General features: G+C 64.1%; 428 protein-coding genes, 2 tRNA genes, 1 other RNA gene and 17 pseudogenes (2 of these 448 running past the window's edge). 220 read left to right on the forward strand and 228 right to left on the reverse strand.

Annotated elements, in window-relative coordinates; all coding sequences use genetic code 11:
- The 4 genes from KRR38_RS10315 to KRR38_RS10330 all read right to left on the reverse strand — a co-directional run.
- On the reverse strand, positions 1–197 hold the 5' end (the start) of the coding sequence (locus KRR38_RS10315) for a DUF937 domain-containing protein (RefSeq protein ID WP_217401157.1). 316 nt of this gene lie to the left of the window's left edge; 197 of the gene's 513 nt are visible here — the first part of the coding sequence; its start codon is at positions 195–197; its stop codon lies off the left edge, out of view.
- Between the two features lie 183 nt (positions 198–380).
- Entirely contained in the window at positions 381–740 is a 360-nt protein-coding gene (locus KRR38_RS10320; protein ID WP_217401159.1) for a hypothetical protein, read from the reverse strand.
- Between the two features lie 89 nt (positions 741–829).
- Positions 830–1,213 carry a hypothetical protein gene (locus tag KRR38_RS10325; RefSeq protein ID WP_217407202.1) on the reverse strand — a complete coding sequence of 128 codons (384 nt, stop codon included), beginning with the start codon at positions 1,211–1,213 and terminating at the stop codon, positions 830–832.
- Positions 1,214–1,320: 107 nt separating this feature from the next.
- Positions 1,321–2,925, reverse strand: a complete 1,605-nt coding sequence (locus tag KRR38_RS10330; RefSeq protein ID WP_217401161.1) for a phosphoenolpyruvate carboxykinase — start codon at positions 2,923–2,925, stop codon at positions 1,321–1,323.
- 335 nt (positions 2,926–3,260) lie between these two features.
- Between KRR38_RS10330 and KRR38_RS10335 the strand changes: the two genes are divergently transcribed.
- The 8 genes from KRR38_RS10335 (at position 3,261) to KRR38_RS10370 (ending at position 9,071) form a co-directional block, all read left to right on the forward strand.
- Positions 3,261–3,959, forward strand: a complete 699-nt coding sequence (locus tag KRR38_RS10335; protein ID WP_217407203.1) for a response regulator transcription factor — start codon at positions 3,261–3,263, stop codon at positions 3,957–3,959.
- A 29-nt stretch (positions 3,960–3,988) separates the two neighbouring features.
- Positions 3,989–5,548: an ATP-binding protein gene (locus tag KRR38_RS10340; protein WP_217401163.1), complete on the forward strand. Its 1,560-nt coding sequence runs from the start codon at positions 3,989–3,991 to the stop codon at positions 5,546–5,548.
- Positions 5,549–5,965, forward strand: coding sequence for an HPr kinase/phosphorylase (locus KRR38_RS10345; protein WP_217401165.1), 417 nt, complete (start codon positions 5,549–5,551; stop codon positions 5,963–5,965).
- A gap of 92 nt (positions 5,966–6,057) precedes the next feature.
- Positions 6,058–7,011: an RNase adapter RapZ gene (gene rapZ, locus KRR38_RS10350; protein ID WP_217401167.1), complete on the forward strand. Its 954-nt coding sequence runs from the start codon at positions 6,058–6,060 to the stop codon at positions 7,009–7,011.
- A 55-nt stretch (positions 7,012–7,066) separates the two neighbouring features.
- The gene (locus tag KRR38_RS10355; RefSeq protein WP_217401169.1) at positions 7,067–7,471 is read left to right on the forward strand and encodes a PTS sugar transporter subunit IIA; all 405 of its coding nucleotides are present in this window, start codon (positions 7,067–7,069) and stop codon (positions 7,469–7,471) included.
- A gap of 43 nt (positions 7,472–7,514) precedes the next feature.
- On the forward strand, positions 7,515–7,793 hold the full coding sequence (locus KRR38_RS10360; RefSeq protein ID WP_217401171.1) for an HPr family phosphocarrier protein: 279 nt from the start codon (positions 7,515–7,517) through the stop codon (positions 7,791–7,793).
- Between the two features lie 31 nt (positions 7,794–7,824).
- On the forward strand, positions 7,825–8,631 hold the full coding sequence (locus KRR38_RS10365; RefSeq protein ID WP_217401173.1) for an RNA methyltransferase: 807 nt from the start codon (positions 7,825–7,827) through the stop codon (positions 8,629–8,631).
- Between the two features lie 47 nt (positions 8,632–8,678).
- Positions 8,679–9,071, forward strand: a complete 393-nt coding sequence (locus tag KRR38_RS10370) for an META domain-containing protein (RefSeq protein ID WP_217401175.1) — start codon at positions 8,679–8,681, stop codon at positions 9,069–9,071.
- Between the two features lie 6 nt (positions 9,072–9,077).
- Here the strand turns inward: KRR38_RS10370 and KRR38_RS10375 are convergent, their stop codons facing one another.
- The 3 genes from KRR38_RS10375 to def all read right to left on the reverse strand — a co-directional run bounded on the left by KRR38_RS10375 (position 9,078) and on the right by def (position 12,141).
- The gene (locus KRR38_RS10375; protein ID WP_217401177.1) at positions 9,078–9,854 is read right to left on the reverse strand and encodes a hypothetical protein; all 777 of its coding nucleotides are present in this window, start codon (positions 9,852–9,854) and stop codon (positions 9,078–9,080) included.
- Positions 9,855–9,871: 17 nt separating this feature from the next.
- On the reverse strand, positions 9,872–11,389 hold the full coding sequence (gene rmuC, locus KRR38_RS10380) for a DNA recombination protein RmuC (protein WP_217401179.1): 1,518 nt from the start codon (positions 11,387–11,389) through the stop codon (positions 9,872–9,874).
- A 182-nt stretch (positions 11,390–11,571) separates the two neighbouring features.
- A complete protein-coding gene (gene def / locus KRR38_RS10385; protein ID WP_217401181.1) occupies positions 11,572–12,141 on the reverse strand; it encodes a peptide deformylase in 570 nt (189 codons plus the stop codon).
- Positions 12,142–12,251: 110 nt separating this feature from the next.
- Here def and KRR38_RS10390 point away from each other — a divergent pair, with 110 nt between their 5' ends.
- A complete protein-coding gene (locus KRR38_RS10390; RefSeq protein ID WP_217401183.1) occupies positions 12,252–12,647 on the forward strand; it encodes a nuclear transport factor 2 family protein in 396 nt (131 codons plus the stop codon).
- Here the strand turns inward: KRR38_RS10390 and recR are convergent.
- Positions 12,644–13,240, reverse strand: coding sequence for a recombination mediator RecR (gene recR / locus KRR38_RS10395; protein ID WP_217401185.1), 597 nt, complete (start codon positions 13,238–13,240; stop codon positions 12,644–12,646). The genes KRR38_RS10390 and recR overlap by 4 nt on opposite strands.
- Before the next feature lie 115 nt (positions 13,241–13,355).
- Between recR and fmt the strand changes: the two are divergent.
- The 3 genes and pseudogenes from fmt (at position 13,356) to KRR38_RS10410 (ending at position 17,458) form a co-directional block, all read left to right on the forward strand.
- A pseudogene (gene fmt / locus KRR38_RS10400) lies at positions 13,356–14,262 on the forward strand (methionyl-tRNA formyltransferase).
- Positions 14,259–15,005: a tRNA pseudouridine(38-40) synthase TruA gene (gene truA, locus KRR38_RS10405; RefSeq protein ID WP_217401187.1), complete on the forward strand. Its 747-nt coding sequence runs from the start codon at positions 14,259–14,261 to the stop codon at positions 15,003–15,005. Before fmt ends, truA begins: the two are co-directional and overlap by 4 nt.
- Before the next feature lie 131 nt (positions 15,006–15,136).
- Complete coding sequence (locus KRR38_RS10410; RefSeq protein ID WP_217401189.1) at positions 15,137–17,458, forward strand: bifunctional diguanylate cyclase/phosphodiesterase; 2,322 nt, start codon at positions 15,137–15,139, stop codon at positions 17,456–17,458.
- A gap of 43 nt (positions 17,459–17,501) precedes the next feature.
- Here KRR38_RS10410 and cobS read toward each other — a convergent pair whose 3' ends face one another.
- Positions 17,502–18,476: a cobaltochelatase subunit CobS gene (gene cobS, locus KRR38_RS10415; RefSeq protein ID WP_217401191.1), complete on the reverse strand. Its 975-nt coding sequence runs from the start codon at positions 18,474–18,476 to the stop codon at positions 17,502–17,504.
- A 77-nt stretch (positions 18,477–18,553) separates the two neighbouring features.
- Between cobS and KRR38_RS10420 the strand changes: the two genes are divergently transcribed.
- Positions 18,554–19,195: a glutathione S-transferase family protein gene (locus KRR38_RS10420; protein WP_217401193.1), complete on the forward strand. Its 642-nt coding sequence runs from the start codon at positions 18,554–18,556 to the stop codon at positions 19,193–19,195.
- On the opposite strand, the gene KRR38_RS10425 is transcribed toward KRR38_RS10420, so the two are convergent.
- The gene (locus KRR38_RS10425; protein WP_254514736.1) at positions 19,189–19,752 is read right to left on the reverse strand and encodes a winged helix-turn-helix transcriptional regulator; all 564 of its coding nucleotides are present in this window, start codon (positions 19,750–19,752) and stop codon (positions 19,189–19,191) included. The two genes, KRR38_RS10420 and KRR38_RS10425, sit on opposite strands and share 7 nt — an antisense overlap.
- 221 nt (positions 19,753–19,973) lie before the next feature.
- Between KRR38_RS10425 and KRR38_RS10430 the strand changes: the two genes are divergently transcribed.
- From KRR38_RS10430 to KRR38_RS10485, 12 genes and pseudogenes are all read left to right on the forward strand, one after another.
- A complete protein-coding gene (locus KRR38_RS10430; RefSeq protein ID WP_217401197.1) occupies positions 19,974–20,411 on the forward strand; it encodes a VOC family protein in 438 nt (145 codons plus the stop codon).
- Positions 20,412–20,446: 35 nt separating this feature from the next.
- On the forward strand, positions 20,447–20,923 hold the full coding sequence (locus tag KRR38_RS10435; protein ID WP_217401199.1) for a VOC family protein: 477 nt from the start codon (positions 20,447–20,449) through the stop codon (positions 20,921–20,923).
- 33 nt (positions 20,924–20,956) lie between these two features.
- Positions 20,957–21,637, forward strand: coding sequence for a glutathione S-transferase family protein (locus KRR38_RS10440; protein WP_254514737.1), 681 nt, complete (start codon positions 20,957–20,959; stop codon positions 21,635–21,637).
- A gap of 50 nt (positions 21,638–21,687) precedes the next feature.
- Positions 21,688–22,047: pseudogene (locus KRR38_RS37195) on the forward strand (DUF1428 domain-containing protein); the annotation flags it as partial.
- A gap of 12 nt (positions 22,048–22,059) precedes the next feature.
- Positions 22,060–22,455 (forward strand): DUF1428 domain-containing protein, encoded by a 396-nt coding sequence (locus KRR38_RS37200; protein ID WP_375293457.1) that lies wholly within the window; start codon positions 22,060–22,062, stop codon positions 22,453–22,455.
- A gap of 2 nt (positions 22,456–22,457) precedes the next feature.
- A complete protein-coding gene (locus KRR38_RS10450; RefSeq protein ID WP_217401204.1) occupies positions 22,458–23,264 on the forward strand; it encodes a VOC family protein in 807 nt (268 codons plus the stop codon).
- Positions 23,265–23,266: 2 nt separating this feature from the next.
- The gene (locus KRR38_RS10455; protein ID WP_217401206.1) at positions 23,267–23,893 is read left to right on the forward strand and encodes a glutathione S-transferase family protein; all 627 of its coding nucleotides are present in this window, start codon (positions 23,267–23,269) and stop codon (positions 23,891–23,893) included.
- The gene (locus tag KRR38_RS10460) at positions 23,890–24,387 is read left to right on the forward strand and encodes a VOC family protein (RefSeq protein WP_217401208.1); all 498 of its coding nucleotides are present in this window, start codon (positions 23,890–23,892) and stop codon (positions 24,385–24,387) included. The genes KRR38_RS10455 and KRR38_RS10460 overlap by 4 nt, the downstream gene beginning before the upstream one ends.
- Before the next feature lie 139 nt (positions 24,388–24,526).
- Complete coding sequence (locus tag KRR38_RS10465) at positions 24,527–25,174, forward strand: glutathione S-transferase family protein (RefSeq protein WP_217401210.1); 648 nt, start codon at positions 24,527–24,529, stop codon at positions 25,172–25,174.
- A gap of 396 nt (positions 25,175–25,570) precedes the next feature.
- Positions 25,571–26,035 carry an SRPBCC family protein gene (locus KRR38_RS10475; RefSeq protein ID WP_217401212.1) on the forward strand — a complete coding sequence of 155 codons (465 nt, stop codon included), beginning with the start codon at positions 25,571–25,573 and terminating at the stop codon, positions 26,033–26,035.
- A gap of 105 nt (positions 26,036–26,140) precedes the next feature.
- Entirely contained in the window at positions 26,141–26,563 is a 423-nt protein-coding gene (locus KRR38_RS10480; RefSeq protein ID WP_217401214.1) for a nuclear transport factor 2 family protein, read from the forward strand.
- Positions 26,560–27,354 (forward strand): SDR family oxidoreductase, encoded by a 795-nt coding sequence (locus KRR38_RS10485; RefSeq protein ID WP_217401216.1) that lies wholly within the window; start codon positions 26,560–26,562, stop codon positions 27,352–27,354. Before KRR38_RS10480 ends, KRR38_RS10485 begins: the two co-directional genes overlap by 4 nt.
- A 140-nt stretch (positions 27,355–27,494) precedes the next feature.
- Here the strand turns inward: KRR38_RS10485 and KRR38_RS10490 are convergent, their stop codons facing one another.
- Positions 27,495–28,082: a J domain-containing protein gene (locus tag KRR38_RS10490; RefSeq protein ID WP_217401218.1), complete on the reverse strand. Its 588-nt coding sequence runs from the start codon at positions 28,080–28,082 to the stop codon at positions 27,495–27,497.
- Positions 28,083–28,120: 38 nt separating this feature from the next.
- Here KRR38_RS10490 and KRR38_RS10495 point away from each other — a divergent pair, with 38 nt between their 5' ends.
- From KRR38_RS10495 to KRR38_RS10515, 5 genes are all read left to right on the forward strand, one after another.
- Positions 28,121–28,393, forward strand: a complete 273-nt coding sequence (locus tag KRR38_RS10495; RefSeq protein ID WP_217401220.1) for a BolA family transcriptional regulator — start codon at positions 28,121–28,123, stop codon at positions 28,391–28,393.
- Positions 28,390–28,839, forward strand: a complete 450-nt coding sequence (locus KRR38_RS10500) for an NUDIX hydrolase (protein WP_217401222.1) — start codon at positions 28,390–28,392, stop codon at positions 28,837–28,839. Before KRR38_RS10495 ends, KRR38_RS10500 begins: the two co-directional genes overlap by 4 nt.
- Positions 28,840–28,918: 79 nt before the next feature.
- Positions 28,919–29,554: a glutathione S-transferase gene (locus KRR38_RS10505; protein WP_217407205.1), complete on the forward strand. Its 636-nt coding sequence runs from the start codon at positions 28,919–28,921 to the stop codon at positions 29,552–29,554.
- A complete protein-coding gene (locus tag KRR38_RS10510) occupies positions 29,551–30,444 on the forward strand; it encodes a pirin family protein (protein ID WP_217401224.1) in 894 nt (297 codons plus the stop codon). The genes KRR38_RS10505 and KRR38_RS10510 overlap by 4 nt, the downstream gene beginning before the upstream one ends.
- Positions 30,441–31,724: a low temperature requirement protein A gene (locus KRR38_RS10515; protein WP_217401226.1), complete on the forward strand. Its 1,284-nt coding sequence runs from the start codon at positions 30,441–30,443 to the stop codon at positions 31,722–31,724. Before KRR38_RS10510 ends, KRR38_RS10515 begins: the two co-directional genes overlap by 4 nt.
- Positions 31,725–31,773: 49 nt before the next feature.
- On the opposite strand, the gene KRR38_RS10520 is transcribed toward KRR38_RS10515, so the two are convergent.
- Both KRR38_RS10520 and KRR38_RS10525 read right to left on the reverse strand, forming a co-directional pair.
- The gene (locus tag KRR38_RS10520; protein WP_217401228.1) at positions 31,774–32,667 is read right to left on the reverse strand and encodes an SDR family NAD(P)-dependent oxidoreductase; all 894 of its coding nucleotides are present in this window, start codon (positions 32,665–32,667) and stop codon (positions 31,774–31,776) included.
- 36 nt (positions 32,668–32,703) lie between these two features.
- Positions 32,704–33,444 (reverse strand): SDR family oxidoreductase, encoded by a 741-nt coding sequence (locus KRR38_RS10525; protein WP_217401230.1) that lies wholly within the window; start codon positions 33,442–33,444, stop codon positions 32,704–32,706.
- 121 nt (positions 33,445–33,565) lie between these two features.
- Between KRR38_RS10525 and KRR38_RS10530 the strand changes: the two genes are divergently transcribed.
- The gene (locus KRR38_RS10530; protein WP_217401232.1) at positions 33,566–34,483 is read left to right on the forward strand and encodes a LysR family transcriptional regulator; all 918 of its coding nucleotides are present in this window, start codon (positions 33,566–33,568) and stop codon (positions 34,481–34,483) included.
- Here KRR38_RS10530 and KRR38_RS10535 read toward each other — a convergent pair.
- Positions 34,447–35,535: a DUF2332 domain-containing protein gene (locus tag KRR38_RS10535; RefSeq protein ID WP_217401234.1), complete on the reverse strand. Its 1,089-nt coding sequence runs from the start codon at positions 35,533–35,535 to the stop codon at positions 34,447–34,449. The genes KRR38_RS10530 and KRR38_RS10535 overlap by 37 nt on opposite strands.
- Before the next feature lie 39 nt (positions 35,536–35,574).
- Between KRR38_RS10535 and hisG the strand changes: the two genes are divergently transcribed.
- From hisG to KRR38_RS10580, 9 genes are all read left to right on the forward strand, one after another.
- Positions 35,575–36,231 carry an ATP phosphoribosyltransferase gene (gene hisG / locus KRR38_RS10540; protein ID WP_217407206.1) on the forward strand — a complete coding sequence of 219 codons (657 nt, stop codon included), beginning with the start codon at positions 35,575–35,577 and terminating at the stop codon, positions 36,229–36,231.
- Positions 36,231–37,523 carry a histidinol dehydrogenase gene (gene hisD / locus KRR38_RS10545; RefSeq protein WP_217401236.1) on the forward strand — a complete coding sequence of 431 codons (1,293 nt, stop codon included), beginning with the start codon at positions 36,231–36,233 and terminating at the stop codon, positions 37,521–37,523. The genes hisG and hisD overlap by 1 nt, the downstream gene beginning before the upstream one ends.
- Positions 37,520–37,972 carry a transcription antitermination factor NusB gene (gene nusB, locus KRR38_RS10550; protein ID WP_217401238.1) on the forward strand — a complete coding sequence of 151 codons (453 nt, stop codon included), beginning with the start codon at positions 37,520–37,522 and terminating at the stop codon, positions 37,970–37,972. The genes hisD and nusB overlap by 4 nt, the downstream gene beginning before the upstream one ends.
- A 9-nt stretch (positions 37,973–37,981) precedes the next feature.
- Positions 37,982–38,851 (forward strand): thiamine-phosphate kinase, encoded by an 870-nt coding sequence (gene thiL, locus KRR38_RS10555; protein WP_217401240.1) that lies wholly within the window; start codon positions 37,982–37,984, stop codon positions 38,849–38,851.
- A gap of 113 nt (positions 38,852–38,964) precedes the next feature.
- Complete coding sequence (locus KRR38_RS10560; RefSeq protein WP_217401242.1) at positions 38,965–41,070, forward strand: sodium-translocating pyrophosphatase; 2,106 nt, start codon at positions 38,965–38,967, stop codon at positions 41,068–41,070.
- A 357-nt stretch (positions 41,071–41,427) separates the two neighbouring features.
- Entirely contained in the window at positions 41,428–42,042 is a 615-nt protein-coding gene (locus KRR38_RS10565) for a PEPxxWA-CTERM sorting domain-containing protein (protein ID WP_217401244.1), read from the forward strand.
- Positions 42,043–42,218: 176 nt separating this feature from the next.
- Complete coding sequence (locus KRR38_RS10570; protein ID WP_309141014.1) at positions 42,219–43,385, forward strand: GNAT family N-acetyltransferase; 1,167 nt, start codon at positions 42,219–42,221, stop codon at positions 43,383–43,385.
- Entirely contained in the window at positions 43,382–44,221 is an 840-nt protein-coding gene (locus KRR38_RS10575) for a cupin-like domain-containing protein (RefSeq protein WP_217401246.1), read from the forward strand. The genes KRR38_RS10570 and KRR38_RS10575 overlap by 4 nt, the downstream gene beginning before the upstream one ends.
- 32 nt (positions 44,222–44,253) lie before the next feature.
- Positions 44,254–45,138, forward strand: a complete 885-nt coding sequence (locus KRR38_RS10580; protein WP_217401248.1) for an acyl-CoA thioesterase II — start codon at positions 44,254–44,256, stop codon at positions 45,136–45,138.
- On the opposite strand, the gene KRR38_RS10585 is transcribed toward KRR38_RS10580, so the two are convergent.
- Entirely contained in the window at positions 45,135–46,007 is an 873-nt protein-coding gene (locus KRR38_RS10585) for a sigma-70 family RNA polymerase sigma factor (RefSeq protein ID WP_217401250.1), read from the reverse strand. The two genes, KRR38_RS10580 and KRR38_RS10585, sit on opposite strands and share 4 nt — an antisense overlap.
- Entirely contained in the window at positions 46,007–46,468 is a 462-nt protein-coding gene (locus KRR38_RS10590) for a carboxymuconolactone decarboxylase family protein (protein WP_217401252.1), read from the reverse strand. Before KRR38_RS10590 ends, KRR38_RS10585 begins: the two co-directional genes overlap by 1 nt.
- A 155-nt stretch (positions 46,469–46,623) precedes the next feature.
- Between KRR38_RS10590 and KRR38_RS10595 the strand changes: the two genes are divergently transcribed.
- Together KRR38_RS10595 and KRR38_RS10600 are read left to right on the forward strand one after the other, a co-directional pair.
- Entirely contained in the window at positions 46,624–48,378 is a 1,755-nt protein-coding gene (locus KRR38_RS10595) for a cation:proton antiporter (RefSeq protein WP_217401254.1), read from the forward strand.
- A gap of 30 nt (positions 48,379–48,408) precedes the next feature.
- A complete protein-coding gene (locus KRR38_RS10600; RefSeq protein ID WP_217401256.1) occupies positions 48,409–48,666 on the forward strand; it encodes a hypothetical protein in 258 nt (85 codons plus the stop codon).
- Between the two features lie 40 nt (positions 48,667–48,706).
- Here KRR38_RS10600 and KRR38_RS10605 read toward each other — a convergent pair whose 3' ends face one another.
- The 3 genes from KRR38_RS10605 to KRR38_RS10615 all read right to left on the reverse strand — a co-directional run bounded on the left by KRR38_RS10605 (position 48,707) and on the right by KRR38_RS10615 (position 54,157).
- On the reverse strand, positions 48,707–49,468 hold the full coding sequence (locus KRR38_RS10605) for an alpha/beta fold hydrolase (RefSeq protein WP_217401258.1): 762 nt from the start codon (positions 49,466–49,468) through the stop codon (positions 48,707–48,709).
- 109 nt (positions 49,469–49,577) lie between these two features.
- Positions 49,578–51,521, reverse strand: a complete 1,944-nt coding sequence (uvrC, locus tag KRR38_RS10610; protein WP_217401260.1) for an excinuclease ABC subunit UvrC — start codon at positions 51,519–51,521, stop codon at positions 49,578–49,580.
- 44 nt (positions 51,522–51,565) lie between these two features.
- Positions 51,566–54,157, reverse strand: a complete 2,592-nt coding sequence (locus KRR38_RS10615; protein WP_217401262.1) for a TonB-dependent receptor — start codon at positions 54,155–54,157, stop codon at positions 51,566–51,568.
- Positions 54,158–54,384: 227 nt separating this feature from the next.
- On the opposite strand from KRR38_RS10615, the gene infA reads away from it, so the two are divergent.
- The 11 genes from infA (at position 54,385) to KRR38_RS10670 (ending at position 64,582) form a co-directional block, all read left to right on the forward strand.
- The gene (gene infA, locus KRR38_RS10620; RefSeq protein WP_217401264.1) at positions 54,385–54,636 is read left to right on the forward strand and encodes a translation initiation factor IF-1; all 252 of its coding nucleotides are present in this window, start codon (positions 54,385–54,387) and stop codon (positions 54,634–54,636) included.
- A 22-nt stretch (positions 54,637–54,658) separates the two neighbouring features.
- Entirely contained in the window at positions 54,659–55,234 is a 576-nt protein-coding gene (locus KRR38_RS10625; protein WP_217401266.1) for a nucleoside triphosphate pyrophosphatase, read from the forward strand.
- Positions 55,227–56,213, forward strand: coding sequence for a ribonuclease (locus KRR38_RS10630; RefSeq protein WP_254514739.1), 987 nt, complete (start codon positions 55,227–55,229; stop codon positions 56,211–56,213). Before KRR38_RS10625 ends, KRR38_RS10630 begins: the two co-directional genes overlap by 8 nt.
- Positions 56,210–56,377: a DNA gyrase inhibitor YacG gene (gene yacG / locus KRR38_RS10635; protein ID WP_217401268.1), complete on the forward strand. Its 168-nt coding sequence runs from the start codon at positions 56,210–56,212 to the stop codon at positions 56,375–56,377. Before KRR38_RS10630 ends, yacG begins: the two co-directional genes overlap by 4 nt.
- Before the next feature lie 101 nt (positions 56,378–56,478).
- Positions 56,479–56,554, forward strand: a tRNA-Phe gene (locus tag KRR38_RS10640).
- Positions 56,555–56,731: 177 nt separating this feature from the next.
- Positions 56,732–57,253, forward strand: a complete 522-nt coding sequence (locus tag KRR38_RS10645) for a nuclear transport factor 2 family protein (protein ID WP_217401270.1) — start codon at positions 56,732–56,734, stop codon at positions 57,251–57,253.
- Between the two features lie 27 nt (positions 57,254–57,280).
- The gene (locus KRR38_RS10650; RefSeq protein WP_217401272.1) at positions 57,281–59,653 is read left to right on the forward strand and encodes a PQQ-dependent dehydrogenase, methanol/ethanol family; all 2,373 of its coding nucleotides are present in this window, start codon (positions 57,281–57,283) and stop codon (positions 59,651–59,653) included.
- A gap of 13 nt (positions 59,654–59,666) precedes the next feature.
- Positions 59,667–60,497 carry an SDR family oxidoreductase gene (locus KRR38_RS10655; RefSeq protein WP_217401274.1) on the forward strand — a complete coding sequence of 277 codons (831 nt, stop codon included), beginning with the start codon at positions 59,667–59,669 and terminating at the stop codon, positions 60,495–60,497.
- 110 nt (positions 60,498–60,607) lie between these two features.
- Positions 60,608–63,115 carry a TonB-dependent siderophore receptor gene (locus KRR38_RS10660; protein WP_217401276.1) on the forward strand — a complete coding sequence of 836 codons (2,508 nt, stop codon included), beginning with the start codon at positions 60,608–60,610 and terminating at the stop codon, positions 63,113–63,115.
- A gap of 29 nt (positions 63,116–63,144) precedes the next feature.
- Entirely contained in the window at positions 63,145–63,888 is a 744-nt protein-coding gene (locus tag KRR38_RS10665; RefSeq protein WP_217401278.1) for a tetratricopeptide repeat protein, read from the forward strand.
- Between the two features lie 10 nt (positions 63,889–63,898).
- The gene (locus tag KRR38_RS10670) at positions 63,899–64,582 is read left to right on the forward strand and encodes a Fe2+-dependent dioxygenase (protein ID WP_217401280.1); all 684 of its coding nucleotides are present in this window, start codon (positions 63,899–63,901) and stop codon (positions 64,580–64,582) included.
- 21 nt (positions 64,583–64,603) lie between these two features.
- On the opposite strand, the gene KRR38_RS10675 is transcribed toward KRR38_RS10670, so the two are convergent.
- The 14 genes and pseudogenes from KRR38_RS10675 to KRR38_RS10740 all read right to left on the reverse strand — a co-directional run bounded on the left by KRR38_RS10675 (position 64,604) and on the right by KRR38_RS10740 (position 81,464).
- On the reverse strand, positions 64,604–65,500 hold the full coding sequence (locus KRR38_RS10675) for a DUF4198 domain-containing protein (RefSeq protein ID WP_254514740.1): 897 nt from the start codon (positions 65,498–65,500) through the stop codon (positions 64,604–64,606).
- An 8-nt stretch (positions 65,501–65,508) separates the two neighbouring features.
- Entirely contained in the window at positions 65,509–66,036 is a 528-nt protein-coding gene (locus KRR38_RS10680; protein ID WP_217401282.1) for a DUF2271 domain-containing protein, read from the reverse strand.
- A 99-nt stretch (positions 66,037–66,135) separates the two neighbouring features.
- Entirely contained in the window at positions 66,136–66,696 is a 561-nt protein-coding gene (locus tag KRR38_RS10685; RefSeq protein WP_217401284.1) for a nuclear transport factor 2 family protein, read from the reverse strand.
- Positions 66,697–66,755: 59 nt separating this feature from the next.
- A pseudogene (gene putA / locus KRR38_RS10690) lies at positions 66,756–70,275 on the reverse strand (bifunctional proline dehydrogenase/L-glutamate gamma-semialdehyde dehydrogenase PutA).
- A 41-nt stretch (positions 70,276–70,316) separates the two neighbouring features.
- The gene (locus KRR38_RS10695) at positions 70,317–72,074 is read right to left on the reverse strand and encodes a hypothetical protein (protein ID WP_217401286.1); all 1,758 of its coding nucleotides are present in this window, start codon (positions 72,072–72,074) and stop codon (positions 70,317–70,319) included.
- A 20-nt stretch (positions 72,075–72,094) separates the two neighbouring features.
- Positions 72,095–73,177, reverse strand: coding sequence for a chemotaxis response regulator protein-glutamate methylesterase (locus KRR38_RS10700; protein WP_217401288.1), 1,083 nt, complete (start codon positions 73,175–73,177; stop codon positions 72,095–72,097).
- Positions 73,177–74,034 (reverse strand): protein-glutamate O-methyltransferase CheR, encoded by an 858-nt coding sequence (locus KRR38_RS10705; protein ID WP_217401290.1) that lies wholly within the window; start codon positions 74,032–74,034, stop codon positions 73,177–73,179. Before KRR38_RS10705 ends, KRR38_RS10700 begins: the two co-directional genes overlap by 1 nt.
- Positions 74,035–74,088: 54 nt before the next feature.
- Positions 74,089–74,577, reverse strand: coding sequence for a chemotaxis protein CheW (locus KRR38_RS10710; RefSeq protein ID WP_217401292.1), 489 nt, complete (start codon positions 74,575–74,577; stop codon positions 74,089–74,091).
- Positions 74,574–76,283 carry a methyl-accepting chemotaxis protein gene (locus KRR38_RS10715; RefSeq protein ID WP_217401294.1) on the reverse strand — a complete coding sequence of 570 codons (1,710 nt, stop codon included), beginning with the start codon at positions 76,281–76,283 and terminating at the stop codon, positions 74,574–74,576. The genes KRR38_RS10710 and KRR38_RS10715 overlap by 4 nt, the downstream gene beginning before the upstream one ends.
- A 106-nt stretch (positions 76,284–76,389) precedes the next feature.
- Positions 76,390–78,219, reverse strand: coding sequence for a methyl-accepting chemotaxis protein (locus KRR38_RS10720; RefSeq protein WP_217401296.1), 1,830 nt, complete (start codon positions 78,217–78,219; stop codon positions 76,390–76,392).
- A gap of 44 nt (positions 78,220–78,263) precedes the next feature.
- Positions 78,264–78,746, reverse strand: coding sequence for a chemotaxis protein CheW (locus tag KRR38_RS10725; protein ID WP_217401298.1), 483 nt, complete (start codon positions 78,744–78,746; stop codon positions 78,264–78,266).
- 8 nt (positions 78,747–78,754) lie between these two features.
- Positions 78,755–80,788: a chemotaxis protein CheA gene (locus tag KRR38_RS10730; RefSeq protein ID WP_217401300.1), complete on the reverse strand. Its 2,034-nt coding sequence runs from the start codon at positions 80,786–80,788 to the stop codon at positions 78,755–78,757.
- Complete coding sequence (locus KRR38_RS10735; RefSeq protein ID WP_217401302.1) at positions 80,785–81,153, reverse strand: response regulator; 369 nt, start codon at positions 81,151–81,153, stop codon at positions 80,785–80,787. The genes KRR38_RS10730 and KRR38_RS10735 overlap by 4 nt, the downstream gene beginning before the upstream one ends.
- Positions 81,153–81,464 carry an STAS domain-containing protein gene (locus KRR38_RS10740; protein ID WP_217401304.1) on the reverse strand — a complete coding sequence of 104 codons (312 nt, stop codon included), beginning with the start codon at positions 81,462–81,464 and terminating at the stop codon, positions 81,153–81,155. The genes KRR38_RS10735 and KRR38_RS10740 overlap by 1 nt, the downstream gene beginning before the upstream one ends.
- A gap of 426 nt (positions 81,465–81,890) precedes the next feature.
- Here KRR38_RS10740 and KRR38_RS10745 point away from each other — a divergent pair, with 426 nt between their 5' ends.
- Both KRR38_RS10745 and KRR38_RS10750 read left to right on the forward strand, forming a co-directional pair.
- Entirely contained in the window at positions 81,891–82,700 is an 810-nt protein-coding gene (locus KRR38_RS10745) for a sterol desaturase family protein (protein WP_217401306.1), read from the forward strand.
- Between the two features lie 79 nt (positions 82,701–82,779).
- Positions 82,780–83,736, forward strand: coding sequence for an alpha/beta fold hydrolase (locus KRR38_RS10750; RefSeq protein WP_217401308.1), 957 nt, complete (start codon positions 82,780–82,782; stop codon positions 83,734–83,736).
- Between the two features lie 2 nt (positions 83,737–83,738).
- Here the strand turns inward: KRR38_RS10750 and KRR38_RS10755 are convergent, their stop codons facing one another.
- The 4 genes from KRR38_RS10755 to KRR38_RS10770 form a co-directional block, all read right to left on the reverse strand.
- Positions 83,739–85,022: an acyl-CoA dehydrogenase family protein gene (locus tag KRR38_RS10755; RefSeq protein WP_217401310.1), complete on the reverse strand. Its 1,284-nt coding sequence runs from the start codon at positions 85,020–85,022 to the stop codon at positions 83,739–83,741.
- Between the two features lie 26 nt (positions 85,023–85,048).
- The gene (locus KRR38_RS10760) at positions 85,049–85,651 is read right to left on the reverse strand and encodes an acyl-CoA dehydrogenase family protein (RefSeq protein WP_217401312.1); all 603 of its coding nucleotides are present in this window, start codon (positions 85,649–85,651) and stop codon (positions 85,049–85,051) included.
- A gap of 15 nt (positions 85,652–85,666) precedes the next feature.
- Positions 85,667–86,176, reverse strand: a complete 510-nt coding sequence (locus KRR38_RS10765; RefSeq protein WP_217401314.1) for an acyl-CoA dehydrogenase family protein — start codon at positions 86,174–86,176, stop codon at positions 85,667–85,669.
- A 98-nt stretch (positions 86,177–86,274) separates the two neighbouring features.
- Positions 86,275–86,655, reverse strand: a complete 381-nt coding sequence (locus tag KRR38_RS10770) for a PRC-barrel domain-containing protein (RefSeq protein ID WP_217401316.1) — start codon at positions 86,653–86,655, stop codon at positions 86,275–86,277.
- Positions 86,656–86,769: 114 nt separating this feature from the next.
- Here KRR38_RS10770 and KRR38_RS10775 point away from each other — a divergent pair, with 114 nt between their 5' ends.
- Positions 86,770–87,234, forward strand: coding sequence for a low molecular weight protein-tyrosine-phosphatase (locus tag KRR38_RS10775; RefSeq protein WP_217401317.1), 465 nt, complete (start codon positions 86,770–86,772; stop codon positions 87,232–87,234).
- Here the strand turns inward: KRR38_RS10775 and KRR38_RS10780 are convergent.
- The gene (locus KRR38_RS10780; protein WP_309141015.1) at positions 87,231–87,686 is read right to left on the reverse strand and encodes a MaoC family dehydratase; all 456 of its coding nucleotides are present in this window, start codon (positions 87,684–87,686) and stop codon (positions 87,231–87,233) included. The two genes, KRR38_RS10775 and KRR38_RS10780, sit on opposite strands and share 4 nt — an antisense overlap.
- Positions 87,687–87,890: 204 nt before the next feature.
- Between KRR38_RS10780 and purC the strand changes: the two genes are divergently transcribed.
- The gene (gene purC, locus KRR38_RS10785; RefSeq protein ID WP_217401319.1) at positions 87,891–88,673 is read left to right on the forward strand and encodes a phosphoribosylaminoimidazolesuccinocarboxamide synthase; all 783 of its coding nucleotides are present in this window, start codon (positions 87,891–87,893) and stop codon (positions 88,671–88,673) included.
- Positions 88,674–88,769: 96 nt separating this feature from the next.
- Entirely contained in the window at positions 88,770–91,628 is a 2,859-nt protein-coding gene (locus tag KRR38_RS10790) for a pitrilysin family protein (protein ID WP_217401321.1), read from the forward strand.
- Here KRR38_RS10790 and KRR38_RS10795 read toward each other — a convergent pair.
- From KRR38_RS10795 to KRR38_RS10805, 3 genes are read right to left on the reverse strand one after another with little or no spacing between them, the layout of a single operon-like run.
- A complete protein-coding gene (locus tag KRR38_RS10795) occupies positions 91,625–92,788 on the reverse strand; it encodes an LLM class flavin-dependent oxidoreductase (RefSeq protein ID WP_217401323.1) in 1,164 nt (387 codons plus the stop codon). The genes KRR38_RS10790 and KRR38_RS10795 overlap by 4 nt on opposite strands.
- The gene (locus KRR38_RS10800; protein ID WP_309141016.1) at positions 92,785–93,561 is read right to left on the reverse strand and encodes a glucose 1-dehydrogenase; all 777 of its coding nucleotides are present in this window, start codon (positions 93,559–93,561) and stop codon (positions 92,785–92,787) included. Before KRR38_RS10800 ends, KRR38_RS10795 begins: the two co-directional genes overlap by 4 nt.
- Positions 93,558–94,478, reverse strand: coding sequence for a TIGR03619 family F420-dependent LLM class oxidoreductase (locus KRR38_RS10805; protein WP_217401325.1), 921 nt, complete (start codon positions 94,476–94,478; stop codon positions 93,558–93,560). Before KRR38_RS10805 ends, KRR38_RS10800 begins: the two co-directional genes overlap by 4 nt.
- 159 nt (positions 94,479–94,637) lie before the next feature.
- Between KRR38_RS10805 and KRR38_RS10810 the strand changes: the two genes are divergently transcribed.
- Positions 94,638–95,402, forward strand: coding sequence for an SDR family NAD(P)-dependent oxidoreductase (locus tag KRR38_RS10810; protein WP_254514741.1), 765 nt, complete (start codon positions 94,638–94,640; stop codon positions 95,400–95,402).
- A 25-nt stretch (positions 95,403–95,427) separates the two neighbouring features.
- On the opposite strand, the gene KRR38_RS10815 is transcribed toward KRR38_RS10810, so the two are convergent.
- Positions 95,428–96,261 carry an SDR family NAD(P)-dependent oxidoreductase gene (locus tag KRR38_RS10815; protein WP_217401327.1) on the reverse strand — a complete coding sequence of 278 codons (834 nt, stop codon included), beginning with the start codon at positions 96,259–96,261 and terminating at the stop codon, positions 95,428–95,430.
- Between the two features lie 87 nt (positions 96,262–96,348).
- Entirely contained in the window at positions 96,349–97,221 is an 873-nt protein-coding gene (locus KRR38_RS10820; RefSeq protein WP_217401329.1) for an oxaloacetate decarboxylase, read from the reverse strand.
- Positions 97,222–97,352: 131 nt separating this feature from the next.
- On the opposite strand from KRR38_RS10820, the gene KRR38_RS10825 reads away from it, so the two are divergent.
- A complete protein-coding gene (locus KRR38_RS10825) occupies positions 97,353–98,438 on the forward strand; it encodes a Gfo/Idh/MocA family protein (protein ID WP_217401331.1) in 1,086 nt (361 codons plus the stop codon).
- On the opposite strand, the pseudogene KRR38_RS10830 reads toward KRR38_RS10825, so the two are convergent.
- Positions 98,435–99,104 (reverse strand): annotated as a pseudogene (locus KRR38_RS10830) (HAD hydrolase-like protein). The gene KRR38_RS10825 and the pseudogene KRR38_RS10830 sit on opposite strands and share 4 nt — an antisense overlap.
- 62 nt (positions 99,105–99,166) lie before the next feature.
- Here KRR38_RS10830 and glmU point away from each other — a divergent pair.
- From glmU to KRR38_RS10895, 15 genes are all read left to right on the forward strand, one after another.
- Positions 99,167–100,534, forward strand: coding sequence for a bifunctional UDP-N-acetylglucosamine diphosphorylase/glucosamine-1-phosphate N-acetyltransferase GlmU (gene glmU, locus KRR38_RS10835; protein ID WP_217401333.1), 1,368 nt, complete (start codon positions 99,167–99,169; stop codon positions 100,532–100,534).
- 96 nt (positions 100,535–100,630) lie between these two features.
- Positions 100,631–100,876 carry a ribbon-helix-helix protein, CopG family gene (locus tag KRR38_RS10840; protein WP_217401335.1) on the forward strand — a complete coding sequence of 82 codons (246 nt, stop codon included), beginning with the start codon at positions 100,631–100,633 and terminating at the stop codon, positions 100,874–100,876.
- A 3-nt stretch (positions 100,877–100,879) separates the two neighbouring features.
- The gene (locus KRR38_RS10845) at positions 100,880–101,245 is read left to right on the forward strand and encodes a type II toxin-antitoxin system VapC family toxin (RefSeq protein WP_217401337.1); all 366 of its coding nucleotides are present in this window, start codon (positions 100,880–100,882) and stop codon (positions 101,243–101,245) included.
- A gap of 16 nt (positions 101,246–101,261) precedes the next feature.
- Positions 101,262–103,085: a glutamine--fructose-6-phosphate transaminase (isomerizing) gene (gene glmS / locus KRR38_RS10850; protein ID WP_217401339.1), complete on the forward strand. Its 1,824-nt coding sequence runs from the start codon at positions 101,262–101,264 to the stop codon at positions 103,083–103,085.
- Positions 103,086–103,964: 879 nt separating this feature from the next.
- On the forward strand, positions 103,965–105,272 hold the full coding sequence (locus tag KRR38_RS10855; protein ID WP_254514742.1) for a methyl-accepting chemotaxis protein: 1,308 nt from the start codon (positions 103,965–103,967) through the stop codon (positions 105,270–105,272).
- A gap of 16 nt (positions 105,273–105,288) precedes the next feature.
- Positions 105,289–105,885, forward strand: coding sequence for a methyl-accepting chemotaxis protein (locus KRR38_RS35970; RefSeq protein ID WP_309141017.1), 597 nt, complete (start codon positions 105,289–105,291; stop codon positions 105,883–105,885).
- A gap of 4 nt (positions 105,886–105,889) precedes the next feature.
- Positions 105,890–107,299 carry a chemotaxis protein CheW gene (locus tag KRR38_RS10860; RefSeq protein ID WP_254514743.1) on the forward strand — a complete coding sequence of 470 codons (1,410 nt, stop codon included), beginning with the start codon at positions 105,890–105,892 and terminating at the stop codon, positions 107,297–107,299.
- A complete protein-coding gene (gene cheB, locus KRR38_RS10865; RefSeq protein ID WP_217401341.1) occupies positions 107,296–108,378 on the forward strand; it encodes a chemotaxis-specific protein-glutamate methyltransferase CheB in 1,083 nt (360 codons plus the stop codon). The genes KRR38_RS10860 and cheB overlap by 4 nt, the downstream gene beginning before the upstream one ends.
- Positions 108,375–109,226, forward strand: a complete 852-nt coding sequence (locus tag KRR38_RS10870) for a protein-glutamate O-methyltransferase CheR (RefSeq protein WP_309141018.1) — start codon at positions 108,375–108,377, stop codon at positions 109,224–109,226. The genes cheB and KRR38_RS10870 overlap by 4 nt, the downstream gene beginning before the upstream one ends.
- On the forward strand, positions 109,226–109,906 hold the full coding sequence (locus KRR38_RS35975) for an Hpt domain-containing protein (RefSeq protein WP_254514744.1): 681 nt from the start codon (positions 109,226–109,228) through the stop codon (positions 109,904–109,906). Before KRR38_RS10870 ends, KRR38_RS35975 begins: the two co-directional genes overlap by 1 nt.
- Before the next feature lie 17 nt (positions 109,907–109,923).
- The gene (locus KRR38_RS35980; RefSeq protein ID WP_254514745.1) at positions 109,924–111,168 is read left to right on the forward strand and encodes a chemotaxis protein CheA; all 1,245 of its coding nucleotides are present in this window, start codon (positions 109,924–109,926) and stop codon (positions 111,166–111,168) included.
- A gap of 44 nt (positions 111,169–111,212) precedes the next feature.
- Positions 111,213–111,425 (forward strand): hypothetical protein, encoded by a 213-nt coding sequence (locus KRR38_RS10880; RefSeq protein ID WP_254514746.1) that lies wholly within the window; start codon positions 111,213–111,215, stop codon positions 111,423–111,425.
- A 57-nt stretch (positions 111,426–111,482) separates the two neighbouring features.
- Complete coding sequence (locus KRR38_RS10885; RefSeq protein WP_217401345.1) at positions 111,483–111,866, forward strand: response regulator; 384 nt, start codon at positions 111,483–111,485, stop codon at positions 111,864–111,866.
- On the forward strand, positions 111,866–112,504 hold the full coding sequence (locus KRR38_RS10890) for a chemotaxis protein CheX (protein WP_217401347.1): 639 nt from the start codon (positions 111,866–111,868) through the stop codon (positions 112,502–112,504). The genes KRR38_RS10885 and KRR38_RS10890 overlap by 1 nt, the downstream gene beginning before the upstream one ends.
- 22 nt (positions 112,505–112,526) lie before the next feature.
- Positions 112,527–114,437: a hybrid sensor histidine kinase/response regulator gene (locus KRR38_RS10895; RefSeq protein ID WP_254514747.1), complete on the forward strand. Its 1,911-nt coding sequence runs from the start codon at positions 112,527–112,529 to the stop codon at positions 114,435–114,437.
- A gap of 56 nt (positions 114,438–114,493) precedes the next feature.
- Here KRR38_RS10895 and KRR38_RS10900 read toward each other — a convergent pair whose 3' ends face one another.
- Entirely contained in the window at positions 114,494–114,901 is a 408-nt protein-coding gene (locus tag KRR38_RS10900; protein ID WP_217401351.1) for a hypothetical protein, read from the reverse strand.
- 68 nt (positions 114,902–114,969) lie between these two features.
- Here KRR38_RS10900 and istA point away from each other — a divergent pair, with 68 nt between their 5' ends.
- Both istA and istB read left to right on the forward strand, forming a co-directional pair.
- Complete coding sequence (gene istA / locus KRR38_RS10905; RefSeq protein ID WP_217401353.1) at positions 114,970–116,484, forward strand: IS21 family transposase; 1,515 nt, start codon at positions 114,970–114,972, stop codon at positions 116,482–116,484.
- On the forward strand, positions 116,471–117,199 hold the full coding sequence (gene istB, locus KRR38_RS10910) for an IS21-like element helper ATPase IstB (protein ID WP_217401355.1): 729 nt from the start codon (positions 116,471–116,473) through the stop codon (positions 117,197–117,199). Before istA ends, istB begins: the two co-directional genes overlap by 14 nt.
- A 1,767-nt stretch (positions 117,200–118,966) precedes the next feature.
- Here the strand turns inward: istB and KRR38_RS10915 are convergent.
- The 15 genes from KRR38_RS10915 to KRR38_RS10985 all read right to left on the reverse strand — a co-directional run bounded on the left by KRR38_RS10915 (position 118,967) and on the right by KRR38_RS10985 (position 143,496).
- The gene (locus KRR38_RS10915) at positions 118,967–120,160 is read right to left on the reverse strand and encodes an IS91 family transposase (RefSeq protein WP_217401357.1); all 1,194 of its coding nucleotides are present in this window, start codon (positions 120,158–120,160) and stop codon (positions 118,967–118,969) included.
- 4 nt (positions 120,161–120,164) lie between these two features.
- Entirely contained in the window at positions 120,165–121,073 is a 909-nt protein-coding gene (locus KRR38_RS10920; protein WP_217401359.1) for a site-specific integrase, read from the reverse strand.
- A gap of 178 nt (positions 121,074–121,251) precedes the next feature.
- The gene (locus KRR38_RS10925; protein WP_217401361.1) at positions 121,252–122,529 is read right to left on the reverse strand and encodes a HAMP domain-containing sensor histidine kinase; all 1,278 of its coding nucleotides are present in this window, start codon (positions 122,527–122,529) and stop codon (positions 121,252–121,254) included.
- A gap of 1 nt (position 122,530) precedes the next feature.
- Complete coding sequence (locus KRR38_RS10930) at positions 122,531–123,283, reverse strand: response regulator transcription factor (RefSeq protein WP_309141019.1); 753 nt, start codon at positions 123,281–123,283, stop codon at positions 122,531–122,533.
- Positions 123,284–123,293: 10 nt separating this feature from the next.
- Complete coding sequence (locus KRR38_RS10935; RefSeq protein WP_217401363.1) at positions 123,294–124,190, reverse strand: intradiol ring-cleavage dioxygenase; 897 nt, start codon at positions 124,188–124,190, stop codon at positions 123,294–123,296.
- Positions 124,191–124,831: 641 nt separating this feature from the next.
- Positions 124,832–126,298, reverse strand: coding sequence for an efflux transporter outer membrane subunit (locus KRR38_RS10940; RefSeq protein ID WP_254514748.1), 1,467 nt, complete (start codon positions 126,296–126,298; stop codon positions 124,832–124,834).
- On the reverse strand, positions 126,295–129,495 hold the full coding sequence (locus tag KRR38_RS10945; protein ID WP_217401365.1) for an efflux RND transporter permease subunit: 3,201 nt from the start codon (positions 129,493–129,495) through the stop codon (positions 126,295–126,297). Before KRR38_RS10945 ends, KRR38_RS10940 begins: the two co-directional genes overlap by 4 nt.
- Positions 129,492–132,632, reverse strand: coding sequence for an efflux RND transporter permease subunit (locus KRR38_RS10950; protein ID WP_217401367.1), 3,141 nt, complete (start codon positions 132,630–132,632; stop codon positions 129,492–129,494). The genes KRR38_RS10945 and KRR38_RS10950 overlap by 4 nt, the downstream gene beginning before the upstream one ends.
- Before the next feature lie 8 nt (positions 132,633–132,640).
- On the reverse strand, positions 132,641–133,882 hold the full coding sequence (locus KRR38_RS10955; RefSeq protein WP_254514749.1) for an efflux RND transporter periplasmic adaptor subunit: 1,242 nt from the start codon (positions 133,880–133,882) through the stop codon (positions 132,641–132,643).
- A 233-nt stretch (positions 133,883–134,115) separates the two neighbouring features.
- Positions 134,116–137,436 carry a glycosyltransferase gene (locus KRR38_RS10960; protein ID WP_217407217.1) on the reverse strand — a complete coding sequence of 1,107 codons (3,321 nt, stop codon included), beginning with the start codon at positions 137,434–137,436 and terminating at the stop codon, positions 134,116–134,118.
- 282 nt (positions 137,437–137,718) lie between these two features.
- The gene (locus KRR38_RS10965) at positions 137,719–138,471 is read right to left on the reverse strand and encodes a dienelactone hydrolase family protein (protein ID WP_217401369.1); all 753 of its coding nucleotides are present in this window, start codon (positions 138,469–138,471) and stop codon (positions 137,719–137,721) included.
- 289 nt (positions 138,472–138,760) lie between these two features.
- On the reverse strand, positions 138,761–139,120 hold the full coding sequence (locus tag KRR38_RS35985; protein WP_254514750.1) for a hypothetical protein: 360 nt from the start codon (positions 139,118–139,120) through the stop codon (positions 138,761–138,763).
- 25 nt (positions 139,121–139,145) lie between these two features.
- A complete protein-coding gene (locus tag KRR38_RS10975) occupies positions 139,146–141,665 on the reverse strand; it encodes a hypothetical protein (protein ID WP_217401372.1) in 2,520 nt (839 codons plus the stop codon).
- Positions 141,662–142,759 carry a hypothetical protein gene (locus KRR38_RS10980; RefSeq protein WP_217401374.1) on the reverse strand — a complete coding sequence of 366 codons (1,098 nt, stop codon included), beginning with the start codon at positions 142,757–142,759 and terminating at the stop codon, positions 141,662–141,664. The genes KRR38_RS10975 and KRR38_RS10980 overlap by 4 nt, the downstream gene beginning before the upstream one ends.
- Entirely contained in the window at positions 142,759–143,496 is a 738-nt protein-coding gene (locus tag KRR38_RS10985; protein ID WP_217401376.1) for a hypothetical protein, read from the reverse strand. Before KRR38_RS10985 ends, KRR38_RS10980 begins: the two co-directional genes overlap by 1 nt.
- A gap of 347 nt (positions 143,497–143,843) precedes the next feature.
- On the opposite strand from KRR38_RS10985, the gene KRR38_RS10990 reads away from it, so the two are divergent.
- Genes KRR38_RS10990 through KRR38_RS11010 form a run of 5 tightly spaced genes read left to right on the forward strand, consistent with a single transcriptional unit; the run spans position 143,844 to position 149,210 of the window.
- On the forward strand, positions 143,844–144,428 hold the full coding sequence (locus KRR38_RS10990; protein ID WP_217401377.1) for a hypothetical protein: 585 nt from the start codon (positions 143,844–143,846) through the stop codon (positions 144,426–144,428).
- Positions 144,425–145,531, forward strand: coding sequence for a toxic anion resistance protein (locus KRR38_RS10995; protein WP_217401379.1), 1,107 nt, complete (start codon positions 144,425–144,427; stop codon positions 145,529–145,531). The genes KRR38_RS10990 and KRR38_RS10995 overlap by 4 nt, the downstream gene beginning before the upstream one ends.
- 59 nt (positions 145,532–145,590) lie before the next feature.
- A complete protein-coding gene (locus KRR38_RS11000) occupies positions 145,591–146,781 on the forward strand; it encodes a hypothetical protein (protein ID WP_217401381.1) in 1,191 nt (396 codons plus the stop codon).
- Between the two features lie 3 nt (positions 146,782–146,784).
- On the forward strand, positions 146,785–146,967 hold the full coding sequence (locus tag KRR38_RS11005) for a hypothetical protein (RefSeq protein WP_217401383.1): 183 nt from the start codon (positions 146,785–146,787) through the stop codon (positions 146,965–146,967).
- A 29-nt stretch (positions 146,968–146,996) separates the two neighbouring features.
- A complete protein-coding gene (locus KRR38_RS11010; RefSeq protein ID WP_217401385.1) occupies positions 146,997–149,210 on the forward strand; it encodes a hypothetical protein in 2,214 nt (737 codons plus the stop codon).
- Between the two features lie 614 nt (positions 149,211–149,824).
- On the opposite strand, the gene KRR38_RS11015 is transcribed toward KRR38_RS11010, so the two are convergent.
- The 3 genes from KRR38_RS11015 to KRR38_RS11025 form a co-directional block, all read right to left on the reverse strand.
- Positions 149,825–150,175 (reverse strand): hypothetical protein, encoded by a 351-nt coding sequence (locus KRR38_RS11015; RefSeq protein ID WP_217401387.1) that lies wholly within the window; start codon positions 150,173–150,175, stop codon positions 149,825–149,827.
- Positions 150,176–150,876: 701 nt separating this feature from the next.
- Complete coding sequence (locus KRR38_RS11020) at positions 150,877–151,854, reverse strand: alpha/beta hydrolase (protein ID WP_217401389.1); 978 nt, start codon at positions 151,852–151,854, stop codon at positions 150,877–150,879.
- Between the two features lie 28 nt (positions 151,855–151,882).
- Complete coding sequence (locus tag KRR38_RS11025; RefSeq protein WP_217401391.1) at positions 151,883–154,432, reverse strand: TonB-dependent receptor; 2,550 nt, start codon at positions 154,430–154,432, stop codon at positions 151,883–151,885.
- A gap of 254 nt (positions 154,433–154,686) precedes the next feature.
- On the opposite strand from KRR38_RS11025, the gene KRR38_RS11030 reads away from it, so the two are divergent.
- Together KRR38_RS11030 and KRR38_RS11035 are read left to right on the forward strand one after the other, a co-directional pair.
- Complete coding sequence (locus KRR38_RS11030) at positions 154,687–155,265, forward strand: TetR/AcrR family transcriptional regulator (protein WP_217401393.1); 579 nt, start codon at positions 154,687–154,689, stop codon at positions 155,263–155,265.
- 128 nt (positions 155,266–155,393) lie between these two features.
- Positions 155,394–155,687, forward strand: a complete 294-nt coding sequence (locus tag KRR38_RS11035; RefSeq protein ID WP_217401395.1) for a hypothetical protein — start codon at positions 155,394–155,396, stop codon at positions 155,685–155,687.
- Between the two features lie 17 nt (positions 155,688–155,704).
- Here KRR38_RS11035 and KRR38_RS11040 read toward each other — a convergent pair.
- A protein-coding gene (locus tag KRR38_RS11040) for an IS3 family transposase (RefSeq protein WP_375293417.1) occupies positions 155,705–156,873 on the reverse strand; the annotation gives its coding sequence in 2 pieces (ribosomal slippage) (positions 155,705–156,606 and positions 156,606–156,873; 1,170 coding nt in all).
- 688 nt (positions 156,874–157,561) lie between these two features.
- On the opposite strand from KRR38_RS11040, the gene rsgA reads away from it, so the two are divergent.
- Together rsgA and KRR38_RS11050 are read left to right on the forward strand one after the other, a co-directional pair.
- On the forward strand, positions 157,562–158,404 hold the full coding sequence (rsgA, locus tag KRR38_RS11045) for a ribosome small subunit-dependent GTPase A (RefSeq protein WP_309141020.1): 843 nt from the start codon (positions 157,562–157,564) through the stop codon (positions 158,402–158,404).
- Between the two features lie 49 nt (positions 158,405–158,453).
- Positions 158,454–158,609 carry a hypothetical protein gene (locus KRR38_RS11050; RefSeq protein ID WP_217401401.1) on the forward strand — a complete coding sequence of 52 codons (156 nt, stop codon included), beginning with the start codon at positions 158,454–158,456 and terminating at the stop codon, positions 158,607–158,609.
- Positions 158,610–158,620: 11 nt separating this feature from the next.
- On the opposite strand, the gene KRR38_RS11055 is transcribed toward KRR38_RS11050, so the two are convergent.
- Positions 158,621–159,073 (reverse strand): hypothetical protein, encoded by a 453-nt coding sequence (locus tag KRR38_RS11055; RefSeq protein WP_217401403.1) that lies wholly within the window; start codon positions 159,071–159,073, stop codon positions 158,621–158,623.
- Between the two features lie 149 nt (positions 159,074–159,222).
- On the opposite strand from KRR38_RS11055, the gene KRR38_RS11060 reads away from it, so the two are divergent.
- The 4 genes from KRR38_RS11060 (at position 159,223) to KRR38_RS11075 (ending at position 162,398) form a co-directional block, all read left to right on the forward strand.
- Complete coding sequence (locus KRR38_RS11060) at positions 159,223–159,909, forward strand: pentapeptide repeat-containing protein (RefSeq protein WP_217401405.1); 687 nt, start codon at positions 159,223–159,225, stop codon at positions 159,907–159,909.
- Between the two features lie 191 nt (positions 159,910–160,100).
- Entirely contained in the window at positions 160,101–160,388 is a 288-nt protein-coding gene (locus KRR38_RS11065; protein ID WP_217401407.1) for a co-chaperone GroES, read from the forward strand.
- A gap of 61 nt (positions 160,389–160,449) precedes the next feature.
- Positions 160,450–162,036: a chaperonin GroEL gene (gene groL, locus KRR38_RS11070; protein ID WP_217401409.1), complete on the forward strand. Its 1,587-nt coding sequence runs from the start codon at positions 160,450–160,452 to the stop codon at positions 162,034–162,036.
- Between the two features lie 98 nt (positions 162,037–162,134).
- Positions 162,135–162,398 carry a hypothetical protein gene (locus KRR38_RS11075; RefSeq protein WP_217401411.1) on the forward strand — a complete coding sequence of 88 codons (264 nt, stop codon included), beginning with the start codon at positions 162,135–162,137 and terminating at the stop codon, positions 162,396–162,398.
- Between the two features lie 992 nt (positions 162,399–163,390).
- On the opposite strand, the gene KRR38_RS11080 is transcribed toward KRR38_RS11075, so the two are convergent.
- Positions 163,391–164,164, reverse strand: coding sequence for an SDR family NAD(P)-dependent oxidoreductase (locus KRR38_RS11080; protein WP_254514751.1), 774 nt, complete (start codon positions 164,162–164,164; stop codon positions 163,391–163,393).
- A 219-nt stretch (positions 164,165–164,383) separates the two neighbouring features.
- Between KRR38_RS11080 and KRR38_RS11085 the strand changes: the two genes are divergently transcribed.
- The gene (locus KRR38_RS11085) at positions 164,384–165,292 is read left to right on the forward strand and encodes a LysR family transcriptional regulator (RefSeq protein ID WP_254514752.1); all 909 of its coding nucleotides are present in this window, start codon (positions 164,384–164,386) and stop codon (positions 165,290–165,292) included.
- Positions 165,293–165,496: 204 nt separating this feature from the next.
- Positions 165,497–165,670, forward strand: a pseudogene (locus tag KRR38_RS11090) (SDR family NAD(P)-dependent oxidoreductase); the annotation flags it as partial.
- Here the strand turns inward: KRR38_RS11090 and KRR38_RS11095 are convergent.
- Complete coding sequence (locus tag KRR38_RS11095) at positions 165,666–165,962, reverse strand: hypothetical protein (RefSeq protein WP_217401415.1); 297 nt, start codon at positions 165,960–165,962, stop codon at positions 165,666–165,668. The pseudogene KRR38_RS11090 and the gene KRR38_RS11095 sit on opposite strands and share 5 nt — an antisense overlap.
- A 415-nt stretch (positions 165,963–166,377) precedes the next feature.
- On the opposite strand from KRR38_RS11095, the gene KRR38_RS11100 reads away from it, so the two are divergent.
- Positions 166,378–168,708, forward strand: coding sequence for a TonB-dependent receptor (locus tag KRR38_RS11100; protein ID WP_254514753.1), 2,331 nt, complete (start codon positions 166,378–166,380; stop codon positions 168,706–168,708).
- Positions 168,709–168,814: 106 nt separating this feature from the next.
- Here the strand turns inward: KRR38_RS11100 and KRR38_RS11105 are convergent, their stop codons facing one another.
- The 8 genes and pseudogenes from KRR38_RS11105 to KRR38_RS11135 all read right to left on the reverse strand — a co-directional run bounded on the left by KRR38_RS11105 (position 168,815) and on the right by KRR38_RS11135 (position 175,124).
- The gene (locus KRR38_RS11105) at positions 168,815–169,972 is read right to left on the reverse strand and encodes an LLM class flavin-dependent oxidoreductase (RefSeq protein ID WP_217401419.1); all 1,158 of its coding nucleotides are present in this window, start codon (positions 169,970–169,972) and stop codon (positions 168,815–168,817) included.
- Between the two features lie 14 nt (positions 169,973–169,986).
- A complete protein-coding gene (locus KRR38_RS11110) occupies positions 169,987–170,946 on the reverse strand; it encodes an LLM class flavin-dependent oxidoreductase (protein ID WP_217401421.1) in 960 nt (319 codons plus the stop codon).
- Positions 170,943–171,326: a hypothetical protein gene (locus tag KRR38_RS35990; RefSeq protein WP_254515768.1), complete on the reverse strand. Its 384-nt coding sequence runs from the start codon at positions 171,324–171,326 to the stop codon at positions 170,943–170,945. The genes KRR38_RS11110 and KRR38_RS35990 overlap by 4 nt, the downstream gene beginning before the upstream one ends.
- A gap of 97 nt (positions 171,327–171,423) precedes the next feature.
- Positions 171,424–171,546: pseudogene (locus KRR38_RS35995) on the reverse strand (nitroreductase); the annotation flags it as partial.
- Entirely contained in the window at positions 171,546–172,394 is an 849-nt protein-coding gene (locus KRR38_RS11120; RefSeq protein WP_217401423.1) for an ABC transporter ATP-binding protein, read from the reverse strand. The gene KRR38_RS11120 and the pseudogene KRR38_RS35995, both read right to left, overlap by 1 nt.
- Positions 172,395–172,408: 14 nt before the next feature.
- Positions 172,409–173,188 carry an ABC transporter permease gene (locus KRR38_RS11125; protein ID WP_254514754.1) on the reverse strand — a complete coding sequence of 260 codons (780 nt, stop codon included), beginning with the start codon at positions 173,186–173,188 and terminating at the stop codon, positions 172,409–172,411.
- The gene (locus KRR38_RS11130; RefSeq protein ID WP_217401427.1) at positions 173,185–173,973 is read right to left on the reverse strand and encodes an ABC transporter permease; all 789 of its coding nucleotides are present in this window, start codon (positions 173,971–173,973) and stop codon (positions 173,185–173,187) included. Before KRR38_RS11130 ends, KRR38_RS11125 begins: the two co-directional genes overlap by 4 nt.
- On the reverse strand, positions 173,973–175,124 hold the full coding sequence (locus KRR38_RS11135) for an ABC transporter substrate-binding protein (protein WP_309141021.1): 1,152 nt from the start codon (positions 175,122–175,124) through the stop codon (positions 173,973–173,975). The genes KRR38_RS11130 and KRR38_RS11135 overlap by 1 nt, the downstream gene beginning before the upstream one ends.
- A gap of 297 nt (positions 175,125–175,421) precedes the next feature.
- Here KRR38_RS11135 and KRR38_RS11140 point away from each other — a divergent pair, with 297 nt between their 5' ends.
- The 10 genes from KRR38_RS11140 (at position 175,422) to KRR38_RS11185 (ending at position 187,130) form a co-directional block, all read left to right on the forward strand.
- Positions 175,422–176,390, forward strand: coding sequence for an ABC transporter substrate-binding protein (locus KRR38_RS11140; RefSeq protein WP_309141022.1), 969 nt, complete (start codon positions 175,422–175,424; stop codon positions 176,388–176,390).
- Between the two features lie 91 nt (positions 176,391–176,481).
- Positions 176,482–177,585 carry a sigma-54-dependent Fis family transcriptional regulator gene (locus tag KRR38_RS37005; protein WP_217401431.1) on the forward strand — a complete coding sequence of 368 codons (1,104 nt, stop codon included), beginning with the start codon at positions 176,482–176,484 and terminating at the stop codon, positions 177,583–177,585.
- Positions 177,586–177,729: 144 nt separating this feature from the next.
- Positions 177,730–178,797, forward strand: a complete 1,068-nt coding sequence (locus tag KRR38_RS11150; protein ID WP_217401433.1) for an ABC transporter substrate-binding protein — start codon at positions 177,730–177,732, stop codon at positions 178,795–178,797.
- 40 nt (positions 178,798–178,837) lie between these two features.
- On the forward strand, positions 178,838–179,566 hold the full coding sequence (locus KRR38_RS11155) for a class II aldolase/adducin family protein (RefSeq protein ID WP_217401435.1): 729 nt from the start codon (positions 178,838–178,840) through the stop codon (positions 179,564–179,566).
- A 15-nt stretch (positions 179,567–179,581) separates the two neighbouring features.
- A complete protein-coding gene (locus tag KRR38_RS11160; protein ID WP_217401437.1) occupies positions 179,582–180,928 on the forward strand; it encodes an LLM class flavin-dependent oxidoreductase in 1,347 nt (448 codons plus the stop codon).
- Positions 180,929–180,939: 11 nt separating this feature from the next.
- Positions 180,940–182,001 carry an ABC transporter substrate-binding protein gene (locus tag KRR38_RS11165; protein ID WP_217401439.1) on the forward strand — a complete coding sequence of 354 codons (1,062 nt, stop codon included), beginning with the start codon at positions 180,940–180,942 and terminating at the stop codon, positions 181,999–182,001.
- Positions 182,002–182,676 (forward strand): ABC transporter transmembrane domain-containing protein, encoded by a 675-nt coding sequence (locus KRR38_RS11170; RefSeq protein WP_217401441.1) that lies wholly within the window; start codon positions 182,002–182,004, stop codon positions 182,674–182,676.
- 46 nt (positions 182,677–182,722) lie between these two features.
- Positions 182,723–183,835, forward strand: a complete 1,113-nt coding sequence (locus KRR38_RS11175) for an ABC transporter ATP-binding protein (protein WP_309141182.1) — start codon at positions 182,723–182,725, stop codon at positions 183,833–183,835.
- A 1-nt stretch (position 183,836) separates the two neighbouring features.
- Entirely contained in the window at positions 183,837–185,678 is a 1,842-nt protein-coding gene (locus tag KRR38_RS11180; RefSeq protein ID WP_217401443.1) for an ABC transporter ATP-binding protein, read from the forward strand.
- A 90-nt stretch (positions 185,679–185,768) separates the two neighbouring features.
- Entirely contained in the window at positions 185,769–187,130 is a 1,362-nt protein-coding gene (locus tag KRR38_RS11185) for an FAD/NAD(P)-binding protein (RefSeq protein ID WP_217401445.1), read from the forward strand.
- 757 nt (positions 187,131–187,887) lie between these two features.
- Here KRR38_RS11185 and KRR38_RS11190 read toward each other — a convergent pair.
- The 6 genes from KRR38_RS11190 to KRR38_RS11215 form a co-directional block, all read right to left on the reverse strand.
- Positions 187,888–189,084 (reverse strand): thiolase family protein, encoded by a 1,197-nt coding sequence (locus KRR38_RS11190; RefSeq protein ID WP_217401447.1) that lies wholly within the window; start codon positions 189,082–189,084, stop codon positions 187,888–187,890.
- Positions 189,081–189,497 carry a Zn-ribbon domain-containing OB-fold protein gene (locus KRR38_RS11195; RefSeq protein ID WP_217401449.1) on the reverse strand — a complete coding sequence of 139 codons (417 nt, stop codon included), beginning with the start codon at positions 189,495–189,497 and terminating at the stop codon, positions 189,081–189,083. Before KRR38_RS11195 ends, KRR38_RS11190 begins: the two co-directional genes overlap by 4 nt.
- A gap of 45 nt (positions 189,498–189,542) precedes the next feature.
- Complete coding sequence (locus KRR38_RS11200) at positions 189,543–190,496, reverse strand: phytanoyl-CoA dioxygenase family protein (RefSeq protein WP_217401451.1); 954 nt, start codon at positions 190,494–190,496, stop codon at positions 189,543–189,545.
- An 11-nt stretch (positions 190,497–190,507) separates the two neighbouring features.
- Positions 190,508–192,253, reverse strand: a complete 1,746-nt coding sequence (locus KRR38_RS11205) for an amidohydrolase family protein (protein ID WP_217401453.1) — start codon at positions 192,251–192,253, stop codon at positions 190,508–190,510.
- Positions 192,254–192,361: 108 nt separating this feature from the next.
- Positions 192,362–193,201 carry a hypothetical protein gene (locus tag KRR38_RS11210; RefSeq protein WP_217401455.1) on the reverse strand — a complete coding sequence of 280 codons (840 nt, stop codon included), beginning with the start codon at positions 193,199–193,201 and terminating at the stop codon, positions 192,362–192,364.
- Between the two features lie 43 nt (positions 193,202–193,244).
- Positions 193,245–194,129 (reverse strand): TauD/TfdA family dioxygenase, encoded by an 885-nt coding sequence (locus KRR38_RS11215; protein ID WP_217401457.1) that lies wholly within the window; start codon positions 194,127–194,129, stop codon positions 193,245–193,247.
- A gap of 212 nt (positions 194,130–194,341) precedes the next feature.
- Between KRR38_RS11215 and KRR38_RS11220 the strand changes: the two genes are divergently transcribed.
- Together KRR38_RS11220 and KRR38_RS11225 are read left to right on the forward strand one after the other, a co-directional pair.
- A complete protein-coding gene (locus tag KRR38_RS11220; protein WP_217401459.1) occupies positions 194,342–195,262 on the forward strand; it encodes a LysR family transcriptional regulator in 921 nt (306 codons plus the stop codon).
- 175 nt (positions 195,263–195,437) lie between these two features.
- Positions 195,438–197,876 (forward strand): CaiB/BaiF CoA-transferase family protein, encoded by a 2,439-nt coding sequence (locus KRR38_RS11225; protein WP_217401461.1) that lies wholly within the window; start codon positions 195,438–195,440, stop codon positions 197,874–197,876.
- 16 nt (positions 197,877–197,892) lie between these two features.
- Here KRR38_RS11225 and KRR38_RS11230 read toward each other — a convergent pair whose 3' ends face one another.
- Both KRR38_RS11230 and KRR38_RS11235 read right to left on the reverse strand, forming a co-directional pair.
- Positions 197,893–198,594: an alpha/beta fold hydrolase gene (locus KRR38_RS11230; protein WP_217401464.1), complete on the reverse strand. Its 702-nt coding sequence runs from the start codon at positions 198,592–198,594 to the stop codon at positions 197,893–197,895.
- Positions 198,591–199,772, reverse strand: coding sequence for a cytochrome P450 (locus tag KRR38_RS11235; RefSeq protein WP_217401466.1), 1,182 nt, complete (start codon positions 199,770–199,772; stop codon positions 198,591–198,593). The genes KRR38_RS11230 and KRR38_RS11235 overlap by 4 nt, the downstream gene beginning before the upstream one ends.
- A 231-nt stretch (positions 199,773–200,003) precedes the next feature.
- Between KRR38_RS11235 and KRR38_RS11240 the strand changes: the two genes are divergently transcribed.
- Complete coding sequence (locus KRR38_RS11240) at positions 200,004–200,810, forward strand: carboxymuconolactone decarboxylase family protein (RefSeq protein ID WP_217401468.1); 807 nt, start codon at positions 200,004–200,006, stop codon at positions 200,808–200,810.
- Positions 200,811–200,832: 22 nt separating this feature from the next.
- Here KRR38_RS11240 and KRR38_RS11245 read toward each other — a convergent pair whose 3' ends face one another.
- From KRR38_RS11245 to KRR38_RS11255, 3 genes are read right to left on the reverse strand one after another with little or no spacing between them, the layout of a single operon-like run.
- Complete coding sequence (locus KRR38_RS11245) at positions 200,833–202,431, reverse strand: NAD(P)/FAD-dependent oxidoreductase (RefSeq protein WP_217401470.1); 1,599 nt, start codon at positions 202,429–202,431, stop codon at positions 200,833–200,835.
- Between the two features lie 4 nt (positions 202,432–202,435).
- Positions 202,436–203,278 (reverse strand): TauD/TfdA family dioxygenase, encoded by an 843-nt coding sequence (locus KRR38_RS11250; RefSeq protein ID WP_217401472.1) that lies wholly within the window; start codon positions 203,276–203,278, stop codon positions 202,436–202,438.
- Complete coding sequence (locus tag KRR38_RS11255; protein ID WP_254514757.1) at positions 203,275–205,116, reverse strand: FAD-dependent oxidoreductase; 1,842 nt, start codon at positions 205,114–205,116, stop codon at positions 203,275–203,277. Before KRR38_RS11255 ends, KRR38_RS11250 begins: the two co-directional genes overlap by 4 nt.
- A 56-nt stretch (positions 205,117–205,172) precedes the next feature.
- On the opposite strand from KRR38_RS11255, the gene KRR38_RS11260 reads away from it, so the two are divergent.
- The 5 genes from KRR38_RS11260 to KRR38_RS11280 are packed head-to-tail and all read left to right on the forward strand — an operon-like array spanning position 205,173 to position 208,534.
- On the forward strand, positions 205,173–205,658 hold the full coding sequence (locus KRR38_RS11260; RefSeq protein ID WP_217401474.1) for an EthD domain-containing protein: 486 nt from the start codon (positions 205,173–205,175) through the stop codon (positions 205,656–205,658).
- Positions 205,659–205,712: 54 nt separating this feature from the next.
- Positions 205,713–206,039: a nuclear transport factor 2 family protein gene (locus KRR38_RS11265; RefSeq protein WP_217401475.1), complete on the forward strand. Its 327-nt coding sequence runs from the start codon at positions 205,713–205,715 to the stop codon at positions 206,037–206,039.
- 19 nt (positions 206,040–206,058) lie between these two features.
- Positions 206,059–206,940, forward strand: a complete 882-nt coding sequence (locus KRR38_RS11270; protein ID WP_217401477.1) for an SDR family NAD(P)-dependent oxidoreductase — start codon at positions 206,059–206,061, stop codon at positions 206,938–206,940.
- Positions 206,937–207,887 carry an alpha/beta hydrolase gene (locus KRR38_RS11275; protein ID WP_217401479.1) on the forward strand — a complete coding sequence of 317 codons (951 nt, stop codon included), beginning with the start codon at positions 206,937–206,939 and terminating at the stop codon, positions 207,885–207,887. Before KRR38_RS11270 ends, KRR38_RS11275 begins: the two co-directional genes overlap by 4 nt.
- Positions 207,884–208,534 (forward strand): TetR/AcrR family transcriptional regulator, encoded by a 651-nt coding sequence (locus tag KRR38_RS11280; RefSeq protein WP_217401481.1) that lies wholly within the window; start codon positions 207,884–207,886, stop codon positions 208,532–208,534. Before KRR38_RS11275 ends, KRR38_RS11280 begins: the two co-directional genes overlap by 4 nt.
- A gap of 12 nt (positions 208,535–208,546) precedes the next feature.
- On the opposite strand, the gene KRR38_RS11285 is transcribed toward KRR38_RS11280, so the two are convergent.
- Positions 208,547–210,304 (reverse strand): cytochrome P450, encoded by a 1,758-nt coding sequence (locus tag KRR38_RS11285; RefSeq protein ID WP_217401486.1) that lies wholly within the window; start codon positions 210,302–210,304, stop codon positions 208,547–208,549.
- Between the two features lie 163 nt (positions 210,305–210,467).
- On the opposite strand from KRR38_RS11285, the gene KRR38_RS11290 reads away from it, so the two are divergent.
- The 5 genes from KRR38_RS11290 (at position 210,468) to KRR38_RS11310 (ending at position 215,110) form a co-directional block, all read left to right on the forward strand.
- On the forward strand, positions 210,468–211,538 hold the full coding sequence (locus tag KRR38_RS11290) for an AraC family transcriptional regulator (protein ID WP_217401487.1): 1,071 nt from the start codon (positions 210,468–210,470) through the stop codon (positions 211,536–211,538).
- Between the two features lie 68 nt (positions 211,539–211,606).
- On the forward strand, positions 211,607–212,881 hold the full coding sequence (locus tag KRR38_RS11295) for a cytochrome P450 (protein WP_217401489.1): 1,275 nt from the start codon (positions 211,607–211,609) through the stop codon (positions 212,879–212,881).
- Positions 212,878–213,714, forward strand: a complete 837-nt coding sequence (locus KRR38_RS11300) for a sugar phosphate isomerase/epimerase (RefSeq protein ID WP_217401491.1) — start codon at positions 212,878–212,880, stop codon at positions 213,712–213,714. Before KRR38_RS11295 ends, KRR38_RS11300 begins: the two co-directional genes overlap by 4 nt.
- A 10-nt stretch (positions 213,715–213,724) precedes the next feature.
- Complete coding sequence (locus KRR38_RS11305; protein ID WP_217401495.1) at positions 213,725–214,573, forward strand: SDR family NAD(P)-dependent oxidoreductase; 849 nt, start codon at positions 213,725–213,727, stop codon at positions 214,571–214,573.
- 12 nt (positions 214,574–214,585) lie between these two features.
- A complete protein-coding gene (locus KRR38_RS11310) occupies positions 214,586–215,110 on the forward strand; it encodes a VOC family protein (protein WP_217401498.1) in 525 nt (174 codons plus the stop codon).
- A gap of 143 nt (positions 215,111–215,253) precedes the next feature.
- Here the strand turns inward: KRR38_RS11310 and KRR38_RS11315 are convergent, their stop codons facing one another.
- The gene (locus KRR38_RS11315; RefSeq protein ID WP_217401501.1) at positions 215,254–215,595 is read right to left on the reverse strand and encodes a hypothetical protein; all 342 of its coding nucleotides are present in this window, start codon (positions 215,593–215,595) and stop codon (positions 215,254–215,256) included.
- Between the two features lie 3 nt (positions 215,596–215,598).
- Here KRR38_RS11315 and kaiC point away from each other — a divergent pair, with 3 nt between their 5' ends.
- From kaiC to KRR38_RS11330, 3 genes are read left to right on the forward strand one after another with little or no spacing between them, the layout of a single operon-like run.
- A complete protein-coding gene (gene kaiC / locus KRR38_RS11320; RefSeq protein WP_217401503.1) occupies positions 215,599–217,299 on the forward strand; it encodes a circadian clock protein KaiC in 1,701 nt (566 codons plus the stop codon).
- Positions 217,296–217,625: a circadian clock KaiB family protein gene (locus tag KRR38_RS11325; protein WP_217401505.1), complete on the forward strand. Its 330-nt coding sequence runs from the start codon at positions 217,296–217,298 to the stop codon at positions 217,623–217,625. The genes kaiC and KRR38_RS11325 overlap by 4 nt, the downstream gene beginning before the upstream one ends.
- The gene (locus KRR38_RS11330; protein ID WP_217401510.1) at positions 217,622–217,942 is read left to right on the forward strand and encodes a circadian clock KaiB family protein; all 321 of its coding nucleotides are present in this window, start codon (positions 217,622–217,624) and stop codon (positions 217,940–217,942) included. The genes KRR38_RS11325 and KRR38_RS11330 overlap by 4 nt, the downstream gene beginning before the upstream one ends.
- On the opposite strand, the gene KRR38_RS11335 is transcribed toward KRR38_RS11330, so the two are convergent.
- Positions 217,939–218,208, reverse strand: a complete 270-nt coding sequence (locus tag KRR38_RS11335) for a hypothetical protein (RefSeq protein ID WP_217407532.1) — start codon at positions 218,206–218,208, stop codon at positions 217,939–217,941. The genes KRR38_RS11330 and KRR38_RS11335 overlap by 4 nt on opposite strands.
- Between KRR38_RS11335 and KRR38_RS11340 the strand changes: the two genes are divergently transcribed.
- The gene (locus KRR38_RS11340; RefSeq protein WP_217407224.1) at positions 218,128–219,591 is read left to right on the forward strand and encodes a PAS domain-containing hybrid sensor histidine kinase/response regulator; all 1,464 of its coding nucleotides are present in this window, start codon (positions 218,128–218,130) and stop codon (positions 219,589–219,591) included. The two genes, KRR38_RS11335 and KRR38_RS11340, sit on opposite strands and share 81 nt — an antisense overlap.
- A gap of 98 nt (positions 219,592–219,689) precedes the next feature.
- On the opposite strand, the gene KRR38_RS36010 is transcribed toward KRR38_RS11340, so the two are convergent.
- Complete coding sequence (locus KRR38_RS36010) at positions 219,690–220,079, reverse strand: alpha/beta fold hydrolase (protein WP_254515769.1); 390 nt, start codon at positions 220,077–220,079, stop codon at positions 219,690–219,692.
- Here KRR38_RS36010 and KRR38_RS11345 point away from each other — a divergent pair.
- Positions 219,960–220,589 carry a HAMP domain-containing sensor histidine kinase gene (locus tag KRR38_RS11345; RefSeq protein WP_254514758.1) on the forward strand — a complete coding sequence of 210 codons (630 nt, stop codon included), beginning with the start codon at positions 219,960–219,962 and terminating at the stop codon, positions 220,587–220,589. The two genes, KRR38_RS36010 and KRR38_RS11345, sit on opposite strands and share 120 nt — an antisense overlap.
- Positions 220,534–220,917, forward strand: a complete 384-nt coding sequence (locus KRR38_RS11350) for a response regulator (protein ID WP_375293458.1) — start codon at positions 220,534–220,536, stop codon at positions 220,915–220,917. The genes KRR38_RS11345 and KRR38_RS11350 overlap by 56 nt, the downstream gene beginning before the upstream one ends.
- Here the strand turns inward: KRR38_RS11350 and KRR38_RS11355 are convergent.
- The 3 genes from KRR38_RS11355 to KRR38_RS11365 all read right to left on the reverse strand — a co-directional run bounded on the left by KRR38_RS11355 (position 220,845) and on the right by KRR38_RS11365 (position 224,047).
- The gene (locus KRR38_RS11355) at positions 220,845–221,558 is read right to left on the reverse strand and encodes a dienelactone hydrolase family protein (protein ID WP_217401520.1); all 714 of its coding nucleotides are present in this window, start codon (positions 221,556–221,558) and stop codon (positions 220,845–220,847) included. The genes KRR38_RS11350 and KRR38_RS11355 overlap by 73 nt on opposite strands.
- 288 nt (positions 221,559–221,846) lie before the next feature.
- Positions 221,847–223,046 carry an IS256 family transposase gene (locus KRR38_RS11360; RefSeq protein WP_217401522.1) on the reverse strand — a complete coding sequence of 400 codons (1,200 nt, stop codon included), beginning with the start codon at positions 223,044–223,046 and terminating at the stop codon, positions 221,847–221,849.
- 290 nt (positions 223,047–223,336) lie between these two features.
- Positions 223,337–224,047, reverse strand: coding sequence for an alpha/beta fold hydrolase (locus KRR38_RS11365; protein WP_309141024.1), 711 nt, complete (start codon positions 224,045–224,047; stop codon positions 223,337–223,339).
- A gap of 255 nt (positions 224,048–224,302) precedes the next feature.
- Between KRR38_RS11365 and KRR38_RS37335 the strand changes: the two genes are divergently transcribed.
- Both KRR38_RS37335 and KRR38_RS11370 read left to right on the forward strand, forming a co-directional pair.
- Positions 224,303–225,076, forward strand: coding sequence for a hypothetical protein (locus KRR38_RS37335; RefSeq protein ID WP_309141025.1), 774 nt, complete (start codon positions 224,303–224,305; stop codon positions 225,074–225,076).
- Positions 225,076–226,617 (forward strand): EAL domain-containing protein, encoded by a 1,542-nt coding sequence (locus tag KRR38_RS11370; RefSeq protein WP_309141183.1) that lies wholly within the window; start codon positions 225,076–225,078, stop codon positions 226,615–226,617. The genes KRR38_RS37335 and KRR38_RS11370 overlap by 1 nt, the downstream gene beginning before the upstream one ends.
- Before the next feature lie 8 nt (positions 226,618–226,625).
- Here KRR38_RS11370 and KRR38_RS11375 read toward each other — a convergent pair whose 3' ends face one another.
- The 4 genes from KRR38_RS11375 to purS all read right to left on the reverse strand — a co-directional run bounded on the left by KRR38_RS11375 (position 226,626) and on the right by purS (position 229,072).
- Complete coding sequence (locus KRR38_RS11375; protein WP_217401524.1) at positions 226,626–227,585, reverse strand: transferrin-binding protein-like solute binding protein; 960 nt, start codon at positions 227,583–227,585, stop codon at positions 226,626–226,628.
- A 91-nt stretch (positions 227,586–227,676) separates the two neighbouring features.
- Positions 227,677–228,063, reverse strand: coding sequence for a hypothetical protein (locus KRR38_RS11380; protein ID WP_217401526.1), 387 nt, complete (start codon positions 228,061–228,063; stop codon positions 227,677–227,679).
- A gap of 98 nt (positions 228,064–228,161) precedes the next feature.
- Entirely contained in the window at positions 228,162–228,839 is a 678-nt protein-coding gene (purQ, locus tag KRR38_RS11385; RefSeq protein ID WP_217401528.1) for a phosphoribosylformylglycinamidine synthase subunit PurQ, read from the reverse strand.
- Positions 228,836–229,072, reverse strand: coding sequence for a phosphoribosylformylglycinamidine synthase subunit PurS (gene purS / locus KRR38_RS11390; RefSeq protein ID WP_217401530.1), 237 nt, complete (start codon positions 229,070–229,072; stop codon positions 228,836–228,838). The genes purQ and purS overlap by 4 nt, the downstream gene beginning before the upstream one ends.
- 171 nt (positions 229,073–229,243) lie before the next feature.
- Here purS and KRR38_RS11395 point away from each other — a divergent pair, with 171 nt between their 5' ends.
- On the forward strand, positions 229,244–230,155 hold the full coding sequence (locus tag KRR38_RS11395; RefSeq protein WP_217401532.1) for an SDR family NAD(P)-dependent oxidoreductase: 912 nt from the start codon (positions 229,244–229,246) through the stop codon (positions 230,153–230,155).
- 15 nt (positions 230,156–230,170) lie between these two features.
- Here the strand turns inward: KRR38_RS11395 and KRR38_RS11400 are convergent, their stop codons facing one another.
- The 6 genes from KRR38_RS11400 to KRR38_RS11425 all read right to left on the reverse strand — a co-directional run bounded on the left by KRR38_RS11400 (position 230,171) and on the right by KRR38_RS11425 (position 236,612).
- Positions 230,171–232,519: an arylsulfatase gene (locus KRR38_RS11400; protein WP_217401534.1), complete on the reverse strand. Its 2,349-nt coding sequence runs from the start codon at positions 232,517–232,519 to the stop codon at positions 230,171–230,173.
- Between the two features lie 205 nt (positions 232,520–232,724).
- On the reverse strand, positions 232,725–233,384 hold the full coding sequence (locus KRR38_RS11405) for a PEPxxWA-CTERM sorting domain-containing protein (RefSeq protein WP_217401536.1): 660 nt from the start codon (positions 233,382–233,384) through the stop codon (positions 232,725–232,727).
- 169 nt (positions 233,385–233,553) lie between these two features.
- Complete coding sequence (locus KRR38_RS11410) at positions 233,554–233,919, reverse strand: DUF2794 domain-containing protein (protein ID WP_217401539.1); 366 nt, start codon at positions 233,917–233,919, stop codon at positions 233,554–233,556.
- A gap of 19 nt (positions 233,920–233,938) precedes the next feature.
- Positions 233,939–234,649, reverse strand: coding sequence for a serine O-acetyltransferase EpsC (epsC, locus tag KRR38_RS11415; RefSeq protein ID WP_217401541.1), 711 nt, complete (start codon positions 234,647–234,649; stop codon positions 233,939–233,941).
- A gap of 48 nt (positions 234,650–234,697) precedes the next feature.
- Positions 234,698–235,300 carry an ATPase gene (locus tag KRR38_RS11420; RefSeq protein ID WP_217401543.1) on the reverse strand — a complete coding sequence of 201 codons (603 nt, stop codon included), beginning with the start codon at positions 235,298–235,300 and terminating at the stop codon, positions 234,698–234,700.
- A gap of 13 nt (positions 235,301–235,313) precedes the next feature.
- The gene (locus tag KRR38_RS11425) at positions 235,314–236,612 is read right to left on the reverse strand and encodes a heavy-metal-associated domain-containing protein (protein ID WP_217401545.1); all 1,299 of its coding nucleotides are present in this window, start codon (positions 236,610–236,612) and stop codon (positions 235,314–235,316) included.
- Between the two features lie 69 nt (positions 236,613–236,681).
- Between KRR38_RS11425 and purM the strand changes: the two genes are divergently transcribed.
- Genes purM through KRR38_RS11440 form a run of 3 tightly spaced genes read left to right on the forward strand, consistent with a single transcriptional unit; the run spans position 236,682 to position 239,319 of the window.
- Positions 236,682–237,788 carry a phosphoribosylformylglycinamidine cyclo-ligase gene (gene purM, locus KRR38_RS11430; protein WP_217401547.1) on the forward strand — a complete coding sequence of 369 codons (1,107 nt, stop codon included), beginning with the start codon at positions 236,682–236,684 and terminating at the stop codon, positions 237,786–237,788.
- Complete coding sequence (purN, locus tag KRR38_RS11435) at positions 237,781–238,746, forward strand: phosphoribosylglycinamide formyltransferase (protein WP_217401548.1); 966 nt, start codon at positions 237,781–237,783, stop codon at positions 238,744–238,746. Before purM ends, purN begins: the two co-directional genes overlap by 8 nt.
- Before the next feature lie 15 nt (positions 238,747–238,761).
- Positions 238,762–239,319 carry an NADPH-dependent FMN reductase gene (locus tag KRR38_RS11440; protein ID WP_217401550.1) on the forward strand — a complete coding sequence of 186 codons (558 nt, stop codon included), beginning with the start codon at positions 238,762–238,764 and terminating at the stop codon, positions 239,317–239,319.
- On the opposite strand, the gene KRR38_RS11445 is transcribed toward KRR38_RS11440, so the two are convergent.
- The 6 genes from KRR38_RS11445 to KRR38_RS11470 form a co-directional block, all read right to left on the reverse strand.
- A complete protein-coding gene (locus KRR38_RS11445; RefSeq protein WP_217401552.1) occupies positions 239,316–240,248 on the reverse strand; it encodes a DUF5996 family protein in 933 nt (310 codons plus the stop codon). The two genes, KRR38_RS11440 and KRR38_RS11445, sit on opposite strands and share 4 nt — an antisense overlap.
- A gap of 20 nt (positions 240,249–240,268) precedes the next feature.
- The gene (locus KRR38_RS11450) at positions 240,269–240,712 is read right to left on the reverse strand and encodes a hypothetical protein (RefSeq protein ID WP_217401554.1); all 444 of its coding nucleotides are present in this window, start codon (positions 240,710–240,712) and stop codon (positions 240,269–240,271) included.
- Positions 240,713–240,726: 14 nt separating this feature from the next.
- Positions 240,727–240,972 carry a hypothetical protein gene (locus KRR38_RS11455; protein ID WP_217401556.1) on the reverse strand — a complete coding sequence of 82 codons (246 nt, stop codon included), beginning with the start codon at positions 240,970–240,972 and terminating at the stop codon, positions 240,727–240,729.
- A 108-nt stretch (positions 240,973–241,080) separates the two neighbouring features.
- Positions 241,081–241,503, reverse strand: coding sequence for a nucleoside-diphosphate kinase (gene ndk / locus KRR38_RS11460; protein ID WP_217401558.1), 423 nt, complete (start codon positions 241,501–241,503; stop codon positions 241,081–241,083).
- A 336-nt stretch (positions 241,504–241,839) separates the two neighbouring features.
- Complete coding sequence (locus KRR38_RS11465; RefSeq protein WP_217401560.1) at positions 241,840–242,274, reverse strand: DNA polymerase III subunit chi; 435 nt, start codon at positions 242,272–242,274, stop codon at positions 241,840–241,842.
- A complete protein-coding gene (locus tag KRR38_RS11470) occupies positions 242,271–243,734 on the reverse strand; it encodes a leucyl aminopeptidase (RefSeq protein WP_217401562.1) in 1,464 nt (487 codons plus the stop codon). The genes KRR38_RS11465 and KRR38_RS11470 overlap by 4 nt, the downstream gene beginning before the upstream one ends.
- Before the next feature lie 85 nt (positions 243,735–243,819).
- Here KRR38_RS11470 and KRR38_RS11475 point away from each other — a divergent pair, with 85 nt between their 5' ends.
- From KRR38_RS11475 to KRR38_RS11500, 6 genes are all read left to right on the forward strand, one after another.
- Positions 243,820–246,123 carry an LPS-assembly protein LptD gene (locus KRR38_RS11475; protein ID WP_217401570.1) on the forward strand — a complete coding sequence of 768 codons (2,304 nt, stop codon included), beginning with the start codon at positions 243,820–243,822 and terminating at the stop codon, positions 246,121–246,123.
- A gap of 127 nt (positions 246,124–246,250) precedes the next feature.
- Positions 246,251–248,011 carry a transferrin-binding protein-like solute binding protein gene (locus tag KRR38_RS11480; RefSeq protein ID WP_217401572.1) on the forward strand — a complete coding sequence of 587 codons (1,761 nt, stop codon included), beginning with the start codon at positions 246,251–246,253 and terminating at the stop codon, positions 248,009–248,011.
- Between the two features lie 205 nt (positions 248,012–248,216).
- Positions 248,217–249,614, forward strand: a complete 1,398-nt coding sequence (locus tag KRR38_RS11485) for a peptidylprolyl isomerase (RefSeq protein WP_217407227.1) — start codon at positions 248,217–248,219, stop codon at positions 249,612–249,614.
- 10 nt (positions 249,615–249,624) lie between these two features.
- Positions 249,625–250,626, forward strand: a complete 1,002-nt coding sequence (pdxA, locus tag KRR38_RS11490) for a 4-hydroxythreonine-4-phosphate dehydrogenase PdxA (RefSeq protein ID WP_217401574.1) — start codon at positions 249,625–249,627, stop codon at positions 250,624–250,626.
- A 24-nt stretch (positions 250,627–250,650) separates the two neighbouring features.
- Positions 250,651–251,439, forward strand: coding sequence for a 16S rRNA (adenine(1518)-N(6)/adenine(1519)-N(6))-dimethyltransferase RsmA (gene rsmA, locus KRR38_RS11495; protein WP_217401576.1), 789 nt, complete (start codon positions 250,651–250,653; stop codon positions 251,437–251,439).
- A gap of 57 nt (positions 251,440–251,496) precedes the next feature.
- Positions 251,497–251,691, forward strand: coding sequence for a hypothetical protein (locus tag KRR38_RS11500; protein ID WP_217401578.1), 195 nt, complete (start codon positions 251,497–251,499; stop codon positions 251,689–251,691).
- 88 nt (positions 251,692–251,779) lie between these two features.
- On the opposite strand, the pseudogene KRR38_RS11505 reads toward KRR38_RS11500, so the two are convergent.
- Positions 251,780–253,890 (reverse strand): annotated as a pseudogene (locus KRR38_RS11505) (malate synthase G).
- Positions 253,891–254,152: 262 nt separating this feature from the next.
- Between KRR38_RS11505 and KRR38_RS11510 the strand changes: the two are divergent.
- On the forward strand, positions 254,153–254,404 hold the full coding sequence (locus KRR38_RS11510) for a hypothetical protein (RefSeq protein WP_217401580.1): 252 nt from the start codon (positions 254,153–254,155) through the stop codon (positions 254,402–254,404).
- Between the two features lie 3 nt (positions 254,405–254,407).
- Here KRR38_RS11510 and KRR38_RS11515 read toward each other — a convergent pair whose 3' ends face one another.
- The 3 genes from KRR38_RS11515 to mscL all read right to left on the reverse strand — a co-directional run bounded on the left by KRR38_RS11515 (position 254,408) and on the right by mscL (position 255,844).
- The gene (locus tag KRR38_RS11515; RefSeq protein WP_217401582.1) at positions 254,408–254,911 is read right to left on the reverse strand and encodes an asparaginase domain-containing protein; all 504 of its coding nucleotides are present in this window, start codon (positions 254,909–254,911) and stop codon (positions 254,408–254,410) included.
- A 101-nt stretch (positions 254,912–255,012) separates the two neighbouring features.
- Positions 255,013–255,393: a transfer-messenger RNA gene (ssrA, locus tag KRR38_RS11520) on the reverse strand.
- Between the two features lie 25 nt (positions 255,394–255,418).
- Positions 255,419–255,844: a large conductance mechanosensitive channel protein MscL gene (gene mscL / locus KRR38_RS11525; RefSeq protein WP_217401584.1), complete on the reverse strand. Its 426-nt coding sequence runs from the start codon at positions 255,842–255,844 to the stop codon at positions 255,419–255,421.
- A gap of 155 nt (positions 255,845–255,999) precedes the next feature.
- Here mscL and KRR38_RS11530 point away from each other — a divergent pair, with 155 nt between their 5' ends.
- The 5 genes from KRR38_RS11530 to KRR38_RS11550 are packed head-to-tail and all read left to right on the forward strand — an operon-like array spanning position 256,000 to position 259,460.
- Entirely contained in the window at positions 256,000–256,626 is a 627-nt protein-coding gene (locus KRR38_RS11530) for a LemA family protein (protein WP_375293418.1), read from the forward strand.
- 23 nt (positions 256,627–256,649) lie between these two features.
- A complete protein-coding gene (locus tag KRR38_RS11535) occupies positions 256,650–257,429 on the forward strand; it encodes a YgcG family protein (protein ID WP_254514759.1) in 780 nt (259 codons plus the stop codon).
- A 7-nt stretch (positions 257,430–257,436) separates the two neighbouring features.
- Positions 257,437–258,222, forward strand: a complete 786-nt coding sequence (locus KRR38_RS11540; protein WP_217401588.1) for a YgcG family protein — start codon at positions 257,437–257,439, stop codon at positions 258,220–258,222.
- A 9-nt stretch (positions 258,223–258,231) separates the two neighbouring features.
- Complete coding sequence (locus KRR38_RS11545; RefSeq protein WP_217401590.1) at positions 258,232–258,915, forward strand: TPM domain-containing protein; 684 nt, start codon at positions 258,232–258,234, stop codon at positions 258,913–258,915.
- Positions 258,912–259,460 (forward strand): NUDIX hydrolase, encoded by a 549-nt coding sequence (locus KRR38_RS11550; RefSeq protein WP_217401592.1) that lies wholly within the window; start codon positions 258,912–258,914, stop codon positions 259,458–259,460. The genes KRR38_RS11545 and KRR38_RS11550 overlap by 4 nt, the downstream gene beginning before the upstream one ends.
- Positions 259,461–259,703: 243 nt before the next feature.
- On the opposite strand, the gene mmsB is transcribed toward KRR38_RS11550, so the two are convergent.
- From mmsB to KRR38_RS11580, 6 genes are all read right to left on the reverse strand, one after another.
- Positions 259,704–260,573: a 3-hydroxyisobutyrate dehydrogenase gene (mmsB, locus tag KRR38_RS11555; RefSeq protein ID WP_217401594.1), complete on the reverse strand. Its 870-nt coding sequence runs from the start codon at positions 260,571–260,573 to the stop codon at positions 259,704–259,706.
- A complete protein-coding gene (locus KRR38_RS11560) occupies positions 260,570–260,941 on the reverse strand; it encodes a hypothetical protein (RefSeq protein WP_217401596.1) in 372 nt (123 codons plus the stop codon). The genes mmsB and KRR38_RS11560 overlap by 4 nt, the downstream gene beginning before the upstream one ends.
- Positions 260,942–260,983: 42 nt before the next feature.
- A complete protein-coding gene (locus tag KRR38_RS11565) occupies positions 260,984–261,766 on the reverse strand; it encodes an enoyl-CoA hydratase-related protein (RefSeq protein WP_217401598.1) in 783 nt (260 codons plus the stop codon).
- Positions 261,763–262,806: an enoyl-CoA hydratase/isomerase family protein gene (locus KRR38_RS11570; protein ID WP_217401600.1), complete on the reverse strand. Its 1,044-nt coding sequence runs from the start codon at positions 262,804–262,806 to the stop codon at positions 261,763–261,765. Before KRR38_RS11570 ends, KRR38_RS11565 begins: the two co-directional genes overlap by 4 nt.
- Positions 262,807–262,817: 11 nt before the next feature.
- Positions 262,818–263,963 (reverse strand): acyl-CoA dehydrogenase family protein, encoded by a 1,146-nt coding sequence (locus KRR38_RS11575; RefSeq protein ID WP_217401602.1) that lies wholly within the window; start codon positions 263,961–263,963, stop codon positions 262,818–262,820.
- 127 nt (positions 263,964–264,090) lie between these two features.
- Complete coding sequence (locus KRR38_RS11580; RefSeq protein WP_217401604.1) at positions 264,091–265,512, reverse strand: aldehyde dehydrogenase family protein; 1,422 nt, start codon at positions 265,510–265,512, stop codon at positions 264,091–264,093.
- Positions 265,513–265,809: 297 nt separating this feature from the next.
- On the opposite strand from KRR38_RS11580, the gene KRR38_RS11585 reads away from it, so the two are divergent.
- The 4 genes and pseudogenes from KRR38_RS11585 to KRR38_RS36015 all read left to right on the forward strand — a co-directional run.
- Positions 265,810–266,343 (forward strand): flavin reductase family protein, encoded by a 534-nt coding sequence (locus tag KRR38_RS11585; protein WP_217407229.1) that lies wholly within the window; start codon positions 265,810–265,812, stop codon positions 266,341–266,343.
- Positions 266,344–266,414: 71 nt separating this feature from the next.
- Positions 266,415–267,182, forward strand: a complete 768-nt coding sequence (locus KRR38_RS11590; RefSeq protein WP_217401606.1) for an SDR family NAD(P)-dependent oxidoreductase — start codon at positions 266,415–266,417, stop codon at positions 267,180–267,182.
- 2 nt (positions 267,183–267,184) lie between these two features.
- Positions 267,185–267,964: an alpha/beta fold hydrolase gene (locus KRR38_RS11595; protein ID WP_217401608.1), complete on the forward strand. Its 780-nt coding sequence runs from the start codon at positions 267,185–267,187 to the stop codon at positions 267,962–267,964.
- 395 nt (positions 267,965–268,359) lie between these two features.
- Positions 268,360–268,560: pseudogene (locus KRR38_RS36015) on the forward strand (helix-turn-helix domain-containing protein); the annotation flags it as partial.
- A 3-nt stretch (positions 268,561–268,563) separates the two neighbouring features.
- Here KRR38_RS36015 and KRR38_RS11605 read toward each other — a convergent pair.
- From KRR38_RS11605 to KRR38_RS11625, 5 genes are all read right to left on the reverse strand, one after another.
- Positions 268,564–269,619 (reverse strand): hypothetical protein, encoded by a 1,056-nt coding sequence (locus KRR38_RS11605; RefSeq protein ID WP_217401611.1) that lies wholly within the window; start codon positions 269,617–269,619, stop codon positions 268,564–268,566.
- A 3-nt stretch (positions 269,620–269,622) separates the two neighbouring features.
- Positions 269,623–270,660 carry a hypothetical protein gene (locus KRR38_RS11610; protein WP_217401613.1) on the reverse strand — a complete coding sequence of 346 codons (1,038 nt, stop codon included), beginning with the start codon at positions 270,658–270,660 and terminating at the stop codon, positions 269,623–269,625.
- 117 nt (positions 270,661–270,777) lie between these two features.
- On the reverse strand, positions 270,778–273,099 hold the full coding sequence (locus KRR38_RS11615; protein WP_217401615.1) for a TonB-dependent receptor: 2,322 nt from the start codon (positions 273,097–273,099) through the stop codon (positions 270,778–270,780).
- Positions 273,100–273,352: 253 nt separating this feature from the next.
- Positions 273,353–274,672 (reverse strand): cytochrome P450, encoded by a 1,320-nt coding sequence (locus KRR38_RS11620; protein WP_217401617.1) that lies wholly within the window; start codon positions 274,670–274,672, stop codon positions 273,353–273,355.
- A 184-nt stretch (positions 274,673–274,856) separates the two neighbouring features.
- The gene (locus KRR38_RS11625; protein WP_254514760.1) at positions 274,857–275,192 is read right to left on the reverse strand and encodes a 2Fe-2S iron-sulfur cluster-binding protein; all 336 of its coding nucleotides are present in this window, start codon (positions 275,190–275,192) and stop codon (positions 274,857–274,859) included.
- A gap of 345 nt (positions 275,193–275,537) precedes the next feature.
- On the opposite strand from KRR38_RS11625, the gene KRR38_RS11630 reads away from it, so the two are divergent.
- The 12 genes from KRR38_RS11630 (at position 275,538) to KRR38_RS11685 (ending at position 288,664) form a co-directional block, all read left to right on the forward strand.
- Positions 275,538–276,824 (forward strand): amidohydrolase family protein, encoded by a 1,287-nt coding sequence (locus tag KRR38_RS11630; RefSeq protein WP_217401619.1) that lies wholly within the window; start codon positions 275,538–275,540, stop codon positions 276,822–276,824.
- 19 nt (positions 276,825–276,843) lie between these two features.
- Entirely contained in the window at positions 276,844–278,277 is a 1,434-nt protein-coding gene (locus tag KRR38_RS11635) for an SRPBCC family protein (RefSeq protein WP_217401621.1), read from the forward strand.
- 124 nt (positions 278,278–278,401) lie between these two features.
- The gene (locus KRR38_RS11640; protein WP_217401623.1) at positions 278,402–279,373 is read left to right on the forward strand and encodes an enoyl-CoA hydratase/isomerase family protein; all 972 of its coding nucleotides are present in this window, start codon (positions 278,402–278,404) and stop codon (positions 279,371–279,373) included.
- Positions 279,374–279,383: 10 nt separating this feature from the next.
- A complete protein-coding gene (locus KRR38_RS11645; protein WP_217401625.1) occupies positions 279,384–280,433 on the forward strand; it encodes an aldo/keto reductase in 1,050 nt (349 codons plus the stop codon).
- Complete coding sequence (locus KRR38_RS11650; RefSeq protein ID WP_217401627.1) at positions 280,430–281,596, forward strand: CaiB/BaiF CoA-transferase family protein; 1,167 nt, start codon at positions 280,430–280,432, stop codon at positions 281,594–281,596. Before KRR38_RS11645 ends, KRR38_RS11650 begins: the two co-directional genes overlap by 4 nt.
- Complete coding sequence (locus tag KRR38_RS11655) at positions 281,583–282,806, forward strand: CaiB/BaiF CoA-transferase family protein (RefSeq protein ID WP_254514761.1); 1,224 nt, start codon at positions 281,583–281,585, stop codon at positions 282,804–282,806. Before KRR38_RS11650 ends, KRR38_RS11655 begins: the two co-directional genes overlap by 14 nt.
- 31 nt (positions 282,807–282,837) lie before the next feature.
- Positions 282,838–283,755, forward strand: coding sequence for a TIGR03619 family F420-dependent LLM class oxidoreductase (locus KRR38_RS11660; RefSeq protein WP_217401629.1), 918 nt, complete (start codon positions 282,838–282,840; stop codon positions 283,753–283,755).
- Positions 283,756–283,883: 128 nt separating this feature from the next.
- Positions 283,884–285,107 (forward strand): CaiB/BaiF CoA-transferase family protein, encoded by a 1,224-nt coding sequence (locus KRR38_RS11665; RefSeq protein ID WP_217401631.1) that lies wholly within the window; start codon positions 283,884–283,886, stop codon positions 285,105–285,107.
- Complete coding sequence (locus KRR38_RS11670) at positions 285,104–285,940, forward strand: SDR family oxidoreductase (RefSeq protein ID WP_217401633.1); 837 nt, start codon at positions 285,104–285,106, stop codon at positions 285,938–285,940. Before KRR38_RS11665 ends, KRR38_RS11670 begins: the two co-directional genes overlap by 4 nt.
- Before the next feature lie 28 nt (positions 285,941–285,968).
- Positions 285,969–286,331 (forward strand): Zn-ribbon domain-containing OB-fold protein, encoded by a 363-nt coding sequence (locus tag KRR38_RS11675; protein ID WP_254514762.1) that lies wholly within the window; start codon positions 285,969–285,971, stop codon positions 286,329–286,331.
- A gap of 61 nt (positions 286,332–286,392) precedes the next feature.
- Positions 286,393–287,556, forward strand: coding sequence for a thiolase family protein (locus KRR38_RS11680; protein ID WP_217401636.1), 1,164 nt, complete (start codon positions 286,393–286,395; stop codon positions 287,554–287,556).
- Between the two features lie 100 nt (positions 287,557–287,656).
- On the forward strand, positions 287,657–288,664 hold the full coding sequence (locus tag KRR38_RS11685; protein ID WP_217401638.1) for a LacI family DNA-binding transcriptional regulator: 1,008 nt from the start codon (positions 287,657–287,659) through the stop codon (positions 288,662–288,664).
- Here the strand turns inward: KRR38_RS11685 and KRR38_RS11690 are convergent.
- The 5 genes from KRR38_RS11690 to KRR38_RS11710 all read right to left on the reverse strand — a co-directional run bounded on the left by KRR38_RS11690 (position 288,661) and on the right by KRR38_RS11710 (position 293,881).
- Positions 288,661–289,941, reverse strand: a complete 1,281-nt coding sequence (locus KRR38_RS11690; protein ID WP_254514763.1) for an MFS transporter — start codon at positions 289,939–289,941, stop codon at positions 288,661–288,663. The two genes, KRR38_RS11685 and KRR38_RS11690, sit on opposite strands and share 4 nt — an antisense overlap.
- A gap of 28 nt (positions 289,942–289,969) precedes the next feature.
- Positions 289,970–290,449 carry a VOC family protein gene (locus KRR38_RS11695; RefSeq protein ID WP_217401640.1) on the reverse strand — a complete coding sequence of 160 codons (480 nt, stop codon included), beginning with the start codon at positions 290,447–290,449 and terminating at the stop codon, positions 289,970–289,972.
- Between the two features lie 88 nt (positions 290,450–290,537).
- Positions 290,538–291,320 (reverse strand): SDR family NAD(P)-dependent oxidoreductase, encoded by a 783-nt coding sequence (locus KRR38_RS11700; protein ID WP_217401642.1) that lies wholly within the window; start codon positions 291,318–291,320, stop codon positions 290,538–290,540.
- Positions 291,321–291,341: 21 nt separating this feature from the next.
- On the reverse strand, positions 291,342–291,722 hold the full coding sequence (locus KRR38_RS11705) for a VOC family protein (RefSeq protein ID WP_217401644.1): 381 nt from the start codon (positions 291,720–291,722) through the stop codon (positions 291,342–291,344).
- 20 nt (positions 291,723–291,742) lie between these two features.
- A complete protein-coding gene (locus tag KRR38_RS11710; protein ID WP_217401646.1) occupies positions 291,743–293,881 on the reverse strand; it encodes a PQQ-dependent dehydrogenase, methanol/ethanol family in 2,139 nt (712 codons plus the stop codon).
- A 144-nt stretch (positions 293,882–294,025) separates the two neighbouring features.
- Between KRR38_RS11710 and KRR38_RS11715 the strand changes: the two genes are divergently transcribed.
- The gene (locus KRR38_RS11715; RefSeq protein ID WP_217401648.1) at positions 294,026–295,282 is read left to right on the forward strand and encodes a CaiB/BaiF CoA-transferase family protein; all 1,257 of its coding nucleotides are present in this window, start codon (positions 294,026–294,028) and stop codon (positions 295,280–295,282) included.
- A gap of 42 nt (positions 295,283–295,324) precedes the next feature.
- On the opposite strand, the gene KRR38_RS11720 is transcribed toward KRR38_RS11715, so the two are convergent.
- From KRR38_RS11720 to KRR38_RS11735, 4 genes are read right to left on the reverse strand one after another with little or no spacing between them, the layout of a single operon-like run.
- Entirely contained in the window at positions 295,325–296,113 is a 789-nt protein-coding gene (locus tag KRR38_RS11720; RefSeq protein ID WP_217401650.1) for an enoyl-CoA hydratase-related protein, read from the reverse strand.
- A gap of 11 nt (positions 296,114–296,124) precedes the next feature.
- Positions 296,125–297,105, reverse strand: a complete 981-nt coding sequence (locus tag KRR38_RS11725) for a nitronate monooxygenase family protein (protein WP_217401652.1) — start codon at positions 297,103–297,105, stop codon at positions 296,125–296,127.
- Positions 297,106–297,126: 21 nt separating this feature from the next.
- Positions 297,127–298,338, reverse strand: a complete 1,212-nt coding sequence (locus tag KRR38_RS11730; protein WP_217401654.1) for an acyl-CoA dehydrogenase family protein — start codon at positions 298,336–298,338, stop codon at positions 297,127–297,129.
- Positions 298,335–299,429, reverse strand: a complete 1,095-nt coding sequence (locus KRR38_RS11735) for an acyl-CoA dehydrogenase family protein (protein WP_217401656.1) — start codon at positions 299,427–299,429, stop codon at positions 298,335–298,337. Before KRR38_RS11735 ends, KRR38_RS11730 begins: the two co-directional genes overlap by 4 nt.
- Positions 299,430–299,566: 137 nt before the next feature.
- On the opposite strand from KRR38_RS11735, the gene KRR38_RS11740 reads away from it, so the two are divergent.
- The 3 genes from KRR38_RS11740 to KRR38_RS11750 all read left to right on the forward strand — a co-directional run bounded on the left by KRR38_RS11740 (position 299,567) and on the right by KRR38_RS11750 (position 301,378).
- Positions 299,567–300,412, forward strand: a complete 846-nt coding sequence (locus KRR38_RS11740) for an SMP-30/gluconolactonase/LRE family protein (RefSeq protein WP_217401658.1) — start codon at positions 299,567–299,569, stop codon at positions 300,410–300,412.
- Positions 300,413–300,634: 222 nt separating this feature from the next.
- Positions 300,635–300,886 (forward strand): hypothetical protein, encoded by a 252-nt coding sequence (locus KRR38_RS11745; protein ID WP_217401660.1) that lies wholly within the window; start codon positions 300,635–300,637, stop codon positions 300,884–300,886.
- Positions 300,887–301,105: 219 nt separating this feature from the next.
- Positions 301,106–301,378, forward strand: a complete 273-nt coding sequence (locus KRR38_RS11750; protein ID WP_217401662.1) for a hypothetical protein — start codon at positions 301,106–301,108, stop codon at positions 301,376–301,378.
- A gap of 30 nt (positions 301,379–301,408) precedes the next feature.
- Here KRR38_RS11750 and KRR38_RS11755 read toward each other — a convergent pair whose 3' ends face one another.
- The 3 genes from KRR38_RS11755 to KRR38_RS11765 form a co-directional block, all read right to left on the reverse strand.
- Complete coding sequence (locus tag KRR38_RS11755) at positions 301,409–301,615, reverse strand: hypothetical protein (RefSeq protein WP_217401664.1); 207 nt, start codon at positions 301,613–301,615, stop codon at positions 301,409–301,411.
- A 74-nt stretch (positions 301,616–301,689) separates the two neighbouring features.
- On the reverse strand, positions 301,690–302,124 hold the full coding sequence (locus KRR38_RS11760) for a hotdog fold thioesterase (protein WP_217401666.1): 435 nt from the start codon (positions 302,122–302,124) through the stop codon (positions 301,690–301,692).
- Positions 302,121–303,101 carry an aldo/keto reductase gene (locus tag KRR38_RS11765; protein ID WP_217401668.1) on the reverse strand — a complete coding sequence of 327 codons (981 nt, stop codon included), beginning with the start codon at positions 303,099–303,101 and terminating at the stop codon, positions 302,121–302,123. The genes KRR38_RS11760 and KRR38_RS11765 overlap by 4 nt, the downstream gene beginning before the upstream one ends.
- A 293-nt stretch (positions 303,102–303,394) precedes the next feature.
- On the opposite strand from KRR38_RS11765, the gene KRR38_RS11770 reads away from it, so the two are divergent.
- On the forward strand, positions 303,395–304,873 hold the full coding sequence (locus KRR38_RS11770; RefSeq protein ID WP_217401670.1) for a hypothetical protein: 1,479 nt from the start codon (positions 303,395–303,397) through the stop codon (positions 304,871–304,873).
- Between the two features lie 38 nt (positions 304,874–304,911).
- A complete protein-coding gene (locus KRR38_RS11775; protein ID WP_217401672.1) occupies positions 304,912–306,972 on the forward strand; it encodes a DUF3857 domain-containing transglutaminase family protein in 2,061 nt (686 codons plus the stop codon).
- A gap of 112 nt (positions 306,973–307,084) precedes the next feature.
- Here KRR38_RS11775 and KRR38_RS11780 read toward each other — a convergent pair whose 3' ends face one another.
- Positions 307,085–307,255, reverse strand: coding sequence for a hypothetical protein (locus KRR38_RS11780; RefSeq protein WP_217401674.1), 171 nt, complete (start codon positions 307,253–307,255; stop codon positions 307,085–307,087).
- Between the two features lie 13 nt (positions 307,256–307,268).
- Entirely contained in the window at positions 307,269–307,595 is a 327-nt protein-coding gene (locus KRR38_RS11785) for an RcnB family protein (RefSeq protein ID WP_217401676.1), read from the reverse strand.
- A 192-nt stretch (positions 307,596–307,787) separates the two neighbouring features.
- Here KRR38_RS11785 and KRR38_RS11790 point away from each other — a divergent pair, with 192 nt between their 5' ends.
- Positions 307,788–309,341, forward strand: coding sequence for an AMP-binding protein (locus KRR38_RS11790; RefSeq protein ID WP_217401678.1), 1,554 nt, complete (start codon positions 307,788–307,790; stop codon positions 309,339–309,341).
- Here KRR38_RS11790 and KRR38_RS11795 read toward each other — a convergent pair.
- A complete protein-coding gene (locus KRR38_RS11795) occupies positions 309,338–310,219 on the reverse strand; it encodes an LLM class F420-dependent oxidoreductase (RefSeq protein WP_217401680.1) in 882 nt (293 codons plus the stop codon). The genes KRR38_RS11790 and KRR38_RS11795 overlap by 4 nt on opposite strands.
- A gap of 139 nt (positions 310,220–310,358) precedes the next feature.
- On the opposite strand from KRR38_RS11795, the gene KRR38_RS11800 reads away from it, so the two are divergent.
- Positions 310,359–310,778: a heme-binding protein gene (locus tag KRR38_RS11800; RefSeq protein WP_217401682.1), complete on the forward strand. Its 420-nt coding sequence runs from the start codon at positions 310,359–310,361 to the stop codon at positions 310,776–310,778.
- 16 nt (positions 310,779–310,794) lie between these two features.
- On the opposite strand, the gene KRR38_RS11805 is transcribed toward KRR38_RS11800, so the two are convergent.
- The gene (locus tag KRR38_RS11805) at positions 310,795–311,856 is read right to left on the reverse strand and encodes a methyltransferase domain-containing protein (protein WP_217401684.1); all 1,062 of its coding nucleotides are present in this window, start codon (positions 311,854–311,856) and stop codon (positions 310,795–310,797) included.
- Between the two features lie 179 nt (positions 311,857–312,035).
- On the opposite strand from KRR38_RS11805, the gene KRR38_RS11810 reads away from it, so the two are divergent.
- A complete protein-coding gene (locus tag KRR38_RS11810) occupies positions 312,036–313,268 on the forward strand; it encodes an MFS transporter (protein WP_217401686.1) in 1,233 nt (410 codons plus the stop codon).
- A 62-nt stretch (positions 313,269–313,330) separates the two neighbouring features.
- The gene (locus tag KRR38_RS11815; protein WP_217401688.1) at positions 313,331–314,461 is read left to right on the forward strand and encodes a zinc-binding dehydrogenase; all 1,131 of its coding nucleotides are present in this window, start codon (positions 313,331–313,333) and stop codon (positions 314,459–314,461) included.
- 170 nt (positions 314,462–314,631) lie between these two features.
- On the opposite strand, the gene KRR38_RS11820 is transcribed toward KRR38_RS11815, so the two are convergent.
- Positions 314,632–315,303, reverse strand: a complete 672-nt coding sequence (locus KRR38_RS11820; protein ID WP_309141028.1) for a TetR family transcriptional regulator — start codon at positions 315,301–315,303, stop codon at positions 314,632–314,634.
- A gap of 135 nt (positions 315,304–315,438) precedes the next feature.
- Here KRR38_RS11820 and htpX point away from each other — a divergent pair, with 135 nt between their 5' ends.
- Positions 315,439–316,323 (forward strand): zinc metalloprotease HtpX, encoded by an 885-nt coding sequence (htpX, locus tag KRR38_RS11825; RefSeq protein ID WP_309141029.1) that lies wholly within the window; start codon positions 315,439–315,441, stop codon positions 316,321–316,323.
- Here htpX and KRR38_RS11830 read toward each other — a convergent pair whose 3' ends face one another.
- Positions 316,324–317,289, reverse strand: coding sequence for an amidohydrolase (locus tag KRR38_RS11830; RefSeq protein ID WP_217401690.1), 966 nt, complete (start codon positions 317,287–317,289; stop codon positions 316,324–316,326). It lies immediately after the preceding gene.
- Between the two features lie 188 nt (positions 317,290–317,477).
- Between KRR38_RS11830 and KRR38_RS11835 the strand changes: the two genes are divergently transcribed.
- Both KRR38_RS11835 and KRR38_RS11840 read left to right on the forward strand, forming a co-directional pair.
- The gene (locus KRR38_RS11835; RefSeq protein ID WP_309141030.1) at positions 317,478–318,929 is read left to right on the forward strand and encodes an aromatic ring-hydroxylating dioxygenase subunit alpha; all 1,452 of its coding nucleotides are present in this window, start codon (positions 317,478–317,480) and stop codon (positions 318,927–318,929) included.
- A gap of 147 nt (positions 318,930–319,076) precedes the next feature.
- Positions 319,077–319,607, forward strand: coding sequence for a nuclear transport factor 2 family protein (locus KRR38_RS11840; protein WP_217401692.1), 531 nt, complete (start codon positions 319,077–319,079; stop codon positions 319,605–319,607).
- Between the two features lie 4 nt (positions 319,608–319,611).
- On the opposite strand, the gene KRR38_RS11845 is transcribed toward KRR38_RS11840, so the two are convergent.
- Entirely contained in the window at positions 319,612–320,889 is a 1,278-nt protein-coding gene (locus KRR38_RS11845) for a DUF1214 domain-containing protein (protein WP_217401694.1), read from the reverse strand.
- A 176-nt stretch (positions 320,890–321,065) separates the two neighbouring features.
- Between KRR38_RS11845 and KRR38_RS11850 the strand changes: the two genes are divergently transcribed.
- A complete protein-coding gene (locus KRR38_RS11850) occupies positions 321,066–321,326 on the forward strand; it encodes a hypothetical protein (RefSeq protein ID WP_254514764.1) in 261 nt (86 codons plus the stop codon).
- Between the two features lie 4 nt (positions 321,327–321,330).
- On the opposite strand, the pseudogene KRR38_RS11855 reads toward KRR38_RS11850, so the two are convergent.
- The 4 genes and pseudogenes from KRR38_RS11855 to KRR38_RS11870 form a co-directional block, all read right to left on the reverse strand.
- A pseudogene (locus KRR38_RS11855) lies at positions 321,331–322,117 on the reverse strand (LysR family transcriptional regulator).
- A gap of 40 nt (positions 322,118–322,157) precedes the next feature.
- Positions 322,158–322,604: a Co2+/Mg2+ efflux protein ApaG gene (apaG, locus tag KRR38_RS11860; protein WP_217401696.1), complete on the reverse strand. Its 447-nt coding sequence runs from the start codon at positions 322,602–322,604 to the stop codon at positions 322,158–322,160.
- Positions 322,605–322,674: 70 nt separating this feature from the next.
- Positions 322,675–323,520, reverse strand: a complete 846-nt coding sequence (locus tag KRR38_RS11865) for an SDR family NAD(P)-dependent oxidoreductase (RefSeq protein ID WP_217401698.1) — start codon at positions 323,518–323,520, stop codon at positions 322,675–322,677.
- A 136-nt stretch (positions 323,521–323,656) separates the two neighbouring features.
- Positions 323,657–324,865 (reverse strand): PLP-dependent aspartate aminotransferase family protein, encoded by a 1,209-nt coding sequence (locus KRR38_RS11870; protein WP_217401700.1) that lies wholly within the window; start codon positions 324,863–324,865, stop codon positions 323,657–323,659.
- A gap of 119 nt (positions 324,866–324,984) precedes the next feature.
- On the opposite strand from KRR38_RS11870, the gene KRR38_RS11875 reads away from it, so the two are divergent.
- A complete protein-coding gene (locus KRR38_RS11875) occupies positions 324,985–326,259 on the forward strand; it encodes a phospholipid carrier-dependent glycosyltransferase (protein WP_254514765.1) in 1,275 nt (424 codons plus the stop codon).
- A 327-nt stretch (positions 326,260–326,586) separates the two neighbouring features.
- Here the strand turns inward: KRR38_RS11875 and KRR38_RS11880 are convergent, their stop codons facing one another.
- The 8 genes and pseudogenes from KRR38_RS11880 to KRR38_RS11915 all read right to left on the reverse strand — a co-directional run bounded on the left by KRR38_RS11880 (position 326,587) and on the right by KRR38_RS11915 (position 332,783).
- Complete coding sequence (locus KRR38_RS11880) at positions 326,587–327,168, reverse strand: J domain-containing protein (RefSeq protein ID WP_217401702.1); 582 nt, start codon at positions 327,166–327,168, stop codon at positions 326,587–326,589.
- Between the two features lie 125 nt (positions 327,169–327,293).
- A pseudogene (locus tag KRR38_RS37730) lies at positions 327,294–327,401 on the reverse strand (PEPxxWA-CTERM sorting domain-containing protein); the annotation flags it as partial.
- A 728-nt stretch (positions 327,402–328,129) separates the two neighbouring features.
- Positions 328,130–329,248: a glycosyltransferase family 2 protein gene (locus KRR38_RS11890; RefSeq protein WP_217401706.1), complete on the reverse strand. Its 1,119-nt coding sequence runs from the start codon at positions 329,246–329,248 to the stop codon at positions 328,130–328,132.
- A gap of 6 nt (positions 329,249–329,254) precedes the next feature.
- The gene (gene leuB, locus KRR38_RS11895) at positions 329,255–330,298 is read right to left on the reverse strand and encodes a 3-isopropylmalate dehydrogenase (RefSeq protein ID WP_217407238.1); all 1,044 of its coding nucleotides are present in this window, start codon (positions 330,296–330,298) and stop codon (positions 329,255–329,257) included.
- Positions 330,299–330,333: 35 nt separating this feature from the next.
- Entirely contained in the window at positions 330,334–330,936 is a 603-nt protein-coding gene (locus tag KRR38_RS11900) for a recombination protein O N-terminal domain-containing protein (protein ID WP_217401708.1), read from the reverse strand.
- Positions 330,937–330,978: 42 nt separating this feature from the next.
- On the reverse strand, positions 330,979–331,239 hold the full coding sequence (locus tag KRR38_RS11905; RefSeq protein WP_217401710.1) for an accessory factor UbiK family protein: 261 nt from the start codon (positions 331,237–331,239) through the stop codon (positions 330,979–330,981).
- 42 nt (positions 331,240–331,281) lie between these two features.
- A complete protein-coding gene (locus KRR38_RS11910; protein ID WP_217401712.1) occupies positions 331,282–331,836 on the reverse strand; it encodes a TspO/MBR family protein in 555 nt (184 codons plus the stop codon).
- Positions 331,837–331,994: 158 nt separating this feature from the next.
- The gene (locus tag KRR38_RS11915) at positions 331,995–332,783 is read right to left on the reverse strand and encodes a TlyA family RNA methyltransferase (RefSeq protein WP_217401714.1); all 789 of its coding nucleotides are present in this window, start codon (positions 332,781–332,783) and stop codon (positions 331,995–331,997) included.
- 47 nt (positions 332,784–332,830) lie between these two features.
- Between KRR38_RS11915 and KRR38_RS11920 the strand changes: the two genes are divergently transcribed.
- The 5 genes from KRR38_RS11920 (at position 332,831) to KRR38_RS11940 (ending at position 338,572) form a co-directional block, all read left to right on the forward strand.
- Entirely contained in the window at positions 332,831–333,370 is a 540-nt protein-coding gene (locus KRR38_RS11920) for a hypothetical protein (protein WP_217401716.1), read from the forward strand.
- 616 nt (positions 333,371–333,986) lie between these two features.
- Positions 333,987–334,457, forward strand: coding sequence for a (2Fe-2S)-binding protein (locus KRR38_RS11925; protein ID WP_217401718.1), 471 nt, complete (start codon positions 333,987–333,989; stop codon positions 334,455–334,457).
- Between the two features lies 1 nt (position 334,458).
- Complete coding sequence (locus tag KRR38_RS11930; RefSeq protein WP_217401720.1) at positions 334,459–336,600, forward strand: molybdopterin cofactor-binding domain-containing protein; 2,142 nt, start codon at positions 334,459–334,461, stop codon at positions 336,598–336,600.
- The gene (locus KRR38_RS11935; protein ID WP_217401722.1) at positions 336,597–337,244 is read left to right on the forward strand and encodes an Isoquinoline 1-oxidoreductase subunit; all 648 of its coding nucleotides are present in this window, start codon (positions 336,597–336,599) and stop codon (positions 337,242–337,244) included. Before KRR38_RS11930 ends, KRR38_RS11935 begins: the two co-directional genes overlap by 4 nt.
- A 230-nt stretch (positions 337,245–337,474) precedes the next feature.
- Positions 337,475–338,572: a branched-chain amino acid aminotransferase gene (locus KRR38_RS11940; RefSeq protein ID WP_217401724.1), complete on the forward strand. Its 1,098-nt coding sequence runs from the start codon at positions 337,475–337,477 to the stop codon at positions 338,570–338,572.
- Positions 338,573–338,602: 30 nt separating this feature from the next.
- On the opposite strand, the gene KRR38_RS11945 is transcribed toward KRR38_RS11940, so the two are convergent.
- Entirely contained in the window at positions 338,603–339,205 is a 603-nt protein-coding gene (locus tag KRR38_RS11945) for a hypothetical protein (protein ID WP_217401726.1), read from the reverse strand.
- A 137-nt stretch (positions 339,206–339,342) separates the two neighbouring features.
- Between KRR38_RS11945 and yghU the strand changes: the two genes are divergently transcribed.
- Positions 339,343–340,191 carry a glutathione-dependent disulfide-bond oxidoreductase gene (gene yghU, locus KRR38_RS11950; RefSeq protein ID WP_217401728.1) on the forward strand — a complete coding sequence of 283 codons (849 nt, stop codon included), beginning with the start codon at positions 339,343–339,345 and terminating at the stop codon, positions 340,189–340,191.
- A 57-nt stretch (positions 340,192–340,248) separates the two neighbouring features.
- Here the strand turns inward: yghU and KRR38_RS36020 are convergent, their stop codons facing one another.
- Together KRR38_RS36020 and KRR38_RS11965 are read right to left on the reverse strand one after the other, a co-directional pair.
- Complete coding sequence (locus KRR38_RS36020) at positions 340,249–341,445, reverse strand: TonB-dependent receptor (RefSeq protein ID WP_309141184.1); 1,197 nt, start codon at positions 341,443–341,445, stop codon at positions 340,249–340,251.
- The gene (locus KRR38_RS11965; protein ID WP_217401734.1) at positions 341,382–342,833 is read right to left on the reverse strand and encodes a TonB-dependent receptor plug domain-containing protein; all 1,452 of its coding nucleotides are present in this window, start codon (positions 342,831–342,833) and stop codon (positions 341,382–341,384) included. The genes KRR38_RS36020 and KRR38_RS11965 overlap by 64 nt, the downstream gene beginning before the upstream one ends.
- A 149-nt stretch (positions 342,834–342,982) precedes the next feature.
- Here KRR38_RS11965 and KRR38_RS11970 point away from each other — a divergent pair.
- The 3 genes from KRR38_RS11970 (at position 342,983) to KRR38_RS11980 (ending at position 345,849) form a co-directional block, all read left to right on the forward strand.
- Positions 342,983–343,057 (forward strand) — tRNA-Gln (locus KRR38_RS11970).
- A 685-nt stretch (positions 343,058–343,742) separates the two neighbouring features.
- A complete protein-coding gene (locus KRR38_RS11975; RefSeq protein ID WP_217401359.1) occupies positions 343,743–344,651 on the forward strand; it encodes a site-specific integrase in 909 nt (302 codons plus the stop codon).
- 4 nt (positions 344,652–344,655) lie between these two features.
- Positions 344,656–345,849: an IS91 family transposase gene (locus KRR38_RS11980; RefSeq protein WP_217401357.1), complete on the forward strand. Its 1,194-nt coding sequence runs from the start codon at positions 344,656–344,658 to the stop codon at positions 345,847–345,849.
- 634 nt (positions 345,850–346,483) lie between these two features.
- On the opposite strand, the gene KRR38_RS36025 is transcribed toward KRR38_RS11980, so the two are convergent.
- The 9 genes and pseudogenes from KRR38_RS36025 to groES all read right to left on the reverse strand — a co-directional run bounded on the left by KRR38_RS36025 (position 346,484) and on the right by groES (position 354,806).
- Entirely contained in the window at positions 346,484–346,666 is a 183-nt protein-coding gene (locus KRR38_RS36025) for a prolyl oligopeptidase family serine peptidase (RefSeq protein WP_309141031.1), read from the reverse strand.
- Positions 346,644–347,918: pseudogene (locus KRR38_RS11985) on the reverse strand (TCR/Tet family MFS transporter); the annotation flags it as partial. The pseudogene KRR38_RS11985 and the gene KRR38_RS36025, both read right to left, overlap by 23 nt.
- 174 nt (positions 347,919–348,092) lie before the next feature.
- Positions 348,093–348,740, reverse strand: a complete 648-nt coding sequence (locus KRR38_RS11990; RefSeq protein WP_217401736.1) for a YoaK family protein — start codon at positions 348,738–348,740, stop codon at positions 348,093–348,095.
- Between the two features lie 467 nt (positions 348,741–349,207).
- On the reverse strand, positions 349,208–350,251 hold the full coding sequence (locus KRR38_RS11995; protein ID WP_217401738.1) for an IS110 family transposase: 1,044 nt from the start codon (positions 350,249–350,251) through the stop codon (positions 349,208–349,210).
- Between the two features lie 295 nt (positions 350,252–350,546).
- Positions 350,547–351,239, reverse strand: coding sequence for a carbonic anhydrase (locus KRR38_RS12000; protein ID WP_305800815.1), 693 nt, complete (start codon positions 351,237–351,239; stop codon positions 350,547–350,549).
- 55 nt (positions 351,240–351,294) lie between these two features.
- The gene (rpoH, locus tag KRR38_RS12005; protein ID WP_309141032.1) at positions 351,295–352,158 is read right to left on the reverse strand and encodes an RNA polymerase sigma factor RpoH; all 864 of its coding nucleotides are present in this window, start codon (positions 352,156–352,158) and stop codon (positions 351,295–351,297) included.
- A gap of 350 nt (positions 352,159–352,508) precedes the next feature.
- Positions 352,509–352,694: a YdcH family protein gene (locus KRR38_RS12010; protein ID WP_217401742.1), complete on the reverse strand. Its 186-nt coding sequence runs from the start codon at positions 352,692–352,694 to the stop codon at positions 352,509–352,511.
- A gap of 115 nt (positions 352,695–352,809) precedes the next feature.
- On the reverse strand, positions 352,810–354,435 hold the full coding sequence (gene groL, locus KRR38_RS12015; RefSeq protein WP_217401744.1) for a chaperonin GroEL: 1,626 nt from the start codon (positions 354,433–354,435) through the stop codon (positions 352,810–352,812).
- Positions 354,436–354,491: 56 nt separating this feature from the next.
- Positions 354,492–354,806 carry a co-chaperone GroES gene (gene groES, locus KRR38_RS12020; protein WP_217401746.1) on the reverse strand — a complete coding sequence of 105 codons (315 nt, stop codon included), beginning with the start codon at positions 354,804–354,806 and terminating at the stop codon, positions 354,492–354,494.
- A gap of 271 nt (positions 354,807–355,077) precedes the next feature.
- On the opposite strand from groES, the gene KRR38_RS12025 reads away from it, so the two are divergent.
- From KRR38_RS12025 to KRR38_RS12035, 3 genes are all read left to right on the forward strand, one after another.
- On the forward strand, positions 355,078–355,314 hold the full coding sequence (locus tag KRR38_RS12025) for a hypothetical protein (protein ID WP_217401748.1): 237 nt from the start codon (positions 355,078–355,080) through the stop codon (positions 355,312–355,314).
- Entirely contained in the window at positions 355,311–355,580 is a 270-nt protein-coding gene (locus KRR38_RS12030; RefSeq protein ID WP_217401750.1) for an usg protein, read from the forward strand. The genes KRR38_RS12025 and KRR38_RS12030 overlap by 4 nt, the downstream gene beginning before the upstream one ends.
- 71 nt (positions 355,581–355,651) lie before the next feature.
- Positions 355,652–355,966 (forward strand): hypothetical protein, encoded by a 315-nt coding sequence (locus KRR38_RS12035; RefSeq protein ID WP_254514767.1) that lies wholly within the window; start codon positions 355,652–355,654, stop codon positions 355,964–355,966.
- Between the two features lie 40 nt (positions 355,967–356,006).
- Here KRR38_RS12035 and KRR38_RS12040 read toward each other — a convergent pair whose 3' ends face one another.
- The 4 genes from KRR38_RS12040 to KRR38_RS12055 all read right to left on the reverse strand — a co-directional run bounded on the left by KRR38_RS12040 (position 356,007) and on the right by KRR38_RS12055 (position 358,120).
- On the reverse strand, positions 356,007–356,549 hold the full coding sequence (locus KRR38_RS12040; protein WP_217401754.1) for a hypothetical protein: 543 nt from the start codon (positions 356,547–356,549) through the stop codon (positions 356,007–356,009).
- Positions 356,550–356,601: 52 nt separating this feature from the next.
- Positions 356,602–357,066, reverse strand: a complete 465-nt coding sequence (locus KRR38_RS12045) for an NADH dehydrogenase ubiquinone Fe-S protein 4 (RefSeq protein ID WP_309141033.1) — start codon at positions 357,064–357,066, stop codon at positions 356,602–356,604.
- The gene (locus tag KRR38_RS12050; RefSeq protein WP_217401756.1) at positions 357,029–357,550 is read right to left on the reverse strand and encodes an Hsp20/alpha crystallin family protein; all 522 of its coding nucleotides are present in this window, start codon (positions 357,548–357,550) and stop codon (positions 357,029–357,031) included. Before KRR38_RS12050 ends, KRR38_RS12045 begins: the two co-directional genes overlap by 38 nt.
- Before the next feature lie 99 nt (positions 357,551–357,649).
- On the reverse strand, positions 357,650–358,120 hold the full coding sequence (locus KRR38_RS12055) for an Hsp20 family protein (RefSeq protein ID WP_217407242.1): 471 nt from the start codon (positions 358,118–358,120) through the stop codon (positions 357,650–357,652).
- Positions 358,121–359,158: 1,038 nt separating this feature from the next.
- On the opposite strand from KRR38_RS12055, the gene KRR38_RS12060 reads away from it, so the two are divergent.
- Positions 359,159–359,572: a DUF6998 domain-containing protein gene (locus KRR38_RS12060; RefSeq protein WP_217401757.1), complete on the forward strand. Its 414-nt coding sequence runs from the start codon at positions 359,159–359,161 to the stop codon at positions 359,570–359,572.
- Between the two features lie 571 nt (positions 359,573–360,143).
- Here KRR38_RS12060 and KRR38_RS12065 read toward each other — a convergent pair.
- From KRR38_RS12065 to KRR38_RS12100, 8 genes and pseudogenes are all read right to left on the reverse strand, one after another.
- Positions 360,144–360,596 carry a hypothetical protein gene (locus KRR38_RS12065; RefSeq protein WP_217401759.1) on the reverse strand — a complete coding sequence of 151 codons (453 nt, stop codon included), beginning with the start codon at positions 360,594–360,596 and terminating at the stop codon, positions 360,144–360,146.
- Between the two features lie 374 nt (positions 360,597–360,970).
- A pseudogene (locus KRR38_RS12070) lies at positions 360,971–362,128 on the reverse strand (IS110 family transposase).
- A gap of 795 nt (positions 362,129–362,923) precedes the next feature.
- Positions 362,924–363,319, reverse strand: coding sequence for a response regulator (locus KRR38_RS12075; RefSeq protein WP_217401761.1), 396 nt, complete (start codon positions 363,317–363,319; stop codon positions 362,924–362,926).
- Between the two features lie 153 nt (positions 363,320–363,472).
- Entirely contained in the window at positions 363,473–364,417 is a 945-nt protein-coding gene (locus KRR38_RS12080; protein WP_217401763.1) for a sensor histidine kinase, read from the reverse strand.
- A gap of 318 nt (positions 364,418–364,735) precedes the next feature.
- The gene (locus KRR38_RS12085; RefSeq protein WP_217401765.1) at positions 364,736–365,293 is read right to left on the reverse strand and encodes a nuclear transport factor 2 family protein; all 558 of its coding nucleotides are present in this window, start codon (positions 365,291–365,293) and stop codon (positions 364,736–364,738) included.
- 26 nt (positions 365,294–365,319) lie between these two features.
- Positions 365,320–366,138 (reverse strand): SMP-30/gluconolactonase/LRE family protein, encoded by an 819-nt coding sequence (locus tag KRR38_RS12090; RefSeq protein WP_217401767.1) that lies wholly within the window; start codon positions 366,136–366,138, stop codon positions 365,320–365,322.
- A gap of 79 nt (positions 366,139–366,217) precedes the next feature.
- Positions 366,218–366,523, reverse strand: coding sequence for a putative quinol monooxygenase (locus KRR38_RS12095; RefSeq protein WP_217401769.1), 306 nt, complete (start codon positions 366,521–366,523; stop codon positions 366,218–366,220).
- A gap of 6 nt (positions 366,524–366,529) precedes the next feature.
- Positions 366,530–367,399, reverse strand: a complete 870-nt coding sequence (locus KRR38_RS12100; RefSeq protein ID WP_217401771.1) for a TauD/TfdA family dioxygenase — start codon at positions 367,397–367,399, stop codon at positions 366,530–366,532.
- Between the two features lie 127 nt (positions 367,400–367,526).
- On the opposite strand from KRR38_RS12100, the gene KRR38_RS12105 reads away from it, so the two are divergent.
- Complete coding sequence (locus KRR38_RS12105; protein WP_217401773.1) at positions 367,527–368,108, forward strand: TetR/AcrR family transcriptional regulator; 582 nt, start codon at positions 367,527–367,529, stop codon at positions 368,106–368,108.
- Positions 368,109–368,209: 101 nt separating this feature from the next.
- On the opposite strand, the gene KRR38_RS12110 is transcribed toward KRR38_RS12105, so the two are convergent.
- Both KRR38_RS12110 and KRR38_RS12115 read right to left on the reverse strand, forming a co-directional pair.
- Positions 368,210–368,455, reverse strand: coding sequence for a hypothetical protein (locus KRR38_RS12110; RefSeq protein WP_217401775.1), 246 nt, complete (start codon positions 368,453–368,455; stop codon positions 368,210–368,212).
- Between the two features lie 347 nt (positions 368,456–368,802).
- Positions 368,803–369,384 carry a TetR/AcrR family transcriptional regulator gene (locus tag KRR38_RS12115; RefSeq protein WP_217401778.1) on the reverse strand — a complete coding sequence of 194 codons (582 nt, stop codon included), beginning with the start codon at positions 369,382–369,384 and terminating at the stop codon, positions 368,803–368,805.
- A 114-nt stretch (positions 369,385–369,498) separates the two neighbouring features.
- Here KRR38_RS12115 and KRR38_RS12120 point away from each other — a divergent pair, with 114 nt between their 5' ends.
- Complete coding sequence (locus KRR38_RS12120; RefSeq protein WP_217401780.1) at positions 369,499–370,731, forward strand: cytochrome P450; 1,233 nt, start codon at positions 369,499–369,501, stop codon at positions 370,729–370,731.
- Complete coding sequence (locus KRR38_RS12125) at positions 370,728–371,141, forward strand: nuclear transport factor 2 family protein (protein ID WP_217401782.1); 414 nt, start codon at positions 370,728–370,730, stop codon at positions 371,139–371,141. Before KRR38_RS12120 ends, KRR38_RS12125 begins: the two co-directional genes overlap by 4 nt.
- A gap of 285 nt (positions 371,142–371,426) precedes the next feature.
- On the opposite strand, the pseudogene KRR38_RS12130 reads toward KRR38_RS12125, so the two are convergent.
- From KRR38_RS12130 to KRR38_RS12140, 3 genes and pseudogenes are all read right to left on the reverse strand, one after another.
- Positions 371,427–372,090 (reverse strand): annotated as a pseudogene (locus tag KRR38_RS12130) (SDR family NAD(P)-dependent oxidoreductase); the annotation flags it as partial.
- A gap of 34 nt (positions 372,091–372,124) precedes the next feature.
- Positions 372,125–373,531 (reverse strand): hypothetical protein, encoded by a 1,407-nt coding sequence (locus KRR38_RS12135; protein ID WP_217401786.1) that lies wholly within the window; start codon positions 373,529–373,531, stop codon positions 372,125–372,127.
- Between the two features lie 52 nt (positions 373,532–373,583).
- Positions 373,584–374,438 (reverse strand): TauD/TfdA family dioxygenase, encoded by an 855-nt coding sequence (locus tag KRR38_RS12140; RefSeq protein WP_217401788.1) that lies wholly within the window; start codon positions 374,436–374,438, stop codon positions 373,584–373,586.
- Positions 374,439–374,566: 128 nt separating this feature from the next.
- On the opposite strand from KRR38_RS12140, the gene KRR38_RS12145 reads away from it, so the two are divergent.
- A complete protein-coding gene (locus KRR38_RS12145) occupies positions 374,567–375,139 on the forward strand; it encodes a TetR/AcrR family transcriptional regulator (RefSeq protein ID WP_217401790.1) in 573 nt (190 codons plus the stop codon).
- A gap of 63 nt (positions 375,140–375,202) precedes the next feature.
- On the opposite strand, the gene KRR38_RS12150 is transcribed toward KRR38_RS12145, so the two are convergent.
- The 6 genes from KRR38_RS12150 to KRR38_RS12175 form a co-directional block, all read right to left on the reverse strand.
- Positions 375,203–376,015: an SDR family NAD(P)-dependent oxidoreductase gene (locus KRR38_RS12150; protein WP_217401792.1), complete on the reverse strand. Its 813-nt coding sequence runs from the start codon at positions 376,013–376,015 to the stop codon at positions 375,203–375,205.
- A gap of 2 nt (positions 376,016–376,017) precedes the next feature.
- Positions 376,018–377,556, reverse strand: coding sequence for a cytochrome P450 (locus tag KRR38_RS12155; RefSeq protein WP_217401794.1), 1,539 nt, complete (start codon positions 377,554–377,556; stop codon positions 376,018–376,020).
- 351 nt (positions 377,557–377,907) lie between these two features.
- A complete protein-coding gene (locus KRR38_RS12160; RefSeq protein WP_217401796.1) occupies positions 377,908–378,870 on the reverse strand; it encodes a sugar phosphate isomerase/epimerase in 963 nt (320 codons plus the stop codon).
- 121 nt (positions 378,871–378,991) lie between these two features.
- Positions 378,992–379,963 (reverse strand): cytochrome D1 domain-containing protein, encoded by a 972-nt coding sequence (locus KRR38_RS12165; RefSeq protein ID WP_217401798.1) that lies wholly within the window; start codon positions 379,961–379,963, stop codon positions 378,992–378,994.
- A 22-nt stretch (positions 379,964–379,985) separates the two neighbouring features.
- Positions 379,986–381,080 (reverse strand): alpha/beta hydrolase, encoded by a 1,095-nt coding sequence (locus tag KRR38_RS12170; protein WP_217401800.1) that lies wholly within the window; start codon positions 381,078–381,080, stop codon positions 379,986–379,988.
- 91 nt (positions 381,081–381,171) lie between these two features.
- Positions 381,172–381,828, reverse strand: coding sequence for a TetR/AcrR family transcriptional regulator (locus KRR38_RS12175; RefSeq protein ID WP_217401802.1), 657 nt, complete (start codon positions 381,826–381,828; stop codon positions 381,172–381,174).
- Between the two features lie 103 nt (positions 381,829–381,931).
- Here KRR38_RS12175 and KRR38_RS37340 point away from each other — a divergent pair, with 103 nt between their 5' ends.
- Both KRR38_RS37340 and KRR38_RS12185 read left to right on the forward strand, forming a co-directional pair.
- The gene (locus KRR38_RS37340) at positions 381,932–383,410 is read left to right on the forward strand and encodes a CoA transferase (RefSeq protein ID WP_217401804.1); all 1,479 of its coding nucleotides are present in this window, start codon (positions 381,932–381,934) and stop codon (positions 383,408–383,410) included.
- Positions 383,411–383,469: 59 nt separating this feature from the next.
- Positions 383,470–384,435, forward strand: a complete 966-nt coding sequence (locus KRR38_RS12185) for an alpha/beta hydrolase (protein ID WP_217401806.1) — start codon at positions 383,470–383,472, stop codon at positions 384,433–384,435.
- Positions 384,436–384,659: 224 nt separating this feature from the next.
- On the opposite strand, the gene KRR38_RS12190 is transcribed toward KRR38_RS12185, so the two are convergent.
- The 9 genes and pseudogenes from KRR38_RS12190 to KRR38_RS12220 form a co-directional block, all read right to left on the reverse strand.
- The gene (locus tag KRR38_RS12190; RefSeq protein WP_217401808.1) at positions 384,660–384,926 is read right to left on the reverse strand and encodes a zf-TFIIB domain-containing protein; all 267 of its coding nucleotides are present in this window, start codon (positions 384,924–384,926) and stop codon (positions 384,660–384,662) included.
- Between the two features lie 94 nt (positions 384,927–385,020).
- A complete protein-coding gene (locus tag KRR38_RS12195) occupies positions 385,021–385,200 on the reverse strand; it encodes a DUF465 domain-containing protein (RefSeq protein WP_217401810.1) in 180 nt (59 codons plus the stop codon).
- Positions 385,201–385,455: 255 nt separating this feature from the next.
- Entirely contained in the window at positions 385,456–385,755 is a 300-nt protein-coding gene (locus KRR38_RS12200; RefSeq protein WP_217401812.1) for a DUF1153 domain-containing protein, read from the reverse strand.
- Between the two features lie 122 nt (positions 385,756–385,877).
- Positions 385,878–387,224: an MATE family efflux transporter gene (locus KRR38_RS12205; protein WP_254514769.1), complete on the reverse strand. Its 1,347-nt coding sequence runs from the start codon at positions 387,222–387,224 to the stop codon at positions 385,878–385,880.
- A 65-nt stretch (positions 387,225–387,289) separates the two neighbouring features.
- Positions 387,290–387,469 carry a hypothetical protein gene (locus tag KRR38_RS37345; RefSeq protein WP_309141034.1) on the reverse strand — a complete coding sequence of 60 codons (180 nt, stop codon included), beginning with the start codon at positions 387,467–387,469 and terminating at the stop codon, positions 387,290–387,292.
- 254 nt (positions 387,470–387,723) lie between these two features.
- Positions 387,724–388,062 (reverse strand): annotated as a pseudogene (locus KRR38_RS37350) (exonuclease domain-containing protein); the annotation flags it as partial.
- A 179-nt stretch (positions 388,063–388,241) separates the two neighbouring features.
- The gene (locus KRR38_RS36035; RefSeq protein WP_309141035.1) at positions 388,242–388,925 is read right to left on the reverse strand and encodes an FAD-dependent oxidoreductase; all 684 of its coding nucleotides are present in this window, start codon (positions 388,923–388,925) and stop codon (positions 388,242–388,244) included.
- Positions 388,876–389,499, reverse strand: coding sequence for an FAD-dependent oxidoreductase (locus KRR38_RS36040; protein ID WP_309141036.1), 624 nt, complete (start codon positions 389,497–389,499; stop codon positions 388,876–388,878). The genes KRR38_RS36035 and KRR38_RS36040 overlap by 50 nt, the downstream gene beginning before the upstream one ends.
- Positions 389,500–389,602: 103 nt before the next feature.
- Positions 389,603–389,869: a hypothetical protein gene (locus KRR38_RS12220; protein WP_217401814.1), complete on the reverse strand. Its 267-nt coding sequence runs from the start codon at positions 389,867–389,869 to the stop codon at positions 389,603–389,605.
- 976 nt (positions 389,870–390,845) lie between these two features.
- Here KRR38_RS12220 and KRR38_RS12225 point away from each other — a divergent pair.
- From KRR38_RS12225 to KRR38_RS12250, 6 genes are all read left to right on the forward strand, one after another.
- Complete coding sequence (locus tag KRR38_RS12225) at positions 390,846–391,238, forward strand: hypothetical protein (protein ID WP_217401816.1); 393 nt, start codon at positions 390,846–390,848, stop codon at positions 391,236–391,238.
- A gap of 11 nt (positions 391,239–391,249) precedes the next feature.
- The gene (locus KRR38_RS12230; RefSeq protein WP_217401818.1) at positions 391,250–391,603 is read left to right on the forward strand and encodes a hypothetical protein; all 354 of its coding nucleotides are present in this window, start codon (positions 391,250–391,252) and stop codon (positions 391,601–391,603) included.
- Between the two features lie 716 nt (positions 391,604–392,319).
- Entirely contained in the window at positions 392,320–393,519 is a 1,200-nt protein-coding gene (locus KRR38_RS12235; protein WP_217401522.1) for an IS256 family transposase, read from the forward strand.
- 466 nt (positions 393,520–393,985) lie between these two features.
- Positions 393,986–394,318, forward strand: coding sequence for a hypothetical protein (locus tag KRR38_RS12240; RefSeq protein WP_217401820.1), 333 nt, complete (start codon positions 393,986–393,988; stop codon positions 394,316–394,318).
- Positions 394,319–394,433: 115 nt separating this feature from the next.
- A complete protein-coding gene (locus KRR38_RS12245; RefSeq protein ID WP_217401822.1) occupies positions 394,434–394,697 on the forward strand; it encodes a hypothetical protein in 264 nt (87 codons plus the stop codon).
- 318 nt (positions 394,698–395,015) lie between these two features.
- A complete protein-coding gene (locus tag KRR38_RS12250) occupies positions 395,016–395,594 on the forward strand; it encodes a 2OG-Fe(II) oxygenase (protein ID WP_217401824.1) in 579 nt (192 codons plus the stop codon).
- 145 nt (positions 395,595–395,739) lie between these two features.
- On the opposite strand, the gene KRR38_RS12255 is transcribed toward KRR38_RS12250, so the two are convergent.
- Positions 395,740–396,660, reverse strand: coding sequence for a citrate synthase (locus KRR38_RS12255; protein WP_254514770.1), 921 nt, complete (start codon positions 396,658–396,660; stop codon positions 395,740–395,742).
- A 288-nt stretch (positions 396,661–396,948) separates the two neighbouring features.
- Here KRR38_RS12255 and KRR38_RS37735 point away from each other — a divergent pair.
- From KRR38_RS37735 to KRR38_RS12280, 5 genes and pseudogenes are all read left to right on the forward strand, one after another.
- Positions 396,949–397,569: pseudogene (locus KRR38_RS37735) on the forward strand (citrate/2-methylcitrate synthase); the annotation flags it as partial.
- Between the two features lie 28 nt (positions 397,570–397,597).
- Positions 397,598–398,038 carry a citrate/2-methylcitrate synthase gene (locus KRR38_RS12265; protein WP_217401826.1) on the forward strand — a complete coding sequence of 147 codons (441 nt, stop codon included), beginning with the start codon at positions 397,598–397,600 and terminating at the stop codon, positions 398,036–398,038.
- Between the two features lie 144 nt (positions 398,039–398,182).
- Positions 398,183–398,632, forward strand: coding sequence for a transposase (locus tag KRR38_RS12270; protein WP_254515292.1), 450 nt, complete (start codon positions 398,183–398,185; stop codon positions 398,630–398,632).
- A complete protein-coding gene (gene tnpB, locus KRR38_RS12275) occupies positions 398,629–398,985 on the forward strand; it encodes an IS66 family insertion sequence element accessory protein TnpB (protein WP_217401830.1) in 357 nt (118 codons plus the stop codon). The genes KRR38_RS12270 and tnpB overlap by 4 nt, the downstream gene beginning before the upstream one ends.
- Before the next feature lie 31 nt (positions 398,986–399,016).
- Positions 399,017–400,534 (forward strand): IS66 family transposase, encoded by a 1,518-nt coding sequence (locus KRR38_RS12280; RefSeq protein ID WP_217401832.1) that lies wholly within the window; start codon positions 399,017–399,019, stop codon positions 400,532–400,534.
- 82 nt (positions 400,535–400,616) lie between these two features.
- Here KRR38_RS12280 and KRR38_RS12285 read toward each other — a convergent pair whose 3' ends face one another.
- The 3 genes from KRR38_RS12285 to KRR38_RS12295 form a co-directional block, all read right to left on the reverse strand.
- Positions 400,617–401,711, reverse strand: coding sequence for a sensor histidine kinase (locus tag KRR38_RS12285; RefSeq protein ID WP_217401834.1), 1,095 nt, complete (start codon positions 401,709–401,711; stop codon positions 400,617–400,619).
- Between the two features lie 504 nt (positions 401,712–402,215).
- A complete protein-coding gene (locus KRR38_RS12290; RefSeq protein ID WP_217401843.1) occupies positions 402,216–402,620 on the reverse strand; it encodes a host attachment protein in 405 nt (134 codons plus the stop codon).
- 266 nt (positions 402,621–402,886) lie between these two features.
- On the reverse strand, positions 402,887–404,986 hold the full coding sequence (locus tag KRR38_RS12295; RefSeq protein WP_217401845.1) for an AsmA family protein: 2,100 nt from the start codon (positions 404,984–404,986) through the stop codon (positions 402,887–402,889).
- Between the two features lie 365 nt (positions 404,987–405,351).
- Between KRR38_RS12295 and KRR38_RS12300 the strand changes: the two are divergent.
- The 3 genes and pseudogenes from KRR38_RS12300 to KRR38_RS12310 all read left to right on the forward strand — a co-directional run.
- A pseudogene (locus tag KRR38_RS12300) lies at positions 405,352–405,847 on the forward strand (transposase); the annotation flags it as partial.
- Positions 405,821–406,087 (forward strand): sensor histidine kinase, encoded by a 267-nt coding sequence (locus tag KRR38_RS36050; RefSeq protein ID WP_375293459.1) that lies wholly within the window; start codon positions 405,821–405,823, stop codon positions 406,085–406,087. The pseudogene KRR38_RS12300 and the gene KRR38_RS36050, both read left to right, overlap by 27 nt.
- 84 nt (positions 406,088–406,171) lie before the next feature.
- Entirely contained in the window at positions 406,172–406,543 is a 372-nt protein-coding gene (locus KRR38_RS12310) for a response regulator (RefSeq protein ID WP_217401852.1), read from the forward strand.
- Positions 406,544–406,881: 338 nt separating this feature from the next.
- Here KRR38_RS12310 and KRR38_RS12315 read toward each other — a convergent pair whose 3' ends face one another.
- Positions 406,882–407,475: a hemerythrin domain-containing protein gene (locus KRR38_RS12315; protein ID WP_217401854.1), complete on the reverse strand. Its 594-nt coding sequence runs from the start codon at positions 407,473–407,475 to the stop codon at positions 406,882–406,884.
- A gap of 294 nt (positions 407,476–407,769) precedes the next feature.
- On the opposite strand from KRR38_RS12315, the gene KRR38_RS12320 reads away from it, so the two are divergent.
- Positions 407,770–408,216, forward strand: coding sequence for an alpha/beta fold hydrolase (locus tag KRR38_RS12320; protein ID WP_217401856.1), 447 nt, complete (start codon positions 407,770–407,772; stop codon positions 408,214–408,216).
- 2,483 nt (positions 408,217–410,699) lie between these two features.
- Here the strand turns inward: KRR38_RS12320 and KRR38_RS37740 are convergent.
- The 3 genes and pseudogenes from KRR38_RS37740 to KRR38_RS12335 all read right to left on the reverse strand — a co-directional run.
- Positions 410,700–410,840: pseudogene (locus tag KRR38_RS37740) on the reverse strand (PEPxxWA-CTERM sorting domain-containing protein); the annotation flags it as partial.
- Positions 410,841–410,929: 89 nt separating this feature from the next.
- Complete coding sequence (locus KRR38_RS12330; protein WP_217401860.1) at positions 410,930–411,361, reverse strand: hypothetical protein; 432 nt, start codon at positions 411,359–411,361, stop codon at positions 410,930–410,932.
- Between the two features lie 388 nt (positions 411,362–411,749).
- Positions 411,750–411,905, reverse strand: coding sequence for a hypothetical protein (locus KRR38_RS12335; protein WP_217401862.1), 156 nt, complete (start codon positions 411,903–411,905; stop codon positions 411,750–411,752).
- A gap of 389 nt (positions 411,906–412,294) precedes the next feature.
- Between KRR38_RS12335 and KRR38_RS12340 the strand changes: the two genes are divergently transcribed.
- Positions 412,295–412,657 carry an SOS response-associated peptidase family protein gene (locus KRR38_RS12340; RefSeq protein WP_254514771.1) on the forward strand — a complete coding sequence of 121 codons (363 nt, stop codon included), beginning with the start codon at positions 412,295–412,297 and terminating at the stop codon, positions 412,655–412,657.
- A gap of 146 nt (positions 412,658–412,803) precedes the next feature.
- Here KRR38_RS12340 and KRR38_RS12345 read toward each other — a convergent pair whose 3' ends face one another.
- The 3 genes from KRR38_RS12345 to KRR38_RS12355 form a co-directional block, all read right to left on the reverse strand.
- Positions 412,804–413,001, reverse strand: coding sequence for a hypothetical protein (locus tag KRR38_RS12345; RefSeq protein ID WP_217401864.1), 198 nt, complete (start codon positions 412,999–413,001; stop codon positions 412,804–412,806).
- A 198-nt stretch (positions 413,002–413,199) separates the two neighbouring features.
- A complete protein-coding gene (locus tag KRR38_RS12350) occupies positions 413,200–413,421 on the reverse strand; it encodes a hypothetical protein (RefSeq protein ID WP_217401866.1) in 222 nt (73 codons plus the stop codon).
- Between the two features lie 94 nt (positions 413,422–413,515).
- Positions 413,516–413,920, reverse strand: coding sequence for a response regulator (locus tag KRR38_RS12355; RefSeq protein ID WP_217401868.1), 405 nt, complete (start codon positions 413,918–413,920; stop codon positions 413,516–413,518).
- Positions 413,921–413,994: 74 nt separating this feature from the next.
- On the opposite strand from KRR38_RS12355, the gene KRR38_RS12360 reads away from it, so the two are divergent.
- Complete coding sequence (locus KRR38_RS12360) at positions 413,995–414,372, forward strand: hypothetical protein (protein WP_217401870.1); 378 nt, start codon at positions 413,995–413,997, stop codon at positions 414,370–414,372.
- Between the two features lie 214 nt (positions 414,373–414,586).
- Here the strand turns inward: KRR38_RS12360 and KRR38_RS12365 are convergent, their stop codons facing one another.
- Together KRR38_RS12365 and KRR38_RS12370 are read right to left on the reverse strand one after the other, a co-directional pair.
- Complete coding sequence (locus tag KRR38_RS12365) at positions 414,587–414,805, reverse strand: hypothetical protein (RefSeq protein WP_217401872.1); 219 nt, start codon at positions 414,803–414,805, stop codon at positions 414,587–414,589.
- Positions 414,806–415,022: 217 nt separating this feature from the next.
- A complete protein-coding gene (locus tag KRR38_RS12370) occupies positions 415,023–415,229 on the reverse strand; it encodes a hypothetical protein (RefSeq protein WP_217401875.1) in 207 nt (68 codons plus the stop codon).
- Between the two features lie 1,046 nt (positions 415,230–416,275).
- On the opposite strand from KRR38_RS12370, the gene KRR38_RS12375 reads away from it, so the two are divergent.
- Positions 416,276–416,584 carry a hypothetical protein gene (locus KRR38_RS12375; protein ID WP_217401877.1) on the forward strand — a complete coding sequence of 103 codons (309 nt, stop codon included), beginning with the start codon at positions 416,276–416,278 and terminating at the stop codon, positions 416,582–416,584.
- Between the two features lie 1,073 nt (positions 416,585–417,657).
- Here the strand turns inward: KRR38_RS12375 and KRR38_RS12380 are convergent.
- Positions 417,658–419,637 carry a response regulator gene (locus tag KRR38_RS12380; protein ID WP_217401879.1) on the reverse strand — a complete coding sequence of 660 codons (1,980 nt, stop codon included), beginning with the start codon at positions 419,635–419,637 and terminating at the stop codon, positions 417,658–417,660.
- A gap of 61 nt (positions 419,638–419,698) precedes the next feature.
- Positions 419,699–425,077: a HAMP domain-containing protein gene (locus tag KRR38_RS12385; protein WP_217401882.1), complete on the reverse strand. Its 5,379-nt coding sequence runs from the start codon at positions 425,075–425,077 to the stop codon at positions 419,699–419,701.
- Between the two features lie 519 nt (positions 425,078–425,596).
- On the opposite strand from KRR38_RS12385, the gene KRR38_RS12390 reads away from it, so the two are divergent.
- Positions 425,597–426,748, forward strand: coding sequence for a L,D-transpeptidase family protein (locus KRR38_RS12390; RefSeq protein WP_217401884.1), 1,152 nt, complete (start codon positions 425,597–425,599; stop codon positions 426,746–426,748).
- Positions 426,749–426,893: 145 nt separating this feature from the next.
- Positions 426,894–427,457 carry a M23 family metallopeptidase gene (locus tag KRR38_RS12395; protein ID WP_254514772.1) on the forward strand — a complete coding sequence of 188 codons (564 nt, stop codon included), beginning with the start codon at positions 426,894–426,896 and terminating at the stop codon, positions 427,455–427,457.
- A gap of 253 nt (positions 427,458–427,710) precedes the next feature.
- On the opposite strand, the gene KRR38_RS12400 is transcribed toward KRR38_RS12395, so the two are convergent.
- Positions 427,711–427,860 (reverse strand): lmo0937 family membrane protein, encoded by a 150-nt coding sequence (locus KRR38_RS12400; protein WP_217401888.1) that lies wholly within the window; start codon positions 427,858–427,860, stop codon positions 427,711–427,713.
- A 171-nt stretch (positions 427,861–428,031) separates the two neighbouring features.
- Here KRR38_RS12400 and KRR38_RS12405 point away from each other — a divergent pair, with 171 nt between their 5' ends.
- Complete coding sequence (locus KRR38_RS12405) at positions 428,032–428,442, forward strand: low affinity iron permease family protein (protein WP_217401890.1); 411 nt, start codon at positions 428,032–428,034, stop codon at positions 428,440–428,442.
- Positions 428,443–428,932: 490 nt separating this feature from the next.
- Here KRR38_RS12405 and KRR38_RS12410 read toward each other — a convergent pair whose 3' ends face one another.
- Entirely contained in the window at positions 428,933–429,265 is a 333-nt protein-coding gene (locus KRR38_RS12410; protein WP_217401892.1) for a helix-turn-helix domain-containing protein, read from the reverse strand.
- A gap of 755 nt (positions 429,266–430,020) precedes the next feature.
- Here KRR38_RS12410 and KRR38_RS12415 point away from each other — a divergent pair.
- On the forward strand, positions 430,021–440,007 hold the full coding sequence (locus tag KRR38_RS12415; protein WP_217401894.1) for a VCBS domain-containing protein: 9,987 nt from the start codon (positions 430,021–430,023) through the stop codon (positions 440,005–440,007).
- A 279-nt stretch (positions 440,008–440,286) separates the two neighbouring features.
- A complete protein-coding gene (locus KRR38_RS12420) occupies positions 440,287–440,919 on the forward strand; it encodes a tyrosine-type recombinase/integrase (RefSeq protein WP_217401896.1) in 633 nt (210 codons plus the stop codon).
- Between the two features lie 434 nt (positions 440,920–441,353).
- Here the strand turns inward: KRR38_RS12420 and KRR38_RS12425 are convergent, their stop codons facing one another.
- Together KRR38_RS12425 and KRR38_RS12430 are read right to left on the reverse strand one after the other, a co-directional pair.
- Entirely contained in the window at positions 441,354–441,551 is a 198-nt protein-coding gene (locus KRR38_RS12425; RefSeq protein WP_217401898.1) for a hypothetical protein, read from the reverse strand.
- Between the two features lie 92 nt (positions 441,552–441,643).
- The gene (locus tag KRR38_RS12430) at positions 441,644–441,868 is read right to left on the reverse strand and encodes a DUF3072 domain-containing protein (protein ID WP_217401900.1); all 225 of its coding nucleotides are present in this window, start codon (positions 441,866–441,868) and stop codon (positions 441,644–441,646) included.
- A 765-nt stretch (positions 441,869–442,633) separates the two neighbouring features.
- Here KRR38_RS12430 and KRR38_RS12435 point away from each other — a divergent pair.
- Complete coding sequence (locus tag KRR38_RS12435; RefSeq protein WP_217401902.1) at positions 442,634–442,780, forward strand: hypothetical protein; 147 nt, start codon at positions 442,634–442,636, stop codon at positions 442,778–442,780.
- A gap of 120 nt (positions 442,781–442,900) precedes the next feature.
- On the opposite strand, the gene KRR38_RS12440 is transcribed toward KRR38_RS12435, so the two are convergent.
- Positions 442,901–444,304: an amidase gene (locus tag KRR38_RS12440; protein WP_217401904.1), complete on the reverse strand. Its 1,404-nt coding sequence runs from the start codon at positions 444,302–444,304 to the stop codon at positions 442,901–442,903.
- 783 nt (positions 444,305–445,087) lie between these two features.
- Between KRR38_RS12440 and KRR38_RS12445 the strand changes: the two genes are divergently transcribed.
- The 3 genes from KRR38_RS12445 (at position 445,088) to KRR38_RS12455 (ending at position 446,838) form a co-directional block, all read left to right on the forward strand.
- Positions 445,088–445,726 (forward strand): YbhB/YbcL family Raf kinase inhibitor-like protein, encoded by a 639-nt coding sequence (locus KRR38_RS12445; RefSeq protein WP_217401906.1) that lies wholly within the window; start codon positions 445,088–445,090, stop codon positions 445,724–445,726.
- Between the two features lie 150 nt (positions 445,727–445,876).
- The gene (locus tag KRR38_RS12450) at positions 445,877–446,302 is read left to right on the forward strand and encodes a UrcA family protein (protein WP_217401908.1); all 426 of its coding nucleotides are present in this window, start codon (positions 445,877–445,879) and stop codon (positions 446,300–446,302) included.
- A gap of 293 nt (positions 446,303–446,595) precedes the next feature.
- Complete coding sequence (locus tag KRR38_RS12455) at positions 446,596–446,838, forward strand: helix-turn-helix domain-containing protein (protein WP_309141037.1); 243 nt, start codon at positions 446,596–446,598, stop codon at positions 446,836–446,838.
- 69 nt (positions 446,839–446,907) lie between these two features.
- Here KRR38_RS12455 and KRR38_RS12460 read toward each other — a convergent pair whose 3' ends face one another.
- Positions 446,908–447,471 carry a GNAT family N-acetyltransferase gene (locus tag KRR38_RS12460; protein ID WP_217401910.1) on the reverse strand — a complete coding sequence of 188 codons (564 nt, stop codon included), beginning with the start codon at positions 447,469–447,471 and terminating at the stop codon, positions 446,908–446,910.
- A 445-nt stretch (positions 447,472–447,916) separates the two neighbouring features.
- Between KRR38_RS12460 and KRR38_RS12465 the strand changes: the two genes are divergently transcribed.
- Positions 447,917–448,180, forward strand: coding sequence for a hypothetical protein (locus KRR38_RS12465; protein WP_254514773.1), 264 nt, complete (start codon positions 447,917–447,919; stop codon positions 448,178–448,180).
- 45 nt (positions 448,181–448,225) lie between these two features.
- Here KRR38_RS12465 and KRR38_RS12470 read toward each other — a convergent pair whose 3' ends face one another.
- The gene (locus tag KRR38_RS12470) at positions 448,226–448,471 is read right to left on the reverse strand and encodes a DUF6894 family protein (RefSeq protein ID WP_217401914.1); all 246 of its coding nucleotides are present in this window, start codon (positions 448,469–448,471) and stop codon (positions 448,226–448,228) included.
- A 271-nt stretch (positions 448,472–448,742) separates the two neighbouring features.
- Between KRR38_RS12470 and KRR38_RS12475 the strand changes: the two genes are divergently transcribed.
- Entirely contained in the window at positions 448,743–449,045 is a 303-nt protein-coding gene (locus KRR38_RS12475) for a polyhydroxyalkanoic acid system family protein (protein WP_217401916.1), read from the forward strand.
- 21 nt (positions 449,046–449,066) lie between these two features.
- Here the strand turns inward: KRR38_RS12475 and KRR38_RS12480 are convergent, their stop codons facing one another.
- From KRR38_RS12480 to KRR38_RS12510, 7 genes are all read right to left on the reverse strand, one after another.
- On the reverse strand, positions 449,067–449,708 hold the full coding sequence (locus tag KRR38_RS12480) for a dienelactone hydrolase family protein (RefSeq protein ID WP_309141186.1): 642 nt from the start codon (positions 449,706–449,708) through the stop codon (positions 449,067–449,069).
- A 19-nt stretch (positions 449,709–449,727) separates the two neighbouring features.
- The gene (locus KRR38_RS12485) at positions 449,728–451,200 is read right to left on the reverse strand and encodes a YdiU family protein (RefSeq protein ID WP_217401920.1); all 1,473 of its coding nucleotides are present in this window, start codon (positions 451,198–451,200) and stop codon (positions 449,728–449,730) included.
- 400 nt (positions 451,201–451,600) lie between these two features.
- Entirely contained in the window at positions 451,601–451,861 is a 261-nt protein-coding gene (locus tag KRR38_RS12490; RefSeq protein WP_217401922.1) for a hypothetical protein, read from the reverse strand.
- A 166-nt stretch (positions 451,862–452,027) separates the two neighbouring features.
- A complete protein-coding gene (locus KRR38_RS12495; protein ID WP_217401924.1) occupies positions 452,028–455,165 on the reverse strand; it encodes a DEAD/DEAH box helicase in 3,138 nt (1,045 codons plus the stop codon).
- Complete coding sequence (locus tag KRR38_RS12500) at positions 455,162–455,740, reverse strand: PRC-barrel domain-containing protein (RefSeq protein WP_217401926.1); 579 nt, start codon at positions 455,738–455,740, stop codon at positions 455,162–455,164. The genes KRR38_RS12495 and KRR38_RS12500 overlap by 4 nt, the downstream gene beginning before the upstream one ends.
- A gap of 69 nt (positions 455,741–455,809) precedes the next feature.
- Positions 455,810–455,998: a hypothetical protein gene (locus KRR38_RS12505; protein ID WP_309141038.1), complete on the reverse strand. Its 189-nt coding sequence runs from the start codon at positions 455,996–455,998 to the stop codon at positions 455,810–455,812.
- A gap of 14 nt (positions 455,999–456,012) precedes the next feature.
- A complete protein-coding gene (locus KRR38_RS12510; protein ID WP_217407246.1) occupies positions 456,013–456,762 on the reverse strand; it encodes a Crp/Fnr family transcriptional regulator in 750 nt (249 codons plus the stop codon).
- Between the two features lie 214 nt (positions 456,763–456,976).
- Between KRR38_RS12510 and KRR38_RS12515 the strand changes: the two genes are divergently transcribed.
- Positions 456,977–457,327: the 5' end (the start) of a catalase gene (locus tag KRR38_RS12515; protein WP_217401931.1), read on the forward strand. Its footprint extends 1,878 nt past the window's final position; only the first 351 of its 2,229 coding nucleotides appear in the window; its start codon is at positions 456,977–456,979; the stop codon falls past the right edge of the window.

Raw genomic sequence — 457,327 nt, forward strand, 5'->3', positions numbered from 1 at the left:
AGGGTGGTCAATTCATCGACAAGCGCCCGAACCCCCTCGTCGCCGCGGCCCGAACGATCGGCGACACGGCGCAGGCCACCCAGCAAGGCCGGCAAAAGCGCTTCGGCCCCCGCCGCCACTTCGGCCGGGCTGGCGCCAATCTGGCGCGATAGCGCATTGATACCCCCGCTGCGACGCAGCGTGGTCAGCCAATCCATTGGGTGCCCTCCTTGCCAGGCACTGATTATTCTTGCGACCTTTCCGAATGTCTAACTGAACAGGCGTCCCGTTGGATAGTGGACACCACATAAAAATTTAACGGTCGACCAGAAGGGGCGGAACCCGCCTGCGGACGAGTGCCCAGCCCATCGCCGGTCGATACGTCTGCGAACGCGCGGCGCTCAGCTCTTGCCGAACAGCCCCTTGGCCATGCCGGTGATGTCGTTGAGCGGATTGCCGTCGCCGTCGCGGTCGAGCATGCCGAGCAGACCTGAGGCCTGCGGATTGTCCTTGAGGATATTCGCGAATTCGCCAAGCGAGCCCTCGCCGCCGATATGCTCGACGATCTGGCTGAGAATGCCGGTATCGAGGCCGGTCTTGGCCGCGGCGCCTTCGATCGTATCGCCGGCTTCCTGGTGCGACTGGCCGAGCGCAGCGATCGCCTTCTCGGCGACCGACTTATCGAGACCGAGCTTCTCGGCCATGTTGCCGACGTCGACGTTCTGGCCGAACTGGCTGAAGATGCTGTCCAAAATGCTCATGGGCACGACTCCATTGGGGAAGCGCGATGATGCGCTCTCCGGCAGTGAGCGCAAGCGCCTTGTGGCCGCCCGCCGCGGAAGCCAGGGCGCTAGAGCAGGCTGGCGGCGATTTCCGGTTCGATCCAGCCGCGCCGCGCTTCGACAGAGAACAGCCGTTCGCGCGAGTAGAAGCGTAGCGGCCAGTCACGGGGCGCCATCGGGCTCTTGAGCAGGCCGTTCACCAGCGCGAGAAGGTCATCGCCCTCGCACATCGCCAGGAAGGCGCGCACGCCGCGAATGTAGAGTTGCGTGATCGTCTCGTGATAGCCCGCCGTGTCGGTGTTCTGTCCGCCCACGCTCTCGTTGAAGCGGCGGATCAGGCCGGGCAAATCGCGTTCAGGAAACACGTCGGGGCGTTCGATGATCAGCCAGAGGCAGGTCGAGAGATGTGCCTCGTGCGTCCAGCCTTGCTTGGGCAAGGCGCAGGCCAGCATAGCTTCGCCGACGCGCCGGATCTCGGCGGCATCGGCGAACAGTCGGATCGTGTGGTCGGTCACTGGAAAACTCCGGGACTGGAACGACCCGGAGTTTTCCGGATCAATCAGGCCGCGACGGGAGCCGCCTTGCGGACGCCCTCGTCGACATGGGCTTCGAACTCGGCAAAGTTCTCGATGAACTTGCGGACGAGGTCCTGCGCGGTCTTGTCGTACTCGGCCGGATCGGCCCAGGCGCCACGCGGGTCGAGCAGCTTGCTGTCGACGCCCGGGACGGCCACGGGAACCTCGAAGCCGAAATTCGGGTCTTCGCGGAACTCGGCATTGTTCAGGCTGCCGTCGAGCGCGGCGTTGAGCAGCGCGCGGGTGGCCTTGATCGGCATGCGCTTGATGCCCGGCATCGTCGCCTTGCCGCCTGACCAGCCGGTGTTGACCAGCCAGCACTTGACCCCGCCCTTGGCGATCCGCTCCTTGAGCAGGTTGCCGTAGATCGAGGGGTGGCGCGGCATGAAGGGCGCGCCGAAGCAGGTCGAGAAGGTCGCCTCGGGCTCGGTCACGCCGATCTCGGTACCGGCAACGCGGGCGGTGTAGCCCGAGAGGAAGTGGTACATCGCCTGGTCGGGCGTCAGACGCGCGATCGGCGGCAGCACGCCGTAAGCGTCGGCCGTCAGGAAGATGATGTTCTGCGGTACCGGACCGAGGTTCTTCTCCGAGGTGTTCGGGATGAAGTCGATCGGGTAGGAGCCGCGGCTGTTCTCGGCGAGCGAGGCGTCATCGAAGTCGAGCTGGCGAGTGACCGGATCCATCACCACGTTCTCCAGCACCGTGCCGAAACGCTTGGTCGTCGCGAAGATCTCGGGCTCGGCTTCGGCCGAGAGGCGGATCATCTTGGCGTAGCAGCCGCCCTCGAAGTTGAACACGGCGGTGTCCGACCAGCCGTGCTCGTCGTCACCGATCAGCGTGCGGCTGGCATCGGCCGAAAGCGTGGTCTTGCCGGTGCCCGACAGGCCGAAGAACACCGCGGTGTCGCCATCGGGGCCGATGTTGGCCGAGCAGTGCATCGGCATGACGCCCTTCACGGGCAGCAGATAATTCAGAATACCGAAGACGCTCTTCTTCATCTCCCCGGCATAGGACGTGCCGCCGATGAGAATCAGTTTCTCGGTGAAGTTGACCGCGATCACGGTCTCAGTGCGGCTGCCGTGGCGCGCAGGATCGGCGCGGAAGCTGGGCAGGTCGATGATCGTGTATTCGGGGACGAAGCCAGCGAGGTCGGCCTCGGTCGGACGTACCAGCAGCGTGCGGATGAACAGGTTGTGCCAGGCGAATTCGTTGATCACGCGCACGTTGACGCGGTTTTCCGGCTGCGAGCCGCCGAACAGGTCGGCGACGTAGAGCTGGTCCTTGTCGCCCAGCGCCTTGAGGAAGTCTTCCTTGAGGTTGGCGAAGTGCTCGGGCGTCATCGGGACGTTGGTCTTGCCCCACCACACGGCGTTCTCTGTCTCGGCGTCGCGGACGATGAACTTGTCCTTGGCCGAGCGGCCGGTGTGCTTGCCCGTGGCGACGACCAGCGGACCGTCGGCGGCAAGGCTACCTTCGCCGTTACGAACGGCGTGTTCGACCAGCGGGGCAGTACCGAGATTGGCGAAGATATTCGCCTTGGTGGTAATGCCCTGGCGATCGAGTGCGTAGCTAAGCGAAGGCGTGGTCAACGTCGTCTCCCGTAAGTGCGATCCCGGTCGCCGGACGTCAAACCGGCGTGTCGCGAATGGGTTGCAAGAATCGCAGCGCGCATAGTCGACGCGCCTCTTCCCGTCAAATTAGCCGGCATTCGCGACAGATAGAATAACCTTGCTGTCTGCAAGGCGCAATTTGCGCCAAGTTGTCAGCCGCGGCGCGAAGGGCTAACTCCCGCTTTGCCCACATTTCCCCGGGCATTCTGAGGATCCGCGCGAAAGTGACCACGGCCGAGCCGCCCGATTCCGATCCGCCAGCCGCAACCGGCACTGCCGATCCCAATGCTGCGCCCCATGGTGCGCAGCAATGCATCGCGCTGGTGGACGACGACCGCAACATCCTCACCACCGTTTCGATCTTCCTGCAGTCGGAGGGATTCGCCACGCGGGTCTATGCCGATGGCGAGACCGCGCTGAAGGCGCTGCTGGAGAATCCGCCCGACCTCGCCATCTTCGACATCAAGATGCCGCGGCTGGACGGGCTCGAGCTGCTGCAGCGGCTGCGCGAGCGCAGTTCGCTGCCGGTGATCTTCCTGACCTCGAAGGACGAGGAGCCCGACGAGGCGCTGGGCCTCGCCATGGGCGCCGACGACTATATCACCAAGCCGTTCAGCCAGCGGCTGCTGGTCGCGCGCATCCGCGCGATCCTGCGCCGCACCGAGCTGGTCCGCGCCGCGCCCGACGAGCCGGCCCCCGAAGGCCTGCCCGAACCGATCCATCGCGGCCGCCTGACGATCGATCCCGCGCGCCACAGCGTGACCTGGGACGGCAAGCCGGTGTCGCTGACCGTCACCGAATTCCTCATCCTCGAATCGCTCGCCATGCGCCCGGGCGTGGTCAAGAGCCGCAACCAGCTGATGGACGCGGCTTACAGCGACGACATCTTCGTCGACGACCGCACGATCGACAGCCACATCAAGCGGCTGCGGCGCAAGTTCCGCGGGGTCGATTCGGAGTTTGGCGCGATCGATACGCTCTACGGCGCCGGTTACTCCTTTACCGATGGCTGACGGCCCGTTGAAGACGGTCGGGCACACAGATGCCTGACAGCGAGGCCTCGGCCGAACGGCTGTTCTGGTCGCGCCGGGTCTCGCTGACGACCCGAATCCTCGCGGTCAACGTCATCGCGCTGGTCCTGCTCGCGGGCAGCCTGTTCTACCTCGATTCCTACCGCAACCGGCTGATCGCCGAACGCTTCGGCCTTGCGCGGGCCGAAGTGCAGATCACCGCCGAGGCGCTGGGCGGGCTCAACCGGACCAAGCGCAAGGCGTTGCTCATGCGGATCGGCGCCGAGCAGAAGCTGCGGCTGCGGCTCTATGACCGCAAGAACGTGCTCGTGGCCGACAGCTTTGCGCTGGTCGGCCCCGCCTTCACTTTCGCCGATCCGGGCAAGCAACCCTGGTACATGGAGACCGCGCGGGCCATCGACCGCGGTGTCGACATCCTGGTCGGGGCGCCGCCGATCCCCGACTACCGGGAATCCGAGGAGGGCGACGGCAGCGCCTGGAGCGAAGTCGGCGAAGCGCGCGCCGGCAAGGTCACGGTGATGCGCCAGTGGCGCGCGCCCGACCGCACTCCGGTCATCACCGCCGCCGCGCCCGTGGGCGAGAAGGGCGACGTGCTGTTGACCATGCGCAACGCCACCGACATCACCCAGAACATCCGCGACGCGCGCCAGACTCTGGCGATCGTCGTCGGCACCGCGCTGATCGTGTCGATCCTGCTGTCGCTGTTCCTCGCGCGCACGATCATCCAGCCGCTGCGGCTGCTGGTGCGCGCGGCGATCCGCGTCCGGCTGGGCCGCGACCGCGAGGTGGTGGTGCCGCGCCTGCCCGAGCGCCGCGACGAGATCGGCATGCTCGCGCGCGCCATCTCCGACATGAGCGCGGCGCTGCGCCAGCGCATCGATGCAGTGGAAAGCTTCGCCGCCGACGTCGCGCACGAGATCAAGAATCCGCTGGCGAGCCTGCGCAGCGCGCTCGAATCGACCGAGCGCGTCACCGACCCCGACCTGCGCCGCCAACTGCTCGACATTGCCAGCCACGACGTCAAGCGGATCGACCGCCTGGTCACCGAGATCGCTGACGCCAGCCGCATCGATGCCGAGCTCAGCCGCACGACCTTCGAGCCGGTCGACATGGTGAAGCTGGTCCTGGCGCTGGTCTCGGCCCGCGACAGCCGCGGGGTCAACGGCGCGACCCGGATCGAGGTGACGCACCGCGGCGCAGGCACCTGCTACGTCCCCGGCGACGCCGCGCGGCTCGAACGCGTGCTCGAGAACCTGTTCGACAACGCCGTGTCGTTCTCGCCCGATCCCGGCACGATCGAGGTCGACATCCTCTGCGACGACGAGCACGTCGGCATCGCCGTCTCCGACCACGGCCCCGGCATCGCCGAAGACGCGCGCGAGAAGGTGTTCGAGCGGTTCCACTCGCTGCGCCCGGCCGGCGAGGACTTCGGTAGTCACAGCGGCCTCGGCCTCGCCATTGCGCGGACCATCGTCGAGGCGCATTACGGCACGCTCTCGGCCGAGAACCGCAGCGATGGCCAGCCCGGCGCACGCCTGATGATCGATCTGCCCGCCTGGGAGACTGTCTAGATGGACGCGCACCAGGCGACCTGCGTTGTGATCGGTGCGCGCGCGATGCTGATCGAAGGCGCTCCGGGCTGCGGCAAGTCGAGCCTGGCGCTGGCGCTGATCGACCGCGGCGCCGTGCTGGTTGGCGACGACGGCGTGCTGCTCGAACCGCGCGGCGAGCGCCTGGTCGCGCTGCCCCATCCCAACACGCGCGGCCTGCTCGAAGTGCGAGGGCTCGGCCTGCTGACCTTCCCGGTTTGCGACGAGGCACCGGTCGCGCTGGTACTCGTCCTCGACCCCGACGCGCCCCGTTTTATCGAAAGCCCCGAAAGCACCACACGGGCCGGTATCGAACTACCGCTGCTGCGCCTGACGCCCGATAGCCAGGTTCAGCATCTCAAGGCCGAGCTTGCGCTGGAGCGCTACGGACTTGTCTGAGGTCGCAGGCTCACCTGCGGTTAAGTCTCAGCGCGGTACAGTCCCGCCTTTCCCCTTCCCTTTCTGCGGTGACGAGCACAGATTACCAATCGATGACCAGCGAGTCCGACGATAGCGGCAATAGCGACGCCCTTCGGGGCCAACCGCGTCAGCGCCTCCTGCTGGTCACCGGTCTCCTCGGCGCGGGCAAGACGACCGTGCTGCGCGTGCTCGAAGACCTCGGCTGGGAGGCGCTCGACAACTTTCCGATCCGCTTGCTCGAACGGCTGATCGACACCACTACGCCTGCCATCTCCGATCAGCGTCCACCGCTCGCGATCGGTTTCGACACGCGCACGCGCGGGTTCAATCCGCACGACATCATCGAGCGGGTGAAAAAACTCACCAAGCGCCACGACCTCGAGGTTACGACACTGTTCCTCGACTGCTCGGGGCGCGAGCTCGAACGGCGCTACAACGAGACACGCCGCCGCCATCCGCTCGCCGCCGACATGCCGGTGGCATCGGGCATCGCGGCCGAGCGCGAGCTCCTCGAACCGCTGCGGCGCTGGGCCGACAGCGTGATCGACACCACGCCCTATGCGGTCAACGAGCTGCAGCAGGTGATTCGCGAGCGTTTCCAGCCCCGCGCCACCCGCGCCTTGACGCTGACGGTCTCGAGCTTCGGCTTCTCGCGCGGCATGCCGCCGGTCGCCGACCTGGTGTTCGACATGCGCTTCCTCGACAATCCGCACTGGGACGACAAGCTGCGGCCGCTGACCGGACAGGACGCGGCGGTAGGCGAGCATATCCGCCAGGATCCCGCCTTCCCCGAGGCTTACACGCGCATCCGCGACCTCATCCTGTTCCTGCTTCCGCGCTACGAGGCGCAGGGCAAGGCCTATGTCCATATCGCCTTCGGCTGCACCGGCGGGCGGCACCGTTCGGTCTTCGTTGCCGAGCAAATCGCCACGGCCTTGCGCGACGCGGGTTTTTCCCCCACATTGCTGCACCGCAACCTGGGTTCACGGGCGGCCGACCTTCTCGAAGGGGCGACGGCATCGTGAGAAAATACAACGCATTCCAGGCGGTTTCGCAGGGGCTTCGGAGCGCTAATTCAGCATGATCGGGATGATTCTCGTCACCCACGGCAATCTTGCCGAGGAGTTTGTGAATGCGATGCAACATGTCGTCGGCCGTCAGGAGGCCGTGGCAACCGTCTGCATCGGCCCCAACGACGACATGGAACGCCGCCGGCGCGAGATTGCCGCGGCGATCAAGCAGGTCGACAGCGGCGAAGGCGCCATCATCCTGACCGACCTGTTCGGCGGGACCCCGTCGAACCTCGCCATCTCGCTGATGCAGGCCGGCCGCGTCGAAGTGATCGCGGGCATCAACCTGCCGATGCTGATCCGCCTGGCCAAGGCGCGCGAATGCATGTCGGTGCGCGACGCCGCGATCGCCGCACGCGATGCGGGGCGCAACTACATCACCATGGCGTCGGAATATCTGGGCCAGCACGCATAACAGGCGACTGGCACCTGGGAGCAGCATGCATGAGGGAGCACGCATGATCGCGGTCAAGGAAACTATCCAGATCATCAACCAGCGCGGCCTGCACGCCCGGGCGAGCGCCAAGTTCGTCAACATGGTCTCGCTGTTGCCCGACGGCCTCGACGTGCGCGTCAGCAAAGACGGCACCGAAGCCGCAGGTGGGTCTATCCTCGGCCTTATGATGCTCGGCGCCGCCAAGGGCGACGCGATCGACATCGCCGTCTCGGGCGAAGGCGCCGAAGCGGCGCTGCTCAAGCTCGCCGGGCTGGTCAAGGACGGCTTCGGCGAGGATTGATCCAGGGCCACCTCGCGCCTAGGCCCACCCCATGCACCGCACCATCACCGGCTTTTCCAACCCGACGGTAAAATTCCTCCGATCGCTGCGCGAGAAGAAGCACCGCAAGCAGGAGAAGCGCTTCCTCGCCGAGGGGCTGCGATTGCTGACCGACGCGCGTGAGAGCGGCAGGCTGCCCGAAATGCTGGCCATGGCGACGAAGCGCGAAGCCCACCCGCTGCTCGATGCGCTGATCGCCGACGTCACCGCCGCAGGCGGCGAAGTGCTGGAGATGGACGAGGAAATCCTCACCAAGGTCACCGGCAAGGACAACCCGCAGGCCGTCGCCGGTGTCTTCGCCGAATTCGACACGGGCCTGGAGAACCTCGACCGCAGCAAGGCACCGATCTGGCTGGTCGCCCAGGCGCTGCGCGATCCGGGCAATCTCGGCACGATGCTGCGCACCGGCGATGCTGTGGGCGCGGGCGGGCTGATCCTGATCGACGACTGCGCCGATCCCTTCTCGGTCGAAGCGGTGCGCGCTTCGATGGGGGCGGTATTCACCCAGAGCATTGCCCAGGCTCGCTGGGAGGACTTCATCGGCTGGCTGCGCGCCGGGGACGGCCAACTCGTCGCCGCCTCGCTCCGCGATTCCACCGACTACCGCACCGCGCCTTATGCGAGTCCCTGCTTCCTCATGGTGGGCAACGAATCGCGCGGGCTGCCCGCCGAGTACGAGGACGCCTGCGATCTGCGCGTGACGATGCCCATGCTCGGCCGCGCCGACAGTCTCAATGCCGCGGTTGCGGGTGCGGTGCTCGCCTACGAGGCGCTGGCGCACCTGCGGTGGAAACCGTAAAACCGCTCGCATCGCGCTATCGGGCGCGTGGACAAAGGAGCCGGCCCATGCGTCAGGTCTTACTCCCCCTCGCCTCTCTTGCCCTTCTCGCCGGTTGCACGACGACCGAAGCCGGTACGTCCACGCCTTCGCTGGGCGACTCCGAATGGAAATTCACCGCGATTGACGGCGCCCCGCCGGTCGGCGAAGCGACACTGTCGTTCCAGGGCGAGCGGCTCTCGGCCAATGCCGGCTGCAACCGCATGGGCGGCACCTGGCGCAGCGAAGGCGGCAAGCTGGTCGCCGGGCCGCTGATGGCAACCAAGATGTTCTGCGAGGGCAAGATGGACCAGGAACGCGCGGTCAGCGAACTGCTCGGCAACAGTCCGGACCTCGAGCTCAGCGCCGACCGGATGACGCTGAAGAACACCGCGCACTCGGCTGAACTGGTGCGCAAGTAGCGCGCTTCAGTCGCCAGCAACGAACGCCGTGATCTCCCAGCTATCGCCCGTACGGTTGGCAAGCAGGCGGTAGTCGAGCATCGAGCGCAGCTTGTCGGTGGCGACGTAGCCCTTCGCCCCGCTGCCTACGACCTTGACCTGCTGCAATGGCTTGCCGGGCAGCAGGCCCTTGTCGAGCGTCACGATATCCCACGACAGCTGCTGCTTGGCAGCCGATCCGGTATCGGCCGCGGCACGAAGCGGTACGTCGGCGCCCATGACGATCATCGCCGAATAGGAATCGACGTCGCCATAGTCCTGCGCGAAATACCAGGGGATCGTCAGCCCGCCGCCCTCCGATGCCGCGCAGCCGAGCGGTAGCAATTGCGCGAGTTCGTTCATCGCTTTGCCGTCGGGCGCTTTCAGCGCGGCGAGGAAGCGCTTGCGCCCGTCCTCGCCGGCAAAGCCGAGGCGGATGTCGGGGCTGGCCATCGCCGCTACGGCATCGGCGTCGCGGGCCTCGACCGCGGCGGCGAGTTTCTCGCGGAACGCCCGCGCGCCGGGCAGCTCGCGGCAGGCGTCGCGCGGGGCATATTTGCCCTTCTGGCGCGGCTCAGTCTGCCGGTCGAGCCAGAGCGAGGCCGCCTTGGTCGGATCGGGATCGGAGGCGGTTACGGTTGGGACAGGAGAGGCGGCTTCAGATGTAAGGGCAGCGTCGCTACTTGGCGGCGCCTGGGGCGACTCCGACTTCGAATGGCATCCGGCCAGCAGCGCCAGAATCACCCAACCGCCCAGATACCGCATGATATGTTCCCCCGGTGCTATTCGCCTTCGGTATCAACCAGCAGCGGTACCGCCGGTTCCAGAGTGCCGTCAGCCGCTGACTCCGCGTAACGCGGCGCGCTTTCGATCAGCGGCACTTCCTCGATCTCGCGCTTGCCGATCTCGATGTGCTTGTCGCGCAGCTTGCGGCCGGAGGACAGCACGTTGCGCTCGAAGCTGCCGACGAACTTGTTGTAGTTGTCGACCGCGCTACTGAGCCCGGAGCCGACGCGCTTCATGTGCTCGGCGGCGACCGCAAGGCGGTCGTAGAGCTCGCCGCCCATCCGCCCGATCTCGCGCGCCTCGCGCGCCAAGCCGTCCTGCCGCCAGACCTGCGCGACGGTGCGCGCGATCGCGACGAGGTTGGTCGGCGTCGCCAGCAGCACGCGGTTGCGGAAGGCGAAGTCCCAGAGCTCGGGGTCCTTTTCGAGCGCGGCGGCGACGAAATGCTCGCCGGGAACGAACATCACGACATAGTCGGGCGCGTCCTCGAACTGGCTCTGGTAGGACTTGGCGCCGAGCGTCTGGACGTGGTTGCGCATCGAGGCGACGTGCTGTGCCATGGCCGTATCGCGGACCAGATCGTCCTGCGCCTCGAAGGCCTCTTGGTAGGCATTGAGCGAGACCTTGGCGTCGATCACCAGCACCTTCTGGCCGGGGATCCTGACGATGGCATCTGGCCGCAGCCGGCCATCGTCGGTGTCGATCGAATGCTCGGTGACGAAATCGGTGTGCTCGGAAAGACCGCACTGTTCGAGTACGTTCTTGAGCTGCTGCTCGCCCCAGCGCCCGCGCGCCTTGGGCGCGTTGCGCAGCGAATTGCCAAGCCGCGCGGCCTCGGCGCGGACCTGCTCCTGGCCGACGCGCATGCCCTCGATCAGGCCGGTAAGCTGGCCGAAGGAATCGACGCGCTTGGCTTCGAGCGCGGTTACCTGTTCCTCGTAGCTCTTGAGCCGGTCGCCGACCGGCGCGAGCAAGGCCTTGAGCCGCTCCGCGCTCTTTTCCTCGGAAACGGTGAACCGCTCCTGCGCGCGTTCGAGAAAGGCCTTCTGCGCGCCTTCGAGCACTTTGGTGCCCGCGGCTTCGAACTCCTTCTTGAGCGCTTCCTGCGCTTCCATCAGCAGTCGCTGCTTCTCGTCGAAGTTCGAGGCGTTGGCTTTGAGTGTGGCGAGTTCCGCACGCAAAGCCTCACGCGAGGAACGCAGTTCCGGCAGTTCGGCGGCGAGGCGCTCGGCACTGTCAGCGCGCGTGGAGGCGGTAGCGAGTTGCCCCTGCAACGCGGCATTGCGGGCGCTCGCCTCGGCCAGTTCACCGGCCAAGGCATCGGCGCGGGTCGCGCGTTCGGTGGCGCCGGCTAGTTCGGTGATCGCGCGACGGAACTTCTCGTCGATCTCACGCGCCTCACCGTCGCGGGCGAGAAAGCGCTGGCGCCATTCGGCGACCGGCCGGCCCCCGAGGAACCAGCCAAGGCCCAGTCCGATGACGAGTGCGACGATGGCGAAAAGAGTGGCTTCCACGGCAAGATCCCATTTGGAACGAAATGGGAACCTAACGCCACTGCCTCTGCAAAACAACCGTCGCCCCTGCGAAGGCAGGGGTCCAGCCGACTTATCCACGATCGGAAACGGCGGCCCTGGCGCGCCAGCTTATCTGGGCCCCTGCCTTCGCAGGGGTGACGGGCCGGGTATCGGTGCCGAAATCAAGCCGCCTTGCGCAGCTTTTCCAGCTTCTTGACCGCCATCTGGCGCTTGAGGCGCGAGAGGTGGTCGATGAACAGGATGCCTTCGAGGTGGTCCATCTCGTGCTGTAGGCAGGTCGCCATCAGGCCGTCCATCGCCTCTTCGTGGACCTTGCCGTCGACGTCCTGCCAGCGCGCGCGGATCGTGCTCGGGCGTTCGACGTCGGCGTAGATCTCGGGGACCGAGAGGCAGCCTTCGTTGTAGACGGTCAGCTCTTCCGAGGGATCGAGGATCTCGGGATTGATGAAGACCCGCGGTTCCTTCTTGGTCGGCTGGTGCGTGTGCTCGTGGCCGCCATGGGCGGTGCAGACTTCGGGCTCGGCATCCGGGTCGTCGGGCTGGAGATCGATCACCAGCACGCGCAGTGGCACGCCGACCTGGATCGCGGCGAGGCCGATGCCAGGGGCGTCGTACATCGTCTCGAACATGTCGGCGACGAGCGCCTTGAGTTCGTCGTCGAACGCTTCGACGGGCGCGGAGACCTGCTTGAGGCGCGGGTCGGGAATCTCGAGAATTTCGCGGATGGCCATGAGGGCCAGATAAGTGCGGGGCCGGAAATCGTCAACCGGATCGGGGGGAACCCCTCATCGACGCCGGACGTTGCCCTTCAGACCCGGGGGCTCAACCGAGGAGAGGCCGCATGACCGCCCGCACCGACACCATCCGCAAGCTCGAAACCCGCTTCTGGCAATCGATGGTCGACAAGGACCTCGAAACCGCGATGGAAATGATCGCCGCCGAATGCCTGATCGCCGGCCCGCAGGGCACGATGCGCATCGATCCCGAGACCTACGGCAAGATGACCCGCGAGGGCCAGTGGACGCTCAAGGCGTTCGAGTTCGACGATCTCGAAGTGGTCTTCCCGACCGACGACGTCGCGGTGGTGGCCTACAAGGTCCACCAGACCGGCGACATGAAGGGCGAGAAGATGGACCTGCGCTGCGCCGACACCTCGACCTGGGTGAAGCAGGATGGCGATTGGAAGTGCTCAGTGCATACCGAGACGATCCTGGAGGACCGCGCCAAGCCCGACTAGCCTACGGGCCGCCGCGCCCTGAGCGCCTGGGCAAGCGTGCCCTCGTCGAGATAGTCGAGCTCGCCGCCCACCGGCAGGCCGTGGGCGAGCTGGGTGATGCGCACGGGCAAACCTTCCAGCCGCTCGGCGATGTAATGCGCGGTGGTCTGGCCTTCGAGCGTGGCGTTCATCGCCAGGACGACCTCGTCGATCCCGCCTGCGGTGACCCGTTCGATCAGGCTGCCGATCGTCAGGTCCTCGGGCCGCACGCCGTCGAGCGCCGAGAGGCGTCCGCCGAGGACGTGATAACGGCCGGTGAACAGCCGCGCGCGGTCGAGCGCCCAGAGGTCGGCGATGTCCTCAACCACGCAGAGCGAGCGCTGGTCGCGGCGCGGGTCGGCGCAGATGCCGCAGGGGTCGGTGGTATCGACATTGCCGCAAGTGTGGCACTCGACGAGCCCCTCGCGCACGGCTTCGAGTGCGCCGAGCAGTTGGACCAGCGCGGTCTCGCGCCGCTTGATCAGCCAGAGCACGGCGCGCCGCGCCGAGCGGGGGCCGAGCCCCGGCAGGCGCGACAGGGCGGTGGTGAGCGTCTCGATCTCTTGCGATGCCATCTACCCTATCCTCTAGCCGCTTAGCCTGAGCTTGTCGAAGGCCCGTTCTTCCTTTTTGCCGCTGCAAGAGTAAGGACGACCCTTCGACAGGCTCAGGGCGAACGGGATCAAGACAGTGCGCGTCATCTTCATGGGAACGCCCGATTTCGCCGTCCCGGCATTGGTCGCTCTGGCCGAGGCCGGGCATGACATCGCCGCGGTATACAGCCAGCCGCCGCGCCCCGCGGGCCGAGGCAAGCAGCTCCAGCCCTCGCCCGTCCAGCGCGAGGCCGAGGCGCGCGGCATCCTCGTGCGCCATCCGGTCTCGCTGAAAGGCGCCGAGGAGAAGGCCGAGTTCGCCGCGCTGAAGGCCGACATCGCCGTGGTCGCGGCCTATGGCCTGATCCTGCCGCGTGAGATCCTCGATGCGCCGAAGCACGGCTGCCTCAACATCCACGCCTCGCTGCTCCCCCGCTGGCGCGGCGCGGCGCCGATCCAGCGCGCGGTGCTGGCGGGCGACGCCGAGACCGGCGTCTGCATCATGCGCATGGAAGCCGGGCTCGACACCGGACCGGTTCTGCTGACCGGCCGCACGCCGATCGACCGCAAGAGCGCGGGCGATCTGACCGAGGAACTGGCCGCAATGGGCGGCAGCCTGATGCTCGAAGTGCTGAGCGACCTGTCCGAATATCCCGAGGTGCCGCAGCCCGAGGACGGCGTGACCTATGCCAGCAAGATCGACAAGGCCGAATCCCGCCTCGATTTCAGTGCCCCCCGCCGAGCAGGTAGAGCGCCAGGTGCGCGCCTTCTTTCCCATGCCGGGCGCGTTCTTCGAATTCGAGGGCGAGCGCTTCAAGGTCATCATGGCCGACCTGGTGGAAGGCGGTGGCTGGCCGGGCAACGTGCTCGACGACAAGCTGACCATCGCCTGCGGCCGCGGCGCGATCCGGCCCACGCGGATCCAGCGCGCCGGCAAGCCGGCCATGGACACCACCGAACTGCTGCGCGGCAAGACGATTCCCACGGGTTCCTACCTGAAGTGACGCGCTTCGCGCTCACCCTCGAATTCGATGGCGGTCCCTTCATGGGCCTGCAGCGGCAATCGCACGGGCCCTCGGTGCAGCAGGCGGTCGAGGAGGCCGTGCTCGCGGTCACCGGCGAGACCGTCGTCATGCACGCCGCCGGCCGCACCGATGCCGGGGTGCACGCGCTGGCCATGCGTGCGCATGTCGACATTGAGAAGGACTTCGCCCCGTTCCGCCTGCAGGAAGCGCTCAATGCCCTGCTCCGCCCGGCCCCGATCGCAGTGATCGGCTGCGTGGTGGTGCCCGGCGACTGGCACGCGCGGTTTTCCTGCATCGGCCGCTCCTACCTCTACCGCATCGTCAACCGCCGCGCGCCGCTGACGCTCGATCGCGGCAAGGCCTGGCAGGTCGGCGGCCCGCTCGATGCCGAGGCCATGCACCGCGCCGCGCAGGCGCTCGTCGGCCTGCACGATTTCACCACGTTCCGCTCGGTCAATTGCCAGTCGGCGAGCCCGTTGAAGACGCTCGACCGGCTCGATGTACGGCGCGAAGGCGAATGCATCCTCGTCGAGACCGCCGCGCGCAGCTACCTGCATCATCAGGTCCGCTCGATGGTCGGCTGCCTGGTCCTCGTCGGGCTCGGGCGCTGGACCGAAAGCCGCATCGCCGAGGCCCTCGCCGCGCGCGACCGGCATGCGCTGGGGCTCAATGCACCGGCCGACGGACTCTACTTCACCGAGGCCCGATACACGGCCGGGTGAACGCCAGGTTACTCGGCGGACACGCGTTTTAACCAGATAATAGGGAGTTTTGTCTATCCGCCCGCAGCGACTTCGGTCGCATGACAAGTACCAGCCGTCGGTGAGCGCGCTGGAACAGGGGGGCAAACTGGATGGCCAACCTTTCCCGGCCAGGGCACGAACTGATCGCGCAAACGCCGCTGAGCCTGCTGTCGCTGACGCAGCATCACGTCGAGCCGCACGAGGAGAACTGGTTCGCCCGCTGCCGCGCCGACTATCTGCGCGCCTTTCCGCTTTCTCTGCTCGAAACGGTGCGCCTCGCACTGTTGCTCCTGCTGGTGGGGCCCAAGACCAATCCGATCTTCACGATCATCACCGTCATCGGCTGGTGCGCCGTCATGGCAATGCAAGGTTCGGTGCTTCAGAAGGAGTCGGCGCCGGGCTTCGACGAGAAGCTGGCGCTCAAGAACCGCTTGAGCGTGATCCGGCTGCGCGTGGTGTGGTGGTTCGGCGCCCTGCTCGCCGCGATGCTGGTCGCTCCGGTCGAAAGCCTGCACGGGCTGGTCGCGCTGGGCGTGGCCATGATGATGATCGACGGGCTTTCGGCCATGTCGCTGCCCCATCTCGGCCTCGGCGCCAGCGCCACCGGCGCGGTCGCGATCGCCGTCGGCCTGGCCGCGCGCGAAGGCTGGGATGCCGCCCCTGTCACCGTGATGGTCTGGGTGCTGGCCTGCTTCATGCACTGGTCACTCTACAACCTCTATTACATGTTCGCGACGCGGCGCATCCGCACACGGCGGCTCAGCCAGTCGAACGAGACAATCCAGCTGCTGCTCAACCAGTACGACGACGAAGGCAGCGACTGGCTCTACGAGATCAACCGCAGCTTCCAGATCTACAACCCGTCGCAGCGCTTCTGCGATGCCTGCGGGCTGACGCGCGAGGCGCTCCAGGGTCTGTCGCTGATCGAGCTGCTGTCCGAGGCAGCCGAGGCCGCCGACCTGCGCGAACTGCTCGAAGAAGGCCGCGCCTTTCGCAACGTCGTCGTGCCGATCCGGGTCGACGGCGTCGAGCATTGGTGGTCGATGAACGGACGCCCGGTCGTGCGCGACGGCGAGACGATCGGCTGGCGCGGCTTCATCGCCGATATCAGCGCGGCCAAGCGCGCCGAGGCCAAGGTCGCCTTCATGGCGCACTACGACGTGCTGACCCAGCTGCCCAACCGCACGCTGTTCAACGCCACCCTGACGCGCGCTTTCCACCGCAATGCGGGGACCGGCGTCATTGGCCTGCTCTATGTCGACCTCGACCACTTCAAGGCGATCAACGACGGCCATGGCCACGCCGCGGGTGACCGCGTGCTCGTCGAGGTTGCGCGCAGGCTCGAGGACGCCGTGCGCCCGCGCGACATGATCGCGCGGCTGGGCGGCGACGAATTCGTCATCCTGATGAGCGATCTGGACGCGCCCGAAGCCGGCCTCGCCGTCGCCGAGCGCGTGCTCACCGCGATCGGCACCTCGATCGAGATCGACGGGCAGATCATGCCGATCGGTGCCTCTATCGGCGCCGCATTCGCGCCCGACGATGCGGACACGGGCGACGAACTGCTACGCGCCGCCGATCTCGCCATGTACGACGCCAAGTCGCGCGGCCGCCGCGGCATCTCGGTGTTCGACGCCGCCATGCAGATCCAGATGCAGGAGCGCCGCACGCTCGAGCTCGATCTGCGCGCCGCGATCGTGCGCGGCGAACTGGAGCTGCACTACCAGCCGCTGCTCGACATCAACACCGGCGTCACCGCCGGCTACGAGGCGCTGCTGCGCTGGAACCACGCGACGCGCGGGCTCGTCTCGCCGGATGCCTTCATCCCGATCGCCGAGGAGACCGGCGTCATCGTCGAGATCGGCGAATGGGTGATCCGCACCGCGCTTGCCGAAGCCGCGACCTGGCCCGAGGATCTGACTGTGGCGGTCAACATGTCGCCGGCGCAGGTCAAGGACGGCAACCTGCTGTCGGTGGTGGTCAGCGCGCTCGCCGCCAGCGGCGTCCCCGCCGGCCGGCTCGAACTGGAAGTCACCGAGAACCTGCTCATGCAAGAATCGGAGGACATCCTGGCAACGCTGCACAAGCTGCGCGGCCTCAGCGTGAAGATCGCGCTCGACGATTTCGGCACGGGCTATTCCTCGCTGAACTACCTGCGCAGCTTCCCCTTCGACAAGATCAAGATCGACCGCTGCTTCGTCTCGGAACTCGCCGAGCGCGAGGATTGCCAGGCGATCGTGCGTTCGGTCATCAGCCTCGCCAACGAGCTCAAGATGACGACCACGGCAGAGGGTGTCGAAGTCAGCGAACAGCTCGACGCACTGCGCCGCGACGGCTGCACCCAGGCGCAGGGCTTCCTCTACAGCCGCGCCCGGCCGGCGAGCGAACTGGTGTTCGACAAGGGCAAGTCGAGGAAGGCCGTGAACGAGTGACGCAAATTCCTCCCCGAGCTTGTCCTCGGGAAGGAATTTTCTATCAGGCCTTCGCCACGACGCTTTCGGGCAGGTCGGTGCCGAACACGCGCTGGTAGTATTCGGCCACCAGCATCCGCTCGGTCTCGTCGCACTTGTTGAGGAACGAGAGGCGGAAGGCGAAGCCCGGATCCTTGAAGATCGCGGTGTTCTGCGCCCAGGTGATGACCGTGCGCGGGCTCATCACGGTCGAGACGTCGCCGTTGATGAAGCCCTGGCGGGTCAGGTCGGCGACCTTGACCATGTCGGCGATCTGCTTTTCCGGAATGCCCGTCGCCTTGGCCGAGACGATCTGCGTCTCCACCGCCTGCGGCAGGTAGTTCAGCCCGACGACGATGTTCCAGCGGTCCATCTGGCCCTGGTTGATCGCCTGGGTGCCGTGATAGAGCCCCGAAGTGTCGCCGAGGCCGACGGTGTTGGCCGTGGCGAACAAGCGGAAATACGGGTTCGGGCGGATCACGCGGTTCTGGTCGAGCAGGGTCAGCTTGCCCTCGGTCTCGAGCACGCGCTGGATCACGAACATCACGTCGGGGCGGCCGGCGTCGTATTCGTCGAAGACCAGGGCCGTGGGTGTCTGCAGCGCCCAGGGCAGCAGGCCCTCGCGGAACTCGGTGACCTGCAGGCCGTCGCGCAGCACGATGGCGTCGCGGCCGATCAGGTCGATACGACTGATATGCGCGTCGAGGTTGATGCGGATGCAGGGCCAGTTCAGCCGTGCCGCCACTTGCTCGATGTGCGTCGACTTGCCCGTGCCGTGATAGCCCTGGACCATCACGCGACGGTTGAAAGCGAAGCCCGCGAGGATCGCCAGCGTCGTGTCCGGATCGAAAACGTAGCTGTCGTCGAGGTCGGGCACGCGCTCGTCTGCCTCGGAAAAGGCGGGCACCTTCATGTCGATGTCGATGCCGAAAAGATCGCGCACGCTGACCTCGCGGTCGGGCGCGGCAAGACGGGTGGTGTTGGTAGAAGTGTCAGTCATCGCGGCGAACGCCTATACGCGCCTGCGCGGTGCTGCAATAAGCTTTGCCGGTAATTGCAGTTGTTCGGAGGCATTTCGTGCAGGTTTTCGGTGGCTTGATCTCTCCTTTCGTCCGCAAGGTGTGCCTCGTGGCGGCGCAGAAGGAGGTGCCGTTCGAACTCGTCCTGGCAAACCCCGGCAATGCGATGCCCGAATTCGTCGCTGCCAGCCCCTTCGGCAAGATCCCGGCGATCAAGGACGGGGACTACGGCCTCTGCGATTCTAGCGCGATCATCGCCTATCTGGAAGCCAAGCATTCGGCGCACCCCGTCATTCCCGCCGAAGCCGAGGCCCGCGGGCGCACGGTGTGGTTCGACGAATTCGCCGACACGATCCTCGCCCGCTCGATGCAGAAGATCCTGTTCAACCGCTTCGTCGGGCCGAAATTCATGAAAGTGGAAGGCAACGAAGCCGAAGCTCGCGAGGGTGAGGCCGAGCTTCCGCGCCTGTTCGCCTACCTCGAAGGCGTCGTGCCGGCGCGCGGCTGGCTGGTCGGCGAGACGATCACGCTCGCGGACCTGGCGGTCGCCTCGGTGCTGCGCAGCCTGCGCTACGTCAACTGGGAGCCCGACGCGGAAAGCTATCCGCGGCTTGGGGCCTGGTACGGCAAGGTCCGCGAGACATCCAGCTGGCAGCAGATCGCCGCGATCGAGGACGCGCCGCGGGTTAAGCGTCAATAGATCTTCTCTGGCAGGTGGAAGCAGTCGATATAGGCTAGCGCCGCGTCGCGGTTGCCGGTGAAGATCAGCCCTGCGACAGCCAGTTCCTCGAACGAAACCTTGCCATAGACCGCCGCCGCGATGGGCGAGGCGGCCGGCGCCTCGAAGACGAAATCGGGCGCTTCGATCTCACCGCGCTCGGCGCGCAGCTTGCCGTCCTTCACTTCGACGAAGAAGCGGTCGTGACCAAGCCGGATGGCCCCGGCGATGTCGAGCCCCCCTGCCCGCGACCCATCGAACATCGTGCGGAAGCTCAGCATCAGCGAGGCCGGCGAGAGCGGCAAGGTCGGGTCGTGATCGGGCGAGGTTGCGGCCCAGCGGCCGAGTTCCTTGATCGCGTCCTCCGACTTGTAGCCCCATGCCGTCAGCTCATAGACCTGCGCCGAGATCGGCGGCGGCAGCTGGCGGCGCTGGACGATCTTGGCGCGCTCCATCCCTTCGAGCCGTTCGGTCAGCACCTTGGCGCTGATTCCGGGCAACCCGGCCCGCAAGTCCGAAAAACGTCGTCCTCCGAACATAAGCTCGCGTACAATCAGCAGCGACCAGCGTTCCCCAACAAGTTCGAGCGCGAAGGCGGTCCCGCAGGCGTCATCATACCATTTGCCGTGACGCTGAGTAGGTTTAGTTTCTTTTTGTAACTCCATGGTTGCTTTTTGTAACTCGACTCGGCATCACAATGCAAGAGCGATTCGCACGGCCCCAGGACTTGAGGCCCCAGCGCTTGAGGAGGAGAGACGAGATGACCCGCATGATTTTCGTGAACCTGCCCGTGGCCGACCTGCCGAAGGCGATGGCCTTCTACGAGGCGATCGGCTTCACCAATGAACCGCGCTTCACCGACGAGACCGCCGCCTGCATGGTCCTGTCCGAAGCGATCCACGTGATGTTGCTGACCCATGCCAAGTGGCAGACCTTCACCACGCGTCCGATCTGCCCGGCCGGCAGCAGCGAAGTCTCGCTCGCGGTCAGCTGCGAGTCGAAGGACGAAGTGAACCGCCTGATCGAGATTGCCGGCACGCATGGCGGCACCGCCGACATCAACCCGCCCGAAGATCACGGCTTCATGCTCCAGCGCAGCTTCGCCGATCCCGACGGCCACGTCTGGGAACCGATGTGGATGGACCCGGCCGTCGCTGGCGGCGACGCTCATGTATCCGAAGCCGAGGCATCTGCCTGAGCTATCTTCAACCGAATGCCCCAAGGAGAAGAACCATGCCCGACCACGCCGACATCGTCATGCCCGCCCTCGCCCCGCACATCGTCTGTGACGGTGCCGCCGATGCGATCGAGTTCTATAAGGCCGCTTTCGGCGCCGAGGAGATGATGCGCATGCCCGGCCAGGACGGCCGCCTGATGCATGCCTCGATCATCATCAACGGCGCGGTGATCATGATGGTCGACGAGAACAAGCAGTTCGGCATGCTCGGCCCCAATTCGCTCGGCGGCACGCCGGTGACCTTGCACCTCTCGGTCGCCAATGCCGACGAAGCCATCGCCCGCGCCGAGAAGGCCGGCGCGACCGTGGCGATGCCCGCCGCCGACATGTTCTGGGGCGACCGCTATGGCCAGGTGAAGGACCCCTGGGGCCACATGTGGTCGATCGCGCACCCGCTGAGCGACCGCCCGATGGGCGAGGAAGAGCTGCGCGCGGCGGCCCAGGACGCGATGTGCGGCCAGCCGCAGAGCTGACCTCAAGCTGATTTTCGACCAGGGAGAACGATCATGCCGCTCGATCCCAAGGCAGATACCGTCGTCTCGGCGCTGAAGAACACACCCGCGTTCACGCACGGCCTCGTCCGCGACCTGCGTGTCCGCTGGGCGCTCGAGGAGATCGGCCGCGCCTACCGGACCGAGCTCTACGAAGGCATGGTCCCCCGTCCCGACGACTACCGCCGGTGGCAACCGTTCGGCCAGGTTCCGGCCTTCGACGACGGCAAGGTCCGCCTGTTCGAAACCGGCGCGATCCTGCTCTACCTCGGCGAGCAGGACGAACGGCTGCTGCCGCGCGATCCCCAGGCCAGGGCCGACGCCACGGCCTGGGTCTTCGCCGCACTCAATAGCGTCGAGCCGATGATCATGCAGCTCGCGCGGCTCGACATCTTTCAAGCCGGCGAAGCCTGGACCAGGGAAGCGCGGCCCAGCACGGTCGCCTTCATCGAGGGACGCCTTGCCCGCGTTACCGAGGCGCTGGGCGACGAGGAATGGCTGGCGGGCCGCTTCTCGGTCGCCGACATCATGATGGTAACCGTGCTGCGCAACCTGCGCAGCACGCCGATCGTCGCGGGCTTTCCCAGGCTTGCCGCCTATCAGGCGCGAGGCGAGGCCCGGCCGGCTTTTCACCAAGCATTGGCCGATCAGATCGCCGGGCTCGGCGAGCCGGTCAAACTCGGGGAACCGGCCTAAGCTTTCTGCCCTTTCAAACCTTATCCAAGCGAAGACGAAGGAGCTTCCCGATGACCTACATTGAAGGTTTCGTGATCGCCGTACCGACCGCGAACAAGGACAAGTTCATCGCCCACGCCAACTATGGCGACCCGGTGTTCCTCGAGCAGGGCTCGACCCGCATCCTCGAATGCTGGCAGGAAGACGTCGCCAAGGGCCATACGACCGACTTCTTCGGCGCGGTCGACGCCAAGGAAGACGGATCCGTCGTGTTCAGCTGGCTCGAATGGCCGAGCAAGACCGCACGCGAGGCGATGAACGCCAAGATGGATGAGCTGGTGAAGAACGACGAGCGTTTCGATCAGGCCAAGAACCCGATGCCCTTCGACGGCATGCGGATGATCTACGGCGGCTTCGAGGCGCTGGTCGAGGAAGGCGAGGCGATCGCCAACCCTTATGTCCAGGGCTTCATCGTGCCCGTTCCTGAAGGCAACAAGGAAGCCTACCGCAAGGCCGCGATCGGCATGTGGGAGATCATGAAGGACTACGGCGCCAGGCGCGTGATAGAAGCCTGGCAGGACGACGTGTCCCACGGCAAGCAGACCGACTTCTTCCGCTCGGTAAAGGCCGAGGACGGCGAGATCGTGGTCTTCTCGTTCATCGAATGGGAATCGCGCGAGGTCTGCGACGGCGCCCACGACAAGATGATGCAGGACCAGCGGATGAAAGACTTCGAGCAAACCTTCGAAGGCCAGCAGCCGCCGTTCGACGGCAAGCGCATGGTCTATGGCGGCTTCCGCCCCGTCGTCGAAATGAACCGCGAACGCGTAGGAGCCTGATCATGACCAATCCTGTCGGCAGCTTCATCTGGTACGAACTGATGACCAGCGATCCCGATGCCGCGGCGAAGTTCTACGAGCCGATCGTCGGGTGGAAGATTTCCGCGCATTCCGATCCGGCCTCGGCCGCGGGCGGCATGGACTACCGGATGATCGAGCGCAGCGACGGCGGCATGGCTGGCGGCGTGCTCAAGCTCAACGATGACATGGTCAAGGGCGGCGCGCGGCCCTGCTGGCTGGGCTATCTCTACGTCACCGATGTCGACGCGACCGTGGCCGCGGTGGTCGCCGACGGCGGCAAGGCCTTGATGCCGGGAATGGACATCGAGGTCGGCCGCATCGCCATGATCGCCGATCCGCAGGGCGTGCCGATCTACGTCATGACCCCCAAGCCGCCCGCGGGCAAAGAGGACATGTCCAGCGACGTCTGGGACCGCGATGCACCGCAGCGCGTTTCGTGGAACGAACTCTACACGCCCGATCTCGCAGCGGCCAAGGCCTTCTACGGCAAGCACTTCAACTTCGAATTCAACGAATCGCTGCCGATGGGGCCGATGGGCGACTACTGCTTCATCGACGTCGGCGGGAATCGCGTAGGCGCGATGATGCAGAAGCCCGAAGCCGTGCCCGTCGGCCTATGGAACTACTACATCCGCGTGCCGGAGATCGACGCCGCGGTGGCCAAGCTCCAGGAGCTCGGCGGCCAGGTGTTCAACGGGCCGATGGAAGTGCCCGGCGACGACTGGGTGATCAACGGCATGGACGCGCAAGGGGCGATGGTCTCGCTCTGCGGCAAGAAAGGCAGCTAGGCATGGCCGACTACACGTTCTTCACGAACCCGATGTCGCGCGGCCAGATCGCCCGCTGGGCTCTGCACGAAGTCGATGCCGACTACGAGCAGGTCCTGGTCGACTGGAAGGACAAGCCGGCCGCCTTCCTCGAGGCCAATCCGATGGGCAAGGTGCCGACGATCGTCCACCACCTCGATGACGGCGACGAGGTCGTCACCGAGGCGGCGGCAATCTGCCTCTACCTCGCCGAAATGCACCCCGAGGCCGGGCTGCTGCCCAACGAGGCCGAGACCGCCGACTACCTGCGCTGGACCTTCTTCGCCGCGGGCCCCGTCGAGCAGGCGATCACCAGCCGCGCGCTGAAGTACGAGCCTTCGCCAGAGCAGGAGCCGATGGCTGGCTGGGGCAATTTCGACCGGACGATGGACACGCTGGAAGCGCACCTGTCGCAGACACGTTTCATCTGCGGCGACCGTTTCACCATGGCCGACGTCTATGTCGGCAGCTCGGTGGATTGGGGGCTCAACTTCGGCATCCTGCCGCCGCGCGAGGCCTTCGTCGCCTATGCCGAGCGGATCCAGGCCCGGCCGCGCTACAAGGCCGCCAAGGCGGTCGACAACGCGCTGATCGGGGAGATGAAGAAATGAGTGGCTCCAAACAAATCGGCCCCAAGAACCTCGTCTGCCTGTGGTACGAAGGCGGCGCCGAAGAGGCCGCGAACTTCTATGCGGCCACTTTCCCCGACACCAAGGTCACCGGCGTCCACCGCGCGCCGGGCGACTATCCCGACGGCAAGGAAGGCAATGTCCTGACCGTGGACTTCACGGTCATGGGCATCCCCTGCATCGGACTCAACGGCGGCCCCGTGTTCAAGCAGAGCGAGGCCTTCTCGTTCCAGATCGCGACCGACGACCAGGCAGAGACCGATCGCCTGTGGAACGCGATCGTCGGCAACGGCGGCGAGGAAAGCCAGTGCGGCTGGTGCAAGGACAAGTGGGGCCTCTCGTGGCAGATTACCCCGCGCCAGCTCACCGAAGGCATGATGGACCCCGACCCGGCAGCCTCCAAGCGGGTGTTCGAGGCGATGATGGGCATGAAGAAGATCGACGTCGCCACGATCGAAGCCGCCAGGAGGGGCTGAGACCACGCCCCACGCCCGGCGCAGAATCACCGTGCGCTCAGCCTCATGGAACCGCTATGGCGCGCGCTGGACACGACGTCCGTAGGGCGCGGGGCGTCTTCCCCAAAAGTGAACTACTAGAAACACAGGGATTTATCGGATGCTTGCACTCTACGGCCACCCCTTCTCCTCGTACACATGGAAGGCGCTGATCGCGCTCTACGCCTACGAGATCCCCTTCGACTTCCGCGTGGTCGACGCCGATCATCCGGAGAACGGCGAATTCGTCGCCGCAGCCGGGCCGCTGGGCAAGTTCCCCGTGCTCAAGGACGGCGACAACGTCCTGTTCGAATCCACCGCGATCATCGAATACCTCTCGCAGCGGCATCGCGGCGAAGGGCTTCTGCCCGAGGACGCCAGCGCCGCGCTGGGCGTGCGGATGCTCGACCGGGTGTTCGACAACTACGTCATGAACATCATGCAGATCGCGGTGAACGAGGCGATCCGCACCCAGGGCAAGCCCGATCCCGCCGCCCTGGCCGACGTCCGTGCGCAGCTGACGCGGACCTATGCCTGGCTCGAGGGCTGGCTCGAATACTATCCGCCGATCGACCACATCACGCTGATCGAATGCTCGGCCGCGCCATCGCTGTTCTATGCCGACTGGGTCCACCAGATCGGCGACGAATTCCCGCGGCTCAAGCACTGGCGCGCCCACCTGCTGAGCCTTGAGCCGATCGCGCGCTGCGTCGAGGATGCCCGCCCGTTCCGCCCGTTCTTCCCGCTCGGCGCGCCCGATCGCGACTAGGAGAAGCCCATGCCGGCCCAGCTCAACCACACGATCGTCTGGTGCAGCGACAAAAAGCGCTCTTCGGCCTTTCTGGCCGAGATGCTGGGCCTGCCGGCTGCCGTGCCTTTCGCGAATTTCCTGGTAGTCCCACTGGAGAATGGGATCTCGATGGACTTCATGGAAAAGGAAGGCCCGATCGCGATGCAGCATTATGCGTTCCTCGTCAGCGATGCCGAATTCGATGCGGGCATGGCGAAGATCGCCGAGAAGGGCCTGACCTACTGGGCCGACCCGGCGCGTCAGGGGGGTCAACCAGATCAACCGCCACTGGGGCGGCCGCGGGGTCTATTTCGAGGACCCCGACGGCCACTTCCTGGAAATGATCACCAAACCCTACGGATCGGAGGAGGATCTATGAGCCCCAACGGCACTGATACGGCCAACGAACTGTCCGTCACCCGCTTCATCGCGGCCGAACCCGCCAAGGTCTGGGACATCATGGTCAACCGCACTGAGGAATGGTGGTGCCCGAAGCCATGGCGAGCCGAAATCGACGAGCAGGACCGCCGTCCGATGGGCGTCTGCAACATGACCTTTTACGGCCCCGACGGCGAGCAGAGCCCGCAGAACGGCATCTACCTGGCCTACGAGGAAGGCAAGCGCTTCGTCACCACCGACGCGGTGACCGCGGACTTCGAGCCCAGCGGCCCCTTCATGATCGGCATCTGGGAAATCGAACCTGAAAGCGACGGCACCCGCTACACCGCCCGCGCTCGCCACTGGAGCGAGGAAACCCGCAAGCAGCACGAGGAAATGGGCTTCGTCGAAGGCTGGGGCGTCTGCGCCGACCAGCTCAAGGCGCTTTGCGAAGCGGATTGACGCCGCATTCGGTTCGCCGGTGCGAACTCTCATTCGGTGCTGCGAGGATCAGCCGTTGACGAATCAAGTGGGCGGCTGTTCACTTAGGGCGAGAGGAACGCCCGAATGGAAACAGCAGACATCGTCGACATCTACCAGCTGGAAGCCTTCTGCCACCACGCCGTGGACCATGAGGACCAGAGCCTGCTGCCGCTCGTCTTCACCGAGGACGCGCGGTTCGACGGGCGCGATGCGGGCGGCAACGGGCCGCTGTGCGAAGGAATCGAGGCGATCCAGGCCTTCTTCGCGCTCGGCAAGCCGCCCCACCCCGCCGCGCACCACATGACCAATTGCTACGTCTACGAGCAGGATGGCCACGTCCGTGTGAAGATGAAGTGGATGGTGCCCGATCCCGCCACCGGCCAGATGATCGGCGGCGTCAACGACGACTGTGTGATCCGGACTTCCGCAGGCTGGCGCATCAAGGAGCGCGTCGCGAGGCTCAAGTATCCGGCGCAGGGGTTCGCCCCTCAGGGAGCCGGTCAATGAGCGCGCTCGAAAAATATGGCCCCTGGGCGGTCATCACCGGCGGTTCGGACGGTATCGGCGAAGGCTTCGCCCGGCTGCTTGCCGGAGCGGGGATCAATCTCGTTCTCGTCTCGCGCAGCGAGGCCAAGCTCTCGGCGCTGGCCGACGCGGTACGCAGCGACTTCGCCGTCGAGGTGCGCACCTTGCCGCTCGACCTGTCCGAGGAAGGCGCGATCGAGGCGATCCGGAGCGGAACCGCGGACCTCGAAGTGGGTCTGCTCGTCTGCAACGTCGGCGCCGTGTTCGGCGCCGGCCGCTTCCTGCGCAGCGAACTCGCCGATATCGAGAAGACGATGCGGCTCAACAACTGGAGCCACGCGACGCTCTCGCACCATTTCGGGCGACCGATGCTGGAGCGCGGTCGCGGCGGCATCGTGCTGATCGGCTCGATGGCGGGCAATGCCGGCGGCGCCTCGACGGCGCTCTACGGTGCGGGCAAGGCTTTCGCGCAGATCTTCGCCGAGGGCCTGTGGTCCGAGGTCAAGAGCAAGGGGATCGACGTGCTCTACGTCGTCGTCGGCGCGGTCGACACGCCCAAGCGGCAGAGCCTGGGCATCGAGGATTCGCCCGACCAGTTCGTCGCCGATCCGGCCGAAGTCGCGCGCGAGGCGCTGGAAGCGTTGCCCGAAGGACCGGTCCTCGTGCCCAAGCACCTGGCGGAGGACTTCGCCTATTTCAGCGGCGCCCCGCGGCGCGAGGCGGCCGAAGCGATGACGGCGATGCTCAAGGGTTTTCCCCGCAAGAAGGGTTAGAGCGCAACCAGCTTCAACCGAACCACTTGTCGTCATCCCGGGCTTGATCCCGGATCCCGCTGCCTGTCGGCCTCGCGGCTAAAGCGGGCCCCCGGATCAAGTCCGGGGTGACGAGATTCGGCAATCTGAGATGATCATGTCTAGGCGAAAGCCGCAGCCTTGCGCAGCAGCTGATAGGCTTCGACTACTTCCTGCAACCGCGTCTCGTAGCCGCGGTCGCCGCCGTTGCGGTCGGGGTGGAATTTGCGGACGAGCTCCGAATAGCGGCTGCGCAGCGCCTTGCGGTCGGAATCGAGCGGCAGGCCGAGCACGTCGAGCGCGCGCCTCTGTTCCGGCGATACGACGATGCCGTCCTGGCGCTGTGCGGGTTGCCGCGCCCTGACGTGCGCCCTCGCCCGGCCGCTGATCGCTTCGAGCGGATCGGCGAAATCGGCCCAGCGCGGCGCGGAATCGATGTTGCCGTTGGGCCGGAAGGCACGCGTCTCGCGCTCCCAGCCGTGGAGCGGCGATTGGGCTTCGAGGATCTCGTCGGCAGTCATGCCCGCGAAGAAGTCGTAGCCCGAATTGAAGGCACGGACGTGGTCGAGGCAGAACCAGCGATAGTCGCCCGGTCCGTCGAAGCCGGGCGCGCGTTCGCCTGGCGCGCGGAATTCGCCCACCTCGTCGCAGTCCGGCGCATCGCAGGACCGCTGGGTCTGGTGGCGTCCATGGAATCGGTCGTGTCGCACTGGTGCCAGATGGCAATAGATCGGCTAGAAGCCAAGATATGAACGGACCACTTGCCCAGGAAATCAGCCAGCTCCTCATCGCGGCCTTCGCGCCGACGAGCCTGGACATTATCAACGACAGCGCCAGTCACCACGGCCACGCCGGCCACGACGGCAGCGGCGAATCGCATTTCACCGTGGCGATCGAAAGCGCGGCGTTCGCGGGCGTGTCGCGCCTCGAACGCCAACGCATGGTCAACCGCGCGCTCGGCGACATTCCGGGACAGCGCGTCCACGCGCTCGCGATCAAGGCGAAAGCGCCCGGCGAGTGAACGAAGCGCCTCGACGCACGAGGCGCACCGCGCGCATCCTGCTGCTCGGCCCTGACGACCGCCTGCTGCTGTTTCGCTACCTGGCCGAGGGATTCGATCCGTTCTGGATCATGGCCGGCGGCGAGTGCGATCCCGGCGAAGACTATCCCGAGGCCGCCCGGCGCGAGCTGCGCGAAGAGACCGGGATCGACGCCCAGCCGCTTGCCCTCGGCATCACGCGCGAGGCGAACTACGTCTATGCCGGCGAGCCCGTCCGCGCGGTCGAACATTTCTTCGTCCATCGCACCGACGCCGCAGCGATCGACACCAGCGGCCACACCGAGCTCGAACAGCAGGCGATGCAGGAGCATCGCTGGTTCACGCGCGTTGAGATCGGCGACTGGCCCGAGACGATCTACCCGCTGGAAATCCTCGATCTGATCGAAAGGGCGCTCGATTCGGCTTGAAGGAGCAATCTGCGTGAAACCCTACGACTTCTGGTACTGGACCGGCATTCCCGGCCGCGGGGAGTTCGTCCGCCTCGCGATGGAAGCCGCCGATATCCCTTACCGTGACCGTGCCCGCGAAGAAGGCAACAATGCGCTGAGCCGGCATCTGGAGGGCATGAAGCAGCCCGCTTTCGCCGTGCCGCTGCTCGAAGGCCACGGCGTGACGGTGGCGCAGACCGCGAACATCCTGCTCTATCTGGGCGAGAAACATGCCCTCGCACCGCAGAGCCTTTCCGGCAGGCTCTGGGTCCACCAGCTTCAGCTCACCATTGCCGACGTCGTCACCGAAGCACACAACGTCCACCATCCGATCGGCGCGAGCCTTTACTACGAGGACCAGAAGGACGTCGCCAAGCAGGCGGCTAAAGGGTTCCGCGAGGAACGGATTCCCGCCTTTCTCGACTACTTCGAACGCTCGGCCGGCAACAGCGGCTGGCTGGTGGGCGACGCCTGGACCTATGCCGACACGTCGCTGTTCCAGCTCGTCGAAGGGCTGCGTTACGCCTTTCCCGAGCGAATGAAGGCATTGGCCAAGGACTACCCAAAGGTCGCAGCCCTCGCGGAACGTGTCGCGGAGATGCCGCAGCTCACGGACTATCTTGCCAGCGAGCGCCGACTGGCGTTCAACGAGCAAGGAATCTTCCGCCACTATCCGGAGCTAGACGGACCATGACAAACCCCGTCATCCAGACCATCACGCCGGTCACGCACGATCTCGGCGCATTTACTGTCCGCCGGGCGATCCCTGCGCCGGCGCGCAAGATGGTCGGCCCTTTCATCTTCGTCGACCAGTTCGGTCCGGCGCATCTGCCTCCGGGCCAGGCGATGGACGTGCGGCCGCATCCGCATATCAACCTGGCGACGGTGACTTGGCTGTTCGAGGGCGCGATCGACCACCGCGACAGCCTCGGCACTTTCGCGACGATCCGTCCCGGCCAGGTCAACCTGATGACCGCGGGCAGCGGCATCGTCCATTCCGAGCGCAGCCCGGCCGAGGAGCGCCCGGCCGGCCCGCGCCTCTACGGCATGCAGACCTGGCTCGCCCTGCCCGACGGGCGCGAGGAGATCTCCCCCGCATTCGAGAGCCGCACCGGCCTGCCGCTGATCGAAGACGGACATGCCATCGCCCGCGTGATCATGGGTACGCTCTGGGGCCAGACCGCGCCCACCACGCAATATGCCGAGACGATCTACGCCGAGATCGTGCTGGGCGCCGGCGGGGTGCTGCCGATCGACAGCCAGGCCGACGAGCGGGCGGTGATGCTGGTCGGCGGCGAAGCCGAGGTCGATGGCATGCCGCTGGCCCTCTACGAGCTGACCGTTCTGGCCCCCGGCGCGGTGTTGACGCTCCGCTCCAGCGCCGGCGGCCGTGTAATGCTGCTGGGCGGCGAGGCCTTCAACACGCCGCGGCACATCTGGTGGAACTTCGTCAGCTCCTCGACCGACCGGCTCCAGCAGGCCGCGCTCGACTGGCGCGAAGGCCGCTTCCCCAAAGTGCCCGGCGACGACCAGGAGTTCATCCCGCTGCCCGAGGGCAAGCCGAAGATCGTCTCCTACCCGTGAACGACCATCCGCATCATCCGACGCTGCTGCGCGCGCAGGGCGAAGGCCATGCCCGCGTTGGCTATTTCGAGCTGTTCTTCGACCTCGTCTATGTCTTCGCGATCACGCAGCTGTCGCACAACCTGCTCGAGCATCGCGACTGGATCGGCGCGGCGCAAACCTTGATCCTGTTCATGGCAGTGTGGTGGGCGTGGATCTACACGACCTGGGCGACCAACTGGGTCGATCCCGACCACGGCGCCAACCGGCTGGTACTGGGCGCAGGGATGATCGCCAGCCTCGTCATGTCGAGCGCGATCCCCAAGGCCTTCGAAAGCGCGGGCATGGCCTTCGCGGTCGCCTATGTTCTGCTGCAGGTCGGCCGCTCGCTCTATGTCTCGTGGGTCTGCGGCGAGTGGCAGCGCGACGACAACTGGGGACTGGTCCGCGTGACCATCTGGTTCACTGCCTCCGCTCCACTCTGGCTGATCGGCGGCGCGGCCGATGACCCGGTGCAACGGATGGCCTGGTGGACCGCCGCGCTGACGATCGAAACCGTGAGCGCGCTGGTATTCTACGCTGTTCCCATCCTCGGCCGTTCGAGCGCCGACGATTGGGCGATCGCCGGCGGCCATATGGCCGAGCGCTGCGCGCTGTTCATCATCATCGCGCTCGGCGAAGGCGTGCTGATCACCGGCGCGACTTTCGGCCAGCTTGTCGCACAACCGGTGACGATCGCCGCCTTCCTCACCGCCTTCCTCGGCTCCTTCGCCATGTGGTGGGTCTATTTCGACGTCGGCGCCAAGCGCGGGGCAGAACACATCGAGCATCACGAGCACCCGGGCATCATCGGCCGCGATGCCTTCACCTACTGGCATATCCCGATCGTCGCCGGGATCATCCTGATCGCCGTCGCCGACGAACTGACGCTCGCCCATCCGCTCGAGCCCGTACACGGCGACTTCCTGCTGGTGACCGCGGGCGGCATGGCGCTGTTCCTGATCGGGGTGATGACCTTCAAGCGCATCAGCAGCGGCAAGGACTGGTTTCCGCCCTCGCATATGGCCGGGCTCTGGCTGGTCGCGGCGCTGGTGCTCTGGGGCTGGCTGGCCCATCCGGCAACGCTGCACTTCTACATGGGCTCGACCGTGATCTTCGGGTTTGTCGCCCTGTGGGAATGGGTCAGCTATCACGGCGGCTGGATCGAACGGATGGAGCGGCGCGGCTGGTGGCTGGGCCGGATGCTGCGGCGCTATACCGAATGGCGGATCGCTTCGCTGGAAAAGCGGCGCGCCCGCTGACACGGCAAGGGAGGCATCCGGATCAGCGGAGCCTCCCTCCTCGTTTCCCTCACGCCAATATGGCGGGCTTGAGCAGGTCACTCATGCCGACCCGGTGCAGCATTTCCGCCCGCACCCGGTCGAGCACCGCGAAACCAACATCGGCGCCGTCCTCGCTGGGATCGTAGTGGACCCGGAACGGGCGCTGGCCGAAGGGCATGTCGACGACTTCGACGATCCGCTCCGCCACACCCGAAACGTCGGCATCGTCGGGCACGATCGCGGCGAAGGCTTCCTGGATCTGCGCGCCGAAGCCCTGGTAGGGTCCGGCCTCGTATTCTGCGAGCCGCGCGGCGTCGGCAGGGCTGCCCGAGTGGGCGAAGTGATTGGTGCCCTTGGTGAAGGCGCCCGGCACGACGATCGTCGTCTCGATGCCCCAGCGCGACAGCTCGCGGGCATATTGCACCGCCAGCGCATCCATCGCCGCCTTGGCCGCGAAATAGGGCGACAGATAGGGCGGCGTGCCGCCGGCCGAGCTGCTGCTCGACACCCAGACCAGCAAGCCCTGCTTCGCCGCGCGCATGACCGGCAGCGCCGCGCGGTTGACCCGCTGCGTGCCGAGCACATTGACGTCGTACTGCTGGGCGAACTGTTCGGGGGTGAAGCTCTCGGCTGGGCCGAACATCATGTGCCCGGCGTTGTGGACGAGCACGTCGATCCGGCCGCTCTCGGCGACGATTTTGGTGACCGCGGCTTCGGCGGAGGCTTCCGACTGAACGTCGAGCTCGATCGGACGCAGGTCGAGGCCTTCGATCGCGGCCATCGCGGCAGCGTTGGCGGCATTGCGGCCGGCGACATCCCGCATCGAGGCGTAGACGGTGTGACCAGCGCAGGCGAGTGCCTCGGCGGTCAGTCGGCCGAAGCCGCTCGACGCACCGGTGATGAGGATGATCTTCTTGGTCATGATACTATCTCCTGATTTCGTGGAATTGAGCGGAGGTCAGATGATGCCGCCGTTGGCGCGCAGGACCTGGCCGTTGATCCAGCCGCCGTCGGGCCCGGCGAGGAAGGCGACTGCGGCGGCGATGTCTTCGGGCTGGCCGAGCCGTTCGAGCGGGGCCGCCTTGGCGAGCGTGTCGATCACGGCCTGCGGCTTGCCGTCGAGGAACAGCGCAGTGGCCGTCGGCCCGGGCGCGATGGCGTTGACCGTGATGTTGCGGCCGCGCAGTTCCTTGGTCAGCACATGGGTCATCGCCTCGACCCCAGCCTTGGTGGCGGCATAGACGCCGTAGGTCGCGGGACGGAGACCGACCACGCTCGACGACAGGTTGATGATCCGCCCGCCTTCGCGCAGCCGCTTGGCGCCCTCGCGCAGCGTGTTGAACACGCCCTTGAGATTGATCGCGATCTGGCTGTCGAACAGCGCGTCGTCGCTTTCGGCCAGGCTGGCCAGCATCATGACGCCGGCGTTGTTGACCAGCACGTCGATGCCGCCGAAGGCCGCCTGGGCCGCGTCGAACATCCGCGCGACCGAGGCCGCATCGCTGACGTCCGCTTGCGCGGCGATGGCCTTGCCGCCGCTCGCCTCGATCTGCGCGACCAGCGCCTCGGCATCGGCCGCACGACCCGCATAGTTGACGACGACGGTGAACCCGTCCGCCGCCAGCCGCTCGGCGATCGCTGCGCCGATGCCCCGCGAGCCACCCGTGACGATCGCCACCTTGTTCGTATTGTCCTGCATGGTCTGTCTCCATTCGAAGCCGCCAACCCCGGCGACGAAAGGAACATGACACCTATCGTTATACAGATAATCGCTCTATAATCGGCAATACTGTTCTGATTTATCGAACAATGAGGACGTGATGGACCGGCTTGATGCCATGCGGCTGTTCACCCGGGTCGTCGACCGTCGCAGCTTCACCCAGGCGGCGCACGACCTCGACCTGCCTCGCTCCACCGCTACGCAGGTCATCCGCCAGCTCGAGGAGCGGCTCGGCGTGCGGCTGCTCCAGCGCACGACGCGGACGGTCCGCCCCACCCTCGACGGCGAGGCATATTACCGGCGCTGTCTGGCCATTCTCGATGATGTCGAGGACGCCGAGGGCGCGTTCCGGGGCGCCGTGCCGCGCGGCATGCTGCGGGTGGAAGTCCAGGGCTCGATCGCCCGCCACTTCCTGCTGCCCGCCCTTCCGCGATTCCTCGACGCGCATCCGCAGATCGAAGTGGCGATGAGCGAGAGCGACCGCTGGGTCGATGTCGTGCGCGAGGGTGTCGACTGCGTGCTGCGCTACGGCGCGCTGCCCGACAGCGATCTCGTCGCGCGGACGGTCACCAAGCTCGAGCGTGTGACCTGCGCGACGCCGGCCTATCTGGAGCGCTTCGGCGTGCCCCAGGCGCCGCGGGACCTGGCCGGCCATTTCACCGTCGGGCTGCGCTCGCTCACCACGGGTGCCGTCACGCCGTTCGAATTCGCCTCGCCCACCGGCACGACGCGGATGGAGGTACCGATGCGGCTCTCGGTCACGGGGACCGAAAGCTACCGCGATGCGGTGCTGGTCGGCGTCGGTATCGCTCAGTTGCCCACTTTCCATATCGAACGCGATCTTGCCGAGGGACGGCTTGTCCGGGTGCTGGCCGACTTCCCCCCTCCCTCGGCTCCGGTTTCAGTGCTCTATCCGCGCAGCCGTCAGCTCTCGCCGCGAGTGCGGCTGTTCATCGACTGGATCGTCGAGCGCTTCGCCGGTTATGCGGCGTCGAACCACTCGGCCCATGCGCCGTGAGCGTGAGCCGCGGCGATGAGCCGCGGCTCTTCGCCGCCCGGCCAGTAGCGCACGCGCAACCCGTGGCCCAGCAGCGTGCGATCGGCTTCCAGCTCGACCCAGGCCAGCGCGCGGCCTTGCGTCGCCTTCGCACCCCAGGCCGCCATGGCCGCGACGATCTGCGCCTGCTGATCCTCGGGCACATATTGCCAGACGATCGAATGCATCAGCATGCGTGTCGTCCCTTCGGCCTGCGGCAGGGCGAGCTGCTGCTCGACGAAATCGGCCGCATTCATGTGCACGAGATCGGGCTTCTTCGCCTTGGCCGCTGCGATCGCGGCTTCGAGGCGTTCAAACCGCACGGTGTGCTCGGGCCAGGTATAGGCTTTGAGGCGCATCGCCTGCTCGGGAACGGTCAGGTCGATCGGTGCGACGTCGCAGCCCTTGAGCGATGCGATCGTGATCGCGCTATCGGGCGGCGACTTGCCGCGCCATTCGGGCACGAACCGCATCGCCGGCTCGGCCGGCCCGACCTTCACCCCGCCCAGATCGTAGGCATAGCGATCGAGCATCAGGTTGATCCCGGCGCTCGATCCGATCTCCAAGCATTCGAAGCGCGGCGGCAGGCCTTCACCCGCCAGCCACAGCATCGCCGCGACGAAGCCCCACGACCGCCCTGCCTCATTGGTCTGCGGGGGACCGTCGAGCCAAGGCATCAGGAACGCCTCGTGCTCGCGCACGGCCCTGGCGATGATGGCGTGGTCGTCGGCCGGCTCGCCGGCATAGATCGGCGCGAGTTCGGGCGCCCGGCCCGACAGTTGCAGCGCGTGGAGCCCGCCGGCGGAACGCAGCGGCACCGCATCGCCCAGCGGTCTTCCCGGCCAGTCACGGATCCGCGCAACGAAGGCGCCGGGCTCGGGATCGTCGAGCAGGCCGGCGACCGCGGCCACGATCCGCGCGGTGATCGTCGCATCGTTGCTGCGGCAGTAGTCGACCTGGTTCGCATAGGCCTGCGCGACCGAGCGGTTGTCTGCGTGGCCCGTGGCCGAACGCGCGGAATGATCGTCCTTCATGTTGCCCTTTCGCCTGCCGCCGCCTACATGCGCGGCCTTATGCAGAAGCCGCTCACTTTCGCCGTGCCCAAGGGCCGCATCCTCGACGAGGCGCTGCCACTAATGGCGCGTGCCGGTGTCGTGCCCGAAGCCGAGTTCCACGACAAGAAGTCTCGCGCGCTTTCCTTCGCCTGCGAGAACAGCGACATGCGGATTATCCGCGTGCGCGCTTTCGACGTCGCCACTTTTGTCGCCCACGGCGCCGCGCAGGTCGGCATCGTCGGCTCGGACGTGGTCGAGGAATTCGCCTATTCGGACCTCTATGCGCCGGTCGACCTCGACGTTGGCCATTGCCGCCTGTCGGTGGCGGAGCCCGCCGGCCAGGAACCGAGCAATACTGCCGCCAGCCACCTGCGCGTCGCGAGCAAGTATCCGAACCTAACGCGTCGCCACTTCGAGGGCCTGGGCATCCAGGCCGAAGTCGTGAAGCTGAACGGCGCGATGGAGCTGGCGCCGGGCCTCGGCCTCGCCAGCCGGATCGTCGACCTCGTCTCGACTGGCAAGACGCTCAAGGACAACGGCCTCGCCGAGACCAGCGTGATCTTGCAGATCTCGGCCCGGCTGATCGTCAATCGTGCCGCGCTCAAGACCGACGAGCGTGTCGGCGAACTGGTCGAGCGCTTCCGCGCGCTGGTCGCCGAACAGAAGGCCGCCTGATGCTTCGGCTGAACAGCGCCGACGAAGGCTTCGCCAAGGCCTTCCAGCGCCTCGTGCGCGACCGCCGCGAGAGCGAGGACGATGTCGCGCGTGACGTTTCGCTGATCCTCGAGGACGTGCGCAACCGCGGCGATGCGGCGCTGGCCGAACTGACCCAGCGCTTCGACGGTCACTCGCTGGCCGACGCAGCCAACTGGCGGATCGAGCCCGCCGAATGTCGCGAGGCTTACGACAACCTGCTGCCCGACCTGCGCGCCGCGCTCGAACTCGCCGCGCAGCGCATCCGCGTCTATCACGAGGCGCAGCTGCCCGAAAACCGCGACTATACCGACGATGCCGGCGTCCGGCTCGGCGCGATCTGGCGGCCGGTCGATGCCGCGGGGCTCTACATTCCCGGCGGCCGCGCATCCTATCCGTCCTCGCTGCTGATGAACGCCATCCCGGCCAAGGTCGCGGGCGTCGAGCGACTGACCGTCGTGCACCCGACGCCCAAGGGGGTGATCAACCCGCTGGTACTGGCGGCGGCGCACATCGCCGGCGTCGACGAGATCTGGCGCGTGGGCGGCGCCCAGGCGGTCGGCGCGCTGGCATATGGCACGCAGCGCATCAAGCCGGTCGACGTCATCACCGGCCCCGGCAATGCCTGGGTCGCCGAGGCCAAGCGCCAGCTCTACGGCGTCGTCGGCATCGACATGGTAGCGGGGCCGAGTGAAATCCTTGTGATCGCCGATGCGAAGAATGACCCTGACTGGATCGCCGCCGACCTGCTCAGCCAGGCCGAGCACGATCCAGTCGCGCAATCGATCCTGATCACCGACGATCCGCTGTTCGCCGATACCGTGGCCGATCGCGTCGGTGTCGAGCTGGCCATGCTGCAGACCGCCAGAGTGGCCAGCGAGAGCTGGAACACTTACGGCGTGATCATCGAGGTCGCGAGCCTCGACGAGGCCCCTGCCCTCGCCAATGCGCTGGCGGCCGAGCACGTCCAGATCGCGGTCGACGATCCCGAACCGATGCTGCGCGCGATCCGCCACGCCGGCTCGGTCTTCCTCGGCCGGCTGACGCCCGAGGCCGTCGGCGACTATGTTGCCGGGCCGAACCACGTCCTCCCCACGGGCCGCCGGGCGCGCTTCGCCTCGGGCCTGTCGGTGCTGGATTTCATGAAACGCACCAGCTTCATCCAGCTCGACGAAGCGGCATTGCGGGCGATCGGCCCCGCCGCCGTAGCGCTGGCCGAAGCCGAGGGCTTGCCCGCGCATGCCCGATCGATCGAAACGAGGTTGGGACTATGAGCCGCTCCAAATCCCGCGCCGCCGCCCGCCTCGCCGCGGTCCAGGCGCTCTACCAGCACGACATGGAAGGCACGCACCTCGCCGGCCTGCTCGACGAATTCCACCGCCACCGCCTCGGCGGCGAGATCGACGACGAGGTCGACGATACGCAATATGCCGAAGCCGAAGTGGCCTTCTTCGACGACCTGGTCAAAGGCGCGGTCGCTCGCCGCGAGGAGATCGACGCGCTGATTGAGAGCAAGCTCGCCGAGGGCTGGAAGCTCGAGCGGCTCGACAAGACCATGCTCCAGATCCTGCGCGCCGGCACCTACGAACTGCTCGCCCGCGCCGACGTTTCGACCGGCACCGCGATCAGCGAATATGTCGACGTCGCCCACGCCTTCTTCGACGCGCGCGAGACCAAGTTCGTCAACGGCGTGCTCGACGCGGTTGCCAAGGCGGTGCGCTGACCTCGTGAAATGACCTCCGAACTCGCCTTCGTCGAAGCCTTGCGGCGGATCGCCGGGCATCCGGGGGCGCGGCGGCTCGACGATGATTGCGCGGTGGTGGAATTCGGCGGCGAGACCGTCGTGCTGACCCACGACATGATGGTCGAGGGCATTCACTACCTGCCCGATCAGGACGCGGCCGACATTGCCTGGAAACTTGTCGCGACGAACATGTCGGATCTCGCCGCAAAGGGCGCGGAGCCCGTCGGTGTCCTGCTCGGCTATATGCTGGGGCGCGACGACGATCGCTTTCTGGCCGGGCTGGAGGAAGCTCTGGCGCACTACGGCGCTCCGCTGCTTGGCGGCGATACCGTGGCGGCTCCCGGCGCGCAAGCGCTGGGATTGACGGCGATCGGCCGTGCCACCCATCGGCCCGTCCCCTCGCGCGGCGGTGCGCAAGTGGGCGATAGCCTCTACATCACCGGCCCGGTCGGCGGGGCGATGCTCGGGCTCGAAGCCATGCGTTCGGGCCAGGGCGACAGTTTGGCCTATCGCCGCCCACAGGCCTTGCTCGCCGAGGGACAGGCGCTGGCCCCTCATGTCGGGGCGATGATGGATGTTTCGGACGGTTTGCTGCTCGACGCCGCGCGGCTGGCGCGAGCCAGCGGCGTGACCCTCGCGATCGATGGCGCTTCGGTGCCGATCGCGGTCCCGCCCGGCCGGCGCGCCGAAGCGTTGCGATGGGGCGACGACTATCAGCTTCTGTTCACCGCTCCGCCGGGCCTGATACTACCGATCGACGCCTATCGGATCGGCGAAGCATTGCCTGCCATCGAGGCCCCGCTGCTGCTTGACGGCCAGGCGCTCAAGGAAAGCGACGGGCTGGGCTACCAGCACTAGCCTCTGCCTCGGAAGATTGACCTTGCGCCCGCCGCGCGCAGCCATTAGCCCCTCACCACTTGCGACCCCAAAGAAGGGCGCAATCGTTGGGAAACAGGATAAAGGGGGCGTGCGTGGATCTCGTCACGATCGCGATTATATTGGGGCTGCTCGCCGTAGTTTACGGCTTCGTCACCAGTCGTCAGGTGCTGGGTAGCCCAGCCGGCAATGAGAAAATGCAGGAAATCGCCGCGGCCATTCAGGAAGGCGCACAAGCCTACCTGAAGCGTCAGTACACCACGATCGGCATCGTCGGCGTGGTCGTCGTCGCGATCGTCGCCTGGGCACTCGGGCCAATCTCGGCCGCGGGCTTCGCCATCGGCGCGATCCTCTCGGGCGTCGCCGGCTTCATCGGCATGAACATTTCGGTCCGCTCGAACGTCCGCACCGCGGCCGCCGCGCAGAAGGGCCTGCAAGAGGGCCTGACCTTGGCCTTCCGCGCCGGCGCCATCACCGGCATGCTCGTGGCCGGCCTCGCGCTGCTCGCGATCGCGGTGTTCTACTGGTACCTGACCGGTCCCGGCGGCTACACCGTCGGCGGCGAGGACCGCACCGTGGTCCAGGCGCTGACCGCGCTGGCCTTCGGCGCCTCGCTGATCTCGATCTTCGCGCGTCTCGGAGGCGGCATCTTCACCAAGGCCGCCGACGTCGGCGCCGACCTCGTCGGCAAGGTCGAGGCGGGCATTCCCGAGGACGACCCACGCAACCCGGCCGTGATCGCCGACAACGTCGGTGACAACGTCGGCGACTGCGCCGGCATGGCCGCCGACCTCTTCGAGACCTATGTCGTCACCGTTGGCGCCACCATGGTGCTGACCGCGCTGCTGCTCAACGGCGTCGGCGATCTGCTGCCCAAGCTGATGGCGCTGCCGCTGCTGATCGGCGGCGTCTGCATCGTCACCTCGATCATCGGCACCTATTTCGTCCGCCTGGGCGGCGGCAAGAACATCATGGGCGCCATGTACAAGGGCTTCCTGGTCACCGCGGTCCTCTCGGTCCCGGCGATCTGGTGGGCGATCTCCTACGCGATCGGCAGCATGGAAACGCCGATCGGGGAGGACGGGTTCACCGGCCGCTCGCTGTTCTACTGCGCGCTGCTCGGCCTCGTCATCACCGGCCTGATCATCTGGATCACTGAGTACTATACGGGCACCAACTTCCGCCCGGTGCGCTCGATCGCCAAGTCGTCGGAAACCGGCCACGGCACCAACGTCATCCAGGGCCTGGCCATCTCGATGGAAGCCACTGCCCTGCCGACGCTGGTGATCGTCACCGGCATCATCATCGCCTTCAAGCTCGCCGGTCTCATGGGCATCGCCTATGCCGCCACCGCGATGCTGGCGCTGGCCGGCATGGTCGTCGCGCTCGATGCTTACGGCCCGGTCACCGACAACGCCGGCGGCATCGCCGAAATGGCGGGCCTCGACGACTCGGTGCGCGAGAAGACCGATGCCCTCGACGCCGTGGGCAACACGACCAAGGCCGTCACCAAGGGCTATGCGATCGGATCGGCCGGCCTTGCCGCGCTGGTGCTGTTCGCCGCCTATACGACCGACCTCAAGGAGTTCTTCCCCGCGCTGGACGTCAGCTTCAGCCTCGAGAACCCCTATGTCATCGTCGGCCTGCTACTCGGCGCGCTGCTGCCCTACCTGTTCGGCTCGATGGGCATGACCGCCGTCGGCCGCGCCGCGGGTGACGTCGTCAAGGACGTGCGCGACCAGTTCCGCGAGAATCCGGGCATCATGGCGGGTACTTCCAAGCCCGACTATGCCCGCACGGTGGACCTCGTCACCAAGGCGGCGATCAAGGAAATGATCGTGCCGTCGCTGCTGCCGGTGCTGGCGCCAATCGTCGTCTACTTCGTCATCAACGCGGTTGCGGGCCAAGCTGACGCCTTCGCCGCGCTGGGCGCCTTGCTTATGGGCGTGATCGTCGGCGGCCTGTTCGTCGCACTCTCGATGACCTCGGGCGGCGGCGCCTGGGACAATGCCAAGAAGTACATCGAGGACGGCCACCACGGCGGCAAGGGCAGCGAAGCCCACAAGGCCGCGGTAACCGGCGACACGGTCGGCGATCCCTACAAGGATACGGCCGGTCCGGCGGTCAACCCGATGATCAAGATCACCAATATCGTCGCGCTGCTGCTGCTCGCGGCGTTGGCCAGCCACGGCGCCGGCTAACGCCGACGGTTGGGGCCAGCCACGGCGCCGGCTAACGCCAGAACCCGTCGCTGTCATTTGAGGGCCGAAAGGCACTCCCTGAGCCAAGTATATGCCCCGTCCGTATTTTTACGGATGGGGCATTTCCTTGCCTCGGCATGGGGTGAAAAACCCCGGAAACCGGGGGATAGTGCCGGAAGCGGGAAATCCCGACTGGACACCCGTCCCGAACTGGGACCGCGGACCCGATAGGCGCCCGCTTAAACTTTTGTTAGTGATGCTCTCACGTTACCGTTCATCCGATTCGACGTTCGGTGCGATTGGGGGCCGTCGGTCACCTTAGACCATATGCAAGATGCTATTTTTACGAGGTGCTGTATGAGAATCGCTACTGTATCGAGCGCCGCCATCGCGCTTTCCATGCTTGCGGCCCCAGCCGCTCACGCCGTCGTCATCGGTACCCTGGGTAACAACGGCTCGGCTTTCGTCACCATCGACTCGCTCGGCTCGCGCACGGGCGGCACGATCTACACGGCCGACCAGCCGTTCGCCGACATCCCGGCCGGCGGCGTCTACAACAACCAGTTCCTGGCTTCGGGTCCCTCGTCGGGCACTCCTCCGGGCACGCCCGCAGTGATCACCTTCAACCAGCCGCTGACCTATCTCAGCTTCCTCTGGGGTTCGCCGGACCTCTACAACAAGCTGACGCTGACCACGAACGTCGGTACGTACAGCTTCGACGTCGCGGGTCTGAACTTCGCGGTTACCAACGGCAACCAGGCGTTCTCGCAGTACGTCCAGTTCCAGACGAGCGCCGGTGAATACCTCAAGACGGCCAAGTTCGACGTGACCTCGCCGATCGACGCCTTCGAAGTCGCCAACTTCCGTACCGGCGTTCCTGAGCCCGCCACCTGGGCGCTCATGATCGTGGGCATCGGCTTCGCCGGCGCCGCCATGCGCCGCCGCCAGACGGTCTCGCTCAAGTACGCTTGATCGATCCGTTCGAACGGTAAGCAATAGAAACCCCGCCCGGAGCGATCCGGGCGGGGTTTTCGTTTGTCCGGTTTGGATGTTGTCTGACTTGGGCACGTTAGCAATTCCTTGGGCTTAGCCTGCTAATCGGGCCATGGCGGCGCTGGAGACCGCCGTCGCACGGGGTTCGACAAGCGGTGGCAAGCACGGCCGGGACCATTCCCAAGCCTGCAGGACGGCCTGCAGCCGCCCCGCGCCTGCCCGCCTTCGCGTTCGACGCGGTGCCCTGGCGCAGCATGAGCGACGCGACCGCGGCTTGGGATGCGCTCGCGCTCTGCGCCGCCGAGCCCAATCCCTTCTTCGAGAGCTGGTACTTGCTGCCCGCGCTAGCCGCCTTCGATCCGGGCGGAGACATCGGGCTGCTGCGGTTCGAAGCCGGCGACGAGCTCGCGGGGCTGATGCCGGTGGTTCGGCCGCGAAGCTATTACGGGCGGCCGATCCCCCATCTCGCGAGCTGGCTCCACGCCAACTGTTTCCTCGGCACGCCGCTCGTCGCGGCAGGGCTCGAACGACCATTCTGGCGCGCCCTGCTCGCCTGGGCCGATGGTCACGCGGGCGCCGGTCTGTTCCTGCACTTGCGCGACCTGTCGCTCACCGGCCCGCTGCATCAAGCGCTGAGCGACGTCCTGGACGAGCAAGGCCGCCGCGCCGCGCTGGTCCACCGCGAGGAGCGCGCGCTGCTCGCCAGCGAGGAGGCACCCGAAGCCTATTTCGAGGCTGCGCTCTCGGGCAAGAAGCGCAAGGAACTGCGCCGGCAATTCGCGCGGCTATCCGAACTCGGCGAGGTCCGGATCGAGCGCCTCACCGATGCCGATGGGCTCGATGGCTGGATAGAAGCCTTCCTCGCGCTTGAGCTGGCAGGCTGGAAAGGCCTCGCGGGCTCTGCGCTGGCCGCGCAGCCGGCGACCGCGCACCTGTTCCGCGAAAGCCTCCACGGCGGCGCCCGGCGCGGCCGGCTCGAACGGCTGACCTTGTCGCTCGACGGCGCCCCCATCGCCATGTTGGTAACCTTCCTCACCCCGCCCGGCGCCTTTTCGTTCAAGACCGCCTTCGACGAGCGCTATGCGCGCTATTCGCCCGGCGTCCTGCTGCAGCGCGAGAACCTCGCGATCCTAGGGCGCGACGACATCGCCTGGAGCGACAGCTGCGCAGCGGCCGACCACCCGATGATCGACCACATCTGGCGCGAGCGCCGCGCCATCGGGCGGCTCTCGATCGCCATCGGCGGGCGCCTGCGCCGCGCAGCCTTCGGCCTGCTCGCCCGCGCAGAACTCGGCCGCCGGCCCACGGGAATTTCCGAATGAGCGCCTTTCCTCCCGAAACCTGCACAGCTTTTGCCGGGCACTATCCCGAGGTTCCCCACAAGCTTGCCCACAGCCTCCATGCTCATCCGCTGCTTGAGCTGGATGCGCTGGCGAGCCTGGCCGAAGCGCTGCCGGCCAACTCGATCGAGTACAACGCCGCAGATCAGCCGTTGGGCGTGACGGGCAAGCCTGAACCCACCGGCCTGCCGATCGGCGAGACGATCCGCAATATCGGCTCGAGCGGTAGCTGGGCAGTGCTCAAGAACATCGAGCAGGACCCCGGTTATGCGACGCTGCTGGAAAGCCTGCTGGCCGAGCTGCGACCCGTGATCGAGGCTCGCACCGGGCGGATGATGACCACCCAAGGTTTCATCTTCGTCACCTCGCCCGGCGGCGTGACGCCCTATCATTTCGATCCCGAGCACAACATCCTGCTGCAGATTCGCGGGTCCAAGGTGATGACCCAGTTCCCTGCCGGCGATCCGGCCTACGCACCCGACGAGGTTCACGAGACCTACCACACCGGCGGGGCGCGCGAGCTGGCTTGGCGCGACGAGCTGGCCACGGGTGGGCGCGAGTTCGCGCTCGGCCCCGGCGAGGCGCTGTTCGTGCCCGTCATGGCGCCGCATTTCGTGCGCAACGGCCCAGAGCCTTCGATCTCGCTGTCGATCACCTGGCGCTCCGAATGGAGTTTCGCCGAGGCCGACGCGCGCGCTTTCAACGGCATGCTCCGCCGCATGGGCCTGCGGCCGCGCAGCCCCGGCCGCTGGCCCTCGCGCAACCTCGCCAAGGCCTACGGCTGGCGGGCTCTGCGAAAATTCCGCATGTCGAATTGACGGGCGAGCCCCGCGCTGCCTAAGCGGGGCGCATGACCGAAACCACCGCGCAAAGCCTGGTAAACGATCTGGCCGCCCTGCTCCGGGTAGAGCCGCTGGGTGGTGACGCCTTCGAAGGCGGTCGCACGCCCGAAGGGGGCGAGAACGGCGCGGGCCGCGTCTATGGCGGCCAGGTCGTCGCACAGGCGCTGGCGGCGGCCGAGGCAACCGTGCGCGAAGGCCGCCTGCCGCATTCGCTGCACGCCTATTTCCTTCGCATGGGCGATTTCCGCCAGCCGATCCGCTACGAGGTCGAACGCGACCTCGATGGCGGCAGCTTCGCCAACCGCCGCGTCGTCGCGCGCCAGGGCGACCGTCTCCTACTCAGCATGAACGCCTCGTTCCACCGGCTCGAGCAGAGTGTCGAGCATCAGGACGAGATGCCGCAGGTCACGCCCCCAGAGGCGCTGAAGCCCCGCTTCGATACGCGGTCCGGAAATGACGGCCTTACTGGGAAAAGCATGTCCGCGATGTTCGCCGCCCATGCGATCGAGCAGCGCTCGGTCGAGGACACCGACCTCGCCGAACCGGCGCAGGGGCCGCCGCACATGCACGTCTGGCTGCGTGCCGCGGCGCCGCTGCCCGACGACCCGCGCGTCCACCGCGCTCTGCTGGTTCACGCCAGCGACGCGCCGTTGCTGCCGACGGCTTCGCGGCCGCATGGGCTCAGCTGGCATCGCGGCGACTATCAGGGCGCCAGCCTCGACAATGCGATCTGGTTCCACGACGATTTCCGCATGGACGATTGGCTGCTCTACGAAACGCACAGCAGCTGGGCGGGTCGCGCACGCGGTCATATCGGCGGCAAGATCTATCGGCGCGACGGGCGGCTGGTCGCCAGCGTCGTGCAGGAAGGCATGATCCGCCGGGTCGGCTAGTGCAGGTGCTTGAGCTTGTCCGGATTGCGCATGACGTAGATCGCCGTGATCTTGCCGTCCTCGATTTCGAACGCGGTAGTCTGAAGCTCGCCATCGGCTTCGCGCGTGACGAAGCCGGGGAGGCCGTTGACGAAGCCAGTGCGGACCAGGCGCGAGGTGTATTTGCGGTAAATCACGCCCAGCCCCTTGTGCAGGCGCATGAGCTGACGCTTGCCCAAGACGAGCCGCACCGCCGCGGCGCGCTTGCCGCCGCCATCCGAATGGCTGGAAACGTCGTCAGCCAACAGGACACCCAGCGCGACCATGTCGCCGCTGCGCGAGGCGGCGAAGAAGGCTTCGGCGATTTCCAGTCCGTGCTTCCTCTCGATCTGGAAGCGCGGGCGCCCGTCGCGGACATGCCCGCGCGCACGACTGGCAAGCTGGCGGCAGGCGGCTGGGTCACGGTCGATCGTCTTCGCGACCTCCTCGAAGTCCAGCCCGAAGACATCGTGCAGCAGGAAAGCTGCCCGCTCGAGCGGGGAAAGCCGTTCGAGCGCCAGCATCAGCGGGAGTGTGACATCCTCGACGTCTTCCTCTTCGACGATCGGATCGGGCAGCCAAGGACCGATATAAGTTTCGCGCCGGTGCCGTGCGGACTTGAGCTGATCCAGGCAAAGCCGCGTCACGGTGCGGCGCAGGAAGGCCTCGGGCTCGCGCACCGTGGCGCGGTCGGCACCGAGCCAGCGGATGAAGGCCTCCTGCACCACGTCCTCGGCATCGGCGACCGAGCCGAGCATGCGGTAGGCGACGCGCGCCAGCCGCGGGCGCAGCGGGTCGAACTCCGCCGCGGCGGCTTCCATTTCCGCGGCGCCCGGGCTGTCCGCAACCATCAGGCTGCGATCTTCTTCGTGTGCGGCGTCTCGATCCACAGGCCGAAGCCGACGGCGACACGGTTCCAGCCGTTGATGATGTTGATCAGCAGCGTCAGGTTCACCCGTTCCTCCTCGGTGAAATGTTCTGCTAGCGCCTTGTAGGCCTCGTCATGGGTGTGCCCTTGCGACAGCTTCGTCAAGGCATCGGTCCAGCCCAGCGCGGCGCGTTCGCGCGCCGTGAAGACGGGCGCATCCTGCCAGGCGGCGACCAGATAAAGCCGCTGCTCGCTCTCGCCGTGGGCGCGGGCCTCGGCGCTGTGCATGTTGATGCAGTTGGCACAGCCGTTGAGGATCGACGAGCGCATCTTCACCAGCTCGGCCAGGCTGTGCTCGATACTGTCGCCGACCAGGGTACCGAGCTCGGTCCAGCGCGTCATCAGTTCGGGCGCTGCGGCGTAGGGGTTCATCTTGGCAGTCATCGTCGGTTCCTTTCCGGGGTTTCGCCGACAAGACGAGATAGCAGATCGACGGTGTGACACGGCCGCGAAATTTTTTGGGCGGCGAAAGCGCTTGAGACTTGCGGCCTGATTGCGCAGGTAGCGGGGATGCCCGCATTTCTCCCCTTCCCCGCCTGATGCACGACGCCGCCGCTACCGGGACCTCGCTGCTGCGCGACGGATTCCTGCTGCTCGGCTTCGCGCTGGTCTTCGTGCTGCTGTTCCGGCGCTTGGGCCTGGGTGCGACGCTGGGTTTCCTCGTCGCCGGCATGCTGGTCGGGCCGCAAGTGCTGAATATGGTCGGCGAGCCCGAAGCGATGCAGGGCGTCGCCGATCTCGGCATCACGCTGCTGCTTTTCGTCGTCGGGCTCGAGCTCAACCCGTCGCGGCTGTGGAAGATGAAGCGCGACATCCTCGGGCTCGGCCTGCTCCAGGTGACGCTCTGCGGCCTCGCCGTCGCCGGGATCATCAGCCTGGTGGGCTTCTCGCCCGCGGCCGCGCTGGCACTGGGCCTGCCGCTGGCGCTGTCCTCGACCGCGCAGGTGCTGCCGTTGCTGCGCTCCTCGGGACGGCTGCGCACGCCCTTCGGCGAGCGCGCTTTCGCCATCCTGCTGTTCCAGGACCTGTCGATAATCCCGCTGATCACGATCATCGCCGCGATGAGCCGCAATCCGGCCGATGCCGGCGGACCGCCGGGCTGGCTGCTGACGGTCTACACTTTCGCCGCGGTCGTGGGACTGGTCGCCGCGGGCCGCTTCCTGATCCGCCCGTTATTCCGCTTCATCGGCAACATGGGCGAACGCGAGATGTTCGTCTTCGCCGCGCTGTTTACCGTCATCGCCTCGGCCGCGCTGATGGAATGGCTGGGCCTGTCGACCGCGCTGGGCGCCTTTGTCGCGGGCGTCATGCTGGCGGACTCGCCTTATCGGCATGAACTCGAAGCCGATGTCGAGCCGTTCCGCACGATCCTGCTCGGCCTGTTCTTCCTGACCGTCGGCATGATGTTGAACCTCGAAGCCATCGCCGAGCGGCCGTTCTTCGTCATCGGCATGGCGCTGACGCTGATCGCGGTGAAAGCCGCGGTGATCTTCGCCATCGGCATGATGTTCCGCATGTCATGGCGTGCGGCGCTCGCGCTCGGCGTGCTGCTGAGCCAGGGCGGCGAATTCGGCTTCGTGCTGTTCGCCCAGGCCGCCAATGCCCAGCTCGTCGCGCCCGATGCAGCGAGCCTGTTCGGCGCGATCGTCACGCTCTCGATGGCGACCACGCCGTTCCTCATGGCGGCGACGAAACGCTTCCGCGAAGCCCCCGTCGAACGCGAGGAGCGCGAGGCACCCAAGGCCGACGGGGCCAACGCGCTGATCATCGGCTATGGCCGCTTCGGCCAGACCGTTGCGCAGATGCTGATCGCCAGCAACATCCCGGTGACCTTGATCGACACCGACGTCGAGATGATCGACGTCGCCAGCGGCTTCGGCGCCAAGGTCTATTTCGGCGACGGCACGCGGATCGAGATGCTTCGCCAGGCGGGCGCCGACGAGGCCGAGCTGATCCTGTTCTGCCTCGACGGCGACCAGATCAGCGCTGAGCTGATCGAGGCGGTGCATGACGCCTTCCCCAAGGCGGCGATCTATGTCCGCGGCTACGATCGCCGGTCGATGATCCGGTTGAGCGGCACGCCCATAGCTGCGGTAGTGCGCGAAGTGATGGAATCGGCGGTGAAGATGGCCAGGCTGGCGCTTGAGGAACTGGAAGTCAGCCCCGAGGACATCGGCCGCGCCGAGGACATGTACCGCGCCCGTGACAAGGAAAGACTGAAGAAGCAGATCGAAACCGGCAACGTCCAGGCCGGTCGCGATCGTATCTTCACGCAACCGGGAAGAGAGCCTTAGAGCCTGCTCTAACGTCCAAGGAGAAGCATCATGTCGCACCAGATGTACGAAGACGAACTCGTCAAGGCCAACGCGATACTGACCGCCAGCGGCCGGACGCCTGGCGACTTCGGCTTCGAGATGGAATTCATGGAACCCGATCCCGACGGAGCGGGCATGTTCACTGTGACCTATCTGGTGACGATCGTGAACGTCCGCACCGAGAAGGGTCTGCGCTCGATCGGCGGCATCGGCTACGACTGGGTGGCCGACTTCAAGGCCAATCTCGACGAGGGCTATTTCGACTGATTGTAGCAGCCCCTCCAGGCGGAGAGGCTGCTACGGCACGTCATTTCGCTTCGGTTGCCGCCTTCTCGATGAGGTCCGCAACTGCCTTGGGCTGCGACATATAGGCGACGTGGCTGCTCTTCAGCTCGATCGTCGTCGATTTGGACCGTTGGTACATCGACCGCTCGAGATCGGGATTGATCGCCCGGTCCTCGGTGGCGACGATCGCGTAGTTCGGCTTGGTCTTCCAGGCGGGCGCGGTCGCCGGTGTGCCGGCTGCCTTCGCCGACAGCGGCACTTGCGACCGCGCCATCAGGTCTGCGACCGACGCGGGAAGATCGGCGGCGAAATCGGCGTGAAATTTCGCCCGATCGAGGAACAGGAAGCCATCTGCCGAGGGAACGATCGAATTGGCGGCCGGCGGCTTGGAAGCCTGGAGCGAGCCCAGGCTCTCGCCCACTTCGGGCTGGAACGCCGCGACATAGACCAGCGCCTTGACGCGCGCATGGTTGCCCGCGCCCGAGATGATCATCCCGCCATAGCTGTGTCCCACGAGGATCGTCGGGCCATCCTGCTGATCGAGGATGCGGGTGGTCGCGGCGATGTCTTCCTCAAGGCTCGTCTCGGGCGGCTGGACGATGCTGACATTGTAGCCGTCGCGTTGCAGGATGTCGTAAACCGCCTTCCAGCCCGATCCGTCGGCGAAGGCGCCGTGGACCAGGACGACATTCTTGACCGCTCCCGCAGGCGCGGCATGGGCCGTCAGCGGCGAAAGCGAGGATGCGAGCACGCCTGCGAATAGACCGAGAACCACCTTAGTCATGAAGACCTCCGTTCGTGCGCAAACTGGACATGGGATCCGGCGGTTTGATGACAGTCGTCGCCGGCGCGCAAAGGATAGGCACAGCTCCCGATCGAAGGCCAACGAAATGTCAGCCGCTGGGATGGTAGAAGTCATAGACGGTCTGCGCCACAGCGGCGCTGACGCCCGGTGCGCGTTGCAGGTCTTCCAGACTGGCCGCGCGTACCTTGCCTGCCGTGCCGAAATGCAGCAGCAGCGCGCGTTTGCGCGCCGGGCCAATGCCGGGGATCTCGTCGAGCGGTGACGCCGTGATCGCGCGGCTGCGCTTGGCGCGGTGTGCGCCGATGGCGAAGCGGTGCGCCTCGTCGCGCAGGCGCTGGAGATAGAACAGCACGGGCGAATTGACCGGCAACGTCTTCTCGCGGCCGTCAGGGAAGTGGAACACCTCCCTGCCCTCGCGCCCGTGGTCGGGGCCCTTGGCGATGCCGATCAGCGGCAGGTCCTCGATGCCGAGTTCCTCGACCACGCCCCTGACCGCGCTCATCTGCCCCTTGCCGCCGTCGATCAGCACGAGGTCGGGCCAGGTGCCGCTCTCGCGGTCGGGGTCCTCGGTCATGGCCCGGCCGAAGCGGCGCGCCATGACCTCGCGCATCATGCCGAAGTCGTCGTTGGTCTGCGCGGTCTTGATGTTGAACTTGCGGTACTGGTTGTTGAGGAAGCCCTCGGGCCCGGCGACGACCATCGCCCCCAGCGCATTGGTGCCCTGGATGTGGCTGTTGTCGTAGACCTCGATACGCTGCGGCACTTCGGGCAGTTCGAAGAACTCGGCAACCTCGCGCATGATCTTGGCCTTGCTGCCGCTTTCGGCCATGCGTCGGTCGAGCGCCTCGGCCGCGTTGCGCGCAGCCTGCTGGATAAGGCGGCGGCGATCGCCGCGCTGCGGGACCGAGACCTCCACCTTACCGCCCGCCCCTTCGCGGAAGGCTTCGGCGAGCAAGTCTGCCTCGGGCAGCGCGCGGTCGACCAGGATGCAGCGCGCGGGCGGCACTTCCTCGTAGAACTGGGCGAGGAACGCGGTCATCACCTCTTCCTCGCTGAGTCCCTCTGTATGGGTCGGGAAGAAGGCGCGGTGGCCCCAGTTCTGGCCGCCGCGGATGAAGAAGGCCTGGACCGCCACCTGCCCGCCCTTGCAGGCCATGGCGAAGATGTCGGCGTTCTGCAGTCCCTCGGCGTTGATCGCCTGGCTGCCCTGGATGAAAGTTGCGGCGCGCAGCCGGTCACGCAGCATGGCCGCGCTTTCGAAATCGAGCGCCTCCGCCGCTTTCGCCATCTGCGCCTCGATTTTCTTCTGCACGGCGGCCGACTTGCCGGCGAGGAAGTCCTTGGCCTCGCTCACCAGCTCCGCATAGCCGGCCTCGTCGATCCGCCCGACGCAGGGTGCCGAGCAGCGCTTGATCTGGTAAAGAAGGCAGGGCCGGTCGCGCCGGCTGAAGAAGCTGTCGGTGCAGCTGCGCAGCAGGAACAGCTTCTGCAGCGCGTTGATCGTCGTATTGACCGATCCGGCGCTGGCGAAAGGCCCGTAGTAGTCCCCCTTGGCCTTGCGAGCGCCGCGGTGCTTGGTGATCCGCGGGAAGGCATGATCGGCGCGCAGCAGGATGAAGGGGAAGCTTTTGTCGTCGCGCAGCAGCACGTTGTAGGGCGGCCGGAAGCGCTTGATCAGCTGCGCCTCGAGCAGCAGCGCCTCGGCTTCCGAATTGGTCGTGACGATCGTCATCGAGCGCGTCTGGCTGACCATGCGCTTGAGCCGCAGCGGCAGTCGGTCGACCTGGGTATAGTTCGCCACACGGTTGCGCAGCACACGCGCCTTGCCGACATAGAGCACGTCGCCGCGCGCATCCTGCATGCGGTAGACGCCGGGGCGCGAAGGCAAGGTCTTCACCGTATCGCGCAGCACGGCAACGCCCGCCTCGATGTCGGGCTGGTCCGAGCCCTTCAGCGTATAGGACGCGCGGTCTTCGTTGAAGCGTTCGGCGCCTCTAGGGTTATTGGGTGTTCCGGCGGGAGTACGGGCCATCCCGGCCAGATAGGCATTTTGGCGCGCCGGCGAAAGCCGGGTGCCTAGAACATCTTGCGGAAATCGAGCCCGATCACCCGGCCGCGCGGGTCGCGGTAGTCTACCTGGTAGCTCAGCGGCACCGCGCCTGTGTCGTCGGTGACGTGCTGGCGCGAATCCAGCAGGTTGTCGACCTTGAGCATCAGCCGCGCGCCCTTGAGGAAGGGCACGTCCTGAACCAGCTTCTTCTGCTGGTCGAAATTGACGAAGGCGCGCAGGTTCAGCTTGGTCACGCTGCCGAAACGCAGGTCGCTGCTGCCCGGCGCGCCGGTGGCCTGGACGGTGACCGGCGCCGACCAGGTGCCATTGAGCCGCAGGCCGAAGCCCTTGTAGAAGCCGCCGCCCTCGAGCTCGAAGCCCTGCCGAGGCACGCCGCCCGCGACCAGCGCATCGCCGCCCAGCAGGTCGAGCGCCGGCCCGCCGGGTGCGACGAGAACGGTGTTGGTGAACTGCACCGTGTGGAACAGCGAGATGTTCCAGCGTCCCTGGCCGTTGCCGCCGGGACCACCTGGACCGCCGCCTCCGCCGCCACCGAAGCGACCGCCGCCACCTCCACCGCCGGGACCGCGACCCGCCCCCGGTCCGCCGCCCATGCCGGCGCCACGGCCTGCACCGTCGCCGCGCGGACCGCGCTCGCCACCACCCGCCATGCCCATGAAGCCTTGCCGCCCGCCGGGCTGCGGCTTGCCGATCGTGCCCGACAGGTTGAAGCCCCAGCGCAGCCGCGAGCTCTTGACCTCGCTGAAAGTCACCGGCCGGCGATCGATCGCCACGAGTTGCCCGCTCGCATCGCGCACGACACGGCCCGGGAACGCCGCCTCGATCTCGGGCGTGAGCAGCGGGAAATCCTCGGTGACATCGCTCGACCGGTTGCGGAAATAGTCGACGATCAGGTTCGAATTCTTGAGAAACGGCAGCTGCCAGTTGGCCGAGAACTTGAGATCGCGCTGGGTCTCGCGCTTCAGGTCGCGATTGCCGCCGTTGATGATGGTCACCAGTGCGGTCTGGCCGGTGGTGAAATCATAGACCACGACGTTCGACGAAAGCTGGGTTGGATTGCCCAGCTGGTTCAGCGTCGGCGCGGCCTGGTTGACGATATAGCTCGCCGAGAAATCGAGCTTGCTGGTCGGCATCCAGTTCAGCCCGGCGCTCCAGTCGGTAAGCGTACCGAAGTCCGATAGATGATTCAGCCCTCCGCTGAAATTGAGCGAAATATCACCGATCCCGCCCAGCACGCCCTTCTTGCGGCTGGTGATCGGCAGCGCCAGGTTGATCCCGACCGAGGCATCGCCGCGGTCGAGATTGGTATTGCCGAAGGTCCGCGTATCGCTGTTGTCAGACCGGGTATAGGCGAAGCCGCCCTTCAGCGTCATCGAGGCCTCGCCCGCGGGCAGTGAGAAGGGGCTGCCCGAAGCGGTGAACAGCGAGGTCAGGCTGTAGTCCTGCGTCCGCGCGCGGTCAGTCACGCCGGGCGTTACTGTGGGCAGCGGTCCGTCGATCGCCAGCGTACCGGCAGCGGCCGCGCTCAACAGCGGGGCCAGCGCGGCGCTGCTCCGTGGCTGGTCGGTCGTGGTCTCGGTATTGCTGTAGCTGCCGTCGGCCGTCGCGGTGAGCTGCCAGCCGCCGGCCAGCTTGTTCAGCACCAGGCCGCCCTCGAACAGCGTGGCATGGCTGATGCGGGCCAGCGGATCGGGTAGACTGCGCACTGCGGTGCCGGCAGGTCCGGTCAGCTCGACCGTGTCGAGCCCGTTGAGCGAATGCGTGTCGGTTCGCGTCACCGCGCCGTTCACCGTCAGCGCCGGCGCCGTGGGCCCTCCACCGAAGGCGGTCGACCAGGTGCCGTTGAGCGCATAGGCGCGGCTCGCGTCGATCAGCGAACGGTAGCGCGCCGGATCGGGATCGCCGGCGACCGTCGGGATGTTATCGGACGTCTGCTTCACGCCGCGCTCGGCCTCGGTGAGCATCGTCGTGTCGTTGATCTTGCCGGTGATGTTCAGCCGGCGCGGGCCGTTGATGTTCACCATGCCGGCCTCGAGCTCGCTGTCGGCTGTGCCGCCGTGGGTCGACGGGTCGTATTCGGCGGACACGGTCTTGCTGGTGAAATTGTCCTTGAGGATGAAGTTCACCACGCGCTGGTTCGGCGGATAGCCGAAGCGCAACGCGACTTCCTCGGGCAGGATTTCCATCCGCCGGATGGCCTCGGGCGGCAGGTCGCGCATCTCGCGAAAGTTCGAAATGCGCCGGCCGTTGAGCAGTATAACGGGACCGCCCGAGCCGCGCCCACGGCCGCTGCCGGTCTGCGGGCTCAACTGGTCGAGCAGGTCGGTGAGAGAGTCCGCGCCGTAGGAAGCGATGTCGGCTTCGTCGAGCACCAGGATCGGCGCCTGCGGCGCTTCGACTTGGCCCTTGATGCGCGTGGCGACGACGAGGATCTCCTTGCCGTCGGCCGTGACCGCCGTGCCGGTGCCCGCGTCGATCGGCGCCGCGTCGGTCCGCTCATCCTTGGCCGGAGAGGCTGCCTCGGACGCAGGCGCAGCCTCCTGCGCCAAGGCAGGAGTCGCCGCGGCGACCAGGGGAAACAGAAACAACGAACGCAACGACAATTCTCCCGCAAAGCTGCGCGCTCAGGTTCCCTTCCCTGCGGCGACTGATGGTCGATGCGCCGCAGCAACTCAATCCGTTGCCGGGTATCAAATTGTCACGTTGCCGTTACAGCTCCCTTTACTTTGGCGAGGCTTAAACTGCCCGGGAGGCTTCCCTTTTCTCCTTGCCAGAGTTATGGCGCGCCGAAATCTGAGCGACAGGAAGTGGAAGCCCCTGGCCCATGGCGAAAGAAGAACTCCTGGAAATGCGGGGTACGGTGGTGGAGCTTCTGCCCAATGCCATGTTCCGAGTAAGGCTGGAAAACGATCACGAAGTGCTGGGGCACACCGCCGGCAAGATGCGCAAGAACCGCATCCGCGTGCTGGTCGGCGACGAGGTCCTGGTCGAGCTGACCCCTTACGACCTGACCAAGGGCCGCATCACCTACCGCTTCATGCCCGGCCGCGGCGGCCCCGGTTCCGGCCCCTATTGAACACTGAAAAGGAGTTGCGGGCATGAGCGCGCTAATGCTCATCCTCGCTTCCGCCAGTCCGCGACGCCGCGAGCTCATCGCCCGCCTGGGGATCGAGCCTGCCGGCATCGCCGCCGCCGATATCGACGAAACCCCGCGCAAGGCCGAAGTCCCCCGCATCTACGCGAGCCGCATGGCACGCGAGAAGGCGGAAGCCGTGCCGAGCGAAGGTGCGCATGTCCTCGCCGGCGATACCGTCGTCGCACTGGGCCGCCGCATCCTGCCCAAGGCCGAGGACGAAGCCACCGCGCGCCGCTGCCTGGAACTGATGTCGGGTCGCCGCCACCGCGTGCTCTCCGCCGTCGCACTGAAAAGCCCCGACGGCACCCTGCGCGAGCGGCTGTCGGAAACCATCGTCCGTTTCAAACCGCTCTCGCGTGCCGAGATCGACGCCTACATCGCCGGCGGCGAATGGCACGGCAAAGCCGGCGGCTATGCCATCCAGGGCGCGGCCGAGGGCCTGATCGCCTGGATCCAGGGCAGCCATTCGGGCGTCGTCGGCCTGCCGCTCTACGAGACGCGGGCGCTGCTCAAGGCGGCGGGATTCTCCATTGCCTAAGATCGCTGGGCCTGAGTGGCTGATCGAGGAAGGGATTGGCGAACATCGTGCGATCCTTTCCGCGGGCGGCGCAATTCTGGCGGCGCGGCTCGACTGGCCGGGCAAACTGACGGCGGGACAGGTCGAGGACGGGGTCCTGATCTCGCGCGCGACAGGCGCGAAGCGCGGCACGCTGCGATTCGCCTCGGGCGAGGAAGCGCTGGTCGATCAGCTCCCCAAGGACGCCAGCGAAGGCGCACCGCTCCGCGCCTTGATCACCCGCGCGGCTATCGCCGAGACCGGCAGGCTCAAGCATGCCCAAGCGCGGCCGACGAACGACAAGCCCCGCCCTGCACCGACGCTCGCCGAGCGGCTGCGCACAGAAGAACAGAGGGTACGCGTGGTACGGCGTTTCGACGAAGACTGGGACGACCTCTTCGCCGAAGCCCTGACGGGCGAAATCGCGTTCAACGGCGGCAACCTGACGATCAGCGCCACGCCCGCGATGACGCTGATCGACATCGACGGGTCTTTGCCCCTGGCCGCCCTCGCCCAGGCCGCGATCCCCGCTATCGCCGCGACCATCCGCCGCTTCGACCTAGCCGGCTCGATCGGCATCGATTTCCCGACCTTGAGCGACAAGGCCGACCGCCGTGCCGCCGACGAAGCCCTTGCTGCCGCGCTCGCCGGCTGGCCGCACGAACGCACGGCGATGAACGGCTTCGGCTTCGTCCAGCTCGTCGCCCGGTTCGAACGCCCATCGCTGCTCCACCGCCTGGCCCGCGATCCCGCCGGCGCGGCCGCCCGCCACCTGCTACGCCGCGCCGAGCGGCTCGACGGCGCCGGCGCCTTGCTGCTGGCCGCGCACCCTACGGTGATCGCCGAGATCAAGCCCAAATGGCAGGATGAACTCACCCGCCGCACGGGCCGGCAATTGCGCTGGCAGAGCGATCCGGCGCTTGCGCCGACGGGCGGCCATGCCCAGCTAGTGGACCTATGATGACCGCCCTGAAGAAATGCCCGATCTGCCGCAAGCCCCGCGTAGAGGAGCACGCGCCCTTCTGCTCGGCCCGCTGCCGTGACCGCGACCTGCTGCAATGGCTCGAGGACGGCTACGCCCTGCCCGGCCCGCCAGCCGATCCCGACCGCGATCCCGAAGCCTGACACGAAAAAGGCATGATTCCCGCTTGCCAAGCTCGCCCTGCTTCGTCATAGGCGCGCTTCCAATCGCTCGCCGGTCCCTTCAGGACTGCCGCAGCAGCGATGCCCGGGTAGCTCAGTTGGTAGAGCACATGACTGAAAATCATGGTGTCGGCGGTTCGATTCCGTCCCCGGGCACCATAACCGGTTTGCCCAGCTAACGACGCTAGCCACATCTGGAACATCGGCGACTCACCTCACGCACTGCGGTCCCATAAGGCCGCGTCGGTCAAGCCGCGTGTACCGCAGGCACATGGCGCCGCGCCGCGACAGCGGATATCCCGACCTCAAAGAAACAACGCCACCGGGAGAGCGATGATGGCGATCGACATAGCCGATCTCGAGGCGCGGCTGGGGCGCCTTGAGGACATCGAGGAAATCCGCCGGCTGCGGATGCAGTATCACTACGTCATCAACGAAGGTCGCTCGGAAGAGACGGCCGCGCTCTACACCGACGACGCCTATGTCGAGTACGAGGGCGTCGTCGTGGCGAAAGGCCGGGCGGAATTCAGCCGCGCCATTCCGAGCCTGTCGCGGCGGCTGACCTTCATCAAACAGTTCATCAGCAACCACATGGTCGAGGTTGACGGCGACGCGGCAACCGGCGTGGCCTATCTCGACGCGCGCTATGCCCATGACGGCAAGAGCATCATGGCAACCGCGCGCTTCTCGGAAAAGTACCGTCGCACGGCCGACGGCTGGCGGATCAGTGAGATGATCTGCCGAACCTATTTCAACGTGCCGATCGAGCAAGGCTGGGGCAGCGAGGGCCTCCAGAATTTCGTGCCGTTGACCGAAGCCGAGATCGTCGCGGGCGAACGCCAAGCCGCACAGAAATAAGCGGCCAAATGCGGGGGGGCGACAGCGATGGACAAGGCGAAGCGTCTTCTACGCCTGCTCTTCGGCCTGGCCCTCGCGGCATCGATTACCGCCTGCGGCCGCACCGCTCCGGCCGATCCTACGGCGACCGGCGATCCCGACAACTGGCCGTCCTGGGGGCGTACCGAGGGCGAGCAGCACTACAGCCCGCTCGACACGATCGACACGGGCAGCGTCGCCCGGCTCGGCCTGGCCTGGCACTACGACCTGCCGTCCGAGAACACGCTGACCGAGCCGCTCGAAGTCGACGGCAAGCTTTTCGTCACCACCGGCCATTCCTTCATCCGCGCCTTCGAAGCGGCGACCGGCAAGCTGCTCTGGGAATACGATTCGCACACGCGCGAGGTCGCGGGCCTGAACCTGCGGATGGGCTGGGGCACCAAAGGCATCGCCTACTGGAAAGGCCGGATCTTCCTCGCCACGACCGAAGGCAGGATCATCGCGCTCGACGCCAATAGCGGCAAGCAGATCTGGATGCAGCGCGACTTCGATCCCAAGGAACTGCGCTATATCAACGGCGCGCCGCGGGTGTTCGACGGCAAGCTGGTCATCGGCCACGGCGGCGCCGACATCAGCGCGATCCGCGGCTATGCCACCGCCTATGACACGGTCACGGGCAAGCGGCTCTGGCGCTTCTACACCGTGCCGGGCAACCCGGCAGTCGATCATGACGAGACCACGCGGATCGCTGCCCGGACCTGGAATGGCGAGTGGTGGAAAAACGGCGGCGGCGGGACCGTCTGGGGCGCGTTCAGCTATGATCCCGAGCTCAAGCTGATCTATATCGGCGTCGGCAACGGCTACCCCTATAACCAGCGGCTGCGCAGTCCCGGCGGCGGCGACAACCTGTTCCTCGCCTCGATCGTCGCGGTGGACGCGGACACCGGCAAATACGTCTGGCACTATCAGGTCTGCCCCGGCGAACAGTGGGACTGCACGGCGACCCAGGACATGACCCTCGCGACGCTGAATATCGGAGGCAAGCCACGCAAGGTGCTGATGCAGGCGCCGAAGAACGGCTTCTTCTATGTGCTCGACCGCAAGACCGGCGAACTGCTTTCGGCCAAGCCCTTCGCGCGCGTGACCTGGGCGCGCGGCATCGACATCAAGACCGGCCGTCCGATCGAAAACCCGGGCATTCGCTACGGCGGCAAGCCGGGCATGTTCGAGCTGTGGCCGGCGATCCGCGGCGCGCATAGCTGGCTGCCGCAATCCTATAGCCCGCGGACCGGCCTGGTTTACCTGCCGGTCATCGAAGGCGGCGCCTTCATCGGCGACGATGGCGTCGATATCGATAGCGAACGCAAGGCCGGCGGCATGGGCGTCAAGCTCGTGCCCAATCCGGCGCTGCCGGGCGGGCATCGCAGCTTTCTGAAGGCCTGGGATCCGGTCGCCCAGAAAGCCAGGTGGACCGTAGCCCTGCCCGGCGACTGGCCTGGCGGCACGATGGCAACGGCGGGTGATCTCGTCTTCCAGGGCCGGATCGACGGCAAGCTGGTCGCCTACGACGCGCGGAGCGGCAAGGAACTGTGGTCCTACCAGACCGGCACGCCGGTGGTGGCCCCGCCGATCACCTTCCGCGTGGCCGGCAAGCAATATGTGACCGTGCTGACCGGCAGCGGCGCATCGGGCGGCGGCGTCTTTTCCGCGGGGGATGCCGGCTATCGCACCGACTACCGCATGCCGCGCCGCGTGCTGACTTTCGTGCTCAACGGCAAGGACAAGCTGCCGGCGAGCGCACCGCTACCGCTGCAGGCACCAGTCGACCCAGGGTTCCGCTCCAACCCTGCGCTCGAAGCGAAAGGGGCTGCGGCCTTCGCCGGCATCGGCTGCATCGTCTGCCACGGCATCAACGCGATCGGCGGCGGATCCGCGCCGGACCTACGCACTTCGCCCGTCCCAGCCGACGGACAAGCAATTCGCGCCGTGCTAAAGGGTGCACTCGTGCCGAACGGCATGCCGGCCTATCCCGAGCTGGCCGACGACCAGATCGAAGCGATCCGCCAATACCTGCGCGTGCGCGGCCGTCAGCTCGGCCCATCGACAGCGAGCGAAGCTGCGAAGGGCAAGTCCTTCGACGGGGCCTGGAACCTCACAGTCGGCACGCCGGACGGCACGGAAGCGGCGACCGCGACCTATCGGATTGCGGGCGACAGCATCACTGGCCAGCAGATCGCCCCCGATGGCCCGGTCGCCATTGCCGGCACGGTGCATGGCAACCGCGCGACCTGGTCGGGCCAGGTCTATCTGCCCTACCCCGTCACGCTTCGGTTCGACGTAACACTCGAAGGCGACAGCTTCCGCGGCACGGTGAATTCATCCCCGTTCGGCACCTGGCCGGTCTCGGGCAAGCGCCGCTAAACAGGAGAGTACGATGATTTCGAAGGACAGATACGGCCCCTGGGCGTTGATCGCGGGTGGCTCGGAAGGCATCGGCGGCGCTTTCGCCGAGGAGATCGCGCGCGCCGGGATCAACCTCGTACTGCTGGCGCGCCGGGCAGAGCCGCTGGAAGAGATAGCCGAACGCATCCGCGAGCAAAGCGGGGTAGAGGTGTGCACGCTCGCTCTCGACCTGACCGCGGCCGACATGCTCGACCGGATACGCAGCGTGACCGATCCGCTCGAGGTCGGGCTGCTCGTCTACAATGCGGGCGCCGACAACGGCTTCGACGCCTTCCTCGATCGCAAGCTGGAGGACTGCCTCCGGCTGATCCGGCTGAACGCGATCGGCCAGGTTTCGTGCGCGCATCATTTCGGGCAGGGAATGGCAGCGCGCGGGCGCGGCGCGATCATGGTGGTCGGGGCGATGTCGGCCTATGCCGGGGCGCCGAGCCACGTCACTTATGGCAGCTGCAAGTCCTTCGCCCTGACCTTCTGCGAGGGGCTGTGGTGGGAGCTCAAGGGCAAGGGTGTCGACGTGGTCTACGTCTCCGCCGGGGCAACCGCGACGCCCGCGATGGACCGACTGGGGATCAACGACGATCCGGACCGGTACCAGCTGTCCGACGATCTGGCCCAAGGGGCACTCGCAAACGTCGATAATGGCCCGCTCTATGTCCCGCCGCACCTACGGCCGCTGTTCGAAAGGCTCCAGATCATCGACCGCGGCGAAGCTACGCAGCGGATGGCGGATTTCCTGCACAGTTACACCAAAGCCCCCACTCTCGCGGCCGGAGGCGCCAGGCCGTTCGACAGTCCGGCATGACCCAGGCTGCACGCCGTTCCACATGATTATGATAATCGCTCGCAATAAGGTTGACACTGCGAGAGACTCGCAATAGCAGCCCCCCTCATATTCAGTGGGGGTACATGCTCATGCGCAAGCTTTCGTCGGCCCAACCGGCCTTTCTCGCTCTCTCCTGCGTAGGGTTCCTTACGTCCGCTCCGGCTCTCGCAGCCGACACGGGCACCGGTGATGCCGACACGGGTTCCAGCGCGAGCGCGGGCTCCAGCACAGTCGGCGAAGACGGCCGCACGATCATCGTCAACGCGCAGAAGTCCGAGCTCGAGCTGGAATCGCCCAAGACGATCACGACGCTGCTCGACACGCCGCAGACCGTCACCGTCATCAGCGACCAGGTGCTGCGCAAGCAGAACCTGCTGACGCTGCGCGACGCGCTGCAGACGATCCCGGGCATCACCTTCGGCGCCGGCGAAGGCGGCGGCGGCTATGGCGACAACATCAACCTGCGCGGCTATTCGGCCAGCAACGACCTGACCATCGACGGCGTGCGCGACAGCGCGCAGTACACGCGCAGCGATCCGTTCAACCTGCAGCAGATCGAGGTCTACAACGGCGCTAACTCGGTCTATTCGGGTTCCGGCTCGGTCGGCGGCACGATCAATCTCGTGTCGAAGGCGCCGCAGAAGGATAATCTGACGATCCTCAACGCGGCGGTCGGCACCGACAACTATTACCGCGGCACCATCGACAGCAACTACCGCGTCAACGACCTCATCGCGGTGCGCCTCAACGCGATGGTCCACCGCAACGACGTTCCCGGCCGCGACGTCGAGAAGTACAAGCGCTGGGGCGTGGCACCGGCGATCACGATCGGCGTCGACAGCCCGACCAACCTGACACTGGCCTACTTCCACCAGCACGACAACAACACGCCGATCTATGGCGTTCCCTACTTCAAGAACGAGATCAACAACGGCCCGCTCGCCGAGATCGACGACAGCGACTATTACGGCATCGTCAACCTCGACAAGCAGGTGACCGACGTCGATCGCGTCACCGCGACGTTCAAGCACAGCTTCAGCGATCACGTCTCGATCCGCAACCAGACGCGCTATCAGCGCGTGGCGCAGTACAGCCAGACGAGCGCGCCGCAGGGCACGTTCTGCCTGACCGCGACGGGCCGCCAGCCAGTGCCGACCAGCCCGACCAGCGGTGTCGGCGCTGCCTGCACGCTGACCATCGCAAACGTCGCGCTCGCAAACGGCGGCTTCGGCACGTCGCCGACGATCACCGTGGCACCCGGCTTTTTTCAGCCGAACGGCCCGCGCGGTCTCGTGCGCGACCAGCTCAATACGCTGTTCTACAACCAGACCGACCTGCGCATCGAAAGTGGTGCCAAAGGCGGCTTCCATAACACCCTGGTGGTCGGCGGCGCGCTGACCTGGGAGGACTATTCGATCACCAGCGCCTCGCTGGTGCGCAATGCTGCTGGCCAGGCGCTGGTGCTGCCGCAGATCAGCATGGCCAATCCGAACACGGTTTATACCGGCCCGGTCAATCTCACGGTGACGGCACAGTCCAAGTCGGAAACGTTCAACAAGGCAATCTACGCGTTCGACAACCTCGTGCTCAACGACATGTTCGAGCTCAACGGCGGTGCGCGCTGGGAAAGCAACAAGGCGACCTTCCGCCCGGTGCCGCTGGCCGTCTATCCGCCCGGCACGCCGCGGCCAGCGGCTAACGAGTTGCTGCAGCAGAGGTCGAGCGAAGACCTGTTCTCGTGGCGCGTCGGCGCGGTGTTCAAGCCGATCAAGAGCGTCAGCATCTATGCCGCCTTCGCCAATTCAAAGACCCCGTCCTCGTCGACGGTGCGGCTCGGCTGCACTAGCGGCACGGGCGCAACCTTTGTCAACTTCTGCAATGTCGCGCCCGAAAAGGCGAAGAGCTACGAAGTCGGCATCAAGGCGGATGTCCACGGCATCCAGTTGACGGCCGCAGTCTTCCGTAACGAACGTACGAATTTCCGTGTTCCTTCGAACGATCCGAACCAGCCCGCCGGGCTCCAGGTGCTCGACGGCAGGTCGCGCGTGGACGGCGTTGCACTGGGCCTCACCGGCTATATCACGCCGCAGTGGCTGGTCTTCGGCAACTACACGTACCTCAACGGCCGGGTGCGCCAAAGCCAGTCGAACGATTGCATCGCGCGGCCCGACGGTACCGTTACGCCTGCCCGGACAGCGCTCTGCAACAACAGCGCTGCGCTTCCAGACCCGCAGGCTGGCGACCGCCTGCAGCAGACACCCGAGCATTCGGGCAGCCTCTTCACCTCGTACAAGTTCCCCTTCGGGCTCGAACTCGGCTATGGCCTGACCTATCAGGGCAAGTTCGCGCTGCACCAGCGGACACTGCTGGAACGCAAGCAGTTCTATTCGGACGGCTACATCACCCAGCGTCTGCTGGTGTCCTATGAGGTCCGCGAGGGACTGACTGCGCAGATCAACGTCCAGAACCTGTTCGACAAGCGCTACTACACGGGCATCCGCAACAACGTGAACGCCACCACTGGCGTGATCGGCGGTGGCTGGGCGACCCCCGGTGAACGACGTTCGGTAGTCGGCAGCATCTTCTACAGCTTCTGATCGCAGGGAACTTCGCGTAGTGAAACCGGATGGCGACGCTTGAGATCGAGACCCTGAGGGCAATGAGCGCGGAACAGCTTTCCGCGTTGCTCGCCCCGGGCAGTCCCGATCGCGTCGCCGCCATCCGGCTGACGGCCGAAGCCGGCCATGCCGATGCCCAGGCGGCGCTCGGGCAGATGCTGCTCGACGGGCGGGAACTGCCGCAGGATCAGGCCGCCGCGATCGGCTGGTTTCACAAGGCGGCCGAACAGGGCCACGCCATGGCGGTCAACATGATCGGGCGCTGCTTCGAACTCGGTTGGGGCGTGCCGGTCGACAAGGCCCGCGCCGCGCAGTGGTTCAAGGCCGCGGCCGACCGCGGGCTCGACTGGGGCCTCTACAATTACGCCAAGATGCTCGCCGAGGGCACGCACCTCCTAGAGGACAAGCCCGGGGCGCTGGCGCTGCTGCGCAAGGCGGCGGGCATGGGCCACGCCAAGTCGATCAACCTCGTCGGCAGCTTCTACGAGGACGGACTGGTCGTGGCGAAGGACCTGGCCGCCGCCGCCGAGCATTACCGCCTGGCAGCCGAAGGCGGCGATTTCCGCGGCTGCTTCAACCACGCCCGCATGCTGATCTACGCCGGCGACATCGAGGGCGCGCTGCGCTGGATCGGCCGCATCCGCGAGAGCGCGACCCCCGCTTTCATCGCCAAGACCGAAGCCTGGCTGCACGCCGCGCCCGACACAGCCCTGCGCGACCGGGGCATCGCCGCGCTGCACGGTTTGCGCTAAGGCCGCGTCCATGCTGCTCGAAATTCCCGCCATACTCGACGCCGCCACGCTCACCCGCCTTCGCACGGTGATCGACGCGGCAGAATGGATTGACGGCAATGCCACCTCGGGACACCAGTCGGCACTCGCCAAGCGCAACCGGCAACTGCCTGAGGAAAGCGACGCCGCGCGAGAGGCTGGCGCCATGGTGCTCGAAGCGCTCGGCCGCTCGCCGCTGTTCTTCGCCGCGGCGCTGCCGCTCAAGATCTTCCCGCCGCTGTTCAACAGCTACGAGGGCGGCGAGGCGTTCGACGTCCATGTCGACAATGCCGTGCGCATCCAGCGCGGCAGCGAGTTCCGCCTGCGCAGCGACCTGTCGGCAACTTTGTTCCTAGAGAATCCCGAGGCCTATGACGGTGGCGAACTGACGATCGAGACGCAGTTCGGCGCCCAGACGGTCAAACTGCCCGCCGGGCACATGCTGCTCTACCCCTCGTCCAGCCTCCACCGCGTCGAGCCGGTGACGCATGGTCGGCGCGTGGCGAGCTTCTTCTGGATCCAGTCGATGGTCCGAGACACCGAAGCCCGCCGCACCCTGTTCGAGCTCGACACCGCGATCCAGACGGTCGCGCAGGACCGCGGGCAAGACGACGCCGCGGTGATCCAGCTCACCGGCGTCTACCACAACCTGCTGCGGCGCTGGGCGGACAGCTAAGCCGCCCGCCCTGGCCGGCAATCAGCCGACAACTTCCAGAGTCATCGCATAGGTATCGCGGCGCTGCGGCGGCGTGACGGCGCGTGGGCCTTCTCCTCCACCCGGACCACCGGCAGCCGGCGGCGGGCCGGCTCCCTCGGGCGGCCGCGGCGGCGCCGAGGTGACGCTGACCCAGTACATGCCCGGCTCGGGCCAGGTGATCGTCACCTTGCCCTGAGCATCGGTGACGGCATCGATCTCCTTGAGGCCGGCGCGGTAGCGGATGCCGCCGGGGATCGCGACCACGGGCAGGCCCGCCGCGGGCTTGCCGTCGAGCAGGAACTGGAAGGTCGCCTTCTCGCCCACGGCGAGGTCGTTCGGGTGCGTTACCGGCACCATCTCCAGCCCCTTGCCAGTCGGCGCGAAGACGCCCTCGGTCGGCTGGCCGGCCGTGGCGAAAGTCTCGAGCCGCAGGTTGTTCGGCGCGGTCCAGAGTTCGGTCGCGCCCTGCGGCACGGCGGTCGCCAGCGTCGCTTCGGTGGTGCCGCGCGGCAGCATCTTGCGCTCGCCTCCCAGCAGGTAGCTGCCCATGATCTGGCTGGTGAAGACCGCGATCTTGTAGGTGCCCGGCTTGGTCATGTGCACGTCGAAGGTCGAGCGCAGCTTGCCCGAGGCGCGGTTCTCGACCGCGAAGGTCGTGCCGTCGGGGGCATAGGCCACCGGCTCCCAAGGCTGGGCCGGGTGATCGAAGAAGTAGAGATCGGTCGAGATCGCTGCGTCGACCGTCATCCAGTCGTCGCCACCGCCGCTGAACATCGTGTCCGAAGGCAGCATCCAGGCGCGCGGCGCGGCCTCGGCGCCCGGCGCGGCGAAGACCATCGCCGCGGCCATCGCCAGCAGCGCCTGCCGGCGAAATCTGTTCATCGCCTGCTTGTTCATGATGCCCCTCACCGCTGCACGGTCAGGTTGACCGCACCCAGCTCGAACTGGCCGGTCGCGCGTCCGCTGACGCGGCCGCCCGTCCAGTTGAACGGCACGCGCACCGCCTCGCGACCACCGGCCTCGCGGGCGGCCTCGATCACCAGTGTATAGGCGCCCGGCGCCAGGGTGCCGACCGGTAGTGCAATCCGCTGCGGCCCCGGTGCACGCGTCGCGCCGCTGACGCCGTCGGCCGGGAACTGCATCCCGCGGCCAGATTCGCGCCACCAGGTGCGAATGTCGCGCAGCCACTTGGTGCCGCCGTTGTTGCGCTTGCCCTGGTCATACCAGACCGAGAGCGTACGCGCCGGCGATCCCGCCTTCTCCAGCCAGATCGCCACGTAGGGCTTGTGATATTCGGCGACGCTCATCCGCGGCAGCGTCAGCGCCACGTCCAGTGTGTCCGCATGAGCAGGAACGGCGAGCGCGCCGGCAGAACCGAGCACCGCGCCGGTGAGAACGATGCGGCCGGAAATCACGAGAGGCGAATGAGGCATGGGGCGGACTGCTCCTGGCACAGAAAGGGCTGATCTGATGCGCAACGCGATATCGCGAACGATTCGCAGTTGCAACGCCCCGTCTGTATCAGATTGTCGTCACCAGCGAACGCCTTCCTCCTTGGGCTTCCATTCGTATGGGCGTTCGTAGGAGGGGTCTTCCTTGCTCCACAGGCCCTTGAGGAAGCCCTTGACGTTCTTCGAGTGGATCCAGGTGCCGTCGCAATCGGCGGTCGTCTCGATCGTGCAGCGGCGCACGACGATCCGCCATTCGCCGTTGCGCTTTTCCAGCCGGTCGAGATAGCGGCCGATGGCGATCGTCGTGCTCTTGCCGTCGAGCCAGTAAAGTCCGCCGATCACGTAGGATTCGCAATTGGCGACATCGCCATCGAGGTCGCAAATGTGGTTGGTGATGTTGTGGCTGGTCAGGTTGAAATTCATCGAATGGCCAAGATTGGCCTTGTCCGGATAGTCCGGCGCGAAAGTCACCACCGCGCCGTGCTCGTCGACGCCGTCCTCCCACCAGCAGCCGGCGATCTGCTCGACATCCTGCCGGTCGCGCGCGCGGCTTTCGCGTTGAATGCAGTCGAGGATGTCCTGCCGGTCCTTGAGATAGGTCACCGTGGCACGCAGTTCGGCCAGTTCCTGTTCGAGACTCATCGCATCCTCCCTTTATGATTCTCAGCCTGCTACCAGACTGACGAGCACGAGAGAAGGCGTTACAATCCCTCGCCGATCGTCATCAGGCTGGCATTGCCGCCCGCGGCCGCGGTGTTGGTCGAAATCGCGACTTCCTCGAGCAGCCAACCGAGCACATAGCCGCCGTCAGCCGCGAGCTGCAGCGACACGATCGGCCCTTCGCGCGCGGCCAGGGCCTGCGCGCAGACCGAAACGTCGTCGGGATGCTCGACCAGCACAGCGGCGAGGTCGGGCTCGGCAAGCGCTGCCTTGGACCAATCGGCCGTCGATGAACCGTCGAGCCAGTCACGCCGAGCATGACCAGTGGCGATCACCGCTCGGTTGCCGGTGGCTTCCACTGCCGCGAGCTGCGCCCGCAACCCGGCCTCGGTCCGCGCCAGCAAGGCAATGCGCCCTCGCGGGTGGCAGGCATAGACGTTCCGCTCGCCGACCGGGCCATTGAGTTCGACCTCGCTGCCGACCTGCAGTCCGCTGGGTTGCGGGTTGCTCACCAGCTGCGTCAGGTAGAGCGGTCCACCGGCTTTCGGGCCGGTGCCCGACAGCCCGCGCCCACCGAACGGCTGCACGCCGACGATCGCGCCGATCACGTTGCGGTTGACATAGATGTTGCCGACCCTGACCCGGCGTGTGACCCGCTCGATCGTCTGGTCGAGCCGCGTATGCAGGCCGAAAGTCAGGCCGTAGCCCGTCGCGTTGATCGCATCGACCAGGGCGTCCAGCCGGTCCGTGCGGTAGCGGACGACGTGAAGCACGGGGCCGAACACCTCGCGCTTCAGCTCGGACACCGCGCCGATCTCGATGATCGTCGGCGGGACGAAGCTGCCCTGCGCCGTGGCAGTGCCGAGCGCGAGTTGGTGGACCTTGTGGCCCACCGCGCGCATCGCCTCGATATGGCCGACAATGTTGGCCTTCGCCTCCTCGGTAATGACCGCGCCGACGTCGATCCGCAGCGCCTCAGTGTTGCCGACACGCAGTTCCTCCAGCGCGCCCCTGAGCATCGCCAGCGTGCGGTCGGCGATCTCCTCCTGCAGACAGAGCAGCCGCAGCGCCGAGCAGCGCTGGCCGGCGCTGTCGAAAGCCGAGGCCACGGCGTCGGCGACGACCTGTTCGGTCAACGCAGAGGAATCGACTATCATCGCGTTCTGTCCGCCGGTTTCGGCGATCAGGGGGGATCGGGCGGCCATCCGGTGCGGTCCTGACGGCAAGCTGCTTCTGGATCAGCCGCGCGACTTCGGTCGAGCCGGTGAAGACCACGCCCATCGTCTCGGACGCACCGACCAGCGCCGCGCCGATTTCGCCAGCGCCTGTGACGAGTTGAAGCACCTCGGCGGGAATACCCGCCTCGTGCAGGATGCACACCGCCTGCGCGGCGATGAGCGGCGTCTCCTCGGCCGGCTTGGCGAGCACCGTATTGCCAGCCGCCAGCGCCGCCGCGACCTGGCCGGTGAAGATCGACAGTGGGAAATTCCACGGACTGATGCATACCACCGGGCCGAGCGGCTTCTGCCCTGCCCCGATCGTCCGCCGCGCCTCGGCCGCGTAGTAGCGCAGGAAGTCGATGGCCTCGCGCACTTCGGACACGGCATTGGCCGCGGCCTTGCCCGCCTCGCGGATCGCGAGGCCCATCAGCGTCGGCATTTCTGCCTGCATCGCATGGGCCGCACGTTCGAGCATCGCCGCGCGTTCGTCCACCGGCGTCGCCGCCCAGCCCGGCGCGGCTGCGGCGGCGCAACGCACGGCTTCGCCGGCTTCCGCCTCGCTCGCTTCGGAGACCGTTCCGACAATCTCGCGACGGTCAGCGGGGTTGCTCACCAGCCGGAACGGACCGCCCCCGCACCTCGGAGCCGCGCGCCAATCCTGAGCCGCACTCGCCGCCAGTTGATCGCCTAGTGCAGCGAGCGCGCTTTCGTCGGCAAGGTCCAGTCCCGCGGAATTGCAACGCGCGCCGAGAATGTCGGCCGGCAAGGGGATCCCCGGATGTGGCGCTCCGGGCTGCGACATCGCCCGCACTTCCTCGGCTGGATCGGCAATCAGCGCCTCGACCGGCACATCCTCATCGCCGATCCGGTTGACGAACGAGGAATTCGCCCCGTTCTCAAGCAGTCGCCGCACGAGATAGGCCAGTAGCGTCTCGTGCGTGCCGACCGGCGCATAGATCCGGCAGGGACGGTTCAGCTTCGCCGGCCCGACGACTTCGGAATAGAGCGGCTCGCCCATGCCGTGGAGGCACTGGAACTCCCAGTCCCCCGGTCGGAAGTCCGGCCCGGCCATCTCATAGACCGTCGCCAAGGTCTGGGCGTTGTGGGTGGCGAACTGCGGGAAGACGGCATCGCGGGCATCGAGCAGCTTGCGCGCGCAGGCGATGAACGACAGGTCGGTATGGACCTTGCGCGTATAGACCGGAAAGCCGCTCAGCCCGTCGACCTGCGCGCGCTTGATCTCGGCGTCCCAATAGGCGCCCTTGACCAGCCGCACCATGATCCGCCGGCCCGTATCGCGCGCAAGCGCAATAACGAAGTCGATCACCGCCGGGCAGCGCTTGCCATAGGCCTGGACGACGAAGCCCAGCCCCTGCCAACCCGCGAGCGCCGGGTCCTCGGCCAGCGACTGAAGGATGTCGAGCGACAGTTCGAGCCGGTCAGCCTCCTCGGCGTCGATGTTGAGCCCGATGTCGTACGATCGCGCCAGCACCGCCAGATCGCGCACGCGCGGCAGCAGCTCGGCCATGACCCGCTCTGCCTGCGCGCGCGTGTAGCGCGGGTGCAGCGCCGAGAGCTTGATCGAGATTCCCGGCCCCGCATAGACCCCGCGCCCGGCCGAAGCCTTGCCGATCGCGTGGATCGCGGCCTCGTAGTCGGCGCGGTAGCGCGCGGCGTCACGCGCGGTCATCGCCGCCTCGCCGAGCATGTCGTAGGAATAGGCGAAGCCCTGGGCTTCCAATGGTCGCGCGCGCTCGAGCGCCTCGTCGATCGTCTCGCCGGTGACGAACTGCTCGCCGAGCATGCGCATGGCGACGTCGACGCTGCGGCGGATCACCGGCTCGCCCATGCGCGCGACTAGCCGGGTCAGCGCCGCCGACAGCCCGCGGTCGTCGGCGCTGGACACCAGCTTGCCGGTCACCACCAGTCCCCAGGTCGCGGCGTTGACGAACAGCGAGCGGCCGTCGCCGAGATGCGCCGACCAGTCGCCATGGGCGATCTTGTCGCGGATCAGCGCATCGCGCGTCGCATCGTCGGGAATGCGCAGCAGCGCCTCGGCGAGGCACATCAGCGCGACGCCTTCCTCGCTCGACAGCGCATATTCCTGGACCAGCGCCTGGACTCCGCCGCGCACCGGCTTGGCCCGCAGCTTTTCGACCAGCGACCGCGCGGTTGCCCGCACCGCCTTGCGCTGCGTCTCGCTCAGCGAGGCAGCATCGAGCAGGTGCGCAACCGCCTCGGGCTCGGCAATGCGCGTGGCCGCGGTGATCGCCCGGCGCCGGTAATCCGGTAGTCGGACGGGCGGTGCGAAGCGGGCGAACGGCGATGGCTGGTCGGGCATTGGCGCGATCATAGCAGATCACGCGCGTCTCGCTCACCCCGTCAAAGGAAGATGTCGTCGTCGAAGTCGTCGTCACCGCCGGAGCCGGACACGGCATCGCCCAGCACGACCGGCGCCGGCGCATCAGGCATGGCGAAGCGGGCCACATGGATCTCACGCTCGCGCGCCATCGTGTAGGATTTGAAGATCCGCCCGAGGATATCGTGCTTGACCGCTTCCGCGCCCTCGTCGGCGATCGGCGCAGTCCAGTCCACCTCGGCGACCAGCACCAGCATCCGCTGCAGCGCTTGGCTCAGATCGCCTTTCCCGTCGAGATCGAGCGTCGCCGAGCTGATCAGGTCGATCGCAGCGCTCGAATCCGTCAGGGCGCCGTCGAGCGACGAATTGACCGTCTCGCAGCCTGCGCCGATCGCCCTCAGCGACTGTTCGAGCATGCGGCGGATGTCGACCTGGTCGGCCAGTTCGCTCTCGTGGCGCAGCGATTCGTTGAGCGTGCCGAGATCGACCAGGTCCTTGCTGATCATCATGATCGTCTCGTTGAGCTGCCCCGAATAGCGCCGCACCTCGGTGGCGATGACGCCGATCGCCGGCCCGCTCTTGCGCGCATGCTGGCACTTGAGGCGGACGTTGACGGCGACCTGCTCGACCTCGTCGCGCAGTTCGGCGACGACGAGGATGCGCTCGTTGAGGCCGTCGAGCGCGATCAGGATGTTGCGGACGATGCCCGTTACTTCGGCATTGGTCTGGCGCAGGCGCATCGTCAGCGCCTCCACGACGTGAATGCCCTCGTCGAGGCTCTTGAGGATCGTCGAGCCGACCGAGCCGCTGTCCCCCTTCCCGCTGATTGACAGCAGGTTGCGCGCGTCATTGGCGATGCCGGCCATCGAAGCGCTGAGGTCGGCGATCTCCTTCTGCAGCGTTTCCGTCGTGTCGGTGAGCTGTTCGGCCATCAGGCCGACGACGGCCGCTTCGAGCTGCCGCGCGCTGTCGTCGTCCAGCCCACCGTGACCCAGGCGTTCCTCGAGCAGGGCCAGTCCGGCGGAGATATGCTCGATCCGCTGGCGCGCGCTGTCACCGACCTGCAGGGCGACGAGCACCGCGGCGACACGCGCTTGCACGCCGCGAGCAATGTCGGCAACCGAGGTAACGGTCTGGGCGATCATGTCCTGGTATTCGACCAGCGTCGCCGCGTCGCGCAGCAGGCGGTTGGGCGCGGCGGGCAGGACTTTCGCGGTCTCAGCGCTGAGCTGGCCCTCGACGTCCTCGACCCGCCAGACATCCTGCTTGAGCCGGCCGACCAGGTTGACCAGCGGCAACAGCTCGTCCTCGCCGGCAGACAGCTGTGCGCCGATGGAATCGACCCATTTGTCGAAAGTCGGCTCTTCCACCGCGACGATGCGGATGTTGACCGAGAGGATGCGCAGCGCCGAGAGGATCTTGCTGATCGCGCCAAGACCAGATTCGAGATGGGCTACGGTCTGACGGATGCCGACGAAGATATCGTTGCGCATTTCGCTGCGCCGGGGCAGCTCGGAGATCAGACGCGCCGCATCGGTCAGCTCGGTCACGGCCGCGCCGGCCTCATCGGCGCCGAGTGCGCCGGTCATGCCGTCGAGCCGCAGCATCAGGCCGTCGATCGTCTCGAGCATCGTGCCGAGCGTGGTCCCGGCCTCGACGAACCGCGCATCGATCCGCGAGGCTACCCCGCTGAGTTCGAGGCGGACGGTGGCAAGGAGCGCGGCGGAGCCGGGTCCGGCCACGCCTGCGGTGTCGCTTGCCATGATATTGCTGTGAAACACTGCGCTCTCCGTTCTGAATCTTATGCTGCCGCAGCTTGCAGCAATTCGCGGGCGATCGAGCCGAGCGGCGCGACGCGCTCGGCTCCGCCGCGGGCAATGGCTTCCTTGGGCATGCCGAAGACGATCGAGGTCGCCTCGTCCTGCGCGATCGTGCGCCCGCCAGCCTGCTTCATCTCGAGCATGCCGCGCGCACCGTCGTCGCCCATGCCGGTCATGATCACGCCGATCGCGTTCGATCCGGCCGCGCGCGCCGCCGAGCGGAACAGCACGTCGACCGAAGGGCGGTGCCGCGAGACCAGCGGCCCGTCCTTGATAGCGACATGATAGCGCGCGCCTTGGCGCTCGAGCAGCATGTGCCGGCCGCCGGGCGCGATCAGGACATGGCCGCGCAGAACCGGATCGCCGTGCTCGGCTTCCTTGACGCCGACTTCGCAGAGCCCGTCGAGCCGCTTGGCGAAGGCCTTGGTGAAACTCTCGGGCATGTGCTGGACGATGACCATGCCCGGCGCATTGGCGGGCAGCGCGGTCAGCACCTGGCGGATCGCCTCGGTGCCCCCGGTCGAAGCGCCGAGGCAGACGACCTTCTCGGTGGTGCGGCTCATCGCGCGGTTGGTGGGTGGCGGCAGCATCACGTCGGCGGTGAGCTTGGCCTGCGGCTCGACTTTCGCCACAATCCGCGAAGGCCGCCCGCGCACCCGCGCGCGCGCGGCTCCCTTGACCACGTCGCAGATCTCGAGGTGATGCTCGACGAGATGGTCGGCGACGCCGATCTGCGGCTTGAGGATCACGTCGACCGCACCCGCCTCCATAGCCTGGAGCAGCGTCTCAGAGCCTTCCTCGGTCAGCGACGAGCACATCACCACGGGGATCGGGCACTGGCTCATCAGCTTGCGCAGGAAGGTGATCCCGTCCATCCGCGGCATCTCGACGTCGAGCGTGATCACGTCAGGCAGCGTCTGCTGGATGATCTTCGCCGCAGCGAAGGGATCGGAAGCCGTGGCCATCACCTCGAGCTCCGGATCCTGCTCGAGGATCGAGGTCATCGTCTGGCGGACGCTGGCGGAATCGTCGATCACCAGGACGCGGGTGCGGACTTTCGGCATCAGTTCCTCCGGAAAACGGTGTTGGCGACCTGGGTTAGCGGCACGGTGAAGCCGAGGACCGATTCCGCATGGCCGAGGAAAAGGTAGCCGCCGGGCTTGAGGTTCTCGCAGAGCCGGTTGACGACCGCCTCCTGCGTGGCCTTGTCAAAATAGATCAGGACGTTGCGGCAGAACACGAGGTCCATCCCGGTCTCCACCGGATAGCGCGAGTCCATAAGGTTGAGCCGACCGAAGGCGATCGAGGCACGCAGGCTCGGTGCCATGCGGACCTCACCGCGCTTGGGATCCTTGGCCATCATCACATATTTGCGGCGCAGGTGCCCGGGGATCGGGTCGATCATCTCGACGTCGTAGATGCCGCGCCGCGCCGCGTTCAGGACATTGGTGTCGATGTCCGTCGCCATGATCTCGTAACCGGTGCGGCCGCGGCCGGCCAGATAGTCATCGAGCAGCATGGCGATCGTGTAGGGTTCGGCCCCGGTCGAGCAGGCAGCGCTCCACACCTTGATCTTGCGCGCACCCTCATCGACGAGGTCGGGCAGGATATGGCTCAGCAGATAGTCGAAGTGCTTGGGCTCGCGGAAGAAATCGGTCTTGTTGGTGGTGATCGCATTGATCAGATGCTCTTCCTCCTCCGGCCGGTCGCCCGAGAACACCACGTCGCAATAGGCGTCGAGGTCGTGCGCGCCGACCACCGCCAGCCGGCGGCGCAGCCGGCTCTCGAGCATCGTGCGCTTGTTGTCGGTGATGATGATCCCCGCGCGCTCGTAGATATGCGCGGCGACGCGCGAGAAATTGCGCTGCGAGAGATGGTCCTCGCCGATCGGTGCCGCGCGTCGCGCCTGGGCCCTGGACATTTGATCCCCTTGTTTCGTTGGAAGCAGGGCAGCGATCGCCACCCCCGCTTCAGATCAGGCGGCGGCGGACATCTGCGAAAGCAGCGCCGCATCGGACGTGCCCGAGAATATCCGCGCGACGTCCATCAGCACGACGAAGCCGGTCTCGCGGCGCACGACGCCGAGGATGTATTCCGACGACCAGCGGATGCCGATGTCGGGCGCAGCCTCGATCTGCTCGGCGCCGAAGGTGCTGACGTCGAGCACGCGGTCGACCATCAGGCCGAGGGTCAGCGCGCGGCCTTCCAGCGGCACGTCGACCACGAGGATCCGCGTGGTCGGCGTGACGTCCGCCACGGCCAGCCCGAGGCGCGCGCGCAGGTCGACCGTCGGCACCCCCTGCCCACGGACATCGGTGATGCCGAGCAGCCAGGCCGGCGCCCCGGGGATATGGAAGGTCTCGCGGTGATCCAGGATCTCGCGGACGAGATTGACCGGGATCGCAAAAGTCTCCGCGCCGAGACCGAAAGTGACGGCCTGCACCATTTCGTCCGTACCGCTCATGCTGCCTGGCTCCCGAAGTCGAGGTCGTCGTCGTCCGGTCCGCCAGTGGACAGATCGAGCGCGAAGCCTTGGGCGCGGGCCTGCTGATCGGCCACCGAATTGGCCTTCGGCTTGACCGGGGCGGGCTTCGCCGAGGCCGACTTCGCCGCGGCCTTAGGCTTCACCGTGGGCTTGGGCGTGTAGGCAGTCACGCTGCGCGCTGCCGAGCGCGCCTCGCGGCCGCCGGTGCGGAAGAACGAGATGCTGGCCTGCAGCTCCTCGGCGCGGCTGGCGAGATCGCCCGACGTGCTGGCGATCTGCTCGGAAGCGGCGGCGTTCTGCTGGGTCACCTGGTCGAGCTGCTGGATCGCCTCGTTGATCTGGGCGACACCGATGTCCTGCTCGCGGCAGGCCGCGCTGATCTCGCTGATCAGCTCGGCCGTGCGGCGGATGTCGGGCACCAGCTTGGTCAGCATCTCACCGGCCTCGGCGCCCGCAGTCATCGTATCGGACGACACGGCACCGATCTCGGCCGCGGCGACCTGGCTGCGTTCGGCAAGCTTGCGCACTTCCGAAGCGACAACGGCAAAGCCCTTGCCGTGCTCGCCGGCACGGGCAGCTTCGACCGCGGCGTTGAGCGCGAGCAGGTCCGTCTGGCGCGCGATCTCCTGGACGATCGAGATCTTCTCGGCGATCGTGCGCATGGCCGTGACAGCCTTCGAGACAGCAACACCGCTGGCTTCGGCGTCCTTCGACGACTGGCGGGCGATCTTCTCGGTAGTCGCGGCGTTGTCGGCGTTCTGCTTCACGTTCGCGGCCATCTCTTCCATCGCGGCCGAAGCCTGCTCGGCGGCGGCAGCCTGCTCGGTCGCGCCTTGCGAGACCTGCTCGGAGGTCGCCGAAAGCTCCTGGCTGCCGGCCGAGACGTTGGTCGCGGCAGCATTGGCCTCACCCACCACGTCACGCAGGCGCTCGATCATGGTGTTCACCACGTTCAGCAAGTCGCCGATCTCGTCCTGGGTGCGGACTTCGACCATGCGGGTCAGATCGCCATCGGCTACCTGGCGCAGTGCGTCACCCGCGCTCTTGAGGCCGCGCGTGATGATCAGCGAGAGATAGCCGGCGGCGGCGATCGTCAGCAGGAAGGCAACGACCCCCATGACCAGCATCGTCGTCCGTGCGGACTCGTACTGGGCCGTGGCCTCGTCGTCGGCCGCCTGCATCATTTCCTGCTGCTTCTTGACCAGCAGTTCGATCGTCTTGGTCAGCGCTTGGGCACGGGCGCGGGATTCGCCCATCGACAGCTCGGCAGCGGCCTTGCCGTCATTGGCGGCGAGCGCGCGCACCCGGTCGTTGACCGCGACGAACTCGGCATATTGATCGTCGAGCTTCGCCCAGAGCGCGCGGGTCGCTTCAGCCGGCTTGGCATTGGCTTCGTCGATCAGCTGGCGAACCTGGCCGCGCCACGTGGTGATCGACGCATCGAACTCACGCTCGAGACGCGGATCCTCGTTCATCGCGAGGTTCTTTTCGCCGCGGACGATCATGCCGATGCCGGAGTCGATCGCGCGGGCGCGATCGAGCTGCTTGGCGGGGCCGCTGATCACTGCGCTCATGCTTTCGTCGAGGCCGCTCATGCGGCTGACTGAAAGTGCGATGATCCCCGACATGATGACAAGCAGGAGTGCGAAGGTCGCAACCAGCTTGAGTTTGATTGTTGCTCGCATCTGCTTGCCTTCCGGTAAAAGCCTGAATTGCAGTCAATTCAGTTCGATTGAGGGAATTGGATCAAGAGACGGCCGGAGGTCCCTGGCCCGCGGCCGTCTCCAGAGATCAGGCGGCCTCGCCGAAGTCGAGGTCGTCCGCGTCGGGGCCGCCGCTCGACAGGTCGAGTGCGAAGCCCTGGGCGCGGGCCTGCTGGCCGGCGACCGAATTGGGCTTCGGCTTGACGGCGGCGGGCTTGGCCAGCGCCTTGTGCTTGGCCGGTGCGGCACGCCGAACCGGGGCGGCCGCAGCCGGGCGAGCAGCTTCGCGGCGGACGGTGTCCGGCGCGCCGGTGCGGAAGAACGAGATGCTGCTCTGCAGTTCTTCGGCGCGGCTGGCGAGATCGCCCGAAGTGCCCGAGATCTGTTCCGAAGCGGCAGCGTTCTGCTGGGTAACCTGGTCGAGCTGCTGGATCGCCTCGTTGATCTGGGCGACGCCGATGTCCTGTTCGCGGCAAGCGGCGCTGATCTCGCTGATCAGCTCGGCCGTGCGGCGAATGTCGGGCACCAGCTTGGTCAGCATTTCGCCGGCCTCGGCGCCCGCGGTCATCGTGTCGGAAGACACGGCGCCGATCTCGGCGGCGGCGACCTGGCTGCGCTCGGCAAGCTTGCGCACTTCCGAAGCGACGACGGCGAAGCCCTTGCCGTGCTCACCGGCACGCGCAGCCTCGACCGCGGCGTTCAGCGCGAGCAGATCGGTCTGGCGAGCGATCTCCTGGACGATCGAGATCTTCTCGGCGATCGTGCGCATGGCGGTGACCGCCTTCTCGACCGCAATGCCACTGGCTTCTGCGTCCTTCGAAGACTGACGGGCGATCTTCTCGGTGGTCGCGGCGTTGTCGGCGTTCTGCTTCACGTTGGCGGCCATTTCCTCCATCGCGGCAGAAGCCTGCTCTGCGGCGGCGGCCTGCTCAGTTGCCCCCTGCGACATCTGCTCCGACGTGGCGGAGAGCTGTTCGCTGCCCGAGGCGACGTTCTGCGCGGCGGTCACGGCCTCGCCGACGACGCTGCGCAGGCGCTGCACCATGCGGAGCAGCGAGTTACCCAGCTTGTCCTCGGCCGAGAGCGGCTTGTGATCGACGGTGAGGTTGCCCTGCGACACCTGCTCCGCGACGTCTGCAGTCGCCTGCAGGTTCGCCGTCATGGTGTTCATCATGTCGGCAAGATCGCGCGTCTCGTCGTTCGAATTCACCTGGACGGGCGGCGGCAGGTCACCGACCGAAAGCCGCTCCATCGCCGCGGTGACAACTTGGACTGGCTGGACGATACGCCGGCCGATCATGAAGGCGACGGTGGCACCGATGACCATCGACAGCAGCACGGTCACGACGACCAGCCATGTCAGCTGCGTGAACAGCGCCTTCGATGCGTCATAGAGCTTGTTGGCCTCGGCCAGCTGCACCTGCGTCAGCTTGTCGACGACGGTCGTTACCGGATCGATGTCCGTATAGAGCTCGGTCGTGCGGAACTGTTGGAGCGCATTCATGTCGCGCGTCTGCAGGATAGTGCGCAGCTTGGCCGTGGCGGCATCCGCCTTGGTCATCAGCGGCTGCGCATCGCGAACGAGGCCCGGCTCGTCGCCGCTCAGTTCGGTCGAAGTATAGGCCTTCCAGTGCTCCTGGATCGTCGCGGCGGCCTTGGTGACGCTGTCGAGACCCTGCTCGGGCGACATGTTGCCCATCTGCACCTTGTGGCTCGCGTCGACGATGTTGACCGCATAGGCATCGGATACGGCCTTGAGGTCGCGCAGCGCGACCACGCGGTCCTCGTAGATCGACTTCGTGCCGGCCACGGTCTGCTGCATGCCGTAGAAGCCGACAGCGCCGATGATCAGCATGAGCACCAGCAGGACGCCGGGGATCAGCAACAGTTTCTTGAGAATTGTCGTCCGGCCTTTCATCGCCAGTCTCCTAAAAATCTTGAATTATGTGAATGGTTTAAAGTTCAGGCCGCCGCTGCTTCCGCGCGCGCGAAGATCGCCTCGACGTTCGGCAGGACCACGACGCTGTCGCCATGCCGGAAGAGGCTGCGGATGAAATCGCGGCGCCAGCGCATGCCGACGGCGGGCGTCGGCTCGCGAGTCTCCTGGCCGAGCGTGGTCACTTCAAGCACCTTGTCGGTCTTGAGCCCGATCAGCACCGGCTCGCCGTCGAGGTCGAGCTCGATCACGACGATGCGCGCGTCGATCGTCGCCTCGCCGCGCGGCAGGCCGAATGCCAGCCGGAGGTCGGCGATCGGGATGACCTTGCCGCGGAAGTTGACGACGCTGCCGACGAGATCGCGCGAGCCTGGCACGGCGGTCTCGGTCAGCAGGTCGAGTATCTCGCAGACCAGTCCGGCCTCGATCGCGAAGATGTCCTGGTCGAGGTGGAAGGTCAGCACTTCGAGCTGACCCTGATCGTTCCAGGGGATGAGTTCGTTGTCCATGGGTTGTCTCAGGCAGCCTGCTGCTGCCCCTCCAATTGCTGCCCGCGGGCGATGAGTTGGATGACGTCGAGGATCAGCGCGACGCTGCCATCGCCGAGGATGGTCGCGCCGGCGATGGTTGCGACATCCTTGTGCAGCGGCGACATCGACTTGATCACGGTCTGGTGGTTGCCGATGATCTGGTCGACCACGAGGCCGACGCGCCCGGAGTCATTGGCCGTGCCCGTGCCGATGACGACGATCTTCTGGAACGTGTCGGGCCGGGTGCCCGTGGCGAAAACCTCGCGCAGGCGAAGGAACGGCACCAGCCGGTCGCGCAGCTTGATCAGGCTGGAACCACGCGACCGCAGGTCTTCCTCGAGGCTCAGCTCGATGCATTCCTCGACCGCCGAGAGCGGGATGACGTAGCGGCCTTCGCCGACGCCCACGAGCAGGCCGTCGATGATCGCCAGGGTCAGCGGAATGCGCAGGGTAATTGTCGATCCCTCGCCGGGCTGGGTGGCGATGTCGATCGTCCCGCGCAGGCTTTCGATCGTGCGCTTGACCACGTCCATGCCGACGCCGCGGCCCGAGAGGTTGGTGACTTCGGCCGCGGTCGAGAAACCCGGTGCGAAGATCATCTGCAGCAGTTCCTGGTCGCTCAGCACCTGCCCCGGCTGGATCAGCCCATTGGCTTCGGCCTTGGCGCGGATGCGGTCGCGGTCCATGCCGCGGCCGTTGTCGCGGATCTTGATGATGACCTCGCCGCCCGCCTGGAGCGCGCTGAGCCGGACCTCGCCGGTCGCGGGCTTGCCCGCCGCCTCGCGCAGGTCGGGCGTTTCGAGGCCGTGATCGCAAGCATTGCGGATGAGGTGGACCATCGGGTCGGCCAACCGCTCGATGACAGTCTTGTCGAGCTCGGTGCTCTCGCCTTCGGTGACCAGCGAGATCGACTTGCCGGTCTCGTGCGCCAGATCGTGGACCAAACGGCGGAAGCGGCCAAACAGCGTCGACACGGGCACCATGCGCAGCACCATCATCGTGTCGCGCAGTTCGGAAATCAGCCGCTCGATATCTTCAGAGACGGAGCGCAGCGCGGTATTGGTATCGTGGTGGGCGATCTGCGACAGCCGGCTCTGGACGATGACGAGTTCGCCGACGCGGTCCATCAGCTCGTCGAGCCGCTCGGCCGGAACGCGGACGTTCTCGACCGGCCGGTCCTTTGTCGGTGCGGGGGAAGAAGAAGATGCCGGCGCCGCCTGGGAGGGAGAGTGCGGCGGCGCCGGCAAGTGGGAAGCAGCGGGTGCAATTGCCGCTTCCGGAGGGAACTCTACGATGGGGTCGGCATCGGCCGTACTCTGATGGAGCGGCTCGAGCTGCAGCTCCATGTCGTCGATCACGAACATGAACACGTCTTCGATGTCGGAGCGCGAGACGTCGCCGCGCAGCGTCACGTCCCAGCCGAAATAGCACTGGGTCGGATCGAATTCGGCGAGCGCCGGCAACCGGTCGCGTAGCACGGCGACCTCAGCCTCGCCCAATTCGCGCAGCTCGTCGAGCAGGCCGAGCGGGTTGAGCCCGTTCACCAGGCAGCCGCCCGGCAGATAGAAGCGGATCGACCACCCAACCGATGCCGCGGGCGCTGAAGGGGTCTCGACTACGACCACCGCCGCGGCGGGCTGATCCGAGTCTTCCTCCATCGCGCTGCGCAGGCGGCCGAGAATCGCCTCGCCCTCGGCCCCGTCAGCCGGGGTGTCGCGATCGAGCAGCGCAGCCATGTGATCCTTGGCCGAAAGGATGGCGTCGACCAGCTCGGGCGTGGCCGCGGCCTTGCCCTTACGCACGCGGTCGAAGGCGGTCTCGCAGTGGTGGGTAAAGCTGGCGAGCCCATCGAAGCCGAACATGGCCCCCGAACCCTTCAGCGTATGAAGGCCGCGGAAGACGGCGTTGATCAGGTCATCGTCCTGCAGGTTCCGGCCGAGGTCGAGCAGGTCCTGCTCGACCTGGTCGAGCAGATCGCCGGCCTCGACGAGGAAGGCCGCGACTGGATCGCCGCCGCTCATCGGCTGAGCACCTTGCCGACGACGCGCAGCAGCTGGTCGGGCACGAAAGGCTTGACCAGCCAGCCGGTGGCGCCGGCGGCCTTGGCTTCGGCCTTGACCGCATCATCCGATTCCGTGGTGAGGAAGAGGATCGGCACGCCGGTCTGGAGCGTGCCCTTGCGGATCTCACGGATCATCGACAGCCCGTCCATATTGGGCATGTTGAGATCGGTAAGGATCAGGTCGAAGCGCTCGGCGTTGGCCTTGCCCAGCCCGTCTTGGCCATCGCTGGCTTCGGTGACTTTATAGCCGGCCCCGGTCAGCGCGATCTTGATCGCCATGCGCAGGCTAGCGGAATCGTCAACGGCAAGAATGGAAGCAGACATTATACGGTTTCCTCACCAATCCAGAATTCGAGGTCGGATGGATCCGCGCCTTCCCGGTAACCGCACCGGGCAAGCAGCGACGTGATGTTGGGGTTGGCCTGCGTGCTCAGCGCCAGCACGCGGCTGGCTTCGGCCAGTTCAGCGCGATAGACGTCGACCGTCTGAACAAAGGTCAGATCGACGTCCTCGAGCTCCGAGACGTCGATGACAACACGATCCGCTGGGGCGGAATCGCCTAATCGCGCGGCGAATTCTGCAACGGTCCGCGTGGTGACGCTGGATCCTGTGGCAAACTGCACTTCCACGGCCATTATACTCCTGGCTATTCGCACCAAGTCGATCAGACTTCGCTCGTTAGCCAGATAAGCCAATATTTATGAACACGGTATTTAGGTTACCGCTAGTTGATCCAACATAGTTTATAAATACTACATTGGATATAGTCTTATCACATAGGCCAAAAATAATACCTGATTCATCAATATACAACTCAAATCCGAAATGGATATATTTATAGGTCGTTTTCGGTCTTGTACCTGATCGCGAGGCAACGGTTCCTTCACCATCACGCCCGAACCGCAACCCTGGGTCGACACGACGCCCCGGCGATCTGTGCGAAACCACACGGTTGCGTATCCTTTAACTTTCTTGAATTATGAGCCACACCGGCTATTAGTAGCCTGAGAACACTGGTCTCACGCGGATATCCGCGGAAACGGACCTAAAAGGTGGAATTGATGGATACGGGATTCCTGGGTTTTCTGGCCGAGCACTACAATTGGCTGCTCTCGCTCTATGCCGGTCTCGGCATCATCGCGGTGTCGCTGGCAGGACGCGTCGTCCGCCTGATTCCGGCTTTTGGCGCAGCCCACAAGCTCAACAGCGAGACGCTGGCGAAGAAGATGGAGCGCCCGGCCTATGCGCAGAACCAGGCCTGGAACCGCAAGTGGGCCGGGCTCTATCTCGTCGTCATCTTCGCGGGCATCCTGCCTTTCTGCCTGACGACCGAAGCCCAGCCATGGTGGAACGTGCTGTCGGACATCGTCATCGTCCTGATGGTCTACGACTTTTTCTACTACCTGATGCACCGCTTCCTGTTCCACGATAGCAAGTTCCTCGGCGGTCCGTTGATGTGGGTCCACGCCGTCCACCACCGGCAGCACAACCCCTGCCGCATGGATTCGAGCTACATCCACCCGATCGAGGTGGCGATGGGGCTCGGGCTCTTCGTCCTGACGATCTTCCTGCTGTCGTTCCCGATGGGCAATTTCCACGTCGTCACGCTGGTCGTCACCTGGGTCGCCTTCTCGCAGATCAACCTGCACAACCACACGCTGTGGGAAGCCGATCGGTTTCCGTTCAAGTACCTGAGCTTCCTGTCGAAGATGCACCACAACCACCACGCGCGGTTCACCGGCGGCAACTTCGCGACGATCACGCTGCTCTACGACTGGCTGTTCGGCACGATCGACCATGGCAAAGGCTGGGGCGACGGCGCGAAGCGTCCGCAGTCCAAGCAGAAGCCGAACACGCCGAGCGCGGCCTGACTTTGGTCTGCGGTTGATCGCCCTGCCATAGCCGTTATCCTCTCCCGCAGACCGCATTCAAGCGGCGCGGGAGAGCGGCATGGGCCATCGGCGGATCGAACTGCGCATCGACACCGGAACACAGAGCAGCGGCAAGGCCTGGACGCTCGCCGCAACCGTCCACCTGCCCGATGACGCCGCGCTGGGTCCCCGCCCGCCACTGCTCGTCGCCATGCCAGGCGGCGGCTATACGCGGCACTATTTCGACTTGCGCGAGGCCGGCTACAGCGAAGCCGAGCATCACGTCGCCCGAGGCGTCGTGGTCGTGGCGTTCGACCACCTGCGCGTCGGCGACAGCGACATTCCCGATCTCGAAGAGGCGAGCCTGACCGCCTGCGCCGAGGCAAATCACGCCGCGGTCGGCGTCATCCTCGAAAAGCTGCGCAGCGGCACGCTGGACTCGGCCATCAAAGCGATCGACCCGGCCGTAGTAGTCGGCGTCGGCCAGTCGATGGGCGGCCATATCGGCCTGCTCATGCAAGCCGGTCACAAGACCTTCGACGCGCTCGCCATGCTCGGCAGCAGCGTGGTCTCGACCCGCCTGCCCGCGCGCGAAGTGGGCAAGGAAGTCAGCCTGATGGGCCAGACCGATCCGGTGAACGGCCTCTCGGCGCTGGTCGGCTTCGACTTCCAGTTTGCGTTCCACTGGGAAGACGTGCCCGAACGCTTCGCCGAGGCCGACATCGCCGGCCAGCGTGGCTCGGGGGCCCTGCCCTACTGGCGCAGCGCGACCACGCCGAATGCCGGCGGCGGACTGCTGCCCGGCCACCTCTCGGGCGCGGCCGCGGTCGTCACCGTGCCGGTGCTGCTGGGCATGGGCGAGCGCGACGTCTGCCAGGACAGCTTGCGCGAACTCGCCGCCTTCATGTCGACCCGCGACCTCGCGCTGTTCGTCGCGCCGAGGATGGCGCACATGCACAACTTCGCGGGGACGCGCGAACTGATCTGGCGCCGGCTCGACGCCTTCATCGCGCAGGTCGCCGACCGCGCAGGCTAGCCCTACCCCTTCGCCGGCATGGCATTGTGCCGCATCTGGTTGAACGGCATCTCGGGATCGTAGCCCGGCTCGCGCGGCAGGCCGAGGTGCCGCTCGGCGACGAGGTTGAGCTGCATCTCGAGCGTGCCGCCACCGATGCGATGCGTGGTCACGCGGGTGAGACCGATGTCGGGCTCCGCGCCCAGCGGTGCCGCGACACCGACCGGCCCGGCCAGCGCCGACAGCAACGCGGTGCGCCGCACGTCGGTGCGCGCAACGAGCAGGCTGGAGACGGTACCCGCAGAGTCGGGCAGCGTCTTGTTGCGTAGCCCCTTGCCGATCCGCTGCCCGGTCAGGTTGTAGACCGTGTCGATGACGAAGGCCTCGCCAACCGCCTGCCGCGCCAATGGGTCCTTGGCCCGGCCGAGCGACCGCGCCAGATCGACATAGCGCTGCGAGAGCTGAATCTGCTCGGAGGCCGCCGCCTGGCGCAGGCCAGCGTGCCAGCCCTTGGCCATGCCGGCGCGCTCGGAGGCGAGCTGGGTCTGCGCGACTTTCCAGCCGGCGCCAACCTCACCGACGCGGTCCTCGTCGGGCACGGCGACGTCGTCGAGGAATTCCTGGCAGAAATCGCTGCCGCCGCGGACCAGCTTGATCGGATGGATCGTCATGCCCGGCGCATGCATGTTGACGAGGAACATGGTCAGACCTGCATGCTTGCGCACGGTGGGATCGGTGCGCGCGAGGCACAGGCCCATGTCCGAGACGTGGCCGCCGCTGGTCCAGACCTTCGAGCCGTTGAGCACCCAGCCGTCGCCACGCTTCTCGGCGCGCGTCAGGCAGCCGGCGAGGTCCGATCCGCCCGAAGGCTCGGACAAAAGCTGGCACCAAAGCTGCTCACCGCTGAGCATCTTGGGGATATACTTGCTCTTCTGCTCCTCGGAGCCGTTCACCAGCAGCACGGGCAGGACGATGTTGAAGGCGTTGCCGAAGTGCCAGGCGAGACGGTAGGGCTCGGCCTCTTCGTAGAAGATCTCCTCGAAGCGGTGGTCGAGCCCCTGCCCGCCATAGGTCTTGGGCACGGTGATGCCGGCAAGATCGCCGTCCCAGAGGATGCGCTGGATCTCGCGGTCGCGGTTGACGAGGGCTACATCCTCGAAGGCATTGGCCGGCTCGCCCGGCACCCGCGGCGGCATGCGGCCGCCCATGTACTGACGCGCGCGCAGGCGGAAAGCGCGCTGCTCGTCGGTGTCGCGGTCCTCAGTGGTCTGGCGGGGACCGGTGCGCTCTTCTGCAGAATTCAGCATTGTCGTTCCTCCCTCAAAGGCCGGCCCTAGAGACCTGCAATGCGGCAGAGCCGCTCGTGATGGACGGCGGGCGTGCCCCAGAGCTGCTCGTTCGAGACCGCCCGGCGCAGGTAGAAATGGATGTCGTGCTCCCAGGTCACGCCGATGCCGCCGTGCATCTGCACGCAGTCGCGGATGATCTCGGTGGCGAAGCGGCCGCAGTGGCTCTTGGCGACGCTGACCGCGATGGCCGCGTCGGGCGCTCCCGCCTGCACCGCCTTGGCTGCGTGAGCGGCCACGGCCTTGGCGCCTTCGAGCTGCGCGGCGTGGTCCGCCAGCCGGTGCTTGAGCCCCTGGAACGAGCCGATCGGGCGGTTGAAGGCATAGCGCTCCTTGACCCATTCAAGCGTGAATTCGAGCGCGCGGTCGGTGACGCCGACAGTTTCGGCACATTGCAGCGCTAGCGCGACCTGGAGCTGCCGCTCGACCTGATCGGCCGCGTCGGCGGCGGCTCCCAGCAGCGCCCCCCGCGGAAACCCGAACGCTCTCGAAACGCACCTCTGCCAGCCGGCGGCCGAGATCGAGCGCCGCGAGCGGCGTGATCGTGATGCCCGGCATCGAGGCCGGCAGCAGGAATTGCGATGTGCCATCGTCGCCCATTGCGGTCACCAGCAGCAGGTCGGCGACTTCAGCGTCCTCGACGATCCCGCGAGGCCATCGAGGATATAACCGTCGTAGCCGCGCCCCGCGGTGATGGCGCCCGGTTCAGCCCCGGCTGCAGCGCCCGTGCCGCCCAGGCACCAGGCTGCGATCGTTTGACCGCTGGCCAGGCCCGGAAGAATGCTCGCCTGCTGCTCGGCCGTTCCCGCCCGAGAAACGGCGTCGGCGACAACGCAGGACGACAGGAACGGCCCGGAGAACACCACGCGGCCGAGTTCTTCGGCGACGATGGCGGCATCCACCACGCCTTCCGACATTTCGGCGATGCCACCGTGCGCTTCAGGAACGAACAGCGCGATCCAGCCGAGCTCCGCGCCCTCGCGCCAGGCACCGAGGTCGATCCGCTCGCCGCCGTCTGCCAGCCGACGCACTGCGCCGATCGGCGACCGCTCTTCGAGGAACCGCCGCGTCATGTCGCGCAGCATCAGTTGGTCGTCGGTTGCGGTAACGTCCACGCCGTTTCTCCCGTGTTGTGCGAGAATGCTAAAACACAGAAGCAGACGGCGCGCAAAGGGGCGAATACGATCGCCGCTATGAACCTGCGGCAGCCCGATCAGATGAACGGATAGGGATAGGCCATCGCATAGTAGTCGAAGATCCGGCGACCGTAGTTATGGTCATATTCCGGATAGGCCGCACCGTGCCGCGGCGCGTCGTCGAGCTGCTCCTTGGTTACGTCGACGACATAGCCTCCCTTGTCGGTGTCATAGGACAGCATGCCCCAGGGCAGCGGGTAATAGTCGTTGCCTAACCCTAGGATGCCGCCGAATTCGATGACCGCATATTCGGCCTGGCCGCTGACCTTGCCGACCAAGAAGTTCTTGATCGAACCGAGCTTGTGGCCCTTGCGATCATAGACCTTGGTGCCCTCGACCCGGTCAGAGGCGATCAGGCGGTGGCGTTCCTGGGCAACGGGGTTGAGCGTATCGACCATGGGTCGTTCCTCTCGTGGTTGTATCCTAGCGTAAGAAGGAAACGGACGGGCCGTGGCCAGGGTTCCCGTTCTCCGGGATTGAAGGCCGCGTGATGCCGCCCTATCCCCCGCCCGATGGACAAGCCCGCGCTGCTCTTCGTCTGCCTCGGCAACATCTGCCGCTCACCCCTCGCCGAGGCCGCATTCCGCGAGGCTGCGACGAAAGCGGGGCTAGACGCCAAGGCCGATTCCGCGGGCACGGGCGACTGGCACGTCGGCAATCCGCCCGATCGTCGCGCCCAGGCCGAAGCGCTTCGCCACGGTATCGACATCTCGAGCTACCGCGCGCGACAGGTCAGCCCGGACGATTTCCGCCGCTTTACCCATATCTACGCGCTGGACAGCAACAATCTCACCAACTTGCGTGCCTTGGCTCCGGCGGACGGCACGGCGAAGCTCGCGTTGCTGCTCGACGAGGTCCCCGGAATGGCCGGGCGATCGGTGGCCGATCCCTACTTCGGCGACGACGCCGGCTTCGCCGACACCTGGCGCGAGGTCAGCCTCGCGGCGGAGGCATTAGTCAGGGAATTGCGCGGCTAGAGCAGATACATGGTCAGCCAGCGCGCTGCGACCGCCGGCCGTTCGACGCCTTCGACCTCGAGCGTCACATCCATCGCCTCGCGCACCTGGCCCGGGCCGTCGCGGCGCAGTTCGGCGATGGTGAAGTGCCCGCGGATCCGGCTGCCCGAGCGTACCGGACTGATGAAGCGGACCTTGTCGAAACCGTAGTTCACCCCCGTCCGCATCCCCGGCAGCCGCGGCCGCGGCGTCTCCGAGCGTAGCGGCGCGAACAGCGAGAGCACGAGGAAGCCATGCGCGATGGTCCCGCCAAACTCGGTCTCGGCCGCCTTCACCGGATCGACGTGGAGGAACATCCAGTCGCGCGTGGTATCGGCGAAGCGGTCTATCAGGTCCTGGTCGACCAGCATCCAGTCCGACACATAGGTTTTGCCCTGCTCGCTCTGAATGAACGCATCAACTTCATTGCTCACGTCGTTCCACCCTCTCGTTTTCCCTGTTCTGCACGGTTTGGACAGCCCCCCGCCAGTTTGCTTTTGTCGAGGCTTTGCCTATATAGCGGGGCGACGCCCCGGCCGTGCAGACGCGCAAGCGACCTGCCTCTGCCGGGGCTTACTTTTCGTACTTTTCGATTTCGCCAAGAATTCGCTCGCTTAGCATTTCCCAAGGAACGCATGATGTCCCGTCGCCGCCAGATCTACGAGGGCAAGGCCAAGATTCTCTACGAAGGCCCCGAACCCGGCACGCTGATCCAGTACTTCAAGGACGATGCCACGGCCTTCAACGCCCAGAAGAAGGGCACGATCCAGGGCAAAGGCGTGATCAACAACCGCATCAGCGAGTATGTCTTCACGCGGCTCAACCACATCGGCGTGCCGAATCACTTCATCCGCCGGATCAACATGCGCGAGCAGGTGATCCGCCAGGTCGAGATCATCCCGATCGAAGTGGTCGTGCGCAACGTCGCCGCCGGGTCGATCTCCAAGCGCCTCGGTATCCCCGAGGGCGAGCCGCTGCCGCACACCTTGATCGAATACTATTTCAAGGACGATGCGCTGGGCGATCCGATGATCGCCGAAGAGCACATCGCCTGCTTCGGCTGGGCTTCGAACGAGGAGATGCAGGACATCTCGGCGATGGCGATCCGGGTGAACGATTTCCTCTGCGGCATGTTCGCGGCGATCAACATCCGCCTGGTCGACTTCAAGCTTGAATTCGGCCGTATCTGGGAAGGCGACTACAGCCGCGTCATCCTGGCCGACGAGATCAGCCCCGACGGCTGCCGCCTATGGGACATGACCACGGGCGAGAAGCTCGACAAGGACCGCTTCCGCCGCGATCTCGGCGGAGAGCAGGAAGCCTATCAGGAAGTCGCCCGCCGCCTCGGCCTGCTGCAGGACGACAACGGTCCTTCCGAAGTGTTCGATCTTTCGAAGCACCGGAAACTTCGCGGCAAGTGAGGCATTATATTTGCTCGGTCGTTTTTACGCGACCGAGCAAAAGTGCACTTATCGCGTCCCCTGAGGACAAGGCTGGCCTGGAGCGGCGGAGACCAGATGCGGCGTAATCCGTCCCTAATCCTCTTCCTTCTGGCATCCCTTTTTCTCTCCGCCTGCGCCCCGCAGACCGAGCGAATCGCCTCCGCCAGCCGTCCACGACCGGTCTGGGGCTTCCTCGAAAGCGACATCCCGCCCGAGGCCGCCTACAAGTTCAACCGCCTGCCCAACGGCATGCGCTACGTCATCCGCCGCAACGCCAATCCCAAGGGGACGGCGATGGTGCGGATGGAAGTGGCCGCCGGTTCGCTCGACGAAAGCCCGGCCGAGCGCGGTTTCGCCCATTTCGTCGAACACATGGCCTTCAACGGCAGCACCCACGTTCCCGAAGGCGACATGATCCGCCTGCTCGAACGCGACGGCCTCGCCTTCGGCGCCGATACCAATGCGGCGACGGGGTTCGAGACCACGACCTACATGCTCGACCTGCCGCGCGCCGATCCCAAGCTGCTCGACACTGCGCTGATGCTGATGCGCGAGACCGCCAGCGAACTGACGATCTCGCCCGAAGCCGTCGCCCGCGAGCGCGGCGTGATCCTCGCCGAAATGCGCGACCGCAACACCTGGCAGATGCGCAACGGCATGGACCAGGCCAAGTTCCTTCATCCCCAGGCACTCTATCCCGATCGCTTCCCGGTGGGCGTGGCCGACACGATCAACGCCGCTACTGCCGAAGGTCTCAAGGCCTTCTGGCAGCGCGAATATGTGCCCGAGCACACGACGATCGTCGTCATCGGCGATTTCGCCCCCGAAGACGTCGAGCCGATGATCATCAAGAAGTTCGGCGACTGGCAGGCACGCCCGGCCCTGGTCCAGCCCGATCCCGGCCCGATCGACATCAAGTCGAAGGATCGCACCGAGATCTACGTCGACCCCGCGCTGTCCGAACGCGTCACCGCCTCGCGCCACGGCGGCTGGATCGACGGCCCCGATACCATGGCCCAGCGACGCGAGAACCTGTTGCGGCAGATCGGCTATGCGATCATCAACCGCCGGCTGCAGCGCATCCAGCGCCAGCCCAACCCTCCGTTCCGTGGCGCCGGCTTCGGCACCGGCGACATGTTCCGCGACGGGCGGACGACCAATCTCATCGTCGATACGATCGACGGCAAGTGGCGGCGCGGGCTGATCGCCGCGGCCGTCGAGTACCGCCGCGCGCTGCGTTACGGATTCAGCCTCGGCGAAGTGGCCGAGCAGATCGCCAATATCCGCACGGGCACGCAGAACGCCGCGGCCTCGGCCGGCACGCGCAGCAACGGCGCGCTGATGGGCGCGGTGTTCGACCTGCTGCGCAATGACATGGTCCCCTCCTCGCCGCAGAGCGTGCTCGACCGGCTCGAGGCCTTCATTCCCGAAATCACCCCGGAGCGCGTCCAGGCCGCACTCAAGACCGAGGTCGTCCCGCTCAAGGACCCGCTGCTGCGCTTTCAGGGCCGCGTTCAGCCCGAAGGCGGCGAGAAGGCGATCCGCGGCGCCTGGAACGAGGCCATGCGCGCACCGATCACGCGCGGTGCCGACGTCGCCAGCGCCGGCTTCGCCTATAACGATTTCGGCACGCCGGGCACGGTCGTCAGCGACACGCGCGAGCCGGCGCTCGGCATCCGCGAAGTGCGTTTCTCCAACGGCGTCCGCCTGAATCTCAAGCATACCGACATCGACAAGGACCGGATCTTCGTCCAGCTCAGTGTCGACGGCGGTGACATGCTGAACACCAGGGACAATCCGCTGGCGACGCAGATGGTCTCGGCCATGTCCGTCGGCGGGCTCGGCAAGCACAGCCAGGATGAACTTCAGTCGATCCTAGCCGGGCACACGGTCTCGACCGGCATTTCCAGCACGCCCGAGACCTTCGTCTCGACCGCACAGACCACGCCGCGTGACCTGCAGTTGCAGCTCGAAGTGATGGCCGCGACGATCACCGATCCCGGTTACCGTCCCGAGGGCGAGATCCAGTACCGGCTCAACATCAACAACTTCTTCGCCCAGTACCATGCCACGCCGAACGCGGCGCTGAGCAATTCGGTTGGCGGCCTCCTGTCGGACAACGACTCTCGCTTCACGCTCCAACCCGTCGAAGCCTACCGCAAGCTGACTTTCGCCAAGCTCAAGACCGATCTTGCCGACCGGCTCGCCCATGGCGCCATCGAGATCGGCGTGGTCGGCGACCTCGACGAAGATCAGACGATCGCCCTAGTCGCTCGCACCCTCGGCGCCCTCCCCGCGCGCGAAGCCGACTTCCGGCCTTACGATGCGCAGCGCACGCGGCCCTTCACCAAGAGCCATCGCCAGCGTATCGTCCGTCACACCGGCCCGTCCGACCAGTCGCTGCTGCGCCTGACCTGGCCGACGCGCGACGACGGCGATCCGGTGCAGTCGCTGATGCTCGAACTGCTCGAAAAGGTCATGCGCATCGAACTGACCGAGACACTGCGCGAGAAGCTCGGCAAGGCCTACAGCCCCAGCGCGGCGAGCACGCTCTCGCGGTTCTGGAAGGACTACGGCGTCTTCGGCATCGCCGCCTCGATCGACGTTCACGAGATCCCCGCGACCCGCGCGGCGATCATGGAGACCGTCGCCGAACTGCGCGCCGCCCCGGTCAGCGACGATATCCTCCAGCGCGCCCGTGCGCCCATGATCGAAGGGCTCGACAACGGCCTCAAGAGCAACGGCGGCTGGCTCAGCCTCGTCGACCGCGCCCAGACCGAACCCGACGAGATCGACCGCTACCTCCAGGCCAAGAACCGCCTGCTGGCGCTTACAACGCTCGACGTGCAGGCGATGGCGATCCGCTACCTCGACCCCAAGCAGGACGTCGAGGTGCTAGTGCTCCCCGAAGGCGTGGAGGAGCCGAAAGGCTAAGCCTTCCGTCCGGTCTTGTCCTCCCAGGCCTTGAAGGCCGCCTCGGCGCCCTTGGTCCGCTCGGCCTCCAGCCGGTCGATATTGCTTTCGAGCGCAGCGTAGCTTTCCTGACGGTTGCGGTTCGTCCCCGCGAAATGCGGCATGACGAAACGCGCGTAGAGCTCGTAGCTCTTCTTGGTCTGCTCCCAGTCCGCCCAATTGTGCGACTGGAACAGCATGACGCCGAACTCGCCTTGCTTCATCTGGAGCCGCTCGATCATGGTGATCGCATCGTCAGGGGTGCCGATCACTGCGCGGCCGGCACCCACCAGCACGTCGACGAGATCGCCGCCACCGGTCAGCCCGCGCATCCCCGCCGGCGCGACGCGATCGAAGTACTCGGCCCAGCGCGGCAGGCCGAGCGCAACGTCGGCACGCGCCTGTTCGCGCGTCGCGGCGATGTGCATCGGGACGACGAGGCGCAGCTTGGCCGGGTCCATCGTCTTGCCGTGCTCTTCGGCCATCTGGCAGGCGATCTTCCAGTTCTCGTCGAGCACGTCGAAGCCCGCAGTCTCGGTTGCCGCGACGCAGAGCATGCCGAAGCCGTGCTTGCCCGCGAGCATGCCGCCCGACGGCGTGATCGCGCTCGCCACGGCGATCTCGGGGTGCGGCAGCGTATAGGGCCGCAAGTGCGTGCGCGCCTTGTCGAGCTTGTACCAGGCGGTCTCGTGGGTGACTTCCTCGCCGGAGAGCAGCGGCACGATGATCTTGGCCACTTCCTCAAGCATCGGCCGCAAGAGCTTGATATCGGCGCCGATCATCTCGGCATCGGTGGGCAGCAGGCCCGGCCCCATGCCGAACATCACCCGGCCCATCGTCATGTGATCAAGCTGGAGGATGCGGTTCGCGACCATCAGCGGGTTGTGATAAGGCATCGACACCACACCGGTTCCCAGCCGGATGCGATGCGTCCGCTCGGCCGCGGCGGCGATCATCAGTTCGGGCGAGCCGATGATCTCCCAGCCGGTCGAATGATGTTCGCCGAACCACGCCTCGGTGAAGCCCAGCTTCTCGACCCATTCGACCAGCTCGAGGTCGCGCCTGAGGCCCAGCGTCGGGCTTTCGATGACGTCGTGATAGGGCGCGACGAAAATGCCGTGCTGGAGATTGATAGCGGTCATTGTGCAGTAAATCCTCCGTCGACCATGATACAGGCGCCGGTGATGAAGGACGCTGCGTCGGAAAGCAGGAAAGCGGCAGTCTCGGCCACTTCATGGGGTTCGCCGATCCGGCCGATCGGATGCCCGGCCTCGGTCATGCGCCGCAGATCCGGGTTGGTCCCCAAGGCATCGGTGAACATTCGCGTCTCCACCGCGCCGGGGAGGATGGCGTTGACGCGGATACCCTTGCCGCTGGCCTCGACCGCCGCGGCGCGCGTGGCGCCGACGACCCCGTGCTTGGCGGAAACGTAGTCGGCCGACCAGGCCATGCCGACGGCACCCGCGGCCGAGGACGTGTTGACGATCGCACCGCCGCCGTGAGCCGACATATGCGCGATCTCGTGCTTCATGCACAGGAACACGCCGGTCAGATTGACGGCGAGACTGCGCTGCCACTGGGTCAAGGCCATGCTGTCCAGCAAGGCATTGCCCGCGTTGATGCCGGCGTTGTTGAAGGCCGCGTGCAGACCGCCGAACGTCGCGACGGCATTTTCGACCATAGTGCTGACCTCATCCTCGTCGGTCACGTCGACACGGATCGCGATTGCCTCGCCGCCGGCGACGCGAATGTCTGCCGCGAGGGACTCGCAGGCAGCCTCGTCGAGATCAGCGATCGCGACTTTCGCCCCGCGCGCTGCGCAGAGCCGCGCGGTCGCGCTACCGATCCCGCCCGTGCCGCCGGTGACGAGGACGACCTTGCCCGTCAGACTCAGCCGCTCGAAAGGACCGCTCACAGCAGTCCCATCCCTTTCGCCACGTCCTCGAGCGCCTTGAAAGCGCTGTCGTCTTCCATGTCATTGACCCCGACGAGGATGCGCTTGACGCCGACTTCCTCATATTCGGCGACGAGTTCCCTGGCATTGACCGGCTTCAGGTCGTCATAGGCACCCGCCCCCCAGGGCGGAAGTTCGCCGACGCCGAAGCTGATGGCGGGAACGATCAGCGAGATGTCGAGCCGGTCGAAGTCCGTGCCCTCCTCCTCGCAGAACCCGCGCAGCATGGCGAGTTGCTCGCGCATCTGCGCGGGGCTGAGGAACGAAGGCAGCCAGCCGTCGGCCATGCGCGCGACGCGGCGCAGAACCTTGCTATTCTCGGTCTTGTCATTGCCCGAGCCGATCAGGACGGGCAGCTTCTTCTGCAGCGGCTTGGGATTGCAATGGACCGGCGGGAAGGAGACGTGCTCGCCCGAATAGCTGGCCTCGTCCTCGGTCCACAGCGTCTCGACCGCGCGCATGAAGTCGAGCGTGCGGCCGAGCCGCTTGTTGAATGGATAGCCGAAGACCGGCGCCTCGTCCTCGATCCAGCCGGTGCCATAGCTGAAGATCACGCGCCCGCCCGATATGCGGTCGAGCGTCGCCACTTCCTTGGCCAGCAGCAGCGGATCGCGCTGTGGGACGATGCAGATGTTAGTGCCGAGCTTGATCTTCTGCGTCACCGCCGCAGCGGCGGCGAGACTGACGAACAGCGCGGGCATGTGCCGGTAGTTGGGCGGAAGCGGCACACCATAGCGCTCGGCATTTGCGGCCGACACCGGGATGATCGGGTGCTCGCCCATCCACATCGATTCAAAACCGAGGGATTCGATCGCTTGCGCCAGCGCCGTCACCGGCGGGCCGAACCAGACGTAGTTGGTGGTGATGCCCAGTTTCATCGCTCTGCTCTCCCGCCGCGGCTGTCCGCGGTCCTTCCATATATATGGAACATGCCGCCCCCCTGCCTCCGCAAGGGCGCGCGCGGTTCCATTGCTTGCCCGGACAACTAGGCTGGCGGCGAGCGGGTCGATTCGAACGAGACCGCAACGGGAGAGGCGATGATGGGCAGGCTTTCGGGCAAAGTGGCGCTGGTGACGGGCGGCGCGCAGGGAATCGGCGCAGCGATCGCGCGCAAGTTTCGCGAGCACGACGCGGTGGTGGTGATCGGGGACATCCAGCGCGAGAAAGGCTCGGCTCTGGCCGAGAGCATCGGCGGGCATTTCGTGGAGCTGGATGTGACGCAGCCCGAGAGCTGGACCAATGCGATCGAAGGGATCGTCGCCGATCACGGCGGGATCGACGTGCTGGTCAACAATGCCGGCGACGGCACCGGCGGGCCGATCGAGAGCACGCCGGTCGAAGCGCACCAGAAGGTCGTCGACCTCAATCTCAACGGCGTCTGGCTGGGCATCCGCGCCGCCGTGCCGACGCTGGCGGCGCGCGGCGGCGGCTCGATCGTCAACATTTCCTCGATCGACGGGCTCGCCGGCGTCTCGCATCTCAGCAGCTATGTCGCTACCAAGTTCGCCGTGACCGGGATTACCAAGTCGCTGGCGCTCGAACTCGGCGACCGCGGCATTCGCGTGAACAGCGTCCATCCGGGCATGGTCGACTGCACGCACGAGCGCGGCATGCACCCGATGGCCATGGCGCGGATCCAGAAGGCGGTCGAGCGCCAGCCGATCAAGCGCATGGCGAAGGTCGAGGAGATCGCCAACGCCGTGCTGTTCTTCGCCTCGGACGAGAGCTCGTATTGCACCGGATCGGAGCTGCTGGTCGACGGCGGCCACCTTGCGGGGCCTTACCGGGATGCGATGAGCTAGATCCACCCCGGCACGCAGGACTGGGCTACCCCTTCGCCACACCCGATCCGACAGTTCCCGCCGTGCTCGATACAGTGTTCACACTGCTCTGCATGAGGAAGCGCGAGGTCCAGCCGCCGTCGACGCGCAGGTTGTCGCCGGTGATATAGCTGGCCATGTCCGAGACGAGGAAGACCAGCGCCTTGGCCAGTTCGTCCGGCTCCGCCGGGCGCTGCAGCGGCAGCATGTCCTTGAAGCGGTCCAGACCTTCCTGCGTCATCTGCAGCCGCGGCGTCGCGGCAGCCCCGGGCATCGCCGCATTCACGCGGATGCCGTGCTGGCCCCATTCGTTGGCCATCGTCCGCACGAGGTTGATCATCCCCGCCTTGGCGGCGCCGTAGCTGCCGTGGTTCGGCGCGGCGGTGAGGCCGCTGACCGAACTGACGCAGGCAATCGCACCCGGCTTGCCGTTCCTGATCAGGGACCGCGCGACAGCGCGCGCAGGCAGGAAGAACGAGGTGAGGTTGAGGCGGTGCCCGTCCTCCCACTGTTCCAGCGTCATGTCGATCAGCTGGCTCCAGACGCCGAGTCCGATCACCGTGATCATCACGTCGACCGGGCCCAACGCCGCCTCCGCCGCCGCCAGCGCTTTCTCGACGCTCGGTTCATCGGTGACGTCGGCAGTGAGCGCAACGGCCTTGCCGCCATTCGCATTGATCTCGGCGGCGATCTTCTCGGCCCGCTCCGGCACGAGGTCCACGACGGCGACGTGCGCGCCTGCTTCGGCGAGGCGCAGCGACGAGCGTTCGCCCATTCCGAAGCCGCCGCCCCAGACGATCCCGACCTTGCCGGTCAGGCCCAGCATATCCGTAGAGCTCATAGATTCTCTCCCATTCTGACAAAGCTCCGCCTGCCCGAGCCGGTCATGCGGCTCGGGGGCTGACAATCGGCATTCATCGTAATCAGCTCAGGGCGCGTGGTTCGGGCGCGACTGGCGGCCCGTCTTCTCCGCCCATTCCTCGATCAGCCCGTCGTAGAGCGGGTGGTCGATCAGCTCGTACTTCTCGGGGAAGTTCCAGTTGCCCGACTTGACCTGACCCTCTTCCTTGAGCTCACGCATCATCTTGAGGTGGTTCGCCGCAGCCGTCACCCAGCCGCCTGTCGCCATGTTGAAGGCCGTGCCGGGCACCGAGAAACCCATCGTCGAGACCTTGTTGCCGCCGAATTCCTTGACGAGGTCACCCACCCAGTCCGGCTTCGGCGGGTAGAACAGCATGTCGGCGCCCGCTTCGAGATAGGCGTGGCCGCGCTTGACCGCCTCGTCCCAGGAACCGGTGCCGCCGCCGCCCATCTCGCTCGCATAGAGCTCGTCGCAGCGGGCGATGATCACGAAGTCCTGTCCCGAATCCTTCTGCGCCCGGCGCGCGGCGTCGATGCGCGCCTGCTGGTCCGCGATCGACCAGAGGCCGTTGACGTGCTTCGAATGCTTGGGATTGCGCTCGTCCTCGACATGGAAGCCGGCGATGCCCTGCTGGATGTAGCGGCGGGTGAAATGATAGGCATCGGCCACGGTCTCGCCCAGCGTATCGGCGTCGGCTATCAGCGGGATCGACATGACGTTGGCGATGCGGCTGGCCTGCTCGATCTGCTCGACCTGGCTGTAGACGCCGTTGTCGGGCACCGCATAGTGGAAGGCGCTGCAGGCGTGGCCGCCGAGATAGGCCGCGGGGAAGCCGACATATTCGACGATGCGCCCGGTGATCGCGGAATAGGTGTCACCGCAGACGAAATGCTCGCCCTTGTCGATGAGCGCGCGCAGTTTGGCTCCTGGGCTCGGCATGGTCTCTCCCTTAACGGATTGCAGTCGGTAGCAAGTGCCGACTATCTTCTTCGGCAGATTTGCATGGCCGAAACGGCAAGGCAAGAACCCGAATCCGGGTGCAGCCAAATGCGTATATACGGGAGAGCACAATGACGGAGACACGCCCCAAGGCCCTCGTGGTCGGAACCGGCTTCGGCTGCCGTATTCAATTACCGGCGCTGCTCGGTGCGGGGTTCGACGTGGTCGGCCTGGTCGGGCAGGACGCCGCGCGCACGGCCGAGCGGGCGCAGGCCAACGGCGTTGCGGAGAGCTTCACCGATCTCGGGCAAGCGATCGCCGCGACCGGGGCCGAGGTCGTCGCCATCTCCTCGCCGCCGCACGCCCATGCCGAGCTGTCGATCACGGCTTTCGAGCATGGCTGCCACGTGCTCTGCGAAAAGCCCTTCGCCGCCGACATGGCCGAGGCACGGGCGATGCTCGCCGCCGCCGAGAAGGCCGGCAAGGTCCACATGATGGGCCACGAGTTCCGCTTCGAACCATCGCGCGCGGCGATGGCCAACGCGATCGCGGCCGGCATGATCGGCGAGCCGCGACTGGCCAATATCTCCATGCTGCTGCCGCAGCTCACAACGCAGCAGGACGACATGCCGGACTGGTGGTTTGACACTGGCGCGGGCGGCGGCTGGCTCGGCGCACTGGGTTCGCACGTTGTTGACCAGCTGCGCACCTGGCTGGGCGAGTTCGCCGGGGTCAGCGCCTCGCTCAGCAGCGTCAGCGCGACGCGCGGGCCGGCGGACGATAGCTTCTCGATCCGCTTCGCCATGAAGAGCGGCCTCGAAGGCGTGATCCAGAGCAGCGCCGGCGCCTGGGGCCCGCCGCTCGACGTCGCGCGCGTCTGCGGCAGCGAGGGCACGCTATGGACCGAACGCGGCGAAGTGCGCTTCTCCGGCCGCAGCGGTGACCGCACGCTGCCGATCACGCCCGAATTCGCCCTGCCCCCGGCTCCGCCACTGACCGGCGATCCGCGGCATGAGACCGCGCGCTGGAAGAGCCTGGTGCAGGTCGAGCTCCCCGCCTACACTGTGCTCTGCCGCTCGCTGAAAGCGGCCATTGAGGGCCGGCCGGCGGAAAGCCCCGTCCAGCCCGCAACTTTCGCCGACGGCGTCGCCTGCATGCAGGTGATGGACGCGATCCGTGCCTCGGCAAGCGAGGGCGGAAAGCTGGTCTCGGTCTAGAGCGCTTCCAGCGCCGGGATCAGTTCGTCGAAGTGGTCGATCATGACCGAAGCGCCAAGCTGGTTCATCGGCAGGTCGTTGAAGCCGAAGCTCACCGCGACGCACGGCAATCCCGCCGCGCGCGCCGCGCCGGTATCGAAGCTGGTGTCGCCGACGAAGGCCCCCTTCCCGCCGCCAGCACGCCGGACCATTTCCTCGACCATGTCGGGCTTCGGCTTGCGCCGCTCGACCCCCAGCGTGTCGCCGCCGATGATCGTGAAGAACCGGTCGGCCATAGCCAGTTCCTCGAACAGCTTCACCGCCAGGCCTTCAAGCTTGTTGGTGACGACGGCGAGCTTCACGCCCCGCGCCGCCAGCCCGTCGAGCATCGCCACCGTGCCCGGATAGGGCCGGGTGTGGACCGAGATGTTCGCCTCGTAGAAGTCCAGTAAGGCCTCATAGAGCCGGGGGGAACTCTTCCTCCGGAATGCCGCCCGTCACCGTCAGTGCGCGTTCGAGCATCAGCTTGGCCCCGCCGCCGACCAGCTTGCGCACCTCACCCGCCGGCACCGGCACGCGCCCGATCAGCGCCAGCGCGTGGTTGACCGCAGCGGCCAGGTCTTCGTGCGTATCGAGCAGGGTGCCGTCGAGATCGAAGCCGACGATATCGAAAGGAAATGAGGTCATGGGCGCGGCCGATGCCCGGGCCGTATGGAAACCGCAAGAAATTGCTGGCATTGCTGGCGATCATGTCTGCATCCGATACCCCGCTCGCCCTGATCGTCCTTGCCGCCGGCAAGGGCACCCGCATGAAAAGCGACCTGCACAAGGTGCTCCATCCGATCGCCGGTCGGCCGATGCTCGAGCACCTGCTCGCCAGCGCCGGCGAACTGGGCGCCGAACGCCGCATCGTCGTCGCCGGCCACGGCCGCGAGCAGCTCGAGAAAGCGCTCGGAGACCGGGCGACGATTGCGGTGCAGGAGCCGCAGCTCGGCACCGCCCACGCCGTGCTCCAGGCACGCGAAGCGCTCGCCGGCTTCGACGGAGACGTGCTCATCCTCTACGCCGACGTGCCTTTCGTCCGAGCGGAGACGATGCGCGCGATGCTCGATCGGCTCCACGCGCCCGACTCACCCGTGGTAGTGGTCCTGGGCTTCGAGCCCGAGGACGCGCTGCAATACGGCCGCGTCATTGCCACCGACGGCTCGATCGTAAAAATGGTCGAGTTCAAGGACGCCAATCCCGCCGAGCGCGCCTGCACGCTGTGCAATTCAGGTCTGATGGCCGCGCGCTCCGACGCACTGTTCGCGCTGCTCGACCGCGTCGGCAACGACAATGCCCAAGGCGAGTACTACCTGCCCGACATCGTCAACATCGCGGTGCATGACGGCCGCGCCTGCGCCGTGGTGACCACCGACGATCCCGACGAAGTCGCAGGCATCAACAGCCGCGTCGAGCTCGCCCAAGCCGAAGCGCGCTGGCAGGACCGGCGGCGCCGGCAGGCGATGGACGACGGCGCCACGCTTATCGCGCCCGAGACGGTCTGGTTCGCCTGGGACACCCAGCTCGGCCGCGACGTGGTGGTGGAACCCAACGTCTTCTTCGGCCCCGGCGTCTCGATAGCCGACAAGGTGACGATCCACGCCTTCTGCCATATCGAGGGCGCCAGCCTTGCCAGCGGCGTCGAAGTTGGCCCCTATGCCCGCCTGCGCCCCGGCGCCGTGCTTCAGGAAAAGTCCAAGATCGGCAACTTTGTCGAGATGAAAAAGGCCGTGCTCGGCCCCGGCGCCAAGGCCAACCACCTGACCTACCTCGGCGATGCCGAAGTGGGCGCCAATGCCAACATCGGCGCGGGCACGATCACCTGCAACTACGACGGCTATTTCAAGCACAAGACCGTGATCGGCGAGCGCGCCTTCATCGGTTCCAACTCCGCGCTGATTGCCCCGGTGAAGATCGGCGCCGACGCCATCGTCGCCGCGGGCAGCGCGGTCAGCCGCGATGTCGCCGACGGCGAACTCCGCCTCGTGCGCGCCGAACAGCTGATCAAGCCCGGCTGGGCCGACCGCTTCCACGACGCGATGAAGAAGAAGAAGGCGGAAGCGAAGAAGGGTTAGATTGCCGAATTGTAAGAAGCCGGCAATCGTATTGATATCATGATATGATATCAGTATATCGTCACGATTACCGACGTGATGAATCGGACGACAGCCATGCGCATCCTGACCGACATTCCTGACGAAGATATCGAGAAGCTCGATGCCCTGGCCGCTAGGGAAAAGCGCTCGCGCGCCGCGACCATACGCGAGGCTGTGAAGCTTTATCTGGTGCAGAATTCGGACAACAATGACTGGATCGAACGTTGGGCCGGGCTGTGGGCAGATCGCGACGACATTCCCGATGGCGTCGAGTATCAACAGGCGATGCGCGAAGATCGCCGGCCCTACGAAGACATCTGAGCCGTGGCCGATCCCTTCTTCGACACGAATATCGTGATCGACTGGCTCAAGCGGAAACCGCAGGCGATGGCCGAACTGGCTCGTTACAAGCGCCACAAGATGAGCCGCATCGTCTGGACGGAAGTGCTGGCCGGTGAAACCCTCGGCGCGCGCGATACGGTTCGCCAGGCACTTGGTAATTTCGAGATCGTCGAACTCGACGCCCGCATCGCCGAAGCAGCAGCCGACATCCGCTATCGCTCTCGCATGAAGCTGATGGACGCTTATATCCTCGCCACTGCGCAAGTGAGCGGGGCGATCCTGATTACACGAAATACCAAGGATTTTCCGGCAGCCATGCCGGGCGTCCGGGTTCCCTACACCCTCTAGAAAGTGGTCTGCCAGCATGTGTGGAATTATCGGCATCGTCGGCAAGGAAGAAGTCGCGGACCGGCTGGTCGACGGCCTGCGTCGGATGGAATACCGCGGCTATGACAGCGCCGGCGTCTGCACGGCCTTCGGCGGCGAGCTCGTCCGCCGCCGGGCGCAGGGCAAGTTGGTCAACCTCGTCCGCGAGCTGGCGCGCGCTCCGGCACCGGGGACGGTCGGCATCGCCCACACCCGCTGGGCGACGCACGGTGCTCCGACCGCGAGCAACGCCCACCCGCACGCCACGGCCGAGCTGGCGCTGGTGCACAACGGCATCATCGAGAACTTCCGCCAGCTCAAGGAAGCGCTCACCGCGCGCGGCCGCACGTTTGAGAGCGATACGGACAGCGAAGTCGTCGCCCACCTGATCTCCGAACAGGTCGAGGCCGGCGCTTCGCCCGAGGACGCAGTCAAGGCCGCCCTGCCCCAGCTGCGCGGCGCTTTCGCGCTTGCCATCGTCTTCCGCAGCCATCCCGACATGCTGATCGGCGCCCGCCTCGGCTCGCCGCTGGTCGTCGGCTATGGCGACGGCGAGACCTATCTCGGCTCCGACGCGCTGGCGCTCGCCCCGCTGACTCAGAAGATTTCCTACCTCGACGAGGGCGATTGGGTCGTCATCACCCGCGAGGGCGCCCAGATCCGCGACATCGACGGCAACCCGGTGAAGCACGAGATCACGACCTCGGGCGCTTCGGCGGTGCAAATCGAGAAGGGCAACTATCGCCACTTCATGCAGAAGGAGATCTTCGAGCAGCCCACCGTAGTCGCCCAGACCTTGCGCAGCTACATCCGCCAGGTCGACCAGAGCGTCGCGCTGCCGCAGATGGATTTCGACCTGTCGAAGATCAGCCGCGTCACCATCGTCGCCTGCGGCACCTCCTACTACGCCGGCCTCGTCGCCAAGTACTGGTTCGAGCAGTTCGCGCGCCTGCCCGTCGACATCGATGTCGCCAGCGAGTTCCGCTATCGCGACCCCGTTCTGGAGCCGGGCGGCCTTGCGCTGTTCATCTCGCAATCGGGTGAGACCGCCGACACGCTCGCGGCGCTGCGCCACTGCAAGGCGGCCGGCCAGACCATCGCGGTCGTCGTCAACGTACCCACCAGCTCGATGGCGCGCGAGGCGGACCTGCTGCTGCCGACCCATGCCGGGCCCGAGATCGGCGTCGCCTCGACCAAGGCCTTCACCTGCCAGCTCGCCGTGCTCGCCGCCCTTGCCGCACACCTCGCCGTCAAGCGTGGCCGGATGGACCGCGCCGAGGAATGCGACGTGGTCGAGCAACTGCTCGAAACGCCGTCCAGTCTCAACGCCGCGCTCTCACACGACGACGAGATCGCCGCCATGGCGCACCTGATCGCCCCGGCGCGCGACGTGCTCTACCTGGGCCGCGGCCCCGACTATCCGCTGGCGCTCGAAGGCGCACTGAAGCTCAAGGAAATCAGCTACATCCATGCCGAGGGCTATGCTTCGGGCGAGATGAAGCACGGGCCGATCGCGCTGATCGACGAGGCCGTTCCGGTCATCGTCCTCGCCCCCTCGGGCCCGCTGTTCGAGAAGACCGTCAGCAACATGCAGGAAGTCCGCGCACGCGGCGGCAAGATCGTGCTGATCTCCGACGCAGAGGGCCTGGCCGAAGCCGGTGAAGGCTGTCTCGCCACGATCGAGATGCCCAAGGTACACCCACTGATCGCGCCGCTGGTCTATGCCGTCCCTGTCCAGTTGCTCGCCTATCACGTCGCCTGCGTCAAAGGCACCGACGTCGACCAGCCGCGCAATCTGGCGAAGAGCGTAACGGTGGAATAGCGGCGGAGGAGTTCGTCGCATGTTTGTGGAGTTAAAATAAAGTCCGCTCAAAAAAACAAACTCGACTCAAAAAAACAATGTCCACTCAAAATGACGGCCCTGCAGAATGTTGCCGTCATTTCGCTTCGGCAATCGGCGCGGAACTGTTGCCTTTGGTTCAAAAAAGCTCTGACAAGGCAGCTTAGTTCGCCCTTTCGGCCTGACCAGAATCCTGGTCTTTAACTCGAGACCCGGTCGTTCATTCATTTGGCTCTGTGCAGAAGATCCGAGCTGAGCTCACAAGAGAGCAAAAGTCCGATGCTATAGTACCTGGATAGATTTTTGGCCCGAAATTCAATTCATCATCCAGACAGAAGCGCAACTTTCGAACCGGTTCATAGAAAACCCCCGACCAAAACGGGGGGCCATATTATAATTCTTTGACGACCTACTTCGCGTTATTCTCTGTTTCGGTTACAGCCTCTCCCGCAGATTTCAGATCCTTCCCCGCCCGGCGGCTGTGCTTCAAGCGGATATTGCGAGTCTTGTGGCGAGGACAGCGATTACTGCCAACTTGGACATAAGAGCACCCCAGTGATGAGCATCGAATGACGCAACCCATCGCAGACGGCGCCGTTCCACGTCGCAACCTATCGCTTCAAATCGAGTTGACGTGTTGCGGGCGCAGCTTCTCCGCTTATCGCGTCGACCAGTTCCCACACGAGCCGCAATGCGGGTTAGCCGGGGACTGATCGGCGACAAACTGCACCCTTCACCGTCTCATCGCCGGGCATCTTCGCGGCAGCTTTCCTCGACATTCCCGAGCACGGAATGATGCTGGCCTCCTTGCAGCCCATCGCCTACATCTTAACCTAGCTGTTTCGGAACGAGAAAATCATCATGGCGCTTGTCAAGAAGTCGACCCTCGGTTCTCGAAGCAAGACGGCACCTCAGGCCACCGCTCCGGCCCCCTCCCCGAAGCAGCCGGCAGCGCCGCGCAGGCGCGCAGTGGCCAAGGCATCGACAGCAATCGAGAGAATCGACCAGGCTACGCTCGAGCTGTCGAGCGGCCTTGGGGAAGCCGCATCAGCAGCAGCCGAACTTCAGCGCGCGATCGATCAAATCTCGAGCGGAGCAGAAGAAGCGGCTGGCGCTGCGCAGGAATCGCTCGGGCTCATAGCGTCGCTGACAACCAATTTCCGCGAAGCGCGCGAGCGGGCGGAAGATTCGCGGCGTCAGGCGGAAACAGTTCAAGCCTCATTTGCTGAAATCGGCAGCCAGATCGACAGCTCGGTCGCCGCGATCGAGCTTGCCGCCCAGCGCCAGCTGTCGACGGTCGAACTTACCGCCACATTGGTGACCACCGCTGAGTACATCGGTGAAATCGGTACCAGCGTGGCCGACATTTCCGACCAGACCAGCCTGCTGGCCCTGAATGCGACGATCGAGGCCGCTCGTGCAGGCCAGAGCGGCGCCGGGTTCGCGGTGGTGGCCGACGAGATCCGCGCGCTTGCCGAGGCTTCGGAAGGGGATGCTCGCGACATTCAAGCGCTCGCGTCTAGCATTGCGGACGACGTCCGAACGATTGCCGAGCGCGTGCGTTCGGCCTCCGATAGCGCAAGTTCCGAAGCAAAGGCCGGTAGCGACGTCGTGACGCAGCTAAGGACCGCGCGCAGCGATCTGGCACGCCTGAACGGCGGCATTCAGGAAATTCTCCTGGCTGCGATCGAAGCCGAGGGGGCGATGCGCGAAGCCGAAAGGGGATCTGAGCAGGTTGCCAGCGCTGCCGAGGAGCAATCAGCAGCTGCGGCCGAAGCCCAGCAGGCGATCGAACAACAGAGCGCTTCGCTCGACCAAAGCCAGCAAACCGCCGAAGCCCTGGGAAGTCTGACCGAGCGCCTGCAGGACGGCCAAAGCGATCAAATCGCCGTCGAAGAGGTTGCTGCAGCCGCAGAGCAGCTGTCTGCCACTGTGCAGGAGCTTTCCGGCGCGTCGGGTCAGATCCTCGTCGCCTTGGAGCAGATCGGTAGAGGAACCCAGATTCAAGCCTCGGCAACGTTGCAGGCCAACAGCGCCATGGCGCAGATCGAGAAGGCGGCGGAGCTTGCACAGGCTCGCGCCGCTTCGGCAGTAGACCAGATCGGGGAAATCGTCGGATCGGTCAGTGAGGGCCGCGGTACCGTAGAGCGACTGGCGAGGGGGGATTGAAATCTCGCTTGGCGCAGTGAACGCCGTTCTGGATCTCCTTACGGCGCTCAACGCGACGAGCCGCAGGATCGAAAAGATCACGGACAATCTGGCGCTGGTTTCGGTCCAGACGAACATGCTTGCGGTCAGCGGCGCGGTCGAGGCGACGCGCGCTGGCGAAGCAGGGCGCGGCTTCGCGACCGTGGCGGGCGACATCCGGAAATTGTCGCGCGATGCGGCATCGAATGCGGAACGGGCCAAGGATTCGGTTCGGGTCGTCCAGGATCAGATCGTTTCGGTTCGCCGCGATCTCGATCAGATCGTCGGTGCATCCGAGTCGGAAATAGCCCGGAACCGCGCGCTGATAGATCGATTTGGCATCGTCGCGGCCGACCTTGACGCGGTGCAGGCAATGAACGTCGCAATCGCGGCGGGCGCCGAAGACATCTTTCGCTCCGTCCGCGAGATACGCAACGGTACGAGCCAGATCGCTGACGCGGCCGAACTCGCTTCGAGCGCTTCACGCGAGGCCGCCGCCGCAGCGCGGCAGCAAGCGCAGGCATCAGAAGAGCTGGCTGCGGCGATCGAGGAGATCGCGTCAATCGCTGCGACCCTCGTGACACGGAGCACTTGACCCTTTGGACGCGGATCTCGCCACTACTACCCGGACGCTGAGCTTCCGCGTGGACGGCCAGAGCTTCTCGCTCAGGACCGAGCTTGTCCAGGAAGTCGCCCGCATGCCGCCGATCACCCGCGTACCGCACGCGCCGGCAGCCTTGCTCGGGCTGGCAAACTTGCGCGGGACCGTCATTTCCATCCTGTCGATGGCACAGCTCCTTCGCCGCGCGCCGGGAATTCCCACGCGGATTATAGTCATCGACGCGAGCGAAAGGCTGGGCCTGGCAGTCGACGAGGCAAGCCAGGTTCTCACGACCAACCAGGCCGACTCTACGATCGAGATCGATATAGCCGAGCTGGTCGCGCAGAACATGCCGGCTCAAGCCTCGCGCCGCCTGCGAGGCACCGGTACTGGCACTGTCTCGTCCGGAGAACGACAGGACAAGACCGAAGCGATCGCGCTTGTCGCCTTCGCGATCGGCAATCAGGAATTCGCCATGCCTTTGGCGGCTGTCGAGGAAGTCCTGAGACTGCCGAACGACATTGCCCTGATGCCCGATGCCGATGAAGTGGTGATCGGCAGTGCAGCCGTGCGCGGTGCCGTGCTGCCATTGCTTTCCCTGCGCGCGCTGCTCGCCCTGCCTGGCCTCGGCGAAAGCCCGCGCGTGCGGCTCCTCGTCGTCCGGATAGGATCTCACCGCATCGGCCTGCTGGTCGACGAAATGCGCTCGATCCTGCGCGTGTCCGAGGCAATGATCGACGCGGTTCCGCAAGTCCTGTCGCGAGGGCAGGCCGAGGCTCGTATCCAGGCCATCTGCAGGCTGGACGATGGCGAGCGGCTGATTTCGGTCTTGGCCGCGGACCAGCTCCTGCGCGATGACATCACGGCCCGGCTACTGAATGGCGGCAGCACTGCGGAGCACAAGAGTATGGTGCAAGATGAAGGCGAGAGCGCCTCAGAGCAGTTCCTGCTGTTCCGCATCGGAGAAGAAGAGTTCGGCATCCCCATCGCCGCGGTGGAAACAGTGGCGCAACTGCCGGCCAAGCTCACCCCGCTTCCCAAAGCCCCGGCCTTCGTACTGGGCGTGATGAATTTGCGCGGACAAGTGATCCCCGTGATCGACCAGGCACAGCGTTTCGGAGCGAGCGCTTCCCAATCGGCACGGCGCCGCATCATCGTGACGCGCATCGGCGAACTGGAGGCCGGCTTCATTGTCGACGCGGTCTCGGAAGTCGTGCGGGTCGACGCCGGCGCGCTGCGCCCTGCACCGGAATTCGGCAACGAAGAGACGCGCGTGTTCGAGCGCGTTGCCAATCTCGCCGAAGAACAACGGATCATCTTGATCGTCAATCCGCGCGAATTGCTCGATCGCGCCGAACAGGACCTGCTGCGCCGTCTTGGCAAGAAGGGTGCGAAAACCAGCTCGTGATCAAGCTGCTGGTGGTCGATGATTCGCCGCTGATGCGGCGCCTGCTGACGGAAATATTCACGACGGCGGGCGATTTTGCCGTCACCACGGCCCGCAGCGGGGCCGAGGCGCTCGAGATGTTGCACGAGGTTGCCCCCGATGTGGTGACGCTCGACGTAAACATGCCCGAGATGAATGGGCTCGCCTGCCTCGATCGGATCATGGTGTTCCGGCCCTGTCCGGTGGTGATGGTGTCATCGCTGACCGCGGCGGGTGCCGACGAGACGCTTGAAGCCTTGGCCCTTGGCGCCGTCGATTTCATCGCCAAGCCCAGAGGAGCCGTCTCGCTGGAGATAGACGCGCTCGCGCCCGAACTCGTCGACAAGGTGCGAGCGGCCGCAAGTGCGCGCATTCCGCGAACCTTGCGCCTTCGCGATCGCGTGAGAGCGCGCGCGGGCGTTCAGCCTAACCCGCCCCAGAAGCGCACAAGGCAAAGATCGTCGCCTGCACCGGTGCGGATGGCAGCAACGGGCGTCGTCGTGGTCGGTTCGTCGACCGGGGGACCGCCAGCGTTGGACGCGCTGCTGGGCGACCTACCGGCCGATTTTCCCTGGCCGATCGTCATTGCACAGCACATGCCCGCCAGCTTCACCGGCCCGCTTTCGCGCCGGCTCGACAAGCTCTGTGCAATCCAGGTCTCCGAGATCACCCGCACCACACCGTTGGAACCGGGCCATGCCTATATTGGGAAAGGGGACGCCGATCTGATCCTCTCGCGACGGGGCAGCGCACTCGTTGCCATGCCGGCCCCGATCAATCCCGCACATTTCTGGCATCCAAGCGTTGACCGCCTGATGGAGAGCGGGTTGCGATTGCTCCCCGCCGAGAGCTTGATCGGAGTGCTGATGACGGGAATGGGTTCGGATGGAGCCGCGGCAATGGCCGAGCTCAAGGAACGCGGCGGCCATACCATTGCGGAATCCGCCGAGACCGCCGTGGTCTGGGGCATGCCCGGCGCGCTCGTAGCGCTGGGCGGCGCTTCGGCTGTGCGCCCCCTGGACCAGATCGCTGGCGCGCTCCTGGCCCTCGTCGGCCGGTGAGCGACGGAAATGAGCCTCGCCGAACGCATCCCGCACTGACCAGCGATGAGATCGCCCGCGTCGGCCGCCTGCTTTATCGCTGGACGGGGATGATCTTCGGCGAGAACAAACGCTACTACATCGAAAGGCGCATCGGCGACCGCATGGCGCGCAGCCGTATCGATGACGTGACGACCTATCTGGGCTTCGTCGCTTCCCATCTCGAAGAGCGTGAGGCCTTGATCAACGCCTTCACCATAAACGAGACGTACTTTTACCGCGAGGAACACCAACTCCAGGCGCTGAGCGCTGAGATCCTTCCGGAAATCGTCAGGACGAAGCGGCCGGGTGATCTCGTACGGATCTGGTCCATGCCCTGCTCGACCGGCGAAGAAGCCTATTCGATTGCCGTTTGGCTGCTCGAGAACTGGCCGCTGGTCGACGCCTACAATGTCGAGATTGTCGGTTCCGACGTCGACACGGCGGCTCTCAAGCACGCGCAGGAAGGCCGCTTCGGCACACGCTCGCTGGCTCGTCTTCCCGCCAAGGTGGTCGAAAGCTATTTCGAGGCAGAGCGCGGGCATCGCCGCAAAATCATCGACGACCTACGCGAATCCGTCCGCTTCGCCCCGGCGAATATAGTCGACCGCGGAACGCTGACCGGTTTGGGCCGGTTCGACGTCATCCTCTGCCGAAATCTCCTGATCTATTTCGACGATGAAGCCAGGCGTCTCGCGGTGGGAAATCTGTTCGAGAGCATGAACCCGGGAGCCTTCATCTGCCTAGGTCACAGCGAATCCATGGCGCGGATCACAGATCGGTTCGAGCTTGTTCGCCTTGAGGCCGCGATAGTCTATCGTAAGCGGTGATGGACGAACTGCTCGAACAGTTTTTGATCGAAAGCCGTGACCTGATCGCGGTGGCATCGAACGATTTCACCACGCTCGCCAGAAACCCGCACGGCACTGGATCTATCGACAGCGCCTTTCGCGCGATCCACACGTTGAAAGGCTCCGTCGCGCTTTTCGCGATGCAGCCCGCAGAGCAAGTCCTTCACGCCGCGGAGGATATTCTCGAAAGAGCGCGCAAGGGCACGGCTGAGTTGGACGAAGCCACGGTCGCAGCTCTCGTGATATGCCTCGACCAGATCGATCGCTGGGTCGACGATCTCGAGCAGACTGGCGCCCTGAGGCCACAGGCGTCTGAAATAGCAGGCGAACTGATCGACAGGCTCGCTTCGGCGTCGCCTTCCGGACCCACGAGAAGCAGTTTCACCGAAGGCGTCACCGAGACCTGGGCAAGCGACCTGTCGATCCGCGAAGCGCAAACTCTCGCAGCGTCCGATCAGCCAGTGACGGCGTTTCGATACACCCCGGATCAGGACTGCTTCTTTCGGGAGATGATCCACTCGCGGTGGTGGCCGCAGTGCCGGAGCTGCTTTCACTCTCCATCCTTCCTGCTGGAGGGTCCTGGCCCGCCGCCGCTGACCTCGAACCGTTTAGCTGCATGTCCATACTGGAAGGCATCAGCGCAGCCCCGCGTGATTTAGTAGCCGCGGTCTTTCGCATGATGCCGGACCAGGTGTCATTCGCAGTGCTCGACCGGACTTCGAAGGTCGACCCGGAAGCTCCCCTTGAGCGCGAAGCGCCCGGCAACCGAACGCTTCGTGTCGATAGTGCACGGGTCGATGCACTCGGTGACGCTCTCGGCGAATTGCTTGTCGCGCTCAACGGTATCGCCCCGCTAGCGGATCAAGCCGCAGCGATCGATCGCGGCCTGGCGGCAAATATCCGTTCGGTTCAAGCCAATCTCGAACGGGTGACCGGCGTGCTTCACACCTCGGTCAGCGCCGTGCGGGCCGTGGCGCTTGAGCCGACCCTGAGACGTCTCCCTCGACTGGTACGGGAGATCGCGGAGACCCTGGGCAAGTCCGTCGAATTCGAGATAACGGGCCAGAATATCGAGATAGACAAGCAGATCGCCGATGGTCTGTTCGAACCGCTTCTGCATCTTGTCCGAAACGCCATAGACCATGGCATAGAGGACAGCGGAATACGAATTTCATCCGGCAAACCCGCGGCGGGCAGAGTGACGCTGGGCTTCCGCCGCGACGGGGACATGATCGTCGCTCGTCTCGTCGACGATGGCGCGGGGATGGACCCTGCTCGAATCCGGCACGTTGCGCTGGAGCGCGGCGCCCTGACTCCCGACGCTGCGGAGAATCTCAGTGATGCCGGCGCGCTGCGCCTGATCTTTGCTCCCGGCTTTTCCACGGCGCAGCAGGTGACCGAACTATCCGGTCGAGGCGTGGGCATGAACGCCGTGGAAATTGCGGTCGAGGCGCTACGAGGAACGATCGACATCGAGAGCGCCATCGGCAGCGGTACGACATTTTCCATGCGCTTTCCTGCCAACGCGCTCACGCAGCGACTGCTCGTGATCGAGGCGGGCGGCGACCGATATGGGGTGTCGCTCGATCAGATCATCGAGACCGTGGGGATAGAGAATGAAAAGTTGATGCCGGTCGGCGAGGGCATCGCTTGCGTGCTGCACGGCCGGACGGTCCCCGTGCTCAGTCTCGCATCGCTCCTGGGCAGCACGGAGCGCGATCAGCCCAACGTAAAGTTAGTCGTGACCCGATCAGGAGGCGAGCCGGTCGCACTGCGCGTGGATGGCTTCGGCCAGCGGATCGACACGCTGGTGCGTCGGCCCACCGGCATGCTTGCATCGGTGCCGGGCGTTATCGGCTCTGCGCTTCTCGGCGATGGCGGCGTTCTTCTCGTTCTTGACCTTCCGGAGCTTGCAGCATGAGCGTCCGGATAACCGACGACGCCATCTATCTGGAAGGGCGCTGCATGGTCGAGGAAGCGGAAACGCTGCTCGCGGCCATTCAGCAGTGTCCCGAAACACCGATCGACGTTTCGGGACTGCAGCGCCTCCACATGGCGGTCGCGCAGGTGCTTCTCGCGCTAAAGCCAACGATACGCGGCGAGCCTCCGGATCTATTCTTGGCACAGCGCATTTTTGGCGACGGATTGGATGGCGACAAAACGCCGGAACCTGCCTAGCAAGGCTGCGGTTAATGGCTGCGGCCAGATGAAAGTTAGCAAATGTTGGAGTCGCAAATGTCCGTCACCGTCCTCATCGTCGACGACAGCAAATTGGCGAGGATCGTGGCCGGCAAGGCTCTCGCCGAGTTGCAGCCCGATTGGAAGAAGGTCGAAGCGAACGGAGCAGACGATGCGATCGAGAAGCTCAAGACTGGGACAGCGGACATCGCTCTGATCGATTTTAATATGGAACCCAAGGATGGGCTGGAACTTGCCAGCGAGTTGCGCGTTTTGCGGCCCGAGATGCCGATCGCCATCATCACTGCGAATATCCAGGACGAGATTATTGCGCGCGCTCGCCAGATCGGTGCGGCTTTCGTCGCCAAGCCTGTGACTGCTGATGCGCTGGAGGGCTTCATTTCGGGAGCCGCCCTCCGCCTGCGTTCGCAGCACAGCTGATGGCCCAGGACTTCGAGGCTATCGTCGGACTGGAGCGCGACGCTCTTACCGAGATCATGAATATCGGGGTGAGCCGCGCCGCGTCGAGCTTGCGAAAGATGATCGGCGATCAGGTCCATCTGTCGGTTCCCTCGATTGATGTCGTCAGCCAGCGCCGCGCCGCGCGGCTGATCAGCGAACGTGAGATCAGCGAACTCATTGCAGTTCGGCAGGACTTCAGCGGGCCGTTCTCCGGCCGCGCGCTTCTCATTTTCCCCGAGACGAACAGCCTGGAACTGGTTCGCGCCGTTACCGGCGGCGAACTTTCGGCGGAAGAAGTTGTCGAGATGGAACATGAGGCCCTCGCTGAGACCGGCAACGTGATCCTCAATTCCTGCCTAGCCACGATGGCGAACATGCTCAAGCGTTCGCTGACCGTGACCATTCCGGAAATCCTTCGCGGATCAGGAGAAAGCCTGTTCGAGGTCGATGAAGCGGCTACCACCGATGGTCTTGTACTGTTTCTTTACATCGATTTCGCCGTTAGAAAGCGCGACATTCGCGGATACATCGCGATGATGATGGATATTCCATCCCTGGAAATCCTGCGTGAACTTCTTGCGGAGTTCATTGCACGCGTCGTGGGCGACGATGCCTAGCTCCGAGCAAATCCGAACGCTTATGGCCGCAACGGGCGCTAGCGGAGCATGGGACTGGGATGTTTCCGCCGACAAACTTCATACCGATGCGCGGTTTGCCGAACTCTATGGCCTCGATCCCGAAGCCGCGATCGCAGGCCTCCCTACCAGCGCTTTTTTCCAGGCAATCCATCCCGATGACCGCGCCCGCATTCGCATAGCGGTGGCTGGCGTGCTGGCTGGTGCGGAACTTTTCTCGAAAGAGTTTCGCGTTGCCACACCAGACGAATCCATCTTGTGGATGCACGCCCGCGGACAATGCCATCGTGACGAGCACGATGAGATCATCGGGTTCTCGGGGGTGTTGGTCGACGTTACCGAGAGAAAGCGCACCGAGGAGCGCTTGCGGATAGCGCAGACAGCCGGCGGCGTCGGGACTTTCGAATATATCGACGGCTTCGCGACAGCGATGGTTTCCGAAGAGTTCTGCCGGCTGCTGGGACTTCATCCGGCTTCGAGTCTGCCGATCCAGACCATCAACGGGGTCGTGAAGCCCGGCCAATCGCAGTTGATACCAGACCCGCGCTCCGGCGCGATCCCCGACGAGCTGGAAGCGATATTCCAGATTGTCCGCAACGACGATGGCGCCGACCGCTGGATCGCGCGGCGCGGCGAAATTCTTCCCGAACGGGGAGGATACCGGCTGGTAGGCGTGATCTATGATGTGACTGCGGCCAAAGAGCAGGAAGCAGAGCTGCGCGAACTCAACGATACTCTGGAAACGCGGGTCGAGCACGAGCTAGCTATCAGACGACAGGCCGAAGACGCGTTGCGCCAGGCCCAGAAGATGGAAGCCGTTGGCCAACTTACCGGTGGAATCGCGCACGATTTCAACAACCTATTGATGGCAATTTCCAGCAGTCTGTCGCTTTTGAAGAAACGAATTCCCGATGATCCGCAGCTTCATCGGATGATCGAGAACGCTCTTCAAGGGACGCAACGGGGGGCGGCGCTGACGCAGAGGATGCTTGCCTTCGCGCGGCGTCAAGATCTCAAACCCGAGCCGGTCGACATCGCGGCACTGGTAGATGGCATGAGAGTCCTGCTCGAGCACACTCTCGGGCCGGCATGGACCCTTCAGCTCGAATTTCCGGATGACCTTCCCGCCGTAGTGGCGGATGCCAACCAGCTCGAGATGGCGATCTTGAACCTGTCTGTGAATGCCCGCGACGCGATGGCCGATGGCGGGAAGATCTGCATTGCGGCAGAGCAGGAAAATGTCTTGGACGACAGAATTCCCGATCTGGCGCCGGGCCGATATCTAAAGGTCTCGGTTATCGACAGCGGTTCCGGCATGGATATCGCGACGCTCGAACGAGCGACCGAGCCGTTCTTCACGACCAAAGGAATCGGCAAGGGTACCGGTCTCGGGCTTTCGATGATCGACGGCCTTGCCAAGCAACTCCACGGCACTTTCACTCTGACGAGCGATTTAGGAAACGGGACAACAGCCACCCTTTGGCTTCCGGCATCGGACGAGGATCCGGTTTCTCTGGCAGTATCTTCCATAACCGAAGTCAGTGACCGTGCTTGCCCCCTGAAGATCCTGGCAGTTGATGACGACGCGCTGATCCTGATGAACACCGTGGATCTGCTTGCAGACCTGGGACATGATGTATTCGAGGCCAGTTCAGGCCAATCTGCGCTCGATTTCCTTAGAGAGCATCCCGATGTCGAGCTGCTTATCACCGATCAGGCAATGCCCCACATGACGGGGACTCAGCTTGCCGAGCTGGCCCGGGAGAATAATCCGGATCTCGCCATAATCCTCGCAACCGGATACGGGGAATTACCCCGCGATGCTCAAGCGAAGATTGTTAAGCTGGGCAAGCCGTTTGACCAGGACGAACTTGCAAAGGCGGTGACACAGGCCATGCAGATTTCACGTAACTGACTCGCGATTCCAGCGGGCTTTCGTGCACAGCCTACACTCTCAACGCCGCCCAAAAGTCAGCCTAGCGCTGGCTTCAACTCCTGCTCGAAGAAGCGCGCGAAGCCCTGCTGATTGGGTCCGATGCCGGTCAGTACGATATGGTCGAATCCTGCATCGATGGCCTTCTTGATGGCCTTGAGATGGACATCGGGGTCGGGACCTGCGGTTATCGTTTCTGCCAGATCCTCAGGACGAACGTACTTCGTCGTCGCCTCGAAGCCTTCGACGGTTGGCACCTCACTATTCACCGACCAATCGAAGGCAGAAAATCGAAAGCGCTCGTGCGCCAACTTGCGTCCTTCTTCTTCAGACGATGCATAGGCGAGCGCCACTTCGAGGTAACGCGGCCCCTTCTCGAAGCCTTTGCCGAGCTTGGGGTGTGGATCGGCGTGCAAAAAGGCCCCCGTTATGGGGGTGATCGGCATCTAAAAGGGACCCCCATCTCGATGGTTTAGGTGCGTCGGCTTGGTTGTAGCCAGGCGGCGGGATCGGGATGTTGATTTTGGAGACGGTAGTAAGGATCCGGCGCGAGCACGCCGACGGTAAATCGATCAAGGCGATCGCGCGTGACCTGCGGGTGTCGCGCAAGGTGATAAGGAAGGCGATCCGCGCCCCGGAAGCGGGATTTGCCTATCGGCGGTCGGTGCAGCCGCTTCCCCGGATCGGCCCGTTCCAGGAGCGCCTGGATACTCTGCTGACGGAGAACGAGGCACGACCCCGGCGCGAGCGGTTGCGGATGACGCGGATCCACGACCTGCTGCTGCGCGAGGGGTTCGACGGTTCCTACGATGCCGTGAGGCGCTATGCGAAGCGCTGGCTGGACGATCGGCGCAAGGATGCCGGCGACGGCGCGGCGGCGTTTATCCCGCTGATGTTCCGGCCGGGCGAAGCATACCAGTTCGACTGGAGCCACGAGGATGTGGAGATCGCCGGCAAGCCGATGCGTGTGAAGGTCGCGCATATGCGGCTTTGCGCATCGCGGGCGGTGTTCGTGCGGGCCTATCCCCGCGAGACGCAGGAGATGGTGTTCGACGCCCACGCGCGGGCGTTCGCCTTCTTCGGCGGCGTGCCGACGCGGGGCATCTACGACAACATGAAGACCGCGGTCACGACGGTGTTCACGGGCAAGGAGCGGGTCTTCAACCGCCGGTTCCTGATCATGGCCGACCACTACATGATCGAGCCCACCGCCTGCTCGCCAGCGGCGGGTTGGGAGAAGGGCCAGGTCGAGCACCAGGTGCAGACGATGCGCGGCCGGTTCTTCCAGCCCCGATTATGCTTTGCGAGCCTGGAGGAACTGAACGGGTGGCTTGAGGCCGAGTGCCGCCGCTGGGCGGCGCTGCATCCCCATCCCGATCAGCGCGAGCTGACGATCGCCGAGGCATGGGACGCCGAGCGCCCGGCGCTCCAGGCGATGCTGGCGCCGTTCGACGGCTTCCACGAGACGCCGCACGCGGTAACCGGCACCTGCCTGATCAGCTTCGACCGCAATCGCTACTCGGTCATGGCCAAGGCGGCCCGGCGTGCGGTGCAGGTTCGCGCCTATGCCGACCGGATCGTGGTCCGCCTCGACGACGAGGTGGTCGCCGAGCATCCCCGCTTCTTCGGCCGCGATCGGATGATCCTCGATCCCTGGCACTACCTGCCGGTGCTGGCCAAGAAGCCGGGCGCCTTAAGGAACGGGGCACCGTTCCAGGACTGGGATCTCCCGCCAGCACTGGCCCGGCTCAGGCGCAAGCTGGGAACGGGCGATGAAGCCGACCGCCGGTTCGTGCGCGTGCTCTCTGCCGTGCTCACCGACGGGCTCGAAGCGGTCGAGGCCGCGATCCGCGAGGCGCTCGCCGCCGGCGCTGCCAGCGACGATGTGATCCTCAACATCCTGGCACGACGGCGCGAGCCGCCCCGACCACTGACCATCGCGACGTCCGAAGCGTTGGCGCTCAGCCACCCGCCGACCGCGGACTGTGCTCGATACGACCTGCTGCGAGGCGCCCGTGCAGCGGCATGAGATGATCGCCGCGATGAGCGGCCTGGGCCTCAAGGGCATGGCCAGCGCCTTCGACGAGGCGGTCACCACGGGCATGCAGCGCAAGCGCACCGCCATGGAGATCCTCACCGACCTGCTGCGCGCTGAGGCTGCTCACCGCCACGCGGCATCGATCCGCTATCGCATGACTGCGGCCCGGCTGCCGACGGTGAAGGACATCGATGCGTTCGTGTTCGAAGGCACACCGATCAACGAGCAGCTGGTACGCTCGCTGCATGCCGGCTCGTTCCTGCCCGGACAGCGCAACATCGTCCTGGTCGGCGGCACCGGGACCGGGAAGACCCACCTCGCGGTTGCGATCACTGCCAGCGTCGTGCGTGCCGGCGCCCGCGGCCGCTACTTCAACACCGTGGATCTGGTGAACCGGCTCGAGGAGGAGAGCCGCCTCGGCAAGGCAGGCGCGCTTGCGGCCCAGCTCTCGCGCCTTGACCTCGTCGTGCTCGATGAGCTCGGCTACCTGCCGTTCGCCCGCTCGGGCGGCCAGCTGCTGTTCCACCTCGTCAGCAAGCTCTACGAGCGCACCTCGGTGATCATCACGACGAACCTGGCGTTCGGGGAATGGCCGACCGTGTTCGGCGATCCCAAGATGACGGCCGCGCTGCTCGACCGCATCACGCATCACTGCGACATCGTCGAGACCGGCAACGACAGCTGGCGCCTCAGAAACCGGAGCTAAAACCCTCCCCCCGGACCCCCCACCCGGCGGTTGACCCGGTGGGTCCACAGGAACCTCCCACGGCCGTCACCGCCAGCGCTTTAGGAGGCGCGCGGCGACGGCCGCGGGTCCCTCCTATGGACTACCGGGACAACCGCCCTGCAAACCGCAAAGGGGGGGCCCTTTTGCACGCCGATATGGGGTCCCGGTTCAACGCCTATTTACACCATGGTTACGCGCAGATGCTTGACGCGTGCATCGGGGGGCAATCTGCGTGACCGGAACGCTCTTGGGCCAGGACGTGCCCGGCCTCTCACGATTCCAACGCATGACGTCGCGCAGGGATCGATCCGTTTCCGGCTCACCAGCGACGTTCAGAAACCGCAGACCGTCGAAATGCTCGGACAAGGGGCCTTCGTAGTAGCGACTTCGGCTTCGCATCCTGCGACACTCTCAACTCGCGGCCGAAAGCGACCAAGTCAGAAACATAGGGACGTAAATGCCGATCGCCAGGCCCTGGTTCGCTGCGTTGCGAACGGCCGCTATGTCGGCGGCAACCGCCACCTCGACCCTCTTACCGAGCCTACAAATCGAACGTGATGCAGGTGCGGTGAGCCACATCCACTTCAGCGCCTGGTATTGCCCTGCAGATTTCCTCGAAAGCAGGCCGTCCGTAGTTCTTGTTGACTAGCTGCTTCATGCAGTTCGTGAAGGGATCGCTACCGCCCGGTGTGGGCGGAGAATCCTTGCGACGAGGATATGCAGAACAGGCATGTTTAGCCTCTCGGACCGTGAAGGAGTCCTTGATGTTTGCGTCCTCCCAAATCGTACTGCTTTTGGGAAAACCTTTTTCAAGACCCGCCCGAGTGGCTGCATCGCCGGACGACGCGCCCTTACCGCAGCTCGCTATGCCCGACGCGATGCAAAGCAGTACGATGGCGGAGTACTTCATTGTCGTTAATATGAACCGGTGAGCTCATCGGGGCAATCTCTCGGCGGGAGTGTCGCAAAGATCGCTCCTAACGCTTCGAACATTATTATCGTCCAGCCTCGCGAAGGCGAGCTTCAAGCGCCACGACAGGAGTTATGGTTCCATGCCAGCACTAGTGCGTACTCCGACCTTTTTGTTGATGGGGATTTCCATCCCGTATGGGGAGGCCTTGCTTTTCTTGTACTTCGCGCTTCTCTTCACGCTCGGATATATGTCTCGGACAAACCCGGGGGCCAGCTTGCTGTGTTTTTGCTTGGTCACTGGCGTTGCGCTCGTCTCCGAATTTCGGACGGTCGCCATGTCCATTCCCGCATTTCGCCAAGATCGTGAGATCCCACTGCCCTCAATTTTGATTGCCATCGCGACTTGCGCGTCCGCGTTTGCGATCGGCGCCGGCGTTCAATATTTGACGCGCCGTGCGCACGCTCGCCGTCGGCTGGGAGATGAACGTATGGCCGGTAACAGGGACGCCTGAAATAGCGCGGAACGACCGCTATGTCGAAGGGTTTCGGGCGCCGGCAGGCGTACTAAACCCGGACGAGTACGACCCGCGGTGGGTCTGGGCGTGAGCTATGGGGATTTCAATTTCGGCCGGGTCTGTGGTGTCAGCCAAGAGCTGCCTGGGAGCGATACAGATCGCATCGGCCACCCCCATTGCCGGGTGCGGTAGCCTGGGGCCGGTCGCTGTCTGCGTGCTTCATCGCCGAGTTTTTGGGCGATGATGGCTCTGGGTACGAACGCTACCGCTTCCGGCGGCATGATGACCGGAGGAACGGGTGTTTCCAGGCCATGCCGGATCATGGCGCAATCTCCCGGACGAGCTTGAGAGGCCGGGGCGGTGCGCGTGGCTGCTGCCAACGCACGAAGGTCTCGATCACTACCATATGGCCACCGCAGCATGGGCATGGCGGGCGATAGTCAGGCGGCTCCTCGTCGTCGGGCGGTGGCGGGGCCGGCGCTACGTGGAGCAAGGCGCGGGCTCGGGCGATCGCATCCTTGCGCGCCGAACCTGCGAGCAGGCCATAGTGCCGGATACGATGGAAGCCGCGCGGCAGGACGTGGAGCAGGAAGCGGCGGATGAACTCGTCTGCGGCAAGGGTCATGACACGTTGTCGGTCGAGGCCATCGCGGCGATAGTCTTTGTACCGCATGGTGACGCCGCGCTCGTCGAAGGCGATGAGGCGCCGGTTTGAGATCGCGACGCGGTGAGTGTAGCGCGACAGGTAGGCGAGCACGGCCTGGGGGCCTGCGAACGGGGCCTTGGCGTAGACGACCCAGCGCTTTTTCCTGACTGGCGCGATGAGGCGCAGGAACGCCTGGCGGCCAGCGAGCTCGCTGTTCTCGCTGCCGAAGAACAGGCGGCCAGCATCGTGAAGCGCAATCAGCCGGGTGACGAAGAGGCGGCGGAACAATGCGCCCAACACGCGCACCGGCAGCAGGAAGGCGGGGCGTGAGGATATCCAGCGCATCCCGTCGAGCGCGATGCCTCCGCCCGGGACGATCATGTGTACATGGGGATGGTGGGTCATCGCCGACCCCCATGTGTGAAGCACCGCCGTGATGCCGATGCGCGCCCCCAGATGCTTCGGATCCGCCGCAATCGTCAGCATCGTCTCCGACGCCGCCTTGAACAACAGATCGTAGACGACGGCCTTGTTCTGCCAGGCGATGGCTGCGATCTCGGCGGGCAGCGTGAAGACCACGTGGAAGTAACCCACCGGCAGCAGATCGGCCTCGCGTTCTGCCAGCCAGGTGCGTGCCGCCGCGCCCTGGCATTTTGGGCAATGCCGGTTGCGGCATGAGTTGTAGGCGATCCGCCAGTGGCCACAGTCCTCGCAGGCCTCCACGTGCCCGCCAAGCGCAGCGGTGCGGCAGTTTTCGACCGCGGTCATGACCTTGAGCTGATACAGGCTCAGGTGCCCCGCATGGGCTACACGATAGGCTGGCCCGGCAGCACAGAAGATATCTGCGACCTCGAGCGAAGATCGCACCGGCTCAACTGTCCGGCGCCCCCTGTGCACCGGGAAGCATCGCCAGCTTGTCCAGGGGGCTCACCACCGCCTTGACCGTCTTAATGGCGACCCTCGTGTAAAGTGCGGTCGTTTCCAGTTTGGAATGCCCGAGCAATGCCTGGATGATCCGAACATCGACACCGTCTTCGAGGAGATGGGTGGCGAAGCTGTGGCGAAGGGTATGGGGGCCGACCCGCTTGGCGATGCCCGCCGCCATCGCTGCCTCGACGACGATGCGGTGTAATTGTCTGGTGCTGACCGGCTTGAGATAGTGCTGCCCCGGGAACAGCCAGCCATCGGGGTGCATCACCCCCTGACGCTTGCCCACTCTCCACCATTCGCGCAGCAGCAACAGCAGATCATGGGCCAGCATGGCATTGCGATCTCGCCCGCCCTTGCCGCACTCGACCTTGAGCAGCATGCGCTCGCTGTCGATATCCCGGACCCTCAGGCGCGTGACCTCCGCAGCGCGCAGACCCGCACCGTAGGCGACTGACAGCATCGCCTGGTGCTTCAGGCTGGTCGTGGCCTGAAGCAGGCGTGCGACCTCCTCGCGGCTCAGTACCGTGGGCAGGCCGCGAGGGTGCTTAACGTGATGAAGCTTGCGGGCCAGATCCGGTCGGTCGAGTGTGCGGATATAGAAGAACCGCAAGGCCGAGACGACGGTGTTCATGGTCGTCACGCTCATGCCCGCCTCGCGCTGGGCAATCTGGAAGCGGCGTAAATCTTCGCCCGTTGCGGTGTCCGGAGGTCGGCCCAGAAAGGCCGCAAACCGGGCAACGTCCCTTACGTAGTTGCGCTGCGTCGCTCGGGCAAAGCGACGCAGATCCATATCTTCGAGCATTCGCTCGCGAAGGGTCTTCGTGGAAACTTCCGTGATGGCGTTGGTCATGGGTCGACTCCTCGGTTGAAGGAGTCGCAAAGGTCTGCCTCTGGCAGCCGCCGCTCAATCGAAGGGCCGTGGCAGCAGCTGCTCTACACCTCGCCGATTAGCGCCATTCCCGCGACAGCGGGTTCGTACAAGTCGGCAAGCGTCGACGACGCAGCAACTGAAAGGCAGCATTCTCTACTCAAGCGCAACTGACAGCAGGAATGGAAAAGACCACCTCTCCACCATACTCCCAGTTGCGCAGCTCAATCGAGCCACCATGCTCAGATGCGATAGCTGCGGCAATTGCCAACCCCAGACCATTCCCGCCGGTGTCCGGATTTCGCGATGCCTCGCCTCGGGCGAACGGCTCGCAGCCGTGGTGCAACATATCCACGCTAAAGCCCGGCCCCCTGTCGCGCACGACCAGGCGTGCCTGGGCTTGAGTGCTCGCCAAGCTTACACTGGCCGTGGAACCATAACGCAAGGCATTGTCGACGACGTTCTGCAGGAGGCGTCGCAGACCCAGGTTCGAGGCAAATACGGTCACCGACTGCATGCCATCCACCGTCAGCGGCAAGTCGAGCACTTGGCATTCTGCGACCATTGCCGAAACCAGATCGGCAAGGTCGAACAGTGTCGCCGGCTCGCTGCCGCTGCGATCAAGCGCGAGGGAATCCTCGATCAGTCGGCGCACGGCGGCAATGTCGGCCTGCGCAGCCTCGCGTTGAGCATCGGGTAGCGCCTCCAGCCGGAAGGCGAGGCGAGCCAGCGGCGTGCCCATGTCGTGCGCGATCGCAGACAGCATGCGTGTGCGCTGGGTCACCAGATCGAGTTGCGCCCGCTGAAACAATGCGAGCGCGCCGGAAACCACGGCGACCTCAGGCGGCGCATTGTCGTTGCCGACGAGGCGCAGTTCGGCGCTGTCGCCGCGCACATGCGCAGCCAGCCCTTCCAACGGGCGCGTGATCGTGCGCGCCGAAAACCAAGCGAGAGCGATGATCGCGCCGAGTACCAGGATCGTCACCGCTGCGACTGTCACCCACCACGGCAGCGCAGCGGGCGCGGGGTCGACGCGGACGATGTGCCAGCGCCCGTTGTGCTGCCAGCCAAAGCTGCCTTCGCCGCGCAGGGTGTTCTCCTTGCCGGGTCCGGGAAACGGCGGAGCGTTGGTGAAGGCGCGCAGTTCTTCGGGATCGGCGCCGAGCTCCTCGGCCAGCCATCGTTCGATCCCATTGTTCCGCGCCTCTCCGGCCCTCGGTTCGGGTTCGGCTGCGGAGGCTTCTTGGCGCAAGGGGCGCGTGCCCATGCGGTCGACGCTTTCACCTTCGAGCGCCTGAGCCACGTCGCTGAGTTGGGTTGGCGCGGGACGCGGCGGCGGGCCGATGAAAGTGATCGCGATCATCGCCCCGGCCGTTGCCAGCACCGCAGCGCTCACCAACGCTATGATCTGCCGGGCAATCGGCTGGCGGCGCAACATCTCAGCCGCGCTGGACGGAAACGGCTAGGCTATAGCCGGCCCCCCGGACGGTGCGGATCAGGTCGCCGCCGCCGCGTTCGGTAAGCTTGCGGCGCAGACGGCTGACGTGGATGTCGATTGCGCGATCGAAGCTGAGCCCCTCGACGCCGTGGATCGCGTCGATCAGCTGGTCGCGGGTCAGAACGGCACCGCGTGCATTGACCAGCGCGGCGAGCAGCCTGATCTCGCCGGAGCTCAGTTCGGTGCGATGCCCAGAGGGATCGCGGACCACCCAGGCGCGCTCGTCTAGCTGCCAACCGGCGAATTTCAGAACGGCAGCCGCGGGCGCTGGCAAATCGCGGTCGCCCCTGCGGCGCAGGACCGAGCGGACGCGCGCCAGCAGCTCGCGCGGATTGCAGGGCTTCGCGACATAGTCGTCGGCACCAATCTCGAGCCCGATGATCCGGTCGATGTCGCTGGCAAGCGCCGAGAGCATGATCACCGCCGGGGCCGCGGGCCCCTGTAGCGAACGCAAACACGACAGCCCATCCTCGACCGGCAACATGACGTCGAGGATGACGAGATCGACGCTCGCCTCGTCGAGCGCTTTTCGCATGGCTGCGCCGCCGTCAGCTTCGCGCACGATGAAGCCGTGCTCGCGCAGGAAGTCGGAGATCAGCTGACGCAGCGCGGCGTCATCGTCAACCAGAAGGATGGATTCATCGGCCACCCGGCCTGCATCGCCAATCGCCTCGTTGATTGCAAGCCGGGCCACTGCAAGCCGCTCAGGTCGCGATGCCGATGGTCGTCGTGGACGTATAGCCTCCCGCGACGCTGCCCGTCGTGGCCGGAGTCATCACCGCCATCTGCGCCGTTGTGTTGTCCCCGAAGATGCCATCGCTCGAAATCGAAACCCTTGAGTAGTTGGTGGCGCTGCTGCTGTAGGCTGAAGTGGCATAGACCGCCGAGCAGGCAGCGGCCGGCAGCGCGAGCTGCGAAGTCAGCACCGCGTAACGCCCCGACGTGGCGTTCGCCAGGCTCGAGAACACTTCGAAATGGATGTGCGGGTAGCGGCCCGAATAGCAGCCGGGGAAGATGGTGGTAAAGGTCACCTGGCCATTGCTGTCGGTCACCTGCACGCCGCGCAGGTAGCTCTCCGTCGGCAGACCATAGAGCGAATATTCGCCTTCGCGGTCGCAGTGCCAGAGATAGACTGCATAGCCGGCAAGCGGCGCGCAGCCGTTGTTGACGTTGGCCAGCGTCAGCGTGACCGTCAGCTGCACGCCTTGGGCCGTCGTCGTACTGTTGATGAAGCTCGACCGGATGTCGCTGCGCACGATGCCGCTGGCGACGAGCGCGTTCGAGGTAATGCCGTTCGAACTGTTAGTGCCATCGCCCGGGTATGGCCCGGCTGTCTCTCCCGCGGCGGTGCCGCATGAGGCCGAGGTGGCGCTGGCCGTAGGCGTGGGCGTGGCGGTCGCCGTCGCGCTGGGGGTTGGTGTGGGTGTTGCGGTCGTGCCGGTGCTGGCCGAAGAAGAACTGCCGTCGCCGCCGCAGGCTGCGACCAGCGCGGAGGTGCCAACCGCGCCCAACTGTCCCAATGCGCGCCGACGAGCCAACAGCTTGTCGAGCGCCAGCAGGTCCTGTCGCAGGCCACGATCGTGGCCGCCAAATTCCTTCATCGCGCAAACTCCCGATTGCTCAGGCGTGAGGTCTAGCGGTTGATCGTTTCGGCGGTTTTTCGACTTCGTTTCGACTATGTAACAGGAATGCCAGGTTCCAGTTCAACCGCACGATCGCTAATCTTCATGCCGTCAGGCTCGTGCCCAAACAACCAAAGCGACACTCGCAACTGAACGGATGGCGGCTTACGAAAGACCGATGCGATCCTCCGAATGTCCGATTTATCGGCGGAATAGTTCTTAAGGACGGTCTCGCGCAGGACGAACATCTTTGCCGCAGCCAAACCCGCTACTCTGGCCCGTGCTGTCGATGACGGCAGCATCGCCGATCCGCGCCGACACACCTACCAAGCGATGGTTTGGTTGCGACTGAGGCTGACTAAGGAGGAACCGCTTCGCATTCCGCTCGTCAGCCCAGATAGAACAGCCAGATGTACCACGCAACCAGCGCTACGAAGACAATGCCGCCTGCGCAACTGATGACTCTCGTCATGGGCTTTTCCCGTGGTTGAGATACGCCGCTCGAAAACCCTACGCACTGAGCGGCCAATCCAATCAACGGGGATGAGCGCAGTTCCCTTCGGAAAGAGAAGCGCGAAAAGGAAAACTCCCGGCGATAAGTAGCCCGGCTAGACTCGCTATCACGAAACGATTGGGGCGTTGTTGATAGCCGAGGCAGGGGCTGTCGCCGTTGAAGCAGCGTCCCAATTGCCTCCTATTGCCTGTATCAGCGCGACGGCTGCGGTCTGACGATCGACCACGACCTGCACGCGCGCCTGCCGCGCCGCGTAGGCCGCGGTCTGGGCGGTGACGACGCTTGCGTAGTCGATCGTGCCGGCCAGATACTGGTTGCGGGCGATCTGCTCGGCTCGGTCGGCCGAAGTCGCTGCCTGGTCGCGCATCTTCGCCTCGTCGGCATAGGCGGACACGGCGGCGAGCTCGTCCTCGACCTGCTGGAACGCCGTGAGCGCGGTCTGGCGATAGACCGCGGCGGCCTGGTCGTATTCGGCATGGGATTGCGCGAGCCGGGCCTTGTTGGCGCCGAAATCGAGCAGCGTCTCGACCGCGTTCAGGCCCAGCGACCACAGCGTAACCGGCGCTGCGAAGAGATCGCCGATGCCCGTCGCCGAAAGACCCGCGCCGGCGCTCAGCGAGACCTGCGGGAAGAAGGCGGCGCGCTGGATGCCGATGCCCGAATTGGCCGCGGCCACACGGCGTTCGGCCGCGGCGATGTCCGGCCGGCGCTGCAGTACCGTCGACGGGATCGTGCCGGGCACGTCGGGCACGACCGGGCTCCAGGCAACCGGTGCTATGGCGAAACTCGATGGATTCTCGCCGGCCAGCACGGCGATCGCATGCTCGAAGGCAGCGCGCTGGCGATCGAGGTCGCGGCGATCTGCCTGTGCATTGCTCAACGCGGTCTGCGCCTGATCGACGTCCGAATGGGCGACAGTGCCCGCCTTGTACTTGTTCTGCGTGATCGTCAGGGCACGGTCGTAGGCAATCACCGTCTGGTCGAGCAGCAGGCGCTCGGCGTCGATCCCGCGCAATTGCAGATAGTCGCTCGCCAGTTCGCCGCGCGCAGCCAGGGTCGCATTGGCGAGGTCTCCGGCGCCGGCCTGCTCGCTCGCGCGCGCCTGGTTGACGCCGTTGCCTAGCCGGCCCCAGAGGTCGGGCTCCCAGGTCGCGGCGATCTGCGCCGTGTAGCGTTGCCCGGTCGATCCCGAGCCGTTGAGCCCGCTGCCGCCGGTCGTCTTGCTGCCCGCGTCGGCTGCGTTGATCTGAGCCGTCACCGCCGGGAACAGCGCAGCGCGCTGCTCGCGCGTCACGGCGCGCGCCGCGGCATAGGCGGCGCGATACTGCGCCACGGTCTGGTTCGTGACTTCCACCTTCTCGACCAGCGCGGTCAGCACGGGATCGCCGAACAACGCCCACCAGGCGCCCTTGGCCACGGCATCTGAGGGTGCGGCCGAAGACCAGCCGGGCGCTTCCTTGAAGCTTTCGGGCAATGGTGCCAGCGTCGGCCGGTGATAGGCCGGGGCCATGCTGCAACCGGAAAGGAGCCCGGCAATGGCCAGCGCGGCGATCAGAGGGCGGGAACGGATCATGCGGGGGCTCCCTCTGGCAACGGGGCGTCACCGTGGCGGCTGAGCAGCCGCTCGTGATCCGAGCGGCGCCGGAAACGGTCGAGCGCGAGATAAACGACGGGGGTGGTGAGCAGCGTCAGAAGCTGGCTGGCGCAGAGCCCGCCGATGATCGCGATGCCCAGCGGCCGGCGCAGTTCGGCGCCATCTCCGAAACCGATCGCCAGCGGCAAGGCGCCGAGCGCCGCGGCCATGGTGGTCATCAGGATCGGCCGGAAACGCAGGATCGACGCCTCGCGGATCGCGTCGAAGGCGCTGAGCCCGCGGGCACGCTCGGCATCGAGCGCGAAGTCGATGATCATGATCGCGTTCTTCTTGACGATGCCGATCAGCAGGATGATGCCGATCAGCGCAATGAGGTCGAACTGGCCGCCCGTCACCACCAGCGCGAAGACGGCGCCGACCCCGGCCGAAGGCAGCGTCGACAGCACGGTCAGCGGATGGATCGCGCTTTCGTAGAGAATCCCGAGCACGATGTAGATCGCCAGCAACGCGCCGAGGATCAGCAAGGGCATGCTGGCGGTCGATTGCTGGAACACCTTGGCCGTGCCGCCGAAATCGCCGTGGACCGTCGCCGGCAGGTGGAGTCCGGCCTGGACCTGCGCGATACGCTGGGCCGCATCGCCCAGGGCGACGTGCGGCGGCATGTTGAAGCTGATCGTCGCTGAAGGTTCGGCATCGGTGTGGTTGACGCTGGCATTGGTCGAGCCGGTCGCCCAGTGGGAAACGGCCGACAGCGGCACCATGGTCAGCGCAGTGGTCGACACGGCGTTGCCCGCGGCGAGCGCGCTGGCAATCGGCGTCGAGCCGGCCGCGACGCCCGGCAAGGTGGGCACCGAGTTCTGACTGCTGGATACCGGAACATAGAGGTTCGCCAGTGCATCCGGCGTGCCGTTGAACTGGGGCGCCGCCTCCATGACCACGTGATACTGGTTGAGCCCCGAATAGATGTTCGCCACCTGCCGCTGGCCGAACGCGTCGTAGAGCGTCTGGTCGATCGCCTCCATGGTCACGCCGAGCCGCGCAGCGGCGTCGCGGTCGACGGTTACGAAGACGTCGGCACCGGCATCCTGCTGGTCGACGTTGACGTCGGCCAACACGTCGGCCTGCTTCTTCAGTGCATCGGTCAGCCGCTGCGCCGCATCCTGGAGCTGCGCCGCGCTTTCGGCCTTGAGCACGTATTGATAGGTCGAGTTGCTCTGCCGCCCGCCGACTTGCAGATCCTGCACCGGATTGAGAAAGGCGGTGACGCCGCTGATGCGGCCGAGCTTGGGGCGAAGGCGAGCGATGACTTGGTCGATCGCCGGCCTTTGCCCGCGCGGCACCAGCGTGGCGAACAGGAAGCCCCCGCCCGCCCGGCTACCGCCCGAAAAGGCGACCACGGTGCTCACCGCCGGATCGCTCTTGATCACCTTGACGATGCGGGTGAGCTTGGTCTGCATGTCGTGGAACGAGATGCTCTGATCTGCCCGGATACCCCCCATGATCGCGCCGGTATCCTGGCTGGGAAAGAAGCCCTTGGGCGCGAGCACGATCAGATAGACGTTGAGCGCAAGCGTGCCCGCCAGCAGCAGCAAGACCGCGCCGCGATTGGCCAGCGCCCAGTCGAGGCTGATCGTATAGCGCGCCTGCGCGAAATCGAATGCTCGGCGTGCGGTGCGCATCACCCGGACTTCGCGCTCGTTCGCGCGCAGCACCTGTGCCGCCAGCATCGGCGTGGTGGTCAGCGAAATGACGAGGCTGATCGCCACGGCCGCCGACATGGTCAGCGCGAATTCGCGGAACAGCCGGCCGACGAGGCCGCCCATGAAGATCAGCGGCGTGAAGACCGCAATCAGGCTGACCGAGATCGACAGCACGGTGAAGCCCACCTCGCGCGCGCCCTGCAAAGCGGCGTCGAAAGGCCGGGCGCCTTCCTCCAGGTGGCGACTGATGTTCTCCACGACGACGATCGCATCGTCGACGACGAAGCCGGTGGCGACGGTCAGCGCCATCAGCGACAGGTTGTCGAGGCTGAAACCGGCGAGGTACATGATGCCCAGAGTGCCGAGCAGCGAGGCGATAACCGCCACGGCCGGAATCAGCGTTGCGCGCCAGCTTCGCAGGAACAGGCTGACGACCAGCACGACCAGCAAGGTCGCGATCAGCAGGGTCACTTCCACTTCGTGCAGCGAGGCGCGGATCGTGGTCGTACGGTCATTGGCGACGGCCAGCTTGATGTCGCCCGGCATGGCCTTCTGCAACGCGGGAAGCTGGGCCTTGATCGCATCGACCGTGGCGACAATGTTGGCGCCCGGCTGACGGCTGATCACCACGGGCACGGCCTTGCGCCCGTTGAACAGGCCCATAGTGCGCACGTCCTCGGGCCCGTCGACGACATCGGCGATGTCGGACAACCGCACCGCCGCGCCATTGCGCCAGGCGATGATCGTGTTCCGATAGTCGGCGGCGTGCAGCCCGGGCTGGTTCGAATAGACCTGGAACGCATTGTCCGCGACATCGACCACGCCGCGCGGCCGGTTTGCGCTTTCCGATTCCAGCGCGGTGCGCACGTCCTCCAGCGCGATACCGTAACGCGAGAGCGCGACCGGGTTCAGCTCGGCCCGGACCGAGGGCAGCGCCGCGCCGCCCAGCTCGACATTGCCCACACCCTGCACCTGCAGCAGCTTCTGCGCGACGATGTTGGACACCGCGTCATAGATCTCGGAAGGGCTGTGCGTCGTCGAGGTCAGCGTCAGGATCAGGATCGGCGCGTCGGCCGGGTTCATCTTGCGATAGCTGGGATTGGTCTTGAGCGTGGTCGGCAGGTCGGCCCGCGCGGCGTTAATCGCCGCCTGGACGTCGCGCGCGGCGCCGTCGATGTTGCGCGACAGATCGAACTGGAGCGTGATCTGGGCCGAGCCGACGCCCGAGCGCGAGCTCATCTCGGTAACGCCGGCGATCACGCCGAGCCGATGTTCGAGCGGAGCCGCCACAGTCGACGCCATCGTCTGCGGGCTCGCGCCGGGCAGGTTGGCCTGGACGACGATCGTCGGGAAATCGACCTGCGGCAGCGGCGCGACCGCCAGCGAGAAGAAGGCAGCGACGCCCGCGAGCATAAGCCCCAAAGTCAGCAGCAAAGTGCCGACCGGGCGGTGAATGAAAGGCGCTGCGAGGTTCATGTCGGCTGGACCAGAGCTGCGCCGTCATGACCGTTGCGCGCCTTGTGCCGGCGCTTCAGGCCCTCGAAGGCCAGGAAGATCACCGGCGTGGTGAACAGCGTCAGCGCCTGGCTCAGCACCAGGCCGCCGGCGATGGCAATACCCAGCGGCTGGCGCAGCTCATACCCCATGCCCCCGCCGAAGATCAGCGGCAGCGCGGCGAACAGGGCCGCGAAAGTGGTCATCATGATCGGGCGGAAACGCAGCAGCGCGGCCTGGCGAATCGCGGCGTAAGCATCCATCCCGTCCTCGCGCATCGCCTGCAGCGCGAAGTCGATCATCATGATCGCGTTCTTCTTGACGATGCCGATCAGCAGCACGATGCCGATGATCCCGATCACGCCCAGCCCATAGCCGGTGAGCCCCAGTGCCAGCAGCGCGCCGACACCGGCCGATGGCAGCGTCGAAAGGATCGTGATCGGATGGACGAAGCTTTCATAGAGCACGCCCAGCACGATGTAGACGACCACGATCGCGGCAAGGACCAGCCAGAACTCGTTGGCGAGCGAGGCCTGGAACGCGCCAGCAGAGCCCGAGAAGTTGGTCGTCACGGCGGCGGGAATGCCGAGGCCCTGCTCGACCTGCTTGATCACGTCCACCGCCCCGCCGAGCGAGGTGCCCGCAGCCAGGTTGAAGCCGATCGTCGCCGAGGGGAACTGCGCCTCGCGCGCGATCACGAGCGGGGCGAGGCCCTGCCGGATCGTCGCCACGGCGCCGAGCGGGATCGCGCTGCCGTTGGCGACGGGGATGTAGAGGCCGGCGAGGCCCTGCGGCCCCGACAGCATGTCGGGCGTGGCTTCCAGGATTACGCGGTTCTGGCTCGACTGGGTATAGATCGTCGAGACGATCCGCTGGCCAAAAGCGTCGTAGAGCGCATTGTCGATCGCCAGCGCCGACAGGCCCAGCCGGGCAGCGGCATCGCGGTTGATGTCCACGGTCACGGCCGCGCCCTGCCCCAGTACGTTGGCGGTGACGTCGGTCAGCTCGGGGCGCCGGGCCAGCGCCGTGGCCAGCTTCTGCCCCCATTCGTCGACCTGAGCCTGATCGGCGCCTTGGAGCGCGAAGCGATAGGCAGTGACGCCCGCTTCGGTATCGATCGTCAGGTCCTGCACGGGCTGGAAGAACAGCGTCATCCCGGGAAAGTTGGCCGTCCTGTCCCGCAGCCGCTTCAGCACGGTCGGCAATCCGGACCGATCTCCCACGGGCTTGAGGTTGACCGTCAGCCGCCCCTGGTTGAGCGCGGGATTCTGCCCGTCGACACCGATGCTCGACGATACGCTGGCGACCGCGGGGTCCTGCAGGATCGCGTCAGCCACCTGCTGCTGCCGCATCGCCATGGCGGCGAAGCCGGTTTCCTGCGGGGCCAGCGTCGCAACGGTGATCTGCCCCGTATCCTCCTCGGGAAACAGGTTCTTCGATATGCCGAAGAACAGGACGCCGGTGATCACCAGGGTTGCCGCGAAGATACCCAGGACCAGCCGCTGGCGCTCCAGCACCCAGTCCAGCCGGCCCTCATAGTACCGGGACAGGGCATCGAAGCCCTGCATCGCCCGCGCCGCCAGTGGCGACGGCCGGTGCTCGCCCTCGGGCTTCAGCCAGCGCGCAGCCAGCATCGGCACCAGCGTCAGCGCGACGACCGCGGACAGCACGATCGTCGCAGCCAGGGTGACGGCGAACTCGCGAAACAGCCGACCCACGACGTCGCCCATGAACAGCAGCGGGATCAGCACCGCGATCAGGCTGACCGTCAGGCTGACGATGGTGAAGCCGATCTCGCGCGATCCCTTCAGCGCCGCCGCGAAAGGCGCCATGCCCTCCTCGACATGGCGCGAAATGTTCTCGAGCACGACGATCGCATCGTCGACGACGAAACCCGAGGCGATCGTCAATGCCATCAAGGTCAGGTTGTTGACCGAAAAGCCCATCGCCCACATCGCCCCGAACGCGCCAACCAGCGACAAGGGCACGGCGATCGAGGCGATGACGGTTGCGCGCAGCGATCCCAGGAACAGGAAGATAACCGCCGTCACCAGCGCGATGGCCAGGAACAGTTCGAAACGTACGTCGGACACCGATGCGCGGATGCCCTCGGTGCGGTCGGTCAGCAGCGTCGCATGGACGTCGGCCGGCAACTGCGCCTCTAGCCCCGGCAGCGCATCCTTGATCGCATCGACGGTGCCGATCACGTTGGCGCCCGGCTGGCGCTGCACGTCTATGATGACGGCAGGCTCGCGATTCATCCACGAGGCGAGACGCGTGTTCTCGGTCGAATCTACCACGGTGGCGACGTCCGACAGGCGCACCGGCGCACCGTTCTGATAGGCGAGCACCAGCGACTTGTAGTCGGCGGCGCTGGCGAGCTGGTCATTGGCGTCGATCGTCCAGCTCTTGGTCGGGCCATCGAAACTTCCCTTGGCCGCGTTGGCATTGGCATTTCCGATCGCGGTACGGATGGATTCCAGCGAAAGCCCATGCGCCGACAGCGCCGCCACGTTCGCCTGGATCCGCACCGCGGGCCGCTGCCCGCCTGAGATGGAGACGAGGCCGACGCCGGAGACCTGGCCGATCTTATTGGCGAACTGCCGCTCGACGATCGCCTCGACCTCGCCCAGCGGCCGGGTCTTGGACGTGACGCCTAGCGACAGAACCGGCGCGTCTGCCGGGTTCACCTTGGCATATACCGGCGGCGCAGGCAGATCGGACGGCAGCAAGGTATCGGCCGCGTTGATCGCCGCCTGCACTTCCTGCTCGGCCACGTCGAGCGACAGGTCGAGCCGGAACTGCAGCGTGATCACCGAGGCCCCGGCCGAACTCGCCGAGGTCATCCGCGCCAGGCCCGGCATCTGCCCGAACTGACGTTCGAGCGGTGCCGTGACGGTCAAGGCCATGACGTCGGGACTGGCGCCGGGATAGAGCGTGCGGACCTGGATCGTCGGATAGTCGACCTCGGGCAGCGCCGAGAGCGGCAGCGTGCGATAGGCGATCAGGCCCGCCAGCAGCAGCGCCAGCATGATCAGCGTCGTCGCCACCGGCCGCAGGATGAAGGGGCGCGAAGGGCCGCCGTCGACCCGATCTTCGGGTATCGCCGCGCTATCCATGGCCGCGCTCAACCGCCACTCTGCGACTTGTGGCGGTGGCCATGCTTGCCGCCGCCTCCGCCGCCTGCTCCCTTTCCTCCTGCGCTCTTGTCGCCGGGCAACCGGACGCTGGAGCCATCCTCCAGCCCGTCGGCGCCGGCACTGATCACCGTCTCGTCACCTTTGAGGCCGGCGAGTATCGCCACCTGCTGGCCCAGCATCGGCCCGATCTTCACGACGACCAGCTTCACGGTCTTGTCGGGCTGCAGCACGAAGACGAAATCCCCGGGCTGGCCATGACGCACGGCGCTGACCGGCACGACCATCGCATGATGCAGCGTGCCGGTCAGCATCGCGACATTGACGAACTGGTTGGGAATGAGCTTGCCGCCGGGATTGGCGAAGCGCGCCTTCGCCTTGATCGTGCCGGTGGTGGTGTCGACGACGTTGTCGAAGGTGAGCAACGTGCCTTGTGCCAGCACCGGCGCGCCCGACTGGTCGATCGCGGTGACGGGCAGTCCGCCCCCACCCGCGCCCAGCCGGGCCTGGATTGCCGAGATCTGCGCCTGAGGCACCGAAAACTCCACGTCGATCGGATCAAGCTGGGTCACGGTCGCGATGCCGTTTGTATCGGCGGGCGTGACATAGTTGCCGATGTCGGTCTGGCGCAGGCCGATCCGCCCGCTCACCGGGCTGATCACAGAGGCATAGGTCAGGTTGAGGCGAGCGGTGCCGAGCGCCGCGCGGTCCGCGCCGACCGTACCTTCGAGCTGCTTGACCAGCGCCGCCTGGCTATCGACCTGCTGGCGTGCGATCGAATCCTGCGACTGCAAGGTCCGATACCGCGTGAGGTCCACTCGCGCCGAGTTGAGCTGCGCGGCATCGCGCGCGAGGTTGGCATCGGCTTGGGCGCTGGCGAGCGCGAAAGGCCGCGGATCGATCAGTGCCAGCCGCTGGCCCTTGGCGACCGTCTGGCCTTCCTTGAAGTCGATCTCCATCAGCCGGCCCGACTGTTGCGACCGCACGGAAGCGGTGACGAGCGGCGTCACCGTACCGAGCGCGCTCACGGTTTCGGGGACATCGGCATAGGTAACCTTGGCGATCGCGACGGGTGCGGGAAGCCGCCGGTTGCGATCGCCTTTGCTTCCGATCCCCACGACAAAATGGGCAATCGCAGCGGCTGCGAGCAATCCGATGATGATGATACCGATCCAGAACCACGGCTTACGCGCGGTTTCCGGCCTGTCGCCGGTGTCTGCAGTCTGATTCAACGGCGCGATCCTGCGCTGGCCCTGCAAATCCACAAACCACCGAGCGCAGCAATCGTTCAAGCATCAAAGTGTATTAGAGTGTATGATGCGTGGCCGCGCCGCAGGGGGCCGGAAGGCCCGGACTGCGAACGGGTGCAGTTGTGAGGTATCGCAACCAACGACAGCTTTGGACTAGCGGCGGTTGGCTAGCGAATGCCTGCTGCGTCGATACGTCTGGCCACACCATTCGCAGCTCAAGCCGGTTGTTCTGTCGACCTCCCGGTGCGTTCGAGCTTGCCCCAGCCGACACGTGGCCCCCTGAGTGCGGCTGCCACCGCTCGAACCACAACCCAGTACATGAGCTGGCGATAGACGAAACGCTGGGCCACCAGCAGATGGGCCGGATAGCGACGCTCCCGTTTCTCCAGACGGTAGGCGATCCAGCCGCACAGGATGTCGATCGCGGTGAAGACGAGCCAGTAGGTTCCCATGTGCAGCACGTCGGACTGCGTCTGAGCCCAGCCGTGCTGGTGCACTCGTACGAACGTGTCGACGATACTTATCGCCAGGGCCAGGTCGATGATCGGCGAAATCAGTGCGAAACCGATCTGGAATATCCAGGCCTGCGGAATGCCGATTCTCGCCAGGCCTTTCGGCTCTCCCGTCTTCACGATGGCGCGATGCTTCCAAAGGCACTGCAGCGTACCATAGGCCCAGCGGAAACGCTGCTTGACGAGCGCCCGGAAGCTTTCGGGCGATTCCGTCCAGGCAACGGCGTCGGCGTCGTAATCGACGCGCCAGCCCTGACGCTGGATCGCTATGGTCAGATCCTGATCCTCGGCGAGCGTGTCGGTCGGATAGCCGCCGACCGAATCCAGCGCGGATCGCCGCCAGGCCCCGACGGCACCCGGCACCACGGTGATCGCGTCGAACAGCATCAGAGCCCGCCGCTCGAGGTTCTGCGCGGTGACGTATTCCACGGCCTGCCACTTGGTCACGAGGTTGACACGGTTGCCGACTTTCGCGTTGCCGGCGACGGCGCCCACCTGCGGTTCGGTGAACCAGCGAGCCAATCGCGCAATGGTCTCCGGCTCGAACTGGGTATCGGCGTCGAGCGCGATCACGATATCGCTGCCCGCCAGTTTCAGCCCTTCGTTGAGCGCGCGCGCCTTTCCGCCATTTTCAAGCGTCAGCAAACGTACGCGCGGCTCTTGCGAAAAGGCCGCCTCGACCACCGCGGAAGTGCCGTCGGAGGACCCGTCGTCGATGACGATCACCTCGATCCGCACCTGCTCCGAAGCGAGCACCCTACGGATCGAATCCACGATGACCTTGGCTTCGTTGAATGCCGGAATGAGCACCGAGACGAAGCGTTCGGGATCGATCGGCGGAGGCACGCGCCGCTTCCCACTGGACGCCGAGCGCAGCGCCAGAGCCGCCATGAAAATCGCGCGAATGATACCGACGCTGATGGCGACGAAGAACAACCACTTCAAAAACCAGAGCAGGCCCGCGACCACCAGGAACACGCCGATGTCGAGCCTGACGGCGGCCAGGTCCGAGCCCTTGACCGGCGGCATGATGGCATCGCGTGGCACGCCGAGCAGTTTCGAGACGGGCACCAAAGTATATCCCCGTGCGCGCAGCCCATCGATGATCACCGGCAGCGCGGCCACCGTATGGCTGCGGTCACCGCCGCCATCGTGCAGCAGCACGATATGTTCGGACTGCTGCGGGTCGTCGCTTTCGACCCCGGCAATGACCTGGTCGACGATGGCCTGAGCCGGGGGGCGCTGCCAGTCGTTGGGATCGACGTGCAGGCCGACGTTCAGATAGCCCTCGTTCTGAGCGATCCATGCCGGAACGAGTTCACCGGGCGTGGTCGGCTCGGCATCGCCGAAATAGGGTGCTCGAAACAGACGCGTCGAGCGGCTGGTATAGGCCTCGATCAACCGCTGCGTGGCGTCGAGCTCGAGTTCGATCCCGCGCTGCGAAACATTCGCCATGTTGGGATGGGTGTAGCTGTGGCTGCCGATCTCACCGCCGCTGGCGATGATCCGGTTGAGCAGAGCCGGATGGCTGATCGCGTTCTCGCCGATGACGAAGAAGGTACCGGGCGCCTTCTTCTCTTCGAGAATGCTCAAGATCTTCGGCGTCCAGGTGGGATCGGGGCCATCGTCGAAAGTCAGGGCGATCAGCTTCGGGACGGCCCCGCCGCGCTGGACGACGAAGGGTGTCGGATAGTGCAGCCAATGCACGTCACGTACCAAGCCGCTCTTGTCGGTCGTGAAATGCCTGAGCCCGTCGGTCGGCGTGGCAGTGATCCGCAGGAGTTCGCCATTGCCCTCGACGTCGACGTCGCCGATCGCCTTCACCTTGGTCATGTCCGGCAGCGCGCCCTTCTGAAACGCATCGAATGCCGGCCAGACCCCCGGGTCCTCGCTGCCGAGGCGCCACAGCGCCACCCCGCTGGCCCCGGCCGTGTCAATGGCGCGAAGCTGATTCCAGGCGGATGCGGCGTCCAGCAGCCATATCGTATGGGCCGTGCCGTCGTCGTCCTCATACGAGAACCCCGAATTGCCGCTCGCCTGATCGAAGACCACCGTTGCCTCGCTATCGCTCGCGGCGAGCCAGGCTTCTTCGTCGGACAGGCTATCGGCGGCGGCGCCATGCCAATCGTAGGCATAGCTGCCGATCGCCACGATCGCCTTGTCCGGCGGAACAGCCTTGAGTGCAGCTTGCATGCGATCGACGAACCAACCCTGCGAGGCAATCGGGCCGGGCTGATCGACCGAGGAATGCTCGTCGTAGTTCATTAGGAAGACACGGTCTGCGCTGCGGGCGATCGCCGGCAGGTTCCAGCTCGGGTCGTCGACCGGCGCGGTCAGCGTAACCAGCCATTTGCGCGGCGCGAAACGCCTGCGGACTTCGCTCAGGAACCTGACATAGTCCTGCTGTGCGCTCGCTGGCAGTTCCTCAAAGTCGAAGACGACGCCCGTACCTCCGAGTTGCGCGACCACGGCCTCGCTGCGCGCAGCAAGGGCGGCGCGTTTGGCCGGGTCGGCCAAAACCTGCGCCATGCCTTTGCCGTCCCAGGTATCGTCCTTGGCGTTCTGGATCATCGGCAGGATGCGCGGGCTGTGCCCACTGGCCGCGACGATCCGGGCGAAAGCGGGATCGGACTGGATGTCCACCTTGGTACCCGCTCCGGTGATGTTGACGAAGGCCGGCACGACCCAGTCCAGTTCGCCGACATGGCCGGCAAGCGAGGCGGCGCTCGCCGGATCCCAGGGCACGTAAAAGCCCACCACGATCTGATTGACCTGGCCAGCCGCCGCACCGCCGAAGGGCAGCCATTTGCCGAGATCACGGCCGATCGCGTGCAATTGCTGCTTGAGAGGCAGAGCCTGGGCTCGCTCCTGGCCAAGCCTCGGCGATGGGGTTCGCGGCACCAGCAGAATTGTAGCTGCCAGTCCGGCAACTGCCGTGACGACCAGCAATAGCAGAAAGATGAAGCCCCGAACCGTCCAGCGGTTACGGCGACCGGTATCGTCAAAAAATACGGGTCTATCCATCGTGTCGGTTATCGACATTTTCTCGCTGGCGTCGAGGATGAATGCCCGTCCGCCCAATCAATTTGCTGGCTGCCCTCCCTGTGACGCAGGCCCTCTTTGTTCAGATGAATGAACGGCCGGTCCGGCGCAGCAAGTCTGATGCTTTGAATGGCAGCTATGTCGGCGGCCACAGTCGCACTCGGCGCTGGACACAAGATTGGACACTCGCGGTCCGATCTCGGCCGTTGTGGAGTCTGCTTATCGCCCCCGACACCAGACAGGCCAGCGCCAATGCTAAAAAGCCTAGAAAGTTTCGCGAAATAGCTCGAGCACGGCCCGCCATGCGCGCGTCGTGTGCTTCGGATGAAAGCTGACACCCGGTACAGTTAACATGGTGTGGTTGGTCCCTTCGGTGGCCGATCCATCCGGATTTCTCGGTCGCGCCCAGAACGCGTGCTCGGCGCCGCCATAAATATTTACGCGCCAATCGACCCCGGCCTTCTGGAGCACATGGCCAAAAGTCAGAACTTGCTGTGGGGTGCAAAGGGGGTCTTCCGAGCCGGTGCACATAAGAAGAGTGCCGGTTACGTCGGTCCAGTCTTCTGTTTTGGCTTCTGGGAAGGCGGGATGGATAACCGCGATGGCCCTGAACGCGATGCCGATCCTTGCAAGTTCGAGCACGATTTGACCACCAGCGCCATAGCCGAGAGCGGCAATGCGGTTTGGGTCAACACCGGGTTGAGCGAGCAGAACATCAAGCGCGGCGCGGCCGACAGCCTGCATCCGTTCGACATTAGCCAATAGGGGCATGACCCGGTCCAGCATCGCATCCGGCCGATTGAAGAACACTTCACCACCGTGATAATCCATTGCCAGCGTCAGATATCCGTGCGCGGCGAGATCATCGGCCCGCTGCCTTTGGTATTCCTCGAGGCCAACCCCATCATGTCCTATCAGCACAGCCGGCCAAGGCCCAGGACTGTCCGGCTGCGCCAGATGGGCAATCATGTTCAGACCATCGACATCATAGGTGACTTCGCGCGTCGTAATCATCATTGCACCTTCTATCGAGCGATAGGGCATCCCGCCTAGTGGCGAGGTGGTTCCACTTCCATCAATGCCGCCGCCGTCCCGCACTGGTTGGGCCAAGCCGTGTGCCGCAGCGGCAGGAGATCGAACCCGCCCCCTTACCGGGATCGCTGTAGCGATACGTCTACCAATTCCGTCACGCTGGCAGAGTCATTCACTTTCATCTCTTGTCCAACAGCAACGTCCGATTTTGGGGATCGGCGAATGCAAGGGCGGACGTCCGCAATGTCGGCGGCAGCTACAGGCCTTTAGGTTCTCAATCGGCTGCCACGATCGAATGCTCAAGTCGCACATCGTCGAGAAGCTGCTCGATCGCGGCGCGTTGCGCATCGGTGCCACTTAGTCTTACATCCCAATTGCAATGGGCATACTTCTTCGCGTCGCGCACGATCACCTTGCCAAGCGCCCGCTGCCATGTCTGCGTAGTGCCGCCTCTCTCCCGGATCAGGCGGGCGATAATCAGCTGTTCGAGGTCGGAGGCAGTCATGCCCACCGCATAGCCGCAGTTGACGGCCAGGCAAGCAGACGTTCGCGCGCCCGCTTGATTAATCAACGGCAGGTTTCGAGGATCAGCCGCGAAGCGGCAAACGTCAGCTTTGTCGGCGGAAGGCGGCATGCTTTCCGAATGATTTGAACAGCCGCTATGCGGCGGTTGTAGCGGGTAGATCAAGCCCATCCAGCTTGTGCGCCGCTGAGGTTGCGGCTTGCCGGCGGCGTTGACCGACTAAAGCGCATACCAGTGCCAACCAACCCAGGAGCAGCGCCGTTCCGGCCGCAACGCTGTGCACTACGAACATCGAGGGCGGCCGCGCCACGTCAAGCAAGACGCGGAGCGCCGCGGTAGCCCTCCTGTCGCCCACGAACTCCTGCAAGCGCGCAAGCCTCAATCTGTCATTGTAGGTTCTCGGCACCCAGGCGCCGCTCATCGCATCGACTTCGCGGCGCACCTTTGGAAGGTCGGCCGCGGAATAGGCCTTTTGCGCCACGACAAAATGGGCCTGGTCGGCGAGCTCTCCTGCCAGCGCATTCGGGACGACCTTCAGCGTGCATTTTTCTGGACGGACAAAGGGCGAGTGGTCGGAGCTCGCCAACCATTGGCGCTGCCGGTAGAATATTCCAATTGGTCCAAGTTCCAGGTGCCAGCCTTCGGTAGCCTGGCAAAAGTCACGAGGTCCGCGCGGGAGCGGCTCCTTCAGGATTGTTCCGGGTCTAGCGCCTCTTGCCCAGCGCTCGATGCGCGAGGGTATGTAGCTCACGTTCTTGCTCTCGCGGGCCGGCAACCAGTCTTGGTCACCGTCCGCGGCAAGCTTTCCGGTTGTCACCACCAATCGCGCCGCGAAGACCGGTCGCTTCGCGCCTAAATCCGACGCTACGACGTATGCGGCGAGCGTAAACGCGGTGAGCGCCGGAAATGACAGCAGGTACTGCCAGGGCCTCTTTCGGGGCCGCAGAACCGACAACTGCCAGCCGACCAGCAGCACGCCCAGCGCGCAGCTCCAGGAAAACGCGGTCGCGTTGAAACCGCCCGGAACCGGCACGACCTCATGCCACTGAAAGATCGGATTGGGTTGCACCGCCGCCGCCGCCAGGCGGACTGAGATTTCGTGGGCAAGTTCGGAGGGAATGGTCAACCGCTTGGCATTGTCGGCAAAGATTTTGTCGATCGTGGGAAGCGGCGCACGATAGCTGAGCAGCGCGATAATCGTCGCCGCCACTGCCAGCCTGCCACAGCGCCCAGCCCACATGATTGCCTTGCGGCCGAAGCGTTCCGTTTCCGCGAGCCGCGAAATCGTTTCAGGAGGCAGGTGACCAAGGCGGGGCATTGCCGCCGGCGCCATCAGCGCTGAGCGCGGGCCCGGTGAAGGTTGCCGCCAAAGACTCGGCTCCCCGGCAGGTGCTTCGGCAATAATCGCATTGCGTGCCGCCTGCATCGGCTTTGCGCCACGCGGACGAGCCTGAAAGCCGAGCCGGACAAGCGCCTTGCGGCGGCTCATTGCCGTGCAGCTGATAGCGCCTGCCGTGACCATCATCGCTAGTCCGGCAGCAATGAATGCCGGACGCGAATAGGTGCTGAGATCCTCCTCCCAGCCGGGGCTCGCCATGCGCTGGGCGGCGGAAAGATCAAGCGTCGGGTCGCCGCGGCGCGCGTGCTCGATCAATGCCCGAAGCCTCGCCCGGTACACGTAGTGCAGCGAGTGCCAGCGGCCGGTCATTTTCGAGAGATGCCAGCCCGTACGATCGGGCTGCGCCGGCCCCGGATCGAGATCTGACGCTACGATCTCGCGGCAAGAGGGATTGGGAGCGGGGCTGTTCCAAACCAGCATTTGCCCACAGTAGTAGGAGCTGAGCGGCACCCAGAGGCGGGGATCGCTTTCCGACCGTACCACGATGTGGCCGCCGGGAAGTATGCGATGCTCCCGGCCGATCGTGATGCGCGGACGGCTGAAGTTGAATCCGTTGACCACGAGATGAAGGGCGTACTGGGCCCTCATGAATTGCACCTTGTCGGTCAACTCCGAGGACGCGACGCCCTGCCAGGTTCCGAGCCAGGAGGCCTTGCGGCTAGCGCAAATGGCCTCTGCCGCCGCCGACCTCGGTAGCCCGCTGACGCATTGCGGAAAACCAGCCGCCCACCATGTCGCTCCGTTTTCGAGCTTGCTCGCTTCCATGGTGCGAGCAGGATTGGCGTCGCTGTTAAATCTGCCGGGAGAATCTGGCGGCTGAACGGCAAAAGCGATGCAAGCAGAGATCAGCAACGCCGCGGGCAAGGCAAGCGCGACGGCCGGCAGGAGCCGTATGCCACGCCCTCGGACCATATAAGAGGCAGCCACCACTGCGGCGGCAAAAGCCAGGAGCAAGCCCCAGCGCAGCATTTCCAGACCGGGCACCGGAAATAACTGCAACTGATGACCCGCGGTGAAAACGCCCTCGATGCCGCCGGGGACGATGACTTCGTCGCTCGGTCCCATTCGGGCGTTCTCGCCTGCCCCGCCAGGGATGGCGACACCTAACAGGGTGAGCAGGAACCCTAACCCGCCAAGTCCGGCGCCGATATGCAGCAGGCGGTCGACGCGGGCGTGCAAATGACCGACCTGTTCGCTAGGTCCCCTGCCCTCTCGTGCAATCTGGCCGCCGCTTGGAACGGGCAGCGCTTGGTTCACAGCAACTTTTTCGGCAGATCTGAATCGACATACCGTCCGACTGCACGGCGCGCCGGCGGCGTAGGGGTCACCTTATCGGGCGTCGCATCGATATCGGGGACTGGGCTTAGCGCACGCCGCGCCCTGGCCATTCGATCAATGCGCCTCCCCAGCAGCCAACCCATCAGCGCGCAGGCAAAACCACAGGCGAAAGCTATCTGCATCACGGGGCGAACTGCGCTCGACACTTTGAAAACCGAGTGCCAGATAGCGATCCGCCGGGCCAGCTCAGGCCGGTCGCCATCGGCGACCACCGACCGCCCAGCCACCCGTTCCATTTTCTCGAGACGCGCCGCGAATGCGTTTCGCGCGGGCATGTCGACCTCCGCGCGGGGCAACTCGAGAGGTAGGAGGCGTATCAGTTCGGCTCGGTTGCTTCTGGCCGCAGCCTGCTCGGCAAGCGCGAAGCGCAACCCCTCGATCGTGCCGCGGTCCTCGAGCATGATTTCGTCAGGTTTGCCCGTCTTGTTCGGGAGACCATTTCCGGTGGCGGCCATCGTACCAGCCTCGCCGTCGCCGCGGGCAAACGTCACAGCGACTTTATGCACATCGGCCCGCGCGGGCTTATCGCCCAGGCGCAGTGCGGAGACCAGTCCGGGCCGGCGCGCCTCGACTTTCCTGAGGAGCTGCGCCATCGCGTCATCGTCGATCGTGGCCGGATAGATTTGGGGCAGGATGTCCGGGAGCGCCGTGAGACCTATCAGAGGCGGCGAGAGCCACAGCAGAAAGCCCAGGCGCGACCAGCGGCCGCGCCCGAGACGCTGCCAGATGATCAAGATCACGCCGATCGCCGAGAGACCGAAGGTAACCACCTGGAGACCGAGCAGCGTCATGGGGCCGCCCCAGACATAACGCCAATCGCCCCGCGGCCCTATGTCGAGCAGATGCGCCAGGTAACTTGCTCGCCCGTTCAGCAAAATTCCGGTGCCCGAAAGCGCAGAGCCATTTGCGGCGATCAGACACAGAAAGAGCACGAGCGCCGTCAGCATCAGGTACGTGCCCCAAAGCCGGAATGCGCCGCGCCGCGCGGTGAGCACAAAAAGTGGATCGTGCATCAGGTGCTGACAGCTGGGCGTGCGGGAACACGCAACTTGTCGAGCCGCGCCAGTCTCGCCCGAAGGATGATGAGGAGCCGGCCCGCGGCGACAGCCACGAGCAGCGAGATAACGCCAATCGCCCAGGCTGCCTGGCGCGCTCCCGCGAGAGCCCCCGGCGACAGGCATCCGCGCTTGAAGCAGACGTTGGTAATCCGGACCGGTTCACCATGCAGGTATTGCAACCGGTACCGCCCTTCGATGGGCGATCCCAGCGTCTCGTAGTCGATGTCGGCCGTCAGACTCCGCGCCGCGTTTCGACTGCCTCTGATATAGGCGATCTGTGCGAGCATATATCGTTTCCAGGGCGGCGCGGAGGCGGCGGAAGCATCGAGCGGTCCCACCAGCCTCACGGCCGCCTCCACTCCGATCGCGGTTGGCGGATCAGGCTGAAGCATCGTTGGGATCGGGCCGACAAGCGAAAGCGCGAAGAGGACGCCGAAGCTCACTTTGGCCGCGCTACGATGCCGTTTGACCAAGGCCCAGACGAGCGCGCCGCCGGCGATGAGGGAGACGAGCTGCAGAAAGGCAGAAAGCGTGAGCGGAATGAGGCCCGAGTTGCTGCCAATGAGGTGCGGGCTTTCGAGACCGAGGCGCACCGCTTTTTCGCGCAAGATGTCGGCGGCTCCGCCAGCAAGCTGGACATCGTTGATTCCGCTGCTCGGCGCTATCACCAGGCAGCCCAGAATCAGAGACAAAAGAGCGGCCGATCCGGCCCATAGGAGTGTGCTTCGCGCCATGTCGGCGCGCGCCGCGATCTGATCGAATTCGCCCGCGCCTCCCATAGGTCCGAGAATAGAAGGCAAGACCTAAGAATTGCCTACTTGCCTGCCCGCCCCAGCTAACGAGGCCTTAAACAAGTTGGGCTAGTCCGCGGTTCATGGAGGAAGCCGCTTCCGCACTCTCTAACGCTTCGGGCTTCGAACTGGCCGGCCTTCGCTCAGCTGCTCCGGGCAGCGATGCCGCGCTGGCCCTGTTCGACGCCGCCATTACTGTAGCTGAGCCCGACGCGGCGCTGCTGAGCGGCGCACCGGCCCGGACGCTGATGGCGGCGATGACCGCGGTTGTCACCGCGCTGCAAAGGCTCGATCCCGAGCGCGTCGCTCGCAAACAATCCTGGTTCCATCGCTTCACCGGCGCGGATCTCGAGGCCCGGCTGGAGTTCGAGGTGTCCATTGCGACGATCGGCAATGAGATGCGCAAGCTGACGATGGCTGCCCAGGATGCCGACCGGGCGAGGCAACTGATGCGCCTCGAAACCGCAAAGCTGGAGGACGCACATCCGCGCAACGAGGCGTTGATTTTGGCAACCAGAGAACTGCTCTCCCGCGGGGCCGAGAAGGCTGACACCTCGCGGCTTGAACGGCGGCTCGGCAATCTCGAAGCGCTGCACGCGTCCAACCAGCTTGGCCGGGCGCAGATGATGCTCTCGGTCGATCACCTCTCCGACCTGCTCGATCGCTATCGCGACATCGAACAGCTGCTGTTCCCGGTCTGGCAACAGCACGCCCTTTCGGTCGCGCAAAGCGCGGTCACGCCCGCGGAACTCACGGAGCAGGTTTCGGCGCTCGAACTGGCGCAATCCAGCCTCGCTGCCGCTTTGCGGCGCAATAAGGAACAGGCACAATGACGCTTCCTTCGCAAATCACGACGGCAGTGCCGATCGATCTTTCGGCTGACCTGCTGGTTCCTCACGTCGATCCGCAGGAAGTCGAGGCGTTGGCCTCTTCGATCGATACGCGCTCGGCGCTGACCGTCGCGCAGTTCGGCCATGCGGTGGGCGAGACCACCAGCCGCTACGCTGACCAGCTTCTGGCCAGGGCCCGAGCGGACGATCTCGATGAGATTGGCGGCAAACTCAGCGAGATCGTCGTTGCCGCGCAGGCCTTCGACCTCTCGTCCTACGACAGCAAATGGACCCGCGCACCGATCGTTGGCGGTCTGGTGCGCAACTTCGTGCTGACCAAGGAAAAGGCCATGGCGCGCTTCTCCTCGCTGGAAGGTCAGGTCGACAAGCTCGTCGCCAATATCCAGGGCACGCTCGACCGGCTCGCGGAACGCGCGGCATCGTTCGACACGATGTACGACGGTGTCGCCGAGGAGCACCGCATGCTGGCGACGCATGTCCAGGCCGCCCAGCTCGTGCTCGAAAGGCTCGACCGCGAGATCACGGCTGTAAAGGCGGAACCGCAGGACATGGCCAGCGTCGAGCGGATCAGCGCGCTCGAAGGTGGACGCAACGCGCTCGAAAAGCGGATCGGCGACCTCAACGTCCTCCAGCACAGTGCGTTGCAGACGCTGCCGATGATCCGGATGATGCAAGCCAACAATGTCATCCTGCTCGAGAAGTTCCAGACGATCCAGCGCCTGACTTTGCCGGCCTGGAAACGCACTTTCGTGCTCGCGCTGACGCTCAACGAGCAGCGAGAGGCAGTGAAGCTGGCTGGCTCGATCGACGATGCGACGAACTATTTCATGAAGCGCAACAGCGAGATCCTGCACGAGAACGCCGTCGCCACCGCTGCCGCAAACCAGCGTCTCGTCGTCGACGTCGAGACCCTGCGCGAGGTTCACGACAACGTGATCAAGACACTCGTCGACGTGCGCAAGGCACATGAAGAGGGCGCCGCAAAAAGGCGCGATGCGTTGGCGCAGCTTGCGCAGCTGCGCGGCGAGATGGCGGGCGGCCTGGCCAACGTGCTGCCGGTCGAGGGCCTGGATAGCGCCGCCTGAACGCGCAGACCGCCTTTGGCCGGAAGGGTGGAGCTAGGCCGGCTATGGAGGCGGCACCCATGCCTCCCCCCTCTTTGCATGCCGCTCTCCTTGCCCGCCAGCAGCGCTTGCGTTCGCTCGGCCGCTCGATAGCACGCGCGGCTGTTGTGATGCTCGCCGTGGGCATGTCGATCATGGCAGCCGATCCTGCCGGTCGGGAACTGTTCGGAGGCGATCCGGAAGGTCTCTATGCCTCGGTACCACCTGAGCTTTTTGCCTACCTGTCCGATCACGGCGCTGCGGTGCGCCATAATGCGCCTGGCTGGGGCCACCACGGGGTCACCACGGTTTCGCCCTATGGAATTTATGTCCTGGCGCTTCTGGCCGCGCATCTCGCGTTCAAGTGGCTGATCCCTTCGCTCCGCTGGCGCCTGATTTTGCTGTTCACCGGTCCGATCTGGTTTTTCATCGCCTACATCGCGCTCAGCATCGTCTCGGGAGGCAATATCGGTGCCGCCACGGTCGTCGCGGTAAGCCTGGTTGGTGGAGGCGCATATTTCTGCCTGCGCGGCGGCGTACTCGATAAAGTCTGGCGGTTCGCCATGGTCGCCTTTCTGCCGATCGGGCTCTTCGCGGCTACTTCCGGCCTCTATAACCTATTGAACGGTCAAACCGGCGACACGCAATCGCTGACGGCGCGAAAGGGTGTCGTCAGCGACCGCGATGGGCGACCGCTTGTCCCGCCCGATGGCACGGTCACCGACGATCCTGCCAGGCTCCAGCCCGCGACCAAAGCTGAAGGGCAAGTCGCCCGGAGGGACGTGCACAAAGGCTGGGCGACGCCCTATCACCTGCGGCCAGAGACGCTTGCCCAGCCCTTGAGGGACCAGGCGCACTACCTACTCGCACAGCAAGGCTATATCGCCGACGATGCGCCGCGGACCGCATTCCATCTTCACGCCCTGGCGGGTGCGTGGCGACCCGAGGATTGGCACACTCGGGGCAGGATTGGCGCAATGGCGGGATGGGTCGCGGCACATGGACAAACTCCAGGGGCGACCGCGGGCCTGATCGCCGATGGAGCCCCTTACACCTTGCCGAGATATTATGCTGGCTGGGTACTGCTGGTCCTCGGCTGCCTTGGCGGCACGGCATCGCTTGTTCTTTGCATCTTGTCGGGCCGGCTCGACACCGCGGTCGCGAATGCAGGTGATCGCCGGCCAAACAGAATCCCAGGAACGGAGCCAGCAAATGCCGGCACGCAGCAATGACCCGTGAGCCAAGCCTACCATGAGATGGCAGCTGCAAGCGTGTTCGACAGAATGAGAAATCAAGCCGGCGCGATGAATTCCCTCGCGTCACAGCTGCGAGATCGCTTCGCGAAAGTTCGCACGGTGTCTTTTGCCTTGCTCGCCGCCGGCGCCGTTCTGTTCGGTTTGGGCCTTGCACAGTTCTGAGACCCGTTCTCGCGTACCAGGATCTGGAATTGTCCAGATCCAACATCGTCGTGGAGCCATCCCTGCCCGTTCGCGAAAGCCTGCGGTGGGGCTTGTTGATCATTGCGCTGGCCGCGGCCTCGATCGCCTGGGGCTTGAGGCGTCTGACGCGATTGCAGCTATGGTTGATCCTGGCTGCCGGATTCCTCGCAGCGGCTTTCCTGAGCACCCTACTGCTCAAGATTCTGTCGGAAGGAAATTTGCGCCAAAGTCCGAATGGGGACATTTACGCAGTAGATAAGCCGATCAATCGGCAAATTCCTTGGGACACCTCGCAGCGCACCTGTTCCCCGAATGCTTCATTGTCCGATTTTGACCGTGCCAACTGTAAGCGCCGGAGCTTCGAGAACGCCACGGGCCAGCCCGACAAGGCGCAATATGTATTGGCGCAAGAGAGTTACATCTTGTCCAGCCGCGCGGCACCGGACGAGGTCTTCACAGGCGGACCGATCGATTTTTGCATCCCGTCGATGCATGACGGCGAGATTCACTGCAATCGCCCCGTCCCTGCAGATTTTACCAACCGGGAAGGCGCATATAATCCGCACGCAACGGGCGCCGCCCTGGCCCGAATGACCGGCCGCTGGTCGCATCCGGGCTTCAGCGCGCGTGCACGGCTGCGCGCGATGATCGCGCGGGCACATGCCGTCGATCCCGAACTCGATCTCCCTGTGGCCGAGGCCATGGCTGCCTGGCGCTGGCAGGAGTGGATCACCCGGCTGTCACGTCCGATTTTTCTGACCTTGGGTTTGGTGTTTCTGCTGTTTGGCGCTGCGGGCCTGCGAAGCTTGCGTGGCCGGCAGCGGAGATTGATCGACCTCGAAGCCTTGGCTTCTCGGCGCGAGCCAGAGCTGGAGCCACCGCCGCGGCGAGGACCAGATGACGCGGTCGCAGCCCCGTTCAAGGAAAAGGCTGCTGCGCTATCGACTGCGGGTTTGTGGACGAAAAAGCCATTGCCGTTGGTCCATTGGTTCGTTCGAAGGCGCCCTGAACGCCGGACAGACAACCTGCCTCAGCCTACGATCGACCAGCTGCAAACGCTGCAGCGCAAGGGAAGGAACCTGTTGGCCTGGGCCGGCACATTGCTCAGATTAACGGGCTTGGCGATCGCCGCAGCACTGGCCTTTCACACCCCTTCGTTTCCGGGGTTGGACTTGGTTTTTCCGGCCAACGAACCCTTAGTCTATTTTCCGCAGGAGCTGGCATCCTGGATGAATGCCGTCATTTCGCAATCGTCCCTGCAAATTGACGGGCCGACACAAATGGCGTCCGATGGCATCTTCTATACCGTTTACTGGCAGCCACGCGAGTTATTGACTGCGGCCATCGTGCTGTCGCTGGCTCTCGCCGGTTGGCAGTTGGCCGTTCTGCTTCGCAAGAGATGGCCCATGAAGTGGCCGCTTCATCTTGTCCTTATCCTCGTTTGCAGCGCGCTATCAGCCGTCTGTTTTGCCTCTCCCCTGGTGTCGCTGCTTCCACGGCTTCCAATCAATGAGCCTGCTATGATGCCTGCCGAGCAGGTGTGGAGCTTTCCGCGCCGGAATGATGACGAAGCTGCTTTTACATCTTTGGACGGCACCGGTTTGTCCCAGCGGGCTGGCACTGCGCGAGAAAAAGGAACACCCGGAGCGAACCGTTTTGAGCCTTCGTCTGTCGACGGCGGCTCCCCTGCTGAACGCCAATTCTGTCTTGGGTCGACCCCGCACCGGTTTGATAGGGGTGGACTGCATATGCGCTACGAACCGCGAACAGCTCGGGCAGACGCCGATGGGGCTAGGCAACGATGCGATCTCTATATTGAACCTGATGCTCTGCCGCAGGTTGAAGCGGACCAGGCCCACTATGTTCTCGCACAAAAGGCCTATTATTCAGGCGATATTCGGCAGCTCCATGCCCAGCTTGGCGCAATGACCGGGGTCTGGGCTCCCACCCAACTTCGGCATCGGCTGGCTCTCGCATACCTTCGATCTGAAGTCGGATTGCCCGACGGCAAGGCATCGCTGGCGGATCTTGCGCGACAGATACAACCGCGTTGGCGCCGCGCTAGCGAAATGCTCACCACCGTTTCTGCGGCGATCCTGCTTTTTCTGTCGTGCGCCTGTGCAATCATCGGATTGCTTCGGCAGCGAAAGGCGCGGGGCGTGATCATGATTTTGGGACCAGTCTCCAAACCGCCGGCCCAAACGGGAGGAGCAATCAGTTGATGCCGGCGAGATCCCAAAACCGGGATGCGCTATACAGCCAAGGTTGCAGCCAAGAGCGGAGTTAGTGTTCCACTGGCGGCGCGATCTTTTCTCGTTGGCCGATTCTGGCTCTGGCAACGAGGGAGGTGAACAGAAGGCCGCTTTCAACGGGTCTAAATCGGCCCGCGAACGACCGCTTAGTCGGCGGATTGCGTCCCAGCTGCTTTCTCGACAGCATCTATCGGCGCAACGGGCTGTTAACCATCATCGGGCCATGGCACCAGCTATGGCTGACATTGCATTCTATCTCGAGCAGGCCACGGCCTGCGCACGCGCCGCCGAGGAAACCAATCTTCCCAGGCTTCAGGAAATGTATCGCTCCGCGCGAACACGCTGGCAGGAGTTGGCTACGTCAGAGACTGTCAAAATGAACTATGTCCGAGATGCCGTTTGCGCACGAACGGTATCGTCTGAAGCTCCCATGGCAGGGGTTTCACAATAGAATAGCAGCCGTTCATCCCGAATGATGGTGAGCGGGCGGCGCGGACCGGGCAGAGATATCCGGCGCAACCGCAGATGTCCCGCCGGCAACTCGTGTCGGCGGGACAAACATGGGTGTGATGGGGACTAAGCTCTCATCTCGCCGGCACGCCGGCACTCTTGATCATCCGCCAATAGGCGTCGCCTACACGGGAAAACGCCGATGGCGGCAACCCATGGCCAATGACGTCCTTGAGGATGGCGAGCAAAGCATCGCCAAACTGCGCGACCTCGCTGCGATCGATCAGTTCCGTCAGAGCCGCAGCAGACGACGTGTCGCCCCTGAGTTCCGCAATCGTCGCATCGAGCAGCGCGCCCGCGACCGCCGTGAGCGTTTCGGTAGCCGTGCTTCCGTTGGATCGCCCGATCGAAGAGGCCATGGCCTGGATGACGGGCTCGCGGCTTTTCTCGATTTCGTCCGCAGCGACGGCGTTGATAATAGACATGCAAAATCCTTCGTGTGCCACACGATTTGCCCCGTCCACATAAGACGGGGACAAACGGTTCTATTGGGGAAGCAGCCAATTAGGCTGATCCGACGCGGGTGCCCCGATGCGCGGCCGCGATTAGCTCAGCGGCTCAACGCATCGAGGCCGGGAAGCGCGTCATGAGGCTCCCGGCGTAAAGTTCGCGGCGCAGAAGATCTTGAAGGCAGACCATACCCTGAACATAGGGCGCCACGCCCCGTCGGCAAGCTCTGCCGGGATAATTCCAGCCATCGGTCAGTCCATCGTCCGCGATTTAAGCTAAAACGATTGTGGAAGGGTTGTTGATCCTGATCCACCTAGGTTCGGCAAGGAGCAGATGAACGGATGGCAGATATTGGGGAGCCGTTTTGAACCGCTGAATGTCGGCTATGTTGGCGGGTCCGCCCACGCCGCTTCCGGCGTCGGTTGGAACGCATCTTAACATCGCTTTATTTGTGGCAATTCCCACGGCTTTCGGATCAATGATTCATCGTGCGATTGGTGCTCAAAACCGGGCAAGGTTGGTGAAGGGACTGCGATACATACTGGATGGACCGGGCTCCCTGACGTGAATGGAGAGCGGCTGTCAGGTACTTTGAACTGCCTTCCGACGACTGCTATGTCGGCGAATTCCGCTGCCTTGCCGTTCTTGGAGGTGCGTTATCGCTCGCTCGATGCCTTTAGGCCAACGCTGAGAGGAAACGGCGCAACTCTATATAGACCTCTTGATCCTCGGGGCAATTGCCCAATCCCCCTTCGAGCATCGATCCAAATCCACCATGTGGCATGGCCTCGAAGACATGCAGTTCGGCCGGGACCTTCGCCCGCCTCAATGCCCGGTGGAACCGCACTGTATTCGAGAGAAAAAGATCGCGGGTCCCGCATTGCAGGAACGTCTGCGGAAATCCGGCAGAAAGGTCGGCAAATAACGGCGATAACAGCGGGTCGGCCAAATCGTGTCCGCCGGCATAAAGAGAAATGGTATCGGTAAGTCGCGTCCGCAGCACCGGGTCGATACCCATCAGCGTCTCGAAGCTATCGCCGGATTCGGTCAAATCCACTTCGGGGCTGAGCAATACGACGCCTATGGGCATCGGCAGATCGAGATCGCGAATGCGCACTGTCATCGCCGCAGCAAGGTTTCCGCCGCCCGACACACCGGCGACGATGACGTCTTCCGGCGCGTGATCCTCGAGCAGGGCTCGATATGCTGTGACGCAATCGTTGAGAGGGGTCGGAAAAGGAAAGCGCGGAGGCATACGATAATCTAGGCCAATGGTGCGCATCTGAGTGCCTTGCGCAAAAGATGCCGCCATTGCGCGGCAAACGTCTCCGCCTCCCATGATGAGCGCGCCGCCGTGAAGATAGAGGCAGACCTTGGCACTGCTGAGGGCCTGCGGCACGACATCGAAAGCGGCAACGCCGCCCAGCATGACGGGCTCGATGCGTGAATCCTCAGCAGGGCCTGCGAGCATCGAGAGGAGCATGCGGTCGCTGAAAGCGATCCGCTCTTCCCACTCCTCGACCGTTTGAGCGGGAGGCGGGGTGGGTACCTCGAGCGCGATCATCGCCAGCAGGCTGTCGCGGGCCGCCGCACTGATCGAGGCAGGAGGCCGTCTGCCGCGTCGGTCTAGCGGATTTTCGGTTTCGTCCGACATGTCATCTGGTTCCTCTATTGGACCTGCATCAGAAACTTACGTGGACGCGGCCGCCGAACATGCGCGGCTCATTCACTGCCGCCGTTCCGATCCCGAGCGAGGGCAACTGTCCGGAATCGTAAGTGTAGAACTTCCTCTTGGTCACATTCGTCGCGAAGAAGCTCAGGTCGATGGGAGAGCCCGCGATCGCCTTCCATTCCAGACTGAGATTCAATAGATTTTGCGGTCCCAGGATGCCGAAATCACGCACGACCGGATTGAGGTTTGCATCCAGCACTGTTCCAAAGGCTCCGGTGAGCGTCTGGCGCGAAGCGTAGTTCGACCGCTGGCTATCGGCGTGCGCGAAGGTTGCGCCAAGGGTGATCCTGCCGATCTTGTCGTCGAGCGGCAGCGTATAGGCGGCAGTGATCGTGAATTTGTTGCGCGGTGACTGCGTGAGCACGTCGCCCGCTACGATCGCGCTGCTCAACAGATAAGGCTGGCCAGCAGTGTTCGGAAGCACCACGTCCAGGACCTTGGTATTGAGGTAAGCGTAGTTGCCGGAGAGCGTGAACCCCGCGAATGGAGTGACGCTCGCTTCCAGTTCGACGCCGTAGATGCGAGAGCCGCCGACATTGACGATTCCGACCTGCGGCGGCAGCGTCCCGGGTACGGCGGGATTGTCGTTGAAATTCACCGACAACTGCTGGTTCGTGAAGTCGTTGTAGAATCCGGTTATGTTGAGGTAGCCCTTGAGTGCGCCCGCGAAGCTGGCTTTGAGCCCGACCTCGTAGGTGTCCACCTTCTCCGGTTGGTAGTTGGCAAGGTTGCGCGTGAGCACCGCTGAAATGCCGCCCGCCCTGTAGCCGCGCGAATATTTCGCGAATATCATCGTGTCCGAATTGGGACTGTATTCGAGGTCCACGACCCAAGTGGGCGCTTGCGAGCTTTGCGCGAAATTGATTGTGCAGTTCGGCAACGCGCTTTCAGCCTGGGCACAGCTCGGCGGCAGTGGCGTGCTGTTGGCGAAAGAGTAGATCAGCGATGAAATACTGACCTTGGTCCGGTCCCAGGTGTACCTGAAGCCAGCGGTCAACTTCAATGTGTCGGTCAGCGCGTAAGTTCCCTGGCCGTAAAGACCGATGCTGCGGAAGCTGTAATCGTTGGTGGTGTAGTTCACGGTGCCGACCGAGACCGCTCCAGGTGGCAGTCCGAATCCGAGCCCGGTGAGCACCCCGAGAGGATCCGTGCAACTGCGCGCGACTATGTCCGTGCAACTGGCCAGGACACTTGCGTACTGGCCGCTCTGCGCGTTGGGCGTGCTGTTCTCGAAGTATCCGCCCGCCTGCCAAGTCAGCTTGCCGTCGACCGCAGATCCCTGAAGCTGCAGTTCGTCGGTAAAGGTGTTCTGATCGACCGTGTGACGGCCTGGAATGTTGACGATGCGAACGAAGGGGAATGCAAGGCTCGGCAGGCCGCCGGGAAGCAGCCCGGGGATGGCGGACAGAGGCGGCGAGCGGAACGTGCTACCGAACAAGCCGATTTCCGCGTCAAGCTGCAGCCGGCCATAGCTCGCGATGTTCTTGACGGTCAGATCATCGCTGGCCCGCCAGGTAGTGGTATTGATGATCTGCCAGTCCCTATTATCCGACCGCGGCGCAGGATTGTCGGCACGGACATCGTAAAAGCCGTCGCCGTTTGCCTTGGCGAAGCTCAACTGGCCACAGCCGAAACCTCCGAAAGCGAAGGAGGGCGCGCAAGCATAGATCTTGGCCAGGTAGCCGTTGGTTTTGGAATTGGTGTAGGTTCCGATCAGATAGTTCTCGAGATCGGGCGTGACATCGACGACGAGGCTGGCGCGCAAGGCCCAATAGTCGACATTCGCGTAATCTTCGGGGCCAATACCGCTCTTGTTGTGGATATAGCCGTCGCGAACCTGGCGATCGACTCCCAGGCGCAGACGCACGGTCTCAGCCAGAGGCGCGTTGAGCACTCCCTGGAAGCGGCGCATGGAGTAGTTGCCGACGGATGCCTCGGCGTAGCCTTCGAGCTTGTCCGTCGGTTTGCGCGGTACCAGCAGCACGGCGCCGCCAGTAGTGTTGCGGCCGAAAAGTGTACCTTGGGGACCCTTCAGGACCTGGACGTTCTGGAGGTCGAAAAAGCGACCCGGCCCTACGCCCCCGCCACTCGCGAGGCTGCTCTGCGATCCGCGCGGATTGACCACATCGGCAAAATAGACGCCGACCGACGGGCCGGTGTTCGCTTCCTGGACAAAGCCGCGAATTGCGAAGGTGGCGCGATCAGGACCGTAATTGCTTTGAACGCTGAGTGAGGGCGTATTCGCAGCCAGATCGATGCCGCTTACGATGTTCCTGCGCGAAAGTTCATCCTGCGAGAAAACGGTCATCGAGATCGGCACGTCTTGGAGCCGCTCTTCCACCCGGCGCGCGGTGACAATGATATCACCCGAAGAGCCTTCGCCGCCGGCCTGGCTCTGAACTTGAGCTTGAGCCAGCGCCGGATTCGCAACGGCCAGCGCAACAAGACCACTGACCGAGCACGTCGCGAAAAGCCCGAGACGTATTGCACATTGACGCATTTATCCTGCTCCTTCCCCATTTCCCAATCGCCGCATTCAGAGCTGGCGCTGGGATTTTCGTAGCCTTAAATGAGAGATTGAATGTCATTTTTATGAGAGTCAAAAACTCATTAATGAGAAACAATTATCTCAAAAATCGGTGGCAGGCGTGGATCGCATTGATGCTGCCCAGGGAAAGCTGGCGCAGATCACGGGCTCGAGGCTCTCAAATGGAGTGGGGTTATCAGGCCAGGTCGACTGTGATAGGCGGGGGCATGCCTGCGATGGATAACAACACCATGATGAGGCCGCTCGACGTGCGGCAGGTGCGTACTCGTCTCGCCCTGCGCTCGGCCATGCTAGACATGGCCCGGAACGTTCCGTTCGACGAAATTACCATCGCAGATTTGGTTTCCCAGGCTGGAGTGTCCCAGGCGACTTTCTATCGCCATTACAAGGACAAGAACGCTCTTCTCACGGATTTGGCGCGCGATTTCACTAACGAGCTGGGCCGAAAGATTACGCCCGAGACGATCATTACCGACAGTCGAAAGGCTGCCCAAGCGCTCTGTAGTTTCCTGGAAGAGAATCGCGCGGTTTGCGCGGCGCTGCTTTCACATGGCGCAAAAAGCGCGATATTTGATGATATTCTGGAGAATGCCGTGAATCATTCTGCGGCATCGGGCATCACGGAAGAAATCTGGCTGCCGCGTAGCCTGGGCCCTGTCTTCATGGTGACCACGCTGCTCACGCTCATCGGCTGGTGGTTGCACAAGGGCAAATCGATCACGATTACCGAGATGTCCGAGCTCATCGATCGCCTGGTTTTCATCCCCGTCCTGCCTGAGGCGTGACCTCTGAAGTCGCTCAGGACGGGACCGAACGAGACAGGAGGTGATCGAGCTGGCTCGCCATAATGATAGACACCCTCTCATAAATAAGGCAGCGATACTCGCATCACAGTGAGGATGCGATTCGAACGATGCTGACAGTGGGAGCTTTGCTATCGAAGGCGCGCGATACGGCCCGATACGATGATTTTGGGGAACCAAGCTTTCTCGAAGGGTTCGAACGACTGGTTTTTGCGGTTGAGCATGAGGCCCGGCTCAATCAGCTGGGAGAAGCGCTGATCGAGCACCAGATTGTCGACCTTCTGACCTGCCGTCTGGATATCGAGCAGTGGTATGGCCGGCATCCGGAAATCGACGAGGAGGAGATCGTCCAGCCGCTCATCGGCCTGGGCTTGCCGCGCACTGGATTGACCGGCCCCCACTGAGTGGTCCGGCTTGATTGTTAGTGCATCGTCGCCTCCCTCGCCAGTGTTGGCCGCAGGTGGAGCGAAGCGGAACCGGAGGGCGACACTGGCGAGGGAACGGCCTCTGGCGCCGGCGGTCGATAGCCGAGCGAGCTGTGCGGTCTGACGGTGTTGTAATGCCGCCGCCAAGCCTCGATCAGAACCCTGGCCTCGGCCAGGGTGTAGAAGATCTCGCCATTCAAAAGCTCATCGCGCATCGAGCCGTTGAAGGATTCACAGTATCCGTTCTCCCATGGGCTGCCCGGCGTGATGTAGAGCGTCTTCACGCCGATCCTGGCCAGCCACTGCTGGACGGCCGTGGCGATAAATTCAGGACCGTTGTCGGACCTGATATGCGCCGGCGGGCCGCGCGTGACGAACAGCTCGGCCAGGGCCGCCAGAACGTCCTCGCTCCTGAGCCTGCGTGCCACCGGCAGGGCAAGGCATTCCCGGCTGGCCTCATCGATGATCGACAGTATGCGGAACTTGCGGCCATCGTGGGTGCGGCCCTCGACAAAGTCGTAGGACCACACATGCCCCGGATACTCGGGCCGCAGGCGGATGCACGATCCGTCATTGAGCCAGAGCCGTGAGCGCTTCGGTTGCTTCTGCGGCACCTTGAGACCCTCGCGACGCCAGATGCGCTCGACCCGCTTGCGGTTCACATGCCACCCCGCCTCGCGCAGCAGGGCAGTGACCCGGCGATAGCCGTAACGGCCATATTGCCGGGCCAGCGCGATGATGTCCTCGGTCAGCGCCACTTCGTCATCCGCGCCCCGCGGCGCCTTGCGCTGCGTCGATCGATGCTGCCCGAGCACACGGCACACCCGTCGCTCGGACACCGGCATCATTGCCTTGATATGATCGATGCAGCGCCGACGGCGCGCGGGGCTCAGTAGTTTCCCCTGGCGGCCTCCTGCAGGATCAGCTTGTCCAGCGTCAGGTCCGACACCGCACGCCGCAGCCGGGCATTCTCCTGCTCGAGATCTTTCATCCGGCGAGCCTGGTCGACTCTCACCCCGCCATACTCCTTGCGCCAGCGGTAGTAGCTCTGCTCGGTGACGCCGATCCGGCGACACGCGTCCGCCACCGTACCACCCTGCGCCAGCACGATCTCCGCCTCACGCAACTTGCCGATGATCTCCTCCGGCTGGTGCTTCTTGCCCATTCCCAAACTCCTTCATGAGCCAAAATAACAGAAATTTTGGACCACTCAGAAGGGGGCAGATCAAATCCATGCGGGTTACCTGTTGGTTTCGCTCTTTCAAGATGACGTAGAAGCGCCGCCCCTCACACATTCCCGGAAACGCACTGAGGGTAATGGCAAATGGATCGGCGGCTTTGTCGGCGGAAACCGATTCTGTCTAGCGCACGGAAGCCCCTACGCGTTCGTTTCCCCAGCAACCCGAATGCTATCAGATCAATGGATGGTTCATCGCATATGCGCCTCGCAGCCTATGGCCAAGCTTCGGCCTCAGAATCTTAGGCAATCGGGCGATTAATCTGTATGGGTCACAAATCGAAAGGCTGAGCGCTTCGAAATACGCCTGCTCCACCTTCCGCTGAACCTCACTCAATCCCGCTATTCCGCTTGGCAAACATGCTGGGCGCCTATTGAAAGCCGCTACCAGACAACCATGGCGCCGTACGATTCCCAATTATCCGAACTCGGCTGGAAACCCTTCTTCAGCGCGCAAATCTCGGACGCGGAAACTGCTCGATGCCGGCCCGTCCGCGTCATGGCGGTCCATCGCGGCAAGATAGCAGTCGCAGGGGCCGGAATGGAGCTCCTCATTTCGCCACGGATTCCCGGTGCCGATGCCGAGGAACTCCGACCCGCCGTTGGCGATTGGCTGTTGCTCGATCGCGAAAGTCTCGAGCCGGTGCGTCTGCTGCATCGCGCCAGCTTGTTCAAACGGCTTGCAGCGGGTGATCGGCAAAAGCTGCAGGTCATTGCGGCGAACGTGGACACCCTGTTCATCGTCGCGTCGTGCAACCAGGATTTCAATATCGCGCGGCTCGAACGATATCTCGTTCTGGCCCGTGAAGCCGAGGTAAACCCGGTTGTCGTCCTGACCAAGATGGACCTAGCAGACCAGCCGGAAGCATTTGCCGAGAAGGCTCGCGCAGTTCAGCCGGATCTGGTGGTGGAAATCGTGAACGCGCGCGACGCTGAGAGCGTTGCGCGCCTGGCGGCGTGGTGCGGCCCGGGTCATACCGTCGCGTTGCTGGGCTCATCGGGTGTCGGCAAATCGACATTGGTCAACACGCTCAGGGGCTCGGACAGCATTGCCACCCAAGCGGTCCGCGAGGAGGACGGCAAGGGTCGGCACACCACCACCGTTCGCGAAATGCATCGCCTCGACGGAGGCGGATGGCTGCTCGACACGCCGGGTATGCGCGAGTTGCAGCTTTCCGACGCTGCCTCTGGCCTCGCAGAGGTCTTTGACGACATCCTCGCGCTCACGCTGAAGTGCCGGTTTTCGAATTGCACGCACGAAGCGGAGCCCGGCTGCAGCGTGCGAGACGCGATGCAGCAGGGAAAGCTCGATCGCGCGCGCCTCGAACGCTGGCGCAAGCTGGCCGTTGAGGACGCTGCCAATTCCGTGAGCCGCGCGACACGGCGTGAGCGCGCGGACATCGCCGAGAATGCTGCGCAAGCGCTGTCGAACAATGCCGGCAGGCGCCCGCGGCGATAGCACCAGGGGCCTCGCCGCAAGATGCCGGAAGAGACATTCGGGAGACTATATGGCCGATCTGTATTTGAAGGCGCTCGAATCCGAACGCAAAAGCCTTTGGGCGGCGTGCCGCCTCAAAGGGCTCGCCAAGGACAGTCCGGAACGCGTGCGGATTGCGGCGCTGGACGTTCTCCTTGAAGAACACAAGACCAGGAAGGGCGCCTAGGTGGCTTGCTACTAGTCAGGCCCGAATTCCGGAAAAAGACGTTCGACCGCGGCGCGTAGATCGGACGGACCAGGCAGGAGGCCATGAATATCCAGTAGCTGCGTGACGAGGTGTGCTCTGTGGGGGCCGATACCGGCGATCGCCTCCAATCCGGGCAGGTCGAGATCGGCAATCCTGTCCGATAGATCGCCCAGCGTTCGGTACCCCGATGCGATCAGGAGTTGCCGCAGGCCGGAAGGCAGGACGGACTGCCGAACCGGGAGGTCGCGCTTCGTCGCCGAGGGCCTCCCATTGGCAAGTCTCGTAAGCGATGCCTTTTCCCGCTTCAGCAACCGACGAATGTGGCCCAGTTGATGCGTCGTGATCCCGAGTTTACGGCGGATCTCGCGATACGAACGCCCCTGCGCGCGCAGATCGCGCGCCTGCTCTAGGTTCAGGGAGGCCTGTGCAGCCTGACTCAGCATCTGGGATCCGACAATGTGACCGCGCGATAAATCATTGGCCGGTTGCGGCCATGAAAGCAATCGAGCGATGCAGCGACGTGCAGCCTTCCGACCGTACAAATCATTCTGCGCCTCTGGCTCGCGTCGAGGAGCAGAGCTAACAGCGGACCATGGACGACTTGTTTTCCGATCGAACGGTTCGCGACCGAAGCCTGACGCGTGCCGATCTGGAGCGCATCGCTGGATCTCCCCATACACTGGTCGATTGCGACCTCGAGGATGCGGACCTGTCGGAGCTCGATCTGTCGCACTGGCGATTTGAGCGATGCAACCTGCGAAGAGCCGATGTCAGTCGAGCGAAATTCGAAGCCACCACGTGGCAATCCTGCCGGGCCGCCTTTGCCAACTTCATGGCCTGCGACCTCACTGAATCGTCCTTCGCCGCAACCGACTTCAACAATGCGACGTTGAAGCGAGCGAACCTTCAGTCGGCAAAGTTCGCCCAATGCAAGTTGACCGGCGCAGACCTCTTCGAGGTCCGAGGGCTCGACATCACTTTCGAGGAGACATTGCTGATCAACGCCAAGCTCTCCGGCCATTCGTTCCGCAAATCGACCCTGAACCGGATCGATTTCTCCCAGGCAGACCTTCGCAAATGCGACTTTCGGCACACGACCTTCGCCGATTGCAGCTTGCGCGAGGCCAACATGGATGGAGCGCGCTTCGAAGGTGCCGACCTGCGCGGCGCCGATCTCGGGGGCCTGCGGCTGTTCGACGCCAGGATGTTTCGCGGCGCAACCATTTCTCGAGAACAGGCAGCGCAACTTTTGAGCGAGCTCGGTCTGAATGTGCGTTAAACCGGCCCGGTTGCCCGATCGCATGCAAGATCACGCGCTCATCGCCACGACCTTGCATATCGCGCCAGGCGCCCCATATCGCGGAAGCTGGCACTCGCTCTGGTGAAGTGCCAAATCGCAAATCGGCAGCGCTGGCTTCCCTCTTGTGAAAGCGACAACCCTGTCGCGATCCAGTAAGAGGCAGTCCTTTCATGGCATTTCGTCCTTTGCACGATCGCGTGCTCGTGCGCCGCATCGAAGCCGCCGAGCGCAGCGCCGGCGGCATCATTATTCCCGATAACGCCAGAGAGAAACCGCAGGAAGGCGAAGTCGTCGCGGCCGGCTCCGGCGTTCGCGCTGACGATGGCAGCGTCACGCCGCTTGATCTCAAGGCCGGTGACCGGATCCTGTTCGGAAAGTGGTCAGGGACCGAGGTCAAGCTCGATGGCGAAGATCTGATCATCATGAAGGAAAGCGACGTTCTGGGCATTCTGGGCTGAGATGCCCGCGGGCCGGCGCATCCCGGCGAAGGCAGCATCTCTTCCATAAAGGATTCCGATCATGTCAGCCAAAGACGTCAGATTCTCGCGCGATGCCCGTGAAGGCATGAGTCGCGGCGTCGATATTCTCGCCAATGCCGTAAAGGTGACGCTCGGTCCCAAGGGCCGCAATGTTCTGCTCGACAAGAGCTATGGCGCCCCCCGGATCACCAAGGACGGCGTGACCGTCGCCAAAGAGATCGAGCTTACCGACAAGTTCGAGAACATGGGCGCGCAGCTGATGCGCGCGGTCGCCTCGCGAACGCATGACCATGCCGGCGACGGCACGACGACAGCGACGGTTCTTGCCCAGGCGATTGTTTACGAAGGCCTGAAATCGGTCGCCGCGCTCGCCAATCCCATCGATCTCAAGCGCGGCATCGACCTCGCGGTCAAGGCCGTCGTGGGCGAGCTCAAGGCGCGCTCCAAGCCCGTGTCGGGGACTCAGGAAATCGCGCAGGTCGGGATCATCTCGGCCAATGGCGACGAGGTCGTCGGCAGCAAGATCGCCGAAGCCATGGAGAAGGTCGGCAAGGAAGGCGTGATCACCGTCGAGGAAGCGTCGGGCGTAGAGTTCGAGCTCGAAGTCGTCGAAGGCATGCAGTTCGACCGCGGTTATCTGTCGCCCTATTTCGTCACCAATACCGAGAAGCTGACCGTCGAGCTTGCCGATCCCTACATATTGCTGTGCGAGAAGAAGCTGGCGAACCTGTCTGCCATCCTTCCTTTGCTCGAAGCCGTCGTCCAGTCCGGCCGGCCGTTGCTGGTCATCGCCGAGGATGTCGAGGGCGAGTCCCTCGCCACGCTCGTCGTCAACAAGCTGCGCGGGAGCTTGAAGGTCGCGGCAGTCAAGGCTCCCGGCTTCGGCGATCGACGCAAGGCCATGCTCGAGGACATTGCGATCCTGACGAAGGGCGAAGTCGTCTCCGAGGATCTCGGGATCAAGCTCGAGAACGTAACCCTGGAAATGCTTGGCAGCGCCAAGCGCGTGACGATCGACAAGGACAGCACGACCATCGTCGATGGTGCCGGAAGTGCCGAGGCAATCGGCGCCCGCGTCGACGCGATACGTGCGCAGATCGAAAATACCTCCAGCGAGTACGATCAGGAGAAGCTCCAGGAACGGTTGGCAAAGCTTTCCGGCGGCGTCGCCATCATCAAGGTCGGCGGTTCCAGTGAAGTGGAAGTGAAAGAGCGCAAGGACCGGGTCGACGACGCGCTGCATGCAACGCGCGCCGCCGTCGAGGAGGGCGTCGTCCCTGGCGGGGGCACGGCCCTGCTCTATGCCTCGAAGGCGCTGAACGGGCTGAAGGGCGGCAACGAGGATCAGACCCGCGGGATCGACATCGTCCGCCGGGCCCTCGAAGCACCGGTTCGCCAGATCGCCGAGAATGCCGGCCATGACGGCGGCGTTGTCGCCGGCCGATTGCTCGCGGGCGGCGACGAGAACCTGGGCTTCAACGCCCAGAGTGAGCAGTACGAGAACCTGTTCCAATCAGGCGTGATCGATCCGACCAAGGTCGTGCGGTGCGCGATCCAGGATGCCGCCTCGGTAGCGGGAATGCTGATCACCACTGAAGCTGCCATTTCCGAGCTTGTCGAAGAGTAGCGGGCCGAAACTTCGGATCATCTGATCACAGGTCGGGCGAGCGACGATCTCGGGACTGCAGCACGCAGGTATTGTCTACCACCGAAAAGGAAGCGCTCATGGAACTCTCATCGATCCTCTGCCGCGCGCAGGAAGGGGCTCAACGCGATCGTGCCGCCAGTGCTTCTCTGGAAAATGTCCGGATTGTCGCAACAAAGGCGGCAATCGCCTGGGGGCTGGAGGCGGTCGCCGCAGAGCACCGCGAAGCCCGTCACGCCCGACGGGCGAAAGCCGAGCCTGAAGGTTTACGGGCAGAGCGATCGTGTACCGAACGCGAAGCGACATTCAGCGAAAATCCGGATCGCGGCTTTGTGCAGCCTTGAAACAATGGCGTTGGACGCATGGCGATCGGAGTGTGCATCCTTTCCCGCTCATTCAGGGCGCGGATGCCGTGCCCTGGCAGTTCCGGGGTGATCCTCCAAGGTGCGACGTTGGGTTGGGCAGGAACCGCTGCGCTGAGCTTCTTCTGCCTTGTCCAGGGATTGCGGATCGGAAGCGCCGGCAGCGCTATGACCAGAACGCGAAGCCCGGTCGGGTTCTGGGCATCGATGTCTTTCTTCGCGCTCGCTTCCGTGGGGTCGATCTACGGCGCCATCGCCGGGATCTAACTCAAGACAGTGCGACTGGGAGACCCGGGCTGCCTCGAAGTGTCGGCCAGCGCCCTCATCCGATTAAACAACACGACAGGATATTCGAATGGCCTCCAATATTATGATTTCCGCTCTCCTTACCGTAGCCGCCGGTCTCCTGGGTCTGGGAGCCTATGCCCGGCTACAGGCTCGCCGCCAGCAGAACACCCGACGAAGATGAAGAAGAGTCGATCGGTCCCAGGATCGAGCCGTCAAAACAGCGCGCAAGGATAACAGAATGCCAGATTTCCAGTTAAGACCAGAAGATGTGGACGCAATTGTTACGAGATTGCAGGGCCACGTAGGATGGCAACTTCGCCACATCCCGTCGCGCGGCTACTGGATCGAGTTGCAACCGGATGCGGCATCGGCGCGCAGGGTGATCGAAGCCATATCCTGAATGCTGTCGCCGATGCCGGCGCCCATCGACAGCCCATTCGTTTAGCCGAGAAGGCACTCAGACGCCGCTTGGTCGGCATGAACGGAGGCAGGTTTCAGGCATCCCGAACGGATGCTTCAACGACCGCTTTGTCGGCGACGGCGGCTGGTCCGCATCTCGCGCGCGCTCTGATGCGGGAAGCTTCCCAGTAGGCTCGAAGGATAATCCCATGCAGCTTCCGCTCACACCTTACAAACATTCAGGGGCACATCCGCGGCGCTGCTGTTGCCGTCGCCGCGGACACCGGTCAGACCTGCGCTGCGCCTCCATCAACATCCAGTTCGATACCGGTGACGTAGTCGCTGTCTTCCGAGGCGAGGAAAAGTGCGGCCTTTCCATTGTCTTCGGGTGTGCCGAGACGGCCCAGTGGGATTGTCGCGACGAGCCCGGGTACCGCTTCGCCGGGCAGCAGGCCGTGGAAGCCGGGTGTCGAGGTATGCCCCGGGTTGAGCACATTGATCCGGATGCCGCGGTCCTTGGTCTCGAGAATCCACGCACGCACCAGGCTGCGGATCGCCGCCTTGGTCGATGAGTAGACCGACATCGCCGGAATGCCCCGGAAGCCGGCGATCGAGCCGGTGAGAATGACCGATGCGCCTCTCGGCAGGAGCGGCAACGCCTTCTGGAAAGCGAACAGCAAACCCTTCACGTTCGTATTGTAGGTCTTGTCGAAATGCTCCTCGGTGATCTCTCCGATGGGCTGGAACTCGAAGAAGCCCGCGTTGAGCGCCAGCACATCGATGCGACCGTGTCTCGCCCCAACAGTGTCGTAGACCCGGTCGATGTCGGCAAGGCTCGACGCGTCGGCTCGGATGCCGATGGCACCGTTGCCGATCTCCGCGACGGCCCTGTCTAGTTCCTCCTGTCGGCGGCCGGTGATAAACACATGCGCGCCGTCTGCAGCGAAGGCTTTGGCGACGCCAAGGCCGATACCCGCGCTGCCGCCGGTCACGACAGCAATCTTGCCCTCAAGCTTCTTACCCATTTTCAGTCCTTCGATCTTGGTTGCGCCTTCGACCATCGGTGGCGCCCCAGGACCTCGGAGATAGAAATGTGCTGCGCGCGTAGTAGCCGGTGGAATGGACTAATCTATATTCCAGTTCGGAATGGAATCTGACTAGCCGCCGAGCTGGCCGGCCGATTTTTAGCTGAATCGTGATTGTGCGAGCCATCGCCCCCCGGTCAAACCTTGACTGGCCCCGCTGTGTAGCCAAGATCATAATTCCAACGGGGAATGATCATGAACCGGTTTGCAGCCATGGATGCATTCGTTCGCGTCGTCGATACCGGCTCTTTCACGGCAGCGTCCCGACAACTGCGCGTGGGGCAACCCGCCGTCTCCAAGATCATCGCACAGCTCGAGCAGCACGTCGGAGTAAAGCTTCTTCTGCGGACGACGCAGGGCCTCAAACCGACCGAGGCGGGAGAGAATTTCTACGAACATGCCAAGCGGGCGGTCGAGGAGGCCGACCAAGCCGAGTTGAAGGCACGCGGGGTTGGCGCGGCTTTGACCGGGCGGCTGCGCATCTCCGCCGCGGTCACGTTCGCGCGGCTTCACATTGTGCCACGGCTGCCGCGCTTCATGGAGATACATCCGGCACTCGACATCGAGCTGTTCCTCGATGATCGGAACGTGGATCCGGTCGAATCCGGAATCGATGTCGCGCTGCGAATGGGCGATCTCCAAGCCTCCTCGCTGACCGCGCGCAAGATCGGCAGAAGCGCACGCATGGTCGTCGGGACGCCAAGCTACTTCGAGGCAATGGGTGAGCCGCGAGTGCCCGCAGAGCTTCCCGATCACGAGGCAGTGATCTACGACCAGCGGGGTGGTGGCACCCTCTGGTCGTTCAAGAAGGGCGCCTCGGAAGTGCAGGTGACGATAAAGGGCCGCATGCGCAGCAACGCCGCGGAGGGCGTACGCGAAGCGGTGTTCGCGGGGATGGGATTGGCGGTGGCGTCGGAGTGGATGTTCAGCCCGGAGCTCAAATCCGGCAAGATCCAACGCGTCCTTGCGGACTGGGACCTTCCGCCGGTCGACCTCTGGGCTCTTTTTCCGACCGGCCGCATGGCGAGCGCCAAGGCGCGAGAGTTTGCCAGTTTCGTCGAAGCGAGCATGGCAGGCAACGAGATCTTTCCCGTGGTAGCATAACATCGTACTCGACTTTTCAAAGCCTTAGGACATTTTCGGTCGCGTCCAGCCAAACGCGCGCCTCCTACTTCACCAGCTCTAGTCCTGATCATATTCCACCTGAGAATATGCGATAGTCGGCCTGGCTCTCTACATGAGGGTTCATATCCGTCCGACATGCGTCGCGACGACGGCATGCGTCGTCTTAGATCCAAGGACAGTACCATGGCTAGATTGCAGGATAAGATCGCCGTCATCACTGGCGGTAGCAGCGGTATAGGCCTCGAAACAGCGAAGCGCTTCGTCGAGGAGGGCGCCTACGTCTTTATCACCGGGCGTCGGCAAAAGGAGCTCGACAATGCGGTGGCTGAAATCGGACGGAACGTCACTGCCGTTAGACCGACTTCCACGCACGGCGCATGTTGACCCAAACGGCGGCACCTCCGAGCAGGGCGGGGATGGAGATCAGCGCGATGAAGATCGGCAAACCCTGCTCGCGCGTCAGCGGAATGCGCGCGGACGATCCCCGGCTGCCGAGCGAGAAAGTAGCCTCGGGTGGGAACGCCGATACCGCCGCAGCTCCGAAAAAGACCACGAACCACATCGCCACAGACAGCGAGATCAGCAACTCCTTGCGAGGAGTGAGGTCCAGGGCGTCGTCGTCGTCCGTGCTTTCGGTTTCTTCGTCCATCGTCCACGATTTATGCCAAAACGATTTTGGAAGTGTTGCTGATCCTGAGCCACCGAGGTTCGGCAAGGAGCAGATGAACCGATGGCAGATATTATTGAGCCGTTTTGGACCGCTGAAGATCGCGAGGTCGGCGGCATTACTCTTTCAAGTAGTCTTCATCGGAAAAAGGCGCGCTGATTGCGCTCGTCGTATTCGGCGTACGCTCGTGTTGCGGCAGATCTCAAGCGCTGAACAGCGCAGCATGTTGCAGATGCAGCAAAATCCGCTTCGACCCATTGGGGCAATAACACCACCTAGGCTCGTGCCCTTCACATCCCACGTTGAAAAATAACGATTTCCGGGAAGTGGCACGGCGCTTGCTGAAGGTTCTCCGATGTTTGGCGCACTGGGCGCCCGCAACCATCGGGGGAATTCCTTGTCTTACTCTTTTCGCCGCACCGCCGCATTGCTCGGTATTTCGACTCTCTCCCTGATCGCGGCCGCTCCGGCGCTCGCCAACGAGACGGCAGAGACAGCTGCCGACGCGGCGACGAGCGCCGACGAGGCTGATTCCGGTGGACGCAGCGAGATAATCGTCACCGCTGGACGCCGTGAAGAGCGGTTGCAGGACGTGCCGACCGCGGTCACCGCGCTCAGTAAGGATCTGTTCGAGCTGAACGGCGTCGGTCGGTCGGCCAACGAGGTGCTCAACTACATTCCGAACGCCTCGGCCGGCACGCAGCAGCACGGAAGGCCGAGGTGGTGGATTCGCGGCATCGGCGCAGGACAGCAGCAACTAGACCTCGCCAGCCCGGTCGGTTTCTACCTCGACGACGTCTATATCTCGAACGCCAGCGCCACTGGTCTGCCACTATTCGACATCGAGCGCGTCGAGGTTCTGCGCGGTCCGCAGGGCACGCTGTGGGGCAAGAACACCACCGGCGGCGCGGTCAACGTGATAACCAAGCGCCCCTCGCTGAGCAGCGATCAGGACAATTACGTCAAGCTCGAATACGGCAGCTATGACGACAAGATCGCCGAAGGCGGGCTCGGTGTGGCGATCGTGCCCGACACGATCGCGGCGCGCTTCTCGTTCCGTCTCGACCACCGCGGCGGCCGCTTCGACAACCTGTTCACCGGCGACAAGTCCAACTCGATCGACGACGACGTCTTCCGCGGCCAGATCCTCGCCAAGCCGAGCGATAACCTGACGGCCCTGCTCTCGTTCCATTATCGCAAGTACGACACGGACGGAACCTATTGGACGACGGCCACCTATCCGCCGGGCAGCGTCCTACGTGCCGGATACAAACCCTCGACCGACACCGACACCGTCAACACCAACGCCGGCGAATGGAGCAGGAGCAATCAGGTTGGCGGCTCACTACGCTTCGACTTGGATCTCGGAGGCGTGACCGCGACCTCGATCACGGGCTACGAACGATGGACCTCGCGGAGCATCGGCGACACCGACTACACGCCGCTCGAGATCTCGCGCTCCTATACCAAGGCGCGCTCGCGCCAGTGGACGCAGGAACTGCGGCTGACTTCGCCCAGCGAGAACCGGCTCACCTGGATCGCCGGCCTGTTCTATTTCAAGGAAAACATCGTTTCGGACGCCTATACGGCCAAGCTGCCCGACGGCACGGTGCCCGCGCAGCCATTCCCGCCGGCTCCGTTCGTCGCCCCGGCCCCGGCCTACAGTCTGACCGACTATGAGCACAGCGCGGAAAGCGGCGCGGCGTTCGCCAGCGGCACCTTCCATGCCACCGATGCGCTAAAACTGACGCTGGGCGCGCGCTTCACGCGCGAGACCAAAAGGCTCGATTTCAACCGGTTCAACGCCACCACGGCGTCGTTCAGCAACTATGTACAGTGGTGGAACGACTTTACCGGGAGGTTTGGCGGACCGGGCACCTTCGCGAACGATCTCTCGCGGACCTGGGACGCCTTTACTTATGACATCACACCATCTTGGCAGATCAATCACGACAACCTGCTTTACGTCAAATTCTCGCACGGCGTGAAATCGGGCGGATTCAACACGGCGGCAACCTTGCCTATCGCGCTGACGGCGGTGAACCCCGAACGCCTAAACGCCTACGAGGCAGGCTATAAGTCGACCTGGTTTGACGGCAAGCTGACGCTGAATGCCACCTATTTCCATTATGACTATCGCGACATCCAGGTGAACGTGGTGGGTCCAAATCCTGGCGCGGTCGGCGGTGCTACGGTGTCGTACCTGCAGAACGCGGCCAAGGGCAAAGCCGATGGCGCCGAGTTCGAATTGGACGCGCAGCCGATCGAACACCTGAGCCTCAATGCCGCGGTGGGCCTGCTGTACACCAAGTTCCTGCAGTTCCAGGTGAACAACGGAGGTGCCAATCTGGCCGGCAATCAGTTCGTCCGCTCGCCGCATCTCACCCTCAACGCCGGCGCGGAATATACCGTTCCGCTGGGAGACGCCGGAAAAATCGAGCTGGCCGCTGACGCCCGCTATACGTCGCTGCAGTACTACTACGTCACTCCGCAGGATACGGTGAACCGCTACCTGCTGACGCAGCCCGGCTATACCTTGGCGAACGCGCGGATCACCTACACGACGGCGAACGAGAAGATCAGCGCCTCCTTCTTCGTCAACAACTTGCTCGACACGACCTATCGCAACCACGCGTTGCCAGCCTTCGCGGCTGGCTCCGTGTTTGGCGACACGGTGCAGTACGGCGACCCGCGGACTTGGGGCGGCTCGCTGATCGTGCGGTTCTGAGCAGCGAAGCCAGGGGGGCCTCAAGCGAGCGCCCCCTCCCTTCCCGCAAAGAAAGAAGGGCGCCGGATATCTCCGGCGCCCTTCACGTTTTCCGATCGCGGGATACTTATTCGGCGGCTTCGAGAAGTGCGGAAGCAGACTGGCCAAGCAGCGGCAGGACTTCTTCGCCCACACGGTAGGCTTCCTCGAGATGCGGCGTGCCCGCGAGAATGAAACCATCAGCGCCGCCGGCAATCAGTTCATCGAGCTTGGCAGCGCACTGCTCATAGGAGCCGACAATGCCAAGCGCCGGCCCGCCGCGCAGCAGGTTGAACCCGCCCCAGAGGTTCGGCGCGACGATCAGATCGTCCCAACGCGTCGCTTCGGTCGGACGCAGCGCGGCCTGGCGCGAGGCACCGACCGAGTCCGTCGCCTGACCGCGCCAGCGCGCGCGCGTCTCGTCGGTTACGTTCTCGAAGCCGAGGCGGATGTCGCGCCAGGCTTCTTCCTCGGTCTTGCGCGCGACCAGATCGACGCGGATCGCGCACTTCTGCTGGCGCCCGAGCGCGGCAGTCTTTTCCTTGACCCGGGCGAACTTGTCGAACAGCTGATCGAATGGCTCGAGCCAGGACAGGTAATAGTCGGCGTGGTTCGAAGCGACCTTGAGCGCAGCGTCGGACGAGCCCGAAAACCACATCTCGGGAAACTCCTCAGCGGAGAGAAGCGGCGGCAGGCCGCCGTCCTCGACCTGGTAGAAGCGGCCTTTGTAAGTGAAGCCCTGCTGATTCCAGACGCCCTTGAATACGTCGAGCCATTCGTCGGTGCGCCCGTAGCGGTCATCGTGGCTGAAACTGTCGCCCCACCAGAGCTGCGCCGGTCCACCGCCGCCGGTGATGATGTTGAACAGCAGCCGGCCGCCGGTCGCGCGCTGCAGGCTGGCCGAAGCGCGTGCGGTATGGACCGGATTGCCGAAGCCCGGCTGAAAGGCAATCATGAACCGGAAGGTCTTGGTCTCGCGCGCCAGCAGCGACGAGATCGACCAGGGATCGTCGGTGTTCGGGAACGAGGGAATCAGCCCGCCCTGGAAGCCGGCGCTCTCGGCCGCCTTGGCGATCTGGGCCAGGTGATCGATGTAGCGAAAGCCGTCGTCCTCGCCCGACCGGTCGAGGCCGGGTGCAAGGTTCTCCGCACCGAGCGGCGACCAGTCGCCGCGGTCGTAATTGCCCCGGCGAATGGAAGAGTGGCAGCCGTGGGTCGGCAGGCGCCAGTGGAAGTCGATCGTCATTGCGGCAGCTCCTCTCAGGCGGCGACGCGGTTGGGGGCGAGCAGCGCCCGCAGGCGCGGCAGGACGTGCTGGCCGATGCGATAGGCCTCTTCGACCGATGGCTCGGCGCTCAGCACGAAGTGGGTGATGCCAAGCCCGGCAAGCTCAGCGAGACGGGCGGCCACCGTATCGAAGGAGCCGACCAGGGTGCCGGGCGCGAGGTTTGCCCGGCTGGCGTCGAGCTGGGCTTCCTCTTCGTCCTCGCGCGCCAGCACCGGCTGGATCACACCGAAAGCAACCTTTCGGTCTGCTTGTTTGGCGAGGGAGTCGAGGCCCTCGATCAGGCGGCCGATCGGCTGGGACGGGTTGGCGGGGAACAAATGCACGTCGGCGTGAAGCGCGGAAAGGTCGAGCGCTTCCTCGCTCTCGCCCTGCAGGAACACGCTCGGAAAGGGCACGCGGTTGAGCGGCTCTTCGAAGCCGCCGTTCTCGACCTCGAAATGCTCGCCCTTGAACGTAAAGGGCCGCTGGGTATGGACGCCACGGGCTACGGTCAGAAATTCGTCCAGCCGCGCACCGAGCTGATCCTGAGGCACGAAATCGCCTTCGCGGGCGCGGCCTCGAGCATCGGCGTCGGGCGCGATGGCCCAGGCGAAGCGGTCGTGCGTCCCGCGCTGGAAAGTCGTCGCCTGCTTGGCGGCATAGACCGACGATCCGACCGAAGCGGGAAACTCCGCGACGAATTCCAGGCGCCGCGCTTCGCGGGCCAGAGCGCCGGCGATGATCCGGCTCTCGTCGGCATCGGGCCGATGCGCGACGAACACGCCGTCGAAGGCGGTCTGCGCGGCAGCCTCTGCGATCTGGGCGTAATAGTCGAAGCGGCCCAGCGTGGGTGCGCGCAACGGGGTGACGATTGAGCTGATCGGCCGAGCCGAGGGTTCGAGCCGGTGCGGTTCGGTAGCTGGATCGATCTGCCAATAGGTGCGGATGGTCATGCTTCTTCCCTCTCGAATGCGGGAACGCCGAAAGTGCCGGCGAAGACGGACTCGGCTAGCGGCCGGCGCGCGTTAGGGCTCTCCTGGGCGTGGAAATCCTCGTCGAGCGTGTCGAGCGAGCCCTGGCGACCAATTGCGATCAGGGCCTCGAGCGCGAAATCCTCGGGTATCTTCAGCGTTTCGCGGGCAAGCGCGCGGTCGTAACCGCCGATGCCATGCGTGTGCCAGCCGAGCAGCAGCGCCTGGTGGGCAAAATTGGCCCAGGCCGCGCCGGAATCGAACGAATGCGAATTGTTTGGACCGCGCTGTCCCCCCCCGCTCGATTTCCAACGCGGAGACGATGAGGACGAGCGCCGAAGCCCGGCTCGCCCAGCGCGCATTGCGCCCGTTCAACAGCGCGGTGAAGGTCTGCCAGTTGGCATCGCTATTGCGGGCGATCAGAAAGCGCCAGGGCTGCGCATTGCTGGCCGAAGGCGCCCAGCGCGCCGCTTCGAGCGCGCTATGCAGCACTTCGAGGGGCACTTCTTCCCCGGTGAAGCTCCGCGGCGACCAGCGATTGGTAAAAAGCGGATCGATGGGATGGTCGGTCAACCGAGACATCAGCGCACCTCCCGGCCAGGGAAGGCCACCAGATTGGCGGGCTCGACCTCGGCATTGCCGGTGAGTTCCGCGAGGATCTCGTCCTTGAGGCGATGGAGCAGCGGCGAGCGGCGGTCGCGCGGATGCGGCAGGTCGACCTCGACGATGCGGCGGACGCGGCCCGGGTGCGGGGACATCACGATCACGCGGTCGCCCAGGTAAAGAGCCTCCTCGACGTCGTGCGTCACCATGACCATCGTCGAGCGCTGGGTCAGCCAGATGCGCTGGAGCTCGTTCTGGACGTGCACGCGGGTGAGCGCGTCGAGCGCGCCAAGCGGCTCGTCGAGCAGCAGCACCTTGGGTTCGGTCACGAGCGCTCGGGCGATCGCGGCGCGCTGGGCCATGCCACCCGAGAGCTGGTGCGGATAGGCCTTTTCGAACCCGGTCAGCCCGACGAGCCCGATGTGATCGGCGACGATCACGGCGCGGCGCGACTTGGGGGTGTCAGTATTGAGCAGCGCCAGCTCAATGTTCTGTTCGAGCGTCATCCAGGGAAACAGGCGGTGGTCCTGGAAGACGATACCGCGATCGAGGCTGGTCGTGGCGATACGCTCGCCATCGAGGCGGATCTCGCCGCTATACTCGCTGTCGAGCCCGACGATCAGCCGCAGCAGGGTCGACTTGCCGCAGCCCGAAGCACCGACGATCGAAACGAATTCGCCGGGCCGGACGGTCAGGTTGATATTCTCGAGCACAGGGCGCGCCTCGCCGCCGATCACGAAGCTCTTGTCGAGATCGCTGATGGCGAGCTCGCCGCGCAAAGGGGAAGACGCTTCGATCGTGGGGCGGGGATAGAGTTCGGCGCTCATGGAATGGCTCCTGTTCAAATCGAGGCGGGTTGCCAGCGCAGCACTTCGCGGCGGACGCGAGCGATGATCTGGTTGATGGCGAAGCCCAGCAGCGCTGTGATCGCGACGGTGACGAGGATCACGTCGAGCCGCTGCTGGATCTGGGCGGTCTGCAGCGTGACGCCGAGCCCGCCGCCGGCGCCCATCAACAACTCGCCCGCCAGGGTGCCGATCCAGGCGAAAGCGAGCGACTGGGTCAGCCCGGTCAGGATCAGCGGCATGGCCGCGGGCAGCTGGATGCGGAGGAAACGCTGGGTCGTGGTGAAACGAAAGACTTCACCGACATCGAGGTAGCGCTGCTCGACATGGGCAACCCCGGCATGGGTGTTGAGCATGGCCGGGAAGAAGGCGCCGACGCAGACCATGATGAGTTCGGACCCTTCGCCCGTGCCGAACCACAGTCCGATCAGCGGCAGCCAGCCGATCATCGGTACCTGCCGCAAGGCGTGAAGCAGCGGGCCGAGCAGCCGGTTGAGCAAGGGCCAGACTGCCATGGCCGTACCGGTGGCCACACCGAAGCTAGCGCCGATCGCAAAGCCCGAGAACGCGCGCCAAAGCGTCGAAGTGATGTCGCTCAGCAAGGTGCCATTGTCGGCCAGTTCGACAAAGGCGCCGGCAACCGCACCCAAGGGTGCCAGCGCCACGGCGCTGGCTCCGCCCGAAGTCGCGAACCACTGCCACCAGGCAAGCAGGACCGCGGGTGCGATCAGGCCGATCGCGAGGCGCGCGGCAGGATTGGCGAGCAGCGCTTTCATGCCGTCCTCCACTTGCTGGCGCGGCGCTCGATCTCGCGCGCGCCGCGATCGAGTGCGAAGCCGATCACCCCGCTGACGACGACACCCGAGAGCACGACATCGAGCTGAAACAGCTGGCGGCCCATCTCCATCATCTGGCCGATGCCGCTATCGGCGGCGAGAATCTCGGCCGCTACCAGGACGATCCAGGCCCGCGTCAGGGCGATGCGCAGGCCGGTGAGCACGGCAGGTATGGTCGCCGGGATCAGGATGCGGATGACGAGGTCGGGCAAGCGGGTGCGATAGACCTTGGCGACTTCGAACCAGGCCTTGGGCACGCCGCGGACGGCATCGAACGTGGCCAGTGCGATCGGGAAGAAGGCGGCAACGGCGACGATGGCGATCTTGAACGGCTCGTTGATGCCGAGGAAGATCACCATAGTCGGGATGAAGGCGATCACCGGAACCTGCCAGAGGGTCAGGAACAAGGGCGACAAGACCGCCTCGGCCAACCGCGATAGGGCGATAGCCACGCCGAAGACCAAGCCCGCCACCGCGCCGATCGTGAAGCCGAGCGCGAGGCGGTAGAGGCTGTCCCCCACGTGCCGCTGGAGCTCGCCAGAACCAGCCATCAGCCAGAGCGAACGCGCGACTTCGCTGGGCGGCACGAGAACCTGCTCGGGCGCGAGCCCAGTCGAGCAGGCCAGCTGCCAGAGCACGAGCAGGGACAGCGGAGCCGCCAACGCGGCAAGCGGTGAACCAGAACGAGAGAGGCTCGGTGGTAGCGGAAGCGGGCGGCTGGCCATCAGCGGTTCACCGCGAGGGCATTGGCGGTGCGCGGCCTGTCGGGCGCGGTCGACCAGTAGGCCTGGAGATTCTGGCTCTGCAGCGCCTTGGTCACGAAGCGATCGTCGAGCAGCTTGTCGGTATCGACCGGCCGGCGAATCAACCCGCGCTTGAAGGCATAGTCGGCGACAGCGCGGTAGTGTTCCTTCACGTCGGGATGGAACACCGGCGAGAACCGCTCATGCCAGGCAAGGCCGTCGGCGGCATAGTCCTTGGCGAGGATATCCTCGGGCAGATAGCCGCGCGACGAATTCTTGATCACCTGTGTGCGGTTCTCGTCCTTGCTCGACCAGGCCGCCGCACGGACGTAGGCGTCGACGACGAGCTGGGTGAGCTCGGGATTGGCGTCGACGAAATCGCCGCGCGCGAACAGCTCAGCGCGCATCTTCCAGTCAGCGGGTGCCTGGGCGGTCGACCAGATCACCTTGCCGACGCCCTTTTGTTCGAGCAGCAGTCCGTCTGACAGTAATACGGTCGCATCGACGCTGCCCGCGGCAAGCGCAGCGGGGGTGGCCGACGGGTTGATATTGACGATCGTGAAGTCGCTGATCTTCAACCCGCTGGCGTCGACCAGCTTGGAAAAGGGCAGTTCCCACGGACGGCCGCGATGGAGCGCGATCTTCTTGCCCTTAAGATCGGCCAGGGTCTTGGCCGGCGAATCCTTGCGAACGACCAGATAGACGTTCTGTCCGCCACCCAGCGGTGCGACCAGCTTGAGCGGAACACCGCCCGCGGCGGCGATCACTGCCGGAAAATCGCCGTAGGACGCGAAATCGATCCGCTTGCCGCTGAAGCCTTCGTTGATCAGCGGGGCGCCGACCGCAGTGGGTACGGGTACAAAGTTCAGCTGAATGCCGCGCTTGTCGAGTGCGTCCTTGAGCCAGCCCTGCTGGATGATCACACCCGTCAGACCGTTGTAGACCTGCTTGCCCTGATAGGGCGCCGCGATCGAAGCGATGTTGATTACCTTGGGCGCGCCACCCGCCTCCCCGCTATGCGCCGAGCGCCAGACGAACAGGGCCGCGAGAGCCGCGACGACGGCCACGGCAATCCAGATTGCCTTCCCGCTCCGCAGGAAACCGGAAGGGGTATCGGGTTTTGGGGATGCCACGTCGAGCTCGCTCCTTGCGCTAAGCCAGAAGCTGTGCACGGGGCGTGCCAAGTCTCTAACCCAGCGGATTAAAGCGGCTTTCGCAGCAATGCGGCGTCCTGGTTGCGCAAATCGAGCCAGTCCGCTGCTGGCTATCGCGCAGCTTTTCACCGCGACTGCACCGGTTCACGCCGCCTTGGTCGCTTGGCACGGACCTTGCCGCTCGCTAGGTTGCCAGAGCAGGAGAGACGGATGCCGGAACGTGACGGGCCCAGCACGATATGGATGATGCGATGTCCGATCCCGGCGGCGTCGGGCGTGGCCTTCGCCCGCGGCTACATCACCGATGCCTTCGCCGCGCGAAGCATCGTGGTCGGGCGCATCGTCGAGGGTGGGCTCAATCTCGTTGCCTCAGATCCCGATGAGCAGCAGCGCCACCTGTTTCGCGAGGGCAGCAATATCCGGGCGCTAGCCGCCCGCTCAAGCGGGGCGCCAACGCGTGTGATCGGCCTGACCTGGATCGACGAGCGCCAGGCAATCATCGTGCGCCCGGACAGTGGCGTCATGCAACCCGCGGACCTGAAAGGTCTGCGTTTCGCCCTTCCCGCCTTCACCGAGAGCAAGGGCGAATCCATCGCCCGCGGCATGGCTCTGCGCGGGATCGAGAATGCGCTGACGCTCGGCGGGCTGACGCTGGACGATGCGCGCCTGGTGGACATTCCGGTGATGCCCCGCCAGCGCCCGACACCCGAGAACATGCGGCGGTTCTGGCACGGGCTCGAACGGCTCGCGGCGGGTGAGGTCGACGCGGTTTACGTCAAGGGCGCCGCCGCGGCCGATGCAGCGGAAGAACTCGGCCTGGTCGTCGGCGTCGATCTCGACGCCTATCCGAGCCGGCTCGCGCGTATCAACAATGGCACGCCCCGGCCGATCGTCGTGCATCAGCACATGCTCGACCATCACCTAGACCTGGTTGAACTGTTTCTCGAGCAGGTGTTGCGCGCCGCCGACTGGTCGGCCACACATCTGGACGAATTGCGACCGATCCTCGCGGAGGAAACCTGGTCGAGCATCGCAGGCGTGGACACCGCCTATCGTGGCGGGTTCCACCGCGCGCTGCATCCCGATCTGTCGCCCGACCGCATCGGCATGCTGGCGGCGCAGGCGGAGTTTCTGCTGCAGGCCGGTTTCTACGAAAAACCGGTCGACGTTGAGGCGTGGGTCGACCCCCGCCCGCTCGCCGCAGCCGCCGAACGGCTGGCCCATCCGCGCCGCGAGAGCGCTTGACAAAGCATAGCTAAAACCGCGAATTAAATTTCTACTGACTCGGTAGACATTTTCGTGTCCTATCCTGCCGGTCCTTTTCCGGAGGAGTCCAATGAGCGCGCAGAGCCGTTTAGAAGAACGTCGAAAGGTCGGCGTGGTCGCTGGCCGAGGCGATCACGGAAGGACGCTGCTGACCTACGATTGCGAAAAACACCACGCCGAAGGGCCACGCGCCCGGGCGCTGGTTTTCAGCGATCCGAAGTCCAAGGCGATGCTGCCCCTGATCGACAAGGTTGCGCCGAGCGAGGCGAATATCCTGATCGTTGGCGAGACGGGCACGGGCAAGGAACTCGTCGCCCGCTTCGTCCACGATCGCAGCAACCGGGCTGACGCGCCCTTCGTGGCGGTTAACTGCGGCGCCTTTTCCGAAACGCTGATCGAAGGCGAACTGTTCGGCTACGAGCGCGGCGCCTTCACCGGTGCGCAGACGGCGCGTTCCGGATGGTTCGAGGCAGCCAATGGCGGGACGCTGTTCCTCGACGAGATCGGCGAACTGCCGCCTGCGCTTCAGGTCAAGCTGCTGCGCGTGCTGCAGGAGCGCGAGGTCGTTCGGCTCGGCTCGCGTACACCGATCAAACTCGACATCCGGATCATCGCCGCGACCAACGTCGACCTGCAGCGCGCCGTCGATGCGGGAACCTTCCGGTCGGACCTCTTCTATCGCCTGCAGGTCGTCGCGCTGCCGCTGCTGCCGCTGCGCGAACGCCGCGCCGACATCCTGCCGCTCGCGCAGCACTTTCTCAGCACCTACGGCGAGCGGCTCAAGGCCGGCCGGCTCGAGATCACGCCGGCGGCGGAGGAAGCGCTGTTCCACTATCCCTGGCCGGGCAACATCCGCGAACTGGAAAACGCCATCCACCGGGCTACGCTGATCTGCCAGGCCGGCCGGATCGACGTCGACGACCTTGTGCTCGGCACACAGTTCGTGCAGGCGCCGCCAGCGGACGATGCCAAGGCCGGACTTGAAGACCAGGTGCGCTCGCTCGTCTCGCGGCTGATCGAGGGGCACCAGCCCGATCTGCTCGATCGGCTCGTCGCTACCGCCGTGACCGAAGCGTTCCGACGTTCGGGATCAAACCAGATTAAGACCGCAGAGTCGCTCGGCGTGACCCGAAACGTCGTACGTACCTACCTCAAGAACCTGAATCTGATTTAAGCGCAAATTTGCGCAGCGCCTGTGTTCAAACTGGCGCAACCAGCGAGCCGGCCACTTCGATTTCCTCGCAGAAATCCGCCGTTTTCGCGACTGGCATAGCTCTTGCGAAGTTCCTGACGCGACAACTGCGAAGGAACGATCGCAATGCCCAATACCGCCGCCGAGATCTGGTTTACCCGCTGCCCCGTGCCGACCGCGACGGGTATCGCCTACAAGCTCGGCTGGCTGAGCGAGGCCTTCGCCGCAGACGGGATCGAACTCAAGACGCTGCAGGAATCGAGCGCGGAACTCGGCCGGCACCACTATGACCACCGCCTGCCAACGCTGATCCGCGAAGGTGGCAACATGCTGGCCTTTGGAGCGCGCGCGCAGGGCGAGCCGACCAAGCTCATCGGGCTGACCTGGATCGAGGAAAGCCAGCTCATCCTCGCCCGGCCCCACAGCGGCATCCGTTCGGCGGCCGATCTCAAGGGCAAGCGCCTGGCGCTTCCCAGCTGGAACCAGAACCCGATCCCCAGCCACGTCCGCGGCACTTCGATCGCGCGCGGGATGTCGCTCGCCGGCTACAAGGGCGCGCTCGCCTCTGCGGGGCTGACCTTCGACGATGTCGAGCTGGTGGAGACGCCCGACCGGCTGCGCAATATCGGCGGCGCGGGCCGTGATCTGGAGCCGCGTCGCCGCGGTCCCGGCGGTCTCTGGCCCGTCGAGGCGCTAGTCTCGGGCCAGGTCGACGCGATCTATGTCAAGGGCGCCGCCGCACTCGACCAGGCGCGCGAGAACGGCCTTGTCGTCGCGATCGATCTCGATGCCCTGCCCGACCCGCGCTTCCGCGTGAACAACGGCACGCCGCGCCCGATCACGGTCCATCAGAGCCTGCTCGACGATCACTTCGACCTCGTCGTGCGCTTCCTCGCCGTCACGCTACGCGCAGCCGACTACGTCGCCGAACAGCCCGAACGGCTCCGTGATATCCTCGAGTTTGAGACCGCCGGAAGTGCCCAGGCTGTCGATCAGGCCTATGCCAAGCTTCACGAGGGGCTGCATCCAACACTCGATTCCGAACGGCTGGCTCTGTTCGAGCAGCAGAAGAAGTTCCTCTTCACCCACGGCTTCCTCGATGCCGACTTCGCGCTGGCCGACTGGATCGACCCGCGGCCGCTCGAAGCCGCCCGCGCTTTCAACGCCCGGCTCCCGCAGCCCGTCGCTGCCTGATTCCCCCCCCCTTGCTGCCCGATTCCAAGGAGAGAACCCCATGTCTCAAACCCTGTCCCCCGAAGCCCTCGCCTTCGTCCTCCAGGCCGAGAAGGACGCTCGCAAGGCGTTCCGCCTGCTGCGCGAAACGCGCACGATCTCGCCCTCGGGCACCCTGTTTTACGGCGTCCGCATCCCCAACGAGGACAAGCTCGTCACGCTCAACTATGCAGGCCTTTGGGCCGACGACCCCGATGCGCCGATCACTTCCGTGATCGACTTCGACGGCAACAGCCTGTGGTCGAACCCGGCCGGCGGCACTGCGCGCTACGTCAAGCTGTTCCAGAAGCATCCGGGCATCCAGGCGGTCAGCCACGTCCACACGCCGCATCTCGGCGCCTACTCGCAGGCCCATGCCGAACTGCCGCTGCTCTATGTGCCGAACCGACGCTTCCGCTTCTCGGACAAGCTGCCGGTCTACATCAACCGTCGCCAGCGCGAGGTCGATTTCATTCTCGATTCGCTCGAGCAGGATCCGGAAGTGCCCGGCATCGTCGAAGCGAACGGGGGCGCGACCGTGTGGAGCTGGAAGGGGCTGCGCGACCTGACCAACCAGATCGTGCTGCTGGAAGAAGGCGCCCAGTTCCAGATCCTGGCCAAGGCGCTTGGCGGCTCGCAGGCCTTCGGCCCGGGCGTGCTCGAACAGCAATGGAAGATGGGCAAGCTCGTGCCCGCCGATGCCAGCGTCGATGACGACGGCACCATCCACTACGCCGAAGCCGCCGAATAAGCCGGAGCCATCATCATGAGCAGCACCAAGCGGCAGCTCGCGCTCGCCGTGTTCCTGACGCGCCATGGCCACCACCCGGGGGCCTGGCGCCAGCCGGGCTCGGCCGCAGCGGGCAAGCCCGACTTCGGCTATTGGGCCGACCTCGTCCGCACGGCCGAGCGTGGCAAGCTCGACGCCGCCTTCTTCGCCGACTTCGTCGGCCAGAGCGGCGATCGCACCAAGGGTATCGAGCGGCGCCATGCCTTCCTCGATTTCGAGCCGCTCACGGCAATCGCCGCGCTGGCGAGCATCACCAGCCGCATCGGCCTGGTGGCAACGGTGAACACCAATTTCGAGCAACCCTATTCGCTCGCGCGCCGCTTCGCCTCGCTCGAGTACATCTCGAACGGGCGAACCGGATGGAACATCGTCTCCTCCCTCGCCGATGGTGCAGCTCGAAGCTACGGCCTCGACGACCGCTATAGCCACGACGAGCGCTATGCCCGTGCCGACGAGTTCGTCGCGCTGTCGAAGGCGCTCTGGGACAGCTGGGACGACGACGCCTTCGAAGGCGCCGACAAGGACAGCGGCGTCTATCTGAAGGCCGACAAGGTGTACCCGGTGCACCACGAAGGCCCCTATCTCCACGCCGACACGATCCTCGACATGCCGCGCCCGGTGCAGGGCTATCCGGTCTTCGCCCAGGCCGGCAATTCGGACACCGGCCGCGACTTCGCCGCCAGGCACGCCGAGATGATCTACGCCGCGGCGCAGTTCATCGAAGAGGCGCAGAGCTTCTATGCCGACGTCAAAGGCCGCGTGGTGAAATACGGCCGCGATCCCGATACGCTGAAGGTCATGCCCGGCCTGTCCTTCGCAATCGGATCGAGCCTGCAGGAGGCTCAGGACAAGTTCGGCGCTCTGGAGGACAAGGTAGACTTCTCGGGCGATCTCAACCTGATGGGCCACGATGTTTCGGCCTATCCGCTCGACGGCCCACTGCCCGACCTACCCGAACCCGAGAACGGCAAGGGCCGCTGGCGCCAGCTGACCGCGCTCGCCCGGCGCGAGAACCTGACAATCCGCCAGCTGTTCCTGCGCTTCAATGCTGTGCGCGGTCACCGCGTGGTGCTGGGCACGCCCGCCGACATCGCCGACCAGATCCAGGACTGGTTCGAGCGCGACGCCGCCGACGGGTTCAACCTGATCCCGCCGCTGCTGCCGAGTTCGCTGACCGAGTTCGTCGACCTCGTCGTGCCGGAGCTCCAACGCCGCGGCCTGTTCCGCCAGGACTACGAAGGCACGACCCTGCGCGAGCATCTCGGCCTGCCGCGTCCCGCCAATCCCAACACCGTGCACACGCCCGAACTCGAAGAGGCCTGAGGAGAACGATCATGTCCGAACCGCTCGACACCCTGTGGTACACACGCTGCCCAGTTCCCACCGGCCTTGGCATCGCCATCCAACACGGCTGGCTCGAGGAGGCCTTCCGCAAGCAGGGCACCAAGCTCGGCTCGCTGCTCGAATCCAACGACTTCGCCACGCGCGAATCGCACTTCAGCCACACGGTTCAGAACTCGGTACGCCACGGCGGCAACATCCCGGCCATCAGCGCCCGGGCGCGCGGCCGCGACACGCGGGTTATCGGCCTGTCCTGGGCCGACGAGACCCAGTTGATCCTGGCGAGGCCGGAAAGCGGCATCGAGTCCGTCAAGGACCTCAAGGGCCGCCGATTCGGCCTGCCCAACTGGAAGAGCGTCGAGATCGACTTCTCGCGCGCCCAAGCGATCCGCGGGCTCGAGAACGCGCTGCGTCTGGAGGGGCTGGAAGTTTCCGACGTCGAACTCGTCGATCAGGACATCGAGACCCATTACAGCGAAGGCCGCGCCGAACAGGTTGCCGGCACGCTGGCCTGGGGCGGCCGTAGCACCGACCGGGCGCGCGCCAACAACCTGGAGCTCATCGCCCTGCTCCGCGGTGAGGTCGACGCGATCTTCCTCAAGGGTGCCTCCGGCGCGCAGATCGCCCACCAGTTCGGCCTGACGACGGTGATCGACACCGGCGCCCATCCCGACCCGCTGGTCCGCTCGAACAATGGCACGCCGCGCACTCTGGCGGTCGACGGGCACCTGATCGACAACCACTTCGACGCCGCGGTGACGATCGTCGAGCAGGTCCTGCGCGCCGAGGCCTGGGCGCAGCAGAACCCTTCCGAAGTCCGCCGATTCCTCGCTCGCGAGACGAACGCGAGCGAATACTGGGTCTCGGTAGCCTACGGCGAGGATGCCCATAAGCGGCTGAAGACCGATCTCTCCGAGCAGTCGCTGACCGCCATCCAGGACTTCACCAACTTCCTGCACCGCTGGGGCTTCATCCCGCAAAGCTTCGACGTGAACGACTGGGCGGATGCGCGTCCGCTCGAGGCGGCGCGCGAGCGGGTCCTGGCTGCCGCCTAGATGCTTGCGGTTCCCGAAGAGACGCAGGCTAGACCGACGGGCGGGTCGGGCTTCCGAGCCTGGCTCGCGCGCAGCCCGTTGCTGCGCTGCCTGGCGATCTATCGGGAGATGCCGGGGCGCTTCATCCTGACCGCAGTGCTGTTTGCGGCGGTCAACGTCGCGCTCGTCGGCCAGCAGGTGCTGGTCGGCCATGCCGTGCAGGAGGCAGGCTCCGGCCGCCTCGTCGCGGCGGGTGCAGACGGTGGGCTTGACTACAGCCGCGTCTGGTTCTGGGCCGCCGTGCTGCTCGGACTGTCGCTCGCGCGGTCGGTAACGCAGTACGGCGCAGGCCTCCTCTCGCTCACCATCGGCCAGGAACTGCTCACCACCCTGCGCCAACGCATTCTAGTGCAGATTCAGCGGCTCGATCTGTCCTATCACTGGAGCCACGGCGTCGGCGAGATGGTGACGCGGATGACGCGCGATGCGGACAAGGTGCGCGATGCGCTGATCAACTTCTGGCGGCAGATGTTCGAGACGGGCCTCGTGGTCGCAATCTCGACCGGTGTGCTGATCTGGTATTCGCCGCTGCTCGGCCTCGTTCCCCCTGGCGCTGCTGCTGACCGGCATCGCGCTGCTGTGGCGCCAGGCCGACACCCTCGTCGCGCTCGATCGGCGGATCGGCGCCGCCTATGACGCGGTCACCCAGGATCTTTCCGAAGGCGTCAACGGCATCCGCGTAATCAAGGCCTTCGGCCTGGGCCAGGCACGCAGCGTGCGTTTCACGGCGCATGTCGACACCTTCCGCAGGGAGGCGCGGGCTGCGATCCTTCATGCCGCCCGCAGCGTGCCCTTGCCCCAGACCGTCATTGCGCTCGGCCATGCCTGGGTGCTCGGCTACGGCGCGTGGTTGATCACGCAGGGCGAACTCGGCGTCGGTGCGCTCGTCGCTGCGATGCTGGTGGTGAACACGCTTGTGCTGCGGATCGAAGGCATCGGCCGCCTGCTCCAGGTCATCGCCGACGCGCGCAGCTCGGCCGGGCGCATCTGGGAAGTTCTGGACGCCGAGCCTGGCATCGTCCCGGGCCGAGGCCGCTTGCCCGAAGGACCGCTCGGCATCCGCTTCGAAAGCGTCTCGGCTTCTCCGCTTGGCGACGGCGGGATAGTCCTGCACGAGCTCGACCTCACCATCCAGCCTGGCGAGATCGTCGCGCTGGTCGGGCCGACGGGCTCGGGCAAGTCGATCCTGACCGGCCTCCTCCCCCGCCTGATCGAGGCGGATCACGGCGCGGTCAAAATCGGCTCCGACGAGATCGGCTGGCACGACGTGCGCGGCCTCGAACTGTCGGACCTGCGCCGCCGGGTCCATGTTCTGCCGCAGGAGAGCTTCCTGTTCTCCGACACTCTGGCCGCTAACCTGCGCCTGACAGCACCCGATGCAGACGAGGAAGCCCTGCACCAGGCGCTCGATCGCGCCGCGGCGGGCGAGGTCTTCGCGCGGCTTGCCGAGGGTTTCGAGACCAAGCTCGGCGACCGCGGCGTCACGCTTTCGGGCGGGCAGCGCCAGCGCATCTGCTTGGCCCGCGCGCTGCTGGCGGATGCCGACGTGCTCGTACTCGACGACGCGACCAGCGCACTCGACGCCGTTACTGAGCGCCGCGCGATCGAGAACGTCCGCACGCTCCGCCGTACTGGCGACAAGCCCGTCACGATGCTGATTGTATCGAGCCGGCTCTCGACCATTCTCGCGGCGGACCGCGTACTGGTTCTCGCGCAGGGCCGGATCGTCGCGGGCGGCACGCATGAAGAACTGGCGGCGGACAACGCTTCCTATCGCGCCTTGATGGGGATCTGAGATGAACGCGTTCCGCGGCGACAGCGCGCTGTCCGACATCGAGCTCGAGGAGAAGTTCGCCAAGCGCTCGCTCGAACAGGGCGTCACGTCGCGGCTGCTGCCGCTGATCCGCCCGGTCAGGGCAAGGATCGCCGCGGTCATCGGCATCGAGCTGGTCCAGGTCCTTGCGATCTTTGCGAGGCCCGTGCTGATAGGCCTGGTCATCGACCGCGGCCTGCGCGCAGCAGGCGTTGACTGGCATGTGATCGCCTGGGCCTGCGCCGGGCTGGCCGTAACCTGGGCGCTGCGCTTCGGGCTTGGCGGACTGTCGCAATATCATGCCGGCCTGGCCGCGATCCGCGTGCTCAACGACCTGCGTGCCAGCGTTTTCGCCCATGTCCAGACGCTCAGCGTCGGCTATTTCGACCGGACAAAGGCGGGCCGGATCATCTCACGCGCCGACCGCGACGTCGATACGCTCGAACCGCTGTTGATCCAGGGGCCGCCAGAGTTCCTTTCGGCCGTCCTGCGCCTGATCATATCCGCGGTGATGCTCTGGCTCATCGCGCCGGCGCTGCTTATCGGGCTTGCGGCCATCACCGCCCTGCTGATCGCGGCGACGGCGTTGTTCAAGCGCATCTCGCAGCGCACCTGGGCCCGCGTGGCCGAAGCGCGCAGCCGCTTTACCGCCCATCTCGTCGAGACCGTTGCCGGCGTGCGTCTGATCAAGCAGGCGGGACGCGAGCGCGAGAACCTGGAAACCTACAAAGGCCTGCTGCGCGATTTCAATCAGGCGCTGATCCGCGGCAACATGCGTTCGAGCTGGTTCGCGCCGTTCACCGGTCTGCTGACGACCGCGGGCCTCGTGCTCATCCTGGCGATCGGCGGGCGGGCCATCACGCTGGGCACGCTCACGCTGGGCGAACTGACCCAGAGCCTGTTCTACGTGTTCCTGTTTCTCGCGCCGCTGCAGGAGTTCAACGACCTTTTCGAGCGGTTCGCCAACGGCACCGCCTGCGCCCAGCGGATCTTCCTTCTGCTCGATACCGAACCCGACATCGTCGATGCGCCCGGTGCGCTGCACCTGCCCAGGACGCGCGGCGAGATCGAGTTTCGCGGCGTGCACTTCGCCTATATCCCCGGCAGGCCGGTCATCCACGGCCTCGACCTGCGGATCGCGTCCGGGGAGACCCTGGCGATCGTCGGCCCGACTGGGCATGGCAAGTCGACGCTAGTGCAGCTCCTCACCCGCTTCTACGATGTGACCGACGGCGCCGTCCTGCTCGACGGCCACGATGTCCGTAGCCTGTCGGAGGCCAGCCTGCGGCGCCAGATCGGGGTCGTGCTGCAGGACAACGTGCTGTTCGGCGGCAGCGTGCTGGACAATCTGCGCCTCGCCAAACCCGACGCGAGCGATGCCGACCTGATCGCCGCGGCGCGTGAGCTCGGCGCGGACGAGGTGCTGGAATCGCTGCCCCACGGCTACGAGACCGACGTGGGTCCTCTGGGCGGTCAGCTCAGCCAGGGACAGCGCCAGCTCGTCTGCCTGGTCCGGGCCTATCTCGCCGACCCGGCCGTGCTGGTCCTCGACGAGGCAACCTCGGCGGTCGACGTGAGCACCGAACAGCGCATCCGCGGAGCCCTGCGGCGCATCTGCGAAGGCCGCACCTCGGTGATCATCGCGCATCGCCTTGCCACCATCCGCGAAGCGGATCGTATCGCCGTGGTGCAGGAAGGTGCGATCGTCGAAGTCGGCAATCACGAGGAATTGCTGGCCCGCGGCGAGCGTTACGCCGCGCTCTACTCCGCTTATCGCGATGCGGGCAGCGACGTCACGAAGCCGTCACGACAACTCGTCAACTAGCGGGGCGTGCGAAACCATGCACGAGCCGCTCCGAAACACATCGGTTTCGGAGTGCGTTAGAATCCCATTCCCTATGGCAAGTTGGAGCCGATGAGCACGAGCAGTTCGGGAGAGCTTCCGGTGGCTGTCGTCGGCGCCGGTTTCAGCGGTACTTTGCTGGCGATCAACTTGCTGCGCCAGCGCGCAAAAGTCGTGCTTGTCGAACGCGATGCGCACCGCCTCGGGAAAGGCCTGGCATTCGGGACGCTGCGACCCGAGCATCTGCTCAATGTCCGCGCGTCCAACATGAGCGCATTTCCGGACGACAAGGATCATTTCCTGCGCTGGATGGGCGTTTCCAGCGCGGACCAGGCGAACCGCTTTGTCCCTCGCCTGGCCTATGGGCAGTACCTGCGCGAGCAGCTGATCGAGGCATTGGCCACAAGCGACGGTCGCGCCGCCGTGCGCGATGGCGAGGCCATCGGCGCAGACTTCGACGACGACGGGATCAGCCTTCGCCTCGCCAACCAAAGCGCGGTCCGCTGCCGGGCGCTGGTTCTGGCGCTGGGCAACTTCCCCCCTCGCCCCATTCCGGTCCTGTCGGCGCTGCCGGACGACATCCGCTTCGATGACCCCTGGCCCCCCGATGCGACGACGGGCGTCGAGGAGGCGAGCCATATCCTGCTGATCGGCAGCGGACTGACCTCGGTCGACATCGCCTTGTCGCTCCACGGCAATGGCTTCCGCGGCAAGATCGCCGCACTCTCGCGCCGGGGCTTGCGCCCCCGCAGCCACGCGGAAGTCGGGCCGGCGGTCAGCCCGGTGGATCGTCCACAGGCGAAGGGATCGCAGCTCCTGAGAAGTATCCGCAACCGCGCGGCCACGATCGGCTGGCGGTCGGCGATCGACGAGCTGCGCCCGCATGTCCAACACCTCTGGCGCACGCACGATCCCGCGGCCCAGGATCGCTTCCTGCGCCACGCCCGCGCGTATTGGGATGTGCATCGCCACCGCCTGGCCCCCGCCGTCAACGCGCGTGTCCGAGCCCTTGAGGAGAACGGAGGTCTGACATTCGCTGCCGGACAAATCCTCGAGGCGGCGGAGCAAGACGGCAAGGCACGGGTCACGTGGCGGCGCCGCTGCGATGCAAGCATCGAGACGCTAAGAGTCGACCGCGTGATCAATTGCACCGGCCCCGAAGGCGACCTCGGCCGGACACCTAACCTGCTCGTCCGCAGCCTGCTCGATGCCGGGCAGATAAGGCCCGACGTCCATCGCCTCGGCCTCGATGTCGACCAAACGGGACGTGTTCGCGATATCGCAGGCGATCCGCAGGACAGCCTTTTCGCCGTCGGGCCGATGACCAAGGGCGAAGCCTGGGAAATCGTTGCCGTGCCCGACATTCGCCGGCAGGTCTGGGATCTCGCCCGATACCTGGCAAATGCCCATTGGGTCGGAGGCGAAGGACTGTAGTGCCTTCGGCATCCAAGATACCGCCATCCATCTTAGTCAGCTCAATGGCCTTCGATGTATGAACTGACGGCTGCTATCAAGCTGCACGAAATTGGCATTGAGTGTCCGCTTTGTCGGCGCTGGCAGACAAATGGCCTCCAAAACAACATATTCCGTCGGTGAGGTGGGCCTGTTGTGTTTCCACTTGACCGCAAGTAACCCGCCACACTTCGATCGGTCAGTCGGCAGCGGCGAGAAAGATCGGATTTGGACCGAAAAGCCTACGCGCGCGCCGATCGCAAGCGCCTCGTTAAGGCTTGTTAGCAAGGGAAAGGACCGGCCTCGCAATGCTATGCGGGCAAGCTTGGATCGCCCGGATTTGCCGGGGATCGGGGTGTCCGGCGATCCTATCCGCTGCCGTCCGCAGCTGCACGACAGGCCGGACAGATCCCTTAAAACACGGCATTTTGAAACCACTGTGTCAAGTAATATCAAAGTCTTGGGCTTATAAAATATTAAGCCTTCGGGGATCAGACCGCGCCGTAGTTGGGGATGACTGCCACACTACCGAGGCCAAATTCGGCGAACCTCCGCTTTCGGGCATCGCGGATGTCAGTCTTATTCTCGCGCCCACCGCTTAGCCAGCCCCAGATGCGTCGGCAACGTTCGACGATCCCGAACGTCTGTTCCTCGCGAACAGTCCCGATAAGCGGCTCCCCGTCTACGACTGCTGCCCATCATGGCTCCGTCGACCACACTCCAGGACCGTTCGTCCGCTTCACGGGCTGTTCGTGTAGACGATGGCACCGCCGCCAAAGTGGGGGGCGGAATAAGAGGACACCGCCGTCGTCACATCGCGCTGCCGTTCGCCCGCGCGGCCAGCGACCTGGAGATAGCACTCCATCATCTGGGGCACGCCGTGCAGACGGCCGTTGCCAATCGTTCCGCCACCTGAAATCGCTGCGATCGAGCGCGGATCGTCGCTGTCAATCCAACCTTCCATGATCCGGTGATGTGCCTCTCCGCGCGGGCAGAGACCCAGCGCCTCAAGCCAGATCAGGACGAACGGCGAGAAGGCGTCATAGGGTTGCGCCAGGTCGATGTCGCCCGGGCCGAAGCCCGCATCGCGCCAGAGACGCTTTGCCAGGTCCGCGCCGGCATCCTGCATCTCGTCGAGCGTCCAGTGCAGCCCCAGGCGGTGCTCGCGCGGATAGCCACTGGCATAGCTGGCGATGTGGACTGGCTTGTGCGGCATGTCCTTCGCCCGCTCGGCACTGGTCAGCACCACGGTGCCGACACCCTGAACCGGAATGTCGCAATCGAACCGGCAGAGCGGATCGAACAGCAACGGCTCGGCCATATAGTCTTCCAGGTTCAGCGGTTTGCCGTACCAATAGGACCAGGGCAGCTTGGCGCCGTTCTTGCGCGCCTCGACGGCGATCCGCGCCAACACCTCGCGCCCGCCGCCATAGCGCTGGAAATATTCGTTGGCGACCATGGCGATCGGCGGGATCGAACCGAAAAAGCCAGCGGCCCCGCCATATTGCCGCTCGCCAGTGATCTCGGTCATCGGGTTGTCGTTGTACTTGCCCCGCGGATTGTAGAGCGCGCGGTGCAGCACGACGTATTTGGCCGCCCCGCTCGCCACGGCGTTCACCGCCATCGACATCGATCCCGAAAGCTGGCCGAGCCCGGTAAAGCCGACGACGTAGTCGGGCTGCGCACCGATATGTTCGGACAGCCAGTTCGACGAGACGTAGGACACACCGTCGACGAGATCGTGCCCGCCCGAACTCGGCAGCGACTGCGCCCCGACGAAGCCGTCGATCTGGTCGACCGTCAGCCCGGCATCGGCGATCGCCGCGCGCGCGGTTTTGAGCGCGGTAACACCGACGGTTTCGGTGCCGCGTCGAACCACCTGGCTCTGCGCATAGCCGACGATGGCAACCTTGTTGCGGGCAAATTCCGAACTCATGCCGCGCGCTCCAGCGTGAAGGCCGGCACCGAGATTCCAGGGGCGAGGTCCTCGAAAGCGACGGCGACGCGGTCTCCGGCTTTGACTGGCGTCTCCGGCCCGTCGAGCAGGCGGCCGATCAGCCTGACTTTGGGCTGGTCGTCGAGTTGCACGTCGACCAGCATGAAGGGCGTGTCGAAACCCTGGAGGAACGACCGCCGCATCACCGTCCAGGTCCGCACCTTGCCCGCGCCCGACACCGGCTCGAAGGTGAAGCGCGGATCGAAGCTGTGGCAGTTGGGACAGGTACTGTCGGGCGGCATGGTGAATTCACGGCAGTCCGAACAGCGCGGCAGCGTCAGGACATGCTCGGCGCATGCCGCCCAATAGGGTGCAGACATCTCGTCCGGCACGGGTAGCGGTCGGCTGGTCATCCATTCTTCCTTCGTCTCGTTTGCCGCCTGCCGGGGATCGGAACGTCAGTAGCGGTTGCGGCGCAGGACCTTGGCCATGCGATCCTCGCCGGCCATGGCCAGCACGCGCGCGCCGGGATAGGCGATGCGCTCGACCTCGTGGGTGGGCACGCGCGGCTGCGGGTTCATGTCGCGGATATAGGTATCGTCGTCGACATAGACCGTGACCAGTGCGTCATCGTCGTCGGTCCGGATCGTCACCGCCGTGCCGTCCACCGCCTCGACGGTCCCCGTGACGGGCTGCGGCGCCTTCGACGAGCCGACCCGGATGTCCATCGACATACGGATCTCGTTCGACAGGTTGGGCAGCGCCGCATGCGCCGTGTCGTCGCGGAAGATCACGACATCGCCGACGCGGTAGGCGGCCGAGCGCCATTCGTCGGGCGAGATCGCGCCGTCGGGGATCTTGTTCCTCTCAAGGCTGGGATCGTGCATGACACCGCGCTTGTGCGTGCCCGGCGCCACCGCGAAAGTACCGCTGCTCATGTCGGCGACGTCGCGCACGGGCATCCAGCAGATCGTTGAATTCATGCCCTCGTTGTAGAAGGCATCCTGGTGCTGGCCGGCGAAGATGTATTCGCCTTCCTTGAGCGGACCCGACGGATAACCCGAACGGTGCGCGGCGATCGGCAGCCAGGTTGGCTCGGCCTGGAACAGCGTGCGCAGGATGGCGACCAGCTTGGGCTCCTTGACCACTTCCTTCCAGAACTGCGTGCCGATCCGGTCGCAGGGACGCCAGGTGTCGGTCGGCTCGGCGATGAGCACCGGAGCGGGGTTGGCAAGATCGATCAGGCCTTCCTTGGCCAGTTCCTCGCGGTAGAGCCCTTCGCCCCAGGCCATCAGCTTTGGATCCATGATGCCGCGGAAATAGAGGCAGCCGTCGTCGTCCCAGCGCTGGCGCAGGGCCTCGTCGTCGCCGAGAAGCGGCGTGCTGTCCTTGAATTCGGCAACTTCGATCATGGCCATCTCCATCAAGCTGATTCTATTTGAAAATGTTCGGACCCGAGCGGCACCGTGTAGGTGTCCGTGCCGCTGCGCAGGATGCGTCCGCCGGTCCGGCCCGTGGGTGTGTTGCCTGCCGCGACGGGAACGCCGTTGACGATGACGTGGTGAATGCCGACCGCGTCGGCATAGAGCCGGGTCTCGCCGCCGGGCAGGTCGTTGCGCATTCCGATGGAACCGCAGGCGATCGTGTCGGGATCGAACACCACCAGGTCGGCCGCCGCTCCCGATGCGATACGGCCGCGGCCCGTCAGCCCGAAGGCATCGGCGAGATGGCTGGTGATCCGCCGCACGCCTTCTTCCAGCGACAGGATGCCGCGGTCGCGCACGCCTTCGCCGAGCAGTTGCGTGCCGACCGCGAAGGTATTGATCGCATCGAGATGCGCGCCGGCATCCGACGCGCCGATCAGGCAATGCTCGTTCTGCCAGATCTCGCCGCGGAGCTTCCAGGCAGCCTCGTCGTCACCCATCGCCGGGCCCGAGAAGGACAGTTGCAGATCTTCCTCGATGGCGAGATCGAACAGGGCGTCGAACGCCGTCTTGCCCACCACTGCGGCATAGTCGGCCACGCTCTTGCCGACCCAGCGCGCGTTGCGCTCGGAACCGACGAACTCGATCACGAAAACGCCGAAATCCTGCGGCAGGCCCGAACGGCGGAAGGACGCGTCCTTCGCTTCCTCGAGCTTGCGGCGTGAGACCGGATCGCGCATCACCGCCAGCTTCCAATCGTGCGGCAGGTGGATGAACGGGGTCCAGCCCTCGATCAGTTCCAACTGTATGCCGGTGCGGAAATTGATCACGTTCTTCATCGCGACGGCCTGGATCAGGCCATAGACTCGGGCCCCACGCTCGGCGGCGTAGGTGCCCATGCGCAACTGGCTCTCGAGGCGCTCGGGCTGCTGCGCATTGACGATGAACACGTTCCAGTTGACTGCGCGCCCGCCGGCCAGCGACATCGCCGTCGACAGTTCGTAGGAGCTCTGCGGATCGTGCAGCGGCGGCAGCAGTTCGAGCCAGGTGCCGGGGAATTCCTTGACCACGGCGGCCAGCGCCAGGATCTCCTCGTTGCTCGCCCAGCGCGAGGGCACCGGATCGCCGTTGTGGTCGCTGTGCGAATAGCTCTTGGTTGTCGAAAAGCCGGCGCCCCCTTCGCTCAACGACTTGCGCAGCAAGGCCGCCATCGCCTCGATCTCCTCGGGCGTGGCCTCGTGCCCGATCGCCCGGCTGCCCATGACGTGGCGGCGCAGCGCGCTGTGCCCCACCAGGAACGCCATGTTTACGGCCAGGCCGTCGTCGATCCGGTCGAGGTATTCGCCGAAGCTGTTCCACGTCGGGGTGATTGCGGTTTCGAGCGACTTGAGCGGCATCCCCTCGACCTGTGCCAGCATGGCCAGCAGGTAGTCGGTATCCTCCTTGCGCCCCGACAGCGGTGCGAGGGTAAAACCGCAGTTGCCCGAAAGGACGGTGGTCACGCCGTGGTACACCGACGGGCTGATCGAGGGATCCCAGAAAACCTGCGCGTCGTAATGGGTGTGGCAGTCGATGAAACCGGGCGAAACGACCGCGCCTTTGGCATCGATGACCTCGCGCGCATCGCCCGTCGCCGTCCCCACGGCAACGATCCTGCCGTCCTTGACGCCGATCTCGCCGTTGAAACGGGGGGCGCCGCTGCCATCGACGATCGTCGCGTCGACGATCTTGAGGTCATAGTCCATTGTCTTCCTCTCAACTTCGCCCTGGGCTTCCAGGCGTTCGCGTGGCGAGCGCATCAACGCTCGAAGCGCAGCCCCTTAGGCACTTTCGATTCTCCGTGCGGGGCCCTCTCAGAGCGCCCGCGCGGTGCGGAAGTGCTCGAGGAGATGCACCCCGGTCGAGCCTGCGGTTACGTCTGGAATGCTGCTGCCGCGCTCGACAACGAGCACATCATCGCGAACGAAGGTCCTGCCGGCGACTTCGACCGAGCCATCCAGCACGAGCGCCGCATACCAGTCGCCGCGGCTACGCGCGGCGATCGTCTCTCCGGCCGCCAGCCGGGTGTCCCGGATCACGGCCCGGTTGGGATCGCCCGCTTCCCCGAGATCCCAGCTCCAGCCCGGCGCTAGGCGCGTCTTCCACATGCCCTCGGTGCCTTCGAGCGTGAGGCTCGAATGGCCCTCGTTGCGCTTGTTGATGCCTTCGCGCGGCTTGAAAACATGATTGCCGGTCAGTGTCGGGTGGTCGCGATATTCGGGGCCGTAGCCGCCCGGAGACAATGCCAGATCGCCGAAGATCTCGAGCATGCGGCAGCCCTTGGCGCCGATCACCAGCGGGCCGTATTCGATCGATGGCGCCGCGACGAATACGTCGCCGGTTTCCATGTACCAGTCGCCGATCAGGCAGCCCCCTTCCAGGACCACGACCACGGTCCAGCAATCGTGCCAATGCATCGGCCAGATCTGGTTGGGCGGCAGGCGGATGTCCGGCAGCCCCATGATGAAATCGTCGTGCTCGGTGCCGAGCATGACGATTTCGCTCCAGGTCTGGCCGCCGGGAATGTCGTTGCGGACGATCTCGTCGGGGCCGAGCATGCCGCCCGGATAGAGCCGGCGGAAGGAGACCCCGGGCGCAATCTCTTCGACCTGGAAATGCTTGGCCGGGACCATCGAGCGGACGGGGTGGTTCATGATCTATCCTCTGCCCTTGCTGCGGTTCTGCTCTTCTCGGCGCTCAGGCCGGGCTCTGTTCGAGCTTGCCGGCGCGCGGGCGGAGAACCGATTCCTCGCCGGGCTTCACGCCTGCCAGCACGATCCGCTGCATGCGCCGCGTGGCGGTATAGTCGGGCACCGCGTAGTGCTGGACGCCGCGGTTATCCCAGAAAGCGAGATCGCCCACGGTCCAGTGCCAACGCAGGGCGAAATCCGGCCGTTCGACGTGGCGGAACAGGAAATCAAGCACGGCGCGGCTCTCGAGCCGATCGAGCTCGACGATCCGGGTGACGAAGGATTCGTTGACATAGAGTGCCTTGCGCCCGCTTTCCGGGTGGACGAGCACGACCGGATGCACCTGCTGGCGGGCATTGCGCGCGGTATAGGACTGCTCGAAGGCGCCACCCAATTCGCGCATGCGCTCGACGGTGGGATCCACCGAATGCACGGCGGTGAGACCGTCGAGCATGCGCTGCATCGGCTCACTCAGTGCGTCCCAGGCAGCATACATGCTCGACCAGCAGGTGTCGCCGCCGAAAGGGGGAACCTCGACCGCGCGCAGCGCGGTGGCGATCGGCGGCTTCGCCAAGGAGGTGGTGTCCGAATGCCAGACGGCGGTGCCGTGGCGCGACTTGCTCATGTCGCCGATCATGACGTCCTTGGCGGTGTCATTTTCGGTGCCCGTCGACTCTTCCTTCAGCGGCACTCCGAAGCATTCCATGAAGCGCCAGTACTGGTCAGCGTCGATGTCCTGTCCGCGAAAGAAGATCACGCCATGATCGAGCAACAGCTGCCGTAACGCGCCAACGGTCTCCGCCGGCAAGGTCTCGCGAAGGTCGATCCCGCCGATGGCAGCGCCGATGTTGCCCGTGATCCGATGGACGGAAATGTCGGTTGCGGCATTCATAACAGGCGTTTTCCTTCTGCTGGAGCTTCGGTCTCGATGGTCATGCCGGATGGGCGGCCCAAGGCAGGCGGCGCGTCGACGATGCGATATCTTCGCGCCAAAAGCATCCTCTCCCTATCGAGGACCTCAGGGGCCTCTTTGATGCGAGTTTCGGCTTGTCCCGCCTTTGCGTCCAATGCATTTTGTGAAGATCCGTGATGAGGACAGGTAATATGGATCTTCGCAAACTGCGGCACGCCGTCGCGCTCGCCCGGCATCTCAATTTCACCAAGGCCGCCGATGCGTTGAATCTCACGCAGTCGGCGCTTTCCCGCAGCATCCAGTCGTTGGAGGAAGAATGCCAGCTCCGGCTGTTCGACCGGAACCGCAACGTCGTGGCGATCACCGCAACCGGCCGGGAGTTCATTCGTCACGCGCAGCTGTTGCTCGGCAAGGAAGCGGAACTGCTCGATATGATCAGCCATGCCGCGCGGGGCGATGGCGGCAACGTCGCGCTGGGCATGGCCCCCTTGGCCGCGCGGACGCTTCTGGCACCGCTCATGATCGATACAATCGACAATCCCGGATTTCGGGCCACCGTCACGATCGGCACGCCCAAGAAGCTGCTGCCGATGTTGCTCGACGAAAGCCTCCATATCTGCGTGTGCACGGGGCGCGAGATCTCTTCCAGCCCACTGTTCGTCAGCGTCCCACTGGCCCAATTCCCGCTGGCTATCGTGGTCCGTGCCGATCATCCGCTAACCCGCTCGCGGAATCTCATGCCGGCAGACCTTGAGCGTTATCCGCTCCTGCGAACGCGCTCGCTCGAACTCAGCGATGACGACGACCACGGATCGGTGCTGGAAGGCCTGCAGAAAGCGCCGTCGCTCACGATTGAGGACTACGATGTTCTGATGAAGATCACCTCGGGAAGCGACGCGGTCTGGCTGACGTCTCCGATCTCGGCGCACGAGGGCATAGCCAATGGCACTCTGGCGGCCATTCCCATTTCCTGGCTTCCTGAAGAGCCATTTGCGCAAATGACCGCATACTACCTGAAGAAGCGGACGCTTTCGCTGACTGCACGCAAAGTCTTGGATAATCTGGTGATGCTCAGCGAAGAGATATTTGGCTCGAAACCGATCGGAAATTGACCGTCCCGTCTTCGCTCCAACCCCCTCCCCCGCTTTGCCGCCAATCATTCCCCAAACTCATTTGAAGCGCCCTCAAAATGCATTGGACACGACCCCGCTCCTGCCGACACACTTCCTGACCGGTCAATGAACCGGAGGAATGGATCGGCGCTTCGGCAGATCGGGAGAGCACAACGTGTCAGAGATTTTCGCAGGTATCCGTGTGATCGACCTGACCCAGGGCATGGCCGGCGGGCTCGTCACCATGATCCTGGCCGACTATGGCGCCGAGGTCGTCCGGCTCGAGCCCCCGGGCGGCGATCCGATGTGGGAGCATCCGGCCTATCTGCTCTGGCAGCGCGGCAAGAAGAGCGTCGCGCCCGATTGGGACAGCGATGCCGGCCGGCAACAGGTGCGGCAATTGCTCGAAGGCGCCGATATGTTCATCGAAAGCCTGCGTCCCGGCGAAGCGGCGCGGCTCGGTCTCGGCTACGATAGTCTGCGCAGGTCCAACCCGGCGCTGATCTACCATTCGCTCGCGCCGTTCGGCCAGACCGGCCCCTACCGCGACTTCCAGCCTTACGATGGGATCGTCAACGCCAAGTCCGGCCGCATGCGCGACCAGGTCGGCTGGCAGCGCAACCGGCCGACGTTCCGCGCGGTCAACGACATCTCCTACCACACCGCCATGTTCACGCTGCAGGCGATCGTGGCCGCGCTGCGGGTGCGCGCGGAAACAGGCCGCGGCCAGAAGCTCGAAGGCTCGCTGCTCTCGGGCGCGTCTGCGCCGAACAACAACTGGCGCCTGTTCGACGGGCAGGAAATTCCCGCGGACCTCTATCCGGGCGAACTGTCGAAGGAGGATGTCGCCCGCGGTATCCTGACCGCCGACCGGCACGAATCCGATCCTCACACCGCGAACCCCAGCCAGATCTGCCTCGAGACCAAGGACGGCCGCTGGATCATGCATTCGCATATCCAGCAGGACCTGTTCGACGCCTGGATCGATGCCATCGGCTTTTCGTGGATCCGCGAAGACGATCGCTTCAAGACTGCGCCGAACCTGCCCAACCACGACGACCGGATCGCGCTCAACCTCCTGATCGTCGAGCGTTTCAAGGAAAAGACCGCGCTCGAATGGCGCGAAATCTACCGGCAGAACCCCGATTGCGCCGGCGAGATCATGCAGACCACGCAGGACGCGCTGCAACACGAGCAGTTCCGGGCCAACGGCCATGTCGTCGAAGTCGACGATCCGCGCGTCGGGCGGATGGAGCAGCTGGGCGCCTTCGCCAAGATGAGCGAGACGCCGGCGCGGATCGCACGGCCGGCACCGCGGCCGGGCGAGCATACCGCAGAGGTCTTCGCCGAGACCCTCCGCCCTGCCCCGCAGATCGTGCCGCGCGGGGGCAACCCGGCACGGCCGCTCGAAGGCATTACCATTCTCGAATGCGCGAGCTGGCTGGCCGCGCCGTTTTCGGGCGCGCTGCTGGCGGATCTCGGCGCGACGGTGATCAAGGTCGAGCCGCTGTCAGGCGATCCCTATCGCCGCATGCCGACCAACGAGAACATGGTCCGCGCCTTCCAGGGCAAGGAGAACATCGGCCTCAATCTCAAGAGCGAGGAAGGGCTGAAGATCTTCTACGAACTGGTGAAGCGCGCCGACGTCGTCATGCATAACTACCGCCCCGGCGTGCCCGACCGGCTCAAGATCGACTACGAGACCCTCAGGGCGATCAAGCCCGACATCGTCTATGTCTACGCCGGCTCCTATGGTTCGATCGGCCCCGACCGCTTCCGCGCCGCCTTCAACCCGACGATGGGTGCCTTTTCCGGCAACTCGGTATTCCAGTCGGGCGAAGGCAACACGCCCAAGGGCGACCAGTCGCCCGATCCAATCGCCGGCAGCGGCGTAGGCACGGGCATCATGCTCGGCCTCGCGGCAAAGGTGCTGACCGGCAAGGGCCAGTATATCGAGACGTCGATGATGACGTCCAACGTCTACTGCAACTCGGACGATGCCTTCAACTATGCCGGCAAGCCGCCGCGCCGCGTGCCGGGCAAGCACCAGTTGGGCCTGGAGGCGACCTATCGCCTCTACAACACCGCGGACGGCTGGATCTTTATCGCGGCGCAGTTCGACGGCGAGTTCCGCGCGCTGGTCACAGCGCTGGGCCGCGACGATCTGGCGGCCGACGAGCGCTTCGCAAGCTGGAAGTCGCGCATCGCCAACAGCGCGGCGCTGGAAGCGGAATTGGACCCGATCTTCCGCACGCGCACCGCGGACGAATGGGAAGCCCTGCTGCAGCCGCAGGACATCGGCTGCGTCCGCGCCGACAAGGCCTCGCACGTCCGCTTCCTGCATTCCGACCCGCAATCCGCGGCGATGAGCTTCATGGTCATGACGCAGAGCCCCGAATTCGCCGACAAGGCACCCGGCGGCCGCTACTGGCGTCATGCGCCGGTGGTGAATTTCTCGGACACGCCTTGCGAGGCAGGCAAGCCCTACGAAGGCCCCGGCCATCATACGCGGCTCGTCCTGCGCCGGCTCGGCTACGATGACGCCGCGATCGACCGCCTGGCGCAAGACCGCGTCGTCGGCCTCGCCAAGACAGTCGCCCGCGAGACGGCGTAGGTGGTGCGCTTGCGCCTCACTCCAGCAGCATCGCGGTCAGTTCGTCAGGCGTACTGAGAAACGGCAGATGCCCGGTATCGAGTTCGCGCCAATCTGACCGGAGGCGTTCGGCCGCGCGGCGCTGATGCGGCTCGCCCGGATTGGGACTGCGGCTGCAGCAGATTGTCGTCGCGGGCCACTCGTGCTGCCAGAAGCCGCAGTCTTCCATGATCCCGTTCATGGTGTCGTAGGGCTGGCGGGTCTGGCGCTCGCGCTCCCAGGCCTGGACCTGCGGCGAGACACCGTAGTCGCCGTCCGGCTGTTGCCGGATCTCCACCCCGAGCCCGTCGGACGACTCATAGGGCTCGTCCTTGTGCGGATCGTTCGGCCAGGCGTATTTCAGGCGTTCGCCCGGAAACAGCACGACCGCGTCGACGAAGGTGATGTGCGCGATGCGGTCACGCATCAGCGAAGCCATGGTAATTGCCACATTCCCGCCGTTGCTGGTGGCCACGAGGTGCACGTCCCGCAGATCCTCCATGCGCAGGAACTCCGCCAATTCGCGAGCCTGACTACCGATAGTAATTCCGGGCCGCAGCGAACCGCTGCGCTCACCGCAGCCGTCGAGCGACGGATGATAGACCGTGTGTCCGGCCGCGTTCAAACGGTCGGCTACCGGTTTCCAGATCCAGCCGCCCTTGAAGCAGCCGTGAATGAGAACATAGGTGCGTTTGCTCAATTACTTACCCTTTCCTCAAAGAGGACGTGCAGTGCTTGCGGACTGCGAAACGAAGCGCCCGTCACGACGGGCACGGGATAGGCGGGATTGAGGCGGAGATTGCCCAGCTCCGAGAGGATCACGTCCAGCCCGACATGCATTTCCATTCGCGCGAGCGGCTGTCCCAGACATTGGTGTGGGCCAAGTCCGAAGGCGATGTGACGCCTGTCAGTTCGATCGACGTCGAATATCTCGGGATCGGAATGTTCACCTTCATCCCGGTTGGCGGAGTTCGTCACGACGAGCAACGCCGAACCGGCGGAAACGGGGCATCCTTCAACCATTGCATCGCGTGTGGCAACGCGACTGACCATTGAGTTGGACACGTCCCACCGCAGCGTTTCTTCGATCACGGCGGCAAGTAGGGTTCGGTCGCTCCTGACCCGGTCGACAAGGCCCGGCGTGGACAGGATGGCAAGCAGCGCGGTGCTGGTCGCGCGGAAGGTGCTTTCGGACCCGGCCGGCAGAAGCAAACGCAGAAAACCATAGATTTCCTCGTCGTCGAGCCGTTCGCCGTCGATCGTGGAGTGGACGATGTCGCTGATCAGGTCGTCGCCCGGCGCGGCGCGGCGCTGCTCGACCAAAGGTTCCAGATAGGCCCGCATCTGTCCTGCGGCAGCCCGGCCCGTGGCCTCGTCCAGCATGCCGCGGTGGATGTCCTTGGCCCATTGCAGAAAGCGGGGGCTGTCCACGGCCGGTATCGCGCACATGCCGCAAATAACCTGAACCGGGAAACGGCTAATCACCTCTTCGATCAGTTCGGCACGGCCGGCCGCGGCAATCTCCGCGCAGAGCTCGGTAATGATCGGCCGGATCAGCTCCCGCTCCCACCGCGCAATCTGTGACGTTCGGAACGCGTGGGAAATGAGCAGGCGCCGCGAGCAATGACGCTCGCCATCCATCGCCAGGATCATGGGGCCCATGAAACGGCCGGTATGCTCGCCATTTATCGACGACGAGAAGGTTTCGGGATCGAGCAGGACCTGTTTGGCTCCCGCACGCGTGGTCACCAGATAGGTCTGTCGGCCACTTTCGTTCGGGCGGTCGATCGGCGACACGGGACGGGTCGCGCGCAAGCTGCGCCACATCGCGTGGGGCTGCTCGGGATCGAAATGTTGGAGAGCCATCTCCTCGGCCATCTATCCCCTCCCATGCGATAGCCTTGGCTTCGCGCCTATGACCGTCAGTTTCCGATCCCGGCCGGCTTACGTCCAATGCATTTTAAGATGCGCCGTCATGAGGATTGCGTCTGACCATTTCGGATCGTGAAAGCCTCCTATTCCCTGAACTCATGTCGAACCCTGCAAGAATGCATTGGACACGGAAGCGGCGGGATCACACGAACGCATTTGCAAAGAGAGGAGGCCGAAATGAGCAAGTTCAGCCCTCAAGACCGGGCTGACACCGGCGCTCGGACCGCAGCGGCATTGCAGGGCCCCGTCCCGGCCGAGCCGCGTACACCGGTCGAAGCGGCCTGGCGCGACTTCGTCTACGCCGAGGTCTGGACGCGGCCAGGCCTCGACAGGCGTTCGCGCTTCATCATCGCGATCTGCGGAGCGGCCGTCGCGCCGGGACCCGACCGCATCCTCGACGCCTATGTGCGGGGTGCGCTCGCAACCGGAGAATTGAATGTCTCGGAACTGCGCGAGATCGCCCTGCACCTGTCAGGCTATGCCGGCTTTTCGCAGGCCGCGCGGCTCGATGACGCGATCACGCGCATCGTGGCCGACCTGGGCGAGGAAGAGCCCGACCTTGAGCCGCTCCGCGGCGAGAGCTGGACGACTGAAACGCGTCAGGCCGAAAACGACGAAAGCTTCCGCAAAGTGATGACCACTGCCGGTCCGGGACACATCAGCGCGTTCTACGAGGCCGGCGTGATGAACTACTGCTTCGGCGAACTGTGGGCCCGGCCGGGGCTCGACCAACGCAGCCGCAGGCTGGTAACGCTGGTCGCCGCCGCCGATTCCCAAGCGCCGAGCGCCGTGCTGTCCCATACCTATTCGGCCATGGCGAGCGGCGACTTCACCAAGGAGGAGATGCTCGAATTCGTCGAGCAGTTCGCCGTTCACGGCGGTCACACGCGCGGATCGACGATGCAGGCACTGGTCTTGCAGATGGCGGACCGGATCGAGAAGGGTGGGTCCTTCACTATGAGCGTCAAGGACGGGCGCGGCTGAAACGCTGGCAGGCGACGCGCGCTCAAGCCCTCGACAGTTCAAATCCCTCGTAGCCAGCCTTAGTGATCTTATCGCACGTGCTACGATAAAACCCTACGCCACCAAGGTAAGGCATGAACTTCCGCGGCTTGCCGGGAACGTTGGCGCCCAGATACCACGAATCTGCCCGCGGATAGAGCGTGCCCAAAGCTACGCTCTGGACATGTTCCACCCACTCGCGCTCATAGATGCGATCGGCCTCGATGGAAGCTATCTCCCGGTCCCTGAGATAGATCATGCAATCCGCGATCCAGTCGACATGCTGTTCGATTGACTTGACCATGGCGCTGAGCGGACCGGGACTACCTGGACCTGTCACGAAGAACAGGTTGGGAAAGCCGGTCGAGGCAAGACCGAGATAGGTTTCCGGCCCGTCTGCCCATTTCTCGCGCAGCGTGACGCCGCCGCGGCCGGTGATGTCGATCCGCGCGGCGGCACCGGTGAGCGCGTCGAAGCCGGTCGCGAAGATTACTGCGTCGAAGGCGAGCTCGCCCTCGCTGGTCTCGATCCCCGCCGGCGTCATGCGCTGGATCGGCGTCTCGCGCAGATCGACCAGGCGGACATGATCGCGGTTGAACATCTCGTAATAGCCGCGGCCAAGGCAGGGTCTTTTGGTCGCGAAAGGATAGCTGCGCGGGGTTAGCTTCTCGGCCACCGCCGGATCGTTGACGATCTCTCGGATCTTGCCGCGGACGAATTCGGAGACCGCCTCGTTGGCCGCCTCGTCGGTGAGGATGTCCGAATAGGTCAGGCGCAACGCGAAAAGGTGGCTGTTCTCCCAGGCGTTGCGGAAGGTCTCGGCGCGTTCCTCGGCGCTGACCGATAAGGCCGATTGGGTGGGCAAGTCGTAGGGGATGCCCTGACGCGAATGGCGCGATTTCTCGTGACGCGCGGGCGAAGTCCGGCGAAATTCGTTCATTGCCGCGGCGTCGAGCGCATAGTTGATCATCGGCGCGGTGTAGTTCGGGGTGCGCTGGAAGACCGTCAACTGAGACACTGCATCGACGATCGCGGTCGAGGTCTGCACCCCTGACGAGCCGGTGCCGATCACCGCAACGCGCTGGCCGGAGAAGTCGACGCCTTCCTGCGGCCAGTTGCCGGTATGGTAGCAGGCACCGCGGAAGCTCTCGATCCCGTCGATCTCGGGCGGCTTCGGCACCGAGATCGCACCGCCCGCAAGGATGAAGAAGCGCCCTTCGATCCGCTCGCCGCTGTCAAGGCTGACGTCCCAAAGATTGCGCGCCTCATCGAAGGCCGCAGCGGTAACCCGCGTCTCGAAACGGATTTCCCGACGCAGGTCGAACCGGTCGGCGACATAGTTGAGATAGCGCAGCAGTTCTGGCTGCGAGGGATAGCGTTCGGACCAGTCCCATTCCTCTTCGAGTTCGCGCGAGAAGGAATAGCAATAGTCGAAGCTTTCGACGTCGCAGCGCGCGCCGGGATAGGCGTTCCAGTACCAGGTGCCGCCTACGCTCGGCGCCGCTTCGACCACGCAGACCGAAAAGCCCGCGTCACGCAGTCGTTTGATCAGGTAGAGCCCGGAAAAGCCGGCGCCGACGACAACCGCATCGTAGATGGCCATGGCTTCAGGCCGGAACCTTGCTCGGCGCCCGGATCGGCTCCTCGCCCGCCAGCTTGACCCGGTGCAGTTCGCGGCCGCAGGTTAGGTCGAACGGCACGACGCGGTGCATTGTGCCGGTGTTATCCCAGATCAGCACGTCGCCGACCTGCCACTCGTGGCGGTAGACATATTCGGGCCGCTCGGCGAGGTTCAGCAGCTTGCGGATCAGCGCGTCGCTCTCGTCCTTGGGGAGCCCCGGAATCGTGCGGATGGTTTCGCCCAGCAGCAGCGACTTGCGGCCGGTGCGGTGATGCCAGACCAGCGGATGGGTCGTCGCGGGGATCGCGCCCTCGCCCCAGAGCGAAAGCTGCCAGTCGGTCGGGTTCGGGAAGGCCTTGCGCTGGATGGTCTCCTGCGAGTGGACGCCCTGCAGCGTATCGAGGAAGTCGCGCTCATCCTCGGGAAGATCGTCGTAGATCGCGTAGGTATTGGCGAATTCGGTCTGGCCGCCTTCGGGCGCGACCGTCCGCGCGCGAAGGACCGAGGCGAGCGCCGGGTATTCCATGTAGGTGTCGTCGAAATGGAAGAAGTAGGTGCCTTCCGTGTACTCGGCGAAGATCGGGCTTTTCGTCTTGTCCGAAGAGACCTTGGTGATGTCGGTGCCATGCTCGTTGCGCGGCGTGCCGAGCGTCTTGGCGAACTGGAGCTGTTCCTCGTCGCTCAGGTCGTAGCCGCGGAACAACAGAACGCCGCGTTGTTCGAGCAGCGCCCGAATGTCGCCGGCGATCGAACCGTCGAGCAAGGTCTCGCGGTCCGTACGGACCTGGGTGCCGATGGCCGGTGTCAGGTCAACCGTGCTGAAAGTCATGCGTCCTGCTCCTGCGGCTCGAACACCAGGCCGGCGAGATCGCCCTGCTCGCGCCATTCGCGGATGAGCTGGTCGAAGGCCTCGTAGCCCGGTCCATAGGGTTCGCCGAAGATCGTATAGCGGGTCACCGCCAGGCCTTCGTTGTTGTTGTAGCCCGGCGTGCAGGCTTCCCAGAACTGCGTGTCGAGCATCAGGTTCTCGCGGATCGTCTTGACCCAGGCCGCTTCGGCTTCGGCGGTCGGCTCCACCGTCGCGGCGCCGCGCTTCAGGGCCTGGCTCAGCATGTAGGCGATATGCCGGCCCTGCTGGTCGTACATCAGCGTGGTCGAGCCCGAGACCCCGCCCTGCAGCCAGCCGGTGAAGAACAGCCCGGGGAAATTGTGCACGGTCATGCCGTGCAAAGTGCGGAAGCCGTCCTTCCAATGATCGTAGATCGACAGGCCATCGCGCCCCTCGATCACGTCGATGCCATAGCGGCGGCGCATGTCGGTGGTGGTCTCGAAGCCGCTGGCGTAGATGATGCAGTCGACCTCGTATTCGATCCCGTTCGCGACGATGCCGTTTTCGGTCATGCGCTCGATGCCCTTGGTCTCGGACACGTCGACCAGGCTCACGTTGGGCCGGTTGAATGCCGGCAGGTACTCGTCGTTGAAGCATGGCCGCTTGCACAGGAAGCGGTACCAGGGCTTGAGCATCTCGGCCGTCGCGGGGTCCTCGATCGTGTCATCCACGCGCTTGCGGATGCGTTCCATCGCGCGGTAGTCCTCGACCTCGCGCAGCGCCATCAGCTCGTCGAGCTGCATCTCGGGCCAGCCCGCGGCTTCACGCGCCGCCTGGATGTTGCGGTTGAGCTCGCTCCAGCCGTCGCAGATCAGGTCGACGTCGTCCTTGGCGAAGACCTCGTTGATCGCCGTGTGGAAGTTCCGCATCCGCGCCGCCTGCCAGCCCGGTTGCTGGCGCTTGGCCCATTCGGGGTCGGTCGGCATGTTGCCGCGCTCGTCGATGTAGGACGGCGTGCGCTGGAAGACGGTAAGGTGCTTAACGTATTTGGCCAGCGCCGGCACGCATTGCACCGCCGTGGCGCCGGTGCCGATGATCGCCACCCTCTTGTCGGCGAGCCTGTCCATCACCGGGTTCTTCCAGTCGCCGCCGGTATAGTCGTAGTCCCAGCGCGTGGTGTGGAAGCTGTGGCCCTTGAAATGCTCGATCCCGGGGACGCCGGGGAGCTTTGGCCGGTTCAATGGCCCCGGGCACATGACGATATAACGTGCGCGGATGTCGTCGCCTTTGTCAGTGCCGACATGCCAGCGCCCCAGCTCGGCGTCCCAGCGCAACGCATTGACCACCGTGCCGAACAGCGCGTGTTCGTATAGGCCGAAATACGTGCCGATCTTCTGACAATATTCGAAGATCTCGGTGCCGTAGGAATAGCGATCCTTCGGCATGTAATCCATTTCCTCCAGCAGCGGCATGTAGGAATAGGATTCGACGTCGCACTGCACGCCCGGATAGCGGTTCCAGTACCAGGTGCCGCCGAAGTCGCCGCCGCGGTCGATGATGCGGATGTTATCGACGCCTGCCTCTTTCAGCCGGCCGGCGGCGATCAGCCCGGCGAAGCCGCCGCCCAGCACGACGACGTCGATCTCGTCGGCCAGCGGCGCGCGCTCGGGAATCGGCTCGTAAGTATCGAATTCGAGGAACGCGTTCAGCTCGCCCGTGACCTCGATATATTGCGCGAAGCCTTCGGGGCGGCGGCGCTTTTCGGCTTCCTGGCGGTACTTTTCACGCAACGACGCCAGATCGATATCCGGCGTGTCGGTCGGCCTGCAGTTCATCATCTCACCGGGTCCGGGTTTTTGATTTAGGCGAACACGTTGTCATATTGGACGACACGATGTCCATTAAATTCTTGCATCGCGACGCCGCCCGGATCATTGTCCGCAGCGGGAGAGACATCGTCATGTTCAAGGTCATCTGGCTGTTGAAGCGCAAGCCGGGCATCACGCTCGACCAGTTCCGCGATCACTATGAAAACAGCCACGCGGTGCTCGGCCAGACCCATTTCGGCCATCTGCTGCTGTCCTATACGCGCAACTACAACGTGCGGGTGGACTTGCCCGAGAATGCCGATCCGATCGCCCGCGCCATCGCGTCGAAGCAGTCGGACCATGACTGCGTGACCGAATGGGTTCTGCGCGACGACCAGGCTCTGACCGAGGTCTTCGAGCTGCTGTTCGACCCGGTCATCGGCAAGCTGTTCCATGACGACGAGGAGCATTTCCTCGACCGCGATTCCGTGCGTCTCGTCGTCTGCGACGTGCATGCCAACCGGCCCGGCGACGGGAAAGAGGCAACCGCCCAACTTCAGGATAAACAATGACAGGCAATCCCAACCTCGCCATCCAGGAACGGTTCGTCACCGCCGTGTTCGCCGGTGACGCGGAAACGATCAGAGCGCTATGCGCCCCCCGAGTTCGAACTGAACGAAGGTTCGGGCCTGCCCTTCGCCGGTACCTACCGCGGCGCCGACGGCTTCCTCGAATTTCTTGGGCTCTTCAACGACACCTTCGACATCGAGCAGATGGCGCCCGTCAGGACCTTCATCACCGATGATCCCGACTGGCTGATCGGCGAACTGAACCTGCGCGCGACGCTGCGCGAGGGCGGCGAGCTGTTCGAAACTTCGCTGCTCGAGATGTGGCAATTCAAGAACGGCCAGGTGGTCAGCATCAAGCCGCACTATTTCAACGCCGTCCGATAGAGGCGGGTGGGAGAGAACGATGCCGGACTATGTCGAACGCACAGCCTACTACGCAGAGGCACCCCTGGCCCTGGTCATCGGCTGCGGCGGCCTGGGCACCTCGATCGCTCGCGCGCTCGGCCGGCGCCACGCCTTGCTGATTGTCGATCTCGACGGTGGACGGTTGGCTCAGACCGTCGCGACGCTGACTCACGACGGCTATACCGTCGCGGGACACCGGTGCGACATCACCGATCCCGCACAGACGAAGGCGCTCGGTGAGGTGCTCGCCAAAAGCCCCGGCATTCGCGCCCTGGCCCATGTAGCGGCAGTCGGCATGTCGATCGGCGACTGGCGCAAGATGATGGCGGTCGATCTCGTCGGCGCGCATCTGGTTGCCGAAGCGGCTGGCCCGCACATGGTGAGCGGCGGCGCGGCGGTCTTCATCTCGTCGCTGGCGAGCTACCTGCCGGCACGCGATGCGAAGCTCGAAGCGCTTCTGGCCGAACCGCAACGACAAGGTTTCCTCACGGCCCTCGCTGACCTCCACGGCAAGGAGCCCGATTTCGACTGGACCTACAACTACGCCAAGCTCGGCGTGAACATGCTGGCCGAGCGACTGGCGGTCGAATGGGGGCCGCGGCAGGTGCGCGCCGTCTCGCTGTCCCCGGGCATGATCGATTCGCCGATGGCGCGTGCCGAGGGCCCTACCCTGCCCAGCCACGACGGTACCGAAACCCGCGTCTCGCGCGGCGACAAGGCGCGCGAGATCCCGCTCGGCCGGCAAGGCTCGATGATCGAGATCACCAATGTCGTGGACTTCCTCGTCTCCGATGGGGCGAGCTTCCTCAACGGCATCGACATCCCGGTCGACGGCGGCCACCGCGCGGCCTGGCGGGCCAAGGGCGTGATCGACCGGTGAGCGACGGTTTCCAACCCGAGGGGCCGCTGGACCCGGTCGCCGCGCAGATCGCCGCCTTCTTCGCCGCCGATCCGGGCTGGCAGGAGATGACCTCCCGCCCAATCGCCGAAACCCGTGCCGCGATCCGCGCGGCGACGCCCGTCACCGGCCAGCCCGAGATGGAGTGCGTCGAGGATTTCCGCATTCCGGTGTCTGGCGGCGAAATCGGTTTGCGCCTCTATCGTCCGGGACCGCACCCATCGGCCATCATCGTCTGGGCACACGGCGGGGGCTTCGCGCTCGGCAGCATTGCCGAAATCGACAACTTCGCCCGCGTACTGGCCAAGGAAAGTGGCTGTGCAGTCGCCTCGGTCGAGTACCGGCTCGCGCCGGAACATCCGTTCCCGACCGCCGTGAACGACCTGTTGCGCGCCGCGAGTTGGGTCTGCGATCGGGTCGTCGCCCTGGCCGGCGATAAAGTGCCGATCATCCTCGGCGGCGACAGTGCGGGGGCGAACCTGGCCACGGTCGTGACCCGCAAACTGCACGAGACCACAGCCTGCAAGATAGCCGGCAATGTTCTGGCCTATCCCAATACCGATACCCCCGAAACACCGTCGCTCCGCCGGTTCGAAGCACCTTTCCTCGGCCTTCGAGAAATCGAGTTTTTCCTCGGCCTCTATGTCCCCGATACCTCGCTGCATCGGCATCCCGATTTCGCGCCGCTGTATGCGCCCGGCCTCGAACTGTTGCCGCCGACGCTGATCATCACAGCCGAGCACGACCTCCTCACGGAACAAGCCGAGGCTTACGGGCAAGTCCTGGCGGCGCGCGGCGTGCGGGTATCGATCATCCGCCATCCGGGCATGATCCACGGCTTCGTGACGATGGACGCTTTCTTTGCCGGTGCAGCCGGACTAGCGATGCGGCAGATCAGCCACTTCGTCCGAGGTCTCGGCAATCCATGAGCGAACGCCGCGACCGGGCACCGTCGGTCAAATACCAGACCCCGCTGCGCGAGGCCCAGCGGGACCTGACCCGTAGCCGGATCGTCAATGCCGCGCGCAACCTCTTCTACGATCAGCACTTCGACACGGCGACAATGGACGAGATCGCCGTGGCCGCCGGTCTGCGGCGATCGACCTTGTATCTCCACTACAAGGACAAGTCCGAGATCCTGCTGGAAGTCATCACCGAGTATGGCGCCAAAGCGAAGAACATGCTGGCAACCATGCCAGGGCCAGATCCCACCCTGGCGCAGATGGAAAGCTGGGTCCGCAAGGTCGCGCGGTTCATTGCCAAGGAGCGGGTTCCCCTATCGATCATCGTCGAGGTTCGCCGCAAGCACGCCCATGCCGCGACGCTCGATGTCCTGACCAACGAACTTCTCGACAGCATGGGCGCGAACAACGCGCCATTCCGCGATATCGGCAATGCCAAGGCCGATGCGGCGCGACGAGCTCGCGCGCTGATGTTGCTCCAGGAACTGACCTACGCGTGCGAAATCCACCTCGAAGACACCTCGGATGCCTGCGGGCGGGAGCTGCTGCTCGTCGCAGCCAAGGATCTGCATACGTTTCTGATTACCAGCAAGCGCACTGCCGCCGCATCATAGTGTGGCGCCGGCCTATTGCTCGAATTCGATAGGCAAGGTCCGGATGCCCCAGGCGCCTGCGCGAAAAGGCCTCCAGGTAACCTCACCCGCAAGGCGCGGACGAGCGAGCCGCTGGGCGACGAGGTGCAGTCCTTCCTCCATTTGCGCCATGGCGAGATACTGGCCGAGGCAGATGTGCGTGCCGCGCCCGAAGGCGAGGTGGCGTGGCTGCTGCTCTCGATCGGGATCGAATACCATGGGATCGCGATAGGCGGCGGGATCGCGGCCGGACAGCGCGATGGCAAAGCAAATGTAGGTGCCCTTGGGGAAGCGGATGCCTTCGTACTCGACGTCCTCGAACAGCGTCCGGCTGGGCGAGACGACCGAGGTATGGCGCAGCGATTCCTGGATCACGCGGCGGCAGTATTCGGGCTCGCGGGCACAGCGTTCGAGCAGGTTGGGACGATCGAGCAGCGCGTACATCGTCAGGGTCAGCTCGTTCTTCGAAGTGTCGAAGCCGGCGAGTAGCAGCGTGATAAGGAGATCGCGCAACTCGTCGGCGTCGAGCCGTCCGACCTCCTTCGCCTCGATCAGCGCATCGAGCAGCAGGTCGTCCTCACGCGGCCCGCTGGCCTCGCGCTCGGCGATGAGATCGGCGGCGAAGCGGCGCAGCAGGTCGTAGGCCCTGGCGATGTCCAGGAAGATACCGCGATCCATCGTCATGCAGGCCATCTGCAGGTCCAGCGCATCGCGGATCTCGCGCACCGGGCCGGAATCGACCCCGAGCAGGCCGCACATCACCGTGATCGGGAAGTAGGAGGCGAAATCGGCAAAGTCGAAGGCGCCGCGCGGTGCCCATTCGTCGAGCAGTTCGCCGATCACCTGGCGCATCAGCGGCCGCGTGCGGTTGGCGTGGCGCGGGGTGAATGCCGCGGCAACGCTGGCACGCAGGCGGTCGTGGCGCGGCCCTGAATTGGTCGCGATCTGGTCGCGCATGAAGCGGCCCCAATCGGTCTCTTCGGCGCCGTAGTATTCGACGAGGCCCGAGAAGTGCGGCCCCATCCTGTCGTCGCGGTAGAGCAGTTCGCGCGTCGCCTCGAGCCCGTGAACGACGTAGCCCTTGCTGAATTTCGCCAGCCACGGATGCCGCACCCGCGCCGGCTCGAGAAAACGCATCGGATCGGCGGAAAATTCCGCGCTTTCGATCGGCAGTTCGGGCAGATCGAGATCGGAAACCAGCATCGCTAGATCGACGCGAACAGCGCGTAGCTGCGGTCGCCGGCCCCCCGCCTCACCCTTCATCGTCACCGTCGTGCCCATCGGCCCCGGCTTGATCCCGCCGCCGTCGTCGTATTCGCGGTACCATTCGAACAGGATTGTCTTCTCGATGATGCGCCATTCGTCATCGCGCTTCTCGAAGCGGTCGAGATAGCGGCCGCAGATGATCAGGTCGCCGGGCGGCACCTCGCCGCGGCCGTCGCCGTGGGCGACGTGGTAGCCGTAGAAGCACGATTCCGAGGCCGCGCGGTCGCCGTCGATGCGGATCACGCTGTTGGTGATCAGGTGCATCATCCGGTCCCAGTTCTTCAGGCCCGCGGGCACCGAGAAGCCGATGAAGTCCGCGGGCGGGCCCGAGAACAGCTCGCCGACGATCCGCGCGTCTGGCCAGAACACCTCGCCCAGCAATTCGGCGTCGCCGCGGTCGATACCCCGGCTGTAGAGGTACATACAGTCGGTGATTGCCTGCCGGTCGGCCGCCTCGGCGCGAAACTTGGCTACTTTCTCGATCATTCCGTCCCCCGAACTGGCTTTACGCCTAGCATATTAGTGAGCGTGCCGGGGGCAAGGGTCCAGGGTCTCGACCGGGTGCGACAGCGCGTGAACAATTGCCGCCACCCCGCCGAAGCGGATAGCATCGCGAATCAAACGAACGAAAAGAACGGGACGAGGGACCATGGCCGCCGCGAGCAGCTATTTCTTCAAGATCGACGGCCCGCTGCTGGCGCCGCCGCCGCACGGCACGATGAAAGCCTGCGGCTTCGTCGAGGGCGTCGGCAACCTCGTCGGCCGTCATGGCGGGCGGCTGGAGCCGGTGATCGAGCGCCACGGCATCGACCCGCTCGCCGCGCACGACCCCGACTATGCGATCCGCTGCACCAGCGCCGCCGCGATCCTCGACGATTGCAGCCGCGCCTTCGACGACCCGCTGTTCGGCCTGCGGCTCGGCGAAAGCCTGCAGCCGGAGGTCTATGGCGCGCTCACCTCCTATGCCCGCGTCGCGCCCGACATGCGCCAGGCGATCAGGGTCCTGCTCGAATTCATGCCGGTGATCTACTGCCCCGGCGCCGACGTGGAATTCGTCGCCGGCAGGGAGACCGCCGAATTTCGCTGGCGGTCCAATGCCGATTTTGCCTGCGACGAGCAGGCCAACTATCTCGGTCAGTCGCAGGTGCTGCGTTTTCTCCAGGGGCTCGCCGGACCCGGCTTCCGGCCGAGCGCGGTCGCAGTCACCTCGCAGCCTTCGCGCCGCGACATCGAGGTGATGGAGCGTTTCTTCGGGTGCAAGGTCCGCGGCGGCGCCGCGGCCAACCTGATCGCCTTCCCCGCGGCCCTGCTCGACGCACGCAACACCGCGGCCAATCCCATCCTCTTCGGCCTGCTCGGCAGCTATTTCGACCAGGTCCGCCGTTCGGCCGAAGGGAGCTTCATCGACGAGGTCCGTGCTTTCGCCCGGGCAACGCTCGCCACCGGCCACTGCACGATCGAGCGCTGCGCGGTGAAGCTCGAAGCCTCTGCGCGGACGATCCAACGGCGGCTGATCGAGCAGGGAATGCGCTTCTCCGAGATCGTCGAGGAGGAGCGGATCGAGGCGGCCAAGCGCGCGCTCGGCGCGACCGGCCATTCGCTCGCCGACATCGCACTGGGCCTCGGCTATTCCGACCAGAGCAGCTTCGGCCGGGCCTTCAAGCGCTGGACCGGAGCGACGCCGCAGGCCTTTCGTGCCGCCCCGTCCCGTTTTGTATAGCCCCTGTCGCGAACGGAAGAGACCTCCGGCGCGCGCCGGGCGATCCCTCGCCACGATGGGAGGGACCGATGGACGCTGCTGACGCAATCGCGCTCGAGGATGCGACGCTCGCCGACGAGGCCGTGCTGCAGAACCCGTTCCCCTTCTATGCCCGCATGCGCGAAGAGGATCCGGTCCACTACGACAAGACGCTCCATGCCTGGCTGGTCGCGCGCTACGCCGACGTGCGCACGGTGCTGCTCGATGCCGATACCTTCTCCATGGAGCGCGGCTGGAGCACCAACTATGCGCACGGCTTCCTCGAAGAATTCGTGGAGATCCTGGAGCGTGATGGCGGCGGCTTCTTTCCCGACGTGATCATGACCGACCCGCCGCGGCATACCCGCGTGCGCAAGCTGATGGAGCAGGCCTTCACCGCGCACCGGGTCAAGGCGCTCGAAGCCGCGATCACCGAGCGTGTCGTGCGCTTCCTCGATGCCCTGCCGCCAGCGGGCACCATCGACGGAATCAACGATCTCGCGCTGCCGCTGACGATCGACATCCTCGCCGAGCAGCTCGGCATTCCGCATGAATACCAGACCAAGATCGAACGCTGGACCCTCGCTTTGTCCGCCCAGGTCGGGCGCATGCAGAACCGCGAGGAAATGCAGCAGAACGCCGCCGACATCTGCGAAATGCAGCAATATATCATCGCGATGATCGAAGAACGGCGGCAGGCACCGGGCAACGACCTCGTCTCCGATCTCGTCCACGCGCGCAATCCGAGCGAGGACCGTCCGGTGCTCGATTTCGCCGAGCTGGTCGCCTGCACCCGCGCGCTGATCGGCGGTGGCAGCGAGACCACGGCCAACGGCATCGCCGGGCTGTTGCTGATGATCGCGACGCGTCCCGATGCGGCGGCGCGTCTGTTCGCGGATCTGGAAGACAGCCGCACGGTCAACCGCTTCGTCGAGGAGGCGCTGCGCCTGTTACCGCCGCCGCGCGCGCTCTCGCGGGTGGCGACGCGCGATACCGAGCTCGGCGGCGTGGCGATCCCGGAGAACGGCCAGGTCCTGATCATGTTCGCTTCGGCCAACCGCGACCAGCGCCAGTTCCCCGAACCCGAGGCGTTCGACATCGACCGGCCCAACCTGATCGGCCACGTTACCTTCGGTGCGGGCATCCACCGCTGCGTCGGGCTGGCGCTGGCGCGGATGGAGATGGCGGTGGTCGCGCGCGAGGTGTCGCGGCATCTCGACATCGGCCTCGCGGTTCCGCTCGAGGACATCGCCTACATCCCCTCCACGTCCAACCATTCGATGCAGCGCCTGCCACTGACCTACCGGAAAAGGGAAGCCGCATGACCCGGCAGATCATCCTCCACCAGCTGTGCGCCACGGGCGTCGACCCGGCCGACTTCGTCCGCATCGCGGCGGACAACGACTGCCGGAACGTCACCATGTTCGCCAACAACGGCAACAGCACCCTGCCCAATTCGAACACCGGACTCAGCTATCCGACGACGATCACGGCCGAGTCCAAGGCGGAGGTGCGGCGCGCGCTGGCCGATGGCGGGGTCGCGCTCGACGGCGTCGAGTTCTTCCCGATCACCGCCGAAGTGGACTTCGAGCTCTACAAACCCGCAGTCGCGCTGGGGGCCGAACTCGGCGCAAGGCGCGCCGTCGGCCACGTCTTCATCCTCGACGATGCGCTGGTGGTCGATCGGCTCGGCGAATTCTGCGATCTCGCCGAAAGTTTCGGCCTGAAATTCACCTCAGAGTTCTGCCCGATGACGGCCGGCAATCCGTCGCTGGCGCGGGCAAAGTGGCTCATCGACCAAGTGGGGCGCGAGAGCTTCGCCATCGGCGTCGACATGCTCCATGCCGTCCGCAGCGGCGTGACGGCGGCGGACCTCGCCGCGCTCGACCCGCGCTATTTCGGCATCGTCCAGATCTGCGACCACATCGGCACGCACCAGTCCGGCGATTACATCAAGGAAGTGCACAACCGCGAGGTTCCGGGACAGGGCGGCCTGCCGCTCCACGAGCTGCTGAACGCCGTGCCCGCGACGATGGCGATCGAGGCGGAAGTGCCCGCCGCGCATCGCCGCGCCGCCGGCGTCACCGCGGCCGAGCATGTGCGCGACGTGCTGGCCGGGACACGCGCCGTGGTCGCCGGCCTGACGCCGAGACGCTAGGAGAAGCGGCATGGCGAACGAACTGGCAGGCAAGGTGGCGGTGATCACCGGCGGGGCGACCGGGATCGGCCGCGGCATCGTCGAGCTCTTCGCCGAGGAAGGCGCGCGCATCGTAGTCGGCGATGTCGACGAGGCGGCGGGCACCGCGCTCGCCGCAGAGCTTGGCGACAGGGTCCGCTTCCAGCGTACCGACGTGGCCGAACGCGAACAGGTGGGGGCTCTGGTCGACCGCGCCATTTCCGAGTTCGGGGGGCTTCACGCGATGGTCAACAACGCGGCGATCTCGGGCCGGTTCGTCAACCGCTTCCTCGACGACGATCTCGCCGACTTCGACCGCGTCATGCACGTCGACGTCGCGGGCACGATGTACGGCACCCAGTTCGCCGCGCGGCACATGCGCGAGAACGGCGGCGGTTCGATCGTCAACCTCAGTTCGATCGCATCGCTCAATCCCGGCTTCGCGATCGCGATCTACCGGGCGGCGAAGGCGGGCATCAACAATTTCACCCGGTCGATGGCGATCGACCTCGGCGAGTACGGCATCCGCGTCAACGCCATCGCGCCAGGGGCGGTGCCGACGAAGATGGGCAGCTTCGCCGATCCCGCGCTGCCGCCCGAGCAGTCGGCCGAACTGGAACGCCAGCTCGACACGGCCTGGCTCGCCAGCCAGCCGATCAAGCGCCGCGGGGCTCCGCGCGACATCGCCAACGCCGCGCTGTTCTTCGCCAGCGACCGCTCGACCTATGTCACGGGCCAGGTCCTCGGCGTCGACGGCGGCGGCACGGCGGGCGAGATGACCAACCGCAATGCGATGATGACAAGCATCCGAGACGCGTTCTACCGTGACTTGAAAGGCTGAAGGGACGCACCGATGGTCTATCTGCCGAGCCGCAACTACATGCAGATCGCCTGGGTCGTGCCCGATCTCCACGCCGCGATCGAGCACTGGGCGCGGCAGGCCGGCGTCGGGCCGTTCTTCTACTTCGACGATGTCGTCTACGAAAACGCGATCTATCGCGGCGAGCCCTGGCAGCCGGTGAAGTTCCACGCCGCAATCGCGCAGGCCGGGGCGATGCAGATCGAATTGATCGAGCAACTCGAGGAAGGCCCCTCGATGTTCCGTGAACTGGTGCCGCCGGGCCAGAGCCGGCTCCACCACATGTCGACTTATACCGACGACTTCGAGAGCGACCTCGCGCACTACCGCAAGAGCGGCGCGGAGATCGTATTCAGCGGCCTGATGAAGGGCGCGCCGGTCTGCTGGCTCGACACCACCGCCACGCTCGGCTTTCTAACCGAGCTTATCACCGCCAATCCGATCAAGGAGCAGGTCTTCGCGATCTTCAAGGAGGCCGCGGCGAACTGGGACGGTGATGATCCTATCAGGCGGCTTTGAGAGCCGGATCGATCGGACGAATACAAAACCGCAACAACCCGCTCTTGCCCGACCGACTTTGTCGGCGCTACTTGAATTTGGGTACGGCGAGCGCCGCTCTTCCGGCACGAACGCACCGGCGAAAACGCTGGAAAGCCTGTTGCTCAAACAACCTGCTGAAAATCGAAACTTTTCAGCGACAATCGGCCTCCTTTTCCCCTCTTGTGGCCTGCTGACGGAACCGAAGCATTCGATGAGCGTATTACGAATGTAAATACGGGGCTTTGGGAATCCAAAAAAAGCGAGGCTGAATGCGCAAGCCTGTGACTTTCAGGTTCGATCGCGAGTTGCTTGAGCGCGCGCGTCAGCACGCGAATGCCGACAATCGCACCCTCACCAACTACGTCGAAACCGCGATTATTCGCGCACTCGAACATTTCGAGGCCACTGCGCACGAAAGCCGCGTCGCGGAAGGCTGCAATGGAAACAGCATGGGGAGAAACCATTAAGTGACTATCGTTGACGTTCCCGAGAGCGCTTCCGGCGCATTGCTGAAGTCGCCGACGGGCATCAAGGGCCTGGATGATCTCACGCTGGGCGGTCTGCCCAGCGGACGGCCATCGCTTCTGTGCGGCGCAGCCGGCTGCGGCAAGACGCTTTTCGCCATGACCTTCCTCGTGAACGGCGCGACGCGCTACGGCGAGAATGGCGTATTCGTCAGCTTCGAGGAGCGATCGGACGATCTGGTCGACAATGTCGCCTCGCTCGGGTTCGATGTCGGCGAGCTGGTCGAAGAAGGGCGCATCGCCATCGACTATGTCCGGATTGAGCCTGCCGAGATCGAAGTCAGCGGCGAATATGACCTCGAAGCGCTCTTCGTTCGGCTTGGCTACGCGATCGACAAGATCGGCGCAAAGCGGGTCGTGCTCGACACGCTGGAAGCGCTGTTTTCCGGTCTCACCGATCAGGCGGTTCTGCGCGCCGAACTCAGGCGGCTTTTCGCCTGGATCAAGGACAAGGGCGTCACCGCCATCATAACCGCGGAGCGCGGCGAGGGTCAGCTTACCCGCTACGGCATCGAAGAGTATGTGTCGGATTGCGTCATCCTGCTCGACAACCGGGTGCTCGACCAGGTCACCACGCGGCGGCTGCGCGTCGTCAAATACCGCGGCTCGGCCCACGGCACGAACGAGTATCCGTTCCTCATCGACGATCGCGGCATCAGCGTCATGCCGATCACCTCGGCGAGCCTCGAGCACCAGACCTCTTCGGAAGTGGTTCCCACGGGTATCGCCGGCCTCGACAAGATGTTCGGGATCGGTGGCTTCTTCCGCGGATCGAGCGTGCTGATTTCCGGTCTGGCGGGGACCGGCAAGTCGACCTTCAGCGCCGCCTTCGCCAACGCCGTCTGTTCGCGCGGCGAGAAGTGCCTCTACTTCGCCTTCGAGGAATCCCCGGCGCAGATCGTTCGCAACATGCGCTCGGCCGGGATCGATCTGCAGCGCCATGTCGATCAAGGATTGCTGCGTTTCGAGGCCGCACGCCCCAGCCTTTTCGGTCTCGAAATGCATCTCGCGCGGATGAACCGCGACATCGAGGAATTCGCCCCCAGCGCCATCATCGTCGATCCGATCTCCGCATTTCGGGGGGTACCATCGGAAATCCACGCGACCATGCTTAGGCTCGTCGATATTTGCAAGAAGCACGGTGTAACGGCGGTGCTGACCAGCCTGTCGCTTGCGGCCGATCATGTCTCGGAAGCTGACCGCAGCGTATCCTCGCTGATGGACAGCTGGATTTCGCTGACCGATGTCGAGGCCAATGGCGAGCGCAACCGCGTGATGTATGTCCTCAAGTCGCGGGGCATGAAGCATTCGAACCAGATCCGCGAATATCTGCTGACCGACAACGGGATCACGCTCATCGAACCCTACATTGGCCCGAATGGCGTGCTTACGGGGGCCGCTCGACTGGCGCAGGAAGGGTTCGAGCGGGCAGAAGAGCTCGAGCGCCAGCAATTGCTGAATCAACGCCGGCGCGCTCGCGACCGCAAGCGCGAGACGGTCAAGCGGCAGATTGCCGAACTTCAGGCCTCGCTGGATGCTGAAGAAGAGGAGGCTGACCTCGGGTTCAGCCAGGATGATGAACGCGAAGGCTTCATCCAGTCCAACCGCAGCGCCATGGCTGCCAAACGAGGAGTGGGCCAGTGAGCGAGGACGTCGAGACCTCAAGCGATGTGGCCATTCCCGGGCACTACAATTTGCGCCTTTATGTCGCCGGGCAAACGCCCAAATCATTAAGCGCGATCGCCAATCTGAAGTCGATCTGCGAGGAGCACCTCGCGGGACGCTATACGGTCGAGGTCATCGATCTCATCGAGAGTCCACAACTGGCGGCCGGCGACCAGATTCTGGCCGTTCCCACCCTCGTGCGCCGCCTGCCGCCGCCGATAAAGCGCGTCATCGGCAACCTGTCCGACACCGAGCGGGTCCTGGTGGGTCTCGACATCGTGCCTATCGAGGGGACCGAGACATGAGCTGGCCAGCTCCGTCGGAAACCGGGCGCTATGTCCTGCGGCTGTTCGTCACCGGCACCACGAGCCGTTCGCAGCGCGCCATCGCCAACATGCGGAGGATCTGCGAACAGGAACTGGCCGGCAAATACGATCTCGAAATCATCGACGTCTATGAAAAGCCGGAGGCAACCCGCGAACTCCAAGTGGTCGCGACGCCGACCTTGGTCAAAGTGCTTCCCGAGCCTCTCCGCCGGATCATTGGTGACCTCTCGGACAAGGAAAAGGTCCTCGCGGGTCTCAATCTAGCGCCGAGCTCAGCCGGTACGAGTAAGCCCTAGCCGTGACGGCCGCGGACCAGAGCACCCGGATCGCGGAGCTCGAAGGCCTTCTCCAAGAGGCCAACGAAACGCTCGACGCGATCCGTAACGGCGAAGTCGACGCCATCGTCGTGGGCGGTTCCGCAGGCCAGTTTGTCTACACCCTGGAGAACGCCGACCGCCCCTACCGCGTTCTCGTCGAGCAGATGAAAGAGGGTGCCGTCACGCTCAATGAAGACTGCATCATACTCTATGCGAACCGCAGTTTCAGCGAGTTGGTCGACCAACCGAGTGGGCGCCTGATCGGCTCCTGCCTTTACGATCATGTGGTCGACCCCGCGCCGCTCGAAGCCATACTGACAGGCGAACAACCGGAAACCACCGAAGTGACGCTCATCGGAGCCGACGAGCGGCTTACGCCGGCCAACATGTCGATCGTCGAGCTACAGGTGGAAGCCGGTGCACCGCGCATGTTCTGCAGCATCGTCACCGATCTGACCGAGATGCGCCGCGCGGAAGATACGCTTCGCCAGGTCCAAAAGATGGACGCGGTCGGGCAGCTCACGGGCGGCGTCGCACACGATTTCAACAACCTCCTGATGGCGATCTCGAGCAGCCTGGAAATGCTGGAGAAGCGGATTCCACACGACCCGCAGACCAGCCGCCTCATCGAGAATGCGAAGCAGGGCACCCGGCGCGGCGCGGCGCTGACCCAGCGGATGCTCGCGTTCGCGCGCCGGCAGGATCTCAAGGCCGAGCGCGTCGATCTCGCCGCGTTGATCCAGGGAATGACCGAGCTCGTGCAACGGACCTTGGGCCCGACATGGCCTCTCGAGCTGGAATTCGCGGACCCTCTGCCGCCCGTGCTTGCCGACGCCAATCAGCTCGAGATGGCTCTGCTCAACCTGGCCGTGAACGCGCGCGATGCCATGCCCGACGGTGGCCCGATCCGAGTATCCGCGGAACGGGTGGTCGTGGCCGCCGACCAGATCGAAGCACTGGCTCCCGGAACCTTTATTTGCCTTGGCGTGATCGACGAAGGCGAAGGCATGGACGCCGACACCCTGGCGCGCGCGACCGAGCCGTTCTTCACGACGAAGGGTGTGGGCAAAGGCACTGGCCTCGGCCTGTCGATGGTTCACGGCTTGGCAAAGCAACTCGGCGGGACATTCGTCCTGCAAAGCTCCCCGACAGCCGGCACTACTGCGCGTCTTTGGCTTCCCGCGGCCAACAGTATCGACGCCGAATATTCCGAGAGCGTCACGAAACAGACTACGCCCATCGATTCTCGACCACTGAAGATACTCGCGGTCGATGACGACTTTCTTATTCGGATGAATATAGCCGACATGCTCCAGGATATGGGGCACACCGTCTTCGAAGCAGGCTCCGCTGAAGAAGCTTTGGAGACCTTGCAGCTCCAACCAGATGTCGAGCTCCTGATCACCGATCAGGCGATGCCGAACATGACCGGTACCGAATTGATCCAGCGCGTGACCAACGATCGCCCCAGCCTCCCGATCATCCTTGCGACGGGATATGGAGAACTTCCGACGAATTCGCCGAGGGAGATAGTCAAACTCGGCAAGCCGTTCAGTGAGGAAGACCTGGCCGCGGCGATAGCGCGTGCCTTGGCTTCTTCGATGCTCGCGCAGGAACGAGCGGGCTAGTCGCTCGCGATTTTTCCCGAGTAGCTATGCGGCCATGAACGAATGGCGGGTTTCCGGATGGCCCGCACGAAATCTTCGGCACTCTCCACGATCGCCTCCTAGGCCAAGAATTCCTCCACGCTCGACACGAAGCGCGCCCAGGCGGGTTCGGTCGGCATGAGCAGATGATTGCGGCTCTCCAGCACGACGAACTGCGCGTTGCGGATCGTCGAGGCCATCGTGCGACCGGCCGAGAACGGCGCTACCGCGTCGTCGCGGGCATGCAGTACCAGCGTCGGCACCGAAACTTGCGCCATCACGTCGCGCACGTCGATGTCGGAGAATGCTTCGGACAGCCGTATCGCATTGGCCGGCGAAGTGGTCATGCGTTGCAACTCGTTGAACCAGTCCATCTCGACCTGGCTGGCTTCGGGGAAGAACAGGGTGGTGAAGACCTGACGGAAAGCCGGGTTGTTCTGGCCCCAGCCCGTCCGCATCAGCGTGTTCATCGCCTCGCGCCGCTCCTGCTCTCCTGGGATGTTCCGCCGCCGCCAGCGGGCCGCATACCGCGCAGCCGGTCCAGATCGAGCGCAAGCGAACCGCGTTCGACAAGCACGGCCTCGCGATCGGCGAAGGCCGCGGCGCGCGGGATAGAGTTCGAACACAGCCGGCCCGCGGGCCTTCCGGCAACGATCTTCACCGACCAGAAGCGGCTGCGCCAGATCCTGATCAACCTCGTCTCGAACGCGATCAAATACACGCCCGCAGGCTCGGCCTCGCTGCACGTCCACTGGCGCAATCCCGTGGCCGAATTCATCGTCCAGGATACCGGCGTCGGCATCGATCCGACCAGCATCGACCGCATATTCGAGCCGTTCGAGCGGCTGGAGACCGTGCGCGGGCAATCCGGCGTCTGGCTCGGCCTCACCATCACGCGAATGCTGGTCGACATCACTCTCCATACTGCGCGATTTCGTGGAAGGCGAAGGATATCTGTCGGAAGTCGCGGTCAATGGTGAGGAAGCCTTGCTGCTGCTGGGCGCAGTCTCGCCTGACATCATCCTGCTCGACGCCGTGATGCCGGGGCTCGATGGTTTCGAGACCTGCCGGCTGATCAAGGCCCGAGAGGGCGCCGCGCACATTCCCGTGATCTTCATGACCGGCCTTTCGGAGACCGAGCATGTCGTCCAGGGACTCGAAGCAGGCGGAGTCGACTATGTCACCAAGCCGCTGGCGCTCGATGCGCTGGTCGGCGAGCGCCAACGGTCTGGCGATCACCCCCGCAACATCGTCGTGAACAACGCCAAGGTGCCTGCCCAGCTCACAGCGTCGGCGATAGCGTCATAGGCGATACCGGGCATCCCGGCAGGCACATGAGGGTTGGTGAAGCTGTGCGCCACCTTGGCAAACTCGACGATATGGAACTCGGCCTCGGCGGCGCTCAGCTCATTGCGTAGCGCATCGATCGTATCGACGGGGGCATAGGGATCGGCAAGCCCGCAATAGGCGGCAATGACGGGCTTCACGTTACCCTTTTTCGCCCTGTCATGCGTCGTCAGCGAGCCGTGATAGGATACTACCGCCTTCGCGTCCCGGCCGCTGCGCGCCAGTTCGAGCACGCAGGCCCCGCCCATGCAGAAGCCGAAAGCGCCGATCCGCGCGGGGTCAGCGTCAGGCAAAGCCGCGATTGCATCGAACCAGGTGACCACCCGTTCCCGGAAGAACTCGCCGTCTGCCGTGAGCTTCTCATAGGGTCTCAGATCGCCAGGCTGGATGCCGCGGGCGTCGAGCCCGAACATATCGGCGACTACTCCCAGATAGCCGAGTTTGGCCATCGCCTTGGCCTTGTCGCATTCGAACGGCGCGAGTCCCGCTCCGGAATGATAGATGATCACGGTCGGGAAGGGACCTTCGCCCTCCGGCCGGGCAACATAACCCTCGAGGGCATGGCCTCCGTGGTTGAGGGGGATCGGTTGCAAACCTTCCATATATTCCTCTCTTCTCGCGCCTTTCTCCAGCCGCCCCGGAACCTGCGTTCGACACGGTTGGACACCGAGATAGCCCATCGGGCGAGCTGCGACGATCATGCCCCAGACTAAGTCAGCCGTCGAGAAACCTTGCGGATGACACACCCGCCAGCCTGTCTGTCTGCGTCCTTTGACCCTAAACGGACGCCGCCTTGATGGGCAACCAGTCACCTAGGTCATGATCGTGCCCCATGGCGTGGTGTAGGATCGCGGGCGTGGCCACGTCGATCTCCGGCTAAGCCGGATTGATCAGGCTGCCATGCTTGGCAACGTGATGATGGCATTGTCGCTCAATCCCGCGACGCTCTCAAGGCTCATGTAGCGGCAGCGCTGGACCGCCCATTCGTCGTTCTGTTCCAGGAGGATAGCGCCGACGAGGCGGGTTATCGCTTCATCGTTGGGGAAGATTCCGACGACATCGGTCCGCCGCTTGATCTCACCGTTGAGGCGTTCGATGGGGTTGTTGCTGTGAAGCTTGGTGCGATGCTGCGGCGGGAAGGTCATGTAGGCCAGGACGTCCTCTTCGGCGCTGTCCATCAAGGCAGAGAGCTTGGGGACCGAGGGACGAAGCTGGTCTGCAACTGAGCGCCATTGAAGCTTTGCGGCCTCAGGTGTCTCCTGCGCAAAGGCCGTGGCGATGAACGCCGATACGACCCGGCGCCCGCTCTTTCCGGCATGCGCCAGGGCATTGCGCATGAAGTGGACGCGGCAGCGCTGCCAGGTTGCGCTGAACACCTTGGCAATGGACGCCTTGATGCCCTCATGGGCATCGGAGATCACGAGCTTCACGCCGCGCAGGCCTCGGCGAGCCAGGCTACGCAGGAAGTCGGTCCAGAAGGTCTCGGCTTCGGAATGGCCGATCGCCATGCCGAGCACTTCGCGGCGACCGTCACTGTTGACGCCGACGGCGATGATGACGGCGACCGACACAATCCGGCCTGCTCGCCGGACCTTGATGTAAGTCGCATCCATCCAGACGTATGGCCAATCGCCCTCGATGGGCCGCTCGAGGAAGGCTTTCACGCGCCCGTCGATTTCTCCGCAGAGCCGGCTTACCTGGCTCTTCGAGATGCCGCTCATGCCCATGGCCTTGACAAGATCATCGACCGATCGCGTCGAGATTCCCTGGATGTACGCTTCCTGGATGACAGCGGTCAGCGCCTTCTCGGCCATCCGCCGGGGTTCCAGAAATCCGGGGAAGTAACTGCCTTTGCGCAGCTTGGGGATGCGCAGCTCGACCGTGCCCGCCCGGGTCTCCCAGTCGCGATCCCGGTAGCCATTGCGCTGGGCCAGGCGCTCGACGTCCTTCTCGCCGTAAGCGGCCCCGGTCAGGCCGCCGACCTCCATCTCCATTAGTCGCCGCGCGGCAAAGCCGATCATATCGCGCAGAAAATCCGCATCCGGGCTCTTTCCCACCAGCGCCTGCAGGTCCATCATGTCTTCGGTCATCGGAACGTCCTCGTTCAAGTTGAGTGTTGCAACCCAACCTTATCCGAAGATCTCCGATGACCACCCGCGAACCTGACCGGCCGCTACAGCGCTATATGGAAAGCGCGCGTCCGGTCAGCTTCGCTACCCTCGAGCTACACCACCATCCGGGGCACGACCTAGGTCATTGGTGATATGACGAATATTTTCCTCCAGGCCCGAGAAAATCTGCAAGAAGCAGTTGGCATTTTTGGTAGCGGAACAATGCTCCTATCAGCCGACTGCGGAGCAATTCCCCAAATCTTCAAAATTCAATTGTCACGATATCGCGCCAGGGTTTCAGCAATAGCCAGCAGCACTTCGGGGCGGCATTGAACCATCAGGTGGCTGCCCGGCACTTCGATTGCACGGGCGTGAGGATCACGACAGATCGATCCGTTCACGAAGCCGTCGGTCCGACTCCAGATCGCCGTGGCCGGAACGGGTAGCGGCGCCGCGGCTTCGGCTGCACGCGCCTTGACCGAAGCATCGCTGATACGATCGCCGGTCAGCAGTTCGAACGCGCGCCATACGTTGGTGGCCGTCGGAGGCCCGGCATAGGGCGCGCTGACGGTAATGACTTCGCGAACCATGTCGGGGCAGCGATGCGCAATCAGCCGAGCCATAATTCCACCCAGGGACACACCGATCAGCGTTACCGCCTCGCCCGTATCCGAATGAATCGCAGCCACACGAGCGATCAGCCGCTCGGCCTCCGAACCGATCGCGCGCGTGCCGAGGTTTCGCCCGAGTTCCCAGCCGAACACGCGGTAGCCGAGGCGCTGAAGATAGCGCGCCATGACGAAATTCGAACGGTCGGCGTTCGCCAGGCCGGGCAACAGCAATATTGGCCGGCCATCGCCGCGCGAGGCGCGGGCCAGCGCCGGTTGTGCGAGCAGCAGCGACACGATCGTCCATGCCGCGCGCGGCGCCTCTGCAAGAAAGAGCAATTTGGACGGAGGAAGCGCGGAAATGGCGTTCACTGGGGATCCGTCATCGAGCACCGGCTGGTTATGTGAGATAGAGATCGCTACCTATCATAAATCCCTCGATGCCAAGGCTAAAACGGTATCGCGCCGGCGCGATCAACGAAAGATTGCCTTGGAGCCTTAAGAATATCCACGATCTTCCGTCCGCGAGAGCGCGCGGCATTTACGCGGCGCTAACCTGTCTCTCGGTACAAGCACGGCGTGACCCAGCAACAATCTGTAACCGCATCGCTTCCCAAGGAACTGCCCGTGCTGGCAGTACTCGGCCTGACCGATCCCAGCGACGGCGACTGGGCGCGTTTGCGCGGCCTGCAATATTCCTGCCTGCCGCGTGCCATGCTCTCGCGCCTCTGCGCCCAGGGCATGGCCGGTCTAGCGGCCTCGAGCCTGCTCGCGGGCCATATCCATATCGCTATTGTCATCGCCTGGCTCGCCGCGCTCGGCGGTTCGCTGTTTTACGGCACGCGAATCGACAACACGCTGGCCGACGCCGACCGTCGCCGCATGTCGAGCGAGGAGGTCAATCGCCAGACGATCGGCGCGATCATCAATGCGCTGGTCTGGGTCGTGCCGATCGCCCTGTCCACTTTGTACGTCAATCCCGAGACCCAGCTCAAGCTGTGGACCGTGGTCGCCATGCTGATGACTGCCTCCGCGATCCTGCTCCCGGGCGTGCCGATGGGCACACTGATGTTCACCGGCATCGTCGGCGGTGCGGCCGTGGGAAGCTTCCTCGTCACCGGGGCCTTCGACATGGCGCTGGTCGCCGGGGGCTTCGTCCTCACGGTATGCCTCGGCGCGATCGAGGGCGCGCGGCGCTTTCTTGAAACCAAGGTGGCCGAAGCCGGCATGGTCGAGAAGAGCGAGGTCGTATCGCTGTTGCTGCGTGAGTACGAGGAAGGCGAGGCCGACTGGCTCTGGCAGACCGACACTGCCCGCCGCGTGCGCGGGGTATCCCCCGCTTCGCCTATGCGCTGGGGGTCGATCCCGCGGACATCGACGGCCAGCCCTTCATCCAACTGATCGCCGGTCCCGCCTGGGACACCGGCCAGTTCCCTTCGAGCCTCCACGACCTCGCCGAGCGGCTGAAGCGCCGTGAGAGCTTCTCCAACCTGCTGGTCCGCGTGACGATCGGCGGGCAGCAGCGCTGGTGGGAACTCTCTGGCACGCCCAGGCTAGACGATCACGGCAATTTCGACGGCTTCCGCGGCGTCGGCTCCGACGTCACCGAACAGCGCGAAAGCTCGGACAAGATCGCCTATCTGGCGCGCTATGACACGCTGACCGGCCTCCCCAACCGCCTGATGCTCAACGAGGCGCTGGCCGATGCGCTGGCCTATGCCGAAAAGTGGCGCACGCGCTGCGCCTTCCTGATGATCGACCTCGATCGCTTCAAGGCGGTCAACGACACGCTCGGGCATCTGGTCGGCGACCAGCTCCTCGCCAAGGTTTCCGACCGGCTGCAGGAAGAGCTGACCGACAACGAGGTCTGCGGACGTCTCGGCGGCGACGAGTTCGCCATCGTCATCCGCGACGCCTCGGACCTGGCGCGCATCGAGCAAGTCGCCGAGCGCGTCATCGAGCGGCTCTCGGCGCCCTACGAAGTCGATCACCACACGCTCTATGTCGGCGCTTCGATCGGCTCGGCACTCGGCCCGCGCGACGGCAACACGGTCGAAACGCTGATGCGCAACGCCGACCTCGCGCTCTATCGCTCGAAGGATTCCGGCGGCAACGCGCACTGCACCTACGAGCCTTCGCTCCACGCCCATGCCGAGGAGCGCCGCAAGCTCGAATTCTCGCTGCGCCGCGCGCTCGACCGCAACGAATTCGTCCTCCACTACCAGCCGGTGGTCGATGCCGAGAGCGAGCGGATCCTGAGCTTCGAGGCGCTGGTGCGCTGGAACAGCCCGGAACACGGCTTCGTCAGCCCGGGCAAGTTCATCCCGCTGGCCGAGGACACGCGGCTCATCGTGCCGATCGGCGAATGGGTGCTGCGCGAAGCCTGCCGCGAGGCAATCAAGTGGCCTGGCGACACCAAGGTCGCGGTCAACGTCTCGGGCGAGCAACTGCTCGACACCAATTTCGTCGCCAGCGTGGTCGGCGCGCTGTCGAGCAGCGGCCTGCCCGCGCACCGGCTCGAAGTGGAAGTGACCGAAAGCATCTTCCTGCGCGACGCGACCATGGCGCGCACGGCGCTGGAAAAGGTCATGGCGCTGGGCTGCGGCGTCGCGCTCGATGATTTCGGCACCGGCTATTCGTCACTCGGCTACCTTCGCCGGCTGCGCTTCTCGACGATCAAGGTCGACCGCAGCTTCGTCCAGGGCGCGGCGACGGGCAATCCGGAAAGCCTTGCGATCATCCGCGCCGTCGTCGCCATGGCCGACAGCCTCGAGATGTCGACCACGGCCGAGGGTGTCGAGAACGAGGCCGAGCTCGAGATCGTTCGCAAGCTCGGCTGCCGCAAGATCCAGGGCTTCTACTTCGGCCGGCCGATGCCCGCCGACGAGGCCAGCGGCCTGTTCCGCCAGTGGGACGTGATGCGCAGCGATTCGGCGGCCTGAAACAGGCCTCAGCGTTTTCCGGCAACGACCCCCTCGGCGGTTAGGCCGTTCTGGAACAGGCTCCAGACATAAGCGAACTCGCCGGCCTGGGGGCCGAAGAACGAGCCGGTGAAGCCTGCGTTCCCGGGTCCACTGGTCGTGAGTGTGCCGGCAAATATGTTGCGGTTGATCACGGTGGGCGAACTGTTGCCGATAGTCCCGCTACCGCTGAACGTGCCGAAACTCCGGTTGCCGGCGCCGCCGACGGGAACGCCGGACAGGGCCAGCGTGGTCTGGACGGTATTGGCGGCGAAATCGGCCGAAAAGGTCGCTGAGGACGGTGCCAGGTCGTAGGCGGTGCCATTGGTCGTATCGGTCGCAAGACCGATCACGGAGGTCGAGTAGCTGGCCGTGCCGGTCGTCGGTACGTCGCTGGAGATCGTCGGCACCCCGCCCGCGATGAAGGTCAGACGCGCCCGCCCGCCGAGCGAGGGATCGCGCGTCGTCATCCAGCTGCCGACGCGGACATAAGAGAGATCAACCCCACCCGGGGACGGCGCCGTCTGCCGCAGCCGGTCGGTGACGGCACCGCCAGCGTTTTTCTCGAGGACGACGGTCTTGGGATCGCCGCTGGCGACGAGATCGGCCTGAGTGAACGTCGCGGCCGTGCCGTAACCTTCGACGGAATAGCTATCGGTATTGGCGAAATACTTGAGCACTACGGTGCTGCTGTTGGTGCCGGCACCAAAGGGATATCCGCTCATGCCGTCCTGCACGGGCACGCCCTGGCTGTTGTAGGTCACGCTGGCGCTGGCGGTGACGAATGTCTGGTTGCCCGTCAGATCCTGGATGCGCGTGTAGCTCGCGGCCGGCGTAGGCGTAGGTGTCGGTGATGGCGTCGGTGAAGGCGTCGGTGAAGGAGTCGGACTTCCGGTTGAGGCGACGCCGCCCCCGCCACCGCAAGCCGCCAACGGCAAAAGCACAGCCACCACCGTGGCAATCCGGATAGCCCCCATAGATCCCCCCTGTCGCGATCCCCCGATCGCGTAACGGGATAGCTAGGGAATTATGCGGCTACGATCAACGTGGTGCGGCTTTTGGCGGGCTGGCTGCCGGAGCCGCGGCCCGGCCGAGTGTCGTTAGGGTCTGCTGGGCACGGGCTAGCCGGCCAGCGCAGGCGGTCATTTCCGGGCCCGCGGTCTTCGGATCGATCGTACTGGCCTGGCTGCGCATCGCGGCTTCGAGCGCTGCCGGCGCCATCCGGCCATCGAGCCGCCCGACATAGAAGATCAGCGTCTGCGCCGCGACCTGCTTTGCCTGCTCGTTGTTCGCCGACTTGGCGAAAGCATTGCTCAGCAGCAGGCAGCGCACGTCCGACGGCGGATTCCCGGCGGGCGGGTTGGCAGCCGAAGCGGGGAACGCCGAAGCGGCCAGAAGAAGGCCCAAGGCAAGCTTGCTGATTTTCATATCGATTCCAGAAGTCGTGCAGAGACTCATGGAACTAGGCCATCGCGCCGCCGCTTGCTACCGGCACTTTCCCGCCCTGCGACCGGGCGTGCCGCGCCTCAGGCGCCGACCATGCCCCGGATCGCACTTTCAAATAGCGCGCGGCCGTCGGTGCCGCCCTGGGCGCGCTCGATCATGCGCTCGGGATGCGGCATCATGCCCAGCACGTTGCCCGCCGCGTTGAGCACGCCGGCGATCTGGCGGGCCGAGCCGTTGACTTCCTCGGCATAGCGGAAAGCCACGCGGCCCTCGCCTTCCAGCCGGTCGAGCGTCGCGTCGTCGGCGAAGTAGTTGCCGTCGTGATGCGCCACCGGGATGACGATGCGCTGGTCTTTCGTATAGCCGCCGGTGAACAGCGTCTGCGTGTTCTCGACCTTCAGCGCCACCTCACGGCAAACGAAGCGGATTCCTGCATTGCGCATCAGCGCGCCGGGCAGGAGGCCCGCCTCGGTCAGCACCTGGAAGCCGTTGCAGACGCCGAGCACTGGCACGCCGCGCCCGGCCGCCGCAATTACCGCCTGCATGATCGGGCTGCGCGCCGCCATGGCGCCCGAGCGCAGGTAGTCGCCGTAGGAGAAACCGCCGGGCAGCGCGATGAAATCCAGCCGTTCGGGCAACTCGGCATCGCCGTGCCAGACGCGGAAGACGTCCTCGCCCGAAACCTCTTCGAGCGCCACCGCCATGTCGCGGTCGCAGTTCGAGCCCGGGAACGTGATGACGGCGCTACGGAAGCTCATGCAGCGATCCTTTCGACGCGGTAGTTTTCGATCACCATGTTGGCGAGGAGCTTCTGGCACATCTCGTCGAGCGCGGCGTCGGTGACGCTCTCGTCGACTTCGAGCTCGATCAGCCGGCCCGCGCGCACGTCATGGACGCCCGAAAAGCCCAGCCCTTCCAGCGAATGCTGGATCGCTCGGCCCTGCGGGTCGAGCACGCCGTTCTTGAGGCTGACATAGACGCGGACTTTCATCGCAGGGCCTTTCACGGGGTCGGAAGCGGAAGATTCGTCCGCGAGCCTATGGCCCCGGAGCGTCGCCGGGGCAAGCCGCGCGCGCCGCTATAGCCCCCGGATTGTCATTGAAAGCGCCCGTCCCGCGTGCCATCGCAGAACCTTACTGACATCGAGAGCGGAGCCTGCGCCATGACCATCTCCTTCCAGGATCGCGTCGCCATCGTCACCGGCGCGGGCGGCGGGCTTGGCAAGGCCTATGCGCTCGAACTGGCACGACGCGGCGCGAAGGTCGTGGTCAACGATCTCGGCAGCGCGCGCGACGGCACCGGCCATTCGGACGCCGCGCTCCAGGTGGTCGAAGAGATCAAGGCGGCGGGCGGCGAGGCCATGTCGAACGGCGGCAGCGTCGCCGAATACGAGCAGATGGTCGAGATGGTTGCCAAGGCCAGGGAGGCCTGGGGCGGTGTGCATATCCTGATCAACAACGCCGGCATCATGCGCGACAAGACCTTCGCCAAGATGGAACCGGCCGATTTCGAGCTGGTGCTGCGCGTCCACTTGCTCGGCGCGGCCTTCGCTACCAAGGCCTGCTGGGAGACGATGCGCGAGCAGAACTACGGCCGCGTACTGATGGTCACCTCGTCGACCGGGCTCGGCGGCAACTTCGGCCAGTCGAACTACGGCGCGGCCAAGCTCGGCCTCGTCGGCCTCGCCAAGACGCTCTACCTCGAAGGCGCCAAGTACAACATCAAGGTCAACAGCCTCGCCCCGACCGCGGGCACTCGCATGACCGAGGATATCCTGCCCGAAGAGGCCTACAAGGCGTTCAGTCCCGAAAGCGTCGTCCCCGCCGCGCTCTACCTCGTGTCCGACGATGCCCCGACCAACACGATCGTCGGCGCCGGCGCGGGCGTCTACCAGAGCGCTTTCGTCACGTTGAGCCCCGGCGTGCTGCTGCCGCCCGATCAGCAGACTGTGGAAGGCTTCGCTGCCGCCTGGCCCCGTATCAGCGACCGCACCGGCGACGCTCCGATGAACACCGGCACCGAGCAGGCCATGAGTGCCATGGGCCTGCTGATGGCCGCGATGAAGGCGAAGTAAGGCGGCGCGAGGCGCCTACTCGGCTGGCTCCAGCACCTCCGACTTTGCAGTTGTCCCAGCCGCGGCCGGCTCGGGATGGAGATCGATCGTCACCTTCTCGATCTGGCCGGTGAACTTGAACGGCAACGGATAAGTGAAGTCGATCGGCGAACCCACGTCCATGCCGATATCGAGCCCTTCACCGAGCGAGAACTGGATCGGCACGGTCCGTTCCATCCGCCCCTCGGCGACCACCTTGCCGTCGGCCGAAAGCGCGATCCGGGCGCCCTTGCCCATGCCGCCGCCGTCATAGACGAGATCGACGACAAGCTCATGCTTGCCCGGCCCGAGCGCTTCGCTGGAGGCAAAGGTCGGCCGGTCGATCGAGAGGAAGTTGTAGACGAAGACCGGCTTGCCCTCGCGCAGATAGAGGCCGTAGCCGCCTTCGAGCCCGCCGTGGGTGACGATCATGCCCTCGGCCTTGTCGTCGGGCACTTCGATATCGGCGGTGATTGTCCAGCTCTTGTTGAGCATCGGCAGGCAGGCCGCGTCTGGCAGCCCGATCATGCCTTCGTGGTAGGTCGCGCTGGTGCGGTGGGCGACGAGACTCGGCCGACCCATCGCTTCGGCGTTGAAGCGGATCGTGCCGCGCCAATCGATGGGCAGGACGCTATATTTCGAGGCCTCCGCCCACCATAGATCCTGCAGTTCCCGAAGCTTGTCGGGATATTCGGCGGCAAGGTCGTGCGCCTGCGAAAAGTCCCCGTCGAGCTTGTAGAGCTCCCACGGCGCCTTGTCGGGATCCCAATTCTCGTCGCGATTGGGATCCCAGGGTACGAAGGAGGGCGATGATGCCATCCAGCCATCGTGGTAAAGGCCGCGATTGCAGGCCAACTCGAAATACTGGGTGCGCCGTTTCGAGGGCGCCTCTGCTTCGTCGAGCGTAGAGGCGAAACTGACCCCCTCGATCGGCTTTTGAGGCACCCCGCCCAGCACGCTCGGCGCGGTGACGCCGCAGACCTCATACAGGGTCGGCACGATGTCGATCGTATGGATGAACTGGCTCCGCAGCCCGCCCGCGTCCTTGATCCGGTCGGGCCAGGAGATGATCATCGGGTTGCGCGTGCCGCCGAAATGACTGGCTACCTGCTTGGTCCACTGGAACGGCGTGTTCATCGCGTGGGCCCAGGCCGAGGGAAAGTGGTTGAAGTGCTTGGGCCCGCCGAGTTCGTCGATCGCCTTGATATTGTCCTGCCACTTCTCGGCGAAACCATTGAAGAACATGTTTTCGCAGAGTGAACCTTCGATACCGCCTTCGGCGCTCGAGCCGTTGTCGCCGGCGATGTAGATGATGATCGTGTTGTCGGCGTCGGGCAGTTGCTTCACGGCATCGACGATCCGGCCCATCGCGACATCGGCCTGGGCACCATAGCCGGCGAATACCTCCATCATCCGGGCATAGAGTCGCTGCTGGTCGGGGTTGAGACTGTCCCAGGCCGGAAGACCCTTCGAGCGGGTGGTCAAATCGGTTTCGGCGGGGACCACGCCCAGTTTCTTCTGACGCTCGATCGTCCGCTCGCGATAGGCGTCCCAGCCTTGGTCGAACTGGCCCTTGAACCTGTCGGCCCATTCGCTGGACGCGTGGTGTGGCGCGTGGGTGGCGCCGGGTGCGACATACAGGAAATAGGGCTTGTCCGGCGCGATACTCCTGACCTTGCGCAACCAGGTGATCGCCTTGTCGGCCAGGTCTTCGGTCAGATGGTAGTCGGGATCCTCGGATGCGGGGACGAGATCCCGATTCTCGAACAGAACTGGGTTCCAATGGTTCATGTCGCCGCCATTGAAGCCGTAGAAATAGTCGAAACCCAGACCATTGGCCCAGCGATCGAACGGCCCGGCTGCGCTGGTCTCCCAGGTCGGCGTATTGTGGTTCTTGCCGATCCAGGCGGTCATGTAGCCGTTCTGGCGAAGGACCTCGCCCACCGTCCCGCAATTGCGCGGCAGTACGCAGGTATATCCGTCATATCCGGTCGCGCATTCGGTGATGCCGGCGAACGAGGTCGAATGGTGATTGCGCCCGGTGATCAGCGCGGCGCGCGTCGGGCTGCACAGCGCGGTCGTGTGGAAATAGTTGTAGCGCAGGCCCTCGCTGGCCAGCCGGTCCATCGTCGGCGAAGGCACGCCGCCGCCGAAAGTGGAGAACTGGCCGAAGCCGACATCGTCGAGCAGGATCAGGAGGATATTGGGCGCGCCCTTGGGCGGCTGCACCGGCTGCGGGAAGGTCGCGGGATCCGAATCCCGATAGGTGCGGCCCACCTCGCCGGTGAAATGGAAATCGGGACGCGGCAGGATATCGGGGGTGCCACCGCCAGGTTCGCTCGACATGGATTCGCCTCCGTTGGGAAGCGCCGAGTCTAGTTCCGCGACAAAGGGCCAGAACTGGGGCAAACCCGGAGATAGCCAAGGGGCCTTTGACTATGAAAGTATTTGCCCCGGTTCGCCGGGCCCGAGATGCTCGGCGGCCGCTCCGCGGCCAAACGAAAACGGGCGGAGCTTCCGCCCCGCCCGCTCCCCCCGGTTGTCCGTGAAACTAAGCGAAGTCGTAGCGCACCATCCGGCGCTGCCGGCGCATTGCGCCCCCGACAAGGCCGAACCCAACGATCATCATCGCCCAGGTCACCGGCTCGGGCACTGAGGTCACCTTGAAGTTGAACCCCGTCACGTCGTTGTCTGCAACCATGCCCGGTCCGATCACGAAGCCGAAACCCTGACCTTGCGCCAGGCTCAGCGTCTTGGTGAAGCTGGCGTTGTTCGGCACCGTATTCGGCGCGATTACAGGCGTCACCACGTTCCCCGGCGCTATCGCGAAAATGCCGACGCCGTTGGCGAGGCTGTCCAGCGCGGTGAAGCTCGCGGTGATGTTGTAGGTGCCCGTCGTCGGGGCGATGAAGTTCACGAGTACGCCCTTCTCGTCGGGCAGCGCGATCAGCATGTCGTTCGGCACCGTCACCGTGCCCGCAGGGAACGGCGCCAGGGTCGATTTGTAGAACGCGGCACCGCCGATGTTGCTGGAAAGCTGCAGACAGGTCAGGTTGAGCACGCAGTTCGAATTGTCATTGAACAGCGCCGCGCCGTTGGGCGGAGCCAGGCCGGTGAGGCCGAAATAGAGAAAATTGCCAGCGTTCTGCGTTCCGTTGAACGATGAGAAGGCATCATAGACCGTCGCGTGAGCCGGCACGGCAATAAACATACCCAAACATGCAAGAATCGATCTGACCCGTTTCACGGCCGTTCCCCCCCGTTGAAATAGTGGTCAAATTTGCACACAGAAACGGCGACGACCCTAATCACAAATAGCCAACAAATGTATCAGAATGCCAGATAATGTCCCATTCTGGCATCGCCGGTCCGATCGGACCTCACTGGTCGTCCACCAGTTTGAGTAGCCGCCGCTCCAGCGGGAACAGCACGCCGGCCAGCTCGTGCCCGCGCTTGAGCACTTGCCCGGCCTCGCCGAACAAGGTCCACATGCCCTGCTTGCCACGCAGCGCCGGGCGCTTCTCGATGCGCGCCTGCGGGCGTTCGGCGGCGCGGCGGAAGGCGCTGAAACTCGCCGCCTCGCGGGTGAAGTCCATCGCATAGTCACGCCACTCGCCGGCGGCGACGCCGCGGCCGTAGAGGTCGAGGATGCGCTGGAGTTCGAGCCGGTCGAAACCGACCTGGAGTTTCGGAAAGGCGAGTATGGTGGCGCTGGATCCGCTGATCGCCGCTCCGCCTGATGCCATACCCCGTCAATCCCCTCTGTTAGCTTCTGGTCCGCTTGCGCGACACCGGCTCGGTCGGCGCGCCCTCGGCGCTGCGCTCCGAGATCAGCTCGTCGAGCTGTGCCTGGAGCAGCGCCAGCTTGGTCTCGAGCTCCTCGATCCGCTGCCCGCTGGGCTCGCAGGGCTCCTTGCAGGGCGTGCCGTAGGGCATGAAGTCCTTGGCCCAGGTCTCGACCTTGACCAGCGTCGAGCGCGCCTTGACGCCGACCATGGTCGCGCCTTCGGGCACATCGTCGGTGACCACGGCATTGGCACCGATGCGCGCGCGCTGGCCAATGGTGATAGGCCCAAGGATCTGCGCGCCGGCGCCGACGATGACGTTGTCCTCAAGCGTCGGGTGACGCTTGCCGCCCTTGCCGTTGGTCGGGTTGGTCCCACCCAGCGTAACGCAGGGATAGATCGTAACGTGGTCGCCGATCACCGCAGTCTCGCCGATCGTGATGAAACCGTGCTCTAGGAACAGGTGCTTGCCGATCTTGGCGCCGGGATGGATCTCGAAACCGGTCAGGAAGCGCGAGAAATGCTGGATCGCGCGGGCGAAGAAGAACAGCCGGGCGTTGAACAGGCGGTGCGCGACGCGATGCCAGCCGACGGCCCAGAGGCCCGGGTAGAGCAGCACTTCCCAGCGCGAACGCGGCGCCGGATCGCGCGCGACGATGGAGTCCAGATAGGCGTTAAGTCTTGCAAACATGGCCCTGTTTTGTCCCATCATTCGCCCGTCAAAGCAAGCCGGCCGGCGCTAACCGCCTTTCATCCCCGAGATTTCGTCCAGCGCATCGCGCCAGATCGCCATCGTCGGCGCCTGCTTGCGTTCCAGGCTCAGCCGATCGATCGCGCCGACCAGCCGTTCGACGGCGATGTGGCTACGCTCGGTGCGCGGTACAAGATAGGCGGCCGCGCTTTCGTCGAGCACCAGCCCACGCTGCTCGGCATGGAGCGCGATCAGGTCTGCCAGCATGGCGTCGTCAGGCGCGCCGATCTCTAGCCGCAGCGCCGCGCCGAGCCGCGAGCCGAGGTCCGGCAAGGTCACGCGCCAGTCGGATTGATTGCTGACCAGGAGCAGCGGCCTGCCGCTCTCCTGCGCGCGGTTCCAGCGGTGAAACAGCTCGGTCTCGTCGGCCGTCTCGGCATCGTCAACCACGTCGCCAGCGCCCTGCTCGGCGAACCAGCGCGCGAGCAGCGATTTGCCGGCGCGCGGCGGCCCCAGCAGGATCGCGGTGCGGTAGGGCCAGTCGCCGGTGCGCGCGAAAGCATCGAGCACAGCCGCGTTGGCATTGCCCACGACGATCCGCGATGGGCCCGCGCCCGATCCGGCCGCGAGCGGAAGTGCGATCTGCGACATGATGTCGTTCGCCTTAGCGCCTTATGCTCAGGACGTTGCTGCCGACGGACACCTGCCAGCCGCGCGAGCGCAGCGCCGCGGCCAGCTCTTCGAGGCTGCCGCTGGCCGTGACGCGCATCACGGAGGTGCCGCCGATCGCGATCGAACTGGTCGCCGCGGCCTGGACGCCCGCCGTGCCGCGCACCGAGCTGACCGCCGCGTCGACCGCAGCGGCGTCGGGCGAAGCGAACTGGACTGTGAAAGTCGAGACCTTGGCCACCGCGCTCGGGCTGGCGCTGGGCGAAGCGCCCGGCGTCAGAGGCGTATCCAGAGGGCCAGCCTCAGGCGCTTCTTTGGCCGCCTGCGCCTGGAGCGCCTGCAAGGCCGCATAGAACGCGCTCTGGTCGGCGTTGAGCGTTGGATCCGGCCGTAGCAGACCCTGATAGAGCGCGCCGGCGTAGATCTGGTCCATCCTGATCAGGGCCTGGTTGAGCATGGCCGGTACGCCGCGATCGTCTTTGGCCGTCAGGGTGAAGCTGTCGAGATAGGTGTTGTCCGGCCCATAGCGGGCGGTGAAAGTGCCCTTGACTGGGCCGCCGGGCCATTCCCGCTCAAGCCGGGCGATCGGGATGAGCACGTCCGAAGCGCCGAACTGGTCGAGCAGCGTGCGCCACCACAGGCGGCTGCGGCGGCTGGCCTGCCCGGCATTGAGAACCAGCGATTCGCCGCCGGCGCCCACGGGCCGCACGTAGTCGATCGGGCTCGCTGCGGTCTGGAAATTGGCCCAGGCGCGCTGCCAGGGGCCGCGCACCTCGAAGACCTGGCTGGCGCCGCCCGAATCGAGGATCGGCAGCAGCAGCATCGGCGCCGAGCGTGAGACCGGCATGCCTTCCTGCGCGCTGCTGATCATGCCGCCGGCCTTGGCCCGGTCGAACAGCACGCCGAGCCGGGCGATGTAGCGGTGTGGGCCGATCTGCTCGCGCTCGATGACGACCGCAGACACCATGGCGTCGATCTGCTCGTCGCTCATCTTGGGGCCGCCGATCTGCTCCCAGGCCTTGCGCTGGGCTTCCTTCCAGCCCGTCTCGCGCGCTTCCTGCGGATCCTTGCCGGTCACGTTGATCTCGATCCCGCGCACTTCGATGTCGGTCGAGCTCGCCAGCGGGGCGATGCCACGCTCACCCTCGATCTGCGCGATCAGCCGGTCGGGACCGACGATCGCAAGCGCCAGAGTGAGCGCCGCGGACAGCCCGATGACGAGCTGACCGACGGGACCGGGGCGGTAGGACCGCAGGCGCTGGGCCGAAAGTGTGGGGAGGGTCAATGGATGCATCGGTGAAACCGGGGGCCTTTTGCCCAAATGGCCATGGAAATCCAAGCAAGATGTTTGTAGGCGCGACCAATGGTGAACAGCACGCACAACCAGGAACCCTATACCTACGCCAAATCGGGCGTTTCGATCGACGCGGGCAATGCGCTCGTGAAGGCCATCGCCCCGCTCGCCAAATCGACCGCGCGCCCGGGTGCCGATGCCGAGCTGGGCGGCTTCGGCGGCTTCTTCGATCCGCGCGCGGCGGGCTACAAGGACCCGCTGCTGGTCGCGGCGAACGACGGCGTCGGCACCAAGGTGAAGCTCGCGATCGATCATGACCGGCACGACGGCATCGGCATCGATCTTGTCGCCATGTGCGTCAACGACCTGATCGTCCAGGGCGCCGAGCCACTGTTCTTCCTCGACTACTTCGCCTCGGGCAAGCTCGACAGCGCGGTCGCGACCCGCGTCGTCGCCTCGATCGCCGAGGGCTGCCGCCAGGCCGGCTGCGCGCTGATCGGCGGCGAGACCGCCGAGATGCCGGGCATGTATGCCGCGGGCGACTATGACCTCGCTGGCTTCTGCGTCGGCGCTGTCGAGCGCGGCGAGCAGCTTACCGGCGACAAGGTCGCCGCCGAGGACCAGCTGATCGGCCTCGCCTCGTCAGGCGTCCATTCGAACGGTTACTCGCTGGTCCGCCGCCTCGCCGCCGACAAGGGCTGGAAGCTCGACCGCCCTGCCCTGTTCGATTCGGACAAGCTGCTGATCGACCACCTGATCGAGCCGACGCGGATCTACGTGAAGAGCCTGCTGCCGCTGATCCGCGGCGGGAAGATCAAGGCGCTCGCCCACATCACGGGCGGCGGCCTGCTCGAGAACATCCCGCGCGTGCTGCCCGAGGGGCTCCACGCCGAGGTCTTCGCCGACCTCTGGGAACAGCCGCGGCTGATGGCCTTCCTCCAGGCGCAGGGCAACATCGAAGCCGGCGAGATGGCGCGCACGTTCAACTGCGGCATCGGCATGGTGCTGGTCGTGGCTCCCGAAGACGTCGAAAGCGTGATGAAGAACCTCGCCGCCGCCGGCGAGACAGCCCACAGCATCGGCAAGATTTCCGCCGGCCAGCGCGGCTGCACGGTCATCGGCACCGCCGAAGCCTGGAGCGGCCGCGAGCCATGGAGCGCCACGCACAATGCCTGAGCGGGCCCCTGCCCGTTCAAAAGTCGCCGCGCTCATCTCGGGCAGCGGCACCAACATGGCCGCGTTGCTCTATGCCAGCCGCGCCGAGGACTGCCCCTACGAGATCGTCCTCGTTGCCAGCAACAATCCAGCAGCGGGCGGGATAAGGCTCGCGGAGGCCGAAGGCGTCGCGACTTTCGTCCTGCCGCACAAGGGCATGGACCGGGCCGACCACGACGCCGCGATGCACGAGGCGATTCGCGCGAGCGGCGCCGAATATGTCGCGCTCGCCGGCTACATGCGCATCCTGACGAGCGAGTTCGTCGCCAAGTGGGAGGGCAGGATGCTCAACATCCATCCCTCGCTGCTGCCCAAGTACAAGGGCCTGCACACGCACGAGCAGGCGATCGCCAATGGCGACAGCCACGGCGGCGTCAGCATCCACCTCGTCACCGCCGAGCTCGATGATGGCCCGGTACTCGGCCAGACGCCCGTGGCGATCGTGCCGGGCGACACCGCCGAAACGCTCGCCGCGCGCGTACTTATCGCCGAGCACCAGCTCTATTCACGGATGCTGGCCAAGCTGGTGACTCAGGCGAGCGATCCCGAGCATCTCGTCACGCGCGTTCGCACACGGGCGATCGAACTGCCCGAAGTCGACGAGGTCACCTCCCACGGCATGCCCTGCTTCGGCATCGTGAACGGCAAGAAGTTCGCCTATATCAGCCGCGACCACCACGGCGACGGCAAGACCGCGCTGCTGGTCAAGATCAGCGGGCTCGACGAGCAGGCGATGCTGATCGAGCAGGACGCGGATCGCTACTATCGTCCCGCCTATTTCGGCGACGGCTGGATCGGCATCCGCCTCGATCTCGGCGATACCGATTGGGATGCGGTGTCCGACTGGCTGGCGCGTAGCTGGCGCTCGGTCGCACCGAAGCGGCTGACATCCCTGATGGACGCGGCCGACGCGTTCTAGCAACGAGGAGGCTCGATGGCCGCGACCATTAACATCCTCGGCATTGCGGGCAGCCTGCGGAAGGATTCGCTCAACCGCTCGCTGCTACGTGCGGCTGTCGAACTCGCGCCCGAAGGCATGGCGATCACTACCTTCGATCTGCTCGAAGTCCCGCTCTACAATGGCGATGTCGAGGCGGACGGCGATCCCGAAGGCGTCGCGCGGTTCAAGCAGGCGATCCGCGAGGCCGACGGCGTGCTGATGGTCACGCCCGAATACAACCACGGCGTGCCCGGCGTAATGAAGAACGCCGTCGACTGGGCCTCGCGCCCGCCACGCACGGCCGCGCTCACGGGCAAGCCGGTGGCACTGATGGGCGCTTCGCCCGGGATCACCGGCACCGCGCGCGGGCAGAGCCAGTTGCGCCAGGCCTTCGAGTTCACCAACAGTTACTGCATGCCCCAGCCCGAAGTGCTGGTGTTCAGCGCACTCGACAAGTTCGATGCGAGCGGCAATCTCACCGACGAGAGGACGCGCGGAAATGTCACGAAGTTCCTCGTGGCCTTCGAGGCCTGGGTGCGGCGGTTCGTCTAGCCGACCTGGCGCGGCACGCCGGGAACGCCCAGCCCGCATTCGAGCGCATCGCGGTCCCACTGCGCCGCATCGGCCGCCGCCGCATAGGTCGCCTGCAGGAAATCGAGCAGCAATCGGTCGGGATCGGCAGCGCTCCGTACCGCTTCGTAGGGCAGCACGAATTCGCCCAGCGCTTGGTCGAATGAAGCGCCCGCCGGGACCGGCGCGGTACGAAAACCGGACGGCTCGGGATAGGCGTAGGAATAAAACGCCGCCTCAGGATAGGAATCGCTGCCGGGCCAGAACCCGGCGCTGCTGACCTCATGCGAATAGGCCTCGCGCGTCACCCGGTCGGGCAGGCCCGGCACGCCGCCCGGATGGAGCGGGGCCGGCCGGCCCGAGAAGCGTGTCACAGCGAGGTCGAAGCTGCCCCAGAACAGGTGGACCGGGCTGACCTTGCCGAGGAAGCTCGTACGGAACAGACTGAACACGCGGCTCGCCTGGACCAGCGCCAGCCAGAACCGGTGCGCCGCTTCGCCGTCGTAGCTGGCATGGGTCTCGTCGATGTCGAAGGCGATCGGGTCGGGAACTTCGTTGGGCAAGCGCACGATGCGCACCGCGACGCCCAGCTTGGCCAGCGCCTCCATGACCTCGGCATAGAAAGTCGCCACGGTCATCGGCCGCAATGCGACGGCCTCCATCCCGCCGGCGCTGCCCCGCACGAACAGCCAGTGGTCGACGAAATCGAACTCGATGTCGATCGCCTGATCGCCCGCGGGGATCGTCGATGTGCCGAGCCCGCGCGCGGTGACGTAGAGCGGCACCTGCCAACCGTGGTTGCACCAGGGCGTCAGCGCCAAGCGGATCTTGCCGACGATCTGGGTCCAAAGCTGCAGCGTCAGCGCCGTATCGCGCCAGCCGGCATAGTCGAGAACGGGCCATTGCGGCATCGCGCGATCTCCTCGAGTCGTCAGCGCGTCCGGCGTTCGTAGTCCAGTACCATGGCGCGCAGCGCCGAAGCATCGTGACGGGCGTTGTGCGGGACTTCGGCCGGTTCGCCGGGGCCCATGATATTGGGATCGACCAGCTCGAAGCGCAAGCTGCGGATCGGCAGCATCCGTCCCGGTCCGACCACAAGTAGTCGCGCTGCGTGGGCGATGTCCTCGGGCCAGTCGGCGACCAGCAGCGGTGCGGGATCGTCCGTCAGGTATTCAGCGAAGCGATGCGCCATTTCGACGCGGTCGATCGGCTTGGTGCCAAGCACCGGCAGCACATGCTCGGTGACCCATTCGGTCGGCTCCGGGCACGTCAGCGCTTCATAGAACGGAGCCTGGCGCTCGTCCTCGGGCACGAGGGCCAGCGAGATCAGCTCGCCGCCGAATCCGTTGTATTCGGCGTCGAGGAAATAGCGCACTCGCCCTGCCCGACTCAAATCTCCGCGTAGTCGACGACTGGCCGGTCTTCGCGCGTGCCGCGATAGCGCTGGGTGGGATCGTTGGGATCGCCGGCGATGATCACGTGGTCATCGTGCACTTCGAGCAGCGTGCCGACGAAGGGAAAGCCCTCGAGACTGCCGGTCACGCGATAGCTGACCGTGTCGCCCGCCTTGAACGTCTCGGGCTTGAAGTTGAATTCGAACGGGCAGTTCTCGCCCGTTTCGCCCATGCCTTGCATCGCGTGTTCTCCTTTGCAGCCAAGATAGGCTGCGAGCCAGGCTGGATCAAATGCAAAAGGCCGCCGGATCGCTCCGGCGGCCTCTCGAAACGCGTCAGATCCGGACGATCAGCCGACGATTTCTTCGGGCTTGAAGAAATAGGCGATCTCGATCGCGGCGTTCTCTTCGCTGTCCGAACCGTGGACCGAGTTGGCTTCGATCGACTCGGCGAAAGTCGCGCGGATCGTGCCTTCGGCGGCATCCTTGGGGTTGGTCGCGCCCATGATGTCACGGTTGCGCTTCACCGCGTCCTCGCCTTCGAGCACCTGCACGACGACCGGACCCGAGACCATGAAGCTGACGAGCTCGCCGAAGAAGGGACGCTCCTTGTGGACGGCATAGAAGCCCTCCGCCTGCGCCTGGCTCATCTGGATGCGCTTCGAGGCGACGACGCGCAGGCCGGCTTCCTCGAGCTTCGCCGTGACGGCACCGGTCAGGTTGCGGCGCGTGGCGTCGGGCTTGATGATCGAAAAGGTGCGGGTCACCGCCATGATAGGGTTCCTTGCGAAAGTATGCTTGTTCTTGGAAAGTGGCCGCGCCCCTAGCCGGGAAAATGCTGCGCCGCAAGATCGCGCTCAGATTCTGCAGCGCCTCGCGCCAGACAGCTTCGACCCAGGCGAAATCACGGCGCGCGGCATCGAAAGCGGCGTCCTCGTTCGCAAAGGCATCCGAACGATAGATTTTCCGCCAGTAGACCTTCTGCAGGCCCTCGAATTCGAGCGGTTCGATCCGGCTCAAGATATTGAAGCGGACCAGCCCCGCGTCATCGCGGAGGAAGCTGATGACCCGGTCGCGGTCGGGATGCATGAAATCCGCGGTGGGCTCGGTCACGGCCCCTCGACCCACTTGCTGCCCTGCTGTTTCCAGAACTTGCGCTCCACGCCGCCGCGCTTGCCGAGCATGACCCAGCACTCGCGCGCATCCTGGAGCGTGTCGTCGCCGAAGATGTAGAAGGTGCGCTCGAAAGCGGGGGCGCTATCCCGCCACACGCCGTCCGCGATCGCGACGAAGCGCGCGCCGTTGGCCGGCACCATCTCGCCCGCGAGCAGGATCGGCTGGCGCGCCTCGTGCTCGCCCGAAAAGCCGTGCGCGAGGAACGAGTCGGCTATGCGGCCCCAGAGCCCGTTGCTGATGCGCCCGAGTTGGTCCTGGTCTTCCGAAACGACCAGCAGCCGCTCGCCCGCCTTCAACGTATTGCGCGCGATGAGCGGCAGCACGGCTTCGGCGGGATCACGGCTCAGCTGGTAGAAGTCTACTCTCACCCTTCCAGGCTATCCCGAACATAGCGGTCGAGCAGGCGCACGCCGAAGCCGGTCGCGCCCTTCTCCCAGGTCGCGCCCGGCTTGTCGGCCCAGACCGTGCCCGCGATGTCGAGATGCGCCCAGGGCGTGCCCTTGTCGATGAACCGCGCGAGGAACTGCGCCGCGGTGATCGACCCGCCGAAGCGCGCGCCGGTATTCTTCATGTCGGCGATCGGGCTGTCGATCATCTTGTCGTAGTTGGGGCCCATCGGCAGCCGCCAGAGCTGGTCGCCCGATGCCTTGCCCGCCGCCGTGAGCTTGCCGGCGAGATCGTCGTCGTTCGAGAACAGGCCGGCATATTCGCTCGCGAGCGTGGCGATGATCGCACCGGTCAGCGTGGCGAGGTCGACGACCGCCTTTGGCGCATATTCGCGCTGCACCCAGGTCAGCGCGTCGCAGAGCACGAGGCGCCCTTCGGCGTCGGTGTTGATCACTTCGATCGTCTGCCCCGACAGCGAAGTGACGACGTCGCCCGGCCGCTGCGCCTTGGCATCAGGCATGTTCTCGACGAGGCCGCAGACGCCAATGACATTGGCCTTGGCCTGGCGCAGCGCAAGGGCCAGCATCGTCCCGGCGACGGCGCCCGCGCCGCCCATGTCCCACTTCATGTCTTCCATGCCGGCCGCGGGCTTGATCGAGATGCCGCCGGTGTCGAAAGTCACGCCCTTGCCGACGAAGGCCACGGGCTTTTCGCCGATCGGGCCATTGTTCCATTCGATCGCCAGCAGCCGCGCCGGCCGGTCCGAGCCCTGCGCCACGCCGAGCAGCGCGCCCATGCCGAGCTCGCGCATCGCCGTGTCGTCGAGCACGCGCAGCGTCAGGCCGGTGCCGGCCATGCGTTCCTGGCAGCGGATGACGAAGCTCTCGGGATAGATCACGTTGGCCGGCTCGGTGACGAGCTGGCGGGTAAATTCGATGCCCTCGGCCACCGCCGCCTCGCGCTCCCAGGCGTCAGCAGCGCCGGTGGGCGCGCCGACAACCGCGATCGACTTCAAGGACGGCTTCTGCTCGTCGGTCAGCTTGGTGCGGTAGGCATCGTGCCGCCAGGCCCGCAGCCGGGCGCCGAGCAGCAGGCCGGCAATCTCGTCGTTCGACAGACCGCTTCCCGCCAGATCGAACGTAAGCCCCGGCTCGCCCGAGGTCAGAAAGCGCGCAACCACGCCCGCGCCCGCGCGTTCCACCGCGGACATGCGATCATCGGCGGTGGGGCTACCGATACCGGCGAGCACGACGCGGACCAGTCCGCCCGCGCGCTCGACGAAGCCCTCGAAAATTTGTCCGGCCTTGCCCGAAAAACGGGTCGCGCGCGCGCCCTCGGCCAGCACCGGCTCGAGCTCCGCCGGAATCGCATCCTGGTTGACGGGACGGACGACGAGGCGGGTAGAGGGCGTGGCGGACGCATCAAGGAACTGGATTTGCATGAAAACTCCTCGGTTGGGCCGAATAACGGCTCTCCCGTTGCAAGGGCGGATTGCAGTTAAGCACGGGCGGTGCGATAGGCAAGCCATGCTCCCTGCCCCGCGGCCCAAGCTGCAAGCCCCACTTATCCGCTTGCGCCCCTGGCATCTGCTGGCGGTCGTCGTCGCCTTCTCGTCTCTGGTCGACCCCATCCGTGCCGACGCCCAGGACGCTGCCGTCGCAACCGAAACGACACCCCAGCCCGCTGCACCCGAAGCTGCCAGCACCCCTGCTCCCGCCTCGGTAGAAGGCCCGATCGCCTTCGAGGCCGACGAAGTCGAATACGACGACAACAACCAGACGGTGACCGCCAAGGGCGCAGTCGTTCTCCGCCGCGAGGACCAGTCGGTCCGTGCCGACACGGTCACCTGGAACCGCGATACCGGCCAGATCGTCGCTACCGGCAACATCCGCATGGTCGATGCCGACGGCAACCAGATCTTCACGGATCGGGTAGAACTGACCGACGAACTCAAGACCGGCGCGATGGAGAACCTGCTGCTCGCGCTGCGCGAAGGCGGCCGGCTCGCGGCGACATCGGGTAAGCGCATCGCCAACGGCGACGTCGTCCTGACCCACGCATCCTACACTGCCTGCGAGGTCGAGGACGAAACCGGCTGTCCCAAGCAGCCGACCTGGCGGATCACCGCGGCGCAGGTCGTCTATCAGCAGGACAAGAAGAGCGTCCGTTTCAGGGGCGCCCGGCTCGAGCTGTTCGGCATCCGCCTGATGCCGCTGCCGGGCCTCGTCGTCGCTACCGACGGCCGCGCGATTTCGGGCCCGCTGATTCCCGACCTGCGCCTTTCGGCCTCGAACGGCGTCGAGATCAGCGAGTCCTGGTACCAGCGGCTGTCCGACAACCGCGACATCACCGCCACCGCCTATGTCTATACCAAGGCGCCGCCGATGCTCTCGGCGCAGTACCGCGCGCTGACCGACAAGGGCGCCTACCAGATTACCGGCTATGCCACGAAGAGCAGCCTGATCTCGGTGTCCGGCCAGCCTTCCAACGGCAGCTCGAACGAGTTCCGCGGCTATATCTACGCCAACGGCAAGCTCCAGCTCTCGCCCACCTGGAGCATCACCGCCTCGATCCGCCGCGCGACCGACCGCACTTTCCTGCGCCGCTACGACATCAGCCGCGACGACCGCCTGCGCTCGATGATCGACATCGAGCGGATAGACGACGATTCCTATTTCTCACTCGCCGGCTGGGCGACGCAGACGCTGCGCTCGGGCGAGGATCAGGGACAGGTGCCGCTCGCCCTGCCCGTGCTCGACTATCGCCGGCGCCTGGCCGACCCGCTACTGGGCGGCCGCATCCAGCTGCAGATCAACAGCCTCGGCATTTCGCGGACCGACGGTCAGGACACGCAACGCGCCTTCGCTTCGGCGCAGTGGGATCTCACCAAGATCACATCGATGGGCCAGCAAGTCACTTTCACCGCGCTGGTACGCGGCGATGTCTATCACTCGGATGACAACGACCTCACCCCGACGCTGATCTACCGTGGCTTGCCCGGTTGGCAATCGCGCGGCGTCGCCACCGCCGCGGTAGATATCAAATGGCCACTGGTCGGCCAGGTCTTCGGCGGCTCGCAGGTACTGACGCCACGATTCCAGATCGTCGCTACCCCCTCGGTCAAGAATCTCGCCGTGCCCAACGAAGACTCGCGCGCGGTCGACCTTGAGGATTCCAACCTCTTCGCACTGAACCGCTTCCCCGGCTACGACCGGGTCGAGGACGGCGTGCGCTTCACCTACGGGCTCGACTGGCAGTTCGAGGCGCCACGCTGGAAGATCAAGACGACGATCGGCCAGTCCTACCGCCTGACCAACGAGCCGCAGCTGCTGCCCGACGGCACCGGCCTGTCCAGCAGAACTTCGGACATCGTCGGCCGCGCCGAGGTATATTACCGCGGCTTTCTGAAGTTCACCGAGCGGTTCCGGCTGGACAAGGACAGCTTCGCCGTCCGCCGCAACGAGTTCGATGCGACGATCGGCGACAACAAAACCTATGCCGAGATCGGCTATGTCCGCCTGAACCGCGACATCCTCTCGATCGAAGATCTCCAGGACCGCGAGGAGTTGCGCTTCGCGGGCCGCATCGCCTTCAAGAAATATTGGTCGCTGTTCGGCTCGACCGTCATCAACCTGACCGACCGCCAGGAAGACCCGACCAACCTTTCGGACGGCTTCCAGCCGCTGCGCACCCGCCTCGGCGTCGCCTACCAGGACGATTGCCTCGAACTGTCCTTCACCTGGCGCCGCGACTACGTCGCCACCGGCGATGCGCGCAAGGGCAACACCTTCCAGCTCTACTTCGCCTTCCGGAATATCGGGGTGCGTTGAAGCTCGAGCCTGTTCACGAAAAAACATCCAACCTGGTTTGTTCTCTGCCTTCGCAAGGCTCGCTATCTAATTGACGCCTGAGTATTTTCCGGTCCAATTTCTCCCGTACCAATCGCGGGGGAAACGGATGCGCTTTGTCAGGGAAATCCTACTCGCCGCCGTTTGCGGCACGCTCACGGCCTGTGGTGGGGGAGGCGACGGCGGCGGCAGTGTGAATAGCACGCCTACGCCGGTTCCGACGCCGACGCCGACGATATCCAATCTTCAGAATGACCAAACTTTTGCTGCGTCGGGAGCAGTGACCAATGTCGCCCTGTCACTGCCCGACGGTATGGTACAGTCGACCGGTGCGAAAGGTGAGCCTATCTCGATCACCTACAATGCCGCCGGTAAGAGCTATACCGTCCAAGCTGCGGGCGGCAGCCAGGCCTTCCTGCAGACCGATGCGCGGTCGCAACGCTTCGCTGGCGAGACCGTCTATTCCAAAGGCGGCGACACGCTGACACTGGTCACCACGCCTTACTTCGGCGACGGCACCAGCAATCGCTACGTCGGCATGGGCTACTGGCAGCACAATACCGTCAGCGGATCGACTCAGCAAACCGACTTCAGAACGTTCACTTTTGGTTTCGACACGCCGGCGGCTACGCTACCGCGAACGGGCTCCGCGCATTGGCTGACGGATGTATTGGGCCTGCTGACGACGCCAGGAAAGGAACTTCGGGTCGTTCAGGGGAACGCCGACTTCGATGTCGATTTCGCCGCAAGCGCATTCCGCCTCCAGGGTTATCTCAATGAGAACCAAGTCGTCTCGACCGGCGGAACCTCTGGCGCCTTGGCGATCCAGTCGGGAGGACTGCTTTCCGCCGGAACGGGCTTCAATGGGCCATTGAGCTATCAGAGTAGCAACGGGATTCTACATGGCACATTGAACGGTCAGTTCTACGGGCCCAGTGCGGACGAGATAGGCGCCAGCTTCACCGCCCAAGACAACGGCGCGGCAATCAGCGGTGCCTTGACCGGACAACGCTCGACCCGTGCCAGCACAAGCGATGGCATCAAGAACCTCACGTTGACGGGGCCCGTAACCAATGAACTCCTCCGCGGTCCATCTGCCGAGATGTATGCAACCGATGACGACGCCCTGTCCGGATTTCAGCAGATAGCCGCAACGGTTTCCGCCGTCAGCGTCAATCTCACGGCCAACGGAGTCAGTTCGGTCGGTTTCAACTATCAATACAACATCAATCCGCAGGATATCGTGGCGGATGGGAGGACGAATTTCACCACCTACAAGTCCACCGTGGCTGGTTCTCCCGTCACCGTGTCACTTTATAAGGTTGGGGCTGCAAACCAGGAACTGGCGCTTACCTATACCAGTTTCGTGAGTTGGATCTGGCCGCGCGGGCCAGGCAACTCGACATTACCTGGAGACACTTTTGACGCGAACTTCGCGACCTACGGCATTAGAACGCCGCGCGATCTTCTGACCAACCGGACCGGCACAGCAACCTACGATGGCGTCCTCTATGGAAGGGGTGCTTCGCTAGCCGGAACGATCTACGACTTGACGGGCAAGTCCCGTTTCGACGTGGATTTCTCAGCCGCTCAATACACGGGCTCGCTGGACATCAACGGAACCACACAATCGGGCAATCAGACTGCCATCGGGCATTTCACATTCGGCGCAGCGATGGGTTTCGGCGAAATGGCCGAAGCGGACATCGCGGGACCATCTGTGAATTCTGCACGGCCCCACGTCATCCAGCCGCTGTTTTATGGGCCGAGCGGGCAGGAGATCGGCGCCCATTTCAGATTTGAACTGAATCAGACCGGCACTCCGGAAAGCCTGGCATTGGCCGGTGCTGCGGTAGCCAAGGCGCGATAAAGGGCCGACGGCGCGTTCTGCCCTCTCCATCAGGTCGAGGGGGAGAAGCGCACGCCGCCCATTGTCCCTCGCCGCCAAACAGCCTATCCGGCTCGCTCAGTATTGGTTAAGCCGGCCCCCGGCAGGGCTCCGGCTGCGGCGGGACGGCTTTCGCGCTCCGCGGGATGGGATCAACGACACGGTGGACACGACTATTCGCAGGACCATGAAGAACGGCGCGTTCAGGAAGATCGGTTTGGTTGCCCTCGGGCTTGCCGCCCTCGGCACCGGCATTGCCGCCACGGCGCAATCCATCGAAGCGGGCAATCCCGAGACCGGCCCCGCAGCCGAGTCCGAAGGCCCCGCACCTTCCGACTCCCAGGGCACGATCTCCATCCCCGACAACGTCGTGCTGTTCGGCAAGAACGATCCCAACGTCCGGCGCGCGACCGCGCTGGTCAACGGCGACATCATCACCGGCACCGACGTCGATCAGCGGCTGGCGCTGATCCTGGCGGCCAACGACAACAAGGTCAGCCCTGAGGAGAAGGACCGCCTGCGCCTGCAGGTGCTGCGCAACTTGATCGACGAGACGCTGCAGATCCAGGAAGCCAAGGCTTCGGACATCACGATCGACGATGCCGAGGTCGACTCGACCTATGCCCGCGTCGCGCAGCAGAACTTCAACCAGAACCAGGCGGCGATGGACGCCTATCTCGCGCGGATCGGCTCGTCGCCGGCCTCGCTCAAGCGGCAGATCCGCGGCGAGCTTTCCTGGCAGCGCCTGCTGCGCCGCAACGTCCAGCCCTTCATCAACGTCGCGGACGAAGAAGTGAAGGAAATGATGGAGCGCCTCAACGCCGCCAAGGGCACCGAGGAATACCGGCTCGGCGAGATCTACCTGGCGGCGACGCCTGAGGCCAAGCAGCAGGTCTTCGAGAACGGCAAGCGCATCGTCGACCAGCTCAAGCAGGGCGGCAGCTTCGTCGCCTATGCCCGGCAATATTCGCAGGCCTCGACTGCGGCGGTCGGCGGCGACCTCGGCTGGATCCGCCTGGCCCAGCTGCCCACCGAACTGGCCAATGCCGCGCAGGGTCTACAGCCCGGCCAGCTCGTCGGCCCGGTCGAGATTCCCGGCGGCTTCTCGATCGTCTACCTGATCGACAAACGCCAGGTGATGATGGCCGATCCGCGCGACGCCGTGCTGGCACTCAAGCAGGTGTCGATCAATTTCCCGGCCGGGACCACCCAGGCCGACGCGACCAAGAAGGCCGGCGAGTTCGCCTCGGCGATGAAGGCGGCGCACGGTTGCGGCGCCGTGGACGGCGTCGCCCACCAGCTCGGCGCGCAGGTCGTCGCCAACGACCAGATCCGCGCGCGCGACCTGCCGGGGCCGCTGCAGGACTCGGTGCTGCGCATGTCGATCGGCGAGACCTCGCCGCCGTTCGGCTCGATCGCCGACGGCGTGCGCGTGCTGATGCTCTGCGGCCGCGACGATCCCAAGGCCGACAGCGGCCCCAGCTTCGACCAGCTGATGGCGCAGATGGAAGACGACCGCGTCAACAAGCGCGCGCAGATGTACCTGCGCGACCTCCGCCGCGACGCGATCATCGAATACAACTGATGAGGCAAGCATGACGGCAGCGCTCGCCGTCTCGTTGGGCGACCCGGCAGGTGTCGGGCCAGAACTGTTGGCCGAAGCCTGGGCGCGCCGCGGCGAGGAAGGGCTGACACCGTTCTTCGCGGTCGGCGGAGCGAGCCTGCTCGCAGCGGCAGCCGCACAACGCGGGATCGCGGTGCCCGTCCAGCGCATCGCCGATCCGGGCGAGGCGACGGCGGTCTTCCCGCTCGCCCTGCCCGTGCTCGGCGATCTTGACGGCCCCTATCGCCCCGGAGAGCCCGACCGCGATGGCGCCATGCTTGCCCTCGCCTCGCTGACCGAAGCGGCTAGGTTGACGGTAGCGGGAGAAGCCAGCGGCATCGTCACCGGCCCGATCGCCAAGTCGCGCCTCGCCGAAGTCGGCTTCGTCCATCCGGGCCAGACCGAGTTCGTCGCGAAGGCCGCGGGGGTCGCTCCCGAAGACGCGGTGATGATGCTTGCGGGGCCGAGTCTGCGCACCGTGCCGCTCACCGTGCACATGGCGCTCGCGGACGTGCCCAAAGCGCTCACCGTAGAGCTGATCCAGCGCCGTTGCAGCATTGTTGCGGCAGCACTGCGACGCGATTTCGGGCTATCGACGCCCCGCCTCGCGCTGGCCGCGCTCAACCCCCATGCCGGCGAGGACGGCCGCTTCGGCGACGAGGAATCGCGGATCATCGCGCCTGCAATTGCCGCGCTCCGGGCCGCGGGAATAGCCGTCACCGGCCCCCATCCTGCCGATGCGATGTTCGCGCCCCATGCCCGCGGCGACTATGACGTCGCGCTCTGCATGTACCACGATCAGGCGCTCATCCCCTTGAAAGCGCTCGATTTCGACAATGGCGTCAACGTCACGCTCGGGCTGCCGGTGATCCGCACCTCGCCCGACCATGGCACCGCCTTCGCCATCGCCGGCCAGCGCAGGGCCAACCCCGGCGCGACCATCGCCGCGCTGCGTATGGCCGGCGAATGCGCCGCCCGCCGCGCCGCCGAATGAGCGAGCTTCCCCCCCTTACGAGAGGTGATCGCGCGCCATGGCCTCCAGGCCTCGAAAGCGCTCGGCCAGAACTTCCTGCTCGACGAGCAACTGCTCGACCGGATCGCGAAGATACCCGGCAGTCTCAAGGACAAGGCCGTGCTTGAAGTCGGGCCCGGCCCCGGTGGCCTGACCCGCGCGCTGCTCCGCGCCGGCGCCCGCGTCACCGCGATCGAGATGGACCGTCGCTGCCTCCCCGCGCTCGCCGAACTCGAGGCGGCTTTCCCCGGCAAGCTTCGGGTGATCGAGGGCGACGCGATGAAGATCGACCCGGCGACGCTGTTCGACGAGCCTTACGCGATCGTCGCCAATCTGCCCTACAACGTTGGCACCGCGCTGTTCGTCGGCTGGCTCTCGGGCCAGCAATGGCCACCGCAATGGTCTTCGCTGACGCTGATGTTCCAACAGGAAGTCGCTCAGCGGATCGTCGCCACGCCCGATTCCTCCGCCTATGGCCGACTTGCGGTGCTGGCGCAGTGGCGGAACGAGGCCAAGCTCGCGCTGAAAGTCCACCGGAGCGCTTTCACCCCGCCACCCAAGGTCATGTCGGCGATAATCCACGTCACGCCGGGGATAATGCCCGAAAACGTCTCGGCGCGGACGCTCGAACGCGTTACGGAAGCGGCCTTCGGCCAAAGGCGGAAGATGCTGCGGCAGAGCCTCAAGGGTCTGCCGGGAGCATCGGCGGCGCTGGACCGGCTCGGCATCGATCCCCAGCGCCGCGCCGAGACGCTCAGCGTCGCAGAATTCGTCAGCCTGGCTCGCGAATTGTAGAGTATGAGGGAACGCCGCCCACAGCTAGGCGTTTCCGATCGAATTAGGAGATACCGGATGAAGCTGCTGCGTTGGACCCTCGCCGGGGCCTCGGCCTACGTCATCTACAAGTACACGATCGGCAAGAAGGCCCAGGGCGAAGAAGTCTTCGTCTCGCCCGAGGAAGACGGCGCCGGCGGTCTCTCGCCCGAGCGCGAAAGCGCCGCGCCGCCGAAGCGGACGCGGGCGCGGAAGAGCAAGATCGTCGGGTAAGACTTGAGCCCCCGTGCAAAGCGGGGGTCTCATGCGTAACTGCTTTATGACCGCCTGAGGTCCCCGCCTGCGCGGAGACGCAGCCGGCTTAAGCCAACTGCGCCTTCTTCTTCTGCCGCCAGGCGTGGAGCAGCGGCTCGGTATAGCCGTTGGGCTGCTCGACACCCTTGAACACCAGATCGCAGGCCGCCTGGAAGGCCAGGCTCGTGTCCCAGTTGCCCGCCATCGGCTCGTAGGCCGCATCGCCGGCGTTCTGCGCATCGACCTTGGCCGCCATGCGCCGCAGCGAGTCCAGGACCTGATCCTTGCTGCAGACGCCGTGGAGCAGCCAGTTGGCCATGTGCTGCGACGAGATGCGCAAGGTCGCACGGTCTTCCATCAGGCCGATGTCGTTGATGTCGGGCACCTTCGAGCAGCCGACGCCCGCGTCGATCCAGCGCACGACGTAGCCGAGCAGGCCCTGCGCGTTGTTGTCGAGTTCCTCGCGGACTTCCTGCTCGGACCAGTTCGCACCGGCCGCGAGCGGGATCGTCAGCAGGTCGTCGAGGCCCGGAACCGGCTGGCCGGCGATCTGCTGCTGGACGTCGAACACGTCGACCTCGTGGTAGTGCATCGCGTGCAGTGTCGCCGCAGTCGGCGACGGCACCCAGGCGGTGTTCGCACCGGTCTTCGGATGGCCGATCTTCTCGACCATCATCGCGGCCATGCGATCGGGCGCCGCCCACATCCCCTTGCCGATCTGAGCCCGCCCCGAAAGACCGTGCTTCAAGCCAATGGCAACGTTGCGCTTTTCATAGCAGGCGATCCACTTCGAGCCCTTGATGTCGGCCTTGCGGATCATCGGCCCGGCGCGCATCGAAGTGTGGATCTCGTCGCCCGTGCGGTCGAGGAAGCCGGTGTTGATGAAGACGATGCGGTCCTTCACTGCGTGGATGCAGGCGGCGAGATTGGCGCTGGTGCGGCGCTCCTCGTCCATCACACCGACCTTGACCGTGTGGGGCTTCAGTTCAAGCAGATCCTCAACCGCATCGAACAGGTCGTTGGTAAAGGCTGCCTCTTCTGGCCCGTGCATCTTCGGCTTGACGATATGGATCGAACCAGCGCGGCTGTTGCCGTACTTGCCGAGCCCGGCGACGTCCTGCGCGCTGATCGCGCTGGTGATCACCGCGTCCATGATACCTTCGGGGATCTCGCTGCCATCGGCCAGCAGGATCGCCGGGTTGGTCATCAGATGGCCGACGTTGCGCACGAACAGCAGCGCGCGGCCCGGCAGCGTGAACTTGGCGCCGTCGAGGCCGGTCCACTCGCGGTCGGGCTCCAGCGCGCGGGTCAGGCTCTTGCCGCCCTTTTCGAAGGTGTCGGTCAGGTCGCCGCGGATCACGCCCAGCCAATTGCGATAGGCGACAAGCTTGTCCTCGGCATCGACCGCCGCGATCGATCCTCGAGGTCGACGATCGTGGTCAGCGCGGATTCGAGGACGATGTCGGCGATCCCGGCCTGGTCGGTCGCGCCCACCGGATGCGAGCGATCGAGCACCAGTTCGATGTGCAGACCGTTGTGCTGGAGCAGCAGGCCACCTTGCTTGCGACCGACGAGCTGGCTCGGATGTTCGAGCGGCGGATCACCCGCACCGTCCCAGCTCGACCAGGATCCCGAGGCCAACGGCACAGCGCGGTCGAGGAAGGCGCGGCCCGCGCGGATCACGGCATTGCCGCGCTCCGCGTCATAGCCGCCGGGCTTGGCAGGCGGGGCATCGAGCGCGTCAGTGCCGTAATATGCGTCGTAAAGGCTGCCCCAGCGGGCATTGGCGGCGTTGAGCAGGAAACGTGCGTTGAGCACGGGCACGACCAGCTGCGGCCCGCCCATCAGAGCGATCTCCTCGTCGACGTTCTGAGTCGTGACGGTGAAATCGTCGGGCTCGGGCACGAGATAGCCGATCTCGCCGAGGAAGGTGCGGTATTCGGCCGGATCGATCGGCTTGCCCGCCCGAGCCGTATGCCAGGCGTCGATCTCCGCCTGGAGCGCGTCGCGCTTGGCCAGCAGCGCGCGGTTCTTCGGCGCCATATCCGCGAGCAGCGCGGCGAAGCCGCGCCAGAAGGTGTCGGAATCCTTTTCGAGCGGCGCCAGCACCTCTCCGTCGATAAACCGCGCCAGCTGTGCGTCGACCTGAAGCCCCGCACGATCGATCCTGTCCGTCATTTATCTCACCATCCTTGGGCCGCCTCTGCAATGAGCGCAGAGACGGCGGAATCTGCCTAAATCCCTGGGGAAGGAACAGGCGCGCCTATGGCCCAAGCCCCAGCGCTTGGCAACAGAGCCCGGACGCTGGGGTTTCGAAGCTGGCGAAAGGGTTAGCGAGTCGGAAACATTTACACTTAGCGGCGGCTTAACCATGGGCTTGCGCGGATTTCCGCGGCTGGCATGATGGTTGCTACCTCAGGCCCTACAAGAAGAGGTCGAAATGCTCGAGAAGATTGCCAGGCTGTTCAAGATCAAGACGCGTGCCGAGGCGTTCCTGATCATCTATGCCCTGGCGACGGGCGCGGCCCAGCGCGGCTCGGTCTATCTCCAGCAATATCCGGGTTTCGGCGGCAAGCTATTGTTCCTCGCCTGTACCGGCGCGGTGTTCATGGCCGGCGGCAAAATCCTCGACTGCCTGCGCTATGAGCGCGAACGCGCCGAGACGGCGGCGTTGCAGGCCAGCGAGGCCTGAAGCTCAGCTGTCGGTCGCGACGAATTTGCCCTGCGCGCGATCCTTGACCACGCGATCGGCGCGGAAGACCGAGCCATTCATCGCGATATAGACGCCCGGCTCGGCCAGTTGCACGGCGCCGAAAGCCATGCCGAGGTTGAAGCTGGCATCGCTTTCGCTGAACCGCGCCGGGGCCAGGGCGCCGACGAGCACGATCACCTTGCCCGTCACGTCGGCCAGCGCTTTCGCGGTCTCGGTCATCGTGTCGGTGCCATGGGTGATGACCACATGTGCCTCGGGCGCCGCGGTCACGGCGAGGCGGATCACGGCACGGTCGACGTCGGTGAGTTCGAGGCTGTCCTTGCGGGTCACTTCCTCGACCCGGAAGGGGTGCCGGACGCGGCCGATCTCGAGCAGCCGCGCGACGACCGTCTCGCCGACCCGATAGTCGGAAAGCGCGTCGAAATAGATCTTGTCGATGGTTCCGCCTGTGGTGAGCAGCAGGATCGGGGTGTCGCTGGAAAGCATGGCACCTCGCAATGTCATCGAAGCGGGAAAGTGGGGTGGTTCTGTTGCCCGGCCCACACGTTTGACGTTTGGGCGGACCGGGCGCCACCCTCGGAAAAAACGGTGGGGTGGTTCTGTTGCCCGGCCCACCCCAGGCCGCTGGTCTCCGTTCTGTTACCCGGTCGGTCCAACCGTGTTCTAACTTTGTAACTTCAGGGCGTTAGCCCCTAGAATTACGCCGCGAGAGCAAGTGCTTCGTTGTCGTTGGCACTTATGAGTTTTGAGCCTTGAACGGGTTACTCAGCCCGGGCAAAAACAGCGTTTTTCAACACACGTCGATCCTAGTTCGGCCCCAACATTATCCCTGCGACAACAGGGAAAGTGGTGGAGCCGCCGGGTACCGCCCCCGGGTCCGCTGTGCCTATTGCACGCCGCAGTTTATCACCATAGCCGGTCGAAACCGGCAGGACCCATATAGGCGCTCGGTCGTGAATGTGAAGTGAGCGCGTTACCCGGTCAGGCCAAGGGTCAGGGACGCCGCTTCAACTCGTCGCGGATTTCAGCCAGCAATTCGACCTCGCTAGGGCCGGCCGGAGCGGCTGCGGGCGGCGGCATCATCTTGTTGGCCTGGCGCACGATCAGGAAGATGACGAAGGCCATGATCAGGAAATTGATGATCGCGGTGACGAACGAGCCATAGCCGAGCATGGCCACGCCGGCCTTCTTGAGATCGGCGTAGCTCTCCAGCGATCCCTTGTAGGTCGCCGGCACGTCGCCGAGGATGAGGAACTTGTTGGTGAAGTCCATGCCGCCCGTGACCTTGCCGATCACGGGCATGATGATGTCTTCGGTCAGCGAGGTGACGATCTTGCCGAAAGCCGCGCCGATGATGACGCCGACGGCCAGATCGAGGACATTGCCGCGTGCGATGAACGCCTTGAATTCACTGAGCATATGCGTCTCCTCCTGCCATTCATCCCGCGAACTTGATTGCCAGCAAACAGCGGGACTGTCCACAAATGCACCCGCCGCTTGCGAAGCCCAAGTTCATCTCTACATTCCGCGACGATGCCCGGCGCTTTGTCCGGGTCGGTTGAGGAGCCGCCTGCATGACCGCATCCAATGCACTTGGCCGTCTGGCCATGATCGGCCGTTTCGCCTTCGCCGCGCTTGCCGCAGCGAGCCTGGCCGCCTGCGGCATCAATTCGGTGCCGACCGCCCAGGAAAACGCCAAGGCCAAGTGGGCCGACGTCCAGGCGGCGTTCCAGGAACGCGCCAATCTCGTGCCGAACCTTGCCGCCGTGGCCAAGGGCGCGGCCGAGCAGGAGAAAGGCATCCTGACCGGCGTGGTCGAGGCGCGGGCCAAGGCGACCTCTATCCAGCTCAATGCAAACGATCTCACCGATCCGGCCAAGATGGCGCAATTCCAGGCAGCGCAGAACCAGCTTTCGGGCTCGCTGGCCGGTTTTGGCCGCCTGCTGGCCAATGTCGAGGCCTATCCCGAGCTCAAATCGATCACCAACTATCAGATGCTGCAGAGCCAGCTCGAGGGCCAGGAGAACCGCATCCGCGTAGCGCTCCGCGACTACAACGAGGCGGTGCGCGACTATAACACGCGCGTCCGCACCTTCCCCGAGATGATCGGCGCGACGATCCGCGGTGCCAAGGAAATGGTGCCCTATCAGGCTGCCACGCCGGGCGCCGAGGTTGCACCGAGCCTCGAAGGCAAGATGTAAGCACGGCTGCGACGATGCAGCCAATGCGACATTTGCTGACCCTCTGGTTCGCGCTGCTGGTCGCACTGGCGGGCTTTGTCGCGCCCGCTCAGGCCGCGCCGACCTTCCCGCCGCTCACCGGGCGGGTGGTCGACGCCGCCAACATCCTCCCACCGGACGTCAAGACGCGGCTCGACCAGAAGCTCGCCGGGCTGCAGACGCAGTCGGGCCGGCAGCTGGTCGTGGTCACCCTGCCCGACCTTCAGGGCTACGAGATCTCCGACTACGGCTACCAGCTCGGCCGCGCCTGGGGGATCGGCAGCAAGGACAAGAACGACGGCGCGCTGCTGATCATCGCGCCGAACGAGCGCAAGCTCAGGATCGAGGTCGGCTACGGCCTCGAAGGCGTGCTGACCGACGGGCTTTCGTCGCTTATCATCAACCAGCAGATCGTGCCGAAGTTCAAGGCCGGCGACATGCCCGGCGGGATCGAGGCCGGGACCGACGCGATCATCCAGCAGCTCACCCTGCCCGCCGACCAGGCTCAGAAGATCGCCGCCGAAGCCAACCGGCAACCGGCGAAACAGCAGGGTGGCGGCTTTCCCTGGGTCTTCCTGATCTTCGTCTTCCTGTTCTTCATCCTGCCGATGCTGCGCGGCGGCGGCCGGCGCTACCGTAGCGGCGGCCTTGGCTCGGTGATCCTGTGGGATGCCCTCAACAGCTCGCGCGGCGGCGGCGGAGGCTGGGGTGGCGGAGGCGGTGGCGGCGGCTTTTCGGGAGGCGGCGGCAGCTTTGGCGGCGGCGGCTCCTCGGGATCCTGGTAGCCCCGCGATGCTTCGGGGGGTCATCCTCGTTCTGCTGGGCTGGCTGGCCCTCGCCGCGCCAGCCTTTGCTGCGGGGCCGACATTCCCCGCGATGAGCGGGCGCGTGGTCGATGCCGCCAATGTCATACCCGACGACATCGAAGGCATACTGACGATCAAGCTGGAGACCCTGGAGACGCAGTCGCGCCGCCAGCTGGTGATCGTGACCTTGCCCGACCTGCAGGGCTACGAGATCTCCGACTACGGCTACCAGCTCGGCCGCGCCTGGGGCGTCGGCAGCAAGGAGAAGAGCGACGGCGTCCTGCTGATCGTCGCGCCCAAGGAGCGCAAGGTCAGGATCGAAGTCGGTTACGGCCTCGAAGGCGTGCTGACCGACGGATTCTCGTCGCTGATCATCAGCCAGGAGATCGTGCCGAAGTTCAAGAAGGGCGACATGCCTGGCGGCATCGAGGCCGGCGCCGATGCGATCATCCACCAGCTCACCTTGCCCAAGGCCGAAGCGGAAGCGCTCGCCGCCCAGCCGCCGCCCAAGCAGGACAACAGCTTCGCGATCGCCGTGTTCGTCGCCTTGATCCTGGGCTGCACCCTGTTCTTCCTGCTTATCCTTTGGCCCACGCGAATCCCCCGGCCCGGCAGCCGCAGCTATAACAGCGCCGCCGGCGCCGCACCGGTCACCGTCTGGAATACGAGCAGCAGTTCGAGCGACTGGAGCAGTAGTAGCAGCAGCAGTTCCGACAGCTTTTCGGGCGGCGGCGGCGATTTCGGTGGTGGCGGCGCCTCGGGCGATTGGTAGGAGAGCAGCATGGCATCGATCACTCCGATGAACGACAGCGACCGCGAGCGGGTCAGCGCCGCCGTGGCCGCGGCCGAAAGCCGGTCCGCCGGCGAGATCGTTACGATCATGGCGCAGCGCTCGGACGACTATGCCGACGTCGCGCTTGCCTGGGCGGCCTTCGTCGGCCTGCTGGCGCTGGCCGCGCTGATGATCGCGCCGGACTTCTACCTCGGCCTTTACGAGCGGCTCACCGGCGGCTGGGTGCACGAATGGACGCCGCGTCTGGTGTTCGGCGTCGCCTTGCTGGTGACCACGCTCAAGGTCGGGGGCACGTGGCTGATCCTGCTCTGGCGCCCTCTGCGCCTCTGGCTGACCCCCGGGCCTATCCGCCATCGCCGCGTGCGCGAGCGCGCTGTCAGCGCTTTCAAGATCGGCGCCGAGCGCCGCACGCACGGACGCACCGGCATCCTCATCTACCTCTCGCTCGCCGAGCACCGCGCCGAGATCGTCGCCGACGAGGCGATTGCCTCGAAAGTGGCACCTGAAGTCTGGGGTGACGCCATGGCGGCAATGCTGACCGAACTGAAGCAGGACCATCTCGCTGACGGCCTCATCGCCGCAGTGGAGAAAGTCGGCACCGTGCTGGCCGAGCACTTCCCGCGCGCCGAGGACGACCAGAACGAACTACCGGACAGGCTGATCGAACTATGAGTGATACCAACGAACCCGACGAAGTGGTGTGGCAGGGCAAATTCATCACTGCGCGCAAGAAGGGCAAGTGGGAATATGTCAGCCGCGCCCGCGGCATCCGCGCGGCGGTGATCCTGGCGATCGACGAAGACGAGGACGGCGACGAGTACGTCATCCTGGTCGAGCAGTTCCGCGTGCCCCTAGGGCGCCCGAGCATCGAACTGCCCGCGGGCCTTATCGGCGATCACGACGAGCACGAAGGCGAAGACGACTCGGTGGCCGCCGCCCGCGAGTTGGAGGAGGAGACCGGCTACCACGCCGAGCGGATGGAGGAGATCGGCCAGTTCTATTCCTCGCCCGGCATGGTCAGCGAGAGCTTTACGTTGTTTCGCGCGCACGGCCTGACCCAGGTCAGCGAAGGTGGCGGCGTGGAAGGCGAGAACATCACCGTCCACCGCGTCAATCTCGACCGCATCGAACGCGCGATCGCCGAATGGCGTGCGCAGGGCCGTGCGATCGACGTGCGGTTGCTGATGCTGCTGGGGCGGAGCTTGCTCGGACTGTAGCGCAAGGGCCTTCGACAAGCTCAGCCTGAACGGATGGCACGTTAGAGCACTACCAACTTTCACTGAGCCCAATTCGTCATCCCGGACTTGATCCGGGATCCCGCTATTTTTTCAACCTTGCGTTTGCACGCAACAAGCGGGACCCCGGATCAAGTCCGGGGTGACGATGTCATTGAAAGGTGGTCACACTCTAGAAGCAAACCCCGCTCGGCCTGAGCTTATCGAAGGCCCGCGCGCCAACCGTCACAGCGTCGTGAAGATGGCGCCGAAGTCCTTGCCGCCGTTGCCGGCTTCGTTGAACGCCTCGTAGATCGCGGTGGCGTGCTCGCCCATCGGCACGGTGGCGCCTGCTGCTTGGGCCCCGGCCATGGCGAGGCGCAGGTCCTTGAGCATCAGCGCCGAGGCGAAGCCGCCCTGGTAGCCGTTGTCCGCAGGGCTCGCGGCGCCGACGCCCGGCGCGGGCGTATAGTCGTTGAGCGACCAGTTATAGCCGGTCGACTTCGAGCTTATCTCGTAGAACTTCTGCATCGACAGGCCGGCCTTCTCGGCCAGGGCCAGTGCCTCGCAGGTGCCGATCATGTGGATCGCCAGCAGCATGTTGTTGCACATCTTGGCGACCTGGCCCGCGCCGAGCTCGCCGGCGTGGATCACCGCCTTGGCCATCGGTTCGAGCACCACCTGCGCCTTGGCGAAAGTCGCCTCGCTGCCGCCGACCATGAAAGTCAGCGTGCCGCCGTTGGCCGCGGCGATGCCGCCCGAGACTGGCGCATCGACCATCTCGTAACCCGCCGCCTTGGCCGCCTCGCCGACTTCGCGCGCGGTGGCAACGTCGATCGTCGAGCAGTCGAGGAACAGCGCTCCCTTGGGCGCCTGGCCGATCACGTCGGCGCTGTAGACGCTTTTCACGATCCCACCGTTGGGCAGCATCGAAACCACGGCATCGACGCCCTGCACGGCATCGCGCACGGCCGTATAGACCGCGCAGCCGTTGCCCTTGGCCTTGTCGAGCGCCTCGGCGGCGAGGTCGAAAGCATGGACCTCGTGCCCAGCCTTGACCAGATTCACGGCCATGCCGCCGCCCATGTTGCCGAGGCCGATGAACGCGATTTTCATGTCAGTGCTTCTCCTGTCGCCATCCAGTGTCGCCCCTTCTCGGTGACGACGAAGGACGGCTCGAAATGACCCGTCGGTTCGAATGCCAGAATGCCGTCGCGCTCCAACCGGCTGATGGTCACCTTGTCCATCCACACGCGGTCCTTGTGCAGCCGCAGTCCGCCCGCTGGCAGAGGCCGACCGCCGGTGATGCGGCAGTAGGTTCGCAGATAGGCGAGGCTGCGCAGCGCATCGGCGCTGTCCGGCTCCGCGGCGTCGGCATGCCACCAGGCCAGTTTCTGGCTACCCGGCAGCTTCTGCTTCTCAGTCGTGAACGCGGGTGGTGTGGGCAGATCCACCCGCGCGAACTCTTCATCGAGGATCGCCAACGCCTCTCCCTTGCGCGGAAAGACCGGTGGCGCCGCCACGGCTTACTTGCCCTTCCACACCGCCGGGCGCTTCTCGACGAAAGCCTTCATGCCTTCGGCCTTATCCTCGGTCGCGGCGAGAATGCCCCAGGTGCGGCGCTCGTAGAGCAGGCCCTGCTCGAGCGTCGTCTCGAAGGCGACGTTGACCATTTCCTTGTTCAGCAGCGCGGCGAGGCGCGGCATGCCGGCGATCTCCGCAGCGATAGCGACGACGGCATCGACGAAGCCCTCGGCCGGAAGGATGCGCGCGACCAGGCCCGACTTCTCGGCCTCCACCGCGTCCATCATGCGGCCGGTGAGGCAGAGGTCCATCGCCTTGGCCTTGCCGATCGCGCGGGTCAGGCGCTGCGTGCCGCCCATGCCCGGCGCCACGCCCAGCTTGATCTCGGGCTGGCCGAACTTGGCCTTCTCGGAAGCGATGATCATGTCGGCCATCATGGCGAGCTCGCAGCCGCCGCCCAGCGCAAAGCCGTTGACCGCGGCGATCCAGGGCTTGCGCACGACATTGGCGATGCCCTTCTGCCAGCCGTCGAAGAAGGCCTGCGAGAAGAACTCGGTGGCCGGCTTGTCGGCCATTTCGCTGATGTCGGCACCCGCGGCGAAAGCCTTTTCGCCCGCGCCGGTAAGCACGGCGGCACCCTGGCTGTCATCGGCCTCGAACTTCGCGAAAGCGTCGATCAGTTCCTTCATCACAGTGGAGCTCAGCGCGTTGAGCGCCTGCGGACGGTTGAGCTGAATCAGCGTGACGGCGCCGCGCTGTTCGACCAGGAGGGTTTCGTAGCTCATAGCGGTTTCCATTCCTTATCGGCCGGCAGCGGCGCGAAGATTGATTCGATAAGTTCATCGGTCACGCCTTCGGGCGTCGCCGGATCCCACTTCGGATCGTTGGTCTTGTCGACGATCACGGCGCGCACACCCTCGGCGAAGTCGGGCCGGGTCAGCACGCGTGCGGCGATACGGTATTCCATCGCCATGTTGTCGGCGAAATCGCCCAGCCTGGCGCTATCGGCGAGTTGGCGCAGCGCGACTTTGCAGGTCTGCGGGCTCTTGGTGTGCAGCGTAGCGAGCGTCTTTGCCGCCCATTCGCTGGGATCGGCTTCGAGGCTGGCAAGGATGTCCTCGTAGCGGTCCGAGGCGAAGTGCCTGGCGATCTCGCTGGCATGCGCCGCGATCTTTGCGTCGGGCGGGGTCACGGACAGCGCGGTGAGCGCGCCGGCGATCTCGTGCCCGGCGACGATCCGCGCCTTGGCTTCCGCCAGCTGGTCGGCCGGCAGGTAGTGCGTCGCAAGGCCGGCCCAGACGCACTCCGAACCGTCGATCCGCGCGCCGGTAAGCGCCAGGTACTGGCCGAGGCGCCCCGGCAGGCGCGACAGGAACCAGCCGCCGCCGACGTCCGGGAACAGGCCGATCCCGGTCTCGGGCATGGCGAACCGGGTGTTCTCGGTCGCCACGCGGTACTTCGCGGGCTGCGAGATGCCGACGCCGCCGCCCATGGTGATGCCATCGACGAAAGCGACCACCGGCTTGGGATAGGTGAACAGCAGGTGGTTGAGCTGGTATTCCTCGTAGAAGAACGCCAGCCCCGAGACGCCGTTGTCGGTCAGCGCCGAATTGCGCAGGAAGGCAATGTCGCCGCCGGCGCAGAAGCCCCTGCCCTCGCTGTGATCGATGATCACCGCCTTGACCGCGGCATCGTCCTTCCAGGCGAGCAGCGCGTCGGTCATGGCGTGGTCCATCGCCGCGGTCAGCGCGTGGATCGCCTTGGGCCGGTTAAGTGTGAGGAAGCCGACGCCACTCTCGCGGCGCGTGATGAGTTCGTCGGTCATGACATTACCGTTCATTGGCGAAGCAGATCGCGGCCGATGATCATGCGCATGACTTCGTTCGTCCCTTCGAGGATGCGGTGAACGCGCAGATCGCGCCAGAAGCGTTCGATCGGATAGTCCTTGAGATAGCCGTAGCCGCCAAACATCTGCAGCGCCTGGTCGACGATCTGCGAGCCGTTGTCGCTGGCAAGGCGCTTGGCCATGGCAGCGAAGCGGGTCTTGTCGGGCGCACCGGCGGTGACCTTGGCGGCGGCGAGGTAGAGCAATGCGCGGCTGGCCTCCAGGTCGGTCGCCATGTCGGCCAGGGTAAACTGGGTGTTCTGGAAGTCGGCGATCGGCTGGCCGAACTGCTGGCGCTCCTTCACATAGGCGATCGCCTCGTCGAGGCAGCGCTGCGCGCCGCCGAGCGAGCAGGCACCGATGTTGAGGCGACCGCCGTCGAGGCCGGCCATGGCGAAGCGGAAGCCGTCGCCCTCGGCGCCGACGCGGTTCTCGACCGGGACCTTGACGTTGTCGAAATTGACCTGCGCGGTCGGCGAGCTATTCCAGCCGAGCTTCTTCTCGTTCGCGCCGAACGAAACGCCTTCCCAGTCCTTCTCGATGACCAGGCAGGAAATGCCCTTGGCACCGTTATCTCCGGTCCGGACCATCGTGACGTAGAAGTCGTTGACCCCACCGCCGGTGATGAACTGTTTCGAGCCGTTGACGACGTAATGGTCGCCTTCGAGCCGCGCGGTGGTGCGCAGGGCGGCGGCGTCGGAGCCCGAACTGGGTTCGGTCAGGCAGTAGGACCCGAGCTTTTCCATGCCGACGAGCTGCGGCAGGTAGCGCTGCTTGACTTCGGCTCCGCCGAAGCGGTCGATCAGCCAGCTGGCCATGTTGTGGACCGAGATGAACGCCGCGGTCGACGGGCAGCCGTAGGACAGCGCCTCGAAGATCAGCGCCGATTCGAGCCGGCCGAGATTGATCCCGCCCATCTCTTCGGAAATGTAGATCGAGCCGAAGCCGAGCTCACCCGCCTGACGAACGACGTCGCGCGGGAAATGCTTGGTCTCATCCCATTCCGCCGCGAAGGGCGTAATGGCGTCGGCGGTGAACCGGCGGGCCATTTCCTGAATGGCGAGCTGGTCGTCGGTGAGCTGGAACTGTTCGGTCATGGCCGCGCCCTACATGATTTAATCGCTCGGTTAAATCCCCCCGGGCGACATTTTTCGATGCCCTTAGACGCAAAAGCGCCCGCCCCTCCACTATCGGAAGAGCGGGCTGCCATTGTCTCTACGAATCTCAGGCCAGCGCGGCGATGATGTCCTTACCGAACAGGTGCTCGTCGTCGGGGATCACCTTGGCCACCTTGAGCGGGCGCGAGACCCAGGTCTCGTTGATCAGGTCGCGCCAGGTGATATTGTTGTTGGTCGAATTACCGCCCCACGAACCGCAGCCCAGCGAGAAGGTCTGGCGCATGCCGTTCCACAGGTTGCCCGAGTTCGAAGGCGCCTGCGGCTGGTTGACCATGATGCGGCTGGTGAAGGTTTCCGAAGCGAGCTTCAGGATGTTCACGTCGCTCTTCGAATAGATGCCCGCGCTGTGGCCCTGGCCCTGGTATGCCTGGATGCCGTTGGTGATGCGGATCGCGTCCTCGATGTCCTTGGCGCGGTAAAGCGCCATGGTGACCGACAGCTTCTCGCCCGAGAACGGCGCATCGGCACCGAAACCGGATTCGGGAACGATCAGGAAGGTCTTGCCCTCGGGCAGGTCGATCCCGGCCATGCCGGCGATCTTCTCGGCCGACTGGGCGACGATCGCGGTGTTGAGCGCGCCGTCCTTCCAGATCGTGTCCTGCAGCTTCTGCTTGTTCTCGCCCTCGACGATGAAGCCGCCTTCCTTCTGCAGCTTGTCGAGCATCTGGTCGTAGATCTTGTCGAACAGGACCACGGAGTTGTCCGACGAGCACGAGGCCGCGAGGTCCAGCGTCTTCGAGATGCGGATCTTCTCGGCCGCATCGTCGAGGTCGGCCGTGTCGTCGACAGTGATGACGGCATTGCCCACGCCGACGCCGAGCGCCGGGGTGCCCGACGAATAGGCCGCCAGCACCATCGGGCCGCCACCGGTGGCGAGCACGCGGTCGCACTGCTTCATGACTTCATTGGTCTTCTCGACGGAAGGCGTCTCGATCGGGATGACCAGATCGGCCGGGGCTCCGAGCTTGACCAGCGCCTCACGCATCTTGTCGCAAATGATCTTGTTGGTGATCTTGGCGCGCGGATGCGGGCAGATGATGATCGAGTTGCGACCCTTCACGGCCGAGATCGACTTGATCACCGGGGTCGCCTCGGGATTGGTCGAGGGCGAGAGCGCTCCGATCACGCCGACAGGCTTGGCGATCTTGACGATGTTGCGCTCGGGATCTTCCTCGATCACGCCGACCGACTTGTCGTCGATGATGTCCATCAGCGCCGCACGCGTCTTGCGCGAGATCTTGAGGAACTTGCCCTCGTAATTGCCGAGCTGCGATTCATCGACCGTCTGCTGGGCGATCTCTTCCGCCACGCCCGGCTGGGCGACGGCCCAGACCATGCCGCGGATCAGGCGATCGACCTGTTCCTGCGTGTAGTGCGCGATCTGCGCCTGCGCAGCACGGCTGCGGGCGACGAGTTCGGCGACTTCCTTGGCTTCGGGGGTGTCGGCAATCGGGCGGGCAGCGGCCATGTCTGTTCTATCCTTCGCTCAATCGCTGGCATGCCGAGAGGGAAAGATCGGTCGCTGCGGATGCAGCACGATCAGGTCCTCAAGCATCCAGCTCCGCGCCGATCCCTGCACTATTTGCCCCGCGTCCTACAAGACGATTCGCCGCAAGGGCAGTTGCAGAAAACGGCACGGTCTCGTGTATGCTGCAGCCGAGATAGTGCAGCAAAGCGCGGCTTCAATGTACAGCAATTCGGTAAGTCGAACATACATTCGTCATGTTGGAGTACAACACTGTTGCCCTCCCCTCGCCGCTTCGCCATGAACTGCAACACGACCACAAGATCACAGGATGTCCGCGTGACCCAGCCCAGCATCGATTCCGCTCTGTTTCGCCAAGTGCTCGGCGCCTACCCGACCGGCGTCAGCGTCGTCACGGCGACGGGAGCGGACGGCAAGCCAGTGGGCATGGTGGTCGGCACTTTCACCTCGGTCTCGCTCGATCCGCCGCTGGTCGGCTTCCTGCCCGACAAGAAGAGCTCTTCTTGGCCGCAGATCGAAGCCGCCGGCCATTTCTGCGTAAACGTCCTCGCCAGCGACCAGCAGGAAGTCTGCCGCCAGGTCTCGGCCAAGGGGCCCGAAAAGTTCGTCGGCGTCGAATATGCCCTGTCGCAACACAACCTGCCGATCATCGCCAATTCGATCGCGGTGATCGAATGCTCGCTGCACTCGGTGGTCGAGGCCGGGGATCACTGGATAGTGCTGGGCAACGTGCTGGCGCTGGAGGTCACGCGCGACGAGGACCCGATGCTGTTCCACCGTGGCCGCTACGGCGGTTTCGCCGAACTCGTATAAGGCACCTTGACTCCCCCCACCCAAATGCTGTTCGGGTGTTCAGCATTTTTCTGGATTGGGAGAGCATCAGCATGACGAGATCACTGAACGGCCGCGTCGCGGTCATCACCGGCGCGGGTTCGGGCATGGGCCGCTCGATGGCGCTGCGCCTCGCCGAAGACAACGCCAAGATAGCCATCTGGGACATCAACGGCGAAGGCGCCGAAGAGACCGCCAAGATGGTTCGCGACGCCGGCGGCACCGCGCTGGCGATCAAGGCCGACTGCGCCGACCAGGCACAGATCAAGGCCGCGGCCGCGCAGACGCGCGCCGAACTCGGCAAGATCGCGATCCTGATCAACAACGCCGGCATCGCGCCGTTCACGCCTTTCCTCGAGATCGACCTCGCGCTGCTCGAGAAGGTGCTGCGCATCAACACGATCGGCCCGTTCCTCGTCACCCAGGAATGCGTGCCCGACATGATCGAGGCCAAGTGGGGCCGGATCGTCAACATCACCTCTTCGTCGGTCCAGTCGGGCTCGGCGCTGCAGACACACTACACCAGCTCGAAGGGCGCGTTGCTCGGCTTCACCAAGTGCCTTGCCATGGCGCTGGGCGAGCACAACATCACCGCCAACATGATCCCGCCGGGCTCGATCGACACCCCGATGCTGCGCGGCGCCGAGATCATGCAGAAGCCGGGCGCGGTCGAGAACTACGGCAAGGCGCTCCCCGTCGGCCGCATCGGCAAGGGCGAGGATATCGCTGCGGCTGCCGCTTTCCTGGTTTCGGAAGAAGGCGGTTACATGACCGGCCAGACGATCAGCGTGAACGGCGGCCGCTACATGGGTTCGGCCTAAAAATGACCGGCGCCTTCACCGTTCCGGTTGAGGGCGCCACCCTGGCGGGCGAGCGGAGCGGAAAAGGTCTCCCGCTCGTCCTGCTCCACGGCATGGCCGGCGAGCGGCAGGACTGGAATCGCCTGCTCGCTACCCTGCCCGCCGATATGACGACCTTGCGCTACGACCTGCGCGGCTTCGGCCAGTCGCCGAGCGACGACCGCGAATATTCGCATACCGACGACCTGCTGGCCCTGTTCGATGCTCAGGCCATCGAGCGTGCCCCGTTGCTCGGCCTGTCTATGGGCGGCGGCGTCGCGCTCAATTTCGCGCTCAGCCATCCCGAACGCGTCTCGCGGCTGGTCCTGATCAGCCCGGCCATTGTCGGCTGGGAATGGTCCGACGAGTGGAAAGCGCTCTGGCGCAGCGTTTCCCGCGCCGCGCGCGACGGCGACATGGCACTGGCCCGCGAGCGCTGGTGGCAGCACCCGATGTTCGAACTGGCACGGCAGAGCGAGGCGGCAGACGAACTGCGCCACGCTATCGATGCCTACCACGGCCGCCAGTGGATCCGCGACCCCCAGCGCGACGAATTGCCCGACGTCGACCGGCTCCACACCTTGGCCATGCCGCTGCTGCTGCTGACCGGCGAGCACGACGTTGCCGACATTCGCCTCATCGCCGACGTAATCGAGGCCGCCGCGCCCGACGTCCGGCGGATCGACTATGCCGGCGCGGGCCATATGCTCCATCTCGAACGCGCCGCGGGTGTAGCGGCCGAGATCACATCGTTAACGCGATAGCGCCCGCGGCCCGCGATACTTTCGCATGTCGGCAAAATAACGCGTCATTTGTGGTTAATCTCACAGACCCCACACCCGTCATGGATGACATAGGCCTTCTCGATCGTTGTTCACGATCAGCATGAGGACAGCCCGTGACCAAGACCGCGCAAGAATATCCTGTCGAGGCGATGGCATTCCACCCATCATGGCAGCGCGCCGCGCTCGCCAATGGCCACACGCCCCATCGCGAGGGCGAAGACGCCCTGGAATTCCTCGCCGACCTGGCCGACCGCATCGCTTCAGCCTGCATCGAGTCCCAATGCGCAAACGCCAGCGCCCCGCAGGCCGTGCCACTGGGCAACGACGGCACGCAAAGCGACTATTGCCAGATCCCACCTATTCCGCCGGAGCCGCCCTTGTCCGAAGGATCCGGCGTCGAACTCCTCACGCCCGACGGGCACATGCGTCCGCTCGATCACATCCAGGCCGATATCATCCGCCTCGCCATCGACCACTATCGCGGCCGGATCAGCGAGGTCGCCCGCCGGCTCCGCATGGGTCGTTCGACGCTCTATCGCAAGCTCGAAGAGTACGGGATCGAGTACAAGCAATAGGGTCTAGAGGATGACCTTGCACACGTCCGCCGGCGAGGACCGTTCGATCATTCCATAGGTCGACTGCCCGTCCCAGGTGTAGCGCGCCCCGCCCTGGTTGTTGTTCATCCCGTTGACGCCGGGATTGCCGAGGTGGAACGTCGCCAGCGTGGTGACACCATCGATCCGGGTGATGCCCAGTTCCGATTCCAGTTCGAGCGAGACGTCGTCGCCATCGGGCATGATGTTGCGCAGGAACGGGATCTTCGTCGCCCGCGCCTGGTACATCCTGCCGTCCTGGTAGATATAGCCGTCGTTGTAGGTCGATCCATCCTCGCGCGGCGGATAGGCGCAGTAGCCGAAAGCGCGGCCGTCGGGAAACACCGCCGCCTGCCAGCAGTGGCCACGGAATGCGCCCATCGGCCGCACGGACTGGCGGTGGATGCGGTTGCCGACCGCGTGGAAGCTGCGCGTGGTGCCGTCGATCGTCAGCTCGCCCTCGCCGCGGAAGACCTGCTCGACCCGCCAGCCGTAGCCCATCAATCCGGCGTCGATCCGCTCGGCCTCGGTCATGCCGGCGAGCTTGTCGGGGCGGAGGTCCTGCGTCCAGCCGGGTGCCGCCGAGGTCAGCTCGATATCGAACTTCAGCGGGGTTCGGCGCAGCGCGGGATCGACCTCGCTGTCGGCGAAGACGCGGAAATTGCCGGCGATCTGCTGCTCGATGCGGCCGTCATAGGCCTCGTCGTCGAAGCGAACGCGCCATTTGCGGAACGGCTCGATGCATTCGAAGCTGAGCCCGCCCGCCCCGAGCACGCCGTTGGTGGACGGATGCGTCGGCCCGCGCGTGCTCTGGCGCACGATACGACCACCGGCGAAAGCGAAGTTGCAATCGTAGCGATGATTTTCCCAGACCGCGCCAACCGCCTCGAGGCCGATGCGCGGGAAGGCAAAGAGGCCGTTTTCCTCGAACACCCAGATCGAAGCGCTTTCGCGCATCTCGGGATCGTCGGGCTTGCCCGGCAGAAGCTGCCCGTCGAGTTCGGGCTCGAGATCGCCCGACCAGGCCTGCGGCATCGCCATGGTTCAGCCTCCGACCTTGTTGAGCCAGGTCGAGCGCTCGATCATGCCGTAGGCAGTCTGGCCATCCCAGGTGTACTTCGTGCCGCCCTGGTTGAGCGCGAAGCCTGCCAGTTCGCCCTCGCTGCCGACCTTGAAGGTGTTGAGGCAGCCGACACCCTCGATCCGCGTCGTGCCGAGTTCGGACGTCATTTCCAGCGAATTGTTCTGCCCGGTTGGCGACAGGTCGGTCAGCCAGGGGATCAGGGTGGCGGTGGCCGGATACCACTTGCCGTCCTGATAGACGTAGCCTTCATTGTAGGTCGATCCGTCCTCAGCCGGCGGATAGGCGATATAGCCGAAGGCGCGGCCGTCGGGGAACACCGCAGCCTGCCAGCAGTGCCCGCGAAAGGCTTCCAAGGGGCGTACGGACTGGCGATGGATACGGTTGCCGACGGCGTTGAACTTGCGCTCCTTGCCGTCGATCCACAGCGTGCCTGTGCCGCGGAACAACTGCTCCATACGGTAGCCGAAGCCCATCAGGCCGGCGTCGGTCCGCTCGCGCTCGCTCATGCGTGCAAGGGCTTCGGGCGTATTGTCCTGAACCCAGGCCGGCGCGACCATGGTGAGGTCGACTTCGTAGCGGAGCGATATGGTGCGCTCGCGATCGACCGTGTTCGCCGCGATATCGGCCGAAGTCGTGTCGATCGGCGTGCCTTCGTAGCGAACCTTCCAGCGCTTGTAGGGTTCGATGCATTCGAACTGGAGCCCGCCCGATCCCAGAATCGTCGCGCGCCCGTCGGACCCGATCGGCGAATGGCTGACGCCGTCGAACCTGCTTTCGAACAGGGCCCGCCCGTCGGCGAAAGCGAAATTGCAGTCGTAGCGGTGGTTTTCCCAGACCGAGCCGATCGCCTCGAGCCCATTGCGCGGGAAAGCGAACTCGCCGTTCTCCTCATAGACCCAGACCGAGGCGCTCTCGCGCATGTTCGGGTCCTCGGGCTTTTCGGTGAGCATGTAGTCGTAGTGCTCGGCCAGACCGCCGCGCCATGCCGCTTCATCCATCTCGCTCTCCATGTTCCAATTCGCGTCGAATTATCACGCAAAAGGGCCGCGCAACCATGACGGTTGCGCGGCCCCCTGCAAGCGCGATCTGGATCGCAGTGGCGATGCCGCCCGCTATCAGAACTGGTAGCGCAGTTCGCCGCCCCACATCCGCGGCAGGCCGGGGTTGACGACGTTGGTGTTGCCACCGTTCGACGCCGCGTTGCCGCCCGACCAATACTTGCGGTTGCCGAGGTTGCGCACGAAGGCCGAGGCCGACAGCCCCGTCCCCATGATCTCCGACCAGGTCAGCCGCGCGTTGACCAGCACATAGCCGGGCAGCGTGGTGTTGGGGTTGATCGTGTCGCCAACGTTGGAGAAGTTCATCTTCTCCTGGCCATAGGCATCGCCGCGCAACGTCAGCTTGCCGGCATCGCCCAGGGGAACGCCGACTTCGCCAAACAGCGTACCGCTCCACTTGGGCACGTCGGCGAAGGGGCCATAGCGGAACGTCGTGCCGCCGAAAGTGACCGCGTTGTCGGTGTAGCGGGCATTCGTATAGTTACCCGACGCGCCGAACTGTAGGTACTCGGTCGGCCGCACTGTGAAATCGAACTCGAAGCCGGTGATCTGCGCCTTGGGCACGTTGACCGTGCGCAGTGACACGCCGAGCGGCGTCAGCAGATAGGCCGAGCGCTGGATGTTCTTGACCCACTGGTTGAAGAAGTCGGCGTTGAACGTGACCGGAACGCCCAGACCGTTGCCCGCGTACTTGAGGCCGGCTTCGATATCGACCGTCGTCTCGGGCAGGAACAGGTTGCCGCCGTTCTCGGCCGTGACGTTGAGCGGGGTCACCGAATAGTTGTACCCGCCCGCACGCCAGGAACCGCGGTTGGCCACGTAGAGCATCAGTTCCGGGGTCACCTTGTAGTCGAGGCTGGCGGTCCAGCTCGGCTTGCTGGCCGAGGTCTTCTCGGTGCCGGGGAAGAACGGCAGGAAGGCCGAGCCGGGAAGCTGGAAGATCTCGGTTTTGTCGTGAGTCCAGCGGAAGCCGCCCGTCGCGCTGAGCTGATCGGTCAGCTTGAACGTGGCCTGGGCGAAGCCGGCGATCGATTCCGTCGTCCACTGCGCGGTATAGGCGAAGGGCGCTTCGAAGATCGGCTGGCCGAAGGTCAAGTTCGACACGACCTGGTCGCGCTGGTTCAGGTAATAGAAGCCGACCACGTAATCGAGCCGGCCATCGAACGCCTTGCCCTGGAGCTGGAGCTCGTCCGAGAACTGGCGCGTGTTGAGCGTGAAGCCCTTGGTCGGCGTGACCTTGACGCCGTTCGGGTTCACGACGCCCTGGGTCTCGAAGAAGTGATAGGGCGAACCGTCGTAGTCGTAGCCGTCGTCCGACTTGGCGAGGTTGTAGCCGAAGATGTTCTTGACGAGCATGTCATCGGCGACGTCGAACTCGGTCGTGTTGATGACGTAGGTGTCGCTCGCCTTGTGGTACGGCGGATAGCTCGACATACTGACCCACGGACCGACGCGGCGCTGCTCGGCGACCGCCGCGGTGAGGCCGCCCTGCCAGACCGCGGGATGCGTCTGCAGATAGGCGGTCAGGCCCGGGCTCGTCGCCGGGTTGAGCAAGCAGTAGGCGGTGGTGAAGTCCGCCGCCGAGACGCAGGGCTGCGAATTGACCGACCAGAGCTGGTACGGCGTGTTGGTGCCATCCTCGTCGGTGTACTGGAACACCGTGGTGTTGGTCAGCCCGGCCATCGGCGTCAGCTTGAGCGTGGCGCGGATCGACTTCTGGTCGAGGTCACCATACTTGTCGCTCGTGAAGTAGTCTTTGATGAAGGCGCCGCCACCGGTGTAGCTCCCGGCCACGCGCAGCGCGCCTATATCGCCGAGCGGCAGGTTGATCGCGCCCTGGACATTGCGCGCGTCATAGCTGCCGTAGCGACCCTGGATGTAGCCCTCGACCTTGTCGGTCGGCTTGGCGGTCGAATAGAGCACCGCGCCGCCCGTGGCGTTACGCCCGAACAGCGTACCCTGCGGGCCTTTGAGGACCTGAATGCCGCCCATGTCGTAGAAGGTCGACGCGCTGTGCGTGATGATCTGCACTTCATTGACGTAGGGCAGCACGCTCGGCGGCGAGTTGGTGAAGGTGTCGACGCTCTGGCCGCGGATCGAATAGTTGAACGAGTGAACGCCGCCGTTCTGGCGGATGACCAGGCCGGGCACAGCCGCCTGCAGATCGTTCTCGTTGGTGATCGCGCGCTTGTCGAGATCGGCGCCCGAGATCGCGGTGATCGCGATAGGAACCTTCGACAGGCTCTCCTCGCGGCGGCGGGCGGTGACGATGATTTCGTCCTTGCCTGCTCCCGCTTCGGCGGTGTCCTGGGCATAGGCCGCCGGCGCAAATGGCAGCACGACGCCGGCCAGCAAGCCAGCCACGATCAACTTCCTCATATTTTCCTCCTTGTTTTGCGTGCGAAGCGCAAAATCTTCTTTTTACGAAGCAGCGAGATTCTTTTTCTTATCGAGCAGCAAGGCGATGCTGCCCGGTACTCAGCGGTGCTCTTGATTCATTTGATCGCGGTCTACCACCCCAAATTCGACCGGCATGATAATTTTGACACGCAGCGCGGCATTCACGCAACACCTAGACGAGGAACCACCCCCCGTGGCCCTCGTCCGGTGACAATCTCAAATGCTTGTGCCCTCAGCGCTTGCCGTAAGTGATCGGCAGCGATTCGATCGTGTGCGTGGCGACCGTGGGGAGATAGGTGATCTCGCTCTCGGGGATCGCCAGCTTGAGATCCTTCATCTGCCGCGCGACTTCCTGCGCCGCCAGCTTGATCTCCATGCGCGCCAGCGCCAAGCCGATGCAGCGGTGCGGGCCGCCGCCGAAGCCGACGTGGCGGCCCAGGTTCGGGCGGTCCATGTCGAACTTGCGCGGATCGGGGAACACGGTCTCGTCGTCGTTGCCGCTGTCATAGACCAGCAGCATCTGCGCGCCCTTGGGGATCTTGGTGCCGTTGACCACGGTGTCCACGGTCGCGGCGCGCGACAGGGCGCGGACCGGCGGCTCGTTGCGCAAATGCTCTTCGACGAAGCGGTTCATCCGGCGCTCGTCCTCGGCGACGCCCTGGAGCGTCTCCATCATGCCGGGCTTGGTGGCGAGCACATAGAACAGGTTGCCGATCGAGGTCGCGGTCGTGTCGTTGCCGGCGATGACCATCGCACGGATCAGCGACACGGCTTCCTCGAAAGTCAGCTTCTCGATCGTGCCGTCCTCGTTGGTGACCGAGGCATGGACGATGTCGGAGATCATGTCCTCGCGCGGTTCCTTTTCGCGCTCCTTCATCTTGCCGATCAGGTAATGCTGCAGTTCGGCGATCTTGGCGGCGTTGGCCAGCATCGTCTCGCGGCTCTGCATCGCACCGATCTGCGCGGTGACGGCCATCGACCATTCGACGATCTTGGCTTCCATGCCGTGATCGAGGCCCATCTGCTCGACGATGACGCGGATCGTCAGCGGCTGAGAAATGTCCTTCACCGCGTCGCAATGGCCCTTGTCGGCGAATTCAGCGATCAGGTCGCGGACGATCGCATGCAGGCGCGGCTCGAGCTCCTTGACGCGGTGCGCGGTGAAAGCGCGCTCCATCAGCTTGCGGATGCGCGTGTGGTACGGCGGGTCCGACATGATCGCGTCGGGGAAGTAGCCGCCGCCGTGCTCCTTCAGGTAGTTGCGGAACTCGTCGTGCATGCCGCGAGCCTGCTGCTCGTGATAGCCGTGCTGGACCGAGAAAGTGATCGGGTCCGACTGGACTGCCCAGATGTCCTCGTGCCGGGTGACCAGCCAGGTATCGAGACCCTTATCGTAGTAGATCGGGTCGCCCTTGCGCATGGCGCGATAGAAGTCGCGCGGGTGGGCCTGGATATCGTAGCTCTTTAGCGAGCCGTTCTCGAGGAGGTTCTGCTCCTCGGCGGTGAGCGGCACCCGCTCCGATACCTGGGTGTCCGTCGTCTGCGATGCCATGGGCCTGTCCTACTCGCCAAAATTCAGTGTCGATACGCGTCGGGGCCGGGCACCGCGATCATTCCGATCGAAGTGCCGGCCCCGCAGGGTTCGCCATCATAATGAAATTTCGCGGGCCGTTAAGCCATGCCCACCTTCGAAGCGCGGCTTGTCCCGGCAGGCAAGCCGGGACGCTGCTCGGTGCTCAATAGCTGGAGCTCGGCGCCACGGTGACTTCGATCCCGTCGAGATCGGGCTTCATCTTGATCTGGCAGCCGAGCCGGCTCGTCGGCTTCTGCACGTCCGAGACCATGTCGAGCATGGCGAATTCGATGTCGTCGGGCTCGCCGACCTTGGCGAACCACTCGTCGGTGACGTAGACGTGGCAGGTGGCGCAGGCGCAGCCGCCGCCGCAATCGCCCATGATGCCGGCAATATCGTTCTGCTTGCCCAGTTCCATCAGGCTGGTGCCTTCCTCGACGTTGTCGAACGTCGTGGTGACGCCGTTGACGTCGGTCATGGTGACTTTGAGATTACCCATGGTCGCTACTATCTCCCTCGCTCCGCCATGCGGAATCGTTATCTCCCATGCCCAAGAACCCGGCGTGACGCAAAGGCTCTCGCAAGCGGCATCAGTTGACTGCCAAGGCACTCGCCCGGCCGCGCATGCTGACCAAATTCTTAGCATTCGATGCGGCCCTGTCAATTTCGATGCGGCCGCAGCGGGTGAGATATGCCGCAGGCTGTGCTGGCCAGCCGTCAAGGAAAACCGCTTCTGCCCTGCCAGTCATTTGGTCTAGACGGAACGCAGACTATCTCGTTTCCTGTACTGTCCAGCCGCAGTGCCCGCTCCAGGGCATCCAGCGGCGATATTGGGAGAATAGCCGTGGTCAGGACCCTGATCCGCAACGCCACGATCTTCGACGCGACGGGCGCCAAGCCCTTCACCGGCGATCTTCTGGTCGATGGCAATCGCATCGCCGCGGTCGGCGCATCGGCCGCGAACGCCGAAGCCGATACGGTGATCGACGCGACCGGCCTGTTCTGCATGCCCGGCATGACCGAAGGCCACTGCCACCTTTCGTTCGAAGGCGTCACCGCCACCGAAAACCTGATCACGCCCAGCCCCGAGGAGCAGGTGTTCACCGCCGCGCGCGGCGCCAAGGCGCTAATCGAGATGGGCTTCACCAGCGCCTATGGCGCGTCGGAAGCCAAGCTGCGGCTCGGCGTCGCCGTGCGCAACGAGGTCAACGCCGGCCGCCTCCCCGGCCCGCGCATCCGCGCCGGCGGGCTCGAGCTCAGCGTCACCGGCGCGATGGGCGACGAGAGCAAGGAGCACAATCCGCGCATCGGCCCCTCGACGATCATCGACGGCGTCGAGGAAATGCGCAAAGCGGTGCGCTTTCAGATCCGCGAAGGCATCGACAACATCAAGCTCGACGTCTCGGGCGACCCCTTCTACCCCTCGACCCCCGGCTCGTGCACGCCGATGACCTTCGAGGAGATCAAGGTCGCGGCGGACACCGCGCACGGCCTCGGCCGCAAGATCAATGCGCACACGCGCTCGGCCGAGGGCTCGAAACACTGCGTCCGCGCCGGCGTCGACGGGCTGTTCCACTGCGAATATTCCGACGAGGAAATGTTCGACCTGATGGAAGAGGCCAAAGACCGCATCTTCGTTTCGCCGACGGTCGGCCTGCTCCACCAGATCATGGTCGGCGATGCCGCCGCCTGCGGCCTCAGCCCCGAGGTCGGCGGCTATATGGGCATCGGCGAACTGCTGGAGAATTCGGCGAAGACGCACACCGAACTGCGCAAGCGTGGCATTCGCCACCTGATCGGCGGCGACTATGGCTTCGGCTGGAGCCTCCAGGGCCAGCAGGCGGCCGACATCGCGCTGTTCATGAAATACTACGGCTACAGCGCCGCCGACGCGCTGATCTGCGCCACCCGCAACGGCGGCCTGGCGATGATGGACGGCGGCGATCTCGGCACTCTGGAAGCCGGCAAGCTCGCCGATTTGATCCTGGTCAATGGCGATGTGCTCGCCGATGTCTCAATACTCACCGACCGCGAGCGCATCCTGCTCGTGATGAAGGACGGCCAGGTCCAGCGGACCTCGCCCGCCCTCAAGCAGTCCACCCCTTCCCCCGCGCTCGAAGCCGCGGAATAAGCATCAGGAGCTGATGAAAATGAACGTCGAAACCGGCACGTTGAAACCCGGAGAGGCGCGCTGCCCGGCCGAGACCACGCAGGAAATCATCGCGCGCGACAAGGTCGCCGCGCCTGCCTGGGCCGCCAGCGAAAGCTACGAATACCTCGGCAGCGAGGACATCTCGAAAGATCGCTACACGAGCGCCGCTTTCGCCCAGGGCGAATTCGACCGGCTGTGGACGCGCACCTGGCAGATGGCTTGCCGCGAGGAGCATATCCCCGACGTCGGCGACTATTACGTCTATGACCTCGGCCCCTACAGCTTCGTCGTCACGCGCAGCGGCGAGGACGAGATTCAGGCCCATTTCAATTCGTGCCTGCACCGCGGCACCAAGCTCAAGCCCTCGGGCACCACGGGTTTCTCGAACAACCTCAAGTGCCCGTTCCATGGCTGGACCTGGAACCTCGACGGCAGCCTCAAGGAAATCCCCGAGAAGTGGGACTTCAGCCATACCCAGGGCAAGAAGATGTGCCTGCCCGAAGCCCGCGTCGAGCGGCTGGGCGGCTTCGTCTGGATCAACATGGATCCCGAAGCACCGAGCCTGGCCGACTACCTGGGCAAGGAAGTCATGGCGCACATGAACGCCTGGAAGCTGGAAGACCGCTACATCTACCTGCACGTCCAGAAAAGCTACCCGGCCAACTGGAAGCTGACGATGGAGGCCTTCATGGAGGCCTATCACGTTGGCGACACGCATCCGCAGGTCGCCCCGGCGAACGGCGACGTCAATTCGCAGTACGATGTCTACGACGAGCACGTCGACCGCTTCATCTCGACGCTCGGCGTGGTCAGCCCCAAGCTCTACGGCAAGTACAGCGAGCAGGATATCCTCGAGAACTTCACCCTGGGTGACAGCTCGTCGCTGGGCGGCAGCAAGCCGCGGCTCAAGGACGGCCAGCGCGCCCGCCAGGTCATGGCCGACATGTTCCGCGGCATGTTCGAGAGCGCGACCAACACCGATCTCAGCCACGTTTCGGACACCGAGCTGCTCGACACCTACAGCTACACGTTCTTCCCGAACCTGTTCCTGTTCCCGGGCATCTCGCTGCCGATGATCTATCGCTTCCGGCCCGATGCTCGCGACCATCGCCGCACGATCTACGAAGTGATGTTCATGCGCCCGCGCCCCAAGGACGGCTCGGTTCCCGAGACCGCCGAGGTCGAGATCCTCGAGGACCACCAGTCCTTCGCCGAGGCCAAGGGCATGGACCCCGGTTTCGGCGTGATCCTCGATCAGGATACCGACAATCTCTACGCGCAGCAGGAGGGCCTCGAAGCCAGCGCCAAGCCGGGCATCACGCTGGGCGACTACCAGGAAATCCGCGTCCGCCACTTCGAACAGGCGGTCGACAAATACATGGCGATGGAGCCCAAGCTGCCAGACTGGACGAAACTCCAGCGCGACTGCTGATGGAAGGTGCCAATCGGCGTCCATAGTCGATAGAACTGCGGGCGCGTCCGATACGGACGCGCCCGATTTACGCCAAGGATCACGACGTTGCGGCACAAGGCCGCTCGCGAATGGGAGAGAACTGATGAGAGCAACGCTCCGCCGTCCGCCGGCCGAAGAACTGGTCCTCTACAGCAAGGACCCGAAGACCAAGATCGCCACGATCACGCTCAACCGGCCCGACGCGCTCAACGCGCCGACGATCGCGGGACGCCTGCGCTTCGCCGAACTGGTCCACCGCGCAAACATCGACGATGACGTCAAGGTCCTCATCATCAAGGGCGAAGGCAAGCACCTGGGTTCGGGCGCCGACCTCGAGGAACAGGACGGCATGCTCAACCCGCAGCCCGGCACCTCGCTGCTGCACGAGTTCAAGATCCCCGAGGACGGCACGGTCAAGTATCCGCCCGCGGGCTCGTACCGCTTCCTCGGCTCGATCACGAACCTCTACGCCGATGACAGCTATGGCTGCCGTTCGCTGCAGAACTTCAAGAAGATCTCGATCCTCCAGTGCAAGGGCTACACCTACGGCTGGCACTTCTACCTCGCGGGCGACGCTGACATCGTCGTCTCGTCGGACGACGCGCTCTACGGCCACGCCGCCTTCCGCTACGTCGGCTGGGGCCCGCGCATGTGGACCTGGTGCGAGATGATGGGCGTGCGCAAGTTCATGGAAATGGTCTTCACCGGCCGGCCTTTCACCGCGCAGCAGATGTACGACTGCAACTTCCTCAACTCGGTCGTCCCGCGCGAGCAGCTCGAGGAAGAAACGATGAAGTACGCGCTCGCCTGCTCGATGACGCGTCCGAACGACACGGTCGTCGCGCAGAAGACCTTCTTCGAGATCTACAAGCAGCACCGCGGCGAATACATGGGCTCGCTGCTGACCGGCTTCCTCGAAGGCCTCAAGCCGATCATGACCGACGATGCCGGCGGCGCCGACCAGGGCCTCGGCGATGACGTCATGGAGAAGGGTCTCGCCAACTCGGTGAAGGACAACGACCTGCGCTTCCCGGCCGACTGGCGCCTGAGCTTCGGCGGCCGCGCCAAGCCGTGATGACGCTCTGATGCAGTACACCCAGCTCGGTTCGACCGGCCTGATCGTTTCGCGTCTCGCCTTGGGAGGATCCACCTTCACCCAGGGCGATACGTCGCTCGGCGCATTCTACAAGGTTGGTCCCGAGCTGGCGGACGAAATGGTCGGCAAGGCGCTCGACGCGGGCGTGAACTACTTCGACACCGCCGACGTCTATGCCAGCGGCCAGTCGGAGGAACTGTTGGGTGCCGCGCTCAAGCCGCACCGCGACCGCGTGGTCCTGTCGACCAAGGTGGGTAACCGCGGCGCGGGCAACCGCGAAGTACTGCATTCGGGGCTCTCGCGCCGCCACATCCTGTGGTCGGTCGACCAGAGCCTAAAGCGGCTCGGCACCGACTGGATCGACTACTACGTCGTCCATCGCACAGACCCCTTCGCCCCGCTCGACGAGACGCTCGAGGCGCTCGATGCCGTGGTGAAGGCCGGCAAGGTCCGCTACGTCGGCTATTCCAACTGGCCGGCCTGGCAGGCGGCGACCGCGATCGCCCAGCAGAAGGCCCGCGGCCTCGCGGCCTTCACCCACGGCCAGATGTACTATTCGCTGCTCGGCCGCGACGTCGAGCGCGACACTGTCGCCATGATGCAGCATTTCGGCATCGGCATGACTGTCTGGAGCCCGCTCGCCTACGGCTTCCTCGCCGGCAAATATACCGCCGAGGCCATGAAGAAAGACGACAACCGCTTCGCCAACTTCGACTGGCTGAAGTTCGACCACGACCAGGCCTTCGCCCTGTTGCCGATCCTCGAGGAGATCGCCAAGGCCAAGCAGTGCTCGATGGCGCAACTCGCCGTCGCCTGGCTGCTGACCCGGCCCGGCGTCGACTCCGTCCTGCTCGGCGCGACCAAGACGCACCAGCTGGAGGACAATCTCGGCGCAGTGAACGTGGCGCTCAGCGACGAAGATCTCGCCCGGCTCGATGCGGCGACGGCGATCAAGTCGCTCTATCCGAGCGCCGATTGGGCGGCTGTAGACTCGATGGATCCGGTAGCGCGCAAGCGATTGGGAGCAAACCGCAAATGACACCGCCCACCGCCACTCCGGGCGCCCTCGAAGGCAAGCTCATCATCGAGATCGCCGAGCGGCCGGCCGGCGAACAGACCGGCAAGCTTCTCGCCGATTTCGGCGCTGAGGTGATCAAGGTCGAGCGCCCGGGCGGCGCGCCCACCCGCGGGATGGGTCCTTTCAAGGACGGCAAGAGCGCCGTCTTCGGCTTTTTCAACACCAACAAGAAATCGGTCACGCTTGATCTGACCGATTCCGCCGACCGCGCCACGCTCGACCGGTTGCTGGCGCGGGCCCATGTCCTCATCGACGACCATGACGAGGCCTGGGGCCAGGCGCGCCGGCTGGATCAGGCCGCGGTGGCGACGGCGCATCCGCACCTGGTCCACTGCGCGATCACCGCCTTCGGTCAGGGCGCGCCGCAGGAATGGCAGAAGGCCTATCCGATCAACGTGATCAACGCCGGCGGCTGGGCCTATCACTCGCCGAGCGAAGCGCCCGACGAGCAGCCCCCGCTGAAAGGCGCCGGCCGGTTCCTGCCCGACTACGAATCCGCCATCGACGCCGCGACCTGCGTGCTGGCGTCGCTGCATCGTCAGCACGGCTCCGGGCAGGGCCAGTTCATCGACATCTCCGAGATCGAGACCCAGCTCAACCGGATCGACGGCGTGCTCGACCGGATGGTCGCCGGCGATGTCGAGCCGAGCGCCGATCGCACGGCCTACGATCAGGGCGGCCCGGCGACGTCGTTCGCCTGCAAGGACGGCCACATCTACATTTACATGACGACCAAGGGACACTGGAACGCATTGGTCGAACTGATGGGCAGTCCGCAGTGGGCGAAGGAATTCCCCGAGGACTGGCTGGAATTCCACTGCACCGACGACCGCGTCGTCGCCTTCCGGGAAGGTTTCCAGGACTGGATCACGCATCAGGAGAAGATGCCGATCACCACGGCGGCGCAGAAAGCGGGCATCCCGATGGTCCCGGTCAACACCGCCGCCGATCTACCGGTCAACGAACAGCTGGTCTACCGCGGTTTCTTCCAGGAACTAGACGGGATCAAATACCCCACGGCCGGCTACATGATGAGCGGCACGCCGGTGCGGGTGCGCTCGCATGCTCCGGCGCTGGGCGCCAACAATGCTGAAATCGAAGGAGCCGGCGATGCCGATGCCTGATCGTGGCGGCCCGCTAGCGGGCGTGCGCGTCGTCGAGATGACCAAGGTCTGGGCCGGCCCTTACGCCGGCAAGCTTTTCGCCGCGCTCGGTGCGGAAGTCATCAAGATCGAAAGCTTCAGCAATCTCGACGAGATGCGTGCCTATGGCGGCGTCGACATCAACAACGCGCCTTATTTCCTGTCCATCAACCAGGAAATCCTTTCCATCCAGCTCAACACCAAGACGCCCGAGGGACTGGACCTGATCAAGCGCCTGATCGCCAAGTCGGATATCGTGCTCGACAACATCCGCCCCGGCGCGATGGCCCGCTCGACGCTCGGCTATGACGACCTGATCAAGATCAAGCCCGACATCATCCAGTGTTCGATCAAGATGTGGGGCAACGACGGGCCGCTGTGCTACCAGACCGGCTACGCTCCGTGCTTCGCGGCGCTATCCGGCATCACCAGCCTGGTCGGCTACGAGGGCGAAGATCCCAAGGGCATGAACATCCGCTATGGCGACAGTTCGGCGGGCGCGTCCGCCGTCCTCGCTTGCCTCGCCGCGCTCAATTACCGCAACCAGACCGGCAAAGGCCAGAATATCGATCTGTCCGCGGTCGAGGCGATGACTGCGCTGGTCGGCGACAGCTTGTTCGCCTACAGCCTGACCGGCGAAGTGCCGGTTTCCGACGGCAATTTCCATCCCGAAATCTGCCCGCACGGTGCCTATCCCTGCCAGATGAACCAGTGGATCAGCATCGCCGCGGGCACCGAGGCCGAATGGCAGGCGCTCTGCGAAGTGCTCGGCGAAAGTGGGCCCGGCGCGGAGAGCCTGGCCGCAGATCCCCGCTTCGCCAGCCTCGCGCTGCGGCTCGAGAACCGCCATGCGCTAGACGCGGCGATTGCGGAACTTACCAGCCACCAGGACGCCACCGACCTCGTCGCGAACCTGCGACTGGCTGGCGTTCCGGCGGCCAAGTCGATGAGCTCGATCGACCTCTGCTCGGACGACTTTCTCTGGGGCCGCGAGGCCTATCGCATGGTGTCCGATCACAAGAACGGCAGCCGCCCGATCATCGGCCCTTCGTGGCGGATCAGCCCCGACGGACCCAAGGTCGAACGTGGCGCGCCGCTGCTCGGCGAGCACAACGACTACGTCTACCGCGAGATTCTTGGCTTGCCGCAGGAGCGAATGGACGATTTGATAGAGCGCAAGGTCATCGATTGAAGCAAGCTCTCCTGCTTGCGGGGGAGCACTCATGAAACTGCAACTGTCGGTGCCGCATCAGCTGCGGATCAAGGCCATGACCCAGCCTTGGGAGCTGCAGGTAACCGGTCCGGACCAGCTCAAGCTGATAAAGTTCGCCGAGACGCTGGGTTTCGAGATGGTCTCAGTGCCCGAGCATCAGGTCATGCCGAAGGAACACCTGGAACTCTCGGGCCCGTTCCAGATGAACGCCGCGGTGGGCATGGCGGCCTATGCCGGCGCGACCGAGACGATGCGGGTCAACTCGTGTATCGCCATCCTGCCGCTGCAGCATCCGATCACCACGGCCAAGCAGCTCGCCACGATGGACTGGCTGACCGGCGGCCGCGTCACCGTGACCTGGGCGGTCGGCTGGGCGCCCGGCGAGTTCGAGCTGATGGGCGTCGACTTCAAGAAGCGCGGCGAGATCACCGAGGAATATACCCGCGCCATCATCGAACTCTGGACCAGCCCCGACCCGCAGTTCGAAGGCAAATACGTCTCGTTCAAGGACCTGCTGTTCGAACCGCACTGCGTGCAGAAGCCGCATATCCCGATCTGGTTCGGCGGCGATGCCGATGCGGTGCTCAAGCGCGTCGCGCGCTATGCCTCGGGCTGGTGGCCTATGCTGACTCCGCCCGAGACGCTTCCCGAAAAGATCGATTTCATCAAGTCGCAGCCCGACTACAACGGCCAGCTCAAGGACGTCTGCATCGGCCTGGGCCTGCGCGTTGGCGATCATCACGTGCCGATCGACGACCCCGCGGGTCGCCCCGGCCAGCCTAAGCAGGAAATCATCGACCGGCTCGGCTGGCTCGAAGGGCAAGGCGTCACCTGGAGCGGCATCCCGATCCCCGAGGTCAGAGGGCTCGAGGAGTACCGCGACTATATCCAGTGGATCGCCGAGGAGATCATGCCCGCGGTCAGGTGAGCAAAGCGCCGACGCGATGACTCGGGCATCGCGAGCTGAGCCCCTTGACCGTGCCCGGGCTTTGCAGGACTGAAAAGATGTAGTGGATGCTATCTTAAGCTGGCGTCCGATCGGGAGAGTTTCGACACATGGCCAATGTCATGGACGGCGTCCGCGTCCTCGAAGTCGCGCAGTTCACTTTCGTACCCGCTGCCGGCGGCATTCTGGCCGACTGGGGCGCCGACGTCATCAAGATCGAGCATCCGGTGCGCGGGGACACCCAGCGCGGGTTCCTCAACATGGGCGGCGTGCAGCTCGATCCGCTGCGGCATACGCTGATCGAGCATCCCAACCGCGGCAAGCGCAGCGTCGGCATCGACGTATCGACGCCCGAAGGGCAGGAACTGCTCTACGAACTGGCCAAGACCGCCGACGTATTCCTGACCAACTACCTTCCGCAGGTGCGGCAGAAGAACAAGTTCGACATCGAACACATCCGCGCGGTCAATCCCAACATCATCTATGCCCGCGGATCTGCCTTCGGCAACAAAGGGCCCGAACGCGAGGTCGGCGGCTTCGACGGGACCGCCTTCTGGTCGCGCAGCGGCATCGCCGATACTTTCACGCCCGAAGGGCTCGACGGTCCGCTGACGCAGTCGATCCCGGCCTTCGGCGACTCGATCGGCGCCATGTTCATCGCCGGCGGCATCTCCGCCGCGCTGTTCCACCGCGAGAAGACCGGCGAGGCGAAGGAACTCGACGTCTCGCTGCTCTCTACTGCCTGGTGGGCCTCGGGCGCGCTGCTATCGCAGATCATGGAAACCGGCGTCACGATGAAGGCGCAGATGCCCAAGTCGGGCGGATCGCTGCGCAGCCCGTTCAACGGTAACTACCGCACGTCGGACGGTGGCACTATCAACCTCTGCATCAACAGCCCGACCGGCCTGATCCGCGATACGTTCGAGCACCTCGGCCTGCCCGAGCTCGCCGACGATCCGCGCTTCTCCGAACCGCGCGCGCTGTTCGATAACGCCGGCGCAGCGAGCGACCTGATGGTCAAGGCCTTCGCAGAGAAGCCCTTCGCTTACTGGAACCAACACCTCAAGACGATGAAGGGCCAGTGGGCGCCGGTGCAGAGCCTGCCGCAACTGCTCGAGGACGAGCAGGCGCTGGCCAACGACATGATCATCGAAGTCGACGGCGCCGACGGCAAGCCGCTGAGGCTGGTGCGCGGCCCGGTGCAGTGGGACAACGAGCCGCTGCAAACCACCCGCGCCCCGCAGGCCTCCGAACACACCGAACTGGTGCTGATAGAACTCGGCCTCGAATGGGATCGCATCGAAGAACTCAAAGCCAAGGGAGCCATCGCATGAATCCCGGAGCACTCGACGGACTGGGCTATCGCGGCGCCACGGTGGTGATCACCGGCGGCGCCTCGGGCATGGGCGAAGCCGCCGCGCGCCTTCTCGGCGAGCTGGGCGCCACGGTGCACATCGCCGACATCGCCGAACCGAAAGTGGCCTGCGCCAGCTTCACGCATTGCGACCTCGGCGATCCCGCCAGCGTCAGCGCCGCCACGGCCAAGCTGCGCGCAGTCGGCCCGATCGACTTCCTGTTCCCGATCGCCGGCGTCCCGCCGCATGCCGTGGGCCCGCTCACCTGCATGCAGATCAACTATGCCGGCACGCGCCAGTTCACTGAAGAAATGCTGCCCGCGGTCAAGGACGGCGGATCGGTCTGCCTGATCACTTCGACCGCCGCGCGCGGCTGGCTGCATCATCTCGCCGAGAACCTAGAAATCGTCGCGCTCGATCCCTCAGACGTCCGGGGCTACTACGAGGCCAATCCCGACAAGCTGCGCGACGGCTACAGCGCCTCGAAGGAACTGCTGACCGTCTGGATCCACCAGGCCTCGATCAAGCTGGCCGAGCAGCGCCGCATCCGCCTCAACGGCATCGCGCCCTGCGCGACCGGCACGGCCTTCATGGTCGAGAGCGCCAAGGTGCTCGGCCAGGAATTCATGGACGCCTACCCGCACCCACTGCTCGGCCGCATGCCGACGGGCGAGGAGCAGGCCTGGTCGCTGCTGCTGCTGTCGAGCCCGCTCAACGCCGCGGTCACCGGCGCCGTGCTGGCGACCGACCAGGGCAATGTCGGCGGCACGATCACCGGCGCGCTCAAGCCCAGCTACGTCCGCCCTTCCTGATTTCCTTTCTCATCCGGAGCACAGAACCATGTCATCCCCACCCCGGCCCGTGCCGAAGCTCGACGCCGAAAACCGCGCCTTCTGGACGGGCGGCGCCGAAGGCAAGCTCAACATCACCCAGTGCGGCGATTGCGGCAAGTTCACCCACCCGCCGCGCATCCTCTGCCGCCACTGTCAGTCCGAGAACGTCGCCCCCGCTGCGGTTGCCGGCACCGGCGTGATCGACACGATGACGGTCAACCACCAGGCCTGGGCGCCGGGCCTCGAAGTGCCCTTCATCATCGCCCGCGTCGCGCTCGACGGGGTGCCGGGGGGTTTACCTGACGACCAATATCGTCGGCTCGCCGATCGAGGACGTGAACTTTGGCGACAAGGTCCGCGTCACGTTTGAACGGGGTGGCGAACAGGCCGCCGATATCTACTACCCCCTCTTCGAGAAGGCGAACTGAGCCATGGCACGCGAAGCCTATGTAACCGGCGTCGGCCAGTCCGAAGTCGGCGTCCGCCTGCCCCGGCACCCGCTGCTGCTGACCGTCGACGCGGTCAAGGAAGCGCTTGACGACGCCGGGCTGACGCTCGACCAGATCGACGGCGTGTTCTCCTTCCCCGGCAAGTCGGCAGGCTACCTCGCCTTCTCGCCAGTCGGCACCGACGACCTGATCGAGGTGCTGAACATCAAGTCCAAGTGGCAGATGGGCGCGATGGAGCAGCCCGCGCAGCTCTCGGCGATCGCCATGGCCGCTTGGGCGGTCAAGGAAGGCATCTGCCGCCACGTCATCTGCTTCCGCACGGTCTACGAGGCCGGCGGAATGGCCAATCCGGCCGAATACATGCCGCTGCAGCAGAAGACGACCTCGGGCTTCTCGCAGTGGACCGCGCCGTTCTGGGCGACCTCTGCCGCCTGCTGGACCGCCCAGTACGCGGCGCGCCATGTCCACAAGTACGGCCTGACGCGCGAGCAGCTCGCCCAGATCGCGATCAACGGCTCGAAGAACGCGCTGCTCAACCCGCGCGCGCGGGCGATCACCAAGGAAGAGCTGACGCTCGACAAGTACATGTCGGCGCGGATGATCTCGACGCCGCTGTGCCTCTACGATTGCGACCGCTTCAGCGACGCCTCGACAGTGATCATCGTCTCGGCCGGCGACGCGCTCGACGAGGTCAAGGCCACGCCGATCCGCATCGCCGCGACGGCGGGCTCGGTCGACCGCTATAGCTGGGACCAGGTCGACTGGCCGGCCTCTTACGACTGCGGCCCCGATCTCTGGAAGAACACCGATTACACGGTGAAGGACGTCGATACCGTCCAGTTCTACGACGGCTTTGCCTTCCTGCCGATCACCTGGCTCGAAGGCCTGGGCTTCGTCGAGAAGGGTGAAGGCGGCAAGTTCATCGAGGGCGGCACACGTATCGCCCGTGACGGCGAGCTGCCGCTCAACACCGCCGGCGGCCAGCTCGGCGCCGGGCGACTGCACGGCTTCGGCTTCGCTCACGAGGCGGTGACCCAGCTGCGCGGCGCGGCAGGCGAGCGGCAGATCCCCGGCGATCCCAAGGTCGCGGTGGCAACTTCGGGGGGCGGTCCGCTGGCCGCGGCGCTGCTGCTGGCACGAGATTGAACCCAATCCCCCCTCATCTTTGGATGAGGGGGCATCCCGTTGCGGACAACCGCCAAATCCTTCCTTGAACTAACGGGGCGGAAACCGGTAGCAACCGCGCATGTCCAAGCCGACGATCAACGATGTTGCCGCGCGCGCCGGTGTTTCCAAGAAGACGGTCAGCCGGGTGATCAACAACTCGCCGCTGCTCAACGCAGCGACGCGGGCCAAGGTCGAGACGGTGATCGCCGAACTCGGCTACGTGCCAAACCCGCAGGCCCGCGCGCTGGCAACGGGGCGCAATTTCCTGATCGCGATGATCCACGACAATTCCAACCCCGAGCTGGCGCTGGCCGCGCAGCAGGGCGTGTTCGAGGCTATCCGCGATACCGAGTATGCGCTCGTCGTCCGCCCGATCGACCGCAAGGCCGCGGGGATGGAGCAGGAACTGCGCCACTTCCTCGAAGTCCAGCGCCCCGCCGGCGTGCTGCTGCTGCCCGGCGTCGCGGAGATGGAATCGATCGTCGCCGCCTGCAATCAGATCGGATGCGCCTACGTCCGCATGGGCGCCACCGCGCTCGACGTGCCTTCGCAGCTCGTCGCCTCGAACGATCGCCAGGCGGCGGCGGATGCGGTCGCCTACCTCGTTTCGCTGGGCCACGAACGGATCGGCCTCGTCGCCGGCCCCGATGACGCGAGCGTCGCGCAGCAGCGCGAACTGGGCTATCTCGACGCCATGGCCGACCACGACCTCGACCGGGGCCCGGCGCTGATCGCCGCCGGCGATTTCTCGTTCGATTCGGGCGTCACCGCGGGCAACCTGCTGCTTGAGGTCAGCCCGCGCCCCACTGCGATCTTCGCCGCCAACGACGCCATGGCCGCCGGCGTCCTGCACGCCGCGCACAAGCGCGGCATCAAGGTGCCCGACCAGCTCTCGATCGTCGGCTTCGAGGATACGGCGATCGCTGCGCATATCTGGCCGCCGCTGACGACGGTGCATGTGCCCGTCGCTGTCATGGCCTGCGGTGCGGTGTTCAAGATGATCTATCCCGACCAGGCCGAGACTCTGCCCGCGCAGTTCCGCCTGGAGATGATCGCCCGCGCCTCGACCGCACCCGCGGCGGGTTAGATAAAAGACTCCTCGACGCGACGACGCCTGACCCACTCAGGATAATCGGGCAGCCCGAAGATCAGGAAGGCGCTGAGGAACGTGCCGAAGATGCCGATCCACAGGTAGGGATCGTAGTTGCCGAAGGTATCGAAGACATAGCCTCCGAGCAGCGGGCCCAGCCCCGATCCCAGCGCGATCAGGCTCGCCATCGTGCCGAAGATTGCGCCGAAATTCTTCATGCCACCATAGGCCGAGGTCAGGTAACCGGCGATCTGCAGCTTGGTGCCCGCGGCATAGCCGTTGATGAACATCGCGGTGAAGATAATCGGCATCGAGCGGTTGGGTAGGAGCAGCAGGATGAAAGTCGCAGCGGTCGCGGCCAATGTCAGCCCGCCGACCCAGCGCGCCGGATAGCGGTCGAGCAGCCAGCCGGTGACAAGCTTGCCGGCAATCCCAGCAAGTCCAGCCATACCTGCGTAATTGGCCGCAGCAGTTCGGCTGACGCCGATCTCCATGAGGATCGGGATCTGATGGACGACCAGCGCGATCGTCACGACCATGATGACGAAAGTCGAGATCGCGATCCGCCAGAGCGCCGCGCTGCGCCAGGCTTCGGCGATCGACAAACCCGGAGCATCGCTGAGCAGCGACTTGGAATCGGCGGCCCCGGGATTCTTTGCGCGCTCCTTGCGGCTGGCGTCGTAGCCGTCGAACAGCAGGAACACACAGAGCAGAATAGCTAGACCGCCCCAGCCGAGCCCGAGCCAAACCAAGGCCATGCGCCAGCCATAGGCGTCGATCAGCCAGTTGGTCAGCGGCGGCGTGATCGCCTGGGCGAGCGCCGAGCCCGACAGCGTCAGCCCCAGCGCCAGCCCACGCCCGGCATCGAAAGCGCTGGCGACACCCGCGGTCCAGACGGTCGACTTGGTCGCCAGCGCGGCGACGGCATAGACCGTCCAGATGGTGAACCACATCCAGACCGTGCCATTGAGCAGGCTGAGCGAGGCCATCGTCGCCGCCAGTAGTAAGAGGCCCGGCAGCGCCATGCGGCGCGTGCCGATCCGGTCGATCAGCACGCCGAAGACCGGCGAGAACAGGAAGGTCGTCACCGAGGTGATCGACATGCCGGACGAAAGCAGCGTCCGGCTCCAGCCGAACTCCTTGGTCCAGGGCTCGATGAACAGCCCGGTCGAGGCGGTCATTACCGAGGTGAAGGAAAAGGCGATCGAGGCGGCGAGCACCAGCGGCCAGTGTTGGCGCCATTCGGCGCGCGCCAGTGCCTTGGTGTCGCTCAAGCCCTGTTCCTCCCCAACCGGCGCTGCATCAGAACGTCGGCCGCTCCAGCTCGCTCAGCGCGAAATTGTTGCCCGGCGCGGTCTGCTGGACCTCGATGACGTTACCTTCGGGATCGTAGCCGTAGAGCGTCTTCACATGGCCGACGTCGACGAAATCACGGTCGTTGAAAGTCATGCCGCACTTCTTGAGGAACTCGATGTCGTTTTCCATGTCGGTCACATCGACGCAGAAATGCGTGTAGCCGCGGTCGTAGGGGCGCAGCGGCCGCTCGATATCAGACTGCGGGGCACTGTATTCGAACATCTCGAGGTAGCAGGTGCCTGCGCGCAGCATGATGCCCTTGGAGGCCGAGCCCTTCACGTCGACGATGTGGTCCATCATCGGCTCGTCGGCCCAGGCGAAGCCTTCCTCGTCGACCGGCCTGAAGCCGAAGGCCTCGCCGTAGAACTTTTTCATCCGCTCGATGTCGCGGCAGTTCATGCCGATGTGATGGATGCCTCTGATCATGTCTCTTCTCCCGAATGCAATGGCCGCGAATATTCCCGCTGGCCGGAGCCGGAGCAAGCGTGTGCGCTTGCCCCGGCGAGCCTGCGGATTAGTCCGGATCGACCCACTTGGTGTTGGTCACGCGGGGCGAGAGGTACTTGGTCTTGGTCCAGCCGCCATCGACGACGATCGACTGGCCGTTGATCATCTCGCTGCCCGGCGCGCAGAGGAAGGCGATGACTGCGGCGGTGTCCTCGGGATCGGCGAGGCGCGGATAGGGCGTGGTCTCGACGTTGATGCGCTTGAACGCCTCGTCCTCGAAACGGTGCGCGACCATTTCGGTGCGGGTGACGCCCGGCGCGACACAGTTCGAGCGGATGCCGCGCGGGCCGTATTCGCAGGCCATGTGCTCGGTCAGCGACTTGAGGCCGCCCTTGGCCGCCGAATAGGCGCCGCCGCGCCGGCCGCCGATATGCGCGAAGGTCGAGGTGATGTTGACCACGCTGGCGCCCTCGCCAAGGTGCGGGATGACCTCGCGGCAGAGCCGGAACGGCGCGGCCAGCATGATGTCGAGGAAGTAGTCGAGCATCTCGTCGTCGGTCTCGTCGAGCGGCTTGGGGCTGCCGACGCCGGCGTTGTTGATCAGGAAGTCGATCCGGCCAAAGCTGCTGAGCGCAAGGTCGACGATCTTCTTCGGCGCGTCCTTCGCGGTCACGTCGACCGAGATCGTCACGACTCGCTCGCCGCCCAGTTCCTTCTCGAGGTTGGCCAGCTTGCCCGTGTCGCGGCCCACCCCGACGATGGCGTTGCCCGCGGCGTGGAGCAGCTTCGCCGTCTGCAGGCCGATGCCGCTGCCCGCGCCGGTGATGATCGCAACCTTGGTATCGCTCATGCTCTGATCCCGTTCGAGTGTTCAGTCTTCCGGCCCGATCCGGTAGACGCATAGTTTGTTGCCGTCGAGATCGCGGAAGTAGGCGCCGTAGAAACCGCCCGGATCGCCGCGCCAGCCCGGCCCGCCCTCGTCGCCGCCGCCGAGTTCGATCGCCTTGGCGAAGACCTGGTGGACCTGTTCTTGGGTATCGGCGAGGAAGGAGATCATCGTGCCGTTGCCGACGGTCGCGGCAGCGCCATTGTGAGGGCCGACCACGCCGAAGGCCGGAGCGGTCTTGCCATAGACTCGCCCGCCGCTCGGATGCTCGAACAACGGCGCAGCGCCGAGCGGCTTAAGCAACTCATCATAAAAGGCCTTGGCCTGGTCGAGATTTTTGCTACCGACGAGTGCATAACCAATCATTTGCCGAACCCTCCTCGAAACTACTTGATGATCAGCGACGGTGCCGACCTGTTCGGCGCCGCTGCCGCCTGCCCGCGCAGCTGCGCGGCCTGAGCGCGGATGTAATAGCGTATATCGTCGAGCTTGCCGTCGTCGAGTTCGGGGAACTTCGGCATCCCTGCCGGCTCGATGCCGCCGCGAACGATCTGGACAAAGCTGGCGCGGTCCTGCGGGATCGGCGAGCGGCGCAGGTCGGGCGCCTGGGTCGAGCCGACCGCCATCGAGCCGTGGCAATCACCGCAGTGGACGTTGAAAGCCGTGGCGCCGGGCAGGAAGCGCGCCTGCTCGACCTTGAAGGTCTTGTCCTCGGGCGGTGGCGGCGCCACCGGCCGCGGCGGCAGCGTGCCCTTGCCGCCGATAACGAATGTCAGCACCCGCCGCGCCTGGGTGCGCGGATCGAGGCCCCAGCGCTCGATGCCGGGTCCGCCGAGCGCGCCGAGGTTTTTCGGATAGGCCATGCCGAGCCCGGTCAGCACCGTGACGTACTGCTTGCCGCCGGCTTCGTAGGTGATCGGCGGCGCGATCATCGGCGCGCGCGTGTCGAACGACCAGAGCTGCTCGCCGTCGCGCGCCGAATAGGCCTTGAAGGTGCCGTCGATCGTGCCCTGGAACACCACGTCGCCCGCGGTCGCGAGCACGCCGCCGTTGAGATAGGTCGGGTGGTCTACGCGCCAGGCCTGCTTCTGCGTCACCGGGTTCCAGGCGATCAGCGCGCCGGTTGGCGGCTTCTCGCCGATCAGCGGGCCGCCGATCATGTTGGCGCCGGCATCGGTGTTGCGGTCGGTCGCGGGTTTCCAGCTCGGCGACGGCTCGCTGAAGGTCACCTTGAAATCGGCCGCGGGAATATAGACCAGCCCCGATTTCGGACTGAAGGCCATCGGCAGCCAGTTGTGCGCGGCGAGCGGGCTCGGCGACAGGCTGACGCCCTTGCCCTGATCGTAGCGCGCGCCGGGCATCTCGACCGGGCGGCCGGTGGCGAGGTCGATCTTCGAGGCCCAGGTGACCGGGACATAGGGCTCGGCCGAGATCAGCTTTCCGGTCTCGCGATCGATCACGTAGAGGAATCCGTTTTTCGGCGCCTGCATCAGCACTTTGCGGTGCTTCCCGTCGATCTTCAGGTCGGCGAGCTCGATATCCATGGTTGCATCGAAATCCCAAGTATCGCCCGGAACCGTCTGATAATGCCACTTATAAGTGCCAGTCTTGCCGTCCACCGCAACAATCGAATCGATGAACAGGTTGTCGCCCTTGCCCTGGCTGCGCAGCTTGTGGTTCCAGGGGTAGGGGCTGCCGACGCCGAAGTAGACCGTGTCGCTGGCGGGGTCATAGGCGATCGAGTTCCACACGTCGCCGCCGCCGCCGTATTTCCACCACTCGCCCGACCATGTCCTGGCGGCCATCTCCATGGCCTTGTTCTCGAAACCTTTCGAAGGATCGCCTGGAACCGTATAGAATCGCCACAATTGTTTGCCACTGACGGCGTCGTAAGCGGTGATGTAGCCGCGGCTCACGCCGTTCGATCCGCCGTAGCCGATCAGTACCCGCCCGCCGAGCACGCGCGGCGCGCCGCTGATATAGGCGGCCATGTTCGGATCGTAGGTCTGCTGGCTCCAGGCGAGCTTGCCCGTTTTCGCGTCGATCGCGATCAGCCGGCCGTCCTGGGTGCCGACATAGACCTTGCCCTGCCACCAGGCGACGCCGCGCACGCCCCAGCCTGTGCGGAGGTTCAGCCCCGCCACCTTGCCGACCTCGGGATCGTAGACCCACAATTCCTTGCCACTGACCGCATCGACGGCGTGGACCACGCTAAGCCCGGTGGCAAAATAGAGCACGCCGCGCACCGCGATCGGCTGGGTCGCGCTGTTGCCCAGCGGCAGGTCCATCGACCAGGCAAGCCCGAGCGAATGGACTGTGGTCTGATCGACTTCGTGCAGCGGGCTGTAGTGCTGCTGGCCATAGGTACGGCCATAGCCGGGCCAGTCGGCGCCGTTGCTGTCATCCTGGAGCTGCGCCTCGGGCGTGGTCGCCCCGCCGAAACCGAAGCCATTGCAGCCCCCCAGCGCCAGCGTCGTCACCGCTATTGCCGTCAGCAACGGCAGGCGCCGGACCTTTGCGAACATCCGCCTCTCTCCTCTTTCTCGGCGCGACTATCGTCAGTTTGATAGCGCTGGCAACTCCCGCCCGGCAAAATAACCAACGCTGTTGATCGCCAGGGCGTAGCTATCCCCTTGCCCGGGCGCGGATCACGGGTTTAGAGGCAAGGGATGAGCACCAAACCCAGCGCCCCAAAACCCAGCGCCCTCGACGGCATCCGCGTAATCGACATGAGCCGGGTCTTCGCGGCCCCCGTAGGCGCCCAGATCCTCGGCGATCTCGGCGCGGACGTGATCAAGATCGAACGCCCCGGCGTCGGCGACGACGGCCGCGGCTATGGTACGGCCTGGGTCAAGGGCAAGGACGGCATCGAGACGCGGCATTCGAGCTTCTTCACCGTCTCGAACCGCAACAAGCGGTCGATCACGCTGAACCACTCGAAGCCCGAGGGGCAGGAAATCCTGCGCAAGCTGGTCGAGACCGCGGACGTGCTGATCGAGAACTATAAGGTGGGCGATCTCAAGCGCTTCAGCCTCGATTATGAGACTCTGAAGGAGATCAACCCACGGCTGATCTACTGTTCGGTCACGGGTTTCGGCCAGACCGGCCCGAGCGCCGCGCTGCCCGGCTACGACGGGTTGTTCCAGGCCCAAGGCGGCATGATGGCGGTGACCGGCCTTCCCGACGGGCATCCCGGCGCGGGTCCGCTGAAAGCCGGCCCCAGCCTGGTCGACTTCATCACTGGCCACAACACCGCGCTAGCTATCCTCGGGGCGTTGATGCACCGGACGCGCACCGGTGAGGGTCAGTTCATCGACATCGCGCTGCTCGATACCTCGGTGGCGATGGTCAGCCACATCATGCAGGACTACCTGATCAGCGGCGAGGCACCGCCGCGGCTCGGCAACGGCGGCAACGGTGGTGGCCCGGCCGACCTGCTCCACGCCAGCGACGGCATCGTCTACCTGACCGCGGGCACCGACGAGCACTACCGCCGCCTGACCGTGCTGATGGACCAGCCCGAGCTGTTCACAGACCCGCGCTTCGATTCGAACTTCAAGCGCGCGCGCTCGGGCCAGGCCGAACTGATCCGCATCATCAACGAATGGAGCAGCAAGATCACGGTCACGGAGCTGCTGGCGAAGTTCGACAGCGTTGGCATTCCGGCAGCGCGCTACAACGAGCTCGACGACGTCTGGAAGGACCCACAGGTCCAGCACCGCGGCCTGCGCGCGACCACGCCGCATGCTTACGCCGAGGCCGGCTCGGTCGATTTGATTCAGAGCCCGCTGGCGCAGATGTCGGCCAGCCCCGCCTCGATCCGCCGCGCCCCGCCGATGCTGGGCGAGCACAATGGCGAGATCCTGGACGAGCTGGGCTACAGCGCCGAGCGGATTGCCGAGCTGAAAGAGCTCAAAATTATCTGAACGATCGGGAAGTGCGCCGGCGGCACGCTTCCTTCGTCTCTTTTACTTACCCTTGAACTCGGGCGTGCGCTTGCCGGCGAAGGCGGTCACACCCTCGACGAAATCCTCGGTCCGGCTCGCCTCGAGCTGGCCGAGCCGCTCGTTCTGGAGCGCCTGCTCGAGGCTGACGTCGGCCGCGGCCCAGGCGATGCGCTTGATCATGCCGAGCGAGCGCGGGCCCTTGGCGAGCTGCTGCGCCAGTTCCATGCCCGCGCTCTCGACCTCGTCGTCGGGGACGACGCGATTGACCAGGCCCCACTCGAGCGCCTTCTTGCCATAGAGCCGCTCACCCAGCAGCATCATCTCCATCGCCCGCACGCGGCCCACCGCGCGCGTCAGTAGCCACGAGGAGCCGCCGTCGGGCACCAGGCCGACATGGCGGAAAGCCTGGAGGAAGAAGCCGCCCTCGCCGCAGACGATCATGTCTCCCGCCATGGCGAGGCCGCAGCCCACGCCTGCCGCCGCACCGCGCACGGCGGTGACGATCGGCTGCTCCATCGCCTTCATCCGGGTGATGATCGGGTTGTAGTAACGATCGAGCAGATGGCCGACGTCGCGCATCGGATCGTCGAGCACCGCCTCGGCATCGGCGAGGTTCGCGCCCGAATTGAACCCCTTGCCCTCGCCGGTGAACAGCACGGCGCGGCTCTCGAAAGCCGCGCGGTTGAACGCGTCGACCAGTTCCTCGCCCATCTGGGCCGAGCCGGCGTTGCGCGTCGCGGGATCGTTCATCGAGATCCGCGCGACGCCATCAGTCAGCGAGTAGAGGACCTTTTCGTAGCTCCTGCTCATCTCCGTGCTCCTTAGGCCAGCATGCCGCCGAAGCGCTGCTTCACGATCGCTTCGGCATCGCCGATGATCCGGTCGATCAGTTCCTGGCAGGTCGGGATGTCGTGGATCAGGCCCTGGACCATGCCGGCCCAGAAGATGCCCTTGTCGAGATCGCCAGAAGCCAGCAGCTCGCGGCCGACGGCGCCGGCGACGAGGTGCTTAATGTCCTCGAACACCGCATCGGGATTGGCCGAAATCCGAACGACCTCGTCGGAAACCGAGTTCTTGCCGACGCGGGCGGTGTTCTTGAACTTGCGGAAGATCAGGTTGGTGCCGCGCTCGTCGTTTTCGACGTACTTGGCCTTCACGTTGTCGTGGATCGGCGCTTCCTTGGTCGCGCAGAAACGCGTGCCCATGTTGATGCCCTCGGCACCCAGCGCCAACGCGGCGACGAGGCCGCGGCCGTCGCCGATGCCACCGCTAGCAAGCATCGGGATCTTCACCTTGTCGGCGGCGCTCGGGATCAGGATCAGGCCCGGGATATCGTCTTCACCGGGATGGCCCGCGCATTCGAAGCCGTCGATCGAGATGATGTCGCAGCCGTGCTTCTCGGCCGAGAGCGCGTGGCGCACCGCGGTGCACTTGTGCAGGATCTTGACGCCGTGCGGCTTCACCATCTCCCAGATTTCGCGCACTTCCTGGGTGCCCGCGGTCTCGATGATCTTGATCCCGGCATCGAGCGCGGCCTGGGCATAGCCCTTGTAGTCGGGCGGCAAGATCGTCGGCAGCACGGTGATGTTCACCGCGAAGGGCTTCGAGGTCATCGACTTGCAGCGCTCGATCTCGTCGCGCAGCGCGGCGGGGCTGGGCTGGGTCAGCGCGGTCAGCGTGCCGAGGCCGCCGGCGTTCGACACCGCGCTCGCCAGTTCGGCATAGCCGACGCCCTGCATGCCGCCCTGGACGATCGGGTGCTCGATGCCGAGCATCTCGGTGATGCGGGTCTTGAATGCCATATGATGCGGTCTCCTACGGCGTTACGCCGGAATCTGATTGAATGGGACGCCTTTGTCGGGGCGATGGTCTTGCGGCAAGCCGAGAATCCTCTCGGCGATGGTATTGAGCAGCATTTCGTCGGCGCCACCGGCGATCCGCCCCGTCGGCGCGGCGAGCCAGGACTCGACCCAGTCGTCCTTGCTGCTCGCGCCCGGATGCCAGGCGAGGCCGAGATTGCCCATGAGATCGATGGCGAGTTCCGACAGCTTCTGCCGGCTGCGCACCGAGACAAGCTTGTTGAGAGCGCCCTCGGGGCCGGGTTCCATGCCCGCGGCCATCATCTTCATCGCCCGCGTGGTGATCGCCTCGAGCCCCGAGCGCATCGCATAGCTGCGGGCGATGGCCGAGCGGACCCGGCCGTCCTCGATCGCCGGGCGACCGTTCACTTCGGCTTCGCGTGCGAGATCGACGAAAGTCGCGGTCGTTGGGCCGAAGCCGGTGGGATCGGAGGCCGAATAGCGCTCGATCATCAGGGTCGCCATGGCCGTGCCGAAGCCGCCGCCGACCGGGCTCAGCCGCTGGCCATCGGTCAGCTTGACGTCGTCGAAGAACACCTCGTTGACGTGCGGACTGCCCGCGGCGGCGAGCTTGATCGGGCGCACCGTGACGCCGGGCGCTTTCATGTCGAGCCAGAAGAAGGTCAGCCCCTTGTGCTTGGCCACCGTCGGGTCGTTGCGGGCGATAATGACACCATAGTGCGAGTGCTGGGCAAAGGTCGTCCAGAGCTTCTGCCCGTTGAGCTTCCAACCATTGCCGTCGGGCTCGACCTTGGTGCGCAGGCCGGCGAGGTCCGATCCGCCCGAAGGCTCGGAAAAGAGCTGGCACCAGATCTCGTCGCCCCGAAGCGCGGCGACGGCACGTTCCCTGGCCCACTCACGGTCCTGGGCGAAGCGCAGCACGACGGGCACCGAGATGCCGAGCGACACCCCGAAATAGCCGATCGGCATGCCGAAGCCCATTTCCTCCTGCTCGAAGATGACCTTGTGCAGTGGGGTCAGGCCCTGCCCGCCGAGTTCAGGATCCCAGTGGATACCGGCAAAACCGGCCTCGAACTTGGCGCGCTGGTAGCGGCGGCCCATGGCGAGATGCTCTTCCTCGGGCACCCCCTTGAGAGCCGCCTTGCCGAACGTCGGCGCGACCGACTGCAGCCAGGCGCGGGCCTTGAGGCGATAGGAGTCGAGGTCCTCGCTCATGCCGCCTCTCCCATCAGTTGGTCGACCAGCAGGTCTTCCCAGAACAGCATGTTGCCCTGCTCGATCGCCAGGCTGCGCGCGCGCCGCATGTGGAGATGCAGGCCACTATCCCAGGTGACGCCGGCGCCGCCGTGGATCTGGACGGTGTCGCGCGCGGCGGTGTCATAGGCCTCGGTCGCCGAGAGCCGGGCGGCGGCGGCGGCCTTGAGGAAGCCCGGCTGGCCTTCCTGCGCGGCGGCGTGGATCGCATTGGCGCGGGCGATCTCGACGAGGCCGTAGAGCTCGGCGATGCGGTGCTTGACCGACTGGAACGCGCCGATCGGCTGGCCGAAGGCCTTGCGCTCGTTGGCATAGTCGCGCGCGATGAACAGCAGCGCCTCCGCCCCACCGATCTGCTCGTGCGCGGTGACGACCGCCATGCGAGCGAGAATGTCCAGCGCAGCGGCTTGTGCGGCGTCGCCTTCGACCAGCAACGTCGCCGGCGTCCGGGCGAAAGCCAGATCGGCAAACAGGCGGCCGTTGTCGAAGCTGTCGACGGTCTCGCGCCGGGCATCGGCCAGTTCGACAAGCACCAGCGCAGGCTTGTCCTCGTGATGGCACCAAACCACCGCAAGGTCGGCGATGAGGCCCGCGGTCACGCCAGGCTTCTCGCCCGAAAGATGCCCGCCGGCGAAGACGCTGCGCGGCTCCGGCGGCAACGGCGCGTTGCCCTCGGCGAAAGCGATCGCCGCCACGGCCTCGCCCGATGCAAGCTTCGGCAGCCACTGCCCTTGCAGGTCTGCATTGCCGCTGGCCAGCAACGCGCAGATCGCACCGTAGTTCGTCGTCAGGAACGGCGCGCCTGCAGTCGCAGCGCCGGCCGCCTGGGCAACGAGCCCCAGTTCGATCAGGCCGAGCCCCAGCCCGCCTTGAGCCTCGGGCACCGCCAACGCGGTCCAGCCCTGCTCGACCGCAGTATCCCAAAACGGCTTGTCGAAAGCGCCGGTCCGTTCGAGCAGGCCGAGCAGCCGCGTCTTGTCCATGCGCGCGTCGAGGACGCGGCGGGACTCGCTCGCAATGGCCTGCTGTTCGTCGTCGTATAGTATCGACATCCCGGCTTCCCTCTCCTGTCCGGCTAGTTGAACCGGAACGTGGCATCAAGCCGCCTGACCCCGCAAGCCTGACTGTGAGGGTTGCCGTGGTTCTCTTGCGCTGCAATCCTGCCGCAAAATCTGCGGGAGAGAGAAAAATGGACATTATTGCCGAGGGACTGGCCTTCCCCGAGGGGCCTGTGGTCATGGCCGACGGATCGGTCGTCGTCGTCGAGATCATGGCCGGCCGCGTGACGCGCTGCTGGAACGGCCGCACCGAAGTGATCTGCGAGACGGGCGGCGGCCCGAACGGTGCGGCGATCGGCCCCGACGGCGCACTGTGGATCTGCAACAACGGCGGCATGGCCCATCTCGGCGAAACCGGTCCCGGCCGGATCGAGCGGATCGAACTTGCCACCGGCCACTGCGAGCGCGTCTACGAGAGCTGCGACGGCGCCGCGCTGCGCGGGCCCAACGATCTCGTCTTTGACAGTACCGGCCGGCTCTGGTTCACCGATCTCGGCAGCGGACACGAGGATGTGAAGATGGTCGGCGGGCTCTACACCGTCTCGCCCGACGGCGGCACGGTAACCGCGGTCAACCGCCGCTCGATCTCGTACAACGGCATCGGCCTCTCGCCCGACCAGCGCTCGGTCTATGTCGCCGACACCTATCAGGCGCGCGTCTATCGCTACGACAACCGCGCCGAGGCCCAGCAGCCCGAATGGATCGCGACCGGCATCGGCCCGGTCGGCTTCGACTCGCTCGCCGTGACCGAGGCCGGCAATATCTGCGTCGCCATGGTCATGGGCGGCGGCGGCGTGGCCACGGTCACTCCGCAAGGCGTGGTGACCCAGCTGTCGATCCCCGAAGACCCCTATGTCACCAACATTGCCTTCGGCGGCGCCGACATGCGCGATGCCTATATCACGCTGTCGGGCACCGGCCGGCTGGCCCGAATGCGCTGGGACGAGCCGGGGCTGAAGCTCGCCTTTAACGGGTGAGACGACGGGCCCCGCGGGCGCATTCAGTTTTGCGGAGAACCAGGCTGTCACCGCAGCGGCGCTTGCCTCGGTACTTTTCCCGGGCCGCCTAAGTGGTCTCCCCGATGCTTTCGGAAGATGCCGAATGATAAGCGCCAATAGCTGCTGGTGCCGAAGCTTTCTGCCTGCGGGACCAGCAGTCCATCTCGCGACTTAAGCCGTCCGGAAAGAAGGAACGAAAGCATGCGCGTCAACAAGTATCTTGCCGCGGCGGTCGCATCGGCCATGATATCGGCACCGGTAATGGCCAAGCCCGCCCCCAGCAATCCGGCCGCCGGTCTTTCGCTTTCCAGCGCTGCCGGCGTGAAGGCCAAGACGTCACCCGACAAGGCCAACAAGCTCGGTTCGGAAGGCTACATCATCGGCGGCGTCGTTCTCGTGGGGATCCTGATCGCGATCATCGCCAGCGACGGCGACGATTCCGACAGCAACTGATCCATTCAGGACCCGCCGGGCTCCGCTTCGCCGCGGCTCACGCGACCAGGCGGCGGCTTGGCGCGCGGATCGAGGCAATCAGCCCAGCCCGGCCACATCCTTGATATTAATTAGCCCTAATACGTAAAGTCCACAATTGAACATTTCGCTTGCAGCAGCGAGACACATTGGATCGCGCGAAGACGCGGGGCCACACAGAAAAATGCAATGGGTCATTCAATGAGCGTACAGCGTCTGACTGATCGAGTGAACGCGATTGTCCTTACAGTGCTACGGCACCGATTGCCTGTTGCGCAATTGCCAGACGACCCGACTTTCCGCGATCTTACCGTCGATGCGATCGAACGCGTCTACATTGCCGATGCGATTGAGCACGAATGGACCATCGAACTCGCCGACGTCGAGATCGATGGCTGGCAGACCCTGCATGACGTCACAGAATCCATCCGCAGGCGGACGGGACGCGGACAGCTTCGTCTAGCAAAGATCTAGGGCCGGCTGGCAGCGGCCTCGGGCACACCTTCATCTGTCCCGCCATCGCCGGTCAATCAGCCGCAGGTATTCCTCGAGCAGCGGGCCATTCGCGGCGAACCATTCGTTCCAGTTCTGTATAGCTTCCCATCTGCCCTCCGCCGTCTTGCGCTTGTGCGCCTCGCCCAGCGCCGAGGCCAGGCGCTCCTCGAATTCTTCGAGGCCGTTAGGCGGGGTTAGTGGGGGCGGTTCGCTCACCGGCCGCACGCCTAGGGCATTGGTCGGATGGGACAAGCGAAGACTCCTCCGTTCCGGGGCAATCCCGGCCGGCGTCAACTCCGCTCGCGCGCGATCACCGCGACGGTGAAACGCGAGATGCAGACCAGCTTGCCGGCCTCGTCCTCGATGCGGATCGACCAGACCTGGCTGCTGCGGCCGAGGGCTTCGGGCCGGGCCGTGGCATAGACCCAGCCGTCGTAGGCTGGGCGGATATGGTTGGCGTTAATCTCCTGGCCGACCGCGACGCGCGTGGCACCATCGATGCAGAAGTTAGCTGCGATCGAACCGACGGTTTCCGCCAGCGCCACCGAAGCGCCGCCGTGCAGCCGGCCGAAGGGCTGCTGCGTACGCTCGTCGACCGGCATGCGCATGCGCAGCCAGTCGTCGCCGCAGTCGACGACTTCCATGCCGAGATGACCGTGCAGCCCGCGCGAGCGAACATGCTCGAGCTGTGCGTCCGTCGGCCGCGCGCCGCCGAACCAAATCATTCGTGGCCTGCCACGGGATGCGGGGTGTAAGGCGCTTCGAGCGCGGCGATCTCTTCGAGCGAAAGCGCCAGTTCCAGCGCCGCCAGCGCATCCTCGAGCTGCGCCATTTTCGAGACGCCGACGATCGGCGCGATCACCCCCGGTTTCGCCAGCAGCCAGGCCAGCGCCACCTGCGCCATCGGCACGCCCCGCGCGCCGGCGATCTTCTCCACCGCGGCGACCACCGCGCGGTCGCTCTCCTCGGTCTTGGTATAGAGGTTGGCGATGATCCGGTCGCTCTGCGAGCGCGCCGTCTCGCCGCCCCAGGGCCGAGTCAGCATGCCGCGCGCCAGCGGGCTCCAGGGGATCACGCCGATGCCTTCCTCGCGGCAGAGCGGCAGCATCTCGCGCTCTTCCTCGCGGTATAGCAGGTTGACGTGGTTCTGCATCGAGACGAAGCGCGCCCAGCCGTGCTGTCGCGAGAGGTTCAGCGCCTTATGGAACTGCCAGGCATGCATCGAGGACGCGCCGATATATCGCGCCTTGCCCGCCTTCACAATGTCATTGAGCGCCTCTAGCGTCTCCTCGATCGGCGTCTCGTAGTCCCAGCGATGGATCTGGTAGAGATCGACATAGTCGGTGCCGAGCCGGGTCAGGCTGTCGTCGATCGCTTGGAACAGCGCCTTGCGCGACAGGCCGGCCTGGTTCGGTCCTTTGCCCCAGCGACCGTTCGCCTTGGTCGCAAGGACGATCTCGTCGCGCCGCGCGAAGTCCTTGAGCGCCCGCCCCGTCACCTCTTCCGAGCTGCCGGCAGCGTAGATATTGGCCGTATCGAAGAAATTGATCCCCGCCTCGACCGCGCGGCGCAAGATCGGGCGGCTCGCCTCCTCGTCGAGGATCCAGGAATGCCAGCCCTTGGATGCATCGCCGAAGCTCATGCAGCCGAGGCACAGCCGTGAGACCTTGAGGCCGGTCCTGCCGAGCGTGACGTAGTCCATGTCTGACGATCCTAGCTTGGCCGGTTGGCGGCCGGAGAACTTCTGCAACCTCGCACATATCGCGTTCGTGAACTTTGGCCGCGCGAGTCGCGTGTGATGCGATTATTTACTGCTTATTCAATGGATTGATTGAGACCGGCGGCATTCTGGCAGGTTGTGCGCCGGTAGGAAAGAAGCGACCGCGCAAGTTCCCATTTCGGACCCGATCCACGCAAAGGCAGGATTGATGTGCACGGGGATTTTGCGCAAGATCGCCTCGGCAGGGCAACGAAGATAAAAAACGGGGGCTTCAAATGAACTTACGGCTTGCGCTGTACCTCAGCGCAATGATCGTCATCGGGCAGGTTCAGCCCGCGTCGGCCGCCGTCGTGCCGCGCGATCTCCGAACGGCCCTGCTCGCCATTGCGGAAGCGACGAAAGCCAAAAACTGCAAGGCCGCGCTCGCTATCGTTGCCGAACAGACGGCAACGACGACCTTCGGGCAGCTGAACGATCGGGTACGGCTCGCATTCTACGGCGTCGGCATGGGATGCGCCGTCGAGGAAAAACAACTCGAACTCGCCCTGGGCTATGCCCAAACGGCCTCGGGGATACCCGGGGCTAGCGCGGAGTTCTGGCGCGCTCGCGCCGCCCTCGCCTGGCAGCTCAAGCGCCACGACGACGCCGTGGCTGCTGTTGAGGGCATGGCAAAGAACAATCCGGACGCGTTGGCCGGCACGTCGATCAGGATGCTGTACCAGATGGACGTCGCGCTCAAGAGCGAGCCTCCGGTCCGGCGACGTCTGCTGGCGGTACTGGCCAGCCCTGCGTACGTCCCGGACGAAGTCGGCTGGTCCGCCGATCCCTTCCGCGAAGAATATGCGACAGTCCTCGCCGATGCCGGCGACAAGGCCGGCGCAGCTGCAATGGTCGCGCTGATCGAGGATCCTTATAGCCGCGTGCAGATCAGCCTGGACCCCAGGTTGCGGGAGATGATCCCGGCGAATTTCGATGCCCGCGCGGCCGTGGAAAGCCATATGGCCAAAATGCGCGAAATCGCCGCCGCCCACAGCGGCGCCATTCGCCCACAGCTCAATGTCGCGAACGACCTCCTTGCACTCGACAACGCCCGGGAAGCACTAGCCACACTTGACGCGATCGATCCGGCAAAGTCCGGCGACGGCGCCTTTACCGACCGGGACAACGAGTTGAACTGGTGGTGGAACAGCAAGGCTGCAGCTTACGCCAGGCTGGGCCGCTACGATGAGGCCGTGGCCGCCTTCTCCGCAGGCAAGGCTCTCACCGAAGTTGGCCAACCCAACATCAGCCAGACCATCAATCTGTCCGAGCTGCAGATACGTTTCGGCCACGCGGTGGATGCACTGGCCACTCTGGCACCGATTTCCGCCGGCCAAGTCCGGGGAAGCCCCTACGGTCTCATGCAATTTCACAAGAACAGCGGCTGTGCCAGTTACAAGCTGGGTAAGCTCGACGACGCCAAGACCGAGCTCGCCTATCTGCACGCTCACGTCGACGATGCACCCTTTGCCCTGACCGAACTGCAGCTATGCATGAGCGACATCGAAGGCGCCGCAGCCTCGGTCATCAAACAACTCGATACGGCCGATCAGCGCGTGAAGGCTCTCATGGCACTCAGCGATTTCGCTCCTTCCAACTCTTCTCTGCCCCCGAAACCATATGAGCTCGGCCTCCCGGCACTGAAGGCGCGCGCCGATGTCCAGGCCGCGATCGCCCGGGCCGGCGGCATCCGCAGTTTCAACATCCCGCGATAACAAAAACCGGCGGCACCCCCGCGAGGAGAGACGATTTGTTGCGATACACGAGCATGGCCGTGCTGCTGGCAGCCTTCATCGGGGTAACCGCCGATGCCAAGACGTCCGCTGCCAACCGCGACATTCGCTATGGCGTTCCGCTCGGCTGGGTCCAGCCGCCACCGCCGCCGACCGAGGCAAAGCCCGCGGCCGATGCGCCGTTCCACTTCATCTATCTGGACACGCAGCTTCACGTCCTGCCCACGGGAGTCGAGACCTACACCGCCTATCGCGTCCGCATCCTCAAGCCCGAAGCACTGCAGATGGGGCATATCACCCTTACCTGGGATCCGAGCAGCGGCGACGCCACGGTCCACAGCGTGCGCATCATCCGCGACGGCCAAACGATCGACGTGCTCAAGAATACGCGTTTCCAGGTGATCCAGCGCGAGCAAGGGCTCGAACAGGCGGTGATCACCGGTGACCTGACAGCCATGTTGCAAGTCCCCGGCCTGCAGGTCGGTGACGAACTGGAAGTCGCAACGACCCAGCGCAGCCGCGACCCGACGCTCGGCGATCATGCCTTCGGGCTTTTCCAGTTTCCCACGCAGGGGCTACCCGGCTCGTTCCGTTATCGGCTGAGCTGGCCTGATTCAGAACGCCTGGCCTTCCAAAGCTCGCGCGATCTCGCCGTGGCGGTGCCCGCGCGCGAAGGCGGGATGCAGACGATCAGCTACGACCTGCGCGATCCGCGCGGCGTCATCGTCAACGAGGGAGCGCCCAACCGCTACAACGTCCGGCGACTGATCGAGTATTCGGACTTCGCCGGCTGGGAAGATGTCTCGCGACGCTTCTGGCCGCTGTTCGCCAGCGCCGCGACGCTCCCGCCCGGCTCGCCCTTGCGGGCGCAGGTGGCGAAAATCGCTGCGGCCTCAGCCGATCCCGCGCAGCGGGCCCTTGCCGCCCTGCGCCTCGTGCAGGACGAAATCCGCTACGTCTATGTCGGCCTCAACGGCGGCGGATACCGCCCGGCTTCTGCCGACGAAACCTGGTCGCGGCGTTTCGGCGATTGCAAGGCGAAGACGGCGCTGCTGATCGCACTGCTGCGCGAACTCGGTATCGAGGCCGAACCCGTGGCCGTTCAGGTCAGCGGCGACGACGGCCTCGATGCCCGACTACCGAGCCCCAGCGTGTTCAATCACGTACTGGTAAGGGCCAAAATCGGCGGAAAGAGCTATTGGCTCGACGGCACGCGGCTGGGTGACCGGCACCTCGAACTGCTGCCGCAGCCCGGGTTCGCCTGGGCCCTCCCGCTTCGCGAGAAAGGCGCGCCGATCGAAGCCGTGACCGCAGCCCCCTTCGCCCGCCCGCAATTCATCGGCGTGCTGGATATGGACGCCAGCGCGGGCTTCAACCAGCCGGCCAAGGTTTCGGTGCAATACGTCATGCGCGGCGACGAAGCCTATGGCGTGCGGACGAGCCTGGCGGCGCTTTCGTCCGAGGATACCGATCGGGCTCTGCGCGCCTACTGGCGGCGCGAGGAAAGCTGGGTCAATGCCGACAGCGTCTCCTGGCGCTACGACGAGGACCGCAACACGACGATTCTGAGCCTCACCGGGACCGGCAACGCCGATTGGGACGGCAATGACAAGGAAGGCCACGACATGACGATCTGGCGCGCGGGCTTTCCTCCACCGGACATCCTTCGCCGGCCCAAAGGCCAGGACGACAGTGCTCCGTGGCTGACGGATTTCCCAAGCTTCAAGTGCTGGGCGGCCACGATCCGGTTGCCGCGCGCCGGTGCGGGCCATCGCTGGGGCTACTACGCCGATCCAATGGACAAGGAGATCGGCAGCGTGAACTATTGGCGGCAGGCCGGGCTCAGCGGCTACGTCATGCGCGTGGTGAAGAGCCGCCAGGTTCTGCAGCGGGAAATCTCGGCCGAGATGGCCCGCAAGCAGACCGACGCCGTGCCGGGGTTCAACAACAACATGTCGCGCGTGTACGAAGAGGAAGCGAGCGGAGCTGCCAAGTCCGCCGCAGGACAGGACAAGCTACCTTTTGGCGACAGCGTGGATTGGGCGGTGAACGACGGCGCCTGCAGCGCTTCCGCCAATTGAGGCTGCGCGAGGCGTCACGGGTTCGGCGCCGCTAGGCAAGAGATCGGCTCCGCACCCTCCCGTCGACGGGAAGGATGCGGAGCCCTTTCAATTCCTACGCTGCTCGCGGCGATCAGTAGGCATGATTGGAATCGTGATCGCCGTCATGATCGTGGTCATGGCCATGATCGTGCCCGTGATGACGGCTCCAGCGGCCGGGATGGCCGTCGTCGCAGGCCGAGAGACCAAGCCCCGCGACGATCAATGCGGCCGACAGGATCGCCTTGACTGTTCTGCTCTTCATGGCGTTTCCCCGCTCAGCGGCTGGCGACGATCGAGGCGATCAGCCCTGTCGCGACGGCTGCGAGGATGAACTGATTGCCCTGCTGGCGCCATTCGTAGCCGCGCGGCGGCTGGCGCAGGCGATAGCGGCGGTAATCGACCGGCCGCGCCCCGCGCCAGTCGTTGTACCCCATGCGCTCGCCCTTGTTCCAGCGATGCTGGTTGCCTTGGTCGTGGCCCCAGCCCGGATGCTGGTTGCCGGGCTGCGGGCGGCCGTGGTTGCCGTGCGGGTCGGGCGCGGCCGAAGCGGCAGAGCCGGCCACAAGCGCCAGAGCGGCGGCCGCATAGACTATCGATTTCATAGATTTCTCCCGATCCGGTCTTGCCGGAACAAATGGCGCGCGCCCTGCCTTCGCGGAGCGAAACCGGCGAAGCGCAGCTTGGTTCCCCGGCAATGCCAGCGCCTTAAATTGGAACTTAAGTTCCATACTAGCGCAGGCAGCGATTTGTCTGTTAGGCTACGCACACAACAAACCAATCTGGGAGCAGACCTGATGACCGACGCGCTGCATCGCCCGCTCTACACCGCCGACATCCTGGTCAACGCGCTGTCCACCGCGACCGACCGGCCGATGCTCCACCTGCTCGGTGGCCCGACCCTGACAGCCGGCGACGTGCGCGACGAGACCAGCCGGATGATCCAGGCGCTCGCCAGCCTCGGTGTTGGCAAAGGCACCCGCGTCGGGCTGATCTCGCCTAACCGCCCCGAAGTGCTCCACGCCAGCCACGCGGTGCAGCTGCTCGCCGCGGTCTATGTGCCGATGCACCCGCTGAGCGGACTCGCCGATCACCTGCACGTCATCCGCGATTCCGGCGTCGAGGTCCTGATCTTCGACGCCGACCGATTTGCCGCGCGCGCCGGCGAGATCGCCGCAGAAATCCCCGCGCTCAAGCTCATGGCCTTCGGCGACTGCGCGATCGCCGACAACATCTCCACCCTCGCCGCCACTTTCACCCCGCAGCCGCTGGTCGCGCCCGAAGTCGGTCCGAGCGATGTCATGCGGCTCGGCTATTCGGGCGGCACGACGGGCAAACCCAAGGCGATCCCCTCTATCCAGCGTGTCGGCGTCAACACGCTGCAGATCATGATGACCGACTGGGAATGGCCGGCTGTCCCGAACGTGCTGACCTGTACGCCGCTCAGCCACGCCGGCGCGGCGATGTTCCTGCCGACGCTGCTGCGCGGCGGGACCATGGTCGTACAGCCCGGTTTCGAGCCGGTCGCCGTGATGGAGACGATCGAGAAATACCGCATCAACTGCATGATGCTGGTGCCGACGATGATCTATGCGCTGCTCGATCACCCCCGCTTCGGCGAGTTCGACCTCTCCAGCCTGGAAACGGTGTTCTACGGCGCCTCGGCCATTTCACCCGCGCGGCTCAAGGAGGCGATCGAGCGGATCGGACCGGTGTTCCAGCAGTTCTACGGCCAGGCCGAAGCACCTATGGCGCTGACCATTCTGCGCAAGGCCGAGCACGACATTACCGACATGCGCCGCCTCGCAAGCTGCGGCCGGCCGACGCCCTGGGTCAACCTCGCGCTGCTCGATGCCGAAGGCAATCCCGTGCCCGACGGCGAACCCGGCGAGATCTGCGTGCGCGGGCCCCTCGTGATGGACGGTTACCGCGACAATCCAGAGCTCAATGCAGAGACCTTCCGCGACGGTTGGCTGCATACGGGCGACGTCGCGGTGCGCGATCCGGGCGGCTTCCTGCGCATCGTCGACCGCACCAAGGACATGATCGTCACCGGCGGCTTCAACGTCTATCCCCGCGAAATCGAGGACATCATCGGCGAGCATCCGGCCGTCGCACAGGTCGCGGTGATCGGCGTGCCGCACGAGAAATGGGGCGAGGCGGTCAAGGCCTTCATCGTACTCAAACCCGGCGCCAGCGCCGAGGAGGCGGACCTCGTCGCGCCGGTCGCCGCGCGCAAAGGTTCGTTCCAGGCGCCCAAGGAGGTCGAGTTCGTCGCCTCGATTCCGCAGACGCCCGTCGGCAAGCCCGACAAGAAGGCGCTGCGGGCGCTGGTCGCGAGCGGCGGCTAGAGGGCCTTGGGCTCGATCGCCTTCATCCGCTCGACCGCCGGGCCGAACAGGGTTTCGAGCTTGCCCGCGGGGTCATTGCCGACAGCGCGCGCCATGACCGTGGCGACGCCGACCGCGGCATAATCCTCGGCGGCGCGGAGCACCTGGTCGGGCGTGCCGTCGTCAGGCGTCGAGAGCAGCGCGGTGACCTCGATCTCTCGGATGTCGCGGCCCAGGGCATCGCAATGGCGACGCAGCACGTCGAGCTTGTGCGAAACCTGGTCCGGCCCACCGAACAGGTTGCAGGCATCCGCATACTGCGCGACGAGCCGCAGGGTCTTCCTCTCGCCGCCGCCGCCGATCATGATCCGGGGGCGCGGCGACGAGACGGGCGCCGGACGGCAGAGCGTTTCGGCCAATTGGTAATGCCTGCCGTCGAAGGCGCCGTCGTTGTCGCCCCACATCTGCAAGCAGATCTGCAGCGCTTCCTCCAGCCGCTCGAACCGCTCGGCGACCGGCGGGAACGGCACGCCCAGCCCCTTGTGCTCCCGCTCGTACCAGGCAGCGCCGAGCCCGAGTTCGGCGCGGCCGCCCGACAGGACGTCGAGCGTCGTGACGATCTTTGCCAGCAGGCCCGGCGGGCGATAGGTCACGCCGGTGACCAGCACGCGCATCCGCAGGCGCTCGGTAACCCCTGCGATGAAACCCAGGGTCGTGTAACCTTCGAGCATCGGATCCTCGGCCGGCGCCATCGCTTCCATCTGGAAGTAGTGGTCCATGACCGAAAGCGTCTTGATGCCTACCGCCTCGGCCGTGCGCGCGAGGCGCGCGACACCAGGGCCGATCTGCGCCGGGCTGCCAGCCCAGTCGAAACGCGTGATGTGAAGGTCCATGTCCATGAGGCAATCTCTCCATCGCCGACCGAGTCGCCGGTTTTGCCGACTGTCCGCTGGCACGCAACGCGGCGCAAGACGTCTCGGCTTTCGCCGAGCCGGATGACAAGCTAAGGCGCCACTTTGGATACATTCTGGAGTCGCCATGATTAGTCTCGAACAGGCCCGCACCGTCATCGCCGCCGCCCGCACCCATGGCCGGGAAGTGGGCTTGAAGCCGCTGACCATCGTCGTGCTCGATGCCGGCGGGCACCTGGTGGCGATGGAGCGCGAGGACGGTTCGGGATACGGCCGGCCGCAGATTGCCCAGGGCAAGGCCGCGGGCGCGCTCGCCATGGGCGTGTCGAGCCGCGCGCTCGGCGAGATGGCCGCCGACCGCCCGACCTTCATCGCTGCGCTTTCGGTGGCTTGGGAAGGCAAGCTGATCCCCGCCGCGGGCGGCGTACTGATCCGCGACGGCGCCGGCACGCTGCTCGGCGCCGTCGGCGTCAGCGGCGACCTGTCGGACAAGGACGAGGAAGCCGCGAACGCCGGCATCCACGCCGCCGGCCTGCACGCGGGCTAGATCGTTTGGGGCTAAGTCAGCCCGTCACTTCCAGCACCATGTTCGTCGGCGTCTCCGAGGCGCGGCGGACATGGGTGAAACCCGCCTCGTTCAGCACCGCGGTCAGCCGCTTCTCGCCCGCCTGCGCGCCTAGGCCGAGCCCGATGTCCTGCGCCAGCGAGGCGGGCGTGCAGACCGTGGTCGAGAACGCATAGAAGATCTGGCCGATCGGATTCATGTTATCGGCCATGGCGTCGCCGGCAATCGGCTCGACCAACATGAAAGTGCCGCCCGGCGACAGCGTCGAGCGGATGTGCCGCGCCGCGCCCACCGGATCGCCCATGTCGTGCAGCGCGTCGAAGATGCAGGCGAAGTCAAAGCCCTCGCCTGGATAGTCCTGCGCCATCGCGACGTGGAACGCGGCATTGGTCACGCCCGCCTCCGCAGCCCGGGCGCGCGCCTGCTCGATCGAGGGGGCGTGGAAGTCGAAGCCGTGGAAGGTGGATTGGGGATAGGCCTGCGCCATCAGCACGGTCGAGGAGCCATGGCCACAGCCGATATCGGCCACTTTCGCTCCGGCCTTGAGCTTTGCTTCGACACCGTTCAGCGAAGGAATCCAGCTCTCGACCAAGTTGACCGCGTAGCCCGGGCGGAAGAAGCGGTCGACGCCGCGGAAGCAGCAGGGCGTCTGGTCGCTCCATGGCCGGCCCTTGCCCGACTTGAACGTCTCGACCGCCTGGGCGTGCGCCTCGTACTGCGAGACCACGGATTCGAAGAAGCCCTGCATGCAGGCCGGCTGCCCTTCGCGGGTGAAGACCAGAGCCTGTTCGGGGCTGAGCGAGAAGGTCTCGTCCTCCCCGTGCAACGTGACGTAGCCCGCAGCCGACATCGAGCCGAGCCATTGGCGCAAATACTTGCGATTGTATCCGGTTTTCGCCGCGAGCTGATCTGCCGTCAGCCGCCCGGCCCCGTCGAGCGCGGCGAAGACACCGGCCTGGTCGCCGATGTAGGACAGGAACAGACTGAGCGCGCCGGCGACATCGCCGATCACCTTGCCGATGAGTTCGTTGAGTTTGGTTTCGTCGAAGTCTTCCGCCATGATTTCCTCCTGTGGCCGGCACGTTGCGACGGGTTGGAGTCGGTATTCGGAATGGACCCGAACCTATCACGAAACGGGATCGCCACCGAACCACCGAATTAGGCCTTGAACTTTGATCGCGGCCTGCAATGGTGCGCTCCGGATCGCACCAAGCAAGCGACCGCTAGGGAGAAGCGGGAATGATGGACCAGGCCCAGCAAGCGGCAACAACGGCGCCGGGATTGAGCATCGGCGAGAAAGTCGTAGTTCTGATGGGCGGCGTCGTCGCGGGCATGTCGCTGACCGTGCTCAACCCGGTTCTGCCGTCGATCGAGAAGGCACTGGCACACACGCCGACGGATCAGATGCTGGTCAAGCAGCTGTTTGGCGCGGTCACCCTGGCCATGGTCGCCGGAGCGCCGCTCGGCGGTTTCCTCGTCGCGAAGCTTGGCATGCGCCGATTGCTCCTCATCGCCTCGCTGGTCTTCGCGATCGGGGGGAGTTCCGGCTTCTTCATGTCGAGCCTGCCGATGCTGCTGGTCTCGCGCCTGTTCGTCGGCCTCAGCGCAGCCTGCATCCAGGTCATGGCGCTCACCCTCGTCAACACACGCCTGAGCGGGGCCGGCCGGGCCAAATGGATGGGGCTGCATGTCGCGATCGCGACGCTGTTCTCGCTGGCGATCTTCCCCTTGAGCGGCTTCCTCGGCGACATCAGCTGGCGGTTGCCGTTCCTCGAGCATCTCTTCGGCCTGGTGGTCTTCGCCGCGATCCTGGTCAGTCCGCTCAGCGAGGTTCCGCAGCAACCGCGCTCCGCAGCCGCAGGTCTGGCGAGCGAATCCATCTTCAAATGGATGCCTTGGCACTATGTCGCGCTCACCCTGTTCACCGGCGCGATCACTTTCCTGCCGACGATCTATTCACCGTTCCTGTTCCGCGACAAGTTCGGGCTCCAGCCTTCGGGCATCGGCATGATCATGCTGGCCAGCGCGCTGATCGGCGGCCTGTCCGCCATGTTCTACGGCAAGGCGATGCGCTATCTTTCGGTCCACGCCGCCTTTCTCGTCGCCTTCGGGCTGGCCGCCACGGGCATGCTGATCGCCGCGCTGGCGGCGAGCCTGCCGGTCATGGTCGGCGGCTTCATCCTCTATGGCCTGGGCAATGCCTGGTTCGTGCCCAACGTCATGACCTCGCTCGGCGGCAAGGTGCTGCCCCACCAGCAGGCGCGTGCCGCCGGCCTGGTGAAGATGGGCCAGTTCCTTTCGACTCCGCTCTGCGTGCTGCTGGTCGAGCCCTATGCGCGGCAGTTCGGCGCCTATACCGTCATGCTGCTGGCCTGCGGCATGGCGAGCTTCATTTTCCTCCTGATGCTAGGCCGCATGATCACACTGGGCAAAAACGGCCTTGCGGCGCCAGCGCAGGTGGCAGGCCACTGATCGCGGCTTGATCCCCGCCGCGCGGCATGATCAATCCCTTGGTGAGAGGGAGAACGCCTTACATGATCGCCAACCTGCCCAGCCACGGAACCCGGCTGCTTTCGACACTCGGCGCCGACGGAACGCTGCGTCTCGGCCTGGCCGAGCTCCCGGTCGACCAGCCAGGCGAAGACGAGGTGGTCATGCGGCTGGAAGCGGTGCCGATCAACCCATCGGATCTCATGACACTACTTGCCGCGGGCAACCCGGCCGACGGCCAGTTCAGCGCAGGCGAAGTGGCCATTCCACTCCCGCCCGAGGCCCTTCCCGCCTACGCCGGGCGCGTCGGCGCGCCGCTCGAACCCGGGCTTGCCGGCGCGGGCACGGTCGTTGCCGCGGGCAGGAACTGCGAGCAGATGATCGGCCAACAGGTGACGGCGCTGTCGCTGCGGCGCGGGACTTTCGGGCAATATGCCACGGTCTCGACCGGCGAGTTCGCACCGCTGCCCGCCGGCACCTCGCCGCGCGACGGCGCCGACGCCTTCTGCAACCCGATGACCGCGCTCGCCATTGCCGAGACCGTGCGGCTCGATGGCCACAAGGCGGTGGTCCATACCGCCGCCGCCTCGAACCTCGGGCGCATGCTCGTCGCGATCTGCCGCGAGGACGGCATTCCGCTGGTCAATGTCGTGCGCCGCGCCGAGCAGGCGCAGATCCTCGCCGATCTGGGCGCCGAACATATCTGCAATTCCTCCGCCCCCGATTTCGCCGCGCAACTGCGCGCCGCGATCGCGGCGACCGGCGCGACGATCGCCTTCGACGCGATCGGCGGCGGCGATACGCCGGGCATGCTGATGGAAGCGATGGAGGACGTGGCCGCCGCGCAGATGGGCTTCTACAGCCCCTACGGCTCGATGACGCTGACCCAGGTCAACATCTACGGCCACCTCGATGTCTCGCCGACCGTGCTTCACAACGAGCGTTACGGCATGCTCTGGTCGGTCAACAACTGGGCCCTGCCGCAAACCATCGGCCGAGTCGGGCCCGAGCGGGCGGCCGCGATGCAGGCGCGCGTGCTCGCGGGGCTCAAGACCACTTTCGCCAGCCACTACACCCGCGAGATCTCGCTGGCCGAGGCGCTCGAGCGCGACACGATGCTGGCCTACGCGCGAATGGCGACGGGCGAGAAGTTCCTGATCAATCCGACGCTCTGAACGAGATCACCCTACACGTCGCAGGAAAGCTTCGCCCCCGCTTTCCCCGTCGCCCCTGCGAAGGCAGCGGCCCGACCGACATCTCCTCATCGCGCCCTCGGTGGCCGGACGTGAGCTTGCTTGGGCCCCTGCCTTCGCAGGGGCGACGGCTGTTGGGAAGGTTCAAGCCTTCACTTTTCCTCGTTGGCCATGATGCCGTCGATGACGAAGCCCGCGATCGCATCGCGGATTTCTTCGTCGGTGGCCATGTCCGCAGGAAACAGCCAGTCCTTGAACATCAGGCTGGCGAGCACGGCGACGAAGGACACGCGCACCATCAGCTTGGGATCGACCGGCACGCTGTCCCCCATCCGGCTGGTCATCGTCTTGGCGCCTTGCTCGAAATAGGCGCGCAGGCCTTCCATGTCGCTGACCGGATTGGTCGCCTCGGGCGAATAGGCGGTGGCGACGATCAACGACATGAACATGCGTGAATGCTGCGCCATGAAGTCCTGCAACTCGTTGATATAGCGGCGCGCCATGTCGCGCATCGTCTGCGTGTCGCCGAGCGGGCCCTGGTTTGCCTCATGGAAGGCAACGAGATGGCGGTTGAGCGGCTTGAAGATGGCCGCGCGGAACAGCTCCTGCTTCGATCCGTAGAACCGGAAGATCTGCGCTTCGGTGACTTCGGCCCGGCGGGCGATGGCGGCGGTAGTGGCTCCAGCATAGCCGGCGAGCTCGAACTCTTCAGCCGCGGCATCGAGGATGCGATCGGCGACTTCTTCCGACGAGCGACGCTTGCGCCGCGGCTGCTCCTGCTCTGCGGCCATGGTCGCGTCCTCGGTCATCCGGCCTTTCGCCACCTGGTTCTCCCCGTTCGCCAAGAAAGATAGTCTGTACTATTCGCGCGCGGCGCTGCCAAGTTCAGCGCTGCGAAACGCGTTGAAACTTAGGCTGGGCTTCCTAGATTCGCTGCGGATGATCGGGAGTTTCTCACAGTGAACGGAATGAAGACGGCCATGCTGCTGGCGGCGCTGACGGCGCTGTTCATGGCGCTCGGCTATATGTTCGGCGGTACGGGCGGCGCAACGATCGCACTGATCTTCGCGGCGGGCATGAACCTGCTCACCTACTGGAATGCCGACAAGCTGGTCCTGCGGATGCACCACGCGCGCGAGGTCGACGCGGCCAGCGCGCCCGAGTTCTACGGGCTCGTGGCGGAGCTTGCCCGCCGCGCGGCGATCCCGATGCCCAGGGTCTACCTGGTCGACGATCCCAGCCCCAACGCCTTTGCCACCGGCCGCAACCCGGAGAATGCCGCGGTGGCAGCGACGACTGGCCTGCTGTCGATGCTGAGCCACGAGGAAGTCGCCGGCGTCATGGCGCACGAGCTCGGCCATGTCCGCAACCGCGACACCTTGATTATGACCATGGTCGCGACGATCGCCGGCGCCATTTCGATGATCGCCAATTTCGGCCTGTTCTTCGGCCACGGCGAAAACCGGCCCAACCCGCTGGTGGCGATTCTGGCGGTCTTCATGGCGCCCTTTGCGGCGATGATCGTGCAGATGGCGATCAGCCGCACGCGCGAATTCGGGGCGGACCGTGCCGGTGCCGAGATCAGCGGCAATCCCCGCGCGCTTGCCTCGGCGTTGGCCAAGATCGCCGGGCCGGCGCAGCGCATGCCGAGCGCGGCATCGCAGGGCAATCCCGCGGCGGCGCAGCTGTATATCGTGCCGACGCAGGTGTCCGAGCTGTTCTCGACACACCCGGCGACCGAAAAGCGCATTGCCGCGCTGATGGCGCTGGAGGGCACGCCGACAGCCGCCCCAGCCCCGCAGCCCGTACGGCGTTCGGCGCTCGATCCCAACCGGACGCGTTGATCAGATTCGGTAGGTTTCCGCCGCGGTGCCGCGGAACAGGCGGTCCTTCTCGTCCTCGGAATAGTCCTTAGCGATGAGCTTAAACGCGTTCCAGGTCGCGCCGTAGCTGGCGGCGGCCTTGTCGGGCGGGAAGTTGCTTTCGAACATCGCGCGCGTCGGGCCGAAGGCGGCGATGCAGGTCTCGACGAGCGGCCGCCATTGCCGCGCCAGGTCTTCCGAACGCCCATTCCCTGTGCCGGCGGGGATAGGGCCCGTCAGGTCCATGCCCATGCCGCCGAGCTTGACCCGAACATTGGGCCGCCGCGCCAGTTCGGCAATGGCCGAATCCCATGCGGCGCGATCGTCGCCCAGCGGCGTGCCGACGTGGTCGAGCACGATAGCCAGATCGGGCAGTGCATCGGCCAACGCGATGAGTTCGGGCAGCTGGCTGTGGACGCACCAGACGTCGAGGCTGAGATCGAGCTCCGCCAAAACCCGGGCGCCCTCGCGGAAGTCGGGCCGGAGCATCATGCCCTTCAGCACGGGATCGCAGGGAAAGCCGAACAGGCCAGCTTCGTTGTATACCAGAGGCATGCGAATGCCGCGGAAGCGCTCGCCGGCAACTGCCATATGCGCCTCCAGCACGGGCCGCACGCGCGCTCCGAGCGTGAGGTCGGCGCTGCCGACGATGCGATGGGCATAGCGCGCGGGACCGTAGTTGCCGCTGGCGCTCATCGCCGCGATGCCGGTGACGAATTCGGTCTCGCCGACGCAGGCGAGCTCCGGCGACGCATCCTGACGGTACATCTGGCCGCATTCGACGAAGACCGAATGCGTTATATTGTGCCCCGCGGCCGCGACCATCGTCAGGCATTCGGGAAAAAGGAAGTGCTGGGCGGCGCCCGTCTTCGGCCGGATATCCCAGAAGTGGAGGTGCGGATCGATGATCGGTCGCTCAGGCTCTAGCGCTATTTCCTCGCCGGTCATGTTCGGCACTCCCGTTCGCTTCGCCTTGGCGATAAATGGGCGGCACGCTGGCGTCAAAGCCCGGGTTGAGAGGCGGAATGGGCTGTGGCACAGTCCCGCCGGATGTTCGGAAGTCGACTCCCCCATTGCTTAGACGGGGGGGGTGTTGTACATTTGTTCAGCAGAACACGAATCTAAGAGGTGTGGGAGTGCTTAAATCAGCTGACACGGGCCTGCGGGCCGTTCCGTTCCCCATGGACGACCCGGAGCGCGTTCCGGCACAGCGCTATTACGATCCGGAATTCTACCAGATGGAGTTGGATCACTTCTGGCCGCACGTCTGGCAGATGGCCTGCCGGCTCGAACAGATCCCCGACGAAGGCGATTGGATCGAATACAGCAACGTCGGCAAGTCGATCATCATCGTCAATACCGGCGCCGGCGGCATCAAGGCCTATCACAATGCCTGCCGCCACCGCGGCGTGCCGATCGCCGGCATGCCCAAAGCCGGTGAACTGGGCACGGCCGATCACGGCAACTGCAAGCAGTCGGGCTTCGTCTGCCCGTTCCACGGCTGGCGCTTCGACATGCATGGCGAGAATACGCTCGTCTATGGCAAGCAGCTGTTCTCCGAGCATCAGCTCCAGCACGCCGATCTCAACCTGGTTCCGTGCCGCACCGAGATCGCGATCGGCGCCGTCTGGATCAACTTCGACAACGAGGCGCCGTCGGTGCGCGACAGTATCGGTCCGCTGATCGACCGGCTCGAGGCCCACAACGTCCACAAGCTCCGCACGGAATGGTGCTTCGGGACGGTGCTGCCGGCAAACTGGAAGCTCGCCATGGAAGCCTTCATGGAAGGCTATCACGTCATGAAGACGCATCCGCAGCTCTATGCGGCGACGGGCAACATGTACGACGACCGCTACGGCTCGGGGCACAAGCGCGATCCGAACGAGGATGCGCATGTGCGTAAGGCCTCGGCCGGCGCGACGCTGCGCGAGGCCCTCGATGCCCAGATGCTGAGCATGGAACTGCTGAGCGAAGGCATGGCCGGCATGCTGCATGCCAAGGAGGTCGAAATCGCCCGCGGGCTGCTGAACGTCGAAGGTCTGCCCGAAGACGTCGGCCAGGCGATTCCGATGTGGTACGGCATGGTCGCAAACGAGATCACCAAGCAGCTTCAGGCCAGAGGTGAGCCGGTGCCGAACCTATGCGAGGTGATGGTTTCCGACCCGGTCAATGCGGTGGAGTTTCTCTTCCCGCACTACTTCCTGCTGCCCTACTTCAGCAGCTATTCCGCCTACCGCATCCGCCCGCTTGGCCCGGAAAGCTGCTTCTTCGAAATCTACTCGCTGACCATGTTCCCCGAGGGTGAAGAGCCGGAGCCGGTGATGGGGGCGACCGTGCTGCCTTACGACAGCGCTGAATTCCCGCCGATTCCGCGGCAGGACTATTCGAACATCCCGATCAACCAGATCGGCCTGCACGCCAAGGGCTTCGAGTTCATGCGCCTGTCGAAAGACGTGGAGGGCATGATCAGCAACTACCAGCGGATCCTCGACGGCTACCTCGCCGGCGTGCCGCAGGAGAAGCTCGCCAAGGCAAACCAACTGCTCGGCGGCAACTTCGACGGAAAGATCCACGAGTTCGATTTCTGATCGGTTCGGTCAATCTACCCGAAGGGGCTCCGGGACTTCGGTCCCGGGGCCCTTTTTCGTTGGAACAAGCGGGGCCTTGGTGCTCGCAATCGCGATTCAAATGGACGGGAGCGCACTGTATCCTCGCGGCAGGAGAAGGAGCCTGACATGGACGCAGAGCTGCAGGAAATGCTCGAACACCACCGGATCCGCAAGGTGCTGGCCGAATACTGCCGCGGATCGGACCGCTGCGACGAGCCGCTGATGGCGAGCGCCTATGCGTCGGACAGCTGGGACGATCACGGCATCGTCCGCGCGCCGGGCGACGAATTCTCGCGGATCATGTGCGGCATGGTGGCCGATACCACCGAAACTCTGTCGCATTCGCTGGGCCAGTCGCTGATCACGCTCGACGGCGACGAGGCCGGGGCGGAAACCTATTTCCTGGCCGTCGCCCGCGACACCGCGCCAGACGGCACGCCGATGTGCAACCAACTCGGCGGCCGCTTCGTCGACAGGCTAATCCGCGAAGACGGGCGCTGGAAGGTCAAGCACCGGATCGCGGTGCGCGACTGGTCGGTCGCGATCCCGCTGACCTACGACTGGGAATCGTCGAACACGCTGACGCCGGGGGCGCGCTCGGACGCCGATCCGTCTTACGGCGTCCTGCGCACGCGGCACGGCTTCATGCCGGCCTAGACACTCACCACAGCGGGCGTTCCTGGAGTGCCCGACGCCGCTCGCGCAGAATGTCCTGCCGCTGCGCCGGAGTCACGGTCGCCACGCCCTTAGGCAGCACCTTGAGCACCTCGGCCACCTTGACCTTCTGCACGTTCGGGATCGGCTCACTGTCGCAGCCGGTCCAGCGACCTTGAATCATGCCGGTTGGATAGCCTGAAGTATCGAGCCAATTCTTCGCGCCTGGATCCTTCGCCGAAACGACGATGCGCAGCTTGCCGTCAGGGTCGGGCGCGGCCTGGGCGCCATTGAGGCTGGCGTGGTTGTTGTACCAGTCGGTGGTCTCGTAGATCTCGTTGGTGAGGATCAGCGAGCGATAGTTGCACTTGGTCGGGATGTTCGACTCGATGATCAGCGCCTCGTCGTCCTTCAGGTCGTAGGTGCCTTCGTAGTAGAACTGCCCTTTGAGGATGGAGAAAGGCGGGTTGAACACCTTCACCTGGTTGACCACGCCCTGCTTGCGCAATTTGTCCACGTGATCGACAAAGAGTTGGGCAATGAAATCGATCTGACCGGGCAAGGCGCGCAGCCGGCCTTCCAGCAGCGTCGCCGAAGGCCGCGGCCGGCCGATCGGTTTGTCCAGCCGTTCGATCGACAGGGTCGGATCGACTTCCTTGGCCCAGTCGGCGCTGACCATGCGGATCATCAGGCGGGTCGCACTCGGGCTCAACTCCCACCAGTCCCCTGCGTAGCCGGCCGGCTTGGTCGGGCTGACCAGCACGTCGAAGCGCCCGTCCTTGTCGACTTTGACCGTCGCGAGATCGAGCTGCGCGGCGGCACCGCGATTGGGATCGGTCGGCGGCAGGACCTGCTGGATGATCGCCAGCGAGACGTTCCCGCGTATCCCGCGCAGGCGATAGGCCCCCCCCGGCGTTATGTGTGCGCTGCGGTAGATCGTGTCGGCGTTAGGCTGGCCAATGTTGAGCACCTGGCCGATCGACGGCATGAACTGCGGCGCGTCGCCATCGCCTGCAATCGCGTCCAGTGTCTGCGAAGCCAATGCTTCGAGCGCGAGGCGCGCGACTTCCTGCTGCATCTGCGGATCATTGCGCATCGGCTCGGGCAGCTTCGCGAGCATCCGGTCGGGCAGCGTGCGCAGGCTCTCGACGAAGTCCTGCCAGCCCGCGACCGCCCCCTGCTGGGTTGCTGGATCGGTGGGCGCTGCGGCAGCGCGCGCGGTCCAGGACAAGGCGGCAAGCGCAATGGCGGCAAGGCCCAGGGGCCAGCGGCGGCGGGTGATCATGCATCTCTCTCCGGAATTTCGTCAGACGTGTAGTGCGAACAGTCTGCCGCGATCGACGAGTGCGGGCAATGCCCGTCGCGCCAACGCCTCGCTTCGTCGCTCCGAAAAGCAATACGCTATGGAACAGAGTGCACTTTTGCGCTTTTACGTAGGGAATTACCCTGAGGATGACACCGATGAAACGCACCTTTCTCATGATTGCCGCCACTGCCCTGACCATCGGCACCGCGACGACCGCCGATGCGCGGGCCTGCAAGCGCCTCAACAAGACCGAGGGCGCCGTCGTCGGCGCGGCCGGTGGCGCGGTGCTGGGAGCAATCGTCGGCGGCCGCGGCGCCCCAATCATCGGCGCAGTCGGCGGTGGTATTGCCGGGCACGAGATCGCCCGCACCCGCTACAACCAGAATTGCCGCACCTATCGCCGTACCCGGCGCTAAGCGGCTATTCCCCTGAGAGGAACGCGACCAGCGCCTTGACCTTCTTCTGCCGCCACTGCGGCAGCGGGGCGAGCAGCCAATAACCGCGACGGCCGGTCTCGGGCGGGCCTTCCGCGGTTACCCTGCCCTCGTCGATCCAGCTCTGCGCCAGCATCACCGGCACGCGGGCGCGGCCGAGGCCGGCGGCAGCGGCGGCAATCGCTTCGCCGGCATCGCCGACGATGAGCGGCGCTTTCTCGTGGCCTTCGATATGCGCGAGGTCGCCCGGCCAGGCGATCCATTCGCCCGCGCCGACAGTCACGCGATCGGCCGCGCCTAGCGCCACACCTTCGAGGTCGCCCGGTCCTTCTGTCCAGCGCACGGCGAGATCGAGATTGGCCTCGGTAAAGTCGGTCATCTCGCCGTCGACGAGCACGTAGCGGACCTGCGGATTCGCGGCGCGGAATGCGGCGAGCCGCTCGGCCAGCCAGGCGACGAAGAAATCGCGCGGGGCGGCGATCGTATAGACGTGGCTCGACTGGCCCGCCTGCATCGCCTGCACGGCATCCTCGAAATGGAGGAAGCCGGTGCGCAGCGATTCTGAGCCCGGCGCCCGCCTCGTCGGTGAGTTCGAGCCCCTTCGAGGTGCGGCGGAACAGGACGACGCCGAGGAGATCCTCGAGCGCGCGGATCTGCTGGCCGACCGCTGCCGGGGTCACGGCAAGCTCATCGGCCGCGCGGGTGAAAGACAGGTGGCGCGCTGCCGCGTCGAAGACGCGCAAGGCGTTGAGAGGCAGATGGGTGCGCTTCATACCGGGGTCACTACCCGCTCATCCCGAACTTGTCGAAGGGTCAACCCGCAGTGGCGGGCGCAGCGAGCGGGAAGAACGGGATCGCCGCCTGGAAATCCGAACCGTCGCGGCGGCGGAAGGTGTAGTGGCCTTCCATCGACCCCTGCGGCGTCGTCAGGGGGCAGCCCGAGACGTAGTCGTGGCTCTGCCCCGGCTTGAGCACCGGCTGCTCACCCACCACGCCGTCGCCGTCGACGAAGTTGACCATCCCGCGGCCATCGGTGATTCGCCAATGACGGGTCATCAGTTGGACGGTCTCGTCCGAGTCGTTCTCGATCCGGATATGATAGACCCAGAACCACTTCTCGGCCTCGATCCGCGACTGTTCCGGCAGGAAATTCACCGCCACGCGGACGGTGATCCCGCCGCTCGACGGTGCCTGCGCGCCGCCACTGGCGTCAATGACGCTGACCGGCGTGATCGCGGCGTGCTGAAATAGCTCCTTCATAATCGCACAAAGACTAGCGGCTGAATCGCGCCGCGACAATCGCCCGCGTGATCGGTGCAGTTCGGCCCTCTCAGTCTAGTTCGATGCCCATGTCAGCGAGCTCGCGCTCGGCCCAGAACAACCGGCCGGTATATTCCGCAGGGTTCTCGCAGGCGGAGAAATAGACGATCATCCGCGCCGGCACGGTCATCGGCACGGCGACGCTATCGTCGAGCCCCATCTCGCGGACGCGGATCGCGACCAGCTCGGTCGAGACGAGCCCCGGATGCAGCCCGACGACGTAGATGTTCTTCGCGGCCAGCTCGGGCGCCAGAGCATTGCCCAGCCGATCGAGCGCACGCTTGCTGGCGTAGTAGGCCGGATGGGTCAGGCTGAACTTGCCGACCGCGTTGAGCTTGGGCGGCTCCTCGGTCAGGCGGAAGACCTCGCCGCTACCGGTGGTCAGATTGACGATCCGCCCGCCCCCGCGCTTCTCCATGATCGGCCAGCACATCTGGATCAGGCTGAACGGGGCGTGGGTGTTGACGTCGAACTGGTAGAGCCAGTCCTCGCGCGACAGCTCGAGCGAGCCGATGTTCCAGTAGTCGCCGGTGGTCGCCGCAGCGTTGTTGACCAGAATGTCGACCCCGCCGAACCGTTCGACCGCGGCGTCCACCAGCGCCTGCAGGTCGGCCTCTTTCGAGAGGTCGGTCGGCACCGCGATCGCGCCCGCGCCGGTGCCCAGCGCCTCGAGCTGCTGCAGGGTCTCGCCCAGCGTGCCCGGCAGGGTATCGTCGGGGTTCACCGTCCGCGCCGCCAGCACGACATTGGCGCCGCGCCTGGCGAAGTCGAACGCGGCCTGCTTTCCGACGCCGCGGCTGGCGCCGGTGATGATGACGGTCTTACCCGTGAGATCCAGTTCGCGCTGCCGTTCCATTCTGCTTACTCCCTTACCGTTCCCGGCACAGAAGCATGGCGCGTTGCAGCGGCAAAGGTACCGCGCCTCCGCGAAGGTCAGAATAAGGACATCGACGTTCCGCCACGGCAAAGCATCGCCGTGGCGAACGAAGCGGTCAGAGACCCGCTTTCCTGAACGCCTGGTCGAGGTCCTCGATCAGGTCGTCCGGATCCTCGAGCCCGACGTTCATCCGCAGCATGCCTTCGACCACCCCCATCGACTGGCGCGCTTCCTCGCCGATCGAGCTGTGCGTCGTCGAGGCCGGGTGGCAGATCAGCGAGCGGGTGTCGCCAATGTTGTTCGAGATGTCGATCAGCTCGAGCGCGTCGAGCACGGCCCAGGCCTGCTCGCGCCCGCCGTCGAGCAACATCGAGAAGATCGCGCCGCCCGCGGCCATCTGCTTCATCGCCAGGTCGTGCTGCGGGTGGCTCGGCAGCCCCGGATGGAGGATGCGCGGCACGCGCTCTTCGACGAACTTGCCGACCTTGACCGCATTCTCGCTCTGCTTGAACGCGCGCAGTTCGAGCGTCTCCAGACCCTTGAGCACGATCCAGGCGTTGAACGGCGCCAGCGTCGGCCCGGTGTTGCGCTGGAAGGGCAGCAGCTTGCCGTCGATCCAGTCCTTCGATCCGCAGACCGCGCCGGCGAGCACACGGCCCTGCCCGTCCATCAGCTTGGTCGCCGAATAGGCGACAACATCGGCGCCGAGTTCGAGCGGGCGCTGCAGCGCGCTGGTGCTGAAGGCGTTGTCGACCACAGTGGTGATGCCGTGCGCCTTGCCCAGCGCGGCGACGAAGGCGATGTCGATGACGTCGAGCGTCGGGTTGGCCGGTGTCTCGAAGAAGAAGACCTTGGTCTCCTTCCGGATCGCCGCTTCCCAGGCCGTGTTGTCGCGCCCGTCGACGAAAGTCGCGATGATGCCGAAACGCGGCAGCAGGTTGTCGATCACCCAGCGGCAGGGGCCGAACATCGCGCGCGCGGCGACGAGGTGGTCGCCCACCGACAGCTGGCAGAGCAGCGCCGCGGTCATCGCCGCCATGCCCGATGCCTGGGCGCGGCAGGCCTCGGCGCCTTCCATCATCGCGATCCGCTCTTCGAGCATCTGCACGCTGGGGTTCTGCGTGCGCGAATAGGTCATGCCCGGCGCGGTGCCGGCGAAGCGCGCGGCGGCCTCGGCGGCATTGTCGTATGTATAGCCCGAGTTGACGAAGATCGCCTCGCTGGTCTCGCCCTGTTCAGAGCGCCAGGTTCCGGCGCGCACGGCATGGGTGGCGGCGCGCCATTTCGAGGTGATCGAGCGGTCCTGTCCGGTAGTGCGTTTCATGGCCCGGGCTTTAGGAGTCGGCGAGCGACGAGGCAAGCATGTCGTCCCCCGCGTCATCCACCGGGACGAGGCCCCTGTGACTTGCTCTCGCTATCACGGCCCATTATCCGCTGGCTCAGATGGATGCCGCTCCGCCAAGAGAGAAAGACCCGCTCCTCTGGACCGCGCTGATCGCGCTGGGGTTCCTCGCGCTGGTCTGTCATCGGCTGGGCATCCCCTCGAAGATATATTTCGATGAGGTCCACTACGTCCCCGCCGCGCGCAAGCTGCTGAACCTGATCTCGGCCAATCCCGAGCATCCGATGCTCGGCAAGGAGATCATCGCCGCGGCCATCTGGGCGCTCGGCGACAAGCCGCTCTACTGGCGCGTCCCTTCCGCGCTGTTCGGCGCTTTCGGCCTCTTCGCCTTCGGCCGGCTGATGTGGTGGGCCAGCCTGCGCCGCTTCGCCACGCTTTCGGGCATGTTCCTCGTAGCCACCAGCTTCGCCTGGTTCATCCAGAGCCGCATCGCCATGCTCGACATGTTCATGGCGACATTCGGCATGATCGCGCTCTGGCAGTTCGCCGCGGCCCTGCGGCTGCCGGCAAGAGCGGCACGCTGGCGGCTGGCGCTGACCGGTATGTGCTTCGGCCTAGCGCTCGGCGCCAAGTGGTCGATCGCACCCGCGGCAGCCCTGCCCGGCCTGACCTTCCTGGTACTGCGCCTGCGCGACCACGGCCGGCACGCCCTGGTCCGCAGCGACACGCGCCCGGTGCCCGACATCTCGCTGATCGAAGCAGCCTTCTGGCTCGGCTCCGTACCGCTGCTAGTCTACTGGCTGACCTATCTGCCGACCTTCTTCTACCCTCAGAACCCGGTCGCCTGGTGGGACTTCGCCGGCCGCCACCGCTACATGCTCGAACTGCAGGACAGCGTGAAGAAGCTGCACCCCTACCGCTCTGTCTGGTACGAATGGGTGATCAACTGGCGCGCGATCTGGTACCTTTACGAGAACGTCGACGGCGCCCAGCGCGGAGTGCTGCTGATCGGCAATCCCTTCTCGATGCTCGCGGGCCTGCCCGCGCTGTTCTGGTGCTTCTGGTCGGGCCTGCGCAGGGGCCGCACCGACATGCTGGCTTTCGCGCTGCTCTATGTCGCGACCTTGGGCATGTGGCTGGTCTCGGGCAAGCCGATCCAGTTCTACTACCACTACCTGCTGCCCGGCACTTTCCTGATGGGCTGCCTGGCGCTCGCCCTCGACGAGCTCCAGCGCAAGGGCGGCAGGTGGGAATGGATCCCCGCCCTGTCGCTGGCGACGGCGGGGGGGAATGTTCGTCTGGTTCTACCCGATTGTCTCGTCAGCCGTGCTGCACGAGGGCAAGCAAGCCTACGTCCACTGGATGTGGCTGCATAGCTGGCGGTGAGGCATTAGAGGCGCTGCCGCCGGCGTAATGTTACACATGTGTCACCCCGTTACCCACCGGATTTCCCTGGTCCCCATTCCGACAGTTGGGAAAAGGCAATTCGACTTGAATCGGATAAAAGTTAAAATGTGAACGCTCGACGAAGTCGATGCTTCCCGATCACACGAAGTATCTTGCTGCCGACGAGCCTCCTAGCAAACCCCCGCCCGAGCACCTCTGGCGGGGGTTTCAGGTATAGGATCAATAGGTCGATCACATCTGAAGAGGTTCGGGCAATGGACAGCCCCCCTCGGGTTGGGCCGTGGTGAATGCCAGTCCTAAGGTTGTGTCTGATCCGGATTATCGTGGGATTGCGCGATCAGCAGCTTCTCCCTGATGTTCGTTCGCGACGTGGCGATGACGTGATCGACCCCTTCGACGGTGATTACCAGACTTCCTTGCTCGGTCGTTTCGACGAAGCCTTTTGCCTTGAGATACCAGGTATGAAATTCGAAATGCTCGTCCGAACAGCCGATCAGCTCCTGGACGAAATATCGGCCTACGCCCGGATCCTGAGCGTGCTCCCTGCGCCTCCTGTACAGAAACAGCAGTATCTTCGCATGGATATCGGCATCGGTAACCGCCGATTTCCGATACAGGTCTGATTCGTGGTTCGCAGGAAAAATGTATCCGGTGACTTCCGAATAGACCGCATCATATGCGGCACGATCGTCGGGGTTCTTCAAAGCCCGGTAAGCGTCGATCACTTCATTCAGTTTCGTGACGTCGGCCGTTTCTGCGTGATCGGGATGATACATCTTCGCCAGATGGCGGTAAGAATGCTCAAGGTCTTTCGCGTCGCAGCCCGGATCGAGCTGCAAAATTCGGTAGTGATCAACAAAAGGCTGGCTATCGGCCATCGTGCAGTTCGCTCCGTTCGGCATTTATGGGCAGCCCCTCATCGGGCCTGGCAACGAACCACGGTGTCGGCCAGAAAAAGGGAGCGCGTTTGCGCTCCCCCTTGCAACCCGAATAAAAGCGGCCGTCAAGCGAATGCGTAGCGGACCGCTTGACGCTGCCGGCGACGCATCGCGCCACCCGCAAGACCAATGCCCAGGATCATCAGACCCCAGGTGGCAGGCTCGGGGACCCCACCGCCGGTCTTATAGAGCGAAACGCCCGAAACCGAACCGTTGGTGAAGCTGAGGCTATCGAGGTTCGTGCCGGCGTCGAAGCGATAGAAAGCTGTGACGCCGCCGGGATTTCCGGGGATCGGCCCCTGCCCGGCACCATAATGTATGCCGATATAGGTCAGACCGTTGAGCAACGTCGAGAAATTGCCCGAGTTATCGAGCTTCTCGATCACGTTGATGGTCCCGGTAAGGCCGATGAGGCCCAGCGCGGCGATCTCGTCGGCGCTCGCAGAGCCTCCCGCGCCCGATTGCAGCTGATTCTTGTCGTAATAGCCGGAACAGGCCTGAGCGTTCGGGATGATATCATCCAAGCCCGACACGCTGCAGCTGGACACGAGGTCAAGCGCAGCGAATGCCGGCGCAGCCATTCCCATGGTACCTACCGTCGCCATGGCAGCGGCGAGCGCAATCCTGATCTTCCGTCCCATATGACCTCCGAAACATCGAGAATTTTCCGTCGGAAGCCAGCGATTACTACCACCAAAGCCAGCTGCCGAATTGAGAACTCGGCTTCTATCCTAGGGTTGCGGGCGAGTCGGGTTGTGTTTACCCAACCTCTCTGAGGCCTGTCCCATATCTGGAATGAGGGCCGCGTGAGCCAGCCCGCGCCTTGGCCTGTCGACAGGAAGCGACCGCCCGAAAAGGGCGGCTCACCGAAGCATTAGGTGAGTTCAGGCTGCCGCCGCCCTCAATACTTGCCCCAGACGAAGCGCGAGGAGAGGGCGAAGTTCCAGACCGATCCGACGATGATGCCGGTGATCGCGGCGGGGTATTCGTGCACCCCGAAGCGCACGAGGATCGCGGCGACGCCGACATTGGCGGTGAGGCCCACCGAGCAGGTCAGCGCGAACTTGCACCAGCCCTTGAGCAGCGGCACGAAGCCCGTCAGCCGCTTGTCCGAATAGGTCAGCGCGTTGTTGAGCACGAAGTTGAAGGTCATCGCCACCATCGCCGCGACCGTCTGGCCGAGCTCGAAGGCGGTGACCAGCTGGCCCTTGACCGGCGGCCCGCCGAAGATCGACAGGAAAGTCGTCAGCACCGCCATGTGCACGATGACGCCCACCGCGCCGATCGTGCCGAACAGCGCGAAGCGCGTCGGGATGATCCGGCCCAGCCAGCGGTCGTAGAGCCCGACGAGGAATTCGAAGACCACCGTCCGGTCGAGCTTGGACTCGCCGCCCGCGCGCGCCGCGAAATGCATCGGGAATTCCTTGACCCGCAGGGTCGTGTCGACCGTCGCCATGATGTCGAGCAGGATCTTGAAGCCCACGCCCGAGAGGCGGTGCGCGTCGCCGCGCAAGGTCTCGGCGCGCAGCATGAAATAGCCGCTCATCGGATCGCTGAGTTCGACGCCGGTGACCTTGCGCGCGATCGAATTGGCCAGGCCCGAGGCCTTGACCCGGTCGGGGCGGCCCCAGGCCTCGGTGCTCGCGCCCTCGGCAAAGCGCGAGGCGACGGCGACGTCGTAGTTCCCGCTCTCGACCGCCTCGAGCATGCCCGGCAGCAGCGCCGGATCGTGCTGGTGGTCGGCATCCATCACCGCGACGACCGGCGCCGCGGTCGCCAGCATGCCCTCGATCGCCGCCGAGGCCAGCCCGCGCCGGCCGATCCGCTGGATCACCCGCACCCGCGGATCGCCCTGGCTCAGCACCCGCGCCTCGTCCGAGGTCCCGTCGGGACTGTTGTCGTCGACGATGATCACTTCCCAGGCGATCCCCGACAGCGCCGCATCCAGCCGCGTCACCATCCCGGAAATGTTCGTGCGCTCGTTGTAGGTCGGCAGAACGACCGCTAGCTGGACGGTCATGGGGCCTCAGAGCCTTGCGAGGACGGCGTCGCCGATCGCGGCCGTGCCATGGCTGCCGCCGAGATCGCCGCCCTTGATGCCGTCAGCGAGCGCCTTGGCCACCGCGGCCTCGATCCGCTTCGCCTCGGCCTCGCGGCCGAAGGAGTGGCGCAGCAGCATCGCCGCCGAGAGGATCGTCGCCATCGGATTGGCCAGACCCTTGCCCGCAATGTCGGGCGCCGAACCGTGGATCGGCTCGTAGAGGCCCAGGGTGCCTTCGGACAGCGAGGCCGAGGCAAGCAGGCCGATCGAGCCGACACACATCGAGGCCTGGTCCGACAGGATATCGCCGAACAGGTTGCCCGTGACGATGACGTCGAAAGCGCCGGGGTTCTTGACCAGCTGCATCGCCGCGTTGTCGACGTACATGTGGCTGAGCTCGACGTCGGGATATTCCTTCGCGACCTCGATCACCACGTCGCGCCAGAGCTGCGAGGTTTCAAGCACGTTGGCCTTGTCGACCGAGCACAACTTCTTCTTGCGGCCCTGCGCGGCGCGGAACCCGACATGGGCGATGCGGCGCACTTCGTCCTCGGCATAGGACATGATGTCGTAGCCCTGGCGGCGGCCGTCGGGCGTCGTGCGCATGCCCTTCTCGCCGAAATAGACGTCGCCGTTGAGCTCGCGGACGATGAGGAGGTCGATCGACCGCGCCACTTCGGGGCGCAGAGTGGTCAGGTCTTCGAGACCCTCGAACACCGTCGCGGGGCGCAGGTTGGCGAAGAGGCCCAGTTCCTTGCGCAGGCCGAGGATCGCCTGTTCGGGGCGCAGGTGGCGCTCCAGATTGTCGAGGCTGAAATCGCCGACCGCACCGAACAGGATCGCGCCGGAAGACTTGGCAATCTCGAGTGTTTCGGGCGGCAGCGGATGGCCGTGCTTGCGGTAGGCAGCGCCACCGACATCGCCCTCGACCAGTTCCAGCCCGGGCAAATCGAGCGCCTGGAGCACACGCACCGCTTCGCGCGTCACTTCCGGGCCGATGCCGTCACCGGCGAAAACCGCGATCTTGATCGAATTGGTCGTCACTTCATGCCCCATGTATGGCGCTAAACTATTTTGGCCAGCCGCTCGCGCAGCATGGCGCGCGCCGCCATAACATCGACGCGCCGATGGGCAAGCGGATAGCGCGCAAGATCACGTCCCAGCCGGTCGAATGCGGCGAGCAGTGCCGGCCAGTCAGCGGTTTCGGGCCTCTCGATGGGACCGCCGTAGCCGAGCTCGCGCATCAGCAGGACCTCATAAGACAGCAGCGGCATGGCCCAGTCGCGTGCCGAGGGGGCCAGGCAGATCGCATCGAGCAGCGCCGTCAGCGCCTCGTAGAGCGCCGAATAGGGCTGGCGTTCGGGCAGCGCGGCGGCAGTCAGCGCTGTGACCCAGGCGATCGCTGAACTCTGCAGCGGTTCGGTCAGCCAGGGGCCGCGGCTGGTCATCAGTTCGAGCCGGGCGAAGGGAAGCTGGCTGTCGGAACGCGCCTTGAGCTCGGCCTCGACGAGATTGCCGGGGATCAGCACGGGCCGCAGGTCGCGCCCGCGGCCGCCCGCGACATAGCCGGCAACGAGCCCGTGGTCGGCGGTCAGCAACCGGACGACGACCGCGGTCTCGCCATGCGGACGGCTGGCGCAGACGACGGCGGGCGCGCGGATGTGCATCGAGGCTGTGTGGCCGTATTGACCACACAGTTCAACCGAGGGTTACTTGCCCGCCAGCGCCGCGAGCTTGACTTCCAGCGCGTCGATCCGCGCTTTCAGCGCTTCGCTGTCCTCGCGCGCTTTCGAGGCCATGGCCTTGACCGCATCGAATTCCTCGCGCGCGACGAAGTCGAGCCCGCCGATGGCTTCCTTGGCGCGTTCGCGCGCGCTGTCACGCGCCTCGCGGGTCATGCCGGCAAGCGTGCCGGCGGCGCTGTTCATCAGCTTGACGAAATCGGCGATCAGGGGGTTTTCGCTCTGCATGGCGCCTAAATGGTGAGGCCGGCTTGAAGTGGCAAGCAGGATTTAGAGCTGGATGCGCTGCACGGCACCCGAAACCTCGCGGCCGTCGGCATCGGGATTGGCGACATGGAACTGCCAGTTGAGCAGCGTCGCGAAGAGAATCCAGGCGAGATAGGGCACCAGCAGCAGCGCCGCGAGCGGCCGGACCAAGCGGAACAGCGCGATCGTCGCGATCACCGCGATGTCGAGCACGACCAGCAGCGCCAGCGCAGCCATGATCTGGTGCCCGCCGAAGAACAGCGGCGACCAGGCGAGATTGAGCACGAGCTGAAGGGCAAAGGCCGCCAGCGCCGCCATCCGCCACTCGGCCCCGCGTGCCGAGGCGACCATGGCCAGCGACAGGCCCATGAGAATGTAGAGCACGATCCAGACCAGCGCGAAGGTTATCGGCGAAGGATAGAGCGGCGGTTTAACTAACGCGGCAAACCAGGGATTACCCTCGCTACTGCCCGCGACCTGGCCCGAAAGCATGCCCAGGAGCAGCACCGCAGGCACCAGCACCAGCGCCCAGCGCAACAGGCTTCCCCGCAACTGGCCCATGGACGCAAGCTCTGTCATCGGCGGCTAAATCCTCGAATCGCTCGGTTAGATGCCGGGTTTGTGGCGAGCACGGGGACCAGTGGCAACGGTATTCGGTGTCTTCTTCGCGGTGAAAGTCGTCCCGTAACGGCATCAATGCCATTTCTTTGTCACTAAAGCGTCGCAACTAACGGCTGTTAACCATCGCGACGCGCCGCGATCAGGAACTCGACATTGCCCTCGGGCCCGGTGATCGGGCTCTGGGCGATGCCCTGCACGGTCCAGCCATCGCCTTCGAGCCAGTCGCGTACTTCGCCGCAGACGCGTTCGTGCAGCGCCGGGTCGCGGACGACGCCGCCCTTGCCCACCTCGGCGCGGCCGACTTCGAACTGCGGCTTGATCAGCGCGACGAGCTGGCAGGCGGGCGCGGCCAGGCGGAGCGGAACCTCGAGGACCTTGGCGAGGCCGATGAAGCTGGCGTCGCAGACCACCCAGCTCACCGGCGCATCGATCAGCTCGGGCGTGAGCACGCGGGCGCTGGTCTGCTCGAGCACGGTGACGCGCGGATCCTGGCGCAGCTTCCAGGCAAGCTGGTTGGTGCCCGAATCCACCGCGAAGACCCGCGCGGCGCCGCGGCTCAGCAGTACGTCGGTGAAGCCGCCGGTCGAGCTGCCGATGTCCATCGCGGTGACGCCGGCCGGATCGAGCGCGAAATGGTCGAGCGCATGGGCGAGCTTGATGCCACCGCGCGAGACCCAGGGATGATCGCGCCCGCGCAGGTCGAGCGGAGCATCGGCCGCGACAGCCTGGCCGGGCTTGGCCAGCTTGGTCTCGCCCGAAAACACCAGCCCCGCGAGGACCAGCGCCTGCGCGCGGGCGCGGCTTTCGGCGAGCCCGCGTTCGACGAGGAGTTGGTCGATGCGGACCTTGCCCGCTTTCTTCGCGGTCTTTTGGGCGACGGGAGGAGACTTGGGCGGGGTGTTCATGGCGCTGCGGGCTTGTGGTGCATGCGGACAGATTCCATAGGGGGACGATGAAGGCAAATCGTCGTTCGGCTCCGCTTACCCTGCTCGCCCTGGCGACGCTCTCCGCGTTCACCGCGTCGTGCTCGAACACGCGCGTGATCCCGCCGCCGACACCGGTGCCGACACCCACGCCGCGCCCGGCTCCGCCGCCCCCGCCTCCATCACGCCCCGCGACGCAGGGCTGGCAGGATGTGCCGATCACGCCCGGCGACTGGACCTGGGGCATCGAAGGCGGGCAATCGGTCGCGCGCTTCGCTGGCGGCACCCTAGTGCTGCGCTGTGATCGCGCCGCCAGCACGATCACGCTGCAGCGCTCGGGCTCGGCAGCGGGCATCGAGCCGTTGACCGTGACCACCACCAGCGGCGTCCGAACGCTGTCGGCGACGCCGCAGGCCGGCGCGCTCGCGGTAGCTCTTCCCGCACGCGATCCGCTGCTCGATGCGATAGCCTTCAGCCGCGGCCGCTTCGCCGTCGAAACGCCCGGCCTGGAGCCGCTCTACGTGCCGAGCTGGCCCGAAGTGAGTCGCGTTTCCGAAGACTGCCGGTAGTCGTTTTCGCTACCCGGCCGCCCCCGTCGGACCGATAGTCCAAAGGACATTCCGCGAAGCTGGGGATAATTGGCCGAAGGCTCAATTCTGACGCCAAAATAATTGATTGCAAGTCTTGTTGTGCAGTGCGGAAATTGCCAAATATTGGGGCAAGGCAGCAAGGACCGAGGTCCCCAGAACCCCAGCCGCAAAAAACGGCGATCTTGGCTTAACAGCGCGAAAGGAGGTGATCCGATGTCTCATGGTCCAGCAGAGAGGTCGGGAATTTCCGTCACGAGGCATTATCGCTAATGGTGATACAGCGATAAAGGCTTCGTAGGCGGCATCTTTTCGCCGCTGACCATGCGAAGGGCCGTACCGGGACACCGGTGCGGCCCTTCTCATTTCCAGGCCTCACGATGGCGGCCTCCGCCACCCCTCGGTCATTCACGATACGGAACAGCACCCGTTCACAACCTGTTGACCGGCACCCGAGATTTATGTCACGTTTACCTGAGTCGTGGGATGACGGCTTCAAACGGGCGAGTCGGGCCAAGGTAATTCTTGGCCTCGGGCTGCGACCTTCTGCAAATTCTTGGTTTCCATAACTCTCCCCCGAACAAAAGGGACAGTGGCGATGGCGAATCAATTGGCAGTCAACGATCACAATTACAGCGTCGATGTCGACGATGACACTCCGCTACTATGGGTAATCCGCGACATAGTTGGCCTGACGGGAACCAAGTTCGGTTGCGGGGCAGCGCAATGCGGCGCCTGTACCGTCCATATCGACGGCGTCGCGCATCGATCCTGCGTCACGCCGGTATCGGCCGTCGGCGACGGAAAGGTCACGACGATCGAGCATCTCGCCTCGACACCGCTGGGCCAGGCTCTGCAAAAGGCCTGGCTCGACGAGGAAGTGGTCCAGTGCGGCTATTGCCAGTCGGGCCAGCTGATGCAGGCCGCGGCCCTGCTGACCGTGCAGCCGGCGCCGAGCGACGCCGACATCGACCAGGCCATGTCGGGCAACATCTGCCGCTGCGGCACCTATGGGCGGATCCGCACCGCCATCAACGTGGCGTCCCGCGCCCGTGCAGGAGGCGCCTGACATGGCTACCTCGGCACCGGTCGCCAGCCGCCGCTCGTTCCTCGCAGGATCCGCGCTGGTCGCAGGCGAACTCGTCATCGGCTTCGGCATCAGCCCAACGGCCGAGGCGGCCGCCGCGGACGAGCTGCGTCCCAACGCCTTCCTCCGCATCGATTCCGCGGGCGCGATCGTGCTGGCCGTGCCCTATGCAGAGATGGGCCAGGGCACGCTGACCGCCGCCGCACAGCTTGTCGCCGAAGAGCTCGAAGTGCCCTTGGATCGCGTGCGGGCGGAACTCGCGCCGGGCGACGACGTGCTTTACGCGAATCCACTGCTCGGCGGACAGATCACCGGCGGCTCGGCGTCGATCCGCGCGGGCTGGACGCAGATGCGGGGCGCCGCGGCAGCGGCGCGCACGGTCCTGATCGAGGCTGCCGCCAAACAATGGTCGGTATCGCCCGCGACCTGCCATGCCGAAGCCGGCGAAGTGCTCCATCTGCCCAGCGGGCGACGGCTCGCCTATGGGGCTCTCGTCAACGCGGCGAGCAGGCAAGCCGTACCCAAGGAGCCAAAGCTCAAGACCGGTCCGTTCAGCGTGATCGGCAAGCCCGCGGCGCGGGTCGACACGCCGGCCAAAGTCAACGGCACGGCCAAGTTCGGCATCGACGTATCGCTTCCCGGCATGCGCCACGCCGCCGTCGCCAATTGCCCGATCATCGGCGGCCGGCTCGACGGCGTCGATGAGGCGCCGGCGCTCGCAGTCAAGGGCGTCAAGCAGGTGGTAAAACTCGGCAATGCCGTGGCCGTCGTCGCCGAGCACGGCGGCGCGGCGCGCAAGGGACTGGCTGTACTTTCTCCGCGCTGGTCGGGCTCCGATGCGCCATCCACCACCTCGATGGTCAAGGCCTACGATGCCGCGATGGCCCGTTCGGGCGTGGCCGCCGAGCGCAAGGGCGATACGGCCAAGGCCGAGGCTGCGGCCACCGCGACCTATGAGGAAACCTATCGCCTGCCGATGCTGGCCCATGCCGCGATCGAGCCGATCAACTGCACGGTTTCGGTCAAGAGCGACTCCTGCGAACTGTGGCTCGGCAGCCAGGTTCCCGGGCGCGCGCGCAAGGCCGCGGCGGCGGCTACGGGGCTCCCGGTCGAGAAGGTCAAGGTCAACAGCTACCTGATCGGCGGCGGCTTCGGGCGGAAGCTGGAAGTCGATTTCATCGCCCAGGCCGTCGCCATCGGCAAGGCCGCCGGCGTGCCGGTAAAGATCGTCTGGGGCCGCGAGGAGGACATCCGCAACGATGCCTTCCGCTATCACCACCACAGCCGCATCCGCGTCGGGCTCGACGCGAAGGGCATGCCGACAAGCTGGCATCACAAGCTGGTGGCGCCCGGCGTCATGTTCCGCTTCCTGCCGATCTTCACCAAGGACAACGTCGACCTCGACGACGTGGACGACGCCGCAAGTCCCTATTCGATCCCCAACGTCTTCGTCGAATATGTCCGCGAGGACCCGCCCGAGGGCCTGCTCGCGGGCAACTGGCGCGGCGTCGGCGCGACACGCAACACAGTAGCCGTCGAATGCGTGATCGACGAGCTCGCGCGCCGCGCCAAGGTCGATCCAGTCGACTATCGGCGCAGGCTGCTGGATCCGAAATCGCGCATCGCGCGCGTGCTCGACCGCGTCGCCAGCGAATCCGGCTGGACGCAGCCGCTGCCCGAGCGGCACGGCCGCGGCGTCGCGATCGTCAGCGCCTTCGGCAGCCATATCGGCATGGTGGCCGAAGTCGAGCTCGATGCGCAGGGCGCGGTTTCGGTGAAGAAGATCACTTCGGCGATCGACACCGGCCACATCGTCAACCCGACGATCGTCCGCCAGCAGATCGAAGGCGGCATCGTCTTCGGCCTCAGCGCCGTGCTCTACGGCGAGATCACGGTCGAACGCGGCCGCGTAATGCAGACCAACTTCCACGACTACAAGGTGCTGCGCATGAACGAGATGCCCGAGGTTCGCGTCGCCCTGATCGACAGCACCGAGGAACCCGGCGGGGTCGGGGAACCGGGAACCTCGATCGTTGCGCCCGCAGTGCTCAACGCCCTGCGCGCTGTCGGCGGCCCGAGGCTGACCAGCCTCCCGCTGCCACTGGCCATGGTGCACCGGGCATGACCGCCGCGGCCACGGTCCGGCGCTTCGGCGTCGTCGCCTTCGGCTCCGCGGCGGCACTCGCGGTCGCGGTCTCGACCTATCCCGGCGAAGCCGCCGCGCCACCGGCCACCGAACTGCGCGACGCCGCGAGCTTCGCTTCGATCCGCAGCGCCGACGCCCGGTCGCAGGCCTATTTCACCGAGGCCGCGAAAGTCATCATGCATCCGCGATGTATGAACTGCCATCCCGCGACGCGCAGGCCGACCCAGGGCGACAACATGCACCCGCACGAACCGCCGATGTTCGCGGGCGAAAGCAACATCGGCCCCGCAGGCCTTGCCTGCTCGTCGTGCCACGGCGACGCCAACGTCACCACCTACACTGCGGGCATCCGCAGCATACCCGGCAATTCGCACTGGTCGCTCGCACCGGCCAGCATGGCCTGGCAGGGACTCAGCATGGGCGACATCTGCCGGCAGGTGCGCGATCCCAAGCGCAACGGCGACCGTGACCTCGAAGCCATCTATCACCACATGGCCGAGGATCATCTGGTCGGTTGGGCCTGGCATCCGGGCGACGGCAGGGTCCCGGCACCCGGAACGCAAAAGGCGTTCGGTGCGCTGATCAGGGGGTGGATCGACACGGGCGCCAAATGCCCGGCCTGAGGGCCAGACGCTACAACAACGAGATAGCGCTCTAGGCCAGATGCAATCTGGCTGAAGCGGCATGCCGGCTATCAGCCGAACCCATCTCTGCGGCTTCCCTCTTCCCTCGCCGCGCGATTCCCCCTATCCGAAGATGCAGAAACTGCACTTGCCATTTATGTCTTTTCAATTGCCGTTTGTGAAATATTTGTTCAAAGCGGCCCAATGAGAAACTGAGGGGATCCTTGCCCATGGCGACGTCCGCCACCACCGAAATCACGTTCGAGCACATGTCTCACCCCGCGCCGGTTCCTGCGGCAAAGCGCGAGGAAATCCTGGAAAACCCGGGTTTCGGCACGAATTTCACCGATCACATGGTCTCGATCGACTGGACCGAGGGCCGCGGCTGGCACGATGCCGTGATCGGTCCGCGCGCACCCATCGCGCTCGATCCGGCGACGGCCGTGCTGCACTATGCGCAGGAGATCTTCGAGGGACTCAAGGCCTACAAGCACGGCGACGGAAGCGTCGCGCTGTTCCGGCCTGAGGCCAATGCGGCGCGCTTCAATCAGTCGGCGCAGCGGCTCGCCATGCCCGAGATGCCCGAGGCGCTGTTCATCGAATCGATCCGCCAGATCGTCAAAGCCGACCGCGACTGGATTCCGGCGGGCGACGGCGCCTCGCTTTACCTGCGGCCCTTCATGTTCGCGTCCGAGGCCTTCCTCGGCGTGCGCCCGGCCAAGCAGTACAAGTATCTCGTCATCGCCAGCCCGGCGGGCAACTATTTCAAGTCGGGCGCGCCGGCGGTGTCGATCTGGGTGAGCGACTACACCCGCGCCGCGCCCGGCGGCACGGGCGCGGCCAAGTGCGGCGGCAACTATGCCGCCAGCCTCGTCCCCCAGGCCGAGGCGATCGAGCGCGGCCACGACCAGGTCGTCTTCCTCGACGCCGCCGAGCACAAGTGGATCGAGGAACTGGGCGGCATGAACCTGTACTTCGTGTTCAGCGACGGCAGCCTCGTCACACCGTCGCTGACCGGCACGATCCTTCCCGGCATCACCCGCGATTCGATCCTGGCCCTCGCCCGCGACGAAGGCCTGACGGTGCGCGAGGAGCGCTATAGCCTCGACCAGTGGCGCGCCGATGCCCAGTCGGGCAAGCTGGTCGAGACCTTCGCCTGCGGCACCGCCGCGGTGGTCACGCCGGTCGGCAAGGTTGCGGGCCGCGAGGTCGATTTCACCATCGGCTCGGGCGGCCCGGGCCAGCTCACGCAGAAGCTCAAGAACCGCCTCGTCGCGATCCAACGCGGCGAAGCGCCCGACCCGCACGGCTGGGTGATGAAGGTCTGATCGATTTAATCCTCCCCGTGCCGGGGAGGATTAATACTCGCCTTCGGCCAGGGTGTTGAACTGCGGGTGGACCCGCTGCCACTGGTACATCCAGTCCATGCCTTCCTTGGCGCGCTGGAGATCGTCCTCACGCGGGGCGAGCGCCTCGGCAGCGGCGCGAGCCACGCCGGGCAGGATCGAAGTGTCCCAGCCCTGCTCCTCCACCTCCTTGGCAAGCTTGTCGGCCTTGGCGCCGCGCAGCAGCGTCGGCAGTCGGTCGCGTAACGCGTTGACTGCCCAGGGGATCATCGGCCCGTTGGTGTCAGGATCGTAGCCCCACAGGATGTTGTGGTTCTTGTCGTTCAAAATGTAGTGATAGTGCAGCACCGAGCCGAACACGTCGAAGCGCAGGTACTCGTCGGTCCGGTTCGCAGCGAACACGTGGATGCTCGGCCCGCGCACCATGCGCTCGGCGCTGTCGCCCAGCGCCCGCGCCTCGACCGCGATCGAGATCGGACCGGCATCGAACCAGGTCGCATGCGCCTCGATCATCGGGATCAGGGCGAACTGGTGGTACTGGCCGCGGATCGTGTCGGTCTGCCGATTGCTGTGCGGAGGCAGCGCCGGCGGCGGATTTTCCATCGAGGCACCCATGACCATTTCTCCCATTGCGAAACTTCGTTCGATGGGCGCATTGCAACTTTCTTTGCGCGGCGTGTCAATTCTCCTTGCTTGATCGCGCGTCCAGTCGCCCCAATCTTCCCATCCACTTCCCCCTACGGAGATCACGCATGGCAGAAGACTACGTACCGCCCGAAGTCTGGACCTGGAAGCGCGAGGGTCAGACCGGCTTTCGCGGCAACCGCCCGATCGCAGGGGCGACGCACGAGCACGAACTGCCGCGCGGCAAGCATCCGTTCCAGCTCTATTCGCTGGGCTCACCCAATGGCCAGAAGGTCTCGATCATGTTCGAGGAACTTCTCGCCGCGGGCTATAGCGAAGCCGAATACGACGCCTGGCTGATCAGCATCATGGACGGCGACCAGTTCGGCAGCGGCTTCGTCTCGGTCAATCCCAATTCCAAGATCCCCGCCCTGCTCGACCTGTCGGGGCCAGAGCCGGTCCGCGTCTTCGAATCCGCCGCGATCCTGCTGCACCTGGCCGAGAAGTTCGGCGCCTTCATTCCGACCGATGCCAAGGGCCGCGCAGAGTGCCTGTCCTGGCTGTTCTGGCAGATGTCGAACGCGCCCTCGATGGGCGGCGGTTTCGGGCACTTCTACAAGATGGCGCCGGTCAAGCTCGAATACGCGATCAACCGCTACGCCATGGAAGCCAAGCGCATCTTCGACGTCGCCGACCGGCACCTGGCCGAGCATCGCTATTTCACCGGCGACGCCTATTCGATCGCCGACATCGCCGTGTTCACCTGGTTCCGCTATTTCCAGCGCGCCAATGCCTACGACGGCGGCAGCAAGTTCCTTGGCACACCGGACTACCTCAACGTCGCGCGCTGGATCGACGAGATCGACGCGCGCGAGCCGGTAAGGCGCGGTCTGATCGTCAACCTGACCGGCGATGACAAAGTCCGCGAACGCCATAGCGCCGCGGACATCGATGCGGTCCTGACCGCACAGGTCTGATGGAAAGGCCCCTCCCCAGCAAGGGAGGGGCCTCCCAGGTCAATCGCCCCCCCAAGGTCAGTCGGCCATCGCGCCGAAACGGACCTTGGCCCGCAGGCCGAACATCCGCGGCATGCCGAGCGCACCGTATTCGATGCCGGTCGATTGCCAGCCGCCGCCGATGAAGTTGTAGTACTTCTCGTTGGTCAGGTTGGTGACGAAAGCCGCAAGATCGACCGGCGAACCGCCGACCGACTTCCAGGCCAGGTTGAGGTTCAGCAGGTCGAAAGCCGGCACCGTGCCGAACGGCGTCACCAGCGGCGACGCCGTCACCTGGCTCGATGTGTGAACGTAAGTTGCACTGAGCGTGATCTCGCCGAGGTTTTCGCTGACCGGCAGCTTCACCGAAGGCGTGACGCTCACCTTGTGCTTTGGCGAAAGCGGCAGCGGACCGCCGACGACCGAGTTCGGCGTCGCCGGCAGATAGCCGGGGAAGTTCACCGGGGTGAAGCTCTTGAGCTCGGTGTCGAGATAGGTGTAGCCGACCGCCAGGCTGAAGGCCGAGTAGTTGGCTAGCGCGTCGACCTCGATGCCCTGGATCTTCGACTTGCCGGCGTTCACGATCGCCTGCGCCGGCGAAGCGGTGGAGCCCGCCGCCGGGATCAGCGACGTGGCGAGTTGCTGGTCGCTGAAGTCGTTGTAGAAACCGGCGATGTTGAAATAGCCGCTGAACTCGCCGCGGAACGACAGCTTCGCGCCAATTTCATAGCTCTCGACCTTTTCGGGGCCCCAGCCCTGCGGAATCGTGTTCGACGCGTTGATGTTACCCTGGCGGTAGCCGCGCGCGTATTTGGCATAGAGCAGGATGTCGTCGGTAGGCTTGTAGTCGAGGTCGATCAGCCAGGTCGGCTTCTTGGTCGTCTGTTCCGCATGGGTGATGCAGGATTCACCGCTCGGCGCCGGGATCGCGTTGTTCGCCGCGCAGACCGCGTTGTACTGGTTGGGCGCGAAGAAGAAGAGCTGGCGCGTCCCGCCTTCGGCGGTCGTCTTGTCGATCGTGTAGCGAATACCGCCGGTGATCGAGAGCTGATCGGTGAACCGGTAGGTCGCCTGGCCGAAGAAGCCGATGTTCTCGTACCAGTACCGCGTCAGCGAATTCTGCAGCAGGCTGGGGATCAGCGGTGAACCGAAGGTATTGATCGGCGTGCACTTCAGCGTGCTGATGTCGGCGCACGACAGCGTCGCGAGGAACGGCAGCAGGGTACCCGCCGGCAGGCCGGCCCCGCCGGCGCGGGCGAATAGTTGACATAGCTGATCTGCGAATAGGTGCCCTGGAAGGGGCTGAGCGGGTTGGCCTTTTCGTAGTAGCCACCCAGCACGTAATCGAGCTTGCCGTCGCCGCTCTTGCCCTGGATCTGGAATTCCTCGGTCATCGTCTCCTGCTCGACGTTGGCGAGGCCCTGCGAGGGATAGATGCCGACCCAGGTGAACGGCAGGCCGGTCCAGGCCGGGTTGGGATTGGCGGGGAACACGAAATTGTCATTGCCGATAAACAGGCTCTGCGACTGGCGGAACTGCTGATAGCTGGCGATGTTTTTCAGCGTGACCGTGTCGCTGATGCCCCAGGTCGTCGTGTTCGTGATGCCCCACTGCTTGATCCGCAGGAACGGCTTGGGGCTGCCCGCATCGACATCCCAGAAGCCGTCGCCGCGCGCTTTCTGGCGCGCGAAGCTTCCCGAACAGGCAAGCGGTGCCAGGAACGACGCCGTGCTGGCTAGGGTTTGTCCCGGCAGGTTGAAGACCGGCGAGCCCGGCAGCGGATACTTCGACCGGTCCACGCCGGCATCGCAGCCCGTCGCGTTGATCCCGACGATCTTGTTGAATGTACCGTTGGTCTTGGACTCGCTGTAACGGACGATCAGATAGTTCTCGAGGTCGGGCGTTAGATCGGCGACCACCGCGCCGCGGAACGCCCAGTAGTCGACATCGTCGTAATCCTCGGGACCGATGCCGGAATTGTTATGGACATAGCCGTTGCGCTTCTGCCGCTCGAAGCCCAGGCGGACCCTGACGGTGTCGGCCAGCGGCGCGTTCAGCACGCCCTGCAGGCGGTACATGTCGAAGTTACCGACCGAGACCTCGAAATAGCCGCCGAACTCGTCGGTCGGCTTCTGCGGCACGATCAGCACGGCGCCGCCCGTGGTGTTGCGGCCGAACAGCGTGCCCTGCGGCCCCTTCAGCACCTGGACGTTCTGCAGGTCGAAGAACTGCCCCACGCCGGCGCCGTTGCCGCCGGCCGTGCCGCCGTTGGCGCGCGGGCCGATGACATCGGCGAAATAGGTCGCCACCGAGGGCGAAGTGAAGTTCTCCTGCGTGAAACCGCGGATGGCGAAGGCGGCGGTCTCGGCACCGAAGCGCGAGTTGGCCGACAGCGACGGCGTATAGGTGGCAAGGTCCGAGCCGGAGACGATGTTGCGGCTGGCGACCTGGTCCTGGTTGAACACGGTCATCGAGATCGGCACGTCCTGCAGACGTTCTTCGACGCGGCGGGCGGTAACGACGATGTCGCCTGCCCGCTCGTTTGCGGCATCCTGCGCAAGTGCAGGCGTGATCCAACCCAGAGCAGTACTCGACGCCAGGGCAAACACGATCGATGCTTTCATGACATTCTCTCCCCAAGAACCTCAGTCGTCCGTTTCCCAAACCTTTTTCGGTGTTGCGGAAACGGCGTTCTCGCAGAGTGTCCTATTCTGCCTCCCATCGCAAGCACCCTTCACACACCGGCAATCACCCGCTAACGGGCGCGTTCCGTTGGGGCGTCGCCAAGTGGTAAGGCACCGGTTTTTGGTACCGGCATTCGGAGGTTCGAATCCTCCCGCCCCAGCCAGAAAATGCAATTTTATCAGTGCCTTATAGCGCGCCTCAAGGTAATTCACCGGGGATGATGCAATATCCCGCAAGGCACTGATATTATTAGATTCCATTTTTCACAAAATCGAAAATGTGCCACGATTTGTGCGCTGAAATCGCCAAGAATGGCATAAATTTCAAGCTAAGATTCTGATTTATAACAGTTTTATTAAGGATTTGGGTTTGAAAGGTAACGGTTTTCATGACCGTTCCCAAAGTGCCGTCAGAATCGGGGCGCTCAAAAATCGATTTGACGCAAATACTTGCGGCAAAAACGCCCGATCTGCGATGCTGGGCTCCAGCCTGAGTTCAAAATAACGTCAACGGAGCGATGCTACCCGTAGATGGACGTTCAGCCGCACCCCTGCCCGCCAAAGGACCAGTTCGGTGGGAGCGGGCGCATCAACGGCAAGCCTGAACGTCCGGGATGTTCGACCTTGGCGACTGTACGGACTCGGGATTGAAAAGCCAGGAACCGGACCTTCGTTCAGCTGACCGCGCTGGAGCGTTTGAACGACAGATCAGTTCGACTTGTACGAACCCGCTGTCGCGGGAATGGCGCTAATCGGCGAGGTGTAGAGCAGCTGCTGCCACGGCCCTTCGATTGAGCGGCGGCTGCCAGAGGCAGACCTTTGCGACTCCTTCAACCGAGGAGTCGACCCATGACCAACGCCATCACGGAAGTTTCCACGAAGACCCTTCGCGAGCGAATGCTCGAAGATATGGATCTGCGTCGCTTTGCCCGAGCGACGCAGCGCAACTACGTAAGGGACGTTGCCCGGTTTGCGGCCTTTCTGGGCCGACCTCCGGACACCGCAACGGGCGAAGATTTACGCCGCTTCCAGATTGCCCAGCGCGAGGCGGGCATGAGCGTGACGACCATGAACACCGTCGTCTCGGCCTTGCGGTTCTTCTATATCCGCACACTCGACCGACCGGATCTGGCCCGCAAGCTTCATCACGTTAAGCACCCTCGCGGCCTGCCCACGGTACTGAGCCGCGAGGAGGTCGCACGCCTGCTTCAGGCCACGACCAGCCTGAAGCACCAGGCGATGCTGTCAGTCGCCTACGGTGCGGGTCTGCGCGCTGCGGAGGTCACGCGCCTGAGGGTCCGGGATATCGACAGCGAGCGCATGCTGCTCAAGGTCGAGTGCGGCAAGGGCGGGCGAGATCGCAATGCCATGCTGGCCCATGATCTGCTGTTGCTGCTGCGCGAATGGTGGAGAGTGGGCAAGCGTCAGGGGGTGATGCACCCCGATGGCTGGCTGTTCCCGGGGCAGCACTATCTCAAGCCGGTCAGCACCAGACAATTACACCGCATCGTCGTCGAGGCAGCGATGGCGGCGGGCATCGCCAAGCGGGTCGGCCCCCATACCCTTCGCCACAGCTTCGCCACCCATCTCCTCGAAGACGGTGTCGATGTTCGGATCATCCAGGCATTGCTCGGGCATTCCAAACTGGAAACGACCGCACTTTACACGAGGGTCGCCATTAAGACGGTCAAGGCGGTGGTGAGCCCCCTGGACAAGCTGGCGATGCTTCCCGGTGCACAGGGGGCGCCGGACAGTTGAGCCGGTGCGATCTTCGCTCGAGGTCGCAGATATCTTCTGTGCTGCCGGGCCAGCCTATCGTGTAGCCCATGCGGGGCACCTGAGCCTGTATCAGCTCAAGGTCATGACCGCGGTCGAAAACTGCCGCACCGCTGCGCTTGGCGGGCACGTGGAGGCCTGCGAGGACTGTGGCCACTGGCGGATCGCCTACAACTCATGCCGCAACCGGCATTGCCCAAAATGCCAGGGCGCGGCGGCACGCACCTGGCTGGCAGAACGCGAGGCCGATCTGCTGCCGGTGGGTTACTTCCACGTGGTCTTCACGCTGCCCGCCGAGATCGCAGCCATCGCCTGGCAGAACAAGGCCGTCGTCTACGATCTGTTGTTCAAGGCGGCGTCGGAGACGATGCTGACGATTGCGGCGGATCCGAAGCATCTGGGGGCGCGCATCGGCATCACGGCGGTGCTTCACACATGGGGGTCGGCGATGACCCACCATCCCCATGTACACATGATCGTCCCGGGCGGAGGCATCGCGCTCGACGGGATGCGCTGGATATCCTCACGCCCCGCCTTCCTGCTGCCGGTGCGCGTGTTGGGCGCATTGTTCCGCCGCCTCTTCGTCACCCGGCTGATTGCGCTTCACGATGCTGGCCGCCTGTTCTTCGGCAGCGAGAACAGCGAGCTCGCTGGCCGCCAGGCGTTCCTGCGCCTCATCGCGCCAGTCAGGAAAAAGCGCTGGGTCGTCTACGCCAAGGCCCCGTTCGCAGGCCCCCAGGCCGTGCTCGCCTACCTGTCGCGCTACACTCACCGCGTCGCGATCTCAAACCGGCGCCTCATCGCCTTCGACGAGCGCGGCGTCACCATGCGGTACAAAGACTATCGCCGCGATGGCCTCGACCGACAACGTGTCATGACCCTTGCCGCAGACGAGTTCATCCGCCGCTTCCTGCTCCACGTCCTGCCGCGCGGCTTCCATCGTATCCGGCACTATGGCCTGCTCGCAGGTTCGGCGCGCAAGGATGCGATCGCCCGAGCCCGCGCCTTGCTCCACGTAGCGCCGGCCCCGCCACCGCCCGACGACGAGGAGCCGCCTGACTATCGCCCGCCATGCCCATGCTGCGGTGGCCATATGGTAGTGATCGAGACCTTCGTGCGTTGGCAGCAGCCACGCGCACCGCCCCGGCCTCTCAAGCTCGTCCGGGAGATTGCGCCATGATCCGGCATGGCCTGGAAACACCCGTTCCTCCGGTCATCATGCCGCCGGAAGCGGTAGCGTTCGTACCCAGAGCCATCATCGCCCAAAAACTCGGCGATGAAGCACGCAGACAGCGACCGGCCCCAGGCTACCGCACCCGGCAATGGGGGTGGCCGATGCGATCTGTATCGCTCCCAGGCAGCTCTTGGCTGACACCACAGACCCGGCCGAAATTGAAATCCCCATAGCTCACGCCCAGACCCACCGCGGGTCGTACTCGTCCGGGTTTAGTACGCCTGCCGGCGCCCGAAACCCTTCGACGTTCCGGAAAGTCCGCTTCGGGTGCGCGGGTCGGCGTAAGCCGCCTTCCGTTCAGATCCGGCTACGTCCGTCTGCAAGGTTCGACGAAGAAGACGAAGACGGCCGGAGCATCGCTGATACGCTGGTCGAACCCATGCGGTGAGGCCATTCGAGGAAATCCTTGAGCGGCATTTCGTGAACGACGATTGGTCGCCGACCGCGGTCACGCAAGAGGCGCTCGAACGACCAAATTCGAGCGCCTCATGATGCGTCACGGGGCTTAACCGGGACAATGCGGACATTGCCCTTGGAAAGTTAAGGTTGCGTTATGCCCTTCCGAGACGGACTAACGCATTCATGTCCGATTCCCGTTTACCTTACCCTGCTTGACCAGCCAATCCATTCCATCGTCGAGATCGTCCTGCATCTCGCGACCCCATTGGCCCTCGCCCCGGTCGGCGAAGAGCTTTCCGTAAGAGCCGGAACCACGGTATTCGGGCTGAAGCACCACATAGCCGCGATTTGCCAGGAACTGCACGTCGGCATCGAAGTCGCCATGGTCTCTGACGCCGTGGCGCCACAGCGCTGTCGCTTGCAAGCGATGCAAAAATTGCCGCCGCCGCCAGAATTCCTGCTGCGACCACAAAGCTCATGCCAGGCAGAGCCTCGCTCGAAACGGCATAGAGCCATCCGAAGAATGTCGGTCCAGTGACCCCCGCCACGCTTGCAAGGCTCTGCATCGAGCCCTGAAGTTGGCCTTGTTCGTCCTCGGGTACGCGACGCGACAACATCGATTTGAGAGTCGGCTCGGCAAGGCCCATCAACGAGGCCGGAACCATTGCAGCAACGAACAAGGTGGCGCTGGGAGCGAGGCCCATCGCCAGGAAACTCAGCATGCCGCCGGCCAGACCAACGATCGTCGTGCGGCGGTCGCCGAAGCGCGCCGTGGTGGGACCCACTACGACGCCTTGGACAATCAGGTCCAGCACGCTCGAGAAGGCCAATAGTGAGCCGATTTGCAATGTCGAAAGCCCGTGCTCGTGGCCCGCGAAAAGCACGAACACGGTCATGAACAGCCGGTGGGAGAACGTCAGCAGAAACACGCTGCCCGACAGCGCGGCAAGCTGTCTACGTCCCAGGAGCATCTGCACTGCTGCGACCGGATTAGCTGTACGCCAAGCAAAGGGTTTGCGGCGTTCAGGCGGCAGGGACTCACTTAGCACCGCGAGCCCATAGAGGAATGCTGCACCGGAGAACGCGGCAGCGACCCAGAATGGCAAACGTGGGGAGATGTCACCCAGCACGCCGCCGAGCGCGGGGCCAAGCACGAAGCCAGCCGAGATTGCGGCCCCGATCAGGCCGAAGCTGCGGGCGCGGCTTTCAGGCGCGGTGACATCGGCCATGTATGCGAACAGTGCAGTTGCGCTCGCCGACGTGATGCCGCCTATGATCCGGCCGACGACAAGCCACCACAGGTTCGGAGCCAGTGCCATCAGTACCCAGTCGAGCGCGAGTCCGGCAGTCGAGATCAGGATAATCGGACGGCGGCCGAAGCGGTCCGACAGGCTGCCGATAATCGGCGCGCAGACGAACTGCATCAGCGCCCACAAGCTGCCAATCAGCCCAGTCCAGATGCCCGCAGCGGCAAGCGATCCGGTCAGGTCCTCGATCAGTCCGGGCAGAACCGGCATGACGATGCCCATTGCCATCATGTCAAGGAACGCGGCGATCAAGATCATCCAAATCGCCGGCGGTTTCACGGCGCGCGCCAACCGATCCTCCCTTTGCATTTTCCAGCGGAGGAAACGGGCTCTTTTTTCCTTTGTCAATTCAGACAGGGACGCTCCTGAACGCACGGCAGGTTTTGGGCTAGTCGGATCGAACTCCGAATGCCCGCAATGTCGGCGTGGCCTGCCTCGCCTGCGTTCGAATCTGCAGCGGCTTTCTTGGCATCTTCACCTAAATTACACCGCGGCATCTCGTGTCAGCATTCGGGTGAAAAGAACGAGTGCAGAGGCGAACCCGAATGCGATCCACACAGTGGCGTCCGGAAACGTTGAATAGCTGGCAGCTCCCAGAATGCCTCCGCATACCAATGCCAACCAGAGCAACAGATAAGGCGCCCAAGCGGTCCGACTTCCTCCTAGAGCCGCATCGGCCAGTCTATGACCAAGCTTCACCAGCGTTCCGGTCATATAGGTCACGCCGATGCTGACCTCGCCATCGCGGCGAAAGATTGAGTTTGCCGCCCCCATCGCCAAACAGAGCATCCCGATGGTTGGAATGTCCCAGCCCGCGCTTTGGCAAATCGCGGCGCCGAGGAGGGACGCGGCGACACCCGCCATGACGGTCACCTTGCGATGTGCGATCGTGACGCGAGCTGCCATGAGCGAACTCAAGAAAACGCCGAGAACAAACAGGCTGATCAATGTCGCCGCCGAGAGACTTGCCCGCGAAACTTCCACCAGCCCTATCGCCAGCCGTGTTGAGTTGCCGCTCATAGAGGAAACGAACAGCCCACCTGACTTGATGAATCCGATCGCATCCACAAAGCCAGCGAGGCAAGCGAGGCCCAACGCCAGTCGCTGAAACTTACTGTCATAACGGATCATGCTCCGTTCAATAGCAGCGCGGCACTGATCGTGTCAGCCATCCGGTCGATGGGTTTGCAAACTGACATTTCGTCCTTCGAACGACTCCAGACTGGCCGAGGTAGCGATCGTTTGCTCCTGCGAACGGTTTAATGAACCGACGGTCGCTTTCGGGTTGCCGTCCAGGCAGCACAAATGGCTGCTTCTCTATCGCGGCCGAGGTCAAGGGCGAACTTTTGAGACCATAAGCATCATCCCAATGATGGGCCCCTGGCTGGATGATGCTGTCTCACGAGGCTCGCGCTTCTCTTCGAGGTCGGCACTAAGCCGCCTCATGATGGGGTAAGAAGGACGGCCTGGCTCTATCTTTGTCGCGTCCTTGCCGCCGAAGCGGCAGGATCCGCAGCCATTACGAGCTCAGGCCACCCGTCGTCCCCGTGAGGACATCTTCCTGCCGAGGCAGAACCTTTCGTTCGTATTGCGGTGAGTCAGGCTGCCGGTGCGACCGCGGTGTCGTTGCTCCAGCGGAAGTCGGTTCCATCAACCCACATGCGATGAAGGATAACGGCAATCCTCCTGGCGAGTGCCACAGTGGCGCGGCGCATGCCCCGGCGCTGGGCGACCCGCACAGCCCATGCCTTGAGCCAGGACCATTTTTGGCTGTGGCAGAGCATCGACTGCGCGGCTTCGTAAAGCACCGCCCGCAGCATGGTGTCGCCGCATTTCGATACGCCGCCGTTGTAGTCGATCTCGCCCGACTGGTGCCGGCGCGGCGTCAGTCCAACATGCGCGCCAACCTCTCTCGAATGAACGAAGCGATGGGGCTGATCGACCGATGCCCGGTAGGTAAGCGCCACGAGGGGGCCGACGCCGGGTACGGTCATGAGACGCCTGCAAACCGGGTCATGGCGAACCGTGTCGAGCACCATCTTGTGGAGGACGGCGAGCTGCTCGCGCATTACGCGCCGAACGCTCAGCAACGGCTCGACGATCGCGGCAAGCGCAGGGAATTTTTCGACGAGATCCCGGATGCGCGCATCGTAGGCAGTCGGGCTGACCGGGCCGACCTTCAAGCCGAAGTTACGCAGCGTGCCCCGCAGGTCGCATTCGATGTCCATCAACTTGCGCTGGATGAGCTTGCGGCTTGTCAGCAGCATCCTTTGCTCCTGAGCCGCCAGCGTCTTGACGTGCACCGGCTTGAACAGCCCTACGCGCATCATCTGCGCGATGCCGCGAGCATCATTGGGATCCGACTTGTTGATCTGCTGGGCCTTCAGCAGCGCCTTCATGTGCCGCGTCTCGACACACACCACGGGTAAGCCCGCCTCGATCAGAGCGCCCACCAGCCATTGCGACAGAGGGCCGGCCTCGATCCCTACTCGAGCATAATCGCCGCCGATTGATCCTAGCAGGGTGGCGATGTCGTCAGGCTCGGTCTCTACCTTCAGCTCGCAAAGAACCGTGCCGGCATCGTCCACCACGCACACCGACGTCTCTTTCACCGAAACGTCCAGACCTGCAAACTGCGCCATCGCCGTCACTCCTACCCTCGATGCACGAGGTCAGGCTCGACCCCGACCGGGGCATCTTACGTGAAGGGGCTGCAACCGCATCTGCGCTAAATCGCAGCCGCCGCGATACACCATCTTGGTCGGCGGTTTGCGATGCTTCAATGGCGCTCCGAGTTCATCCGCATTGGCTTTCTTGCGTGGATCGAGATCGATCTGTTTCGCGTCTGAGACGCGGCATATGGCGCAGACTTCGGGCAGGGCCAGTCGGATGGTCTGCCGCATATTTCGGCGGGACAGGCGGCGTATGAAGCCGTGGCTAATCGAGCCAGCGAACCTCCCCCGTGGCCAAGCTGTAAACTGCACCAACCACTTTGAGCGCGCCAGTGCGCTGAGGCTCCATCAGCATCGGTTCGGAAAACGTCTGCAGCCGCTCGACCATGCGCCGCACGTTCTCCTCCACGGCCCGGTCAACGAGATCCGATTTCCCACCCGCGCGTTCGGCGGCAAGGACGGCTGGAACGATTGGCTCGATCATTCTACCGATGCTGCCGGGGAAGCGTTTGTCCTGCGTAACGATCTCACTCGCGGCGGCGACTGCACCGCACTGCTCATGACCCAGCACAACGATTAGGGGAACTTGGAGAGCCATGACCGAATACTCGATCGATCCCATGCCGGCGGTGTCGACGTTGTTGCCGGCGGTGCGCACGATGAACAGCTCGCCAAGCCCGGCTCCAAACAACTGCTCGGGGCCGACGCGAGAGTCCGAACAGCCGACCAGGGTCGCGAAGGGCTGTTGGCCACGGGCGAGGGCCAGGCGGCGATCGCGTGAAACGTCAGCCTGCATCGGACGGTCAGCCACAAAGGCTGCGTTCCCGGCCTTGAGACGCGCGAGAGCCTCATCGGGGGTCGGCTGAGCGGGAAATGGTTTCGGATCAGTACTGGCATTCGCTGTCGTCATATTCATCCTCAGAAGCTGATTTGCCATTGCCTTGAGCGCGCGTCTCATCGCACCGGCTGCCACAACGTCAAGTCGGATAACTTTGCGCTTCGATCCGCGAGCGCTAGCTGGTGACCCGGCGATCCTCGGCCAGGCGACGAATCGCCTTTTCGAGCTTTTCGAACGCACGGACCTCGATCTGGCGAATGCGCTCGCGACTGACGTGGTAAACTTCGCTCAACTCCTCAAGCGTCTTGGGTTCGTCGACCAAGCGACGTTCAAGGAGAATGTGGCGCTCCCGCTCGTTGAGCGCATTGAGTGCCTCGCTCAGAAGCTGGCGACGAAGACGATCTTCCTCATTCTGCGCGAGAAGATCATCTTGCAGGGGCGCGTTGTCGGGGAGCACGTCCTGCCACTGAGCGTTGCCCTCCTCGCCAAGCGGCACGTTGAGCGAGGCGTCGCCGCCCAACAGCATCCGCCGGTTCATCGCTACGACCTCGGTCTCCGCGACCCCCAGATCTTTGGCGATCTTCGCGACATCACCTGGCTTCAGGTCATTATCTTCGTAAGCGGCGAGATTTTTTTTCATACGCCGCAAATTGAAGAATAGCTTCTTCTGTGCTCTGGTGGTGCCAAGCTTCACAAGGCTCCAGCTGCGCAGGATAAACTCTTGCATGGAGGCCTTGATCCACCAGATCGCGTAAGTAGCAAGGCGGAAGCCCTTGTCCGGGTCGAACTTCTTGACGCCATGCATCAGGCCGATGTTGCCCTCGGCGATGAGGTCGGCGACCGGCAAGCCGTAGCCCCGATACCGCATGGCGATCTTAGCAACCAAGCGCAGGTGGCTTGTGACCAGTTGGGCTGCGGCGTCAGTATCGCCGTGCTCACGGAATCGCTTGGCGAGCATATATTCTTGCTCGGGTGAAAGGATCGGGAAGTTTTTGATCTCAGCAAGATAGCGATTGAGACCTTGGTCAGTGTCGAGCACAGGAAGGGGCGCGAGTTTGGGGGTTTCTCTCGGCACTGCTTCACCGCTTACCGTTCTTGTTCGCCTTTGGATTTCCAAATTCCATACCCGGACCGGGTATTCTAAGTGACGCCTGGAAAATTGCCTTCACCAGTGCGATTTGTAAATGCGGTCCGCATTGGTTCAACCCCGATCAGCGACGACCTTTTCTGCGTGGCGGAAGCTTCACGGGCGATGTGATCATTCTCGCGGGCTTACTGGATCGAAGCCGCATCCTACCCGGGTGAGCACCGTCGGCATTTCCGGCCAAGCTTCCAGCTTGCTCGAAATAGGTTCCAGGAAGCGACGGTGCCCACTCCAGGGCAACGGGCTCAGGCGGCCTTGCGATCCGCTTCGGTCGCTGACCAGGCTGCCATTTGATCCTTCACGGCCAATTTGAGCTTCTTGAGCCGGCCGATGAGAAATTGGCGCGGAAAGGGACGCAGTTCCTCTTCGCGAATCTCAGCATCGAGGCGAGCGTGTTCGCGCTCTAGATAGCGAAGATAATGGTCGTTCATCGTCGAGTTCCTCATGTTCGATCCGATGGTAGGCCTTGGCGGCGCGGCTGGCGTGCCGCCAAGGCGGGGTTGCGAGACGGTCATCAACGGTCGGCAACGCCGGCCACTTGGTAGATCAGTACTCCAGTTCCGGCACTGCACCTTTCGCGCCCTTGTCATCCTTGGGTGCTTCGGCGACGAGCGCCTCGGTGGTGATCAGGAGCGAGGCCACCGATGCGGCGTCCTGCAGCGCCGTGCGCACGACCTTGGCCGGATCGATCACGCCGGCCTGGACGAGGTCCTGGTATTCGCCGGTCGCGGCATTGAAGCCCCAGGTGTAGTCCTCGCTCTCAAGCAGCTTGCCGACGATGAACGCGCCGTCCTCGCCGGCATTGTCGGCAATCTGGCGCGCGGGTGCGCGAAGGGCGCGCCGCACGATGTCGATGCCGGACTGCTGGTCGTCGTTCGCCGCCTTCAGACCATCGAGGGCCTTGAGCGCGCGAAGCAGCGGAATGCCGCCGCCCGGCAGGACGCCTTCCTCGACCGCGGCCCGGGTGGCATGGAGCGCGTCGTCGACACGGTCCTTCTTCTCCTTGACCTCGACCTCGGTCGCGCCGCCAACGCGGATGACCGCGACCCCGCCCGCGAGCTTGGCCACGCGCTCCTGCAGCTTCTCGCGGTCGTAGTCGCTCGTCGTGGTCTCGATCTGGGCGCGGATCTGGGAAACGCGAGCATCAATGTCGGAGCGAGCGCCCGCGCCATCGACGACGGTCGTGTTGTCCTTGTCGATGATGACCTTCTTCGCTCGGCCGAGCATGCCGAGCGTGACGCTTTCGAGCTTGGTACCCAGCTCCTCGCTGACGACATTGCCGGCCGTAAGGACAGCGATGTCCTCCAGCATCGCCTTGCGGCGATCGCCAAAGCCTGGCGCCTTGACCGCGGCGACCTTGAGACCGCCGCGCAGGCGGTTGACCACCAGCGTTGCCAGGGCCTCGCCCTCGACATCCTCGGCGATGATCAGAAGCGGCCGGCCCGACTGCACCACCTGCTCGAGCAGCGGAATGAGCGCCTGGAGGTTCGAAAGCTTCTTCTCGTGGATGAGAATATAGGGATCCTCGAGTTCGACCTTGAGCTTCTCGGCGTTGGTCACGAAGTAGGGTGAAAGATAGCCGCGGTCGAACTGCATGCCCTCGACGGTCTCGAGTTCGGTGGCGAGGCTCTTCGCCTCCTCGACCGTGATGACGCCCTCGTTGCCGACCTTCTCCATTGCCTCGGCGAGAATGCGGCCGACTTCCTCGTCGCCATTGGCCGAGATAGTCGCGACCTGCGCGATCTCGCTGTTGGCGCTGACCTTCCGGGCATGGGCCTTGAGGTCCTTGACCACGGCGCTTACGGCGATGTCGATGCCCCGCTTCAGGTCCATCGGGTTCATGCCCGCAGACACCGCCTTCGAGCCTTCACGCACGATAGCCTGGGCAAGCACCGTTGCCGTCGTCGTACCATCGCCGGCCTTGTCGTTCTGCTTCGATGCCACTTCGCGCAGCATCTGAGCGCCCATATTCTCGAACTTGTCCTTGAGCTCGATTTCCTTGGCGACAGTGACGCCGTCCTTGGTGATGCGCGGCGCGCCGAACGACTTCTCAATGACCACGTTGCGGCCCTTGGGGCCCAGGGTCACCTTCACTGCGTTTGCAAGCGTATCCACGCCGCGCAGCATGCGATCACGCGCGTCAGACGCAAACTTCACTTCCTTGGCAGCCATAATACTCAACCTCCTTTCCAGATTTCCTTCCAATGTTTGAGGACAAGCGGGGAGCCTTAAGCCGCCTGCTTGAGCTGGGCCTGGGTCTCGACCACTCCGAGGATGTCGCTCTCCTTCATGATGAGCAGATCCTCGCCGGCGATCTTGACCTCGGTCCCCGACCATTTGGCGAACAGGACGCGGTCACCGGTCTTGACCAAAAGCTCGACAAGCCGACCGGCATCGTCTCGCGCGCCAGGGCCGACGGCGACGACTTCGCCTTCCTGTGGCTTTTCCTTGGCGGTGTCGGGAATGATGATGCCGCCCGAGGTCTTCTCCTCGGCCTCGATGCGGCGGACGACCACACGGTCGTGCAAGGGGCGGAAATGCATGCATAACCTCCAGATGCAAATCGTGGATTGAACAGGCCTGTCGTTCATCCGAACGCCAGGTTCCGCGCAACTAGGAAGCCCCATTTTTTCATTCAAGAGGGGAACCGAAAAAAATTGGCACTCTAGGATTGCGAGTGCCAATACCCTCCTTATCAGCAGCTTAGGAGGCAAAATCCCTCTTGACGCGGCGCAACGTCGCACCAAAATCTGAACGGCGCGCGGCGCTGCCCACGCGCCAAAGAGGAGCGACACAAAGAAAGGAGGCACGGCCATGTCGCAGCCATTTTCCCGTTTTCTTCATCCCTTTGAAGTTTCGCGCCATCCGCGCCTGGAGCCGGAAGTGAAGCGCGCGATTCTCGCATCCTGGGCATCGGATCGATGCGCGGTGCGCAACCAGCCAGCCCTGAGAAAGCCGCCCGGTGCCAGGCGTGCGGTCTCGATCGACGACATCCTTGCCGCGATGCACGACCTGGACGAGGGGCCGGATCAGACGCGGTCGCTGCAATGACGGAGCGAGGCTTCATCGTGCAGTTGAAGGGCTACGGGCTGACAACGGCTGAAATCCATTTCTACAGGTCCGATGCTCCCTCACTCCTCCAGCTGTTTGTCTGGCAGGAATACGATCTCGCGCCCGATTTTCCGGTATTGTTCGAGTTTCTCGACCACTGGCGGCGCGAGATCGAGGCCGCGCTCCACTCGGTCCGGATTGCCCACGATCGGCTGATCTGTCCGACAGAGTGGCGGGCGGTCGATGGCGTGATCGCGATCCAGTGAACGGCGTCCCGCCCAGGCGATCGCGTTCGCGCAAGGCCGACTTGCGTTTGCGGCTGGCCTTTGACGACATCATGGAATTTGCGATCGCGCTCCTGTCGATCAGCCCGCGCGAACTCGAAGCGCTCGGCTGGAGCTTCGACGATCGCAAGCGGTTCCTGGATCACTTTCTAGCCTCGGGCCGCGTCGCGCAGGGCGTAAAGCCCGAGGATCTTAGCAAGACGTCGATCGAGATCGGCGTTCCAAAGGGAGATATCGTCAAGCTACAGAAGTTCGCGGTTCGGGAACTGCCAAAGGCAGCGAGCAACGCCGGCGTGATCGATCGCGTGCTAACAGCTCTCGACGAAGCCACGCCTGAGAAGGAACGCCAAAAAGCGCCGCGCAGCTAGCCGGAGCGGCATTGAGCCGCTCCGGCTGGAAGACCCTTCCTTACGTGCTATGGGCAGGCGCCGCGGGCTTCTCTGCGGCTGTGGGGTCAGCGGAAACCCCGCAATCGCCGGACGTCGAGGAGATCACCTTGGGCTTCCCATTAGGCTCATCGGATGTGATTTCGACGCTGCGCGCGCAAAAGCCCTTGCCGTTCGAGGTCGCGACATAGCTGTAGCGCGCCGTGCCGGCAGGGAGAGGCCGCACGGATACCCAGTTGGTCAAGGCCGCTTCATCGGCCGGGAACGCCTCAAGCGTGCGAACCTGACGGAACATCGCCTCAAACTGGCGATCCATGTCGGCCGAAATACGCTCCAGGTTGGTAAACGGCGCCCAGGCAGGATGCGCCATGAGGGCCGCGAGGTCTGGAATGCGCCGCTCGACGGTCACCTTCGGCGCGACGTCGCCTTGATATTCAACGCGCGCGACGAGGCCGTCGGGCAAGTTGACCGTCATCGTCTTGTGAAGATTGCCTGCCAGCGCCGTCCCCGCGACCGCAAGGGCAGCGATGCCGGCGAATATGGCCGTACGAAGAAGCAGTTTCATCAATCATCCTCCATAAGTTTGAGGCTTTGAGCCCCGATTGACCTGATCTGGGCTAGCTCGCGAGCCGGAACTTTCCGCAACACAGCTGATGCGGTCCCGTTGGCCAGCAACACAGAGCGGGCGGTGCATCAGGGAGCTTGAGCGGCGCGGGCACCTTTCGGCCTGGCGTCTCTGCAGCGCAGGTGTACGCCAAGCCCTGCCGCTGGCAGTAGCCCTCGGCCGATGGTCGGTCGGCAAACCGGAGCTCAATCGTATCGAGCGGGTCGCCGCCACCGATCCAGCCCGTCAGGGTATCTGCCGATGGCCCCCATCTGGGCCGAAAGCGTACGCGCCACTGGCCTCGCCGCGCGCGGCGACCTTGAACCGTAGCGAGCGGCACAGGTTCGACGATCGCGCGCGTGTCGGGCGGAAACCCGGAGCTTAGCGCAAACTCGTTATCGTTGGCGGAAGGCCCGGGACAAAAGTCCCGGGCCGAACGATCATGCCGCCTTTCCATTGACAGGAATCCGGCGAACATTTTCGTTCGCCGCCTCCGTGCGCGGCAGCGTTACAGTGAGCACGCCGTTCCGAAAGGTCGCGGTTACCTGGTCACGGTCGACGCCGCGCGGCAGACCTATCCGCCGCTCGAAGCGACCGTAGCTCCGCTCGGAGCACCCGCGGTACCTGTCCTCCACCTCAGCGCGCTTTTCGCCGCGCAATGTCAGCACGCCTTCCTCGACGGTGAGTTCGACGTCTTTTTCATCGAGGCCGGGAAGTTCGGCGGTGATGCGGATCTCCTTGTCGGTCTCGCCGAGTTTGACATGCGGCCAGGACAGGTGGCGCTCGAAACCGTCGAAAGCCGGCATGCCGAAACTGCGCAGGACGTCATCGAACAGCCGGTTCACGTCGCGGTGAAGCGATAGCAGCGGGTGATCCTCAAGTTCGCTCGCGCGTTCGGCGCTCACCGGAACGGGCAGCCGGTTTTCCTGCCGGCTCCAGGGAATGAGATCACGAAAGGCCATGATTTTCATCTCCTCTTCTGGCTGGATTGGCTGAGACTGCCGGACGCCGCTCGCTGGGGTACGGGCAAGTCGCGGCTCCGGCAGGCCGGTGGGCGGAGTTTAGGCAGGCTCGGTGTCTTTCTCCTTCGTCTCGCCCAATCGTTTGGTGCTGGCGCTGCCGCCGATCTCGATCCGGCGCGGTTTCATGGCCTCGGGCACAACGCGCTTCATCTCGATAGACAGAAGTCCGTGCTCGAAAGTCGCGGCTCCAACTTCGATGAAATCGGCGAGCTGAAAACGCCGTTCGAATGCGCGGGCCGCGATACCTCGGTGAATATATTCACCCTTGTCGGCGTCGTCGGCACGCTTGCCCGTAACGGTCAGCAGGTTCTGATGGGCGACTATCTCAATGTCTTCCGGCCGGAAACCAGCAACGGCGACGGTAATGCGGAAATTATCGCCGTCGATTTTCTGGATGTCGAAAGGCGGATAGCCATCTTCCTCCCGGGCGCCCGCTTCGAGCAGGTTGAACAAGCGGTCGAATCCGACCGTGGAACGGCGATAGGGGGTAAAGTCAAAGGCTGTTCTCATTTCCAAATCCTCCAATGAGCAATTTGACCCTGAGATGCGCCGGTAACGAAGAGCCGACGCTCTCGATGTCCAACCGGACCCGGTTTGGCGTCCGGTACTCAGAGAGCTAATTTTGGGCGCGCGGCTTTCAAGATGGTTCTGCCAAAATTTTTTGGGGCCGCGGCTGACCGGTTGCGAGCTTGCAGAGCCTGGCTGGGAACCCGATATCGCCTCAAAATTTGATGGGCATTTCGACCCCAAAGAGGAGAACGGCTACGATGGTATACCGGTTACTGCGGGCAGACGCTGACGGATCAATAGTGGCACATAGCGACGAACTTGACGGCGAATTGGCCGCGATGACCTGGGCGCGGGATTGGCTGGAAAAGCATGCCGATCACGTCGCCGCGGAAGCGAGCGGCACCTAGAAGGCCCGCGTTCGGCTGTGTTCGCTAGGTTCGGGGCGCTCCCCGACCGGCGGCGCGGGGGATGTCACTGCCGGTATTGCATTCGGTCCGGTCGTGCTCGGCGCACCCCGCTCGACGCCGTGCATTGGGCGGTTGGGTTTATTGGCGAGGCTGGGCGACGCAGCACCATTGGGGTAGGCCCCCTCGGCTTCCTGGCGCGTGAGCGTAGCAGGCATGTGCCCAGACTGATGGAGGCAATCTAGACGCGGCGCCAAAACACAAATACGCGCTGGCCCCAGCCTCGTCCTCGGCGTTCGAAACAGTCGAACGCGGTAGGATGCTCCCGGCAAAGAGTAGGACTACCGTTCGTGACCGAGCGTTGGGTGAGCGGACGGCATGAGCCAGGAGGCGCAAGAACGGCTTCGAACGGCAGAAAAGTCGACGTTAGCGGCGAGGACGGCTTCCAGGCGCGGCTCGAAAGCGCTCGGCCGTCCTTGGGGAACGGGTAAGCATTCCTATAGCAATTATCGGCAAGGTCGCGAGCATGCAAACTTTTGCGCTTCCGCCGGCAATCGCTCAACTGGTTCTAGCGCGTAATGCGGTCCGCGATCACTATCGTCGGATTCTCACACGAGAAGGGTCGGACGTAGACTTGGCATTCACGCTCGATGGCAATCTCATCGGCGATATCGGCGAGGCGATTGCGGTTGAGCTGTTTGGCGTGAAGCTCGTGGCTGCGCGCTCGAACGAGGGAGTCGACGGCCATGCACCCAACGGACGCTCTGTCCAGGTGAAGGTGACTGGAACTAGGCGTGGTCCCGCTTTTCGGTGCATTGAGACAAAGGCGGATCATCTACTGTTTTTGGATCTCAACGTGGAAACGGCGACAGGCACAGTCATGTTCAATGGGCCCGAACATCTGGTCACAAGATACCTCCCCGAAATTTTCGCCAATCAGCGGATGGTCTCCAGGCGACAGATCATTGATGCCGATCGTCTCGTCTCGCCCGCTGATCGGCTGCCAATCCTTTTCGGGTCAGTTGCCCGAAAATCGAGCGACCTTTAAGTTACGTGCATGATACTAGCTACCAGCCCGACAAGATTGGGACTTAAAAATACCATATCGCGCGGAGGGTTTGCCTCATCAGAGTGTCTGATCGGCTCTCCGGTCAGTCAATGATCCCCGCCACCGTGCGCAAGCTTGTTCAGCACAGATTGCCAATAGCTGTCCTCACATGCTTGATTGTCATTTTGAGCGCCATGGAGCGGCCGGCGTGAATGAACCCGAAGACAGCGCGAAAGTGCCCTCGATATACCTTCGCGCCCAGATGTTAACATGATGCGCCCCGACCCTTGTGCAAGGGGCCAGACTAGCCTGTCATGCGCAGTTGTCCAACGCCGAAAGGGGCGAGTCCCTCGCAGGCACGGTCGGCTTGGAAATCGTTAAGGCCCTCGCCAGGGAAATCGCCTTGGGGCGAAGACTTCTGTGCTGCGGCTCAACCTGAACGGACGGCTGGTTTCAAGGGGTTCGCTCGTCCTCTCGAATGACCGGTATGTCGGTGGCAACGGCAGGTTTTCCTCCCGAGACCGGCCGGGCGGCCATCAGCACGATCCGAGCCGGTATGGCGGCGGTCACCTCAATCGCAATGCGCCTGATAGTCAAAATGCATTGGAACCCCGTTTTGTTCTAAATATAAATACTGCTTCTCGAATGGCCGCATTGCTATGAAATAAACGTTTGGCTCGCTATCGCTGTTGAGCGTTGGCACCCCCCGATCGGACAGGGCAATTTTACCATTGAGTTTTATGAGATATCCTTTCGATTTATACTGTTTATGAACTACCTTCAGGCCATCCGAATTACTATCGCCAGCGACTCTTACAATTCTATCGGTTATCATAATCCGAGACGATCCATGGACGTAACAGCCGTCTATACTGGCCTCGGGCCAAATATCGCCCATGTAATTACTGGCGCTACGAACATAAACACCAAAAATACTCGCATTGTTCGCGCTTGCGTCAACGTCATCTCGTTTCACCCCGCTAAAGATGCCCGTCGTCGTTTGACGAAATTGCGGCGCGCCCATTGGCGGAGGCTGTAAGCTTTTTCTTATGTCCGCAAGGCCGGCGGGGACAGCCTAAACTGACTCTCTGAACGAACAGCCGCTCACATGACGAGGAAGTCGGTCAAGGTTTAACTTGGTGACCGCATTGGTCGTCTCCTTGGCGATCGGATCCAGGCTTTGCCCGTTGCATGACGCGGATCGACGGATCGACCCATATCCAGCTCACATGCGGTCGCCGTCCGGAACGGCTGCACCATTATCCCGCTTGCGGCGGGCACGGGCTCAGGAGGGCGAGACCAGTCTTTCAGGCGGCATTTGAAGCCAACAGCCGTTTCGGTTCGCCTCCTGGATCCACGAAGCTGATCGGGCTCCGGGGATGGGTGGAAGGTGCCGGGTCAAGCGGCCTTCATAATGGCTCCTTCGATGACCACGCCAGCGGTCGCATACTTCCACAGGGCGATCAGGAGCTTGCGAGCAAGCGCGACGATTGCCGGCTTTTTGTGTCGACCACCGTTGTGTTGCACGCGCTCCTGGAACCAGCGCGCCAGTGCGGAGTCCGGCTGATAGCGGACCCAGAGCCATGACAGCTCCACCATGGTCGTTCGAAGCCTGGCGTTGCCAGCCTTGGAGACGCCCTGCTCGTGTCTGATCGAACCGCTTTGCCAGGGCGTGGGTGCCAGTCCAGCATAGGCTGCCAGCTGACGCCGATTATCAAAATGGCGAAACAGCCCCTCAGAATAAAGGATTGTCGCGAACTCGGGTCCGATACCTTTAAGGTTGAGGAGCATCGCCGCGGGCGTATTGTCCGCCTGTGCAGCGATGAGCAAAGCGCGTTCGTCCTCGACGGCTTTGATCTGTTCGATGATCAGCTCGAGACGATCGAGTTATCGATCAATCTGCGACCTGACATGAGCCGCGAGAATGCGTCCATCGCCTGTTCTGAGGTCTGAGAGGCGACCTCTGCGATCCCGACGGAGCGGCTCATATCCGGTGATGCCTTGGGTGAAGAGCAAACCTTTGATCCGGTTGATATGCTGGGTGCGCTCGATGATCAGCACCTGGCGCTCGCGGCAGATGCGACGCCGATCTTCCTCCTCGACGCTGGGTGGCCTGACCATCGCGCAGACGCGTGGTTCGCCTCGCTTGTAGGCGAGCAAGGCACGGACCAACGCTTCGCCATCGATCTTGTCCGTCTTCGCGCGTCGGCGTCGGCGGGATGTCGCGATCGACGCCGGGTCAACGACATGGCTCTCGATACCTTCGCTCTCCAGGACCCGGTGGATCCAGAAACCATCGAGACCGGCCTCCTGGATGACAATGAAGCCGAACTCCTGTCCGGTTCGCGACCGCGCCTTCGCACGAAGCTGGGCGAAGCGCTCCATCAACCCGGCAACATCGCCAGCCCGGACCACATGCTTCGACATCCGCTCGCCGGCGCCTGGCGACAAAGACGTGATCAGCCACGTTGATTTAGACAGTTCCATCGAAACGAAGATCGCGCCAAGATCTATACGGATAGCGGCGGGCACATGGGGTCGATCAGCTGCAAGCATGGTTGCCTCCACGGAGTTAGGGGTCAGCAACCGAACTCTGCCAGAGTGTCAGCCGCTATCCACCCTCGCCATGGGATCTTTCAGGGAAGCCAGCCGGCGGTTCGAACGACAGTTGTCGGCGACCATCGCCTGTGCGCCCAAGGCGAGCCCGCTGCCGGCATTGGTCATCCTTGTTCCGACTTGCGCTGCTGCGGACAGTCGCAGCGAAAAATTGAATTGCATGCATCGAGAAAATGAGTAGCCCAGCTTTGACTATTGGGGATTTCTATGCGTAAGCTCGCAGGTCTTTCAATCGCTCTGGCGTCGCTAGTCGCAGCGGTCTCACCCGCTCAGGCTCAACAGGCCCATTTGCCGATAGCGCCTGGAATCTGGGTCAAAACCGATACGCAGTGCAGCGCGACCGTCATGGCATATGTTTATGACCGCGGCAGATTTGGTTCAGTGTATTTCTACGGGCCCGGCCATTCGATGGGGCCCGCCAACGAGACCGAACCGCTTTCGCGCGTCTCAGCGGGTATGAACGGATTTAACGTCATCAACGATGGCCCGATCGAAGTTGCTGCCCGGGAGAATGGACAAGCTGTTGTTCGAGCGGTTTCGCTGAGCGAGGGCGTCCAATGGAGCGAGACTGTGAGGCCGTGCCCCTTGGTCTCGCTCTCAGCTAGATTTCAGGCTGGGCTCACCCGGCTAGGTCTGACAGGCCGACCATAGCGCAATCGGGTTGACCATCCGGACGATCGCCAATTTGCTTGCAGCGCCTACGGCTCCCTATCACTCGTCTAGCCAATCCGCCAATCAGTTGTCGGCAATGTTGGCGGCGGGTTTGTTTAGCAAAGAGGTTATCGCAGCAACGAGCTGGGCGTCGGCAAAGGGCTTTTGGAGAATTAGGCTGTTGGGTACCCCGCGGGCCGGCCAGTCCGCCGCGCTGTCGCCCGTGATATACACGACGGGCAACAGAGGATTTATCTCCCGTGCCCGCCGCGCCACCTCCCAACCATCTGGACCAGAGCCAAGCCGTATGTCCGTGATGAGACCGGCGAGCGGCGGGTCCTGATTGCCGAGCGCGCCAATCGCCTGAGCACCGTCACAAGCAAAGGCGACGGCGAACCCTCCCTCCTCAAGCGTATCGCCCGAAGCAAGGCGGAGAAGGGGCTCGTCTTCGACGAGAAGCAGCAACACCTGGTCGGTCATTTGGGCCCCTTACGGCGTTTCGCAGGTTCGACCGCTGCTACCACTCCGCGTAATGCCACGAGCGCGCGAGTGGTTCAGTTCAAAAGTGTTCAAACCGCTTTAAGTTCCAAGCATTTGGGTTGGCATTTCCCAATCTCGGCCGCGGCACTCTGGTTATGCGCGGCCGAGCTTGTTCGACGGCGTGATTGTGCAGATAACGCCGCTTGGCGGATAGTCGATCGCCACATCATAGGCGGGTTGGCCTGCAAAGAGCTGGGCCCCTAAGCCCTTTCGTTGGGACGACGCGACCGTAGGGCCCCCTTCCTCCCGCCACTCCAGGCGGAAGGGTTCGGGCTCGGGCGTCCATTTTACGCAGACTCTTCCTTCCGGCGCGGACAAAGCGCCATGCTTCAATGCATTTGTGCAAAGCTCGTGAAGGATGAGAAGCAAATGATGGGCCATTTCTGCCGGCAACTTTCGTGAGGGACCATCGACGGCGAAACCCCCGTCCCGCATGAAAGCAGTGGCAGCCTGGGATATCAATTCTCGCACCTCCGCGCCTTCCCGAGCTTGGTTCTGGAGTACCCGGTTGGCCTTCGACAGGGCAAAAATGCGGCCGAGCAAGTCGCGCTTCAGATCTTCGATGTTATTGCCCTTCGACGTTCTGACCAGAGCAATTACCACGGCCAAAGTATTTTGAATCCGGTGATACATCTCTCGGTTGAGGAGCTCGCGTTCTTCGGCTGTTTGCTCCGCTTTCCGCACCGCGCGCCTCAAAGTGTCGCCAGTGGCGATGAGTATCGCGCAGGACACACAGAAGAACACGAAAATGGCGAGGTCAGGTGGACCGGGATCTTCCATCCATGGCCGCGCCAGGAAAACCCGGCTAACGACGACAGCGGAGATGACCGTAGCAAAGGTAGCCCATCTCCATCCGAGAAAGACCGCGCAGAGCATGACGGCCGGATAATAGGTGACGAATGGAACCGGGTTTGCGCTCGCCCCCAGAGCGAAGCGCAGACCAGTGGGCACGATAACGACTAGGAATGTGAGCAAAGCTTTTGCGGGAAATCGGGGTTCAGCGATTATGGCTGCCCTCACAAAATCCAGTCTTGTCACGCCCCCCTCCCGCTTCAGCTCCAACGTGAACGGAGCGGGCTTGTCGCGCTACGTCAACCAGGTTTTTATTCGCCCGCTCGCGCGGCGGCGAGCATGGTGGGCGCACCGCAGAGGGCGAAAACTTGATCGCCGCCACTTCCGGCAAATTAAATCAAATTTCGGTTAGCGCTGATGAACCGCAGGTTCGGAGGGGAAGTCTAATCGGACGGTGTTCATCGCCGCTGGGAGGAATACCATGAACAGGCGGCCGGTTTTGGAAGCCGATCCTATCGTCGGGAACGTCGGCTGTGTCGGCGGTCGCCGGCGAGCGTTCAGGCCTCACCAACGGTCACCACTATCGGGCGAGAGCGGGCGCTCGTATGACGGGTCGGTCCGGTCCCGGTTTCCTCTGAGATAGCCAGAGCCGGGCAGGAAGGCACCAGTCGGCAGCGTTGCCTTGCCCCCAAGTGCTATTTCCACCGTCGAGCGCCGGAGCACGATCCGCCATTCGCCATCGCGCTTCTCGAGGCGGTCGATGTAACGGCCAGCCAGCACGCGCCCGGTCTCCCCGCCCTTGTCGAGGAACATGCCCAGACTGTAGCTTTCGGCATGAGCGACATCGCCGTCGATTTCACACATGTGCATCGTCACATTGTGCAGGTTGGCGTCGAAGAGCTTGCCGTGGGCCGCGTTGGCATGCGTGCCATAGCCCGGGCCCGGTACCCGGTTCTGGCCAACCTCGTGCAGGCCGTCATTGTGGTAGCTGCCTGCGGTCAGTTCGGCATCGAACCGGTCGTTGCCGCGCGAATTGCGCTTGATGCAGTCGAATATCGCCTGACGGTCGGTCATCTCCTGCATTTTGGCTTCAAGTGCCGCGAGGCGTTCCTCAGTGGTCATCAGCATTCCTCTCGGATGATGCGGGGTCAGCCCGCGTAACGGTGTTCGGGGCGGCCTTTGACGCCGAGCCCATCGATGACGAAAAGCGCGCCGGCCCCTTCCTCGGTGGGCTCTCCTTGGGTGCCGTGCGCGATCGTCGTTACGAACAGGCGATCGAGATCGGGGCCGCCGAAAGCGACGCTTGAGACGAGCTTGACGGGCATATCGATGGCCCGCTCGAGCGAGCCGTTGGGGCGATAAACGCCGATCTGGCCGCCCTGGTACACCGCCACCCAAAAGAGCCCGTCGGCATCGACGGTGGCGCCGTCCGGCAAGCCTCCGAGGGCGCGCGTGTTCACGAAAGGGCGCCGGTTCGATACCGCGCCAGTTTCGATGTCGTAGTCGTAGGCGAAGGTCGTATCGACCCAGCTGTCCGAGAAGTAGAAGGTCTTCTCGTCGGGCGACCAGCACGGGCTGTTCGAGAAATGGATTCCGGAATCGAGCTGCGTCACCCTTCCGTCGGGATCGAGGCGGAACAGCCCGCCATCAGGTGCAGGCGCTGCGAAATTGGCCGTGCTGCCGCCGATCAGAAAGCGTCCCTGGCTGTCGATCTTGCCGTCGTTGTAGACGTAGGGCGGCGGATCGCGGAGCGGATCAATCAGTTCGAGCACGCCGCTGTCGAGATCGAGAAAGTGGATGCCGCTGCGCAATGTCACCACCGCGCCGCCGCCGCGCCTCAGGACCAGGGTTGTGATCACGGTCGGCATGTCGAGCGTACGCGTGGTGCCGGTCTCGGGATTGTAGGAGTGGACCTTCCAGCCAGCGTTGTCGATGTAGTGGAGCTCGCCGCGCTCAGCGTCCCACATCGGGTTTTCGCCGCCTTTGCATTCCGGTGCAGCCAGTCTCGTTATCTTTATCACTTTTTCTACTCCATCGGCCTGCCGCTCAGGCAGGCCGAACGCTTTTCACCGGATGGAAATGGACCGTGGTCTTGGCGGCTGCGACGAAGGGCAGCACGAGCTCGCGGAACTTGGCATGCGCCGGCTCGGGCCGAGATTCCTGATGCGCCTCGATCGACTGCCATTCGGCGAGGAACATGACGTTGTCGGCGTCCTCCTCGCCGCGCAGCGCGGTGAACGAGATGATGCCGGTGAAGGTCTGGGTGAGCGGGATCGCCTGTTCGGTGAGGACGGTGAGGAACTCGTCCATCATGCCAGGCTTGATGGTTATTTCGGCGCGTTCGAGGACCATGGCAGGTCAATACATCGCGTCGGAGAGCTGGCCCGTTTGGGCCGTAGTGGCCTCGCGCCCCTTCAGCGTCGTGCGGTGCATCACGCGGCCAGCGGCATCGTCGTACGGATAGGAGCGGTGCAGCAGCCCCGGATTGTTGAAGATCACGAGGTCGCCGTCGTGCCACTTGTGACGATAGGTGAAGCGATTCTGGATGCACCATGCGAGCAGTTCGTCGAGTAGCGCGCGGCTTTCTCCCCCGGCCATGCCGGCGATGTCGTTCGCGGTCGAGCCGATCAGCAGTGCCGACTTCCCGCTCTCCTGCGTCCAGACGAGCGGATGCTCGAGACGCGGGAAGATCGCGTCCCAGCGAGCGAAATCTTCTACCGACGGATGCTCGTAGAGGCGGCGAAGGGAGGACGAAAGGCAATGACCGACCGTGAGCCCGGCGAGGCGCTGCTTCTTCTCATCGGGCAGCGCAGCATAGGCGGCGTGCAGGTTGGCAAAGCCGGTATCCCCGCCCACCTTAGGCGCGCTCTCGCACTTGAGCAGCGTCGCCTTCACCGGGACCGAGTAGGACATCCCGTCCATGTGCCAGAAGTCGTTGCCGAGGATGAACTCGCGCTGGGTCTTGTCGTCCTTGTCGAGCGCGATGCGGAAGATGCCCTTGTTGCTCGCAGCCGAGCCGTCGTCGGTCACCTTGTTCTCGTGCATGTCGCCCAGCGCTGCCGTCAGCGCGAGGAAGATGTCATCGCTCATGTGGACTTGGGGGAAGACCAACACGTTGTAGTAGTTGAGCGCGCCGAGCAGCAGCTCGGCCGCTCCATCGGCCAGCACCGCCTCGGGCTCGACTTCAACGGTAGCGCCGGTCTCCGACGTGATTGGCTTGATGATCATCCTCTCACTTTCCCGTGGGCCTCGAATCTACTAAACACATGTTTAGTAGTGTGTGCCATTGTCGTCAACGGCAGCGTCCTGCATGGCGTGCCATGGCGCCGCATCGCGCGCGGGAGGAAACGGGTCAGTGAACAAGCCCAAGCGGATCCGGCGCGATCCCGAGACGACACGAACGCTCATCCTCGACGCGACCGAACGGCTGATGGTGGACGAAGGCTATGCCGCCGTCACCTCGCGCCGCGTCGCGCAGGAAGTCGGCATCAACGGAGCGACAGTCCACTATTACTATCCCGCCACAGATGATCTCTTCATCGCCCTTCACAAGCGGATGACCGAGCGGCAGTTGGCGGAGTTCGAGCAGGTCATGACAGCGGAAGATCCGCTTGCCGCGCTCTGGACCTTTCAGTCGGGGTGGACCCAGTCAGCTCTTGGAGTTGAGTTCCTCGCTCTGGCTAACCACCGCAAGAGCATCCGTGACGTCCTTGCCGGCACGACCGACGAAGCTCGCGATGCCCAGACTCAAGCCCTCGCCCGCGTCTCAAGCCAATCGGTGATCGATCCCGAAATCCTTCCGCCAATTGCTCTGACCACGATCCTCGTGGCGATCGCCAGGACACTGGCGAATGAGGAGCGCGTCGGGATTACGCGCGGTCACGAGGAAGTTCGAACCTTCGTCAAATGGGCTTTGGCCAACCTTCGGCGACCTTAACGAACGGAAGGTTTCGGGAAGTTCAATCGAGGCCGCGAATGGCGGTTATGTCGGCGTCAGTCGCCGCAGGGAAAGGAGCAGAATATCCTGCGTCTCCAAACTTACGGTGGCGGTTCAATCGCGCTGGCGCTTTGCTGATCAATTTCTGCTATGCGATCTCGCAGGCCCGCGACAGTCTCTTCGGTCGTCAGATCGAAGTAAGGAATATCATACTGGGGCTGCATCGCCTCGATGCCCCTGATAAGCTCCAAAAGCTGTGCCTTTTGCTTCGCAAAAACTCCTGATCGATCGAAGATATGATCGCAGTTGCGCGGGGCCGGCTCTGCGGGAAGCAAGGTCTTATCCATTCGCGTGACATATCACGCCTGCGCTGTGGCGTCGAATTTGGGATCTGAACGAAAGGCGGGTCTCGGGAGGCGGGTCCAAACGCTCGAACGGCCGCTACGTCGGCGAATGCGGCAGGTCCCGAGCAACGTGAGCCGTTGACCCGCATCAGAACGGCCGCTCTTGCCGGATCCCGTCGTTCCTATTTCTTTGAACTAAATGGGCAGCAGAGAGCCTTGAGGCGGCCGTTTATGATTGAGACCCCTTCCAAGTAGAAGCAATCGCCCCGTGCACAGCACGCAATCGCTTAACGGCTTTATCATTTGTGGATCTACGCGGCCGGGAAGCAACGGACGCAGCCTTAGCTTAATTAGCCCGCTGAGATTTTGCCAGTCACTTGGAGACTGTCAAGCATCTGCTCGACGACGGCGCGTGTTTCCGCATGCCCCTGATCGCGACCCAAGCCCGTCTCAGCAGCGAGTCCGTGTGCGATCCCCTGGATGATGATTGCGATGACCTCGGCTGGGAGGACCAAAGTCACGCCTCTCTCCCGGAAGTGGCGCTCTATCGCCTTGACCTGCATCTCTCGAAAGGCATCCATATATTTTCGTACTTCAGCCGCGATGGTCGGTTCATGGCCTGCCAAGACCGTGAAGGCAGTCGCCGTGGCGCTTGCGTCCGGCTCCTCCTCCCAAAGGACGCGCAGTGGATCGCCTATCGCAAACGCGGCCTCAAGCCGAGCGAGGCCGGTATCGCCATAGTGCCGTACCACGGCGAGTAGCAGTTCTTGTGTCGTGCGAAAATAATAAGGCACGATCTGACGGCTCATCCCGACAAGGTCGGCAACACGACGCGCCGTGACGGCCGCGTAGCCTTCGGTTCGGATGACCTTCACGGCCGCCTCGATCAGCAGCGTTCTGCTTTCTTCAGCCAGGCGACGCGATTTCACCATTCCTACAATCCTGCCTCTCGCAACGGCCGAACAACTAACTAGCACAGTTGACAGCCCATCCAGTTAGCTAGCACATGTGCTAGTCGTGACGAAAGAGCCGCCGGGAGAGCTGAAATGAAAGAAGTAAGCCCGCCTCTGACCCTGCTGTCGCCAGAAGCGATGGCTTGTCCCTTCGATACATATGACGCCATGCGGGCCGAGAGCGCAGCTTACAAAGACGCGTTCACCGGCTTCTACGTCGTCACACGGTATGACGATCTGCGCGCAGTGATGACCAACCCCGAGACCTTCTCCAGCAAGGTTGACGGCTTGGCAGCGCGGTCGAGCATACAGGAGGAACTGGACCGCATGTATGCGGACGCCGGGCTTGCGCTTGCAGAAGTCATCGTGGGTGTCGATCCCCCAGTCCACCGCCGTCATCGCTCGCTCGTCGACAAGGTTTTCAGCCCCCGCCGGGTACGTGAGGCTGAGCCTGGAATTGCGGCCCTGATCGACAGTCTCGTCGCCCGGTTCCCGTCCGGCCCTTTTGACTTCCACGATCAGTTCGCTCTGCCGTTGCCGATGTGGATTATCGCTGATCAACTTGGCCTGCCCCAAGACCGCAAGGAAGACTTCAAGCGTTGGTCGGATGCAAGCGTCAACCTCGTCAACCAGGGCCGCAGCAACGAGCAGGAGATTGCCGATGCCAGGGCGGTGATCGAGATGCGCCGCTACTTCATCGAGCAGGTGGCAAGGGTAAGGTCGTCACCCAATGCATCGCTTCTGAGCGCGCTAGCCAACACTGAGAACGACGGTGGCGAACTGATGACGCCCAACGAGCTAAGCCTTCTTTTCCAAGTGCTGCTCGCGGCGGGAAATGAGACGACCACGCACGCCACCGGTTCGGCGATGTATCGCCTGACGCAGGACAGCGACCTTCAGGATCACCTTCGCGCAGAACCAGCGCTGATACCGGCGTTCATTGAGGAAGTCCTTCGGCTCGATGCACCCCTGCAGGGTCTTTTCCGCATCGCCCGCAAGGCTGCGAAGATTGGCGATGTTGAAATACCCGAAGGTGCGATCATCAATGTCCGCTTCGGCGCGGGCAATCGCGACGCCGCTCAGTTCGCCTGTCCGTCAGAGGTTGACCTCGATCGCGGCAGGCCAAGCCATATGACCTTTGGCTACGGCATCCATCATTGCATCGGCAGTCAGCTCGCCCGGGCAGAGTTACGTCTCGCCTTCGAGCGTCTGCTCGGCGGATCGAAGGCGATCACGCTCGCCGATGTGCCCGATGCCTACGTGGTGCCGCCGCACTTCGTGGCCCGAGGCCCTCGTCGCCTAATGGTGGAGTTTCAACCAGCATGACGCAGATAGAGATTGTCGAACGATTTCTGGACGCCTTTCTCGCTCGCGATGCGGACACCGCTGCCGGGTTCGTGACCGAAGATTTCAGGCTGGAGGCAGTTCCAACCTCTCCTCAGGTTCTCGTCGGTCGCGACGCGCTATGCCAGGTCCTGCGTGAGGCAAACCTCGGGTTTCCACGGCCGCTTGACGGGGCCAGTCACGAAACTGGCCGCTGCGTTTCTGAGGGAGCGCTCGTCATGCAAGAACGGGTGGATCGCTTTCGCTTCGAGGGTCACCGTCTGGAGCTACGGATCGCGTCGATCTTTCAGTTTCGGGATGGGGTGATATGCAGCGAGACCGACTATTTCGATATGAATAGCTATGTCCGCATGATGGCCTCAGTGGGGGTTGAGCTCAGGGCCGTAGGCTAGGAGCGTGGATCCATTCCTGACCAAATTGCATTGGCAGATGCGACATGCTGGACGCCGGCTTCTCGCATTACCTGACATTCGACATGCAAGTCTAAGACGGCTGGAATGGTCCCAGAGCCAGTCGCCGATGCCAACGGACCGACGTGATGAACGAACGGAAGGTTTCAGGGAGCAGATCAAGATGGCTGAATGTCGGCAATGTCGGCGACCTCAGGTGTTTGATGCTCCGTTCGCAAGAATGGTTCCGGCTGTCACCCAGCTGCCCTCCTCGGACGCGAGAAAGGACACAATTGACGCGATTTCACTTGCCTTGCCGATCCGTTTGAATGGCGAGGCGGCTTCCATAGCCGGGAGGTACTGCGGGTTGGCATCCATCATGCCCGGGCTGACCGCGCCAGGCACGATCGCGTTCACGGTGATGTTGCGCGGTGCCAAAGCGCGCGCCCAGCTCTCGGTGAAGCTCTCGATCGCCTTTTTCGCGGCAGAATAGAGGCCTGCACCCGCCAGGGGGTACTTCGCGACGCTGGAGCTGAAATTGATGATGCGGCCCCCCGTCGCGCATTCGCCTGATCGCCTCGTCGACGATGTAGAGCGGCCCGAACACGTTGACCCCGAAGATGGATTGGACGGTCTCCTCGCTGAGGGTGCCGAAGCTCTCGACCGTCATAATCCCGCTGTTGTTGACGACGATGTCGAGCACGCCCGGGTCCTTGTCAATCTCCTCGAACATGCGGACGATATCATCGCGCCTGGCGATGTCGGCCTGATAGGCGACGGCAGAGCCCCCATTTGCCGTGATTTCGGCAACAACGGCCTCCGCACCTTCCCTGCTGCCCGAATAGTGCGCGATGATCGACGCGCCGTCCTGCGCCAGCCGCAGCGCGATCTCACGGCCGATGCCGCGACCGCTGCCTGTCACCAGCGCAACCTTGCCTTCCAATGTCTTCATTGTCTCGCCTTTCCCGTCAGAGCCCGGTCCGAAATCATTCGCCCCCGGACACGAAGTCGAGGAATTCGTTGTAGGCCTGCTGCGTGCCGGCGCAGGAAATCTTGTCGTCACCGCCTTCCATCTCGGCGAAGCGCGTGATTTCGGGAAGGACGCGGGGGCCCTTCCAGCCGCAGGTGCAGTCCTCTTCCCAATCGATGGTCAGTTGGTCGCCGGAAATGAAGCCGCCCCAGTAGGTCTGCGGCAGTAGGTCGTAGAACGCATAGCGGCCGGTCTGCGTGCCCTCGCGCGGAAGCAGCTTCATGTCGCGGTCGAACAGGAGGGAGATCGTGTGCGGCATGATGTGATAGTGGCCCGCCGAGCAGCGCGGCGACATGCTCATCACTTCGGACATTCCGTAGAACATACCGATCGTGTCGATCCCGAAGTAGTCGCGGACGTAGCCTTCCCAATCGTCGGGCGCGTCCTTGAGGCCTTTCATGCCCCCACCGGTCATGATGAACGAACCCGCGCCGAACTCGGGCTTGAGACCCTTCTCGATGCCGCTGCGCGCGGTCTTGACCAGGTCGCCGAAACTGCCGCCTAGCTTCACACGCTTGCCGCGGTTTTTCTCGAACAGTTCGAAAAACCAGGTCTCGATGTCCTGCCCGCGCCGCTTGCCCTGCGCGATCAGCTCCTGGCGGGCGGTGAGCAGGGCCGGGTCTAGCCCGAGCTTGTCGAGTTCGCCGCGATCTTCGGCCACCTGCATCCGCGCCGCCAGCGAAAGCAGGTCGGACGAGATGTGGTGCGGATAGAGCGTGTGGTAGTGCTCGGGCCCGCCGGCGGCGGGCACGTTGAAGAGTTCGAGCATCTTCATCATCATCTGATGACCGCCGCGGTAGCCGGGGAAGAAAGTCTCGACGGGATCGGTATAGGCATCGACGCCGGTCGTCGCGCGCTGCGCCTCATAGTAGGTCCGCTGCCACGACGGGAACTCGACCTGTGAGCGCGGCACGAAGCTGAGCTTGCCGGTCGTGCCCGACGAGTGCCCAACCAGCATGCCAAATTCATCGAGCCGGTCGAGCCAGCCATCGACCGTGTCGACGCCCGCAAGATTGACCTTCGTTAGGTCATGCGTGGTGAGGCGGTCGAGCCAGGCGTTGAGCCGGCCCACATCGCGCTTCTCGATCAACGACAGCGGGTAGTTCTTGAGCACCCGGTGGTCAAACAGCAGCGGCAGGCCTTCCTCGATGCTGTCGATGCTCGTGATGCCCTCGCGCCCGGCCAACTTGTCGAGCGCGGCAACGCGGCCGCTCACCTTGGCGAAGTGGAGCTTGAGCGCGGCAAGCTGCGTGTCGGCATAGTCCCGCCAGCTCAGCTCGTAGATTTGCTCGTAGCCCTGATCGAGCCAGGTGTCCGGGGATTCGGGCGACAGAGTCAGCTTGTCGAGGGCGACAGAGGCCATGGTCTTGCTCCTTCGGAAAATAGGATTGGCGCGTCGGGGGGAGGCCGCCGGCTTACGCCGCTGGTGCAAAAAGCGTGGCGTTGTGCAGATCCTCACCCACGCTGTCGGCAGGATACTGCTCTTTGTATGTGAAGCGCGTGCAGGTGACGCGCTGCAATGTACGGGCACCGACGCCGGCCTGACCTCGGGCATGCTGGACGGACAGGTTGTCCCATACGACCAGGTCTCCGGGCCGCCAGGCGTGATCGTAAATCGCATCTTCTGCATAGAGATAGGCGAACAGCTCTTCGAGCAGCGCGTCGCTGTCGGCCGCGGACAGGCCGATGATGCAGGCGGTCATATTTTCGTTGACGAACAGATAGGGGCGGCCGGTCCCTTCCTGCGCGCGCACCACAGGATGCACGGTGCAAAGATCGCCAGCTTCAAGATCGCCGAGCCGATTGGCTCGTTCAGAGACGCGTTGGCGGACTTGGAGCGCCTTCATACCTTCCACGCGCGCCTTCAGCCGATCGGGCAAGCTCTCGTAAGCTCGGTAGCCGCTGACAAAACGCGTCGACGCTGCATCGGGATCGACATCGAGGGCATGCAGCGCTGCGACCAGATAGGGCGATGGCAGGTATGGCACGTCGTTGTGCCATTGCAGTTCCTTGGTGCCGAGAAAGCCGTCCGCCCGCGTATTGGAGACGTACAAGTTCTCATAAGGGCTGTCAGGCACGGGACCGAACGCACCGCACATCGCGCGCTGCTCTTCCATCGTGAGGTTCAAGCCGCGTGCGACGAGCAGGCCATCGCGCATGTACAATCGCGCGATCTGGGTTTGATCCGCGTCGCTTGGCGATGCCCGAAATGCTAGCTCAGCCTCCACGCCGAAGGGCTCGATCGGACGTGTGCTCAACACCTGGGTCATCAATCTCTCTCCGACTTCGGCGTTTGCCGCCGCCTGTTCCTCAACTTGATAGCAAACGGCGTGCGCTTGTCAAAGTGCGTTCTTTGCCGGCAAGAAGCGGAGCTCGAATTCGCTGAGAAAGGATCAGAATGACCGGCAGGCGCATGGGGCCGCCCGACGCCTCGATACGGTTCAAACTGCTCGATGCGAGCGAGCGGGTAATTGCGCGCGACGGCTATCCGGCGGTGACCTCGCGCAGCGTAGGCGCCGAGGCCGGCGTCGACCAGAAGCTCGTCTACTATTACTTCCGTAACATGGAGGAACTCGTCGTCGCGACCTTCCAACGCCGCAGCGAGACGTTCCTGGCTAGGCTCGCAGAGTTGGCGGTGGCGCAATCCCCGGTGAAAACCTTCTGGGAACTGAGCAGTCACCGCAGCGGTAGGCTGATGATCGAATTCATGGCCATGGCCACGCATACGCCGACACTTCGCGAGGAGGTCGCGCGCTACAGCGAGGAAGCGACCGGGATAGTGGAAACGATGCTGGCCAACCATCTTTCGAATGCCCGGCCGGAGAGCGCTACGTTCTCACCGGCATTTACGAGCTTCCTTGTCGCCTCGCTCGCGCGAAATTTCATACTCGAATCTGAGCTTAAGCTTTTGCGGAATCCGCATGAGATCGAGCAATCGATTGAAGCACTTTTGGATGTTCTTTGTCGCTGAGTCGGGCCGGCCAAGATCGACTTTCAGGTGTGCAATTCGACAAAGCCACTGCCTCGGCTGCCGTCAGGCCGCGATGCCCCCATCCACCGGAAGCGTGCTGCCGGTCATGAACATGGCCATGTCCGAGGCGCAGAACAGGATCACGCGGGCGACGTCGTCCGCCGTCCCGACGCGGCCGAGACGGCTCGTGTCGATCCCCGGGATGCCGATCGCCTTGAGCTGCTCGGCCGGCATATCGGCAAGGAAGGCGGTCTTTTCGGTCAGGCAGACCCCGGGCGCGATGCCCATCACGCGGATGTCGTGCTTGCCCAGCTCGATCGCCATCTGCTTGGTCAGACCGACAACGCCATGCTTGGCGGCGACATAGGCCGCCTGGCCGGCCGAGATGCCGAGCAGACCGGCGAGCGAAGCGACGTTGACGATCGTACCGCCCCGCCCCGCTTCGACCATACGCCGTGCCGCCTCGCGCGCGCCGACAAAGGTGCCCTTGAGCGTGATGGCGACTACCTTGTCGAACTCTTCTTCGGACAGGTCGAAAAGGGGGACCGAAGAAGGCAGGCCCGCGTTGTTCACCCAGATATCGATCGAGCCGAGCTCGCGCACGGCGGTGTCCACGAGACCGATTATCGAGGCGCTGTCGCCAGCATCGGAATGAGCGGAAATTACGCGCGCGCCGGTCTTCTCGGCGATCTCGGCGGCTGTTGCGGCAGCTTTTTCGGTATCGATGTCACCGATCAGGACAGAGGCGCCGGCTTCTGCCAGCCGGAAGGCAGTCGCCCTCCCCAGTCCCCAGGCCGCACCGGTAATGACGGCGTTGCGCCCCTTGAGCGAGATCAGATCCGACAGCGCTTGCGCCGAGACGTCACGAACAGCCATCTTTATGCCTCCAGATTAGCGAGGTCGGCGTCGACGGCGTCGAGCGCTTCGCTGGTGAACTGGTCGGGCGCAAAGGCCTGGACCGCGCGCAGGGTCATACCTTTCGCCATGCCGATCTGCGGATTCTCGCTCATGCCGGGGAAGTGCTTCTCGAGTACGGCCTTGGCGGCATCATCGGCGAGCAGGTCGCCGATACGGCTGGATGCGGTAGACCAGGCCTTGGCAGCGGCCGGGGCGGCTTCCTGCTTTACGGGGGCAACGAAGCCTTCGGCCGGGGTCAGCTTGATGTGCATCCTGTCGAGCCCGCGAATGATGAAACTCGGCTCGTAGTTGAGATCGGAAATTCCGCCCGGATGCTTATCGAGGTCGAGTTCGATCTTCGAGGTCATCTCCAGGAACTTCTCCATGATGACACGCACTTCGACACGCGCGAGCGGCGCACCGGCACAGACGTGCTTGCCGCGGCCGAAACCGACGTGCTCCGCTACCTTCTTGCGACCGATGACGAGTTCGTTGGGATCGTCCCACCGCTTGGGATCGCGATTGGCTGCGGACAGCGCGACGAGGATCTTGGTGCCGGCGGGAATCTCCACATCACCGATCTTCGTGTCCTTGCGGGCGAGGCGTGCGGTCTGCTTGGTCGAGCCTTCGATGCGCAGCACTTCCTCGAGGAAGGCCGAAATCAGCTTGGGCTCGGCGCGGAGGCGGCTCTGCAGTTCCTGGTCCTCGACCAGGTATTTCATGGAGTTGCCGAGCAGCTTGGCCGAGGTGTCCTGGCCGGCGCCGAACATGAACATGCCGAGCTGAACCAGGTCGTAGAGCTCGGGCGTGGAGCCATCATTGTACTTGGCGTGGGCGAACTCGGTCAGGATGTCCTGCTGCGGGTTCGCACGGCGGTCGGCGAGATAGCCGTAGAAGTAGGTCCCCATCACCGCGAACGGATGTTCCGCGCCACCCGACATCGGATCGGTGCCGTCGAGTGCGCCCGGAACCGGCCCCTTGGCGATGGCGTCCATGAAAATCTGGCGGTCCGCCATCGGCACGCCGAGCAGATCGGCAACCACCATCGTGACGAAGGGCGTGGCGATCTTGCCGATGAGCTCGACGCCGCCATCAGCGACGGCACTGCCGACCATCTCGTCGCAGTAGACCTCGATGAACTCTTCGCTGGCCTTGAGGCGCGAGGGTAAGAACAGCGTATTGATGAAGGCGCGCAGCTTGGTATGCGGCTCGTCATCCAGGTTGACGACCTGGTCGCCGCCGGCGAATTCGGTGCGGTGCGCCTCGATCTGGGCGGTGATGTCCGATCCGTGCGGCGTGAACGGCAGCGGTGCCGAGGCGCCTTGCAGGCCGATGATCGCCGAGAAGGCATCGTGGTCGCGCAGCACCTCCAGCGCCTCCTGGAAGCCCGTGACGATGTAATAGTCCTTGCCCGGCGGCCGGTAGATCGGCCCCTGCTCGCGGATCGCGTTGAAGAACGCGTAAGGGTCCTTCAGCACCTCATGGTCCGAGAAATAGTCGCGCTCGATCAGTGCCTGCATGGCGGTCTCCAGTACGGGGTATCCCGCTCGATCTGCCCTGTCGGAACCCGCGGGCGACAGAGGAGCGCAATCCCATTTATGCGATACAATGTCGCATAAATGGGAGAGGCGTGCGACGTCAAGAGTCAAAGACTACGTTTCGTAGTTTTATTATCCAAACGAGATGCGAGGACCGATCCAATCGGCGCCAGGTGCCAGGCCGCGGTAGAGGTGCATGGGTGCCAGCCGACATTAGCTCGCGTCGTTCCGTTCTGAGCTTCCGATATGTCGGCATCCAGCACCGCGACTGGTGCGGACACGGAGAGACGATTTGACGATCGGCGTTACCTAGAGCAACCGGGCCTTTCGCGCTCAACCTGCAATTTGCGAGAGATACGTGTAGGACCTGGCGACGGCATCGATCGGCTCGACAGCGGTTTGTGGCTCCTGCTCCACCAGAAAGTGCCTCGCGCCTGCATGGTAAGCAGCTGGCAAAATTCGCGTCCAGTCGAGCTTGCCGGAGCCGACAGCCGGCGAGCCCATAGCGATCCGGTAACCGCGCGGCTGACTATCGGCGATGTCCCTGACGTGAAGCAACTTGATCCGGCCGCTTGCGCCTTCGAGGAAGTGAACGGGATCCAGACCGGCGAGTTGAACCCAGCCGATGTCGACTTCAAAGCCCACGAAATCCGGCTCCGTCTCGCGCCAGAGGATTTCCCAACCGGTCGTCTTTCCAATCGGAGCAAAGTCCAGGTTGTGGTTATGATAGGCAACACCGATCCCGGACTGGCGAAGAGCATCCCCTTTTCGGTTCAGGGCCTCGGCGGTTTGTTTCCATATATCCTCGCCAGCGGCGGCGATGGTGCGAGCGATTGCCGCCTCGAGACTTTCGCCGCTCTGCGGCCGGAAATTGGAAGGGATCAGCAGAATTGGAGCAACTGCCCATTTTGCGCCCAAGGCTCCCATCGCATCGACGATCCGCGAAGTATCGCTTGTCATTGAAAGCGCCGAGGGTCCGCCAATGGCCATGAGAGGAAGATGCAGGCTGCTGACAGAAAGACCTGCGCGAACAGCAGCTGCACCGATTTGGGCAGGCTGTAATCCGAAGAGATTGGTCAGCTCGATCTCCCGGTACCCGATTTCCGCGACCTTCCCCAAGATCGCGTCAATATCGCGGCTCGAGATAGTCCCAAGCGAACCGAGTTGCAGGCCCATCGGCTGAGCATGCCGCGCGAAAAACGCGCGCCGGGAACCTGCAAAGACGGGGTGCTCGAATAGTGCCAGCGCGCCAACCGTGCCAAGCCCCGCCATGAACGAACGTCGCTGCAGTCTCATAGTGTTGCCTTTGATGGAATCGGATGTGTCTTATCGGCTGGGTTCAGGAGCGATCTGCGAGACGATCACGGCTCCGAAGTGACGCATCGACCGCAAGTGCCGACAGCCGGCGAGTTCGACGTCATGGTGCGATCCCTATGCCGTCGCCACCTTTGCCAACCGCCAGGCGCCTCAGGACCTGACCTGAGGCCAGATCAACCTCCGCAATGGTGCCGCGCCCGGTCTCGGCGACGAGAACATGCCGCCCATCCCGCGTGAATGTGGCCGTCACCTGGACTGCGTCTCGCGCTCCGCTGACCGTGAACGTGCGCAGGAGTTTGCGGCTCGCGACATCGAACACGCTCAAGGTCCCTGCGCCGATATTGGAGGTCACCGCTGTCCTGCCATCAGGACTGATCGCCACGCGGATGGCGACGGGCTCGGTGGCCAGCGTCTCGATCGTGCGGTCGCTGGCGAGATCGACGATGCGGACCCTCGGCGCCGAATTGTCGCCCACCCACAGCTCGCGGCCGTCGGGTGTGACGGCCAGCCCTTCAGGATTGCCGCCGACCGTAATGTCCCTGATCTTTTCCGCGCGCCGCAGGTCAATCACGCTGATCGTCCCCGCGCCGACATTCGCCACGTATCCAAAGCGTTGGTCCGGCGAAGCCGCGATCATGTGCGTTCCGGCTTGTTCGGTGGCGATGCTTTGCAGGGTGCCGCGCCGCGGATCGACGAGCACGATGCTCCGGCTCTTCTCCGCAGCAAGCGCGATTCGGCCGTCGCGCAGCCATACGATCCCGTGGGGCGCAGCGTTCGGCGACAGGTCGATGCGCCTCGTCAACCTGGCGGTCGAAACATCGAAGATATCGAGCGTCGTGCCACCATAAGCGGCAACGGCCGCCTGCTTTCCATTCGGCGAGACAGCGATTTCGTGCGGCGCCTTCCCCGTCGCTACGCGCGCCCGTTCATTCCCGCTTGCTAGATCGATGAAGCTGACAGTGTCTTCGCCCTTGTTCCCGACCAGCAACGTATCCGCCAAAGCGACCGGCGCTGCTGCCAGGAGACCAGCCAAAGCGTAAATGTACGCGAATGCTCGCCCGATGTTCTTCATCGGTACAGTCCCAGCCCAGCCGCTACTTGCCGAGCCGGTGGTCAAACCAGCTGGCGATATAACGCATGGCGTCCTGCGACTCTGGCGTTTCGGGCGCGGTGCTGTAGCTCTGATGCCAGCCACCTTCGATCATATAGAGTTCGGACCTTACCCCGCGCTTCAGGAGACTAGCATGGCCAACGACCACACCGCTCATTTCCGGCGCGCGCGTACCCGATAGCCAAAGCGTGGGCGGATAGTCGGCCAAAATCTCCGGGGTAATTTCGGGAACGACATCCCTCCGGTCGTAGTCGTCGCCGAAGTAGCCGCCCCTGGCGACCAATGTAGTGCCGGGCCAGGCAAAGCCGCCGCTGAAATTCCAGATCGCCGAATCCCCAGTCGCGGTTTGAAAAGCGCAGGACAAGGGGGCGATGGCACCGGGCAGCGGAACGCCGTGCTTCTTGAACCAGGGGATCGATTGCAGCGTGATGACGCCGCCCGCCGATCCGCCGAATATCCCGACGTCACGCGCTGCGTGGGTCTTGAGTATCTCGCGGTAAACCGCAGTAAGGTCCTCAAGCGCAGCAGGATGCGTCGCCTCCGGATAGAGCCGGTAGTTGATGCTGATCACCTCGATCCCGCTGAGCGACGCGACGGGTATTGCATCGAGCATCGCGACGGATGGCCATCCGACCATGAACGAGCCGCCATGGACTTCGATCAGGATGCGTCTGCGGTTCTTGCTTGAGACACCGCCCCGAGGCCGAACACGGATGACTTCTACACCGGCAATAGTCTCTTGCGACATCTCGACGGGATAGCGCTCCCGGACGAAAGGAAGCGATCGTTCGAACATCGCGTTGACCACCGAACGCATCTTGGCAACGAGCCGCGGATCCTTGGGCGGCGTTATCGTGCCATTTCCCGGGCCGGCGAGCGATTGCGCGTAGGCGCGCTTCAAAGCGTCGCTGGCGAGCACGGAGGCTGGATAGGAGTAAGCCGGGATCTCAATCGCACCGAGGCTTGGCTTCGGCTTGACGGCGGGCGCCGGCTCTTCCCCCGCGACGGAGGAACTCGCCATCACTGCAAGGACTGCCAGGCCTGAGAGCGCCATCGACCGGATGCACGGTTTCACCATCGCCGTCTCCCACACGGCTTGGCTCGTCCCATGCGTTGCCAACTCGGCCGTGAGGAGTTTTAGCTACGCTCCGTAGCTTTTAGAGTCAATATCACCAAGCCGCGGAACCCCGCATCAGCAAGTCGACGCAGCTTTCAGCGAACTCTTGAGCATCGATTTCTGGCGCTTTCGATGTCGGCGCGACGAATTCGATCCAACCACCCAGCATGGCCATGAGAGCGGTCGCAACCTTCTTTGGATCCCGCGCCTCGATCCCGCTCTCCGGTCCGAGCTCGCGAATATCGCTCTCCAGTTGGGTCATGATTTTCTCGTACCCGATCGCCTCGTGCCGCCCGCCAATTTCCTCCGAGCTGCTCCAAGCGGCTGACGCGAGCGCCCAGAATGCCTGGACTTCCGGTGTCGTCGCACGATGCAGGATCTTGGCAGCGATGCGCTTCAAGTGCTGTTCGAGACTCTCACCCGAAGTGATGGGCTGATCGACTTCGCCCCAGGCGGAAATACGATCGCCCAGGACAGCCCGGAGCAGGGAACGCTTGTCGGGATAGCGCTTGTAGAGCGTCGTCTTGGGCACGCCTGCCTGGGCTGCAACAGCTTCCATCGATGTGCGCTCGTAACCGGCCGACAGAAAAGACTGGGCCGCCGCGTCTCTGATCGCGCGCTCGATCGCCGCCGACTGAGTTGCACTAGGCCTTCCCCGCTTCGGCTCGAATGGCGCATCGACTGCGATAGACTGCTTCAGATCTGGCATTTGGTGAATACGGCCTTCAGCTTGACATCGCTTACTCGAAACTAAAAACTACGATGCGTTGTTTAAAATTGACCCGGCACGATAATCAAGGGAGTTGATGCGGGTGTCCACCCTCACCGAAAAGCTCGAATGGGCTCACCGCAACCCGCACTCTTCAGCGCAGTTCGATCTCATGGCAGCGCTCGACGAGGTGCTGGCGCCGCTCGGCCTCTCGCAAGGCGATGCTGGCGGATCGATAGAATACTGGGGCGCCGATCCCGTCGTGAAGAGCCCGCTGCGTTTGGGAGCAGCGGCTTCGATCGGCCTCCTGGCCAAATCCATCGCGGCAGCGGCCATGCATCGCTGGCGTGGCGGCGCCGGGCAGGACATCTCGGTGGACCTGCGCAGGGCACCGCACCGGCTGAGCCCTTTCTATGATTTCCAGTGGGAACGTCTTGGCGGCTATCCGGTCCGATCGTCGCTCGAAGCCGGCAATATGATGAGTGCCATCTTCTATCGAACGGCCGATGGCCGCTTCGTCATGCCGCAGGCGCTCTATCCGAACCTGCGCCAGCGGGCGCAGGACCTGCTCGGCATTCCGCTGACCTGGCCTGCGATTACCGCGGCAATCGGCAAGTGGAATGGGCTCGAGTTGGAGGCAGCAGGCGAAGCCGCCGGGATCGTGATGCCCATGGTTCGCACCCTTCCCGAGTTCCTGAAGGAGAAGCAGTATCGGAGCGCGCTTGCCGAGGCGCCGCTCATCGAGATCATAAAGATCGAGGATTCTGCTCGCGAGCCGCTGCAAGTGCCTGGCGATCAGCCGTTCTCGGGCTACCGCGCGCTCGGGATGGGCCATGTCATTGCGGGCGCCGGGCTTGGCCGATCGCTCGCGCTACATGGCGCGGATGTTCTGAACCTCTGGCGGCCAGGCGAAGCCGAGCAGGAGACCATTTATGCCTCATCCAACGTCGGGCTCCGCTCGGCATGGCTTGACCCCCGCAACGATCGCGCTCGGCTCGGCGAATTGCTCGCGGGTGCCGACATCTTCTTCCACAATCGTCGACCCGCCTTCCTTCGCGAGATCGACCTTACGCCCGAAGCCGCGGCACGCGAGCGGCCCGGAATCATCTACGTATCGGTTTCGCTCCACGGCTTGACCGGCCCCTGGGCAAAGCGCCCCGGCTTCGATCAATCCGCCGCCTGCGTAACCGGGATCATGGCCATGGAGGGTACCGCCGATCAGCCTCAGCTTCCGCCGATCGTGGTGATCAACGACTATCTCGCTTCCTGGCTAGCGCAGGCCGGCATCGTCGCCGCACTTCGCCGGCGTGCCGAAGAAGGCGGCTCCTATCATGTGCACGTATCGCTTTCGCGGATCGCCCTGTGGATCCTGTCGCTGGGTTTATTCGATCAGGACTGGGCGTACCGCACGGCAGGGAGTAGCGAGACGCACAGCTATCTCGACCCGGAAATCTTTCACGCGGAAACGCCCATGGGAGACTATCAGGGCGTAAGCGAACAGGTGTCGATGTCTCTCACGCCCGGGCGCTACGATCCCGTCCTGGTCGCTCGCGGCTCGGGCAGAGCCGAATGGCTGAGCTAGCTCGAGCAATTGCAGCCTCGCCCACACTCATCTTGACCGATTGAACCAGGACCCAGGCGATGCCGATCCTTCCTGCACTTCAACCGCTGTTCCGGACCATAGCGCAGCAAGGCGATGCCCCCTCTCGCAACCTACCTGTCCGCGAGGCTCGGGAACGCGCGCATGCCGCGATGGAACAATACATAACTGGATACTACGCTTCTGTAGATCCACTTCCCATCGAGCGGGATCTCTGTGTTCCGGTCGATGGGGGCTTCATTACAGTGCGCCTGTACGCGCCAAGCGCCCGACAGGGACCGCTGCCATGCCATGTCTATTATCATGGCGGCGGCTTTTGGCTGGGCAGGCTCAAGCACTTCGATCCCCTCTGCCGCGCGAGCGCTAGCGACGCGCAATGCGCCGTGGCCTCTGTAGACTATCGGCTGGCGCCCGAGTTCAAGTTTCCGACAGCTGCCGAAGACGCATACGCAGCCCTGCTCTGGCTTCATGAAAATGCCGGTGCGCTGAACCTCGATCCAACTCTTATGTCGGTAGGCGGCGTGAGCGCGGGCGGCAATTTGGCTGCGGTGGTTTGTTTGATGGCGCGTGAGCGGCTCGGACCACCTATTTTACTTCAAGTATTGGAAGTCCCGGTTCTCGACCTTTCAACTCAAAAGGACCTCCGAATACCCGAAGAAGCTATCACCCTACCTTCCGGCAAAGATCTATATTGCGCTTACTACCTCGAGGACCCCGTAAAGGCCTTGCATCCCCATGTCTCACCCCTGCATGCGGCTAACCTGACGGCACTGCCACGGGCACTAATCATGATAGCCGAATACGATCCCCTTGCGGCAGAAGGCCGTGCTTACACCAAGCTTTTATCTGAGGCCGGAGTACCAACTGAACTTATCGAATGGAAAGGCCAGTTCCACGGTGCGCAATCGATGGCTCGGTTGATACCGGATGAAGCATTTTCCTATCACACCAGAATTGTCGAATTTCTAAGAGAGAACCACGGGATCGCAAACGTTCGATTCGAATGATGAACCTACGGCAGCTATCAGGGACCCTGAAATTCATGCTGTAGGTCCGCTTTGTCGGCGTCAGTAGCCTGAAGGACGACGCGACCCACCTAAATGCACAGACGAGAAAAGACCTGCTGCCCCAGCTCTGCCACCGCGCATAATCGGTCTGCTGAGTTTGGAATATCTCAGATTATACATACGCCTGGGCGAATGCCGCCGACACAGGCCGGCGGCATTGCTCCTTAGTCGAACAGCTCCTCGAGGAACGATTTCTTGCGCTTTTGAGGGCGATACCCGCGCGGTTCGTCGACCCTCGGCTGGCCCTGCCAACTTACGGAAGCGGGCTGGCCGGGGTTGGGCTGGGAAAGTTGTGCAGGCACTGCCCGTTCGATGATCTTGTCGAGTTCACCGCGGTCAAGCCAGACGCCTCGACAAGACGGACAATAATCAATCTCGATCGCTTGCCGCTCCGACATCACAAGGGCGGTGTGACAGACCGGACATTCCATTCCGGGCTTTCCTGGGTGGTTCATAAGATGCCCTTTCGACGAAAAGGATCTGGCGCTCGAATTGGCAAACACACCGCCAATAAGCTGGGATGGATCATGCTCTCGCACTCCGCGATCCAACCATGTGACCGGACAGCCGATCTTTCACGAGAAGCTTCAGCTTCTTGAGGCGGAGCAATCTGAAATCACTCGGGAAACGGTGCTTCAACTCGCGCCTGATTTCATCATCCAGCTTGCGGTGGATCAGCGTGAGTTTGTGTACGATATGGTTCATAGCCACTCTCCAATCGATGGTTCATCGTTCGGGTCAACGATGGTGGAGAATGGGATTGTGCCACCTGACCAGCATCGAGATAACCCGATGCGGTCCGACATCACGTTCGCCTTGAAAGGCGACCGCCAGAGGGGCCCGGCCCGCAGCTATGAGGTATTGGCGGAGCCGCCGACTTACAAGGGGCACCACGCCGGAATGGTTGCCACCAACGGTAGCACACGGCTTTCGAAACTCAGGCTATTACCGTGCCTGCCGTCAAAACCTGCGCTGACGCTCATAGAGGTCACGGTAGCGCTGCATATGGGTGGTCCTGAGACCCTGCATGCCCGACCGCTCAACAGCGCGCTGCCAGTAAGCAAATTCTTCGATTGTCAGCGAGTACCGATCGCATACTTCCTCGATCGTCAGGAGGCGGCCATGGACGGCGGCGACGACCTCAGCCTTGCGGCGGACGGTCCAACGAGGCGTGGCCGGCTTTGGCAGCGAGTCCAGCGTAAGCAGCTCGCCGAGCGGCCCTATGACCGTCGCGGGACGGATCGGTTGATTGTTGAGCACATCTCTCTCCCGCGACTGCCCACGTCTCTGCCGGAAGCGCGAGCGGTTTGGCGCCAATAGAGCAAGGTGATTAAAGCGAGGTAAGCCCCAAACCGGTTGTGCGGTCCGAACTAGGAGAACGGTCATCCGAGGTCGCGGCGGATAAGGCCCGGCAACAGATAGACCTGCCCCACGGAGCGAATGACGAAGAGCAAGCAGAACGCTAGCCACAGCCCGTCGTTGCCGAGGGGCGCGGCGAGATGAAGGGCGGCTACATAGACAGCCATCGCACCCGCCATCGTGAGAACCATGGCGCGGGTCCAGCCGGCGCCCACGAAGACGCCATCGAAGACCGACACGAAAACACCCAATACAGCGAGTAGCGCCGTCCACCCGATGTACGAAGCAGCCGCCTGGGTCACCGCGGAATTGATGCTGAACGTCGCCGCGAGCGCTTCTCCGGCGACCAGATAGACGATCCCGATCACAAGACCTGTAAGGAAGGCCCAGGCCAACGAGCTGCGCAGCACCATGACGAAGCGGCGCCGGTCACGGCTGCCCTTGGCCTCGCCGCACAGAACCTGCGCAGCGCTCTCGAATCCATCGACGATCAGCGACGAAAGCATGAATATCTGGAACAGTATGCCGTTCGCGGCGAGCACGACCGGCCCTTGCTGGGCGCCGCTGCGCGCGAGAAGAAGCATGGCCGCTGTGAGCAACAGGGTGCGCAAGAACAGGTCGCGGTTGAGGCTGAACAAGTGGCGCAGCGCCTTGCCGTTCCACGTCGCGCGTTGTCGGGCAGCAGCCAGCGCATGACCAGCGGCAGGTACGCGCGCCACGGCTACGGTCAGCAGTACCAATTTGAGCAGTTCCGACCCCGCGGTCGCGACCGCCACGCCCGCGATCCCCCAACCGACCCAGAGTACAAGTGCGAGATCGAGCGCGATATGAACGGCGTTGGCGACGACTTCGGTGATAAGGATGATCCGCACCCGCCGCTGCCCGATCAGCCAGCCGCTGAGCACGCAGTTGAGCAGCCAGGCGGTCCCGACCCAGTAGCGGATCTCTATGTAGACCCTGGCGTTGACCGCGATTTCGCCTTTCGCTTCGAGCAAGGCGAGCCCTGCCCCCACAGCCCAGGGCCGGACGAGCAGCAGCAGCAAGCCGATTGCCAGCGCTGCGGCCAGGCTTCGGGTCAGGATCGCAGCCTGTTCCTCTCGATTGCCGCTGCCCGCTGCCTGCGCGGTGAGCGCTACCGTTCCAGTGCGCAGAAAGGCAAAGACGATCAGCAGCGCCATCATGAATTTCGCGCCAAGCTCGACCGCGCCTTGCGCCGCTGCGTCGCCGAGCCGGCCGATCACCCACATGTCGGCGAGGCCGAACAGCGCTGTCGCAACATTGGTCAGCATCGCCGGCAAGGCGATGCTCCAGACGAGGCGCGAGGGTGACTGCATCGCCAAGCCGGTTGCAGGCCCGGCGGCGTCCGTCAATCGGCGCCGAACTCATGGGGACGCGTCGGTTCGCCGGTTCTCGCGAGCCGGCTGGACGATGTTTCTCAGGAGAGAGTCCGGCCGATCCGGGCCTTGAGCTCGCTCTCGGTCACGATCTCGATAGTCTGCCCGGCCTGTTGCAGTTCGCTTGCACGCCGGTGGGCCGGGCTGGCATGGTAGAATCTGCCAAACGGCTGATCCGCGCTGATAACCAGCATGGTCGAAGTCGTACCGACCGAGGCCACAACCCGGGCTCCTGCTGCCGCGAGCCAATGGCCCAAGGCGCTGTCGCGAGTTGCACCCAGGATCGCGGCTTTCTGTCCTTTGAGGGGCCTTCGGCGGCCGCCTTCGGGGATTTGCCGCCTCGCGGATTCGCCGGCTTGAGCCATTCCGCCAGTTCGATGCCGGTGTGACCGATCGCTCTGACGATCACCATCCCAGCGGCGCGCGCATCGCTCAAAGCGTCGTGGTCTTTATGCTGGACTCCGAGAAAGCGAGTGAGGGCATTCAGCCGGTGGCTGGGGAGCTCTGGCCATGCCCTCTTGGCGACCCGGACGCTGTCGAGCCAGGTGGTCTCTATCGGCTGCCTTTCATGCACGCGGCAAGCCGCAGCGAGTGCACCCTTGTCGAAGTAGGAGTGGGCAACCGTAACCCGTCCGGACAAATGTCCGTTCACGATCGAATGGATATCGGCAAAGGTGGGCTGCCCCGCGACGTGGTCGCAGTTGATGCCGTGGATCCCCGTGTTGAACGGCGAGAAATCGTCGCACGGATCGAGCAGCGTTTCGTAAGCGAATGCCTCCGCCCCATTTCGGACCCAACAATGCCGATCTGGCAGATGCTACTAACGCGGGAGCAGGCTGTCTCGACGTCAACAACTACGAAATCGACATCGAGGTCTTCGTTGCCGTATGCGTGCGGAGAAGCTGTTTTCAAGGGTGACGCGGGGCGCATGGTCGCACCCTATTATCCGACCGCTCCTGAACATCAACTCTGTCAGCCCGAACGCGATCACATTCATGGCACAGTCCGGTCACTGCCAGATTCCGCCTGCGTGATGAGCCGCGCACCGCGCTGGTTGCGCGTGTAAATCCACAACCAGTTGAGTGCGACGCTGAGGCGGGAGCGGACGCCGACCAGGAAATAGATGTGAGCGATTCCCCATATCCACCAAGCAGCTGAGCCCCGCAGCCTGAGCCATCCGAAGTCGATCACCGCCTTGCGCTTGCCAATCTGGGCGAGGCTGCCTCCATGGTGATACCGGAACGGCGGCTGCTCGCCTTTGCCCGAGAGCCGCCGCCGGATCGTCTTGGCGACGTAGGCCCCCTCCTGCTTCGCGGCAGGGGCGATGCCCGGCACCGGCGCACCACCGGGCACCTGGACGGTGATCGTGTCTCCCACCGCGAAGATGTCGGGATGACCCGGAACGCTGAGGTCCGGCTCGACAATGATCCGCCCGTTCCGGTCGGGCGCCACGCCCAACCATAGTGCGGCCGGCGAGGCCCGCACGCCGGCCGCCCAGATAACGGTACGGGCTTGCACCCGCTGGTCGCCGAAAGTAACCGCCCCGCGCTCGATCAGCGTAACCATGGCATCCAGCCTAACTTCCACGCCAAGCTTCTCCAGCGCGCGCTTCGCATAGTTGGAGAGGCTATCCGGATAGCCGTTGAGGACCTTCGGTCCGGCCTCGACGATCAGCACATTCGCCTTTCGGGTATCGATCGTGCGGAAATCCTGGGGGAAGCGTATCATGCGCGAGATCCGCGATAGTGCCGGCCAATTCGACTCCGGTGGGGCCTGCTCCGACGATGACGAAGGTAAGGAGTGCAGCCCTGCGCGCCGGGTCGGCTTCGCGCTCGGCTTCCTCGAATGCCAGCAGAATGCGGCTACGGATGGCAGTAGCGTCCTCGATCGTCTTCAGCCCCGGAGCGACAGCTTCCCATTCGTCATGCCCGAAATAGCCGTGCCGGGCACCGGTCGCGAGGATCAGCGTATCGTAGGGAACCAGGCTTCCATCTGCGAGGCGCACCGCGCGGCCGACCGTGTCCACGCCTGTCACGGTTTCAAGAATGGTGGTGACGTCCTTGCGGTCGTGGAGCATCGATCGGATCGGCCACGCAACCTCGGACGGCGCGAGCGACGCGGTCGCGACCTGATACAGGAGCGGCTGGAAGAGATGGTGATTGCGCTGGTCGATGAGGACGATATCGACCTCAGCGCCCTTCAGACGCTTCACAGCCCACAGGCCGCCGAACCCGGCGCCCACGATGACCACGCGATGTCGTTTCGATAGATCTTTGCTTGCCGTCATCGGTGATATGATCACCTTTCGAGATGAGCGCTCTGCGGGAGTTTCCCAGTGTCGGCGGTCTTGTAGACTAGTCCCGGGCAGGGTCACCTTCATAGTCGCCAAGAGCAGCTTCAACCATCGCGCGCCACATGTCCGGGTCGCCAGCGTTCGCCATGACGATATCAGGCTCGCGGAGCGTCTTCAGAACGGCCACAGCGTGCCCGATATAGAGATGCCACTCTGCATCCACCTCATCGCCAGCGGAAGGCTCGTATCCTTCGGCGTTCACGCTCAGTCGTTCCGCGGCGAGAACGCGTGCTATCCGTTCCACGGCACTCAGCTCAGAGATCGGCATGTCATCCTCCTGACGGTATTACCCAGACCGGAACGCCGCCGCCTCTATACAGGTTGCACGTCCCGGTAGTCATGCCGCTCGGATCGCCCGATTAGCGCGATTTGGATTGTCGCTGCGCTGCGGCGATGCTAAATCGGCTTGGCGGATCGCACGGCTACCGCGCGTCAAAGGCGGCGCTGAACAATGCTGGTTCGCAATCGACGCGCGCCGTCGCAGTCCACGCTCCATCGTTGTCACGTTGCATCGCGGCATAGTCGGCACCGCCTTTTTTCTCGCCATTCCAAAGCAACGTCCAGCCTGGAAAGCTGTTCGATCCCGAGCGGGCGGCGCTGCAATTGCTCGGCGTGATCGAGGAACTGAAAGTGTCCGATAGTGATAAGCAGTTCGATTTCGAGGGCAAGTGAAGTCGCGTTTTGACGGCCTAAATCGGCGCTTTGCTGAAGGCTGAGATGACCCGTCGAACGCTTCCGAAAGCAGAACAAAGTAACCGGACGTGTGGACATTCGATTTTAATGCCGCAACGTGGCGGTAGGCAACCTCGCTGCTTCCGTAGTCTCAAGGCGGTGCGCTTCGACCAGAGCCCGGCCGAACGCCTCCTCAATTGCTTCGAGCTGCCCCTCAGCCAGTACGTGCTCGTGATCACAGTACGATCACACGCATCGGCCGGTATGGGCACTGGCCGTTTCGAAAGGCATGGTCGTTGGAACGACCGAGAGGCGAATTCCACATGAATCCGGCCCTCGGGCCAGCTTTATCGGCGTGAGCACGCGATCGCCGCCGCCGTTGGGAAACCCGCCTCTTGCCCTTGGCCGACCACCGCCGGCCAACAATTCAGGAAAGGTACGAAGAAGATCGAAAGCTGACGTGCGTCGCGCTTGTAGCGAATGACGAGCGTGCCCATATTGAGGTTATCGCCCTCAATGTGTGAGCATAGCGCGACAGAGAGTTAGCGACTCCCGCTCGGGCGGAGGCGCGTATGCCAAACAAGCCACCCAAAACGTCGCGTTCTTTTTCGGCTTTTTCCTCGGCCTCCGAGGAAGCTCGCCTATACCCTGATGAGACGAGCTCACGTGGCGCCACGAATGCAGAGCCGGGCCGCGGCGGAGCGAATGCAACGCCGAATGAGGTGACTGAGGTCGAGCGCCGGGTGCTCGCCCACGAACGGATCTTGCAGGCGCTGATCGGTCATCTCGCGGACGACGATCCTGAAATCCTCGTACAACTCAAAGCGCGCTTCGGTAGCGGCCACGACCTTGGGCAGCACGAGCAGAACTACGTCTCGACAGATGACTATTGCGATCACTTCATTCGCTCGATCGAGCTGGAGGTCGAGCGGCGCAAACGACGCGATACTGGCGGTCGAGGGTAATGGAGAATGTTATGTCTGACATGGCCGAAAACATGCTCGCCCAGAGCAGAGCATATGGAACTTCGGAAGAGCGCGAGGTGCTCGCACTCGAATCGATCGCTGACCAGCTACGATTGCTCGTCGAGCTTGGAACCCGAGCAGCAAACTCTGAGGTAAGCCGCGGCACTGCAGAAGTGGCGAGAGCGGATGCCGCTGATAAGCGTGCCTGGGAGAATGAAGGTGGAAGTCTCGACAAAGGATTGGGCGCTTCCCTTGGCATCAAGCATAGCGCGACCGCCCAGTTCGAGACAGGTGGATATCGCTATACGAAATTGGAGGATGCAGTCGCGCAAGCCAAACGCGCCCGCCCTCGTTCGACCTCCTGATCGCGAGGGCCAGGCCTGCAACGAGGGTCTTTCGGGCCTCAGCCCGCGCATTCGCCTGGTTGCAACGACGCGCCGATTTGACCTTAAGATCTCGATGCAAAAGAGAAATTCAAAATAGGGCGACCCTTGCTAGAGGGTCGCCCTAAAGTCGAGACGCAACGATTCGTTGAGTCTCCGGGTCGCATCTCCCGTATGCTCTAGAATTGATAAGAGTACGACGAAATTCGACTGATAATTCCTTGAGGATGATATTTTCGAAATAATACCGATTGTGAGGTGCGAATCTATTTATAGGGCGTATGACACTGACACATAGACTTCTTGCCTCCCCCACGATCAGGCAAAACTGAAAGCTAGTTTTGATGCCCCCCGCTTCCGCCGATTAATCCCCCCCAGATCGGCTTTCGATAGCCATGTCATGTCAATGAAGGCATTTCACGTCCGAAAGACAGGCGCCGAGGAGCGGCTCGCCAAAATTGTGCTTCGTAATCATCGCACAGCAACATTTGGTGAAATGCTTTCCGATCTCGGGTGAGCACGGTTAGGCGATGCTCGCAGGTCGTGCCCCGGATGGTGGTGTAGCTCGAGGGTAGCGAAGCTGACCGGACGCGCGCTTTCCATATAGCGCTGTAGCGGCCGGTCAGGTTCGCGGGTGGTCATCGGAGATCTTCGGATAAGGTTGGGTTGCAACACTCAACTTGAACGAGGACGTTCCGATGACCGAAGACATGATGGACCTGCAGGCGCTGGTGGGAAAGAGCCCGGATGCGGATTTTCTGCGCGATATGATCGGCTTTGCCGCGCGGCGACTAATGGAGATGGAGGTCGGCGGCCTGACCGGGGCCGCTTACGGCGAGAAGGACGTCGAGCGCCTGGCCCAGCGCAATGGCTACCGGGATCGCGACTGGGAGACCCGGGCGGGCACGGTCGAGCTGCGCATCCCCAAGCTGCGCAAAGGCAGTTACTTCCCCGGATTTCTGGAACCCCGGCGGATGGCCGAGAAGGCGCTGACCGCTGTCATCCAGGAAGCGTACATCCAGGGAATCTCGACGCGATCGGTCGATGATCTTGTCAAGGCCATGGGCATGAGCGGCATCTCGAAGAGCCAGGTAAGCCGGCTCTGCGGAGAAATCGACGGGCGCGTGAAAGCCTTCCTCGAGCGGCCCATCGAGGGCGATTGGCCATACGTCTGGATGGATGCGACTTACATCAAGGTCCGGCGAGCAGGCCGGATTGTGTCGGTCGCCGTCATCATCGCCGTCGGCGTCAACAGTGACGGTCGCCGCGAAGTGCTCGGCATGGCGATCGGCCATTCCGAAGCCGAGACCTTCTGGACCGACTTCCTGCGTAGCCTGGCTCGCCGAGGCCTGCGCGGCGTGAAGCTCGTGATCTCCGATGCCCATGAGGGCATCAAGGCGTCCATTGCCAAGGTGTTCAGCGCAACCTGGCAGCGCTGCCGCGTCCACTTCATGCGCAATGCCCTGGCGCATGCCGGAAAGAGCGGGCGCCGGGTCGTATCGGCGTTCATCGCCACGGCCTTTGCGCAGGAGACACCTGAGGCCGCAAAGCTTCAATGGCGCTCAGTTGCAGACCAGCTTCGTCCCTCGGTCCCCAAGCTCTCTGCCTTGATGGACAGCGCCGAAGAGGACGTCCTGGCCTACATGACCTTCCCGCCGCAGCATCGCACCAAGCTTCACAGCAACAACCCCATCGAACGCCTCAACGGTGAGATCAAGCGGCGGACCGATGTCGTCGGAATCTTCCCCAACGATGAAGCGATAACCCGCCTCGTCGGCGCTATCCTCCTGGAACAGAACGACGAATGGGCGGTCCAGCGCTGCCGCTACATGAGCCTTGAGAGCGTCGCGGGATTGAGCGACAATGCCATCATCACGTTGCCAAGCATGGCAGCCTGATCAATCCGGCTTAGCCGGAGATCGACGTGGCCACGCCCGCGATCCTACACCACGCCATGGGGCACGATCTGCTCGCTGGCCCGGGCGAGGCTAGGCCGGCGGCATAAATTTCCTACGCAATTTGGAAGTGGGACCGAATTGTCGGCGGCTGAAACTCGGTCGAAGTCCGATGTGTGTCACCTAATTCGGTACTAGCTCAAATAACCTAAGTGACAAATCGCGGCCGCCTTTCAGGCATCCCCTCCCAAAACTTTTTCTGGCTCGGCCCAACATGCCGGGCCCTTTTGTGGCCATCCAGAGATCGGTGCGGCCTTGAAAGATACGTAGGTGGTCGGGCAACCTTTCCCGCTGCCGAACGCTTGGAACAAGGCTGCCGTCGCTGCCTTGCGTGAACTTAGTTCCGATCCCTCCCCCCAGAGTAGTGGCGACGGCAGTTACCCCTCGAGCAGCCCCCAAGGAATGCTTTATGAGCGATCTTACCGCCATTGAACCGGCCCAGGCCGTCTCGCACGACGCTGCAGCCGCCAAAGCTCCCGATGCGCGTCGCCACTATTCGAGCCCAGAGGATCTAGCCGAGGACATCGATCTGGATATCGCAACACGGCAGGACCTGCTGAGCCAGTGGAAGCGGGATCTTGATCAGCGACTTGAGGCAGAGTCTGAAGGCATGGGCGCTTCCGATCCGATGGCTCACGAACAAGAAGCAAAGCTAGCGAATGAACATCGCAGGGTGAGCAACGCTCTCGAAGCCCTAGTCCCGAAGGATCCCGCTCCCTTGCGGTGCGCGGAAAGTGAATGAAGGAATACGGGTTGGTAGATGGCCTGGCGCATGCGGAGCTACCTGTGGCGCTCACCTCAGATGATCCCGCGTGCGTTGTCACTTTGAGCGCGCAGCGCACGGAGGATATTCCGCAATGGCAAACTCTTTTCCCCGCATCGTGCGCTCCGACCTCTCGCGCTCGGTTACGCTCGACGATTTGACTGTGAAAGTCGACATTTCGCGCTTCGTGCACCACCGCGAGTGGGTCCTGAAGGTCTTTACCGAAGACGGAATGGTGACGATCTGGGATGACTCTTTCGTCAGCGAGGTCGAAGCACTCGCCGTCTTTCAAAGCGCCGTCCAGGAAGAGGGCATTGCCAGCTTTTTCGGCCATAATGGTACCGAAACGGTCCATTGAGACGCTAACAACAACGAAACGCGAGAAACCGTCGCCAATGAGATGCTATCGACCTTGACTGCGTGGCCGCTCCGCACCGAGATCTACCTCCGGTTAGAAGCCGACAAATTACACTCGGGAATTAACGCAGGACTGCTGTTAGAAGGTGAAGCACTAGGCTCGAGCGTCAGCTATGAGGGCGTCTAGCGCCTGCGAACCGGGCGACGGTGTTCAGGTGCTGACTTTCACTTTGCCATTGAAAGAGGGAGTTTATCGCGCTCAAAGCGAAGGCTTTGAAACCGACGCTATTACCGCCAGCGTCAATGGAGTGACAGGGAAGTGGCCCAGGCCAAATGGATCGCCCAGAGCGTCTGCACTATCTTTGGCTTCTTGACAGAGGCCGAATGCGCAGCCCTGATCAGTCGGAGCGAAGCTATGAGCTACGAGCCTGCCCTGGTATCGACCAGTTCCGGTGCTCGGAGTATTCCCGATCTTCGTAACAATGACCGCGTCATTGTCGATGACCCGGAATATGCGGCCACGCTGTGGCAGCGCCTGGAACCCCTCATTCCACCCACATTCCAGGAAAGGTGGAGAGCATCGGGTTTGAACGAGCGCTTGCGGTACTATCGCTATGACGTTGGCCAGCGATTCGACTGGCACTGCGACGGGAATTTTTGGCGTTCAGATACCGAGGAGAGCCATTTCACCTTCATGATTTATCTCAACGACGATTATGAAAGCGGAGAAACTATATTTCGATCTCTCCCGGAATACACATCAGTCGACCTTAAAGTTCAACCTCAAACAGGAATGGCTCTTATGTTTCACCATCCTGTCTGTCATCTGGGCGCGACCGTTCGTGGTGGCAGAAAGTACGTCCTTCGCACAGACGTCATGTATTGCCTGACCGAGTGACTTAAACGGCGGAAGGTCGCACAAGCTATGGTTTCGCAAACCACAATATTTTCGCCATTTCGCCGCTTCGATTGGAGATGAACAGACGGCAGCTTCATGGCGCGCACTAAAGGCGATCGAACGGCAGAAATGTCGGCGCTTGCGGTCAATCCGGAAGCGCACCGGTATATTGGGCGCGCGGCCTGATCAGCTTGTCTTCGCCAAATTGTTCTACGGCATGGGCGACCCAGCCAATGCTGCGCCCTAGGGCAAAGAGCCGGAACGAGGCGTCCTCGGGCAACCGGCCCAGCCGGGTCAGAACCGCGAGCGCAAAATCAATGTTTGGGCGAAGACCGCAGACGTCCCCGACTTCGGCGCAGAGGTCGTCGGCCAAAGCATAACCCGGCAAGATCTCGAACAGGGCAGCAGCCCGCGGGTCGCCGATGGGATAGAGCGGGTGTCCGAAGCCCGGCAGGTGCCGGTGAGCCGCCAGCGCCTGGCGAACTGCGACGACAGGGCCGCGTCTCTGGGCCTCGTCCAGCAGGGCAAGGGCCGCAGCGCCCGCACCGCCATGCCGCGGCCCGGTCAAGGCGGAAAGGCCCGCGAGGAGACACGCCGCGATCGGGCCCCCCGTCGATGCCGCGACACGAACGGAAAAGGTCGAAGCGTTGAGCTCGTGGTCGGCAAGAAGCACCAGCACGCGCCGCAGCGCTTCGGCATAGTCCCCGTCCAGCGACCAGCCGCTGGCGAGCCTGCTATCCAGCGCTCCTTCCATCGGCGCCGCACCGAATGCTTCAGCCAGCCGTGATATCGCAGCCTCTCCATCGACGAAGAGTCTGTCGCGGCTGCGCCCGAGGCCCGGGTAGCTTTCCGGAACAAGCGCTGCGAGCGCCAAAAACGGCTGGGCGGGTGTTCCGTTCGGGGAACGGGAAAGCGAGACTGGCCGCCCGGTCTGCCAGAGGATCTCCGCAGCCTCCTCCCAGGAAGCCGATCGCGCCAATGTGGCCGCGTCGGTTCCCCGATAGATCAGCCGCCCCTGATGGACAGTCGAGATCGCCGTCTCGAGCGACGGTTCGCCCCAGGACATCGTACTGCTCGCGACGGCAGCACGGCCGCGGCCGCGTGACCGCCGGCTCCGCAAGTTTTCGATGTCGCCCGCACTGTACAGACTTCGGCGCGGGTCCTCTGGATCGGAGCGTACGCCAATCCGGCCACGGCTGACGTAGGCATAGAGCGTCTGTTGCCGCACGCCGAGGCGGGTGAGCGCTGCAGCGCTATCAATCCAATCTTCCATACATTGATTTAATTGATCAAGATTGATGATTTTGCAAGAGAAGGTCATGTCTGTCGCACCGAAACCGATAGGAGCGATCGAATGGCGAATGGTTTGGACAATGTCGTCGCGGCGGAAACCGTGCTGTCGGATGTAGACGGACTCGCGGGCCGGCTGATCATCAGGGGCAAGACGCTCGCTGAGATATCCGGCCGCTGGTCGTTCGAAGACGTTGTCGCGCTTCTCTTCGACGGATTCTTCGCCGACCTGCCGGCGGGCGAGGATCTGGCCCGTGCAATCGGTGCAGCACGCTGCGAGGTTTTCGCACGGATCGGCTCCTCGCTGGACAGGCTCGCGCTGCTTCAGATCTACGATGGCGTGCGCGCTGGGCTAGCTATGATGCCCGACGGAAAAAGCCTGGACGACGCGTTGCGTCTGCTTGCGGCACCCGCCGTGCTCACGACAGCCCTGCTACGGCGCCAAGCCGGGAGTGCCCCGATTTCGCCCGACGAGACAGCAGGGCATGCCGCGGACATTTTGCGGATGACAGGGCACAACGATACCGATGGAGTTATCGCACAAGCACTTGACGCCTATCTGGTGACCGTCAGCGACCACGGCCTCAACGCCTCTACTTTCGCGGCGAGGGTCGTCGCCTCGACCCATGCCGGACTGACATCCTCGGTTCTGGCCGGGATGAGTGCGCTCAAGGGCCCGTTGCACGGCGGTGCCCCCCGGCCCGGTCATCAAGATGCTCGACGACATCGCACGCGAGGGCGTGGCGCGGCCCTGGCTCGAACGCGAAGTACGCGCGGGCGGCCGACTCATGGGGTTCGGGCATCGCATCTACAAGACGCGCGACCCTCGCGCCGATGCGCTGAAAGCGGCGGTCGAACGACTGCGCGAGATGCCGGCGATCGCCGAACGGCTGGCCTTTGCCGAACAGGTAGAAACCGAGGCCCTTGCCGTACTTCGCCGCGAAAAGCCCGGCCGGACGCTCGATACCAATGTCGAATTCTTTACCGCGCTGCTACTTGAGGCCGCGGGCTTCCCGCCCGAAGCCTTCACCTGCCTATTCGCGACAGGCCGGGTAGTCGGCTGGATCGCCCATGCCCGCGAGCAACGCGAAGGCGGCAGGCTGATCCGGCCCCAGTCCCGCTACGTAGGCCCAATCGAGAGCATCGCCGCATAGCGTTGCCGGACGGGCATCAAATCGATGGAGATCGCAGCAGGCTGCCTGAACCGTAAGCGGAGCTTGAGCCCCACCTTGCGGCCGTGATCCGGAGCGCAGAGTCTCGCCGCCCTTGGTCGGGCGGAGGTCGCTGGTGCTATGACGATGTCATGTGATGATGCTGGCACTAGCGTTGTTCAGCGGTTCGAGGTCTTCACCGGCGCGGGCAAGCGCCGTGATTGGCCGCCAGAGGTAAAGGTCTCGATCGTAGCGGAGAGCTATTCGGGCCAAGAGACCATCAGCGCCGTTGCTCGCCGGCATGGCATCTGTCCCTCGCAGCTGTTCACCTGGCGCCGGGAGTTGCGCAAGGAGATAGAGGCGCGAGGGGTGCCGCTGCCAGCCTCATCAGCCCCGGCGCCTCTCTTCGTTCCCGCAGTGATCGAGCAACGGCCTTCGCCCGAAGCAACACCGGTCGCGAAGCGACCACGCCGGCGACGGGCGGCGCCTCCAAGTGCGGTAGAGCTAGAGATCGACGGCGTGGCGGTGAGGATCGCGCGCGGTGCGGATAAGGGGCTAATCGCGGCGGTAATCGAAGCGCTCAAGGCAACGCGATGATCGGACCCGGCGCCGGTGCGCGAGTAATGGTTGCGACGCGGCCCGTGGATTTTCGCAAAGGTCCAGACGCCTTGGCGGCGCTGGTCGGTGCCGAGTACGGCGGCGATCCCTTTTCGGGCGTGATCTACGTCTTCCGGGCCAAGCGCGCAGACCGGATCAAGCTGATCTGGTGGGACGGTACCGGCCTGTGCTTGATGGCCAAGAAGCTCGAGCAGGGGGGCTTCAAGTGGCCCGGCATCCAGGACGGCGTGATGCGCCTGACGGCCGCGCAACTCGGAGCTTTGCTCGAGGGTCTCGACTGGCGCCGGGTCCATGGTGGACGCCGACCGATGGCCCCGCAGATCGCCGGTTGACGGGGCGTTCGCTGGCTGATTCACTGCTTCCATGCTCACGGAAGCGGACCTCCCAGACGATGTCGATGCGCTGCGGGCGCTCGTCCTCGAACAGGCCCGCAAGCTTGAGAAGACCGACGCGGAAGTCGATCGCCTGAGGGCGATCATCGAGGCTTTCCAGCGCCATCGGTTCGGCCGTAGTTCCGAGCAGCTCGATGACGATCAGCTCCAGCTCGCGCTCGAGGACGTCGAGACAGCGCTGGGCTGCGCCGAAGCCGCCGTCGATGCCAGTGGCGGGCGTCAGCGCAATGAGCGTCCCCGCAAAACCAACCGTGGGTCGCTCCCGTCGCATCTCGAACGGATCGAACAGGTCGTCGATGTCGAGGACAAGGCTTGCCCCTGCTGCGGCGGCGCGCTCCATCAGATTGACGAGGACGTATCCGAGCGGCTCGATGTCGTGCCGACCACATTCCGCGTGCTGGTCACCCGCCGGCCGCGCTACGGCTGCCGTTCGTGCGAGACTGCGGTCGTGCAGGCTCCGGCGCCAGCCAGGATCGTCGAAGGCGGCATTCCGACCGAGGCGCTGATCGCCCAGGTTCTAGTGTCCAAGTACGCCGATCACCTGCCTTTATATCGGCAGGCCCAGATCTACGCTCGGCAGGGCATTGAGCTTGACCGATCGACGCTGGCGGACTGGGTCGGGCGAGCGGCCTGGTACCTTCGCCCCTTGCGCGATCATGTGCTCGAACGGCTCCGACGATCGGCAAGACTCTTCGCCGACGAGACGACGGCGCCGGTGCTTGATCCGGGGCGTGGTCGAACCAAAACTGGCCAGATATGGGCTTATGCCCGCAACGACCGACCGTGCGGCGGCGAGGATCCGCCAATGGTCGCCTATGTCTATGCCGCGGATCGCAAGGCGGAGCGGCCCGAAGCTCATCTGGGCGATTTTGCCGGCATCCTGCAGGTCGATGGCTACGGCGGCTACGCCGCACTCGCCCGGCGTCGGGGCCAAGTGAGCCTGGCCTTCTGCTGGGCACACGCTCGCCGTAAGTTCTACGAACTGGCCGACAGCTCCCCGGTCGCCACCGAGGTCCTGCGTCGTGTCGCCGCGCTCTACACCATCGAAGATGAGATACGGGGATCACCGGCCGAGGAGCGACGCGCCGTTCGTCACGATCGCAGCCGCGCCATCGTCGACGACCTACGCCAGTATCTCGAGGCCCGGAACCGCCAGGTCAGCGCCAAGAGCAAGCTCGGCGAGGCGATCCGCTACACGCTCACCCGCTGGGACGGCCTCGCGCGCTTCCTGGACGACGGCCGTATCGATCTGGACAACAATACCGTTGAGCGATCGATCCGGCCGCTGGCGCTGGGCCGGAAGAATGCCCTTTTCGCAGGCTCCGACGAGGGCGGCGACAACTGGGCGGTGATCGCCACGCTCATCGAGAACTGCAAGCTTAGCGCCATCAATCCCCATGCCTGGCTGACCGAGACGCTTGCCAAGCTCGCCAACGGTCACCCCGCAAATGGCGTCGGCGATCTCATGCCCTGGACTGCCGTGGGCTGAGAACACCGCTTACCCTGAACCAACGGCAAATATCAGGGATCCAATCGAAACCGCGGAAGGGCAGCTTTGTCGGCGCTGGCAGTCACGGCCCGACCGTGGGATTCTCGGGCGCTGCATCGGCACGGTCGAAGTAGATCGTAACGCACATGCCGCCGCCCGGCGAAGATCCAACCTGCATCCGTGCCTTGGCATTTTCACGCAGCGATCGAGCTATCACCGCGCTAAGCTTGCCAGGTGCGGGCCAGGTTGTGCCCGCCGGAAGTCCTACACCGTCATCCGCGATAACGACGCGGCAGCCCGCTTCGTCGACCAGGCTGTGAATTGTTATGGTCCCGCCCTCGCGCCCAACGAAGGCGTATTTCAGGGAATTGGTCAGCAACTCGTTGACCACGAGTCCAGCGGGCATCGCCACGTTGGTAGAGACAGGCCAGCTATCGACTTTGAGATCGAGCCGAATTCCTTCGGTGGCGTGCGCCTGCATGACCGATGACGCGACCTGGCTGAGGTAGATGCCAAGATCGACACTGTCCTCCTGCTCATCGCCGGACAACGCCTGATAGAGCAAAGCGAGCGCGTTGATGCGCCCCGCCAACCTGTCGAAGCGCATTCCCGTGTCATCGTCGGCGACATTGCGCGCCTCCAGCCTGATCAGCGCAGTGATCATCTGCAGGTTGTTTTTGACGCGATGCTGCAGTTCGCGCAGCATCGCGTCCTTGTCCCTCAGACTCTGCCTCAGCCCATCCTCGTCGCGGAAATGCTGATCGACGCGGGCCAGCGCGACGAGACGGAATATGGGCGTGCCGTCGTCGTTCTCGATGGTATTGGACCAGGCATCGACATCGGTGGCGCTGCTGTCCTTTTCGATCGTGAAGGTGCCGATATATTCTTCGTCTTCCTCGACCGCTTCGCTGAGCAGTCGGTCATCGTGATCGGCCGCGGCAACGCCTGGAAGTGCCTTCCAGCTCTTGCCTTCGACGCCCGCGACGGGGTGCCCGGTCAGGCGTTCGAATTCGAGATTGGCGTAGGTGATTATTTCGGACGGCAAGAGTTCGGACACGACGATCGCAATCGGAACATGGTCGAGAAACTGTTTGAAGCGCTCGCTCTCCAGCGCGTCGGCAAGCCCAGGCGTTTCAAGGAGCCTGTTGACCCGATCGGCATCTTCATCTTCCATCATGCAATGCTCCACCGAACGGTGTCGCCCGGCTAGCAGAACCCCTCGGCGAATAATACTCAAGTCCAATTGGATTGGCCTGCATTGCCGTTGAGAACCGCATAATGATCCTGAACGGCTAATTGCCGTCAGGTGCATTCATGCAGCCCGGGATCGATCAAAAGTCGGCGGATTTTCACGTCATCAATCGCGCTCTCATCCTTAGCTCGGTCATTGGTGATGGCACCGCCATGGATGCAATTGTGCGGGCGTTTCCCGCAACCTTGCGGGCTCAGCGACGTATGCATATTGGCTGCCGCTGCTTTATCGAGAGCCCCCCGCTAGCGCCTGGCGGCGGCAGTTTCCTTCCCGCCTACAAATCAATCATGCCGGATCGAACCATCGGGCACGTAATGATCGGGCTCGGATGATGGCTCCTTTGCGAACGGCCGATTTCAACGGGCGGCATGGGGTCGTTGAACGGCAGATATGTCGGCGTCTGGGGATGAGACCTCTGCTGGCACGAATTCAATTAGCGTCGATTGTCTTTTCGACATCAGCAATCGAATGGCCCGTCAGGTCTTTCGAAATCTCACCGACCAGAATGGCCAAGAGCGCCTTGTGATAATGTTTGCGGAGTTCGCCAAGGGTGCGAGGCGCCGCGACAATGATAAGAGCTTCAATCTCACCGTCCAGCACGCGCTTATTGAGCATCGCAGCAGTTCCCGCAGCGAAACTATCTTCCTCTTGCTGGCTATCTGATGGATTTGCTGAACTGCTATGATGCCGCCCACCCGAACCCTTGTTCTCGGTCGAGATGGCGGCATCCTGCATCGCCGTCAGCTTTGGTGCCGTTTCCTCACCATTGTTGCGGTACAGGTTCAGGATCTCTCCATCGGCCACGGCGATTATGGCTCCTTTGGGGATCTTCATGCATATTCCTTCGTCACTGGTTCAGTGAGGCAACGCCCGAGCGGACGCTATGGCCCCATAATCAAGTGACCCTTTCTGCGGTCTGGGCGGGAGGTTCAGCCCCGGCCCGCGGACAGGCCTCATTCATTGTGGAGCCAATCCGGTGGCGATGAGTTTGCCCGAACGAAAGGCAACGTCAGAAGGCCGACTAAGAGTGTCTGAACGGCGGGAATCTCGGCCAGCGAATTGCTGGCAGCATCGGAGAGCCTCACGTGAAGCTACAGCAATTAAAATATGCCAAGAAATCTCTTTCGCCTTGTCTGGCCAGACTTGGCGCTCTTGCTGTTGCCCAAGTCGTCTCGAACATTGCCGGCTTTTGTGCGCTGTGCGGCTGCAGTCGCGCCGCCCAGGACCGGACCACACGCCGCACCCTTGGCATCACCGATATCGACGAATGCCAGTATCGCGGCTGGCGGCGCGACCAGCATCGCCAACCCAAGGCCGGCGCCAGCACGCCCCAGCAATGCGGGACTTATAACATTCAGCGACGGCTTCGAAAAATATCCTCCTACGCCGACCGGCGATTGGGCCGAGAACAAGCTGAACTTCTTGCCGTCGGCGCGAAAGGCGAGATCCATTCGCTCGCTTGCAAAGCTGAACCCGCCTCGCCCGACAATAACATTCTTGGCCGTGTCGATAAGGATTGGGTCAGCGGCCGCCGCACCGTTCCGCACGGAAAATGCAACCAATCCGCAGTTGATTCGGACGGGCTCCTTCAAACGATCCTCGAACATCTTTTGGGCGAAGGTCCCCAGGTCCAGTTCGGCGAGCTGGACGTTACGGGTCCAGAATGTGCCCTGCGGGATGACGAATGCGATGCGTCCGCGCGAGGTGGCGAGTGAACTGTGAAGCGTGTCGCCGTCGCCCACCAGCTCAATTCGGCCTGTGACGGTGCCACTCGTGCCAGCTTCAGAGACCCCAAATCCGCCAAGTAGCTGCGCCATCGGCGTCGAACCCAAACGGATATCATATCGGGTTCGAGCCGGCCGGCGGCGCCAGTCAACCGTGACCTCCGATGTCACCTTGCCGCGGGCCATGGTGAAGCCAAACGGCGACAGCTTTAATATGCCGTGATCCAAGTCCACCGTCGCGACGACGTTCGTGACGGGAACGCTGTGTGACCGCAGCCGCGTAACACGATAGCGTACGTCTGCATCGAAGGCGCTCAACCCTTCCGCGCGCAGGCTTGTGTCGGGCAACAGCCGGGCCGGCGCGGCGCCGGCGGCGCCTGCGGCGGCCTCGAAGCCGCGCCTTGCCACCAAATCAGGATTGTAGCCGATGAAGGGAGCAACATCGACGATATCGAGCGTGTCGGTCGCGAGGTCCGCATCGATGTGGCTTCGCGGCATTCCAGTTTCCACCGTAAATGCTCCGGCGATATCGCTGTCCCCGAAACGACCGGACATCTTGGAGAAGCTGTAACGGGTTCCACTCTTCACAAGCTGCGCGTGCACCCGATAGGCCCGAGTGTTGGGCACGACGACGCCGATAATACCGAGCAATTCCGCTGCATTTCTTCCGTGCGCACTGGTCGTCAGCGGGACGTTCTCAATATCAGCGAGGCTAGGCAGGGTTCCCGAAATGTCGATACGATCCGTGCTCGTATTTGCGTGCAACACCAATTGGTTGGTGCCTCGTGCGACGGTAGCGTCGGGGCTCAGCAATGAACCTAGCAGCGTAAATGGCGTCGACCGGACAAGGCCGTTACCCTTGAACTGGACCGCTTCTCCGATACGCGCTTCGTGGGAAGTGATGGTCGCGAAATCGAGATCGGTCAGCAACTGGAGCCGCGGGTCGCGATAGCGCACGGTGGTTTTCTGCAATTTAGCTCGGTCGATGACGGGCAATTGGAGGGGTTCGGCGCTTCCATCGCTTGCAAATGTCCAGCTATTGGTAGTGTGGTTGACGTTCCACTCAAGCGAAAGGGCACCGCCCGTCAGGTCGAGCCAGCGCACGCGCCGCCTTCCGAACAAGAGGTTTAAGGGCGCGATCCGCATATCGACGCGATCTGCGCTGAACAGGTATGGCCGGCTAGCCCATGTGGGATTGGATATCTGCAAACCTTCGGCGAAAATCTTGATATCGAACGGTGCAAAATAGAGTTGGAAATCGCCATGAACCTCGGTCTTGCGGTTGGTCATGGCAGCAATCGTGCGCTCGAAAGGGCCTTTGAGAAACCGCCCCTTGGTGACGAAGAGCACCGCCCAAACCAAGAATATGGCGCTGAAAATCCCGATGAAAATGTTGCGCACCAGGCGAAGATGGCGGTTTCCTGAAACAGGAAGTTGAGGCTGGGAAGTTGAGGTGGAAAGACCCAGTTCGGGCATGATGCGCTTTCGTGATCTCGGCCCGAATGGGCGATCGATCACGCCTGTAACGCATGGGAGGCGTATCTGACGTCCGCGGCGTCTGGACAATGCCGGCGCCCCGAGGCCGGCTGTCACTTTCGACGTGCCATGATCTTGCCCCCCGCTTCAGCGCGGTTTTTTTAGCCTACACGCTAACATGCGTGATCGAACGGTTGGGCAAGCATGAGCAAAGCGGGTGATGGCTTCTTAATGAACATGGGGTAATCGCGGGAGCGAGTTACCTCTGACCTGGTGAATTATGGAGTGAGGTGGCTGTTCCCCAATATGATGGAAGTACGGGCTCACGACCGGAAGCCGGGCCCAAGCATCAATGGAGAACAGCCATGGACGAGTATATCGGCTTAGACGTCTCGTTGAAAGAGACGGCGATCTCAGTGCGGCGTGCAGGCAAGCGGGTCTGGCGCGGCAAGTGCGTCTCGGATCCGCAGCTTCTCGCGGCAGCGATCTGCAAGCATGCGCCGTCCGCAAAGCTGGTGGTTTTTGAAACGGGACCGTTAGCGGTATGGTTCTTCCATGCGCTGACCGCGGAGGGGCTCCCGGCGATCTGCATCGATGCACGTCACGCCAAGGCAGCTCTCGACATAGCAGCGAACAAGACCGACGCCAACGATGCTGACGGGCTCGCGCACCTGGCCGAGGTCGGCTTCTTCCGTGAAGTGCGGGTGAAGGCGTTCGACAGCATGCTCTCACGAACCCTGGTCGCAGCTCGCATCAAGCTTGTTCGGGCATCACTCGATGTGGCCAACCAGATGCGCGGGTTTGAAGACGTTCGGCCTCATCATTCCGCGCAGCATGGGCGGTAAGTTCGAGGCCAACGTCGAAACCCGGTTCGTGCTTACCGTCGCAAATGGCGGAACTCCGATCCCGGACGCCGCTCGCGATAAATTGTTCGAACCATTTTATCGGGGCGACGGGCCAAGTGACACTCCGGGCCTCGGCCTGGGGCTGCACATCGCCGCCGAGATCGCGCGGGCTCATAACGGAACTCTCGAAGTCCATTCGGACGCGAACGAGACGTGCTTCACATTCGCCATGCCACTCGGTTCATCCGATGTTTGATAGTTGAACCTTGATTTTGCGAACTTTCCTGCGCGCCCAAGCATTGCACTTAATCCAGGGGGTAAATCCTGGACGGAGCCGCGCATGAACATCGAGAACACTGTCACCGTGCTGATCGTCGAAGACGAGACCCTGGTGCGCATGCACGGCGTGGATCTTCTCGAAGAGGCGGGGTTCCAGGTCATCGAAGCCGCCAACGCCGACGATGCGCTGGTGCTGCTACGCAGCCACAACGAGATCGGCCTGCTTTTCTCCGACATCGACATGCCGGGTTCGATGAATGGCCTCGAACTCGCCCGAGCTGTCCACGCGGAGTGGCCTAGCATGCGCCTGCTTCTAACCTCGGGACATCACAATCTGACGGAGTCCAGCATTCCCGACGACGGCAAGTTCGTCGGCAAGCCGTGGACCGAGGGAAAGCTCATCGCCAAGGTACAAGCGGTACTGGCCGCCTGAACAGGCCTTCTCCGCTGATCTCAAGCTCATCCAATTCTACGATGGACGCCCTTGCCGCGGTGAGTCGTTCAAGATCCTTTTTGTCGCGAGACACTCGGCATTCGCGTTGCCGCTGTATCAAGACGCGCGCATGCCCGCCCGGCCGTCATCCTGTTCGGCCCGCGAGCTTCCGCCTCCCGCGGCGCGCCTGGATGAAGGCATAGCCTGCAAGGATGAGAAACGCCGCCGAGATGGCCAGCAAGACGTAGATCATGATGTGAAGCCATCGGCGCCTTGCTTTGTCTTTCGGGGGAAAATTGCGGGCGGGCACGTAAGATCGTCGCGCGGCGCTCTGGACCTCAGGGCGTTACGGTCGTTCGCCTGGCGCCGACTACTTGGGGGCCGACGCCAGGCGACGAGGGGCAGGCTACGGGTTCGCCGAGCTCGATCTCGACGGGCTTGAGCGTCCGTGCCGTGGGCGTCGGAATGCCGTTCGTCTTAAACTGGGCTTTAAGCTCTTCTTTTCGAGCTTCCATCGCCGCGCCCAGCGCGACCAAGTCGACGTCGCTGTCACGCGCCTGCGCAAACATGCCGTCCTTGGGCGCCTCTTCTTCCTCGACGTGATGCGCGATCTCCTCGGAGAGCACGGTCACCTTCGCTTCATAAAATTCCTCACCCGGCTCGCCGGCCATGATCTGTCCGATCAGGAGCTTGGCGCCGTCGTGCTCGACATAGGATTCGTTCAGGAGATCGTCCTCGATCTTGCCCTTGAGGGCCGGATAGAAGATTTCCTCCTCGATCGTGGTGTGGATGACGAGCTCGGTGCAGATCTGTGTGGCGAGCTCCTTTTGCTTCGACTTGGAATCGGTCGCGTCGAATTTTTCGAACAGCTCTTTGACGGCGCGGTGGTCGGCTTTGAGAAGAGCGATCGCGTCGGTTTGCTTATCGGCCATGGGAGGTACCTTTGCTGATGGAAGCCAAGGCAGCTTGCCCTGTCCTGCCATCCAAACGCGCCAAATCGCCGGTCGGCACTGTTGCGGATCATTCTCACCGAATTCGTTGATACTGCCTTCGCTGCGTAGCGGATCTCAGTTTCCCCGCCTCCTCCTTATCGATGCCAGGCCCTCCTGCGCAACCTCGCCGCGTTCAGTCTCTTCGCCTTTTTGAGGAACAATGCTGCAGTGCAGCACGTTCCTCTGCCAACCTGCAAATGGCCAATCCCACATTCACCGACCCGCGGAGGATTTATGTCAGAGCAGCTCGAAGACCTGCACCCACCCAGCTTTTCGCAGCACATGGCGCAAGGCCACAGCTTTCGCGTCGCGCGGTGGCCTGCGCCTCATGGGGCGCGGTCGCGGCCGCTCCTCTTCTTCAGCGGGATCGGCGCGAACATCGAGCTTCTCGCGCCGTTCCTGCAGGAGTTTGGCAGTCGAGACGTGATCACATTCGATATGCCGGGAGTGGGAGGCACTGCTCCCTTCCCGCGGCCCTACCGGCTTTCGACTATGGCGAAAGCGGCACGCGAAATCCTCTCCGGTCTCGGCGTGGAAGATGTCGACGTCATGGGTGTCAGCTGGGGCGGAATGCTCGCCCAGGAATTTGCCTATCGCAACAGGCAGACCGTCAAGAATCTTGTGCTTGCTGCGACCTCGGCCGGAATGCCCATGGTCCCCGGCGCCCCCCTCTATTCGTGATGGCCGTTGGCGCGTTGGTCGCCGCCAGTGGCTGGCAACCATCAATTGGACGGAACGCAGCGGCGGCAGCGTGCAGCTCATGACCGTCTCCAGCCCGATAACTCACAAAGAAAACCCCCGCCGAAGCGAGGGTAAGGTTCGAGGAAGAAAGATTGGCCAGCTTCTGAGGCCGGCTTTCTCTAGACGCCGCCGTGGGACGTTCTCCTCAGCCATGCCCGTTGCCTAGATCCGAATCCCGGAGGTGCCGTTGCAAGACGCTGCCGAGATCGATGTGTCCTGCTCGATGGTTCGCGCGACGGGGGGACTTGGCCCGGAATTGCCACTGAAATAATCATCGCTGTCGAGACAAAGCGCGGAACGAAAAGCGTCGGCCAAGCGTACAGCAAGTATTGCCGTCATGTCCCAGGCCTCCCGATCCGCCGACCGGAGATGACGGCAAACACCCCCGCAATTGTTGGCCAGGGTTCCCCGCCGCTGGCCACGCGCTCTGACTTGCCCATCGAACGCGTTGCACCTGTGACGACACGAAAAAGCAGACTCCTCACTTTGAGTTAGTTGGTCTCAGAAAAAATGTGGGAGTGCCCCACTAGCCTCAACGACGGTCTGGCGCTCAAGCCATCACAAAGGCCCCCCGCGGCATGAGCGGGGGGCAAGGTTCGGGGCGTGCCGCGTTAAGGGGGTAGCGGCACTTCTGGCGCCGCTATTGGGGGCAACGCGGCGCATATGTGGAACGCTCGCGGGCCGACAAGTATCCGTTGGCAAAGAAACCCCCGCCGGAGCGGGGTAGAGTGTGCGTTTGCCACAGGGGTATCAAACCGTGACGGGGCGGAGCTAGGCGAGGCTCGAAACGATCGGAAATTGGCTTTTCGTAACCGTTGGCGAACGTCTCATATTGGACTGATAGCCCGCGGATCTGACGCCTATAATCTATGTTAAAGTCAGACCGTTGGAGGTCTGCAAGCACCTTGCAAAAGGGGGCGCAACGAATGCAGGTTTTTATCGTGCTGGCCGTGGGGGCGGCTCTGGCAGGCGCCGGGCTTTTGCCATTGCGCTGGGCTGGAATAGCAGAACGCCGGCATCAGCGCATTGCCGCGGAACGGAAACGGCAATAGCGACTTGCGGACGCCCGCCTAGACCGGCTCACGCGGCCGCAAACGCACACCGACATGGAATAGCTCGCTGGCGAAAAAGAAACCCCCGCCGGAGCGGGGGCTAGGTGCCTTCAGGGCCCTAAACGCATCACACGCGGCTAAGGTCCACCAGCCGTAACACATTGATCTGCAGCGTAATCATTGGGAATGCGCAATCCCAAAACCAAAGAGGCCGCACGTAAGTACGCGCAGCCTCTAGGGTTAATCGAACTGCCGATCGAGCAAAGCGGCCAGTCAGCATCTAGAACGTCGCCTGACCCAACAAGTTTAGCCGTGGAGAGGCAAGTGGAAGGAGCGTCCTCGCTGCCGCTCGCCCAGGCAGCAAGGACGCTCGGGCGACGCCGATCCTTCGCGATCAGCGGGGCCAAGCCTGCGCATGTCCAGGAGATATCAGGCGCAATCCACGCATTAACGCCAGATCGGGCCAAGGTTTCCGCGACATGAAAAAGAAAACCCGCCAGTGCGCCGGGGGGGATGGGCGCGGGCGGGGTTAGGTCGGGCCGGTTTTCCGGCTCTGAGATTAGTAGGGGCTGATTGGGCCTCGGGATTGATCTATGCCGTAGGTGGGCTTGATGGTGCGGCCATCTTCATCAGCTCCCCAAAGAACGATTCCGTGGAGCGCATAGGCGCAGCAGCCATCATCGCCGGCAACGCAACGATCTTCCTCGGGATGCCGCGGCATCGCTTGTCTCGCTCCCGCTAACAAAGGCCCCCGCCTGTTGACGGGGGCAGGCGCCGACCTACGAAAGGTCGGTCTTCGGGGCGCCCGCGCCGGTCGATGCGCGGGACATCCGTTAAAACGAAGTGGGCACCTGTGACGTTCCACATCCCCAAGAAAAACCCCCGCCGAAGCGGGGGAAGTGTGGGCGTTTGCCAAGGGTATCAATCCATGACGGTCCGCTGCTAAACGATGGCGAAACGGGCCGGAAATTGGCTTTTCGTAAGGTAGTTAAACCTAATGTCTCCAATCGAGACCGAGGCGAAACCCAAAGCCGGCGCGCGCCGGTGTGGGTTGAAGCATCTGAGCTTGCGCCCTCTTTGGGAAAGGCGACTGCCGCCACGGTACGCAATCGGGAAACCGCGCGCCATGACGGCAGTCGAGAGTTTTACTGCTCAACGGCGTCGATGTTCCAGGGTGTTGGGAAATTACAATCTCCCGACCGAGTTGAGGAAGAGACCATCAGGATTGTGTTTTCCCAATGCCTTCAATCCGTTAACCTTTGCCAGACACAAGTACGGCGACTGCCGCTTCCCCGTGATTTCCCAATCAGTTTGCAGTGGCGGCAGTCACCTAGCTCGTCATCAACATCCAGACGAAGATCGCCATTCCAATTATGCCATTTCACTTGTTATTGGTTTCGTTCGGTTCGCTACTGCTTGCTGCCTAGCCAGCTTGGTCTGAGGCCTACGCATCGCCGCGCCAGCAAAGCCGATGCCCAGAATCATCAGGCCCCATGTAGCGGGCTCGGGAACATAGCCCGCGATTTGGGCATGGCCCTCAAGATTTAGGACGTTGAAATCGTACTTGAAGTCCTTCCCGCTAAGATCGTGATAGGTGAACTTCATGTTACCGCTAAGCGCAACAACGTAGTCATTGTAAATCGAGCCCAGAAGATCGAATTGATCGAAGGAACCGTCCAATCCGCAACGTAGCCGAGGATGTGAATATTATTGTCAGAACCCCTGGTCACGAGATCGTCGTAGGTAAGCCCGCGGGTGTTGAATCCCTGAAGAAACGGGTTCGAAGCGTCGGGAATTGAAAAGCTAACGGTGACAAGACCGAGTTGAGGTTGGACATCCATGGTCGTGTTGATCCTGAACGTCACGTTCAGGCCGGCCAGGTCCAGGACTTCGGGCGACGTGTTAAAGTCAATCACCGACGCGGTTCCCGATGCGATGGTCCCGATGAAAACCCCCGATTTCAAGTCAAGTGCCGCCTGCGCCGGCATCGCCCATAGCGCGGCAATCGCCGCCATTAACCAACCGAATCGCATGATATTTCTCCGCAAAGCTACCTTGAGGCTGTGCCGGTTACTGTGATGAGTCGAATCATTTGCGGGCATAGATCCGTATTGGACGAAGCTAATCAGTCACTTCCTTGATGCTTGGAAAGCCACACCGAGGAATCCCTGAGGTTTGATTTCGATAGGGGCGACGCACCGCGAGATTATCGCGCACCATCGATTGGAAGGGTCATCAGAGCGATAAAACCGCTTCGACGTGCGCTCCTAGGTTGGCTGCCGACACGGTACGCAATCGGGAAACCGCGCGCCACGCTGACGGTGATGTCGGCAACCACGAGGGCCGCTGAGAGCGCAGTTCGTTTAGAAACTCGACTCTCAGCTTTGGCGTGCGACCGCGCGGGCAAGCCTGCGCCCGATTTCAGCCCTTCGCAGCAAATTCAGGGTGTTCGTCCATGTGCATCGACCGGACCAACGAGTGCTGCAGCGTGGTCCAATAGGCATCGTCACCAGTTGAAGCTTTCCGCGATCCGTCTTCGACTGCCGCTTGCGCACGGCTTAATTTGCCTTTGGCCAAGTCACCTCTCCCATTCAGCTCTGTTCACAATTATACGGTTCAGCCGGGCTATTGTTCCTGCGGTATTGAAGACAAGCGCACCTACCTTGAGAATGCCCCGGCGAGATCGCCGCACCTCGCCAGGGGCACCGTATGCCAGCGAGAATCGCCTTCAGACTGGCGCGACAAAATTAGCAGACATTATTCCGACTCGGACATTGGGAAATCCGAATGCACGGACCGCTTCTCGCTGCCGTAGCGGATCGTCGGCGACGGAGCGGGGCGCTGGCCCATCATCTGAAGCGCCGCAGCTCCTGCTTCCACTCCCGCTCGTCCGGCATCGGCAGGATGGCAGTAGGCACTCCGCGCGAATACTCGGTCAATGCTGTCCGAGCGCCGCACTCGGCGCAATGAAGCCTCTTTCGCAGCTCGCAAAATCGCATGTCCAATCGCCGGCGCCGCCATGCTTCCCAAAGGCCAAGGTCAACAACGCGCGCGACGACAAGCTGCTGACCTCGTTCTGGAAAGACAGTTTCACCAAGCGCCGCTGCATTATCCCGGTCACTCAATGGGCCGAGGCAGAGGGTGAGAAGGGCAAGATGACCAAGACCTGGTATTCGCTCCACGGTGTCGATCTCTTCGCCGATGCAGGCGTGTGGCGAAACACGGTCGAACGGGGCGACGCCTATTCCATGGTCGACGGCTGCGTACAGATGTCAGATGTGCATGACCGGATGCCGGTCATCCTTCGGCCTGAACATTACGATCAGTGAATGCGGGGCTCATTAGACGAAGCGATGTCGTTGGTGCAGACCTGCGACGACACGCTTGTCGTAGATCGGACACCTGAGCTTTGGTTCAAATCCAAGAAGGTCGAGACCGATGGGCGGATGCTCTCAGCATCCGTGCCGAATGAATATCAGTTCGGCGTGCAAACATGTTCCGCAGCGATGGTTACGCGGTAGTTGACCCCGCCCATCGTCACCACGCACTCGGCACTGGCTTTGTCGATCTCAAGATCGATCTCGGAGCCTGGATCGCAGAGCGGCACCAAAGCCACCGCGAACGCCTCGCCGTATTCGTCGGGATCGAACGGGTTTTCGAGTAGCGGTGGCATGTTATGCGCGCTCACCTCATCGGCTAGGCCGATTGCTGCCCTTCGTCCTGACCCTCCTGCTATTTGGGCACGTTGGGGTTTTTCGGTTCCGTATCGTGCTCGGCGGGCTTTGGCCTTGCGCCAGCTTCCTTATCGTCGACCATCGCCAGTCTCCTTGACGGTGAAAGCGCGCAGGAAGCGCTGTTGTTCCTGAGCCAGTTAGCCGGATTGCTCGCAAACGTCGCCGTCGGCATCCGGCACGCCCAGTACATCGAGCACGCGATTGAACGCTTCGAGCAGCTCAGCACGGTCGTTGATCGGCCAGTCTATGCAGGCCTGATCCATCGCCTGGTAGATCGTCTTTTCGTCGGCGCTCCGGAGTTTCTGTTCAAGAGTCGTCATCTGGCGGCCTTTGCGCAAGCGGAACCAGGTGACTGCCACCGGCATCGCCAAGTTTGGATTTATGAGAGCCGGCGACAGTCGTTCATATTAAGCCTGGAAAGTCTTAAGGGTTTCGCGGCTTAGGTAAAATTCCTCATTCGTCGATGGGGCGCACCGGGTTCGCTGCGGCATCGTTCAACAGCGTCGAGATGGCGACGAGAAGCTGGCTATTGGCGAAGGGCTTCTGCAGCATAATGCTGTTTGGGACTCCCTGTATCGGCCAATCGGCAGCGCTGTCCGCTGTCGAGTACACGATCGGGAAGTAAGGGTTGAGCTCCCTGGCCCGGCGAGCCACCTCCCACCCGTCAAGCCCGGAACCGAGCCTGACGTCGGTTATCAAGCCGGCCAGATTATCGAGCTGATTCTCCAGCTCGCGTATTGCATCTTCGCCCGTCGCGGCCGTGACGATGGTGAAGCCGCCGTCTGTAAGAGCGTCTTCAAGGCACAATCTGATGACGGCCTCGTCCTCAACGAGAAGCAGTTTGATGCTGGGCGTCATAGGACCGCTCCTAGCAGCAGAGGGGTGCGCGTCTTCCGCTGCTCGCCGCCTCAAACGTCAGGAAAGAAGAAGGGTTGCTGCAGAGGGATTGGTTCTTCCCAATGCGGACGCAGCGCGAGCCTCCAGCGACCTTTCCGTTGCATTGCCGGCCGACTTCCTGTCAACATCCCCAAAAACAAGGGAAGACCATGCCCTGGGTCGATGAGTTGATAGGTTCATGCCGGCAAGAGCGCGCCAATTGCTTTGAACAGATTGCACGGTTTGAAGCAGGCGAGGACAAATTGTATCACAAAGGATTGGATGAAAGTGTATTGGCGATAGAACGTTTACGAAAATCTCTCGTCGCGTTCGACCGGATCATTGCGTTGGTCGCCACTGCATTACTCTCGAACCACTTACTTAAATCCGATATATTCTCGGATAATTCATTAGAAGGTGAATCGGAACTTTAATATGACGCAGCCGGGCCAATGATTTTCCGCAGCTCGGACGTTCGAATCTTTCCGCACCCTAGTACTGTCTCTCGATTTCGATCTCAATTCACCGCATGGGGACTTACAATCTTTCTATTGTGCGGCGATATAAGCTCGTCGGCGGATTGATACCCCGGTTGGCTACGAGAAGGCGTCCCTGTGCACCCGCGGGGGGCGTCTTTTTCCTCCACGCTCATTCAGAGTAGCTCGCGCGGGCACCGGACGATCCCTTCACGGGCCGCCGGCTCTCCGCGCAGGGTGTCGAGATAAAATATTCCTTGCGGCTTGGCAGGTCGTCGAACGGCGGCAGGATGTGTTTTGCCTCGTACTCACCCCGCGGCATCGGATAGGAGGCTCTGCCGTCGTAATCGACCTGCGCGAACCCTTCGTCCTGGAACGTGCCTCGCACCATAAAGCCACCATGCTCTCGCTAGAGATTTTTAAGCTCCGGCGTGAGTGGCATCAAATTGGCTTTTCCCATTGACCATCGACGGGCACCCAGGAAGTGTGCAGATCAGAAGGAAATTGGGGTAGCTGCCGCCCGGTCCGGCTGTGAACGGAAGAGCGACAACCGGGGCGGATTTAGCACAAGACTAACGCTTGTCACCTCCGAACTGGATCGCTGGTTCTCAGGGTTGTGCAGCTTCGCGCGCGATCGACACGACCTCGTCCGTAATGGTCTCCGCAACGTGGCGAATTGCGGCCGTCGCCTTGTCACCGAGATACAGGGCAGCACAGGCGAAGCAGCCGAATGTCAGCGCGAGGACGAGCGCGTATTCGGCCACCATTGCACCGCGGGTATCACTCAGAAAACGCAGGAACATCGCAGTCAGCATTGCGACCTCGGTCCGATGCTATGAAAACGGTTAGGCGAGCCTACCGTTCCATCAGCAAAACGGCTGGCAAGCGCGATTGCGCCGAGCAGTGTCAGCACAAAGACCGCCATTACGGCGGCAATCGGCTACGGAAAAGTCCCCGCGGGGCGAGCGGGGTTAGGTGTGGGTGCGATTATGGTTTTGGCCGACGATCCGTCCAGCAGCGGGATGCTTCCTCGAATTTGCGACCCGAGGGCTCACCAACGCATTGACGGCGACAGTAGCCACGCGCCGCAGTTCATTGGAAAAATGTAATCATTCGCCTGGCAGGCCTAGTCCAGCGATTGGTAGATGGTCTCTTCGTCGGCACAGCACAGCTTCGCGACCAGATCGTCCGCCATCATTCAGTCCTACCGTTTGTAAGGATGCAGAATACGAGCCCGCGCCTCGCGGAGCCGAAGCTGGCCGTCTGAGTGATACGAGCGGGCTGAAAAGAGAAGGCCGGAAAGCAGGATGAACACCGTGAGCAGGGCAAGGGTGACGTGCATTTGATATTCCAAGTCCAAAAACTGCCGCCGACCAAAAGGTGGCTCCGATCCGACGGCGGCAGCCTGTCCCCCAAGCGAACGGCGACCCGAAAGGTTGCCGATCAATCAGCCAAATGGTCCGACCAGGATCGGGCGAGGCCGAACCTCGGGTGGAATTGCGACTCCTCCGAGAAATTTTAGTCGCGGCACATCTTTGTCGCGTTTCTACAAGTCTGGTCGGTTAGCTAACGATAGCTATCCCGGCGCGACCCGATGGCTCTGAAAAGAGTCACCACTTGAGGCGGCCTTCGGGCCGCCCTTTTTTGCGTGCCACGCCGGGCATCCTGCATCGAAAGACTGTCCAGAGTCCCGCCGAAGCAGTGACACAGCTTCATTCGTCGATGCGGGCCAGGCGCAGAACACGACTCGGCAACCAACTTCGGAAACCGGATTTCGACCTTTGGTTTCCAGAGTGCGTCCATGGGACTGGATGCCGACAGTGATGTTGGTCGGAGGTTCGAAGAACGAGCCCGGAAGGTAATGACCGCGGACCTTGTCACGCTTGACAGCGTGCAGCGGATCTATGTCGAAAGCCTTTCGACACTGGGCGCGGGATTGCTGGTCGAGGATCTTCCGGCAGTCGGAAGTGAAGTAGTGCTGGCTTGGCCAGCTTATGACATGGCTGGCACAGTCGCGTGGGCTGCGGACCACCGTTGCGGCGTCACTTTTTCTCGCATCATCCCGCTAACGATCGTTGAAGAGATTATTCGCACGAGCGGTGGACGCAATTCGCAAAAGCTTGCGCACTTGCGCGCGCGTGGATCGTTCTCGAAGCTCGGCAAGATCTAGTTGCCTCAGCTCAAGGGGCTTTTGTCTGAGCAGCAACCATTCCCGCTGCCGCGCGCTAATGCATCCGACTGCCGTCGTTGCTCCGTGACTGTCACGTTGCGATCCCTCTCCCCTGAGTGAGCAGCGGCGGCGGTCACTCCATGAGCGTACCTGGCGGAAAGCATGGAGGTTCCAATATAGATCTACCAGTTTCAGACGAAGGCGTGCTTGCCGAGCTTTACGCCTGCCGGCGCGAGTACACCGAGAAGCTGCATACGGCTGAGTCTCGCGGCAATATGCAAGCGACGCACAAGCTCCACATTCGCTTGAGAGAGATCAAATCCCTAATTCTGGAAAGGGGATGTAATCTGGATGGCTAAAGGTCTAGGCCGAGAGAAGCGCCCCGCCGACGCCATCATCCTTGCTGTACATAATACCTAGGACGTCGGCCCGCAGAATATTTTCGGCAGGCGGGATATTTCCCAGGCTTCAGCAGTTTGACCAACGACGCGCCAACCCACACCCCCGCTGGCGCGGAAACCAAAAGCGCTTCATATTCCCTGACCCTCGCCTCGGCGGGGGTTTTTTTATTGGGATTGCTATGGCAACGCGCCCGGGATTTTCAGTCTAACCGCTCTTTCTCTGGCCTATAAGGGCGACGAGTTGTTTGCGGATCGTTACGCCAGCCAAATGCTCTGTGATGTTGGCATAGCGCTCTCTTCTGAGCTGGGCGCGTATCTCCTGCACGTCCACACACGTGCCATGTCGAGCAAGCTCAATTGCCCGTTCGATGGTGCTCTTTTCGGGCAGTCGGGATTTCCTTCGTCGCAACGACTGCCGCCGCCGACACGGAGCATCAGGGAAACCGTGGCAACGACCACAGCAAATTAGTAATCGCAGAAACGCCGGATTGGTTGCGCAGAGGTACGGGCCGAGCACTGCCTGCCCCCTGGTCGCAGGCCCGGCCCTATCGTGCTCTGGGGTCCGACCGAGTGCACGACCCATCGTCCCTAGCAATTTTCGCTAAAGATTTCTGTGCAGAACCAAACACAGCCTGAGCGATATTAACGATCCGCCCAGCAAGGACGCCGCACCTAGACTTCGCGACGGAGGTTGGCAGCCGGGTCCTGAAGCGCTTGTTGCAGCACTAAGAGATCGATAGGTTTTCGTATGACGGGAATGTCGCTGTCATTGTGCGGGACCAGCCGGTCGTCTGCGTACCCGGTCATCAGGATAGTTTGCAGCGATGGCCTGAGCGCCCGTGCGCGCAGGATCGTTTCAGACCCATTGATGCCCGGCATAGCAAAATCGGTCAGAAGAACATCAATGCAGCGACCAGGCTCCGCGAGAAGCTCGAGCGCGCGCAGCCCGCTCGCAGCGGAGACAACATCGAGGTTCAGCTCTTCGAGTTGCCCACCGAGGATTTCCCTTACCGCATCATCGTCGTCTACGAGCAAAATGGACCGGCGCGCCATTTTTCCCATCGGAATAACGTTCCCTGTCTCGCGCATGGCCGCCGGCTTGGCATCGGCAGGCAAGATCAATTCGATTGCTGTTCCCTTGCCGACCTCGCTGCGGATGGCGAGTTTGCCGCCAGATTGCTGTGCAAAGCCAGCGACCATTGAGAGGCCAAGACCGGTGCCCTTTCCTATCTCCTTGGTCGTAAAAAACGGCTCGACTATGCGATCGATCAGATCCCCGGGGATGCCTTCGCCCTCGTCTTCTAAAAGGACTCGGACATAGGATTTCCCAGAGAGCCCCTGGCTGGCCAATTCGGTTGGCTCCAATTCGTCGAAGCGAATAATGATCCTGCCGCCGTCCGGCATCGCGTCACGCGCATTGATGATGAGGTTGACCAGAGCCAGCTCGAGCTGCGACTCGTCCACGAACAGGTTGAGCGACGTGTCAGCATGATCCCATTCGATGTCGATCGTTCCGCCCAGGGTGTGCTCGACGAGACCCAATACCGACTGGCGCAGGCTGGCAGGCGCGACGCAGGTAGGGTGGAGATCCTGTTTGCGAGCAAATGCCATCATCCGGCGCACCAGAGCCGCACCATTCTCGGAGGCGTGGCGCATATGGTCGAGAACGGATTGTTCTTTCTCGGGAAAGGTCATTCGCCGCTGGAGGATGTTGATGCCGCCCAAAATCGTGGCGAGAAGATTGTTGAAATCATGCGCGATCCCGCCGGTGAGTTGCCCGATCGCGTCGAGCTTGCCGGCCTGAAGCAGCTTCGCTTCCAGCTGCTTGCGTTCGCTGACGTCGATCAGCGTTCCTGCATATTCCGGCTGCCGGCCCTCTCCGCCAGGTAAGAGAACCGCCTGGTCGAGGAAGTGCTTGTATTCACCCTTGGCGCACTGCCAGCGATACTCGATCGACATCGCCCCCGTCAGCTTCCTCTCTTCGAGAGCAAGCAGTGCGCGTTCGCTGTCTTCGGGATGGAGCCGGTCGGCCCAGAGAGTTGGATTTGCCTCCACTTCGGCGAAGGGAAAGCCTGTTACGGCGTCGAAATTGCCTCCAACGAATTGCGGCACACGCGGAGTGCAGTTTTCGGGCTCGAGGTAAAGGATGATCGGCAGGGAGCTGATAATTGCCGCCTGACGAATGCGACTCTCGTCGAGTTCGCGCTGGATTTGCAGCTTTTCGAGCTGCGCCCGGTAGTGGGCGTCCCGCAGTTCCTGCTCATCGCGGCTCTTCTCCTCGATCTGGAGACGCATCTCATAAAGGTCGACGAAGACGCCGACCTTCGATCGCAGGACGATGGGATCCACCGGCTTGAACACATAGTCGACCGCGCCCATGGCGTAGCCGCGCATGAGGTGCTCGGTCTCCTTGTTGACCGCGGACAGAAATATGATGGGAATGCGCGCGGTCTGCTGACGCTCCCGGATGAGGCTGGCCACCTCGTAGCCGTCCATCCCGGGCATGAAGACATCGAGCAGGATTACCGCGAAATCCTGCGTCAGGAGCAGGCGCAACGCATCCTTGCCGGACGCGGCGGTCACCACTTCCGCCGTGTCCTGCAGAACATGCGAAAGCGCGAGCAGGTTTCGCTCGTCATCGTCGACGAGCAAGATTCGCGCTCTCGTCTGGCCCAGAGCCTGCGACCGAGCGAGCGGCTCCTCCATCATCACCTCAGGCTGCCTCGATCACCGTAGCGACGATCATATCCTTCGTGCTCCTCGCCCTGCCGATCCAGACGCGCAGCAGCGCGAGCAACAAATCGATATCTACGGGCTTCGCGATGTAATCGGACGCGCCCGCATCCAGGCACTTCTGGCGATCGCCTTTCATGGCTTTGGCCGTAACGGCGACGAGCGGCGTCTCGGCGATCGACGGCATCGACCGAATTTTGCGCATCGTTTCGTAGCCATCCATCTCGGGCATCATGATATCGATGAGCGCGATGTCGATGTCTCGGCGCGTTTCCAGAATCTGGATCCCTGCCGCCCCTCGTTCGGCATGCAGCACCTCGACGTTGTGCGCCTCCAGAACGCTCGTGAGCGAATAGATATTACGGATGTCATCGTCGACGATGAGGATCCGGCTACCGGCGAGCTCGCGAACGACATTGCGCCGGTTCTTGGATGACGCCTTGCGCGTGGCCGGGCGAGCGGTCTTCGTTCCCAGGCGCGCCGCCTCCATGATCGATTGGAACAGCGCGAGGAGCTTGGCTTGATCGGCTGGCTTTTCGGTAACGCCTGTCGCGCCGATATTGAGCGCGTGGGCGGCCTGTTCTGCGCCCGATATGACATGGACCGGAATGTGAGCGACGTCGGGCTCGTGCCGAAGCAAATCGAGCAGGACAAAGCCGTCGATATCGGAAAGACCGAGATCGAGCGTTACGGCCGACGGCTTAAGCTTGCGCACCATTGTCAGGGTCCCTGACCCGGCGGTCGAGATGACGCCTTTCAGGCCCGCCGAATGAGCGATCTCGAGGAGCACGCCGGCAAAGGTGGGATCATCTTCGACGATTAGCACAAAGGGATCGCCGTCTAGCTCGTCGCGATCGTCCGATATCACGTAACTGCCGGTGGAGGCCTCGGCAGTGTCCGAAATCTGCACGATGGGCATGGCTACCGGCAGCCCTACCGATTGGAGCGGCACGTAAAGTGTGAAGGTCGAGCCCTGGTTGGGTTCGGAATGAACTTTGAGCTCGCCGCCAAGCAGCCTGGCGATTTCGCGGCTGATCGAGAGGCCCAGACCCGTGCCGCCGTATTTACGGCTCGTCGTTCCATCGGCCTGTTGGAAGGCCTCGAAAATCAGCTTCTGCTTGTCTTCGGGAATGCCGATACCGGTATCGCTGACGGCAATTTCGATTGCCATCTCCGCGTCGCGCAGCACCGGGTGCGCCTCGCTCCAGCCATGGGTGGCGGTACGGACCACCAACGTGACGCCGCCATGAGCGGTGAACTTGAACGCGTTGGAGAGAAGGTTGAGTACGACCTGCTGCAAGCGCTTTTCGTCGGTGCGGATTGCGGTGGGGAGATCGTCCGCGAAGTCCACCTTGAATGCCAACTGCTTTTCCGTGGCCATCTGACGGAAGGTTCGTTCCATGTGCTGCTTCAGGGCCGCCATCGGCATATCGCCCAGATCGATCGAGACCGTTCCGGACTCGATCTTCGAAAGGTCGAGGATGTCGTTGATCAGGTTGAGCAGGTCTGTACCGGCGCCGTGGATCGTGCGGGCAAACTCGGTCTGCTTCTCGTTGAGGTTGCCCTGCTGGTTGTCGGCGAGGAGCTTCGACAGGATGAGCAGCGAGTTCAGCGGCGTGCGCAGCTCGTGGCTCATGTTGGCGAGGAATTCCGACTTGTACTTCGAGGTCAGAGACAGCTGCTCGGCTTTCTCCTCGATCGCCCGACGAGCCATGTCGATCTCGAAATTCTTGGCTTCGACCTGCCGCTTTTCGTTCTCGAGAAGCTGCGCTTTTTCCTGGAGCTCTTCGTTCGTCGCGTGGAGCTCTTCCTGCTTGCGGGTGAGTTCGGTCTGACGGGCCTGCAGTTCCTGGGTGAGGAGCTGCGATTCCTTGAGCAATTCCTCGGTCCGCATCGTCGCGGCGATCGTGTTGAGCACGATGCCGACCGTTTCCATGAGCTGGCTGAGGAAACTGTGGTGCGTCTCGTTGAATTCCTCGAACGAGGCCAATTCGATGACCGCCTTGACCTCGTCCTCGAAAAGGGCTGGCAGGATATTGATATTGGCGGGAGCGGCCGCGCCGAGGCCCGAACCAATCCGGATGAAGTCGCCGGGAACCCGGTCGAGCCGCATCGGCCGTTTGTCGGCGGCGGCCTGCCCTATTAGTCCCTCGCGCAGTTCGAAGCGTTCCTTGAGCTCCTTGCGGTTCTCCGCGCCGTAACTCGCGACGAGGTCGAGCGTCGGCCCCCCAGCGTCGTTGGCGCCGTTCTCGTTCGCCACATAGAACACGCCGTATTGCGCGTTCACCAGCGGCGCGAGTTCGCTCATGATGAGGTTTGAGATCGTGGTGAGGTCGCGCTCACCTTGCAGCATACGGCTGAAGCGGGCGAGATTGGTCTTCAGCCAGTCCTGTTCCGCGTTCTTGAGGGTCTGATCCTTCAGATTGCGGATCATCTCATTGATGTTGTCCTTCAGTGACGCCATTTCGCCCGACGCCTCGACCGAGATCGAACGCGTCAGGTCTCCTTTCGTCACCGCGGTCGCCACTTCGGCGATCGACCGGACTTGATTGGTCAGGTTCGCCGCGAGCTGATTCACGTTGTCCGTGAGGTCGCGCCACAGGCCGGCGGCCCCGGGCACGCGCGCCTGACCGCCGAGCCGGCCTTCGACACCCACTTCGCGCGCCATGTTGGTCACCTGGTCGCCAAAGGTGGACAGCGTCTCGATCATGCCATTGATCGTCTCGGCAAGCGCCGCGATCTCGCCCTTCGCATCGAAGGTCAGCTTGCGCTTGAGGTTCCCCTGCGCCACCGCGGTCACGACATCCGCAATGCCGCGCACCTGGTTGGTGAGGTTGGTCGCCATCAGATTGACGTTGTCGGTCAGGTCCTTCCAGGTGCCGCCGACGCCGCGCACTTGCGCTTGCCCGCCAAGCTTACCTTCGGTGCCCACCTCGCGCGCGACGCGCGTCACTTCGGAGGCGAAGGAATTCAGCTGGTCGACCATCGTGTTGATCGTGTTCTTCAGCTCGAGAATCTCGCCCTTCACGTCGACGGTGATCTTCTTGGAGAGGTCGCCGCGCGCCACGGCCGTAGTAACATCGGCGATGTTGCGGACCTGGCTGGTGAGGTTGTCGGCCATCAGGTTGACGTTGTCGGTGAGGTCCTTCCAGGTGCCGCCGACGCCGCGGACCTGGGCCTGCCCGCCCAGCTTGCCCTCGGTGCCGACCTCGCGCGCGACGCGCGTCACCTCCGACGCGAAGGAGTTGAGCTGGTCAACCATGGTGTTGATGGTGTTCTTCAGCTCGAGAATTTCGCCCTTCACGTCGACCGTTATCTTCTTCGACAGGTCTCCCGAGGCCACGGCTGTGGTAACTTCGGCGATGTTTCGGACCTGGCCGGTGAGGTTGTCAGCCATGGCGTTCACATTGTCGGTGAGATCCTTCCATGTGCCGCCCACGCCCTCGACCTGCGCCTGGCCGCCAAGGCGGCCCTCGGTGCCGACCTCGCGCGCGACGCGCGTCACTTCGGAGGCGAAAGAATTCAGCTGATCGACCATCGTGTTGATCGTATTCTTCAGCTCCAGAATCTCGCCTTTCACGTCGACCGTGATTTTCTTCGACAAGTCGCCGCGCGCGACCGCAGTGGTCACCTCGGCGATGTTACGGACCTGACCCGTCAGGTTGCGCGCCATGGCGTTCACATTGTCGGTCAAGTCCTTCCAGGTGCCGCCGACACCTTCGACCTGGGCCTGGCCGCCAAGACGCCCTTCGGTGCCGACCTCACGCGCCACGCGCGTAACTTCCGAGGCGAAGGAATTGAGCTGATCGACCATCGTGTTGATCGTGTTCTTCAGCTCTAGGATTTCCCCCCGCACTTCGACGGTGATCTTTTTCGACAGATCGCCGCGCGCAACCGCGGTTGTCACCTCGGCAATGTTGCGGACCTGGCCGGTGAGATTATCGGCCATAAGATTGACGTTATCGGTCAGTCCCTTCCAGGTTCCCGCGACGCCCGGCACCTGCGCCTGGCCGCCCAATTTGCCCTCGGTACCCACTTCGCGGGCGACGCGCGTCACCTCGGATGCGAAGGAATTGAGCTGGTCGACCATCGTATTGATCGTGTTCTTGAGCTCGAGAATCTCGCCCTTCACGTCGACCGTGATCTTCTTCGACAAGTCGCCCGAGGCCACCGCTGTCGTCACTTCGGCGATATTGCGCACCTGGCCGGTGAGGTTGGCCGCCATCAGATTGACGTTCTCGGTGAGGTCCGCCCAGGTGCCGCCGACGCCCGGCACCTGCGCCTGGCCGCCGAGCTTGCCCTCGGTGCCGACCTCGCGCGCCACGCGCGTCACTTCGGATGCAAAGCCGTTGAGCTGATCGACCATCGTGTTGATCGTGTTCTTGAGCGCGAGGATTTCGCCCTTCACGTCGACGGTGATCTTTTTGGAGAGATCACCGCGGGCAACGGCCGTCGTCACTTCGGCAATGTTGCGAACCTGCCCGGTGAGGTTCGCCGCCATCGAGTTCACGTTTTCGGTAAGATCCGCCCAGGTGCCGGCAACGCCAGGAACCTGCGCCTGGCCGCCGAGCTTGCCCTCGGTCCCGACCTCGCGTGCAACACGCGTCACTTCGGAAGCGAAGCCGTTGAGCTGATCGACCATGGTGTTGATGGTATTCTTGAGTTCGAGAATCTCGCCCTTCACGTCGACGGTGATCTTCTTCGACAGGTCACCGCGCGCAACGGCCGTCGTCACTTCGGCGATATTTCGGACCTGGCCGGTGAGGTTCGCCGCCATCGAGTTCACGTTGTCGGTGAGATCCTTCCAGGTGCCGGCAACGCCTTTCACCTGAGCCTGACCGCCCAGCTTTCCTTCGGTGCCCACCTCACGGGCGACGCGGGTGACTTCGGACGCAAAACTTGCGAGCTGCTCCACCATCGTATTGACGACCTTGCCGATGCGCAGGAATTCGCCGCGCAGCGGCCGGCCATCGATTTCCACGACCATGGCTTGTGACAAGTCGCCCTTGGCGACCGCGCCGATGACGCGCGCGACTTCCGTCGTCGGCTGCATCATGTCGTCGATGAGTTCGTTGATTGCGCGCAGTTTGGCATCCCAGCCGCCCGTGGCGCTGCGCACTTTGGCGCGATGGCCTATCTTGCCTTCCTTGCCGACCACGCGCGAGAGACGCTCGAATTCTTCTGTGATATCCTGGTTGAGGCCAACGACCTCGTTGAAGAGCGACGCGATCTCGCTATCGCAGTTCGGATCGTCCTCGGGCAAGCGGACGGAGAAGTCGCCGGCGCGCAATTTTCGCAGGGCAGCGATTAACTGCCGGCGTTCAAGGCCAAATTCGCCTGGCGCGGTGATCTGGTTCATTGATGCCCCCACTCTTGTCGAGCATTGCAGACGCAGCGCTCCCCGCGCCTAAAACGCGTTTCGCACCCGCCGGTTCCCTTCGACGTCGCATATCAGGATGGCCGGGGATCCGAGGGCGACGAACTGCGCCACTTTGCCATTCTCGCCTTGCCCGATGGCGCCAGGTAAGCCGAGAAACGACCGCCATCGCGAGCGCGAATAACCACGTGATCTCAAACTTGCTGGCGGGATGAACTTACCGGACCTGGAAACCGAACGAATGCTGCGCGGAACCGGTCCTCTATTTGCAGCGATCCTGAGTGGAGCGCCTTTACCTACGCCAATCCGGGACTTGACCAGCACATGCGCCAGCTCGGCGCCGCCGGCATGCCGGAACGCGCGTGCCGACGAAGCGCTGCCCTGCCACGGCCATGAATACACAAGGTTCGGCAGCGGCGGAGGCCGCGCAGCCATATAGGAGGCCACGCGTTTGAACCTTAAGGCGAGAGCTTAATCTGCTCCAGCCACCTGGGAGTTTTCATGCGCGCTGCACTCATTGCCCTGCCGCTTTGTCTGTCGCTCGTGGCCTGCAACATCGATCCGAGCGGCGGAGCCTCCCGGGAGGCCGAGAAGAAAAACGCACCATCGGCCTCCCTTCCCGCGCGTGCGGTAGATCCGCTTGCAGCGCATGACCCCGCGTCAGGCGGTGCGCTGGAGCCCACGCTCGCCGACGACAAGCCGCGCCCTTTGATGCAATTGCAGGTCGTGCTGGACCGGCTCGGATTCACGCCGGGCGTCGTCGATGGGAAGGAAGGCCAATCGACGCGCAATGCCATCGCAGGTTTCCAGGAAGCGCGGTCGCTACCGATTTCCGGCGAGCTGGACGATGCTACCCGCCAGGCTTTGGCCGGCTGGAACAACATTCCAGCCACGCGCCTGGTTACGATTCCGGCAGATTTCGCGGCAGGACCTTTCGTAACGCTTCCACACGATCCCGCAGCGCAGGCCAAGCTGCCCGCGCTCGGCTATCAGTCGCTCGATGAGAAGCTCGCCGAGCGCTTCCACACGACACCCGAAACGCTGCGTATGCTCAATCCCGCGCCGGCTAGCCCCGGAACATCGGGCGCTGCTGATACGAACGCAGCGGTATCGACGTTCCATTCTGGCCAACAGATCCGGTTGCCCAACGTTGGCGCTGACCGGATCGACGATGGCATGGTCCCAGACGCGCCTTGGCGCGACACTCTAGCTTCTCTTGGCGTCGGAACGGCTCAGCCACAGGCCGCGAAGATTGTCGTAAGCAAGTCTGAAGGTACGCTTAAGGCCTACGACGCTGCCGGCAAGCTGGTCGGGATGTACACAGCGACGATGGGCTCGCAGCACGACCCCCTGCCGATTGGTAAGTGGAAAGTCGTGGGCGTCGCGCGCAACCCGGATTTCGCATACGATCCGGCGCTGTTCTGGGACGGCTCCGACAATGCGGCCAAGCAGAAGCTTCCGCCCGGACCCAACGGTCCGGTGGGAGTCGCCTGGATCGACATCGACAAGAAGCACTACGGCATCCACGGCACGCCCGAACCCTCGACGATCGGGCAGGCCGAAAGCCATGGCTGCGTGCGGCTTACCAACTGGGATGTCGCGAGGCTGGCCCAGATGGTGAAGCCGGGTACCCAGGTCCTGTTCGAGACCTAGTATGCGGCGGGCCTGGCGATCACGAGGCCGAGCGGCCGGCATCGGCGTAACACTCGCCGCCGCGGCCGCCTTCGTTGTCGCGGCACACTGGTTTCAGCAGTCCAGCGTTCCTCCCGAAGCGCCGAGCCAGCAGCCTTCCGAGCTAATGCTCAAGGCCGCTCCGGGCCATCGCGCAACTGATCCCGCGCAGGAGGCAGAGGCAGGTCTGATCATTCCTGTGGCGGGAGTGCGGCCAGCAGATCTGGTCGACACATTCGCTCAGGCCCGGGCGGACGGAGGAAGACAACACGACGCGATCGATATCCTGGCGCCGCGTGGAACTCCCGTGATCGCGGCAGCGTCTGGCACGGTCGAGAAGCTGTTTCTTTCGAAAGACGGCGGAAACACGGTCTACATACGATCGCCCGATGGCCGTACGCTCTTCTATTACGCCCATCTCGAAAACTATGCGCCAGACCTAACCGAAGGATCCAGGATTGCCCAAGGTGCGCCGATCGGCACGGTGGGTTCCACCGGGAACGCGGATCCCACAGCACCTCATCTGCACTTTGCGATCTGGTCAACCGCGCCGGAACGCAAATGGTGGGAAGAGGCGCTAGCGCTTAATCCCTATCCCTTGCTTGCCCGGCCGCCGAAAAAAATCAGCGCCGCGCCCCCGCGGATCAACGTTATTGCGCGGGCGTCACACCCGGTGCGGGTGTCGCCGTGACGGTCGCGGTCGGACCGGGCACGACCACAGTTTGCGTAGGACCAGGCACAGGAACGACGACAGTTTGGGTTTGACCGGAAACGGGCACTGCAACAGGCACGACGGTGGTCGTAGTTGCTTCCGTCGCGGCGCCCGGAGGATAGGTGGTCTCCTGTTTGCACCCTGCGAGTGCGAGGAGTGATCCCAGTCCAACACCCGTAAGCTTCAAGATCATGCGCATTATCTTGCCTTTATTGGGCGAGTGAAGGTGGCATCAGACGCCCCGCCGCCCGGTCACAAGCTGATAAACGATCACGACCACGGCTATCACCAGGAGAAGATGGGTCAGGCCGCCTCCCACATGGAATGCCACAAATCCCAGCGCCCATAGAATGAGGAGGATGACTGCAATCGTCCAAAGCATCTGCTTGCCTTTCTCCAACCGCCACCGACTGCGAACCCTATGCGAAGCGGTTGGTTCCAAGGACCCAACCGCATTGTGAAAAAGCAATGAAGCTGAACTGGCTACTTTCGGGTTTCGAAAATCGCCCACTGCTCGAAAAGCACGGCGGAAGCGGTCATTTGAGGAACGCCAATGGATCGAATGTTTACGACTATCGCCAGCAGATGCGCGCACGCCATGGGGCAACCTGCGGCTTTCATCTTCTCTACTTTGCTGGTCGTCTTGTGGGCAGCGGCGGGTCCGGTCTTTCATTATTCAGACACTTGGCAATTGGTCGTGAACACGGCAACGACGGTCCTTACATTCTTGGCGGTATTTCTCATTCAAAACAGCCAGAACCGCGATGGCGCCGCAATCCAGGCGAAGCTCGACGAGATCCTTCGTTCTCTCGACAAAGCTCGCGATCAGTTTGTGGGAATCGAGCATCTGACCGACGCGCAGATTTGCGAGATCAGGGATGCCCTGGAGACGGACATCAAGAACGCCAATGCAAACGGAGCCTCAGCGGACGCATCGGTCGAGCAATTGCTCGACCGCCACTGAGCGGCGTGTTCGAACGCTCGTCCAGGGAGTTGATCAATGGGCTACAAGATGGGCCAACCGGTACACGTCAAATCCTTGGGCACCGCCGCTCGCGTCATGCGGATCGATGGAAAACGCGTCCTTTGTAAAATTCTTAGCACGCGCGCGGAAGAATGGTTTCCCGCATCGGATATAAAGGCAGTTCCTAATCGGAAGCTGTAGATCGACCAATTATACCGAACGAGGGGGTTGCCGGGGTTTTCCGACTTCAGCGGCTCTGGGATCAAATACGTAATCCAGTCTCCATCCACTTCGGCCTGCCGCGCGAGCTGAACCTCCGCTTGTCTGAGGTCTGCGACGCGCCGGCGCTCTGGGCAAGGTTGATACCGTACCATCTCACTCACTTGGCATGTTCGAACGCCAAGCTGAACGTATGGCCGGTTTGAAGGAGCTTGTCCGGGTTTGCCGAATGTCCGCAAAGTCGGCGGTCGTGACCCATCGAGCGACGGACCTAGTACGAAATGTTGATCTCCACATCGGCTGGATTGACTCCAGCGAGAAATGCGATGCGCTCCTTCGAAACACGAATTTCTTGGTGAAGCCGGAGTGAGTTTACCTGGTCCCGTTCTTCAGCCTGCGCGTCGAGCGCCTGATCCATTCCGAACGGCCGCGCGATCAACGTCTCGATATGTTCACGATAAGGTTTGTTCGCTTTGCGCTCGGTCCGTTCCCAATGCCAGATCGTTACTCTGCTCACGCCGAGCAAAGCTGCCACTTGCTCAGCGGTCAGGCGATTGGCTTTCCGCCACGCCCGGAGGCGTTCTCCTAACGAAAGCATTAACATCCTCGAGCACCCTTTCACCTCAACTTACGGAACATTAATTTAGAAGTCGTGATGAATCTCCGTGGCGCGCAGCCAGCGGTCCGTTTGGCGGTGTAATGCGGAGGGGGTATCAATCAGGCATCAAAATGGGTCGCACCCGCGTGGCTCTGCGTCTCGCATTGTGTACCGCTTACCGTCCAATCTGCCCTGTAAGAGCCTCGACTCGCTCGCTTGGCATTTATGCGCCAAGTGATTGGGGAATTTTGATGCTATTCAAACCGACGGACGACGGTTGGAGTGCCACGCTGCGCCCAATCGAACTCCTGACCCACTTTCCGAACGCATTCACCTAAGGTCCTAGTAGCCCACCGGAACCGGATAAATAGAATTGTCATCCCAGCCATCAGCTTGGACTGAAGGCCTCAACAAATGTGCTCCTAACTGTCTCGGTTCGGCACAGTGCGACGAAGCGATTGAGTTAGGACTTGTTGGTCAAAATTAACTAAATTAACAATCGTTTAATCAGGGCGAGTCGCGGGGTGCGGGGGCGCTTAGGATGCCAGGTTGTTAGCTAGCAGCGGCTTGAGCCCTGCTGGAGCCAATCGGTGCCCTTCGTTTCACGCGTCGGCTCGCACTCTGGCGAGAACAAAGTGGGTTTCAGAAAATTTGACGTTGGCTTGCCAACGGTCGGACCCTCTCTGCGTAGTTTCGCGGAGGGATCGGGCGTGGCTGGGGATTGCTGCCAAGGCACTTGGCGAGCGAAAGGGAAATGGCAGATGGCTACAGTTTCAACGGGCGGACCGGCCAAGGACGACACCTATACCTTTCTCGAAGATAGCTCGCTGTTTCTCAGCTATTATAACACGCAGACATATGTTCTCACGCTCGACGTGATTGCTAACGACGGGGGCAACAGCAGCACCATCGTCTACTCGGTAGACGATGGTAACGGAAACCTGACCAAGGCAGATCAAGATCTTGCGGTAAGCGATGTGGGCGGGACGTGGGAGGCGACCGCATCTGGGAATTCGATCCAAATCGTTGATAACAAGGTTCAGTTCAAACTCTCCGGAGGGCGTGACATCAACTCGCTCAGCGCCGGCGAAGTTTTGACTGACCAGTTCGTTTACGCAATCAGACAATCGAACGGAAATATCAGCCAATCGAAGGTGATGATCACGCTCACCGGCACGAACGACGCACCAGTGGTGAAGGCGATCGCACAAACCAATTTGAGCGAGCAGACCAATAACGCGCCGCTGACATCCAACATCGCGATCTCCTTTACCGACGCTGATCTCAATGATGTTGGTCACACAGCAAGCATAACATCATTCTCCAAAAGCGGCGTAACAGCGGGGCTCGGCCTCACCGATGCTCAACTTCAGGCGCTTATCACGCTCAGCTCGGTCACGAAGGCCTCCGGTTCCTCGACGGGCTCACTCAACGCCGCCTTTTCAGCAGGTTCTAGTGCGTTCGATTATTTGGCTGCCGGACAAAAGCTGACGCTGAATTACACCGTGACGATAGACGATCACGATGGCGGTGTCGGCAGTAAGACATTCGCAATTGAGATCACGGGCACCAACGACGCGGCGACTGTGAATGCCATCGCGCAGACCAACTTTATCGAGCAAACTGATAGCACTGCCCTAACCGCGAATATCGGCGTGACCTTCACCGACGTGGACCTCGCGGATGTTGGTCACACAGCAAGCATAACGGGGGTCACCAGGAGTGGCATCACCGGAGGTTTGTTGCTGTCCGACGCTCAGCTGCAAGCCCTCATTACGCCCGGGATCGTCACCAAGGCGGCCGGTTCGTCCGCCGGGTCCGTGAACCTTGCGGTCTCGGCCCCGTCAAATGCCTTCGACTATCTCGCGACCGGCGAAAAGCTCACCCTGACCTACAACGTGGCGATCGATGATCATGACGGTGGTATCGGCTCCAAGTCATTTGTAGTCGAAATCACGGGCACGAACGACGCGCCGATTCTTAATTCGATTGCCCAAACAAACCTCAACGAACCGACCAATACCCTGCCCTTGACGGCGAATATCGGTGTTACGTTCTCAGACGTCGACGTGAATGATGTCGGACACACTGCCAGCATCACCGGTTTCTCGAAGAGCGGCGTGACGACAGGTCTCGCCTTGAACGACGCTCAGTTGCAGTCGTTGATAACCTTGGGAACGGTTACCAAGAATGCAGGATCCACGACTGGGTCAGTGAATGCTGCGTTTTCAGCAGGATCGAGCGCTTTCGATTACTTGGCTGCAGGTCAGAAGCTCACGCTGGTCTACACCGTCACTGTAGACGATCATGATGGTGGAACGAACACCAAGAATTTCGTTATCGAAATCAACGGCACCAACGATGTGCCGGTGATCGGCGGGGTTTCGACCGGCTCGGTCCAAGAGGATGTCGCGGTCTCAAGCGGCAACCTCACGACCGGCGGCATGCTTACCATCAGTGATGTCGACCAAGGCCAATCCTCTTTCGTCCCGCAGACCAACGCGGGCGGCGTTTATGGTCACTTCACTTTGGCATCTAATGGCGCTTGGACCTATGTCGCCAACAATAGCCAAACTGCGATACAGCGGCTTGGGGCGGCCCAGTCGATTACCGACAGTTTCACGGCTTTTTCCAGCGATGGCACCGCCAACCAGACCATCACTATCGTCATTCACGGCACCAACGACGCGGCGGTGATCACCGGCGATACCAGCGGCACGGCCGTCGAGGCCGGCGGGGTCGCCAACGGCACCGCGGGCAGCAACGCCACCGGCGATCTCAACTCGACCGACGTCGACAACCCCGCCGATGCCTGGACGGTGGTTTCGACCGCCACCGCCGGCACCAACGGCTATGGCTCCTACACCATCGACGCCACCGGCCACTGGACCTATGCGGTCGACAACGCCAACGCCGCGGTGCAGGCGCTCAACGCCGGCGACACGCTGACCGATACCTTCTCGGTCACCACCGTCGACGGGACCGCGCAGCTCGTCACCGTGACCATCGATGGCACCAACGACGCGGCGGTGATCACCGGCGATACCAGCGGCACGGCCGTCGAGGCCGGCGGGGTCGCCAACGGCACCGCGGGCAGCAACGCCACCGGCGATCTCAACTCGACCGACGTCGACAACCCCGCCGATGCCTGGACGGTGGTTTCGACCGCCACCGCCGGCACCAACGGCTATGGCTCCTACACCATCGACGCCACCGGCCACTGGACCTATGCGGTCGACAACGCCAACGCCGCGGTGCAGGCGCTCAACGCCGGCGACACGCTGACCGATACCTTCTCGGTCACCACCGTCGACGGGACCGCGCAGCTCGTCACCGTGACCATCGATGGCACCAACGACGCGGCGGTGATCACCGGCGATACCAGCGGCACGGCCGTCGAGGCCGGCGGGGTCGCCAACGGCACCGCGGGCAGCAACGCCACCGGCGATCTCAACTCGACCGACGTCGACAACCCCGCCGATGCCTGGACGGTGGTTTCGACCGCCACCGCCGGCACCAACGGCTATGGCTCCTACACCATCGACGCCACCGGCCACTGGACCTATGCGGTCGACAACGCCAACGCCGCGGTGCAGGCGCTCAACGCCGGCGACACGCTGACCGATACCTTCTCGGTCACCACCGTCGACGGGACCGCGCAGCTCGTCACCGTGACCATCGATGGCACCAACGACGCGGCGGTGATCACCGGCGATACCAGCGGCACGGCCGTCGAGGCCGGCGGGGTCGCCAACGGCACCGCGGGCAGCAACGCCACCGGCGATCTCAACTCGACCGACGTCGACAACCCCGCCGATGCCTGGACGGTGGTTTCGACCGCCACCGCCGGCACCAACGGCTATGGCTCCTACACCATCGACGCCACCGGCCACTGGACCTATGCGGTCGACAACGCCAACGCCGCGGTGCAGGCGCTCAACGCCGGCGACACGCTGACCGATACCTTCTCGGTCACCACCGTCGACGGGACCGCGCAGCTCGTCACCGTGACCATCGATGGCACCAACGACGCGGCGGTGATCACCGGCGATACCAGCGGCACGGCCGTCGAGGCCGGCGGGGTCGCCAACGGCACCGCGGGCAGCAACGCCACCGGCGATCTCAACTCGACCGACGTCGACAACCCCGCCGATGCCTGGACGGTGGTTTCGACCGCCACCGCCGGCACCAACGGCTATGGCTCCTACACCATCGACGCCACCGGCCACTGGACCTATGCGGTCGACAACGCCAACGCCGCGGTGCAGGCGCTCAACGCCGGCGACACGCTGACCGATACCTTCTCGGTCACCACCGTCGACGGGACCGCGCAGCTCGTCACCGTGACCATCGATGGCACCAACGACGCGGCGGTGATCACCGGCGATACCAGCGGCACGGCCGTCGAGGCCGGCGGGGTCGCCAACGGCACCGCGGGCAGCAACGCCACCGGCGATCTCAACTCGACCGACGTCGACAACCCCGCCGATGCCTGGACGGTGGTTTCGACCGCCACCGCCGGCACCAACGGCTATGGCTCCTACACCATCGACGCCACCGGCCACTGGACCTATGCGGTCGACAACGCCAACGCCGCGGTGCAGGCGCTCAACGCCGGCGACACGCTGACCGATACCTTCTCGGTCACCACCGTCGACGGGACCGCGCAGCTCGTCACCGTGACCATCGATGGCACCAACGACGCGGCGGTGATCACCGGCGATACCAGCGGCACGGCCGTCGAGGCCGGCGGGGTCGCCAACGGCACCGCGGGCAGCAACGCCACCGGCGATCTCAACTCGACCGACGTCGACAACCCCGCCGATGCCTGGACGGTGGTTTCGACCGCCACCGCCGGCACCAACGGCTATGGCTCCTACACCATCGACGCCACCGGCCACTGGACCTATGCGGTCGACAACGCCAACGCCGCGGTCCAGGCGCTCAACGCCGGCGACACGCTGACCGATACCTTCTCGGTCACCACCGTCGACGGGACCGCGCAGCTCGTCACCGTGACCATCGATGGCACCAACGACGCGGCGGTGATCACCGGCGATACCAGCGGCACGGCCGTCGAGGCCGGCGGGGTCGCCAACGGCACCGCGGGCAGCAACGCCACCGGCGATCTCAACTCGACCGACGTCGACAACCCCGCCGATGCCTGGACGGTGGTTTCGACCGCCACCGCCGGCACCAACGGCTATGGCTCCTACACCATCGACGCCACCGGCCACTGGACCTATGCGGTCGACAACGCCAACGCCGCGGTGCAGGCGCTCAACGCCGGCGACACGCTGACCGATACCTTCTCGGTCACCACCGTCGACGGGACCGCGCAGCTCGTCACCGTGACCATCGATGGCACCAACGACGCGGCGGTGATCACCGGCGATACCAGCGGCACGGCCGTCGAGGCCGGCGGGGTCGCCAACGGCACCGCGGGCAGCAACGCCACCGGCGATCTCAACTCGACCGACGTCGACAACCCCGCCGATGCCTGGACGGTGGTTTCGACCGCCACCGCCGGCACCAACGGCTATGGCTCCTACACCATCGACGCCACCGGCCACTGGACCTATGCGGTCGACAACGCCAACGCCGCGGTGCAGGCGCTCAACGCCGGCGACACGCTGACCGATACCTTCTCGGTCACCACCGTCGACGGGACCGCGCAGCTCGTCACCGTGACCATCGATGGCACCAACGACGCGGCGGTGATCACCGGCGATACCAGCGGCACGGCCGTCGAGGCCGGCGGGGTCGCCAACGGCACCGCGGGCAGCAACGCCACCGGCGATCTCAACTCGACCGACGTCGACAACCCCGCCGATGCCTGGACGGTGGTTTCGACCGCCACCGCCGGCACCAACGGCTATGGCTCCTACACCATCGACGCCACCGGCCACTGGACCTATGCGGTCGACAACGCCAACGCCGCGGTGCAGGCGCTCAACGCCGGCGACACGCTGACCGATACCTTCTCGGTCACCACCGTCGACGGGACCGCGCAGCTCGTCACCGTGACCATCGATGGCACCAACGACGCGGCGGTGATCACCGGCGATACCAGCGGCACGGCCGTCGAGGCCGGCGGGGTCGCCAACGGCACCGCGGGCAGCAACGCCACCGGCGATCTCAACTCGACCGACGTCGACAACCCCGCCGATGCCTGGACGGTGGTTTCGACCGCCACCGCCGGCACCAACGGCTATGGCTCCTACACCATCGACGCCACCGGCCACTGGACCTATGCGGTCGACAACGCCAACGCCGCGGTGCAGGCGCTCAACGCCGGCGACACGCTGACCGATACCTTCTCGGTCACCACCGTCGACGGGACCGCGCAGCTCGTCACCGTGACCATCGATGGCACCAACGACGCGGCGGTGATCACCGGCGATACCAGCGGCACGGCCGTCGAGGCCGGCGGGGTCGCCAACGGCACCGCGGGCAGCAACGCCACCGGCGATCTCAACTCGACCGACGTCGACAACCCCGCCGATGCCTGGACGGTGGTTTCGACCGCCACCGCCGGCACCAACGGCTATGGCTCCTACACCATCGACGCCACCGGCCACTGGACCTATGCGGTCGACAACGCCAACGCCGCGGTGCAGGCGCTCAACGCCGGCGACACGCTGACCGATACCTTCTCGGTCACCACCGTCGACGGGACCGCGCAGCTCGTCACCGTGACCATCGATGGCACCAACGACGCGGCGGTGATCACCGGCGATACCAGCGGCACGGCCGTCGAGGCCGGCGGGGTCGCCAACGGCACCGCGGGCAGCAACGCCACCGGCGATCTCAACTCGACCGACGTCGACAACCCCGCCGATGCCTGGACGGTGGTTTCGACCGCCACCGCCGGCACCAACGGCTATGGCTCCTACACCATCGACGCCACCGGCCACTGGACCTATGCGGTCGACAACGCCAACGCCGCGGTGCAGGCGCTCAACGCCGGCGACACGCTGACCGATACCTTCTCGGTCACCACCGTCGACGGGACCGCGCAGCTCGTCACCGTGACCATCGATGGCACCAACGACGCGGCGGTGATCACCGGCGATACCAGCGGCACGGCCGTCGAGGCCGGCGGGGTCGCCAACGGCACCGCGGGCAGCAACGCCACCGGCGATCTCAACTCGACCGACGTCGACAACCCCGCCGATGCCTGGACGGTGGTTTCGACCGCCACCGCCGGCACCAACGGCTATGGCTCCTACACCATCGACGCCACCGGCCACTGGACCTATGCGGTCGACAACGCCAACGCCGCGGTGCAGGCGCTCAACGCCGGCGACACGCTGACCGATACCTTCTCGGTCACCACCGTCGACGGGACCGCGCAGCTCGTCACCGTGACCATCGATGGCACCAACGACGCGGCGGTGATCACCGGCGATACCAGCGGCACGGCCGTCGAGGCCGGCGGGGTCGCCAACGGCACCGCGGGCAGCAACGCCACCGGCGATCTCAACTCGACCGACGTCGACAACCCCGCCGATGCCTGGACGGTGGTTTCGACCGCCACCGCCGGCACCAACGGCTATGGCTCCTACACCATCGACGCCACCGGCCACTGGACCTATGCGGTCGACAACGCCAACGCCGCGGTCCAGGCGCTCAACTCAGGGCAGACGCTGACCGACACCTTCGCGGTCACGACCATCGACGGCACCAGCAAAACGGTTAGCGTCATTATTAACGGCGCAAATGATGCTGCCGTCATATCAGGTAGTTCCGCAGGCTCGGTGATCGAAGCGGGCGGCATCGGGAACGCCTCACCCGGCACGCCGACGGCCACCGGTACGCTGACAGACACCGACGTCGACAACACGCCCAATACCTTCACTGCTGTCGCAGCTGGAGCTGCAACGCTAGGTGGATACGGCACCTACCAGATGAACGCCGGAGGGACCTGGACCTACACGCTCAACAACAACAATGGCACGGTCCAGGCGCTCAACTCAGGGCAGACGCTGACCGACACCTTCGCGGTCACGACCATCGACGGCACCAACAAAACGGTTAGCGTCATTATTAACGGCGCAAATGATGCTGCCGTCATATCAGGTAGTTCCGCAGGCTCGGTGATCGAAGCGGGCGGCATCGGGAACGCCTCACCCGGCACACCGACGGCCACCGGTACGCTGACAGACACCGACGTCGACAACACGCCCAATACCTTCACTGCTGTCGCAGCTGGAGCTGCAACGCTAGGTGGATACGGCACCTACCAGATGAACGCCGGAGGGACCTGGACCTACACGCTCAACAACAACAATGGCACGGTCCAGGCGCTCAACTCAGGGCAGACGCTGACCGACACCTTCGCGGTCACGACCATCGACGGCACCAACAAAACGGTTAGCGTCATTATCAACGGCGCAAATGATGCAGCCGTCATATCGGGTGCCGCTACAGCTAATCTCACGGAGAGCAACGCGATCCAGTCCACCAGCGGCACACTTAACGTTACCGATGTAGACAGTTCGGCTACCTTCGTGCCTCAAACAAACGCGACAGGCAACAACGGTTACGGCAAGTTCAGCATCAACTCTGCCGGCGCTTGGACTTATACGATGAATACAGCCCATGACGAGTTCGCGGGCGGCACCACCTACACAGACTCTATAACGGTCGCGACCGCAGACGGCACGACGAAGGTCCTAACCGTGAATATCTTGGGAACGATCGACGCTGTTGCGACGGTCACGTCGCTTAGCTCCGATACCGGGGCTTCCGCGAGCGATTTTGTAACGACCTCGACCTCGCAGACGGTCAGTGGGAATTACACAGGAGCTCTTCAAACGGGCGAGAAAATCCAGGTAAGCGCCAATGGCACCACGTGGATCGATGCGGTAGCAAATGGGGTAAGCTGGTCAGCCAGTGGCGTCACGTTGTCACCAGGAACGGGTACATTGTCGGTGCGCACGATCGATGCCGCCAACAATACCATCGCAGGCACGGGGCATAGTTACACTCTTGATAATTCCGCGCCGCAATTTCTCGACAATCTCAGTTCCAGCGGGGCCGCAGGCAACCAATTCGCATTTGTTATGACGAAGTCTGGCAACAACTTCACCTTCAGGGTGACTGGCTCTGATAATGTTGGCATCAGTTCCGTTAATATTTTCAATCAAACCACCGGCACATCTCTGGGATCCGCTTCCTTAAGCGGAGGAGTATACTCCCTTACGGTCGGCAACATTGTCAACAATGGTCAGACCTTTATCGCGACAATCGTTGATGCCGCAGGAAACACCGCCACCAAGAGCGGAACAGTGTCCTCAAATTCCTTCGCCATTGCTCCGGCTGGCATCGCTGGCTCACCAATCAACCTCGGGCTTCAGATCGACGAACATACTGGCCAGTCCGTCACGATAACGATCGCCAATCTTGCGGCGGATTGGATACTGAACGGCGGCATACACAACGCCGACAGCACCTGGACGATCGTCACCACGGATCCGTCCGCGGTGACAGTCACTACGCCAGCAACATTCGCAGGCGCCGAACTGCTGGAGGTCACTATGACCTGGACCGACGCTCAGGGAGTCCTTCAAACAGCCTTTGTGGCGGACAATGTCGAGGCCTATGCCCCAGGGAACCCGATCTTCGCGCTGTCCGGAGACGACAATCTGACCGGCTCTGTCGGAGCAGACCTGTTCGTTATCGCACAGCCAATCGGAACCGATAGGCTCTTCACGTTCGATGCCGCCCAAGACAGGATCGATCTCGTCGCCTTCGCGGGATTCGCCAGCTTCGCTGACGTTGCGGTCCACCTCGCCAATGACAGTGCCGGGAATGCCGTGCTCGAGCTCGGTAATGGTCAACGCATTGTATTTGAGGGTGTCGATGCGGCCGCACTCGGTGCGGAGAACTTCATCTTCAATGAACTGCCGGCAGTCACCAACGCAGGTACGATCGCTATCGGCGACGGAGCAAGCCTACCTCTGAGTGGGTTGATCGAGAACAGCGGGACAATCGCCCTCCAATCCAGCGGCGCAGGAGCTCGGCTCGAGCTGATCCAGCACGGCATTACGCTGCTGGGCGGTGGCCACGTCACGCTTTCCGACCATTCTGGGAACGTCATTGCCGGGACACTCGACAGCGTGACCCTGAACAACGTCGACAATACAATCTCCGGCGCGGGCGAGATCGGTGTCCTCACCCTCAGCAATGCGGGTGCGATCGTCGCCGATGGATCGCATGCGCTGGTCATCGACACCGGTGCTCATACGATCGTCAACTCCGGCACCTTGAGTGCTATCGGTGCGGGCGGACTCGCCATAGGCAGCAGTGTCGAGAACAGCGGCGTTATCGCCATCGACAACAGCAGTTTGGCACTGACCGGATCGTTGACTGGACACGGCACGCTATCGCTCGACGGCCATGCAGTAGCAAACATTACGGGTACCGTTACCAACGCCATCACGCTCGCCGCCGATGCCGAGGTTTTGCTCGGTTTCGGCGACGCGGGACACATAACCGGTTCGATCACAGGCTTCGACCATAACGACGAGATCGACTTCCTTAATCTTGATTTCAATGAGGGAAGCTCGGTCACCTATCTTTCCAATGCAGAGGGTACCGGTGGCGAGCTGCATATCAGCAATGGAACCCAAACAGCCGACTTGGTCTTTTCCGGCAGTTACGACGCCAGCCTCTTCCATCTCGCGGCGGACACCGATGGTAGCCTGCTTCTGCTATATGGCAACCAAGTCGCGCTCGGCTGAAGCAGCAGCCGCGTAGACGACCTCTCGTCATTTTGATGACGAGGGGTCGTCTAGATTATCTCGGTCCGCCATCTAGCAAACTTCTGGGTGCCATTAACGCCGGCACTTCGATGACTTTAATCTCGCACAGTGGGGATAAATTTCCGTTTGGTTTCAAGGATTGCAAAATCACCCTCGAACGGCGGCATCTCGGCGGCGGGTCCGACAGGCGAATGATGCCCTACTCGAAATCGATTGCAGCATTCTGTGATCGGCCATTCCGGCCATCGGAGATATGCCATGGGACATTCAGACCTTGACCCCGCCGTGCACGATCGGCGTCCTTGGAATGCTGGAAAGAATCTTGGGCCCAAGCGCCCACTGAAACCTAGAGATATCTGGGCAATCCGGTTCTATCTCGACGAACATCGTCGGCTTCGCGACCGGGCCCTGTTTGATTTGGCGATCGACAGCAAACTTCGTGGCTGCGACTTGGTCAAAATCAAGATCGGCGATGTTGTGAGTGGCGGAAGCATTCGAACGCGCTCGACCATCATCCAGCAAAAGACTGGCAGACCTGTGCAGTTCGAAATCATGACGGAAGCTCGGAAGAGCCTTACCGCATGGCTCGCTCGGCGTCGCGGCACCATCTTTGCCTTACTATTCCCTAGCCGTGTGGATTACCTGGGTCATCTGAGCACAAGGCAATATGCCCGGTTCGTAGATGAGTGGGTTTCGACGGTTGGCTTGGATCGCTACGAGTACGGCACGCACTCGCTGCGCCGAACGAAAGCTTCCCTGATCTACAAAGCGACCGGAAATCTGCGAGCCGTGCAAATACTACTCGGCCACACCAATATCGAAAACACGGTTAGATATCTTGGAGTGGATATCGACGACGCACTGACCTTGTCCGAGAGAACGGACATCTGAACGATCGCCGGCTCTCCGTTCCAAACGGAGAGCCGGTACAGGCCCATGAACGATCGGCAGCTGTCAGGGATCCAATTTGGACCGCAGAAGGACCGCTACGTCGGCGGCAGCTGCCAGAAGCCCCTAACAGAAGGCAAATTCAATTCCTGAGCAGCGGATGCTTCAGAGAACGACAGCGCCAACCGGCATTATCGACCGCGCGGAGGCGATCTGCCTCAGCCGCCAGCCTCTGCCCTCTCTCAAGACCAGTTGCCTCTGCAGCCATCTCATCAAGCCGCTTGGCGCGTGCCTCACGTTCGGTCATCCTCAGAGTAATGCACAAGTTTATCCACAAGTCGAGAACTTGCAGCGCGCCGTCACACAGTGATCGCTTGGCCTGAATTCTCCGCAATTATCACGCGGTCGCAATGCGAGAGAATTCGCCGCCCCGCAGGCTAAGTTGATCGAGTACCCAGAATATCGTCGTTCGCGTTCGCGGGATGACCCCGCAACCGTGCGATCGCGGCGTCGAGCGCGGGCGGATCCCAACCGAGAATTCCCGCGAGCGCATTGAGCTGATCGAGAGACAGGCCGCGCTGCCGGGCAAATCTCTTGAGCTTGCCTGGCGTCCCGTTGTTGGTTCTGCGAAGCATGGTGTGTTCCTCCCTCGCTGAGTCTCTAGAGTTTTTGAAGGCGGCCCGTACCTTGCGGACAAGGCGGCCTTTGACCAGATCCCGCGTGAGCGTCAGCGCCCGAGCTTCGCCTTAAGCTCGTCAATCATCTTCGACGCTTCCGCCTTGCTGATGGCACTGGAAGGCGGCTCGACCTCTGCTTCCTCACACAGCGTGGTGAGGTAAGACGCCTGCGCACCGGTGATGGGATCGTCACCGGACACCCACTCGTCCGGGTCTTTCTCGGTATTGGAGCCGGGGTGCTCGTCCAGTTTCGGGTTGTGCAGTTGATCGGTCACTGCGCTTTCCTTTCAAGTTCTCTGTTCGTTCTTAGAACGGCATAGTGTTAGAAGCGTTCCCAGTGCTTGATTTTCAATGCCAGGCGCTACGTAGCGCGAAGGAGCGGCGGAATGTGATAATCGCTATACCATTCCCGGTAACTCACCCTGGCGCGCTTGCGTCATGATTGGATGGATGGTTTCGAGGATCCGATCCGAGTCCTGGGACGGCGACTACGTCGGCGATTAACGCTGGAGGTCGCCGCCCGCGACCATGGCGCTCGGTTGAATATCTGCACAGATGAGGATTTTCAGCGCTGGCGGCGTCATTTCAGAGCTGGCGCCCTGAAGCCGGCATCACTTTCGACATGCCTTGACCTTACCCCCGCTACGGCGGGGGTTTTCTTGGTTCGCCATCGTCCAGCACCGTTGGCAGTTCCAAGCGGGAGGAACATCCTGAACTTGGCCCCTCTTCGGCGATTTTCTCCGCGACCGGGATCCTCTCAATTCGTGTCGGCGTTATCAGTTGTGCGGCATAGGTGAGCTAATGACTTTCATCACGGGTCAGACCGTCCGGATCATCGAACACAATCGGTTGGCGCGCATCGTTCGCGTGGATGGAGCTCGGGCGCTCTGCAGGTGTGTGGCAACACGCTCGGAAGCGTGGTTTGCTACAACCGACCTCAGGCCAGAACAACCTGGTACAAACGAGCGATAGCTCGACAGCTGTCAGCGACACTATCGCGTAGCGTCGAAGCGTGTATGCCCGTCTTCACAGGAGAAAACATGAACCAGCGCAGGCGATTGAGCTTACAAGAACGGGACGAAGCTGCCGCCGAGGCGCTCACCCAGAACCCAGGCCGGCGCGTTCACGTCCAAGAATGGACAGACCCCGACGGTAAAGCGATCATCGTCATGATCCAGGAGCAGTAGCTTCAGCCGACGAATATCGACGCTGGCGCCAATCCAACTGCAGGTCGTACGGGCTTCGATAGTTTGGGCAGCTTGTCAGCGGATGTCATCTTTGCCCACAACAATACGGCTCGGCAAAATTTACGCTGCATTGAGAAGCGGGTGGCGCAAGTGAAACTCGGTCGCCTCCTGGAATGCCACTCCGGCGCGTATGAGGGTTGCCTCGGCAAGCCAGGGACCAGCGAGTTGTATGCCGAGTGGCAGGCCGGACGGACCGAAACCCGCCGGAAGGCTGATCGTCGGCGAGCCGGATAGGTTGAACGGCGTCGTGAAGCGCATGAGGTCCATGTCCATGGGCGCCCTGCCCTGTGCCATCGGCTCCATGGCTTCCCATGTCGGCAGCGGCTTGCCGAGGCCGGGGATCAACAGCACATCGAGCTCGCCGAATAGTGCGCGCAGCCTACCGCGATAACGCTCGCGCAGCATATGACCGCGCGCCACATCTACACCACGAACCTGCGCCACCGCCTCCAGTGTGCCACGCAGCCACGCACCGTAGCGGTCAGCTTGCGCCGGAAAATACGCCTCGTGGGCCAGGGCCAGCTCCGCGCCGAATAGTGTCCGACTATCCGCCATCTCATCGTCGTTCCACGGGAACGTCACTTCACGTACCTTCATGCCCCACCGTTCGAGCGTGGTGCGGGCATGCTCCAGCGAGGCGACAATCTCGGGCGCCATTCCGCGGGCGGCGAAATTCCAATCGATACCCAGTGTCAGACCATTCACACCGCCATCCATCTGCGCCAGATAGTCGGGCACGGGCTCGCGAAGTGTAGTCGTGTCCTTGGGATCCCAGCCTGCAATCGCCTGCAGTATTGCCGCGGCATCCGCTGCCGACCGTGCCATCGGACCCAAGTGATCGAGACTTTCGGCAATGTGGATCAGCCCGTGCCGGCTGACCCTGCCCCAGGTCGGCTTGATGCCTGTGAGATTGTTGGCTGCGGAGGGCATGCGGATCGAGCCGCCCGTGTCGGAGCCGATCGCGCCGAAGCAGAATCCCGCCGCCACCGCCACGCCCGAACCGCTAGACGATACGCCGGTCCAGTGCTCGGCGCTCCAGGGGTTCACCGGCCGCGCGAAAACAGGGTGATGATTGAACGTGGCGCCTTCGGTCATGTGAAGCTTGGCGATGATCACCGCGCCCGCGTGCTTTAGCCGTGCAACGACCGTGGCATCTTCTTCGGGTCGGAAATCGCGCAGCAATTCCATCCCGCCCGTCGTTGGCAGGCCCTTGGTCCAGAGCAGGTCCTTGATGCCAATCGGAATGCCGTGCAGTGCCCCGCGCCAGTGACCACCGGCGATCTCAGCATCGGCCTGTCTGGCCTGCTCCATCGCTTCGTCCGCGAGGACCATCAGCGTGCTGTGCAAGATGGGGTCATAGCCATCGATGCGGCTCAGCAGCTCCGCTGTGACCGCTGCCGAACTCACTTCACCGCGGCGAATTCGATCGGACACCGAGAGCAGGCTTTCGTAGTGTATTTCCATGATCTCTCCCGCGGGCCCGACAGATCCAACAATCTAGGTACGGAGATCGACAAAACACCATTTGAAATTTGACGGCAGCGACTGCGGATCTTGCGAGACTATCGTCGAATGCCAGTCACAGGCGGCAATCTAGGCGGGTTTTGTCGGAGAGCTTGTCGCTCACTCGCCCTTAAGTATGGGTCGAACTGGCACATAAAATCGGTTTGGTGCCAAGTGCTTGAAGGCGCATAGTCTGAGCGCGGCGAGGAGTCGCCGCGCTGCGGGATCTCTCCCTCAGCCTGCAGCGAGCTGGAGAGGACTGGGCGGCAATGCCGCCCAGTCTTTCTAAGAGGCAGCGCTAACAGACAAGTGAAGCGCGCGCGCTCTTCAACGGTCGTTTTTTGACGAAACGATTGCCGGACACTGCTTCAATCTCGTAGGTTGCCAAGGACCGGGTAATCGACTTGACGCCAACAGCGGCTCAGCAGATCGGCATCGACAAGATAGATGGCGTAGGAACGGTGGTGGTCGCGCCGATATTGGCACCTAGCGGCTCATCTTCCTCGAATCAGTAGGACCTAGTCGGCGGTCGCCAGAAAGCTGTCAGCGGAATGACCCTCACAGCGCGCGAGCAAGTCAATTCAGCCAGTGACCGAGCTATCCAATGGCATCTTAGTAACGGTGTAACAGGGTAGAAGAGCTCCCGTAATAGGTGAACGGGATCGATGCGGTTCACCAGGACGACCGTCCGGGAGCCAAGCCAGCTTTCGCGACTTGTGCCTATATCGTCGGAGGAAAACCGGTATGCTCGAACATCTGCCCCGCTGGCTAGGCTCGCTACTGAAGTCGGTACGGGCCGGCCATGCCAAACTCACCATTGTTGAGGAAAACATTGCTCCGGGGGAGCTTACCCTTGAGCTGTCGAGCCCGGCCTTCGCGAGCGGTGCACGCCTTCCCGTGCGCTTCACGGCCGACGGCGAAGGCTTGTCGCCCCCTCTTGTCTGGCACGGCGCGCCTGAAGGCACGGCGGCTCTTGCGCTCCTGGTCGAAGATGCTGACGCGCCGCTGCCGAGCCCGCTGGTCCACGCCTTGGTCTGGAACCTGCCGGTGGACAGCACAGGGCTTGCCGAGGGCGCGATTGTCGCCGATGGTCCCGAGGGCGAGGCGCGTGCCGACGGCAGCAACGTGGGACGCAACAGCTTCATGTTCGAAGGCTGGCTTCCGCCTGACCCGCCACCGGGGCACGGTGCCCATGACTACGTTTTCCAACTCTTCGCGCTGTCGGAACGGGTCGACGTCCTCAGCAATCCCGGCCGCTCTGAGTTTGCACGCGCCATCAAAGGCCGTGTGCTCGCCGCTGGCTTGCTCGTCGGCACTTATTCGCGCGGCGAGCCGTCCTCCGAAGGTAAGATCGGCGCAATGGTGCGACCCGCAAACGCTTGAACTGTGTAAATTCACTGGTCAATGGCCGCAAAGTCGTGGTCGCATGGCAACGGCATCCCCGAACCTTGGGAACCAGTCGTACAATCCAATGGAAACCAACGACCGTGAAGTCCGTTGTCCCTATCGCCGGGGGCAACCCTAGAGGTCAAAATGACGAAGAGGATGTTATTGGCAGGCATCGCGCTCGCAGTTTCGGGCGTCGCCTTTCCCGCAATCGCTTCTGCTCAGGCCGCGCCTGAAGAAATCGTGGTCACGGGCAATTATGGAAGGGTGAGCGACAGTATCCGCACTCTTTCCCAGTCAGTCAGCTATGCAGATCTCGATCTCAGCACCAAGGCCGGCCGCGACGAGATGCAGCATCGGTTGAAGCTCACCGCGCGGTTCCTCTGCGACAAGCTCGGCGAGAACTCTGCTGGAGACTCCCTCGCGCCATCTTGCCGGGATGCCGCCGTTCAGGATGCGAACAAGCGCCTCGGCACGATCGAAGCCTCGTTCGCGCCGCGCGGTACGACCTGGGTCGCGCCGCCGGCATGGCCGGCGCCTTACCCAGTCGATTGGCGCACGCGATATCCGTAAACTAACCATTGCGGGATCGTCGTCACGCCGCCCCACGCACGTAACTGCGGGGCGGCGGACTATCATAGCCGCAATCGATTTCTTGCGTCCTGACGGGGAATATCCGCTCCGCCCACGCTTCATTCCTCACCGACCGGATAGCGGGAACTCAGGAGATCATTTGCCGTTAGGGCTTCGACCGCAGGCGCTATCCCTCAGCGAGGCGGTCTGCCGATGCATCCCGGTCTGTGCCAATGGCATGGTCGACCGTCATGCATCGGCACCGGGCAGTATCAAGTCAGGGAAAACGCAGCGTGAGAGCAACAGATTTCGGATCGCGATTAACCGACCGGGAGCTTCAGATTCTTGAAGCGATCGCAGATGGGTGGTCGGCCAAAGAGACCGCGCGGATTCTGGGGATCACGCCGCGCACCGTCGAATGCCACATCGATGCCGTTCGTATGAAGCTTCGGGCGCGAAACCGAACGCATGCCATCGCAATCGCTTTGGCCCGCGAGTTGCTGCCATCTCGTATCCTGCATCGAGCGGCGGCATGACCTTGCGCGTCGGAGCCTGGTTGGCTCGCGATGTTAGAGATTCCGATCGACGCAAGCGTCCGCGGCGCGTTACGGATTTGTCCATCGCGACTCCGCACGGCCGTTGTCCCCAAGATCGATCGACGCAGTGAGATCGAATGTGAAGGTCTGCGACGCACGTTTCCCCGAACTAGCCGTGGCAAGACGAGATCTGACCTCGCTCGTCGGCGAAAATCCTACTTTCTCCAGGACATGAGCCGAGGACTTGTCGCCGGGAATATGGCTGGCAATTACGCGCTGGTGGCCCAGAGTGCGGGCCATGCTCAGCACGGCGCTTATTGCTTCGCTCGCGTACCCATGGCCGTGGTGCGCCTTGATGATCCAGTACCCCAGCCCGATTTCGTCGCCATCGCGGCCGAGGCCGATCCCGCCGATGAGCTCTCCGCCGTTTATCTTCGGCAAGGTGATGAAGAAGTGCGGGAGGCGCTTGTCGCTCGGCCTTTCGATGAAGCGCTGGGCATCTTCTGCCGTCAGCGGCCAAGGCAGACCGCTCGCATTGGCTGCAAGCGGAGCCTCGTTGATGAGGGTCAGCATTTCCTGCCGATCTTCAGGCCAGCAAGGTCTCAGGAACAAACGTGCGGTGCGAATGAACATTGCGCAGGCTCCCCTCCCCGGCCCGACTCTGCAACGCGGGCCGTTTACACCTGCCTGAGTTCTCGAGCCATTCGCGACCCATCAATCAAGCGAGGCCAAGAGGAAAACAGGCACCTCGATAATGCCAGCAATCGGACGCCCGTAAAGCCTCTTATGCAGGGCATCTAGCAGACCGGGAACTCGCGGGCTGGGTCTACCGTATCGGTCAAATTTCGATCCGTATCAGGCCCCCCCATCGGCGAACGCCTTGCGCACGGATGTGCGCTGCATGAGACGATCATAGGAACGCCCCAACCGGTCGGACGCGTCGCGAACCCCAGTGAAACAATCCCTCGCAGGTGAAAATATGTGGACCAATTCTCCGCGCTTCGATGGCCGCGCAGCTGGAACGCTGTCCCTTTCCGCCGAGATGAGGATGCAGCCTCCCATCGAATGGAGACCTGCCTTGACGGACGGTGAGACCAAGGTCGTGATTTCCCAGCTGTCACGCCGGGTTACACTCGAGGGCGTGACCGTCGACGTCCAGATTTATAGGTTCGAGGACGAGGATGAATGGGTGCTGGTCGTCGCCAACGAGAGCGGCAGTTCCAAGGTCTGGGACGAGGTATTTCCAAGCGACATAGAAGCCATGGCGGCTTTCCAAATCGTCGTCGCAGAAGAAGGCCTGTCCGCCTTCCTCGAACAAGGAAACTCAGGAACGCTGCACTAGGCTCTCTTACCGCTCGCCGCTAGCCGGGCGAGCCCGGCGGCAGGTCTATTGAAAAGCGGCCACGGGCCCGCCGAGCTCCAGGGCAGACGCGCGCAGGACGAAAAGCGGCATGCCCGCCTTGCTCACACTGATCCTCCAGTCCCGTGCCGACCAGAACTCGTCGGTCCCATTGCTGATCATGTCGCCGAAAATGCGGGTCAGTTCCTTTTTGGCCGCCGCAACGCTCGGCAGCTCCATTTCATACTTGTGAGGTGCCTTGCCGTCGTCGATCGTGATGCTGAAGATTTCCATGGCCGGTCAATGCGGCACATGGGATTTGGTTTCCAGCAGCGGTCGCCCATCGCCGGGCCGCGACGTGGCAATTGAGCGCCAAAAGTCCGGAGCGCTGCAAGGGGCCATCATCGCCTATTCCAGCTCAACGCGGTGGCAAACATGCTGAACGCGTAAGCGTGCCCAAGCGCTTCGCGTTCTCACGCGACGGTTGGAAGCTGCTGCCCACGCTTGCGCTCGGCCCAAGCGGCCCTGAAACGGCACCGATGAGCCCGCGAAACGTTCGACAATTATGCCCGATCCAATTTCCATCGATATCCCACATAGTCTGGGCCGCGACGCGGCCCGCGCGAAGCTCGACCACGGCATCGGCCAGATCGCGGGGGTCATACCGGGGGGCTCGCTGACGTCTCATCGCTGGCAAGGCGATACGCTCTTTTTCGAAATCGAAGCCATGGGTCAACGCGTGGCCGCGCAGATCGAGGTTTTCGAAACGCGGATCCATGCCTTGGTGGACTTGCCGCCCCTTGCCGCCCTATTCGCCGAAAAGATCAAAGGGAAGCTCGCCTCGGTCGGCACAAAACTGCTTCGCTAGACGCCCGGCGCGGCAACAGGATCAGCGGCGCAGCGCCTGGGTCACGAAGTCACAGCCCAGTTTTATTCCCATGGGATCTACGCTGTGACCAAGGTTCGCAGATACATGCGTGGTTACCTCGATTCCGAGCTGCTTGAGCTCACGCTCGGCCGTGTGCAACGCGGCCACCGGCACCACAGGATCCTGCGAGCCGTGCACCAGAAGTACCGGGGGTTTCGAGACCAGTTCTGCTCGAAGTTCCGCCGCACCTGTCAGCATGCCCGAATAGCCAACGACCGCGGCGACCTGCGCCTGCCGGCGCAAGCCGACGTGGAGCGCCATCATCGTTCCCTGGCTGAAACCCACGATGGCCAGGTCTGCATCGGTCAGATCATATTGCGCGAGCTTTCGGTCGATGAAGCGGTCGATCGCGGGAGCCGCTTCACGCGCACCGCGGGCGAGCGCTTGCGGCGAGAGTTCGGAAAGGCCCCACCACTGATACCCCGCGCCAAAAGCGCATCGCTGGGGCGCATGGGGTGCGAGAAAAAGCACGTCGGGAACCGCCTGCTGCCAGGTCGGCGCCAGGGAGATCATATCGCTACCGCTTGAGCCGAAGCCATGCAGCAAGAGGACGATTTGACGGGGCGCATTGCCTGAGCGCGGCTGCAGGCTGGCGCCATTCACGATCTTCAAATGATTGCCCTCACGTTCCGCAAAATGTGGCTCTCACGCGCTCGTGCTCGAGCGGCGGGTCTTGAAAAGCGGCATGCTCCGGTTGATCGTCGAATGGCCGCGAAAGCACGCCGCACAGGATCTGAAAGGTCGCGAAGTCGCCCTTCTCTGCATCCGAGATGACCTCCTCGATGCGGTGGTTGCGCGGGATGTAGGCAGGATTGACCGCATCCATGTCGTGCTTGATCTCGGCCGCGCTCCGCTTTTCGAGGACAAGGCGCGCCCGCCAGGTCCCGAACAGAGCATCGGCAGCCGTTGGGTCCGCGAACAGCTCGCGCACCGGCTCTTCCCCCGCGCCTGGTTCCACAGCCCCCGAGAGCCGCCGAAAGAACAGGGTGTAATCGACGAGATTTCGCTGCAGGTCGGCGAGCACCGTCTCAACCAGCTGCGCGTCGTCCTCGCGAGCCTCAACGATGCCAAGCTTGCGAAGCAGTCCCGAGACACGTGCTTTGGCAAAGCGGGGCACGAACTTCGCGAGTTCCTCTTCCGCTATGGCGATCGCGTCATTTTCATCGTCGGCCAGCAGCGGCAGCAGCGTTTCTGCAAAGCGCGTGAGGTCCCAAAGGCCGATCTGCGGCTGATTGCCGAAGGCATAGCGTCCGTGTTGGTCGATCGAGCTGAACACAGTTGATGGATCGTACCGGTCCAGGAAAGCGCAGGGACCGTAGTCGATCGTCTCGCCGGCGACAGACATATTGTCGGTGTTCATGACGCCGTGAATGAAACCGACGAGCATCCAGCGGGCGATCAGATCCGCCTGGGCCTCCACCACCTGCGCGAGCAGCGCAGCGTAGGGCCGATCCGCGTGAGCCGCCCCAGGGTAGTGCCGTTCGATCACATGGTCTGCGAGTATGCGGAGTGCATCGACGTCCTGGCGCGCGGCAAAGAACTGAAAGGTCCCCACCCGGATATGGCTCGCCGCCACGCGGACCAACACGGCCCCCGGAAGCGGCCGATCGCGCTGGACGTGGTCTCCGGTCACGATCGCTGCGAGCGAGCGCGTGGTCGGGATGCCAAGCGCCGCCATGGCTTCGCTGACGAGGTACTCGCGCAGGACAGAGCCCAGCGCCGCTCTTCCGTCGCCCCTGCGGGAGTAAGGCGTTCGACCGGCGCCCTTGAGCTGGACGTCTCTGCGACGCCCCTCACGGTCGATCATCTCTCCGAGCAGGATGGCGCGGCCGTCGCCGAGCTGCGGCACGAAATTTCCGAACTGGTGCCCAGCGTAGGCTGTCGCGATGGGCTCAGAGCCGGGCGCAATCACGCGGCCCGAAAGAAAATCGAGACCCTCCGGGTCTTGCAGCCAGTCGGGATCGATCCCGAGCTGAAGGGCCAGGTCACGGTTGAGCGCGATCAGCGAAGGTGAAGTTGGCTGGGCGGGATCGACGCGCGCAAAGAAACGGTCGGGCAGCTTGGCGTAGGAATTGTCGAAAAGGAGGCTGTTCACTCTGGTCCTTCGGCTCACAGCCCCGAAACTAGGGGCAAGCACCCCATATAGGGTGCCGCCTCACTGCGGAAAGCCTGAGCCAAGATCATAAGATCGTACCGCAGCGGTTCGGCACTCAACGCGCTCGAGGTCGATATGAGAAGTGGCACCTTGATTGATTTCTGCGCGCGCTTCGGGCGGCGGCCGTATCTTCCTGCGGCGGACCAGCGCTCACCAACTCTGCAAATGCTCCCCCGGTCCAAACCCATCCCGAAGGTAACAGGGAGCGACAAGCGGGCTTTCGATGTCGGCTTTTCCGGCGTCAATCATTGAGCGGCGACGGCAACCGCGTGCCCGTCTCCAAACGTCTGAACGTGCCGCATTTCCTAGAATACCGGTTGCCGCGATTAGGGAATGCAGATCAATGAATCGTACGATGCGCGCCCTCGTCGAGAAAAATGGACATACCTTCTTCTTCTGACGCTTGAAACGCCGCGAGCGCTGCGACCTCGGTAACGAACTGGTGGTTCCATAATGTCGCCATTCCATCTTCGGATATGAACTCGAGGGCCCATGTCGGCTCATGTTTGTGCCGAAAGATGCGCACTTCCACGGTCACACCGTCGAGCGTGAGGCAGCTCGAAAGAGCAGAGTGAACGATTTCGGCTTCCTTGTCCGTCACTGGCTATCTCCGCTCGAGTTTAACTACAATCGTCCGCCCGGAGATCCGTTCCGGACGGGATGATCACCCAACTGAGCGCGGAGACATAGCGAGAGCGGCGGGCAGACCTGAAGATGTACCGGCCCCTTGCCGTTCAGCGAAAGATCTCGATGTGTGGGCCACGTGCTTAGGCCGCGAGGGTTTCGAGCAGAACCTGGACCCGTTCCAGCCGCGCTTCTTCGGGTATAGTTTCGGACAGTAGAAGCCTGCCGTTTTTTAGGGCGAGGCCCGCAAGGCTGGCATTGCCGGCGAAGTCGAGGCGCAGGGTCAGCGCGATCGCGGCAGGGCCCGCATCGACACGTGCCACCCGGGCCGCGCGCGCAGACGGACGAAGCTTCGCGTGTTCGAGGAGCACCTGGGCTTGGGCCGGCAAGGGTCCGAAGCGATCGGCCAGTTCGTCCTCGAACGCGTCGAGCCCCGCCTCGTCGTCTATCCGGGCCAGCCGGACATAAAGCGCGAGCCGCAGATCGGCCTCGGGCACCCAGCTGTCCGGGATGGCTCCGCACGAACCGATATTGAGCTCGGGCGTCCAGCGCTCGACGTCCTCGCCGCGCGCCCGCTGCAGCGCCGTCCCGAGCAGGTGTTGGTAGAGGTCGATGCCGATCAGCTTGACGTGGCCGGCCTGGGTCTCGCCGAGCAGATCGCCGGCGCCGCGCATGTCGAGATCCTGCGCGGCGATATCGAAGCCGGCGCCAAGGCGGTCGAAGGCCGCGAGCGTGCGCAGCCGCTTCAGCGTTCGTTCGGCGATCGCGTTCTCGGCCTGGGTCAGAAGAATGACTTGCCCGCGCCGATTACCGCGCCCGACGCGGCCGCGCAGCTGGTGCAATTGGGCGAGGCCGAAGCGGTCGGCACGCCAGACGATCATGGTATTGGCACGTGGGACGTCGAGCCCGGCCTCGATTATGTTGGTAGCGAGCAGGATATCGCCCTCCCCGTCGGCAAACCCGACCATAACGCTGTCGATGTCGCTCGCCGCCATCTTGCCGTGCGCCTCAACGATTGTGAGATCCGGAACAATGCGCGCAAGCTTCTCGGCCAGCGAGGCCATGTCCTCGATGCGAGGCACGACGATGAAGCTCTGCCCGCCGCGGCCCTTTTCTCGCAGCAGCGCGGTTCGGATGCGCAGGTCGTCGAATTGGTCCAGGCTCGTACGGATCGGTTGGCGGCGCGCCGGCGGTGTGGCTATTATCGAGATTTGCTGGAGACCGACGAGCGCCATTTGCAGCGTGCGCGGGATCGGCGTCGCGCTCAGCGTCAGCAGATGCATCTCGCCTGTGCCCCGCAGCTTCGCCTTGTCGGCGGCGCCAAAACGCTGTTCCTCGTCGATTACCACCAGACCCAGCTTGGCGTAGGACACGTCCTTGGTCATCACCGCGCCGGTACCGATGACGATCTGGATTGACCCATCGGCAAGGCCAGCTTTCGCCGCCTTTTTCTCGGCGGCGCTCGACAGCCGTGACAAGCCCGCGACGATGATGCCCGACGCGGCGAAGCGCCGCTTGAAGCTCTCGAGATGCTGGCGAACGAGAACGGTTGTGGGCGCGGCGACCACCACCTGGTAGCCTGCCAGTGCAGCAAGCGCGGCAGCGCGCAGCGCTACCTCGGTCTTGCCGTACCCGACGTCGCCGACGATCAACCGGTCCATAGGTTTGCCCGATGCAAGATCGTCGCGCACGGCGGCGATCGCCCGCGCCTGATCGGCAGTCTCGTTGAACGGAAATCCGCCGGCGAATTTCTCATAGGCGGCGGGATCTGGATCGAGCACGGGCGCGGTGAGCTTAGCTCGTGCTTCGGCCAGCGCTGTTAGGCCTCGCGCACTTTCAGCGATAGCCTGGTCGATCTGGGCCCGCCGCTTCTGCCAGGATGAGCCATCTAGCTTGTCGAGCCGGACTGCATCGGCGTCGGCGCCGTAGCGCCAGATCAGGTCGGCGTCGTCGATCGCAACCAGGCGCCGCGCGCCCCCGGCATATTCCAGCGCGATCATTTCGCCACCATCGCCGGTCTCGCCGCCGGACGTTGATATTGTGGCCGGCGCCGGCTCGAGCCCTGCGATCAGCCCGATGCCATGATCCTCGTGTATGACGACGTCGCCGATCCGCATTTCCCCTCCCTGAGCCCAGGGATTGACGGCGGCTTCTGCGATGTCGCCCACGATTGCGCGGCTGCCGAGAACGTCAGCGGCAGCGATAACAACATGGCGCTCATCGACGTATCCAGCATCTGCGGGCATCTCGATCGCCCCCGCCTGCCCCGACGCAAGTTCCTCGGCTTGCCGCCAATCGGAGATGATCGCGATTTCGCAGCAAAGCCGCTTGGCTACGCGCGAGCGAAGAAAGCGCAGGTCACGTTGGCTTCCGGCCAGCACCAGGCTGCGATTGCCGTCCAGCAGCGGCCGCGCAAATCGGGTCAGTGCGGTAAGCGGTGAGCGCACCTGCGCAAAGTTCGGCACCCGCTGGTACGAGGCTTCAAGGCTCAGCTGCCGCCACGGTTCGAGTGCCATGCTCCAGGCGGTGTCATCGATCGCCTCCACCCTGTCGGCGCGTCCACATGCTGCGTCGGTGGCGAGTTGAAGGAACCGCCGCCGGCGGGCATCGGCGCTGTTCGAATAAATGATCGTTACTGGCGCGAGATGCGCCAGGATCGCTACTCTCTCAGGGCAGCACGGCGCTGCCGCGCGCCCGATCTCCAGGCTGTTCAGGTCGACCACACTGCGCTGGGTCGCGGGATCGTAGCTGCGGATCGCCGCAATGCTATCCTCGGAAAACTCGATGCGCGCCGGCAGACCGGCGTCGGCCGGGAAGATGTCGATCACATCACCGCGCACCGCTATCTCCCCCGGCTCGTCGACCCGGTCGTCGGCGTAATAACCGATTTCTTCGAGCGTGGTCGCCAACTGCGCGGCTACAATCTGGTCCCCGACAACGAGACGCGGCGGCATAGAGTCGAAGGCTTCCGGCGGCGGATAGCGCTGCGCTGCGGCTTCGCCGCTCAGGATGAGCGCCAGACCGGGCCGAACGGATTCCCGCTGAGCCAGTCGCAATTCGTGCAACGCGGCTACCCGGGCACCGACGTTGGCTGGCGATGCCGGAGCGATATCGCCCGGCAGGGCGTCGCTTGAAGGCATGAACAGCACCGGATGATCGGGTCGCAGCGCCGCCAGAGCGGCAGCGAGCGCGGCGGCATGTTGATCGTCGTCAGCCAGATATACGAGATCGCTCTCGCCCAGCAGAGCGGCGAGACGGGTTGCTGTCCAGGTGATGGTCATGCGGCCATCGCTGCCGCGGGCCAATCGCCTGTCTCGAGCGCGGCCAATGCCTCGAACTTGGGCCGCTCCATCCGCAGAATGAGCCGGTCACAACCAAATTCGAGCTGGTCTCGCGGTACGGCGCGCAGCGTCTCGTCGAAACCGCCGATTCCACCGGACGACACGACAACATAGCTGACACCGCCAGACCCGCATTCGATTAAGGCTTCGATAGCCTGGCCGACCGGTTTGCCCGCATCGTCAACGACCGGCATGCCGGCAATACCGGTGGCAGTGAACAAGGTCGGCACCGCCGCGCGGCGACTGGCCTCGGTCGCTGCTTTGCCGCCGTCTTCATAAGCGCGCTGACGCCCAAGCCAGCGCCAAATCCCGACCAGATTGACCAGTGTCAGAAAGGCGTTGGTTGCGAGCAAATTGGTCTGGTCGGTTCCCAGGCCGACCAGCGACCAGCAGATCGACCCCAGCGTAAACACGACGAAGCCCCAGCCGGTAACGCGCGCGCCGAGGTTGGCGGCGGTCATCATGGCAGCTATCGTCGTCGCGATCGGCGCGACCCATCCTGCGATCGATTCCATTACCTTCTCTCCCCGAGCAGACAGAAATGTTCCCATGTCGCGGCGGTGCGGGCGACGAGGCTAAGCGAGCTAAATGCGGTTCTCGCGCGACCGCTCCGACACTTGTCGCTCCGCCGTCGCCGCCGCGGAAATCAGGCTTTCTCCGGTTTTGGCCGCGGCATCCGGGGTCATGGTGACGGCCACACCGTCCGGACCGTCCAAGATGACCAAACCCTGTTCTGCGCTGGCGTATCCGGGTTCGGTCTGCGGCTGCGGCACTGAAGGTGATTCCATCACGGGACCTTTGCAAGGAAGGGCTGAGCATCGCGCGGGCCTGCGTCGATGTAGAGATAGTCGGGGTTGAACTGTCCGCGCGCGATCAACCGTTCAGGATCCAGGATCTCGACGAGTGACGAGCGGAACACGCAGAGGCGCTCCTCGCGCAAATGCCGCATGACTCGGTTCACGTGAACGTTCGTCAGGCCGCAGATTTCCGCGATATCGTTCTGCGTCAGGCCCAGCGCAAACCGGCGTCCGTCGCTGAGCCCGGCCGAAGCAAGGCGGGCGTTGGTTTCGCACAGGAAATGGGCCACTCGCCCCACTCCATCGAGACGGCCGAGCCGAAATAGCCATGCACGATGAATGGCCGCGTCGATGAGTGTCGCGAACCAGAGCTTGCGCGCTAGCTCGGGCAGCTCGCTTGTGATCGTGTCTAGCTTTTGGTGAGGCACGATGGCGACAGTTGCGGCGGTCATCGTCGCGACGTCGTGATCGAGCACCTTCAGCGGATAGGCATGAAGGTCGACGAAGTCGCCCGGCACGTGCACGGCGACGAGCTGCCGCAGTCCGTTGCGATCATCAATATAGCGCGACATGAAGCCCTCGAGCAGCAGCGTGCTCGTAAGCAAATGCTCACCCGCGCGCACGAGCGTGGAGCGCGGCTCAAGCGTTCGGACGTCGCTGATTGCGGCTTCGAGGCGAGCGCGTTCTTCGGGATCAAGGCGGACCCCGCGTTTGTCTCTGAGGAAGCGTTCAGTGAACATGGCCAGGCGATAACGGGCGACCAGCGTGCTCGTTGCTTGCCGCCCCGTGAAATCGTCTTGATCGAAGTTAATTTTCAAAATCGCGCGCAACCCCGCTGACGGGGCCGGGTTACCGAATGGACATAGCCACTGCTCTTGGCGTGGCGGCCGTTCGCCGGCAACACCGAGAGCTTTGCATTCTCGCCGTCCCACCCACCGACAAGGATCATGCACGATGGCCAAGAAGCCCGCATCGCTCGATAAGTCCGCCAAGTCCCCCAAGGCGCCGGCACCTGCTGACATTGGCGGCGCCGATATCGGCGCCGAATCCCCGCAGAAGGCATCACGGGTCCCGGCCAATGCGGAAATCACCTTTGCCTATGGCGAAGCCCAGGCAGACGGAGGGGAAACCCATCAGGTCGCCGGGGGAGACGTTGCCACGCTCACTACCCAGCAGGGGATGCCGGTTGCCGACGACCAGAACAGCCTTAAACAAGGTACGCGCGGTCCAACGTTGCTCGAGGATTTCCATTTCCGCGAGAAGATGTTCCACTTCGACCATGAGCGGATTCCCGAGCGCGTCGTC

The sequence above is a fragment of the Novosphingobium sp. G106 genome (assembly GCF_019075875.1).
GTDB lineage: Bacteria > Pseudomonadota > Alphaproteobacteria > Sphingomonadales > Sphingomonadaceae > Novosphingobium.

Bases quoted from the DNA above. Each gene is read 5' to 3' on its own strand.
- KRR38_RS10320 (WP_217401159.1), bottom strand. From the start codon at position 740: ATGAGCATTTTGGACAGCATCTTCAGCCAGTTCGGCCAGAACGTCGAC.
- KRR38_RS10325 (WP_217407202.1), bottom strand. From the start codon at position 1,213: ATGCTGGCCTGCGCCTTGCCCAAGCAAGGCTGGACGCACGAGGCACAT.
- KRR38_RS10340 (WP_217401163.1), top strand. From the start codon at position 3,989: ATGCCTGACAGCGAGGCCTCGGCCGAACGGCTGTTCTGGTCGCGCCGG.
- KRR38_RS10345 (WP_217401165.1), top strand. From the start codon at position 5,549: ATGGACGCGCACCAGGCGACCTGCGTTGTGATCGGTGCGCGCGCGATG.
- rapZ (WP_217401167.1), top strand. From the start codon at position 6,058: ATGACCAGCGAGTCCGACGATAGCGGCAATAGCGACGCCCTTCGGGGC.
- KRR38_RS10355 (WP_217401169.1), top strand. From the start codon at position 7,067: ATGATCGGGATGATTCTCGTCACCCACGGCAATCTTGCCGAGGAGTTT.
- KRR38_RS10360 (WP_217401171.1), top strand. From the start codon at position 7,515: ATGATCGCGGTCAAGGAAACTATCCAGATCATCAACCAGCGCGGCCTG.
- KRR38_RS10365 (WP_217401173.1), top strand. From the start codon at position 7,825: ATGCACCGCACCATCACCGGCTTTTCCAACCCGACGGTAAAATTCCTC.
- KRR38_RS10370 (WP_217401175.1), top strand. From the start codon at position 8,679: ATGCGTCAGGTCTTACTCCCCCTCGCCTCTCTTGCCCTTCTCGCCGGT.
- KRR38_RS10375 (WP_217401177.1), bottom strand. From the start codon at position 9,854: ATGCGGTATCTGGGCGGTTGGGTGATTCTGGCGCTGCTGGCCGGATGC.
- def (WP_217401181.1), bottom strand. From the start codon at position 12,141: ATGGCCATCCGCGAAATTCTCGAGATTCCCGACCCGCGCCTCAAGCAG.
- KRR38_RS10390 (WP_217401183.1), top strand. From the start codon at position 12,252: ATGACCGCCCGCACCGACACCATCCGCAAGCTCGAAACCCGCTTCTGG.
- recR (WP_217401185.1), bottom strand. From the start codon at position 13,240: ATGGCATCGCAAGAGATCGAGACGCTCACCACCGCCCTGTCGCGCCTG.
- KRR38_RS10410 (WP_217401189.1), top strand. From the start codon at position 15,137: ATGGCCAACCTTTCCCGGCCAGGGCACGAACTGATCGCGCAAACGCCG.
- cobS (WP_217401191.1), bottom strand. From the start codon at position 18,476: ATGACTGACACTTCTACCAACACCACCCGTCTTGCCGCGCCCGACCGC.
- KRR38_RS10425 (WP_254514736.1), bottom strand. From the start codon at position 19,752: ATGTTCGGAGGACGACGTTTTTCGGACTTGCGGGCCGGGTTGCCCGGA.
- KRR38_RS10430 (WP_217401197.1), top strand. From the start codon at position 19,974: ATGACCCGCATGATTTTCGTGAACCTGCCCGTGGCCGACCTGCCGAAG.
- KRR38_RS10435 (WP_217401199.1), top strand. From the start codon at position 20,447: ATGCCCGACCACGCCGACATCGTCATGCCCGCCCTCGCCCCGCACATC.
- KRR38_RS10440 (WP_254514737.1), top strand. From the start codon at position 20,957: ATGCCGCTCGATCCCAAGGCAGATACCGTCGTCTCGGCGCTGAAGAAC.
- KRR38_RS10450 (WP_217401204.1), top strand. From the start codon at position 22,458: ATGACCAATCCTGTCGGCAGCTTCATCTGGTACGAACTGATGACCAGC.
- KRR38_RS10455 (WP_217401206.1), top strand. From the start codon at position 23,267: ATGGCCGACTACACGTTCTTCACGAACCCGATGTCGCGCGGCCAGATC.
- KRR38_RS10460 (WP_217401208.1), top strand. From the start codon at position 23,890: ATGAGTGGCTCCAAACAAATCGGCCCCAAGAACCTCGTCTGCCTGTGG.
- KRR38_RS10465 (WP_217401210.1), top strand. From the start codon at position 24,527: ATGCTTGCACTCTACGGCCACCCCTTCTCCTCGTACACATGGAAGGCG.
- KRR38_RS10475 (WP_217401212.1), top strand. From the start codon at position 25,571: ATGAGCCCCAACGGCACTGATACGGCCAACGAACTGTCCGTCACCCGC.
- KRR38_RS10480 (WP_217401214.1), top strand. From the start codon at position 26,141: ATGGAAACAGCAGACATCGTCGACATCTACCAGCTGGAAGCCTTCTGC.
- KRR38_RS10485 (WP_217401216.1), top strand. From the start codon at position 26,560: ATGAGCGCGCTCGAAAAATATGGCCCCTGGGCGGTCATCACCGGCGGT.
- KRR38_RS10495 (WP_217401220.1), top strand. From the start codon at position 28,121: ATGAACGGACCACTTGCCCAGGAAATCAGCCAGCTCCTCATCGCGGCC.
- KRR38_RS10505 (WP_217407205.1), top strand. From the start codon at position 28,919: ATGGAAGCCGCCGATATCCCTTACCGTGACCGTGCCCGCGAAGAAGGC.
- KRR38_RS10510 (WP_217401224.1), top strand. From the start codon at position 29,551: ATGACAAACCCCGTCATCCAGACCATCACGCCGGTCACGCACGATCTC.
- KRR38_RS10520 (WP_217401228.1), bottom strand. From the start codon at position 32,667: ATGACCAAGAAGATCATCCTCATCACCGGTGCGTCGAGCGGCTTCGGC.
- KRR38_RS10525 (WP_217401230.1), bottom strand. From the start codon at position 33,444: ATGCAGGACAATACGAACAAGGTGGCGATCGTCACGGGTGGCTCGCGG.
- KRR38_RS10530 (WP_217401232.1), top strand. From the start codon at position 33,566: ATGGACCGGCTTGATGCCATGCGGCTGTTCACCCGGGTCGTCGACCGT.
- KRR38_RS10535 (WP_217401234.1), bottom strand. From the start codon at position 35,535: ATGAAGGACGATCATTCCGCGCGTTCGGCCACGGGCCACGCAGACAAC.
- hisG (WP_217407206.1), top strand. From the start codon at position 35,575: ATGCAGAAGCCGCTCACTTTCGCCGTGCCCAAGGGCCGCATCCTCGAC.
- hisD (WP_217401236.1), top strand. From the start codon at position 36,231: ATGCTTCGGCTGAACAGCGCCGACGAAGGCTTCGCCAAGGCCTTCCAG.
- nusB (WP_217401238.1), top strand. From the start codon at position 37,520: ATGAGCCGCTCCAAATCCCGCGCCGCCGCCCGCCTCGCCGCGGTCCAG.
- thiL (WP_217401240.1), top strand. From the start codon at position 37,982: ATGACCTCCGAACTCGCCTTCGTCGAAGCCTTGCGGCGGATCGCCGGG.
- KRR38_RS10565 (WP_217401244.1), top strand. From the start codon at position 41,428: ATGAGAATCGCTACTGTATCGAGCGCCGCCATCGCGCTTTCCATGCTT.
- KRR38_RS10575 (WP_217401246.1), top strand. From the start codon at position 43,382: ATGAGCGCCTTTCCTCCCGAAACCTGCACAGCTTTTGCCGGGCACTAT.
- KRR38_RS10580 (WP_217401248.1), top strand. From the start codon at position 44,254: ATGACCGAAACCACCGCGCAAAGCCTGGTAAACGATCTGGCCGCCCTG.
- KRR38_RS10585 (WP_217401250.1), bottom strand. From the start codon at position 46,007: ATGGTTGCGGACAGCCCGGGCGCCGCGGAAATGGAAGCCGCCGCGGCG.
- KRR38_RS10590 (WP_217401252.1), bottom strand. From the start codon at position 46,468: ATGACTGCCAAGATGAACCCCTACGCCGCAGCGCCCGAACTGATGACG.
- KRR38_RS10595 (WP_217401254.1), top strand. From the start codon at position 46,624: ATGCACGACGCCGCCGCTACCGGGACCTCGCTGCTGCGCGACGGATTC.
- KRR38_RS10600 (WP_217401256.1), top strand. From the start codon at position 48,409: ATGTCGCACCAGATGTACGAAGACGAACTCGTCAAGGCCAACGCGATA.
- KRR38_RS10605 (WP_217401258.1), bottom strand. From the start codon at position 49,468: ATGACTAAGGTGGTTCTCGGTCTATTCGCAGGCGTGCTCGCATCCTCG.
- uvrC (WP_217401260.1), bottom strand. From the start codon at position 51,521: ATGGCCCGTACTCCCGCCGGAACACCCAATAACCCTAGAGGCGCCGAA.
- infA (WP_217401264.1), top strand. From the start codon at position 54,385: ATGGCGAAAGAAGAACTCCTGGAAATGCGGGGTACGGTGGTGGAGCTT.
- KRR38_RS10625 (WP_217401266.1), top strand. From the start codon at position 54,659: ATGAGCGCGCTAATGCTCATCCTCGCTTCCGCCAGTCCGCGACGCCGC.
- yacG (WP_217401268.1), top strand. From the start codon at position 56,210: ATGATGACCGCCCTGAAGAAATGCCCGATCTGCCGCAAGCCCCGCGTA.
- KRR38_RS10645 (WP_217401270.1), top strand. From the start codon at position 56,732: ATGGCGATCGACATAGCCGATCTCGAGGCGCGGCTGGGGCGCCTTGAG.
- KRR38_RS10650 (WP_217401272.1), top strand. From the start codon at position 57,281: ATGGACAAGGCGAAGCGTCTTCTACGCCTGCTCTTCGGCCTGGCCCTC.
- KRR38_RS10655 (WP_217401274.1), top strand. From the start codon at position 59,667: ATGATTTCGAAGGACAGATACGGCCCCTGGGCGTTGATCGCGGGTGGC.
- KRR38_RS10660 (WP_217401276.1), top strand. From the start codon at position 60,608: ATGCGCAAGCTTTCGTCGGCCCAACCGGCCTTTCTCGCTCTCTCCTGC.
- KRR38_RS10665 (WP_217401278.1), top strand. From the start codon at position 63,145: ATGGCGACGCTTGAGATCGAGACCCTGAGGGCAATGAGCGCGGAACAG.
- KRR38_RS10670 (WP_217401280.1), top strand. From the start codon at position 63,899: ATGCTGCTCGAAATTCCCGCCATACTCGACGCCGCCACGCTCACCCGC.
- KRR38_RS10675 (WP_254514740.1), bottom strand. From the start codon at position 65,500: ATGAACAAGCAGGCGATGAACAGATTTCGCCGGCAGGCGCTGCTGGCG.
- KRR38_RS10680 (WP_217401282.1), bottom strand. From the start codon at position 66,036: ATGCCTCATTCGCCTCTCGTGATTTCCGGCCGCATCGTTCTCACCGGC.
- KRR38_RS10685 (WP_217401284.1), bottom strand. From the start codon at position 66,696: ATGAGTCTCGAACAGGAACTGGCCGAACTGCGTGCCACGGTGACCTAT.
- KRR38_RS10700 (WP_217401288.1), bottom strand. From the start codon at position 73,177: ATGCCGAAAGTCCGCACCCGCGTCCTGGTGATCGACGATTCCGCCAGC.
- KRR38_RS10705 (WP_217401290.1), bottom strand. From the start codon at position 74,034: ATGTCCAGGGCCCAGGCGCGACGCGCGGCACCGATCGGCGAGGACCAT.
- KRR38_RS10710 (WP_217401292.1), bottom strand. From the start codon at position 74,577: ATGAGCGGTACGGACGAAATGGTGCAGGCCGTCACTTTCGGTCTCGGC.
- KRR38_RS10715 (WP_217401294.1), bottom strand. From the start codon at position 76,283: ATGCGAGCAACAATCAAACTCAAGCTGGTTGCGACCTTCGCACTCCTG.
- KRR38_RS10720 (WP_217401296.1), bottom strand. From the start codon at position 78,219: ATGAAAGGCCGGACGACAATTCTCAAGAAACTGTTGCTGATCCCCGGC.
- KRR38_RS10725 (WP_217401298.1), bottom strand. From the start codon at position 78,746: ATGGACAACGAACTCATCCCCTGGAACGATCAGGGTCAGCTCGAAGTG.
- KRR38_RS10730 (WP_217401300.1), bottom strand. From the start codon at position 80,788: ATGAGCGGCGGCGATCCAGTCGCGGCCTTCCTCGTCGAGGCCGGCGAT.
- KRR38_RS10735 (WP_217401302.1), bottom strand. From the start codon at position 81,153: ATGTCTGCTTCCATTCTTGCCGTTGACGATTCCGCTAGCCTGCGCATG.
- KRR38_RS10740 (WP_217401304.1), bottom strand. From the start codon at position 81,464: ATGGCCGTGGAAGTGCAGTTTGCCACAGGATCCAGCGTCACCACGCGG.
- KRR38_RS10745 (WP_217401306.1), top strand. From the start codon at position 81,891: ATGGATACGGGATTCCTGGGTTTTCTGGCCGAGCACTACAATTGGCTG.
- KRR38_RS10750 (WP_217401308.1), top strand. From the start codon at position 82,780: ATGGGCCATCGGCGGATCGAACTGCGCATCGACACCGGAACACAGAGC.
- KRR38_RS10755 (WP_217401310.1), bottom strand. From the start codon at position 85,022: ATGCTGAATTCTGCAGAAGAGCGCACCGGTCCCCGCCAGACCACTGAG.
- KRR38_RS10760 (WP_217401312.1), bottom strand. From the start codon at position 85,651: ATGGCACATCGCAATTCCTGCTGCCGGCCTCGATGCCGGGCATCACGA.
- KRR38_RS10770 (WP_217401316.1), bottom strand. From the start codon at position 86,655: ATGGTCGATACGCTCAACCCCGTTGCCCAGGAACGCCACCGCCTGATC.
- KRR38_RS10775 (WP_217401317.1), top strand. From the start codon at position 86,770: ATGGACAAGCCCGCGCTGCTCTTCGTCTGCCTCGGCAACATCTGCCGC.
- purC (WP_217401319.1), top strand. From the start codon at position 87,891: ATGTCCCGTCGCCGCCAGATCTACGAGGGCAAGGCCAAGATTCTCTAC.
- KRR38_RS10790 (WP_217401321.1), top strand. From the start codon at position 88,770: ATGCGGCGTAATCCGTCCCTAATCCTCTTCCTTCTGGCATCCCTTTTT.
- KRR38_RS10795 (WP_217401323.1), bottom strand. From the start codon at position 92,788: ATGACCGCTATCAATCTCCAGCACGGCATTTTCGTCGCGCCCTATCAC.
- KRR38_RS10805 (WP_217401325.1), bottom strand. From the start codon at position 94,478: ATGAAACTGGGCATCACCACCAACTACGTCTGGTTCGGCCCGCCGGTG.
- KRR38_RS10810 (WP_254514741.1), top strand. From the start codon at position 94,638: ATGATGGGCAGGCTTTCGGGCAAAGTGGCGCTGGTGACGGGCGGCGCG.
- KRR38_RS10815 (WP_217401327.1), bottom strand. From the start codon at position 96,261: ATGAGCTCTACGGATATGCTGGGCCTGACCGGCAAGGTCGGGATCGTC.
- KRR38_RS10820 (WP_217401329.1), bottom strand. From the start codon at position 97,221: ATGCCGAGCCCAGGAGCCAAACTGCGCGCGCTCATCGACAAGGGCGAG.
- KRR38_RS10825 (WP_217401331.1), top strand. From the start codon at position 97,353: ATGACGGAGACACGCCCCAAGGCCCTCGTGGTCGGAACCGGCTTCGGC.
- glmU (WP_217401333.1), top strand. From the start codon at position 99,167: ATGTCTGCATCCGATACCCCGCTCGCCCTGATCGTCCTTGCCGCCGGC.
- KRR38_RS10840 (WP_217401335.1), top strand. From the start codon at position 100,631: ATGCGCATCCTGACCGACATTCCTGACGAAGATATCGAGAAGCTCGAT.
- glmS (WP_217401339.1), top strand. From the start codon at position 101,262: ATGTGTGGAATTATCGGCATCGTCGGCAAGGAAGAAGTCGCGGACCGG.
- KRR38_RS10855 (WP_254514742.1), top strand. From the start codon at position 103,965: ATGGCGCTTGTCAAGAAGTCGACCCTCGGTTCTCGAAGCAAGACGGCA.
- KRR38_RS35975 (WP_254514744.1), top strand. From the start codon at position 109,226: ATGGACGAACTGCTCGAACAGTTTTTGATCGAAAGCCGTGACCTGATC.
- KRR38_RS35980 (WP_254514745.1), top strand. From the start codon at position 109,924: ATGATGCCGGACCAGGTGTCATTCGCAGTGCTCGACCGGACTTCGAAG.
- KRR38_RS10880 (WP_254514746.1), top strand. From the start codon at position 111,213: ATGGTCGAGGAAGCGGAAACGCTGCTCGCGGCCATTCAGCAGTGTCCC.
- KRR38_RS10885 (WP_217401345.1), top strand. From the start codon at position 111,483: ATGTCCGTCACCGTCCTCATCGTCGACGACAGCAAATTGGCGAGGATC.
- KRR38_RS10890 (WP_217401347.1), top strand. From the start codon at position 111,866: ATGGCCCAGGACTTCGAGGCTATCGTCGGACTGGAGCGCGACGCTCTT.
- KRR38_RS10895 (WP_254514747.1), top strand. From the start codon at position 112,527: ATGGCCGCAACGGGCGCTAGCGGAGCATGGGACTGGGATGTTTCCGCC.
- KRR38_RS10900 (WP_217401351.1), bottom strand. From the start codon at position 114,901: ATGCCGATCACCCCCATAACGGGGGCCTTTTTGCACGCCGATCCACAC.
- istA (WP_217401353.1), top strand. From the start codon at position 114,970: ATGTTGATTTTGGAGACGGTAGTAAGGATCCGGCGCGAGCACGCCGAC.
- KRR38_RS10920 (WP_217401359.1), bottom strand. From the start codon at position 121,073: ATGACCAACGCCATCACGGAAGTTTCCACGAAGACCCTTCGCGAGCGA.
- KRR38_RS10925 (WP_217401361.1), bottom strand. From the start codon at position 122,529: ATGTTGCGCCGCCAGCCGATTGCCCGGCAGATCATAGCGTTGGTGAGC.
- KRR38_RS10935 (WP_217401363.1), bottom strand. From the start codon at position 124,190: ATGAAGGAATTTGGCGGCCACGATCGTGGCCTGCGACAGGACCTGCTG.
- KRR38_RS10940 (WP_254514748.1), bottom strand. From the start codon at position 126,298: ATGATCCGTTCCCGCCCTCTGATCGCCGCGCTGGCCATTGCCGGGCTC.
- KRR38_RS10945 (WP_217401365.1), bottom strand. From the start codon at position 129,495: ATGAACCTCGCAGCGCCTTTCATTCACCGCCCGGTCGGCACTTTGCTG.
- KRR38_RS10950 (WP_217401367.1), bottom strand. From the start codon at position 132,632: ATGGATAGCGCGGCGATACCCGAAGATCGGGTCGACGGCGGCCCTTCG.
- KRR38_RS10960 (WP_217407217.1), bottom strand. From the start codon at position 137,436: ATGGATAGACCCGTATTTTTTGACGATACCGGTCGCCGTAACCGCTGG.
- KRR38_RS10965 (WP_217401369.1), bottom strand. From the start codon at position 138,471: ATGATGATTACGACGCGCGAAGTCACCTATGATGTCGATGGTCTGAAC.
- KRR38_RS35985 (WP_254514750.1), bottom strand. From the start codon at position 139,120: ATGCCGCCTTCCGCCGACAAAGCTGACGTTTGCCGCTTCGCGGCTGAT.
- KRR38_RS10980 (WP_217401374.1), bottom strand. From the start codon at position 142,759: ATGCACGATCCACTTTTTGTGCTCACCGCGCGGCGCGGCGCATTCCGG.
- KRR38_RS10990 (WP_217401377.1), top strand. From the start codon at position 143,844: ATGGCGGCGATGACCGCGGTTGTCACCGCGCTGCAAAGGCTCGATCCC.
- KRR38_RS10995 (WP_217401379.1), top strand. From the start codon at position 144,425: ATGACGCTTCCTTCGCAAATCACGACGGCAGTGCCGATCGATCTTTCG.
- KRR38_RS11000 (WP_217401381.1), top strand. From the start codon at position 145,591: ATGCCTCCCCCCTCTTTGCATGCCGCTCTCCTTGCCCGCCAGCAGCGC.
- KRR38_RS11015 (WP_217401387.1), bottom strand. From the start codon at position 150,175: ATGTCTATTATCAACGCCGTCGCTGCGGACGAAATCGAGAAAAGCCGC.
- KRR38_RS11020 (WP_217401389.1), bottom strand. From the start codon at position 151,854: ATGTCGGACGAAACCGAAAATCCGCTAGACCGACGCGGCAGACGGCCT.
- KRR38_RS11025 (WP_217401391.1), bottom strand. From the start codon at position 154,432: ATGCGTCAATGTGCAATACGTCTCGGGCTTTTCGCGACGTGCTCGGTC.
- KRR38_RS11030 (WP_217401393.1), top strand. From the start codon at position 154,687: ATGCCTGCGATGGATAACAACACCATGATGAGGCCGCTCGACGTGCGG.
- KRR38_RS11035 (WP_217401395.1), top strand. From the start codon at position 155,394: ATGCTGACAGTGGGAGCTTTGCTATCGAAGGCGCGCGATACGGCCCGA.
- KRR38_RS11050 (WP_217401401.1), top strand. From the start codon at position 158,454: ATGGCCGATCTGTATTTGAAGGCGCTCGAATCCGAACGCAAAAGCCTT.
- KRR38_RS11055 (WP_217401403.1), bottom strand. From the start codon at position 159,073: ATGCTGAGTCAGGCTGCACAGGCCTCCCTGAACCTAGAGCAGGCGCGC.
- KRR38_RS11060 (WP_217401405.1), top strand. From the start codon at position 159,223: ATGGACGACTTGTTTTCCGATCGAACGGTTCGCGACCGAAGCCTGACG.
- KRR38_RS11065 (WP_217401407.1), top strand. From the start codon at position 160,101: ATGGCATTTCGTCCTTTGCACGATCGCGTGCTCGTGCGCCGCATCGAA.
- groL (WP_217401409.1), top strand. From the start codon at position 160,450: ATGTCAGCCAAAGACGTCAGATTCTCGCGCGATGCCCGTGAAGGCATG.
- KRR38_RS11075 (WP_217401411.1), top strand. From the start codon at position 162,135: ATGGAACTCTCATCGATCCTCTGCCGCGCGCAGGAAGGGGCTCAACGC.
- KRR38_RS11080 (WP_254514751.1), bottom strand. From the start codon at position 164,164: ATGGTCGAAGGCGCAACCAAGATCGAAGGACTGAAAATGGGTAAGAAG.
- KRR38_RS11085 (WP_254514752.1), top strand. From the start codon at position 164,384: ATGAACCGGTTTGCAGCCATGGATGCATTCGTTCGCGTCGTCGATACC.
- KRR38_RS11095 (WP_217401415.1), bottom strand. From the start codon at position 165,962: ATGGACGAAGAAACCGAAAGCACGGACGACGACGACGCCCTGGACCTC.
- KRR38_RS11105 (WP_217401419.1), bottom strand. From the start codon at position 169,972: ATGACGATCGACTTCCACTGGCGCCTGCCGACCCACGGCTGCCACTCT.
- KRR38_RS11110 (WP_217401421.1), bottom strand. From the start codon at position 170,946: ATGACCATCCGCACCTATTGGCAGATCGATCCAGCTACCGAACCGCAC.
- KRR38_RS35990 (WP_254515768.1), bottom strand. From the start codon at position 171,326: ATGCGCGCTGGGCGAGCCGGGCTTCGGCGCTCGTCCTCATCGTCTCCG.
- KRR38_RS11120 (WP_217401423.1), bottom strand. From the start codon at position 172,394: ATGAGCGCCGAACTCTATCCCCGCCCCACGATCGAAGCGTCTTCCCCT.
- KRR38_RS11125 (WP_254514754.1), bottom strand. From the start codon at position 173,188: ATGAAAGCGCTGCTCGCCAATCCTGCCGCGCGCCTCGCGATCGGCCTG.
- KRR38_RS11130 (WP_217401427.1), bottom strand. From the start codon at position 173,973: ATGGCCAGCCGCCCGCTTCCGCTACCACCGAGCCTCTCTCGTTCTGGT.
- KRR38_RS37005 (WP_217401431.1), top strand. From the start codon at position 176,482: ATGAGCGCGCAGAGCCGTTTAGAAGAACGTCGAAAGGTCGGCGTGGTC.
- KRR38_RS11150 (WP_217401433.1), top strand. From the start codon at position 177,730: ATGCCCAATACCGCCGCCGAGATCTGGTTTACCCGCTGCCCCGTGCCG.
- KRR38_RS11155 (WP_217401435.1), top strand. From the start codon at position 178,838: ATGTCTCAAACCCTGTCCCCCGAAGCCCTCGCCTTCGTCCTCCAGGCC.
- KRR38_RS11160 (WP_217401437.1), top strand. From the start codon at position 179,582: ATGAGCAGCACCAAGCGGCAGCTCGCGCTCGCCGTGTTCCTGACGCGC.
- KRR38_RS11165 (WP_217401439.1), top strand. From the start codon at position 180,940: ATGTCCGAACCGCTCGACACCCTGTGGTACACACGCTGCCCAGTTCCC.
- KRR38_RS11170 (WP_217401441.1), top strand. From the start codon at position 182,002: ATGCTTGCGGTTCCCGAAGAGACGCAGGCTAGACCGACGGGCGGGTCG.
- KRR38_RS11180 (WP_217401443.1), top strand. From the start codon at position 183,837: ATGAACGCGTTCCGCGGCGACAGCGCGCTGTCCGACATCGAGCTCGAG.
- KRR38_RS11185 (WP_217401445.1), top strand. From the start codon at position 185,769: ATGAGCACGAGCAGTTCGGGAGAGCTTCCGGTGGCTGTCGTCGGCGCC.
- KRR38_RS11190 (WP_217401447.1), bottom strand. From the start codon at position 189,084: ATGAGTTCGGAATTTGCCCGCAACAAGGTTGCCATCGTCGGCTATGCG.
- KRR38_RS11195 (WP_217401449.1), bottom strand. From the start codon at position 189,497: ATGACCAGCCGACCGCTACCCGTGCCGGACGAGATGTCTGCACCCTAT.
- KRR38_RS11200 (WP_217401451.1), bottom strand. From the start codon at position 190,496: ATGATCGAAGTTGCCGAATTCAAGGACAGCACGCCGCTTCTCGGCGAC.
- KRR38_RS11205 (WP_217401453.1), bottom strand. From the start codon at position 192,253: ATGGACTATGACCTCAAGATCGTCGACGCGACGATCGTCGATGGCAGC.
- KRR38_RS11210 (WP_217401455.1), bottom strand. From the start codon at position 193,201: ATGAACCACCCCGTCCGCTCGATGGTCCCGGCCAAGCATTTCCAGGTC.
- KRR38_RS11215 (WP_217401457.1), bottom strand. From the start codon at position 194,129: ATGAATGCCGCAACCGACATTTCCGTCCATCGGATCACGGGCAACATC.
- KRR38_RS11220 (WP_217401459.1), top strand. From the start codon at position 194,342: ATGGATCTTCGCAAACTGCGGCACGCCGTCGCGCTCGCCCGGCATCTC.
- KRR38_RS11235 (WP_217401466.1), bottom strand. From the start codon at position 199,772: ATGGCCGAGGAGATGGCTCTCCAACATTTCGATCCCGAGCAGCCCCAC.
- KRR38_RS11240 (WP_217401468.1), top strand. From the start codon at position 200,004: ATGAGCAAGTTCAGCCCTCAAGACCGGGCTGACACCGGCGCTCGGACC.
- KRR38_RS11245 (WP_217401470.1), bottom strand. From the start codon at position 202,431: ATGGCCATCTACGATGCGGTTGTCGTCGGCGCCGGCTTTTCCGGGCTC.
- KRR38_RS11250 (WP_217401472.1), bottom strand. From the start codon at position 203,278: ATGACTTTCAGCACGGTTGACCTGACACCGGCCATCGGCACCCAGGTC.
- KRR38_RS11255 (WP_254514757.1), bottom strand. From the start codon at position 205,116: ATGATGAACTGCAGGCCGACCGACACGCCGGATATCGATCTGGCGTCG.
- KRR38_RS11260 (WP_217401474.1), top strand. From the start codon at position 205,173: ATGTCCATTAAATTCTTGCATCGCGACGCCGCCCGGATCATTGTCCGC.
- KRR38_RS11270 (WP_217401477.1), top strand. From the start codon at position 206,059: ATGCCGGACTATGTCGAACGCACAGCCTACTACGCAGAGGCACCCCTG.
- KRR38_RS11280 (WP_217401481.1), top strand. From the start codon at position 207,884: ATGAGCGAACGCCGCGACCGGGCACCGTCGGTCAAATACCAGACCCCG.
- KRR38_RS11285 (WP_217401486.1), bottom strand. From the start codon at position 210,304: ATGATCGAGAAAGTAGCCAAGTTTCGCGCCGAGGCGGCCGACCGGCAG.
- KRR38_RS11290 (WP_217401487.1), top strand. From the start codon at position 210,468: ATGGCCGCCGCGAGCAGCTATTTCTTCAAGATCGACGGCCCGCTGCTG.
- KRR38_RS11295 (WP_217401489.1), top strand. From the start codon at position 211,607: ATGGACGCTGCTGACGCAATCGCGCTCGAGGATGCGACGCTCGCCGAC.
- KRR38_RS11300 (WP_217401491.1), top strand. From the start codon at position 212,878: ATGACCCGGCAGATCATCCTCCACCAGCTGTGCGCCACGGGCGTCGAC.
- KRR38_RS11305 (WP_217401495.1), top strand. From the start codon at position 213,725: ATGGCGAACGAACTGGCAGGCAAGGTGGCGGTGATCACCGGCGGGGCG.
- KRR38_RS11310 (WP_217401498.1), top strand. From the start codon at position 214,586: ATGGTCTATCTGCCGAGCCGCAACTACATGCAGATCGCCTGGGTCGTG.
- KRR38_RS11315 (WP_217401501.1), bottom strand. From the start codon at position 215,595: ATGGTTTCTCCCCATGCTGTTTCCATTGCAGCCTTCCGCGACGCGGCT.
- KRR38_RS11330 (WP_217401510.1), top strand. From the start codon at position 217,622: ATGAGCTGGCCAGCTCCGTCGGAAACCGGGCGCTATGTCCTGCGGCTG.
- KRR38_RS11340 (WP_217407224.1), top strand. From the start codon at position 218,128: ATGAAAGAGGGTGCCGTCACGCTCAATGAAGACTGCATCATACTCTAT.
- KRR38_RS36010 (WP_254515769.1), bottom strand. From the start codon at position 220,079: ATGAACACGCTGATGCGGACGGGCTGGGGCCAGAACAACCCGGCTTTC.
- KRR38_RS11355 (WP_217401520.1), bottom strand. From the start codon at position 221,558: ATGGAAGGTTTGCAACCGATCCCCCTCAACCACGGAGGCCATGCCCTC.
- KRR38_RS11360 (WP_217401522.1), bottom strand. From the start codon at position 223,046: ATGACCGAAGACATGATGGACCTGCAGGCGCTGGTGGGAAAGAGCCCG.
- KRR38_RS11380 (WP_217401526.1), bottom strand. From the start codon at position 228,063: ATGAAAATCAGCAAGCTTGCCTTGGGCCTTCTTCTGGCCGCTTCGGCG.
- purQ (WP_217401528.1), bottom strand. From the start codon at position 228,839: ATGAGCTTCCGTAGCGCCGTCATCACGTTCCCGGGCTCGAACTGCGAC.
- purS (WP_217401530.1), bottom strand. From the start codon at position 229,072: ATGAAAGTCCGCGTCTATGTCAGCCTCAAGAACGGCGTGCTCGACCCG.
- KRR38_RS11395 (WP_217401532.1), top strand. From the start codon at position 229,244: ATGACCATCTCCTTCCAGGATCGCGTCGCCATCGTCACCGGCGCGGGC.
- KRR38_RS11400 (WP_217401534.1), bottom strand. From the start codon at position 232,519: ATGTCGAGCGAACCTGGCGGTGGCACCCCCGATATCCTGCCGCGTCCC.
- KRR38_RS11405 (WP_217401536.1), bottom strand. From the start codon at position 233,384: ATGTTTATTGCCGTGCCGGCTCACGCGACGGTCTATGATGCCTTCTCA.
- KRR38_RS11410 (WP_217401539.1), bottom strand. From the start codon at position 233,919: ATGGCATCAGGCGGAGCGGCGATCAGCGGATCCAGCGCCACCATACTC.
- epsC (WP_217401541.1), bottom strand. From the start codon at position 234,649: ATGTTTGCAAGACTTAACGCCTATCTGGACTCCATCGTCGCGCGCGAT.
- KRR38_RS11420 (WP_217401543.1), bottom strand. From the start codon at position 235,300: ATGTCGCAGATCGCACTTCCGCTCGCGGCCGGATCGGGCGCGGGCCCA.
- KRR38_RS11425 (WP_217401545.1), bottom strand. From the start codon at position 236,612: ATGCATCCATTGACCCTCCCCACACTTTCGGCCCAGCGCCTGCGGTCC.
- purM (WP_217401547.1), top strand. From the start codon at position 236,682: ATGGTGAACAGCACGCACAACCAGGAACCCTATACCTACGCCAAATCG.
- purN (WP_217401548.1), top strand. From the start codon at position 237,781: ATGCCTGAGCGGGCCCCTGCCCGTTCAAAAGTCGCCGCGCTCATCTCG.
- KRR38_RS11440 (WP_217401550.1), top strand. From the start codon at position 238,762: ATGGCCGCGACCATTAACATCCTCGGCATTGCGGGCAGCCTGCGGAAG.
- KRR38_RS11445 (WP_217401552.1), bottom strand. From the start codon at position 240,248: ATGCCGCAATGGCCCGTTCTCGACTATGCCGGCTGGCGCGATACGGCG.
- KRR38_RS11455 (WP_217401556.1), bottom strand. From the start codon at position 240,972: ATGCAAGGCATGGGCGAAACGGGCGAGAACTGCCCGTTCGAATTCAAC.
- ndk (WP_217401558.1), bottom strand. From the start codon at position 241,503: ATGGCGGTGACCCGCACCTTTTCGATCATCAAGCCCGACGCCACGCGC.
- KRR38_RS11470 (WP_217401562.1), bottom strand. From the start codon at position 243,734: ATGCAAATCCAGTTCCTTGATGCGTCCGCCACGCCCTCTACCCGCCTC.
- KRR38_RS11475 (WP_217401570.1), top strand. From the start codon at position 243,820: ATGCTCCCTGCCCCGCGGCCCAAGCTGCAAGCCCCACTTATCCGCTTG.
- KRR38_RS11480 (WP_217401572.1), top strand. From the start codon at position 246,251: ATGCGCTTTGTCAGGGAAATCCTACTCGCCGCCGTTTGCGGCACGCTC.
- KRR38_RS11485 (WP_217407227.1), top strand. From the start codon at position 248,217: ATGAAGAACGGCGCGTTCAGGAAGATCGGTTTGGTTGCCCTCGGGCTT.
- pdxA (WP_217401574.1), top strand. From the start codon at position 249,625: ATGACGGCAGCGCTCGCCGTCTCGTTGGGCGACCCGGCAGGTGTCGGG.
- KRR38_RS11500 (WP_217401578.1), top strand. From the start codon at position 251,497: ATGAAGCTGCTGCGTTGGACCCTCGCCGGGGCCTCGGCCTACGTCATC.
- KRR38_RS11510 (WP_217401580.1), top strand. From the start codon at position 254,153: ATGCTCGAGAAGATTGCCAGGCTGTTCAAGATCAAGACGCGTGCCGAG.
- KRR38_RS11515 (WP_217401582.1), bottom strand. From the start codon at position 254,911: ATGCTTTCCAGCGACACCCCGATCCTGCTGCTCACCACAGGCGGAACC.
- mscL (WP_217401584.1), bottom strand. From the start codon at position 255,844: ATGCTCAGTGAATTCAAGGCGTTCATCGCACGCGGCAATGTCCTCGAT.
- KRR38_RS11530 (WP_375293418.1), top strand. From the start codon at position 256,000: ATGACCGCATCCAATGCACTTGGCCGTCTGGCCATGATCGGCCGTTTC.
- KRR38_RS11535 (WP_254514759.1), top strand. From the start codon at position 256,650: ATGCGACATTTGCTGACCCTCTGGTTCGCGCTGCTGGTCGCACTGGCG.
- KRR38_RS11540 (WP_217401588.1), top strand. From the start codon at position 257,437: ATGCTTCGGGGGGTCATCCTCGTTCTGCTGGGCTGGCTGGCCCTCGCC.
- KRR38_RS11545 (WP_217401590.1), top strand. From the start codon at position 258,232: ATGGCATCGATCACTCCGATGAACGACAGCGACCGCGAGCGGGTCAGC.
- KRR38_RS11550 (WP_217401592.1), top strand. From the start codon at position 258,912: ATGAGTGATACCAACGAACCCGACGAAGTGGTGTGGCAGGGCAAATTC.
- mmsB (WP_217401594.1), bottom strand. From the start codon at position 260,573: ATGAAAATCGCGTTCATCGGCCTCGGCAACATGGGCGGCGGCATGGCC.
- KRR38_RS11565 (WP_217401598.1), bottom strand. From the start codon at position 261,766: ATGAGCTACGAAACCCTCCTGGTCGAACAGCGCGGCGCCGTCACGCTG.
- KRR38_RS11570 (WP_217401600.1), bottom strand. From the start codon at position 262,806: ATGACCGACGAACTCATCACGCGCCGCGAGAGTGGCGTCGGCTTCCTC.
- KRR38_RS11575 (WP_217401602.1), bottom strand. From the start codon at position 263,963: ATGACCGAACAGTTCCAGCTCACCGACGACCAGCTCGCCATTCAGGAA.
- KRR38_RS11580 (WP_217401604.1), bottom strand. From the start codon at position 265,512: ATGGCCGCTGCCCGCCCGATTGCCGACACCCCCGAAGCCAAGGAAGTC.
- KRR38_RS11585 (WP_217407229.1), top strand. From the start codon at position 265,810: ATGAACTGCAACACGACCACAAGATCACAGGATGTCCGCGTGACCCAG.
- KRR38_RS11590 (WP_217401606.1), top strand. From the start codon at position 266,415: ATGACGAGATCACTGAACGGCCGCGTCGCGGTCATCACCGGCGCGGGT.
- KRR38_RS11595 (WP_217401608.1), top strand. From the start codon at position 267,185: ATGACCGGCGCCTTCACCGTTCCGGTTGAGGGCGCCACCCTGGCGGGC.
- KRR38_RS11605 (WP_217401611.1), bottom strand. From the start codon at position 269,619: ATGGCGATGCCGCAGGCCTGGTCGGGCGATCTCGAGCCCGAACTCGAC.
- KRR38_RS11610 (WP_217401613.1), bottom strand. From the start codon at position 270,660: ATGGATGAAGCGGCATGGCGCGGCGGTCTGGCCGAGCACTACGACTAC.
- KRR38_RS11615 (WP_217401615.1), bottom strand. From the start codon at position 273,099: ATGAGGAAGTTGATCGTGGCTGGCTTGCTGGCCGGCGTCGTGCTGCCA.
- KRR38_RS11620 (WP_217401617.1), bottom strand. From the start codon at position 274,672: ATGGCATCGCAGACGACGGACACCCAGGTATCGGAGCGGGTGCCGCTC.
- KRR38_RS11625 (WP_254514760.1), bottom strand. From the start codon at position 275,192: ATGGGTAATCTCAAAGTCACCATGACCGACGTCAACGGCGTCACCACG.
- KRR38_RS11635 (WP_217401621.1), top strand. From the start codon at position 276,844: ATGAACGTCGAAACCGGCACGTTGAAACCCGGAGAGGCGCGCTGCCCG.
- KRR38_RS11640 (WP_217401623.1), top strand. From the start codon at position 278,402: ATGAGAGCAACGCTCCGCCGTCCGCCGGCCGAAGAACTGGTCCTCTAC.
- KRR38_RS11645 (WP_217401625.1), top strand. From the start codon at position 279,384: ATGCAGTACACCCAGCTCGGTTCGACCGGCCTGATCGTTTCGCGTCTC.
- KRR38_RS11650 (WP_217401627.1), top strand. From the start codon at position 280,430: ATGACACCGCCCACCGCCACTCCGGGCGCCCTCGAAGGCAAGCTCATC.
- KRR38_RS11655 (WP_254514761.1), top strand. From the start codon at position 281,583: ATGCCGATGCCTGATCGTGGCGGCCCGCTAGCGGGCGTGCGCGTCGTC.
- KRR38_RS11660 (WP_217401629.1), top strand. From the start codon at position 282,838: ATGAAACTGCAACTGTCGGTGCCGCATCAGCTGCGGATCAAGGCCATG.
- KRR38_RS11665 (WP_217401631.1), top strand. From the start codon at position 283,884: ATGGCCAATGTCATGGACGGCGTCCGCGTCCTCGAAGTCGCGCAGTTC.
- KRR38_RS11670 (WP_217401633.1), top strand. From the start codon at position 285,104: ATGAATCCCGGAGCACTCGACGGACTGGGCTATCGCGGCGCCACGGTG.
- KRR38_RS11675 (WP_254514762.1), top strand. From the start codon at position 285,969: ATGTCATCCCCACCCCGGCCCGTGCCGAAGCTCGACGCCGAAAACCGC.
- KRR38_RS11680 (WP_217401636.1), top strand. From the start codon at position 286,393: ATGGCACGCGAAGCCTATGTAACCGGCGTCGGCCAGTCCGAAGTCGGC.
- KRR38_RS11685 (WP_217401638.1), top strand. From the start codon at position 287,657: ATGTCCAAGCCGACGATCAACGATGTTGCCGCGCGCGCCGGTGTTTCC.
- KRR38_RS11695 (WP_217401640.1), bottom strand. From the start codon at position 290,449: ATGATCAGAGGCATCCATCACATCGGCATGAACTGCCGCGACATCGAG.
- KRR38_RS11700 (WP_217401642.1), bottom strand. From the start codon at position 291,320: ATGAGCGATACCAAGGTTGCGATCATCACCGGCGCGGGCAGCGGCATC.
- KRR38_RS11705 (WP_217401644.1), bottom strand. From the start codon at position 291,722: ATGATTGGTTATGCACTCGTCGGTAGCAAAAATCTCGACCAGGCCAAG.
- KRR38_RS11710 (WP_217401646.1), bottom strand. From the start codon at position 293,881: ATGTTCGCAAAGGTCCGGCGCCTGCCGTTGCTGACGGCAATAGCGGTG.
- KRR38_RS11715 (WP_217401648.1), top strand. From the start codon at position 294,026: ATGAGCACCAAACCCAGCGCCCCAAAACCCAGCGCCCTCGACGGCATC.
- KRR38_RS11720 (WP_217401650.1), bottom strand. From the start codon at position 296,113: ATGAGCAGGAGCTACGAAAAGGTCCTCTACTCGCTGACTGATGGCGTC.
- KRR38_RS11725 (WP_217401652.1), bottom strand. From the start codon at position 297,105: ATGGCATTCAAGACCCGCATCACCGAGATGCTCGGCATCGAGCACCCG.
- KRR38_RS11730 (WP_217401654.1), bottom strand. From the start codon at position 298,338: ATGAGCGAGGACCTCGACTCCTATCGCCTCAAGGCCCGCGCCTGGCTG.
- KRR38_RS11735 (WP_217401656.1), bottom strand. From the start codon at position 299,429: ATGTCGATACTATACGACGACGAACAGCAGGCCATTGCGAGCGAGTCC.
- KRR38_RS11740 (WP_217401658.1), top strand. From the start codon at position 299,567: ATGGACATTATTGCCGAGGGACTGGCCTTCCCCGAGGGGCCTGTGGTC.
- KRR38_RS11745 (WP_217401660.1), top strand. From the start codon at position 300,635: ATGCGCGTCAACAAGTATCTTGCCGCGGCGGTCGCATCGGCCATGATA.
- KRR38_RS11750 (WP_217401662.1), top strand. From the start codon at position 301,106: ATGAGCGTACAGCGTCTGACTGATCGAGTGAACGCGATTGTCCTTACA.
- KRR38_RS11760 (WP_217401666.1), bottom strand. From the start codon at position 302,124: ATGATTTGGTTCGGCGGCGCGCGGCCGACGGACGCACAGCTCGAGCAT.
- KRR38_RS11765 (WP_217401668.1), bottom strand. From the start codon at position 303,101: ATGGACTACGTCACGCTCGGCAGGACCGGCCTCAAGGTCTCACGGCTG.
- KRR38_RS11770 (WP_217401670.1), top strand. From the start codon at position 303,395: ATGAACTTACGGCTTGCGCTGTACCTCAGCGCAATGATCGTCATCGGG.
- KRR38_RS11780 (WP_217401674.1), bottom strand. From the start codon at position 307,255: ATGAAGAGCAGAACAGTCAAGGCGATCCTGTCGGCCGCATTGATCGTC.
- KRR38_RS11785 (WP_217401676.1), bottom strand. From the start codon at position 307,595: ATGAAATCGATAGTCTATGCGGCCGCCGCTCTGGCGCTTGTGGCCGGC.
- KRR38_RS11790 (WP_217401678.1), top strand. From the start codon at position 307,788: ATGACCGACGCGCTGCATCGCCCGCTCTACACCGCCGACATCCTGGTC.
- KRR38_RS11795 (WP_217401680.1), bottom strand. From the start codon at position 310,219: ATGGACATGGACCTTCACATCACGCGTTTCGACTGGGCTGGCAGCCCG.
- KRR38_RS11800 (WP_217401682.1), top strand. From the start codon at position 310,359: ATGATTAGTCTCGAACAGGCCCGCACCGTCATCGCCGCCGCCCGCACC.
- KRR38_RS11805 (WP_217401684.1), bottom strand. From the start codon at position 311,856: ATGGCGGAAGACTTCGACGAAACCAAACTCAACGAACTCATCGGCAAG.
- KRR38_RS11810 (WP_217401686.1), top strand. From the start codon at position 312,036: ATGATGGACCAGGCCCAGCAAGCGGCAACAACGGCGCCGGGATTGAGC.
- KRR38_RS11815 (WP_217401688.1), top strand. From the start codon at position 313,331: ATGATCGCCAACCTGCCCAGCCACGGAACCCGGCTGCTTTCGACACTC.
- KRR38_RS11830 (WP_217401690.1), bottom strand. From the start codon at position 317,289: ATGACCGGCGAGGAAATAGCGCTAGAGCCTGAGCGACCGATCATCGAT.
- KRR38_RS11840 (WP_217401692.1), top strand. From the start codon at position 319,077: ATGGACGCAGAGCTGCAGGAAATGCTCGAACACCACCGGATCCGCAAG.
- KRR38_RS11845 (WP_217401694.1), bottom strand. From the start codon at position 320,889: ATGATCACCCGCCGCCGCTGGCCCCTGGGCCTTGCCGCCATTGCGCTT.
- KRR38_RS11850 (WP_254514764.1), top strand. From the start codon at position 321,066: ATGAAACGCACCTTTCTCATGATTGCCGCCACTGCCCTGACCATCGGC.
- apaG (WP_217401696.1), bottom strand. From the start codon at position 322,604: ATGAAGGAGCTATTTCAGCACGCCGCGATCACGCCGGTCAGCGTCATT.
- KRR38_RS11865 (WP_217401698.1), bottom strand. From the start codon at position 323,520: ATGGAACGGCAGCGCGAACTGGATCTCACGGGTAAGACCGTCATCATC.
- KRR38_RS11870 (WP_217401700.1), bottom strand. From the start codon at position 324,865: ATGAAACGCACTACCGGACAGGACCGCTCGATCACCTCGAAATGGCGC.
- KRR38_RS11875 (WP_254514765.1), top strand. From the start codon at position 324,985: ATGGATGCCGCTCCGCCAAGAGAGAAAGACCCGCTCCTCTGGACCGCG.
- KRR38_RS11880 (WP_217401702.1), bottom strand. From the start codon at position 327,168: ATGGCCGATAGCCAGCCTTTTGTTGATCACTACCGAATTTTGCAGCTC.
- KRR38_RS11890 (WP_217401706.1), bottom strand. From the start codon at position 329,248: ATGACCGTCCAGCTAGCGGTCGTTCTGCCGACCTACAACGAGCGCACG.
- KRR38_RS11900 (WP_217401708.1), bottom strand. From the start codon at position 330,936: ATGCACATCCGCGCGCCCGCCGTCGTCTGCGCCAGCCGTCCGCATGGC.
- KRR38_RS11905 (WP_217401710.1), bottom strand. From the start codon at position 331,239: ATGCAGAGCGAAAACCCCCTGATCGCCGATTTCGTCAAGCTGATGAAC.
- KRR38_RS11910 (WP_217401712.1), bottom strand. From the start codon at position 331,836: ATGACAGAGCTTGCGTCCATGGGCCAGTTGCGGGGAAGCCTGTTGCGC.
- KRR38_RS11915 (WP_217401714.1), bottom strand. From the start codon at position 332,783: ATGAACACCCCGCCCAAGTCTCCTCCCGTCGCCCAAAAGACCGCGAAG.
- KRR38_RS11920 (WP_217401716.1), top strand. From the start codon at position 332,831: ATGAAGGCAAATCGTCGTTCGGCTCCGCTTACCCTGCTCGCCCTGGCG.
- KRR38_RS11925 (WP_217401718.1), top strand. From the start codon at position 333,987: ATGGCGAATCAATTGGCAGTCAACGATCACAATTACAGCGTCGATGTC.
- KRR38_RS11930 (WP_217401720.1), top strand. From the start codon at position 334,459: ATGGCTACCTCGGCACCGGTCGCCAGCCGCCGCTCGTTCCTCGCAGGA.
- KRR38_RS11935 (WP_217401722.1), top strand. From the start codon at position 336,597: ATGACCGCCGCGGCCACGGTCCGGCGCTTCGGCGTCGTCGCCTTCGGC.
- KRR38_RS11940 (WP_217401724.1), top strand. From the start codon at position 337,475: ATGGCGACGTCCGCCACCACCGAAATCACGTTCGAGCACATGTCTCAC.
- KRR38_RS11945 (WP_217401726.1), bottom strand. From the start codon at position 339,205: ATGGGTGCCTCGATGGAAAATCCGCCGCCGGCGCTGCCTCCGCACAGC.
- yghU (WP_217401728.1), top strand. From the start codon at position 339,343: ATGGCAGAAGACTACGTACCGCCCGAAGTCTGGACCTGGAAGCGCGAG.
- KRR38_RS11965 (WP_217401734.1), bottom strand. From the start codon at position 342,833: ATGAAAGCATCGATCGTGTTTGCCCTGGCGTCGAGTACTGCTCTGGGT.
- KRR38_RS11975 (WP_217401359.1), top strand. From the start codon at position 343,743: ATGACCAACGCCATCACGGAAGTTTCCACGAAGACCCTTCGCGAGCGA.
- KRR38_RS11990 (WP_217401736.1), bottom strand. From the start codon at position 348,740: ATGATCCGTTATGACAGTAAGTTTCAGCGACTGGCGTTGGGCCTCGCT.
- KRR38_RS11995 (WP_217401738.1), bottom strand. From the start codon at position 350,251: ATGGCGCAGTTTGCAGGTCTGGACGTTTCGGTGAAAGAGACGTCGGTG.
- KRR38_RS12000 (WP_305800815.1), bottom strand. From the start codon at position 351,239: ATGAGACGCGCGCTCAAGGCAATGGCAAATCAGCTTCTGAGGATGAAT.
- KRR38_RS12010 (WP_217401742.1), bottom strand. From the start codon at position 352,694: ATGAACGACCATTATCTTCGCTATCTAGAGCGCGAACACGCTCGCCTC.
- groL (WP_217401744.1), bottom strand. From the start codon at position 354,435: ATGGCTGCCAAGGAAGTGAAGTTTGCGTCTGACGCGCGTGATCGCATG.
- groES (WP_217401746.1), bottom strand. From the start codon at position 354,806: ATGCATTTCCGCCCCTTGCACGACCGTGTGGTCGTCCGCCGCATCGAG.
- KRR38_RS12025 (WP_217401748.1), top strand. From the start codon at position 355,078: ATGTCGCAGCCATTTTCCCGTTTTCTTCATCCCTTTGAAGTTTCGCGC.
- KRR38_RS12030 (WP_217401750.1), top strand. From the start codon at position 355,311: ATGACGGAGCGAGGCTTCATCGTGCAGTTGAAGGGCTACGGGCTGACA.
- KRR38_RS12035 (WP_254514767.1), top strand. From the start codon at position 355,652: ATGGAATTTGCGATCGCGCTCCTGTCGATCAGCCCGCGCGAACTCGAA.
- KRR38_RS12040 (WP_217401754.1), bottom strand. From the start codon at position 356,549: ATGAAACTGCTTCTTCGTACGGCCATATTCGCCGGCATCGCTGCCCTT.
- KRR38_RS12045 (WP_309141033.1), bottom strand. From the start codon at position 357,066: ATGTTCGCCGGATTCCTGTCAATGGAAAGGCGGCATGATCGTTCGGCC.
- KRR38_RS12050 (WP_217401756.1), bottom strand. From the start codon at position 357,550: ATGGCCTTTCGTGATCTCATTCCCTGGAGCCGGCAGGAAAACCGGCTG.
- KRR38_RS12055 (WP_217407242.1), bottom strand. From the start codon at position 358,120: ATGAGAACAGCCTTTGACTTTACCCCCTATCGCCGTTCCACGGTCGGA.
- KRR38_RS12065 (WP_217401759.1), bottom strand. From the start codon at position 360,596: ATGGGCGCGCCGCAATTTCGTCAAACGACGACGGGCATCTTTAGCGGG.
- KRR38_RS12075 (WP_217401761.1), bottom strand. From the start codon at position 363,319: ATGACCGACCAGGTGTTGCTGCTTCTCGTCGAAGACGAGCCCCTTCTC.
- KRR38_RS12085 (WP_217401765.1), bottom strand. From the start codon at position 365,293: ATGACCACTGAGGAACGCCTCGCGGCACTTGAAGCCAAAATGCAGGAG.
- KRR38_RS12090 (WP_217401767.1), bottom strand. From the start codon at position 366,138: ATGTGGGACGCTGAGCGCGGCGAGCTCCACTACATCGACAACGCTGGC.
- KRR38_RS12095 (WP_217401769.1), bottom strand. From the start codon at position 366,523: ATGGTCCTCGAACGCGCCGAAATAACCATCAAGCCTGGCATGATGGAC.
- KRR38_RS12100 (WP_217401771.1), bottom strand. From the start codon at position 367,399: ATGATCATCAAGCCAATCACGTCGGAGACCGGCGCTACCGTTGAAGTC.
- KRR38_RS12110 (WP_217401775.1), bottom strand. From the start codon at position 368,455: ATGGATAAGACCTTGCTTCCCGCAGAGCCGGCCCCGCGCAACTGCGAT.
- KRR38_RS12115 (WP_217401778.1), bottom strand. From the start codon at position 369,384: ATGGTGAAATCGCGTCGCCTGGCTGAAGAAAGCAGAACGCTGCTGATC.
- KRR38_RS12120 (WP_217401780.1), top strand. From the start codon at position 369,499: ATGAAAGAAGTAAGCCCGCCTCTGACCCTGCTGTCGCCAGAAGCGATG.
- KRR38_RS12125 (WP_217401782.1), top strand. From the start codon at position 370,728: ATGACGCAGATAGAGATTGTCGAACGATTTCTGGACGCCTTTCTCGCT.
- KRR38_RS12135 (WP_217401786.1), bottom strand. From the start codon at position 373,531: ATGGCCTCTGTCGCCCTCGACAAGCTGACTCTGTCGCCCGAATCCCCG.
- KRR38_RS12140 (WP_217401788.1), bottom strand. From the start codon at position 374,438: ATGACCCAGGTGTTGAGCACACGTCCGATCGAGCCCTTCGGCGTGGAG.
- KRR38_RS12145 (WP_217401790.1), top strand. From the start codon at position 374,567: ATGACCGGCAGGCGCATGGGGCCGCCCGACGCCTCGATACGGTTCAAA.
- KRR38_RS12150 (WP_217401792.1), bottom strand. From the start codon at position 376,015: ATGGCTGTTCGTGACGTCTCGGCGCAAGCGCTGTCGGATCTGATCTCG.
- KRR38_RS12155 (WP_217401794.1), bottom strand. From the start codon at position 377,556: ATGCAGGCACTGATCGAGCGCGACTATTTCTCGGACCATGAGGTGCTG.
- KRR38_RS12160 (WP_217401796.1), bottom strand. From the start codon at position 378,870: ATGAGACTGCAGCGACGTTCGTTCATGGCGGGGCTTGGCACGGTTGGC.
- KRR38_RS12165 (WP_217401798.1), bottom strand. From the start codon at position 379,963: ATGAAGAACATCGGGCGAGCATTCGCGTACATTTACGCTTTGGCTGGT.
- KRR38_RS12170 (WP_217401800.1), bottom strand. From the start codon at position 381,080: ATGGTGAAACCGTGCATCCGGTCGATGGCGCTCTCAGGCCTGGCAGTC.
- KRR38_RS12175 (WP_217401802.1), bottom strand. From the start codon at position 381,828: ATGCCAGATCTGAAGCAGTCTATCGCAGTCGATGCGCCATTCGAGCCG.
- KRR38_RS12185 (WP_217401806.1), top strand. From the start codon at position 383,470: ATGCCGATCCTTCCTGCACTTCAACCGCTGTTCCGGACCATAGCGCAG.
- KRR38_RS12190 (WP_217401808.1), bottom strand. From the start codon at position 384,926: ATGGAATGTCCGGTCTGTCACACCGCCCTTGTGATGTCGGAGCGGCAA.
- KRR38_RS12195 (WP_217401810.1), bottom strand. From the start codon at position 385,200: ATGAACCATATCGTACACAAACTCACGCTGATCCACCGCAAGCTGGAT.
- KRR38_RS12220 (WP_217401814.1), bottom strand. From the start codon at position 389,869: ATGCCGATCTCTGAGCTGAGTGCCGTGGAACGGATAGCACGCGTTCTC.
- KRR38_RS12225 (WP_217401816.1), top strand. From the start codon at position 390,846: ATGCCAAACAAGCCACCCAAAACGTCGCGTTCTTTTTCGGCTTTTTCC.
- KRR38_RS12230 (WP_217401818.1), top strand. From the start codon at position 391,250: ATGTCTGACATGGCCGAAAACATGCTCGCCCAGAGCAGAGCATATGGA.
- KRR38_RS12235 (WP_217401522.1), top strand. From the start codon at position 392,320: ATGACCGAAGACATGATGGACCTGCAGGCGCTGGTGGGAAAGAGCCCG.
- KRR38_RS12240 (WP_217401820.1), top strand. From the start codon at position 393,986: ATGAGCGATCTTACCGCCATTGAACCGGCCCAGGCCGTCTCGCACGAC.
- KRR38_RS12245 (WP_217401822.1), top strand. From the start codon at position 394,434: ATGGCAAACTCTTTTCCCCGCATCGTGCGCTCCGACCTCTCGCGCTCG.
- KRR38_RS12255 (WP_254514770.1), bottom strand. From the start codon at position 396,660: ATGTCCTGGGGCGAACCGTCGCTCGAGACGGCGATCTCGACTGTCCAT.
- KRR38_RS12265 (WP_217401826.1), top strand. From the start codon at position 397,598: ATGCTCGACGACATCGCACGCGAGGGCGTGGCGCGGCCCTGGCTCGAA.
- KRR38_RS12270 (WP_254515292.1), top strand. From the start codon at position 398,183: ATGTCATGTGATGATGCTGGCACTAGCGTTGTTCAGCGGTTCGAGGTC.
- tnpB (WP_217401830.1), top strand. From the start codon at position 398,629: ATGATCGGACCCGGCGCCGGTGCGCGAGTAATGGTTGCGACGCGGCCC.
- KRR38_RS12280 (WP_217401832.1), top strand. From the start codon at position 399,017: ATGCTCACGGAAGCGGACCTCCCAGACGATGTCGATGCGCTGCGGGCG.
- KRR38_RS12285 (WP_217401834.1), bottom strand. From the start codon at position 401,711: ATGATGGAAGATGAAGATGCCGATCGGGTCAACAGGCTCCTTGAAACG.
- KRR38_RS12290 (WP_217401843.1), bottom strand. From the start codon at position 402,620: ATGAAGATCCCCAAAGGAGCCATAATCGCCGTGGCCGATGGAGAGATC.
- KRR38_RS12295 (WP_217401845.1), bottom strand. From the start codon at position 404,986: ATGCCCGAACTGGGTCTTTCCACCTCAACTTCCCAGCCTCAACTTCCT.
- KRR38_RS36050 (WP_375293459.1), top strand. From the start codon at position 405,821: ATGGGCGGTAAGTTCGAGGCCAACGTCGAAACCCGGTTCGTGCTTACC.
- KRR38_RS12310 (WP_217401852.1), top strand. From the start codon at position 406,172: ATGAACATCGAGAACACTGTCACCGTGCTGATCGTCGAAGACGAGACC.
- KRR38_RS12315 (WP_217401854.1), bottom strand. From the start codon at position 407,475: ATGGCCGATAAGCAAACCGACGCGATCGCTCTTCTCAAAGCCGACCAC.
- KRR38_RS12320 (WP_217401856.1), top strand. From the start codon at position 407,770: ATGTCAGAGCAGCTCGAAGACCTGCACCCACCCAGCTTTTCGCAGCAC.
- KRR38_RS12330 (WP_217401860.1), bottom strand. From the start codon at position 411,361: ATGCGATTCGGTTGGTTAATGGCGGCGATTGCCGCGCTATGGGCGATG.
- KRR38_RS12340 (WP_254514771.1), top strand. From the start codon at position 412,295: ATGAAGCCTCTTTCGCAGCTCGCAAAATCGCATGTCCAATCGCCGGCG.
- KRR38_RS12345 (WP_217401864.1), bottom strand. From the start codon at position 413,001: ATGCCACCGCTACTCGAAAACCCGTTCGATCCCGACGAATACGGCGAG.
- KRR38_RS12355 (WP_217401868.1), bottom strand. From the start codon at position 413,920: ATGACGCCCAGCATCAAACTGCTTCTCGTTGAGGACGAGGCCGTCATC.
- KRR38_RS12365 (WP_217401872.1), bottom strand. From the start codon at position 414,805: ATGGTGCGAGGCACGTTCCAGGACGAAGGGTTCGCGCAGGTCGATTAC.
- KRR38_RS12370 (WP_217401875.1), bottom strand. From the start codon at position 415,229: ATGCTGACTGCGATGTTCCTGCGTTTTCTGAGTGATACCCGCGGTGCA.
- KRR38_RS12375 (WP_217401877.1), top strand. From the start codon at position 416,276: ATGACCGCGGACCTTGTCACGCTTGACAGCGTGCAGCGGATCTATGTC.
- KRR38_RS12385 (WP_217401882.1), bottom strand. From the start codon at position 425,077: ATGAACCAGATCACCGCGCCAGGCGAATTTGGCCTTGAACGCCGGCAG.
- KRR38_RS12390 (WP_217401884.1), top strand. From the start codon at position 425,597: ATGCGCGCTGCACTCATTGCCCTGCCGCTTTGTCTGTCGCTCGTGGCC.
- KRR38_RS12395 (WP_254514772.1), top strand. From the start codon at position 426,894: ATGCTCAAGGCCGCTCCGGGCCATCGCGCAACTGATCCCGCGCAGGAG.
- KRR38_RS12400 (WP_217401888.1), bottom strand. From the start codon at position 427,860: ATGCTTTGGACGATTGCAGTCATCCTCCTCATTCTATGGGCGCTGGGA.
- KRR38_RS12405 (WP_217401890.1), top strand. From the start codon at position 428,032: ATGGATCGAATGTTTACGACTATCGCCAGCAGATGCGCGCACGCCATG.
- KRR38_RS12410 (WP_217401892.1), bottom strand. From the start codon at position 429,265: ATGTTAATGCTTTCGTTAGGAGAACGCCTCCGGGCGTGGCGGAAAGCC.
- KRR38_RS12415 (WP_217401894.1), top strand. From the start codon at position 430,021: ATGGCTACAGTTTCAACGGGCGGACCGGCCAAGGACGACACCTATACC.
- KRR38_RS12420 (WP_217401896.1), top strand. From the start codon at position 440,287: ATGGGACATTCAGACCTTGACCCCGCCGTGCACGATCGGCGTCCTTGG.
- KRR38_RS12425 (WP_217401898.1), bottom strand. From the start codon at position 441,551: ATGCTTCGCAGAACCAACAACGGGACGCCAGGCAAGCTCAAGAGATTT.
- KRR38_RS12435 (WP_217401902.1), top strand. From the start codon at position 442,634: ATGAACCAGCGCAGGCGATTGAGCTTACAAGAACGGGACGAAGCTGCC.
- KRR38_RS12440 (WP_217401904.1), bottom strand. From the start codon at position 444,304: ATGGAAATACACTACGAAAGCCTGCTCTCGGTGTCCGATCGAATTCGC.
- KRR38_RS12445 (WP_217401906.1), top strand. From the start codon at position 445,088: ATGCTCGAACATCTGCCCCGCTGGCTAGGCTCGCTACTGAAGTCGGTA.
- KRR38_RS12450 (WP_217401908.1), top strand. From the start codon at position 445,877: ATGACGAAGAGGATGTTATTGGCAGGCATCGCGCTCGCAGTTTCGGGC.
- KRR38_RS12460 (WP_217401910.1), bottom strand. From the start codon at position 447,471: ATGTTCATTCGCACCGCACGTTTGTTCCTGAGACCTTGCTGGCCTGAA.
- KRR38_RS12470 (WP_217401914.1), bottom strand. From the start codon at position 448,471: ATGGAAATCTTCAGCATCACGATCGACGACGGCAAGGCACCTCACAAG.
- KRR38_RS12475 (WP_217401916.1), top strand. From the start codon at position 448,743: ATGCCCGATCCAATTTCCATCGATATCCCACATAGTCTGGGCCGCGAC.
- KRR38_RS12495 (WP_217401924.1), bottom strand. From the start codon at position 455,165: ATGACCATCACCTGGACAGCAACCCGTCTCGCCGCTCTGCTGGGCGAG.
- KRR38_RS12500 (WP_217401926.1), bottom strand. From the start codon at position 455,740: ATGGAATCGATCGCAGGATGGGTCGCGCCGATCGCGACGACGATAGCT.
- KRR38_RS12510 (WP_217407246.1), bottom strand. From the start codon at position 456,762: ATGTTCACTGAACGCTTCCTCAGAGACAAACGCGGGGTCCGCCTTGAT.